Consider the following 461373-nt stretch of genomic DNA (forward strand, 5'->3'; position numbering starts at 1 on the left):
TACTCTTAGTGGAGCAGAGTAAGTTACATCACGTTCTTTTGATTCTGCTACAGGATACTTAGGATCCCCTAGGCTGTAATCAATGAATTCAAGAGAAAGGTTACCAGTAAAATCCTCAATTGGGGATATATCTTGAAACATCTCTCTAAGACCCTCATCAAGAAACCACTGATAAGAAGAGGTTTGAATTTCAATGAGATTTGGTAATTCTAACACTTCGCTTATGCGTGCGTAGCTTCTGCGCTGGCGGTGTCGTCCATACTGAACTAGTTGACCTGTCAACTGATTCACCCCTCAAATCATGCGTATTATATGTGTAAAAAGTATTTCTGTCTTTCAAATGTCAGTAAAGAAATACTTTTACAAGACAAAAGAAAAAAGGGTTTCTAAAATAAGAAAACCACATCCAAAAACAAATACCGATTTTATTAGTTTTCCCAAGTATGCATAATTTATACAAAATAGTTGTTTTTTAAGCCTATCAAGCAAAATATACACATTGGCATTTTATAATGTTAACACAGCTAGGAAACTGCGTCAAACTTTTTTAGCTTTGATAATATAGTAGCCCTTTTTTTTCATAACGACCGTCACTTCTCCAAAAAGCTGCTCTAATTTCTCAATCGCAGATGGTCCACCTTGTTTTTTCTGAATAACCACCCACAACTCACCTTCCGGCAATAAATGATCAGCACTTTTTTCAAAGATCGCATGTACTATTTTCTTCCCTGCCCGTATTGGGGGATTGGTCAGTATAGAGGCAAAAGCAGCTGATGAATGAACATTCGAGAACAAATCACTTTGATAGATGCGGACATTATCAATGCGATTATGCTTAGCGTTTTCCTTTGAAAGTTCGACTGCTCTTTCGTTCACATCAATCATATGAATGGTGCGGCCTGTCATTTCGTTTGCTAACGATAAGCCGATCGGTCCATAACCGCAACCGACATCTAAGACGTCGCCATCCAAGTCAGGTTCTTCAAAAGCTTCAATTAAAAGCCTCGAACCATAGTCGACTTCTTTCTTAGAAAACACTCCACTGTCACTTGTAAAAGTAAAGCTACGGTTTCTCAAGGTGAAGTCCCATGTCTGTTTATTGCTTTTCACTGATGGCTTTTCCGTATAATAGTGGTCACTCATGGTGAATGGACCTCCTCTGGATTCAATCGTTTCAGGAGATAAGAAAAGAAAAAGCCCGCCAGTAAAAGCGAGCTTTCCCAAAAGATTAGGCGAAGATTACTTAACTTCTACAGAAGCGCCAACTTCTTCAAGCTTAGCTTTAAGTTCTTCAGCTTCTTCTTTAGCAATACCTTCTTTAAGTGGTTTTGGAGTGTTGTCAACAAGTTCTTTAGCTTCTTTCAAGCCAAGACCAGTGATTTCACGAACCACTTTGATAACTTTGATTTTTTGGTCTCCAGCACCAGCAAGCACTAGATCAAAATCAGTTTTTTCTTCAGCAGCAGCACCGCCACCAGCAGCTACAGCTACAGGAGCAGCAGCAGTTACGCCAAATTCTTCTTCGATTGCTTTTACTAAGTCGTTTAACTCAAGTACAGTTGCTTCTTTAACTGAAGCAATGATTTCTTCGATATTTAAAGCCATTTGTAATTCCTCCATTTTAAGTTTTTTTACGTCAAGTACGCATTAAGCGCCTTGTTCTTCTTTTTGATCTGCAACTGCTTTAGTAGCAAGAGCAAGGTTACGAACTGGAGCTTGAAGAACGCTAAGCAACATAGAAAGTAAGCCTTCGCGAGACGGAAGTTCCGCAAGAGCCTTCACTTCTTCTACAGTCGCTACGTTTCCCTCGATAACACCAGCTTTGATTTCTAAAGCTTCGTGGCTTTTCGCAAATTCGTTGATGATTTTCGCAGGTGCGATAACATCTTCGTTACTGAATGCGATAGCGTTTGGACCTGTTAAGAAATCGTTTAAACCCGTTAGTTCAACTTGTTCAACTGCACGGCGAGTCAAAGTATTTTTGTAAACTTTGAATTCTACGCCAGCATCACGAAGCTGTTTACGAAGTTCAGTCACTTCAGAAACTGAAAGACCGCGGTAATCTACGATTACAGTAGACATACTGTCTTTAAATTTAGAAGTAATTTCATCAACGACAACTTTTTTAGTATCGATTGCATTGCTCATGGTTACACCTCCTGTACATTCTTTGTGTAACACTTATACCGATCAGGCCATCACGTTCCTAACGAACGGTTCTCCATATAAAAAGCCTCCATTAAGACATGGAGGCTGTATATACAAGCATACGTTAACGTAAGACTGTGACATATACACCTCGGCGGGTTAATTAAGCCATAAGGCCCCTGCTGTCTACGGTATAAATGATTATTCTATTTTACAACATTTTGATATTATCAAAACGGTTGTGATAAGTCAAGAATTATTTTGCAGAGAAAGAAGATGGATCCACTTTCACGCCAGGGCCCATAGTAGATGTAACAGAAACGTTTTTCACGTATACACCTTTAGCCGCTGCAGGTTTTGCTTTAAGGATTGTGTCATAGATTGTTGCAAAGTTCTCAACAAGCTTTTCGTCCTCGAAAGAAACCTTTCCGATTGGCGCGTGGATGTTACCAGCTTTATCAACGCGGTATTCTACTTTACCAGCTTTGATTTCATTGATTGCTTTTTCTACTTCGAATGTAACAGTTCCTGTTTTAGGGTTTGGCATTAGACCTTTTGGTCCAAGTACACGACCGATCTTACCAACTTCACCCATCATGTCAGGTGTCGCAACGATTACATCGAATTCGAACCAGCCTTGTTGGATTTTAGTGATGTAATCAGAATCTCCAACGTAGTCTGCTCCAGCAGCTTCTGCTTCTTTTGCTTTTTCGCCTTTAGCGAACACAAGAACGCGTTGAGTTTTACCAGTTCCGTTAGGAAGTACAACTGCACCGCGGATTTGTTGATCGTTTTTACGAGGGTCTACGCCCAAACGAAAAGCAACTTCTACAGTCGCATCAAATTTCGCTGTATTTGCTTTTTTTGTAAGAGAAACAGCTTCAGCAACATCATACGCTTTTGTACGATCGATTAGCTTAGCAGCTTCTACATACTTTTTACCTTTTTTAGCCATTATAAAAATCCTCCTTATGTGGTTTTAGCGGAATAACCTCCCACGAATAAGGGTTGCGAACTTGTCAAAACCAAACTCGCAACCCAACAAGACAAAAAATTAATCTTCGATGACAATACCCATACTGCGTGCAGTACCTTCAACCATGCGCATAGCTGATTCAACGCTAGCAGCGTTTAAGTCAGGCATTTTTGTTTCCGCGATTTCGCGTACTTTATCACGCTTAACAGTTGCCACTTTATTACGGTTAGGTTCACCAGAACCAGACTCAATACCAGCTGCTTTTTTAAGTAATACTGCAGCAGGTGGAGTTTTAGTAATAAATGTAAATGAACGGTCTTCAAAAACCGAAATTTCAACAGGAATGATAAGACCAGCTTGGTCAGCTGTACGAGCGTTAAACTCCTTACAGAATCCCATGATATTAACACCGGCTTGACCTAGTGCAGGTCCAACTGGTGGAGCTGGGTTAGCTTTTCCAGCAGGAATTTGCAATTTAACAACTTTTACTACTTTTTTAGCCACGAGACACACCTCCTTAAAGTCCGTGATGTGGTAATAGGGGAATCCCCCTCCCACTCAACAACTTCATTCTTTATATGAATGACGAAATAACTAGCTAGCGATCTTGAGCGAACTCAAGACGTACCTTTGCTATATTACCACTTCTATACACTCATTTCAAGCTCTTTTAAATTACAATTTATCGATCTGTGTGAACTCAAGTTCCACAGGAGTTTCTCTACCAAACATATTAACGAATACTTTGACTTTGCTTTTATCATAATCAATCTCTTCGATAGAGCCTGTGAAGTTAGCAAATGGTCCATCGATGACCTTGACTGTTTCTTTTAGTTCAAAGTCGATTTCTGTCTTGCGCTCTTCAAGTCCCATTCTCTTCAGAATGGTTTCCGCTTCGCCAGGTAATAACGCTGTCGGCTTAGAGCCTGATCCAGCTGATCCAACGAATCCTGTCACACCTGGTGTATTACGAACGACATACCAAGAATCGTCAGTCATGACGATTTCTACTAGCACATATCCAGGGAATACTTTCTTTTTCACTACTTTTTTCTTACCGTTTTTAATGTCCGTTTCTTCTTCTTCTGGTACAACAACGCGGAAAATTTTATCCTGCATGCCCATTGATTCAACACGCTTTTCCAAGTTCGCTTTCACTTTGTTCTCATAGCCAGAGTACGTATGCACAACATACCAATTCTTTTCCATTTTCGTTCAGGACTATTTAGTCCTTCCCTCCCCACATTTCGTAATGTCTATTTGACGAATCTCGAGTACCGGTAAATATTTTCAAGCAATTGAAAAAACCCGTAAAACGGGTTTTTTGGCAAGTCATATTATGATCTATTATAGCACGTTCAGCAGACCATTATTCAAGTATTAATGAATTAATTCGATTAATTGTGAGATTCCTATATCAAGAAAAGAGAAAAAGATGGCAAAAAATACGACTGTTAAAATAACAGTGATCGTGTAGCGGACCATTTCGTTTTTCTTTGGCCAGCTGACCTTTTTCATTTCTTTCCCGACACTTTTTAAGAAACTGATAATACGCATGTAAAAGACCTCCACAGATTAAAGAACGCAAATCCTACTTCGTTTCTAAATGTGTTTTATGTGAATTACAAGTCTTGCAATATTTCTTAACTTCTAATCTTTCAGCTGCTGAAGCAACACTTTTCATTGTCGTATAATTGCGGCTTCCGCAGTCTTTACAGGCTAGAGTAATCTTTTTCCTCATATTTACACCTATTTTCTCGACATCATTTCCTTAGTACCTTATCACAGTGTCGAAAAAGCTGTCAATATAGGTTTGATTAGAGACTGATCTCGCGCAGCTCTAAATATTTCTCTAATTTTCTCTTTACTCTTTGGAGTGCGTTATCAATTGATTTCACATGACGGTTTAAATCTTCAGAAATCTCCTGATAGGACCTGCCATCAAGATAAAGCACAAGTACCTTTCTTTCCAGTTCGCTTAGTAATTCACCCATTTTCATTTCAATATCATCAAATTCTTCTTTGCTAATGATTAAATCTTCTGGGTTAAGCGCTTTAGCACCGGAAATGACGTCCAATAATGTTCTGTCCGATTCTTCATCGTATATCGGCTTGTCTAATGATACATAGGAATTTAACGGGATATGTTTTTGGCGAGTAGCTGTTTTAATTGCGGTGATAATTTGGCGGGTAATACATAATTCTGCAAAAGCCTTAAATGAAGTAAGCTTGTCCTCTCTGAAATCGCGGATAGACTTATAAAGTCCGATCATCCCCTCTTGGACAATGTCCTCTCGATCCGCTCCAATCAAGAAATAAGATCTTGCTTTCGCACGTACAAAATTGCGGTATTTCGTTATTAAATAATCTAGCGCATCACTATCTCCGACATGAACCCTTTCAATGACTTGTTCATCTTCCAACTGGCAAAATTGCTCTCTGATGGACTTACCCTTGCTGTTGTTTAGATTCACTTCGATCCCCCCGACCGCACCTAGATAGAAATATTATACAATAATGGTTGAAATATCGTCAAGCTATTCCAAGTTTCCCCGCCGCCATTTTTCAAACGTTTTCAATACATCTTCTGACAATTCAATTTTGGATGCTGGTTTATCAGAAGTAATCTTTTTGACACGTGTTTCAATCTTTCGTTCAATCACTTCTATCTCTCTTAAGAGCTCTCGTGCTGACTTACGAAGTGCACCCTGTCCAAAAATCGCCCATTGTTCTGTATAATCAGAGGTCGCCACATGAATTTGCGTCCGAATGTTATTTAAGTCTTGTGCCAGTTTTTCAATCCGCTCATCAGCCGTTTCATTTTCTCTTGTAAAGATGACCTCTACTCGGTGGTTTGTCCGCTTCTTTTCGATTCCTTTGACCATATGGGCATCGAATACGACAATGACTCGATACCCTGTATATGCTTGATATTCTGCTAAATGTTGAATCAGCACGTCTCTGGCTTCTTCAAAGCTGTTTTCTTTTAAGTGCTGCAAACGAGGCCATGCACCTATCATGTTGTATCCATCGACTAAGAGGATGTCCATCTCTATTCTCCTAACGGATAACGTTTTCGATACACTTCATACATCAATAGACTAGCGGCAACTGATGCATTTAATGAAGTGACCTTCCCGGCCATTGGCAATTTAATCAAGAAATCACATTTTTCCTTAATCAATCGGCCAATACCTTTTCCTTCACTGCCGATGACAAGAGCGAGAGGCATCGTGCCATCAAATTGTCTGTAGTCCTGCTTCGCAGATGCATCTGTTCCTGCGACCCAGATTCCTCTTTCTTTCATTTCATCAAGAGCTCTGGAAAGATTGGTTACTTTTGCGACCGGGATATGTTCAATGGCTCCAGTAGATGCTTTCGCAACAGTTGTCGTCAAGCCTACCGCTCGTCGTTTTGGAATGACGATTCCATGTGCACCAACAGCATCGGCCGTACGCATGATCGACCCTAAATTGTGCGGATCTTCAATTTCATCTAAGATGATGAAAAATGGTTGTTCATTCCGCTTTTCAGCAATTTGATACAGATCGTCCAATTCTGCATATTCATATGCTGCTACTTGTGCAACGATTCCCTGGTGCTGACCTGTTACCATCTGATCAAGCTTTTTCCTCGGAACATACTGAATGGTGATATTTTGCTTTTTCGCGAGTTCAATGACCTGCTGGGCTTGTCCTTTTACAGTGTTTTCTGCCATCCAGAGCTTGTATAACTCCCGATCTGACTTCAGTGTTTCAATCACTGCATTTTTCCCAATCACATAATCATGTTGCTGACTCATTTGTCTTCCTCCCTGACGTTCCGATTTCAATCGCCTGACTAATCAACTCTTCTAAGCGTTCGTCCTGCTTCTCAATAAATAAATAACCCATGAGCGCTTCAAACGCTGTACTATAACGATACGTTTGAACGTCTGTGTTTTTAGGCACTGTGCCTGATTTTGCATTTCTTCCTCTTTTCAGCACCGCTTCTTCCGCTTCTGTGAAAAAGCCCTTCTGCTGAAGCTCAAATAAAATAGCGGCCTGAGATTTAGCTGAAACGATTTTACTTGCACGTTTATGAAGCTCATTTGGTTTGGTCGCCCCCGTTTGGAGGAGGTGATGCCTCACGTATACTTCAAAAATGGCATCACCCATATAAGCAAGTGCAAGTCCGTTCAACTGTTTTCCGTCTTTCAGCTTTTCAAAATTCAACATGACCTATTCTCCTCTTTTCCAGCGCGTACCTTGAGGAGTGTCCTCCAATACAATATTCATGCTCTTTAACTGGTCACGAATTTGATCAGACAATGCGAAGTCACGATTCCTTCTAGCTTCATTCCGCTTCTCAATTAATGCTTCTACCTCTTCGTCAAGCGTGTGCTTTTCTTCTAGTGAGAAGCCGAGGACGGATGTGATTTCTTGGAACAAGCCAATAAATGCCTTGATCACTTCCTCGGAAGTATGATCATTTTCCATATAGTAATTCGCTTGTTTCGCTAGTTCAAATAAAACAGAGATGGCATTTGCCGTATTGAAGTCATCATTCATTTCAGAAATAAATGTCGCTCGCTGCTCTTCAATCTTTGTCAACCATTCAGTGTTATCTTCTGTGATATTCGTGCTGCTTTCAAGGCGATGATGTAAATTAGCATACGACGTTTTGAGTCGGTTAAACGCACTCTTTGTACTCTCTAGTAAGTCCATTGAGTAGTTAATTGGATGACGGTAGTGAACCGACAACATAAAGAATCGAAGTACGTCAGGATCTTGTTCTTTCACAATGTCATGCACGAGCACAAAGTTGCCTAGTGATTTTGACATTTTTTCATTCTCAATATTAATATATCCGTTATGCATCCAATACTTTGCAAAAGGTTTGCCTGTCAAAGCCTCAGATTGAGCGATTTCATTTTCATGATGAGGGAAGGTTAAATCCTGTCCGCCTGCATGAATATCGATCGTATCACCTAAATATTTTTTAACCATGGCTGAGCATTCGATATGCCAGCCTGGGCGCCCTTCGCCCCACGGGCTATCCCATGAGATTTCTTGGTCCTTTGCAGCCTTCCATAAAGCAAAGTCCAGCGCATCTCGTTTCTTCTCACCTACACGAATACGGGCACCTGTCTTTAATTCATCAATCGATTGGTGAGACAGTTTTCCGTAGCCTTCAAATGAGCGTGTGCTGTAATACACGTCACCATCTGCCTCATAGGCGTAGCCTTTTTCAATCAATGTGGCGATAAACGCAATGATATCATCCATATTTTCTGTCACTCGCGGGTGAAGGTCTGCTTTTTTGCACCCTAATGCACTGACGTCCTCAAAGTATGCTTGGATAAATCGATCAGCAATCGTTGGGACATCTTCGCCTAATTCATTTGCTGCTTTGATGAGTTTATCATCCACATCAGTAAAGTTGGATACGAAATTCACATCATAGCCGCTATATTCTAAATACTTACGTACCGTGTCATATACAATGGCAGGTCTTGCATTCCCGATATGAATGTAGTTATACACGGTTGGTCCGCATACATACATTTTCACCTTTCCTGGTTCAAGTGGGACAAACTCTTCTTTTTTACGTGTCAATGTATTATAAATATTGATTGTCATGATTGTTCTTCCTTTCTGCTCAATGAAGCCAGCTCACGTTTTAGCTTTTCCATTTCTCGCTCCAATTCTTTGAAACGATCAGAAACTGGATCTGGCAAATCTTGATGATTGAGATCACGATTGATTTTCTTTCCATTTTGAACGACCACTCGCCCAGGTATACCTACAACAGTGGAATGGTCTGGTACGTCTTTTAACACAACAGACCCCGCACCAATCTTGGACCCTTTTCCTACGGTAATGGAACCGAGCACCTTAGCACCAGTCGCAATCAGGGCATCGTCCAAAATAGTTGGATGCCGCTTTCCCTTTTCTTTCCCTGTCCCCCCTAATGTCACGCCTTGGAAAACAGTGACGTTATCGCCAATTTCACATGTTTCCCCAATCACGACGCCCATGCCGTGATCAATAAAGAACCGCCGGCCGATGGTTGCTGCTGGGTGAATCTCAACCCCTGTGAAAAACCGGCTGACCTGAGAAATGATCCGCGCAAGAAAATACAGCTTACGCTTGTAAAATGCATGCGCAACACGATGAGCCCAAATCGCATGAAGCCCTGAATAGGTTAGCACTACTTCAAGATAGCTTCTAGCAGCAGGATCTTGATCAAACACAGTATCAATATCTTCTTTCAGCATTTTGAAAAACACATGCTCCCCCCGTTCTTCCCCATCAATCTCTCTTAGGACTTGCTCTCTTTTTTGGACAAATAAAAAACGCCTCTGCCATATGACAGAGACGTTTTGAAAACGCGGTTCCACTCTGTTTAGAAAGCCCTCATTTCGCAGCCTTCTCAACTTCATCCCATAACGGAGGGTACCGCCCTTGCATACTAACATACGTGTTCCTCAAGGGTCTTGAGGGTGCATTTCCAACGTCTGCCCATAAGTCTCTTTCAGCCGGTGAAGACTCTTTCTGTGATGGACGATAACATTGTACTTCTCCCTCGCAACGATTTTCCTTATATTTGTTTAATGCGGTTTAATACCGTCTCTTTACCTAGTAGTTCAATACTTTGCGGAAGTTCTGGGCCATGCGTTTGTCCAGTGACAGCCACACGAATTGGCATGAATAGTTTCTTACCTTTATGCCCTGTTTCTTTTTGTACCGCTTTAATGGCAGCTTTGATTTCATCAGGTGTGAAAGACTCAAGACGTTCAAGCTGACCTGCAAACGAAGCCATCACTTCTGGTACTTGCTCTTCTGCAAGAACTTCCTTTGCCTCTTGATTATACTCAATTTGTTCCTTAAAGAACAACTCTGTTAACTCAACAATTTCTGCTCCGTAGCTCAATTGCTCGTGGTATAGAGAAATGAGTTTGCGCACCCACGTGTTTTCTTCTTCTGTCAGCTGCTCACTTACCTTGCCTGCCTTTTGAAGATGTGGAAGTGTAAGTGCCACAACTTGATCAAGATCAAGTGCTTTTACATATTGGTTATTCACCCATTTTAGTTTATGCATATCGAAGAGAGCTGGTGACTTAGAAAGTCGATTGACATCGAAAATATCGATGAACTGCTCTTTTGTAAATAGTTCCTCTTCACCAACTGGAGACCACCCAAGCAGTGCAATGAAGTTAAACAAAGCTTCTGGTAAATAGCCCAAGTTCTTATACTGCTCGATGAACTGGATAATTGATTCATCACGCTTGCTTAATTTCTTGCGGTTCTCGTTTACAATCAGCGTCATATGTCCGAACAGCGGAACATCCCAGCCAAATGCATTGAAGACCATAATTTGTTTAGGTGTATTCGAAATGTGATCCTCACCACGAAGAATGTGAGTCATTTTCATCAAATGATCATCCACCGCTACAGCGAAGTTATACGTTGGCGTACCATCTTTCTTCACAATAACAAAGTCACCGATGCCGTCTGTTTCAAATGAAATCTCGCCTTTGACCATATCGTCAAATTTGATGATTTCTCCTTTAGGCACTCGGAAGCGGATGCTTGGCTCTCTTCCTTCAGCAATCAGCTTGTCCTCTTCTTCTTTTGATAAATGACTGCATTTACCAGAATATCGAGGCATTTCACTGCGGGCAATTTGTGCTTCACGCTCTTCTTCTAGTTCTTCAGCCGTACAATAGCACTTATACGCCAAGTCTTTCGCTAGTAGCTCGTCATAATATTTTTTGTAAATATCATTACGCTCTGATTGTCTGTAAGGACCGTAGCCGCCATCTCTATCAATGCTCTCGTCCCAATCAATCCCGAGCCATTGCAGGTGGCGAAGCTGGCTTTCTTCTCCGCCTTCTACATTACGCTTTTGATCCGTGTCCTCGATTCGAATAATAAATTTGCCGCCTTGACTGCGTGCGAACAAATAGTTGAAAAGAGCCGTTCTAGCATTCCCAATATGTAAATGACCAGTTGGACTCGGTGCATAACGAACACGCACTTCATTTCCCATGAGTTTAACTTCCTTTCATCTGCATCATGTTGTCTGACACCAATTTTTTATAAACGTATTTTATCATCAAAACCCATTCTCATCAAAACGGATTTTACTTTTTCTGAAGAAGTACTGTCGCCTGAGAGGCAATTCCTTCGCCTCTTCCTGTAAATCCAAGTTTCTCTGTCGTTGTTGCTTTGACATTCACCTGTGTGACATCTGCCTCAAGAGCTTCTGCGATTTTCTCACACATTGGCTGAATGTATGGTGCCATCTTTGGTTTTTGCGCCATGATCGTGCAATCGATATTCACCAGTGTATAGCCTTTTTCTTTTACAAGTGCCCACACGTGCTGAAGTAATTTAAAAGAGTCTGCATCTTTAAACTCCGGATCCGTGTCTGGGAAATGTCTGCCGATATCTCCTTCTGCAATCGCACCTAGGCAGGCATCCGCCACAGTATGAAGCAGTACATCCGCATCTGAATGCCCAAGTAGACCCTTTTCATAAGGGATCGTCACACCGCCAATAATAAGAGGTCTTCCCTCTGTTAATTGATGCACATCAAAACCTTGTCCTATTCTAAACATGTTCTAGTACCCTCTTTCCGCATCCATAATTGCCTTAGCAACCAATAAATCATCCGGTGTTGTCAGTTTAATATTGGTATAGTCTCCTTGGACAATATACACACTCTCACCGTGTAATTGTTCCACAAGACTGGCGTCATCTGTTCCAAGAAAGCCTGTCCGCTCCGCATGTTCATGCGCTTCTTTTAAAATAGAATGACGAAAAGCTTGTGGGGTCTGGACTGCCCACAAGCTCTGACGTTCAATGGTTTGTTCCACTTTGCCTTCTTGAACGCGTTTGATTGTGTCTTTCACTGGTACCGCTACGACTGCGGAGCCTTTTTCAATCGCTGCTTTAACGAGCAAGTCAATCTGTGTATGCTTAATAAAAGGCCTTGCGCCATCATGAACAAGCACGATGTCCGCATCTTGCACAGCCTTCAATCCTTCGTATACACTTTGCTGCCGTTCTTCACCGCCAGTGACAAGTGAAACAGGCGTTTGAAAAGCGTGTACCTTCAGTAGCCTTTCAAAGTCACGACGCTCTTCTTCATTGATCGCTAAGATCATGCGTCTGCATTGTGAATGAGCGTCAAACACCTTCAGTGTGTGGATGATGACCGGCATTCTTTTCAATTCAATAAAAAGTTTATTGCGGCCGGCCTTCATTCGCTTCCCCTGCCCCGCAGCCGGAATAACTACTTCATAATACATGTTCGTTCTCCCTTTAGAGCGCCTTCTCCAGAAGTTTTGGCTTCGCAAAAATCATTCTTCCAGCAGCAGTTTGCAGCACACTCGTGACGAGCACATCAATGTCTTTTCCAATATAATTGCGTCCTTCTTCGACCACAATCATCGTACCGTCATCTAAGTAAGCAACACCTTGGTTATGCTCTTTCCCATCTTTAATGACCTGTACCTTCATTTCTTCCCCAGGCAGCACAACCGGTTTGACTGCATTGGCTAGATCATTGATGTTTAACACTGCTACTTTTTGAAGTTCGCATACTTTATTTAAATTAAAATCATTTGTCACAACAACACCTGAAGTTAACTTAGCGAGTTTCACAAGCTTGCTGTCAACCTCTTGAATATCTTCAAAGTCACCTTCGTAAATTTCAACTTTAATATCCAGTTCTTTTTGGATACGATTTAAAATATCAAGACCTCTTCGGCCTCTATTTCTCTTTAATACATCAGAAGAGTCTGCAATATGCTGTAATTCCTCGAGTACAAATTGAGGAATGACCATCACACCTTCTAGGAATCCAGTTTGACAAATATCTGCGATTCTTCCATCAATGATAACACTTGTGTCTAAAATTTTCAGCTTTTTATCTTCTATTTCAGGTTCATCATCAGCTGCTCCTTTTTTCTTTGTGACCTTTGCAGATCGGGAGAACAGCCCCATCATTTCATCCTTCTTCTTAAACCCTACCTGAAATCCAAGGTATCCTAAAAAGAAAGCCAGGAAAATCGGAATAATGGTACCAAAAATATGATATGGGATATTGTTTAGCGGGATCACGTTTACAATAAGATATGCTAGAATAAGTCCAAATACTAAACCGAAACTTCCAGATATAAGATCAGGAAGAGGCGCCTTCAATAGAGAATCCTCGATCCATTTCACCCAATTAACCACATAGCCTGTGCACCATTTACCAATGATAAAGAACACAGCGGCTCCTATTAGTGCTGAAGAGTAAGCATTTGTTATGAAAGGTATGTCCTTCAAATTTAACAGCAGAAATAACTCTGGAATGATAAAAATCCCTACAACTGCACCGAAAATGATAAAAAACGCCTGAACGATTCTTTTTAACATACCTTCACCTCCTTTATTTTTCATCTGTCAATCCACCTTCATCTGACATTGATATATGCTTAAGTTTCCTATCATCATGAACAGAAAACAAAACCATCATTAATATACCCATATTCATCCATTTTTAACCGTATTTAAGAAAAATTTCTCTTTTTATAGCTGACGGTCGATATAATGTTTTTCTTGCAGTCTTTTTAATCCTTTTTTTATCTTTTTCGCTCTTACTTCTCCAATTCCTTCTACTTCATCCAAATCTTGTACATCTGCTTCCATAATTCGATCTAGCACACCAAATGCTTCGACCACGTTTTCAACGATTGGCATAGGCAGTCTAGGGATTTTATGAAGTAATCTGTATCCTCTAGTGTACACATATTCGTCAATATTTGTAGATGCTGGATAGCCAAGTAACTTGTACAAAATGGAGTCATCTAAAAGTTCAAAGCTCGACATATCTTGGAGCTGTTTCAGCAGCACATATGGATCTTTGATCTTTTCTTTCACGTAATCTTTAATAAATAACGCCGCTTCCTGCTCCATATCTGTAATCAGCTCATTGACTTGCAGACGGATCAAGTGTCCTTCTGTCCCAAGCTCTTTGATATACATATTGATTTCATTTTTGATTCTAAGTACCATTTCATAACGATGTAGCACGGATAATACATCACCAAAGGTCACAAGCTCTTCAAATTCTAAGGCACTTAACGCAGAAATGGCGTGATCTAAAATGGTTTTATATTTCTCAAGTGTTTGTATCGCTTGGTTGGCCTTCGTCAAAATAAAACCAATATCTTTCAGCGTATATCGTCGATTCCCTTGGTATAAGGTAATGACGTTCCGGCGTTCAGAAATGGCAATGATTAAGCAACCTGTCTGCTTTGCTACACGTTCAGCCGTTCGGTGTCTCATACCTGTTTCTGATGAATGAATGGTTGCATCCGGCATGAGCTGTGTATTCGCATACAAGATCTTTTGACCAGAGTCACTTAAAATAATCGCCCCATCCATCTTCGCCAATTCATATAAATGTGCTGGGGAGAAAGCAGAATTAATATGAAATCCTCCATCTACCACACTTTTCACTTTATCATTATAACCAACAACAATGAGCCCTCCAGTATTGGCTCTTAGGACGTTTTCAATCCCTGCCCGCAGGGGTGTCCCCGGTGCCACAAACTGGACAATATCTAAGAGATCGACTTCTCTCGCTCCTTTTTTCTCTTTTTCCATTTCTATGATCCCCCTAGTGAAATACGAAGTGCCTCTGCTACATTTTCTACACCGACTAACTCAATCCCTCTCGGTTTTTTCCATCCATCTATATTCGCCTGAGGAATAAACATTCGCTTAAATCCTAGTTTAGCAGCTTCCTGCACACGCTGTTCAATTCTTGATACTCTTCTGACTTCTCCCGTCAGACCCACTTCTCCTATAAAGCAATCTGCTTGATGCGGCGCTGCATCTTTAAAACTTGATGCAATACTAACGGCAATAGCCAAGTCTATCGCTGGTTCATCAAGTTTCACACCACCTGCGACCTTTAAGTAGGCATCTTGGTTTTGCAGTAGCAGCCCTACCCGTTTTTCTAAAACGGCCATAAGCAATGACACTCGGTTATGATCAAGGCCAGTAGCCATTCTCCGTGGATTCCCAAAGCTCGTCGGTGAAATAAGTGCTTGTATCTCCACTAGAACAGGTCTTGTTCCTTCCATTGAGGCAACAACACACGATCCAGATACACCTGCTGACCGCTCTTCTAAGAAGATTTCTGATGGGTTTAATACCTCTGTGAGCCCTTCCTCTCTCATTTCAAAAATTCCTAATTCATTCGTTGAACCAAAACGGTTTTTCACTGCCCGTAAAATACGAAACGTATGATGGCGCTCCCCTTCAAAATAAAGAACTGTATCTACCATATGCTCTAAAAGGCGCGGCCCAGCAATCGAGCCCTCCTTCGTCACGTGACCAACGATAAAAATAGGAATACCATTCGTCTTGGCAATTTTCATCAGCTGGGCAGTGCATTCCCTCACCTGAGAAACAGATCCAGGAGCTGACGTGATATCGCTTTGATAAACGGTTTGAATTGAATCGACCACAACAAAAGCGGGTTTCATCTCTTGTATAGCAGACGTTATATACTCCATATCGGTTTCAGCCAAAACATGTAAAGAGGCACTTTCAATACCGAGACGGTCCGCCCTAAGCTTCGTTTGTTTGATTGATTCCTCACCAGATATGTATAACACATTCTGATTTTGATCTGATAGCTGTGCTGAAACTTGTAATAATAGTGTGGACTTCCCAATCCCAGGATCACCGCCAATAAGAACGAGTGAACCTTTGACAATTCCACTTCCTAATACTCGGTTAAATTCTTCTAAATTCGTTTTAATTCGGGGTTCTTCGGATGTTTCAATTGCAGATATAGGTGAAGGTTTTTGAATGGTTTGAACAGAATGATTAAACGCACTTCGACGATTTGCCGGCTCTTTACGAACGACCTCTTCTGTCATACTGTTCCAAGTGCCGCAGCCGGGACATTTCCCCATCCATTTGGCTGACTCATAACCGCACGATTGGCATATAAATTTTGATTTTGACTTAGCCATAGATTGAAGAATACAACTCCTTATACTGGTCAGAAAATAAGTAAAGGGAGGCATCCAACTTTCTGGTATGCCTCACACTTTTTTCTTACTATATTAGTTCGTAGCAGCCGTTGCTTTTACGACAATTTCTCCATCTTCTACATCTAATACGATATGTTGGCCCTTTTCAATATTGCCTTTCAGCAATTCCTCAGAAAGTCGATCCTCGACGTGCTTTTGAATCGCTCTTCTTAACGGACGAGCACCATACTCAAGATCTACACCTTCGTCGGCAATCTTGGCTTTTGCTGCTTCCGTCAATTCAATTGAAAGGTCCTGCTCTTTTAGTCGTTTTGTCAATTGATCAGACATGAGAGACACAATCTCTTTTAGATGTTTCTTTTCGAGTGAGTGGAAGACAATGATTTCATCAATACGGTTGATGAACTCCGGTCTAAACGCACGTTTCAGCTCACCCATTACTTTGCCTTTCATATCTTTGTAATTTTGACTTTCATCCTGCACGTTAAAGCCAACATATTTATTGCGCTTCAGCTCACTAGCTCCAACGTTTGAAGTCATAATCAAAATCGTATTTCTAAAGTCAACAGTACGACCTTTAGAATCAGTGAGACGACCATCTTCTAACACTTGAAGTAAGATGTTAAACACATCAGGGTGCGCCTTTTCAATCTCATCTAGAAGCACGACAGAATACGGCTTTCTTCTCACTTTTTCAGTCAGCTGACCGCCCTCATCATAGCCCACATAGCCTGGAGGTGATCCAACAAGTCTTGAAGTCGAGTGTTTTTCCATGTACTCAGACATATCAATACGAATCATCGCTTCTTCATCACCGAAGATAGACTCAGCGAGTGCTCTTGCAAGCTCAGTCTTACCAACACCTGTTGGCCCTAAGAAAATAAAGGAGCCTATCGGACGTTTCGGATCTTTTAGTCCAGCACGGGCACGTCTTACAGCTTTTGCAACAGCAACAACTGCTTCATCCTGTCCAATGACGCGAGAGTGGAGCAATTGTTCCATGTTTAGAAGCTTATCTGTTTCTGTTTGAGCAATTTTTGAAACAGGTACTCCCGTCCAGCTAGAAACAACCATTGCGATATCATCCACAGAAACCTCTGAATTCTCTTGTCCCTGCTTTTCTTTCCAAGATTTCTTCGTCACTTCTACCTTTTCACGCAAACGTTGCTCCGTATCACGAAGAGAAGCGGCTTTTTCAAATTCTTGACTTTGAACAGCTGCATCCTTTTCCTTGCGTACTTCATCCAGCTTTTGCTCAAGTTCCTTTAGATTAGGCGGTGTTGTGAAAGAACGTAAGCGAACTTTTGAACCCGCCTCATCAATTAAGTCAATCGCCTTATCTGGAAGGAAACGATCAGAGATATAACGATCAGAAAGCTTTACCGCCGCCTCAATGGCTTCATCTGTAATAGACACACGGTGATGTGCTTCATAACGGTCTCTAAGCCCTCTTAAAATTTGAATACTTTCATCAACAGATGGCTGGTCCACTTGAATTGGCTGGAATCGACGTTCAAGTGCAGCATCTTTTTCAATATATTTACGGTACTCATCTAACGTTGTTGCCCCGATACATTGAAGCTCACCACGTGCTAAAGATGGTTTTAGAATATTAGAGGCATCAATCGCACCCTCTGCTCCACCTGCACCAATCAGTGTATGAAGTTCATCAATGAAGAGAATGATATTTCCAGCCTGACGGATTTCGTCCATGACTTTTTTCAAACGATCCTCGAATTCACCACGATATTTCGTTCCCGCTACAACAGTTCCCATATCAAGGGTCATGACTCGTTTATCACGCAGAATTTCAGGCACTTCGTTGTGAATAATTTGCTGTGCGAGGCCTTCTGCGATCGCTGTTTTACCAACACCAGGCTCACCAATCAAGACAGGGTTATTCTTTGTTCTTCTACTTAGGACCTCAATGACACGCTGAATTTCTTTGCTGCGGCCAATCACAGGGTCCAAGCTGTCCTCTTTCGCAATAGCCGTTAAGTCTCTTGCCAAGCTATCTAAAGTTGGTGTATTGGCATTGCTATTAGATCCTGCCGCAGATGCACCCGTTTCATTGCTGCCTAGAAGCTGCAATACTTGCTGGCGTGCTTTATTTAAGCTCACTCCGAGGTTATTTAAGACACGGGCAGCTACACCCTCTCCCTCACGAATAAGACCTAAAAGAATATGTTCTGTCCCTACATAGGAATGACCAAGCTTTCTCGCTTCATCCATAGAAAGCTCCGTAACCTTCTTCGCTCTAGGTGTGTAATGAGGAATAGCTTGAGACACCTCTTGCCCTCTTCCAATCAAGCTCTCGACTTCTTTTTGGATTTTATCTGAAACAAGGCCCAGTGCTTCTAATGCTTTTGCGGCGATGCCCTCACCTTCACGTACAAGACCAAGTAAAATATGCTCTGTACCGATGTTCTTATGGCCTAGGCGAATGGCTTCTTCTTGTGCAAGTGCTAATACCTTTTGAGCTCTTTCAGTGAATCTTCCAAACATCATATCGTTTCATCCTCCTGTCCATTCCTATGCATTTCTAAGTGCAGCCTTTCTCTAATAATTGCTGCTCGTTTTATATCTCTTTCATTTGGTTCCAAGGCTCCTCCTGAATATTGCTGAAGGAAGCCAGGCTGTGTCAAAATCATGAGTTCATTCAGTATATTACTTGAAAGTCCCTTAATGATACCTAAATCAATTCCAAGTCGCACATCTGACAAACACTTAGCCGTTTCCTTAGATTCAATCATGCGACAATTAGCCAAAATCCCCAAGGAACGGTACACTCTGTCTTCAAGTTCAATTTTAGACGTCTGATATAATGCCTTACGTGCAGATCGCTCTTGTTCAATGAGCTGCGCTGTCACACTATTCAAGTCATCTACAATATCTTCTTCTGATTGACCCAGTGTCATTTGATTTGAAATTTGAAAGATGTTTCCTATTGCTTCGCTACCCTCACCATAAATTCCTCTGACCACAAGACCTAATTGATTAATTGCAGGAATAATGCGATTCATTTGTCTTGTCAGGGCTAATGCTGGTAAGTGCATCATGACTGAAGCTCTAATACCTGTACCTACATTGGTCGGACAGCTCGTTAAGTATCCTCGCTTTTCTGAAAACGCATAATCCACTTGCTCTTCAATCCAGTCATCTATTTGGTTAGCTGCTTTTAGTGCATTAGCCAGCTGAAATCCTGGGAACAAGCATTGAATACGAATATGGTCTTCCTCATTCAGCATGACACTGATTTCTTCATTTTCTGAAAGCAAACAGCCGCCAAATCTTGATTCTGCTAAATTGGGGCTAATCAAATGCTTTTCAACAAGTACCCTTTTAGCCAAAGGCTGCGTTTCATTCATTCGAATCAGAACAAAATTTCCAATGTCCTTCACTTCCTGGCTCGCAAACTTTTGCTCGAATTGCTGAAGAACAGCTTCAGCCTCCTCTTGAGAAAACTGAGTTGGGAAACGAACATGCTCTAGATTGCGTGCCAGCCGAATACGACTGCTTAGAACAATGTCACTTTCTGGTCCTTTCTGTTTCATCCATTGACTTAATGCGTCTTGAATAAAATGCTGGAGCGACATGTCGTTAATCTCCCTCCCTCTGCTGAGATTGCTCATGCTCTAACGCACGAATTTGATCTCGAACTTCCGCTGCTTTTTCAAACTCTTCCTGTTCAATCAGCTGCTTCAGTTCTTGCTGCATTAACTCAAGTTTCCGGCGAACATGCAGACTGCCGGCAATCCGTTTAGGGACTTTTCCATTATGGACTGTATTTCCACTATGGACTTTCCTTAAAACAGGATTTAAATACTGATCAAAGGTTCGATAACATTCTGCACAGCCAAAACGGCCTGTTTTCCTGAATTGCTGAAAAGTTAAGCCACACTTAGGACATTGATCCACTTCTCTTGCCTCTTGAAAAATAGATGATCCTTTATTCGCACTTGTGGTAAAGCTAGGATCAATATTCAATAAGCCTGATAATAAGTTGTGAATCGAGAAACCTTGGTTTCCACTCATAGCATATGAATCACTGTTTTCTTTTGCACATTGTTCACATATGTGCATTTCTTGTTTTTCTCCATTTATTACTTTCGTAAAGTGAAAAGTGGCTGGTCTCTCATTGCATTCTTGACAAATCAATCTTTTCACCCGCTTTACTTTAATTTCAAAGCATTTAACATCGCTTTCATCATCCGAGCTCTCAGTTCATCTCGTTCAGGTAAATCAATGTGTAAAACAGAACGGTCCATGACACTAATCATCATCTTTGCTTCTCTTTCGGATAAAATGTTGTTCTCAACAAGACGCATGATGATATGATCAGATGCAGCCTGTGATAAACGATGATATATTTGGGAAATAATGTTGTTCAATAAATCGACTTCATCATTCATTTTGACTTTAATGATACGGATATAGCCACCGCCGCCACGCTTACTTTCGACGATATAACCTCTTTCGCTCGTAAAGCGTGTATTGATAACATAGTTAATTTGTGAAGGTACGCATTGAAACTTATCTGCAATTTCATTGCGTTTAATTTCTAATATTTCTCGACCATTCTGATCCAAGACTTCCTTCAAATACTGCTCGATGATATCAGAAATATTTTGTGCCACTCCGCCTCCTCCTCCATTGACTTTGACTATATTTGACTTTAATCTTACTATAAATTTTTTCGATCGATTTTTCAAGATAATCGCTCAACTAACAATATTATTTCCACATTTATCTGGTGCCAAACGTCCCAAAAACACAAAAAAGACCAGTTCCGATTGGAACTGATCCTTTGAAAAGCTTGGCGGCGTCCTACTCTCACAGGGGGAAACCCCCAACTACCATCGGCGCTGAAGAGCTTAACTTCCGTGTTCGGTATGGGAACGGGTGTGACCTCTTCGCTATCGCCACCAAACCTGATGGAGAGAATGTTCTCTCAAAACTAGATAACAATGTTCATTTTTCACATTAGAATATAGGTTAAGTCCTCGATCTATTAGTATCTGTCAGCTCCACGTGTCACCACGCTTCCACCTCAGACCTATCAACCTGATCATCTTTCAGGGATCTTACTTCCTTGCGGAATGGGAAATCTCATCTTGAGGGGGGCTTCATGCTTAGATGCTTTCAGCACTTATCCCGTCCGCACATAGCTACCCAGCGATGCCCTTGGCAGAACAACTGGTACACCAGCGGTGCGTCCATCCCGGTCCTCTCGTACTAAGGACAGCTCCTCTCAAATTTCCTGCGCCCGCGACGGATAGGGACCGAACTGTCTCACGACGTTCTGAACCCAGCTCGCGTACCGCTTTAATGGGCGAACAGCCCAACCCTTGGGACCGACTACAGCCCCAGGATGCGATGAGCCGACATCGAGGTGCCAAACCTCCCCGTCGATGTGGACTCTTGGGGGAGATAAGCCTGTTATCCCCGGGGTAGCTTTTATCCGTTGAGCGATGGCCCTTCCATGCGGAACCACCGGATCACTAAGCCCGACTTTCGTCCCTGCTCGACTTGTAGGTCTCGCAGTCAAGCTCCCTTGTGCCTTTACACTCTGCGAATGATTTCCAACCATTCTGAGGGAACCTTTGGGCGCCTCCGTTACATTTTAGGAGGCGACCGCCCCAGTCAAACTGCCCACCTGACACTGTCTCCCTGCCCGATAAGGGCAGCGGGTTAGAAGGTCAATACAGCCAGGGTAGTATCCCACCGATGCCTCCACCGAAGCTAGCGCTCCGGTTTCCAAGGCTCCTACCTATCCTGTACAAGCTGTACCAACATTCAATATCAGGCTGCAGTAAAGCTCCACGGGGTCTTTCCGTCCTGTCGCGGGTAACCTGCATCTTCACAGGTACTATAATTTCACCGAGTCTCTCGTTGAGACAGTGCCCAGATCGTTGCGCCTTTCGTGCGGGTCGGAACTTACCCGACAAGGAATTTCGCTACCTTAGGACCGTTATAGTTACGGCCGCCGTTTACTGGGGCTTCAATTCGCACCTTCGCTTACGCTAAGCGCTCCTCTTAACCTTCCAGCACCGGGCAGGCGTCAGCCCCTATACTTCGCCTTACGGCTTCGCAGAGACCTGTGTTTTTGCTAAACAGTCGCCTGGGCCTATTCACTGCGGCTTCTCGGGGCTTTAACACCCTAAGAAGCACCCCTTCTCCCGAAGTTACGGGGTCATTTTGCCGAGTTCCTTAACGAGAGTTCTCTCGATCACCTTAGGATTCTCTCCTCGCCTACCTGTGTCGGTTTGCGGTACGGGCACCTCTCACCTCGCTAGAGGCTTTTCTTGGCAGTGTGGAATCAGGAACTTCGCTACTAAATTTCGCTCGCCATCACAGCTCAGCCTTCACGGGAAACGGATTTGCCTATTTCCCAGCCTAACTGCTTGGACGCGGATATCCAATACCGCGCTTACCCTATCCTCCTGCGTCCCCCCATTGCTCAAATGGTGAGGAGGTGGTACAGGAATATCAACCTGTTGTCCATCGCCTACGCCTTTCGGCCTCGGCTTAGGTCCCGACTAACCCTGAGCGGACGAGCCTTCCTCAGGAAACCTTAGGCATTCGGTGGACGGGATTCTCACCCGTCTTTCGCTACTCATACCGGCATTCTCACTTCTAAGCGCTCCACCAGTCCTTCCGGTCTGACTTCACTGCACTTAGAACGCTCTCCTACCACTGTTCGTAAGAACAGTCCGCAGCTTCGGTGATACGTTTAGCCCCGGTACATTTTCGGCGCAGAGTCACTCGACCAGTGAGCTATTACGCACTCTTTAAATGGTGGCTGCTTCTAAGCCAACATCCTGGTTGTCTAAGCAACTCCACATCCTTTTCCACTTAACGTATACTTTGGGACCTTAGCTGGCGGTCTGGGCTGTTTCCCTTTCGACTACGGATCTTATCACTCGCAGTCTGACTCCCAAGGATAAGTCATCGGCATTCGGAGTTTGACTGAATTCGGTAACCCGGTAGGGGCCCCTAGTCCAATCAGTGCTCTACCTCCGAGACTCTTACCTTGAGGCTAGCCCTAAAGCTATTTCGGAGAGAACCAGCTATCTCCAGGTTCGATTGGCATTTCACCCCTACCCACACCTCATCCCCGCACTTTTCAACGTGCGTGGGTTCGGGCCTCCATTCAGTGTTACCTGAACTTCACCCTGGACATGGGTAGATCACCTGGTTTCGGGTCTACGACCACGTACTCATGCGCCCTATTCAGACTCGCTTTCGCTGCGGCTCCGCATCTTCTGCTTAACCTTGCACGGGATCGTAACTCGCCGGTTCATTCTACAAAAGGCACGCCATCACCCGTTAACGGGCTCTGACTACTTGTAGGCACACGGTTTCAGGATCTATTTCACTCCCCTTCCGGGGTGCTTTTCACCTTTCCCTCACGGTACTGGTTCACTATCGGTCACTAGGGAGTATTTAGCCTTGGGAGATGGTCCTCCCGGATTCCGACGGAATTTCACGTGTTCCGCCGTACTCAGGATCCACTCTGGAGAGAACAACATTTCAGTTACAGGGCTGTTACCTTCTTTGGCGGGCCTTTCCAGACCTCTTCGCTTATATCGTTCCTTTGTAACTCCGTATAGAGTGTCCTACAACCCCAAGAGGCAAGCCTCTTGGTTTGGGCTGTTCCCGTTTCGCTCGCCGCTACTCAGGGAATCGCATTTGCTTTCTCTTCCTCCGGGTACTTAGATGTTTCAGTTCCCCGGGTATGCCTTCTCATACTCTATGTATTCAAGTATGGATACTACTCCATTACGAGCAGTGGGTTTCCCCATTCGGAAATCTCCGGATCAAAGCTTGCTTACAGCTCCCCGAAGCATATCGGTGTTCGTCCCGTCCTTCATCGGCTCCTAGTGCCAAGGCATCCACCGTGCGCCCTTTCTAACTTAACCATTTCTTACTTTAGAAAGAATCACTATGTGTGATGAACTTTGCATTGCATTCAATGTGAATGTATTACTTATTGTTATCTAGTTTTCAAAGAACAATCCTGTCTCGCTAGAGACATGTTTGAAGGAATGATCCTTCAAAACTAAACAAGACGAAAACGCACACTGCTCCATATATCCTTAGAAAGGAGGTGATCCAGCCGCACCTTCCGATACGGCTACCTTGTTACGACTTCACCCCAATCATCTGCCCCACCTTCGGCGGCTGGCTCCATAAAGGTTACCTCACCGACTTCGGGTGTTGCAAACTCTCGTGGTGTGACGGGCGGTGTGTACAAGGCCCGGGAACGTATTCACCGCGGCATGCTGATCCGCGATTACTAGCGATTCCAGCTTCACGCAGTCGAGTTGCAGACTGCGATCCGAACTGAGAACAGATTTGTGGGATTGGCTAAACCTTGCGGTCTCGCAGCCCTTTGTTCTGTCCATTGTAGCACGTGTGTAGCCCAGGTCATAAGGGGCATGATGATTTGACGTCATCCCCACCTTCCTCCGGTTTGTCACCGGCAGTCACCTTAGAGTGCCCAACTAAATGCTGGCAACTAAGATCAAGGGTTGCGCTCGTTGCGGGACTTAACCCAACATCTCACGACACGAGCTGACGACAACCATGCACCACCTGTCACTCTGTCCCCGAAGGGAAAGCCCTATCTCTAGGGTTGTCAGAGGATGTCAAGACCTGGTAAGGTTCTTCGCGTTGCTTCGAATTAAACCACATGCTCCACCGCTTGTGCGGGCCCCCGTCAATTCCTTTGAGTTTCAGTCTTGCGACCGTACTCCCCAGGCGGAGTGCTTAATGCGTTAGCTGCAGCACTAAGGGGCGGAAACCCCCTAACACTTAGCACTCATCGTTTACGGCGTGGACTACCAGGGTATCTAATCCTGTTCGCTCCCCACGCTTTCGCTCCTCAGCGTCAGTTACAGACCAGAGAGTCGCCTTCGCCACTGGTGTTCCTCCACATCTCTACGCATTTCACCGCTACACGTGGAATTCCACTCTCCTCTTCTGCACTCAAGTTTCCCAGTTTCCAATGACCCTCCCCGGTTGAGCCGGGGGCTTTCACATCAGACTTAAGAAACCGCCTGCGAGCCCTTTACGCCCAATAATTCCGGACAACGCTTGCCACCTACGTATTACCGCGGCTGCTGGCACGTAGTTAGCCGTGGCTTTCTGGTTAGGTACCGTCAAGGTGCAAGCAGTTACTCTTGCACTTGTTCTTCCCTAACAACAGAGCTTTACGATCCGAAAACCTTCATCACTCACGCGGCGTTGCTCCGTCAGACTTTCGTCCATTGCGGAAGATTCCCTACTGCTGCCTCCCGTAGGAGTCTGGGCCGTGTCTCAGTCCCAGTGTGGCCGATCACCCTCTCAGGTCGGCTACGCATCGTCGCCTTGGTGAGCCGTTACCTCACCAACTAGCTAATGCGCCGCGGGTCCATCTGTAAGTGACAGCCGAAACCGTCTTTCATCCTTGAACCATGCGGTTCAAGGAACTATCCGGTATTAGCTCCGGTTTCCCGGAGTTATCCCAGTCTTACAGGCAGGTTACCCACGTGTTACTCACCCGTCCGCCGCTAACATCCGGGAGCAAGCTCCCTTCTGTCCGCTCGACTTGCATGTATTAGGCACGCCGCCAGCGTTCGTCCTGAGCCAGGATCAAACTCTCCGAAAAAGTACAAAACCGAAGTTTTGTTTTTCGTCAGCGTTTGACTGACTACCTATGATGTATCATAGGATTTTTTATAAAAACTCGAATTAACAGGTACGTTTTGTCTTGTTTAGTTTTCAAAGATCATATTGGTGGAGCCTAGCGGGATCGAACCGCTGACCTCCTGCGTGCAAGGCAGGCGCTCTCCCAGCTGAGCTAAGGCCCCATAAAAGATGGTCGGGAAGACAGGATTCGAACCTGCGACCCCTTGGTCCCAAACCAAGTGCTCTACCAAGCTGAGCTACTTCCCGATCTTAATGGCGCGCCCGAGAGGAGTCGAACCCCTAACCTTTTGATCCGTAGTCAAACGCTCTATCCAATTGAGCTACGGGCGCTTATTTTATAATGCCGAGGGCCGGACTTGAACCGGCACGGTAGTCACCTACCGCAGGATTTTAAGTCCTGTGTGTCTGCCAATTCCACCACCCCGGCGTGGATGGTATAAGCGGAAGACGGGATTCGAACCCGCGACCCCCACCTTGGCAAGGTGGTGTTCTACCACTGAACTACTTCCGCATTACAGGATTTCTTTATGTTGTTTGGCAATGCGGGTGAAGGGACTTGAACCCCCACGTCATAAAGACACTAGATCCTAAGTCTAGCGCGTCTGCCAATTCCGCCACACCCGCATGAAAATGGTGAGCCATGAAGGACTCGAACCTTCGACCCTCTGATTAAAAGTCAGATGCTCTACCAACTGAGCTAATGGCTCGCTTTTAAAGCGACTTGTCTATCTTACCATATGAAAGTGGTGCCGGCAAGAGGACTTGAACCCCCAACCTACTGATTACAAGTCAGTTGCTCTACCAGTTGAGCTACACCGGCTTTATCTATCCTAACATTATGTAAGAATAAATATGGTGGAGGATGACGGGCTCGAACCGCCGACCCTCTGCTTGTAAGGCAGATGCTCTCCCAGCTGAGCTAATCCTCCATATTATGTCGTTTCGAATGTCTCTCGATCTGACAAATAGTATTATATAACGATAAGATATTGTTTGTAAAGACTTTTTTAAAATAATTTTTGAATTTATTTTAAAGCTATTTTTTCACATCTTTTCGTTAAGGCACCTAAAGAAGTTTACCACTTGTCTCTTCATTTTAAAAGTCTTTTTTTCATTTTTTTATGTTTTTTTGTTAAAAAGGGCATTAATAGCGCTTTTTCAATGTAAAAACAGCTCTTTTAAAGCTGAAAAATGTTTGTTTTATTCCTTAAATCCTCAGATAACGTGCATATAGAAACGAATTTTTTTATTATTTTATTTTTCCGAGAAACCATTTTGTATATTTGCTTTATATTAAATTGATCCTGGTCATATTGTGGTGCTTAACTCAAATCTTCCTCCCCTCTCTCATTAGCAAACCAAGATGCCCTTTGCTCTCTTATGTAGGTTTCAATGATCTAGCAGCAAGCGCAGTTCGCTACATATGGTTGCCAGAGGAGAAGATCCTTCTTAGACATGTTTACTCTTTCGATGTTGACTCTTAGCAAGATGAGCGAGCGACGAGATTGGATGATAAGAATTTATAGAATGTCTAGAATTCCAGTGAAGGGGATGAAATGAATGAGTTATTGAGAATGTAGTGAAAGACCACTATTTTCAATATAAATAGATATATCATTTATTAAAACACAAAAAAGACCAGTTCCGATTGGAACTGATCCTTTGAAAAGCTTGGCGGCGTCCTACTCTCACAGGGGGAAACCCCCAACTACCATCGGCGCTGAAGAGCTTAACTTCCGTGTTCGGTATGGGAACGGGTGTGACCTCTTCGCTATCGCCACCAAACCTGATGGAGAGAATGTTCTCTCAAAACTAGATAACAATGTTCATTTTTCACATTAGAATATAGGTTAAGTCCTCGATCTATTAGTATCTGTCAGCTCCACGTGTCACCACGCTTCCACCTCAGACCTATCAACCTGATCATCTTTCAGGGATCTTACTTCCTTGCGGAATGGGAAATCTCATCTTGAGGGGGGCTTCATGCTTAGATGCTTTCAGCACTTATCCCGTCCGCACATAGCTACCCAGCGATGCCCTTGGCAGAACAACTGGTACACCAGCGGTGCGTCCATCCCGGTCCTCTCGTACTAAGGACAGCTCCTCTCAAATTTCCTGCGCCCGCGACGGATAGGGACCGAACTGTCTCACGACGTTCTGAACCCAGCTCGCGTACCGCTTTAATGGGCGAACAGCCCAACCCTTGGGACCGACTACAGCCCCAGGATGCGATGAGCCGACATCGAGGTGCCAAACCTCCCCGTCGATGTGGACTCTTGGGGGAGATAAGCCTGTTATCCCCGGGGTAGCTTTTATCCGTTGAGCGATGGCCCTTCCATGCGGAACCACCGGATCACTAAGCCCGACTTTCGTCCCTGCTCGACTTGTAGGTCTCGCAGTCAAGCTCCCTTGTGCCTTTACACTCTGCGAATGATTTCCAACCATTCTGAGGGAACCTTTGGGCGCCTCCGTTACATTTTAGGAGGCGACCGCCCCAGTCAAACTGCCCACCTGACACTGTCTCCCTGCCCGATAAGGGCAGCGGGTTAGAAGGTCAATACAGCCAGGGTAGTATCCCACCGATGCCTCCACCGAAGCTAGCGCTCCGGTTTCCAAGGCTCCTACCTATCCTGTACAAGCTGTACCAACATTCAATATCAGGCTGCAGTAAAGCTCCACGGGGTCTTTCCGTCCTGTCGCGGGTAACCTGCATCTTCACAGGTACTATAATTTCACCGAGTCTCTCGTTGAGACAGTGCCCAGATCGTTGCGCCTTTCGTGCGGGTCGGAACTTACCCGACAAGGAATTTCGCTACCTTAGGACCGTTATAGTTACGGCCGCCGTTTACTGGGGCTTCAATTCGCACCTTCGCTTACGCTAAGCGCTCCTCTTAACCTTCCAGCACCGGGCAGGCGTCAGCCCCTATACTTCGCCTTACGGCTTCGCAGAGACCTGTGTTTTTGCTAAACAGTCGCCTGGGCCTATTCACTGCGGCTTCTCGGGGCTTTAACACCCTAAGAAGCACCCCTTCTCCCGAAGTTACGGGGTCATTTTGCCGAGTTCCTTAACGAGAGTTCTCTCGATCACCTTAGGATTCTCTCCTCGCCTACCTGTGTCGGTTTGCGGTACGGGCACCTCTCACCTCGCTAGAGGCTTTTCTTGGCAGTGTGGAATCAGGAACTTCGCTACTAAATTTCGCTCGCCATCACAGCTCAGCCTTCACGGGAAACGGATTTGCCTATTTCCCAGCCTAACTGCTTGGACGCGGATATCCAATACCGCGCTTACCCTATCCTCCTGCGTCCCCCCATTGCTCAAATGGTGAGGAGGTGGTACAGGAATATCAACCTGTTGTCCATCGCCTACGCCTTTCGGCCTCGGCTTAGGTCCCGACTAACCCTGAGCGGACGAGCCTTCCTCAGGAAACCTTAGGCATTCGGTGGACGGGATTCTCACCCGTCTTTCGCTACTCATACCGGCATTCTCACTTCTAAGCGCTCCACCAGTCCTTCCGGTCTGACTTCACTGCACTTAGAACGCTCTCCTACCACTGTTCGTAAGAACAGTCCGCAGCTTCGGTGATACGTTTAGCCCCGGTACATTTTCGGCGCAGAGTCACTCGACCAGTGAGCTATTACGCACTCTTTAAATGGTGGCTGCTTCTAAGCCAACATCCTGGTTGTCTAAGCAACTCCACATCCTTTTCCACTTAACGTATACTTTGGGACCTTAGCTGGCGGTCTGGGCTGTTTCCCTTTCGACTACGGATCTTATCACTCGCAGTCTGACTCCCAAGGATAAGTCATCGGCATTCGGAGTTTGACTGAATTCGGTAACCCGGTAGGGGCCCCTAGTCCAATCAGTGCTCTACCTCCGAGACTCTTACCTTGAGGCTAGCCCTAAAGCTATTTCGGAGAGAACCAGCTATCTCCAGGTTCGATTGGCATTTCACCCCTACCCACACCTCATCCCCGCACTTTTCAACGTGCGTGGGTTCGGGCCTCCATTCAGTGTTACCTGAACTTCACCCTGGACATGGGTAGATCACCTGGTTTCGGGTCTACGACCACGTACTCATGCGCCCTATTCAGACTCGCTTTCGCTGCGGCTCCGCATCTTCTGCTTAACCTTGCACGGGATCGTAACTCGCCGGTTCATTCTACAAAAGGCACGCCATCACCCGTTAACGGGCTCTGACTACTTGTAGGCACACGGTTTCAGGATCTATTTCACTCCCCTTCCGGGGTGCTTTTCACCTTTCCCTCACGGTACTGGTTCACTATCGGTCACTAGGGAGTATTTAGCCTTGGGAGATGGTCCTCCCGGATTCCGACGGAATTTCACGTGTTCCGCCGTACTCAGGATCCACTCTGGAGAGAACAACATTTCAGTTACAGGGCTGTTACCTTCTTTGGCGGGCCTTTCCAGACCTCTTCGCTTATATCGTTCCTTTGTAACTCCGTATAGAGTGTCCTACAACCCCAAGAGGCAAGCCTCTTGGTTTGGGCTGTTCCCGTTTCGCTCGCCGCTACTCAGGGAATCGCATTTGCTTTCTCTTCCTCCGGGTACTTAGATGTTTCAGTTCCCCGGGTATGCCTTCTCATACTCTATGTATTCAAGTATGGATACTACTCCATTACGAGCAGTGGGTTTCCCCATTCGGAAATCTCCGGATCAAAGCTTGCTTACAGCTCCCCGAAGCATATCGGTGTTCGTCCCGTCCTTCATCGGCTCCTAGTGCCAAGGCATCCACCGTGCGCCCTTTCTAACTTAACCATTTCTTACTTTAGAAAGAATCACTATGTGTGATGAACTTTGCATTGCATTCAATGTGAATGTATTACTTATTGTTATCTAGTTTTCAAAGAACAATCCTGTCTCGCTAGAGACATGTTTGAAGGAATGATCCTTCAAAACTAAACAAGACGAAAACGCACACTGCTCCATATATCCTTAGAAAGGAGGTGATCCAGCCGCACCTTCCGATACGGCTACCTTGTTACGACTTCACCCCAATCATCTGCCCCACCTTCGGCGGCTGGCTCCATAAAGGTTACCTCACCGACTTCGGGTGTTGCAAACTCTCGTGGTGTGACGGGCGGTGTGTACAAGGCCCGGGAACGTATTCACCGCGGCATGCTGATCCGCGATTACTAGCGATTCCAGCTTCACGCAGTCGAGTTGCAGACTGCGATCCGAACTGAGAACAGATTTGTGGGATTGGCTAAACCTTGCGGTCTCGCAGCCCTTTGTTCTGTCCATTGTAGCACGTGTGTAGCCCAGGTCATAAGGGGCATGATGATTTGACGTCATCCCCACCTTCCTCCGGTTTGTCACCGGCAGTCACCTTAGAGTGCCCAACTAAATGCTGGCAACTAAGATCAAGGGTTGCGCTCGTTGCGGGACTTAACCCAACATCTCACGACACGAGCTGACGACAACCATGCACCACCTGTCACTCTGTCCCCGAAGGGAAAGCCCTATCTCTAGGGTTGTCAGAGGATGTCAAGACCTGGTAAGGTTCTTCGCGTTGCTTCGAATTAAACCACATGCTCCACCGCTTGTGCGGGCCCCCGTCAATTCCTTTGAGTTTCAGTCTTGCGACCGTACTCCCCAGGCGGAGTGCTTAATGCGTTAGCTGCAGCACTAAGGGGCGGAAACCCCCTAACACTTAGCACTCATCGTTTACGGCGTGGACTACCAGGGTATCTAATCCTGTTCGCTCCCCACGCTTTCGCTCCTCAGCGTCAGTTACAGACCAGAGAGTCGCCTTCGCCACTGGTGTTCCTCCACATCTCTACGCATTTCACCGCTACACGTGGAATTCCACTCTCCTCTTCTGCACTCAAGTTTCCCAGTTTCCAATGACCCTCCCCGGTTGAGCCGGGGGCTTTCACATCAGACTTAAGAAACCGCCTGCGAGCCCTTTACGCCCAATAATTCCGGACAACGCTTGCCACCTACGTATTACCGCGGCTGCTGGCACGTAGTTAGCCGTGGCTTTCTGGTTAGGTACCGTCAAGGTGCAAGCAGTTACTCTTGCACTTGTTCTTCCCTAACAACAGAGCTTTACGATCCGAAAACCTTCATCACTCACGCGGCGTTGCTCCGTCAGACTTTCGTCCATTGCGGAAGATTCCCTACTGCTGCCTCCCGTAGGAGTCTGGGCCGTGTCTCAGTCCCAGTGTGGCCGATCACCCTCTCAGGTCGGCTACGCATCGTCGCCTTGGTGAGCCGTTACCTCACCAACTAGCTAATGCGCCGCGGGTCCATCTGTAAGTGACAGCCGAAACCGTCTTTCATCCTTGAACCATGCGGTTCAAGGAACTATCCGGTATTAGCTCCGGTTTCCCGGAGTTATCCCAGTCTTACAGGCAGGTTACCCACGTGTTACTCACCCGTCCGCCGCTAACATCCGGGAGCAAGCTCCCTTCTGTCCGCTCGACTTGCATGTATTAGGCACGCCGCCAGCGTTCGTCCTGAGCCAGGATCAAACTCTCCGAAAAAGTACAAAACCGAAGTTTTGCTTTTCGCCAGTTTGACTGACTACCTATGATGTATCATAGGATTTTTTTATAAAAACTCGAATTAACAGGTACGTTTTGTCTTGTTTAGTTTTCAAAGATCATCTTCGTTATCGCTCGTAAGCGACTTTAATATCTTAACATTTCGCTTTGGTTGAAGTCAAGAACTTTTTTCATTTTCTTTTTTCAACCTCGTTGCTGTTTTGCGGCAACGAATAATAATATACCATCTGAATTCTTTTCTTGCAATAGTTTTTTTGAAAAAAGTTTCATTTTATGAAAAATAAAAAGCGCCACAGATCAAATGGCGCTTTTGTTGATATATTAACGGTTTCTCATTTGCGGGAAAAGCAGTACATCTCTGATTGATGGAGAATTTGTTAGCAGCATGATTAATCGGTCGATACCGATTCCTAGTCCGCCTGTTGGCGGCATGCCATATTCTAATGCTTCAACAAAATCGTCATCCATGAGATGCGCTTCGTCATTTCCTTCTTCACGTTCTTTTAATTGAGCTTCAAAACGTTCTCTTTGGTCGATTGGATCATTCAGCTCGGTGAATGCATTTGCATGCTCGCGACGCACGATGAATAGCTCAAAGCGGTCCGTGAAGCGCGGGTCTTCAGGATTTTTCTTAGCTAATGGAGAAATCTCAACTGGGTGCCCGTAAATAAAAGTAGGCTGAACCAGTGTTTCTTCTACTTTTTGCTCGAAGAACTCATTGATAATATGACCTACTGTCATGTTTTTTGTGATTTCAACATCGTGATCAGCAGCATGCTGTTTTGCTTCTTCTACAGACATCTCCTGCCAGAAGTCTACACCTGTTGCTTCTTTGACTGCTTCAACCATATGGAGTCTCTTCCATTCAGGTTTTAGATCAATTTGATCTTCTCCATATTGAATTGTTGTTGTTCCCAGCACCTCTTGGGCAATATGAGCAATCAAGTTTTCCGTTAGGTTCATGATGTCTTTATAGTCTGCATATGCTTCATACAGCTCAATCATAGTAAATTCCGGGTTATGACGAGTTGAGACTCCTTCATTACGGAATACGCGACCAATCTCGTATACTTTCTCTAGACCACCGACAATTAGACGTTTTAAATGCAGCTCGATCGCAATACGCATATAAAGCGGCATATCAAGTGCATTGTGATGAGTAATGAAAGGACGAGCTGATGCACCACCAGGGATGCTATGCATTGTTGGTGTTTCAACTTCTAGGTATCCTTTTGAATCTAAGTATCTTCTCATTGATTGAATGATTTTGCTTCGCATGATGAACGTCTGCTTACTTTCTGGATTGACAATCAGGTCAAGGTAACGCTGACGATAGCGTTGTTCTACATCTTTTAGTCCGTGATATTTATCAGGGAGCGGGCGAAGTGCTTTTGTAAGAACCTCAAAGCTAGTCGCTTTAATTGAAAGTTCTCCTACATTCGTTTTAAATACGGTTCCCGTCACACCGATAATATCGCCTAGGTCCGAGCTTTTGAATAATTCGTAAGCTTCTTCTCCTACACTATCTTTACGTACATAGATTTGAATTTGTCCTTCTAAGTCTTGAATGTGTGCAAAGCCAGCTTTCCCTTTTCCGCGTTTTGTCATCATGCGGCCAGCAATTGTTACTTGAGCTGCTTTTTCTTCTAAGTCTTCTTTTGAAAACTCGTCATATTCAGCAATAATTTGTGCGGATTGATGAGAACGGTCATATCGTTCACCGAATGGATCGATACCCTCTTCTCTCATTTTATTCATTTTGTCACGTCTTACTTGGAATTGATCATTTAATTCCTCGTTATTAAGCCCTTCATTACTCATTTATATCACTCCAATAATGTATTTTGCAGAGAAAAGCAGAAAAACTGCCAGTACGTGCACTAGCAGTGAGCTACAAAAAGAAAGATAGTCTTATCCTACTTTTATTCTTTGAAGCTCTTTTGCCTCGGCTTCGATCGTAAAGTCATCTAGAACTTTTACAAGCTCCGCTCTCGTTTCACTTTGATTGATTTGGTTTCTTACATCTGCATTGCCTCGGACACCTTTTAAGTACCATGCTGCATGTTTTCTCATTTCTCTGACAGCCACATGCTCGCCTTTCAGGTCTATGAGTCTGTCTAAGTGAAGTTTGCACACAGACATTTTCTCACGCACATTAGGCTCTTCTTTTAGTTCACCCGTTTCTAAATAATGAACCGTCCGGTAAATCATCCACGGGTTTCCTAGTGCGGCTCTTCCGATCATGACAGCATCTGCACCCGTTTCATCAAGCATACGTTTTGCATCTTGAGGGGTTTTGACATCTCCATTGCCAATGACTGGAATGGAAACAGATTGTTTGACCTCTTTTATAATATCCCAATTCGCTGTTCCTTCGTACATCTGCACACGTGTCCGTCCGTGAAGCGCAACCGCTTGTCCACCTGCTCGTTCAACAGCACGGGCATTGTCGATAGCGAAGATATGGTCTTCGTCCCAGCCCATTCTCATTTTCACCGTAACAGGTTTATCTACAGCTTCTACGACTGCGGATACCATTTCGTAAATCTTGTTTGGATCCAGCAGCCATTTCGCTCCTGCGTCACATTTCGTGATCTTTGGTACAGGACATCCCATATTAATATCAATAATGTCCGCCGTTGTATTCTGGTCTACAAACTTGGCCGCTTCTACGAGCGTGTCCTTTTCTCCCCCAAATATCTGAAGGCTCAACGGTTTTTCACGTTCATCAATGTACAGCATGCCCATCGTTCTGGCATTATTAATCAAGATCGCTTTGTCACTGACCATTTCAGCGCAGACTAAGCCCGCTCCAAACTCTTTCACAGTGAGTCTGAAAGCAGAGTTACACACACCAGCCATTGGTGCGAGCACTACTTTGTTTTTAATTTCGATATCTCCGATTTTAAACATCATGTCCCCTCCTTTCTTCTTCAAGTATTGGTGAAAGTTCTTCCACCGTTATATTTAAAGCATCTACTATTTGACCAACCATTTGGTTTGTTGGTAATCGATTGCCTCGCTCAATTTCCCCTAAGACAGAGACAGAGATGCCCAGTCTTTTGGCGAACCCTTCCTGAGTATACCCTTTTAGCTTTCGGTATGCACGAATTCTTCTACCCCACATGTCTTTTTCCATATGCTTACACCTTCTTGGTCTGTTACGGCGTTTATCTGGGCTTCGCCGATTTCTGGGCAAATCTCACTCATCGGAACAAGAACGAATAAACGTTCGTACATTCTAGGATGCGGCACTACAAGTTGTTCTGTTTCAATATTTTCACGATTATAAAGTAAAATGTCAAGGTCAGCTGTCCGTGGACCCCACCTCACTTCTCTTGTTCTGCCTAACTCCTGCTCAATGTTCTGAGTCAGTGATAGAAGTTCTTCAGGACGAAGCGAGGTGGAAATCTTCACAGCCATGTTCAAGAAGTCATCCTGATTCTCGTAGCCTACAGGTGTTGTCTCATATATAGATGAAATGGATTCAACTTGAACACCTGGATGTTCGTGAAGTTTTTTGACAGCTTCTTTTAAGTAGGTTTCCTTTTTTCCTATGTTTGAGCCTAAAGCGATATATGCTGTATTGTTCATGCGCGTGATCTCGTCATTTCAATGGCAACGGACTGATAGTGTCCTGGAATTGGCGGATCTGGTTTGATTACTTTTACTGTACATTCTTGAACTGTCGGAAAGTCCTTTAACACTTGATTTGCAATTCTTTCTGTCAGCGTTTCAACGAGGTTCACTGGGTCCCCTTCTACAATATTTTTGCAGATGTTGTAGAGCTCAGCATAGTTGATGGTCTCATTTAGGTCATCCGTTTGTCCTGCCTTACTTAAATCAAGTGAAGCTGTTAGGTCCACACGAAAGCGCTGGCCTAGTTTATTCTCTTCTGCAAATACACCGTGATAGCCGTAAAATTCCATTCCGTTTACATATACTTTATCGATGATAAGCGCCTCCTTTATTCAGCATGGCATCCATCATTTTTGCCATTCTTGCGATTTCTTTTACATCGTGCACTCGGACCATCGCGCTGCCCTTTTGAATCCCAAGACAGACCGTCGCACCCGTTCCTTCAGTACGTTCTTCAGGCGGCAGGTCTAAAACTGCACCGATGAATCGTTTGCGGGATGTTGCTAGAAGCAGCGGATACCCTAGGTGGCAAAAATGTTCAAGTTCATTCATGACCATGAGGTTGTCAGTTTTATTTTTCGCAAATCCTACACCAGGATCTAATATGATCATGTCATCACGGACACCCGCTTGTTTCACAATGTGAACACTTTCTTTCAGATCTGCAATCATATCTGAAATCAGATGGGTGTAATTCCGCTCTGGTCGATTGTGCATTAAGATGATTGGCACGTTGTGCTTCGCTGCCACATGCGCCATTTGAGGATCAGCTTTCGCCCCCCATACATCATTAATGATTGAGGCTCCCGCTTTCACTGCCTCATCTGCGACATGGGCTTTATACGTATCAATAGAAATAGGTATGTCCAATTCTTTTGTGATCTTCTCAATGACAGGAATGACCCTTGAAAGCTCCTCTTGCTCTGAGACAAGTGCCGCTCCCGGCCGAGTCGATTCACCGCCAATATCAATAATATGCGCCCCATCTTCTATGAGCTGCGTTGCATGAGCCAACGCTTTATCAATTTGATTGAATTTTCCTCCATCTGAAAAAGAGTCCGGTGTGACATTTAAAATGCCCATGACCAATGTCTTTTCTTCATAACTAAGGGTATGGTGCTTGGCTTGTATGATTTTAGGCTGCTTTATCAATTGTTGTGTCATTGTGTCCACCTACTCTTTATGTTCTAGACGTTCTTTTGTATATTCTGTTCTCAGCTTGGTTGAAATCGTTCGGTTGTGGTTTTGCAGGACGATGTCTCCGATATTTTTAAAAGGCACAATTCCCTGAACCGAATTGGTCATCCACGCCTCATCAGCTGAGAGCAAGTGTGAGAGTGGATATCTTCCTTCTATTAGTGGGATCCCCGAAGCTTGCAGCGTTTCGATACAATATCGACGGGTAACCCCGTTTAAAATGCCGGTATCAAGTGAAGGTGTATAGATCACATCTTTTTTTCGCCAAAATAGATTTGACGTAATTCCTTCTGCCACATCGTCTTCTTTTGTTAAAAAGATCCCTTCTACCGACGGATCATTCCCTACTTCTCTTTTCGCCAGCAGGTTGTTCATGTAATGATGCGACTTGAGCCGTCTTGGACCTTCCGGTGTGTTTCTTCTTGTATCAAGAATGATTCCCTGTTTTTCATCTACTATTGATTCTGGCCGGAATGGGGAGATCATCACAAAAACAACAGGCTCCTCATAAGGGTCTGCAGAAAATCCATTGCCTCTGCCCGCAGAAACATTGAAGCGGATCCTCGCATGACCGTCCGTTATTTGGTTTTGATTGAATAATGTATGAATGATGTCGAGTACAAATGGTTTCTCTATTGTGGATTCGATGCAAAGGTCACGCAATGATTGATTGAGCCTTTCAAGATGCCAGTCTAACAAGAAGACTTGTCCTGCTAGAGAGGTAAATGTTTCGAATACACCGATGCCATATAGAAAACCATGATCAAAAGGAGAAAGAGTCGCGTCTTTCTCCTCTATATACTGACCGTTCAGGTAAATGATCATGCGTTTACTTCATTCCCCTTTTTACGATAGGTTTCAATGAAATTTCTGAGCATTTCTTTACCGAAGGACGTCATAATCGATTCTGGATGGAATTGAACACTTTCAATCGGAAGTTCTTTATGGCGAATGGCCATGAGTTCGCCTTCCTTTGTGCTCGCTGTTCTGACAAAGCACTCCGGCAGCGTCTCGTCTTTAACAATTAATGAATGATATCTCGTTGCGACGAGCGGATTTTGGAGTCCCGTGAAGACACCTTTGCCGTCGTGTTCAATCTCTGATGTTTTCCCATGCATTAACCGCTCCGCACGAATGACATCTCCACCAAATACTTGTGCAATGGATTGATGACCTAAACAGACACCGAAGATCGGAATCTTCCCAGCAAAATGTTTGATCGCTTCCATACTAATTCCTGCTTCATCCGGACTGCAAGGTCCTGGAGAAATCATCAGAAAGTCTGGCTTGAGCTCTTCGATTTCTTGAATAGTGACTTGATCGTTTCGTTTTACAATCAGTTCTTCCCCAAGCTCACCTAAATACTGGACCAGGTTGTACGTAAATGAATCGTAATTATCAATCATTAATATCATACTCTGCTCACCTCTAACTCAAAATAGTCTCTTCTTTGCTCAACTGTAATGCTTTTTTCACTGCATAGGCTTTTTTAATCGATTCTTTGTATTCGTGCTTTGGTACAGAATCGATGACAATGCCTGCACCTGACTGCATGAAGGCTCTGCCCCCTGTACAATAAGCCGTGCGAATGACGATATTAAAATGCATATCTTGATTGAATCCAAACCAGCCTATAGATCCAGTATAAAGCCCACGCCTTGTCGGCTCAAGCTCTTCTATGATTTCCATTGTTCTCACTTTTGGCGCACCTGTAATTGTGCCGCCTGGGAATACAGCTCTCATGACATCTACTGCATCACAATCATCACGCAGCTCCCCTTGGACATTTGATACAATGTGCATCACGTGTGAATATTTCTCAATGGCCATAAACTCGTTCACCTTGACTGAGCCATAAGTAGACACTCGTCCAAGATCATTCCGCTCAAGATCAACGAGCATCACATGTTCTGCGCGTTCTTTTTCATCTTCAATGAGTTCTTTTGCCAGCGCTTGATCTTCCGCATCATCCTTGCCTCTTGATCTTGTGCCAGCGATCGGTCTTGTTTCGAGCTGAATGCCTTTTTTCTTAATAAGCAGTTCTGGAGATCCACAGACAATTTGGAAATCTGGCGTGTGCAGATATGACATATATGGAGATGGATTCACGTGACGTAATGTTTTGTATAAATGATATGGGTGGGTATGAAGCTGTTCATCTTGTCTAATCGATAGGTTCACTTGGAACACGTCACCGCTGGCGATATATTGTTTAATCGTTTCTACAGCTTCCCCGAAAGCTTCTTCAGTAAAAGGTGCAGCAGGTACACATTCCGAAGAAGACACATTGACAGGTGAATGTGCTGATTCTTCTGATGTGCTTGTCCAGCTTTGCTTTAATTTTTCGAGTCTTTGATGAACTTCACTGATAGGTTCATCTCCTTCTGTATGAGTGATCAGCCAGAGGGCATCTTTATTATGATCAAAGACAGCGACATCATTGAATACGAGGAAATACAAATCAGGCGTCTTCAAATCATCGATGGACAGCATTTTAAAATGCTCGATATATCTTGCGTAATCATAGCTTAAAAATCCAATCGCTCCACCTTGGAAGTCAGGATATTCATCGTTCGTTTCGGTTTGTAGGGTTTGAAACCAATCAGCAAATGCCCTAAAAGGATCTCCCTCTTTGAACAACACCTCATTCTGATAATGGATGGTGGTCATCCCGTCCTTCCCTTTCGCTTTAGCGATCGGATGAATGCCGGCAATACTGTATTCTCCGCCACGTGCACTTTCAAGAAGGACGTGATGTGATTCATGAGCCGTTAATTGTTCGTATCGTTTCAAGAATGCATCTTTCGTAAAAGGAATTTTGATGCCCATCGGCCTACGTTGTGTCATGTTATCATCCTTTTTCATTTTCATTAATCTTATTGTAATGCAATCCAATTTATTTAGAAAATAGTATTTGCTTTCCATCTTCAGAATTCATAAAAAAACCCCAGCAAATGCTGGGGTGTATTGTTTAATCAAATTGATAAAGCGGCGTACTAAGGTAACGTTCACCGTTACTTGGAATAATCGCTAGAACTTTTTTCCCTTTACCAAGCTTCTTCGCTGTTTGAAGCGCTGCATAAATGGCTGCTCCTGAAGATATACCACCAAGGATTCCTTCTTCTTTCGCTGCCTTTCTTGCAAGTTCAAATGCATCTTCGTTTTTCACTTGGATAATGCCGTCATATACTTCTGTGTTCAAGATAGATGGAACAAAGCCTGCTCCGATGCCTTGAATTTTATGCGGACCTGGTTTCCCGCCTGATAGTACAGGAGAATCTGTTGGTTCTACCGCATAAAGCTGAATAGATGGAATGGCTTCTTTCAGGACTTCACCAGCACCTGTAATCGTACCACCCGTACCAACTCCTGCAATAAATGCATCAAGTTCGCCGTCAAACTGTTCAAGAATCTCTTTCCCTGTTGTGCGGCGGTGAATCTCAGCGTTGGCTTCATTGCTGAACTGCTGAGGCATGAAGTATCCGTGCTCTTCCGCTAATTCTTCTGCTTTTTTGATGGCACCTTTCATTCCTTCTGCACCCGGTGTTAAGACAAGCTCTGCACCGTAAGCGCGTAAAAGGTTGCGGCGCTCCTGACTCATTGTATCCGGCATAACTAAAATCGCATTGATTCCTTTTGCAGCCGCGACCATCGCAAGACCGATTCCTGTGTTTCCGCTTGTTGGCTCAATGAGTGTGTCACCAGCTTTTAATGTACCTTTTGCTTCAGCATCTTCGATCATCGCTAACGCAATACGATCTTTTACACTGCTGCCTGGGTTCATATATTCAAGTTTCAAGTAGACATCCGCACTGTCTTCATCTACTAAACGGTTTAATTTAACGACTGGTGTATTTCCTATTAGTTCAAAAACTGAATTTGCAATACGAGCCATCACTAACACCTCTATCTCCGAGTAATTTTATTGTATTAATATTAAATTATCAATTTCGAAAAATTTTGTCAATGCTTTTAGTCCTGCTCTCCATCGTAAAACCATGTGACTTTTGCTTCTTTCCACAGGGTTTTGACATTCGCCTTTTCACCCAGATCTTCCATGGCGATCTGTCTTTTGATCTGATCTTTGACTTCTTCATAAGAGAAGGAGCGGCCATTTAATTTTTCTTTTAATTGTATGATGGCATAACCATTTTTGATCTCGATCGGCTCTTTCGTCCATTCATCTGGCTTAAGCTTTTGGGCTTCTTGTATGTATAGGGCTGGAATGCTTTCTTGCTCTTCTGTGACAAATCCAAGATCTCCGCCGTAAGGAGAGGTATATCGATCGGTGGATCGTTCAGCTGCTACAGCTTCGAAACTAGATCCGCCCTTTAAATCTTTTAATACACTTTGTGCCTCGTCTTTTGTTTTCACAACAATGTGGCGAATTCGGTATGAGTCATCATATTGATACAAGTCTTTGTTTTTTTCATAAAAGGATTTGGCTTCTTTTTCAGAAACGACCGCATCTCTCGTTAGAAGCTGTTCTAATAAAATTTGATAACGAATCTGCTCTTTCCATTCCTTTTCACTTGTATGACCGTCTTCGTAGAAATTATTAGATACCGCTTTCAGCATCAGCAGCTCACGATTGATCTCTTTTGGAGATACCTCCAGCTTGTTTTCTTTCGCAAGTTGATTGACTACCTTCTGATTAATCATTTGTTCAAGTGTTGCCTTTCCGTAGCGGTCTTCCATTTTCTTTAACCATTCTTGACGTGTGACTTTCTCTTTCCCAATAGAAGCAATTTCTTCACCGCTCTTCCCATTTGAAGAAGCCTGCGACATTTGTGACTTTGTTAATACATATGCAATGACAACGGCATTAATCATGAGCAGAACGAGGATAAATGTCCATACCACTCTTGCTTTCAGTCTCATATTTCGTCTCCTTTCCATTCTAAAAAGAAAACCCGCTGCTTAGAGCTTAGCGGGTTATTTCTTCACGTAGCTCTTCTAGCTCTTCTTTTGTAAATACATACGTTTCGTTACAAAAATGGCATTGAGCTTCTGCTTGTCCGTCTTGTTCAATCATATCCTCAATTTCGGCTTTCCCTAGGCTGATAATACCGTTGGCAAACCGTTCTTTTGAGCAGTTACAAGAAAATTCGACAGGTACAGTTTCTAAGATTTGAGGTTTTTCACCGAGCACTTCTTCTAAAATTTCTTCTGGTGTCATCCCTTTTTCAATCAGTTTAGAGATCGGTTCAATGGTTGATAATCTCTTTTCGAGTCTTTCGATGACTGCATCTTCTGTTCCAGGCAGCAATTGAATGATGAAACCGCCTGCTGCAAGGATCGAGTTGTCTGGATTGACAAGAACACCCACACCTACAGAGGATGGCACTTGTTCAGAGGAGACCAGGTAATAAGTAAAGTCATCTCCAATTTCACCTGAGACAATTTCCGTTTGCCCTGTAAAGTGGTCTTTCAGTCCGATATCTTTGACAACACTTAACGTTCCAGATGTTCCAACAGCACGTCTAACGTCCAGCTTCCCATGTTCATTTAAATCAAAGTGAACTTGTGGGTTTGAGACATATCCGCGCACCTGACCTTTTGCGTTTCCATCTGCAATGATGGCTCCGATCGGCCCACCGCCTTCAATTTTGACAGTTAATTTATTCTCGCCTTTCAGCATGGCTCCCATCATGACAGTCGCTGTCATGGTTCTGCCGATAGCAGCTGAAGCAGTTGGCCACGTATGGTGTCTTCTCTGCGCTTCGTTGATTGTATCTGTTGTGTTCGCAGCATACGCACGGACTTTCCCGTCATATGCTAACGCTTTAACTAAATAATCCATTTTGATTAAACCTCCTATAATACACCGACACGATTACGTTCATAAATTAATTGGAGTCCTTTTAATGTGAGGAACGGATCGACAATATCAATACAGTCTGATTCATTTCCAATCAATGTAGACAAACCGCCTGTTGCAATGACTTTCGGTGTTTGTTTGGCTTGCTGCTTCATCCGTTTCACTATGCCCTCGACTTGCCCAACATATCCATAAAGGATGCCGGATTGCATCGCACTGATGGTATTTTTTCCAACAATGTGATCTGGACGGACAATTTCAATTCTTGGCAGCTTAGCCGCTCTTGTATATAAAGCCTCTGTTGAGATGGTAATACCAGGTGCAATCGCCCCACCCATGTATTGTTTTTGTTCATTGATATAGCAGTAGGTTGTGGCTGTTCCAAAGTCTACCACAATGAGAGGTGCCCCATACAGGTGAATGGCCGCCACTGCGTTCACAATTCGATCAGCGCCGACTTCCTTTGGATTGTCACACATAATGTTTAATCCAGTCTTCATGCCAGGCCCAACGATTTGAGGAGTAATGTGAAAATACTTTTCGCACATTCTTTCCAGAGCAAACATCATTGGCGGGACAACAGAAGAAATGATAATCCCTTCTATCTGGTCAAACATCAGCCCTACATAGTCAAATAAGGATCGGATTGCCATACCAAATTCATCTTCTGTTTTATGACGGCTTGTTTCAATCCGCCAATGGTAGTTCAAATCGCCATTATGATAAACACCTAAAACGGTATTTGTGTTTCCTACATCTATCACGAGTAACAACTTCATCACCACTTTGAATAGTGTCTCAAAAAGAGCATTTTTCGACTTTCTATCATACCATACACGAATTGAGTTCCATTTGTAAACAATTCGAAACCGATCCATTCATGAATCGAAATAAAAAAAAGCTGTCGGTGAGCCCGACAGCTTTTTATAGAAGGAGATTAGATCTCCTCGTCTTCTTCTTTTTTCTTGATGTTCACTTTCACATCATCGTTTTTCTCTTCGTCATCTGCGTATACACGCTCTGGAAGCTTTCCAGTTTCGTAAAGAGATTTAATTTGTTCAGCATCTAATGTTTCCACTTCTAGAAGAGCTTGTGCGATGATTTCTAGCTTATCTTTATTCTCAGTGAGAATTTGTTTCGCACGTTCGTAGCTTTCTTTGATGAAGCGCTGAACTTCTTGGTCAATTTCATAAGCGATCGCTTCACTATAATTCGGCTCGTTGTTGAAATCACGGCCAAGGAATACTTGACCTCCTTGTGCTTGACCGAATTGTAGAGGACCAAGTTTATCAGACATACCGAATTCTGTCACCATTCTTCTTGCAATACCTGTTGCACGCTGGAAGTCGTTGTGTGCGCCTGTACTTACTTCACCAAACGTAATTTCCTCTGCAACACGGCCGCCGAGCAAGCCGACGATTTTATCAAGAAGCTCTGGCTTCGTTTGGAAATAACGGTCTTCTCTTGGAAGCATGACCGCATATCCGCCTGCCTGACCACGAGGAACGATCGTTACTTTATGCACCATATCCGCTTCGTCTAGGATAAGCCCAATGACGGTATGACCTGCTTCATGGTACGCCACGATATTACGTTCTTTCTTCGAAATGACACGGCTTTTCTTAGCCGGTCCAGCAATGACACGGTCAGTCGCTTCGTCGATATCACGCATATCAATTTTCTTTTTGTTTTGACGGGCAGCAACAAGTGCTGCTTCGTTTAGTAAGTTCTCAAGATCTGCCCCAGAGAACCCTGGTGTTCTGCTTGCAATGGCTTTCAAGTTGACTGTATCATCAAGCGGTTTGTTTTTCGCATGAACCTTCAGTACTTCTTCACGACCAATGACATCTGGGCGGTCAACCGTAATTTGACGGTCAAAACGTCCCGGACGTAGCAATGCAGGATCTAGGATATCTGCACGGTTCGTTGCAGCAATGATAATAATCCCTTCGTTGGCACTAAAACCATCCATTTCAACAAGAAGCTGGTTAAGCGTTTGTTCACGCTCATCATGACCACCGCCAAGACCTGCTCCACGCTGACGACCCACTGCATCAATCTCATCAATAAAGATTAAGCAAGGTGCATTCTTTTTCGCATTTTCAAACAAATCACGTACACGTGATGCACCGACACCGACGAACATCTCGACGAAGTCAGAACCACTGATGCTGAAGAAAGGAACGCCTGCTTCTCCTGCAGATGCTCTCGCAAGCAATGTTTTACCTGTACCTGGAGGTCCTACTAGTAAAACCCCTTTAGGGATTCTTGCGCCAAGCTCCGCAAATTTACGTGGATCTTTTAAGAATTCAACCACTTCTACGAGCTCTTGCTTTTCTTCATCCGCACCGGCAACATCTTTAAATTTCACACGTTTCTTCTCTTCTGTGTAAAGCTTCGCCTTACTCTTACCAAAGTTCATGACACGGCTTCCACCGCCTTGAGCTTGGTTCAATAAGAAGAAGAACAGGATAAAGATGATGATGAATGGAATGATGGTTGTCAGAACTTGCAGCCATCCATTTGTTTCAGGTGCTGGTTCTACTTTTACATCTGTATTCTTCAGTGCACTGTAAATCTGGTCAACACCTTGACCATCTGGAACATGGGTAATGAAGTATTCATCTTTCTTCGCGCCATCTAATTGACCACGAATTTCATAAACCCCTCTTACAGGCTGGATGGAGATACTCTCCACTTTTCCCGCACTTAAATTTTGCGAAAATTTGCTGTAAGACATGTTCTCAGGCTTTTGATTAGGGGATCCTAACCAACTGACAACCCCTATCACAAGTAATAAAATAAGTATATAAAAAATCGTATTACGAAAAACCCGATTCATTCCTTACCTCCTCCCACAGTAAGCACAACTATGTTCAATAGTATCATAGAAAATCATTCCAACACAACCAATAACCTCATGTAAACGTGTGCTCATTAGCCTTCGTAAACAGATGGTTTTAACACTCCAATATACGGGAGGTTTCGGTAACGTTCGGCAAAATCCAATCCATAGCCAACAACAAATGCATCTGGTACTTCAAACCCAACATAATCTGCTTTGATGTCTGCTTTGCGGCCGCTTGGTTTATCAAGCAATGTCACAATTTTAATGGAGTTTGCTTTACGGTATCGGAAAAGCTCTACCAGATAACTCAAAGTTAACCCACTGTCGATGATATCTTCCATAATTAGAATATCTCTTCCTTCAACAGAAGTATCTAGATCTTTGATGATCTTCACTTCTCCAGAAGATACGGTAGACTTTCCGTAGCTAGATACATCCATAAAATCAAGCTCTAAATATGTATCAATGTGTTTGATCAGGTCTGCCATGAATGGAAGAGCCCCTTTCAAAACACCAATAGCCAGGGGAAATTTACCATCATAATCGCTGGTTAATGTTGCACCCAGTTCCTTCACTTTTAGCTGGATCTCTTCTTCTGAGATCAAAATCTTTTCAATATCTTGTTTCATGCTTTTGCTTGCCCCCTACAAATTTTCGTGCTGTCTATATTGTAATACAATGAGATCGCTGTTTGTCATATCAATTTCTTCAAAAACGGATTTTTTCAGACCTGGGATCCAGATGATTTGATGATCCGAGTCAGTGACGATCGGCCAGCTGTCTCTTTCTGCAAGAGGCACTTTTTTATCAATAAATATATCTTTCACCTTTTTTGATCCATTCATCCCTTTAAGTTTGATTCGATCACCGTTTTTTCGTGAGCGAATGATCAAAGGAAGACGAACATGATCTTTTTGAAGCAAGAAAAAATGGTTTCCGTTCCGTGCATCCTTCGGAACATGATTTGATACTAAGATAGACTGTCCATTCGGGAGAAAAAGTTCCTCGCCAAGCTCACCTTTTAAATGATGAGTATATGACTGATCTATGACAAGCGATCGTTCAAAGGTAAACATACAGTGATCATAAGATTTGACAGCTTGTAAACCTTTTGGCAAATCTAATGATCCAGACGGTTGATCAGTATGAGATAACCAGTCCAAAGTCCCTAGAATATGCTGGTTTGAAAACGCTGATTGAGTGTTTTCATAAAGATAGTTTAATATTAGTTGAATGCCTCTTCTTTGTAAAGGCAAAGGCAGGTCAAGCAAAGGCTTCGTTTTGATCTCAATTTGCTTAGGCGTTTGATTCGTAATGACTTGATGCATTTGATCCTTTGTTAATGCCTGCAAGTACTGCTCATCCTCAGTCAGCATGTCACTTACAAACTGAAAGCTTTCATGCACATGAGGTGCCTCTTCTTTTAACACGGGAAGAACGTGTCTTCTGATCCGGTTTCTCAAGTAGTCATCGGTGTGATTGCTTTGATCAATGACATAAGGAACTTGTTCTTTTTCGCAAGCAGTGAGTACATCATCCTTAGAATATCCAATCAGCGGACGAATCAGCCACCCTTCTTGAAAAGGGCGCTTTGCTTGCATACCTGCGAGTCCTATTCCAACAGTCCCTCTTGTCAGCCTCATCACCATTGTTTCTACTTGATCGTCTCCATGATGTGCAAGTGCTATAAATTGAGCGTTGTACTGTTCCATCAATTGACGAAAGAAAGCATATCTGCACTCTCTTGCAGCTGCCTGTTTGTTTAAGCGGTTTTCTTTTGCATATTGGGTGACCTGTATACGAGCCGATTCAAAAAGGATCTCATGCTCTTTACAGTACGCTTCAACAAATGCCAAATCAGCAAAGGATTCTTCTCCTCTGAACATGTGATCTACATGGGCTGCAATCAGCTGAAAGGAACCTTTTCGACGTTTGTTTAGTTCATGCAGCAAGAGCATAGAATCTGGTCCGCCAGAAACCCCGACAATGACTGTCGTATTTTCAAGGAAAACATCATGTTTTTTCAAAAAAGATTCAATTCTATTCACAACTTCCTCCTCACAAAGAGCAGGTAATTTAAAGATATACATATCCTATCACTTTCATTAGCTCCAAGCAAAGAAGAAGCCTGCTTTTTTACAGCTCTATAATAGGAATAAAACCACATAGGCACAGTAAAGAGCGAGCACACTGCATAAGATGAGAATGGTTTCAAAAAGACCGCCTGATTTTTTGCGTACTGATGTTCTTTTCGCAGCAGCAACTCTTGATCGTGAAGGTGCGGCCTGTTGATGTTGGGGAACAGCTGGCTTTTGCCTATTTTGCTGTGATGGCTTCTTTTGTCGTGTTTTTCTTGAAGCAAGCAATTGTCCTTCTTTCAACATCGCGCTTTTCATGTCTGCCGCTGATTGATATTTGCCTTGGAGAGCCGCTTTTAACACCCTCTCATATCGCTTTAATAAAGGATGTCCTTCAATCGCTCGATAAAGCTGCTTTTCTGGTTCTGCCCCTTTTTTAAATTCTTTTTTATAGGCACAGTTCACCATGACCATACTTAAGGCAAATAGATCATAAGAAGGTTCTGCTTTTCTTGTACCGAAGCCCCAGTAGCCGCGATCAAAAAACTCGGTGTATTCCTTAATCGCCCTTCCTGCCTTCGTTGTTCCTCCAACATCAATACAACGAATGGTAGCTGGGGGGCCTGAAACGATGAGATTATCAGGCTTCAAGTCACCGAAGATCCAGCCTTCCTTATGTAAGTGAGCAAGGTTAGACAACAGTTGAATCATGAGAACGACGATCCATTCATCGCCTTTTTTTTTCACAAATTCAAGCAGCAATGGACCTCTGACATACTCCATGACATAAAACGACCGTTTCTCTGACATTCCAGGATAAAGAGCATCATCCATATCATAAAAAGAAGGCCCCATGGTTTTCACAGGAGCCTTTGAAAAGGATTTTAATACATTGACTTCAGATGCAATGAGCATACTGTCATCACTCACTTTAAGGGCCACTTGTCCCTTTGGCGATTCGGCCAGATAAACCACACCGTTCGCCCCTTTTCCCAGCTCTTTTACAATGCGGTAATGTTGGTGATGCCACTTTCCTTTTATCATTGTACCTAATGGGATGTTAGAAGCCGAATTCATCATGTTCTTCCTTCGCTTCAAGCAGCCCTTTTCGTGAACGAACTGATTTGAAATGCTGGAGTGCTTCTCGAATTGCTGGTCCTGTCGGTGTAATTCCTCCTGTTGTCAGCTTCGGGAAAATCGATGATAACGAATCGAACCGTGGCGTCCAGTTCAACACAATTTCTGCATCTGAGCTTTTCCCGGGAAATACACACATCCCAAACTGATTTTCACCAATTCTCGAATTTAGACTAATAGAGAGATCGATGAGTGCTTCTTTGACCGTTGGCAACTTCGGTTTCATACTTGCACTCGTATCCACAAGCACAAGCACTTGAAGATGAACTGTCTCACCGAGCTCGTCCACAACTTCCATCACTTCTCCACGCTTATCTGGGGGAAGTTCTTCAATTTCAGTATCTTTGCCAAGAATTTGCTGCAATTCTTTATTCACAACACCTTGTAACGTTTGCGTCATCGCCTTTTTTGTAACCATTTGTACGGTTTGAGACAATTGCTGAACGTAGACAACCTGATGAATGCCTCCGCCTGCTAGAGCAATCCCCTCTACTTCTTTCATCGCTTCATGATCGTGTCTGTTCTCTTCCATAATGCCAATGACATTGACTGTGATCCCTTGCTCCTTTGCCAATGCGGCAATCGCAAGTGGGTCTTCCCCATGATTTGAGCAGCCATCTGTAATCAGTAAGATTTGGTTTACGTGACCTTTTCGCATCTTCATTCCTCCTGGGATTGTAACTGAATGCTTATATCCCCATCATCGCCAGAAGAAATTCATATTATACGATATTTCAAGAAATCTCTTGTTTCTGGAGATAGAATGTACCGGTCGGAATGGATGCCCATTTTGGTGTATTGTGGTCGAGCCTAATAACGACAACCGTCATATCGTCATCGATTTGACCTGCTCTTGTGCGAATGACCTCCTCCATTAATAAATCAGCAATCTCTTGCGGATCTTCTGTTTTAAAGCTCTTCATTTTTCGTTTGACCCACAAATCATGATTTTCGATATGCTTTGGTCCTTCAAAGATACCGTCGCTCATCATGATAAGGAGATCTCCTGCCTTCATCTGTTCACTCACCACTTCTACTTCGAATTCATCAATAATGCCAATAGGCAAGTTGCTGGCCTGTACCTTCATCACTTGATCACCACGTTTAATAAAACTTGGAGTGGAGCCAATCTTGAGGAACTTACAGCTCGCATCCTGTAAATCAATGATGGATAAGTCTAATGTGGAATAGACTTCATCTGTTGTCCGTAAAGATAAAATGCTATTAATCGTTTTAATCGCTACTTTTTCATCAATACCAGACGCCAAGATTTTTTCTAACAGCTTGATCGTTTCATTGCTTTCAAAATGGGCTCTTGCTCCATTTCCCATCCCATCACTAATAGCTGCGGCATATTTACCTGCACCCAGCTCCATCATGCTGTAGCTGTCTCCAGATACTAATCCTCCGCCTTTCGCTGCATGTGCTACACCTGTAGACACTCGATACGATTTTGCAGAACCGAATACAACATGACAATAACCTGTTGGATGCTCCGCACACTGCTCTGCTTTGACTAAAACTTGTTCTTCTAAAATATCCGAGAGCATTGGAGCGATGATTTTTTCGCATTCCCCATGACCTTGGCAATAGGGAATTCTCATCTCTATATCAACATTTCCCTGTTCTAAGCTATAAATTTCAACTTGCTGAATTTCAATTCCAAAGTTCTGAAGTGCTTCTATCATCTGCTCTTCCTGAATAAAATGCTGCTCTCTTTCTCGTTTTATTTCCCGGGAAAAATCCTCCATGACTTGCGAAACACCCATCAGTTGTTCGGCCACAAGGCGTCTGCTGTCTTGGACCTTTTTCTTTAAGGTCTGATTTGCTTTATAGTAAGCTATCTCCTCTTCAATCAATTCTTCTACATGCTTTGATTTTGAGCAGTGCTGACTGAATTTCTTTTTCAACTTCCGGTTATGCTCGTACGTTTTTTCATCAGATTCATGCATAACTTGTTTCATGAGTTCATAGGTTGTATCAAAGTTCTGCACCCAGCATTTATTTTTCTTATAGCACGTTTGACAGGAACGTTCTGTGATCGTACTTAAAAAAAGATCTACATCCTCTTCCTGCTTCTTCTCCTCAGGAATGGATTCGTAAAATGTCGCAAAACTCTCAGACAGCGCATGAAATACATTAGAGAATTGATCTACCTTTTTTGCTGTCACGTCTCGTACTTTTCTGGCATATTGCTGCTGTTCCTGTACATGCTCTACCGTACCAGGAATATATTTTGCCACCTTGGACGTTACTGACTGTGGCGTGAGCAAAAACAGTGCAACTGCGATGAGTGATTCATATAGCGTGGTCATCAGCCCTGCTGACCCTTCACCGTAGAGGGAGATTAGTAAAGAACCCACAATCAAGCCGATGGCGGCTCCTGCTTTTTTCCCCTCTTTTAGTAATCCGCCTAATAAGCCCGAAAAGGCAAGCAGACTCATCTGATAAAGGTTGCCGATGTTGGCGAGACCAAGAATTAATCCAGTTACAACACCCACTGTACAACCAATACTCGCTCCTCCAATAAAGGCAAAGCTCAGCACTACATATCGTGACAAAATATGCTCTGCCTGCATTCCTTGAAATGTGATCCCAGCCAGACCTGTTAAAACTGAAGCGATTAATATCATAAAGCAAATAATTTCTTCAACCTTTAAAGAGTGTTTGATTTTCCTGACTGTAAAAATCGGCAAACTTTGAAGAAAAATCAGTGTCAAAATGAAGGCAAGTCCAGCTTCAACCCCCGCCATCACATAGTCATAGCTTTGAACCGCACCCTGCTCGAGGTAAACAAAAGTTCCCCTGGTCATCAGCATTGAGAGCACAATCACAACCGGTAATGTTTTCACTGGGTCTTTGATGATAAATGAAACGACCTTTGACATGAGGAGGAACACGATCAATGACGCAAACACGAATAATGCATTTTGAGGTGATATCGTCATCGCTCCAGCGAGTAAAGCAAGACAAGCAAGCATTGCTTTATCCCTTTTAATGAGCAGCATGGACCCAAAGAAAGGCAATGCAAATGGCATAATTTCAGATAAGATAAAGGCTCGTCCCAATAAAAAGCCCAGAACAACATAAATAAACCCTTTATAGAAAAAAAGAGAATGCGTATGATGAAGAAACAGGTTTTTCATCTTTTTTAACCCTGCACTGATTCTTTCAAACCCGGCTCCCGTTAAATCAGTTCTTCTTTCTAGTTTTTCCATCTTTTCATCCCCCACCTGATATTCGTTGCTTGTCATTATAGCGAAGGTGAAAAAGAAATTTTGTCAAAAGAAGTTGTCGTTTCCATAAAACGTTCGACGCTTTATTTGCCAAAAAGGCATACTTTCTTGAAAGTCGATGTCTTTCATCAGAATTTTACGAAAGCACAAAAAACAGCTTTCCTATAGAAAGCTGTTTTGAAGATGACCCGTACGGGATTCGAACCCGTGTTACCGCCGTGAAAGGGCGGTGTCTTAACCGCTTGACCAACGGGCCTTGCTTATCGTTCTTTTTAAAAGGATAGCGGCGGAGGGGATCGAACCCCCGACCTCACGGGTATGAACCGTACGCTCTAGCCAGCTGAGCTACACCGCCATAATATAAAATGCGCTAAGAAGCACAAGAACTATAATACAAAGGATTCGCTTGTCCGTCAATAGAAAGTTTTAAATTAAATGGCGAAATCACAAAAAACGTTGAATTTGTATTGAAAAAAAGCACCCGCTAAACAGCAGGTGCTTTGTTGTGAAAGATATATAGAAAGCAGCAACAAGTTAACCTCTTCTTGCTCCGCGTCCCCCACGTTTTGATTCCGTGTTACGTTTTAAAGATGTTAAGCGGTCTTCACTATCTTTTAAGAATTTGTTCATTTTTTGCTCAAACGATTCCTTCGGACGGAAATCATTTCTGCTCGGTCTTGATTGTTGTTGTTGAGGACGATCTTTTGCTTTTTTAATGGACAAGCCGATTTTACCGTCTTTTTCAACGTTAATCACTTTCACTTCAACTTGTTCACCGACTTTTAAATGCTCATTAATATCTTTTACATAGTTATCGGCTACCTCACTGATATGAACGAGACCAGTTGAACCGCCTGGCAACTCCACAAAAGCTCCAAAATTTGTAATGCCCGTAACTTTCCCTTGTAACTTGCTGCCAACTTCAATCGACATAAAAAAAGTGCTCCTCCTTAGACTTATAAAAAAATCTCATTTGTTCAATTATACATAAACTGAATTTTAAGTGTCAACAAGGCTAATCGCTCTTATTGCCCACATCAAAGATTTTTTCGCCTTTTTTAGACATATAATAGTCCCGTCGTGCCAGTTCGAGTACGTATTCTTTGCTTTTCAGCTTTTTGATTTCATCAGAAATATCTTCCTGCTTTGTTTGTAATTGCTTCAATTCTTTTTCAAGCGCAACCTTCTTCTCTTCTTTTTCTTTCAATGCAGACGATTGCGACCAGAGGGCACTTGTTACCAAAACAGCAAACATGAGCACAATGACTCCAAACACGGTAAGCCTTCTAAGGAGTCCCCGGCGTTTGCGTTTTAGGCGCTGCGCTTGCTGTTCCATTTGTTTTTGATAATCATTTTGAATTTGTGCGATATTTCTTTTTCTCTCGTTCAAGGATGAAGGCCTCCTCTCTTACTTTGTCCAGAATTGTTTCCATTTCGTTTTCATGGTACGAGATACTTTCTTGATCCCTTGTAAAATTCCTGCTCCTTTTGAGAAAAACAACCTCATTGATGTTCGCCATTTTTCGGGAATTCGATGAATAATGGTTACATTGAGTAACCAAATAAGCGGATAACAAACAATATACAGCACCTTCCACACGAGTCGAAACGCAAAACGAACAAGGCGTAAGAGCGAGTGGAACAAGAACAGAAGAGCACTTATGATCAAACCAACGATCCAGCGAATGGGCTGGAAAACCATCGACATGATCAGCCTTTTCAGGACGAGAACAGTCTGATAAATACACCTCATTACAAACTTGAGGATGTTCATATACAGCTGTTTCATCAATGCCTGGTACATCGAGAAACCTAAAGCAACAGCTAGAAAAATATAAAGCCTGAATTCTCCCTCATTGGTCAGTAGCAGGACATAAAAGAATAAGAGACCCTGCACCACCCAAAAAAGGAGGTCGTGAATGACCAGCAGCCATTTTGCTGTTTTTTCCCGGTTCACAAACAGCTTGTACGTATCCAGCGATGCGCCCAGCCAGATGCCCATCGCCGCCATCGAAAGCATCGTATAAAACTGGACCGTCAGTGTCATTTAAACAGCTTGCTAAAAAATCCTTTAGCTTTCTCCCCGTGCTGCTCATCTACATAGATTAAGTCAAAGACACGCCCTTTAATGGACACAACGCCCTTTTCTACATCTAAGTTTTTCATTTGCAGATTTTCTCCGCGAATGGCGAGGACTCCCATGACAGTCTCAAGCAGAAATTCTTCATTATCAAAGCTCTCGACTTGTTTGACCCCGGTAATATCTAAATGCTTTCTGTTGCGCATTGTGACATGATGCTCGGCTTCTGATGACAACTTCGTGCCTTGAGGTTGATTATAATATTGATTCATTTATACATCCCCCATATCTCATACTTGCATTGTTACTGCATTGTATGTGACAGGCGGGACATTTAGAACAAGCCCTATTCTGCTGTTTTCTCTTCTTTTAGCACGGTATACATGCCAGCAGCTTCTTCTTTTTTCGTTGTGTCTTTTAACTCGTTGACTTGAACAGTCACAAGCTTTTGGCCGAAGCGAATTTGAAGCTCGTCCCCTTCTTTCACGTCAGAGCTGGCTTTCGCCTGCGTGCCATTAATGGAAATTCTCCCTTGATCGGCTACTTCTTTTGCCAATGTTCTTCTTTTAATTAAACGAGACACTTTTAAGAATTTATCTAGTCTCATGTATGTTCACCTCTTTCTATGCGTTTGGCATCGTTCCACAGATCGTCCATTTCTTCTAGGGTCAAGTCTTCTAGTGAACGCCCTATGTCCTTTGCTTTTTGTTCAATATGCTGAAAGCGCCGCATGAATTTTGTGTTTGCAGAAGAGAGGGCGGTTTCAGGCTCTAGGTGATAAAATCTGCCGATGTTGACGAGAACAAATAAAAGATCCCCAAATTCATCCTTCATCTGCTTTGTTGCACCTTCATCCGTTTTCTCTGCCACTTCCACAAGGAATTCCCGCTTTTCCTCTTCGTATTTGTTCCAAATATCCTCTACTTCTGTCCAATCGAAGCCCACTTTCGCTGCTTTCTTTTGGAGCTTATAAGCTTTTGTTAAAGCTGGAAGTGTCGTTGGAATGGATTGCAAAATAGATGCTGCACGCTCCGGTTTTTCCTGCTGCTTGATTTTTTCCCAGTTGGCGACGACATCTGATGCTTCAGACACATCCGTATCACCAAACACATGCGGATGTCGTCGAATCATTTTTTCTGTGACATGCTGGATGACGTCATCCATTGAGAAATAACCATCATCTTCACCAATTTGGGCATGGAGTAAAACTTGAAGCAGTACATCTCCGAGTTCTTCAACCATATGATCTGGATCGTCTTCATCTATGGCTTCCAGCAGCTCATAACATTCTTCAATTAAATATGGTTTGAGCGACTCATTCGTTTGTTTTTGATCCCAAGGACAGCCGCCAGGACCTCTTAATGTACGAATGACTTCACGGAAAGTGTCAAATTGTTGATAGAGTAGCTTTTCATCTTGGATTGGAGGCACATAAACACTCGTTAAGTTATTTATCGACACATCTCGATCAAGTTCAAATAAAGGAACACCTGTAATCTGTTCCTGACTGCTTCCAGCTGCCGTTACGATAAAGACTTCATAATCGTCAGGTAGCTTTTCCATGAGGGTCAGCTTCACATTCGAGGCTGTCATCTGATCATATACTTGACAGATCAGCACATGCTGGGTCAACTTCAGATCATCCGCTCTCATATCCCCTGCGTCAACGAATTGCAGCCCTTCAATTGGGTCAATCTGTAAGGAATTAAACGTCGCATCCAAAAAGCTTTGTCCACCAGCCACGTACACCTCAACCCCGCGCTCCTTCTGTTGTGAAACAAGAAGCTGCACTGTCTTTTCCGCTACAAACGGGTGACCTGGTACTGCATAAACAATATCTTTCTCCTCAGCCTCTCGGAAGAGAATGTCTGTGATTTCCTCATACACTGCATCAAACTGATCATGCTTTTCATATATCTCATCAAAAAAGGTCAGAGACGGGACCTCCTGCATCAATTCTGCGGTGAGTGGATGATCCTGCGTTCTCATGTATACTTCTTTCGCCTGCTTCAGCTGCTTATATACACCGAGCGTCAGCTGATCCATGTCGCCTGCCCCAAGACCAACGACTGTAATCTTACCTGCCATTTCGATTCCCTCTCATCTGTTTAAAATATAAAATCTTTTCTCCTAATGGAATGAGTCTCCATTCCTCTTCCGTAAATACGTCTAGCTTAAGAATACTATATAAAAAGGCGAAACCACCAATAAAAACTGAAGTCAGGCTCTCTAAAACAGAAAACGGACGTTTCTCAAAGGGAATGACCCAAGAAAACAATGCCTGATATCCAATTAAAACGACGGCCATGAATGCTGCTGATAAAAGAATTTTCACTGGGAATAGCTCTCTTATTGAAATCCACCCTTTATGCTTCAAATACACCGCATTGAGCGCAGCGGCGGCGAGAAACCCACAAACAGTCGACCAAGCAGCTCCATAAATGCCGAATAACGGGACAAGAGCCAGCGTCAGCCCCCATTTCATTAACACACTGATCAGGACCACAACAGCCGGGTACACGGTATGTCCCAGACCCTGAAGTAAAGCGGTTTGCGTAATCGCCATTGATGTAAAGGCAATGGATATGCAAAATATTTGCAGAGCATCTGTCCCTAAGTCATTACGAAAAAGCATAATGTTCACAGACGATAAAATACATATAAGCCCGACAGCTGAACCAATCCCCAGCACCGATGTTGCCTTAAACGATGTACGTACTTTTTCACGAATTGCTTCATGCTGCCCTTTTCTTAAGGCCGACGACAAAAACGGAACAAGAGACGTCCCGATACTAATTGCAAACACCGTCCCGAGCTGCAGGAACGGCTGACCTCGGTCATATACGCCTTTTGCCGCCTTTGCAGCTGCTTCACTCAGTCCCTCACTGCGCAGCAGCGCATACAAGTGAAAAGCATCGATCATTTGCATCCATAGGATCAGCAATCCACTTACACAAATCGTCAATGTATACAGCACCAAACTCTTCAGCACATCTTTTTTCCGCAGTGTAGCCTGTTTTAATGTCTTGCTCGCTGACAACCGCTTCCGATAGGTCAGCCAAAGGAAAAGAAGCAAAAGGAGTGAAGCAGCACTTCCAGCTATAGAAGAGAACACCGCACCCGCTCCTGTTTCATAAAGCGAATAGCCATGTCTCACGAAATAGAAAGATAAAACAAGCAGGACGCCTACTCTGATGAGTTGCTCAGCCAATTGAGAGACCGCAGTGGGGAGCATCAGCCCATCACTCTGAAAAACACCCCTCAGCATCACGGTAAGTGGCAGAAATAAAAACACAAACGAACTCATCTGGATGAGAAGCATTAATTGACTGTCCGCCATGAGATTCGCAATTGTGCCTGCTCCTATATATAAACAAAGAAATAAGACCAAGCTCAGCAAAGTGATATACACCAAGGATACCTTTGTAATAATTCGGCGATTCTCCTCACCATGCTCGCTCAGGAGCTTGGACACCATCACAGGAAAACCAGTGGTGCCGAGCATGATCGCAATGCCAAGAAAGGGATAGACCTGCTGATAAATATAAAAACCTGTGTCTCCTACGATATTTTGAAAAGGGACACGATATACGGCACTCAGTACCTTTGATAACAAGCCTGCGATGGTTAAAATCACCGCACCTTGGAAAAGCCAATGCGGCTGATTCACAGCATTTTTCATGGATGACTCCTTTATGTTCAATCAAAAAATATACCTGCATTTAAACGCACTCATTATATCATAAGTGACTGGCGAGCCGTTTCTTTCTAAGGAGTAGACGATACATTCATTATTTTGTTTCATCCCATATAAAAAACGCCGACAAAATCAGATGATTTCATCGGCATTCTTTCGTTTTATCAAAATGATATAGAATTATTAGACCTAATGTTCCATTTGACGGGCTAAGAAGCCAGCTGCCGTTTCTGCCGCTTTATGCTCCACTTCTCCCATTGAACGCTCTTTAGAAAATAAGACGACGGCGCCAATTGGATCTCCGTTTGCAACAATAGGTGCAATGGTATAAGCTGATACATCATCATCAATACCATCCACAAGCTGAATTTCTTTCTTGCTGTCCTCTAATACAGAATTACGCTGATCCATTGTTCGTTCAAGTAAATCACTAATGGATTTGTTTAAGTACTCTTTTTTTGAACTGCCGGATACAGCAATATACGTATCACGATCACAGATGAGGATAGCATGACCCAAACTGTCGAATAAAGCATCAGCATATTCCTTCGCAAAGTCTCCTAGCTCACTAATCGGTGAATACTTCTTCAAAATGACTTCTCCATCGCGGTCGACAAAAATCTCAAGTGGATCTCCTTCCCGGATGCGCAATGTTCTGCGAATCTCCTTCGGTATAACCACTCTACCTAGATCATCGATGCGGCGTACAATTCCAGTTGCTTTCATTCACTGCTGCCTCTCTTTCGTTTGATGATGTGTTGGGTGAATGGAACAAAAGCGTCCACTTTATGCAACATTCACCACTTGACCCTGAGATTAGTATCCGTCACATCAAACGTAATATACACGAGAGACCAACAAAATTTTATGAAGATGGAATGGTTTCTTTTTTCACATCTTGAAGACCTCGAAGCATACGAAGAACGACTTCAAGCCACTCCTCCGTTTTCTTGCCTTTTGTTTGGACAGAAATAATCAGCTTGCTACCTTCCATGCCAAGACCGATATCACGGCCATATTGACTGCCAAGCTCAAATAATTTTTGACCATCGATGTCGCTGCTTGCTTTTTCATCGAGAGTGAGTCTGACAATGCCTTTCTCCATCTTGATCAACTCGACACGTTCCTGCACAGCGTACACCTTCATCGTCGCAATCGTGAACAAATCAGCCACTTCTTGCGGATATTCTCCGAATCGGTCAATCATTTCATCTTGAAGCTCTTTCCGCTCTTCTATTGATCCAATCGCTCTAAACTGTTTATACATCTCGATCTTTTGTTTGCCATCAGAAATATAGCTATCTGGAATGTAGGCATCAATTTGGAGATCAATTTCCGGCTCGAATTTTTCTTGAGCAGTCGTATCGCCTCTTCTTTCTTCAATGGCTTCTTTCAGCATTTGAGAGTAAAGGTCGAATCCAACTGAATCAATAAATCCATGCTGCTGTGCACCAAGTAAGTTCCCTGCTCCTCGAATCGTTAAGTCACGCATCGCAATCTTAAAGCCTGACCCAAGCTCGGTGAATTCTTTAATAGCTTGAAGTCTTTTCTCTGCTACTTCAGAAAGAACTTTATCTTTTCGATAAGTGAAATAAGCATAGGCCACACGATTCGAGCGCCCAACTCGTCCTCTTAACTGGTACAGCTGCGAAAGCCCCATTTTATCAGCATCATGAACAATGAGCGTGTTCACATTTGGAATGTCTACGCCCGTTTCGATAATGGTTGTACTAACGAGTACATCCGATTCACCTTCTAGGAAATTAATCATCACGGATTCCAGCTCGTTCTCACTCATTTTCCCGTGTGCGTAGCTTACTTTTGCGTCTGGAACAAGCATCGAGATTTCATCTGCTTTTCGTTCAATATCCTCCACTCGATTATAAAGGAAGTACACTTGACCGCCTCTTGCCAGTTCTCGCTCAATAGCTTCTCTAACTAACGCACCATTGTACTCGACAACATAGGTTTGAACTGGGAAACGGTTCTCAGGTGGCGTTTCAATAACAGATAAGTCACGTACGCCAAGCATCGACATATGAAGCGTACGAGGAATTGGCGTTGCCGTTAACGTCAGCACATCAATATTGGCTTTCATTTGTTTAATTTTCTCTTTATGCGTCACACCGAAGCGCTGCTCTTCATCGATAATTAACAGTCCTAAATCCTTGTACACAATGTCTTTTGAAAGAAGGCGATGCGTCCCGATGACCATATCAATCGTTCCATTTTTCAGCCCTTTTAAGGTTTCTGTTGTTTCTTTTCGTGTACGGAAGCGGCTAAGCTGAGCAATTTTAACAGGATAGTCTTGGAATCTGTCCATAATCGTGTCAAAATGCTGCTGCGCTAAGATCGTTGTTGGTACAAGCAGTGCCACCTGCTTCCCGTCAGCAATGGCTTTGAAGGCCGCTCGAATCGCCACCTCTGTTTTTCCATAGCCCACATCTCCACAAAGCAGACGATCCATAGGGCGCTCCCGCTCCATGTCTTGCTTGATTTCATGAATCGAGCGAATTTGATCGTCTGTTTCTTGGTAAGGGAATGCCGATTCAAACTGGCGCTGCATCTCATGGTCAGGCGAGAAGGCATACCCTTTGCTTGCTTCACGTTCTGCGTACAGCTTAATCAGATCATCTGCAATGTCCTGCACAGATGATTCTACTTTTTTCTTCACGCGTTTCCAGTCGCTACCGCCTAGTTTGTATAGCTTTGGTTCTTTTCCTTCTGACCCAACATACTTCTGCACCTGATCAATTTGTTCAACAGGGACATAAAGCTTGTCGCTTCCTTGATAATGAATATTTAAATAATCTTTATGAATGCCGCCAATTTCAAGCGTTTCAATTCCTAAATACTTACCGATCCCGTGGTTAATGTGCACCACATAATCGCCCACTTGCAGCTCTGAATAGCTTTTGATTCGCTCTGCGTTCGTCAGCTTTTGCTTACGTGCCTGCTTCTTCACACGTTTCTTGAAAAGTTCACCCTCTGTAATGACAGCAATTTTGGATAAAGGCAGTTCAAAACCTGTTTGCAGCTCACCTTGTAAAATATATACTTGCCCGCTGACAAGCTCAGCATCAGGTTTAGCAAGAGCTGCTTCAATGTCATAATCATGCAAGACAGATGACAGCTTCTCTGTCCGCTCTTCATCCGCACCTAAAAAGACTACCGTATAATTCTGCTTTTTGTAGCGTTCAATTTCACTTGCAAGCACATTCATCTGCCCATGGAAATTCTGCATTTGCTTACTAGATACATTGACGATATTTTGCGGATTGGTCTGCTGAACATGTCTCAAAAATAAGGAATAGTACAGAATCGATCTCGATTGCTGATTGAACAGCTCTTGAAATGGGAAGGAAAGGGCTAGATCATGTAGGATATTTCCTTCTTCCAGCAGACTAATTGTCCAATCTGCTTCTTCCTGTTCAAGCTGTTCTTCCATCTCCTGAATTCTGCTGATTTCATCTAGAATGATAATCGTATCCTGCGATGTATAATCTAGCAAACTAGCAGGCTTTTCATAGAAATAGGACAGATACTTCGTCATTTCTTGTGTCACAATACCTTCTAGCAGCTTCTCACGATCAGCAGAAATATTCTGATGGAGCAGTTCTTTTTGTTTATCCGAGTTGAATTTCTTTAAGCTGCTGGCAAGACCTTCGTCAAGCTGTTCAATCGCTCTCACTCGTTCAGGCCCTCTTACAATCAGCTCTTTCGCCGGGCCAATCTTGATTTCTTGAAGTGTTTCCAATGAACGCTGCGTGTCAGAGTGGAAGGACCGAATAGAATCCACTTCTGTATCAAACAGCTCAATACGGATCGGGTGGTCTTCCGTTAACGCATAAATGTCAATGATGCCTCCGCGCACACTAAAGTCTCCGGGCGCAGCGACCATGGACGTCCGGTCATAACCGATTTGCACGAGTTGTTTTGAAAACGCCTCCAAATCAATTTCTTCACCAACCTTTAAATGGATCTGACTCTCCTTCCAGAGCTCAACAGGAGGAAGCATTCTACGCACTGCAGCTGCTGGGGTCACGACAATCGGATTTTCTCCATTCGCAAGACGATTCAATACATCAAGACGCTGCGCTCTAAGCTCCGGGCTTGCCACAGCAATTTCAGATGCAATGAGTTCATTGACAGGATAAAGAAGGACCGAGCGATCTGGCATCACACTTGCTAGATCATCTGTGACCTTCTGTGCTTGATATAAGTTGTGTGTCACAATAAACATCGGCCGCTTTAATTCGTCTGATATGGCGGCTGTAAATAAAGATCTGACGGAGCCTGATAGTCCGGCGAGCAGTTGTTCTTTTAAACCTTCCTTTAGCCCATTAAAAATGGACTGAAAATCATCACTTTGTTTGATAAATGATTGTATATTTTTCATTTGGCTCCTCCTCCCTGCTTGTTTAAAACAGAAAAACGCTTTGGTCTATTATCTACACCAAAGCTTTTTATTGAATAAAGGTATGATACTGATGGTAATCAGGATTTCTTTCGAGCGCCTCTTGGCAATCCTCACAAATGGTTTGTACATGTAAATCACCATTTTCCCTATAAGAAATCATATCGTTTCTTTCCTCATTTGTTAAGTGATGAAATCCAAGTGCTTCACTTTGGACAGCGGATTCATCTAGACTGCCAACCTTTACACCACAGTGCCGGCAGTAATAGTGCAAAGCCATACGTGATCCTCCCATGCTGAGATTTTATGATCAGTATGTGCCTTGCTTATCATTCTTATACCTTCTTGTTAAAATCATTCATCACTTCTAAAAATGGCTTTGTTAAAGCGGCTTCACAAGCTTCAACAGATGCTTGAATAGCAAATGAGATATCAGGCTGTTCTTCCTCTGAGAAGCGTCCTAGTACGTAATCGACGACCTTCATGCCGTTTTGTGGACGGCCGATGCCGATACGGAATCGGTCAAACTCTGGTGAACCTAAATGCTGAATCAACGATTTGATTCCGTTATGTCCGCCTGCACTTCCTTTAGTACGCAAACGAATCCGGCCCGTTGGCAAATCAAGATCATCATAGATGACCTTCAAATGTTCAAGGGGAATATCATAGTAATCCATCAGCGGACGCACACATTCCCCTGATAAGTTCATATATGTAAGAGGCTTCACAAGTAGAACCTTTTGCCCCGAAACAAACCCAGTTCCATATTGTCCATGGAATTTTGATTGATTTAATGGGATGTCCCATTTTTTTGATAGTTCATCTATTGTCATAAACCCGACGTTATGTCTTGTTTTTTCATATTCTTTTCCTGGATTACCCAATCCAACGAACGCAATCATGAAACCAATAACCTCCTTTGTCGCACATGCACACGCCTAAAAAATGAGCCAATGTGATTGCCTCATGCAAAACGTATGAATTCTTTTCATTCTAGCACAAAAGACGTAACCGCGGGAGGGTTACGTCTCTAATTGACCAGTTATTCTTCGCTGTCATCTTTTTCTTTAATGGCCTCAGGCTCTTGCGTTTCCTCTTCACTATCTGGCTCAGGAACCTCTGATTGCTGAGGCGGTAAGATCGAAGCAACAACTTCTTCTGGATCATTATTAATTTGATACGTAGATTGAACAGTCAGATCACCAACTGTTAGTACGTCATTTACTTCTAAGTTTGTAATATCAGCTTCAATATTTTGCGGGATATCCTTTGGTTTCGCTGTAATGGATAGCTCAAATAGTGGCTGCTGAAGCACACCGCCATCCTTTACACCTTTGGATTCGCCAATGAGTTGTACAGGTACATCTGCGTCAATTTCTCGCTGTAAGTCGACCACTTGGAAATCAGCGTGGACAAGCTCATTTTTCAACGGATCTGTTTGCAGTTCTGTTACCATCACAGATTTTGTTTCACCGCCAACGTCTAATGTGATGATTGTGTTTTTTCCTTCATCACGTAATGTCTTTAATAAATCAATACTGTCTAATGAAACAGCCAGGTTGTCTGTATTTTTTCCGTATATGACACCAGGAACGTGTCCTGAATGACGGATTTTTTGCAGTGTGGAACGTTTGAAATCAGTTCTTTTATTTGCTTTTAAAGTTGCCATATTCAGCACCATCCTATTTCTTTTTTGTCACTACTTTCATAAATACCCATAACTGAATCATTTTAAACATGTTTGCCTTTCATTTATCACAGCAAAAAGACCCCAAGCTGATGCCTAGGGCCTTTTTCAATCAGAAAATTAGCTGAAAAGGTAGCTCACAGATTCTTCTTCATGTACACGGATGATGGCTTCTGCAAGCAAAGGCCCAACTGAAAGCGGAATGAATTTCCCAACTTTCTTGTCATCTGTTAAGTGAATACTGTTTGTCACAACTAATTCTTTAATTTTAGAGTTTGTAATACGTTCTACTGCTGGTCCAGACAATACTGGGTGAGTACAACAGGCATAGACTTCAGCCGCTCCATTTTCCACAAGTGCATTTGCAGCAAGTGTAATCGTACCAGCTGTATCAATGATATCATCGATGAGAATCGCCGTTTTGCCTTCAATGTTCCCAATGATGTTCATCACTTCAGCCACGTTCGGCTTCGGACGACGTTTGTCGATAATTGCGATTGGTGCTTTCAGGCGGTCCGCCATTTTGCGCGCACGCGTAACACCACCGTGGTCAGGAGACACAACAACGATATCATTCAAGTTTTTCTGTTCAAAATAGTTTGTTAAGATTGGCACAGCCATTAAGTTATCGATTGGAATATCAAAGAAACCTTGGATTTGCGGCGCATGAAGGTCAAGTGCAATGACACGTGTAGCACCTGCTGTTTCAAGTAAGTTCGCAAAAAGCTTCGCCGTGATTGGCTCACGAGGTTTCGCCTTACGATCTTGACGTGCATATCCGTAATAAGGGATGACAATATTGACCGTTTTCGCAGAAGCGCGTTTTAGTGCATCTACCATAATGAGTAGCTCCATAATGTGCTCATTGACTGGCGCACTAGTAGATTGAATAACATAACAATCACAGCCACGGATACTTTCTTCAATATTGATTTGGACTTCACCGTCACTAAAACGTTTAACAGAGCTCTTTCCTACATCAACTCCGATACGATCGGCAATTTCTTTGGCAAGTTCAGGGTTTGAATTCAAAGAGAATATCTTTAAATTCGCATCAGCATAACGATTAGACATGGTAAACCTCCGGGTATTTGGATTATTTTTTATGAATATTTTTCACATAATCTTCTTTATTGACTTGTCTTGCTCTAGCAATAGACAATGCATCCTGCGGTACATCTTCTGTAACCGTTGAACCGGCTGCAACATATGCCCCTTTTCCGACAGTGACTGGTGCAACGAGATTTGAATTACAGCCAATAAATGCGCCATTTTCAATCTTCGTTAAGAATTTGTTCTTCCCATCATAATTAACTGTAATAGATCCACAACCAAGGTTTACATCCGTTCCGACCTCTGCATCTCCAATATAGCTTAGATGAGACGCTTTGCTTCGGTCACCGAAAACTGTTTTCTTGATTTCGACAAAATTTCCGATCTTCACTTCATCGCCAATTTTCGACAACGGGCGAATATGAGCAAACGGTCCAATTGTCACATCTACCCCAACTTCACTATCGCAGACAACAGACTGCTTAATGACTGTCCGATCTCCAATTACGCTATCAACAATTTCAGTGTTCGGACCGATTGTGGCATCTGCACCAATCTTTACATTCCCTTTGATGATCGTCCCAGGATAAATCATTGTATCTTCACCGATGACTGCATCTGGTGAGATATACGTGTTCTCAGGATCAATCAAGGTTACACCATTCTTCATATGCTGATGATTAATACGTCGCTTCATGAATTGCTCTGCTTGTGATAGAGCGATACGATCATTGACTCCAAGTGTTTCTTCAAAATGTGGTGTTTGATACGCTGCAACCGTCTGTCCTTCATTCTTTAGAATTTCAATGACATCCGGCAAATAGTATTCACCTTGTGCATTTTCATTTGACACTTGCTCAATCACACGGAAGAGATCTTCATTTGAAAAGCAATAGGTCCCAGTATTAATTTCATTCACTTGACGTTCAGCATCATTTGCATCTTTATGCTCAACGATCTTTACTACAGCACCTGTTTCATCACGAAGAATACGTCCATAACCTGTTGGATCATCCGCGTGTGCTGTCAAAATCGTGACTTTCGCTTGTTGTTTTTGATGCTCGCTTAACATGGCTTCCATTGTTTCCGCTGTCAATAATGGTGTATCTCCACAAATGACAATGGTTGTTCCCTTTTCCTGCGCGAGGAACGATTTGGCTTGTTTGACGGCATGTGCTGTTCCCAGCTGTTCTTCTTGAAGTGCATATTCACTTCTGTCCCCAAGCTGCTTCTTGACGTCCTCTGCTCCATGACCGACAATCGTCACAAGCTTGGCTAAAGATAGCTTTAACGCTTGATCTGCCACATGCTCGACCATTGGCTTTCCGCAAACTGGATGAAGTACTTTGTATAACTTTGACTTCATTCTTGTTCCTTTTCCCGCTGCTAAAATCACTGCGAACCGCTTATCCATTGATTGGCCTCCAATATCCCTATTATCCATAGAAAAATATATCCTAAATAAGGACTGATTTCAAGGATACAAGAGGAAGTGCATTAATTTTCTAATGAACGGGAGACATAAGGAACAAGAGAAAAAACGCAAAAAAGACAGCATTTAAAAGAAAACATTCATTTTCTCTTAAAGCTGTCTTTTTAGGTTCACATATCTTTAAGAAGCTCCAGCTTCTTCATATTCAATTGTCTCTTCCTCTTCGCCTAAGCGATGATACTCATTTAAAACAGCATCTTGGATTTTACCCCGAGTGCTTGAATTAATTGGATGTGCAATGTCGCGAAACTCTCCATCAGGCGTACGTTTGCTAGGCATTGCAACAAACAAGCCATTGTTTCCATCAATCACACGAATATCATGAACAACAAATTCGTGGTCCAGCGTGATGGATGCAATCGCCCTCATGCGACCATCGGTATTCACGCGGCGTAATCTTACGTCAGTAACTTCCACAGTAGTTCACCACCTTTTCCCAATATAAAAGCATTAATTAGGTATTCAACGATTGTGGTGATTCTCCTGCTCTTTTTTTAAACTTTTTTTGAAATATCGGGATATTTATACATTTTTTGTCATTTTAATGACGACGCTTACATCGGTTGCGTGAAAAAAGACATCATGACGATGCCTTTTCATACATATAATGAAACCAAACGGTCTCCAAAGAGATGGCCTGTTTATTTCACTAATGCCACAACTTCAATTTCTACAAGTGCATCTTTTGGAAGTCTGGCTACTTCTACACATGAACGAGCTGGCTTATGTGTATGGAAGTATTCACCGTACACTTCATTCACTTCAGCGAATTGTTCCATATCTTTAATGAAAACCGTTGCTTTCACGACTGTTTCAAAGGAAGCACCCGCTGCTTCAAGGACGGCTTTAAGATTATGAAACACTTGGTGTGTTTGTTCTTTAATATCTCCATTCACAAAATCTCCAGCTGGCGTTAACGGAATCTGCCCTGAGCTGTAAAACATGTTATTGACGATAATCCCTTGAGAGTAAGGTCCAATGGCTGCTGGCGCGTTTTTGGTTTGAACAACTTTTGTCATATCAATCTCTCCCATTCAAATACATGTTTGATCAAAGCTTAAGCTTTCGAATGAAAAAACTCGTGGAAATTGCCTTCATTAATCTCAATGATTTTCTGCTTCATATCAATGGTTGAAAGCTTTAAAAGCGATACATATTCATCGACAAGACGTTCATCTACGCCTTCATCTTCTAATAAAACACCGATCCCTGCAACATTTGCATTAAATTCCTCTAGCAGATTCATCATGCCATTAATGGTTCCGCCTGCTTTCATAAAGTCATCAATAATCAACACATTGGATCCTTTATCTAAGCTCCGCTTTGCAAGTGACATGGTTTGAATTCGGTTAGAAGAACCTGATGCATAATTAATACTCACAGTTGATCCTTCAGTTACCTTATTATCTTTTCTAACGATCACAACAGGCACATTTAAATAACCTGCAACAGAATAGGCAATCGGAATACCTTTCGTCGCAACAGTCATGACAACATCAATCGGTCGATCCGAAAAAATGGTCGCAAAAAGCTTACCGATTTTCGCAAGAATCGATGGATTGCCTAAAACATCAGTTAAATATAAATAGCCGCCAGGAAGCACACGTTCAGGAGTTGATAATGCCTCTCCGATATCGTTGACGACTTCGTCTGCTTCTTTTAGATGAATCTTTGGAATATATTTCACTCCGCCAGCAGCGCCAGGTACAGTAAGTAAAGTCCCTATTCCCTGCTGTTCGAAGGTTTGTTTGATAATCGTTAAGTCTTCACTAATAGAGGACTTCGCAGATTGATATCGCTCTGCAAAAAAAGTTAAAGGTACTAGTACGTGCGGGTGGGTTAACAAATAATTTGTTAAGTCCACCAATCTGCCGCTTCGACGAAACTTCATGAACTTACCCCCAGAACCCGAATAATTTATGAATAATATAACTTAATATACGGATTTAATCAAGGGTATTTTGTTCGCCGATCATGCGGACAGCGTAAACCTGATCACAAAATCCTCTCAGTCCGTTATATATTCTTTGTACCTTCGATTCATATTGAATCAAGCCAAATACAGTTGGCCCGCTGCCGCTCATTAATACAGCATCTGCTCCGAAACGCTTCATCTGTCTCTTAATCATATCGACTTCCGGATACATTTTTAATGTCACAGATTCCAACACATTACCGAGTGAGCCGCACATCTCTTTATAATCTTTCGCTTCAATTGCTTCAATCATACGCTGTACATTTGGGTGTTCTACTTTGCTTGCGTCATATTGTCTGTAGACCTCAGCTGTAGATACCCCAATCACCGGCTTCGCTAAAATCACCCAGCAATGCGGCGGTGTCGCAATATGCTTTAGTTTCTCTCCACGTCCTGTCGCTAGCGCTGTCCCTCCGTGTACACAAAAAGAGACATCTGAGCCGATCTCCGCTCCAAGCTCAGCTAGTTCATCTAACGTGAGATTTAACTTCCACAAACGGTTTAAGCCGCGAAGCGCTGCTGCGGCATCACTGCTGCCTCCAGCTAAACCTGCTGCGACGGGAATTGCTTTTGTGATGACAATCGATACGCCTTTTTGAATACCGAATTTTGTTTTTAATAATTTAGCTGCCTGATAAGCCAAATTCCGTTGATCATCTGGCACAAAACGATTATGAGATGATACACGGATTTCGTCTTTGTCCAGCTCCGTCAGCTCTAGTCGATCTGCAAGATCTATTGTTGTCATCACCATCTCCACTTCGTGATATCCATCCGGTCTCTTTCCATGAACATCAAGTGAGAGATTAATTTTTGCCGGTGCTTTTTCTAAAATACGCAAACATTTCACCTACTTCTCCATCTAAACATAAGTATCAATATTGTATCACATTTGATGGATCTGATGAATATTGGCTTTTGCCCCCAGCACACTCACTTTTTCAAGCAAAAAAGACCAGAGACACCCGAGGTATCCCTGATCATTTCTTTATCGTTGATTCTCTTCTTGAGCCATGTGCTGTTGAGCTAATTCAATGGCACGCTTGACCATATTTCCTGCGTCACGCGCACGAATCTCTCCCCAGCCTCCATTTTTGACGGTATCATAAAATCCAAGATCCTTCGCCAGCTCGTATTTGAACTCATCTGACATAATGCCTCGGCGTCTACCCAAACGAAACAGCCCCTTTGGTCGAGAATTCGAATCATCGCCACTCATTTGTGGCTTTCTTATTTTGCATCGATTCCTGCCTTTTACCCCTTTCAAATAATGGACAGCCTCCCATACAGAAAAAAAGGCAAAACAAAAAGCAGTAAACAAAAAGTTCACTGCCCATTAATAGGCGACTGAGCTAGCGGTATCATCGAACGTTAATTCGACCGTCTCAGTCAGTATATCTGCATAACTGTAAGAAACTCTTTCAAACGAATTCTCATCTTGATCTAATTGAATCACAAAAACAGAAGGGTACGTTTCAGCTAAAATGCCCGAACGCTCAATTGTTTTTCGGCGGCCTCCGTTAGCCTTTAACGTCAAACGTTTACCTAAGTTACCATCAAGCGATCTTTTGATGTCGGACAAAGTCTTCGCCATTGCATCCACCTCACTGAGATAATTATACAACAACGGCCCATTTTTGTCAAATAAAAATTAAATTATATCAACCAACACGAGCCATTGTCAACAAAATAATTTTGACAAACTTCTACCTTTTCTCCTCCCTATTTTTCTCAAATTCCGGTGAATTATGTATTCATATGAAATTTCTTTTTGAGCATAAAAAAAACCAGACTGAAATCAGTCGGGTTATGTCGATTCATGGTCTCTTTTATATGGCATACCTACCCTTAAAACACCCCTTGTTTCAATCCCTCCGAGACCTTTTTCTCTCGTCAGCGTATTTCGGAGCACATCCCACACGTTGATTCGATCTACAAATGGAGTGAAGCTGATCTTGGCAACAATATAGACGGGGTCAAGTGCATGAATGTTGACACGTGAGGGTGAGCTTGCAAAATTAGCACCTGCTTGAATTAATGATTCAAAATGAGATTGGCAGGCACCTGCAAAGATCACGAGCTGATCTAAATGCGGAACCTTCCTTCTTGCCTTTTGAACCGTTTCAACGAAATGACGAGAATGACGATATGCACCGATATCGTGTACACCGCCCTTTTGTTTAGAATACGCATCATGTCCTGTGATGACCAAAATATCAGGCCGGTATTGATCAATTAATGAATCAATCATGCTTGGCATTTTCTTCTCGTGGCAATGCACACCATACACAGGTACACCGATTCTTTCATATACATCTAAGCATTTCTTTAAGTATGAAGCATCTCCATCTAAATGCAGAACCTTTCCGGGCATATGAAAATACTGCTCCTGATGCTGATATTGTCCAGACGTATAATACTCTTGTTTTTCACGAAGCAGCTGATAATCTTGCCTGAGTAAGTCGAGCGATTCGTTAATTTTCCGTTCATCGTCCTTCTCTCTTGTCAGCTGCTCCTCTTTTTGAATCAAGACCAAATCTGACATTTTCGCATCGGCAATCAGCCTCACTTCATTCCCATGCAAAATGGCGGTGGCTTCGTGCTGGTCTGTCTCATCAATTCGAATGATACGAAACATAATATCCATCTGATAGGATGCCCTCGTCACCATATCTCCTATTTGAAATTGCATGCTTTTCACTCCACAATCAGGCTCTTATCCTGTTGGTATCGTCTTACGCTACACTTGTTTTTCTTTCAGGTGTGTTGTTCTTTCTAGCCTATGCCTGAACAGGTGAAGTGGTGAAAACCAAAAGAAAAAAGCCCTTATGAAAGAGCTTTGTCTTCTTTTCAGCGTGATAGAAAACCTTTGCAGTCTAGGAAGGACGAGTACTGGCGCGGAGCGAATTTGACATTCGTGAGCACCAGCGCGCAGGACTGACACCGAATGCGAGGGTTTGTCTACACGCTGAAAAGCCCTTATGAAAGGGCTTTGTGTAAAACATTGGACAAACGGGCAAATTCATCGATTGACAATGATTCACCGCGACGTTTCCCATCAACCTCAGCTGTTACAAGGGCTTCTTCAATGATGGCTTTATGTTTCTTGCCATCTGGCAGATTGTTCATCAAGTTATTCATCAATGTCTTCCGGCGCTGGCCAAAACTCGCACGAATCAGTTGAAAGAAAAACGTATCATTGTCTACTGAGACCGCAGGCGTTTCACGAACAGTTAGTTTGATTACCGCTGAATCCACATTTGGTTGTGGGACGAAAACCGTTTTCGGCACAACCATGACCGTCTTCGCTTCTGTATAAAATTGCACTGCAATCGACAAAGAGTTGTATTCTTTTGATGAAGGAACAGCAGCCATGCGATCTGCTACTTCTTTTTGCAGCATGACAACGATTCCTTTCAATGGAAGGTTTTCTTCAAGCAATTTCATAATAATTGGTGTCGTCACATAATAAGGAAGGTTTGCTACGACCATTACTTCTTTACAGTCAGCAAATTGTTCTTCAATCACCTTTCTTACATCTGCCTTCAATACGTCTTGATGAATAATGGTGACATTATCATATGGAGAAAGGGTATCGTTTAAAATCGGCAATAGGCGCTGGTCGATTTCAAAAGCCGTGACTTTCTTTGCCCGTTTGGCGAGCTGTTCAGTCAACGCACCGATACCAGGGCCAATTTCAATCACACCGGTCTCATCCGTTATCTCTGCATGATCGACAATGCGATCTAAAATATTCGTATCAATTAAAAAGTTTTGCCCTAAGCTCTTTTTAAAAGAGAAACCGTACTTCTTCAGTATTTCCTTCGTTCTGATGGGCGTCGCAATATCTTTATTCATCGGCTTCCTCCTGCATGACGGTCTTTAAGGCCGCAATAAAATCCTCTTTCGTTATTTGGAACATGTGAAGACGCTTTTGCAGCTGCTTCGCATTTGTATATCCTATATTTAAAAGCACACCTAATCGTTCGCGGCGGCGTTTTGATGCTTCGCCTCCGATAAGGCCTGCGTCAAATAAATCGTCTAACGTAATCTCGCTTTCTGATTCTTCCATTTCCTCATGGACATGAGCAAGGCATTCTCGAATACTATCCAAGGAAGCATGCTCGACACCAATTCCTTTGTCCCGCTTCGCTTTCGCAAGGTGTTTTGGTAAAAAGGCGTGCTTACAGCCAGGGACAGCCTCTGCGATGGTTTTACGGATCTTTTCCCCAGGGAAATCAGGATCAGTTAAAATGATAACCCCCCTCGTCTCCTGAGCAAGACGCACTTGTTGAATGACTGTATCGCCAATGGCAGATCCATTCGTTTCAATCGTATCTGCATCAACTGCCATCTTTACTCTAGCAGTGTCATCACGACCCTCCACCACAATGATTTCTTTGATTTTCATGTATTCCTCCGCTTGCAAAAACAATCTACATTTTTTTGTCAAAAAATGAAACCTTCCTTGCTGTTTTTGCGTCTAATTAATTAGAAAACAGTGCTTCTATTATAACCAAAAAAACAGAGGGTACGCAAAGCCCTCTGTTCATATAAATGATTTGATGTGTTTATTTGAGCACTCTAATTTTCACTCGTTTATTTCCCCATTGATAAGCTGCCGACTTACTTGGGACGAACACATCAATTTTATTCCCTTTTATAGCAGATCCAGTGTCTGATGCAACGGCATACCCATAGCCTTCCACATACACTTTAGAGCCCAGCGGAATGACACTCGGATCAACTGCTATGACCTTTGCACCTGGATTTGCTTTTAAATTAAAGCCTGTAGACGTTCTGCCCGTACATCCAGCACAGCCCGCTGTATAGGCTGTGGACGTCACATAGAACTCTTTTCCTGACGATTCATTACTTCTTGAAACCGCAGGGGACGCTTTAGGTTCTTTCTTGGACACTTGTGTACCAACGGCCACTAAACGATCCTTACTGTCTTTTGCAGTAACCTCTTTAATTAATTCTTTAGACACCACTTTGCCGTTTTCTTTCACAATGGCATAGTGCTTCTTTAATTTACCTTCTTCACCTTTTTCAAGCACCTTCTCTTTTCCTTTTTCAAGAGATCGATCCTTTTTATGTTTGGTATCAAAAGCAATTTTCTCTTCCACTACATCGGTGACTTTTTCCACCCGAGTGATCTTCACATCTGCGCTTTTTTTAGAAAGGTGACTATGTAACGCAGGTTTGATCTTATCGTGCTTCTTGAGCTTCAGCTCTTGTTGCTTTAAAAAGTCAGCGACCGTAGTCGAAGTGGTCCACACTTTCTTATCCTTTCCTCCATCGTTTAAGCTGACCTGGAAGGCCTGCTGAACCACAAGATCCATATTCTTTTTAATCTTGTCATTCTTTCCTGGAGTTACTTGATCGTGCTTCCCGATATCTATCTTCTCATTCTTCAATAATGCTCCAACCGTCTGATCTGTTGTCCATATCGTTTTCTCTTTCCCATCTAGGGTGAGATGAACCGGTATAGCCGCATCATACACAATGTTCATGTTGTCTTGAATCTTTGTATTTAGACTTGGAGAGATATGATCCTCCGCCCTGGTCCTTATTCCAAGGTCTGAAAGCAGCTGTGCTACTGTCTCTTCATGTGTACGAATTGTCTTCTCTTTGCCATTGATTGAAATGGTAATAGACTGCTTAGTGAGCTCATGCGCACCGTAAGCCGTCCCAGTTCCAGCTAAAAGCAAGCAAGCGACTAGAAATAAAACCTTGCCTTTTCCTAGCTTGACAGAAAACAGATTTTTCATTTTTTGTACGATGAAAAACGCCTCCTTCTCCTCGGAGAGATTATATAGAGTATCTCAAAACCTGTCAACCCTTCCACCCACTGTACAAAAATGCTCGATTGTAAACCTATTATGGGAGATTTTTGGAAGGAAGGGAAGAAAGACTTATCGACAACTTATCCTATGAGGAGGCGCAAACGTGTAGAACTTTTTCGTTATGTTTCACAATTGGACAAGCTTAAACAAGGATTGACATCATATACTGTCAGTTTATACGGAAAACTTTTTTCGCATTTTCTGTTGTCAATGCAGCAAGCTCTTCAAAGCTTATTTCTCGCAATTCAGCAATTTGTTCTGCGATATATTTCACATAGCTCGGCTCATTTCGTTTCCCTCTAAATGGCGCTGGAGTTAAATACGGGCAGTCTGTCTCAATCAGAAGACGATCACTTGGAATATCCTTGACAACTTCTTTCGGTTTTTTCGCATTTTTAAATGTCACAGGTCCACCGAATGAGATATAAAAGTTCATTTCCATACACGCTTTTGCAATTTCGAGGCTGCCAGTAAAGCAGTGCATAATTCCTCCGACTTCTGCCGCTCCTTCTTCTTTTAAGATCGTCACTACATCTTCCGTAGCGTCACGGTTATGAATGATAATTGGCAGATTCACTTCTTTTGCAAGAGCAATTTGACGTCTAAAGACTTCTTTTTGCACATCTTTTGGCGACTTGTCCCAATAGTAATCTAGACCCATTTCTCCAATGGCAACAACCTTTTCATGCTGAGATAATTCTTTGATCCAAGCCAAATCTTCATCTGTCATATCAATGGCATCAACAGGATGCCAGCCGATGGCTGCATACATAAAATCATATGCTTCAATTAGCTCCATCGCTCTCGTAATGGTTGGACGATCAAACCCGACCACCACAATCTTCTCTACCTTTTCACTTTTGGCTCTTTCAATCACCTGCTCTAAGTCTTCATTATATTGTTCAGCATTTAAGTGGGCATGTGTGTCAAATAACATGGTTGATTGCTCCTTTCGACAATTCTTCTGAAAAACAAAAGGTGTTCGACGAAATGTTACACGTGGAACACCTTTGTTAAATTATAAAATTTTCGTTCCATTTGCTAAAGATTGATCTACTTCAAGAACCTGCAATTTACCAGTAGTTTCTCCAGTTAAAATCATTCCCTGGGAAATTTCCCCTCTTAGTTTAACTGGTGTGAGATTCGCTACGCACACGAGCTTCTTCCCTACCAATTCTTCTGGTTGATAATGCTTGGCAATCCCTGAGACAATTTGTCTCTTTTCAAATCCAAAATCAAGCTGAAGCTTTAAGAGACGGTCAGCTTTTTTCACTGGTGCTGCTTCCAATACTTGTGCTACACGAAGGTCAACTTTCGAAAAATCATCGAAGGCAATTTCGGCACCCAGTTCAGGTAATTCAGTTTCTTCTATTTCAACTGACTCTTCTTCTACCTTAGGCGCACTTCCTTGCATCTTCTCTTTAATGTATGCCACTTCTTCTTCAACCTCTAAACGAGGGAACAATGGCTCACCTTTTTGTACCGTCGCTTTTTGAATCGCACCGAAAGAAAGAATGCTTTCCCAGCTTTTGAGTTTCTCTTCTTCAATTCCAAGCTGGAAGAAGATTTTCTCAGGTGTTTTTGTTAAGAATGGTGTTAACAATACAGCTGTGATTCGAAGTGATTCTGCTAAATGGTACATCACAGAATGCAGTTCTTTTCGTTTTGTTTCATCCTTCGCTAATACCCAAGGAGCTGTTTGATCAATATATTTATTCGTTCTGCTGATTAATGTCCAAACATTTGAAAGAGCCACCGAGAATTCGAGGTTCTCCATCGCTTCTTCATAAGCTTTCACCGTTTGTTCAGCTACAGCTTTTAGTTCCTCATCAAACTCATTGACTGGTCCCTTATAGCTGCTTAATGTACCGTCGAAGTATTTTTGCACCATCGCCACTGTACGGTTAAGTAAGTTCCCTAAATCATTGGCAAGGTCATAGTTTACACGTTCCACGAACCCTTCTGGTGTAAACACACCGTCTGCACCAAATGGGACTTCGCGTAGCAGGTAATAACGAAGAGCATCAAGACCATAGCGATCAATTAACGTAACAGGATCTACTACGTTCCCTTTTGATTTAGACATTTTGCCATCTTTCATGAGCAGCCAGCCATGTGCAAAAATTTGTTTTGGCAGTGGCAGATCAAGTGCCATCAGCATAATTGGCCAGTAAATTGTATGGAATCGTACAATTTCTTTCCCAACTAGGTGTACGTTGGCAGGCCAATATTTTTTATATTTTTCATCTTGATCGGTTCCGTAGCCAATCGCTGTTAAGTAGTTGAATAACGCATCAATCCATACATAGATGACGTGCTTCGGATTATTAGGTACTTTAATGCCCCAATCAAAGGTTGTTCTTGATACAGCTAAATCCTCTAACCCCGGTTTAATGAAGTTATTAATCATTTCATTCTTTCTTGATTCAGGCTGAATGAACGACGGGTTCTTTTCGTAATAGTCTAGTAAGCGATCTGCATACTTACTCATACGGAAGAAGTATGATTCCTCTTTAATCAATTCAACAGGATGTCCACTGTCTGGGCTTTTCCCTCCAATGACTTCCCCTTTCTCATTTCGCTCAACATCAACAAGCTGTGTTTCCGTATAGAATGTTTCATCAGGAATACTGTACCAGCCCTCATATTGATCTAAATAAATATCTCCTTGATCAAGCAACTTTTGGAAGACTTGCTCAATGATTTTCGTATGTCTTTTTTCCGTTGTACGAATGAAATCATCGTTTGAAATGTCGAGTTTCTTCCATAATGATTTAATGTCAGCAACGACCGGATCTAAATACTCAATCGGTGTAATATTTTGTTCTTCAGCTTTTTGCTGAATTTTTTGTCCGTGCTCATCTGTACCCGTTAAATACATCACATCATAGCCTTGCAGACGTTTATATCGAGCCATGGCATCCCCTGCCACTGTCGTATAAGCATGTCCAATATGTAATTTTCCGCTCGGATAGTAAATTGGTGTAGTCAGATAAAACGTTTTTTTCTTTTCCGGCATGTCGGAACCTCCTGCTTGTGTGTAAATGTCAAAAACTCCCGCCCAATGGACGAGAGCGGTCATCATACTTCATTAAAATGTGTCAGATCATTTCATTATGTTTTGCACTTGTGCTTTCTCTATGATACCATCTTAGCCTTTAAGATCAAGCATATATACATAGAACAGATTGAAATGAACGAAAAAGATGAGTTTTTCGAAAAAAACGACAAACCGCTCGACATTTTGTCGAATATTGTCGTATGAAATCTATTTCCAGATTTACAATTGGCTAAATTAGGGCAAAAGTCTTGTTAATCTGTTATCGTCATTTTTCATATTTTTATAGATAAATTCTGAAAAATCCTTATACACCGGTAGTTTCAAGGTCCTTTGACTTTAAGAGTCATATTTTACAAACAATAGTAAACAAAATGATTGACGATTTATGGAAACCTTGTTATGCTAGGAATGTAAGGAATTTGTCGAATAATGACGAAGATAATATTATATTAAGAATAAGAACTTTTTGGGAGGAGAATGAAGATGAAATCTACAGGTATTGTACGTAAAGTTGACGAATTAGGACGCGTGGTGATTCCAATCGAGCTTCGCCGTACGTTAGGAATCGCAGAAAAAGACGCTTTGGAAATTTATGTTGATGATGAAAAAATTATCCTAAAAAAATATAAACCAAACATGACTTGCCAAGTAACAGGTGAAGTATCAGACGATAACCTTAAACTTGCTAATGGTAAATTAGTTCTTAGCCGTGAAGGTGCAGAGCAAATCATTAACGAAATCCAAAACCAACTTCAATCACAAAAATAAGTTTTATATAAAAAGGTTCTTGCACCGTTTGCAAGAACCTTTCTTTATTGTTCAATATGATACGCATCATAGATCGTTCGCTTTGGCACACCACGTTCGACCGCAGTACGTTTAATAGCCTCTTTTGACGTTAACCCTTCCTCTATGTAATGGATCACGTGCTCTTTTTCAGATAAAGAATTCCACCAAGCTTCTTCATTCAGTTCTTCTTCATCCTGATCATTTCCTTGTACGACGAGACAGAACTCACCACGGATTTGTTGTTCTGTCACCCAAGCCAGCGCGTATTCTAAATCTCCACGAATGAACTCTTCAAATTTCTTTGTCAGTTCTCTCGTAATGGCAATATTCCGGTTCCCCCACACTTCTTTCATCACAGTCAGCGTTTCTTTTAACCGATGGGGCGCTTCATAGAAAACAATTGTTTCTTGGCGTTTCTTCAATGCTTCCAGCTGTTTTTTCTTTTCCTTTTTTTGACGATCAAGAAAACCGTAAAAGAAAAATGGCTGAGGTGCGATTCCTGACGCAATGAGCGCCGTAAGTGCTGCATTTGCACCAGGTAACGGAATGACATAGCCTCCGATGTTCGTAAAGTCGCGAACCACTTCGGCTCCTGGATCAGAGATCGTCGGTAAACCGGCATCGCTCACGAGTGCAATGTTCTTTCCTTCTTTTAACCATTCGATTAACTTGTGACCACTGCTATCTTTGTTATGTTCATGATAACTCGTTAATGGGGTATCAATTTCATAGACATGACAAAGCTTTTTCGTTTGTCTCGTATCTTCTGCGGCAATATAGTCTACATCTTTTAACGTTTGTATCGCTCGAAACGTCATATCTTCTAAGTTTCCAATCGGGGTTGGTACGAGATAAAGAATCCCCATTTCTGATTGACCATCAAAGCTTTTCTGTGTCTTTTTCATGTGCCGCCTCCTTTTTGATTCGCTTTTCTTCTATATACATGTCCTTTTTTCGACGTGTCCACGTTTTGAAACGATATTCCTGTTGCATGGCTTCTCTTTTGGTTAAAAAGCATTCGTGGTAATAGAGTTCCACCGGCCGTCTAGCTCTCGTATACTTTGCACCCTTCCCACTATTATGGGCAGTCAGCCTTTTTTGTAAGTCATTTGTATACCCAGCGTACAAACTGCCATCTGCACATTTCAATACATAGAAATAATGACTATGCTTCTCCATACAGTATCGTCCTGATTTCTTTTGTATACTCTTGGTCTTCTCCATAAACAAAAAGCGGCGGGAGGATTTTCAAATCCGGTTTTCCATCTTTCATCCCTTCCACTAAAATGGTATTCGCTTCTTTTCCCTGTTTCGGATATACAAATTGAATTCGTTTTGGCTCAATTCGATATTTCTTCATCATTTCAACAATCTCAAGCAGCCGTCCAGGGCGGTGAACCATTGCCAGTTTGCCTCCTTGCTTTAACAAAGTGGAAGAAACACGAATGACATCTTCTAATGTACAATGAATCTCATGACGTGCAATCGCCAAATACTCATTTTCATTGATTTCATCCTTAGAAGGAGTCTTAAAATATGGCGGATTACAAGTAATCACGTCTACTTTGTGGTTTCCGTACCGTTTAGGCATATCATTTAAATCACCATGGATCAACTCAATCTGCTGCTCCAGTTGATTATGCGCCACACTTCTCTTTGCCATATCAAACAGGCGTTCTTGAATTTCAACCCCTGTAATAGAGGCTTTAGATCTCGTCGAAAGCAGCAATGGAACAATGCCATTTCCCGTACAAAGATCAATAATCTCCCCTTTTTGAATCGGCACATACGCAAATTTTGCTAATAACACTGCATCCAATGAAAAGGCGAACACCGTTTTACTTTGAATAATTTTCATGTCTTCTGCAAGCAAGTAGTCTAAACGTTCATCTTCTCTTAACGAAACCATGATGTATCCTTTCTTTTCCTGTGAAAAAGGCTCCCGATTCAGCGGAAGCCTTTTCTCATTTTTTATTTAAAAATGACAGACAGAACAAACAGTCTCCCTCTTTCCGAATGCTCCCATAATGTACATTACAAATATGGAAGCCCTCCTGATATAAACGAGCTAGGTTATCATGACCTTCTCCTATATCAGAATGACTTGGCTTCTGGGCAGAATCATGCTCTGCCTCAGACGATTTATCTCGATCGGATTGATCCAGACGTTCACGCAAGTGCTGATTCTCCATCTGCAGCTGATGATTTTCTTCAATCACTTCACCAATATGATTTTTCAAATCACCTAGCTGGCGATAAAGAGAACCGATTTGTTCTTCTAAATTAATCACCGTATCAAATAGTTCCTTTTTATCCAAGGTGGCACACCTCGTTACTCAGTTGTTTGTGCAGATACAACGCCTTCTTGTATTAATTCTTCCCAAGTATATTCTATCACTTTTTCTTGCCCGGTTAATTCAACTTGCAAAATTCGTTCTAAAATATTAAGCCCTACTACCTTTGCAGAGCCATTAGACGTCTGAATCGTTTCACCGATGTCCGGTAATTGTTCTTTTGCTGTTTCGTACTCATCATTCTCATATTTCAAGCAGCACATCAAACGACCGCAAAGCCCTGAAATTTTGGTAGGGTTTAACGAGAGGTTTTGATCTTTTGCCATTTTAATGGACACAGGTTCAAAATCTCCTAAGAAAGTTGAACAGCAAAGCATACGGCCACACGGACCAATGCCGCCTAGCATTTTTGCCTCGTCTCTTACACCGATTTGACGAAGTTCAATTCTCGTCTTAAAAATAGATGCAAGATCCTTGACCAGCTCACGGAAATCTACTCTGCCATCCGCTGTAAAATAGAAGATGACCTTGTTGCGGTCGAATGTAAATTCAACATCGACCAGCTTCATTTCTAGGCCGTGTTCACTTACTTTCTGAAGACATGTGTCAAAGGCTGCCATCGCTGCTTCTTTGTTCTCCTCAACGATGAGCCGGTCTCGTTCGTCTGCGACGCGAATCACCTTGCGCAAAGGGAGAACCACATCGTGTTCATCTACTTTTTTATTAGCGATGACCACTTGCCCGTACTCAACACCTCTGACTGTTTCTACAATGACACAACTATCATTTTCTATATGAAATCCATTAGGATCGAAATAATAGATTTTGCCCGCTTTTTTAAAGCGAACACCAATTACGTTGTACAAGCTTATCCCTCCTGCAACATCAACACCAATTGCTCCATTAGCCCTTGGGCATTCACGTTGGATTGAAGTCTCTTTTTCGCTTCTAATACAGCAAGGATCTGATTCGTCACCATCTGCTGTGTGGAATGCAGCGCGTGCTGCTTCATTGTCTGGAATAAGTCTTGATAAATGACTTTATCTTCATTTCCTATTTGAATCGACAATACATCACGATATATAAATAAAAGCATATCAAGACCAGTTTCTTGAAGGTCTTTCTCTTTGAAAAAAGGCATCCATTGATCTTGTATATAAAAAAATGCATGTTCTTTTCGCTGGTGTAAGACTTCATACAATTTTATCACTTTCGCTCTAGACTCTGCAAACTGATCATTTCGACTTAATTCGAGTGCTTCTGCTAAATTATTGGTTAAATTCGACAAAAGCCTTGCGAGATCCTGAGACACGCCTTCTTGTAAAAGCTGCTGCTCCAAAGATTGCGGCTGCAGCGGCTGAAAGCTAAGCATCTGACATCTTGAAATAATCGTATCCAGCATTTTATGCGATTGTTCAGTGATTAAAACTGCCATCGTTTCCCGGTTGGGCTCCTCTAGGAACTTTAATAAACTGTTCGCAGCATTGACCGTCATTTTGTCCGCATGGAGAATGATATACATTTTCCGATGCGATTCTACGCCTGCTTTTGTAAATTCCTCCTGCAAGGCCTGCACTTGCGCCTTCTTAATTGATTGACCGTCAGGCTGCACTAGATGTAAATCTGGATGGTTGCCAGACTGAATTCTTTTGCAGTTTTGACAGGACTCGCATGGTTTCACTCCTGCTTCCAAACAAAAAAAGCTCTTCGCTAAAAGCATCGCAGCATCTAGCTTTCCTGTCCCTTTTTTTCCTTCAAATAAGTAAGCATGAGCCAGTCGGTCTTTATCAATACTATTAAAAATCAGCCGCATGACGCGCGGCTGTAGATCATTCATGTCATCCCAGCTAATTGCCATGTTATCACTCTCTATGTGTAAAGGTTAATCAATAAACCTTTTATTTCTCCAATACGTTCAAGCAAATCAATCGAGGGTTTCTCTTGATTCATCATATCCTCTGTTAACTCAATCAGCTTTTCATCTAATGCTTTGACTAAAGCGAGTGTTCGTGTGTTGCCATAAATGTCAAAGCTCCTTGATGTCTCTATATTTAATCCATTATCGACTGTTTCTTTTACAAAGCGTTTCACAAGTCCTTTAAACCTAGCCAAATCTTTAAGGTTTCGTGACTTTGTCAGTTTCTTGCCGAAGACTTCGATATCGCTCAGCATGACTGTCAGCTGCTCTAAACGCATTTTTCCACTTTGTGTCTCCATCGATGATTTAAACGATGCTGAAGTTTGGCTTCCTTTCATCGCTTGAAGTTCACGCTTTTCTAAAAGCAGCCGCATATCTTGATTAATTTTCACAGCAACCCATCCTTAAAATTGATGAAATTGTTCAACTGGCAGAATAAAGACGGTAGCTCCACCAACTTCAACCTCAACAGGGTATGGTACATATGAATCTGCATTTCCACCCATTGGTGATACAGGCGCGATCATTTGATCACGTTTACGGCAATTTTCCTTGATTAGCTGTAACGCTTTATCCACTCGGACATCATCGCAACCAATGATAAAAGTCGTATTCCCAGACTTTAGAAATCCACCAGTCGAAGCTAATTTTGTCACGCCGAATTGATGTTCGGTCAATATTTTCAATAACTTGCTGCTATCTTGATCCTGTACAACGGCAACAATTAATTTCATTTGATTGGCCTCCTTCATTTTAGGCACAGGTGACATGCCGATGTCTTCCTCTATATTATAACAACGATTGGGAATGAGGTCATATTTGATTTTTCTTTAATGTGTCCTGAATCAGCTGAAACACTTCATTAAAGACATCCTGAACAGGCTGAGACGCATCTACTACACGGAATCGTTCTGGTGATTGCGCAATCAGCAGCTCATATCCTTCTCTGACCATTTGATGAAAATTCAGTGTTTCCATGTCTAATCGATTTTTTTCTCTTCCTTGATTGGCATCAATTCGCTTTAGACCTTCCTCTGGTGTAATGGAAAAGTAAATGGTCATTTGCGGCATCGTGCCATCAATGGCAAAATCATTAATGGATTTGACTTCTTCAATCCCAAGCCCTCTCGCATAGCCCTGATAAGCAAGGGAGCTGTCGACAAAACGATCACATAAAACAGTTTCCCCCCGCTTCAATGCCGGTTCTACTTTTTCAGCCAAATGCTGCCTTCTAGCTGCTGCATAAAGCAATGCCTCTGTTTTTGCGTCCATTTTTGTATTTTTTTCATTTAAAATGACTTCACGAATTTGTTCTGCAATGTCAATGCCTCCAGGCTCACGTGTCGCCATCACTGCATAGCCTTGACGTTCCATTTCTTCGTACACTTTTCGAATCACTGTCGTTTTTCCAGCACCCTCAGGCCCTTCAAACGTAATAAACATACCGCTCATAGTGTCTCCTCTTCTATATAAACATATAATTTTCTCTGGTGAATCACCTGACTTGCTTGCACATGAACTTGATGCCCAAGCAAACGGCTTAACGTCGCAATTTGATCTGATTCAATCGGTTCTCCTTTAATCATCAAAGGAATGCCAGGCGGATAGGGAATGACCGATTCTGCACTAATCCGGCCAACTGCTTTTTCGAATGGAACAGCTTCTACATCTCGCTTTTGCTGATCGTCCTCTAAGAAGAGCGATCCCGTTTGAGGCTCTTTTTTTACAAGCAATGAATCACTTTGCTGAAGAGCCTGCTCTATAGCTGTAAAAGGAATGTCCTTTGTCTGCCTTAGACCAAAAACGAGTAAGACTTGATGTTCATCCGCAAGTTCTGGGTGAACCTCCACCGACTCAAGCACCTTTTTGAGTTCATAGCCTGTCAACCCTTTTGTTGAACGAATGACACATTTTAATGGATCCATAGGTAAAGAGTCAGACTCAACCACTTCGAGATTGGAGATCATATTGAACTGTGCTTTCAGCTTTGCCAAGTCTCTCATGATTTCGTCCATTAACCCTTTTACCTTCAACTCCTCCACATAAGCTCTCGCCACATCTAACGAAGCCATAATTGGATAGGAAGGTGAACTGCTTTGAAGCATCGTTAATAACGTCTTTATCCGCTTCACATCAATTCGGTCTCCTTGAAGATGGAGATAAGACCCCATCGTCATTGCCGGAAGGGTTTTATGTGCTGATTGTACCACCACGTCTGCTCCATAGGAAAGGGCAGATGGAGGAAAGGCACCGCCTAATACAAAATGAGCACCATGTGCCTCATCAACTAATACAATGATGCCAGCTTCATGACACATTTGAATGAGCCTTGATAAATCAGCTGCATGTCCGTAGTAGTTCGGATATGTCAAAACGATTGCCCGGCAGTTAGGATGTGTCGCCATAGCTTGTTTGACTGTTTCCTCCGTCACATGAGTTGGGACGTGCAAGTGCGGATCACTCTCAGTTTCTAACATAATAGGCGTCGCTCCCGCAAGCTCAATCGCATGGAACACAGACTTATGACAATTTCGCTGAACGAAAATGCCCTCCCCAGCCTGACACGCAGACATCACCATCGCCAAATTGCCAACGGTTGTGCCATTCACAAGGAAAAAACTTTGTTTAGCTCCATATAGCTTTGCCAATAAATCCTCTGCCTCTTGAATCACCCCAGTCGGATGGTGAAGATCATCTAGACCTTCAAGTTCTGTCACATCCAGCTGAAGAATGGATGCATAATAGGACCGTGCCTCATCAAAAAAGACATCTCCATTGTGATGTCCCGGAACGTGAAAAGAATAGGGCTTCTTTTCCGCATGTTGTGATAATGCTGTATATAAAGGTGTTTTCAAACAAATCGACCCTTTTCACTTAAACGATATCTTATATCTATTATAACGTTCAAACAAGTGAACTGAAAGATGGATTCTCATTCCTTTATTGGTTTATGATTCACCAGCTTCTGCTCTGCCTCATACATGCTACTTTTTAATTGAGCTCGTTCTTGGCTCCCATGTTCTTTTACCTGCAACGTTTCCTGCAATGTTTCGGCCAATTGGCTCTGAACCTTTTTCAACGTATCTATAGGCGTTAAGGATGCATCTTCAAGCAACTGTCCTTGCTGCTTCGATACCTGTTCATATGTTTGCTGGATACGCTGCTCAAGCGCTGAATTGGCTCGCTGCTGAATATGATTGAACGCAATCGACATTTGGTTAATCCATAAAGGAATTGATGCGGAAACAGTTGATTGAATATGATTGGCTAATGTATGGTTTGTATGCTGAATCATTCGAATTTGGGCATTACATTGCAGTGCGATTTGACGGCTCAACAGCAAATCATACTTCCGTTCTTTTAATCTCTCCATATATTCTTCTTCATCGACTTCCCGACTCATCAATTGTTCCTCTAATGTCCGATCATGTGACTGTGATTCTGTTAGGGCATGTTGCTCTAACAGCGTCAATTTTACTTCAACTGCTGCAACCTGTAACGTCATCTCTTGAAAGTATGATTGATTTTCTTCAAATAAACGCTCCAATAACTTATGGTCCGAAATTAACACGCCTCTTGCGTAACGCAGCCTTGCTGACAATCTCTCTATCTGTGCTTCTGCTTGTTTAAAACGAGATATGATCTCCTGAGTAGAACGCTTTTCTCGCTGAAATAACCTTAAAAAAAAGCCTCGCTTCTTTGGCAATAAATCCTCTGGCTCCACTAAATGCAGTTGCTGTAAAAAAGCTTCTAGAACGTCTCCGATTTGGTCAATATCTTTTTTCTCCACATATTGCATCATTTGTTTTGATTGTTCTAACAATCGTTCCTGCACACGCGTGCCATAGAAAAGTAGTTTTTGTGGATGGTCAGGGATCTTCTCAGCTCGCTGTAGCACCTCCTGCTTTTCCTCATCAGTTAAGGTATCAAACACCCGAAACGGAAGATCTGTAGTAGATGGGGCTGGTGGTATGACTGGATCTTCTGGTTTCATCGAGTTTGACTCCTTTCATATCTATTTTTTAATCATTTTATCGGCCACTTCAAGTTCAATATGAAGTGCTTCTATATCTCTTCCTAAAACTTGCTGTAAATCATTCGTTAATTGCTTTTGCAGTTCAGTCAGCGTGACTCGAGTTTGGCTTAATGTCATTTCAAGCTCATGGCTACGATTCGGCTGATTATACAGCAGTGCATATTTCTCAGTTAATTCAACAACAGAATCCAAACTCTCAAAATAAAACCGCTGTGCATCATAAAACCGGTTCGGTTCCTTTTTTGTTATCGTATAGATGCGTCTTGCAAGCCGAAGAATTTCATAATTATGCTTGATCGTCTGTACGTTCTTCACAGCAAATAAAGCTTTCTTCAAACGAACCAGCTTTTGCCCAGCTTCTTTTAAGTGCTGTTTAATATATACATAATCACTGCGAGACAGTCCGTGTTTCTTCAAAAACAACTGGAAGGCAGCCCATCGGCTTCCTGCAAACATCACACCCCACCCAATCATCGCATACAGTATCGACAATCCAACATGATGATGGAAAACACCAATACTGACAGTTAAAATCACCAGCGAAAAAAGAGTAGAGAGAACGGCCCATACAAATGTGTAAAAAATTGATTTCATGTTCATCGACTCCTATGAATAATCAGGCTCTCTGTTTATCTTATTATTTATTACGGTTGATGTCCAAACTAAGTTCCAAAAAACAGGCCCAATCCCCGATTGCCCATAAAAAAAGACCATCTAATGGTCTATGAATACAAAGGCGGCGTATGAAGATTTTTAAGCTTTCTTACATAATCAGCATAACTAGGATCCGAGGTTGATGTAGAAATTAACTTCCGTTCACAATCTCGGCATAAAAACTGATGATATAAATAAATTCCCTTTGTTTTTTTCTCTTCACAAATCAAACAAATTGCTTCTCGCTCTTTTTTGCTCATTGTGACACCTCCACTTATAGCTTCAGTATGCCCTAGCGCTTTCAATTGTATACAAAATTAAGAATGTTTTAGATGATAGTTTAGTATATGTATCCATGCCAGATCGAGTGTTTGTTCCTTTTTTAAAATACAAAAAAGACCAGTTCCGACTGGAACTGATCCTTTGACAAGCTTGGCGGCGTCCTACTCTCACAGGGGGAAACCCCCAACTACCATCGGCGCTGAAGAGCTTAACTTCCGTGTTCGGTATGGGAACGGGTGTGACCTCTTCGCTATCGCCACCAAACCTGATGGAGAGAATGTTCTCTCAAAACTAGATAACAATGTTCATTTTTCACATTAGAATATAGGTTAAGTCCTCGATCTATTAGTATCTGTCAGCTCCACGTGTCACCACGCTTCCACCTCAGACCTATCAACCTGATCATCTTTCAGGGATCTTACTTCCTTGCGGAATGGGAAATCTCATCTTGAGGGGGGCTTCATGCTTAGATGCTTTCAGCACTTATCCCGTCCGCACATAGCTACCCAGCGATGCCCTTGGCAGAACAACTGGTACACCAGCGGTGCGTCCATCCCGGTCCTCTCGTACTAAGGACAGCTCCTCTCAAATTTCCTGCGCCCGCGACGGATAGGGACCGAACTGTCTCACGACGTTCTGAACCCAGCTCGCGTACCGCTTTAATGGGCGAACAGCCCAACCCTTGGGACCGACTACAGCCCCAGGATGCGATGAGCCGACATCGAGGTGCCAAACCTCCCCGTCGATGTGGACTCTTGGGGGAGATAAGCCTGTTATCCCCGGGGTAGCTTTTATCCGTTGAGCGATGGCCCTTCCATGCGGAACCACCGGATCACTAAGCCCGACTTTCGTCCCTGCTCGACTTGTAGGTCTCGCAGTCAAGCTCCCTTGTGCCTTTACACTCTGCGAATGATTTCCAACCATTCTGAGGGAACCTTTGGGCGCCTCCGTTACATTTTAGGAGGCGACCGCCCCAGTCAAACTGCCCACCTGACACTGTCTCCCTGCCCGATAAGGGCAGCGGGTTAGAAGGTCAATACAGCCAGGGTAGTATCCCACCGATGCCTCCACCGAAGCTAGCGCTCCGGTTTCCAAGGCTCCTACCTATCCTGTACAAGCTGTACCAACATTCAATATCAGGCTGCAGTAAAGCTCCACGGGGTCTTTCCGTCCTGTCGCGGGTAACCTGCATCTTCACAGGTACTATAATTTCACCGAGTCTCTCGTTGAGACAGTGCCCAGATCGTTGCGCCTTTCGTGCGGGTCGGAACTTACCCGACAAGGAATTTCGCTACCTTAGGACCGTTATAGTTACGGCCGCCGTTTACTGGGGCTTCAATTCGCACCTTCGCTTACGCTAAGCGCTCCTCTTAACCTTCCAGCACCGGGCAGGCGTCAGCCCCTATACTTCGCCTTACGGCTTCGCAGAGACCTGTGTTTTTGCTAAACAGTCGCCTGGGCCTATTCACTGCGGCTTCTCGGGGCTTTAACACCCTAAGAAGCACCCCTTCTCCCGAAGTTACGGGGTCATTTTGCCGAGTTCCTTAACGAGAGTTCTCTCGATCACCTTAGGATTCTCTCCTCGCCTACCTGTGTCGGTTTGCGGTACGGGCACCTCTCACCTCGCTAGAGGCTTTTCTTGGCAGTGTGGAATCAGGAACTTCGCTACTAAATTTCGCTCGCCATCACAGCTCAGCCTTCACGGGAAACGGATTTGCCTATTTCCCAGCCTAACTGCTTGGACGCGGATATCCAATACCGCGCTTACCCTATCCTCCTGCGTCCCCCCATTGCTCAAATGGTGAGGAGGTGGTACAGGAATATCAACCTGTTGTCCATCGCCTACGCCTTTCGGCCTCGGCTTAGGTCCCGACTAACCCTGAGCGGACGAGCCTTCCTCAGGAAACCTTAGGCATTCGGTGGACGGGATTCTCACCCGTCTTTCGCTACTCATACCGGCATTCTCACTTCTAAGCGCTCCACCAGTCCTTCCGGTCTGACTTCACTGCACTTAGAACGCTCTCCTACCACTGTTCGTAAGAACAGTCCGCAGCTTCGGTGATACGTTTAGCCCCGGTACATTTTCGGCGCAGAGTCACTCGACCAGTGAGCTATTACGCACTCTTTAAATGGTGGCTGCTTCTAAGCCAACATCCTGGTTGTCTAAGCAACTCCACATCCTTTTCCACTTAACGTATACTTTGGGACCTTAGCTGGCGGTCTGGGCTGTTTCCCTTTCGACTACGGATCTTATCACTCGCAGTCTGACTCCCAAGGATAAGTCATCGGCATTCGGAGTTTGACTGAATTCGGTAACCCGGTAGGGGCCCCTAGTCCAATCAGTGCTCTACCTCCGAGACTCTTACCTTGAGGCTAGCCCTAAAGCTATTTCGGAGAGAACCAGCTATCTCCAGGTTCGATTGGCATTTCACCCCTACCCACACCTCATCCCCGCACTTTTCAACGTGCGTGGGTTCGGGCCTCCATTCAGTGTTACCTGAACTTCACCCTGGACATGGGTAGATCACCTGGTTTCGGGTCTACGACCACGTACTCATGCGCCCTATTCAGACTCGCTTTCGCTGCGGCTCCGCATCTTCTGCTTAACCTTGCACGGGATCGTAACTCGCCGGTTCATTCTACAAAAGGCACGCCATCACCCGTTAACGGGCTCTGACTACTTGTAGGCACACGGTTTCAGGATCTATTTCACTCCCCTTCCGGGGTGCTTTTCACCTTTCCCTCACGGTACTGGTTCACTATCGGTCACTAGGGAGTATTTAGCCTTGGGAGATGGTCCTCCCGGATTCCGACGGAATTTCACGTGTTCCGCCGTACTCAGGATCCACTCTGGAGAGAACAACATTTCAGTTACAGGGCTGTTACCTTCTTTGGCGGGCCTTTCCAGACCTCTTCGCTTATATCGTTCCTTTGTAACTCCGTATAGAGTGTCCTACAACCCCAAGAGGCAAGCCTCTTGGTTTGGGCTGTTCCCGTTTCGCTCGCCGCTACTCAGGGAATCGCATTTGCTTTCTCTTCCTCCGGGTACTTAGATGTTTCAGTTCCCCGGGTATGCCTTCTCATACTCTATGTATTCAAGTATGGATACTACTCCATTACGAGCAGTGGGTTTCCCCATTCGGAAATCTCCGGATCAAAGCTTGCTTACAGCTCCCCGAAGCATATCGGTGTTCGTCCCGTCCTTCATCGGCTCCTAGTGCCAAGGCATCCACCGTGCGCCCTTTCTAACTTAACCATTTCTTACTTTAGAAAGAATCACTATGTGTGATGAACTTTGCATTGCATTCAATGTGAATGTATTACTTATTGTTATCTAGTTTTCAAAGAACACGTTGGTGGAGCCTAGCGGGATCGAACCGCTGACCTCCTGCGTGCAAGGCAGGCGCTCTCCCAGCTGAGCTAAGGCCCCGATTTAATAGAAGATGGTGGGCCTGAGTGGACTCGAACCACCGACCTCACGCTTATCAGGCGTGCGCTCTAACCAGCTGAGCTACAGGCCCATCTTTCATATCGAAGATATGATGTTGTAGGATCTTTTGCAAGTTCCTTCAAAACTAAACAAGACGAAAAACGCACGCTGCTCCATATATCCTTAGAAAGGAGGTGATCCAGCCGCACCTTCCGATACGGCTACCTTGTTACGACTTCACCCCAATCATCTGCCCCACCTTCGGCGGCTGGCTCCATAAAGGTTACCTCACCGACTTCGGGTGTTGCAAACTCTCGTGGTGTGACGGGCGGTGTGTACAAGGCCCGGGAACGTATTCACCGCGGCATGCTGATCCGCGATTACTAGCGATTCCAGCTTCACGCAGTCGAGTTGCAGACTGCGATCCGAACTGAGAACAGATTTGTGGGATTGGCTAAACCTTGCGGTCTCGCAGCCCTTTGTTCTGTCCATTGTAGCACGTGTGTAGCCCAGGTCATAAGGGGCATGATGATTTGACGTCATCCCCACCTTCCTCCGGTTTGTCACCGGCAGTCACCTTAGAGTGCCCAACTAAATGCTGGCAACTAAGATCAAGGGTTGCGCTCGTTGCGGGACTTAACCCAACATCTCACGACACGAGCTGACGACAACCATGCACCACCTGTCACTCTGTCCCCGAAGGGAAAGCCCTATCTCTAGGGTTGTCAGAGGATGTCAAGACCTGGTAAGGTTCTTCGCGTTGCTTCGAATTAAACCACATGCTCCACCGCTTGTGCGGGCCCCCGTCAATTCCTTTGAGTTTCAGTCTTGCGACCGTACTCCCCAGGCGGAGTGCTTAATGCGTTAGCTGCAGCACTAAGGGGCGGAAACCCCCTAACACTTAGCACTCATCGTTTACGGCGTGGACTACCAGGGTATCTAATCCTGTTCGCTCCCCACGCTTTCGCTCCTCAGCGTCAGTTACAGACCAGAGAGTCGCCTTCGCCACTGGTGTTCCTCCACATCTCTACGCATTTCACCGCTACACGTGGAATTCCACTCTCCTCTTCTGCACTCAAGTTTCCCAGTTTCCAATGACCCTCCCCGGTTGAGCCGGGGGCTTTCACATCAGACTTAAGAAACCGCCTGCGAGCCCTTTACGCCCAATAATTCCGGACAACGCTTGCCACCTACGTATTACCGCGGCTGCTGGCACGTAGTTAGCCGTGGCTTTCTGGTTAGGTACCGTCAAGGTGCAAGCAGTTACTCTTGCACTTGTTCTTCCCTAACAACAGAGCTTTACGATCCGAAAACCTTCATCACTCACGCGGCGTTGCTCCGTCAGACTTTCGTCCATTGCGGAAGATTCCCTACTGCTGCCTCCCGTAGGAGTCTGGGCCGTGTCTCAGTCCCAGTGTGGCCGATCACCCTCTCAGGTCGGCTACGCATCGTCGCCTTGGTGAGCCGTTACCTCACCAACTAGCTAATGCGCCGCGGGTCCATCTGTAAGTGACAGCCGAAACCGTCTTTCATCCTTGAACCATGCGGTTCAAGGAACTATCCGGTATTAGCTCCGGTTTCCCGGAGTTATCCCAGTCTTACAGGCAGGTTACCCACGTGTTACTCACCCGTCCGCCGCTAACATCCGGGAGCAAGCTCCCTTCTGTCCGCTCGACTTGCATGTATTAGGCACGCCGCCAGCGTTCGTCCTGAGCCAGGATCAAACTCTCCGAAAAAGTACAAAACCGAAGTTTTGTTTTTCGTCAGCGTTTGACTGACTACCTATGATGTATCATAGGATTTTTTTATAAAAACTCGAATTAACAGGTACGTTTTGTCTTGTTTAGTTTTCAAAGAACTTGTTTACCGCTTCAGAAGCGACTAGAACATCTTATCACATCCAAGTTGTTAGTGTCAACAACTTTTTTGTTATTATGTTTTTTCGTTTCTTCGTCATCAGCGACGTATATTAATTTACCACCATATATAATCAAAGTCAATAATATTTTGCATTAAATAATAAACTTTTCAATTACGACTAAAGCTGCTACACCTGGAATGCCCAACAAACCACTAATTCCGCTCGTTACAGGGTTAATGGAAACATGAAGCCCTAAACTCTCGCCGAATAAATTGAGGCAAAATAAAAAAAGAGCGCCTGCGACAAATTTTATTCCGATAAGCCCCAACCATTTGAATGGATTCGCTTGAACACCCGACATAAACAACAATAAAACAGCTAACAAAATTGAACCAATCACAATAACAGGTTCCATAATCCTCTCATCTCCTCTTCATATGAATAGTACAAGCATATGAGAGGATTATGGAAAATAGACCTGCTATCTCCAGTTGTTTAAACGTAAATTTCTCTTTTTCGCTTCTCTCAGATAGAAAAAGTACTTCGCTTGAGCAAGCTTTAATTCGAATAGAATGTCCGGTGAAGGCTCAACGCTATTTGCGACAAGCTTTTTTTGTCTGTTCCATTCTTCCTTTTGCTTAAAAAGCTGTTGAATTAATATCTCATCGAATTCTTTTCGAATTGATTTTCTGCGAAGAAAACCCATGTACCGTACTTCTCCTTCCTACATCTCACGTCTGCCTTCTAGAGCCTTAGAAAGTGTGACTTCATCCGCATACTCTAAATCTCCACCTACTGGGAGTCCGTGAGCAATGCGAGAGAGTTTAATTCCTGATGGTTTCAACAATCTAGAGATATACATGGCTGTCGCTTCTCCCTCAATGTTTGGATTGGTTGCAAGAATGACCTCTGTGACTTGATCGTCTTGCAATCTTTTTAATAGGTCAGGAATTTTAATATCCTCTGGTCCAATTCCGTCCATTGGTGAAATAGCACCATGAAGCACATGATATAAGCCGTTGTATTCTTTCATTTTTTCCATTGCGATCACATCTTTTGGATCCTGCACGACACAGATCACAGATTGATCTCTTCTTGTATCTTCACAAATATAGCAAGGATCCTGGTCGGTGATATGTCCGCAAACAGAACAATAAGTTAAATTACGCTTTGCATTAACAAGTGCCTTCGCAAAATCCAGCACGACATCTTCTTGCATACTAAGAACAAAAAAAGCCAGACGGACCGCAGTTTTAGGTCCGATTCCTGGCAATTTCATAAAGCTATCAATCAGCTTTGATATTGGTTCAGGATATTGCATCTTCAGTTATTCCTCCTAGAATAAACCTGGCATGTTCATTCCTTTTGTGAATTGACCCATTGTTTCATTTGTTAGTTCATCAACTTTTTTCAATGCATCATTTGTTGCTGCAAGTACAAGATCTTGAAGCATATCGATGTCTTCAGGATCAACAACTTCTTCATTAATCGCCACATCAACGACTTCTTTTTGTCCATTTACTTTTACAGTGACCATGCCGCCACCTGCCGTACCTTCAAGGACTTTTTCTGCAAGCTCTTCTTGAGCCTTAGCCATATCCTTCTGCATTTTTTGCATTTGTTTCATCATTTTTTGCATATTTCCCATTCCACCGCGCATATGAACACCACTCTCTTTCAAATTGTTAATCTTTAATTTCAATTAAATCGGTTCCTACTAACTTCTTTGCTTCTGCAATTAATGGATCTTCTTCAGCAGAAGCTGCCTGACCATCTGCTTGTTCTTCAGGCTGATGATCTCTTAAAAATTCTTCTCTTATTTTACCCCATTGAGCGTCAGGAACGCCAACTAATTCCACTCTTTTTCCTAGCATAGATTCTAGCAGTTGCTCAAGATTGGTTCGAACACCACTTTTATCTTCGGCCACCATCTTACAATGTATTTCAAATTTGAATTTTAAAACAAAGGCATGAGTTGCCGCCGCAACTGGTTCACTATCTGTTAATAGCGCAGCGTGAGATACCTTATTTTGCTGTTTTAATTGGGCAAGAAGCTCTCCCCATTTGCCTTTTATTTTTTCTAGCTCCGGCCGCTTCGCTTCTTTTAAAATCTCATGAATTCGACCGACAGGTGCACGATAACCATTTTTATTACTCGTTTGAGGTCGAGGTGCTTCCGTTTTTGCTTGAGGACTCTGAGACTGAGTCATTGGAACACCCTCAGCTTTTAGCCTAGATAGCTCCTGTTCCAGCCTGTCTATTTTATTCGTTAACGCTGTTAGGTCGGAATCAGCCGGAGATGATACAGCACCAACCGTTGACTGACAGAGCTTAACCACAGCTACTTCAAAGAAAATTCTAGGATGGTTTGTCCATTTCATTTCCTGATGGCTTTTATTCAGCACTTCAATCGTTTCATAAAGAAACTGAGGTGCCACACGTTCAGAAAGAGCCACAAACTTATCGTCGACTTTGACTTTTTCAAGGACACCTTCAAGATCCGGTGCTGTTTTGTAAAGAAGCATATCTCTAAAGTAGAAGATCATATCCTCTATTAATTTCGCGGCATCTTTCCCCTGTTGAAGCAATTCATTTAACGTATCCAGCGCTATCGCAATATTTTGCTCAAAAATGGCTTCAGCAAGCTGACTAATAAAATGCTGAGATACAGCACCTGTAATGAGCAGTGCATCATCAATTGTGAGCTGTTCACCACTAAATGAGATCGCTTGGTCAAGGAGACTGAGTGCGTCACGCATGCCTCCATCTGCCGCACTAGCAATAATCTCGAGTGAACCCTCTTGTATATTTAGGCTTTCTGCATCTACAATTTTCTTCATTCGTCCAACAATATCTTTTGTCGTGATCCGTTTAAAATCAAATCTCTGACATCTTGATATGATGGTAAGAGGAATCTTATGAGGCTCTGTGGTAGCCAAAATAAAGATACAATGAGCAGGTGGTTCCTCTAGCGTTTTAAGAAGTGCATTAAATGCCCCGATAGAGAGCATATGTACCTCATCTATAATATAAACCTTATATGTAACCGCTGAAGGAGCAAATTTCACTTTATCACGTATATCCCGAATTTCATCTACCCCGTTATTTGAGGCAGCATCTATTTCAATCACGTCTGAAATCGAACCGGTCGTAATCCCTCTACAGGCATCACACTCATTACACGGCTCACTAACAGGTGACTTTTCACAGTTCACTGCTTTCGCAAAAATCTTGGCAGCACTTGTTTTACCTGTTCCTCTAGGACCTGAAAATAAGTAAGCATGAGAAAACTTTTTCTGCAAAAGGGCATTTTGCAACGTTTTTGTGATGTGTTCTTGTCCAACAACATCCTCAAAAACTTGAGGTCTGAACACTCGGTATAAAGCTTGATAACTCACAAATACGCCCTCCTCCATTTATCATCATGTTCATTATACATGATGCAACGATCAATTCAAAAGTACACCTTTATTTTCTAATAAACGAAAAAGAGCATTTCCTTTAAAGACTTATTACTTTTCTTGATTAAAAAACGTGTTTTCCTACTCTCTGAAAATGTCTGTCAAATCAACAAGAACATTCGTTCCTCTATGAATTGCTTCAAAAAAACCTCACCCTAAAAATGGCTTTTTTGCTATTTGTATAAACAAAACAACTGATATATTCTTTCAATAGCAACAAAAAACTCACCTAGATAAACTAGATGAGTTACATTTAATATTGATTTACCGTGCACCTTCTGTCGATTCGCTACCCCAAGCGTTACTTAAACAGTTAGCTCGGCCCAGGCAACCCTGCGGCACATGAGAGGTTTCACTTAATGCTGCTTCCTTCCGGACCTGACATGGTTCATGAATTCCCATTGCGCAGGACCCAGACGTCAACACCACTTATTTAAGGCAGACCTTGAAGTAAACGAACCTTGAGAAGGGATTCGGCCTCGCTAGAGCGGATTGCGAGTACAGGGCACCGCTACCTCCCCGCTTAGCACGGCAAAATGAATATTAAATTGTTGGTGACGCAGACATAAGTATACCTTCTAAGTGATAAAATTGCAAACGACATCCATTCATTTACTTTTCGCTTGCTTCTTCCGCTGACGGAGGTCTCGAAAGAACTGACTTAACAGCTCACCACACTCATTTTCAAGCACACCGCCAATGACTTCAGACTGATGATTGAACCGCTCATCGTCCAATAAATTCATTAAAGTACCAGCACATCCACCTTTAGGATCATAGGCACCAAAAACGACCTTTTTCACTCTTGAAAGTACAATAGCGCCTGCACACATTGGGCACGGTTCGAGTGTAACATAAAGTACAGCATCTTCTAAACGCCAGCTACCAGTCATTTTACACGCTTCATCAATAGCAAGTAATTCCGCATGAGCAATTGATCGCTGTTCACTTTCCCTTAAATTGTGAGCACGGCTTACAATTTGATCATCAACAACGATGACGGCACCGATTGGAACTTCTCCTATTTGTTTTGCTTTCAAAGCTTCAGAAATAGCTTCTTGCATAAACTGTTCATCTTTCGTCATAGCACGGCTCTCTTTTCATGTTTTTTTAAAGGATATTGAGGTTAACATATTATCACAATCTTTTAAAGGGGGTCTTGATTTGCCAAAACAACCAAAGGCACTGCTTATTATTGACATGATCAATAATTTTGATTTCGAAATGGGACATGTGCTGGCTGAAAAAACAGAGCAAATGACCAATAAAATTTTAGCCCTTAAACAACACGCTTTCAAGAAAAATTGGCCAATTATCTATATCAACGACCACTATGGACTCTGGAAGGCTGATATCAAAGCTGTTATGGAAACATGTAAAAACGAAAGAAGTGCCCCTATTTTAGAGCAAATGGCACCATCTAAAGATGATTACTTCTTAATTAAACCTAAGCACTCTGCTTTTTACGGAACAGCACTAGAGACACTCCTAAATGAATTAGGTGTGCAAGAACTTATTTTAACTGGAATTGCCGGAAACATCTGTGTCCTGTTCACTGCAAATGACGCTTACATGCGAGAGTACAACCTCACTGTACCTAAAGATTGTATTGCTTCAAATGATGATAGGGACAACGAGTACGCTTTAACGATGATGGAGAACGTTCTTCTCGCCAAAATCACAACCACTAAAGAGATCACGGATGAAAATCAAACATGATTTATCCATCACCCTCATAAATTGTTAGCAATAACAAAGGGGGCGTTGACCATTCAAATTTATGTTGTCAAAAGAGGAGATACGTTAAATGAGATTGCCATGCGTTTTAAAACAACGGTAAATGAAATCATTCGGACCAACGACATCGAAACACCAAATCAACTAGTCGTTGGACAAACAATTGTCATCCCTATTAGAGGTCAATTTTATGAGGTCAAACAAAATGATACACTTTATCAAATTGGAAGAAGATTTCAAATTTCGGTAGAAGAATTGGCACGTGTGAATCGGATTCGACCTGAAGCTATATTGCCTATTCGCTTCTTGCTTTATATTCCACAAAGACCGAAAAGAAATATTAATTCTAATGCTTATATAGAACCACGCGGAAACCAAGTCAGCGAAAATTTAAAGCAAGCGGCCAGAGAGGCATCTCCATACTTAACACATCTCGGCGCTTTTAGTTTTCAAGCGCAAAGAGACGGAACACTTCGCGAGCCACCATTAGATCAATTGCCTCAGATTGCCGCTCAAAGCAGAACGGTTTTATCCATGGTAGTCACAAATCTAGAAAATGATAAATTTAGTGATGAACTCGGGCGAATCCTTTTAACAAATCAATCTGTCAAAACGACATTATTAAATGAAATCGTCCGCGTTGCTCAAAAGTATCAATTAAAAGAAATCCATTTTGACTTTGAATATTTACGCCCAGTTGATAAAGAAGCCTACCTTCAATTTTTAAGAGAAGCAACAACTCGTTTTCATCAACAGGGTTGGACTATTTCTGTGGCACTCGCTCCTAAAACAAGCAGTGAACAGAAAGGAAAATGGTATGAGGCACATGACTATGAAGCAATTGGAAAGATTGTTGATCATGTTGTGCTAATGACTTATGAATGGGGCTACAGCGGCGGGCCTGCACAAGCCGTCTCTCCGATCGGCCCTGTCCGCCAAGTCATTGAATATGCACTGACTGTCATACCTGCCAATAAAATTGTGATGGGGCAGAATTTATATGGTTATGATTGGACGCTTCCTTATGTTCAAGGAGGCCCTATCGCCAAAGCCGTCAGCCCTCAACAAGCGATCGCCATTGCTAGAGAGAATAATGTATCCATTTTATATGACGAAACAGCACAAGCACCTTATTTCCGTTATACAGATGCTAACAACAAAGAACACGAGGTTTGGTTTGAAGATGCAAGATCCATTCAAGCCAAATTTAATCTCATTAAAGAGTTAAACCTAAATGGAATTGCTTACTGGAAATTAGGTCTATCCTTCCCACAAAACTGGTTGTTGTTATCAGATCAATTTAATATTGAAAAAAGAACGACATCGTAATTCATACGCTCTATCTCTCAGAAGGGGTATGGTACAATATACATTGGTTTGACAACTTTATAGATAGAGGAGAACGCCTATGTATCCTGCCCCTTTTATTGCAGTGGAAGGCCCAATTGGAGCCGGAAAAACAACCTTGGCTACAATGCTTTCAAAGGAATTTCAATTTCCTTTAGTAAAAGAAATTGTAGAAGAAAATCCATTCTTAGATAAATTTTATGAAGATATGGAACAATGGAGCTTTCAGCTTGAGATGTTCTTTCTATGCAATCGGTTTAAACAGTTAGAATCTATTGAAGAGAACTATGTCAAAAAACAGCAGCCGATTGTCACTGATTATCATGTCTATAAAAATATGATCTTTGCAGAAAGAACCTTATCTAAAAAGCACATGGATAAATACAGAAAGATCTATCACTTGCTGACAGATGATCTTCCTAAACCAAATGCCATGATCTATATAAAAGCCAGCCTTCCCACCTTACTTGATAGAATAAAGATGAGAGGCCGATCTTTTGAAGAAGACATTGATCCAGCTTATTTAAAAACCCTGATTGAAGATTATGAGTTAGCCATCGAGCATTTAAAACAAACTGACCCAGGTCTTCCTATCATTACAATTGAAGGCGATCATACAGACTTCGTTTCCTCACAGCAAGATTACCAGCAAATTGTACAGAACATAAAGGAGCAAGTACTATGAAAAATATTGAAATACCAAAGGATGCTGTCATTACAATTGCAGGGACAGTTGGTGTCGGAAAATCGACCATGACGAAAACAATAGCGGACAAGCTAGGATTTCAAACTTCTCTCGAAAAAGTAGATGATAATCCATACTTAGAGCCTTTTTATTCAGATTTCCAAAGATGGAGCTTTCATTTACAGGTCTATTTCCTAGCTGAACGTTTTAAGGAGCAGAAACGAATCTTCGAGTCTGGTGGAGGTTATGTACAAGATCGGTCCATTTATGAGGACACTGGTATTTTCGCTAAAATGCACGCAGACAAAGGTACCATGTCAGAGGTAGACTATGAAACGTATACGAGTCTATTTGAGGCGATGGTGATGACACCTTACTTCCCTCACCCAGATGTCCTCATTTACTTACATGGGGATTTAGATCATATATTACATCGTATTGAAGAGCGCGGGAGAGAGATGGAAACTCAAACCGATCGAGCATATTGGGAAGAAATGTACACTCGATATACAGAATGGATTGAACAATTTGATCTGTGCCCTGTGATTAAAATTAATATTGAAGATTATGACTTACTTCATGATGAAAGCTCACTTGATCCAATTCTTCATGAAATTGCTTCTGTTATTCAAAAAAATCGCTCTAACACAAAATAAAAAAAACCGCTGCATTTCTCGAATGCAGCGGTTTGACAATTTCCAATTTTTATGCGTTTCAATTCAACTAAGGTAAAATCAATATGGCGGAGGAAGAGGGATTCGAACCCCCGCGGGCTTTGACACCCCTGTCGGTTTTCAAGACCGATCCCTTCAGCCGGACTTGGGTATTCCTCCGTATCGACAAGAATTAATATATCATATCATCTTATTTTAAGTCAACATCTTTTCGAAAAAAAATTCAACATTTGATTTTGGTATGATGTTTAGCCTATAAAAAGCAGCCGATTATCGGCTGCTCTTCATCTATTACGTATCCTGTCTAATTTCTTCTATAAAAAGATTCATCTCTTCTTTAAAATCATTTAATGACTCAATAATCTTTGTAAAGTCTGTCACTTGTTTAGCTTGTTCGTTTGTTGAACTGCTGATTTGTGAGATATTTTCAGATAAAGTGCCAATGCTGTCTTGGATTTCTTTTAAAAATGCATTAATGGTTTCAGCTGCTTCCTTTGATCCATCTGATAACTTACGTACCTCGTCTGCAACAACAGCAAAGCCTTTTCCATTTTCACCTGCTCTGGCCGCTTCAATTGCAGCATTGAGTCCTAACAGGTTTGTTTGTCTCGCAATACCGCCAATGGTTTTGACGACTTCTTCAATGTTTGCGGATTTCTCTTCTGCTCTTCCGGCCTGCTCGCTAATTTCTAAGCTTGTCGCAGCCAGTTCTTGAGAATGAGCAGCAATTTGCTCAATTCCACCTTGTAACTCTTTCGCTACTTTATTGATATGTTCCATATAGCCGCTTAATTTCTTCTCACGATGATGTGAAAAAGCCACTAAAAAAGAGCCAATCACTTTTCTATCTTCATCAAAAATCGGATAACCTTTTACAGCAATTTCATAACCATATAAAGACTCTGGCAAATGCCCATCATATTCTTGTCCTCTTAATGTCGTCGCCACGTTTTGGTCCTCTGGGTTTAAAGCGTCCCCTACTTTAATGCCAAAATCTACTGTGGTCGATGGATAATAGCAAAGTACCTTTTCTGTATCAGTGATGCCGAAAAGAACACTTTCATCTAGAACTTTTCTGAGTAATTGAGCCATTTCAACATAATAGTCAAGCCTATTCAAGGTTATTCCTTCTTTCCTAGATGCTTTTAGTTCTTTTATCGGCTTATTTTAGAAAAGCTGTAGAAGTTTAGGTAAAAAGAATAAGATGCCATGACGGCATCTTATTTTATCACTTCTTTATTTCCCATATAAGGACGTAACACCTCAGGAATGATCACTGTTCCATCCTCTTGTTGATAGTTTTCTAAAATGGCTGCAACAGTTCTTCCTACTGCTAAACCAGATCCATTTAATGTGTGGACGTGTTCTGGCTTTGCTTTAGGCTCAGGGCGGAAACGAATGTTTGCTCGTCTCGCTTGGAACGCTTCAAAGTTACTGCAAGAAGAAATTTCACGATACGTATTTTGGCTTGGAATCCATACTTCGATATCGTATTTCTTCGCAGCCGTAAAGCCTAAATCTCCTGTACACATGCTCATGACACGGTATGGCAGGTTCAATAATTGAAGAACTTTTTCTGCTTGGTTTGTTAGTTTTTCTAATTCTTCATAAGAATCTTCTGGTCTGACAAATTTCACAAGCTCTACTTTGTTAAATTGGTGCTGACGGATGAGTCCGCGCGTATCTCTGCCAGCAGAACCAGCTTCTGATCTAAAGCAAGCACTAAATGCTGCATAATTGATTGGCAGCTGCTCTCCTTCAAGAATTTCGTCACGGTGCATGTTCGTAATTGGCACTTCAGCCGTTGGAATGAGGAAATAATCTTCTTCTCGAATTTTAAAAGCATCCTCTTCAAACTTTGGAAGCTGTCCAGTTCCTGTCATGCTTGCTCTGTTGACCATATAAGGTGGTAGTACTTCAGTAAAACCAAATTCATCTACGTGTAAATCCAGCATAAAGTTATAAAGTGCACGCTCTAACCGTGCGCCTAGCCCTTTATAAAAAACGAAACGGCTTCCTGTCACTTTTCCTGCACGTTCAAAATCCAAAATTTTCAGCTCATCGGCTACATCCCAATGCGGCTTTGGTTCAAATGAGAAGGCTGGCTGTTCGCCCCATTTTCTCACTTCAATGTTGTCATCTTCTGTTTCACCGACTGGTACAGAGTCATGAGGGATGTTTGGAATTGAGAATAGGATGGTTTGCAGGCTTTCCTCTACTGTTCTTAATTCATCATCTAACTTCTTAATCTCATCGCCTACCTCACGCATTTCTTGAATAATGTGATCGGCGTCTTTCTTTTCTCTTTTTAGAACAGCCACTTGCTGTGATACTTCATTTCTTCGGCTCTTTAATACTTCCGTTTTGCCGATTAATTCTCTTCTTTTTTGATCCAGCTCACCAAACTTATCAAAATCCGCTAAATCTTCGCCTCGATGGGCTAATTTTTCTTTGATTTGATCAAAATCCGTGCGCAGTTGTTTAATATCCAGCATGTGTAACACTCCTTTTTTATCGAAAAATAAAAAGAGCCCTCATCCCATGAAAGGGACGAGAGCTCTCGCGTTGCCACCCTGATTGAAAACACGCCAAAAGCATGCTTTCCTCTTTCCTCTGTAACGGCATCACCGTAAATGCTTACTTCGTGTTTCAGCATTTCGCTCAAGGATGGATTCAGAATGCATCTTTCACCGATTCTCACCAACCATCGGCTCTCTGAGAAAGAGGGGCTTCTTACTATTTCCCGTCAACGCTTTTTCGATCTTTGATTGTGATTTTAATGTACTATAAGTTTTATCTCTTTTCAACCGTTTTATACAGCAAGCTTCGTTTTATAGGACTCCACCATCTCAACAAACAGCTGTGTTAACCGATGGTCGTCTGTCAGCTCTGGATGAAAAGAACAACCTAAGATATTGTTTTCTTTCGCCATCACAATCCTGCCGTCATACTCAGCCATGACCTCTACGCTCTCATCTGCGCTGATGATATGAGGCGCACGGATGAACACTCCTGTAAACGGCGCATCCAGTCCTTTCACTTCTACATCTGCTTCAAAGCTGTCTACCTGTCTGCCAAACGAATTACGTGCAACAGATACATTTAACAGTCCAAGATGAGCATCTTCTCGATCTTCTATATGCTTTGCCAGCATAATCAAACCGGCACAAGTCCCAAATATCGGTTTACCTTGAGCAGCGAACGCTTTAATCGGTTCAATGAATTGGTACGTATCCATGAGTCTTCTCATCGTCGTACTTTCACCACCAGGGATAATGAGACCGTCAACAATTTCTAACTCCTCTACCCGCTTGATGATCTTTCCCGCTGCGCCACAAGCTTCAATCGATTGAATATGCTCTCTCACCGCTCCTTGAAGCCCTAGTATACCAATTGTAAGCATGTTCGTTTGCGCTCCCTTAATTACCAGCCACGCTCTTGCATACGCTCTTCTGGCAATAGATTTGAAATTTCAATTCCTTTCATCGCTGTTCCAAGCTCTTTAGAAAGCTCTGCAATTAGACGGTAATCTGTGAAATGAGTCGTTGCTTCTACAATCGCTTTTGCAAACTTAGCTGGATTGTCTGATTTGAAGATACCAGAGCCGACAAATACACCATCTGCTCCAAGCTGCATCATTAATGCTGCATCTGCTGGTGTCGCAACACCTCCAGCAGCAAAGTTTACAACCGGCAATTTGCCGTCTTTTTTAATTTGAACCAATAATTCATAAGGTGCGCCTAGATTCTTGGCTTCTGTCATCAATTCATCTTCGCTCATTGCAACAACTTTACGAATTTGAGCATTGACCTTTCTCATATGACGAACAGCTTCTACAATATTTCCTGTACCAGGCTCACCTTTTGTCCGCAGCATAGAAGCGCCTTCTGCAATACGACGAGTCGCTTCACCTAGATCACGGCAGCCACATACGAAAGGTACTGTGTATTCATTTTTATTTAAATGGAATTCCTCATCTGCGGGCGTCAGCACTTCACTCTCATCAATATAATCAACACCAAGTGCTTCAAGAACACGAGCTTCCACGATGTGGCCGATACGTGCTTTTGCCATGACTGGAATCGTTACTGCATTTTGTACTTCTTCTACGATTCTTGGATCTGCCATACGGGCAACACCGCCTGCTGCACGGATATCAGCTGGTACCCGTTCTAGTGCCATTACTGCCACTGCGCCTGCTTCTTCTGCGATTTTTGCCTGCTCAGCATTGACGACATCCATAATGACGCCACCTTTTTGCATTTCTGCCATTCCACGTTTTACTCGTTCAGTTCCCTTATTGCTCACAATTGTTTCCTCCCATTTGTCTATTCGATTGATTCAACACCTTTATCATACAAGCGACAGAGTATAACAATAAAGAGAATAGTATAACAATTCAATTAGCTCATAAAAAAGAAGAAACCCTTATATATCAAGGTTTCATAGTTAAAAAGGCATCATTTCCTCTTTTAAGTGTTATTAACATGTTATAATGCATCTATAACAATTCGAAACCATCTATAACAATTCCACACCCATTGGAGGATTTTCATGCATATTGATATCCATCGACATTCAGATACATCTCTTTCAAATCAGATTTATTTTTCCATCGTTGATCACATTCAATCAGGTCTGCTTCAGCAAGGCGATAAGCTGCCGACTGTACGTGATCTAGCGAAACAGCTAAATGTAAGTCTTGTCACAGCGGCAAAAGCCTATACACGGCTTAAGGACGACGGATTTTTAACGACTGTACAAGGGAAAGGTACGTTTGTGAATGAGCAGCATGAGCAAACTGACATCCCGGTTCAATCATCTACTTCTTTCGATTGGCAGTTATCGATCCCAGATTATTTACCGAGGTCTCAATTTGCTCAGTATCACTATGTCGAAGAAGCCATTAATCTTTCTTCCTCTATGATTGATCCTGGTCTTTTACCTAACCGGTATTTAGAAAAAGAAATGCAGCATGTCCTAGCCCGGCATCCTCAAATCATGTCAAAATACGGAGAAATACAAGGTGACCTTCAGCTTCGTCAGGTCATTCAATCATTTCTAGAAAAATTAGATGTCCCTTCTACTCCTGAAAATATCCTTGTCACAAGCGGTTCTCAGCAAGGGCTTGATTTAGTAGCACGTACATTTATCGGGCCGGATGATGTAGTTGTCATGGAGGCGCCCACTTATCCAGGCGCAATTGATGTCTTTATGGGGAGGGGGGCACGAATTATTACGGTTCCTGTCGATCATGAAGGAATGAACATGAAACAGCTTCAAAGCATTTGTGATAAATATAAACCAAAGCTCATCTATACCATTCCTACTTTTCACAGTCCTACAGGTGCTAGTATGTCGATGAAACGAAGAAAACAGCTGCTTTTACTGGCACAAAGCATTGATTGTCTCATTGTAGAGGATGATCCTTATCGTGAGCTTTATTTTGAAAAGAAGCCGCCGGCACCCATTAAAAGCCTAGATCACGATGGACACGTCATTTATTTACGAGGATTAAGCAAGACACTGGCTCCAGGATGCAGAATTGGAATTATTACAGCGTCAGGCTCTATATTTAACCGTTTATTAGCTGCAAAAGCCAATAATGATTTAGGGAGTCCGCTTCTCACCCAAAAGGCGATCTTACCGTTTCTCACTTCCAAGAAAATGATCGATCATACGAAAAAATTAAGAACTGCCTTGAAGGTGAGATGCGATTTGATGATGGATGTGTTGACAAAGCATGCGCCAAAGGACGTCACGTGGCAAATCCCACAGGGCGGGCTCAATTTGTGGCTCAGCTTTCCTTCCTGGGTCGATACACGTGCCCTATTACATGAGGCACGGAAGCAGCAAATCACCTTCCTGCCTGGCTCTGTCTGCTATCCTGGGGAGCCGAAGCAGAATTATATACGTCTTAGCTTTTCTTATGTGAATGAAAAGGCACTGACGGAAGGTATGGAAAAGTTATGTGGTATTTTTCAGCAGGCCTTGTCTACACCTCAAAACCACAAACAATCTCTTTTCTTTTAACGATAAAAAAACTGCTCTCACATATAGAGAGCAGTTTTTTATTAGAACCAACCTTTTACTGTGTCGACGATTCCGCCCCAAATGCCAGCGAAGAATCCACCTACACCACGCATTGCAAGGATGAACCAGTTTGCTTTTTCATCACCTGTTTTCGTCACAAGCTCAACACCTGATTGGTCTTTACTCAAATAGCCATAGTCCTTCTCATCACCAGAATAAGAAGTCGTCAGCATGCCAACCTTTGTTCCTTTTTTAATAGGAGCTTCTAGGTTCTTTTTATCAATATTTACTTTCGCTTTATAGCTCTTCTCGTCACCATTTTTAACCGGTACAGAGAAAGCTTCTTTCGTCACGACGGGTACTTCTTTATCTTTCCCTTTATCGACTTCGATGTTTTCATGTCCCTTGATTTGTTGGCCTTTTTTGTACATTTCTTTCATCGTGAAGTTTTTAAAGGCATAATCGAACAATTTTTTCGCCACATCAAAACGAGCTGTATGAAGATTTCCTTTAGCATTCAGGACAACTGCGATCACACGCATGTCACCACGTTTTGCTGTACCTGTGAAGCTAGAACCAGCTGAATCAGTAGAGCCCGTTTTCAGACCGTCTACGCCTTCATATTCTTTCACAAGTCCTTTAAGCATAAAGTTCCAGTTTGGCATGTCCATTTCGTCATCTGTGCCTTCTCTGAACTTTGTTTTCGCGATGCTTGCTGTTTCAAGAATTTCTGGATGATCTTTGATGAGATGCTGTGCAAGCAAAGCCATATCCTTTGCGGAAACTTCGCTTTCTTCATCAGGTCCCGTACCTTTTGGCTGTTTGCCATGTAAGTCTTTATTTTCTAATCCAGTTGCATTCACGAATTTGTAATTGGTTAAACCAAGTTCTTTTGCTTTTGCATTCATTTTTTCAACAAACTTTGATTCTGATCCAGCGATTACCTCTGCTAGACCAATTGCTGCTGCATTTGCTGAATAAATAGCCGTTGCTTGATAAAGTTCTTTGACAGTATACGAACCATCTTTTCTCAATGGAACATTGGATAAACTGCGGTCCTGAGAAATTTCGTACACGTAATCATCTGGCGTATATGTTTGATCCCATTTCACTTTGCCTTCAGCAATCGCTTCTAGTAATAGATACTCTGTCATCATCTTTGCCATACTTGCAATAGGCAGTCTTTGTTCTGCGTTTTTACTATAAAGAATTTTACCTGTAGAAGCTTCAATAAGGATGGCTGCTTTCGCATTCACATTGAATGGATCTTCAGCCGCTTTTGCTTTGGACATTGGGGTAAATGCAGTAACAATCAATGCCAACGCAAGGATAGAGACCATAAGCTGTTTCAACATCTTGCTGTTCAATCGTCATACCTCCGTATTCATCTTTTTTCGACGTTTTTCATATATATTTAATCCACAAGGGCTTATTTCGACACAACAGTATAAATTTTATCACAATAAAGACAAAAAAAATAGACAGAGTCATAGACCCTGTCAAATGTAATTTGATTGTCACAATTTATCAAGAAATTGTGTAGTTTGGTGATTCTTTTGTAATTTGTACATCATGTGGATGGCTCTCACGAAGACCTGCACCTGTCATGCGAATGAATTGTGCTTCTTCTCTAAGAGTACGTAAGTCCTGTGTTCCACAGTAGCCCATACCAGAGCGAATACCGCCAACAAGTTGGTAAACAGTGTCAACAACTGGTCCTTTATACGGTGTACGTCCTTCGATACCTTCTGGAACGAATTTTTTATTATCTTCTTGGAAGTAACGATCTTTACTTCCTTTTTCCATTGCAGCAACAGAACCCATACCACGATATACTTTGAAACGTCTGCCTTGGAAAATTTCTGTTTCTCCTGGGCTTTCAGATGTACCAGCAAGAAGGCTTCCCAGCATAACAGCATGTCCACCAGAAGCTAATGCTTTCACGATATCACCTGAATATTTAATTCCACCATCTGCAATAATAGATTTACCATGCTTTCTTGCTTCTGTTGCACAGTCATAAATCGCTGTGATTTGTGGTACACCGACCCCTGCAACAACACGTGTTGTACAAATCGATCCTGGTCCAATACCCACTTTTACAATATCTGCTCCAGCTTCAAACAATGCTTTTGTTGCTTCAGCTGTTGCAACGTTACCAGCAATGATGTTAAGAGAAGGATACGTTTCACGGATTTTCGATACAGTGTCTAGAACACCTTGAGAATGACCGTGTGCTGTATCAATGACGATCACATCAACATTGGCTTCTACTAATTTTTTCACACGAGTCATTGTATCGCCAGTGACACCTACAGCGGCACCAACAATTAAACGGCCATGTGCATCTTTAGAGGAGTTAGGGAATTCAATCACTTTTTCAATATCTTTGATGGTGATGAGACCTTTTAATGTTCCTTCGTCATCTAAAAGAGGTAATTTTTCAATTTTATATTGCTGAAGGATTTTTTCAGCTTCTTCTAATGTTGTTCCAACAGAAGCTGTCACAAGTTCCTCTTTTGTCATCACGTCGCTAATCTTCATTGAATAATCCGAAATAAAACGAAGGTCACGGTTCGTAATAATCCCAACAAGCTTTTGATCTTGTTCGTTATTAACAATCGGTACACCAGAAATACGATATTTACCCATTAAATGTTCTGCATCGAATACTTGATGATCCGGTGTTAAGAAAAATGGATTTGTAATAACACCACGCTCTGAACGTTTTACTTTGTCCACTTGTTCAGCTTGCTGCTCGATAGACATGTTCTTATGGATGATTCCAAGACCACCTTGACGTGCCATTGCAATCGCCATTTGCGATTCCGTCACAGTATCCATTCCTGCACTAATAATTGGAATGTTCAGCTTTAAAGTGCTTGTTAACTCAACTGATAAATTGACATCACGCGGAAGCACCTCAGACTTTGCTGGAACAAGCAACACATCGTCAAACGTCAAACCTTCTTTTGAAAATTTACTTTCCCACATTAGTAAATCCCCCTCTTTTCGGCAAAATATTATATGTAGATTATCAACTAGGAAACAGCATGTCAAGGAAGCAACAAACAGTTGCAATTTTTAGAAAATATAAAGAGAGTTGAGGAAGAAGATGAAAAGTTCAGGATGGAAGGATTTAAAACGTTTTTACTCACTTGAAACTTCCCAAAAGTTTCTATTTCAACAGTACGAGAAACGGAACATTCAGGAGGCAAACCAGCAAGCCTATAAAAACTGTGAACGATTTATTTACTTTTTAAAGCACGGTCATACATTTTATGACCAAGCCGCATCAGCTCCGCTTGAACTAAAACCGATTTTATTGTTTTATGGAATGGCACAGCTGTTAAAGGCATGTTTGCTGACAGTGGATCCCGACTATCCTTCTCAAACCTCTGTCTTAGCTCATGGTGTCACCTCAAGAAAAAGAAAGAAGCAACATTATCGTTTTAGTGAGGATGAAGTCAAGATTCAGCGAAACGGATTATGTATGCATGTATTAAAGCACTTATTTCATTTAAATGGTCTTGAAGATGAACGATTTACGATGATCAATCTCCTTTCAAAAATACCTGAAATGGGTCATATTCTTGAGTTTCAAAAACAGCCCGCGACTTTAGTGAAAGTAGAGCAAGCAAATGGCATATTGATTCAAGATCATATTCCCTTGCTCTATAATATGTCTGCCGAACGTTTTATTGAATATTTTGAGTTCCATACAACTTGGAAGCTTAAGCAACGAGAAGCTAAAAAACTAACATTTGATGTATTTTCAGAAGAAAACCCTGCTCTTGCTACTCATCTTCATTATGATTTAGAAATGAATCAATGGTTCATTCCATCAACGCGAGATGCCTTTTTAGGGATTCCTGAGATCATCAGCCATTACTTGTTAATGTATAATCTCAGTATGATTGCCCGCTACGAAACAGAATGGTGGTACGAGCTTTTATCTCAATACATTAGTGATGATTATGTCATGATTGAACGTTATATGGAGATTGCCGAGGACAAGTTTCCGGCTTATATCATGATGCTGCTAGAAGAAAACACAAAAAAGACCAGTTCCGATTGGAACTGATCCTTTGAAAAGCTTGGCGGCGTCCTACTCTCACAGGGGGAAACCCCCAACTACCATCGGCGCTGAAGAGCTTAACTTCCGTGTTCGGTATGGGAACGGGTGTGACCTCTTCGCTATCGCCACCAAACCTGATGGAGAGAATGTTCTCTCAAAACTAGATAACAATGTTCATTTTTCACATTAGAATATAGGTTAAGTCCTCGATCTATTAGTATCTGTCAGCTCCACGTGTCACCACGCTTCCACCTCAGACCTATCAACCTGATCATCTTTCAGGGATCTTACTTCCTTGCGGAATGGGAAATCTCATCTTGAGGGGGGCTTCATGCTTAGATGCTTTCAGCACTTATCCCGTCCGCACATAGCTACCCAGCGATGCCCTTGGCAGAACAACTGGTACACCAGCGGTGCGTCCATCCCGGTCCTCTCGTACTAAGGACAGCTCCTCTCAAATTTCCTGCGCCCGCGACGGATAGGGACCGAACTGTCTCACGACGTTCTGAACCCAGCTCGCGTACCGCTTTAATGGGCGAACAGCCCAACCCTTGGGACCGACTACAGCCCCAGGATGCGATGAGCCGACATCGAGGTGCCAAACCTCCCCGTCGATGTGGACTCTTGGGGGAGATAAGCCTGTTATCCCCGGGGTAGCTTTTATCCGTTGAGCGATGGCCCTTCCATGCGGAACCACCGGATCACTAAGCCCGACTTTCGTCCCTGCTCGACTTGTAGGTCTCGCAGTCAAGCTCCCTTGTGCCTTTACACTCTGCGAATGATTTCCAACCATTCTGAGGGAACCTTTGGGCGCCTCCGTTACATTTTAGGAGGCGACCGCCCCAGTCAAACTGCCCACCTGACACTGTCTCCCTGCCCGATAAGGGCAGCGGGTTAGAAGGTCAATACAGCCAGGGTAGTATCCCACCGATGCCTCCACCGAAGCTAGCGCTCCGGTTTCCAAGGCTCCTACCTATCCTGTACAAGCTGTACCAACATTCAATATCAGGCTGCAGTAAAGCTCCACGGGGTCTTTCCGTCCTGTCGCGGGTAACCTGCATCTTCACAGGTACTATAATTTCACCGAGTCTCTCGTTGAGACAGTGCCCAGATCGTTGCGCCTTTCGTGCGGGTCGGAACTTACCCGACAAGGAATTTCGCTACCTTAGGACCGTTATAGTTACGGCCGCCGTTTACTGGGGCTTCAATTCGCACCTTCGCTTACGCTAAGCGCTCCTCTTAACCTTCCAGCACCGGGCAGGCGTCAGCCCCTATACTTCGCCTTACGGCTTCGCAGAGACCTGTGTTTTTGCTAAACAGTCGCCTGGGCCTATTCACTGCGGCTTCTCGGGGCTTTAACACCCTAAGAAGCACCCCTTCTCCCGAAGTTACGGGGTCATTTTGCCGAGTTCCTTAACGAGAGTTCTCTCGATCACCTTAGGATTCTCTCCTCGCCTACCTGTGTCGGTTTGCGGTACGGGCACCTCTCACCTCGCTAGAGGCTTTTCTTGGCAGTGTGGAATCAGGAACTTCGCTACTAAATTTCGCTCGCCATCACAGCTCAGCCTTCACGGGAAACGGATTTGCCTATTTCCCAGCCTAACTGCTTGGACGCGGATATCCAATACCGCGCTTACCCTATCCTCCTGCGTCCCCCCATTGCTCAAATGGTGAGGAGGTGGTACAGGAATATCAACCTGTTGTCCATCGCCTACGCCTTTCGGCCTCGGCTTAGGTCCCGACTAACCCTGAGCGGACGAGCCTTCCTCAGGAAACCTTAGGCATTCGGTGGACGGGATTCTCACCCGTCTTTCGCTACTCATACCGGCATTCTCACTTCTAAGCGCTCCACCAGTCCTTCCGGTCTGACTTCACTGCACTTAGAACGCTCTCCTACCACTGTTCGTAAGAACAGTCCGCAGCTTCGGTGATACGTTTAGCCCCGGTACATTTTCGGCGCAGAGTCACTCGACCAGTGAGCTATTACGCACTCTTTAAATGGTGGCTGCTTCTAAGCCAACATCCTGGTTGTCTAAGCAACTCCACATCCTTTTCCACTTAACGTATACTTTGGGACCTTAGCTGGCGGTCTGGGCTGTTTCCCTTTCGACTACGGATCTTATCACTCGCAGTCTGACTCCCAAGGATAAGTCATCGGCATTCGGAGTTTGACTGAATTCGGTAACCCGGTAGGGGCCCCTAGTCCAATCAGTGCTCTACCTCCGAGACTCTTACCTTGAGGCTAGCCCTAAAGCTATTTCGGAGAGAACCAGCTATCTCCAGGTTCGATTGGCATTTCACCCCTACCCACACCTCATCCCCGCACTTTTCAACGTGCGTGGGTTCGGGCCTCCATTCAGTGTTACCTGAACTTCACCCTGGACATGGGTAGATCACCTGGTTTCGGGTCTACGACCACGTACTCATGCGCCCTATTCAGACTCGCTTTCGCTGCGGCTCCGCATCTTCTGCTTAACCTTGCACGGGATCGTAACTCGCCGGTTCATTCTACAAAAGGCACGCCATCACCCGTTAACGGGCTCTGACTACTTGTAGGCACACGGTTTCAGGATCTATTTCACTCCCCTTCCGGGGTGCTTTTCACCTTTCCCTCACGGTACTGGTTCACTATCGGTCACTAGGGAGTATTTAGCCTTGGGAGATGGTCCTCCCGGATTCCGACGGAATTTCACGTGTTCCGCCGTACTCAGGATCCACTCTGGAGAGAACAACATTTCAGTTACAGGGCTGTTACCTTCTTTGGCGGGCCTTTCCAGACCTCTTCGCTTATATCGTTCCTTTGTAACTCCGTATAGAGTGTCCTACAACCCCAAGAGGCAAGCCTCTTGGTTTGGGCTGTTCCCGTTTCGCTCGCCGCTACTCAGGGAATCGCATTTGCTTTCTCTTCCTCCGGGTACTTAGATGTTTCAGTTCCCCGGGTATGCCTTCTCATACTCTATGTATTCAAGTATGGATACTACTCCATTACGAGCAGTGGGTTTCCCCATTCGGAAATCTCCGGATCAAAGCTTGCTTACAGCTCCCCGAAGCATATCGGTGTTCGTCCCGTCCTTCATCGGCTCCTAGTGCCAAGGCATCCACCGTGCGCCCTTTCTAACTTAACCATTTCTTACTTTAGAAAGAATCACTATGTGTGATGAACTTTGCATTGCATTCAATGTGAATGTATTACTTATTGTTATCTAGTTTTCAAAGAACACGTTGGTGGAGCCTAGCGGGATCGAACCGCTGACCTCCTGCGTGCAAGGCAGGCGCTCTCCCAGCTGAGCTAAGGCCCCGATTTAATAGAAGATGGTGGGCCTGAGTGGACTCGAACCACCGACCTCACGCTTATCAGGCGTGCGCTCTAACCAGCTGAGCTACAGGCCCATCTTTCATATCGAAGATATGATGTTGTAGGATCTTTTGCAAGTTCCTTCAAAACTAAACAAGACGAAAAACGTACGCTGCTCCATATATCCTTAGAAAGGAGGTGATCCAGCCGCACCTTCCGATACGGCTACCTTGTTACGACTTCACCCCAATCATCTGCCCCACCTTCGGCGGCTGGCTCCATAAAGGTTACCTCACCGACTTCGGGTGTTGCAAACTCTCGTGGTGTGACGGGCGGTGTGTACAAGGCCCGGGAACGTATTCACCGCGGCATGCTGATCCGCGATTACTAGCGATTCCAGCTTCACGCAGTCGAGTTGCAGACTGCGATCCGAACTGAGAACAGATTTGTGGGATTGGCTAAACCTTGCGGTCTCGCAGCCCTTTGTTCTGTCCATTGTAGCACGTGTGTAGCCCAGGTCATAAGGGGCATGATGATTTGACGTCATCCCCACCTTCCTCCGGTTTGTCACCGGCAGTCACCTTAGAGTGCCCAACTGAATGCTGGCAACTAAGATCAAGGGTTGCGCTCGTTGCGGGACTTAACCCAACATCTCACGACACGAGCTGACGACAACCATGCACCACCTGTCACTCTGTCCCCGAAGGGAAAGCCCTATCTCTAGGGTTGTCAGAGGATGTCAAGACCTGGTAAGGTTCTTCGCGTTGCTTCGAATTAAACCACATGCTCCACCGCTTGTGCGGGCCCCCGTCAATTCCTTTGAGTTTCAGTCTTGCGACCGTACTCCCCAGGCGGAGTGCTTAATGCGTTAGCTGCAGCACTAAGGGGCGGAAACCCCCTAACACTTAGCACTCATCGTTTACGGCGTGGACTACCAGGGTATCTAATCCTGTTCGCTCCCCACGCTTTCGCTCCTCAGCGTCAGTTACAGACCAGAGAGTCGCCTTCGCCACTGGTGTTCCTCCACATCTCTACGCATTTCACCGCTACACGTGGAATTCCACTCTCCTCTTCTGCACTCAAGTTTCCCAGTTTCCAATGACCCTCCCCGGTTGAGCCGGGGGCTTTCACATCAGACTTAAGAAACCGCCTGCGAGCCCTTTACGCCCAATAATTCCGGACAACGCTTGCCACCTACGTATTACCGCGGCTGCTGGCACGTAGTTAGCCGTGGCTTTCTGGTTAGGTACCGTCAAGGTGCAAGCAGTTACTCTTGCACTTGTTCTTCCCTAACAACAGAGCTTTACGATCCGAAAACCTTCATCACTCACGCGGCGTTGCTCCGTCAGACTTTCGTCCATTGCGGAAGATTCCCTACTGCTGCCTCCCGTAGGAGTCTGGGCCGTGTCTCAGTCCCAGTGTGGCCGATCACCCTCTCAGGTCGGCTACGCATCGTCGCCTTGGTGAGCCGTTACCTCACCAACTAGCTAATGCGCCGCGGGTCCATCTGTAAGTGACAGCCGAAACCGTCTTTCATCCTTGAACCATGCGGTTCAAGGAACTATCCGGTATTAGCTCCGGTTTCCCGGAGTTATCCCAGTCTTACAGGCAGGTTACCCACGTGTTACTCACCCGTCCGCCGCTAACATCCGGGAGCAAGCTCCCTTCTGTCCGCTCGACTTGCATGTATTAGGCACGCCGCCAGCGTTCGTCCTGAGCCAGGATCAAACTCTCCGAAAAAGTACAAAACCGAAGTTTTGTTTTTCGTCAGCGTTTGACTGACTACCTATGATGTATCATAGGATTTTTTATAAAAACTCGAATTAACAGGTACGTTTTGTCTTATTTAGTTTTCAAAGAACTTGTTTGTCACTCTCTCAAAGCGACCACTTAAATATATCATATATTTCTATCAATAGTCAACATTTTTCTTGAAAAACATTTTATTTTTTTAAGAAGTTTTTGTTATGAAAGAGATAAAAAATAGAGCCTCTTTTTGCTCCTTTGAAAGATTAACACATATCTATGAAAAAAGCATTATAAACTTCAAAAAAAATCATGTTTTTTCAAAAAAAAATAAAGCCGGTGAAAAACCGGCTTTATCTTTACTCAGATTGCTCTTGATCTGACTCTACATTTTCTACGTTTTCTTCACTATTCTCTTCATCGTCTTCTGGTGATTGTTCTACTAATGCCACTGTAGCGACATGTTCATCATCACCTAGACGGATCAGACGGACACCTTGAGTGACTCGGCCTGTTGTGGAGATATCTGAAACAGCCATACGGATGATGACACCACTACCTGTAATAATCATCAAGTCTTCTTCAGCTTCAGCGTTAGTCGCCTTCACTGCAACAAGCGGACCGTTGTTGTCAGTGATCTTGCACGTTTTCAGACCTTTACCACCACGGCTTTGGACACGATATTCTTTTTCAGGCGTTAATTTACCATAACCTTTTTCAGTTACGATCAATACATTTGCATCTGGCTCAAGGATTTCCATTCCAACGACGATGTCATCCTCAGAAAGTGTGATCCCTTTAACTCCAGCTGCTGTACGTCCCATTTCACGAACATCTGTCTCGTCGAAACGAATGAGCATTCCTTTTTTCGTTCCGATGATGATTTGTTTTTCACCATTGGTTAAACGAACAGCCATCAATTCATCTTCATCACGCAGGCTGAGTGCAATCAAACCGTTGTTACGGATGTTTGCAAATTGAGACAATGACGTTCGTTTCGATACACCGTGTCTTGTTGTAAAGAAGAGATACGAATCTTCATCAAATTCGCTGACTGGAATAATGGCGTTTATCCACTCTCCCTTTTCTACTTCAAGAAGGTTAATAATCGGAATCCCTTTCGCTGTTCGTCCGAATTCAGGGATCTCATAGCCCTTCGCTCGATAGACCTTCCCTTTATTAGAGAAGAAGAGAATCGTATCGTGCGTAGATGTTGAGATCAGCTGTTCAACGAAATCATCTTCGTTGGTTCCCATTCCTTGTACACCTTTACCGCCTCTTTTTTGACTGCGGTATGTTGATGCAGGCAGGCGCTTAATATAACCATTATGAGTCAGTGTGATCACAATATTTTCAACAGGAATCAAATCTTCGTCTTCGATTGTTTCTATACCCGCTGTCACAATTTCTGTGCGGCGCGTATCATTGAAGCGTTCTTTGATTTCTGTTAATTCTTCTCTAATGATTTCTAGAACTTTCTCATTGTCTGCTAGAATGGCTTTCAATTCAGCAATCAATTCAACAAGCCCTTTGTATTCATCTTCTATTTTCTCTCTTTCTAAACCAGTCAAACGCTGGAGTCGCATATCGAGAATGGCCTGTGCTTGTTTTTCAGACAAGCTATAGTTTTCCATCAAACCATTTCTTGCAATTTCAGCAGTTTGAGAGCCTCTAATTAAGGCAATGACCTCATCTAAGTGATCAAGCGCAATTCTTAAGCCTTCTAAAATATGAGCTCTTGCTTCCGCTTTACGCAATTCATACGCCGTTCTTCGACGAATGATCACTTTCTGATGCTCAAGGTAATATTCAAGACATTGTTTGAGAGACAACACTTTCGGCTGTCCATCAACAAGTGCAAGCAAGTTAATACCGAAGGACGTTTGAAGTGTCGTTTGTTTATAAAGATTGTTTAATAGAACATGGACGTTTGCGTCTCTTCGCAGTTCAATGACAATTCTCATTCCATTACGGTCAGATTCATCACGAAGATCTGTAATGCCATCAATCTTTTTATCACGGACAAGGTCAGCGATTTTTTCGATCAAACGAGCTTTATTAACCTGGTAAGGAATCTCGTTAATGATAATGCGCTGCTTACCACTAGATGTTTCTTCGATATTTGACTTTGCACGTAATGTAATAGAGCCGCGTCCTGTTTCATACGCTTTACGAATACCGCTTCGGCCAATGATTTGTCCCGCAGTTGGGAAGTCTGGACCTGGAATGATGTCCATTAGTTCCTGTGTCGTCATTTCAGGATTTTGACTAATTGCCAATACCCCATCAATCACTTCACCTAGTTGGTGAGGCGGGATATTCGTTGCCATCCCTACAGCGATTCCAGTTGCCCCGTTCACTAATAAGTTCGGGAACCTAGCAGGCATAACGACTGGCTCTCTTTCACTGCCATCGTAGTTATCTTGATAATCAATGGTGTCCTTTGTGATATCACGCAGGATCTCCATCGAAATTTTAGAAAGACGTGCCTCGGTATAACGCATGGCTGCTGCACCGTCTCCATCGACAGACCCAAAGTTCCCGTGCCCTTCAACCAGCATATTACGATAGTTGAAATCTTGCGCCATCCGAACCATCGCTTCATATACAGCGCTATCACCGTGAGGGTGGTACTTACCGATAACTTCCCCAACGATACGTGCAGATTTCTTAAATGGTTTATCACTTGTCATACCTAGGTCATTCATCGCATACAAAATTCTTCGATGCACGGGCTTCAATCCGTCTCGCACATCTGGTAATGCACGCGAAACAATAACACTCATTGCATAATCTAAAAAGGACGTACGCATTTCATGGCTAATATTCACTTCGCGTACATTTGGTGTATGTTGTTCACTCACTATAAGAACCTCCCTTTACGTATCACATGAAATAAATTATGTGGGAGTAAAATATGTATTTATCTTCACAAGACTATTCTCCATTATATCAATAATCTTGCCTTTATACACATTTATTTACTAGAAAATCAACGAAACGTAGAAAACCAGGACATTCGTTTCACGCCCCTGTTTCTTGAAAAACAACCTTATTCCAAACAAGAAATAAGGTTGCTCTCAAGGGGGGATACCTATCTAAATATCAAGATTTTTTACGTATTGTGCATTTTCTTCGATAAAGTTACGTCTCGGCTCTACTTTATCTCCCATTAGCATTTCAAAAGTCTCATCAGCATCGATTGCATCCTCAAGTGTCACTTGAAGAAGTGTTCTCGCATCAGGATCCATTGTTGTTTCCCAAAGCTGAGTAGCATTCATCTCTCCAAGACCTTTATAACGCTGAAGTCCAGGTTTCGGTGTTTGAGGCAGTGTTTTTAACAGTTCATCTAGCTGTTTATCGTTATACACGTATTCAACACGCTTTCCTTGCTGCACTTTATATAAAGGCGGCTGTGCAATATACACATAACCGTTTTCAATGATTTCACGCATGTAGCGATAGAAGAATGTTAGGAGTAGCGTCCGAATATGCGCTCCATCAACATCAGCATCAGTCATGATCACAATTTTGTGATAACGTGCTTTCTCTAAAGTGAAGTCTTCTCCGATTCCAGTCCCTAGCGCTGTAATCATTGAACGAACCTCGTTGTTAGATAAAATTTTATCTAGTCGTGCTTTTTCAACGTTTAGGATCTTCCCTCTTAACGGTAAGATCGCTTGGAAATGTCGATCACGACCTTGCTTAGCAGATCCGCCCGCAGAATCTCCCTCTACGATATAAAGCTCAGAGATGGAAGGATCTTTAGAAGAACAGTCTGCCAGTTTCCCAGGCAAGCTAGAGACTTCCAGTGCACTTTTACGTCTTGTCAGCTCACGTGCCTTTTTGGCAGCCATTCTTGCACGAGCTGCCATCACACCTTTCTCCACAATTTTCTTTGCAGCATCAGGGTTCTCTAGGAGGAATTTCTCAAGTGCTTCGGAGAAGAGGGAGTCGGTAATGGTTCTTGCTTCTGAGTTACCGAGCTTTGTCTTCGTTTGTCCTTCGAATTGAGGGTCTGGATGTTTGATAGAGATAATGGCTGTTAAGCCTTCTCGTACATCTTCACCGCTCAAATTCGAGTCACCATCTTTGAATACGCCATTTTTACGAGCATAATCATTGATCACACGCGTCAGACCTGTTTTAAAGCCTGCTTCATGTGTTCCGCCTTCATATGTGTTGATGTTGTTGGCGAAAGAATAAATATTGCTTGTATAGGAATCGTTGTATTGCAGTGCAACTTCAACGGTGATTCCGTCTTTTTCACCCTCGATGTAAACTGGTTCTTCATGAACGACTTCCTTCGAGCGATTCAAATGTTCTACATAGCTCTTAATACCGCCTTCATAGCAGTATTCGTTTCTTCGCTCTTTGCCTTCACGTAAGTCTTCAATGATGATGTTGACGCCTTTTGTTAAGAAAGCTAACTCACGTACACGGTTAGCAAGTGTGTCGTAATCAAATTCAATGGTTTCAGTGAAAATTTCTGGATCTGGCACAAAATGAGTGGTTGTCCCTGTTACATCTGTTTCACCAATGATCTCTAAATCTCCAACTGGAACACCGCGTTTGAATTGTTGATAATGAATTTTCCCATCACGGTATACGGTCACGTCTAAGGTCGTAGATAACGCATTAACAACAGATGCCCCTACACCATGCAAACCGCCAGATACTTTATAACCGCTGCCGTCAAATTTACCACCAGCGTGAAGAACCGTCATAATCACTTCTACAGCAGGACGTCCCATTTTCTCATGAATCCCAACAGGAATTCCGCGGCCGTTATCTTTCACTGTGATGCTATTATCTTTTTCAATTTGCACTGTAATGTCTGTACAATAACCAGCTAAAGCCTCATCAATACTGTTGTCGACAATTTCCCATACAAGATGGTGAAGTCCTTTTGCACTGGTTGACCCAATGTACATTCCTGGACGTTTTCTAACCGCTTCTAGTCCTTCGAGCACCTGTATCTGATTTTCATCATAACTATTATGTTGCTGTTCCATTGCCACGTACATTCACCTACACTTTTCTTAAACGATATATTTATATGAATTGAGCTTTTAGACTTCAATTTCAATCACAAATGAAGCACGTTTTTTGAGCGTGCTTGAGGAAAGAGGAGAGTAATAAACAGATTTAGTTGTGACGACGATGGATTTGGGTGTCCCTTGTGACAACGAAATGATTTGTTCTTCTTGTTTTTGAAGAAATTCCTCTACAACAGAAGATGACCTCATTTTGTAATCAACAATTGCGACAATCTCTCGTGTAGAAACAACACAATCATCACCTAAATGAATATACAAGACCCACACCTCATTTATCAGTCAATTACTTTTCCACTGGCTACTCTGAAAATTTCCGCTTCTTTCAAGGTGGCGTGATCGATGCCTTCAACACTCGTAGTGGTGACGAAGGTCTGTACACGTCCCTGAATGGTATGGAGCAAATGAGACTGTCTGTAATCATCAAGTTCAGATAAAACATCATCGAGCAGAAGAATTGGGTATTCACCGATTTCTTCATGAATCAGATCAATTTCTGCCAGCTTTAGTGAAAGAGCTGTTGTTCTTTGCTGCCCTTGAGAGCCATATGTCTGAACATCCCGACCATTCACAAAGAAAAGAAGATCATCTCTGTGAGGCCCCCATAGCGTCACCCCTCGGTCTATTTCTCTGTCTCTTAGTTTCTGAAACGATTCTTCATAGCTATTTTTTATTTTGGACAAGTCTGACGCTTCTGATACCTCTATGGCCGTCTGGTATTGGAGCGTGAGCGTTTCCAGCTCTCTTGAAATCCCAAAATGCAGCGGCTGCGCCCATTTTTCGAGCTGTTTCGTAAAAGTCAGTCGTCTTTTGACAACCTTCGCTGCCGCATCAATCAACTGCTCTGTTAAAATCTCCAGCATCGCTTGATCCGTTTGCTTTCTTGTTTGCAATTGTTTCAAGTAATGATTTCGCTGAGTGAGGATTTTTTGATAGAGCGATAAATCATGCAAGTAGACAGCAGACACTTGTCCAATCTCCATGTCGAGGAATCTTCTGCGGATTTGCGGGCTACCTTTCACAAGGCTGAGATCCTCTGGTGCAAACATGATGGTGTTCAAGGCACCAACATAATGACTGAGTTTCTGTTGTTCAATGTGATTGACCTTGCCCTTTTTTCCTTTTTTTGAGATCACGAGCTGCATGGGGAGTGGACCATTTTTTTTGATGACTCTACCTTCTATTTTAGCATAGTCTTCGTCCCATCGGATAAGTTCTTTATCATTTGACGTACGATGAGACTTTGCCATCGACAATACATAGATCGCTTCCATCAGGTTCGTTTTACCTTGGGCGTTCTCACCAATCATCACATTCACCTTATTGTCGAATTGAAGCTCGGTGTGTTCATAGTTTCGGTATGAAGTTAACGCCAGACTTTGAATGTACATGTATTGTCACCCGTTTCTAATTCACAACTTGAAATGTGCCGTGACCTTCTATCTCGACAACATCTCCTGGGTATAATTTGCGTCCCCGTCTATTATCTGGCTCTTGATTGATGAACACCTCATGTTCACTTAAAAACCACTTCGCCATTCCACCAGATTGAATGACTTCCGCTAATTTCAAAAACTGCCCTAATGTAATCATTTCTGTTTCAATCGTTATCAGATTAGGCATTGTATCGACCTCTTTCAATATCACTAATATCTAATTGTACTAAAAAACAAGACAAGAAGGAAAGGGGGAAAGCGAACTGGGATGAAAGAAAGCTGAGGAAACGAGGAAAAAAGCTGCTGTGCGCTCACACAGCAGCCATTTTAGACCAAATTAATACGTTCTAACTGGAAGAATCAATTGCAAAATGGAATCATCATTTGGCGTGCGTAATAGGAATGGTCTCATTGCGCCAGTGAAACTGACATGAATCTCTGTTCCCTCTAATACTTTTAAAGCATCAAGCATATATTTCGGACTGAAAGAGATTTTGAGATCCTCCCCTTTAATGTCATCTGCTTGCACCGTTTCAACTACTTTACCGATTTCAGGCGAATTAGAAGAGATTTCAAGGCTTTGCGCAGGATCAGCAGAAAGCTTCACAACGTTGTTACGCCCTTCTCTTGCTAAAAGTGACGCGCGATCAATCGCTTGAAGGAATTCTTTCGTATTCACTACTACATCCGTTTTACTTTCTTGCGGAATGAGGCGAGCTGTATCTGGGTAATTACCATCCAGCAATCTTGAGAAGAATAGCACGTTCTGTGCTTTAAAGAGAACCTGTGTCTCCGTAATGACGATGCTCACAAGATCTTGTCCATCATCAAGAATTTTACTTAGCTCTGTTAAACTCTTTCCTGGAATGACCACATTGTATGAGCTTTCCTCGTTAATATCCAACTTCGCTTTTCTTAAAGCAAGACGATGGCTATCCGTTGCTGTGCATATTAATTCACCTTTTTCAACCTTCCAGTTTACACCTGTCAAGATAGGTCGTGTTTCTGAGGTGGACACTGCGAAAACCGTTTGACGGATAAGGTTTTTAAGCAAATCTGTTGGAATTTGAAAAGCATGATGCTCTTCAATTTGTGGCAGATGCGGATATTCTTCAGCATCTAAGCCGTTTAAATTAAATTCTGCTGAACCAGAGCGGATGATGGTCAGATGATTTTGTTCTACCTCAATTTCGACTGTAGACATAGGCAGTTTCTTAACGATTTCGCTAAAGAAGCGGGCTTGCAGCACAATACTTCCTGGTCGATCAATTGTAATGACTTCTAAATCTCCATCTCTTTGAGGAATAAAAGATTCGATTGAGATATCAGAATCGCTCCCTGTGAGAGAAACCCCTTCATCAGATGCAACAATTTTAATCCCTGTCAAAATAGGAATCGTTGTTCTAGAGGATACGGCCTTTAATACATCTTGGACACTTTCAACAAGACGATCTTTTTGAATCGTGAATTTCATAGTGGTCCTCCTAATTTTTCTTAATGACATGTATATATATTTATTTAATAAAAATCGTAGAAGTACTAGTAGGGCTTGTGAATATGTGGATAAGTCAGTAGAAAGAAAGGAAAGACAGCCTATCCACATGTGGACAGACTGTGTATGACTATGCTCTAGTTATTCACATTTTCCCGTACTTATTATATCAGCTAGATTATTTTAATTGTTCTTTTATTTCTTTGACATGCTGCTGAAGCTGTTCATCTTCAACCATTAATTTCGAAATCTTCTCATGAGCATGAATGACAGTCGTATGATCACGACCTCCAAATTCTTCTCCTATTTTAGGCAGAGAGGAGTCGGTCATTTCTCTAGAGAGATACATGGCAATTTGTCTTGGATAAGCAACTGACTTCGTACGTTTCTTCGCTTTGAAATCCTCTAAACGAATATTAAATTGCTGCCCTACAATTCTTTGAATATCTTTAATTGTAATGACCCTTGGCTTTGACGATGGAATGATGTCCTTTAGCGCCTCAGCTGCTAGATCTGCATTGATGTCTTTATTAATTAAAGAAGAGTAAGCAACAACACGAATCAAAGCACCTTCCAGTTCCCGAATGTTGCTGTCGATTTGATTGGCAATATAAAGCATGACTTCATTCGGAATGTCTAAACCTTCTGCTTTTGCTTTTTTACGTAAGATCGCAATACGCGTTTCTAGATCTGGCGGGGTAATGTCTGTAATTAAGCCCCATTCGAATCGAGAGCGTAATCTGTCTTCAAGTGTCGGAATTTCCTTTGGCGGCCGGTCACTAGAAATGACGATTTGCTTACTTTCTTCGTGAAGTGTGTTGAATGTATGGAAAAACTCTTCTTGTGTTTGTTCTTTTCCTGCTAAAAATTGAATATCATCTATCAAAAGCACATCTACATTCCGATAGCGATTACGGAAATCGACTGCTTTGTTGTCCCGGATTGAGTTGATAAATTCATTTGTAAATTTTTCAGATGATAGATAGACCACTTTGGCTGATGGATTATGGTCGATGACGTAATGACCGATCGCATGCATTAAGTGAGTCTTTCCTAAACCAACGCCCCCATAAATAAAAAGCGGGTTATATGCTTTTGCTGGTGCTTCTGCGACTGCAAGTGAAGCTGCATGAGCAAAACGGTTGCCTGAACCAATAACAAAAGTATCAAATGTATATTTTGGATTCAGCATATTTTGTGGAATTTCAACGGGTTCTTCTTTCGACATTTTTTTGATTGGAGATTTTGGCATGGCTTCCTCTTCGTCCTGATTTTGAGGAATGATAAATTTGATGCTGAGCTCTTCGCCTGTCAGTTCATAGATGGTATCTGCAATTAAGTGAAGGTATCTTGACTCGAGCCAGTCCCTCGCAAATTCATTAGGTGCAGTAATAGTCAGCGTATCTCCTTGAAGAGAATGGGCTTTAGTGGACTTCATCCATGTTTCAAAACTAGGTTTGCTCAATTTTGTCTCTATTTTTTGAAGTGCTTTATTCCACAGATCCAAAATATTTTCCATAAGGCTTCTCCCCCCTCCTTTTCTTTTTAAAATGACCAGTATCAAACTGTTATAGAACACGAAAAAGAGCAAATGGTCATCACCATTCGTGCACATACTTTGTTGAAAACAATTAATATAGTAGAAAAACGTCTTTTCGACAAATTACACAGGTTGTGGATAAACAATTCAACAAGCTGTGTAATAACTTTCCACAGGTTATCCACAAATTGTGGATAAGATAAATAGGCCAGATAAGTAATTAAGAGTTAAAACACAAATATAATATCAAAATAAACAAGATGGTGCAATGGGTGTCACAAACTTATCCACACACTTTACATCCTGTTGAAAAATAATTATCCACATAGGTTATTTGTGTGAAAAAAATGTCGATAATGGATGTGGATAGTCAAAATATGCCGGAAAAATATCCACAACCTTGTTTTGAAGGTTTTTTTGAAGGAAAAAAAGAATAAAATGCTGGAAACTAAAAAAGAAGGTTTCTTCACTTGATAACTTGTGTTATGCTTATAAGGTTGATAATAAGAGTTTTATCATTGATATTGACAATCGATGGGTTACACAAATATAATGAGTTAGACTGTCTTAAACAGCTATTCCTCAGGGAGGTGTCATAAATGAAAAGAACGTTTCAACCAAATAACCGTAAGCGTAGTAAAGTTCATGGCTTCCGCAGCCGTATGAGTTCTAAAAACGGACGTCTAGTTTTAAAGCGACGCCGCAGCAAAGGTAGAAAAAAATTATCAGCTTAGGCCACTGAATAATGTCAGTGGTCTTTTTTACATAAAATCGTAAATGAACTGTCAGTTTTTATCGGAGTGGAAGAAAACATGAAGAAGCGAAACAGGCTAAAAAAAAATGAAGAGTTTCAAACAGTGTTCAAAAAAGGTCAATCAATGGCTAATCGCCAATTCGTCATTTATCAGCTGGACCAACCAAATCAAGAAGAACTGCGTTTAGGATTGTCTGTCAGTAAGAAGATAGGTAATGCAGTGATAAGAAACCGGATTAAACGATTGATCCGTCAGGTGTTCTTAGAGGAAGGTCATAAGCTAAAGCAAGAAAAAGACTACATTGTTATCGCACGAAAACCAGCAAGCGAATTGACCTTTGAAGAAACAAAGAAGTCTCTCCAGCATTTATTTAGAAAATCCGCTGTTTATCAACAACAACCGAAAAAGTCTTCGTAATAGAAACTTTCGTTGAATCAATTTTTAAAAGCGCTTCCTTCATCTAGTGAATTAAAATGAAACCACCACTTTGTAATGAAAAAATGTTACCATACTGATTAGGTGAGTCACTTTCGTAATCAATTCCAACTTAAATAAAGTTTGAAGTAATGGGAGGAATCTTGTTGAAAAGGCGATTATTACTAATATTTAGCTTGATTGGCGTGTTGGTTCTATTGGCAGGATGTACACAAATCAATGAACCAATCACATCAGATAGTAAGGGATTCTGGAATTCTTACATTGTATACCCGCTATCTCAATTAATCACTTACATGGCAAACTTAACTGGTGAAAACTATGGTGTAGCGATTATTATTGTAACTCTTTTGATTCGTTTGCTCATTTTACCATTAATGATTAAACAATTAAGAAGTACAAAAGCAATGCAAGCACTTCAGCCAGAACTAAAGAAGCTTCGTGAAAAATATAGTTCAAAAGATCAAAAAACACAGCAGCAGCTTCAACAGGAAACAATGGCTCTTTTCCAAAAGAATGGTGTAAATCCATTAGCAGGGTGTTTCCCAATCTTAATTCAAATGCCAATCTTAATTGGTTTTTATCATGCGATCATGAGAACAGCTGAAATCAAGAAACATACTTTCTTATGGTTTGACTTAGGCAGTCCAGATCCATTATTCCTGTTACCGATTATTGCAGGTGTAGCTACTTTTATTCAGCAGAAGCTAATGATGGCTGGAAATCCTTCGGACAACCCTCAAATGGCGATTATGCTTTGGGTGATGCCGATTATGATCATTGTATTTGCAATCAGTTTCCCAGCGGCACTTTCACTGTACTGGGTTGTAGGTAACATTTTCATGATCATTCAAACGTTGGTCATTAAAACACCTCAAGTAAAAGTTGATACAAAAGAAAAAGCTGGCGGGAACAAAAAATGAAGGAAATAACTGCTGTCGGTCGCACAGTCGAAGAAGCAGTAGATTCCGGACTGAAACAAATTCAACTACTACAAGAAGAAGTGGATATCACAATAGTAGATAAAGGAAACAAAGGATTTTTAGGATTATTTGGTAAAAGACAAGCTGTTGTCAAGTTAGTAGAAAAGCGAGATGCGCTCAAATTAGCAACACAGTATTTAGATAAAATTGTTAAATCAATTGATCCTAAAGCAAACATTGTTTCGAAAAAAGAAACGAAAAAGATCTCTTTTCACATTGATGGAGACAAAACTTCATTAATGATTGGAAAAAGAGGACAAACACTGTACTCTTTAGAAACCTTGGTGCAGTTAGTGTTTAATCGTTATTCTGATCAGTATCATCATATTACAATTGATATTGGAGATTATAGGAAGAAACGACAAGAAGCACTTGAACAATACGCAATCAAAACGGCAAATCGTGTTTTAAAAACGAAGAGAAAGGTTCATTTAGAACCGATGCCTTCGAATGAACGAAAAGTCGTTCATGATACGATTGCAGCATTTTCTAAAGAACTTGCCACGGCATCCGAAGATACAGGCACCAAGCGTCATGTTGTGGTGCTGTATAAAAAATAGCAGAAAGGCTAAGATTCAGCAAAGCTGGATTTTAGTCTTTTTTTATTGAAAAATTACCTTTTAATAGTAGATTACTCCTTTATTTCTAAAAAGTTAGTGTGTTATTTAGATCGAAAACGTCATTTTCCCTTAGTTGCAAAGGGAGAAGGGCGTTTTAATTTATTGGATTTAGGTGTAAGATGTGAAGACAAGTTTAGAACGTCGTTATTCACATGTGGATAAGTTAAGTGTTAAAATAGACAGGGTGTAAAACTGTGGATAATTAAATGTGGGCTACTTTCGCTTCGCATGCATTTATGGTATCTTTAAATTTTGGATTAAGCGTTTTTGATATAGAGATGGACAACGTCCATTTAATAGATATAAGACTGTCTATTGAATAGAGAAAGAGGTGAATGAGCGGTGGATACAATTGCAGCAATTTCTACACCAATGGGTGAAGGGGCAATTGCCATTATACGTTTAAGTGGGCCTGATGCAGTTCAGATTGCTGATCGCATGTATAAGGGGCCTAAGGAAAAAAAACTTGTATCAGTGGATTCTCATACAATTCATTATGGTCATATTGTAGATTCAAGTACCGATAAAGTGATAGAAGAGGTCATGGTGTCTGTATTAAGAGCGCCAAAAACATTTACGAGAGAAGACGTTATTGAGATCAACTGCCATGGCGGAATTGTCACGGTCAATAAAGTCTTGCAGCTTGCTTTAAAAGAAGGAGCGAGATTAGCGGAGCCAGGTGAGTTTACAAAACGCGCTTTCCTAAATGGAAGAATCGACTTGTCACAAGCAGAAGCCGTAATGGACTTGATTCGTGCAAAAACTGACCGTGCGATGAATGTCGCAATTACTCAAATGGAGGGACGTCTCTCCGGTTTGATTAAACGTCTTCGTGGTGAGATATTGGAGACACTTGCCCATGTAGAAGTGAATATTGATTATCCAGAGTATGACGATGTTGAAGAAATGACACATCGAGTCTTAGTTGAAAAGGCGACATCTGTGAAAAAGGAAATTGAATCGCTTCTAACGACTTCACAGCAGGGGAAAATCCTACGTGAGGGCTTATCTACTGTTATTATTGGAAGGCCAAATGTTGGGAAGTCTTCCTTATTAAATAGTCTTGTTCAGGAAACAAAGGCGATTGTGACCGATATTCCTGGAACAACCAGAGATGTCATCGAGGAATATGTGAATGTAAGAGGAGTACCGCTCCGTTTAGTAGATACTGCGGGTATACGTGAGACTGAAGACATTGTTGAGCGTATTGGGGTCGAGCGATCAAGACAGGTCTTAAAAGAAGCTGACCTGATTTTACTTGTGCTCAATTATAGTGAAGAGTTATCCGAGGAAGATATTAAGCTATTTGAGGCTGTCTCAGGTATGGATATTATTGTGATTGTCAATAAGACAGATCTTGAGCCTAAACTTGATGTAGAAAAGGTAAAAGAGTTAGCGAAGGATCGTCCGGTTGTTACAACATCTTTATTACAAGAAAAAGGGATTGATGAGCTTGAAATGGCCATTCAATCTTTATTCTTCACAGGCTCAATTGAAAGTGGAGATTTAACGTATGTGAGCAATACTAGGCATATTGCGCTCCTTCAAGAAGCAAAACAATCGATTGAAGATGCTCTAGAAGGAATTGAAATGGATGTACCGATCGACATTGTTCAAATAGATTTAACACGCTGCTGGGAGCAGCTAGGTGAAATTATTGGGGATGCTGTTCATGAAAGCTTAATCGATCAGTTATTCTCTCAATTCTGTTTAGGAAAGTAAAGGGAGGAACAAAAGAAATGGGTTATGAAGCTGGCCAATATGATGTAATCGTCGTCGGTGCCGGTCATGCTGGTGTTGAGGCTGCTCTTGCTTCTGCAAGACAGGGCGCCAAAACACTTGTATTGACCATCAATCTCGATATGGTTGCTTTTATGCCATGTAATCCGTCCGTAGGAGGTCCCGCTAAAGGGATTGTCGTCAGAGAAATTGATGCGCTAGGCGGGGAAATGGCACGAAATATAGATAAGACGCACATTCAAATGCGTATGCTGAATACTGGAAAAGGACCTGCTGTCCGTGCGTTAAGAGCGCAAGCAGATAAGTTTCAATATCAGCACGAAATGAAAAAAACAATGGAAAATGAACCAAACCTAACAATGCTACAAGGGATGGTAGACCATTTAATTGTAGAAGATGATGAATGTAAAGGTGTTGTGACTCAAACAGGTGCAAATTATCGCGCGAAATCTGTTGTTCTAACGACTGGTACTTTCTTAAAAGGCCGCATTATTTTAGGGGATCTTTCTTATTCAAGCGGTCCTAATAATCAGCAGCCTTCCATTAAATTATCGGATCATCTAGCAGAATTAGGATTCGATTTGGTTCGCTTTAAAACTGGAACACCACCACGAGTAAACAGCCACTCGATTGATTATAGTAAGACGGAAATTCAACCAGGTGACGATGTACCACGTGCGTTTTCTTATGAAACTGTGGAATATATTACAGATCAATTACCATGCTGGTTAACATACACGAGTTTAGAGACTCATCAAATTATTGATGAGAATCTTCACCGTTCTCCTATGTATTCAGGTATGATTAAAGGAACAGGTCCTAGATACTGCCCGTCTATTGAGGATAAGGTGGTTCGTTTTAATGATAAACCGAGACATCAAATTTTCTTAGAGCCAGAAGGCCGTAATACGCAAGAAGTGTATGTTCAAGGTTTATCTACAAGTCTGCCAGAGGATGTACAGCAGCGAATGCTGTCAACCATTCCAGGGCTTGAAAATGTACAAATGATGCGAGCGGGTTATGCCATTGAGTATGATGCGATTGTGCCTACACAATTGTGGCCGACACTTGAGACGAAGAAAATTTCTGGATTATATACAGCTGGCCAAATTAATGGTACCTCTGGTTATGAGGAAGCTGCAGGTCAAGGAATTATGGCAGGTATCAATGCAGGAAGAAAAGCATTGGGTAAAGAAGAAGTCATTTTAAGCCGATCTGATGCATATATCGGTGTTCTCATTGATGATCTTGTCACGAAGGGTACAAATGAACCTTACCGTCTTTTAACTTCTCGTGCAGAGTACCGCTTACTTCTGCGTCATGACAATGCTGATTTAAGATTGACGGAACTTGGATATAACATTGGTTTAATTTCTGAAGAGAGATTCCAAGCATTCACACAGAAAAAAGAGGCCATTGAAGCAGAGAAAAAACGTTTATATTCTGTCATTATTAAACCTACAGCAGAGACACAGGAATATATCCGTTCTCTTGGTGGAAGTGAATTGAAGGACGGTATTCGAGCAAGTGATCTGATGAAGCGTCCAGAGATGAACTATGAATCTGTTGTGAAACTAGCTCCTGCTGACACACCGCTTCCTGCTGATGTGTGTGAACAGGTAGAGATTCAAATTAAATATGAAGGTTATATTGAAAAGTCGCTCCAACAAGTTGAAAAGCTGAAAAAGATGGAAAACAAAAAGATTCCGGATCGAATCGATTATGATGCCATTAAAGGGATTGCAACTGAAGCGAAGCAAAAGCTAAAAGAAGTCCGACCGCTTTCTGTTGCACAGGCTTCTCGTATTTCAGGCGTTAACCCTGCTGATATTTCTATCCTTTTAGTGTATTTGGAGCAGGGACGTATTGCGAAGATAGCAGAGTAGAAAGGATGTCGGCATGAACATTGAACAATTTACAGCAGCACTAGAGGAGAAAGGGATCACTCTTTCTCCAGTGCAGCTTGAACAATTTGAAACTTACTTCCATATGCTTGTAGAATGGAACGAGAAGATGAATTTAACGTCCATTACAGAAAAGGAAGAAGTATATTTAAAGCATTTTTATGACTCGATATCAGCAGCATTTTTTATTGATTTTCACAATGTGACAACAATTTGTGATATTGGAGCTGGTGCTGGTTTTCCAAGCATTCCTCTTAAAATTTGTTTCCCTCATCTACATGTGACCATTGTTGATTCTCTCCAGAAACGCATTACGTTTCTCAATGAGTTAGCAAAAGGGTTAAACTTACAAGATACTACTTTTTATCATGATCGTGCGGAGACCTTTGGACAACGTAAAGATCAACGTGAAAGCTATGACCTTGTCACCGCTAGAGCAGTTGCGCGCTTATCTGTCTTGAGCGAACTATGCCTGCCTCTTGTGAAAAAGGAAGGATTGTTTGTTGCATTAAAAGCATCTGCTGCAGATGAAGAGATGCAAGCAGGAAAAAAAGCCGTCACTGTCCTCGGAGGAGAGGTTGTTGAAAAGCATTCCTTTGTTCTTCCTTTAGAAGAAAGCGAGCGGAACATCATTGTCATTGAAAAGAAAAAACAAACACCAAAAAAATATCCTAGAAAACCAGGAACACCTAATAAATCACCAATAGAGGGTTGATCATGTAAAAGGTCGGTTTTTCTTCAATATTTATGATTTTACAGAAGGAAAAAACATGAGAAAATAGAATTATAAAAAGGTAGTTTTTAAAGGTGGTGTAGGTTCATGAAGCATTCACTCTCACGCTTCTTCGGGCTTGGTGACAAAGAACATCCTGAGCGTGATACCGAAATAGAGGCAGAGATTGCTGAGCATGAAACATTAAAGGAAGAGATACAGGAGCTCCCGGTCGACACAATTATGCCTAACCGTTTTCAGCCACGCACCATTTTTTCAGAAGAAAAGATACAAGAGCTGGCCACAACCATTCATACCCATGGCATTATTCAACCGATTGTTGTTAGACCAACAGAAGAAGAAGGAAAATATGAACTGATCGCCGGCGAAAGACGTTGGAGAGCGGTACAAACTCTTCAATGGGAGAAGATCCCCGCTATTATAAAAGATTTTACTGATACGGAAACGGCATCTGTGGCATTGATTGAAAATTTGCAAAGAGAAGAGCTGTCTGCAATTGAAGAGGCTCATGCTTATGCACGTCTTTTAGAGCTTCATGATTTAACGCAAGAAGCGCTTGCTCAGCGTTTAGGTAAGGGACAATCGACTGTTGCAAACAAACTAAGACTTTTAAAGTTGCCTGAAGAAGTACAGCAAGCCATTTTGGAGAAAAAAATCTCAGAGAGACATGCCCGTTCACTTGTACCTCTAAAGCTGCCAGAATTACAGATCACGCTGTTGCAGGAAATCATCGAAAAGCAGCTGAATGTGAAACAGACTGAAGAGCGTGTAGTGAAGATGCTTGAACAAAAAACAGATCGCAAACCGAAGCCGAAACGTAAGGCGTTTAGCCGAGATACGCGAATTGCGATGAATACCATTCGTCAGTCTCTCCACATGGTAGAAGACAGCGGACTTAAAATAAATACCGAGGAAGAAGAATTTGAGGAATATATCCAATTAACGATTCGAATTCCTAAATAGAAAGAAGCTGATGAGCATTACTCGTCAGCTTTTTTGTCTTTCTCTCCCTTCAATTCATGATATTTACTTATTATTAATTAATTGGTAAAATATGATTTTCATAGTAGAAGGGAGGTGACATATAACCGATGAAAATGAAAAAGACTATTTTTGCTATTATCTGTTATTTACTAATCTCTTTTTCTCTTTTTTCAAATGAAACGACTGTGTTTGCTGTGAGCACGTCAACGAATCATGATACTCATTCAGCGGAAGAAACGATTACGAAAGAAGAACTGAGTACTCTGAAGAAACAAGGTGTGGTTTCGACAGATGTAACGGTTCAACAATTAAATCAAGAGCAAGCGTCTCAGGACGATGCGATCGATGTGATCACAGCTGATGATGATTTGGAGAACTATGGTTTAAGGCAAAACAAACAGGATGAAATGGTAACAGATGAAAGGCCGAATACCATTCGCCATCTTTTTGGTAAACCGTATCCTGGAACCGATATTATACCTCAAAAAGGGGATATATTGGTGACGAGTACTGGTGCTTTGAATGGTTTAATTGGTCATGCAGGCATCGTCATTAATGAGAAAAGCTATGCGTCCATTCCTGGGTTCCGGCAGCATCCAAATATTGATTCCATTCAAAGCTGGTTTCGCTATAGTGCCAATACAAAGGTGATTCGGATTAATCATCAGGAAAAGGCAGATTTAGCAGGGGATTGGGCGCATGATTACGTGAAAGACCATCCGAAGGCTCGATATTCGATCACTATGTCTATTCAATCCTTGGACCCTACTTATTGTTCAAAGATTGTATGGCAGGCTTACGCAAAAACCGGGGACGCTGTTGGACATGCCACATTTACCATTAAAGCACCCTATGGGTTTTTGAAAAAGAAGAACTATAAAACAGTGACACCTAAAGTCATTGTGAGCGAAGGCCGTAAAATTGGCGGATTAAACTTTTGAATGTATCTCCCTCACTTTTATGAAAGTGGGGTTTTTTTGTCTCGTAATTTTCTTTAAAAAGATATATTAATATATCTTTCGAGCGCATTTTTATGCATCTATTCATGTACGGAAACACAGATTCATTCACGAATTTATAATGGGGGAACAAAAAAAGCAAACGTTTCATACTTTTTTTGATAGAATAGGAAGTATGAATGAATGAGAAACTTGTTAAGTTGAAAGTGGGTGACATCGTGGGGAAAATCATAGCGATTACCAACCAGAAGGGCGGCGTTGGGAAGACGACAACTTCTGTTAATTTGGGTGCGTGTTTAGCATACATAGGAAAACGAGTGTTGTTAGTTGATATTGATCCGCAGGGAAATGCCACGAGTGGTATTGGGATTGAGAAGGCCGACGTAGAGAAGTGCGTGTACGATATTTTAGTAGACGATGCAGATGTACTTGATGTGATTAAGACGACAGAGGTCGAAAATCTTGATGTCATTCCTGCGACGATACAGCTTGCAGGGGCAGAAATTGAGCTTGTGCCTACGATCTCACGTGAAGTGAGGTTGAAAAGAGCACTTGAATCTGTGAAGCAAAATTATGATTATATGATTATTGACTGCCCGCCATCACTTGGATTACTGACGATTAATGCGTTAACTGCATCCGATTCTGTTTTAATACCGGTTCAGTGTGAATATTATGCGCTTGAAGGATTGAGTCAATTGTTGAATACGGTTCGTCTTGTGCAGAAACATCTAAATACCGACCTTGCCATTGAAGGTGTCTTACTGACAATGCTGGATGCAAGAACAAACCTTGGAATCCAAGTCATCGAAGAAGTAAAAAAATACTTTAGAGATAAAGTCTATCAGACCGTGATTCCGAGAAATGTGAGACTAAGTGAAGCGCCTAGTCATGGGAAACCTATTATCTTGTATGATCCACGTTCAAGAGGTGCAGATGTCTATTTAGACTTAGCAAAGGAAGTGGATGCGAATGGCTAAAGGTCTTGGAAAGGGTATTAATGCGCTATTTAACAATGTGGATTCCAATGAAGAAACTGTCGAAGAAATTAAGTTGAAGGATTTGCGGCCGAACCCTTATCAGCCAAGGAAAACGTTTGATGATGATGCATTGTCTGATCTCAAAGAATCGATTCAGCAGCATGGTGTTTTACAGCCGATTATTGTTCGTAAATCGATTAAAGGATATGACATTGTCGCAGGAGAACGCCGTTTCCGTGCAGCACAACAAGCTGGTTTGACAACGATTCCTGCGATCGTCAGGGAATTTTCAGAAACACTGATGAGGGAGATCGCTCTTTTAGAAAACTTACAGCGCGAGGATTTATCTCCATTAGAGGAAGCAGAAGCCTATGCCTCCTTGCTAGATCACTTAAGTGTGACTCAAGAGGAATTAGCCAAGCGGTTAGGAAAAAGCAGACCGCATATTGCGAACCACCTTCGTTTATTAACATTACCAGATGAAGTACAAAAGCTGATTGCGGATGGAACATTATCCATGGGACATGGACGCACGCTGCTTAGTTTGAAAAACAAAAAGAAGCTGGCGCCATTGGTAAAGAAGGTCGTGGACGAAGGATTGAATGTCCGTCAGGTTGAGAAACTTGTTCAGCAATTAAATGAAAATGTTCCACGTGAAACAAAGAAAAAAGAAGCACCAAAGGATCGCATTTTGAAAGAAAGAGAATCTTTCTTACAAAATTACTTTGGTACTTCAGTGACGATCAAGAAACAGAAGAAAAAAGGGAAAATTGAGATTGAATTTCTCTCAAATGAAGATTTAGAAAGAATCCTTGAATTGCTTTCTACGAGAGAATCATCGGAATGACCATTTTGATATGAGATGGTCTTTTTTATATTCTTCCCGTGATATTTTGAATAGGGGTGAAGAGAGAACGGCTTTTTTCTCTCGTCCAATCCATTTGATCAATGTGGGATAGACTTTCAGAAAGTGTATTGGCCATAGACATCACAAGATGAAGACGTGTGTTTTGGAGAACGAAGTATTCCATAAAACCGCTCACGTTGACGATTCCATTAATATGAATATTGCCTACTTCTGGCAGCTCTTTTTGCACACCTGCACCGGGCTTTAACGGTCCTTCTCCAATTTGAAACGATCCTACACTTTTCACTCTCCCTAAACAGGCATCAACGGCTACGATAAATGGGTGTTTATGAGCTTGTTCAATTTCAGCGAGCTTTTCCTTTAAATTGACCGCATGCACTGGGTCAGAGAGAGTGCCGTATACATGCAACTTTTTTAAATCAAGACTTGAAAGCTTTGTTCCTACAAGTGGACCTAGAGAGTCACCGGTTGAGCGGTCTGTTCCTATGCAGACGATGGCAACGGGTCTTTTTCCTGCTTTCTGAAGATGCGAGAATAAAATACTTTTAAGCTGCTGAATGGCATTTGTATCCGTATGGGACACGTATTCTTTCACCCTATTTCTTAAAAAAAGACCGTTCTTGCTATTCATAGGTCTCACTTCCTTGTCATAGTAGTTAGTATCAGTATACGGAAACAAGCTTAATTCTATACCTATGAGGTGATGATTGTGTGGAAGGCTGGTTCAAGGTGGACGCTTTTAATTTTAGGAAGCTTGATAGGAGCGGGATATGCCTCCGGTCAAGAAATTTGGCAGTTTTTTGGCCTTGATAGCGGACTAGCCATTCTACTGTTTACGCTCATGTTTATGCTGTCTACCTATGTGGTGTTAAAAATCAGTTATGAGGTGCGTGCCGATCATTTTGTGCCGGTGTTAGAGCGTGTTGTAGGTCCTTGGCTGGCCAAGGTGTATGATATTTTAATTGTTCTTTATCTATTCACGACAACAACAGTCATGATTGCCGGTGGCGGGGTGACACTTGAGATGTATCATGTGCCATTTTGGGTTGGAATCGGTGCATTTTGTTTATTCTCATTTATGATTTTTTTCTGGGATGTGAAAGGGCTCTTATCTGTGAATGCTTTCATTATACCAATTTTGGTGGCGGGGCTCATCTATGCGTTTGTTTTTTATTATATGAATCATGATCATATGTGGAGAATTGATTTTGGCCAGCAATACAATTGGCCTGCCAGTATCGTCTTTGCTTCTTTGAATATATTATCTGTTGTGGCGGTGCTGTCTTCAGTGGGGAAAGAAATGAAGGGGCTTGGAGAGGCCAAGGTTGCGAGTATATTAAGCGGTTTGATTTTTGGTGTCATTTCTTATGTGTATAACGAAATACTAGTTGATATTTCTGGGAGTCTTTCAGCAGAGGGGATCCCTTTGTTTACAGTATTAGAGGGGGCACCAACATCATTGTTTGTGTTTATGACCATTGTTCTTTGTTTAGCGATTTATACAACAACCGCTGCGGGATTATTTGGTTTATCCAGCCGCATGCTCTCTTTTGTACGAATGCCCCGCTGGTTCATTGTATTCATCATGCTTCTTTTGATGGCACCTTTAACCTCTCTTGGATTTGCTGATTTGATTGCTTTCTTGTATCCGATTTACAGCTTGCTCAATCTTTATTTGCTTGTCTGTTTAATGCTGTATCCGATTTTAAGTAAAAAGATATTTTTTCGTTCTAAAAATTATACTGATAAAATAAAATAAACACCTCTCTTTCAAAGAGAAGTGCTTATTTTATCCGAATGGAATCAATCGCTTCCTTGATATCGTCATATACAGGCATGTGCTGGAGACGCTGCATGCGTTCCTCTATTTCTGAGATGGCTTGTCCCTTTAAATGCTGGGATACATGCTGTTTGACAATGGTTGTCTGGTTCATCATGTCTTCTGTTTTGGACAATTGGTACTCCAAGTGCATGCGTGTGTTTGCCAATTCATCGTGAAGCCGCATTTTCAGCAATCGCTTTAAATCTTTTCGTTGTCCTTCTCTGCGCATGGCCTGAATAGCGGCAATTTCTTCAGGTGATTGCGATTGTGTTTGTGGTGCAGATTGACTTTCGAATACAGACATGGAGCGGCGGGCACTCACATTTTGCAAGAAACGCTGGGCGTCACTAGGAGGTTTATTTTGATTGATCATATGGCGACTCCTTTCTTAACGAATACCCATTTGCATCGCAAGGCGTCTATCTGCCTTGGCATAGTCATCACCCATTGTGTACATATGTCTTGAAAGGGTGGAAAGTTCTTGTTCGTAGTCTCTCAAGGTGTACAAGGCATTCAGTTGTTTTTCATGAGAATAAAAGGATGATTGCGGCTGCTCCATCCTTACTTCCTCTAACAGTGCTTCTACATCGCTATGGGTTAATAAATCATAGTGACCAAAGCCGACAAGTCCTTTCAGTTCTTGTTTTACATGATGGACGGCATCTTTTACACTATCATCAATTCCATCTATTTTCTCAAATACAGTGTGTACTTCATGTTCAATAATACTTTGTAGATCATAAGATGAATTTTTTAGTAAATGGGATTTTATGATAATTTCAAGCCCGCTTTGTGCATATGCACGGCCTGAATGGATTTCTTGTAAAAGCATCGCTGTAAAACTTGTATTGTGATCAAGCTGTTCATCTAAAATACGGGCGGTTCCATTCGAATGGAATGAATACCCATTTACTTTAAACTCTCCTGAAACGAGAGCTAAAAATGCATTTGTATCAAATGATTCGTTCCATTCTATATTCATCGATGCAAAAGCTGATCTTAAAAAGGTGTCAATTTCTCTTGGTTTATATTTTATGGATTCTTGGACCGATCCCTGCTCCCGGGGCGGTACGGTGTACTTGACTTGTCCAACTCCATGATCATGGCGATTGAGTAAACCTACATAATGATTGGGTTGAATATATTCTGTGAGAACATGGGTGTATTTTCCTTCTACTGCTTTTTGCTGAATGGAAGGTGCCAGGCTGCTCCATATATTTGGGCTATCGAATGTGATGGCTTTTTTGACAGCTGGCTGTTCTGTCGCAATGTAAGCACAAACAGCACCGGCAAGCGCTTGTCCAGTGAGATAGATGGTTGCATTCGGGTGCTTCTGACAGACGTCCTCGATGTATTCCTTCCCTTTAAAAAAGACATGATCTTGTTTTCCGGCTAAGGATTTTCTTTCAATGGGGTAGGCATAATCCGTTTTTAACAATGATTGGGTAGCCGTTTGAACATCTTGTGTCGATGTCACCGTCATTTGTTTTGGCAGAGGACAGTGAAATGCGACAATGAACTCATCTGACTGTTCCTGCTGCATCGTTAAACCATATAATTGATGATCTATTTTTAGAAAATCGTTGACAGTGAGCGTATGCTGACCTACTTCTATCGTATGGTTCTGCTGGTAATTCTCTGCGTTTCCAGCGTGATCGGATATGATTTTATAATCTTTGTCGGTTAATCTATCCTTTCGATTGACCATCGTACCTGCTCCCTCACATAACATTTATGCAGATATCATAAATCAAAAAATATGGAAAAACCACAGCGTTCTACCAATAAAAACCTTTTGACCTACAGTGTTTGTGACAATATTGAAAAAAAGCGGAGTTTAAGTAACTATTGGTCACAAATAAAATGATCTAAAAGAAGGGTTTTTTCTATAAAAAAGAACGGGATTGATACATGACAGCGGCTCTTTATTTTGTGCATTGCTCTCCATCGGCGTTTTTTTGTACAATAGATTTAATGAAGTGAGCAAGAGAGGTGAATGCTGATGGCAGACAAAGCATTTGGGTTACATGACGTCGTTGAAATGAAAAAACCCCATCCATGTGGTGCCAATCGGTGGAAAGTCATTCGTTTGGGCATGGATATTCGTATTAAATGCGAAGGGTGTGGGCACAGCGTGATGATCCCAAGAAGAGATTTTGAACGAAAAATGAAGAAAATTCTCGTCAAGCATGAGGAGCCAACTGCTTAAGTAGGCCTCATGCTTTTTTGATGAAATTTGTCTTTTGTTCAGAGAAACAGATGCAATTTCTTATTTTAAAGCTCCGATTTAGTCTTTTTGGTAATGTTTCTTCTATTGAAAATGCATGATGGTTAGCTTGTCTTTTCATGTAAACCTACTTATAATTGCTCTAGGTTCATATTACGCAGTATAACGAGCACGTTTCATATAGAGGAGATGAAAGAATGGCTTTAACAGCTGGTATTGTTGGCTTACCTAACGTCGGGAAGTCAACGCTATTTAATGCAATTACACAGGCTGGAGCGGAGTCTGCTAACTATCCGTTCTGTACCATTGATCCAAACGTCGGAATTGTAGAAGTTCCAGACGAGCGTTTGCAAAAACTGACAGAATTAGTGCAGCCAAAAAAGACAGTTCCGACTGCTTTCGAATTCACTGATATTGCTGGTATTGTGAAAGGTGCATCTAAAGGAGAAGGTTTAGGGAATAAATTCCTTTCTCACATTCGTCAAGTAGATGCGATCTGTCACGTGGTGAGAGCTTTTGCTGATGATAACATTACACATGTGTCAGGTAAGGTTGACCCAGTGTCAGATATTGAAACGATTAATTTAGAATTGATTTTGGCTGATCTAGAAACGGTTGAAAAGCGTTTAACTCGTGTCAGTAAGCTTGCGAAACAAAAAGATAAGGAAGCGGTAGCTGAATTTGATATTTTGGAAAAGCTGAAGGACGCATTTGAAGCTGGAAAATCTGCAAGATCGGTTGAATTTACAGATGAGCAGCAGAAGCTTGTGAAGCAGCTTCATTTACTCACGTCAAAACCTATTCTGTATGTAGCAAATGTGAGTGAGGACGAAGTAGCAGATCAGGACGGAAACGAATATGTACAGCAAATTCGTGAGTTTGCATCTGGAGAAAACGCTGAAGTCATCGTCGTTTGTGCGAAGATTGAGTCTGAAATTGCAGAGCTTGAAGGAGAAGAGAAGCAAATGTTCCTTGAAGAGCTGGGCATCAAAGAATCAGGTTTAGATCAGTTGATTAAAGCGTCTTATTCACTTCTAGGTTTAGCTACGTATTTCACAGCAGGTGAGCAAGAAGTGCGCGCTTGGACATTTAAAAAAGGAATGAAGGCGCCGGAATGTGCTGGAATCATTCATACGGACTTCGAGCGTGGATTTATTCGTGCTGAAACGGTTGCTTATGAAGATTTACTAGCTGGCGGAAGTATGTCTGCTGCAAAAGAAGCAGGTAAAGTTCGTTTAGAAGGTAAAGAATATATAGTGAAAGATGGAGACGTCATTCATTTCCGTTTTAACGTATAGGTTCTTGTCATAGGCCAAGTAATTTGTTATAATATACAATTGTGAGTAATATAATTTATTGCTCCTTGCCCGTATAGGGCCGCTTAGACCAAAAGGAGGTGCAATCAGATGAGAAAGTACGAAGTTATGTACATCATCCGCCCAACAGTTGACGATGAGGCTAAAAAAGCAGTTATCGACCGTTTTAATAACGTGTTAACTTCTAACGGTGCGGAGATCACTGGAACAAAGGATTGGGGTAAACGTCGTCTTGCATACGAAATCAACGATTTCCGTGAAGGCTTCTACCAAATCGTAAACGTTCAATCTGACGCTGCAGCAGTTCAAGAATTTGACCGCTTAGCTAAGATCAGTGACGATATCATTCGCCACATTGTTGTTAAAGAAGAAGAATAAATCATTGAAATATATATTTAAAGGTGGTCTTTCAATATGCTAAACCGTGTTGTATTGGTCGGAAGACTAACAAAAGACCCTGAGCTTCGCTACACGCCTAATGGTGCGGCTGTAGCCACGTTTACTCTAGCTGTGAATCGTACGTTTACGAATCAATCTGGAGAGCGTGAAGCCGATTTCATTAACTGTGTTACTTGGAGAAGACAAGCCGAGAACGTGGCTAATTTCTTGAAAAAAGGAAGTCTTGCCGGTGTAGACGGTCGCTTGCAGACAAGAAACTATGAAAACCAGCAAGGACAGCGTGTCTTCGTGACAGAAGTTCAAGCTGAAAGTGTTCAATTTCTTGAGCCTAAAAGCGGCGGTGCTGGTTCAGGTGGATACAGCGGCGGTGGCAATAGCGGAGGCCAGTATTATGGCGGCAGCCAAAATGATCAGAATCCATTTGGAAATGAACCAAGTCAAAATCCATATGGCAATCAAAACAACCAAAATCGTAATCAGGGAAATAGCTTCAATGATGACCCATTTGCGAATGATGGTAAACCGATTGACATCTCCGATGATGATTTGCCATTCTAATTGATCTGAAAAAAATGACCAAAGGAAAGGTGTGAAAACAAATGGCAGGTGGACGCAGAGGCGGTCGTGCGAAACGTCGTAAAGTATGTTTCTTTACTTCTAACGGAATCACGCACATCGATTACAAAGATGTTGATCTTCTTAGAAAGTTTGTTTCTGAGCGTGGTAAAATTTTACCTCGTCGTGTAACAGGAACTAGCGCTAAGTATCAACGTAAATTGACATTAGCGATTAAAAAATCACGTCAAATGGCATTACTTCCATACGTTACTGGTGAGTAAGTCGTTGACTTAAAAGCGAAGGGCCTTGAGCTCTTCGCTTTTTTTATTTGTCTCACTTTTATGAGAAAGTCGTTTCTGGCAGTCTAACTAGGGGAAGTATGTAAAAAGAGAGTCAACGTGACAGTTTGTTCTATACAAATACTAGGTTAATCTGTCATATTGGTATTTTAAAATATACTTGCAGTCAGGGCGTGGGAAGATGATTGAATTTAAGAATGTATCGATGCAATTTTCTGATGACCGCTATGCCGTTCAATCTGTTGATTTGGAGATTCAGAAAGGTGAATTTTTTGTATTGATTGGACCTAGTGGAAGCGGGAAAACGACGACTTTGAAAATGATCAATCGTCTCATCTCTTCTACAGAAGGTGAGATTTACATAAAGGGTCGAACCATCAGCGATTATGATATTTATGAGCTGCGCTGGGATATTGGTTATGTGCTTCAGCAAATAGCGTTGTTCCCTCATATGACCATAGAAGAGAATATTGCTGTAGTGCCAGAGCTGAAACAATGGAAGCGGGCTGAGACGAATCAGCGTGTTGATGAGTTGATGTTCATGGTGGGGCTTGAGCCTGCTACCTATCGACATCGAAAGCCAGCAGAGCTTTCAGGAGGACAGCAGCAGCGAGTCGGCGTAGCACGGGCACTTGCTGCTGATCCTGAGATTGTCCTAATGGATGAACCTTTTAGTGCGTTAGATCCACTGACGAGAGAGAAATTACAAGATGATCTGCTTGAGTTACAGCGCCGTATTCAAAAGACCATCGTTTTTGTGACACATGATATGCAGGAAGCCATGAAGCTTGGGGATCGGATATGTGTGATGAATGAAGGAAAAGTGGTGCAGGTTGGACGCCCAGAGGAATTGATTCAGCATCCAGTGAATCCATTTGTGCGGGAGTTTGTTTCAGGAGCTGCCCATCATGTAGACCATCAAGCATTTGAGCTGACAACTATTTCTCAGCCCATGCCTCAAGATGATCTGTTAGGCGATGAGGTGGTCTCCATCCATGCGACGCTGGAAGAGGTTCTATCTCGACTGGCAGAGCATGAAGAGCTTGTTGTTGAGAAGGATGGGGAACGGATTGGACTCATCACTCGTCAAGCGGTGATTCAGTATTTAGCCGGTACTTCTGCTGAGAGGGGCGAGACACATGAATGAATGGACCAGTGTGCTATGGGCTCGAAAAGATCAGCTCGGACACGCCTTACTTGAGCATATTCAAATTTCCTTCATTGCGTTATTTCTAGCGATTTTGATTGCCATTCCATTAGGGATTTATTTAACGAGAGTCCCTAAGATAGCAGAGTGGATCATTGGGGTGACGGCTGTCTTGCAGACAATTCCGTCTTTGGCGCTGCTTGGACTACTGATTCCTCTCGTTGGGATTGGTCAAGTGCCCGCAATTATCGCTCTTGTCGTCTATGCTCTTCTTCCTATTTTAAGGAACACATATACAGGCATTCGTGAGGTCGATCCGTCGCTGCGGGAAGCGGCGCTCGCTATGGGAATGAATCACCGCAAACGCTTATTAAAAGTAGAACTCCCTCTTGCTATGCCGGTGATCATGGCAGGTATCCGAACGGGGATGGTCCTCATTGTAGGGACAGCCACTCTTGCAGCTCTTATTGGGGCAGGTGGATTAGGGAGTCTGATTCTGCTTGGAATTGATCGAAATGATATGTCTTTGATCATCATTGGTGCTATTCCAGCTGCATTACTTGCGCTCTTATTTGATGTGGTCTTGCGGACACTTGAGAAAATCTCCTTTAAAAAAACCGTGATCTCTGTGACGGTCTTTGCTGTAATAGCAGGAGCAGTTGTCGCTACCCCATTGCTGTTTCAACAAGAAAAGAAAGAGATCACCATTGGAGGGAAGCTGGGGTCAGAGCCTGAAATTTTGATCTCTATGTATAAGCTTTTAATTGAGCAGGATACAGATATCCAAGTCAATCTTAAGCCTGGTCTTGGTAAGACGTCCTTTGTTTTTCAAGCACTGCGGTCTGGTGATATTGACATCTATCCTGAATTTACAGGGACAGCGATTTCTGAATTTCTGAAAGAAACAGCGAAAAGCACGGATAAGGAAAAAGTGTATGAGCAAGCGCGCCAAGGTTTGGTGTCATCCTTTCAGCTTCAGCTTCTCCTGCCGATGGCTTATAACAATACATATGCTTTAGCCGTGCCTCAATCACTAGCGGATCAATATGATTTATCAAAAATTTCAGATCTGGGTCAAATCAAGAATCGTATACGTGCTGGCTTTACTTTAGAGTTTTCTGATCGTCAGGATGGATATTTAGGCATTCAAAAAGCTTATCAGTTTTCTTTTGGCGACGTGGTCACGATGGAACCGAAACTTCGATATCGAGCCATTCAAAAAGGGAATATTCAGTTGGTCGATGCGTATTCGACAGACAGTGAATTGAGACAATACAAGTTGAAGGTGCTGGATGACGACAAGCATGTTTTCCCGCCCTATCAAGGAGCGCCTTTGCTAAGACAGGAGACATTAAAAGAGTATCCTGAGATTGAGGCCTCTCTCAACAAGCTCGCTGGTCAAATCACAGATGATGAGATGAGAGAAATGAATTACGAAGTCAATGTGAAGGGGAAAGATGCATTTCAAGTAGCCGAAGCCTATTTAAAAAAGAAAAAATTGCTTCAATAATCAAGGGGAAGCAGGTCTGCTATATATAAAGCGGCCTGCTTTTTGAAAAGAAAAAAACAAAAATCATTGACATCTATTTCAAAAAAGAATATCCTTAATTCGAGATAAATATATTTTTTGGTCATATATCTCGAATTCGAGATAATATAAAAGCGTTAGTCAAGACATAATGAGTAGAGACATGTTACGTCATGAAGAGGAGGTCATTAGAAGTGAAGAAAACAGAAGGAATTCACCATATCACAGCAATTGTTGGTCATCCTCAGGAGAACGTTGATTTTTATGCAGGTGTTTTAGGTCTGCGTCTCGTGAAAAAGACCGTCAATTTTGATGATCCAGGCACATACCATTTATATTTTGGAAATGAAGGAGGTTCTCCAGGTACCATTATTACGTTTTTCCCTTGGCCAGGTGCACAAAAGGGACAAATTGGAGCAGGTCAAGTAGGTGTGACAACATATGTCGTACCGACCGGTGCCTTCTCTTTTTGGAAGGAACGCCTTGAGCAGTTTGACGTTTCTTATGAAATGATTGAACGCTTTGGTGAGGCCTTTCTCTCATTTGAAGATCCGCACGGTTTATTGATAGAACTTGTAGAGCGTGAAGAAGGAAAACAGAATGACTGGACATTTAATGGGGTGACACCAGAAGTAGCGATTAAAGGGTTTGGCGGAGCTGTTTTATTAACTTCACAGCCTGAGCAAACGATGCAGCTGCTAGAGCAAACGATGGGACTTGAAAAAGTCGGCACAGAAGGAGATTATGTGAGATTCCGTTCGTTTGGAGAAATCGGCAATGTCATTGATGTGAACAAGACACCTGTTGCACGAGGACGTATGGGCGTGGGAGTTGTACATCATATTGCGTGGAGAGCAACAGATGATCAGGATCAATTAGATTGGCAAAGCCATATTGCGCAAAGCGGATATCAAGTGACGCCTGTGCAAGATCGAAATTATTTCAATGCGATTTATTTTAGAGAGCTTGGCGGCATATTATTTGAGATTGCGACCGATCCTCCAGGGTTTGCACACGATGAATCTGTGGAAACGATGGGTGAAGCGTTGAAACTGCCACCGCAATATGAGGCGCAGCGTAGTCAAATTGAACAAATCGTGCTGCCGATTGAGGTAAGAGAAATCAAAGGGAAAGGAGATTCATGATGAAGCATCTTTTTCAAAAAGGAAAGAATGAACAAAAGCCTGTCCTTCTCATGCTGCATGGAACTGGCGGGACAGAGCAAGACTTATTGCCGCTTGCAGAAGTGGTAGACCCTGAAGCATCTGTTCTTAGTGTGAGAGGAAATGTATCAGAAAACGGTATGCCGCGTTTTTTCAGGCGTTTGGCAGAGGGTGTTTTTGATGAGCAAGATTTAATTGAGCGTACAGATGAATTATATACATTTATCGGGGAAGCAGCAGATAAGTATGGATTTGATCGTCACAATGTGGTAGCCATCGGCTATTCAAACGGGGCGAACATTGCTGGAAGTCTGTTATTCCATTACGGAGATGCGCTGAAAGGAGCGATCCTGCATCATCCAATGGTCCCAAGACGAGGGGTTTCATTACCTTCATTAGCGGGGAAACAAGTCTTTATAGCAGCTGGTGAAAATGACCCAATGTGTCGTCCTGAGGAATCTCAGGAACTGGAGCAACTGCTTCAGGAGGCGGGAGCATCCGTAACGCTTCATTGGGAAAATCGTGGACATCAACTAACGAGAGAAGAAGTCGATGCTGCGGCATTGTGGTATCGTCGTCAATTTAAATAAGGTGGGGAATACAGGTGGGATTTTTACAGAAGCTATTTGGGCAAACCAAACAAAAGGAGATGGAACAAGTGGAAAACGTAAAACTAGCGATTATTTATTATAGTTCAACAGGTACAAACTATCAGATGGCAAAATGGGCTGAGGCTGGAGCGAAAGAAGCTGGTGCTGAAGTCAAAATTTTAAAGGTTCCTGAATTGGCACCAGAAGCAGTTGTTGCATCAAATCCAGCATGGAAAGCACATTTAGATGAAACAAAAGATGTCCCTGAAGTTCAGTTAAGTGACTTAGAGTGGGCAGATGCCATTATTTTCAGCATGCCGACACGTTTCGGTAACTTACCGGCTCAAATGAAGCAATTCTTAGACACAACAGGCGGTTTATGGTTCCAAGGGAAACTAGCAAACAAAGCAGTGAGTGCGATGACATCTGCACAAAACCCAAATGGCGGACAGGAGCAGACAGTTCTGAGCCTTTATACAACGATGTTCCACTGGGGAGCCATTATTGCCGCTCCTGGATACACGGATGATTCCCTATACGGCGCAGGGGGTAACCCTTACGGTGTGAGTGTGACTGTTGACCAAAATGGAAAGATCCAAGAGGATGCAGAAGCAGCCGCAAAACATCAGGCGAAACGTACAGTAAATGTAGCAGAATGGATCAAAAAAGGTCAAAACGCTTAATAGATGTATACAAAAAGAATGCAGCCACTCCGCTGCATTCTTTTTTCATTAATAAGGATCTGAAGGTGTGCTGTTGTTGATCGCATCGTTGACAGCCTGTGCCGCGCCTGTTGATCCAATGGGACCGCTTGGCTCCTCTTGTTTGAAGGCTTTTAAGCCATCGGCCACACGTTTTCCGTAGTCAGGATCAGCTTTTGTGAAGTTTTCGATCATTTGGTCTTGGATGTCTTTTTGACAGGTAGCTAAGGTGTTGACTAAGTTTTTAATCAGTTCCTCACGTTCCCAATCATTGAAGCGGCGATAGGTTTCTCCGGCTTGTCCGAAATTGTTCGGGCGGTCAATGGCTTCTCGTTTGACTTCACCCTCTACAAAAGGCGTATGATCCTTTCCATCTTGCTGCGATTCTTTTAATCCTCCGAGAATGGACGGTTCATAATTCACATGGGGGTTTTGTCCTTTTCCTTGATCCACATGATATTCCATTTGCCCATCTCGCTGATTGGTGGCAACATGCTTTTTCGGGGCATTGATCGGCAGCTGTAAATAATTTGGCCCGACTCGATATCGCTGCGTATCAGAGTAAGAGAAGGTACGTCCTTGCAGCAATTTATCATCTGAGAAATCTAATCCGTCTACAAGAACCCCCGTCCCAAAGGCAACCTGTTCCACTTCTGCAAAATAATTTTCTGGATTTTTGTTTAGCACCATTCGTCCGATCGGTTTCCATGGATAGTCATCCTTGTACCAGAGCTTTGTTGGATCGAGTGGATCAAAGTCTAGATGGGGGTGGGTGTCATCTTCCATGATTTGCGCGTATACTTCCCATTCAGGATGATCCCCTTGTTCAATGGCTTCATATAAATCCTGTGTGGCATGATTAAAGTTTTCCCCTTGAATGGCTTGGGCTTGTTCTTGTGTCAGGTTGCGAATTCCTTGCTTTGGTTCAAAGTGATATTTGACCAACACTGCTTTTCCTTCATGATTCACCCATTTATAGGCATGGACGCCAGAGCCTTGCATGTGCCGGTATGTGGCAGGAATGCCCCATGGCGAGAAGAGAAATGTCACCATATGTGTTGCTTCAGGTGATTGTGAAACGAAATCAAAAATGCGCTCACCATCCTGACGATTGGTGACAGGGTCAGGCTTAAAGGCATGAACCAAATCAGGGAATTTCAAAGCATCTCGAATAAAGAAAATTTTGAGGTTGTTCCCAACGAGATCCCAGTTGCCGTCTTCTGTATAAAATTTGATCGCAAATCCCCGCGGATCGCGTAAAGTTTCTGGTGAATGTCCGCCGTGAATAACAGAAGAGAATCGAACGAAGACAGGGGTCTTTTTTCCTTTCTCTTGAAATAATTTGGCTCTAGTATAAGTGGAAATGGGTTCGTCACCGAATGTACCGTAGGCTTCAAAGTATCCGTGTGCGCCAGCACCTCGTGCGTGAACGACACGTTCAGGGATGCGTTCACGATCAAAATGACTGATTTTCTCTAGGAAATCGTAATTTTCAAGCGTAGTCGGTCCTCTATTCCCAACGGTTCTCATGTTTTGATTATCTGTTACTGGGTGACCTTGGCGATTCGTCAAGGTTTCTTCTGACTCTGAAGATGATGTAGGCTGTTGATCTTCTTTCAAGGTAGAATCCCTCCTTCAATATCTCCCTAACAATATGGTCATGTTGCTCCCTATTTCATACAAGGATTGATATAATGAGTGAAAACTTTTATGAGGAGCGGACCTAATGATTCGATTGCACTGCCTTCACGCACATCCATCTAATATTTCTTACATTGACGACGCTTTCTATGACACAGGATTTGATCTGCATCACATCGTCGATTCATCCTTTATGGAACGAGCCAAACAAGATCCCGCATTTGATCTTGAGCAGCAGCAAACCTATGCTATCAACAGACTCATGCAAGAAGAAGAGGCTGATCTTGTTTTATTAACGTGTACACAATACATTGCGGCTTTGGGGGAGCAGCAGCACCTGTTCAAACAACCAATTGTTCCTATAGATGAGCCGTTATTTGAGCAGATTTGTGAGCGAGAGGGTCCGCTTCAGCTAGTGTTTTCAAACCCAGATACAGTAGAAGGAACGATGAAGCGACTGTCTTCATTTGTAAAAGAGCGGGGAAAGCAGTTGAAGGCAGAAGTGGTTGTGCTAGAGGATGTCTTTCATCTTTGCTTGAACGGTGATATACAAGCCTACCATGAGCGAATTATGGAACAGTTAAGGCAATCTGTGAAGCAGCAGTATGGAGATATTTGTGTGATGCAGCTCTCGATGGTTCACGCTGCAAAGCAGGTGGAGCAGGAAACAGGAGTGTCCATCATTCATCCGCTATCACCACTCAAACCATTTGTTTATCAAAAAATAACTACTCTAAAAGAGTGAACCCGCCACAGGTTCGCTCTTTTTGTATAGAAACGTAAATGGGATGACATGTTAAAAAAATAATGGAGCGCAAACTATTTTTAACAGGTGCGCGTCTATCCAATGTAAGAAATAACAGATGCGCATTTAAGATAAAGGAGCTCTTTGTAAAATGAAGAAACGAAAGATTGATGATCAATTTGCGGATTACGTAATGGAGCATAAACACAGTTTTTATCGATTGTCCTATAGCTATGTCAAAAACCCAGAAGATGCGATGGATGTCGTTCAAGAGGCGATTCATAAAGCACTCAAATCTGTTCACCGATTAGAGGATGCGACCAAGATGCATAGCTGGTTTTATAAAATCGTCGTAAACGCTGCCCTCGACTTTTTACGAAAGAAGAAGCGTGTGCAAGTGACAGACGATGATACGCTGGAATTTTTATCACAGGGTGAATCGGATGTCTATGAGGATCAAGATGTCAGACGAGCGATAGAAGATTTGCCGGAGATGTATCGGGTCATCATTATATTAAGATTCTTTGAGGATTTAAAGCTAGAGGACATTGCTCATATTCTTGGAGAAAATGAAAACACCATTAAAACAAGATTATATAAGGCGTTGCGGCTTTTAAAAGTAGAATTATCGCAGGAGGAAATATAAATGGATAAGCATTTGGAACAGTTAAAAGAGGAATATCTAGAAATCCCTATTCCCCCGGAATACGATGCTATGGTTGAACGGACATTAAAACGAAAAAACAAGCAACCTCATTTTCAGAAATGGACGATCGGACTTGTTGCTGCGGCTGCTTTATTTGTCACCACTGTAAATGTCAGTCCGCAGGCAGCAAGAGCGATTTCAGAAGTACCTGTCATTGGAGAGCTTGTGAAAGTCGTGACGTTCACAGAATTTAAAAAGAGCGATCAGGGAACAAATATTGATCTCAAAACACCACATGTTTCAGGGCTTGGGGACGGAAAATTACAAGACAGCCTGAATCAAAAATATTTAGCTGAAAACAAAAAGCTGTATCAAGATTTTGAAAAGGAAACAAAGGGTTATAAAAATGGTCATTTGAGTGTAGAGAGCGGATATGAAGTAAGAACAAACAATGATCAAATTCTTTCACTAGGTCGATACAAGGTGACGACTCAGGCTTCTGCGGCAGAGGAAATGACATATGATACGGTGGATAAGAAAAACCATGTACTCATTACATTACCAAGTCTGTTTAAAGATGACCGTTATATTGATGTGATTAGTGAAAATATTAAAGAACAAATGAAAAAACAGATGAAAGAGGATTCAAATAAGATTTACTGGATGACGAAGCAAGATACGGTTGATCCGTTTAAGAAGATTCAGCCAGATCAAAGCTTCTATATCAATTCAAAAGGCAAACTGGTGATTTCCTTCAACGAATATGATGTGGCGCCTGGTTACATGGGTGTAGTTGAATTCACGATTCCAACAAGCGTGCTAAAGGATATTCTTGTCAGCGATATGTACATTCATTAAAAGAAGAAAAAAGACTGCTGAAGATGTCAGCAGTCTTTTTATGTTTATGAAGAAAGTGCGTCTGTTAGTGCAGGCACGACTTGTTTCTTTCTTGATACAACACCTTTTAGTAAAGCAGTGTTGTTTTCAAGTGTGACATTGAATGCTTTTTCTACTTTTGCTGCTTCAGCACCAAGTGCAAGCGTAAGAGAGTCATTTTCTAGAATGTCTGTGATCACTAAAACAAATAGATCAAGACCTTTCGCTGCGATGACTTCATTGATTTTTGCTTCGATGTCAGCTTGTCTTGCTGTTACTTCAGCGATATCAACTGTATTAACTTGTGCAATTTCGACTTTGCTGTTACCTAGTGCAAATTCTTTTGCATCCAGTGTGATTAATTCTTGAACTGTTTTTTGGCTTAGGTCAGCTCCTGCTTTCAGCATATCTAAACCATATACTTCAGGGTCTACTCCTGCGATTTTTGCCAGCTCATGCGCAGCATCAACATCCTGCTGTGTGCATGTTGGGGATTTGAATAGCAAGGAATCAGAAATGATCGCAGACAAAAGCAAACCAGCGATTTCTTTTTCAATTGTGACTTGGTGCTCTTTGTACATTTTGTTTAAGATCGTTGCTGTGCAGCCAACTGGCTCAGCACGATAGTAAAGAGGTTCACTTGTTTCAAAGTTGGCAATACGGTGATGGTCAATGACCTCTGTCACTTGTACTTGATCAATATCGCTTACACTTTGTTGGAATTCGTTATGATCGACAAGAATGACTTGTTTTGTTTCGTTTGCAGCCGTTTCAATGAAACGAGGTGCTTCTTGTTTAAAGAAATCTAATGCGTATTGTGTTTCTCCATTGATTTCTCCAAGTCTGACAGCTTCTGCTTGAACGCCAATTTTGTTTTTCAGATCAGCGTAAGCGATAGCAGAGCAAATCGTGTCTGTGTCAGGGTTTTTGTGTCCGAATACGAGTGTTTTTCCCATGTGAATTCTCCTTCTTACTTTTATTGATGATGTTTCTATTCTAACAGCTTTTGACCTTGAATTCAGGGTTTATAGCTAAGAATAATCTAAAAAATTGTAACATGCTGTCTGAAAAGTTGCATGTACAAGACGATCTAAGTTGTTCCACGTGAAACGTTCTTGGAATAGCCTGCATTTTACTTGCGATTTACGGCTATGGTAAAATAAAGGTTGGGTCAAGATATGACGGAGCGTACATCGTACGTATACATAGAAGTACACATTGAGCAAGATATAGAAAAATGATTGGATTGAGGTGAAGGTGTGAAACAAACAAAAGCGTTAGTAGAAGGCGCTATCATGATCAGTATTTTTGCGGTCATGACGCTGTTTTATTTGTATGTGCCACTTTTAGCCATTATTTTCTTCATGGCTGCTCCGATTCCGATCATTCTCTATACAATCAGGCATGGCTTGAAAAAAGGAATTGCGGCTGGCGCTATTGGCATAGTGATCAGCTTTTTAATTGGGTCAATTAATGGGCTTTTAAGTGCGCCAATGCTGATTGCTGTTGGAGTAGGTATGGGTGTTTTCTACAGCAGGAGGCAGCCAGGTCAGGCTATTATTACGGGTGCGCTGATCTACTTATTCAGTTTTCTCATTTACTTTGTTGTCAGTGTCCAGCTGTTTCAAGTAGATATACTGGGTGTCGCAAAGGAATCAATTGACCAAATCATGCCGATGGTAGAGAGTACCTTAAAACAATCTGGCGCTTCTGATCAGGACATAGCAAAACAACTCAAGCAGTTTAGAGAGATGCAGGATACGGCATTAAATTCTTTACCTGTAGCGCTTTTGATTTTTGTCACGCTCATGTCTTTCGTCAATCATTGGTTTGTGCGGCCGTTGATCAAACGGTTTGTTCCAGACATGCCAGCTCTTAAGAAATTTAAGGATATGCGGCTGCCAAAAAGCATGGTATGGTATTATTTACTCACACTGCTTTTGATGCTGATTCAGCCGGAGAAAGGCAGCTTTTTATCGCTCGTGCAAACGAGTGCTTTTCAAATTTTATTTATACTGGTGCTTATTCAGGGCTTTTCTTTTATCTTCTATTATTGCCACGAAAAAAACATCTCAAAAGTGGTACCCATTTTTGCCGTCGTATTGACGATTCTCTTTCCGCCAATCGGTGTGATTGTGCGTATTATAGGGATTGCTGACATAGGCTTTGATTTAAGAGAAAAAGTAAAAACAAATAATTCACTCTGAATGTTGAGGAGTTGATATCAGTGCCAAGCTTCTATCGAAAACCTGTCATCAAGTATCCGATCTTCGCGTTAATTGTTCTTGCGGTGATCACAGTCCTCCTCAACCTTTATTTTAATTGGATCATAGGAGCGGTTGGTCTTTTAGTCCTTGCGGGTGTGCTCTACTTTTTAAAGTGGGCAGATACGCAGGTGCAAAAAGAGATTGATTCATATATTTCAACATTATCCTATCGAGTCAAAAAGGTTGGAGAAGAAGCATTAATGGAGATGCCAATTGGTATTATGCTGTTTAATGACCAGTATTATATCGAATGGACCAATCCATTTCTCGCTTCGTGCTTCCATGAAAGCACACTTGTCGGCAGATCCTTGTATGATACATTTGAATCCATTGTGCCTCTTATTAAACAAGAGGTTGAGACAGAAAATGTGACGCTGAATGACCGGAAATTCAAAGTCATTATTAAACGGTCAGAGCGCCTTTTATATTTCTTTGATGTCACGGAACAAGTGCAGATTGAAAGACAGTATGAAAATGAACGAACGGTGTTATCTTATATCTTTTTAGACAATTATGATGATGTGACGCAGGGTCTTGATGATCAGGTGCGTAGCGCGATAAATAGTGAAGTCACATCGCTGTTAAACAATTGGGCACAAGAATACGGCATTTTCTTAAAAAGAATTTCATCTGAACGATTTATGGCTGTATTAAACGAGAGCATCTTAGCAGAGCTTGAAACATCGAAGTTTTCCATTTTAGACGAGGTTCGTGAGAAAACAGGGGCACATAGCGCCACACTTACCCTTAGTATTGGAATCGGTGCGTCTGTTCCTTCTTTAAAAGAACTTGGCGCACTTGCGCAGTCGAGTCTTGACCTTGCCCTCGGACGAGGCGGGGATCAGGTAGCGATTAAACAGCCGAATGGGAAAGTGAAATTCTACGGTGGAAAAACCAATCCAATGGAAAAACGGACACGAGTACGCGCACGGGTCATTTCACATGCTTTAAAAGAAATTGTATCTGAAAGCGGTAATGTCATGATCATGGGGCATAAGTTCCCCGACATGGACTCTATTGGTGCCTCGATCGGGATTTTAAAGGTTGCTCAAGCGAATGGAAAAGAAGGTTACATCGTCATTGATGCCAACCAGATTGGGGATAGCGTTCAACGCTTAATTAGTGAAATTAAGAATTATGAAGAACTTTGGTCCCGTTTTATCACGCCTGAGGAAGCGATGGAGCTTGCAAAGGATGACACATTGCTTGTGGTCGTAGATACACATAAACCGTCCCTTGTGATGGAAGAACGACTGCTAAATAAGATCGAAAACGTCGTTGTCATTGACCACCATAGACGTGGTGAGGAATTTATCCGTGATCCTTTACTTGTCTATATGGAGCCGTATGCTTCATCTACAGCAGAACTTGTGACAGAGCTGTTAGAGTATCAGCCGAAGAAATTGCGGATTAACATGATTGAGGCCACAGCACTTCTTGCTGGGATTATCGTGGATACGAAGAGTTTCTCCCTCAGAACGGGGTCAAGAACGTTCGATGCAGCATCCTACCTTCGTGCAAAAGGGGCAGATCCTGTCCTTGTGCAAAAGTTTTTGAAAGAGACAGTCGATCATTACATCAAACGGGCAAAGCTCATTCAGCATACAGAGCTGTATCAAAATCAGGTAGCGATTGCTTCCTTGCCGTCTGACAGATCTGAGTATTATGATCAAATTACGATCGCACAGACGGCTGATTCTCTCTTGTCGATGAGTGAGGTTGAAGCATCATTTGCTGTCGCAAGGCGAGATGACGATACGGTCTGTATTAGTGCAAGATCGTTAGGGGATATCAACGTTCAAATTATTATGGAAGCATTAGATGGCGGCGGTCATTTGACTAACGCTGCGACCCAGATTTATGGTATAACCATTGAAGAAGCGGTAGAGAAGTTAAAAGCTGCCATAGACGAATATTTCGAAGGAGGGGTTCAAAGATGAAAGTCATCTTTCTAAAAGACGTAAAAGGCAAAGGGAAAAAAGGCGAAGTCAAAAATGTAGCTGACGGATACGCTCACAACTTTCTCATCAAACAAGGGTTAGCTGTTGAAGCAACTCCAACGAACCTAAGTGCATTGGAAGGGCAGAAAAACAAAGAGAAAAAGAATGCCATCCAAGAGCTTGAGCAAGCGAAACAATTAAAAGAAACACTTGAGGCGCTGACAGTGGAACTCACTGCTAAATCAGGTGAAGGCGGTCGTCTATTTGGTTCGATTACAAGCAAACAGATCGCTGATAAATTGCAAAAAGATCATCAAATCAAACTCGATAAGCGTAAAATTGAGTTGAATGATGCCATCCGTGCGCTAGGATACACAAATGTACCGGTGAAGCTTCACCCAGAAGTACAAGCAACATTAAAGGTGCACGTCACAGAACAAGCATAAAACAGAAAAAAACCCGTCTCCTCGTGAGGCGGGTTCTTTTTTTATGATGGATCTGAAATATAGATGCTTCGTCCAGCACGCATACCGGATAAAAACATGAAAAATAGAACGATGATAAAGATGATAATAGATGGCGTCCATGTATGTGTCACATCAAAAAGGATACCGATCATGAATGGACCAACAGCGGCTAATAAATAACCAAGTGACTGCGCCATTCCAGAAAGGGCAGCTGCTTGTTCCATATTGGTTGTTCTTAATCCAATAAATGTGAGGGCAAGACTGATACTGGCCCCTTGTCCGACGCCGATTAATAGCACAGAGATGACAAGAATAGGCGTCGACCCTCCGAGAAGGAGACCAATCATGCCGAGTAAATACACAAGGACAAGGCCGACGACAAGCGGTCTTTGCGTTTTTAATTTTTCTGCAAAAACGGGCGTTAAGAAGGTGGATGGCAGACCAGTGAACTGCATAATAGAGAGCATCCATCCCGCTGTCGCTAGGTTCATTCCATGTGATGTCAAAATATCAGGAAACCATGCGATACTGCTGTAGAAAAGGAATGATTGCAAGCCCATAAAAAAGGTCACCTGCCATGCGACACGTGAACGCCATATTGGCTGCTCTTTGAGCGAAATGCTTTTGACAGCCGCTGTGTTCTGATGAAGAAGCTGCGGCGCCCACACCATCATCGCAAGAAGGGCAAGTCCGGCCCAGACAAGGAATGATGTATTCCAGCCGCCAGGCATCGCATGACTGAGCGGAACACTGACACCAGATGCAAGTGCAGCAAAAACGGACATCGATGTCGTATACACGCTTGTCATTAATCCAGCATGTGCAGGGAATTTATGTTTCACAAGTCCAGGTAAAAGCACATTACAAATCGCAATCCCGACGCCGACTAGCGCTGTTCCCATCATTAAAAAGGTGATGCTGCCAAATGAACGAATGACAATCCCAAAGAGCAGGACAGCAAGCCCAAGCCAAAGTGTTCGTTCATTCCCAAGACGTTTTCCGATTTTAGGTGCAATGGGAGATAGCAATGCGAATGAGAGCAGTGGTAATGTCGTGAGGAAACCAGCCAGTCCATTTGAAAGCTGTAAATCAGAACGAATGGCACCGATCACAGGACCAACAGACGTAATGGCTGGCCTCAGATTAAAGGCAATGAGTAAAATCCCAGCAATCAGCAAAATGGTTTGCCCTGTACTGCGAGGATGAAATGTTGATTTTTCTAGTTGTTGTTCCATGAATGTAAACTCCTTTATTTCTTTAAGAACGATCTTTCTTCTGTTCAAGCTCCGCTAATTTAGCTAATAAGATGTGCTGCGGCATATGCATGATTTGCTCTAACGGTACATTAAGTGATGCAGCAAGCTTTTGTGCGGTATCGGCTGAGATTTGTAAAGGTCTCATGCGCAAATCCCTCCTCTTTCAATCTATACGTTCCAATATACCATATCGACTTTGTGACTTGCTGATAAAAAATTTAGGTTTTCTTTTATAAAACCACTTGATGGCCGATAAGAAATTTTTTTGAAATTGTTTCAGATGGTGGCCCTCTCCTTGTTCAATGTGAAAGTGAAGCTTTCGTTCCTGCATCCCTTTCTGTAATAAAAGATCATGGAGTTGTTTGTTGAATAAAGGCATGTGCTGTTGGACAGATGTTTTGCCTTTCCCTTCTTCACTGCCTACAGACAAATAGACAAGGTGGTCCACAGACTGAATGCTTTGTTGTTTAGCAAATGGTAGAAAATCTTGATACCAAAATGATCCAGAGATAGATGCGATTTTTTTAAAAAGAGCAGGGTACATCAATAAAGTATAAATTGCAAATAGCCCACCTAATGAAGCACCTATGTGACTATGTTCATGACCGGTCTGTTTGACTGAGTATTCTCTTTTGATATATGGAAGCAAGTCATTTGCTAAAAATGACACATATGTCTGTGCCTCACCTTTAAAGTCAGGGAATCCAGAACGCAGTGATGATGCTTTCCATGGTGTATATTCGTCAAGTCGATTGAATGGATGTATACCGACGATGATGATTGGCGAGATGGTTTTGGCTTCAATCATGCTTTCGATCTCTAGCAGGTGGGTTCTAAACAAAGAAGAGCCATCTTGTACAAAGACAGCTGGAACATCAATAGAGGTGTCCGGTGGAAGGTAAATATCAAGCTGCCGCCCGTTCAATTCGTCATATAGAAACGTTCCGTTCATGTGTATTCTCTCCTTCAAGTTTTCAAGCTCTGCTGAAAAGAAGAACAAAGGGCTAAAATGTTTAGCCCTTTGTCAAGATGCGCATCTTTTTAGTTGGTTTGATCTAGCCATTTGACAGCCTGATCAAGGAAAGTTGTTTTGCTTAGTGCTGTTCCTCCCTGAAGCATAGGATCAACGACATTTTCATTGATGTGCCCATTTTTCACAGCTTTTAGGCTGTTCCAAATTTTATTTCCCTCTAAGTCCTTCAATGCATTTGGATTCGATGAGTTTTCCTCTTGGGAGAACTGAACAAAGATATAGTCAGGATTGAGTTCGCCTAGGCGTTCCAATGAAATCATTGCTTGTGCTTTGGCTTTTTTGATATCACTTGGTGCTGTAAACCCTAAGTCCCCATATAAAGTAGAGTTGAAGTATACGTCTTCAGGGTACACGTACAGGTCGCCCTGTCTAATGCGTAAAATGACAGCTGTTTTGTTGTTGCTTTTGTCTTTCAGGGTTTCTTTCGCTTGTTTGAGATCTTTCTGATAATCAGAAATGATGCTTTTCGCTTCTTCACTTTTTCCAGTCAGTTCACCGAGTAATAAAAGGTTGCTTTCCCAGTCGGAAGAGACATGTGATACTGGGATCGTCGTTTGGATTTTATCTAGTTTTTTAATTGTTGCAGGCGGGAACTTGGTTGATCCGAGTATCACGTCTGGTTTTAGTTTTAAGATTTTTTCTAGGTTTGGTTCAGTTTTTTCCCCAATGCCTTCTGTTTTTGCTGTAATGTCTTTAAATAATTCAGGGAAAGTGCCGCCTACAGTAGAAGCACCAATAGGGTCGATACCAAGTAGTTTTGCATCTTCCATCGATTCTAGGCTTCCAGCAATGACGATTCGTTTCACTGGTGTTTTCAGTTTGTACGTTTGATCTAAGTATTTGATATTTGTTTCTGCTGCTTCAGCTGACTTGCTTTTGGTTGTGTTGGAAGCCGGTTTATTTTCTGCAGCACCACAGGCTGCTGCGATGATCGTCATGATACAAAGGATAAGCAATGCGAACCATTTTTTCATTTGTTTTCTCCTTTAACTGATAATTGTTCTCAATTAAAGATTGTAGTAGTCATTCGTCCTTTTATCCATAGACAATGATCTGTCTAGTGATGGACTTTTTACGGAAAAAAAGATAAAAGGTCCTGAATGACTCGTTGATGACTGGCTGCTGTGTATTCACGCCAAGGGTCAGAAGCGAGTGGATAGACGGCTTGTTGCGTCACAGCCTTGAGATTTTGCCAAGCCTCCTGTTGCTTTAATTTTTGATAAAAAGCAAGGGTTTTTGGTTCTTTATGCAACAAGAGGAAGATTGCATCTGGGTCTAACTGCTGTATAGAGTGAATGCTGATTTTTTTTTCGATGAGCTGGCCATCATTCTGAAAAGCCGGCAGAAGGCCAATGTCATGAAAAATTACTTCTGACAAGGTGCGATTGACAGATAAGTAGAGCTGATCTTGAAAGATACGAAGAGGCAGGACGGTTCTTGGTGGATGATCAACAAGGCATGCCTTTTTCGCTTGAATGACGAGTTCTTCGTAATGAAACAGCCATTCTTCTGCTTCCCTCGTTTCGTTTAAGAACAGAGCTGTTTGTCTGAATTGAGTGCGCCAATCCAATTGTGTGAATGGAACAAAGTGCACAGGACAGATGGTTTTCAACGCTTGTTTTTCTGCCTCTGTCACATGATCATTGACAATGATCAGCTCAGGTTGTGCTTCCATCAATTGCTGTATATTGGCTTCAGCGTGCTCGTTGATACGATGTGCACTCAAATGGATCGGAATTTCTTCTGCATAATGCTCAAAGTCATGTGCTGTCCATTTAGGGTGAAGAGGGGCAGCATATGGGATGATATGAATAGGTGTGAGCTGCCCGAGTATGGAATGGCCATAGGCAGCCATTTTCCGTTGACGGCTTTTCATATAAGCAGAAGGAGTGATACCCGTTTTTTTCTTAAAGATGCGGCTAAAGTAATAGGGGTCTTGATAGCCAATATCCTGTGCAATGTCTTTGAGCTTTGCATGACCTTTCGCCATTAACTGTTTGGCTCTAGCCAGTCTTTTCTTGGTGATATAATCAGTGACACTCACATCAAAATGCTTTTTAAATAGCTCGCTGTAATGATTGGCGCTGATACCAGCCATATGAGATAGACTTGTAAGGCTGAGAGGTTCTTCGGAATGTTGATCGATATATTGTTTTGTTTTGAAAAGGGCATGTGTTGTGTCACAAATGTCTTCTTTATGCAGTGTGAAAAGCTGCAGGATGAGCTGTTGAAAAAGGGTTTGGCTTCTAAAAAAGCTAATGGATTCAGGTTTTTGCCATTCTGTTGTCATGTCGGATAGTAAAGAATGAATTTGTTCAATCGAGCTAATATCGATAAATTGCCATACATTCAGTAAAGATCGGGCATGTTCAGTTGATACTTCTTCTATGTTTTGACCTTGTAGCGTGTACATCTGAAATCGAAACAGATAGAGCTCGTGTTTTTGATAAGGCTCTGTTTTCAACATAAATGTTTCCCCAGGCATCATCGTATAGAGTGTCAGATTTTTCAATCGCCATCTTTGATCATTCAATGTAAGTAAACCGCTGCCGCTTATGCTAAAGAGGAGGCAGAAAGTATCTGACAATTGCTGCTCCGTATGTGGAAGATCTGCATTATTTATTTTTTCAGTATATGTTAATCGATAAATGCATTGTTCAGCATTTACCTTTGTACATAATTGATGATTGTTTCCCATAAAACCACCTGATCTCTTATTAATTGATAAACATTCTCAATTGAATTGTATCAGAAAGAGCTGGAAAATGGTGTGTTTATTCTGTTAAAAAAAGCACCCTGATGGAGATCAGGGTGCGATGATTTATTCCGTTTTTCCATGTGCTAACGCAGGTTCTTTTGTTAAGCTTAATGGCCGTAAGTCCTGCCAGTGTGTCTGGATATAATCAATGCAGGCATTTCTAGTGTCTTCACCAAAGACCTTTTCCCATCCATCTGGTATTGGTGCAAATGATGGCCAAAGTGAATGTTGTCCTTGTTCATTGACAAGCACAAGAAATACACCGTCTTCACGATCAAAGGGATTTGTCATTTGTCATCTCTCCTTTATTCTTAGTGCTTTTGTTTGACCCGGTGCAGAGCGTTGTCTAAGATGACACCAATTTCTGCTAGGGGTTTAGGCTGGCACATGTCTTTGTGCCGGCAATGAATGTCGTGCTGTTCAATGGTTCCGTTGATATAAGGTGCCCATGCTTCGGGATCAATCGGTGTAAACCAGTCTGGGATAATGGTAGATCTAAAGAATAATATGTCCCCTTGATAAGTTTTTGGCTGATATTCCCCGAGCAATCGCACTGAGTTGACATAGGTTTCTTTTAGATTTCTAATGGCATCCTCACTTAAGCTTGCTAGTGCACTGCCGTCTTTCTTCAAGATGTCGACAGCACTCTTCATCGTGAGCGGTTCACCTGTTAAGGTATCTGGATCATAACCGCCGAGTGCAAGAAGAGCGATTAGTGCTTCTTCTTCATCAGGTGCTTCTTTAATCGGTAAGAAATGGTTCGGATAGGCATCCAGCATCGCAACGAGAGCGATTTCTTCACCTTGCTGCTGGAGTTGAGTAGCCATTGCTTGTACAACGTTTCCGCCAAGTGACCAGCCAAGTAGATGATAAGGGCCTTTTGGCTGAATCGTTTGGATGTGCTTAATATAATCGGCAGCCATATCATCGAGTGTATGCGGATAGTCATCTTTTCTTGCGATTCCTCGTGCCTGTAATCCATAAATAGGGATGTCTTTCTCTAATGTGTTCAAGAGACCTGCATAGCACCAGCTAAGACCACCTGCTGGGTGAACACAGAAGAGAGGATGTCTTTCTCCATTTGTTCGTAGCGGCAGTAAGATTTCTAGTGCGTTTTCATCGCTTCCTGTTTCTAGTTTCTCTGCCAAGCTGGCAACGTTCGGTGCTTCAAACAACGTTCCGATGCTCAGTTTTACACCAAGTGCATCACGAATGCGGCTGATTAAACGAACCGCAAGTAAGGAATGCCCGCCAATGTCAAAAAAGCGATCGTCAATGCTGATTTTTGGCAAATCAAGCACCTCTTCAAAAAGATGACACAGGATTTCCTCTTTCGGGTTTCTTGGGCCGCGGCCATCCGTTTGCTGTATATGCAATTGAGGTGCCGGTAGTGATTTTTGATCAAGCTTCCCGTTTGCTGTAAGTGGCATCGTATCAATCTGTACATAAGCCGCAGGCACCATGTAATCAGGAAGACTGGCTGCCGCAAAATGGCGAAGAGTCTCTGTATCGAAATGGTCTTCTTCAGTTGTAACGATGTATGCAACTAAGCGTTTGTCGCCAGGCTGATCCTCTCGCAAAATGACGGCAACTTGTGCAACTGCGTCGTGGCGTGATAGAACGGCTTCGATTTCTCCAAGTTCAATCCTAAACCCGCGTATTTTAATTTGATGATCAGCTCTACCAATGTAATCAAGTGCCCCTTCTTCTGTCCAGCGAGCGAGGTCGCCTGTACGATACATCCTTGTGCCAGGTGCTCCATAAGGATCAGCAGGGAATCGATCTGAGGTCAGGTCAGGCCTGCCTAGATAACCTCTTGCCAAACCAGCTCCAGCTACATACATTTCACCTGTTGTCCCAGGTGGAACAGGTTGTAGGTATTCATCTAGTACGTACACGTGTAAATCAGAAATTGGTTCGCCTATTAAACTGCTGGATTTCTTTGCGATCATGTCTCGATTGAGTACATTGTACGTAACGTGAACGGTGGTTTCTGTAATGCCATACATGTTAATTAATTTTGGCTTGCAGTCTGAGTGACGGCTGTACCAATCTTCTAATCTGCTAAGCTCTAATGCTTCACCGCCAAAGATGACATAGCGGAGTGATAATGCTTGACCAAGTGTTTGTTGTTCCTTGTCTATCTGCATGAGCTGATAGAAGGCGGAAGGTGTTTGATTAAGTACAGTCACACCTTCATCGACTAGAAGCTGCATCATCTCTTCTGGAGAACGAGAGATGGTATGAGGAACAATGACAAGTCGCCCGCCATATAAAAGGGGTCCCCATATTTCCCAAACTGAAAAGTCAAAGGCATATGAATGGAACATTGTCCAAACATCCTCTTCATCGAAATGGAACCAATGTTCAGTAGATGTCAGAAGACGGATGACATTTTGGTGTGGAATGACCACTCCTTTTGGTTTCCCTGTAGAGCCGGACGTATAAATAATATAGGCCGGATGCAGAGAAGATAGCGGCTCAATTCTGTCTATATCAGCCGGATTGTGATTTGGCGTAGTCAGCAATTGATCAATTGTTTCTTTTTCGTCTAACAAAATCAAATCGCAGTCAGCAGGGAGATGCAATGCAGCTGCTTTTGTTGTGATGCTGCAAACTGGTTTGGCATCTTGTATCATGTATGCCAGCCTGTCTGCTGGATAGTCAGGATCAAGAGGAACATAGGCTGCGCCTGCTTTATGAACAGCTAATAAGCTGACGAGCATATCAATTGATCTAGGCAGGGCAAGTGCAACGAACTGTTCTGGTCCAACGCCTCTTTGTATTAATAAATGAGCAAGACGATTAGCTTTGTTGTTTAACTCACCATAGGTCAGCTGCCTCTTGCCATCCGTTACAGCCACTCGATCAGGGAATTGTTGCACCGTTTTTTCAAATAAGGCCGGGAGACTATGTGCTTGGTCTGACTGAGCGAATGTCTGTTTGTCAGGGAGAAATGTTTGTCGTTCTTGATCTGATAAAATGTTCACTTGACCAATCGGCAGATGTGGGCGCTCAGCTATTTCTGTTAAAAAGCGCTTCATTCTGTCAGCGATTGCTCGAACGGTACTTTGTTTAAATACATCTGTGCTGAATTCAAACAATCCTGTTAATCCTGCTGCTGATCCAGTTTCAGTTCTTTGTTCTGTCAATTCGATGGTCAGATCAAATTTAGCTGATCCCACTGGTTTTACGTAGAGATCCGAATCAAGTTGTGTCAGCTTCATTTCCGCCTTCGGTGTATTTTGGAAGGCAAGCATGACTTGGAACAATGGATTCCGTGATCTGGAGCGGGTTGGATTTAGGATTTCCACTAGCCGTTCAAATGGCAGATCCTGATGCTCATAGGCTGCTAAGTCAACGTTTCGCACTCGCTTCAATAGCTCACTGAAGGTTGGATTACCAGCTGTATTTGTACGTAATACTAGTGTGTTCACAAACAATCCGACAATATCGTCAAGTGCATCGTCATTCCGTCCAGCAATTGGACTGCCGATTGGGATATCTGTCCCCGCCCCAAGGCGTGTCAGTAATGCTGCAAGGGATGCTTGAAGCACCATGAACAAACTCACTTGATGCTGTTTCGCAAACTCAAGAAGGTTTTGATGTAAAGCCGGTTCGATCGTAAAGTCTATCGTCGCACCGTTGAAGCTTCCTTCCTGTGGACGTGGGAAGTCATAGGGAAGCTCAAGTTCTTCTGGCAGGTCATGTAAGGCACCTTTCCAATAGCTGAGTTGCTTGGCAAATAGACTATCCGTCTCTTTTTCACTGCCCAACAGTTTCTGCTGCCAAATAGCATAGTCAGCATATTGAACAGGTTCCGCTGGCAATGAGGTGGATTTCCCTTGAATACGAGCTTCATAAGCAGCAGCTAAGTCTCGTGTCAACGGTGCAAGTGACCAGCCGTCACCAGCGATATGATGCAGCAATAGAAGCAGGACAGACCGATTGGCATCAAGCGTGAATAATTCTGCTCGCAGTGCAGGTTCTTCTTCAAGCTGAAAGCTATAGCGAATGGATTCATTTAATTGATTCTCAATTTGTTGATCACTCGAAGCTGTGACATGGAGCTCAGGCTGAACACTTTTTGGGTGTAAAATAACCTGTCTTGGCATGCCGTTCTTATTTGGAAAAATGGTTCTAAGGGTTTCATGTTTTTCAGTGATATCTGCCAAAGCACCAGTTAGAGCTTGTTGATCTAGTGTACCTGTTAGCTGAATGACAAGTGGAATATTGTAAGTTGGACTTGGCCCTTCAAGGCAATGAAGGAACCAGAGCCGTTTCTGAGCAAAGGATAACGGAATCTCATCTGGCTTGTTTTCTACCTGAAGCGGCGGCCGAATGTCCTTCGCTTTGTCCAAGTGCTGCGCAAGTTCAGCAACCCGAGGTGATTCAAAAATGGTGCTCATGCTTAGGTCTGCACCGAATGTATCTCGTATACGTCGAAGCAGACGAGCGGCAAGTAAAGAATGCCCACCTAAGTCAAAGAAACTATCATCTATACCAATTTGAGATAGGCCAAGTGTTTCTGCAAATAAACTACATAACATGTCTTCTTGAGGTGTTCTAGGTGTACGATCGGAACTAACTAAAGACATATTTGGCACTGGTAATGCTTTGCGATCGATTTTGCCGTTTGGTGTAAGTGGCAGTTCCGGCAAAACGACAACAGCAGAAGGCACCATGTAGTCTGGAAGTAATGCAGCCACAAATTGCCTGAGCTCTGAAGGGTGAAGAGCTGAGTCGTCTGTCAGCACAACATACGCACAAAGCAACTGTTGCCCAGGTTGATCTTCACGAACGATCACAGATGTATGCTTTATAGCTTGGTGCTGCATAATCACGGTTTCAATTTCACCCAATTCAATACGGAAGCCGCGGATTTTAATTTGATGATCGGCACGGCTTATATAATCAATCGAACCATCTTCACGCCATCTGGCTAAATCTCCAGTACGATACATTCTCGTGCCTTTTGTGCCGAACGGATCAGCGACAAATTGTTCTGCCGTTAAGTCGTATCGTCCAAGATATCCTCTTGATACTCCTTCACCTGCAATATAAAGTTCACCGATTGATCCTGCTGGGACTGGGTTTAGTCCTTCATCTAAAATGTAAATGCTCGTATTCCAAATGGGTTTACCAATTGCCGGCCCGCTATTCTCTTGATGTGCTGTGACATTTTCCATCGTAGACCAGATCGTCGTTTCTGTAGGTCCGTACAAATTGGTAATGTCGCATTGAAGAGATTGCAGTGTGTGCAAAAGGGAGGCAGGAAGTGCTTCTCCTCCAACAAGAACACGCATACCTGTGATCACGTCAGGGTATTCATCTGCCAATGCATGCCACAGCGTTGGTGTTGCCTGCATGATTGTGACATGATGAGAACGAATCATGTTTGAAAGTTTTGCTGGTTCTTGTATCGTTTCTTTTTTTGCCAATAAAATAGCAGCCCCATGTAAAAGTGGGAGGAACATTTCTAGCCCGGAAATATCAAAGGCTATGGTCGTTACCGCTAAAAGCTGGTCTCCTTGATCTAATAAAAATGCATCTTGCATGGACAATATAAAGTTGATTACATTTCGCTTTGTTACAACAACACCCTTTGGTTTGCCTGTCGATCCTGACGTGTAGAGGATATAGGCGGGGTGATGTGGAGAACCCTCGCTCCAGGTAGGATTGAGATGCGGACTGCCTGCTATCTCCTGATGAACAGTTGCATCATCCAGTTGAACGATGTGAGGATAGTCCAAACCACCTGCTGTCTCATTGATTGTGAGCAAGCACGCCGGTTTGGCATCCTCTAGCATATAGGCGACACGATCGTTAGGATAATCAGGGTCTAGTGGCAGATATGCGGCTCCCGTTTTGACGACGGCTAATAGACTTACGACCATATCGATGGATCGAGGCAGAGCGATTGCGACGAATTGTTCTGGTCCAATGCCACGATTTTTCAAATAATGAGCTAATTGATTTGCCCGCTGATTCAACTCTTCATAGGTCAAAATGATTCCTTCAAACTGTAATGCTTTTGCTTGCGGCGTTTTGCTCACTTGTTTTTCAAATAGTTCCCGTAATGATTCTTTTGGTAATTCTCGTTTTGTATCATTCCAGTGCTTGAGAATGTTCTCTTTTTCTTCAGACAAAAGAAGGTTGAATTGACTGATTGTCTGATCTTGCTCTAGTCCGGTTATTTCCTCCAGCAATTGAAGAAAACGATGTTGATGAGCGTCAACGGCTGTCTCTTTGTAAACAGCAGGGTTTGCATCAAAGTCGATTTGAAATCCGTTTCCATCCGCACGGTCGTATATGTTGATCGATAAATCATCTACCGGTCCTGCTGAGAGATTGTGTGCTCGACCAATGCTCTGATCGAACTTGAGATCATAATCAAATGGCATGATATTGATCTGTGGACCGAATAATCGTTGATTTCTTCCGATGAGCTTAAAGTCTCTCCGCATGTCTTCATGACGATATCGTTGATGAGGACGAATGGCTTTCAGTTCATCAGATACTTGACGAACAAGTGCTGAGAGCGTCATTTCTGGTTTGCATGTTAAACGAAGCGGTACCAGGTTCATGACCATTCCAGGTGTTTGCAAGGCGCACGATCCAAGGCGCATCATCACAGGTAATCCTAAAACAATATCATGTGCACCCGTCATACGATGCATATAGAGTGCGGATGCGGCAAGAATCATTTCATGCCACGTACTACCGAAGGCTTGGGCGTTTTTTTTCATTTTGCTTACCTTTTCGGCATCGTATCTAGCCGTTTTCCGGATAAAATGATCCGACGTTCTTGGGGCAAGCTCAGCAAGGCTGACAATTTCCGGTTGATCAGCAAAACGATTTTTCCAAAATGCTCGATCATCTTCAAATCGATTGGACTGTTGATAAGTGATCTCTTCTTGGACTACATCATGTAAAGCTCCAAATGTTTGAGGAGGCACAGGTGTCCCTTGCGATAGGGCTGAATAGACCTCAGCAACACGACGTGCAATGAGCGAAAAGGCGAATCCATCAATGGCAATATGATGAATGCGCTGATACCAAATAAATCGGTCGTCAGCAAGTTGAAAAAGCACTTCACGGAATAATACATCTTTCTCTAAAGAGACTGGTGTGGAAAGGTCGGCTTTCATCCATGCTTTAGCTGCACCAAACGGCTGTTTTTCATTTTGTAAATTGACATATTGAAATGGGATCTCTTTCTTAGATGTCATCCATTGCTTTGGACCGTCAGTATCCTCAACGAATTGCATATACAAGGAATCTGCTTCTAAGACAGTCTTTCGAATGGCTGCTTCAAAGTGTATGGGATCAATAGGACCTTTAATTTCTATATACTCAGCTGTATTGAAAATAGGGTTAGATGGATCAAGCTGCTGCGCATACCAAATGCCTGATTGGGCACCGGTTAGTGGGAATGAATCGACGGACTGGATCGACAAGGGCTTAAACCTCCTTTACAAGTAATCGATATTTGGGATAGATGGCTGTTTTTCTGGGAAAAGAAGAGTCCGCCAAGACATGAGCGTTGGATTTGCTGCAAGCTCAACGAAATTGACTGTTGCTCCTTGCTGTCTCCACTTTTCCGCTAGGCTCATCATTCTAATTGAATCAAGGCCAAGGTAGACGAGATTCTCGTCAAGCGGTATTTCATTTGGATTGATTTGAAGATACTCAGCTACTTGGTGAACGATGGCATCAAAGGATAGGTCATCACTGTTTGCTTCTTGTCCTGTTAAACGACTGATGATTTGGTTTGTCGTTGTGGTGACTGCACAGCGTTCAGCTGCATAGGTCATTGCCATTTTGTGATGCTTAAGTGAAAAGTCAGCGACGGCATCGGCGACAAAAAAAGTTTCAATATCGAACATGAATGCTTCTGCGGCTGTCAGCATACATCCAATATGTGCATATACGCCAGTAATGATCAGTTGATCACGTCCGCCTTCGTGAAGAAGATCTAAAAAGTTGGATTTTTTGAATGCGCTATAACGCCATTTTGTCAGCATGGTATCTGATTCAGATGGAGCAAGCTGATCAATGATTTTTGTCAATGCTTCATCATCACCAAGACCAGGTCCCCAAAAATCTGTTAATAAGGCACGATCCTTCGGGTCTTGATCACCAGGTTGAGCTGTATAGACGACTGGAATGCCGAGTTCTTTGCATGTATCACGTAATTGTTCAATATGCTGCACTAACTCTGTAATCGGTGAAGTATCTTGTTGAAATGCATTTAAAAAATATTGCTGCATGTCATGTATCAGCAAGACAGCACGTTTCGGATCAGGGATCCAGTTCACTTTATTTTCGGGTAAATCATGTATGCTTGGCATTGGATACGCAGGAATAGTAGGGATTGCCATGGTTTTCACTCCTCTTTTTTATACGTTGGCAGTATGGATTGCAGCTAATTCTCTTAATGCTTTTTTACTGACTTTGCCTACACCTGTTTGTGGGAACGCATCGATCCATTCAATGCGGTCAGGAATTTTATAGGCTGCGAGCCCGCGTTCTCTTAGAAATGATTTTAAGACGTGCGGTGCTGGTTTGTTGTTTCCTTTCGCAATAACAAAGGCACATGAGCGTTCGCCAAGAAATGGATCTGGCATGGACACCATGGCGGCATCATGAATGTCAGGATGTGCAAGTAAATGGTTTTCAACTTCTTCAGCAGCAACCTTTTCGCCACCACGATTGATTTGATCCTTGTCTCTGCCTTCTACAACAACATTTCCTTCTTTGGTTAATCGCACGATGTCACCTGTTCTGTAGAAGCCATCGGGTGTAAATGCTTTTTTGTTTTGTTCATCGGCTTTATAGTAGCCGCGAATCGTATAAGGTCCTCTTGTTAAAAGGTGTCCAGCCACTTCATTCGGGACGGGCTTGTCCTCATCGTCTACCACTAGTACCTCATCATATTCAGACATCGGGCGTCCTTGTGTATGGATAATGACATGTTCAGGGTCATCCAATCTGGTATAGTTGACCAGACCTTCTGCCATGCCAAAAACTTGCTGTAACTTACACCCAAGGGCAGGCATCACTCGTTTTGCTGCCTCAGCACTTAATTTAGCACCACCGACTTGTAAGACCTCAAGACTCGATAAGTCATCTGATCGATGAGGAGCGGCTTCGAGCCAAATCAATGCAATTGGTGGAACGACAGCGGTAATAGTCGTCCGTTCTTTTTCAATGAGTGGAAAGACGACATCAGGGCTTGATCCAGGTGCAAGAACGACTCTTCCACCAGCGTATAATGTCCCAAGGACGCCAGGCGAGCTTAATGGATAGTTGTGTGCAACTGGAAGTGTAGCTAGATACACACTATGTTGTGTGAGCTCGCACACCTCATTGCTTTTCCAAAGACTATAAATATAGTCATCATGTGTACGAGGTATGAGTTTTGAAAGGCCTGTGCTTCCTCCAGATAACTGAAGAAACGCAATGTCGCTTGCCTCTACATGTATTTGTGGATCAAGCGCTGGGTCCTTGCGCAAATCATCCAAGTCTAGGAATTCCTCAGCTTCTCCTGCAACAATGACATGAGGTAATGAGGGAAGTTTTTCTTTCACTTGACGTGCGAGTGATCGATAATCAAAGCCGCCATCGATATCTGGTATGACATATGCGTCTGCTTCGGCAAATTCAATAAAATAAGTGATTTCACTGCTTCTATGAGATGGCAGTGAGAAAACGGGTAAAGCACCGATACGAAATAAAGCGAAAACGACTTCAAAAAAAGCAGGAATGTTAGGAAGCTGTACGACAACTCGACTTCCCTTTTGGATTCCAAGCTGATGAAAACCGACGGCAAGACTGCTGACGCGCTCATCAAGTTCTTGATAGCTCATGTGTGTATCAGCGTATGTAATCGCTGTTTTATTCCCTAACGATACGGCGCGTTCACGAAGCATCCCGCTAAAGGTTTCTCCACGCCAACAGCCGTTTTCACGGTAGCGTTTTGCAAATTCTTCTGGCCATGTAGGTGGTTGAACAAACATGTCTTTTGTCATCTCCTATGTATTTTTATAGCTGATGGATGCCCATCGCATGAAGCATCGTGTTGAATTTTGCAGATGTTTCGGCTAGCTCTTCTTCTGCCTTTGATCCTTTGACCACTCCTGCACCAGCAAAGAGGCGAAGGGAGTGACCTTCAGCTTCTGCACAGCGAATGGTGACAATCCAATCTCCATCACCATTTGCATCTGCCCAACCGACCATTCCTGTGAAAAATCCTCGATCGAAGGGTTCAATCGCTTGAATGGCTTCACGTGCATCTGCTGTAGGTGTTCCGCATACTGCGGGTGTTGGATGGAGGCTAAGCGCTAAATCAATGGAGGACACATTGGAATCTGTTAATTCACCTTTGACCACAGTAGATAAATGCCACATCGTTTCTGTCTGTATGACGGATGGTGATGCAGGTACATCTAACGTATGACAGTAAGGAGCAAGCGCTTTAGTGACAGCATCGACAACTACTGCATGCTCGTGTAAATCCTTTGCAGAAGTAAGAAGTTCATCGTGACGACGCTGGTCTTCTACGGGGTCTGAACTGCGTGGCCGAGAACCAGCGAGTGGATTGGAAATCACAGATGAACCAGTTTTTGAAAGAAGCAGCTCAGGGCTTGCCCCAAGAAGTGTGCGTTTTTGGGAAGATTTCGGATCAGCTACATTTGCAGCAAATGTATAGCCATTCGTATTATGACGAGCCAGTCGTTCGAGTATTGTTTTCGTATGAATGTCTTCATTTGATTTGAGATGGAGAGATCGAGAAATGACGATTTTGCTAAGCTCTCCTTTTTCAATTTTAGCTAACCCTTCGTTCACACCATTCATGTAGACTTCAGGAGAAGGGACAGGTGTCACCTCATAGGATGGTGATGTCACTTCTGATTCCTCATCACTTTGATGAAATTCGAGTGGATCACTAAACTGTACATGGACTGGCACATTTAAACGAACGGGTTGCGCCGGATCAAACGGAACAGCACCAGCAACAATCGGTGCTTGAATACCAGCTTGTTTGGCAGTCTCAAAAACATGGGCTACCTTTGTGGGTAGTTCATCGAGTTGATTGGTTTTAATATGCTGGAATATCCCCTCTGCAAGTAACGCTCGTTTAGGAGAAGCAAGGAAAAATGCGCCTGGCTGATAGTCTTGGATCAGCTGTACTTTTTCTTCTGTCGACAATAATGAATGTTTCATGAAAAGGCCTCCTTTTTGATAAAATGCTAAATTCCGAGTGTTGCACCACCATCAATTGTGAGATTCTGCATCGTAATATGACTGGATTGCTCAGATGCAAAGAAGATGACTGCATCAGCAATCTGTTGAGGGTCAGCGATTTTTTGTAAAGGAATACCGGTTTTATACGTCTCTAATGAACCTTTAATCACCTGATCTGCTCCTTGCTCATCAGACCATAAAGCCCATTGCATAGGTGTTGCGGTAGAGCCGGGCGAGACGACGTTGCATCTAATGCCATAGGTAGCCAGCTCTAATCCAAGTGTTTTTGTAAAAGAAGTAGCTGCTGCTTTTGAAGCAGCATAGGCAGCCATATTCATTCTAGGAATGGCACCTGCGTTAGAACTGACAGTCACAATGACCCCTTCTGATCTTTTCATCATGTATTTGGAGACAGCTTGGGATATGTAAAAGAGACCATGTGTATTGACTGCGAAGGTTTGGTGCCAATCATCTGTACTAATCTGATCAATCGAACTAATCCGAAGAATGCCTGCTACATTGACCAGTAAATAAATGGGGCCAAGCTGCTTTTCGATTTGATCGACAATGTGCTGAACAGATGCTTGATCGGTAATGTCACCTGGATAGGCAAAGGCACGTATGCCTTTATCATTCAACTTCTGCACGGTGCTTTGCAGCTGATCTTCATTTGTGTCAACTGCTGCAATGATCGCACCTTCATCGGCTAGTCTCTTGGCGACTGCTTGTCCGATACCTTGCCCTGCGCCTGTAATAAGGGCAATTTTATGAGACAGACCACTCTGTTTCATGTGTTCACTACCTTTCTTTCAAGTCTGTAGTTGTTAAAGGGTCTTGATGATAAAATGCAAAACGAAAAGCGTCATTCATCAGCACCGGTAAAACAGACGTATGTCCTTCTTCAGGAAATTCGTGATAGGTCGTATGCAAGCCATACGAGGATAAAGGCAGCATACGATTGGCTAGAGACTTTGCATGAGCATTCATTTGACATGGATGATGTTTTTCTAACTCACCTACACCTACAAGTAGCCTTACATCCATAGGCACTTGACGGATGCGGTTGGTAAATTGGTGTTCTTTTTCTAGAAATAATTCTTTGTTCCAGTGGATAGAAGGACTGCCCGCAATATATGTCTGATAAGCGTCAGGGTGCTCAAATAGTGTGTGTAATACAAAAAGCCCGCCAAGAGAATGGCCAAATAGTGTTTGACGACTCTGATTAATCGGAAAGCGCTGCTCAATGTATGGCTTAACCGTCTTTTCTAAAAAAGAAAAGAAAGCAGAGGCGCCGCCATATGTATGGATGGAGAAGTCCTTTCTTTTACCCCCAATGGAAACGTCAGGGCCGGTAAGAGTGAGATCATAATGCCTAAGCGGATGATAGGGCGTTTCTGTCTGATAGCCAATTCCAACAATAATAGCAGGTACGACACCTGTTTTTTCAGGTCTTCTTGACTGTAAACGGATCGCTTCGACCATTGTGCCAAAAAGTGAATTCCCATCAAGCACGTACATGACTGGAAAACCAGTTTCGGGAGGAGTGGTATTCGGTTTAAATATAAAAAGTCTGTATGGGTGTGTTGTGATATCTAGTTGCTCCGTCCCAGGTATAAAAAAAGGACGGCTTTCTCCAAAAAGTGAATCATCAGTACCCATTCCTTCAGTGCGTTTGGTCATATGTGAAAAATCCCCTTTCTCAAATTGACCTCATATGATGATAAAAGCAGGCTTGCGGATAGTGGATGAGTGTAGTAATAAAAATTTAAATGAAAATGATTCTCAATTATCACGCAAGCAAATCAAATGATAATGTTTATCAATTAGGAAGTCAAATGTTCATAAAGTGGTATAATCGATAATTTGATCTAAATATTCAGAAAATAAAGGACTAACTAACTACCAAATGATTGGAAATAGAGAATGCCGGATTGTGTCATTAAAACAGAGTAGAAATGCCAAAAAACCTTGACAGTCTCAAAATATTTACCATTTTCTTCTGTTTGAATCATGATTAAATATAGGTTTTTCTTCTTGAAAAAATTTTGAGTAAAATAAGTCTATAGACCTTCTTGTATTTTTAGAAAAAAAGAGGTGGATTTTGGGGGAAGTTAGTGTTCTTAATTCACAACTTATTCAATATCATGCTTAAATTCATAGAAAATCTCTATGGAAGACAAGATCGCAGGGGATGTAGGCAGAATGATACCCCCATTAGGAAAACTGAGGCTAAATCTGCTTGAAAATCAGCTCAAGCTGAAAAATACGTTTACAGTGGAGGAATATCATGCAGTGAAGCAATCATGACAAGCACTGTAGAGTGGCGAAATAACATATAACATCAAAAATGAGACAATAAAAAAAGTAAGGGATGTGCCCTTACTTTTTGATCAATTGGTGTACATATCTGTCAACATCATTCACTTAAAATCCATCTGTGACATCATATTCGTAACGGATATCGGCTTTGACATTGCTCATAGTAGATCTCGCCGTAGCTTTTGCGTTGTACTTAAAGCTCCATTTTTGAGCGACTCTTAATTGATCATCCAGAGATATACGATAAGAACCACTTGTTGCAGAGGAGAAAAGTGATTGATACCAAGTGTTACTATCACTAGCCATCAGTTTGTGTGTGACATTCCCTTGGTTGGGTGTTTGAGTGCTAGTTGTCGTAATTGATTTAACTACAGCGCGTTTAGGAACTGTGGAATTATTCGTTAAATCCATTGTAATGACTGAAGAGTCAACTCCTAAAAAATTTAAAGAAGAATTCCCCAAGTTCGTAGCAGTCCCTGTAAAATTGAATGTCCCATTTCCAGATTTAATACGATCTTCAATGGAAACAGTAAAATACATGTTACCGGTATATGTACCACGGGTTACTTTCACAAAATAAGTTTCTGAAGTTGAAGTCACGTCACCAGTATTTGCAAAAATAAAAGGCGTTACTGAATCAGGATTTATAACTTCGGATCCTGTCCTAGAATATTTCGAATTATACACCTCGATGTTCATCCCTGTATATTGCTTATTATATGAACTTCTGACATAAACTCTTTCACCTTTATTGATCGTAAACTGATAATACGCTTCATTTTCACCTTCAGGTAAGATTGTCGTGTCTGAACGACTATTTTTCCAATATCCCATTGAACTTGCAGTGTTAGGGCTGTTATTCCCCGTAATTGCTGCTTCCGCTGAAGTAGGTGCAAAAAAACTAGTAACAAGCGCCAATAATAATGCTGATAATAATAAACGTTTAAAGATAGTATTTGTCATATATTAACCCTCCTTGTAATAATTACTATATCGACATTGAACTAACAAATTTTAACTGAAATGCCGATATATTTAATAATCACTATTTTCTTAAAAAAGGAGAATCAAAATGAATATTAATACGTCATATACAGCCCGTGCTTCGAACAATTTGAACCAAATAGACGCTAAAGGTCAATCAGCTATTAAAAGTACAAACGAAGTAATGACCGAATCTGATAGACGAATGAAAATATTAGATGAAAAATACGAAAAAATAAATGAACAAAATAAACGATTCAAAGATCCTCAGAGTCATATATATGATAAGTATCGAAATCCATACTCTTCTTATTTCAGAAGTGATCTAACTAAAGTGGAGAGAGAAGCTGCTTATACGATGGAAATGAGTTGGGCAAGGAATAATAAAGGTGGACAATATGACTTCAATGATGTTATTTTCCGTAATGAAAAACGGTACGATCCTACCCAAGAAAGTGTAGAAAAGAAACTATTAAATCGTCAGAAGGTAAACGAACAACTGCAAGCTTTGTTTTCTACCAATGGTTTGAACATTCCTAAAAACGCCAATTTAACTTTTACCATTGATCCGAATCATTTTAAATTAGTGGTGAGTGGATCAACTGACGAGTCGCTGGTCAAACAAATAGAAGACATATTGAATACAAGCAACAATACAAGAGAACTATTTTTTCATATTATGAAAAGTAGAAATGATGATTCGACTCAATTCACGCCGGATTCACTTGCAAAGTTCCACCTTGTCAATCAAATCAAAACGGTAACAGGCTACAATTTAAAAGATTTAAGTATTGTAAACGGTCAATTTGTAACGGATACCGGAGCGAATATTTTTGATATCTACAAAGAAGAACTTCTGAAAAACCCATACACAGCAGAAAATGCCCGTATTGCTGCATCACATTATGGTGCACAGCTCTTTGACTTAGCCAAAAACGGATATGATTCTATTCCCGATTTGGTGTTATCTATTGGGTATGAAAACGGGTCTTTATATGATATTGGACAAAAGGTGAATTACGGAGTTAAGAAAACGATAGATTAAAAAACGCACCTGATATTTTCAATATTTGATCATGTGCGTGTACATGCCATGTTGGAGTATCGATCACATGTGTGAACAACAACAGCTACAAATCCCATTAGCGATACAAAGGACTCTATAACAATTTATGTTACAGAGTCTTTTCTATTTGAAGGGTGTTGTTTCGCTGTTCAACGAAACATCGACATGGTAATTTTGACTATAGTTGATGTTTTTCACTTTTTTATTGGTGAAAATGTTAAAATGATGAGTAGCGTATTTTTTTATGAAAGGACGGTGCTTGGCATGACGGAACTTCTCGATGACCGGCTGCCGCCGCAAAATATAGAAGCCGAGCAGGCCGTATTAGGTGCTGTTTTTTTAGAACCATCTGCGCTAACGCTCGCTTCTGAAGTATTAATTCCAGAGGATTTCTATAGAATGTCGCATCAAAAGATTTACAATGCGATGCTTGTACTTGGTGATAGAGGGGAACCGGTTGACCTTGTCACGGTGACATCAGAACTTGCCAATACAGACTTATTGGAAGAGGTAGGTGGGATTTCGTATTTAACAGATATTGCGAACTCTGTCCCAACTGCCGCAAACATTGAATATTATGCAAAAATTGTAGAAGAAAAATCCATTTTAAGACGTCTGATCCGTACAGCGACAACCATTGCACAGGATGGATATACGCGTGAGGATGAAGTGGAAGATCTATTGAGTGATGCTGAAAAAACCATTATGGAAGTGGCTCAGCGTAAAAACTCAGGAGCTTTCCAAAACATTAAAGACGTTCTTGTTCAGACATATGATAATATTGAACAGCTTCATAATCGAAAAGGTGATATCACTGGGATTCCAACGGGTTTCTCAGAGCTTGACCGGATGACAGCTGGCTTCCAGCGAAATGACCTGATTATTGTAGCGGCTCGTCCGTCCGTAGGGAAAACAGCCTTCGCGTTAAATATTGCACAAAACGTTGCGACCAAGACAGATGAAAGTGTCGCCATCTTTAGTTTAGAGATGGGCGCTGAGCAGCTGGTCATGCGTATGCTTTGTGCCGAGGGAAATATCAATGCACAAAACCTAAGAACCGGTAACCTCACAGAAGAGGACTGGGGTAAGCTGACAATGGCGATGGGTTCGCTATCAAACAGTGGGATTTTCATTGATGATACACCTGGCATTAGAGTCAGTGAAATTCGCTCGAAATGCCGCCGTTTGAAGCAAGAAAACGGGCTTGGCATGATCCTGATTGACTACTTACAGCTCATCCAAGGGAGTGGACGATCAAGCGATAACCGTCAGCAAGAGGTATCTGAAATTTCTAGGGCTTTAAAGTCACTAGCAAGAGAACTTGAAGTGCCAGTCATTGCCTTATCACAGCTTTCTCGTGGGGTAGAGCAGCGTCAGGACAAACGTCCGATGATGTCTGATATTCGTGAATCAGGAAGTATTGAGCAGGATGCCGATATTGTGGCGTTCCTTTATCGTGATGATTACTATGACAAAGAATCAGAGAATAAGAACATTATTGAAATTATTATTGCGAAACAGCGTAACGGTCCAGTTGGAACGGTATCGCTGGCGTTCGTGAAAGAATATAACAAATTCGTCAACTTAGAAAGAAGATTTGACGATGCCGGTGTTCCGCCCGGTGCTTAAAGCCCAGCTCAAGAAGCTGGGCTTTTTTTGATCCATCTACATCGAAAGAATGACTGAAAAACAGTCGAAAAGAGGAGGAGTGGGAGAAAAAGAGAGCGTATACTAAAGGGAGAGAAAAGGAGTGATGACTGATGAAGTTTCAACAATTCGAAGCCGCTCAATTACGCATCGCACGTCCGACCGTCAACATGAAAGAGGTTGTTTCTTTTTATGAAGAAGGTTTAGGGCTGAAACGAATAGGCTCATTTGATCAGCATGAAGGGTATGATGGGGTCATGCTTGGGCTTCCTCACCAGCATGTTCATCTGGAAATCACCAAACATGAAGAAGACGAAAGCTTGCCTGTTCCCCACCCAGAGCAACTGCTTGTATTCTATATTCCGGCTGAAGAAGAATTTCAGCAGATGAAAAAGAGACTGATCGCATTTGGCGGACGGCAAGTCACCTCTACAAACCCGTACTGGGATCGAGGAGGCGTGACGATTGAAGATCCAGATGGATATCGAGTGGTGCTCATGAATACAGAAGGAATTACACCTGATTAAGAAAGACTCCCATCTTGTGGGAGCCTTTTTTGTTAGGAACGAGGCGTGACACGGAGCTTCAGTGCTTTTAATCCATACATACCGCTGCTTGTCATTGGGACGTAAGAGAGAAGCTCTAGTGATGCATATCGTGACTGTATGGCTTTGATGGCAGTGCAGGCTTCCAGGCGAGCAAGTGGTGCGCCTAGGCAGAAATGAATGCCGTGGCCGAAGCCAATATGAGGGTTAGGGTGCCGATGTATATCGTACTCATGTGCGTTTGGAAATTGACGCTCATCCCGGTTCGCAGACGCAAGAAAGACAATCACACTGTCTCCCTTTTTCAAGACTTTCCCTCCAAGTTCGGTGTCTTCTGTGACATACCGGACGATGGTAGGCGCAGGGGCACGAAAGCGGACAGCCTCCTCCACTGCACGAGGAATGAGGTCAGGTGATTGAGCGAGCGCTTCATACGACCCCGGATTTTCTAACAAAGTAAAGATCATATTGGAGATCAGGTTGGTGGTCGTTTCGTTGCCTGCTAACAGGAGCAGATTGCAGAAAGGAATTAATTCGTCTGCGGACAGCTTGTCTCCATCTTCCTCCGCTTGAATTAAAAGCGAAATCAAATCATCACTAAGGTTCTGCCGCTTCTCTTCAATGATGTCAGCAAAAAACGCCATCATGTCCGCTTCGCCTTGATCCCGTGTTTTTTGCCATTCAACGACATCTCTTTCTTCTTCACTTTTAGGCATGCTGACGAGAATATCGGACCATTCTTTAAAGGATTGTTTATGTTCTGTTGGCACACCTAAAAGCTCTGCAATGACAATCACAGGAAGCGGATAGGAGATGTCTTGAACAAGATCAATCTCGTCCTTACCTTCTATTTGTGCAATGAGATCATCCATTAACTCTTGAATGCGTGGTTCCCACAATTTCATCACCCGGGGTGTAAAGGCTTTGCTTACAATGGAGCGGATTCGTGTATGTTTTGGCGGGTCCATCATGACCATTGTTTTCATCAGTGAATGTTTCCGGTGGTCTTGAGGAGGTTGACTAGAAAAGGTATCTTTATCGATGGTGACGCGCTTTGCTTCTTCATAGGTGAAGACACTCCATGTTTGGCTGTGTTCATCAAAATGAACAGGGGATTCTTGACGCATTTTGGCGTACCAATCAAATGGGTGATACGGGTCCTGCTTGTTTTTCCCTCTTAATAACGCTTTTTGAACGGCACTAGGTGTTGTTGTTTCCATGATCATCACTCCTTATGGGTTGTCAGATGATTCCTTTTTTTCACTGTGTTAGATTTAAAGGTAATTCATCAGGAGAAAGGATTCAACCAACAGAAAAGCGAAATCTGTTGAAGAAAATGGGAAGGGGAGAGCGGCTTGTGGCGGACTGCTACAGAGGGGATAAGCGCGCAACTGAATCAAAGCAACAATTAAGAAAAGCATTATTTCAGTTATTAAAGGAGAAGGAATGGGGGAAGATTTCTGTACAAGATTTGACGAACAAGGCAGGAATCCATCGCACCACCTTCTATCAGCATTATGAGGATAAGTTTGACTTAGCTCAGCAGGTCATGGATGAGATGTTTGATGTCATGAAAACCGCTATTTTTGCTCCTGTACATGAAAGTGAGTGGAAGAGCGATCATGCAGCATATGTGTATATTTACCGCTTTTATCAGCATTTGCAGGAACATGAAGAGGAGTATCAGATTCTCTTGAAAAGGGGAAGAGAGCTTAATATTCATCAGACGGCCAGTGCTTTTTTTGAAGAAAGCTTTACTTTAGGGCTAGAAGAAGTCACAGGTTCACCACCTGATCCACAACACGTTCCTCTCGAGATGCAGAAGCAATTTGTCATTTCTGCTTATGTTGGAACAGCTGAGTGGTGGCTGAGAAAAGGTAGACCATATTCACCCGACTTTATGGCAAGTTCGATGATTCAATTGATTGAAAATCACTGAACAAACGGAAATGAGAAAAACAGTAATTTTGATCGAAATCTTCTTGTTTAAGCGTAGAATGAGCAATTAAAGCGCTTTTCCTCACATGTAAAACGAACAAAATTTGATTTCGAGATATTAATGTTCGGATTTCACGTTGACTTTTTCATTGTGCATTGATAAAATAAATGTGTTTGAAAGAGATAACGTTTTGAAAGGTTAACGGAGGTGCACGATATGTCTTCAGTAGTCGTAGTAGGTACGCAGTGGGGTGACGAAGGGAAAGGGAAAATTACCGATTTCCTTTCAGAAAATGCAGAGGTGATTGCCCGTTATCAAGGGGGAAACAATGCAGGTCACACAATCAAATTTGATGGAGTGACTTACAAGCTACACCTCATTCCGTCCGGTATTTTTTACAAAGAGAAAACTTGTGTCATCGGTAATGGAATGGTGGTTGATCCTAAAGCGTTGGTCACTGAGCTTGCGTATCTTCACGAACGGAATGTGAGTACAGATAACCTCAGAATCAGCAATAGAGCCCATGTCATTCTGCCTTATCACTTAAAATTGGACGAGGTAGAAGAAGAGCGGAAAGGGGCTAACAAGATCGGTACGACGAAAAAAGGAATCGGACCAGCTTATATGGACAAAGCGGCCCGCGTCGGAATCCGTATCGCAGATTTATTAGATCGTGAAGTATTTGAAGAGAAGCTTGCCCGTAATCTAGAAGAGAAAAATCGTCTTTTAGAGAAAATGTACGACACAGAAGGCTTCAAAATTGAAGATATTTTAGATGAGTATTATGAATATGGTCAGCAAGTGAAAAAATATGTCGTGGACACATCTGTTGTATTGAACGATGCTCTAGATGAAGGCCGCCGTGTTCTTTTTGAAGGGGCACAAGGCGTTATGCTTGATATCGATCAAGGGACATATCCGTTCGTGACGTCATCTAACCCAGTGGCTGGAGGCGTGACGATTGGTTCTGGTGTAGGTCCTACGAAAATTCAACATGTGGTCGGCGTATCAAAAGCTTACACAACTCGTGTAGGTGATGGCCCATTCCCGACAGAACTCCATGATGAAATTGGCGATCAAATCCGTGAAGTTGGCCGTGAATACGGTACGACAACTGGCCGCCCGCGCCGTGTTGGCTGGTTTGACAGTGTTGTTGTCCGTCATGCGCGCCGTGTGAGCGGAATTACAGATTTATCTCTTAACTCCATCGATGTACTGACAGGGATTGAGAAATTGAAAATCTGTGTTGCTTATAAATTGAACGGAGAAATCACTGAAGAATTCCCAGCAAGTCTAAATGAATTAGCGAAATGTGAACCTGTCTACGAAGAAATGCCAGGATGGACAGAGGATATTACAGGTGTGAAGAATTTAAGTGAACTGCCTGCAAATGCCCGTCATTACTTAGAGCGCATTTCACAATTAACAGGTATTCCACTTTCTATTTTCTCAGTCGGACCAGACCGTTCCCAAACGAACGTTGTCCGCAGCGTGTACCGTCCATCATTATAGACTGATCAGACACCAGTAAAATCACACATTTTACTGGTGTCTTTTTTGTTTAAATATTCCTTAATTTCTACGGAACTGACTTCCCGATATTACCAAAATATGATAACTGTATAAAAGGGAAGGAGCATTCTAGTGAAAGAAAGAATACGATTATTAGATATTTTACGAGGTTTTGCGATATTAGGTACATTGGGTACAAACGTCTGGTTTTTTGCATACGCAGGGGATACTTTTGCGACAGATCAGATTGCGGATGAATATGAAAATGGCAGTTTTCTTGAAAGTCTTGTCTCTATGTTCGTTTATGGCAAAATGCTATCGCTGCTCACAATCATGTTTGGCGTAGGGCTAGAGCTGAAATACCAGCAGGCGAAAAGAAAAAATATGACTTGGCCGGGTACATATTTATGGATTCTTTTATTCTTATTGATTGAAGGCTTTGTCCATTTTGCGCTAGTGATGGAATATGATGTGCTCATGAGTTACGCCGTCACGGGTTTGCTTGTGGCGTTTATTGTCCGTGGAGGAAGTCGGCGTATCAAAAAAGGCATGATTGTCTCGGGTGGCCTTCATTTGTTGGTGATGGTTTTTCTCGTTGTATTTTCTTTCTCTGAATTGGAAACTGAATCCTATGACGAGAGCAGTGAACCAGCGTACGAAGAACAACTGCCGGAGACATGGATATCTCAAGTTCAAGACCGATTACAGCACTTTTTGATGTACCGAGAAGAAGCGATCTTTATTATCCCAATGAATACCTTTTTGTTTTTATTAGGTGTGCGGATGATGAGAGCCGGTGTATTTTATGCAAATGAGCGTGGGCAATCTCTGCGGAAAACATTGTTCCGAATGGGTTTGTGGATTGGACTGCCGCTGAATGCGCTCGTCTTCGTACCAAATGACATAGTAGAATTTGTGGTGCGCTATGTGTTTTCGCCATTCCTCTCTATTTTCTATATTGCTGTCGTGGCGAAGCTTCTAGCACGCACGGAGTCATGGTTCATGTGGACTTGGTTTGAATATGTAGGGAAAATGGCGCTTAGCTGCTATATCCTGCAAAATGTCATCTGCTCGCTTCTTTTTTACAGCTGGGGATTGGGTCTTGGCGGTCAAATCAACGCCCCCCTTATCGTCTTGTCATGGTTGTTGATCTCCCTGCTGCAAATCGCCATTTCAGCCCTTTGCTTACACGTCTGGCGAATTGGGCCAATGGAGTATATCCGATCACGGGCACTTCGCCGTGTGACAATGAAGAAAGCATCTTAAAGGGGAATAGATACAATGTTTTTCAAAAAAACGACGAAAAGAGAACAAGCCAATGCACAAAAAGCAGCAGGATCGGCGTTTGTTTTTTATCTTCTAGCATTAGGAGGACATGCGTCTTACGTTTTTTTTCAAGGTGAGAGCACACCTGTGACTTTTGTGATTTTAATGACAGGTCTTCTTGTGTTTTTCACCGCAGATTGGCTATACAACAAAAAACATTCATAAAAAAGAAGCCCTCTGATGAGAGCTTCTTTTTTATTTTAGGCTTTTATATTGGCCTTTTAAATTTTTACGAATGTATTGAATGATTTTGCGCAGTTCGTTGGCATGCGGTCTGCCAAATGGACTTGTTTGTCTTTGCTGATAGAGGACTTGGCCTTTTTCATTTAATAAGAAATAAGCAGGTTCTCCGTGCACCCCATGATCTTCATATGGGGCATCTTCCCCGTGATAGAAGACTTCATAGGCTTTCAATGATGTGAGGTCTTGGTCAGACATGATGGGGAAAGAAAGTCCCTCTTTGTCTGCAAATTCTTTTAAGTCTTCAGGATTATCCGTTGAGATTGTCATTAAGTGAATATCCTTTTCTTGAAAATAGGATTGCTGTTTTTCCAGCTCTTTTAATTCCTCGACACATACTGGGCACCATGATCCTCTAAAGAAAACGATAAGGTGCCAGCTTTGATGCTCCTCTAAATGTTTGTAAAACTCAATGTGATCGCCCTGCACTGTTGGCAGTGAAAAATCGGGCATTTTATCTCCTAATTTAAATGAACTCATCCTATGCTTCCTCCTTTTTCAATCACCATGCTGTTTGTTTCTTGTATAACCAATATTGGTCGGAATCAAACGTTTCTGTGTGCTGGATTGGACAGTAGCCATTAATTAAATGAAGGCGCTTTCGGATTTAGGCGATGTAACAGAAGATATCAAATCCGACACTTTTTTTAAAAAAATGTCGAAAAACGTATTGCCATATGTAATTACTCTATGATATTATAAATCTCGTTGTTGCAAAGGTCTCTGAAACTTGTTAAGATGCGATTTTCCAGCTTTTAAAGCGATTGGTTTGACGCAATACAGCTTCTTCAGATTCACTTTTCACAAACCGAGAGCCATTAGCTCAGTTGGTAGAGCATCTGACTTTTAATCAGAGGGTCGAAGGTTCGAGTCCTTCATGGCTCACCATGTTTTGGCCCGTTGGTCAAGCGGTTAAGACACCGCCCTTTCACGGCGGTAACACGGGTTCGAATCCCGTACGGGTCATTGATTTACTTTAGCGTTAAGCTAATTTTTCCTCACTTGCTTGAAGGAGCACCACGATTGCTTTTTCGGGCAAGTTACTGAGGTCCGGTAGTTCAGTTGGTTAGAATGCCTGCCTGTCACGCAGGAGGTCGCGGGTTCGAGTCCCGTCCGGACCGCCATTTATACATATTCATCTTTTGATGATGGCTCGGTAGCTCAGTTGGTAGAGCAACGGACTGAAAATCCGTGTGTCGGCGGTTCGATTCCGTCCCGAGCCACTTCCAAACGCATCTGCAATCGCAGGTGCGTTTTTATTATGAAAAGAAGGCATAAAAAGGGAGAAGCCGGACCTAGGTAGGGCCCGGCTCCATAAGAAGAAGACGTTACATGTATATAGACGTTTGGTGACTGGAAAAGTTTCAATAAAAAAGGAAAAAGTCATCAAATCTTTTGGGTGAAGTTCTTCTATCCAACGTTTACTAGCAAAGAAAGCCGTTATTATTTTTATCTTTGCCTCGTAAAACGTTATAATAGACAGTGAGCCTTTTTTTCGTAAATGAAGAAGGCGTAATGAGACATGCAAAATGGAATGACATAGATGCTAAAAATGCAGGAGGAAATCACAATGGAAAAAAAGATTCTTGTCGTAGATGATGAAAAGCCGATTGCGGATATATTGGAATTTAACTTAAGAAAAGAGGGCTACGAGGTTCATTGTGCGTATGACGGAAATGAAGCCCTTGAAATGGTAGAAGAAATTAAGCCAGACATTATTTTGCTCGACATTATGCTGCCGAACAAAGATGGCGTTGAAGTATGCCGTGAAGTGAGAAAGAAATATGACATGCCGATTATCATGCTGACAGCAAAAGACTCTGAAATCGATAAAGTCATTGGTCTTGAGCTTGGCGCAGACGATTATGTCACAAAGCCATTCAGTACACGCGAGCTGCTTGCACGTGTAAAAGCAAATTTAAGAAGACAGACGGCTGCTCCGCAATCAGAGGAAGAATCTGAATCAAATGATATCGAGATTGGTTCACTTGTGATCTACCCAGATGCGTATGTCGTGTCTAAGCGTGACGAAACGATTGAGTTAACGCATCGTGAGTTCGAATTGCTTCATTACTTAGCGAAACATATTGGACAGGTCATGACACGTGAGCACTTACTGCAAACGGTTTGGGGCTACGATTACTTCGGAGATGTCCGGACAGTAGACGTGACAGTCCGCCGTCTTCGTGAAAAAATTGAAGACAACCCTAGCCACCCGAGCTGGATCGTAACAAGACGAGGCGTCGGCTACTATTTAAGAAACCCAGAGCAGGACTAAGATTCTTATGAGTAAAGTAGGTTTTTTTCGCTCGATTCACTTTAAATTGACCTTGATTTATGTGCTGCTGATCATTGTCGCCATGCAGATTATTGGCGTGTACTTTGTGAAGCAGCTAGAGCAGTCCTTAATTAATTCCTATGATAATTCCTTGAATCAGCGAATCTACTCGTTATCGTATTACCTAGAACAAGATTCATCGAAAAGCAAGGCAGAATTAAAAGAGGATGCTCAAAAGATATTAAACGATTTTAACAACAAAGATGAGTCTAATGAAATTTCTGAAGTCAGCTATATTGACGAAAGCAGAGAGGTCATTGCCTCTGTGAATAACGGCAGTCAAGAGATTGCCGGGAAGAAAATCACAGATCAAATCATTAGCCGTATTTTCGCGGTTGGCAAAGACTACGAAAAAAAATTCTATGACCCAGAATCGAATAAACGAGTCCGCATATCAGCGACAGCCGTGAAAAATGAGAACCAAGAAACCGTTGGTGTCATTTATGTGGTCTCATCCATGGAAAGTGTTTTTAACCAAATGCGAACGATCAACACCATTTTGGCGACGGGTACACTCATCGCACTTGGGACGACCGCTCTACTTGGTATATTCATATTCAGAACCATTACACACCCAATTTCGGATATGAGAAAGCAAGCGATAGAGCTCGCCAAAGGGAACTTTTCCAGAAAGGTCCGAAAGTATGGACATGATGAGATTGGTCAGCTAGCAACGACATTTAACCATCTGACGAGAGAGCTGGAGGAAGCGCAGCTGATGACAGAGGGTGAGAGGAAAAAGCTTTCTTCTGTTATCGCCTATATGACAGATGGCGTCATTGCCACGAATCAAAACGGTGCCATTATTCTATTAAACAGCCCGGCACTAGAGCTTTTGAATGTTTCACGTGAAACAGCTCTAGAGATGCCGATCACATCCTTGCTTGGCTTAGAAGAAACTCATACATTTGAAGATCTAGTCGAAAATCAAGACTCCATGCTGCTAGAAATTGAACGTGAAGATCAACTGTCTGTTTTGCGTGTCAATTTCTCAGTGATTCAGAAAGAGCATGGGAAAATTGATGGTTTAATTGCAGTCATTTATGACGTAACCGAGCAGGAAAAAATTGATGCGGAACGTCGTGAATTCGTGGCGAACGTATCGCATGAGCTGCGCACACCGCTTACGACGATGCGAAGCTATCTGGAGGCACTCGCTGAAGGTGCGATTGGTGATAAAGAGCTTGCGCCAAGGTTCCTCAGTGTCACGCAAAATGAAACAGAGCGCATGATTAGACTTGTGAATGACCTGCTTCAGCTGTCTAAATTCGACAGCAAGGATTATCAATTCAATCGTGAGTGGACGAATTTTATCAGGTTTATCTCGCTCGTCATTGATCGTTTTGAAATGACGAAGGAGCAGCATGTCGATTTCATCCGCAACTTGCCGCAGCGTGAAATATATGTGGAAATTGATCAAGATAAAATCACTCAGGTGCTCGATAATATCATTTCCAATGCTATGAAATACTCGCCAGAGGGTGGACACATTACGTTCACTGTCGATTTGGATGAGGAGCAAGGTCTTGTGTTATTCAGTGTCAAAGATGAAGGAATCGGTATTCCGAAGAAGGATATGGATAAAATCTTTGAACGTTTTTATCGAGTGGATAAGGCAAGAACAAGAAAGCTTGGCGGAACCGGCCTAGGTCTTGCGATTGCAAAAGAAATGGTTCAGGCTCATGGCGGAGATATTTGGGCTGACAGCATTGAAGGAAAAGGAACAACGGTAACCTTTACCCTTCCGTACAATGAAGAACAAGAGGATGATTGGGATGAAGCGTGAGACCTTTAAAACCATTATATTGACAATCCTAATTGCGATCAGTCTTGTGTTTACGTGGAATATTTGGATGTTCCAGCCCGTCATGCAGGATCAGGCGGATGCCGGCACACAGGTCGTGGAAACGAAGAAGATTTCAAGCGACGAGCCTCGGAGTCTCATTGATGTCGTGAAGCCGCGTGAGATGTTCATCCATTCCAATGGAGAGCATTTCAAAGTGGATCAAAAGGAACTCTTCCAAAACTTTTGGAATGATGTAAGCCTGTGGGATGTCAAAGAGATTGCTGATGTGTCGGACCAATATTCCGAGCAGAAATTTAAGAATTTCTTCTATGGACGCGAGGGGCAAGGCAAAACATTGGATCTTGTGTTCAATGATCCGATTCCGATTGATATTTTTCAAGCGCTGTTTAAATGGCCGAATAAATCCATTGAATACAACTCGTTTGACCGGATGATTGTGCCGTTCGCTCAACCGGATAAGGCCAATAAGAAAGTCTATTTGGTTTCATACAGCAAGGAATCGGTGCTTGAGCTAACGATTGAATCTGCCAACTATCGTAATCTGATGGATAGTATTGCAGCCGCTCAAAACGAGATGCCGCGCTATGATCTATATACTTTCTCTACAAATTCAAAACGAGATTTCCTGCTGCCGCAGAAGCAAAAGCAGCTTGAAGCGAAAATGTTCTTTATCGAAACGATTAAGACAAGCAAATTCAAGGACGCTTTGTTTACAGACCCAAGTCTAGTTGGGGAGGAGTCTAATTTAAACCGGACGGTATATACAGATGGAACGAGTCGTCTTGAAGCAAATCAAAAAGACCACCGCATCCAATATCAGCATCGTAATATCAATTCTAGTACCGTATTCCAAACGGGGGATTTGATCAAGCGAAGCGTGAAGTATTTCAATGATACTGGAAGTTTTACCGATAATTATCAATACTTCGGCATTAACAGCAACCAGCAGCTGTCCTTTAATATGTTTATGGATGGACTGCCGATCGTCAACAGCACAAAACATCCATTTGGTATGACATCACTTGAAGTACAATGGGCGAATGATGACATCTTAAGTTATAAGCGTCCAAACTACATTCTCGGCAACAAAGCGAGTCAGAGTGAACAGGTCAAACTGATGAATGGGACAGAGCTGAAAAACTTGATCATCAAGCAGACGAAGTATGATGATTTAGAGAAAATTGAACAGATTTTCCCTGCCTATCAAGCGACATCCACGGCATCAGATCAGGATCAAGCGATGTTTGTCTGGCTAGAGCCGGTATGGTGTATGAAATATAACGGAAAAACCGTCATCTTATCGAATGATTTGCTGACAGAGGGGAGCGAGAATCATGGAGTGGAATAAGACCAAAACGATCTTTATCCTAGCCTTTCTCGTTCTCGATATCTTTCTAGGTTTTCAATACTTTGAAAAGCGATCGACCGATCATTTTGCGATTATCGAAAAAACAGATACGCTGGAAGAAATGAAGGCAGACGGAATCAAATATGGCAATCTATCAGATGAAGCGAAGATTGGATACCGCATTACAGCTGAGAAAAAGCAATATACGAAAAAGGATGTCGACGGATTAGCTGATCAAAAGACGAAAAGCACATTCCCGAAAACCGAGAAAGATGATCCTGTCACCCTGCTTGAAATGACCTTCAATAAACCAGTCGCATTGCCGAAAAAAGATATGAAAACAGCAGCGACCAATCTTGTGAGCCAGCGTTTACTGGATGGCAAGAATTATAAGCTCTGGAGCATCGATGAAGAAACAGGTGAAATCGTCTTTTTCCAAACGTATAAAGGAAAATACATCTTCCAAGAAGGTCTTGATGACACCGAAACCATTGGGAAGATCACATTGGATGTGAACGATCAAAACGAGGTCGTCTCGTATCGGCAGTCGATGGTGACATCGATTAATGAAGTGAGAAAAGAAACCCTTGTCCCGGCGCTTGAAACGGTGAAGGACTTATATACACAAAATATGCTGAGCCAAAACACGACAGTGAAAAAAGTGGAGCTAGGCTACTACACGCAATACCCAGGTGCAAGCACTCAAGTAATGGTTCCTGTATGGCGAGTAGAGATTGAAGGCGTGGCAACTGGTTCAAAGAAAAAGACAGAAGAAGAATATTTGATCAATGCCATTGATGGCTCAACACTTGATCATATAGAGAAAGAAGACAAATCTTCATTGGAGTGAGAGAACATGAGCTTGCAGTTCAGTGTACTAGCGAGCGGAAGTACGGGGAACGCTTTTTATTTAGAAACCGATGAGCATGCTTTTTTAGTAGATGCAGGCTTAAGCGGCAAACAGATGGTGGAGCTGCTTGGTCAAATCGATCGCAAGCCGGAAGACTTGGACGGAATTTTTGTCACACACGAGCACTCAGATCATATTAAAGGACTCGGTGTGATGGCAAGAAAGTACAAGCTTCCTGTCTATGCAAATGCAAAAACATGGAAGGCGATGGAGTCACATATTGGGAAAGTGGATACGGAGCAGAAATTCCACTTTGATATGGAGACGGTTCAATCATTCGGCGGTCTCGATGTTGAATCATTTGGCGTATCACATGATGCGGCAGAGCCCATGTTTTACGTATTCCATTATGGCGGGCGTAAACTTGCCCTTATGACGGATACAGGCTATGTGAGTGACCGGATGAAAGGGATTATTAAATCAGCCAATACGTTCGTATTTGAGAGCAACCATGATGTCGGCATGCTGCAAATGGGGCGCTACCCATGGAGTATTAAACGCAGAATTTTGAGCGATGTCGGACACGTATCCAATGAAGATGCAGCTCTTGCTATGACAGACGTGATTGGAGACGCCACCTCACGCATTTATTTGGCCCACTTGAGTCAAGACAACAACATGAAGGACTTAGCCCGTATGGCGGTCCAGCAGACGCTTGAAATGAAGGGCTTTGTTGTAGGGGACGGCTTTGATTTATATGATACGGACCCGAAAAAAGCAACCCCGCTTTGCGCCGTATGATTTTTACAATCGTATGATTAAGATAAGAGCTTCTTACCAACACTATATACATCATCTATTCACTGAAAGGAAGGAAACATAGTGGATTATCGCGATGTAGAGTGGAAGCCGAGACGAAGCAGAAAAGGATATTTCCTATCTGGTCTGATCGGTGTATTGGTAGGAGCTTTTTTAATGGGATTCTTTTTCCCCTATGTGTCTGGACAAAGCGGCAGCCCCTTTGGCTGGCAATCAGCTGGAGATCAGCAGGCATCAGATGGCCCTTTAAAGACCGTCAATGTGAACGTGAATGATGCGGTCACAAAAGTGGTATCGAGTATGTCGGATACGGTTGTCGGCGTCATTAACATTCAAAAGTCGAGCTTTTGGGAAGAAGGCGGTGAAGCAGGCAGCGGGTCAGGTGTGATTTATAAAAAAAAGGGTGACACCTTTTATATTGTGACCAACCATCATGTCATCAAAGGCGCAAACCAGCTTGAAGTGAGCCTTCAGGACGGGACAAGGATCGGGGCAAATCTTGTCGGCAGTGATCAGCTTATGGATTTAGCGGTACTCACGGTCAAAAGTGATAAGATCAAGAAAACCGCCGCCTTCGGCAATTCAGACCATGTCAAACCAGGTGAGCCTGTCATCGCCATTGGAAATCCATTAGGCCTTGAATTTGCTGGCTCCGTCACACAAGGTGTGATTTCTGGAACGGAGCGTGCGATCCCTGTTGATTCTAATGGTGATGGACAGACGGATTGGAATGCGGAAGTTTTGCAAACGGATGCCGCCATTAATCCTGGGAACAGCGGCGGAGCCTTGATTAATATGGACGGGAAAGTGATCGGCATCAATTCAATGAAGATTGCTGAGTCAGAGGTGGAAGGGATTGGGCTGTCTATTCCTGCGAACCTGGTGATCCCTGTCATAGAGGATTTAGAGCGCTATGGAGAGGTGAAGCGTCCGTACCTTGGTGTTGGGATGAAATCACTAGCAGATATTGCGAGCTATCATTGGCAGGAAACGTTAAAACTGCCATCAAAGGTCACAACCGGAGTCGTCGTGATGAGTGTCGAGCCTTTGTCTCCAGCAGGGAAAGCAGGGTTAAAAGAGCTGGATGTCGTGACGTCGTTTGACGGCAAGGAAGTACAAAATATCGTCGATCTGCGTAAATATCTTTATCAAAAGAAAGTAGGCGACAAGGTAAAGGTGCAATTTTACCGAAGCGGAAAGAAAAAATCAGTCGAGATCAAACTCTCCCAAACCGATCAGTTCGGTGGCTAGCCAGTTCCTATAAGGGACTGGCTTTTTTTACATGCCCGGCATATGATAAAGAAAAGGGGGAGATACGATTGGTCACATTACTACCAATGTCGCAAACAGATTATGACGTCTTGATAGAGAAGGCCATTAAGCGGTACGCAGAAGAAAAGGTACACGCAGGGACATGGAATCAGGAAGAAGCGCAAAAGAACGCAGAGGAACAATTTGACCGGCTGCTTCCTGAAGGACTTCAGACAGAAGATCATGAGTTGTGGAACATCTTACATGGAGAAGAAGCCATTGGATGGGTATGGCTTTGCTATGATCCAGATCATCCCCAGCATGAAGGATTTATTTATAATTTTATTTTGTTTGAAGCGTATCGAGGAAAAGGATTGGCAAAACAGGCCATGACGGCATTAGAAGAGCAGGCAAAGTCATTAGGTGTGAAGAAACTATCGCTGCATGTCTTTGCCCATAATCAAATCGCCCGCTCACTTTATGAGAAAACGGGATTTGCTGAGACTGGGATTTACATGAGCAAGCCTTTATAAAAAAAGAGAAGTACCGTGCAGTGAGCGTACGGTACTTTTTTATGTGGACATCATGGCATCTTGCGCCGTGACTCGGTATAGGTCGACTTTGCATTTCACAAACGCACGGATGATGGCTGGGACTTGAGCTTCTGAACGAATCAACAATGAGGTCTCGTCATCTCTGATCACAAGGTCTGTTCCCACACTTTGTAAGTACTGCGTGAGAACAGGCTTCACCTCATCATCAATCCATGCATGCTTGAAGGTGGCACGAATGGTTGAGGACGTGATGGTTTTCTCTTGAGGATGAGTACTTGAGGACACGATTTTTCCTTCAGATATGAAAGCTGTTTTGGTACAAATAGGCTGGGTGAACCTTGGCTCGTCTGCTGTTAAAAAGACAGTTTTCCCTTCAAATTTTAACGATTCAATCACCCGCTGGATATGTAAGATAGAATCTGCATCAATATCCGCAAAAGGCTCATCAAGTAAAATAAAGTCAGGCTGATGAGCGATGGCCTGAGCCATTCCGAGCCGCTTCTTCATCCCAGGTGTAAAGGCACCGACTTTCTCTTGATGATAACGATGTAAGCCAACAAATTCGAGTAATTCTTCATAATAGCTCGTTTTCTGGCGAGTACCCGTAATTTTCGATAAATAGGCAATATGCTCAATAGCAGTCAGCCCTTCATATAAATCTGTATATTCAGGCAGCACACCGATATGATGCCGTACTTTTTTTAACGACGTCATGTTCATCATGATAAATGTGCCAGAGGTGGGGCGGGAGATCCCTGTAATGATATTAAAGAAGGTTGTCTTACCAGCACCCTTTGGTCCAATGAGGCCGAAGATATCCCCTTGATGGATATCAAGATCAATATGATCAATTGCGACTTTTGTCCGATATTTTTTTGTCAGCCCTTTTGTGTGAAGCACTTAGACATCCCTCCTCTGAAACAGTAGTGCAGTTCCAACGAGTAAGACAACAGTCAATGCGGCATTCATCAGCACATAGGTCAGCGGTTCACTCCAGCGCGCATAATAATAAGGCGTCACGTATTGGAACCAGTGAATCAACCGTTCTGAAGAAAGAACAGACATCATGCTCATGATTGGAAATAGAAAGGAAAACAACATGCCAACAAACATCGATTTCTGTGGTGTTGGAAAGAGCATGGACAAAAACAAAGCACAGGATATGCCGACACTGATAAACGTTAATATTTTTAAGGCATCAGAGAACAGAAAACGATGTGAAATCACCATATTTAATATATATGTGGTCATAATGCAACTGAGCCAAAACAGCATCAGCCCAAGATATTTCCCGATGACAATGTTTAAACGGGTCGTTTTGCTGACGAGAAAACGAATGGTTTTCAAATGAATTTCACGGCTCAAAATATCATGAGATAATAAAAAAATAAGGAAGAAACCAAATAAAGAAATCACTAGTTCATTCCCAATGGAATAGGGGTCCTTTGCCTGTTCCCACTTTCCTTGATAAGCAGCTATAAATGGAAGACTTGATACAAAAGTAGATAAAATGAAAATAATAACAATAGTTAAGATGGATTTTGTGCTTTTGAAGAGCTGCTTAAATTCATTCATACAGATGGTCCACACACACTGTACCTCCCTTCATCTTTATTATACCGCTAGAAAAGAAAGACACCATATCTCGCTCTTTAACATTTGCTTAAATTTTATAAAAAAGAAGACTCTTCCAGAACAGTTAACTCATTTTTAAAAATGTTCAGAAAAATATCTTGATTTATCAAAAAACATCATGTATGATAGCTTTAATTCAAGATAGTTAAACAGGCAATGACGAGAGAAAGTACAATCATCAATTTTTCCACAGAGAGCTTCGGCAGCTGAAAAGAAGCAAAAATAATGATTCGAAAAATGGTCTCTGAGCCTCGTACTGAACATATCCATGATATTAGTAGGTGACGACGAGAGTTGGTACTCGTTATCAAAACCACAGTATATGAGCCAAATTGGAGCTTTGTACTTGTAGAGGCTGTTTAGCGCGAGCAAACAGTAAATAAAGGTGGTACCACGAGACAAATACCTCGTCCTTATGATTCATAGATAAGGATGGGGTATTTTTTATTGTCCACTTTTTTTTCATACAAATGTTCAAATGTTCCACGTGAAACACCACAACCATTTTTTCAAATGAAAGGGAGATTAACATGAGTGAACATGCATTGGTTTTACAATCAGATTTCGGTATTGATGATGGAGCGGTCAGCGCAATGTACGGCGTAGCCAATACAGTGAGCAGCGGCATCCGCATTTTTGATTTAACTCACAACATTCCCCAATATGACATTTGGGAAGCTTCTTATCGCTTGCTTCAGACGGTTACATATTGGCCGGAAGAAACGGTATTTGTCTCCGTTGTTGATCCAGGCGTTGGATCAGAGCGAAAGAGCCTTGTCGTCAAAACAACAAGCTCACACTACATCATCACACCTGATAATGGGACACTTACGCATGTCGCACAGGATATTGGCATCGTGGAGGCTCGGTATTTAGATGAAACCATCAACCGTCTGCCGAAGTCAGGAAAATCACATACATTCCATGGTAGAGACATTTACGCCTATACAGGCGCGAGAATTGCTTCAGGTGTGATTTCTTTTGAAGAGGTCGGGCCAAAGGCGAATATAGAGGACATTATTCACCTTCCAGTCGTACAAGCTTATGCGGAAGAAGAAGTGATCACAGGGACGATTGATATTTTAGATGTGCGGTTCGGAAACCTATGGACAAACATTCATCATACGTTATTTGAACAGCTTTCAATCAATTATGGGGATGCAATAGAAGTTACCATTGCCAACGGGCCAAAAAATGTGTATAAAAATATCATGACCTATGGACGATCTTTTGCCGATTTAAAGGTAGGCGAACCACTCGTATATGTCAATTCACTCGATCATTTAGGCGTGGCGATCAATCAAGGGTCATTTGCAAAGGCTTATAACATCGGTACAGGCACAGGCTGGCGCCTTTCGATTCGCAAAGCTCCGCGCATTATATATGAATAAGAGGAGGAAACATCATGGCAGGTAAACAACTTTCAACGAAAACTGTCGTTGCCATCGGAATTGGCGCAGCCGTCTTTGTCATTTTAGGACGCTTCGTCTCCATTCCAACTGGGATTCCGAATACACAAATTGAAACATCGTACGCGTTCCTTGCGTTAATGGCCGTGCTATTTGGTCCTATTGCAGGCGCATTGATTGGATTTATTGGTCATCTCATTAAAGATGCCACCACATTTGGACCTTGGTGGAGCTGGATTATCGTTTCGGGTGTTGTTGGTTTATTGATCGGCCTCATTTCGAACCGTTTAAAAGTAGAAGAGGGCGACTTTGGCTGGAAAAAAATCACGCTCTTCAACGCCGTCCAAGCCGGCGCACAAGCATTAGGCTGGTTTGTCATTGCGCCGGTACTCGACATTGTGATCTATGCAGAACCTGCAAATAAAGTGTTTGTTCAAGGCATCGTAGCAGGAATCTCAAACATCATCACAGTCGGTGTACTAGGCACCATCATCATTGCGGCTTATGCGAAAACAAGAAGCAAAAGCGGCAGTCTATCGAAAGAAACATCATGAAGCAAGGTGGAACACATAAATGAAGAAACCGATGATTCAATTCGAACATTTCGGATTCAAGTATCGCAGTCAGGCAGAACCAACATTGAAAGATATCAACCTGACCATCTATGAAGGAGAAAAAGTCCTCATCGCAGGCCCGTCTGGATCGGGAAAAAGCACACTAGCCCATTGTATCAATGGGCTAGTTCCTGCGTCTTATAAAGGTTCTATGGAAGGAAGTCTTCACATCGGCGGGAAAAATGCAGAGAAAGAGAACATTTTCTCTCTTTCACAGCTCGTCGGAACGGTGCTGCAAGATCCTGATGGACAATTTATCGGGCTGACCGTTGGAGAAGATATCGCGTTCACACTAGAAAATGATCAAGTCACACGCGAAGAAATGAAAACACGTGTCGAGAAAGCGGCAAAATTAACAGAGGTAGACGGCAAACTGGCATCATCCGTGCATGAGCTGTCAGGCGGTCAAAAACAACGTGTCGCCATCGCAGGCGTACTTGTCAACGATGTCGACATTTTGCTGTTTGATGAACCACTGGCAAGCCTTGATCCCGCAACAGGTAAAGAAGTGATCGATCTCATTGACCGTCTGCAAAAAGAAACGAAAAAAACGGTCGTGATGGTGGAACATCGATTGGAAGACGTCCTCTTCCGCCATGTCGACCGCATCATCGTTGTCAATGACGGCACGATTGCAGCGGATATGACACCAGATGAATTGCTCGCCTCAAATGTATTAGAAGCGGCATATTTACGTGAGCCTTTATATGTGAGAGCGATGAAATATGCAGGCATTCCGATTGCAGCAGGAGATCAGATCGCTAATTTACAGCATCTCACCTTAAATGACGAGGCAAAAGAGAAAATCGAGCAATGGATGGAAGCATCTGAGCCATCAGTCGAGCAGAATGAAGCACCGGATTTACTAGAAGTGCGTGAGCTGAGCTTTGATTATCCGACAAGACCAAACACGCTGAGCAACATCTCTTTTACCGTCAAAAAAGGAGAAATGATCAGCATCGCCGGTGCCAATGGCGCAGGCAAGACGACACTATCCAAGGTGCTCTGCGCATTTGAAAAGCCAACAAAAGGGACAATCCTTTTAAATGGCGATGACATCACAGGAGACACCATCAAACAGCGCTCCGAACGAATCGGTGTCGTCATGCAAAACCCAAATCAAATGATTTCGAAACAAATGATTTTTGATGAAGTCGCACTCGGTCTCGTTTTAAGAGGCGTACAGGAAGACGACATCAAGGATCGTGTAGAGCGAGTCCTGAAAGTGTGCGGGCTGTATCCATTTCGAAATTGGCCGATCTCAGCACTCAGTTTTGGACAGAAAAAACGCGTCACCATTGCATCCATTCTTGTGTTAGAGCCAGAAATCATCATTTTAGATGAGCCAACGGCCGGTCAAGATTTTAGACATTACACAGAGATGATGACGTTTTTAGAGCAATTAAATCAGCAGGGCGTCACGATTTTGATGATCACCCATGATATGCATCTCATGCTCGAATACACGACAAGAACCATTGTCATTTCAGATGGAGAAAAAATCGCAGATGATACACCAGCCAAAGTGCTGACAGATCAGCTGCTAGTCCAAAAGGCGAGCTTAAAAGAAACGTCGCTCTATGAACTGGCGCTAAAAGCAGACTGGCCAAATCCAAATGAACTCGTGGATCGCTTCATTGAGGTTGACAGAAAGGAACGAATGACATGGCTGTAGACATGCTGTCTTATATCGATCGCCCATCGCCAATTCACCGGCTGACAGGGGCAACCAAACTCATTTGCTTTATCCTCTGGTCATCCGCAGCGATGCTCACATATGATACAGGCGTATTAGTGTTTATGCTAGTTGCCAGTATCGTGTTCTTTCAGCTATCAAACGTACGATTTCGTGATATCTCTTTCGTAGTGATTGTCTTGGCGATTTTTCTTGTCATCAATAACATCGCCATTTACGTCTTTGCACCTCAGCAAGGTGTCGCCATCTATGGAGCGAAGCATGAGCTCTTTCACATTGCAGGCTGGTACAATGTCACACTTGAACAGCTTTTCTATCAATTGAACATTACACTGAAATACGTGACCGTGATGCCAGCGGCGCTTTTATTTATCGTGACAACAAATCCAAGTGAATTCGCCTCATCGCTCAGCAGAATCGGGGTCAGCTATAGGATTTCGTATGCGGTAGCGATTGCTCTGCGCTACATCCCAGATATTCAGCGTGATTTTCGAACGATCGCGATTTCTCAGCAAGCAAGAGGTATTGATTTATCGAAGAATGAAAAACTGGGAAAACGGATTAAAAATGCGCTGTCGATTGTGATGCCGCTGATTTTCTCCAGCCTAGAGCGGATTGAGACCATCAGCAATGCGATGGAACTGCGCGGGTTTGGAAAGCATAAAAAGCGCACATGGTTTACGGCGAAAGACTTTCAAAAAGCAGATTATGCGGCGTTAATCTTTGTTGGAGCGGTACTGATTGTGTCGCTAGTGATTACATTTGTTAGAGGAACGAGATTTTATAATCCGTTTTGATAGAAGGAAGCCTTCACAGGAGTGGAGGCTTTTTTATTTGGTTTGTGGATAAAAGGTGTGGAAAATGGTAAAAGACTATTAACATGTGAATAAATCGGTTATATTGAACAATGAGCGAAACACATGTGAATAACCAAACAACATATTGGAGGAATTAGAAACTTATGAACAAATCACTTTATGCTTGTGCAGAACATATAGAAACCGTACTAGACATGTACATAGATGATCACGAAACACCGCCAGAATTCAGAAAAATCGAACATACACACAGCTTATCCACAACCTGTGAATTGTGCGATGAACCTGCAATATATATAGTGGGGAACGAATGATCGGACACAAAATACACAAATTTTATCCACAATTGTTGATAACTTATATGAATAACTTGTTCTTAAGGTGGGGATGACCTGTGAATATATCAATTATCACAGTAGGAAAACTAAAAGAGAAATATTTAAAGCAAGGCATAGCCGAATACACAAAACGATTACAGGCATACGCAAAAATCGAGATCATTGAGCTCGCAGACGAAAAAGCACCCGAGAATCTCAGCGAGCAAGACATGAAAATCATCAAAGACAAAGAAGGCGAACGCATCCTAAGCAAAATCAACCCAGACGCCCACGTCATCGCCCTCGCCATCGAAGGAAAAATGAAAAGTTCCGAAGAATTAGCCGATACAATAGATAAGCTGGCAACATACGGAAAAAGCAAAGTATGTTTCGTCATAGGCGGATCCCTTGGGTTAAGTGATGCTGTGATGCAGCGTGCGAATGAGAAGCTGTCGTTTTCGAGGATGACGTTTCCGCATCAGTTGATGAGGCTGGTGTTGGTGGAGCAGGTTTATCGGGCGTTTCGGATTGTTCGGGGGGAGCCGTATCATAAGTAGGTAGTTTTTTAACATATAAAAGTAAAAAGAGTAGGTAATAGCAATTTAATGCTATTACCTACTCTTTTTTTATTCTAATTGTTTTTTAACATTTAATTTAATACATATAAACAGTAAATTTATTACGGAAAAACTATATAGCACTTCTTGATAATACTTATAGATTATAAATTTTAAGCTTATTTTAATATAAATATAGATATATAGCGCCGATATAATGCGGGTGAATGAAATCTAGTGTTTATTTTATGGAGGTATTTGGATTGAAAAAGACTATTTTAACAATTGTAGCATTCGTACTAACTTTAACTATTTTTGCCCCATTTACAGAGGCAAAAGAAACACTCAATATTAAAGAACTAAAAGATTTCCAAGTAATTAGTATTGAGAATTTTGTTTCACAAGATAATATTGAAAGAGTTGACAACATTAACGAGACCGATGAGGATTTAACTGAAGAAGAAATTATTAATGAAATGGCAGAACAGCTTAAATTTTTATATACAGAAGCTGCTACTGTAAATAAACAAGGTGAAATAATAAAAGTGGATGTTGATAAAGTAGAAGCAGAATATGGTTCACCTGAGCCAAATAATCAAGAAGCAATGATAGCTAGTTCACTTAGTGTCGCATCTTTTGGAGTATGTATTGTTAATTCTACAGGGAGTGCAATAGGATTAGATGTAGTCAAACGCGCATACAACAAACAAGTCAAAAAAGCCTTAAAATCACATGCATGGAAAAAGGCTTCTTCAATCATGTATAACAACATTAAGAAATATCTTGGTAAAAGTGCTACTAAATTTTTAATTAAAAAATTAGCCGGCGTAGCTTTACCTGGGGGATTACCAATGAAATTTGCTTTTATTGTTGCTAAATGTGGAGTAAAAGAGATAATCTAGTAATGACTTAATCTTGTTAAAAATCTTAAAGGAGATTAGTATGTTTAAATCTTTTAAATCATTTGTTATTACTTTTATCGTATTACCTTCATTATTAGGAGCTGCATTGGCATTCACTGTAGAAATACTACCCCTAATATGGAGTATCATTACACAAAAAGGGACAAGCTTGGCATTTAAAGATTTAGTAATTACATTTGTTTTAGGCTATGTAATGTATCTGGTGTATATTGTATATAAAGCAATCATTCACAAATTCAATAAAAATAAAAGTCACTAAAAATATATACAGATACAAAGCGAAATTTTAACAAAAAACTCTTAAATTATTAATTTAAGAGCTTTTTTGAGTTTTTAGCTATCTTTCTAACGAACATCACGATCACCATTCTTTAAATAATCCTATATAATGTAATAATTTACATTCAAACAATCCAGATTATTCCGATATATGGGTTATAAGGATAATAGAGGGGTGTTAGTATAAATGGCAATTACATTACCAGAAACTATTAAAAGTACTGCTACTGCAGGAGAACGAATTTTATTTCGAACATTAAAGGAATATCTACCCGAGGAGTATATTGTACATTATGAGCCTAATATCAATGGGTTTAGACCAGACTTTGTGATAATCGGTCCGGATCTAGGAGTATTAGTTTTGGAAGTAAAAGATTACACCAAAAATACAATAAGAGAGCTAAACGATAATACCTGGGGCATTTTAAATTCTTCTGGTGATTTACATAGAGTGAAGAGTCCCCTAGTTCAATCAAGAGAATATGCTTTTAAAATAAAAGATATGCTTGAGAAAGACATTGATTTAATCAATACAGAAGGGAAATATCAGTTTAAATTAAAGTTTCCTTATGGTTATGGTGTCGTCTTCACTCGGCTTCATGAAGAACAACTTTTAAAAAATAAAGTATATGAGGTTATTGATCCACATTTTATTTTATCGCGTGATCAGATTGATCCGGATAATGACCATTTTGATCCTGAGATCTTAATAGAAAAATTGTTTGATATGTTTCATGTGCCTTTCAAGTTAAATACGCCACTATCATCTGACGAATTAGAAAGGATTCGTTATCATCTATACAAAGAAATACGCGTTGGAGCAGATGTTGAACCAGTCCCATACCAAGAAAAACTGTTATTATCTTTTCGAAACATCAAAACGATGGATCTGCATCAAGAAAACTTGGCTAAACAGATTGGTGATAAACATCGGCTAATTAGAGGAGTAGCAGGAAGTGGTAAAACCTTAATCTTAGCGACTCGAGCAAAAATGTTAGCTGAACAACATCCGAATTGGAAGATATTAATACTCTGTTACAATGTAGCTTTGAAACAAAATATTAAACAAATGATTCATTCTAAATTTACAGAACCAGATGATTTTCTGACATCCGATCATAGAAAAACACCAAATTTAAATAATATACAAATATTAAATTTTCATCACTGGATTAAAAAAGATCATGGTATTTCAGAACTTGAAATAGATGATTACATTGAAAAAATAGAAAATGATGCTTTAACTCCTGTAAAGTATGATGCCATTTTAATTGATGAAGGGCAGGACTTTGAAGGGAGCTGGCTGCATCTCATCAGCTTATGCTTAGATCAAGAGACGCAATCTTTACTTTTAGTAGAAGATAGAGCGCAAGATATCTATCGGAAAAGTAGAAGCTATGTGAAAGATACGGGGCTTGATTTTAGAGGTAGATCTAGAATCTTAAATATAAATTATCGTAATACGTCACAAATTGTGGATTTTGGATGGAAATTTTACGATAGCCATAGAGCTTTAGATCTTAAATTAAAACAAGAACAGACAGAGACAATCGAAATCATCCCTCCAAAAAAGACGAAACGTAAAGGGCCAGAAGTAGAACTTTTAAGATGTAATACCTTTAAAGAAGAAATAGAAGAGATTACTAAACAAATAGTGGATCAACATAATGAAAAGAACATACCTTACTCTGAAATGGCTATTTTATATCGTATAAAGGGATATAATAACCATTATATATCAGCGATTCAATCTGAATTTCAAACAAAGAATATTCCTTACAATTGGATAACTGAAAATGGTGCAACCAAACATAAGTTCAATCCAGAGGAAGAGACAGTCAAAATTTGTTCTCTCGATAGTAGTAAAGGTCTTGACTTCCACTCAGTTTTTATTGTGAAAGCTGATCTGATGCCATTAAAGTATGAAGAGGATCAAGAAAAAGAAGTGTCTTTAATGTATATAGGAATGACTCGTGCTAAAGAGTACCTATCAATATCTTATTCAGGTGTTTCTTCGTTTACTCAGTATTTTGAGGTTGCAAAGCAAAAAGAGCCGACATTTAATCAATAATTTTAAATAGTAAAAGGTACGGGAATTATTCATTTCTCATACCTTTTTTCATGTAAGAAGAAAAGAAGACTCTTCTTAATAAATATCGTATTATATATAATGAAAACTTAGTTCAAGAAACGATTACAGCAGGTATTGGGAACGATCACATATTCATATTCAATCTACAATTACTCAAAGGAGACTTTCATGGGTTTCAAAGCTGACTTTAAACATGAAATACGTAACGTAATAAAAGATGTAGAAAAAGAAATAAATAAAACATGGAAAATTGAATATAAAGGGCATTCTATAGAAATTACAAACCAAATAAAAGAAGAGCAACTAATCATTGATGGTGTGACAGTTGATAAAAAACAACGAAAAAGTTTATTGACTCATATGATCCCTTATTCAAAATTGTCAGGGATATTGGAGCTTCAAGATGGTACGCAACACAAAGTGTCCGTTAAACTTGGTGGGTATGTACGATTTCGTTGTATGGTGAAGGTAGATCGTGAAACGGTTTTAGATGATTCAATGAAGATAGAATTTCTACCATGGGATCATAAAGAGAAAATCGTTCCCTTTATTCAACAACAAATTCAATCACATCATAAAATAGTAGACGACCGTTTACCCGATGAAGATTATTTATTTGACGAAAATGAACCACGATTGGCTCCCGGTTTATCTGATTATTATGTAGATGAACGACCTGCCCCTTTTTATGTGAAGAAGCTATTGAAGCTTTTTGAAATACAACTGAATCATCCTACAAACGAAACTAGAAAAAAAACATATGAAAAAATCATTTCTAACAATATGGCGAGTCGCAACAGTGAGCTAATTGAACGATTTCAGCAAACACAATGGGATGAATCCCGTGTACAGCAAGAAGCGTTATGGCTTCTTGAACATGCGGCACATCGGGAGGTCGTCAAATTTGCAGTCATGATACTGGGATGTACGAACTGTGAAAAATACAAAGAGCTTTTATTCACAATAGGTATGCATGAAGAATTTACTTCTTATGTCGTGTTTGCATTGAAGAATGGCACAATTCAAGGAAACGAACATGTTTGGCGTCTTGCAAAGTCCGTCGATGGATGGGGAAAGATTTCGGCTGTTGAGCAATTGGAAGCCTCGACACCAGAAATAAAACGATGGCTACTAACAAAGGGCTGCGAAAATACAATCATGAATGAATACTTAGCTTATACTTGTGCTCTTAATGGTGATCTGGAAACAGCTTTATCAGAAGATGAAATTTCCAAAGAATTATACGATGGAGCGAGTCTCATCATTCAAGCATTATTAGAAGATGAGGTTTCTATCTACGGAATCGATGAGTATTCAAATGCAAGCTCAGTTCTCTGCCGATTTATTCACCATGCTCATAAGCACTGCCAAACAATTGAGGACTTTTATTCAATATTGAAAATAAATGAGTTTTTAAATGATGAACAAGAGATTTGGGAAGACCGATTGAATGCTTCATGGAAACAGGACGATTATAAGGCTATCCAGGAAGCTGTTCAACCGTTTATCAATGACAGTAGATGGCCAAAGCTTGCAACCGATTCGTTACAACAGGGTTTTAGCTCCCAAGCACTTGAAATCGCTCTCTTTTATCGTTTAGATGTGATTGAGCATCTATTTGCTTTACTTGAGAAAGATCCGACAAATAGTGAAATATACTTTGCTGTGATGGACACAAATCATCACCAGCATATTAGAGAGCTTTGTACATTTGCAGAAACACATTTATCGTTATCAAACCTCTCAGATGATGAAGTGGCTTGTCTACAATATATTGTGCAAGATTTATATGAACACGACGGTGTAGGATTACCATTGATTCAAGCTGCACTTAGATCAAATGATGGAAATTTACAGTATCATGCTTTAAGTGTATTAAAGGAATGGCCTCCTTCGTATGCGCAGAAAGCGGCCACAAGGGAATTGATTGAACATATTGCCGTGAAGACAAAGGATAAAGAAGATCGAAAGTTAGCCAAATACTTATTAAAGAAATAGGATTCGGTTTACCTTCGCACTACGAAAATAAAATCTGAATATTAGAAAGCAGGCAGCACCATGCACACAATCAAAAAAATAGGCCAAACCTTCTCCTACATCACACCAGTATCACTCACCGACCGCCCCATCCTAGGTATGGTCGTAGGCAATAACAAAACATTAATGATCGATGCCGGCAATTCAGAAGATCATGCGAACTATTTCATCCAAAAGACCTTAAAACAAGAGAACGCCACGCCGGATATGGTTGTCCTTACGCATTGGCATTGGGATCATATTTTTGGTCTACCGGCATTGCCTCATGCGGTTTCAATTGCTTCTGCAAGAACCAGAAAGGAAATGGAGAAGCTTCTTCCGTTTTCTTGGTCAGATGAGGCGATTGATGAGCGGGTGAGGGAAGGAACGGAGATTGAGTTTTGCGCGAAGGCGATAAAAGAAGAATATAAGAATCATCGAGAGATTCAGGTGGTTTTACCGGATGTGACGTTTGATCGTCGGATGGAGATTGATCTTGGCGGGGTCACTTGTGTTGTGCAGCATGTTGGGGGCGATCATGCTGCAGATTCAGTGATCGTGTATGTGAAAGAGGAAAAAATCCTGTTTCTTGGTGATTGCATTTATCCGAAAATGTATGCAGAAAAAGTACATTTTACGGTAAAAGAAATTTTGCGTCTTTTAGATGAGTTAGATGCTTTTGATGCGGAGACGTATATTCCTTCACATCAAAGACCGTGGACAAAAGAGGAGTTTCGTCAGGAAACAGACAAGCTTCGAATGATGGCGAAATACACTGATCTTTATGGTGGAGACCAGGAGAAAATCAAGAGTGAATATCAAACACATGTGAACAGAGAACTAAAAGAAGATGAGTTAGAGACGATCGCTTATTTTGTAAATGGTTATGAAGGATTAGCAGAGGGATAAACCTCTGCTCAGATTGTAGAGAAACTCATGTTTTTCTACAATCTTTTTTATTTTCATCGTAATGATGATGGATGAGATTGAATGAAAAAGGCCTCCCACACACCTAACCTAGCTTCGCTAGATGTGTGGCAATCTTCTTCATGTTCTGACAGGCAGCTGTGAGAAGCACTTGCTCACTCACATTTTGTTTTCCCCTCAACCGGCAGTAGCGAAGCCCGTGCAGTTGTTTTGAATCTGCAAAGCTTCGCTCTATTTTTTCTTTTCTTTTTTTATATAGCTCTTTTCCAGAGACAGATAGACGATTTTGTCTGATCCTTTCTTTATGTTCTTCCCATATGTGTCTTGAGATGACTTTTTGATGATTTTTCGACCTTGTGCATCTTTCAAGGAAAGGACACGATGTACATTTTTTAGGATCTGATTTGTAGAACCTATAACCTTTTCGATCAGTTGTTGTATATAATAGCTTCTCACCATTTGGGCATATGTAATGATCATGTTCAGAGTCATACTTGAATTTCCACTTCTCAAATAAACCTCTTGTTGGATGAAAGCGTCTATGTGCGATGACACCAAAAATACGGCGATCTGATAAACCTTTACAGATTGGGGTTGTCAAATAACCAGAATCAAGGGCAACAGCTTCTACTTGAAAACCAAATCGTGCGATTTGGTGATCCAACCGATCAAGATACGGAACAGAATCATGGACATTACCGGGCGTGATGTGGGCATCCGTGATGATATTGTACTTCATATCCGTTGTACGGTGGTCTAGGTAGAAAAAGCCTTCTGGCTTGTTTTCACGATAAAGATAGCCACTTTCAGGATCAGTCGTACTTTGACGAATGTCTTTTTCCGTTTTCACCTCCTCTTTTACCTTTAAGGGCTTTTTTCCGTGTGCCACCCGATCTTCTTGGATCGCTTCTTCTAAATCATTTATATAGTTCTGGGTATCCTGCTCAATCGTTTTTCTCATATATTTATGTTTATTGGCATTGGCTTTAAGATGAGTGGAGTCAGTAAAAAGAACGCGGCCTCCTACCATATCATGATTGATAGCTTGAAGCACGATCTCGTCGAAAATGTCTTGAAAAATCGTTGTATCTTTGAATCGAGTACGACGATTCCAGCTAATGGTCGAGTGATGAGGAACGGGGTCATTGATGTTCAAACCTAAAAACCATCTATACGCCATGTTATAGTAAATTTCTTTTTCAAGTTGTCTTTCAGAACGGATACCATACAGGTATCCGATGAACATCATTTTGAACAAAATGAGTGGATCGAGAGAAGGACGACCTTTATTCTCACTATAATATGGTTTTACTTTGTCTATGATAAATGAAAAATCAATGTATTGATCAATTTTACGAAGTAGGTGATCCTCTTCGACCAGTTGATCTAGTAATACAAATTCGGCTTCGTGCTGAGAAGAATTTCTAGTGTGGAACATGAGAAAAACACCTTCCTTTAGTATGCTTTTCTCTATTATAAAATGGGGTAGTGGAAAATTTAAGGGGAAAAATAAAGCTGTCGAGATTTTCTCGACAGCCTGAGCAGAGGGATAAACCTCTGCTTTTTTTATTTTCATGGCTCGCCCTTTTCCCTGAGTTTATATCAAGTTTATATACAGGCGATATACTCGAACCGGTGAGAAAAGGAGGAGAACCATCAATGAAAGGATTCAGATCATTTATTGATAAAATGTCTACAAAAAAAGGGGCTTGGCTGACTGTTATCATTTGGCTTGTTTTCATGATCGGGTTGAGTGCTGGGCCTAAATTGGGCGATCATAAAGTGAGCAATTTTCAATCTTTACCTAGTGATGCACAGTCCATCGTGACACAAAAGAAGTTAGATCAGTATTTCCCAAATGATAAAGGGACTCCGGGATTATATGTGTTCCATAACCCTAATGGAAAGCTGGTTATTCAAGATGTAAAAACGATCATTCAAGGAATCAAAGAGGCAAAGATTGAGGGAATTGAAGAAATTGTCGATGTGTCCGCATTGCCTCCTCAAGCGTTATCCGCTTTTTTATCAGAAGATGAAACGACCATGATTGTGCCAATGAATTTGAAAGCAGGATTAGGCAATGCTGATTATGCAAAGATTAATGATGAGACAACGGATGTCGGTACAAACATAGCGAAAGGGCTAGATGCTGATTTTTATATTACGGGTCCAGCAGGTATAGCGGGGGATACGGTGAAGTTGTTTGAATCTGCCGACTTGAAACTGCTATTAGCTACTGTTGCAATCATTTTGGTTTTATTGATCGTCATTTACCGTTCTCCGTTATTAGCGATCATTCCATTGTTCGCAACGGTCATTGTCTATCAAGTGGTGAATCAAGTTGTGGCTTTACTTGGTGTGGGTGGACTTGAAATCAATAACTCGACCACCTCGATTATGAGTATTTTGTTATTTGCTGCTGTGATTGATTATTCATTGTTTGTTTTCTCGCGTTATCGTGAGGAATTACAACATCATGAAAATCAATTTGAAGCGATGAAAGTAGCGATGCGTTCAACAGCCAAACCGGTCTTATTTGCTGGAGGTACAGTATTTGCGGCGATGATCATTTTATTTGTGGCGGATTTCCGTGATTATCAAAACTTTGCGCCAATCTTTGGTGCTGCGATGGTGGTCATTATGATGGCTTCTGTCACACTGATTCCAGCCTTGTTTGCATTATTTGGCCGCAAAGCATTTTGGCCGAAAGTACCGACATATGGTGAAGCAAAAGAAGCAAAACATGGCATATGGGGACCTCTTGCCAAATTCGTGGTTCGAAAACCAGGATTAATTGGTGGTGCGGTCTTACTGTTTTTACTTGTGACAGGTGCGAATATTTTCAATTTACATTATGAATTTAACTCGGTGAAAAATTTCCCGAAGGATTTACCTTCTCGTGTTGCATTTGAAATCGTTGAGGAAAAATTTAATAAAGGTGATCTAGCCCAGACAACAGTACTTGTGACTGGTCAAAAGCTAACTCAGGAACATTTACAAGAAATCTCCGCCCAATTCTCAGAAAATGAAGAGATAGGATCGGCTCGTCCTTCGGGGGTAACCAAAGATGGAGAGCATGGCAAAATGACGATATCATTAAAAGTGAATCCCTACAGTATAGAGGCCATTGAATTTTTAGGAGATTTCCGTACAGATCAAGCCACCTATCGTTTATCAGATGGTCAAAAGGTTCAGTTATCTTTTGCTGGCACAACAGTTAAATTAGTGGATGAGCAACAGGTGAATCAATCCGATATTAAAAAGATCGTATTACTGGAAACATTACTCATTCTGATCTTGTTACTCGTTTTGACACGCTCCATGAAAATGTCGATTTATATGATGGCGACGATTTTAATCTCATTTGTATCTGCATTAGGCTTAGGTATTTTCTTAGTCGATGTGTTATTTGGATATGATGCGATTTCAACTCGTGCCCCTGTGTATGCCTTTATCTTTCTCGTGGCATTAGGAATTGATTATAACATCATCCTTGTGAGCCGTTTCTTAGAAGAACGCCAAACGTTACACGTCAAAGCTGCATTAGAAGTAGCGATACGAAATACAGGCGGGGTGATTTCTTCAGCGGGGATCATTCTTGCTGCAACATTTGCCGCATTAATGACTATGCCGATTACGGATTTATTTATCTTTGGATTTATTGTCGCTATTGGGATTATCATCGATACATTTTTCGTGCGAGGAATGTTGCTGCCGTCACTCATATTATTCTTTGAAAAAGACAAAGCTAAGGAAATAAAGGAGGAAGGATAATTGCATGTATTGGTTGTGGATGATGATGAAGCCATTTTGCAATTAGTGTCCATCCATTTAGAGCAGGCGGGATACCAAGTGACAAAAGCAAGCAATGCTGAGGCAGCGCTTGCTTTTTTGCAACAACAGTCATTTGATCTCATGATTATTGATGTGATGATGCCTGGGATGGATGGCTTTCAGCTGGCGAACATTGTGACGAAACAATATGAACTGCCGGTCATTATGCTGACAGCGAAAGGGCAGATTGAAGATAAGCAGCAAGGATTTGAACAAGGGATTGATGATTATATCGTCAAACCATTTGAAACGAAAGAACTGCTATTCCGTGTAAATGCAATTTTACGACGATATCGTAAATCCATAGAAGCTTTGACGACTGCGGGAAATGTTCAAATTGATACGAACCGTTGGGAATTAACGATTGCGAATCAGCAATATATCTGGCCCATGCGTGAATTAGAAATTCTGTATTATCTGCTGCAGCGGGCAAACCGCAATGTAAGCCGCTGGGATTTAATTGATGACATTTGGGGGGATACGTTAGATCAACCCGAATTCACATTAAACACGCATATTAACCGCATACGAGAACGTTTAAAAAGGGCGGAAGCGACGGTTGAAATTGTCACAATACGTGGTTTCGGCTATCAACTTGAGGTAAAAGAATGAAACTACAACAACGTTTTATGCTATATACGTGTTTGATTGTTTTGATTAGCATCTTCATTGGATTTATTTGTTCTAACTTGATCTACAATCATGTTGTCAAAGAGCAAATGAATGATCGATATTTAGCCATTGCTGAGCAGTTATCTAAACAAATCAAAGAACATGAAATTACCTTGCGAGCATCTTCTGATTTTTTGCAAACCATGAGCGATCTAGGGTACCAAATCGCTTTGGTTAAAGAAGATGGGGAGATGAAGATGTTTGGCGAACCATTTAAAACGAAAAAATGGAATGACCAAATGCACGCCTTATTTGAAGGCGGTAAAGCGTACAACGGGATCAAATCCTTTAAAAATTCATACTTAATCATGAGTCATTTCGCAAATGATATACAAAATACAGTGGGGACGAAAATAGAAATTGACGGGGAAGAATGGGGCTTATTTTTACGCCCAAATAATATCAGTTTCTTTACAGAGTTCCATTTGATTATTTTTGGATTTATCTTCGCCGTTTTTGTGAGCAGTATCATTGGCATTTTATTTATGTCTCGAAAAGTCACCCAATCTCTTTCAGAATTGACGAGTGCGACGCAAGAGATGGCAAACCATAATTTTCAGTATCCATTAATGATCAATCGAAAAGATGAAATTGGTCAGCTTGCTGATCGTTTTCGGATGATGCAGCAGAAATTAGAGAATACCGATCAAGCAAGGAAGAAATTTGTGAATAACGTCTCGCACGATTTTCAGTCACCACTATTAAATATACGAGGGTATTCTGAATTACTAAATGAGGAGATTTCATCAAGCGAAGGGAAAAAATACAACCACATTATTCAAACAGAAGCAAAGCGATTATCTAACTTAACGAAACAACTTCTCATTTTAACCTCTATTGATCAAGGGACATATCCAACGAATAAACAAATCGTCAGGGTGGATGAGCAGCTTCATCAAGTGGTCCATTCGATGCTATGGCGGATAGAAGAGAAAGGTCTAGAAATTAAGTTGGATCTACAGCCTGTTTCGGTATATGCGGATCGGACTTTGTTGATCAATGTTTGGGAGAATTTAATTGGCAATGCCATTAAGTACAACAAAGAGTTTGGGGAAATCAGTATTCATTGTAATGAAAATGAATCGAAAGCGGTTGTGACGATTAGAGATACGGGGATTGGCATAGAACAACACACATTAGAAAAAATATTTGAACGCTTTTACCGGGTAGATCAGGCACGAAATAAAGAGGGAATGGGTCTTGGATTATCCATCGTGCAAGAAGTCCTGTCGTACCACAATGCTTCTATTGAAGTAGAAAGCAATGAAAAAGAAGGAACGACCTTTACGACGGTTTTTCCAAAGAAATAGCATTTGAGAAAAGTCTCGTTTGTGTGTGTCAAATGAGACTTTTCTTTTTAATGTTTATGGTAAACCTACACAGTCTTCTGCATCACGAACTGTGATAGACATCTGTTTTGCATTTACAATAATGACACAATCCCATGTGAGCTTTATTTGCAGTTCGTCATTCTCATCAATACGGATCATTCCTTTAAATTCAACCGTTTGTTCTAGAAAAACCATTTTCTTTTCTGTATCATCTTTGACTGCTGTTAAATGGTCAGGATAGTGAATCGTCCAATCATAAAAAGCGGTTTTCTTCATAGTTCCTCCTATTTTCATTCGTACACATCTCCGAATACTTCTTTTGTTTGCCGGATTGTCAGTGATTTGTTGGTTGGATCAATTGAAATGATACAATCCCAAGTAGGTTTGATTTGTAGCTCGTTGTTGTCATCCATCCAGATGATGCTATTTAGTTCAATGGATGGCTCTAAAATGACCATTTTCTTTTCATAATGATCTGTAATCGCTGTTAAGTCCGCTTGTAAATGGACGATCCAGTCAAAAAAAGTGATTTTTTTCATTGTTTCTCCTCTCATCATCGCTTATATTTCCATTATAACTTGCGTGTTTCCTGATACAATTTTTTATCAAGTCTTCCATTACTAGAGAGGTAACTTACAGATGGATAAAATAACTAACCCATACGACACGTTCAAAACCAAAATATCGAAATATCCAATTGAACATAAGCATTGGCAAGCCTTTAAAGATGGAACAACGATTAAACAATTAAAAGCGGGTACATGCATAATCAAGGCTGGCGATCCGGTGAAGCATGCCTATTTCTGCATAACAGGTCTCTTCCGTCTCTTCTATTTGTTACCGGATGGAAGGGAGTACAACGTGGCTTTTACGTTGGAAGATGATTTTGCTACTTCTTATGCAAGTATGATCAACGGGCAGCCTTCTCCTTATTCGATTGAAGCGATGGAGGATTCTATCGTGATTGAAATTCCGTATGATCTGCTTCAAATGTTGATGGACAGCAGTCATATGTGGGAGCGGTTTGTTCGGGTGAGTGTAGAAAGGCTGTATACGAGAAAGGAAGAGCGTGAGAGGGAACTGCTCTATTTGCCAGCCATTGAGCGATATCAGGCGTTTTTATTGAAATATCCCGGGTTACATCAGCGTATCGCTCAATATCATATTGCCTCATATATCGGTATTTCTCCGGTTTCGCTGAGCAGGCTGCTGCATCCTGCTGAACATTAACCTATGTTAATGCACATTCTCTAGATCTGGCGTACAATCATCACATCATAGAAGAATCGAGGGGCTTGATGATGAAATATATGATGGTTGTTTTATTAGAGTTCTATCCATCTTGGCTTGCTTTACCACGAGAGGAGCATAGAACCCATGCGGCTTCGCTGCAAGAGTTGATGCAGAAATATGAGGAACATGTGACGGTGTCCTTTTTTGATGCTGAAGCTCTTCCAGGTAAGGATTACACAGATTTTGTGATGTGTGAAACAGATGACCTGAAGTTCTATCATTTTATGTGGGAAGAGATTAGAGATTCTATTCCTTACACAAGTGGTTATGTCAAAATGAAAGAGGTCATCATGGGAATGGAAGATGCTTTTCAAACATATGAAAAAGAATCTCTGAAAATGGATCAGTAATCGAAAACCACCTGCTATCAGGTGGTTTTTTGCACATTCTATTATTTGGTATAATCAGGGGTAAGGTAAGAACGGATAAATTTTTGAACGGAATCGGAGGTACTTATGAAGCAGCTATATATGAAGCAAAAGGTATTTAGTCTGAGCGGCAGGTTTACGGTAAAGGACCAACAGGAGAATGATGTATATGTGGTCGAAGGCAGCTTTATGAAGGTGCCAAAGACGTTTACCATTTTGAATACAGAACGAGAAGTCATCGCTGTAATCACGAAGAAAATGTTTAGCTTTTTACCAAAGTTTTTAGTAGAAGTCGGTGGACAAGAGGTATTGACGATCAAAAAAGAGTTTACGTTCTTCAAAGCAAAATATTCAATTGATGCTGCTGGTATCGAAGTACAAGGGAACTGGTGGGATATGAATTTCCAAGTGCTGCAAAGCGGCGAAGTGATCGGTCAGGTAAAGAAGGAATGGTTTACTTGGGGGGATAGCTACAAGGTGGATATTTTGAAAGAAGAGATGGAGCCTGTGATGATTGCATTGGTTGTTGCGATTGATTGTGTGAAAGCGGATGAAGCGGCGTCTAGGTCTTCGTCGACGACGATGAATAATTAATTGGAGGGTTTAAAGTTGGACAATCTCACCCGCATTTTAAGATTAAGAGATGCAGAGATATGGGCGTATGAATTTCTCGATAATAAAGACATCATCGTCTATTTCTCGATTACAGATTTAAATAGAAAAGCAACGATTCATGATAACCCTCTGGCCACTCAAGAAGAACTGGATGAAAGAGATAATTACATATCAATGGATGTGCACAGCCATCTAGATCTCAAGAAAACGCTAGAAGAAGATATATTTGATGACTTTATCACCAATATCTCAGCTTTAGTAGAGCATATGCATGATTTTCACAATGCGCATGTTTTTATTCATATGCATGTTCATGACAAAATCGAATTAACAGATTTTCAGTTAGAAAAAGATGAAGAGATGCATGGCGATGAAAAAGAACAACTCTATACATTTAAACGTTTATGGATTCAGCAGGCATGTTTTCAATTGGTCGAACAACAATTAAATCGAAAAATCACAGACATGTCTAACAGTAGGTTTTGCCAAGATCTAAAGTGAGGTGAGCAAACGAATGACATTCCCATACAAAGTATTTCAAACAGTCGTCGAATGCGGTAGTTTTACAAAAGCTGGTGAGAAGCTTGGGCTGACGCAGTCTGGGGTGAGTCATAATATGGCGAAGCTTGAGTCAGAGCTCGGGATTGTGCTGCTTCATCGGAATCGAAACGGGCTGTCGCTGACAGATGCAGGTGAGCGAGTGATGCCCCATATTCGCCAAATCATTCATCATGCGTCATTGCTTGAGCAGGAGGCGGCGTTGATTCAAGGGATGGAAGTGGGGAGTATCAAGATCGGCACGTTCTCTGGTTTTTCTTCAAAAATGCTTCCGCAGCTCATTCATCGTTTTACGAAAAGTTATCCAAATATCCAATTGGAATTATACGAAGGCGGCTATGAAGAAATTGAAGAGTGGATCGCATCTGGCACAGTTGATCTTGGGTTTTTAACACAGCCATCTAGAGATTTGGAAACTGTTCCACTGTTTCAAGATGAATTGGTTGTGCTCATGCAAGAGAGTCATCGTTTCCATACAAAGAAGGTGATGGAAGTGGCTTCGTTCCAAGATGAACCATTTATTATGCCAAAAGCGGGCTGTGATCGACTCATTAAGAAATTATTAAAAGAAAGAGGCGTGAAGCCCCATGTTTTGTTTGAGATTGGGGACAACAATACGATTATCTCTATGGTTCAGGAAGGCCTTGGGCTCACGATCATTCCGAAGTTGATTTTGCCGCCTCAGGTGCCTCATGCGAACGTAATTCCACTTGAGACCCGTGTTTATCGCGAAATCAATATGGCGTTTAAATCTTTTAACGCAGCCTCTCCCTCTACTAAAAGATGGATTGAAGCGGTCAAAGATCATTTTAAATAGATTCAGCTTGAACGAGAGTCTCTATTCAAGCTGATCAATTTATAGCGTGATCACCCCACGAATGGTAATAACCGCTGCACCTGCTACTTTAATGACCGGCTTTGCTTCATTCGGAATGACCGTGATACGAAGCAATCCTGGTCTGCCGATTGCATCACCTTGGGCAATGCGCAGATGAGTGGTTTCTTGCTGAGGAATGATCCCTTCCAAATACAGATATCCGGCCAATGCCCCGTTTGCTGCTCCCGTTACAGGATCTTCGGGTATACCAATGCCAGGTGCAAAATCCCTTGTATAAAGATCACAGTCCTTTGTGGATTGAAACGTATAAAGATGAGTCGTTGTGATATCCTGCTCTTTATTCATTTTTCCTAAAGCTGCTAAGTTTGGTGCTGCTTGATCAATGTCATGCTGGTGTTTCAGCGGAACCAGAAGATGCCAGTTTCCGGTGTTTGCTAATTTTATAGGATAGGATGGATCAATCCTGTCACTGCTTATACCGAGCATGTCACTAAGCTCTTCTACATCGATGATAAAATCTCGCGTCTTTGGCGTGACCTGTGTCATCTCCACATCCACAACTTTGCCATTCTCTTCGTGCCATACAACGGGAACATGGCCGATCTTTGTTTCTAACACCACCCCTGATTTTTCTTTAGCCATCCCTAGCTCCGTCGCTAAAAGCCAAGTCAACCCAACCGTCGCATGCCCGCAGAAATTGACCTCTTCCGTTGGAGTGAAATATTTCACTCGATAATCGGCTTTCTCATCATGTGCCGGCAGCAAGAAAACGGACTCGGGTAAGTTCAACTCCTTGGCGATATTCTGCATCTCATCCTCCGTTAACCATTCCCCATCCAACACCACCCCAGCGGCATTACCTCCAAATTTCTCAGTTGTAAACGCATCGACATGATACACCCTAATATCTTTCATCTGACGAATCCTCCTAAACATATTGTTATGTTCATCATAAGTGTGTAGGATACATTCGTAAAATGAATTTTTTTGATGTGATTTATTGGAATTGTTCATGTAATATCAAACAACTAGGCGCTAAGGGCGGGAAAGTCTACGTACCATTACAGGAAAAAGATTGTCAGAGAGTGGTAAGACGGTAAAGACATTTAAGGGAAAAAATAATGATGGATCAAAAGGGAGGTACGAAGGAACCTGCTTTTTTGTAGTATGCTTGAACAAAACAAAAAGAAGGCGAGGGATTCAGCATAGCTTTAGGAGGATATATCAATATTGGATTGGTATTCTATGATGACATTCATTTAATAACCACTTTTCACAAACTGACTGACTATTTAACAAAAAAAGGAATGTCAATAACGAAAGTAAAGTTTAGTCAAGACGCTAATGGCGAAGCATGGATCGAACATGATGTAAAAGAGAATAAAATCAAAAACAATTACTTGGAAGGCTATTATACAGAATTTGAATTGACGGGAACATGCCTAAAATATACGACTATCAACATACAAAAAGAAGCTGGTTTTGTGGGATTCGTTCTATATTTAAAGTGGACAGAGGTTGTTTCACATGATGTCGTTCGTATTCAACAGGAGATCGTACAGTGTCTTGTAGAACTTTATCATACTCTTACGTTCGAGTATGCATTCATTGGACATGAAATGGAAGTCGAGCTTCATCCAGATGATGTTGAAATGAGTCTGCAAAAGCATCATGCTTTTCCAGTTGTTCTTATAGGTAAAGGGGATTATTTAGTCATTTTTTATGGTGATACTCTCATTGACGGGCTAACTACTCAAGAGAGAGGGAAGAAATATTTAAAGGTTAAAAGAGAACAGTAGAAAAGCCTCCTGAATGTATCAGGGGCTTTTTCCTTTCATCACCCATAATAATTATTCGCCTGAATAAAAAATTGGGATTGCATGTAGTTATATGTGATTTTCGAGAAGTCGAAGGGCTGGCCGTTTGTGAGATGAAAGACGGTTTCGACACGAAGAGCAGGATCATTTTGCTTAAGTCCGAGGTGCTTCGCTTCAGTTTCGTTTAGTTTGCCAACTTGCAGGTACATGTCAGAAAAGCCCACTTTAAGACCAAGGCCTTCACTAATGAATTTAAATACAGAATCGGCTGCAATTTCTGTGTTGAGGTAAGGAATAATGGTTTTCCGGTAATAGGACTCTTCTAAACATAAAGTTTGTCCATTGATGTAACGAATGCGTTTAAGGTAGAAAACATCCTCATCTAGTTCAATGTTTAAATTCAGCGCAGCTTCTTCTGGCGGTTTGACGGTATCTAACGTGAGAACTTCTGATGTCAGTTGAAATTCCTCTAAATCTTTTTTAAAACCTTGGTTGGATAATAGGCTAATATAGCCTTTGCGTCTATGCCTTCTCACAAAGATGCCGCTGCCCCTCACCTGATAGACAATCCCTTTTCTTTCGAGTAAATCTAATGATTTGATAATTGTACTTTTGCTCACAGCAAATTGATTCATGAGCGTCTCAAGCACAGGGAGTTTGTCTCCTTGCTGCAGCTCATGTGTGACAATATATTTTTCAATATCGCTCGCAATTTGTTGATACTTTAACATAGCCATTCCTCTTTGTTTTCACGATTTATTGTCTTTGTATTATAGCACATCCCGATTTCTCTTTGATATGCAAACTCAAATTATATATGTATTGATAAATTGTACCGGTATAATTATAATGTACATATACTAGTAGCGATAAAGGGGGGGTTATATGTCAAAAGTGAGGGATTATCAAAAGCTTGCAGAAGACATCTTAGAAGCAGTTGGCGGAGAAGAAAATGTGGTGAGTGCCGCAAGATGCGCCACGAGGCTGCGTTTGGTGCTGAAGCGTTCTAATCCAAAGGCAAAAGAAGCAGTCAACGCCATGCCTGGCGTCATTACAGTGGTGGAAAACGGTGGTCAGTTTCAGGTTGTGATCGGTCAGCATGTGGGTGAGGTATATGAGCATTTTTCCAACCTGGTTCAGCTCCAAACGTCGGATGATGATCAGCCGAATGAAAACAAAGGAACGATACTGAATCGGGTCATTGCGACCATGTCCGCTGTGTTTGCGCCATTTGTGTATATTTTAGCCGCAGCTGGTATTTTGCAAGGTGCACTTATCTTAATAAATTTGATATTTCCAAGCTTCTCGAAAACAGGCACTTATGAAGTGTTTAGCTTTATTTCTTGGGCACCGTTTACGTTCTTGCCCATTTTTATTGCGATAACTGCAGCCAAGCATTTCAAAACGAATATGTATATTGCGGTTGCTTGTACAGCAGCGCTTGTCAGTCCTTCTTGGACAGAGATTGCCGGACGTGTAGCATCAGGGGAAGGTGTGACCTTTTTAGGGATTGCGTTATCTGAAACGGTTTATACATCATCCGTCTTGCCACCGCTTTTCTTAGTATGGATTCTTTCTTATGTAGAAAAATTCTTAAACAAACGAATTCATGAGGTTGTCAAACCGCTATTTGTCCCATTTCTATGTATGGTCGTCATGGTTCCGTTAACCATACTATTAATCGGTCCTCTTTCGACAGCAGGTGCAAATGGGATTGCAAACGGATACAATGTTTTAGCTGAAAATGTACCAGCTCTGGCAGGGGCCATTATCGGCGGTTTCTGGCAAGTACTCGTGATTTTCGGTGTTCACTGGGGCATCACGCCAATGGTACTTGCGAACTTTGAACAATATGGACGTGACTCCTTTCAGGCATATCAAACCATCGCTGTTATCGCTCAAGTCGGTGCGGTGCTGGGAGTTATTTTAAAAGCAAGAAATCGGGAAACACGGAAAGTTGGGGTTTCAGCTGGAATCACAGGACTCTTCGGTATTACGGAGCCTGCGATTTACGGTGTCACCTTACGTTTTAAAAAGCCGTTTATTTTCGGGTGTATTTCTGGAGCGGTCGGTGCCGTTGTGGCCAGCTTCTTTACGCCTTATTACTTTGCATATGCAGGACTACCTGGCCCGCTGACCATTGTGAACGGAATCAGTGCAGATTATCCAACGTCTATCATTGGTATTTTGATTGGTGTGGCCATTGCGCTGATTTTACCAGTTGTGCTTATTCAAATGTTCGGATATGGAGAAGATACAGTAGAACAGTCAGCTGGTGAAACACCTCTTAAAGATCAAGACGGAGAAACGGCAAATACTTCTATGAACAATGAAGAAATGATCACGGCTCCACTTACAGGAAAGGTCCTTTCGTTATCTGAAGTGCCAGATGCCGTATTTAGCTCTGGGGCGATGGGGAAAGGTTTTGCCATTCATCCGACCGATAACAAACTGTTTGCACCGTTTGACGGCAGTATCGTCATGCTTGCACCAACAAAACATGCGATTGGTCTGCGTTCTGAATTTGGTGTAGAGTTACTTGTTCATGTAGGAATTGATACGGTTTCTCTAGATGGATCGGCATTTACACTCAATATCAAAGAAGGCGACAAGGTGAAAAAGGGTGACTTGTTGATGACATTTGATCAGGAAACAATTGAGAGCAAAGGATTACAAACAATCACACCTGTTATCATTACCAATACCCAAGCATACGAAGATGTGATTGTAGAGAAACGTTCGACATGTCAGCCAACTGACGTCATGATGACAATTGTGAAATAGGAGGAATAGATAATGACTTTACCAAAAGATTTCTTATGGGGCGGGGCATTAGCCGCTCATCAATTCGAAGGTGGATGGAATGCAGCTGGCAAAGGGCCGAGTGTTGTAGATGTGATGACAGCAGGTGCTCATGGTGTACCAAGACAGATCACGGAAACGATAGAAGAAGGAACTTTTTATCCAAACCATGAAGCCATTGATTTCTACCATCGTTACAAAGAAGATATCGCCATGTTTGCTGAAATGGGATTAAAATGCTTGCGAACATCGATCGGCTGGAGCCGAATTTTCCCTAAAGGGGATGAAGAAGAGCCGAATGAAGCAGGCTTACAGTTTTATGATGATGTGTTTGATGAACTGATTAAACATGGAATCGAGCCTGTCATTACGTTGTCTCACTTTGAAATGCCCCTTCATTTGGCAAGAGAATACGGCGGATTCCGAAGCAGAAAAGTCGCTGAATATTTCGCGAAATTCGCGGAAGTATGCTTCAATCGTTACAAGAACAAGGTCACGTACTGGATGACATTTAATGAAATCAATAACAAAATGGACGTTAACAACCCGTTGTTCCTTTGGACAAATTCAGGTGTATCTGTCAAAGAAGGCGAAAATGCCAAAGAAGTCATGTATCAAGCGGGCCATCATGAATTGCTTGCAAGTGCATGGGCAGTGGCAAAAGGAAAAGAGATCAATCCGTCCTTTCAAATTGGAGCGATGGTGTCCCACGTGCCAATTTATCCATATTCCTCAAACCCAGAGGATGTCATGCTGGCAGAAGAATATATGAGACAGCGCTATTTCTTCCCAGATGTCCAAGTGCGTGGCTACTATCCAAGCTACGCGTTAAAAGAATTTGAGCGCGAAGGCTATCACATTCCATTTGAAGAAGGCGATGAAGAAAGTTTAAGAAAAGGAAAAGTAGATTACCTTGGCTTTAGCTACTACATGTCAACAACGGTCAAAAGCGATGCAGTATCTGATCACAACGGAGACATTGTCAATGGAGCACTGCCACATGGTGTAGAAAATCCGTATATCAAATCAAGCGACTGGGGCTGGTCCATTGATCCGACAGGCTTAAGATATACATTGAATCGTTTTTACGATCGCTATCAAATCCCGCTATTCATTGTGGAAAATGGCTTTGGTGCCATTGATCAAGTGGAAGAAGACGGCTCTATTCATGACCCAGAGCGAATTCAATATCTCGCTTCTCATATTCAAGCACTGAAAAAAGCGGTTGAATATGACGGTGTGGACCTCATCGGCTACACACCTTGGGGCATCATTGATATCGTGTCATTCACAACCGGTGAAATGAAAAAACGCTACGGCATGATTTATGTTGACCGCGATAACGAAGGTAATGGTTCAATGAAGCGTCTTAAAAAAGATTCGTTTACTTGGTATCAAAACGTCATCGCAACGAATGGTGAAGAAGTGTAATAAAGAAATGACTGGCCCGGATGAGCGTGGGATTCGCTTGTTCGGGTTTTTTTATTTCCTATGCTTCAATGTAGCCTGAATACAAAGAAAAAAGAGAGTGATCACAATAAAATAATTCATTGGATTGTGAAAGATATTGATGCTAAATGCTAATTGAAGAAGAATCCAAAAACCGAATATCACTGTAACAGCTGGGATGATTTTTTTATACACATTGATTCTCCTTTCGAGAGTAGTTTGTTTTTAGGTGGCATTGTCTCATATCATTGCAGAGATGAAAAGAGAGAAAGATATTAATAGGTTCTATTGCACTATTTGGTATAATTGGTCTATAAAAACGATAAATGGTAGATAAAGAATAGGAGTTGTTGAAATGAATCAAACTCTGCAAATGGGTGCCAATACCGTACTAAACTCTCCAAAGGGGCAATTATCCATCAGTTATGAAGTCTCATCTGCAATTGATATTTCTTTAACGGCGTTTCTCTTAACAGATTCAAATCTAGTTCAAGGAGATAATGGCATTATTTTTTACAATCAGCCGGAGAGTACTACGGGTGTCGCGACACTTTTACCAGCAGAGATATCAGATCAGTTGAAAAGACATCAATTGAATTTTGATATGAGCAAAGTGCCTGTCGGAATCACAAAGATGGCTATTACACTAACAGAGGATCGAGGAATCGGCTTTTCTCATGTGAAGAATCTGCAAGCAGAAATTCGAACAGGTGATGAGGTCCTATACCTAACACCAGTAAGCTTTACAAATGAAAAGGGCATTGTCGTAGTAGAGCTATACATAAGAAATAGTGAAACGAAAGCACGATCCATCTGGCGTGGCTTCGATTCTGGATTGGAAGGGCTATGCAAGCTTTATGGGGTGGAGGTTGAACCTGATGAACAGGATGTTTCTACACCTCCTCCAATGGTTTCTGAAAAACAAATTAATGAGCCTGCTCCAATGAACACAGCCGCTAAAGAGAAAGCCGCTGCACCTATTAGCTTAGAGAAAGTTCAAGGTAAAATTAGTTTAGACAAAGGTCATAAACCGATCATCATTGAAAAAACACCAGAGATTACGGCTACAGTATCTTGGGAGTCTGGCACCGATTATGATATTTACGCATTGGTCTATACGAAGTCAGGAAAACAAATAGATGTGGCCATGTTTGGCGCAAAAGGTGTTCCCGCTCTCAAAAGTTACGGTAACGGGGCTGTAGAGCATATGGGAGATGTCGGTAGAGATCGTGAATCAATGAAAACAGAAGTCATTAAACTAAGGTTAAATGATGATATCCTTGCGGTGGTACCCGTTGTTTACTCTGCTCAATCAAATGGAACAGGTTCTTTCTATAGATATAGAGTGACTATGAGTATCGATAATCATCAAGGAACGTCTGTCACGATTCACGCGAAACATGCAAATGACAATGATCGAATTTATTCTTGTGTTCCAGGTATTCTTCAAAACACAAATGATGGCGTGATCATCCGTCCACTAGAGCTTTACAGTAAACCAAACTCTGAGCGTAGACCGAAGTTAAAAATGAAATATTCAAATGAGATCGATGTTTTGATGGATAAAGGACCAATCAATGATTATAAGTAACGTGAACATGTGGCTAGACAGAGTATAATGAACTGTCTGGCCTTTTCTATATCTCTACAATTGATAAACTCGTTTATCCAAATTAGAGGGTAAATTGAATAGAGAGTTCATTCCATTTTTTATGTCATTTAGCCTATTTTTCCGTTTTGGAGGTCACGGTAAAATAGACTTTATGATCAATAATGGAGGGAGTGGCTTAATCTGGGCAAGATACTTGATGCAAAAGCACTAACAAGTGCCATGGATACAAGGTCAAAACATTATCAGGAACTCCGCGAACAAATGATAGATTTAAAAAAGGCATTACAAGGTGTTGCCAACCTCGGTGACGACTTCACTGGAAAAGGTGCCGATAACATTAAAAGCTTCTACAAAGAACTCGCCGGAAATGTGGACATGTTTATTAGCTTCATTGATAAACAAAAAGCCTTTCATGAAGGTGTTTCTGGGACACTTGATGATACAAATTTTGGCGGCGACACCTTTGTAGAAGAACACTTTTTAGACAACGCTGTACATATGGGAATCAAGAATGCCAAAAGCATCGTGAAGGATCAAAAAAAGGCACTCAAAACGATTTTTCAAGATATTGACGACCTCATTTCTCTGGAGGTATTTGATAGTAAAACCTTTGACGAAAAGATTGCAGATGCGGAAGATGAACGGAAGAAAACGGTTAAAGATTTAATAGAACTTGATCAAAATCTAAAAGATGAATATGCTTTGTCAGAGACTGAGGAAAAGGCTACAATGGCATTGTACGCAGAAATGATGAATGCGACAAATGACGGAAAATCCATTTCGCCTATGAATTTTGACAAGAAAGCGTATCAAAATAGCGAAATCTACAAGGCAAAAAGCGATATTGAGAAGCAAACTTCTGAATATCTAAAAATCAAAAAAGATCAAGAAGAAGCCCGCAAGATCGCAAAGGAACAAGAAGCGCTAGCCAACCGTCCGTGGTATGAAAAAGCTCTTGATTACGGAGGAAATATCGTCAATGAACTGACAGGCGTGAACGATGCAAAACGTGCCGCAACAGGTGTCGATCCGATCACAGGTGAAGAACTTACCGCAGGCCAGCGAGTCGCCGCAGGCGGCATGGCAGCAGCAGGATACATCCCGATTGTCGGCTGGGCAGGACGTATTTTCAAAGGCGGAAAAGCCGTCTATAAAACGACTCAAGCCACGTCCGCCGCAGTCAGAGCGGTCGACATTTACAAGACATCACAGAAGTCTTTCGATGCGTTGAAAACATCACAAAAAGGCTTATATGGACTCACCGCGACCAACGGCTTCAGCGAAGCGATTACGGGTCGAGACATGTTTGGGAATAAAATCTCGAAAGAACAGCAGGAAGCGAGTATGAATGTGGCTTTGGGGATGCTTTTGCCGTTTGGGGCGAAAGGATTTCATGGGAAGATGGGTGTAAAGAGTTCAGGTATACCTAATATTTCAAAAAGGCATGATGAAATTGCTCATAAAAGTTATTATGGTAGAAAAGATTTTAGAATAAAGATAAATAGTGCAGTATATTCTCATCATGATAATAAGCATTTAAAGGCTAGAACTGCTGAAGAAGCGAAACGTTTTAGTGAAACAGGAAGACGAAATGCTCAATACCTACCTGAAATAAATAATAAAGTGATAGAAAAAGAAGCTCTTCAAAGAGGGCATATCATTGATAATGGCAATAATAATTTTTACTTCATTTATGATACTGGTAAAGTTGTTGGTTATGATAATGGAAAATCTACTAGTTGGATTAGAGGAGAACTAACGAGTGGTAATGTGTATCACGGTCATCCAATAGCTGGTGATAGATTAAATAAGTATTTAAACAAATTAGGAATAAAATAACTATAAAATTAACAAAGAGGTCGGATAAAGATGAGAAAGCATGTGAAACTTGATATTCCGGAAGTAAACATCCATCCCTTGAGGATAACTGAAGGTTGGAATGTCCGTTATAATCATTTTTGGGAAATTGACCCTAGAAAGTTAGAAACAGATGATGAAAGATGGTTTATGTTCACTGAAAGTTTGTTACAGCTTTATCATGAGAAATCATCAATAACATTGGACTTAGGTTGGTATCCCGATTTATCTTCAGATGGCAACTATCTTGTTCTAATAGTTAAAAATACAGATTGGGACAATCCTATTCAGGAGTTTAGCTCTGATGACTATAGCAAAGTGATAGATTTTATAGAATTTCATTTAAAAGAAATTACATCTAACTGGTGGAAATAAAACTGTATGTATTTCTACGAGGTTAATAAAGCTAGTACTCCTCTGTTTTGCCGTTTCTAAGAGCAGTACATGCTTGATGGTGGTGGTCTTATAATGAATAAAAACCAAACAATGCTTAAAAAGAAAAATATGTGGAACCATAATTGGAGCATTAAAAATGTATATAGAACTGGATAAACTTTTATCCGCTGATACAACGGTAGATTCTTGGTACGATGAAGGGTATATACTAGTAAGTGAGATACTCTCGTATTTTAGCCTAAACGATTGGGAAAAACTATCAAAAAAGGTACTCCATAAACCAATAGAGTGGCAGCGGAAAATTGCGTACTGTCTCGATAATGAGTGCAATGAATATGAGTTTCATATTTTATTGGATTTGCTGAATACTAATGATGTTGAATTATTTGAGATTTGTATTGATACATTACGAAGTTATCCTATTGAAGAGGGTACAAAAATAGTACTGAAACATCCTCAGATTACAGAACGTATAAATCAAATGTTGACTACTACTGCAAACCTACCAGCAAAGACAGTTCTTCAAGACTTCATTTCAAAAATACATTCAAATTAGTCTGTTATTGCTGAAATTTAATGATGAAATAAGATCTTGATTGGTTTTAAACTGATCAAGATTATTTAATTTACACTGATGAAAAATGTCACATTGTAAATAGAGTAAGTAGGAATGTATTTATTCGGATTTTAAACAAACATAAGATTCATTATTACGTACATTTAATTATACAGAGTCCCCATTTATCTTGATTTCCTAGATTTATATCCAGAAATTTTGATCTGGAAATCAGTTCATTCCACCGTGTAGCCTGGTGGAATTTTCAAGGGGGAGATGTCTAGAGAGCAATGTTTACGCCTTGTGGAGGTGCTCCTATGAATAATAAAGGAAAAACTAAAATCGAAACCTTAAAAAAAAAGCAGAAGAAAGCACTTAATAAACGAATTAAGCTATATGAAAATTCCAGAACCCCCTTTTTTAGAGATCAAAGAAAATCATTTGTTTTGTCAGAAGGGATTTACTTTCCTTCAATCGAGAGAACATAAAAGTCAAATACATGGAGACAACTAACTAGAGCATATAGAAAAGCCTACACAACGTTAACGAAAATAGCCTTAAGGGTGATAGCGACTCCTAAACAAGGGAGATTGCTGTTTTTCTGAGATCATGAAATTGAATCGCTCTTGATGAATGTAGAAGAAGTGTTTCATCATCTAACGAGACTTCTTAAGCACATCAAATTCTCAAGTGGATACGGTGATTTCATTTTAATAGCAGAGGATTTTCATTTTGGATGATGCATAGAGCGTCAAGAATATTTTTATGAGTTTAGTCTTTGGGGAATGTGAGTTTAGAGGGGTTTTTTTCTATAACCAATTCCCTCAAATTTAAGCAATTCACTATCATTACCTTTCACATTCATATAAAATAAGAGCTAGTGAAAATTTGAAGAGATGCTTGATAAATGAAGGGCATGTAAGCTGTATGAAATGATGAGTTGTTTCAAGTACGTGAAGGTTGCAAAGCTGTTTCTCCTCACGCATGAATCTTGTAAGCGTAGCCATTATTTGTCACTTCATTGCAATGTGTTGAGGGGTGTGTCAGCATGAGGAATCCGTATTTGAGAACGGCCTCTAGTCTTTATATCAATTATTTTTTATTAGGTATGGTCAATATTATTTTGGCTTCTAATATGCCATTTTTGATCAAACAATTAGATACAAATAGTGCGGGGATAAGTTATATGATATCTGCACTCGGTATTGGCAGGGTGCTCACGTATGGTTTATCGGGCGTACTGTCAGATCGTTTTGGACGAAAGCCGGTCATTTTGGTTTCCGGGGTGCTGATGGCGGTGTTCCTCATCGGAATCCCATTGTCTCCGAATTATCAAATCGCGTTTGCGTTTGCGATTTTGGCAGGGGTGGCGAATTCGGCGATGGATGCAGGGACGTATCCGGCTTTAATGGAAGCTTTTCCTCAAAACTCGGGATCTGCAAATGTGATGGTGAAGGCGTTTATTTCGATTGGGGCGACCATTCTGCCGCTCGCTATTTTCTTTTTAGCAGAGCATGATCTGTTTTATGGATTTGCGTTTTTTGTACCTGCTTTTATCTATTTAGTGAATGTGATGATGCTGTGGACATTGCCATTTCCGAATCATCGCAAGGTGGAGCAAGTTCAGGTGACGGAGCATGATGGACTTCCGCGCTTCTCATCAGAGCCTACGTTTTGGAGAGAAGGGGTCGCACTGATTGTGATCAGTTTTACATCAAATGGTCTGTACGCCTTGCCGCAAATTTGGCTGCCTACGTACGGTGAGGAAATATTGGGAATGGCTTCTGGCAGTGCTGTGAAGCTGCTTAGTTACTATAGCATGGGCGGTTTGCTGTCTGTCTTATTGCTCGCATTTCTTTTGCGCCGCATTGTTCGTCCGGTCACCGTGCTGCTACTCTATCCGATTATTACATTAGCCTCTATCTGTGTGCTATTGGTCGTGAAGTCTCCAGTCATCGGGACCGTCAATGCATTTGTATTGGGCTTTTCAACAGCGGGTGTCTTTCAGCTGACGTTAACCGTAATGGCTGAGTTCTTCTGGAAAAACAAAGGGACGATGACAGGAATTATCTCAACAGCAGGCGGAGTGTCCGCCATTGTGATTCCAGTCGTCACTGGTTTGATCGAAACCCACTCGACCATTTTGCAAATCTTTATATTTGATGCGGGTGTGGCTGTTGTGGCGATCATCGGCGCAGTGTATATCCTTTATCGATATCGCCGTGTGATGATACACGAATAAAAAAGACGACTTCCAAAGCGGAGGTCGTCTTTTTTCTGTGTTTCGTTTAGAAACGGTCATTTTCAAATAGAATTTGTTTCACTTGTTCAACAGGCATATCCTCGCCAGTAAAGAGTTTGTACGCAAGGGCACCTTGCCATAGCATCATGCCAAGACCGTTAATCGTTTTGGCACCAGCTTCTTGTGCTTGAGCAAGAAGTTTTGTTTTTTGCGGGTTGTAGACGACATCTGTTACGATTAAGTCTTTGCGTAATACATCAAGGGTATCGTCAATAATGCTGAGCTCATCTAATGGTTTCATGCCAAGGCTTGTCCCGTTTGCTAAGATCGCACTTTCAGCTACTTCACGACGGAAAGCGTCTTTGTCTTCAAGTGGGAAAATATTCGCTTTGACACCGAATGATTTCATTTCGTTGTTGATGTAATTTACATTTTCTTCTGCTTGAACAAAGTATTGATCATTACGAGCAAAAATACTAATTTCACGAATACCTGATTGTGCAAGCTGAATGGCGATCGGTGTTGCAGCGCCGCCAGATCCAACGAGTGTAACCTTTTGTCCAGCTAATTCAACGCCGTGTTCAATTAAGTTTCTTACATAACCAAGACCATCTGTGTTGTAACCAACCAGCTTGCCATCTTTGTTCACAACTGTGTTGCTTGCGCGAGTATATTTTGCAGAATCATCTAGTTCATCTAAGTAATCGAGTACTTTCATTTTGTTCGGCATGGATACGTTAAATCCAGCTGCACCCATTGCTTTCATCCCGTTTACTGCTGCTTCTAGTTCATCATTTCCTACCTCAAAAGCAAGGTAGGCATAGTTGATTCCTGTTAGTGTATAGCCAAGGTTGTGCATCCGTGGTGACAGGCTGTGTCCGATTGGTGTTGCAAGAAGACCGACTAATTTTGTTTTTCCATCAATATTACGTTCATGTATGTTTGTCATGATTGACATCTCCTTTAATTATCTAAACAATTTTTTCATGCGTCGTAAAACAAAGACTGCTAACAATACGCTGATGACCGCAATGATCATATCAAAGAATAAAGTCATTTTAATATCGTACGTGCTGACGAGTCCGCTTGTAATCAGCGGAACAAGGATAAACGCTGAGCTTGCCGCAATGTTGACATATGATGAAGCCGTTGCTTTGTTTGTAGGGAATAATTTCATCATAATACTCATCGCCAACTGGAAAATGCCGGCTGTAAATAATCCTAAGAAAAAGGTACTAACAATGACAATGCCGTACGTTTCGATTTGAAATAGTGAAAGCATGGCAAGGAATGCCCCGATTGGGTAAATAATGGCGACCATAATCGGTGAAATGAATTTATCTAATACGATTGAAAGCAATAGAACAGATACGAGTGCACCAATACTAAAATAAGAAAGAAGCTGTGTCGCTTGTCCTGAGCCAAGCCCAATCAATTTCAACCCGAGCTGTGGAAGCCAAGTTTGCCATACGACAAATAATGCAGTAGACGTGAATCCCATAAGTACAACAGCTAAACCTTCACCAAACATTTTCGGTTCTTCCTTCATTTGCTCTTGAACGGGAAGATCGTTTTGAGAAGCCGTTTGCTTATGATTTGGGAACGGCATAAAGATCAAGTAAATGCCTACAAGTAAATAGAGAAGTCCTAGACCAAAGAATGCCCAGCCCCAGAAGATGTCATGTGCAATAAGGAATGCCAAGATAAATGGAAGAACAGTCGCACCAATTGATACAGACGCCTTTACTAAAACAGAAGCTGAACTTGCTTTTTTAGGAAATGATTCTGTCAAAGCAGGATATGTTCCTGAATCAAGTAATGAGTTCGCAATCCCTGCGGAAATGGCAAAAATGAAAGCCAATGTATAATTGGTCGTTATTGGAATCCCAATTAAGAATAATAAGTAGAGAAAGTTACCTGTAATAATGACAGGTTTTCGCCCCCAGCTGTCTGCCAGCCGGCCAGAGAAAAAGAGAGCAATTAATTTACCGATACCGATTGCTGATACAAGCAAGCTGATTTTTGGAATATCTACATGGTAGCGTTCAGATAAGCTTTCCATGTTTGATGCCACAATAATATTGATCATGCCTAGCATGAAATAGTTTAAGTACATGCCAAGTGATGATTTAATGTATGGATTTTTCATGTTCCCACTCCTATATTTGAAACCCTGTTCGGGCCAAATTCTTGTTACCCTTTGTTATTTCCTTAAACGTAAATAATATTAAGTCCATCACAACACCCCTTGTGTGATTGATGAAAAAAATAATGAATATTCATCTGTTCTTCAAATAAGTACATCGTTCTACTAAATAATTAAAAATAATAACAGTTATCATAAGTTGATGGACTTCCTTGATTTGATCAGAATCAAAAGATCCATCTTTAACTGTAGTTGATATGATAAATAACGATATGTTTACAAAAGGTATAACGATATACTAAAAGAAGCAACGAGATAAATATACTCCTGTGTATAAAATGTGTCAAGTTTATGACTTTGTGATTTAAAAAAAGAAAAATGTAATAAAGAAATAGTTGACTTGATCAATAAAAAAAGGAGAATCGCTTTGCAATTCTCCTTTCAGCGTGTAGACAAACCCTCGCATTCTTTGTCAGTCCTGTGCGCTGGTACTCACGAATGTCAAATTCGCTCCATGCCAGTGCTCGTCCTTCCTAGACTGCAAAGGTTTTCTATCACGCTGAAAAGAAGACAAAGGGCTAAAATAAAGTTCATTTTAGCCCTTTGTCAACAATCTGAAAGGAGAATCGCTTTGCAATTCTCCTTTTCATTATCATGTCGAGGTTTCTCGAATATGAAGTTGAGGCTTTAATATCAATCGCTGCAGTTCTTCATCCTGCTCGTTCATTTTATGATACAAAAGGTTGGCTGCTTTGACTCCAATGGATCGTGGAAATGATGAGACTGTGGTGAGCGGCGGGTGATACATCTCCGCTTCAGGGATGTTATCGAACCCAACTACATCAATGTCTTCACCAGGCTTGATGTCACGCGCTGCCAATTCTTGAATCACCCCAAACGCCACTAAATCACTGAAGCAAAAAATAGCAGTAGGTGGTTCGGGAAGGTCAATCACTTGGGCAAGAGCTTCTTTCCCGCCTTCACGGGTAGGCACCATATCAATAATAAGAGATTCATCCATCGTCAGGTCCTCATCATCATGGGCTCTTTTGAACCCTTTCATCCGTTCAATCCAAGTCGAGGAGGATTTGATTCCACCTAAGAAGGCGATGCGGCGATGCCCTTTTTGAAGAAGATGACGGACCGCCATCCAAGTGCCTTGTTCATAATCAACGCCGACATAATCACAATGGACATCTGCTAATTCACGGTTTGCCAATACTTTTGGTGTGCGAATGTTGTTTAATTGTTTCACCGTTCGTGTCGAACTTTTCGATGCTGGATTTAAGATGATTCCACCCACTCGGTGCTCTACCATTGTGGAGATGAGCCGCTCCTGCTTATCCACACTATCAAAGGTTGTCCCAAGTAAAACGGTATAGCCAAGTGACTCAAGGGTGGTTTGCACACCGATTAAAAATTCAGAAATGAAGGTGTTTGAAATATCCGTGACGATCACACCTACAATATTTGAACTTTTCGACCGCATGTTGGCAGCGACGCGATCGTACACGTATCCCAAATCCTCCATGGATTGCAGCACTTTTTTCCGGGTGGCTTCAGAGATCCTAGGGTTGTTGCGAACAACGAGTGAGGCCGTTGAAGTCGATACACCGGCATGCCGAGCGACTTCTTGTAATGTCACACGCTGTTTGTTCATTTTTTTCATTTGTCTTCACCAACTTCATTGGATTGCCTAACTATGGTTCATCATCAAGATGGATGTCTCCACCAAACGAGCCGAACATTCTTTGTTTCATTATACCTTAATCAAGGGGTGTTGATGAAGTGATGTCATATCAGCTTCAGATAAGGAGGAAACAACATCTTAAAAGATTACCATTGACAGCTTTCTTTTAGAGGCGTAAAATATAAAATTATTCAGAAATAGCAACATTTAAAGTAAATATCGAAGGCTATGATTGCTGTGGGTCACACTATGGCAGGAGCAGCTTCTGGAGAGACCGCATGTATGTGCGGCGCCGAAGGGTTCACAATCTCAGGCAAAAGGACAGAAGAGTACGAAATATTGTATTTGTGATGCATGGATCATACTGTGTATTGCTTTTCTCTATTTTGCTATTCTTTTATGACCGTGAGATTGGAGCGCATCCAATCTCTTTTTTTATGGACTTTTTGAGAGTTCATTATTTCAGTATAGGATCGTGTCGTAGGAGGGTGTTGGAATTGGCACAACAAGAGTTAAAGCGAGATTTATCAAACCGTCATGTTCAATTAATTGCCATTGGCGGAACGATTGGAACTGGGCTGTTTTTAGGGTCTGGAAAAGCCATTCAATTGGCAGGACCATCGATCATTTTTGCGTACTTAATTGTCGGAATGGCCATCTTTTTTGTCATGAGGGCACTTGGAGAATTGCTCTTATCTAAGGCGGGCTATCAGTCTTTAACGGATATAGCAGAGGATTATCTTGGACCGTGGGCTTCCTTTGTGACAGGATGGACGTATTGGTTTTGCTGGATTATGACAGCGATGGCAGATGTTATTGCGGTCGGGGTGTATGTGCAGTACTGGTTTGATATTCCGCAGTGGATTCCTGCTATTATTTGTTTATTGATTTTGCTAGGATTTAATTTATTAACGGTGAAGCTTTTTGGAGAAATGGAATTTTGGTTTGCACTGATTAAAGTGATTACGATATTACTGTTGATTGGCGTTGGAATTGTCCTGTTAATCATTGGTTTCCAAACAGATGCAGGGCCCGTGACGGTAACGAATCTGTGGTCACACGGAGGATTCTTTCCAAATGGTGTGACAGGCTTCTTATTGTCATTCCAGATGGTGATTTTTGCGTATGTGGGCGTGGAACTTGTCGGTGTGTCAGCAGCAGAAACAGCGAATCCGCAAAAAAACATCCCGTCTGCGATTAATAAAATTCCATTAAGAATTCTATTTTTCTATGTAGGTGCGATTTTTGTATTACTATGCATCAACCCATGGACAGAACTCAGTGCATCAGAAAGTCCTTTTGTGAAAACCTTTGGGCTCATTGGGATACCAGTAGCGGCGGGACTCATCAACTTTGTCGTCCTGACATCTGCGGCGTCTGCTTGTAATAGCGGTATGTTCTCAACGAGCCGAATTTTGTATAATCTCAGTCATCAAAAACAAGGACCAGCATCCTTTGGCCGTCTAAATAAACATGCTGTTCCAAGTAATGCCCTGTTTGTTTCGACGATTGTGGTGTCAGTAGGGGCTCTTTTAAGCAAGCTGATTCCTGAACAAGCCTTTGGTATTGTGACAACAATCAGTGCCATTTGTTTCATTTGGGTATGGAGTATTATTTTAATATGCCATCTGAAATATAAGAAAACACGTCCTGAACTGCATAAGGCGTCTACCTTTAAAGCGCCATTTACACCTTTTGTGAATATAGCGGTTCTTGTGCTCTTTGCTGCCATTCTTGTCATCATGCTTTTCGCTGACGCAACACGTCCAGCCCTGTTATTAACACCAGTATGGTTTGGGTTCTTATTTTTGATTTATGCACGACAGAAACGACGTTCAGCATAATGAACGAAAAAAGCACAGCCTTTTTAAATGGCTGTGCTTTTGCTTATTTAACGATTTCGAATCTTCAACATATAGTATGCATTAAGAATGATCAGAACAAGTCCAACGACGATGATGGAGAAGAGCTGAGAGTGATTGGCGCCAAGAGAATAGACAATCAAAATAAACATGGCACCGGTCAATAAAATATTCATCATTTGAAAAGTGTGAAAAAGCCCATCGAGCATCACATGCTTTTCGCCTTCATCAGAAATGGCGAGCAGTTTTTTGCCATAATCTTTATCGGTTGGACTAGGTAGGTGACGATTAGGATAGACGAGCTTTAGGACAGAGGTCGACACATAAGAAAGAATGACGGTGATCAAAAATAAGGCAGCATTTGCGAGAATCAGCCAGAGTGGCTGCTCAGTCACGATGGAAATACCAATTGCAATGATCGATAAAATGGTACTCACCGTATTAGCTAACGTTACATCAGTAAAAGTTCGGTACTGTTTTACCTCTAGTTCATCCTCCTCATCACCAGATACCGAAAGAGAGACTCTTTTCTTCATGCGTGAAATGCCTGAAAAACAATAAATGATGAATAGAACTGTCAAGCCAGTGATGACAAGAGTCGCTTCAAATGCAGCTTGCAGAAGTGTCAGCTCAAATTCGGCTGCCAGTAAACAGTAAGCACCGAGAAAACCAAGGAGAGCACCTAAGAGCATTTTGTATACAGTTTTCATGTGAGTTCATCCTCCTCGAATAGAAAAATTTGTTCAATGGGTTCTTGAAAAATACGTGAAAGCCTCATAGCAAGTAAGAGAGACGGCATTAATTCATCTCGTTCCATTAAGCTGATCGTCTGGCGGGAAACCTTTGCCCGTTTCGCAAGCTCCGTTTGGTTTAAACCATCACGTGCCCGCAGCTCTTTTAGCCGATTTTTCATTCTGTCACCTCAACTCTGATCAAAATGTTATCTTGATTGTAAAGTATTATATTCATTTTGACAAGTATAGTTGTCAAAATGATAAAAATAATTGTCAGAAAGATCGCCTTTATTCAAAAGGAAATCAATGATACGCTAAAGAAAAGAGAAACGGAAAATAGGTGATGCCCATGTTCATTGATCAATTAAAAAGTGACTTACATCAATCACAGCCGCTATTTATCGGAGAAGAGACAGCGTTTAAAGCGGCAGTCCTTGTCCCTTTGGTGCAAGTAAACGGGGAATGGCATGTTTTATTTGAAGTGCGATCACTGACGATGAGAAAACAGCCTGGCGATATTAGCTTCCCAGGAGGCAAACTCGACGGCGGCGAAACCGCACAAGAAGCCGCACTGCGGGAAACATATGAAGAACTAGGGATTCCGCCCGAATCCGTCAAGGTGTTAGGACAGCTCAGTCCTTATATTGCCTCTCCATCCTTTGTGGTATATCCATTTGTCGGTATCATTGATGAACAGCAGGTCAAACATTCCTTTAATCAAGAAGAAGTAGAGGAGACCTTTACTGTGCCGCTATCATGGCTCAGCCAATACGAACCATACTTACACCATGTATCGGTGCAGCCAACACCAGGAGAGGACTTTCCTTATGAAAAAATCATGAATGGTGAAAAATACAGCTGGGGGAGTCGTTCGATTGAGGAGTGGTTTTATGATTACGATCGTTACACCATTTGGGGATTAACTGCCCGCATATTAAAACATTTTGTGATGGTTGTAAAAAGAAATTCCTAGAGAATCAGCTCTAGGAATTTGTTGTAGAAAGGCGTTCTTTTGCGGTTTCTTTTCCTTTCCCTTTTCCAATTAGGATGGGCGCTTTAGCTTGGCTCAATCCATATGAAGGCATGTTCACGTAGATAGATTCATATGAGCCGGCTTGAATTTGATAAGTTTCATGATAAATTCCGACCGCGTCATTATTTCGTGCTCTTTGGTTAAATCCTTTCCAAGCAGCCAAATGCTTCTCCATCTTGGCGTAAGCAAGGAGGTCCTCTGTTGATTTCCAATATTGGATCATGGTGGTGGTGCGTAAACCGAAGTAATTTTCTGTCCCGAGAAAACCAAGTTCTTCTTGGTGTGTATAAAGTTCTTTGATCATCCCCGGCATCGCCTTAAATACTGGCAGCCATTGATGGACAGCCCAGCGTTTATTGATTCTCATTCCGATAATGAACACAACAATCGGCTCAGAATTGTCTGTTGTATACCTGCCAGCACGTATATTTTTTTTCATTTGTTCATCCTTCTTTCTTCATCGATTCACAGGTCTCCACGCACCAATCGATTCCAGCCTGCGCCACTTTCTTTCCGTAATCTAACGTATACAGCCAATACTTCGCATCAGCTTCATCTGGATACAGCTCTTGAATGTTTTGTTCAATCGCAACATATGTCTCATAACGGATACGGAGCTGCCTCTCATAATCTTGTAAAAGCACCAATTTTTTCTCAAACGAAAGATATTGACCAAAGAATAACTTTAATAACACTTCATTTCGTTCTGATGGTACTTGATCGAGCGGCTGCGCCAGCCATTGCCTCAACGTGTCCAGCCCTTTTTCAGTCAGATGATACTCCCGCTTGTCTGAGCGCCCAGTTGTAGAAGCGGGTGAAACCTTCGCAAGCCCTTCCTCGACTATTAACTTTAAAGCTGGATAAATTTGTCCATAACTAATTTTCCAAAAGTGATGCAAGCTCCTATCAATTAATTGCTTCACTTCATACCCAGACTTACAATCTGTCGTCAAAATCCCCAAAATCGCATACGTCGTATCATTGTATTTTTTCATTGATCAACACACCTATCTAAAAGATATATCATTTAGATATATAATAAACGATGTATAACTGCAGATACAAGAGGTATGAGAAAAAAATAAATGCTAGAAAGGAGGTGAAGAGATCACTGATTGGTTAATCAATAAGATGAATCCTTCATATAGAGTGAACGATCATAGTTTGGAGGGGACATATGAGTAAATCAAAAATCTGGATCATGACTATTCTGGCGGTACTACTGATTGGTGGAGGCGGCTGGATAGCCTATCAAGCAATCGCAAAAAAGAGTGGTTTGAATCATCCCTACGCCTTTGCATATAAGACTCATGATCGTGTGAACTGGTTCAAGGTAACGGAAAGAAACGGAAAAGTAACAGGTCATCTGAATGAAACCATTTTAGAGGAAAATCCGAAAAGGCATTATGCCCCCAATCTATTTATCAACAAATATCAATTAACTGGGAAATCAATTGAAAACGGTTACGAATTTTATGTGAAGCAAGGGAAAGAAACGGTCACATATGAAATTCACCTTGTCGAAAAGATTCTTTCTGTGAAAAAACAAGGTGAAAAGCACAGCATCACATACAAAGCAGTTGATCAAAAAAAACTACGTGCTGTTCAACAGGACATTCATACTCGATATGAGAAACTGATGGATGACACGGAAAATAGATTTCATGATTATGTACGAAACTTCATTAAGAAAGTAACAGGCGCTTATGGTTATCTGTATACGGCAGAGGATGGTTCGTACCAACTATTTCTAAAAGTAAAACGAATGTATATGCAGTCTGAATGGGCAGGTTCTTTTCTAATGAGAAAGGCCCCAGGAGATGGTGGTGAACCTTATAAAGAAACGAAACATACAGCCGGTGGAGTTTCAGATGGGATGATGTTTGATTTGAGTACTTATCCTGCAATTGAAAAGGGTTTTATTTTAGGTGAAACTGACCGAGACGCAACATACATTAAATTTCCTTTTAAAATGGCAGGCGGGACAATAGAATTTAAAGCGGTCACGAAAGAGGAATATCAAGAACAAACAGAAGCATTCAAAAAGAAGGCGAAAGAATGGCAAAAGTAGATCGTGTTGGAACAGATGAATGTTGTGAATGGCATTTCAGGGCGATCAGAATAAATAGGGATCATGAAGGTTTTTCAAAACATATTTGAGTGGAGGTACGTATGAGTAAACTGAAAATGTGGGTCGTGTCTATCCTGGCAGTACTCATCTTAGGTGGAGGCGGCTGGACAGCATATCAAGCAATCGCAAAAAAGAATTCATTGAATCATGCCCATGCATTTGCGTATAAAACGAAGGATAGAATGAGCTGGTTTGAGATATCTGAGAATAAAGGCAAAGTAACGGGGCATTTGAATGAAAAGTATATAGAAGAAGTGAGGTGGGATCCGCAAATCTATAAAAAACAATTTGTCGTATCTGGCAGTTCAAAAGAAAATGGGTATGAATTCAAAGTCACACAAGGTAAAGAAACGATCGTATACGAAGTTCACTTTTCAGGAAAAGACCTTTCAGTAAAAAAACAAGGTGAAAAGAAAGGCATGATATATAAGGCAATCAATCAAAAAAAGCTAGATAAATATCATAAAGAGATTCAAAAACGATATGATTATCTATTCGATACCGCTGAAGATAGGTTTTATGATAGTATGAGAAACTTCAAGGAGAAAGTGGCGAAAGTATATGGTTTTCTCTATACGGCAAAGGACAAACAACTATTTTTACAGGTGAAAACCATGCATATTGAGCTTGGATGGTCCGGCTTCCTTCTAATCACAACTGTTCCCGGAGAAGAGTGTAAGCCTTATAAAGAAATGAGATTAGAAGTCATGGGTGATACGGATGGAAGAAATTTTGTAATGGGCCATGAGCCTTCAATTGAAGATGGGATCATTAAAGGTTCCACTGATCGAGATGTAAAATCAATCAAACTTCCATTTAAAATGACAGGCGGTACTGTAGAGTTAAAAGCGGTTACGAAACAGGAATACCAAAAACAAGCGAAAGCATTCAAAAAGCAGGCGGAAGAAAGAAAAAAATAGATGATATGAAACCAGATGAGTGAACTTATCTGGTTTTTTATTAATAAAGAGTTCTTATTGATGATAAAAAATATTGGTGTATAAAAAAAGTGAGAAAGGTTGCTTCAACTAAATTAAAGAAAATTAATTTAGGTATATAGACCTTAATAATTTTTAGAAAAATAAATGTTGACGCTTTCATATAATCGATATATACTAAAAACAAATCCAATATAAATAAATTAGACATGTGACTGGTCATGCAGGCAGGATCTAAAAACGATGAATTTCTTTAATTTGTCGTTTTAGGTCCTTTTTTTATTGTCAAAATATAGGTCTCATGTATGAGAAAAGGAGGAGAAAAAATGGATTACACACAAGTCGCCAAAGATGTTTTACAGCATGTAGGTGGTAAAGAAAACATTGCACACCTTGAACACTGCTCAACAAGACTTCGCTTCACACTAATTGATCAGAAAAAAGCAGATGTACCAGCATTAGAAAAAACACCAGGTGTCATAGCTGTCAGAATGTCAGGACAATGCCAAGTGGTCATTGGGAATGACGTGATTGAAGTGTATCAACAGGTAACAAATTTAATGGGCGGCAGCTCGTCTGGGCAAAGCATGCCATCCAATCAGCCAAAAGAAAAAAGAAAAGCAGGCACAGTTCTATTAGATTTCATTGTGGGTGTCTTCCAGCCGCTTGTTCCGGCTATCGCAGGCGGAGGAATTTTAAAATCATTTCTTCTCCTTTTCTCTTTATTAGGCTGGGTGGATGTAAAAGGCCAAACCTATCAAATACTGAATATGGTGGGTGACGCACCACTATACTTCCTGCCATTACTAGTCGCTGTCACAACGGCAAATAAACTAAAGGTAAACCCACTGGTCGCATTATCAGCAGTCGGTGCACTCCTTCTTCCGAACATGACAGCCATGCTTACTGAAGGTGCGCAATTAATGTCATTCGACGTAAAAAATATAGCTTATGCGTATCAAGTGTTTCCAGCAATCCTTTCTGTATTGCTTTACGCTCAAATGGAAAAATTCTTCACACGATTTTCACCAAAACCAATTCGGATTTTCTTTGTCCCAATGATGTCATTAGTCATTACTGTACCAGTTACGTTACTGTTATTAGGACCACTTGGTTTTACAGCAGGACAAGGGTTTTCATCCGTTATTCTTGCGATGTTTAATACAGTAGGCTGGGTAGCTGTCGCAATTTTAGCAGCGGTACTCCCGTTTATGGTTGCATCAGGCATGCACAAAGCAATGGTCCCTTATGCAGTGACAACGATGGGGAACCTCGGGAAAGAAGCACTTTATTTACCAGCATCACTTGCGCATAATATTGCGGAAAGTGGAGCATGTTTCGCAGTGGCACTACGCACGAAAGACAAGGTACTCAGATCAACAGCCATTTCGGCAGGAATTTCAGCATTTTTTGGCATCACAGAGCCTGCTTTGTATGGTGTGACACTTCAAAATAAACGCGTACTTGGAAGTGTCATGATTGGTTCGTTTGTTGGCGGGATCTTCATTGGATTAGTTGGTATACAAGCCTTTGTACTTGTTGGTCCTGGATTAGCAAGTATGTCGATGTTTATATCAGATGAGCTTCCACGAAATCTAATGTTTGCTGTCATTGGAGCTGTCATTTCCTTCGTTGTTGCTTTTATCGCTGCTTTTGTATTAGGTAAGGATAAAAAAGTAGAAGAAAAGACAAATGATCAAGATGCATTTGCTGAACAAATTGGAGCAGGGGAAACTTTCAAAAGCCCTGTGATTGGTCAAATGATCTCTCTATCTGAAGTAAAAGATGATATTTTCTCTTCAAAGGTCATGGGAGACGGAATTGCCATTGTTCCTTCAGAAGGAGCGTTATATGCACCAGTAGATGGTGAGGTCACCTTGCTGTTCGAAACAAACCATGCACTTGGTATGAAAACGGATAAAGGGGTGGAAGTATTATTCCACATTGGCATTGATACTGTACAGTTGGAAGGACAGTATTTTTATCCAAAAGTGCAGGCAGGAGATCGTGTACAAGCAGGGGATTTACTCATTGAATTTGATGTAGAAAAAATCATGGAAGCAGGATACGATCCAGTTACGCTTGCTGTCATCACGAATACAGATCAATATGATATTAAGGTACAGCCATTACAAGAGGTCAATCGCCAAGATACATTGATGGTTATCACCCAATTAGGAGGCTAAACATATGACGACAATAAAAGGTTTTCCAAAAGGATTTTTATGGGGCGGCGCCATTGCCGCCAACCAAGCAGAAGGCGCTTGGAATGTAGATGGAAAGGGCCCATCTGTTGCTGATATTGCGATGTACCGGTCTAATTTGAGTGTAGAAGATTATGAAGGGCATCTAGCTGTTACTTCTGAAAATATAGATAGAGCGATGAAAGACCCAGATGATAAAAAGTACCCAAAACGCAGAGGTGTTGATTTCTATCACCACTATAAGGAGGATTTGGCTCTATTTGCAGAAATGGGTTTTAAAACTCTTCGCATTTCTATTGCATGGAGCCGTATCTTCCCAACTGGAGAAGAGAAAGAACCAAATGAAAAAGGACTCCAATTTTACGATCGTTTATTTGCAGAAATGAAAAAACACAACATAGAACCGATTGTGACACTGTCACATTATGAAATGCCGTTAGCACTGAGCGTGAAATATAATGGCTGGGTTGAAAGAAAAGTCGTTGATCTCTTTGTTAAGTTCGCCAATGTATGTTTTGAACGCTATAAACATGATGTGAAATATTGGCTTACCTTTAATGAAATAGATAGTATTCACCGCCACTCTTTTATTACAGCAGGAATTATTCCTGATCGCTGCCCAGAAGGGAAAGAGGAAGAAACGGTTTATCAAGCACTCCATCATCAATTCATTGCCTCTGCACTCGTAACAGCAGATTGTCATCGCATCATACCAGGCAGTCAAGTAGGGTGTATGCTGACAAAATTAACAACGTATCCGCACACTTGTCATCCGAATGATGTGGAGCGGGCATTGAAACAAAACTTAGAAAACTATTTCTATGCAGATGTTCAGGTATTTGGTGAATACCCGCCGCTTATCAAGCGCATGCTTGAGAGAAAAAACATTCATATCCAAATGGAATCAGATGATCTTTCTATTTTAAAAGAAAATACAGTAGATTTTATCTCGTTCAGCTACTATATGTCTTTAACTGAATCAGCTGATGAAGGATTAGAAAAAACGGATGGAAATACCATCCGTGGGGTCAAAAATCCTTACCTTCCATCTACTGATTGGGGATGGCAGATTGATCCGGTTGGTCTGAAAATTTCTTTAATAGAATTATATGATCGTTATCAAAAACCACTGATCATTGTAGAAAACGGCATGGGTGCAAAAGATGTTGTTGAAAGTGATGGATCAATTCACGATGATTATCGTATTAACTATTTCAAAGAGCATTTCTGCCAAATGAGAGAAGCTGTGGAAGAAGGCGTTGATCTCTTCGGATATACGAGCTGGGGCTCAATTGATATTATTAGTGCAGGTACATCACAGATGTCAAAACGATACGGGTTCATTCATGTAGATCAAGATGACGATGGAAACGGTACATTAAAACGTTCTCGTAAAGACTCATTTTATTGGTACAAAAAGGTCATTGAAACAAATGGTGAATCGCTTGATTGAAAAACCACAATCATGAAAACAGGTGATGACGATGTTTAAAATCAAAAAAGTTTTAAACTCGAGTGTGGTTCTGGCTGAAGATCAGAACCAACAGGAGATGGTTCTATTCGGCCGGGGGATTGGTTATGGACAAAAACCAGGTCAAATGATTGAAGAAAAGAAGGCAGATCAAGTGTTTATGTCTGTCGATAACATGAAAGCGAAGGAATTTCTCCAACTGTTAGATTCAATGCCGCAAGAGTTTATCGATTTAACTCAGCATATTGTTCAATATGCTGAAAAACGCTTAAACTCAAGTCTGAATTCTGGTGTCTATTTTACCTTGATGGACCACTTGAATTTTGCAGTAGAACGGCACAAGAAGAATATTAATATTACAAATCGAGTATACTGGGAAATCAAAAACTACTATACCGAAGAATTTGAAGTAGGTAATTATGCGCTTGAGTTAGTCAACAATACATTGGGCATACAATTACCAAAGGAAGAAGCGGCCAATATCGCCTTCCATTTAATTAATGCGTTAGGTGAAGAGTCCGATTCCAAAGATGGCATGAAGTATGCCAAGATGATCGGAAGTATTGTGAATCTTGTCCGCTATACGTTGAATATGAAAATGGATCAAGAGAATATTCATTACAGCCGATTTATTACACATGTGAAATTCTTTGTTGAAAGATTTTACGCAAATAAATTATTATCAGATCAAGAAAATGAGTTGTTTGAACAAATTGCACACTTGTATCCTCAAGCGATGGATGTAGCTTTCAAAATCAAAGATTATATTAAACAGGTGCATAGTATTGTTATTCCAAATGACGAACTTACGTATCTGGCAGTACATATTCACCGCCTCATTTCTTATCAAGAACTAAAATAAATGTGGACCACTTGCCTTGTAACGAGGCAAGTGGTTATTTGTATTGTATCGGTTTATGTTCCGATAGGTCGTTCTGTTGGGCCAAGATTTGTATCATTTAACGAATTGTAAGACACCGTTTGTCCGAAAACAACGATGGCTAAAGCGAAAATGAGTAAACTCACTTTTTTCATCATAATTCCTCCAATTAAGTGTAGTGTGTTCTAATTGATAGGCATCCTTCAAAAAGAGGTATGCTTGGTGAATTGAACCTAGCTCTTCAAAGTGTTTGGCAGCTAGTGCACTTAATTCACGGGCACCCTCAACATCCTTTAATTCTTTCAGAATACTGATGTCATCGAAACAGGTTTGAGCTTTTTTGGATATGTCTTCAGTGAAATATAGGTGATAGAGAAAATTCATTTTTGCTGTATAGATGGGGTTTCTGTCTATTTCTTGTTTTTGTTTGACTAATTCAAAATAATAGAGAGCTTGCGACTTTTCATCAATGGAGAGTAGCTCTTTTAGTAACATAAACATGGAGTGTTCGAAATAACAAGATGAAAGGTAGTCATCATCACTAAGAGCCTTTTCTAGGGCATCAATACATTTTTTTGATTCTCCAACTTCGGCATATAGAATACTGATATTGTGATAAAGCTGTGATGCTAAAAAATGATCGTTTAATTGATTTGAGATGTGTAATGCTTTTGTGTAGTAATTCTCGACTCTTTTGAAATCGCCAATATCCATGAAGTTGGTGGCTGCGATCACAAAAGCTGCTGCCAGTCTTCTTTCATAGCCATCATGACCTTTGAAAATATCGATAGCATTCTGAATATAATGAAGTGAAATCAGGCTTTGGCGAAGCATCATATATAGGTTTGCGACCTTCGTATGGAATTCTGCTACTTCTATTTCATCAGGAATGTTTTGTAGTTTTTTCTCAGCAATTTTAAACAGTCCGATGGCTGATGCATAGTCTCTGTTATATGAAGCGTAAAGGGCTTTATATAGGTAAAAATAATATTCAATTAAGTCGTTTGTTTTAGAAGGGTATTCTAGCACTGTCGGTTCATTCAGTTTTTTACCTCTTCGTTCATATAACATGAGCTTAAACTTGCCTTCTAGCAATGAATAGTAGGTCAAGACCTCCTGATTCTCTTCCATCTCTTGAAGTAATTCCTTTAATTCTGTGTAGATTGTCTTTGCATTGTGTACATCATGCTTACGAATGGCAATTCGCCAATCATTTAAACGATTCCCCACCTGTTCAGCTGAAATGATTTTCATGGAAATTTCACCTCTTTAACATCCTTTCGCCTGTTTCAATAAAAAACGATATCACAATTTTTGGTAAAATATAATCGTTTCTGGGAGGTGATTGACAGGAGGTAATAAAAAGGACCTTATGTCATGAGATGTACGTTATTGTAATGATGATTGATTGTTTATTCAAATGAGTAAAATCTTTTTTTGGAAGTCCAAAAACGTGATAGATACTATTAGTTTTAAGTTTATGGTCGAAAATACCATCCGAATATATGAAATAAAGCTATTTTAGCTATGAGAGAAGAACAATGAAAGGTCGATCTAGAAGGGAAAATCAGTTATGATGTTGCTAGATGATTTTGGGAAAGAAACTGGAAGTTACTGAGAAAGGCGAATATCCGAGACAAGTGTTGACCTTTCAGAAAGGATGTTGAAATGAAAAAAAGATTTCAAATGTTAAACTGGCAAATGACAATTGTGATGACGACGCTTTTACTTGTTTTAGTCACTCTTTATATCTCAAAGAGATACTTTTATAGCAAAGAAATTGAGTTGCTGACAGAATCTTGTCAACAAGAAGACGGCAAAATCATACTAGAAACAAATAGTTTGACTATGGATTACTCCTTTGAGTGTAAGAAAAAATAAAACAGGCAGCTTTTTGCCTGTTTGACACCAATTAAAACCCTAAGTTTTGTAACCACTTGTTTAACAAGGCCTCTCGTTTCTCAGCGGTAAAGCGATCGTATTTTCCTAAATTTAAATGGGCTGAAATTTCACCGTCATTCATAAACAAAATTCTTTCAGAGCAAAGGGCCACTTTTGGATCATGGGTGACGAGTAGCAGAGTTGTTCCTTCAGAATTGATTTGTGAAAAAATATCCATGACTTCCTTTGTGGTGCTTGAATTAAGAGCACCTGTGGGCTCATCGGCAAAAAGAATGTTTGGTTCATTCATAAGAGCTCGACAGATAGAGGCTCTTTGGAGCTGTCCTCCTGATACTTCTGATAAATATCTATCAGCTAAATGATCAATATCAAGTTTCTCCATTAAATATTTCGCTCGTTCATTGATTTCTTTTCTCGGCATTTTCTTCGCTAAGTAAGCTGCAGCAATGATGTTATCAAATAGATTGAGGTTTTTTAGTAAGTGGCTGTGTTGAAAGACGAATCCCATCTCTGATAAGCGCAAAGCTGTTAACTGTTTGTCTGTCATTTCTGATAGCAGTTGACCTTTATATTTGATTTCCCCTTTTGAGGATGTCTCTATACCGCTAAGTTGATAAAGCAAAGAGGTTTTTCCACACCCTGAAGGTCCCATAATGGTGACAAATTCTCCACGTTTAATGGTTAAGTGAATATTTCTAAGAATGGTCTGTTTTTGTCCTTTTAATGAATCAATTTGTAAAGACAATTGCTTCGCTTCAATTAATTGTTTCATGTGAAACATCTCCTTATGAAAGAGTATGACGACTGATTTTACTAGAAAAAAAGGACTTCAATAGACACGAGATAACAGTTAAATTCACCATAAACAGCAGGAGGGGATACACGATCCAAACCCATTTTGGGGCTAACCACTGAAGGCTGGATGCTCCTAATGATGCTCCGCCTGCACTCATCAACGCCGGACCAATAGTATGAACAGCGATTGCTCCAATGAAGGCGCCAATAGAGAGAACGACGATAAAACTTGTTAAGTATTGATAGGTTAAATCTTTTTGAGAAAAACCAATCGTTCTTAACAAGTGAGTACGATTTAAATCTTTCGCCCTTAACATGTGCAGAAACATCATTAACATTAGGCTGGCTGTTCCAAAAGCTGCGATGGTTGAAAATAATGCAATCACTTTTACTAGAGATGCGGTGCTTCCTATTGTTTGATGCACATATTCTTTCATATCTGTCACTTTTGCAGGAGACATATTTGTTTCAAGTGCTGCTTTTTTACCTGCCATATCTATTCCTTGTTTTAATTGTATTTGAATGGTTTTCCAAAGGGATGAATGAGGAAAAGGCTGAGATAATGATTTAGCTGTTTTCCCTCCGTTGGTGACGTCTTGATAAATGCCGGTAACCATTTTTTGAACTTGCTGTCCATTTGTGGCGAGAGTGACTTTTTCTCCTATCTTTTTCTGAAGTGAGTCAGCACTCAACACCGATAAAGCAATCTCTTCCTCCTTCAACGGTTCCCGTCCTTGTAAATAGGTGAGAGGGAATGCTGATAGATCACCTGTTTCTAAATAGAGCGTTTCTAATGTATTCTCCATTGTTTTGGCTTGTAGAGAAGTGGTTTCATAGACGGCAGATGTTTGAATGTCTTGGTCTACGCTAATCATAGACTCTATTTTATTTGTACTTTTCTCTAAATGATTTCCCTGCCGAATATCAACTCGAAGGTCACTTTTTCCTGAGCCAAGATATGTGATGAAATCTGGTGATTGTAATGTGTACCATAACTGAATCGGCATTAACATTAAAAATGTACAAAGCGCAATAATACAGGTAATTGTTGAATACATCTTTATTCGCGAGAACAGATCTTTCAAACCAAACCAAAAATTGACTGGGAGGAATCTGTTTTTCTGGAGGTGCATAGGAATTTGTTTTTTACGGCTTGGTGAGCTTATGCCGCCTTGAATGGCTTGAGCAGCTGATATTTGACCAAATCTCCTTAGGACAGCATAGCTGAATGAGATGACGATCATTGCCGTCAAAATTGACACCAAAAGCGGGATCACCTGATGAATAAAAGAGAAGCGATTCCCCATATATTGCTGAATATTGGCTGTAAACAAATCACCAAACATGAGTGTCATTAAATATCCTGCTATACACCCTATACAGGCAAGCACAGCATACTTCCCTACGTATAATTGTTTGATTTTTGATAAAGGAATTCCTAGTACTTTTAAGATTCCAATTTCACGTTCATCCTCTTCTATAGCGGCGGTCATAGCTAGACGAAGAGAAAGGAGGGAAATGCTAATGAGCAGAAAGCAGACAAGAAGGAGAATGGCGATCACCATACCATCTGTTAGGGCATTCAGCATGCGAAGCAGGGGTAATGTGACAGCAGGCCCCTGTTGTGGCAGCTCAGATGATTGATAGAGTGATTGAAAAGCATCTGCTTGACTAGCATCATGCAATAAAAATTCAATTAAGTACTCCTTTTTTTGAAACACTTGATTCAGTGCCGCCCAGTCCGCATCATGCAGAAGAAACCTCTTTGAACTGACAAGACTTGGATTCATTTGGGCATCTCGTAAGAACGTTTTGATTTGAAAAGAGAATTGATGAGAGCCTTTTGAAATGAGTAACCTTTCGCCAATCTTTAAATGGTATTTTTGTTGAAAATAAATAGGGACTGCTACTTCTCCTTTATTGACAGTGAGCTTTTCATTTCGTTCGTTTAAAAGAAAATCAAAATAGCGATTTTGCTTTACAAATAAATGATCCATCACACCCGCTTGAGCAGGCTCCTGCCCGAACTTGATGCTGACGTGTTCGATCGGAATCATTGGAACAATTTGATGTGCCTTCACCATCGACTGTTTACTTGAAAATATATCGACCGCTTTTTCATCTAAGCTGCCATCGTGCATTTGGACAAAGTCTGGTGCTTTGGCTGATTGGAGTAGATCAGAAATGGAACCATTCAGCTGGGCCGTCATTTGCGCAGCGCTTGTTGCTAAAAATGATGTCATCATGATGCAAAGGGTTAAGCCGATTGAAATGAGACGGTGGCGGGTTAGGTCTTTCTTGATAAACGTCAATCTCATGAGGCTGATTCTCCTTCATGTCGAAGCATATTTTTTGTAAGGAAGGCAAGTGCAAACATCAAGGCACTCACGATTAACACGGTCACATACATGCTAGCGGAAAAAGTGTTGAACAAGAACCCATACATCATTTGACCGAGCGGTGCAGCACATTGAGAGACCATTGTTAGATTGGCCATGACTTTTCCTAATTGAGCATTGGGTGTTTTCTTTTGCACATGTGAGATGACAACGATCGAAATCATGGTGAGCAGCATGGCAATTGGGAGACACCCTGCTAAAAAGAGAAAATAAGCTGGAAATGTACCAAATTGAAGAGCCATCTTGGATGTTGAAAAAGCAATAGGCAGCAAAATGACTGCGATGACGAGCAGCCAGCGATACAAAGTAGGAATGCGCCAATGTTTCGCTACAAGCCCAACTAGCAGGGCGCCTGCGATGACGGCAAACTCAATGATGCCCATTCCTATTCCATACATGATGTCACTGCTTTTCATTGTGACCCTTAAAATAATGGGACCTCCAACGATAAAAAATGGTGTGAGGATGAAATTTAGTAGCGCTGCAAGCAGCATGGCTCTTTTTAAAAATGGCTGGTTTCCGATATAGGAAAAGCCTTGTTTCATATCTTTCAAGAGTACTTTGGTCATCGGTTCTGCGAGTGGGCTAGGTGAGAAAGAGATATTTAACCGTAAAAGCATGCATGCTGATAGAAAAAATACAATGCTGCTAGCGCCTATGATGACCTGGCTCCCAATGAGTCCGTATAAAACGCCACCAATGATAGGAGCGACAACACCTGAAAGGGCCTGCACGCCATTCACGATGCCATTCGCTTGTTCTAATTTGTCTTCTTTCACTAGCTGAGGAATACTCGACATCACAGCAGGAGCATAAAACGTACTCATGATACCAAGGAGAATCATGACGGCTCCAATCATATAAAGTGAATCATGACCTGAAAATAACCAGAAATAAAAAGCCAGAATCATAATGCCAGTAAGAACATCAAATAAAATCATCAAATTTCTTCTGTTAAATCGGTCAGCAATTGCTCCTGCTAATGGCGAAAGGAGGAGCGGGATATTGGATAAAGCGAAAAGTAGGGCATATAAATCAACACGATGTGTCATATCCAAGACGTGTAAAGATAGAACAAAACGAATCAAGGAAGACCCGAAAACGGAAATAATTTGCCCGAGCACGAGGTAGATAAAGTGGGTGGAACCATTTTTGGCTGATAACGACATGAAAATCACTCTCCTTTTAGACCGACCGTCAGTCTATAATGTATGCAGGATTGGTATTGAAGTGACCAATCACTGATTATTGTCTTCTGGTTCTCCAGTTAAACGTTGGAGAAGGAAGGAGAAACTTCCCTTTTCTGCATGTAATGAGGCTTCAAGGATTGCGATAAATGCTAGAGCCCGTTGTATGCTTTCCGCTGTGGTCCATTGGAAAAGTCCTTCATCAAAGATAACCTGTGCAGAAGCGAGGAGAAATTCGACAGTTTCTTGCGGGTAATCTGTTTGAAATATCCCTTCTTCTACCCCTTGCTGAATGACTTCTGCTAAAACGGGTGATAGCTCTGTAATGGCTTTGATCAAGCTTTTTTGATGCATCTCTGCATTAGCAGGCTGATGAAATTGTTCGATCATGCCTTCTTTATGGCTGCCCTGTTTAGGAGATTGTGCCATGATGATGCGAAATAATTTATCAACCACTGAGATATCTGGATCAGCGGCAATACGCTTTGCCTCGATGATATCTGCTTTTATGATCCGGTCAATGATTGCATCCATCACTTCTTCTTTGGAAGTAAAGTAATAATAGAATGTGCCTTTTGCAATGCCAACGGCTTTGAGGATGTCAATAATTGTGGTTTGCTGATAGCCTTTGGTTGAAAAAAGCTTCTCTGCTGCATTTAAGATGTCATTTTTGCGTTCCTCAGGATGTTTAACGGTTCTCATAAAGCCATCCTTTCTTTTGACTAGACTGTCGGTCGGTCTCTTGATTCGATTAAACACTTTTTGGCGTATCTTTGTCAATGGCTGTTTTTTTTAGCTTTGCATTTATTGTGCAATGACACTATGATACATTGAATGAAAACCCCTTCAGGAGAGATGCTGAATGCAATTTTTAACCAGTGAATTGGCGCAAGAGATGGTTGAACGTACGATGCATATTTTACATCAAAACATCAATGTCATGAATGCAGATGGTGTCATTATTGGGTCTGGTGAACAAAAAAGGATTGGACAAAAACATGATGGAGCACGTCTAGTGCTGTCAAGCGGAGATAGTGTGGAGATTGATCAGGAGACATCCCGCCGCTTAAAAGGCGTGAGACATGGAATCAATCTGCCTATTTGCTTTCGGGAACAAGTTGTTGGTGTCATTGGGATTACGGGTGAGCCAGAGAACATTCGTCATCATGCTGAGCTGGTGAAAATGGCAGCTGAGCTCGTTTTAGAGCAATCTTTTCTGCTTGAACGCTTCCAGTGGCGGCAGCGAATAGAGAGTGAAATTGTGAATCAGCTCATCTCCGAATCTGACATGGGTGATCATCAGCTGAAGCACCGTGCTGACTGGCTTGGAATGGATTTAGACAAGCGGCGAATGGCTATTGTTTTTCAGCCGATTCCATCGTCTGAGGACACTGTACACAAAATGATGCATGCCATTCAATACGATAAGAATGCGGATGATTTACTAGGCATGACCTTCCGTCATGAATTGATCCTGTTAAGACAGCCCATATGTGACCATCAATTCAAGCATGTGATCGAACAGCTGCAACAAACAATGGCAGGTGCAGTTGATGGACAAGTGCTAGTGGGTGTAGGAACTGTCGCTGAGGACATGAGTCAATTACCGTTGTCCTTTCAGCATGCGAGAGAAGCCCTGCGGTTAGGAAAGGTGCTCCATCCAGAGGAAAGCATATATGTTTTTGAATCTTATCAGCTTGAAAGCTTGTTTATAAAAGCGAGAGCCGCCAAAGAGGGCAAACGGTGGAGTGATTTTTATCATCCGCTGATACAAGAAACGGAACTCGTTCAAACGTTAAAGGTTTACATTGAAGAGGGCGGGGATTTACAAAGAATCGTTGATCGTCTATTTATTCACCGTAATACACTGCGATATCGTTTAGATAAAATCCAGGCATTGACCGGAAAAGATCCTCGTCATGTGAAACAGTTGATGGAGCTGTACATAGCACAATTGGACACTCAACTGTCTTAATTGTGCATTTGCACAACTGGATGAAGAAATAAATAAAAGAAGTTCATCTAGATTCACAACTCGATCCTAATGAGTAAACGCTTACAATTAAGAAAAGACAATCAGGAGGGATGGAGTATGGGTGGAGATGTGACAGTAAGTACATTGGGCGCATTGACTGCGCTTGTGATCGCTATTGTTCTTATTTTAAAAAAAGTATCACCTGCTTATGGCATGCTGGCAGGCGCATTTATTGGCGGTTTGGTTGGCGGTGTAGATGTTGTGCAGACCGTGAACGTCATGATGGAAGGCGCAAAGGACATGATTCCGGCTGTTCTTCGAATCATGGCGGCAGGTGTACTGGCAGGGGTTTTAATTGAGTCGGGTGCAGCGTTATCTATTGCGGAGGCCATCGTCAAAAAACTTGGAGAGGCGAGGGCACTTTTAGCACTCGCACTTGCAACAATGATTTTAACAACGGTGGGTGTTTTTGTAGATGTAGCAGTCATTACAGTAGCACCAATCGCACTTGCCATTGCCAAGCGTGCAAAACTTTCTAAAACGGGTATTTTACTTGCGATGATTGGAGGAGGGAAGGCAGGGAATATCATGTCACCGAATCCGAATGCCATTGCAGCCTCTGATGCTTTTGGTGTCCCGCTTACTTCCCTGATGGCGGCAGGTGTCATACCGGCTATTTTCGGGATAGCCGTCACGTATGTATTAGCCAAAAAGCTTGCGAATAAAGGGACACCTGTTTTGGAAGAGGGAGCTGACCAAGGCGAGGTTCAAGTACCTGGTTTTCTACAAGCGCTTGTAGGCCCGCTTGTGACCATTCTCTTGTTAGCTTTGAGGCCGTTGTTTCAAATAAATATTGATCCAATGATTGCCTTACCAATAGGAGGAATTGTAGGCGCTCTTTTCATGAAAAAAGGGAAGTTTCTCAATGATTATGCGATGTCAGGGCTGCATAAAATGTCAGGTGTAGCGATCATGTTACTAGGGACAGGTACATTAGCTGGAATTGTATCGAATTCTTCCATGAAAGAGGTATTTATTCAGGCGCTTGACGCTTCGGGATTACCTCCTTACTTGCTTGCACCAACGTCTGGAATTTTTATGTCGGCAGCCACAGCTTCGACAACTGCAGGGACGGCAGTTGCAAGTGGTGTATTTAGCGGAACTCTTATTGGTCTTGGTGTATCTGCCCTTTCAGGCGCAGCTATGATTCACGCTGGTGCAACTGTTCTCGACCATATGCCACACGGAAGCTTTTTCCATGCAACGGCAGGAAGTGTTCAAATGGATATAAAAGAACGGTTGAAACTAATGCCCTTTGAATCGTTAATTGGTTTGACATTAACCGTTGTATCGACCATTATCTTTGGTATTTTCCAGCTGTTCGGCTGAGGACTTAATGAGAAACGAGGGGTTTTTGGATGAAGATTGTGATCGCACCAGATTCATTTAAAGAAAGTTTATCTGCTTATGAGACAGCATGTGCCATTGAACGAGGATTTCGCTCTATTTTGCCAAACGCAGAATATATGAAAATCCCAATGGCAGATGGGGGAGAAGGCACAGTTCAATCGTTAGTGGATGCGACAGGCGGAACCATTGTCAAGCAAGTGGTCACAGGCCCGCTTGGCAAACCTGTGGATGCCTTTTTTGGTATGTTGGGGGAAGGGCAGACAGCTGTCATAGAGATGGCAGCAGCATCAGGATTACATCTTGTCCCGCCAGAAAAACGGAACCCCTTATTCACGACGTCTAGAGGGACAGGAGAATTAATGCTTGCAGCGCTGGATAAAGGAGCGAAGCATTTAATCATTGGGCTTGGCGGAAGCGCAACAAATGATGGTGGCGTTGGCATGATGCAAGGTTTAGGTGCTTCTTTTCTCGATAAAGCAGGCCAAGACCTCACGCCGGGCGGTGGCTCACTGAATCAATTAGCTTCTATTGATCTATCTCGACTGGATCCAAGATTGCGATCAGTCCGTCTGGAAGTGGCGTGTGATGTGGATAATCCTTTAACGGGTGAAAGAGGAGCGTCTGCTGTGTTCGGTCCTCAAAAGGGAGCAGATACAGAAATGGTTCAACTGTTGGACAAGAATTTATCTCATTTTGCAAAAGTGGCTAAGCAGCATCTTCATGTCTCCTTTGGTGATGCGGCAGGTGCAGGAGCGGCAGGAGGACTTGGTGCGAGTTTATTAGGCTTTTTACAGGCTGATCTGCAAAAGGGAATCGATATTGTACTGAAAGCCGTACATTTTGCTGACGTACTAAAGGACGCTGACCTAGTCATTACAGGGGAAGGGCGGATTGATCAACAGACCATTTACGGCAAAACGCCAATCGGTGTAGCCAAAGCTGCGAAACAATATGGACTCCCTGTCATTGGTATCGCTGGGTCCCTCTCAAAAGACAGTGCAGTCGTACATGATCATGGCATTGATGCACTTTTTAGTATTGTCCCTGGCGTCACGACTCTGGCTGAAGCCATGCATGATGCTAGTGTGTATGTAGAGAGAACAGCAAGGAATATTGCGGCTGTGATACAATTAAGCCGGATGATTTAAAAAACTTGTAGATGTAGATCTACAAGTTTTTTATTATGAAAGTTCTGAAATAACCTTTGAAAACGGATTGAAATCACCAAGATATAGGCCCAAAAACAATTTATAACAACTATTCAATTTTGAGATTTTGAATTATAATGTTTAGGATGTCAGTTGGAGGAAATTAGTCCCTCATTGTTGATATATGTTTATGAATTTATAATTTTTGTGAGATTACTTTGTAGTAAGTTGATATAAGTGAAAAATAATTAAAAGGAGTTTTTAAATTTGAAGAACATCAGGGACAAAAAATTGTGGATTTTTAATGCTACAAATTCATTTGTAGGAAATCCTAAATGGTTATTCATTTATGTGAATAAGTATCGTCCAGATATTACTGCATATTGGATGTGTGACGATGAAGAAGTAATTAATAGAATTAGAGGTTTAGGGTACAATGCAGAATTGTACTCTTCTAAAAAAGCAGATAAAATTAAACAGCAGGCAGGGGTTTTTGTTGTACATCAAGTAAAAGAACATATACCTGTATTATTTAAAGACGAAGTTGTCATACTTAATCTATGGCATGGCGTTGGATGTAAATCTATAGAGAGAAAAGTTAATTCAGTCCAATTAAAAGAGAGAATATATAAAAAGTATATTAAATACAATTCTGTCTTTAAGAACAACCAACTCTTTCTAGTCACTTCCCCTTTAATGGAGAATCATTTTAAAGAACAAGTAGGCATAGATGATGACAAAATAATTAGAGCAGGATATCCTGCTGTAACTTATAAAGAGCCATTCTCTTCTTATAATCATGATGTTTTAAAAGAAAAAGGGCTACCTGAAGATACAAAAATTGCATTATATGCTCCTACATTTAGGGATGGATCTACTACTGCATTTTTCGGAAGAGCAATTCCTGATATGGAAAAATTAGTAGAAACACTAAAAGAACAAAATATACTAATGATCTTTAAAATGCACTATTTGGTAAATAATGATTATCAATATAATCTTCTGAAAGAAAAGTACAAAGATTGTCCACATTTACTATTCTGGAATGAAGATAATGATATCTATGAGATCTTCAATAAAATTGATATCGCTATAATGGATTATTCTTCAATATTTTATGATTTGCTTGCAGCTGGTGTCAAACATTTCACACGATATATCTTTGATTATGATGAGTATAATAATTTGCGAGATTTCGTTTTTGATTATAAAGAGATGACTTTTGGAAAAATTAGTAATAATTTTGAAGAGTTATTGGATTACCTGAGCTCTTACGAAGATAATAATGAAGAAGATAGAAGAGAAGAAATTTATGATTTGTTTTGGAAATACACAAATGATCATTCCTTTGAGGAAATTATTGAAAAAACTCTGAAGTTTAGTCCTGAAAAGAGGGACTTTCCTACTTTATATAGTTTTGATCTTTTTGATACGCTCATTCAAAGAAAAACTCTGGAGCCTGTAGGGATATTTTTCTATGTTGGAGAGGCTGCTAGATACAGTGGCCTTAAATTCCCTTCATATTTAGTTGAAAACTATCCACGTGTTAGATCTCAAGCTGAATCTTATGTAAGGGATTATTATAAGAAATCTTTAATTATTCGGGAAGATGATAGATTAGAAATCTTCTTCGATGATATTATGTCGAGGTTACAGGAGCTATATCATTTAACTGATCAACAAGTGGAATTTTTAAGAGCAGAAGAATTTAAGGCAGAAATAGAAAATATTGAACCTATGAAAGATAGAGTACAATACGTTGTAGATCTAATTAATCAAGGAAATGATGTTGTTCTTATTAGTGATATGTATTTACCTAAAGCGGTTATCCTCGAGATGCTAAAAAATGCAGATGAACGTCTTGCTGAATTACCTTTATTTTTATCAAGTGATTATGGAGATCAAAAAACAACAAGAAAACTCTATTTAAGAGTGTTTGAGGAAATGAACTATAATTACAGTAAGTGGGTACATTATGGGGATAATCAAGTGGCTGATTTTAAAGCAGCAAAGTCTTTAAATATTGAAGCTATACATCATAAAATGACAAAATTTAATGCATACGAAAAGCAGCTAGTCAATAGAACAAGAACCTATGATTCTTATTTAACTTCAAATTTATTTGCAAGATTTAGAGAGACAAATAAAGATGAAACTAGTTATTATGCTTATTCCTATGTAAGTCTGTATTTTGTTCCCTATATTCATTGGGCAATTAAACATGCAATGAGAAAAGGAATTGATACGCTTTATTTTATTTCTAGAGATGGTTATTATCTTAAGCTTATAGCGGATTCAATTATTGAGGCGAATAAATATGATATAAAGACCAAATATATTTATGGTTCAAGAAAGGCATGGAGGATTCCATCTTTTATCGATAAAGTGGATGAAGAATTCTATTCTGTGTTTGGAAATTTTGAAGGGATGACAGATTTCGCAAGTGTACTAGATGCACTATCAATGAATGAATCTAAATTCGATGAGATTTTCCCAGAACTAAGTCATTTAAAATCTATTGATAAGATTGATAAGAACACAAAAGAAGCGATTAAAACAACAGCCAAAAACTCTCTAAAATACGAAGCCTATTTATTAAGTAAAGCAAAAGAAGATAGAGAGATCATTACCAAATATTTAAAACAAGAAATAGATTTTAATGAGCGTTTTGCATTTGTAGAATATTGGGGAAGAGGTTACACTCAAGATTGCTTAGATCGGTTACTAAATGACGCATATGGAAGCGAAATAGAGACAATATTTTACTATGCAAGAAGTATTTATCCAACAATAGGGACTTCAGTGCGTTATAATTACACTTCTAAAATGACATCACTAATATTCGTTGAGTCATTATTTGCCAATATACCATATCAAAGCATCACGAGCTATTTTGAAAAAGATGGTATAATTAAGCCGGTGATCAAATCAAGAAGGTACGAAAAGAAACTTCATGATGCCATTAAAGATTATACTGTAGAATTTATTAACCATTTCTATGCTCTACCGCTTACAGATGAGGACAATATTGAGAGAAGTTTATATGATTATGCGGTTGATTATTTCCGAGTACACCCTACAGATCCATACATCTTGAATGTATTTGCTCCTCTGAAGGATTCAGTGAGACTATATGAACCGGAAGTTGAATATGCGCCTGAGATTACGTTAAAAAAGGTCATGCCCAAATTGATCGGGAAACCGATTGATTTGGAGACAAAAAATATGAAAATGTCGGTCGCAAGGTCTTCAAAAAGTATTAAATTTCTGCATAGGTTAGAAAAGAAATATCTTGAGAAAATACAAAAGAGAATAAGAAATAGAATGGCAAGAAATAAAAAAATACTCAAAAATATATCTAATGTATTTAAAGTCTAATTAATAAATCGGAAGGATATCTGTGAGGTGTCTTTCCGACCACTTTATTCTTTGGAGGAAACACAAATGTCTAATCTACCGAATTGTCCATCGTGCAGTTCAACTTATACATACGAGGATGGCAGCATGCTTATTTGTCCAGAATGTGCGCATGAATGGTCGCTAGAACAAGAACAAGCGGAAGAGGAACAGCTTGTTGTCAAAGATGCGAATGGAAATCTATTAAGTGATGGTGACACGGTCACTGTGATTAAAGATTTAAAAGTCAAAGGCTCTTCTTCGGTTTTAAAAATAGGAACGAAGGTCAAAGGGATTCGTTTAGTCGAAGGCGATCATAATATTGATTGTAAAATTCCTAGCTTTGGCGCGATGAAGTTAAAATCGGAGTTTGTGAAGAAAGTATAATATATGAAAAGAGGCTGTCGATCATCAGCCTCTTTTTTATTTCGATATTTATAGGTGAAAGGTATAATCTTAAACATCATTTCATACATATGTACCTATTGAAAATCATTCTTTTTTTAAAAAATCAAGCCTCTTTTCTTATAAAAATTCACGCTTTTCTTAACTCTACCTTAAAAAAGGCAGATGATTCTCTAAATTTTGCCTAATCCCCTTCACAACTTTTGGGCATTGCTGTACCATATGGAAGTGTTCTTCTATTTTTGACGGATCATGGTGTTTATCAGGAAATAGATGATAGATGATACTTAGACAAAGAAGGAGAGGTAACGTGACGAACGTTTTAGAACTGCAAAATGTATCTAGGCATATTCGCGGGAAAAAGATTGTTCAAGACTTGAGTTTCTCTGTCCAAGCGGGCGAAGTCTTTGGCTTCTTAGGGCCGAATGGCGCAGGAAAAACGACAACCATTCGCATGATGGTCGGTCTTTCTCCCATTACATCCGGTGACATTCTGATTAATGGTCATAGTATTCAAACCTCATATCAGCATGCCATCCAAGATGTCGGTGCAATTATTGAAAATCCAGAAATGTATAATCATTTAACGGCAAGACAAAACCTTGTTCATTTTGCCAGAATGAATGGAAAAGTGGATGAAGGTCGAATTGATGAACTGCTAGAACTAGTTAGTTTGCAGCATGTGAAACATAAGCGTGTCCGTACGTTTTCATTAGGAATGAAGCAGCGTTTGGGGATTGCTCAGGCATTGATACATAAACCGAAACTGCTAATCTTAGATGAGCCGACCAATGGACTAGATCCAGAGGGAATTCGTATGATACGAGATTACTTGAGAAGGCTGGCAAAGGAAGAAGGGCTTGCTGTCATTGTTTCAAGTCATCTCATGTCAGAAATGGAATTGATGTGTGATCGTTTCGCCATTATCCAAAAAGGAAAGCTGATTGCGATTGAGGATCAGCGTGCGGAGACGAAGCAGGATGATTTGGTCAATTATCGAATGAGAGTAGCATCAAGTGAGCTTGAAGAAGCTCAAAAGCTCATTGAAGCATTTGAGGAAGGCATCACAGTTAGAGAAGAGGAGCAGTACTTATTCTTCTCCATCCTAGAAGAGAAAATGCCACAATTGATTCGTCATTTGAGTGAAGCTTCTATTCATTTGTACGAAATCAAAATAGAAAAACAAACCTTAGAAGATAAGTTCTTAAGCTTAACAGGTAAAAAGGAGGCAGACGTATGATTCGCCTCATTCAAAACGAGTGGATGAAAATCAGTTATCGTGTGGGTACTTGGATTATGGTTGGGCTTCTTGTTTTAGGTATGATTGCGACGTTGATTTTTGCTGTTAAGACAAATGAAGGAGATCGAGCATCCGGTGATTGGAAAACTGAGTTGCAAGAAATCAATAAAGCAAATAAGCAAGAATTGAAAGAGGATAATATAAGTTTTTATAAGAGATCCCTTGAAACCGATATAGCGATCAATGAGTATCGAATCAAACATGATCTACCTCCAGCCGATCAATTCGGTAAAAATGCATGGACTTATGTGAAAACAAATGCTAATTTGCTTCAGCTGGTCGGTGTATTTGTGATTATTATTGCAGCCACAATTGTTTCGGCTGAATATAAGCATGGTACAATTAAATTATTACTGATTCGTCCGCCATCCAGGTTGAAGGTTCTTTTGTCTAAATACTTTACCGTTCAACTATATTCACTTTTCCTGATCGCTGTCCTATTTATCTTATCCTTTATCTTAGGTGCGATATTCTTTGGACTAAACAATGATTATGTGTATTTGGCTTATCAAAATGGTGAAGTCATTGAACGGTCTCAGTTTGCAAATATGGTCTCTTATTATTTGGCGCATTGTGCTATGTTTGTTGTATTAGGGACACTTTCTTTTGCCATCTCAACGGTGTTTAGAAGTGAGGCCATTTCCATAGCGATTAGTGTATTAGCCTATATTGTGGGAGCATCCATCACAAGCATTTTGATGTTCTTCTTTGATTGGGCGAAATACTTATTGTTTGCCAACGATCCTGTACAGTATTTCGCAGAAACACCTACTTATATCGAAGGCATGTCCCTAGGATTCTCACTAACGGTCCTAGTCATTTACTGGGCCATCTTCTTGGCGGTTGCTTTAATCGTCTTCCAAAAGCGAGAAGTAAAAACAGGTTAATTTAACTTTTTAGGAGGTTTCTATCAATGATTAAGCGTAAAGGTGAAAAAATTATGGGGATTATCAGTATTGTCCTCAACGTAATTGGTGTTGGTTTTGGGGCGTTGATGCTTTCTGTGGACCCAGCAGTTTATGAAGAATTGAATGAAGTGTTAAAAGAGGAAGGCAGCGCCTTGCCAGTTGAAACACTTGAGGCATCGGTTCATGCCTTTGGCATTCAGTTTATGGTTGTTTCCGCAATTGCGGCTGTCTTAGCCCTTGTTGGTGTGATTGTTTTGAAAACAGACCGCCGTGCCGTGCTTTCTGGTATTCTTTTCTTGGTTTCGGCTGTGACTCTTTTAATTGGAACTGTTGGTTTGGCCTTCGTTCCGATGATCTTGTTGCTGATCGTTGGATTGATGTCACTCATTAGAAAACCGAAAACAGACATTCACACGAGTGAATATCCTTCATAATTCAAAGAAAAAGACATGCGCTGGTTTGCGCATGTCTTTCTTTTTATATGATGCCAATCAGTTTGGCGATGATGAGTAAAACGATACTGAACCCCCACATCCAAAAGAAGGAGTAGCGGATATGTTTCCCCATATCGACCCCTGCAAGACCGATGGCAAGCCATACAGCAGGTGCAAGAGGGCTGACAAAGGTGCCGATGATATTTCCAATCATCATGGCGTATGCCGCAGATGTCCCTGACACACCAACCTCTGATGTAATCGATTCGACAATCGGCAAGAGTGCGTAATAATAGGCATCCGTACTTGTCAGCATATCAAGCGGAACCCCAAATATCCCCACAATGATATGTAAAAATGGCAGTAAGAAAGCTGGCAAAATGTGAATACTGTCTACTGCAATCGCCTTCAGCATGCCCGTTCCTTCAAGAATTCCTAAAAAAGAACCTGCGGAGAAAATTACAGCTGCCATCATTAGTGCACTCGGGGCATGTGCCTTAATTCGCTCCATTTGTACATTCACATTTGGAAAGTTAATCAGAAGTGCTAGTGAAAGACCAATCATAAACATATAACTAGCAGGAATCACGTTCAGCACGAGAAGGACAACAACAGCTAAAAATAGAATGAGGTTGACCCACATTAAGTGATAACGCTTTAAAGACGCATCGCCTGTTTCGCTGATCGATTGAATGGCACGATCCCAATCAGCGCCTTCTAATTGAACAGCAGCTACTTCATTTGCCGCGATTTTCACCCGAATTCGTTTTTCTTCTCTTTTTCCTAAAATGAATGCCATTCCTAATACGAGCACGACCCCAATCAGCTGAATGGGAATAAGCGGTACCCACAGTTCAGATGGGTCCATATTTAGGACACTAGCTGCCCGTCCTGTGGGGCCAGCCCATGGAATCATATTGGTTAATCCAGCACTCGTCCCGATTAACAATAGCAATAAATAAGGACTCATATGTAATTTTTTATAAAGTGGAAGCAGTGCAGGTACAGTTAATAAAAAGGTTGTAGCGCCTGCTCCGTCTAAGTGTGCGATGACTCCAATCAAGGCAGTTCCCATCGCAACTGTGACAACATTCCCTTTTGTCAGCTTGATTAACGCTTTAATTACAGGTTCAAAGAACCCTGTATCTTGTAAAATGCCAAAAAATAAAATGGCGAAGATAAACATGGTCGCCACTGGCAAAACTTTGATAATCCCTTGTTCAAAGAAAGTTTGAATGTCATTGATACCAAATCCTGCGATGAGCGCCCCTATTAAAGGCACCATGACCATGGCGACAATTGGACTTGCTTTCCCCCAAATCAGCAAAACAACAATCGTTAAAATAATCAACAATCCAACAAACGTTAACATAAGCCCCTCCCCCTACAATAAACCGTTTACATTTGTTTGTTTTTTTACCAATGCAATCCCACATTTGCATTGAAAAAAAGAGTATCAAAAATATGAGTATTAGGCAACCGCTTTCATACCTATACAATGGTAAAAAAGGACGGCGGGGCCAATCATGATGCGGTGTTCAATATGTCAAAAAATTTAGATAAAAAATAATACTTCTATTGATAATCTACTATCGGGAGAAAATATATAGGTATTTAGATTCAACAAAAAGTAAAAAGCGCCCGTTGGATGGACGCTTCTTTCACACTATTTTTTCAAAATAACGTATTCGTAAGGATTCAGTTGTAACTGTTGAGATGTATGCTGTCCAGTCAGCATATTTTCATAGCTTTCCGCTGAATCTAGTGAAATGTTCTGTTGCTGTTCTGTAAAATTCATCATAAACACAAAGTCCTGCGATCCATCTGTTCGTTTCTGGACACTGACTCCCTCTGGAATTGAAGAGGATAGGATCGGTTTTATCCCTATTCCTGTGATGAGATCTTCGTAAAAATCATCATAAAACGCTTGCTCATTTTCAGAAGCCATATAGTATGCTTTCCCTTTGCCAAATGGACGGACAGTAAGGGCGGGCTGTCCTTCATAGCAGCCATTCTCAAAATGCCCTAACACAGAGGCTGATTCTGGGTGAATGGATTCGCAATATTGCCCGACATGGTAGGTGCGTCCATTTCCTGTGGTCATTAAGACGTGTTCATCTGGCATCAATGTGTTGATTTCCTCTGCCCAAACACCAAGTACATGGCGGAGAGGGCCAGGGAAACCACCGAGGAAACAGAGGTCGTTTTCATCGACCATGCCGCTCCAGTACGTTGCCACAAAAATGCCGCCCTCTTTGACAAATGCTTCGATCTTTTCTGCCACGCCTGGTTTGATCATGTAGAGCATTGGCCCCACAAGCACTCGATAGGATGAGAAATCCTTTTCCATCCCGACAATATCAACAGGGATACCCTTTTTCCAGAAACTGCGATAGTGAGTTTGGCAAGCCTCTACATAGCGTTTGTTGGTATTATTTAAGCCTTGCGCATCATCAATTGCCCAATGGTTTTCCCAATCATATATGATGGCGACCTCTGGTTGAACGGATGTACCCGCAATCGGTTGAAGCTGCTCCAGCTGTTTTCCTAAATTAGCGACTTCTTGAAACACACGCGTGTGTTCATGTCCTGAATGATCCACAACAGCGCCGTGGAATTTTTCAGAGGCGCCCCGGCCTTGTCTCCACTGGAAATAAAGGACGGAGTCGGACCCGTGGGCAATCGCCTGCATGGCAGAGAGGTGTGCCATTCCTTTATGCTTCACCTTATTCACTTCATGCCAGTTCACGAGGCTTGGTGTGCTTTCCATCACAAGAAACGGCTGACCGCCCTTTAATGAACGATACAAATCGTGAACGAAGGCGACGTTTGACGCTAATTCTGCAGTGGATTCTCTGCCGCTATGCCATGCTGGATAGCTATCCCATGAGATCACGTCGACTTCTTTTGCAAATTGATGATAATCCAGTCCAAGAAATGGACGCATATGCGGATAGTCGCCCATAAAATTGGTAGTTACTGGCACATGAGGTGTTAATTCTCGTAGTGGTTCAATTTCATTTTGATAAAAATTGATCGTTTGTGCTGTGACAAAACGCTTCCAGTCTAGGTTCATGCCATGAATCATGTGCTCCCCGTGCGGTGCAGGTGACTCGATTTGCGACCAATCGGTAAAGGTGTGGCTCCAAAATCCCGTCCACCATGCTTGATTCAAAGCTTCAAGGTCATGGTTGTATTTGTCTTTCAAATAGTCTCTAAATGCTTCTTGGCAAAGATCACAATGACATTCACCGCCGTATTCATTTGAAATGTGCCACATGATCAGCGCTGGATGGTCCTTGTAGCGTTCAGCAAGCAAACGATTGAGTGTATTCGTTTTTTCTCGATAAATCGGCGAGGTGAAGCAATGATTATGGCGAAGTCCGTGTAAGTTGCGCTGGCGGTTTGCTTCAACGCGTAAGACTTCTGGATATGTTTGCGAGAGCCAAGCAGGTCTTGCTCCGCTTGGCGTGGCGAGAATGGCGTGAGCTCCCTGCGCTGCCAAGCGATCCATGATATCATCCAGCCAGGCAAAATCATATTCCCCTTCTTTTGGCTCGAGCTTGCTCCAAGCGAAAATGTTGATAGAGAATGTTTGACAGTGTGCAAGCTTCATTAATCGAAAATCTTCGTCAATGATCTCCGGCATATGAAGCCATTGATCAGGATTATAGTCGCCACCATGCAAAAAGCCTTTCACATTTGGGTGGACGAGTGGGTAACGCTTTCCCATTTTGTCACGTCCTATCTGTTTAATTACGGTGTCATTTGTTTAAATACATCAAGAGAAGGCAGGGCTTTTCCGTTGAAATCAAACATGGCCTGATTTTCCCAAGCATTCCCGACTGTGCCGGTTGTTTGAATATAAGCGAGCCCGTATTGACTAGACCACGGAGCACCTTTTGCTGGAATCCAAAGCGGCTCCCAATAAAAGAACCCTTTCCCGCGACTGTTTTTTACTTGTGAAATTTTTTCTGATAGATCTCGTATAAAAGATGCCTGCCCTTGTGGTGATGCTGGATAACCGGCCGTATTGACTGAATCTTGGTTAAATGAGTTATCGAGGTTGTCACCATTTGCTGTTGTAAAGCCGTAGGCGGTTTCTACCACGATGACATCTTTGTTATAGCGGGCGCTAATATCATTCATGTTGTTAGTAAGACCGCTAAATCCCCCGTCCCAATACGGGTAGTAAGATAAACCGATCGTATCGAACGAAACGCCTCGTTTGGTGATTTCATCAAACCACCAGCGAGATGCACCATTGTCCCCTCCATGTGCAAGATGAAGCATGACTTTGATGTTTGAATCGACAGAGCGGACAGCATTTGTCCCCGCTTTTAGCAAAGCAGCGAGTCGGTCAAATTCACCGCCGCCTTCACCCCAGCTCTTTCCGTTCGGCCAAAGCATACCTGAATTTAATTCATTCCCGACCTGTACCATATTTGGTAGGGCATTTTGTGCTTTCATCGCTTTAAGTACATCGCTTGTGTAAGTGCCAACAGCTTTTTCTAAATCGCTTTGGGAGAGATTGGTCCAAGCTTTCGGTTTGAACTGTTTACCGGGATCGGTCCAGAAATCACTGTAGTGAAAATCAAGCAGCACTTTCATATTTTGTGCTTTTGCACGTTTCGAGAGAGCAATGGCGGTATTTAAATCGTTTGTCCCCCCGTTATAGGCACGGCCTTGGTTGTCGTATGGATGGTTCCAGAGTCTGATGCGCACATAGTTGACACCTTTCTCTTTTAATAGCTTGAGCGGATCAACCTGCTGCCAGTTTTGGTTGTAGTATTTGCCGCCGCTTCGCTCCACTTCTGCGAGCATGGAGATATCGGCTCCTTTGATGAAATCACCTTGCAATCCATTGATCGGTTTCACCGAAATCGAATCAGCCTTTGCTTCAGGCAGAATACCTAACCCCATCAGAAAGAAAACGACAACAGTGACAAGCAACCATTTCTTCATCAAATCTCCCCTTATCCTTTTGTCCCGCCTTGTGTGAGGCCGGATACAAATTGTTTTTGTAAAACAAGAAACAATAAAGCAACTGGAATCGCAATGAGTAAAGCCCCTGCTGCAAAGGTCGTGTAGCTAGCACCCATTTTATCTGATACAAGATTGTATAGACCGATTGGGAGCGTATACATTTCGGGTGACCGGACAATGACACTGGAGATGATGAAATCACCCAGCGGTCCTGTAAATGAGTTGATGGCAACAACGGCTAAAATCGGCTTGGCAAGCGGCATAATAATTTGGATGAAAATCCGGAAATGCCCTGCGCCATCCATTCTGGCTGATTCATCGAGATCCTTTGGAATCGCATCAAGATAGCCTTTCATTAAATACGTATTCATCGGAATTTGTCCGCCTGCATAAATCAAAATCAATGCAAGATGGCTGTTAATGAGTCCAAGCATTTGAGCCAATACAAATATGGCAATCAGCGCTGAAAATTGAGGAATCATTTGCAGCAGCAAAAAGAGCATTAGCCCATTTTTGCGTCCTTTGAATCGGAACCTAGAAAAGGCATAGCCTGTAAAGCTGACAAGTATCAACGTTAAGAGCATAGTCGCAATACTGATTTTCATTGAGTTCCAATACCATTTTGCATAAAGTGCTCCCTGACCGAAGAAGAGTTCTGTAAAGTGGCTGAACGTTGGATTCTTCGGAAACATGCTTGTGCTCATCAGGCTGTTCCCAGGATTAAAGGAAGCGCCGATCGTCCAAAGGAGTGGATATAGAATACAAACGGAGGCGATGAAAAGGATGAAATAAGTAATACTCAGGCGAATGAGCTTATTTTGTTTTGATCCCATATCACATCATGTCCTCCTCTTTAAATGAATTCGTTCTCTTAAACTGCCAAAGTGCAATGGCAATGACGAAGATTGACAGTAAAATCGTAACAGCGGCAGCGAGTGCATATTGAGAAGATTGCATCGTCAGTTTGTAAATCCAAGACACCAAGATGTCTGTGCCCCCAGCAGTTGAGCCAGCCACAGGCGGTCCTCCGCCATTAAATAAGTAGATGATATTAAAGTTGTTAAAGTTAAACGTATATTGCGTGATTAATATAGGTGCAATTGAATAGAGGACAAGCGGTAATGTAATGGAACGGAATTTCTGAAAGAAATTTGCCCCATCAATGGTTGCAGCCTCGTATAAATCTTCAGGAATGGCCTGCAAAACGCCAGTTGTCATAATGAACACAAAAGGAAAACCAAGCCAGGTCTGCATCGCAATAAGAGCGATTTTGCTCCAAAATGGATCTGTCAGCCATGGTTTTGGATCAATTCCAATGGATGCAAAAAGGGTATTGTTGATCGCACCAAACGTGTCGTTAAACAATCCAGCAAACACCAAAATGGTCACAAATCCTGGAACAGCCCACGGCAGAATCAAAATCGTTCTGAAAAACCGTTTTCCTTTTAAATCTTTTTGATTGAGCAGAACCGCTAGGAAAATGCCGACAGCACATTGAAGGGTCGATGCAGCCAACGTCCATACGACCGTCCAGCCTAGTACATCAATGAATGTGTCTCTCCAAATATCGATTGAAAAGATATTTTGAAAGTTTTTGATGCCTACCCAATCAATGAGATTGGCAGGAGGCGAGTGGTATAAATCATAGTTTGTAAAGGCCAGCGCAAAGCTGAACATAATAGGAAAGACAACAGAGAATAGAAGTAAAAAGAAAGCAGGAGTGCTCATTAAGTAAGGAAAGCCTTGGTCGATGAGCTGATGGTATTGAACACGGATGGAATGAAGCGGAACCCCTTGATCACGTTTCTTTCCGTTCATAAATGCATCTCGTATCATGAGCACATAAAAACCGATGCCAAATCCAGCTGTTAAAAGTGCAATAATTCCTTTTGCTAAAAGGAAAACAGAGTTGTCACGAGGCAGCATCGTACCAAGTGTGAACAGCCCCCAGAAGCCAATATTGAATAAATCATAAAACACAAGTAGAAAAGAAACGCCAAACAGGAAAAAGAGTGCCCCTTTGCCATACTGTTTGTTGTATATTTGCCCCATCCCGGGTATAAGAGAGAACATTAGCGCCCGTCTCCTGTGTGTCTTTGATTCCACTATGTGTGTGCGGTCTAGTTCAAGGTTACCCGTCACGTTTAACACCTACTTCATATGAAATTAGATCAAGTGCAGGCAGCATGATAGATGAACAGCTACCTGCGCTTGGGGTTTATTTGGAGTGATTCGCTTTAATTTGCGAGTCGATTTGTTTGACCGCATCATCAAATGCCTTTTTCACATCGGTACGGCCAGTCGCAATCAGCCCTAATGCGCTGTCAATCGGCTTCCACACCTCTGCCATTTCTGGATTGTTCGGTGTCAGCGTGGCATATTTCGTTTGCTTTGAAACAGCATCCGCATTAGCGTTTTCAGTAATGACTGGGTCTTTCATCAGCTTTTTCACTGGTGGAATTTCCTCTGTTACTTCAAAGCGCTTTTTCGAATTTTTTTCGTTCGTGATAAACTCAACAAATTTCTCGGCAAGTTCTTTATTTTTAGAATAAGAGGAGACGTTGTAGCTCTTTACACCTAAGAACGAGCTCATATGTTTTCCGTTAGGGAGTGTTGGTAGCTCGGACACGCCATAGTCGATACCCGCTTCTTTATAAGGACCAAATGACCATGGACCAGAAATCACAGCCGCTGCCTTTTTCTCAGTGAATAAGGAATTGAGGACATTGATTCCTTGCTCACCAATGATGCCTTTCGGGAAGAGTCCTTCGCTAAAGAATGTCTGAATGTATTTTCCGCCTTCGATGGCACCATCGTTATTAAGACCAATATCATTGACGTCATAAGAACCATCGTTTTTCTGTTTGAAAATATAGCCACCTGAACCGCCTAATACACTTTCTGCGTAATAAATTTCATCCCACTTCGCAACAAAACCGTATTTCCCGTCCTTTGTCAGCTTTTTCGAAAGGTCATACCAGCCATCGAGTGTCGTTGGTGCCTTTTTGACAAGGTCTTTGTTATAGAAAAGCACAGTGGTTTCAACGGATTTTGGCAGGCCATACAGCTTGCCATCTATCGTTTGTGATTGAATCGATTCGTCTGTGAAGGAATTGATCACTTTTTGATCTGGTTTGATTTCTTGTAACAATCCCTCTGTGACAGCTGATCCAATTTGGTCGTGAGGCATGGTGATGACATCTGGACCAGTGCCGGCTGCGCCATCAAGACGAAGCGCTTCAATTTGGTCGGCATATGCTTTTTCGACTACTTTGACTTTCACGGCGTTTTGTTTTTCAAATTCTTTGACGGCGTCTTGAATCCCATCAGACTTTTTGACATCCTCCCACACTAGCAAGGTCTTTGTACCTGTAGATGCCGGCTGTGTACCGCTTGAATTGTCATCTCCTGGTCCGCATGCTGACAGCAGCAGCACAGCAGTACCAACGACTGCCGATAATGTCGCCCATTTTCCCTTTTTCATTCGTAATCCCCTCTCGTTCTTTTTTCACAGATGATAAGAAAACGCTTTCTTAATGTGAGAATATCAACTTGAGTAAAAAAAGTAAACACATTTTATTAAATTTATTAAGTAAAATTTTTTACTGAAATAAAGAGAAAAGAAGCCCACCATATACGGCGGGCCTTCCAGCTGTTTATATCGTGCTTTTCCGAAAGACAGGTTCTGAGGCAATCAGCACGGTTTTTGGTAATGTTCTGCCATCAACCAGTCTTTCTAAAAGTAAATCGACAGCTGTTTCGCAAAGTAAAGAGGTATGGATGTGATAAGTTGTGAGCGGTGGTGACACATATTGAGAGACGTGAATATCGTTGATACTAAAGACACTCACTCGATTTGGTAAAGAAAAACCGCGTTCATTTAATGCTTGTAAACAGCCTATCGCAAGAGGATCACTTGCGACACAAAAAGCGGTTGGCAGGTGATCGCCGAGCTCGTCGATCGCCTTCATCATCAATGAATAGCCTTCATCTACAGAGAAGTGGTGACCGATATAGACCAATTGTTCATTTAGTTTGTTGTGTGCTGTCATGTACTGGCGGAAGGTCGTTTCACGAATATCTGGAATCCGTCTATTTGTATTGAGATCAAGATCTGTCCCGCCAATAAATCCGATGGATGTGTGCTGTTTTTCGATAAAAGAATCGATAATCTTTTCTACAATTCGTTTCAGGTTTGGTTTCACAGAATCAAAGCGGTCTTCATCTGGTGATGTATCAATAAAGACGATATGTTTTGTGATCGCATATAATTGATCAAGCTCAGTTTTTTTAAATCGACCGATGGCGATGATGCCTTCTGTAGAAGGATCAATCGATTGAAGACCATCAGATGGGTTGTAAGCGGTAACATTTAAGCTTCTGGTATTGGTGAGTTCCTCAATGCCTAGACGAATGGATTTGAAATAAATATCTTCAAGCTCTTCTTTTTCGGTCATCCAATAGAGAAAGGCAATTTTTTTTAGTGAATGTTTGAATGTCTTTTTTTGATAGGACAAAGCTTCTGCTGCCGCGTATACTCTCTCACGTGTTTGATCCGTAACCGATAGGTTGGGATCTTGGTTCAGTACGCGAGACACGGTGGCGATGGATAATCCGGCTTTTTCCGCAATGTCCTTTATTTTAGCTGCCAAGTCAGCACCTCCTATAGAAAATATCTCCTTTCAGTATAGAGTCTTTAAAAAAATTAGTAAATATTTTTATTAAATTGATTGGTTTAGGCTGTTCTTTACGAGTTGGAAAGGAATTAGTAAGATATATGTATTGAAGATGTAGGATTAAGATTTCTGATAGGAGAGGGACAGATGTATTATGATGCACTGAAGACATTTGTGACAGTGGTAGAAGAGAAAAACTTTACAAAAGCAGCTCAGAAGCTACGGATTTCTCAACCGAGTGTCAGTCTTCACATTAAGAACTTGGAGCAGGAATTTCAGACGGTTCTGCTCAATCGTTCGCCAAAGCAATTAACGGTGACGCCAACTGGGGATATGCTGTACCATCGATCAAAACAAATCATTCGTTTATATGAACAGGCGAAGCAGGATATTTATGAGCATCATCATCTGGCACGAGGGAAGCTCACGATTGGAGCGAGTTTTACCATTGGGGAGTATGTGCTGCCGCAAATTTTGGCACAATTTCATCAGCTCTATCCGCATGTTGATATTGAAGTAGTCATTGATAATACAGAGGCGATCGCTAGACATGTTCGGTTGTTCCATGTCGACATCGGACTGATTGAAGGACAAACCAATGACAAAGAACTCTCTGTAGAAACGTTCCTAGAGGATGAACTGTATATCGTTGCCCCATTAGACCATCCGTTTGCAAAGAAAAAGGATGTCACCATTGATCAATTGCAAAATGAAACATGGATCACAAGAGAAGAAGGATCTGGGACAGGAGAATACTTACAGCACGTCCTGAAATCAAATGGGCTGAAAGCGCGGACCTTTGTGACGTTTAGCAGCAATCAAGCGATAAAAGAAGCTGTCATTCATGGAATGGGGCTATCTGTTTTATCTAAATATGTCCTCCAGCGGGGCAGCATTGGCGGGGAATTGGCTGTCATTTCTGTGAGGGGAATGGACTTTAAACGGACATTTTCCTATGTCGAATCCCCGATGACAGGTGGGAATAAAAATAAGGAATTGCTTGTTGAGTTGTTGAGAAAAGAGAAAAAAGACGCTTCTCCGCAGTAGGAGAAACGTCTTTTTTTTATAATCCTTTGATGTTGATTTCATCGACTGGTAGGAAAATCTCACCTGTATCTGTATACTTCATGGTGACTTGATCCCCTTCTTTTAAATAAATAATAAGAGGCTCTTTTTCAGATGACATGGTGTAGTTTTTCCCATCGTCTAGTAAGAAGGTGACGGTTGTATAATCACCGGTCTTTTCCTTATACACCCTCTTCACTTTGCCTGTCGACTCTTTCTTTTCTTGCTTTGATGAACTATTGACGGTACCGCCGCCTTTTTGAAGAGCTGTTTTATAGGCTCTTAGTGCTTCGTTTGGTGTAGAAGCGTATGCGGCGATTTCAGGATTGGCTGCCGAAACAATAAAGTAGTTTTGCAGGAATCCGTTTGAATCGAGAACAGGTGTAAGCCAGCTGGCTTCCCCGTAGAAATTATAAAGAATCGGCATGCGGCCCTTCCATTTCTTCTCGATAAATCGTTTCTCAATAATTTGCAAAGCTCCCTGTGAATCCATGTAGGATTCTTCAAGATTACCCGTATAATACGTGGCTTTTCCTGTTCGGGCATTTGTTAGTGCATACCCGAGCATGGAATCAACGCCCTCTTTTGGACTGGTGAAATCTGTGAAGTAATACATATCCCCTTTTGAATCAAACACCGGACTTACATTGGCTTCAGTCCCCTCATCAGAAGGCAGCTTCACATCTGATTTTCCAAAGAGGCTGTTCCAGAAACCATGTACATAGTTGCCGAAGTAACTATTCTGCAGACTGACAGCCTCTGGTGACACAGCGCCATCAATAAAGGCTGGTACTTTGTCTAAGGAATATTTCTTCGTTTCACCCGTTTTGGCATCCACAACAACTACACCTGAAGCTTTAAACCCGTTTCGTGCAGAGATGAAATCTCCAAATGTTTGGATGTAATAAGGCTTGCCATCATCATTGATCTCGAGCTGCGTGTCTCCATAGAAAATCAAATCTGGGTACTGAAGACGGATATGCCGCTCAATTTCCTTATTGAAATAGGAAGAAGGCGTATAGACCATCTCGGTTTTCACAAACTTTGGATTGGCAGATGAGTCGGTCGCACTTAGTGTAAAGTAACCCGGTGTGCTACCAGAACGAATCCATTTAAAGAAATCGGAGAACTCGACGGGTGCGATATACACATACTCACCATTGACCTTCTGAATTTGCAAGCTGCCAAGCTCGTAGTAACTCGTGTTTGGCACCTGTCCGAACGATTTCTTCATCTTATTGCGAGCAAATTGCGGTGGTACACTCGCAGGTGTTTCTGTCTCATCGAACGCTTTGATTTCGACTTTTTGCTCCATTTTAGACACGTCGAATTTCTCATTTGCATTAAATAGAAAAGCGGTTGCCATATAAACACCGAGCAGCAATAAAATGAGAAATAATACGCCTTTGATCTTCCGCTCCAATCCCACTGATAAAAAGGCACCTGCTGCTGTCACAACAAGTCCAATGAGCCACAGTGATGATGGGTTGCGGTCTAAATTGGTGATGTAGTAGAAGCCGAAAATCCCGATGATAAACAGCAGTGCCAGTCCCGCAATCCACATAAGCGGCACCTGTTGTTCAGTCCCTTTCTTTCTAACGATTAACCTGAGTGGTGTGAGCAAAAGGGTCAGGACAAGACCGATCACAACCGAAAATAACAACATATATCCCACAAACAGATCTCCTTTCAAATCAATCACTCTTTTAGTATATACGAGTGAGACGGGGAAAAGATTCACCGGATGGAAGGTTCATTTAAATGCCGATCGAATCAATGGCTGATTGAACATCTTCTTTCAGCTCAAAAAATGTGAGTCTTTTTTCAATTTTTTCGATTAACGCGTCAATGGCTTCACCTGACATATGGGTTTGGATGTTCCTTTGATGTTTGTACACGTTAATCAGAAGGTCATCAATCAGATCTACTATTTTTTTGGCTTCTTGACGATCCTCTGCAAATTCATTTTGAAGTTGATGCCGGATGGCTCTGATCAGCGCTGTTTTCTGTTCTTCTTTGATTTTTGCCTTCAAAGCAGCCAGCTCTGCTGGTGTCATATCTTCCGTGTTAAAGTTTGCTTGAGAGAAGATGGAGCTAGATGTATGCGTATCTGTCACTCTCTGCAAAAAACGATCTGCGTCTGTTGGTTGTTTCTTTGAAAATTCCATTTGTCGTACTCCTTAAGAAATCCCCATATTCTTGGCAAGGGTTGTATCTGCATCGTGGTATTGTTTTCCTAGCTGGCTCATATCATCTGATATTGAATCCATCCACCTCTTCATATCCATCGCATGATCAATCGCTGCATCATATTTTTTGACCGAATAGAACTCATTTTCAAGACCCTCTGTTTTTAAGTGGCGAATCACAGCATCCACACCTGAAGCCGTCAGCTGGTCATACGAACCAAAACCGACAATTTGTTTGTATCTTGAACGGACGCGTTCCACCGATTGATCCACTTTGTCATCGAGTTTCTCAATTTTACGAATGATTTGCTGCATATGGTGCTCGGCATATGTGGAGAATTTACGACCTGTGTTCATAAGAACATGCGACTTGATTAAAATCGCTACCACACTTTGCGGATGGACATTTGATTGGCTCAATTGATGTAACATGGCGGCAGTGAGAGAAGGGTTTTTTCTCAACATATCATCAATGGTTTGAACGGAGCCATCTGACGAAAAGGAATACCGGTCTAAGCCATGGCTGCCGGCGAGGGCTTCAAGAAATAAATTCGCATCAAGTGAAGGATTCACACTCATTGCCCGATTGAGGAGATTTTTCATAAATTGGACGGCCTTTGAGGAGTCCTCAGTGTAATCGACGCCTTCAGGTAAAGCGGCATCATACATCACTTTCACACGACCGATTTCTGTCGTATGACGATTTAAGAGAGATAGCCCGTCATTGAGATTGATATATTCTGTTAATCTACTACGGTAATCACCATTTAATGCTTTGGCTTGCAGACCATCCGATAGATTTGGGTAAATATTCGGATTCTCAAAGGTGACCCCGCCTTGAATAAAATCATTTTTGACAAGAACATAAGAAGCATTTGACCCGCCAAGTGAATGCCCTGTCACATACATCTTCGCATTCGGCATTTTCTTATGGATCTCTTTCGCATACCTGTCCGCCTGCACCATTTGATTCTCTGCGCCGTGTTCAAAGGGGATATTTTTAATCAAATACTTCGTATCTGAAATCAACCAATCTTGCACAATCTCATTTGTATAGGTCGTTGTCCCTGTCGTCACCTTCGTCGTGACTTCCTTTGACGTCTCTGACTGGCTAAAAGGAGGCAGCTTTGTCAAAATGGTAGAAAGAAGATCATCTGACTCTTTTTTTCCATGTTTTTTAATGGTATCTTTATATTGGCCTGCCCCAATCGGTTCTGACCCGCGGTAGGCGATGACGGCGTTTTTGATTTTGGTGAGGTCTTTTCCTTTGTTTGAAATACGATAATCTTCTTTTGAGACAAGGGTTAGTGCATTAAGGCCGTTTTTAGTTTCTTTGTAGTCAATTATGTGCATGATTTTTCCGTCGTTTAATTTAATTATTTTGGATGCGTTATAATTTTCTATTTTATATGATTCTTCTGATATTAAGATATAGTCTTGATCGTTAAGTTGAAATTCGGATGTTTTTTTAGACAAAAATGTCACTCCTGTAATATTTATCTTAATAATTATATTATAGATTTTGATAAATTTCTATTGTAAGTGTGAGGAGATTAAGCCCATGATTAAAAATTTAAAAGGTGGCTATTGTTACTAATGAAGAATACAGTAAAGTTTTTAATTGTTTTGGCTATCATAATAATTATTTCAACATCTGCATTAATTTCTCAAAATAAAAAACTAAGTAAGCCAAATGATTCAGGAGGAAAGAATACAGTGCAAGAAAAAGAGAAAAGTGAGCAACAAAAGGCAGAAGAATTTGCAAAAAAAATGAGACCGAAAATCGAAAAAGATCTACATGAAATGGATATACATCATTTTATAAAGGATATCACTTTTGAAAATGAAGTGACCATTAGTCCGATGGGTTTTATTGTAGTTAGAGGATATGTGAATGATGAGCCAGAAAAATTCAATTTCTCCGCTTCATTAAAGTATAGAACAAAAGAAATCGGTTCAATGAGTTATTCAGCAGAACTAGGAGATCGTTTTGAGAACTGGGATGATTTTGATCCTCAAGTGAAAGAAGACTATCTGAATAGTTTATCTAAAAAAGAACGCGAACAATATTTGAAAGACATTGGAGAAAAAGAGTAGAACAGGTACTAGCCTACCTGTTTTTATTTTGTCAAATTCATTGGTAGACTGATTAAAAGTATATTAAGGAGTTTTTGCTTTTCATGAGAAATACATTGAAATTTTCTATCATAATTGTGGTCGCCGTCATCTCCGTAACTGTGTTTGTTGTAGAGTATATTCATCAGAGTTTTTCAGATGAAGTAGTGCAAGAGAAAAGTGATCAAGAAAAGGTAGAAAAATTCGCAGAAAAGATGAAACCAAAAATTGAAGAACGTTTACATGAAGAAGATATTCACAATTTTATCAGAACCATAACGTTTGATAAGGGAGTGAACGTTAATCCAATGGGTTATATAATAATTAGAGGGTATATTAATGGTAACTCAGAAAAGTATGACTTCTCTGCATCATTAGAATATCGATCTAAGGAAGTAGGTACCATGACTTTTTCTCCTGAATTATCTTATCGATTTAAAGACTGGGATAAATTCAAAGATGAACCTCAACTAAAGGAAAACTATCTTAAAAGACTCTCTGAAAAAGAACGCGAACAGTATCTTGAAGATATTGGAGAAAAATAATAAAATAGGTAATCGCCTACCTGTTTTTTTATTTTTCATTATTAATAAGGTGGCAACGGTAGACATGAAAAACACAATAAAACTTGTATCTGTTTTGGTCGTTATCATCATTGTCTCAGTGACTTCGTTAATCACTCAGCACAATAAGCAAAGTAAAACAAATGATGTGGTAAAAGAAAAGAGCGATCAAGAAAAAGCAGAAGAGCTCGCAGAAAAAATGAAGCCTAAAATAGAAGAATGTTTACGCAAAGAAGACATCCATCACTTTATTAAGACCATAACGTTTAAGAAGAGGGTAACTATTGATCCAATGGGCTACATCGTAATTAGAGGATATATAAATGATGAGCCGGAGAAGTACGGTTTCTCAGCTTCTTTACAATATAGAGCTAAAAAAATCGGTTCAATGAGTTATGACCCTGAATTATCAGACCGCTTTATAGATTGGGAAGAATATAAAGATGAGCCGGAAGTGAAAGAAAATTACCTTAAAAGTTTTACTAAGGAGGAACGTGAACAGTATCTGAGAGACATTGGAGAAAAAGAGTGAAAAATATCCGTTAGCCGTATGTTCTTTAAAAAACGATGACCAAAGTAATATGCTATCATTCCCCTAACAACACTTACAAACAAGGGAGAGCTTTCAAACATGGCAAATAAAAAGAAATTGATCTTGGATGTAGACACTGGAATTGATGATGCGATTGGTATTTTGCTTGCAGTGAAAAGTAAGCGGTTTGATATGTTGGGGATCACAACGGTGTGCGGGAATGTGTCTGTTGAAGCGGCGACGTTGAATACGTGTAAAGTGCTTGAGTTGGTTGAGGCAGAGGAAATCCCTGTCATCAAAGGTGCAGTAACGCCTCTTTTGAGAGCCCCTCATTATGAACATCGGGTGCATGGGGAGGATGGAATTGGCGGCGCTTTAAAAGATGTCGAGCCTAAGAAGACCGCAGATGAAGGTTTTGCGCCTGATTTTATCATTGACCAAGTGCTGAAGTATTCGAAGCAGGTTACGCTAGTGTTGACAGGACCGTTAACGAATTTAGCCCTTGCGGTAAAAAAATGCCCTGAGCTGATTCATCACGTGAAAGAAGTCATTTTTATGGGGGGTGTCGTGCAGGGACAGGGGAATGTCACACCGGTTGCGGAATTTAATACATATGCAGATCCAGAATCGGCGAAATTGGTGCTGGAGGCTGGTTTCCCTTCATTGACTCAAGTAGGGCTGGATGTCACGAGACAGGTCTTGTTAACGGATGAGAGAATTAATGCCATTCAAAATGAAACGTTAGCTAGCTATATCAGAGAGAGCACAAGCATTTACCGCCAGCGCTATTTTGAGCGGAATGGGGTGTGGGCATGTGCCATGCATGATCCGCTTGCTGTAAGTCTTGCAATTGATAAACAACTTGTGAATACACAGGCTTTTCATGTAGAAGTGGAGACGAAGAGTGAGTTCTGCGATGGTCAAATGATATGTGATTTTCAGCATCAATGGGGAAAAGATCGCAATCTTCAAGTGTGTATGGATGTAGATGCTGAAGGGTTTTTTGATTTAATGATCAAAGTCTTGAATTCTTAAAAAAGAAGTCTGTGCAAACAGGCTTCTTTTTTATAAGATGGGAACATGAGTAAATGTATGCGCTCACATGAATGAGGAAGGAGTGAAGTCAATTGGCTTCTGTCAGTTTAAGTAGTATGGATAAGATAAGGGCAGCAAGCAGAGGATTGCCGCCAAAACTGAAAGCAATTGCTGAGCACATTACGAGTGAGCCCCGCGACATCATCCATTTGTCGATTGTCGAGCTTGCCAAAAAGACAGCGAGCTCAGAGGCAACGATTTTTCGTCTTTGTAAAAGGCTTGGATTTGAGGGGTATCAAGATTTGAAGATTGCTATTGCCCAGGAAATAGAACAAACGAAGCCTGATTATGTAGATGAAGAGATGAGTCTTGACGATGATACTGCCGTTTTTATGCAAAAGGTATTTCAGGCAAACATCACTGCATTAAAGGATAGTTTTCAATTGTTGAATCCAGAAGATGTAGAAAGAGCCGTACAATTAATCCATGAAGCAGAGCGCTTAGAGTTTTATGGCAGCGGTGGGTCTGGCCTCATCGCCACAGATGCTTTTCACAAATTTATGAGGACAGGCATCAACTGTATTGTTCATACAGATTCTCACTTTCAAGCGATGTCGGCAGGTCTGCTTGATCAAAAGAGCACAGTGCTTGGTATATCTCATTCTGGTCGAAATAAGGATTTACTGGATGCGATGAAAACAGCCAAGGAAAAAGGAGCGAAAACCATTGGCATTACAAGCTATCAGCGTTCTCCATTGAGTCAGCTTGCAGATGTCACGCTGTATACATCAACGCAAGAAACGGCTTTCCGAACAGAAGCGATGTCTGCTAGGCTTGCCCAGCTTACTGTGATTGATGTGCTATATTTTGCGCTTGCACATTTAAGGCAGCAGGAAACATTAACAAACTTAAAGCAAATGAGAGAAACCATTTCTCAAAAAAGAGTGTAATGGTTTCAAAAATAAATTTTTCTATTAGTGAAAAATGCTGTTGTGGTAACGATTCTGAGGTTTTTAGTGAAAATTATTTTCTTTTTGATCGTTGAATGTCGAAAAAAATATTCCTATAATGGGATTTATCAGGTACACCGGCACCACGACACTTTATTTCAAATCAGTGATTGGGCGTGATACAGATGAAGGGAAACCAGGCGGTAATTGGTTTGGATATTGGAACAACAAGTACAAAGGCGGTTCTATTTGGACCACAGGGGAAAGTCATATCAAAGCATTCTGTTCCTTATGACCTCATTCACCCCCAGCCAGCATGGGTTGAGCAGAACCCTGAACATATTTTAGATGCTGTAATTGCGAGTGTAAGAGGCGCATTGACGAAAGCAGCATTTGATGCAAAAAACCTCATAGGTGTGGGAATTAGTACGGCGATGCATTCCTTAATCGTCATGGATGAGAATGGAAAAGCATTAACAAACAGTATCATTTGGGCTGATAACAGAAGTGCAGAACAAGCGAAACGAATCATAACGGACTTAGATGGCTTTCAAATTTATAAAAGAACCGGAACACCGATCCATCCAATGTCACCGCTTTCAAAAATACGATGGATCAAGGAAATGACACCTGACGTCTTCAATCAGGCAGCAAAATTCATTTCCATCAAAGAGTATGTTCTTTATCATTTCTTCGGTCAGTATGTGGTCGATTATTCAATCGCATCAGCAACAGGACTGTTCCGATTGGAAACGCTTCAATGGGACGAGGAGGCACTACGTATTGCAGGAATTCAGGTGAATCAGCTGTCTGAACTTGTTCCAACGACGCATCAGCTGCGTGGTCTTCAGCCAGAAATTGCGCTGCGAATGGGCATTGAAGAAGATACACCATTTGTTGTGGGTGCAAATGACGGTGTACTAGCGAATCTTGGTGTTGGTGCGATTGGCAAAGGTGAGGTAGCAGTCACGATTGGGACAAGTGGTGCAGTACGTACAGTCGTAGATCAGCCAATTACAGATGAGCAATCAAGAACATTTTGCTATGCATTGACGGACGAGCATTGGGTCGTTGGAGGACCGACCAATAACGGCGGGATTATGCTGAGATGGCTCAAGGATGAATTTGGGTCTTCCGAGGTGGAGGTAGCAAAGCGTCTAGGTGTAGACCCTTACGATCTGATGATTGATATTGCAGAGAAGGTTCCAGCTGGCTCAGAAGGACTGCTGTTTCTTCCATTTTTAACAGGTGAGCGTGCACCTTATTGGAATCCAAACGCAAGAGGCACGTTCTTCGGGATCGGTCTTCAGCATAAGCGCGAGCACTTTATTAGAGCCGTGTTAGAAGGCGTCATTATGAGTGTTTTCTCGATCGGTGTGGCACTAAGAGATTTAACAGGTCCAGCGAAGGATGTCAGGGCTTCTGGTGGATTTGCGAGATCCCCGCTATGGCGGCAGATTTTGGCGGATACAATGGGCAGAGAAGTACTTGTTCCAGAGAGCTACGAGGCTTCCGCACTTGGGGCGGCTGTCCTTGCACTTCATAGTTTAGGTCATATTGAAGAGATAGAAGAGGTGCAGGAATGGATTCGTATTTCTGCCCGCCATGAACCAAATATGAAGAACAACGAAACATACATAGAGCTGTTTTATTTATATGAGCGTCTCTATGACAAACTGAAGGATGAATTTGATGTCATTAGTGCGTTGCAATTAAAACAAAATCGTTAAACATCGGGGAAAAGGTGGGAGAACATGCTTTTATTCATTGTGATTGCGGCGATTGTCCTTTTACTCATTCTCATTACAGTCGCTAAGTTGAATCCGTTTGTGAGTTTGATCATTACCTCTATGCTAGTAGGCTTTGCTACAGGAATGGATTTACAGGAAATCATTCAATCGATTAAAACGGGATTAGGGAACACGTTATCGTTACTGGCGATTGTACTAGCGCTTGGGACCATGCTTGGGAAAATGATGGCTGAGTCAGGGGGTGCTGAGCGGATAGCTCAAACACTCATCAGTCGTTTTGGGACGAAGAATGTGCATTGGGCGATGATGTTTGTAGCCTTTATCGTGGGGATACCTGTCTTTTTCCAGGTCGGATTTGTTCTTCTCATTCCTTTACTCTTTACCATTGCGATTGAAACGGGCATTTCGCTCGTGACGATTGGGATTTCATTAATCGCAGGATTGTCTGTTGTGCATGGGCTAGTTCCGCCTCATCCAGCTGCCATGGCAGCAGTAGGCATCTATCATGCCAACGTGGGAAAAACGATTTTCTTTTCAATCATCGTCGGTTTGCCAACAGCTATTATTGCTGGACCGCTGTATGGTAAGTGGATTGGAAAACGGATACATAAACCAGTTCCAGAGATGCTCAGAAAGCAATTCACGGAACGAAATGCTGATCGGAAGCTTCCTGGTTTTGCGAATACGATGTTTACCATTTTGGTGCCGGTCATTCTTATGCTGCTTGCCACGTTGGCGGATATTATTTTGCCAGAGGATAGTATGTGGTATCAGATGTTCAAGTACATTGGAGATCCCATAACAGCTTTATTGATTGCAACAGTGTATTCTTTCTTTAGTCTTGGCTTTATACAAGGGATGAGCCGTGACCGAGTGCTGTCATTCAGTAACGATTGTTTGGGACCGATCGCGTCCATTCTGCTTGTGATTGGTGCAGGCGGAGCGTTCAATAATGTACTGATCGATTCAGGCGTTGGGGATTATATTGCTGATTTAGCCAAACACTCCCCAATCTCACCGATTTTACTTAGCTGGCTGATTGCTGCGGTTATTCGTGTGGCAACAGGATCAGCTACAGTATCCATGATGACAGCGGCCGGAATTGTAGCCCCAATCGCTGCATCCATGCCGGATGTGAGCAGAGAGCTGCTTGTTTTAGCAACAGGAGCGGGTTCACTGATTTTGTCTCATGTCAATGACTCTGGTTTTTGGCTGATCAAAGAGTATTTTGGTATGACCATTAAAGAGACGTTCTTGACTTGGACGGCTATGGAGACCATCATTTCCGTTAGCGCCATTGCATTTATTATGATTATTAATATGTTTATATAACGGGACAACAGCTCAATTCTTCGGGATTGGGCTGTTTTTGGTTTGTTGTTATGCCGCTTTTGACAATTTAGGATAAAATAATGATATTGAGCTATGGGAGGCGGACACGATCGAACCTTTAAAACATGTATATAATGAACCATTTATTCAACATTTAGCAGAAAAACTTGTGCAAGCGTCAACTGTATTTGATGCTGATCACTTTCAGCAGCTCGTGTTTCAAGAGGATTGGGAGCAGCTGGAGTTAAAAGAACGAATGAGAAGAGTGACTGAATCGATGCACGCCTGTCTTCCTGAGGATTATGAGAAGGCAATCGATGTACTGCGTCAGACAGCACCGCATTTTACAGGGCTCAGTGCGCTCGTATTTCCAGACTACGTCGAGACATATGGTGTTGACCATTGGGATATCTCGATCAAAGCACTTGAATTCTTTACACCGTTTTCCACTGCTGAATTTGCCGTTCGACCTTTTCTCATTCAAGATCAAGAGAAAATGCTGGCGCAGATGCTTGTGTGGTCACAGGATCAAAATGAACATATTCGCCGTCTCGCTAGTGAAGGATGCAGGCCTCGTTTGCCGTGGGGATTATCCGTCCCTGCGCTGAAAAAGGACCCTTCTGTCACGCTGCCCATTTTAGAAAATTTGAAGTCAGATTCGGCCAAGTATGTGCAAAAAAGTGTAGCGAATCATTTAAATGATATTTCTGCAATTCAGCCAGACCTCATGAAGCAAATGGTCAAAAGCTGGTATGGAACCAATGAACATACAAACTGGATTGTCAAACATGCATCCCGTACGTTATTGAAAAAAGGCGATCCAGATATCATGGCTTTATTTGGCTATGGAGATGATCCGTCTATCCAAGTAACGGATTTGAAGGTGACGCAAGACCCCGTTCGTATTGGAGAGAAGCTGACCTTTCATTTTATTCTTCAGGCAGATAAGCCATTAAAGCTGCGTGTAGAGTATGCCGTTGATTACGTGAAAGCTCGTGGTACACGCAATCAAAAGGTATTTAAAATCACAGAATTTGAAACAGGATCGGCGCTGCATAGAGAATTTGTCCGATCACAGTCGTTTCAAAATATGACAACGAGAAAGCACTATGAGGGCATTCATACATTAACCATCATCATCAACGGCATCCCAAAAGCGTCTGTTGATTTCGAAGTCACAGCAGCTGCTCATGAAAAAACCCGCCACTGAGGCGGGTTTCAGCGTGTAGACAAACCCTCGCATTCGGTGTCAGTCCTGCGTGCTGGTGCTCACGAATGTCACATTCGCTCCGCGCCAGTACTCGTCCTTCCTAGACTGCAAAGGTTTTCTATCACGCTGAAAAGAAGACAAAGGGCTAAAATCAAGTTCATTTTAGCCCTTTATCAACAATCTGATACCCGCCACTGAGGCGGGTTTTTGCTTGCGTTTCTAAGCTTTCTTTTTCATTAAGAATGAAGCAATGATGGCGGCTGCTAAGAAACCGATGCTGATAATCGAGCTAGGTAAGTTCTCTGGTCTGAATAGGAACAGAACAAAACTGACACTGAGTACAAGACCAGCAAATAAAGTGAAATACGGGAATAACCAAACTTTGAAATACGGCTCTTGCGGATATTTTGGACGCAGTTTCAAATGAGCCAGACAGATGCTAATCCAAATAAGAGAGACCGCAAAACCAGGGATAGCCAGCATATAGCTGAAAATTTGATCTGGGTACAAGTAAGCAAAGAATGTTCCGATTAAAAGAAACAGAACGGTCACCCATAAACTTAAAATAGGTACACCTCTTTTGTTGACCTGTGCCAGCTTTTTTGGACCGCCGTCTGATTTAGATAGAGAATGAATCATTCTCGTCGTGCCGTAAATACCAGAGTTGGCGGCAGATAGAACGGCTGTAATTAAGACGAAATTAATGAAGTGAGAGGCACCTTGCATGCCAGCTGCTGAAAAGACTTGGACAAAAGGACTGTTATTCGGATCAATTTGATTCCAAGGAATGAGTCCACAAATAATCAAAATCGGCAGTGTGTAAAACAAGATGATGCGCCACATCATACTTTTGACAACACCAGGTAATACCTTTTCTGCATCCTTTGTTTCTGTAATGGTCAGCCCGATCAATTCAGAGCCTCCATACGAGAAGATCACCACTAATAATGAGGCAAAGACAGCACCCCATCCGTTCGGGACAAAGTTTTGGTAATTGGTGAGAACAGGCGTGCTTTGTTCGCTCGGAATGATTCCAAATAATAATGCAGCACCGAGAAGAATAAACACAATAATAACGAAAATCTTCATTCCAGCGAACCAAAACTCAATTTCACCAAAGTATTTTACATTATTTAAATTAATTCCGATGACTAAGAGCGAGCAAAGTAAACATAAAGACCATAATGGTACGTTCGGCAACCAATATTGAAGCAAACTGCCCGCTGCAATAATTTCAATGACACATACAGTGAGCCACATAAAACAGTAAACCCATCCGACAACAAATGAAAAACGTTGACCAAGCGCAATCTGTATGAGGTCGCGAAGGTTATTCCCCGGGTAGACGATGGCCATTTCAGCTAAAGCCGCCATGACAATGAGAAGAAGCAATCCAGCAAATACATAGGAAAAGATAACTCCAGGACCTGCTAAGCCGATTGTATCGGCACTTCCTTTAAAGATTCCTGTACCAATGACCCCGCCCATCGCAATCATGCGAATATGACGCGGCGATAAAAGCTTTTTTAATTCGTGTTGTTCCTGATTCGCGCTCATGACGTTCTCCTTTTTTAAAATGCTTATGTTCCATTTTCTTTTTTCGAGCGGTCAGTGTCAATATAAAAAAAGAGATTTTTCAGACAAAATAGGCGGTTGATTCTATCAATTGAGCCGTTTTCTTCCATAAATCTTTTCCATGACCCATCCCCAAAATCTGAAACTTCGTGAAAAAATGAACATTTGCCTTCATTCTGACATAAACAATTTTCAGTTTTTGTCGATATATCTTTTGCGTTACTAAAGTCCTAATAAAGAATTATTTATAACTGTAAAATATTTCAAAAAAGTATGGAAGAATGAAAGGAGTTATTGAAGATGTTTATGAGAAAAGCAAGTGATTCATCGTCGGGGGCCCTTCTTAGTGAAAGCAGTCAATTAGTTGAACGAATTGAGAAGGGAGATTTTTCAGCCAGAATTGATACTGCTGCATTCTCTTCTAGTCAAACAATAGAAGCAGTGGCTCAAATAAATGAAGCGTTGCAAAAGATGCAAGAAGCGCAAGAAGATATTCATATGCGTATGAATTTAGTGACAAAAGCGATTAAAGTGGGTCTATGGGATATGACGGTTGTAGCAGGAGATCCTGTAAATCCAAAAAACGAATTCACATGGACAGATGATTTCCGCAGAATGCTAGGTTTTCAAAATGAAAACGATTTTCCTAATGTCTTAGACAGCTGGGCATCTCGAATTCATCCAGATGAGCAGGAATACACCTTGAATGCATTCTCTACGCATTTATTGGATCATTCTGGCCGTACACCGTATGATATCGAGTATCGTCTGAAGTTGAAAAATGGCGAGTATCGCTGGTTCAAAGCAACTGGAACGACGATTCGAGATCGAAATGGGGTACCTCTTCGTGTGGCAGGGGCTCTTTTTGATATTCATGATCAGAAATTGAAAGAAGAAGAGCTGCAAGCATTCGTGACAAGATATGACTTGATCAACCGTGCGCTTGTGGAAGCTCCTTGGGATATGGTTGTAGAGGCTGGCGATCCTGTCAATCCAAACAATGAATTCTGGTGGTCTCCGCAGTTTAGAAAAACGCTTGGTTTTACAGATGAAAAGGATTTCCCGAACGTGTTGAGCAGCTGGAGTGATCGTTTGCATCCTGAAGATAAAGAATCGGCTCTCCAGGCCTTTGCGGATCACTTAAATGATCATTCTGGCCGTACACCATTTGACATTGATTATAGATTGCAGAGTAAAAATGGCGAGTACCGCTGGTATCATGCGGGCGGTGAAACGATTCGTGATGAGAAGGGTGTCCCTTTACGTGTCGCAGGAACCATTCGTGACATCACGTTAGAAAAAAACAAAGAGGAAACAGCGAATGAAATGGCTTCCCAAGTAGAGCAGCTTTCAAGTTCTATTAGTGAGATGGTATCTGGCATCAGTTCTGTGACAAACCAAGCACAGGAGCTTGCTGTCGCTCAAGAGCAGTCAACGTCTGCTGCTAATTTGGCGAAAAACAGTGCAGATGAGACGAAGAACATTTCAGACTTAATCAAAGAAGTGGCAAACCAAACGAATCTGCTTGGTTTGAATGCCGCAATTGAAGCAGCAAGAGCAGGCGAGCAGGGCCGCGGTTTCTCAGTCGTTGCCGATGAAGTACGTAAGCTAGCGCTTCATAGTGCCAATGCGACAGAAAATATCGAATCTAGTTTAACTGAAATGAAAACACAAATCGACCAAATTCTTGAAAATATCTCCAATATGACAGCTCTTACGCAAACACAGGCTGCTTTAACAGAGCAAGTGAACGCTTCAGTTGATGAAGTGAATCATATGTCTCAGCGTCTAGTGGCATATTCAAAGAGTATCTAATATCAAAAAACCGCCTTTTCATCAGAAGGCGGTTTTTTTATTTAAGCATGATCCGCTGGGAAAACAATACCGGCGTCTTTCCTAGCGGCTTCAAGAACCTTCATGACAGAAAGACTGTCATCAAGCCATTCATAACACTTTTCGACATTTCCTGTTTCAATGATATGCTGAAATGCTTCTGCTTCATAAAACAGGCGGTTTGAATTGGTTTGTGCATTGAGTGAAGTGACTTGGTCTCCTATATGCAGCAACACTTCCTCACAGCCATTCGCACCATTTTTCACATGCAGGAACCCTTTTTCCCCTTGAATCAAAGCGAAATTCATACTGCTTGTATCTTTGCTGCCAACACTTGTGGCGATGAAATCATTGTAAGTAAAAGTTAAAACACCAGATGTGTCGATGCCGTTTGGATGGAGGTTGGCCTGGTAACGAACGTCTTTCGGTGAACCAAATAGATTCATAATGAAATGAACATTGTAAATGTTAATATCCATGAGGGCACCGCCAGAAAACTCTGGGTTAAAGACATTCGGCGTTTCCCCGGCGAGCAGCTGATTATATTTACTTGAATATTGACTGTAGTTGCATTGAACGAGTTTGATTCTGCCTAATTGATGAAGGTGTTTTTTGATTAAATGATAGTTGGGCATATGAACGGTCGTAATGGCTTCAAATAGGAAGAGCTGCTTTTCCTTTGCGAGAGCGATTAAGGCTTCTAGCTCTTTCACATTAGAGGTAAAAGGCTTTTCGCAAATCACATGTTTTCCGTGTTTCAATGCAGCCGTGGCATGCTCGCTATGTAAACGATTGGGTGATGCGATATATACCGCTTCTATGTGGGGATCTTCTAACATAGCGGTTAAATCCGTATAAGTCGTTTGCACCCCAAATTGATCTGCGAGTTTCTTTGCCGTCGCTTCCTTTCTTGAATAGACAGCGTGGCAAGAAGCACCTTCAAGCTGTTCAATTGCCTGGAGGAAACCTTCCACAATCACACCTGTTCCAATGGTTGCTATTCTCATTCTATTCATAACCCCTTTCATACGATTGATGTCACGTCAAGCTGTCTCTAGTATACCTGATGTTTTCATACAACGTGTACTTAACAGCTAGGCGCAGAGGGGTGCCAGTAAAAAATACCGGCACATCTTTGGCAGTCTCTACAATTAACTAATGTTAGCTAATGTTTGTTTCGTTAACAGTTGAATGGCCGCCTTCCTCTTTTTTAACTCTTGAATGGATTTTTGAATATCTTCTACTTTTTGTTCGAGCAGCTGTTCCGCTTCTGTTTTTGACTGTTTCTCGAATAGTGACGTGATAATTTCTCGAATTTCTTTGAGTGAGAAATCTAGCTTTCTTGCTTCAGTGATAAAGGATAGCATGAGTACATATTTTTTATCATATAAACGATAGCCGTTATGTGCTCTCTTAGGCTCGGGGAGCACACCCTCATTTTCATAAAAACGAATGGTTTCAATATGTACACCAGACATTTTTGACAATTTTCCTCTCGTAAATGTAATCATTCCCTGCACCTCCTTTCTTTGCTATCCATCATACAATTAGATTTGCTAGTTTCAAAATATTCTCCGATGAACATTTGTTCCTTTTCATACTGTTAAAATGACAGGTCTGTTCTATTCACAGCGGATTCTATAGAATAGGTTATAATAGATGAGGATGAAGTGATTTTTTGTTACAGATAGGAACAAGTAGACAGCGTGAGAAAAAAACGATAGGCTAAAATAGGTACATAGTATGATGAATAGCATGTGATCATGTAGATGATCACTCAAAATAGTGACAGCACGTTTTGCTGAGAAAAGGGGAGCAGTGAATGTATAAATTAGTCGCAATTGATATGGATGGTACGTTATTAAATGATCAGCATATGGTGCCGGATGAGGTGTTTGAAGCCATTCAACAGGCGAAGGCAGAAGGCGTTAAAATTGTTTTATGTACAGGCCGGCCGATTGGCGGGGTGCATCGCTATTTAAAAGAGCTGCAGCTTGATCAAGAGGGGGATTATGTCATCGCCTATAATGGAGCGCTTGTACAAAACAGCCATACAAATGAAGTCGTATCAGAATTAACTTTATCCTATGATGATTTGACTTCTTTATATGAACTGAGCCGTCAGCTGGATACACCTATGCATTATTTCGATTCGGCTCATCTATACACACCAAATCGGGATATTAGTGAATACACGGTACTTGAATCGTATTTAACGAAATTGCCGCTTAAGTATTTACCTGTCGAAGAGGCAGACCCATCCATGAGACTTCCGAAGATGATGTATATTGATCAGCCGGAACGTTTGGAAAAGACGATACAAGCCATTCCATCTGAAGTGAAGGATCAGTACATGATGGTAAAAAGCACAGATTTCTTCCTAGAAATTCTTCATCCTGATGTGAGCAAAGGGAATGCCGTGAAGCTTCTAGCGCATGAACTTGGGATTTCTCGTGAAGAAGTGATGGCGATTGGTGACAATGGGAACGACGTGTCGATGCTAGAATTTGCGGGCTGTGGCGTTGCGATGGGAAATGCCATTGAAGATGTCAAAGCAGTTGCGGATGTTGTGACAAAATCCAATAACGAAGCAGGAGTCGCACATGTCCTGCATGAGCGAGTCATCGGAAAATAAAGAAAGAGCGGTCTACCAATGAGGTAGCCGCTTTTTTATATGTGTGAGAAAAAGTAAACAAGCATACGTCTGCTGTTCAAATTTGTTTTTTCGAGCATCGCCTTTACATGATCATGCACCGTATGAGGCGAGATAAATAACGTACTGGCAATTTCTTTTGTGGATTGTCCTTTTATTAAACAGTCAAGGACGTTCATTTCTCTTTCTGTCAGCCGATATGTTTTCGCTATATAAGGAAGGATTTCACTTGTTTGAGCTCGCTTAATATGAATCATGACAGCCTCTTCCTCCCCGGCTGCCTGTGCTAAACGAAATGCTTGAAGAGAGAGAAAACGCCCTGTCGGCATTCTGGTGATGCTGACCGCTGTTTGGTCACCGCCGCCGTATAAAAGCTTAGCACCTAATGCTCTAAACGGACGGGGCATGATGGCACCGTCATGAATTTGCTCAAAGGTCTGGAAGGTGTGAAGCCAATGAAGTCCAGTTTCATTTCCATAAAGAAGATGGTAATCGTGTGAAAGAATGAGGAAGCCTTGGTGTTCCGCCGTTTCATCTTCTTCCGTTTCTCTTCTTTTAAAAAGTTCATCTCTCAGCTTGGCTGCGAGTGCTGGTGTTTGGCGACTAACCGCTTGTATATCTTGTTCATGAAAAGGTTCCTTCTCCTTTTTCCGATAAAGGCTGGCGATTCCCCAGCATTCACCTTGAATCACAAGGGCTGCCCGCAATTCATCTGCCCATCCGTTAGGTAACAAAATGTGCTGGTATCGACCACTATTGATGTATTCTCCACTTTGGACGAGACTGGCAGCGTGGACAGGACCTTTCGCTAGATCCTCATGCTGGTGAACATCTTTTTTTAAATATTCATTTTGAAACAGCTCGTTATGTATGGCTTCAATCGGTTCATCTGTAAAAGAACCCGTCGAGAGGAGAGTAGCTGGATCAATGGTTGTGATACAGGCAGCATCAAAATCACAGATAGCAGCAAGTTCATCTCGAATGCTTTTTCTCAGCTGCTGAAAATGAGCGGCTGGATTGTTCATTTGATCTCCTCCTCAATATCCCCACTTTTAGGGATCGTTTTTTCTCATCTATCTTCTTACAATGAAGATAACATACCGTTAGTGTAAAGGAAACGAAGCAAAGCGGAAACTGGAGGAGAAGACATATGAGTGTAAATCAACATTGGCATGATCCTGTTGCTGAATCCTATGCAGCGACAATTGCACATAAAGTACCGGGCTATCATCTTTTGCATGAGCTGACAGTGGATAGAGTAGAAATCGAATTAATGGGAGCGGCTTCTCGCATGTTAACAGTCGGAGCAGGTGGGGGCGAAGAGATTATCAACATGCTTCAAAGAAATAAAGACTGGCATATCACAGGGGTTGATCCATCTCCAACCATGCTTGATATGGCCAAGCGCAGAGTGGCACAGCTTCATATGCAAGATCGCGTCACATGGTATGAGATGGCCTTAGACAAAGTGCCGGTTGAAAAGTTGTACGATGCAGCAGTAAGTTTGCTTGTCATTCATTTTGTAAAAGATCAGCTGACCTTTTTACAGGAGATCGCCCGCCGGCTTCAACCAGGGGCACCTCTCGTGTTGGCGTTTATTCAAGGAGACCCAGAAACGCTGACATTTCAGCAGGAGCTTCATATGCTTTCTCTATTCATGAAGCGTCAAGGCTTGGGAAAGGAAGTGTTTACGTCCTTCCGAGAAAGGCTGGGTGTCACAACATATCCCGTGTCTGAAGAAAAGATGACAGCACAATTAACCGAAGCAGGATTTCAAGACATCAGACCTTATTTTCAAGCGGGCATGATCAAAGGGATTGTTTGTAAAAGAGGCGATAGAAAGGCGGTTGGAAAATGAGGTCAAAAGTGATGGTGATAGGCGGTTATGGACATGTGGGGCAGCAAATATGTCTTCAATTAAGTGACGTGTATCCTGGGCAAGTCTTTGCGGCTGGCCGAAGTTATGAGAAGGCTGAACAATTTGCACGCCAAACGAATGGGCGTGTACGTCCATTTCAGATAGACGTAAGACAACCAGTGGATACGGACTGGATGGATGAAACGAGACTGGTGATCATGTGTCTGGATCAAGATGACACGTCATTTGCTGAAACATGCTTACGATCAGGTATTGATTATCTCGATATTTCGGCAAAAGGAGCCTATATTGAGAAGCTAGCAAAGGTCCATCAACAGCAATTGAACGCAACGGCTGTGCTGAGCGTAGGCCTTGCACCTGGTCTCACCAATTTGCTTGCAGCGAAGGCGGCATCTATTCTGACCTCTGTGGAGCAAATTGATATTAGTATCATGCTTGGGCTAGGTGACCAGCATGGAAAAGCAGCTATTGAATGGACGCTTGATCATGTGCATACGGATTATGAGCTGACGAAGAATCATCAGCGAAAGAAAGTCAAAAGTTTTACTGGAGGGAAACGCATTGATTTTGGCAAAACGCTTGGAAAGCGGCAAGCCTATCAGTTCCCTTTCTCTGACCAGCAAACATTGCCTTCGACGCTCCATGTGCCTTCTGTGACAACAAGGCTCTGTTTTGATTCTGGCGTAGCGACACGTGCATTTGCTCTCACAAGGAAACTCGGAATGACGTCCCTTCTCACGATGCCGAAAATCAAGGAACGAGCCATTTCACTGATTCAATCTGCTCAAATGGGTACAGATCAATATGCAGTGAAAGTGGAAGCGGTAGGAATGAAGGGTAACGAAATTCATCAAGCAGCGCTTGGAATAAAAGGTCGCGATGAGTCTCAAGCAACGGCTCAAGTCGCCAGTGCTGTGGCACTGCATGTATTGAGTAGGCAGTTGCAGGCAGGTGTTTTTCATATCGAAGAATTATTTTCATTAGCGTATGAGAATGGTGATTTTGCGTTGGTGGATCAAAAAACGAAGGAAAAGCACGCACTAGCATTGAGAGCCAGCCTTTTAACAGCATAAAAGAAAACGACAAAAGATACGCATCAGCTCAAAAGTACAGGTCAGTCATGTGGGCGCTTTATTCATGATCCATTTCAAAACAAGGTGTCTATGATCCGAAAACAACAGCTTGCTCTCCATGAAATGGCCGAGAGGTGGAAGAGATTTAAATCAAGGGTTGTAGTCGGAACTGATATAATGGTTACATTGGGCAAATAAATCTCAAGTGGGTGTTTACAAGTGTTAGATACAGAACAAGATGTAGTGAAGAATTATATAGATTCACCCCAAAAATTGAAAAATTTATATAAACGAGTATTGTTTGTTGTCAGTCTATCGCAAATATTTGGAGGGGCTGGAATAGCTGCAGGAATTACGGTAGGTGCCATTTTAGCACAACAAATGCTTGGAACTGAAGCCTATGCAGGAGTCCCAATCGCTTTATTTACTTTGGGGTCAGCTGGGTCAGCTTTCATTGTAGGAAAGCTTTCACAACGTTATGGACGACGCATCGGTTTATCGACAGGTTTTGTTGTTGGAGGGCTCGGAGCAATTGGCGTTGTGCTGGCAGCTATGATGAATAGTGTCATTTTATTATTTGCATCGCTCTTCATTTACGGAGCAGGAACATCCACGAACTTACAAGCGCGTTATGCTGGGACAGACTTAGCAAATTCTAAACAGCGTGCAACTGCAATTAGTACAACAATGGTCATGACAACATTTGGAGCAGTAGCAGGTCCGAATTTAGTTGAAGTGACGGGTAAATTTGCAGTGTCCATTGGTGTTCCAGCACTTGCCGGTCCTTTTATTTTATCAGCAGTAGCATTTATTGTAGCTGGTCTTGTCCTTTTTATTCTGCTGCGTCCTGATCCATTAGACATTGCCCGAAGAATAGCAACTTACAAAGCAGAACATGGGCATGGAAATAAACCAGATGCTGCTGATAAAAAAACAGATAAAAAAGGGCTTACAGTAGGGGCCACAGTGATGATCTTAACTCAAATTGTCATGGTGGCACTCATGACCATGACACCGGTGCATATGCAGCATCATGGTCATGGATTAGCCGAAGTGGGCATTGTGATTGGTTTTCATATAGGAGCCATGTATCTTCCTTCACCTATCACGGGTGTACTTGTAGATAAACTAGGACGAACAGCTATGAGCATAGCGTCGGGCATCACATTGTTACTTGCTGGTTTATTAGCAGCATTCGCACCAAGTGATTCAATGATTCTATTAATCATTGCTTTGTCTTTACTTGGATTGGGATGGAACTTTGGTTTAATTAGTGGTACTGCTCAAATAGTGGATTCTACAGAACCATCAAACCGGGCAAAAACCCAAGGAACACTCGATGTTTTTGTTGCGTTAGCAGGTGCTTCTGGCGGTGCCCTTTCAGGAATGGTCATGGCGAATACGAGTTATGCTACATTATCTTTAAGCGGAGGAATTTTATCGTTAATTCTCATCCCTGTCATCGTTTGGTCTTTTAAAAGTAAAACATAATGCAGCTCCGTGCTCATCCATCACAAAAAAAGACATGCCTCCAATCATAGGAAAGCATGTCTTTTTTGAATCTCTCTTCACAGGATGCTAGTCTTCTTATGATGCCGAGGACACATCTCCTTTTTTCTTGATACTGGCTTTAATGAGCTCAGTCAATGTGTCAGAGCCTTTTGTGGAAAGATGAACACCATCTGGCTGAAAATAGGATGGCTGTCCTGAGGCAGCTGAATGCCAATCGACTAAGCTCACATTGTGGTGTTGATTGGCCACACGCTCAATGACTGCATTCACATCATTTTCCCAAGATCTTGGAACGCGAGTGTTCACAAGAAAAATATGTGCCTTCGAGAAATGTTGAATGAATGAGGTCAAAGTCCCCTCTGTAAAATAACCATTTGTGCCAAGCTCAATAATAACAGCGGCATCAGCCTTGTTAAAAGAAGCATATTGAGGGGCGATGCGGATGGCTTCGTTCATTTGCCTTCCGACCCTTGCGTCAATGGTGATGGGTTCATAGGCCTTTTCTAAATTTGAAGCAATGTCTAACATGACGGAATCACCAATGGCAAGAACTTGGTGAAATTGTTTAGGATCCGCTGCTTTTTTCTCATGTTTGTCTTTCTTTTTCTTCACTTTTGATTCTGTCTGACCGCCTGCCTTTTGGGGCGCTGTCTTAATTTGTGTGACTTCTTGCGCATGCGGGGATGTATGAGAAGAGCTAGACATGCCAATGGTAAATAAAATCAAAAGGACTGCGGCAATCCCAAGAAACACTTTATTGGACATAGACCATTGCTTGATTTCTGTTTTCCAAATCGACCAAGAGGCAAAATAGTGTCTAAACCCGAGTTTACGAATCGGCTGTTCGATCAAACGATAGGAAGCCTCTGATATGAGTAGAATTGCGATGAGCTGCAATGTGACACGTCCCATGGAAGGCTGTCCAATCTCAATGACCGGTGTGGTCAGCACGATAATTGGATAATGCCATAAGTAGATGCCATAAGACCGCTTTCCGAGCCAAACGAGTGGTTGAAAAGACAGCCATTTCCCAATAAGACTGGCAGGATGGCAGACACACGCAATTAAGATCGCTGCATTCAAACAGAATAAAAGCATACCGCCTTGATAGAGAAAGCCGTCAAATTCGTCGACTGCATAAACACATAAGAGGAAAATGACCATCGAACCGAATCCGGCTATTTGTAACATACGTCTGCCGACAGGAAGTAATTTTCTGCTGGAAAGTCTGTGCATGGGCCAGACAAATGCAAGACTGCACCCGATGAGGAGTGCAAACGCACGTGTGTCTGTTCCATAATAGATCCTGCTCGGGTCAGTATCCGGTGAATAGAGAATGGCCATCCATAAAGCAGATACAAGTGCCAGACCAAAGGTGATCATAGGAAGATGGGATCTATTTTTCACCCATTTCAGTCCAGCAATCAACAGTACCGGCCAAATGAGATAAAATTGCTCTTCAATCGCCAAAGACCATAAATTTTTTAGTGGAGATACAGCATTGAAGCTGTCAAAGTAAGAGAGCTGATGAAAAATGTACCACCAGTTACTCACATAAAAAAAGGACGATAAGGCATCGCCACGAATGGACATTAATGCATTTGAACCAGCAATGGCGCACCAGCTGACGATTAAAAAAATCATGACGTAGGCAGCTGGAAGCAGCCTTCTGATGCGGCCCATCCAAAAAGGCAGAAGCTCTTGATAGCCCAAATCCTGCTTATGCAGCAAGATGGTTGTAATCAAGTAACCAGAAATCACAAAAAACAAATCAACGCCAAGAAACCCGCCGCTTGCGGGTTCAATATGTAAGTGATAAGCAATGACCGCCAATACGGCAACAGCTCTCAGCCCATCTAATCCTAATATGTAACGTAAACGGTTTTCCTTGCTGTTCATGAAAAAGAATCCCCCATCAATGTCAAACGCGTCTTTTTTGTTGTCACTCCAAAAGAACAACGATTCTTTTATTTTATATAAGATTAGACGAATCAGCATTACATTTTGTTGGCGAATTTCTGTCTTTTTTAAAATTTTTTTATATGAAGAAACATTCTAAGGCTTGAGGGATTCTTATTTTTATACTCAAACCGAAAATCCCTGTCATAATAAAAAAAGAAGGAAAGGGGATGTGTTGAATGAAAACGATTGAAAATGATCTGTTATTGGTTCAAATCAATGAGAGAGGTGCCGAGGTGAGAGAGGTGCTTCATAAAGAAAGTGGACGTCAATATATGTGGTCTGGTGACCCTGCTTATTGGGGCAGGGTGTCGCCCGTCTTATTTCCGATTGTCGGACGGTTGAAGGATGATCAATACAAGATAGACGATCAAACGTATCAACTCTCGCAGCATGGATTTTTGCGTGATGTTGATTTTGAACTATTTGAAGAAGCAAAAGATCAGGTGATTTTTCAATATCAATCAAATGGCCGTCACACGTCACAATATCCGTATGAATTTACAGCGCGCATCAGTTATGCACTGTCGGAAAATGGACTAACGATTTCCTGGGAAATTGTTCATGAAGGAGATGGCACGATGTATTTCTCGATTGGCGGGCATCCGGCATTTCATGTCCCGCTTGTTGAAGGCGAGCAGACATCTGATTATTCACTCACATTGGTACCTTCCACCGAACATGATCCAGTTCAATATGAACTTCATAATTCACTTGTGAGAGAGAAGGAGAAAGGTGTTGAGTTTGAGCCGATTCAACTTCGCCCAGAACTTTTTCAGAACGATGCAATGATCTTTAGTCATATTGATCAAGTATCATTGACTTCTCAAGCAGGTCACGGCGTTGAGGTCGATCTCAGTGGTTTTCCGTTTGTTGGTATTTGGTCTCCATATGATCAAGAAAAGGGAACAATGGCTCCTTTTGTTTGTATTGAGCCTTGGTATGGGATCGCTGATATGGAAGGGACAAACGGGCAGTATAAGGAGAAATTCGGCATTCAAACCTTAGAGAAGCAAGAGACCTTTCACGCAGCTTACACCATTTTCTTTAAATGAACATTTGTGCATGGTGAAGTGAACAATTTGTTATGATAGAGGAAAAAAGGAGGCGTACGAATGGATCGGGGGAAACAGCAATTAAGTATTGAAGCAGCAAGGCTCTATTACTTATCTGATTACAGTCAGCAGGAAATCGCCAAGCAGCTTGACCTGTCGAGGCCAACGGTGTCTCGTCTGCTTCAGTATGCGAAGGAAAAAGGGTACGTCCAAATTACAGTGATGGACCCATTTGAGGATTTAAATGAGCTGTCCTTATTGCTGAAAGAAAAATATGATCTGCTCGAGGCTCATGTGGTATTTTCGCCAAAGGACGATTATCCAACGATTACGGATTACTTGAGCCGGTTTGGTGCAGATTATCTTCAAAATACGGTGAAAGACGGCGATATCGTTGGAGTGAGCTGGGGCACCACGATGTATCAAATTGCTCAAAAGATGCAACCTAAACAGGTAAAAGGGGTAGAAGTGGTTCAGCTGAAAGGCGGAATCAGCCATTCGCATGTGAATACATATTCTGCGGAAACGATCCAGCTGTTTGCATCAGCTTTTCAAACGGCACCACGCTATTTGCCACTGCCTGTTGTGTTTGATAGTGCCGCCGTTAAAGAGATGGTCGAACAGGATAGACATATTCAGCGCATTATTGAAATGGGCAAACAGGCAAATATCGCTGTGTTTACTGTTGGGACGGTAAGAGATGAGGCGCTTTTGTTTAGGCTTGGTTATTTCCGTGAAGAAGAAAAGGTGCTGCTCAAGACATCCAGTGTCGGAGATATCTGTTCGCGTTTTTATGATCAAGAAGGACGCATTTGCAGTGAAGCGATTAACAATCGCACAATCGGTGTGGAGCTGGATGATTTGAGAACAAAAGAGCGCTCCATTCTTGTTGCTGGTGGACATCGAAAGGTTGCCTCTATCCATGGGGCGCTGAGAGGAAAATATGCGAACGTATTGATGATCGATCAGCACACAGCAAGAGCTCTTTTAAATGTCACAAAATAGATGAACAAAATTTCATAACTATATTTACAATTGTTCAATAGTCATTTAAGATGAAAGTATCATATTTAAAAGGAAGTGTGAATCATGACAATAGCAAAGCTCATTGATCATACAGCACTAAAACCAGATACATCTAAAGCTGCGATCATGCAGTTACTAGAAGAAGCAAAGACATACCAATTTGCTTCCGTTTGTGTGAACCCAACTTGGGTATCTCTTGCGGCGAAAGAACTAGAAGGAACAGGCGTTGATGTCTGTACAGTCATCGGTTTCCCGTTAGGTGCAAACACAACAGCAGTGAAAGCATTTGAAACAAAGGATGCCATTGAAAACGGTGCAACTGAAGTGGACATGGTCATCAATATTGCGGCATTGAAAGATGGCGAATATGATGTAGTTGAACAAGATATTCGTGCCGTTGTAGACGCAGCAAAAGGCAAAGCCTTAGTGAAAGTCATCATTGAAACTTGTTTACTCACAGATGAAGAGAAAGTAAGAGCTTGTGAACTTTCTGTAAAAGCTGGCGCTGATTTCGTCAAAACATCGACTGGATTTAGTACAGGCGGTGCAACAGCTGAGGACATCGCATTAATGCGTAAAACAGTTGGACCTGACATCGGTGTCAAAGCATCAGGCGGCGTGAGAACAAAAGAAGACGTAGAAGCGATGACAGCTGCAGGCGCAACCCGTATTGGTGCCAGTGCGGGCGTTTCCATTATTAAAGGGGATCAATCAGCTCCTTCTAAAGACTATTAATTCATACGATCCTATGGTAGGATAACAATCATGACTCATTAGATGATGAAAAAGTCATATGCGGAAGGGTCTCATTTCTGGGATTTTCTTCCGCAATTTGTTTGCGAAATAGGGTTTGTTCCATACAAGCACATTAATGTAAACGAATTCATTCAAGGAGGAAAAACATGAAATACGTCATTGGTATTATCGGTTTGCTGGTGATTCTCGCCATTGCATGGCTGGCAAGTAACGGGAAAAAGCGAGTGAAATTCCGTCCAGTCATTGTCATGATTGTACTGCAATTTATTTTAGGTTATATTCTGCTCAATACAGGTGTTGGGAACTTCCTAGTCGGGGGCTTTGCAAAAGGATTCCAAATGCTTCTAGGCTATGCTGGTGAAGGGATCAACTTCGTATTTGGCGGTTTAATGAATGATAATGCGTCAACTTTCTTTATCAATGTCTTGCTGCCGATCGTCTTCATTTCTGCCTTGATTGGTATCCTGCAGCATTGGCGTATCCTTCCGCTGATCGTACGCGGAATTGGGTATTTGCTTAGTAAAGTCAATGGAATGGGGAAACTAGAATCTTACAACGCCGTAGCGTCAGCGATTTTGGGTCAATCCGAAGTGTTCATTTCCATTAAGAAGCAGCTTGGATTATTACCTCAACAGCGTCTTTATACATTGTGTGCATCTGCGATGTCGACTGTATCAATGTCCATTGTCGGTGCGTATATGCAAATGATTAAACCGGAGTACGTTGTTACAGCACTTGTGCTGAACCTATTTGGTGGATTTATTATTGCGTCTATCATCAATCCATATGAAGTGTCTAAAGACGAAGACATGCTTGAAGTCGTAGAAGAAGAAAGACAATCTTTCTTCGAAATGCTCGGCGAATACATTATGGATGGTTTCAAAGTAGCCATTGTTGTGGCTGCGATGTTGATTGGATTCGTTGCATTAATTGCGATGATTAATGGCATTTTCACAGCTGCCATCGGTGTTTCTTTCCAAGATGTACTTGGATATGTGTTTGCACCATTTGCTTTCCTTGTTGGTGTACCTTGGAGTGAAGCGGTACAAGCAGGAAGTATTATGGCGACCAAAATGGTATCTAACGAATTTGTAGCGATGCTTGCTCTATCTGGCGACGGTCTTCATTTCACTGCTCGTACAGAAGCGATCATTTCTGTATTCCTTGTGTCATTTGCGAACTTCTCGTCTATCGGTATCATTGCTGGAGCAGTGAAAGGCTTAAATGAAAAACAAGGAAACGTTGTCGCACGCTTTGGATTAAAGCTGTTATTCGGTGCAACACTCGTCAGCTTCTTAACAGCAGGCGTTGTCGGTTTGATTTACTAAACTAAAAAAGGAATGGTGAAAACAATGAGAATGGTAGATATCATTGCGAAAAAACGTGACGGAAAAGAATTATCTTCAGAGGAAATTTCTTTCTTTGTCAAAGGTTATACGGACGGAACAATTCCTGACTACCAAGCAAGTGCCTTGGCGATGGCGATTTTCTTCCAAGATATGACGGATCAAGAACGTGCAGATTTAACACTCGCTATGGCAAACTCAGGGGACACAATTGACCTGTCTGCTATCGAAGGTATTAAAGTAGACAAGCATTCAACAGGTGGTGTAGGCGATACAACAACGCTTGTACTCGCTCCTCTTGTTGCAGCACTTGATGTGCCTGTTGCAAAAATGTCTGGGCGTGGTCTTGGACATACGGGTGGAACAGTCGACAAGCTAGAGGCAGTCAAAGGCTTCCATGTTGAAATTACAAAAGACGAGTTCATCGAGCTGGTGAACCGTCATAAAGTAGCGGTCATTGGACAATCAGGCAACCTGACACCTGCTGATAAAAAACTGTATGCCCTTCGTGATGTAACAGGAACTGTTAACTCAATCCCGCTCATTGCAAGCTCGATTATGAGTAAGAAAATCGCTGCTGGCGCAGATGCCATTGTACTAGATGTAAAAACAGGTGCAGGTGCTTTCATGAAAACACCTGAAGACTCTGAGAAGCTTGCAAAAGCAATGGTTCGTATCGGAAATAATGTTGGCAGACAAACGATGGCTGTCATCTCAGACATGTCTCAGCCGCTAGGATTAGCGATTGGAAATTCCCTTGAAGTGAAAGAGGCGATTGACACGCTTAAAGGCGAAGGCCCTGAAGACTTAAACGAGCTTGTGCTCACATTAGGAAGTCAAATGGTCGTTCTTGCGAAAAAAGCAGAGACACTTGATGAAGCAAGAGAAAAGCTAATTGAAGTCATGAAAAACGGCAAAGCACTTGAGAAATTCAAGGAATTTTTAGAAAACCAAGGTGGAGACGGCTCGATTGTAGATCAACCGGAAAAATTGCCACAAGCACCTTATCAAATCGAAGTGCCGGCAAAAGAATCAGGTGTGATCGCTGAAATCGTCGCAGACGAAATCGGTGTTGCAGCGATGATTCTTGGAGCAGGACGTGCAACAAAAGAAGACGATATCGATCTATCTGTTGGCATCATGCTCAACAAAAAAGTAGGCGATCGTGTAGAAAAAGGCGAATCTCTCGTGACGCTGCATGCAAATCGTGAGGATGTAGCGAATGTCATGGAGAAAATTTATGACAACATCCGCATCGCTGACCATGCTGATGCTCCGACTTTGATTCATACAGTGATTACAGAATAAAGAGAAGAAGACAAAAGTGATGAATCGCTTTTGTCTTTTTTTATGTAAATTTTAGGTAGCGCTTCTTCTAGATATGATAAGTTAGATGAGTGGGAGGGGATAAACCATGAGAATGCTCAAACTCATTCTCTTTATTTTTGTAGTCTTGATGATCATTGGATTTATCAGCTACTATGTGGGACCAACATCGACACCAAGTTCTTAATGCGAGCGTACAGCTCGTTTTTTTATTGAAATAAAAAATTTCACTTTATGAAACAAACCTCTTGCAATCATGAAACAATGGGTGTATATTAGTTGACGAGTCAATGATTGATATATCAACTAATTGATCTGAATAGAAAAGAGGGGATGGCATTGACTGCATTTTGCTCTGAAGAAGCAGAGGTATTATATCGTTTGCAGTGCGTGAACCGTATGATGGGTGTGAAGTTCGAAGCTTGCACGGGCATCAGCCAATCAAGACTGGAGTTGCTATCACTGTTATTCCAAGCCGACGAAATCAGCCAATCCGATTTGCAGAAAAAAGTAAATATTGATAGTGCGGCTGTGACGCGTCACTTAAAACAGTTAGAAACAAAAGGAATGGTCACGCGAAGAAGAAAGCCGGAAGATAATCGAGTCACGCTTGTTCGTCTGACAGATGAAGGCAGAACAAGAATCGAAGCTTCTAAAAAAGAAAAAGAACGATTTATCTCAGAAATGCTTGAAAACGTAAGTGATGAAGAACGAAAGCTTCTCACTGATGTGCTCATCCGTATACAACAAAACATCGAGAAGATTCAAACAACCTAAAGGAGTGTTACACATGGCTACAACATTAAAAACAAACGATTTTATGGATATTATGAAAGGGCGCCGCTCCATTCGTAACTATGATCCAGCAGTGAAAATTAGCAAAGAAGAAATGACGGAGATTTTAGAAGAGGCAACAACAGCACCATCATCAGTGAATGCACAGCCTTGGCGCTTCATGGTCATTGACAGCCCAGAAGGAAAAGAAAAGCTCGCACCACTCGCAAAATTCAACCAAACACAAGTAGCTACATCATCAGCTGTCATCGCTGTGTTTGCAGATATGAAAAACAATGAATACTTAGAAGAAATTTATTCAAAAGCAGTAGAAAATGGCTACATGCCGCAGGAAGTAAAAGAAAGACAAATTGCTGCATTAACTGCACATTTTGAAGCTCTTCCAGAGCAAGTGAATCGTGAAACGATCTTAATTGACGGTGGACTTGTGTCAATGCAGCTGATGCTTGCTGCTCGTGCGCATGGCTATGATACAAACCCAATTGGCGGATATGACAAAGAAGTCATCGCTGAAACATTCGGCTGGGATAAAGAGCGCTATGTACCAGTTATGCTTCTATCCATTGGGAAAGCAGCTGACGAAGGTTATGCTTCTTACCGTTTACCGATTGAACGCATCACAGAGTGGAAATAATTTTTAAAAAAAGGGAGACGATCATATGATTATTATTCATGCAGGGATGACCATTCATCCAGAGAAAGAAAACGTATTTCTAGAAGAAATCAACGGTTTAATGAAAGCTTCACAGGAAGAAGCAGGCAATGTGTCCTACAAGCTTTTCAAGGATACAGAGAAAGAAAACACCTTTTTAATGGTAGAAGTGTGGAAAGATGAAGCAGCGGTTCAAAGCCATAATGCAAGTGCACATTTCCAAGCTTTCGTCGCAAAGGCAAAAGAATTTTTAGCCGCTCCACTTGATGTTGTTGCATATCAAGGAGAGCAGCTTTCATAGAAAAACAACAAACACCCTAGGCATTTATAGCCTAGGGTTCTTTTATTTTCGACAATTCGTTCCACCTATTTCAATCTCGTATTGTGCATTTTCCACAAAGTTTCTGAAAATAAAATGTTTTTCGACTTAAGTATATTGGAATATGCTAGAATTAGATATTATTTATTACCAAATTAGGGAGGAACCAATATGAAAAAAGGGAAATGGACGAGCATCGCACTAACAGCTGTCCTCAGTTTAGGCACATTGACAGCTTTCAGCACCCCTCTATCTGCCCACACCTCAGAAAAGTCAACATCCTCAGATGGTGGTCATTATTCAGGTATTCCATTCGACGCAAGTGTTGTCAATGAAGACCGCCTCATCAAAGCCTTGAAAAAACAAGGAAAGATCAAAAAGAATGCCAATGAGGCAGAAACCCAAAAAGCATTAAAGAACTACTTAAAGAAAAAAGAAGAAGCAGCGATGAAACAAAGCGCAAGTACCTTAACAGAAGAACCTGAATTCCTAAAAGAATACAAACAAAATGTACATAATAAACTAGCCAAAAAGAAAAAGTTAAAGAAGCATAAAGGAAAAGAAGGCAATCAAGTAAAGCCGGTGAAAAAGGAAAAATATAAAGGCGACGTCCGTAATGATAAAGTTTTGGTCTTATTAGTAGATTTTAAAGATTATAAGCATAATAGTATTAAAAAAGAAGAGACTGATATGTACTATGACAAGTACGATCAGCAGCACTACCAAGACATGCTTTTCGGAAAAAATGGCTACATCGGTCCAGATGGTAAAAGAAAAGTATCTATGAAGCAGTATTATGAAAAGCAGTCCGGTGGAAGCTACACGATTAGTGGAACAGTAGCTGGATGGTATACAGCCAAGCATGAAGCAGCATATTATGGCGGGAACGTACCAGACGAATCAGGCAGTGACGGCAGACCGCGCGAATTGGTGAAAGAAGCCCTCGAAGCAGCGGCAAAGGATCCAAACATTGACCTTGGTGAATATGATCAATGGGACCGCTATGATATGGATGGAGACGGTGTTTATAATGAGCCGGACGGTATCATTGACCACCTCATGGTTGTACACGCTGGCGTAGGTGAAGAAGCTGGCGGCGGACAGCTTGGCTCTGACGCGATTTGGTCGCATCGCTGGTCACTTGGTGATGTATTTGAGATTCCAAACACTGAATCAGAAGTGGGTCAAGGCGGAAAGTTAGGCGCTCTAGATTATACGATTGAGCCTGAAGATGGCGCAGCAGGCGTGTTCACACATGAATTTGGACATGATCTTGGTCTGCCTGATGAGTACGATACACAATACACAGGCAGAGGAGAGCCCGTTTCTTATTGGTCTATCATGTCAAGCGGAAGTTGGGCAGGTAAAGTACCTGGTACGGAACCAACAGGTTTTAGTCCATATGCAAAAGAAATGCTTCAAAACTTGCATGGCGGCAACTGGCTTTCTGGAAAAACCATTGATGGTAAGACATTAACAAAAAGCAAAACAGTTTTAATCGATGAAGCAGCAACAAAAGGAACCAACCATGATGCGGTTCGAGTCGATTTGCCAGATAAAGAGATTGTGGTCACTCAGCCTGCACAAGGGCAATATTCATACTTCAGCGGAACAGGTGACAATTTGAATGCTACCATGACGACATCAGGGATTGATTTGTCGAAGGGAAGCAAAGCCGAGCTTACGTTTAAAGCATGGTACGATATCGAAGAAGATTATGACTATGCGTATGTAGAAGTTCGTGAAACTGGGACAGACAAATGGACAACCATTGCTGGTAATATTACGAATGATCGAAATGAGGCAGGAGCGAATGAAGGCAATGGCATCGATGGAAAATCAGATGGATGGGTAGATGCATCTTTTGACCTTTCTGCTTATGCAGGGAAGAAGATCGATCTGCAATTCCGCTATACAACCGATGCAGGATATTCACTGCCAGGTTTATTTGTAGATGATCTAAAGATTACAGCAGATGGAGCAAAAGTGTGGTCAGATGATGCCGAGGGAACGTCCACGTTCACTTTTAATGGATTCTCTCAATCTAATGGAAAACAATATGCCGCTCAGTATTATTTACTAGAATGGCGCTCTTATGCTGATGTCGATAAAGGCTTAAAGCATATCAAACGAGGAGCAAGTCTGATGAGCTATAATAACGGTTTGGTCGTGTGGTACGTCGATCAATCGTACAGTGATAACTGGGTTGGAAAACATCCAGGGAACGGCTTCCTTGGAGTCGTAGATGCAGATCAACAAGTGTTGAAATGGAGTGACGGCTCTATTGCAGCGACAGGTTTCCAAGTACATGATGCAGCATTCTCTTTGAATCCAAGCACGAAGCTGAATATTGATTATACAGCGACAACAGGCTTAACCTTAGAGGATCGCTATATCCGCCCAACGCGTACATTTAGTGATAAAAAGAACTATGTGAATCCAAATAACCCGGATGCAGGACGTGATGTGCCAACATACGGCCTATCCTTTAAAGTCGTCGGACAAAGTAAGGACCGTTCTGTTGGAAAGGTATTAATTTCTAAAAGCAACTAAACAAAAAGCCGGATTCTATCCATGAATCCGGCTTTTTGATACGTTAAGACATGGATTTTTAGCGTATGACTCGTCTTTGATCGAATGTTTGTTCTTTTTTATTTTGATATCCGAATGAAACCATTATATAATAGAGATTGGAAGGTTTTTCTTTCATTCAATGTTCTTTTTAGTTGTTAAAAAACCAAGAAAGGATGAGCGTTACCAATGAGTTGTGTCACTGCCAAGCAATTAAAGGTGATTCGAGGGACGATGCAGACTTTTTGCAGCCATTTAGAGTATGATGGCCACGGTAAGCTTCATATTAATACCATCATGGCTTTTATTAAAAAGGAATTTGGTGTAAGAAAAATGAAAGACATTCCACAAAGTCGTTTTCATGAGGCGTTAGAGCTAATCCAAGACTTTGATTTATACACGGACAAAATACAAATACGAGACCGTCTATCAGAAAGGAATTCACTAAATTGAATATTTTAGCAATGATTTTAGTAGGAATTGTCGCTTTAGAGCACATTGTCATCATGTTACTAGAAATGTTTTTTATGGAATCAAAAATGGCGAAAAGATCTTTCAATCTGCCTGAACACTTACAAAAGGATCCAAATGTGAAAGTGATGTTTGCTAATCAAGGGCTATACAATGGCTTTCTAGCTGCTGGACTCATTTGGGGGCTCATTCTTGGTTCGAATACCGTAGGATATATGATTCAGCTATTTTTCGTTCTTTGTGTGTTCATCGCAGCAGTATTTGGCGGTGTGACGTCTAATAAATCGATTATCATCAAACAAGGGTTACCAGCGTTTCTTGCATTAATTGCACTTATCCTGGCTATATAATCCTATCAGCGTGATAGAAAACCTTTGCAGTTTAGGAAGGACGAGCATCGGAGTGAATTTGACATTGGTGAGCACCGAAGCGCAGGACTGACACTGAATGCGAGGGGTTTGTCTACACGGTAAAGCCGCCCTAGAGGGCGGCTTTTATCTTTTACGCATTCCCATCAAACGAATAATGGACGTAAGACAAAGGGCAACAGCGACAGCCAATATGATTTTTCCATACATGACGCCCGTAAGATTCATTAAAAAGACAGCCAATATGATACAGAGCGTGATGATAATCATCACAATCGAATAGGTTTTCATCTCTTTTTCCACTCCTTTTAAATTCCCTCTAGCGCAAGAGGTCTGTCAATTGTTTCTCATATTATATCATTTCATCACAATTTTACATGAAATTCCCTGTCAATAGAATGTGACAGAATGATTAGATTTGAAGTGAGGCTATATTTTTTAAAAAATCGGGTATAACATAAAGAGTTGTATCCAAGTCTGATTGCTTGATGTTTAATTGTGCAAAATATAAAATAGTCACATGATAAATAGAAAGGATGATAAAGTTGAGCAAGAACGTTTTATTAGTATCAACAAGCAGCTCAGAAATGAACGGACACCCAACAGGCTTATGGCTAGAAGAATTGGCCGAGCCATTTCATATTTTTAAAGAAAATGGACTCAACGTGCAAATTGTTTCAATAAAAGGTGGAACAGTACCGATCGATAAAAATTCAATTCCTGAAGGAGTTCCAGCACAATATCAAGATGTGTATGAATTACTTCAAGACACAAAGGCACTGACCGATGTAAACCCAGCTGAGTATGATGGCATTTTCTTTGCTGGAGGACATGGCCCAATGATCGACTTTGCGTCCAATCAATTGGTTGCCGATGCGATCTTAGCGATTTCAGACAAAAATGGAGCCGTTGGGGCAGTTTGCCATGGCGTTTCTGCCTTTGTTGATGTGAAGGATCGTGATGGAAAATCATTTATCGACGGCAAGAAAATAACAGGATTCACAAATGAGGAAGAGGATGCTGTTCAATTGACATCTAAAGTTCCATTTTTATTGGAAACAAAACTTCGCGAGCAAGGGGCAGCATTTGAAAAAGGCGATGCATTTGCGCCATTCGCCGTTGTAGACGGACAAATCATTACTGGACAAAATCCAGGATCAAGTGCAGAAACAGCACGTTTATTTGTCAAAACCATTGCATAAATCATCAAATAAACCAGTCGTGACTCATACGGCTGGTTTTTTGTTATAAAAATTTCCTAAAAAGTCCAAAACAAGTATTAGAAAAATGGTAAAATAATCACAGGGTAAAAAACCCAAATTAGGGAAAAGGGGATGTTCCTGTGAGAGCAATTTATGTCAAAATCACCGCCGCCTTACTGTCTATTTTATTGGTCACAACAGGTTTATTTTCACCAGCAATCAAAGCAGAAGATGCACCAAAATCAAGTGAAAAAGTATCGCCATTGACTGAAAAAGCCATTCAGCAAGTGCAAGAGTCGTTTGAAAAGCAGGATAAAGGGACTGCGGTTCAACAGAAGGAAGTAAAAAAATCATTTAAAGTAGATAAGAAAAAGGGAATAAGTATTAAACGAAAAGCGGCTGCAGATGGAAAGATGCGCACGTCTGCCGTTCGCTCTATTGATGGACTAGCCATTAATCAATCGGCAGTTTTAAACGAGGAAGATCCAGTTGATTTATGGTTCTTAAGTACATCGTCCCCTCAGGCGCTCATCAGCCGGATTATCTCTCCAAATGCTGATTATTTCGTTCAGTTATTTGTTATTGATTATGAAGAAGGACAAGCTTATCCAACGGATCTGATTCAACCGGCAGGCAGTCTGCTTGCGTTAAGCAATTTACCAGCGGGTGATTATGCGTTTGGTATTACTAGCGGTGGAGACTTTGGAGACTCATATACATTACAGGTGAATGCAAAAAACCCACCAAATTTCACAGGTGCTGAATCCCTGTCATCAACATTGCAATACTTTGTTGCTTCGTATGCCAATGGGGATGTTTTCGCAAATGGTACAAAAGTATATAACAAACAATCTAAGACCGCTGATTATAAATGGGAGCGTGTATTTTATTTCTCATATGATGGAAAATATCAACAGAGAACGCATTCTGTTGACAGTGTAAAAGTGAAGAGTATTTCGGCACCAGTATCGTACTCTGCTCCATACGCGAGTTCCTCTGAGGCCATTCTTGTCTACTTAGATGTGGAGACATTATTTATGTATCATGAATCATCGTTTGCTAGTGGGCAGTACTACCATAGCAGCTTTGTTGATACTCTCGGAAAGACAACGCCAAGGCGTTTAGACATTGATGACCTGACAAATTACGGCGATCATATTTTGGCTGTTGATTTAAAGACAGGAAAGCCAATTGATTTCTTCAGTGTCCTTAATTTCTACTATGCAGCAGGGATCGAGAAGCTGCCAACGATCAATACATTGAATTAAGATCGGCGGTTGACATCAAATCGCCACATGTGTAGAGTAAAGATAATTAAATGACAAAAGTCCACTAGGGGAGTCATGTATGACTGAGACAAGAGGAAATCTTGGACCCTTTGAACCTGATCTAGTTTGTACTAGCGGAGGGAAGTGGAGCTGGACCTTGTCTTATTCATGATTGAATCGATAAGAAGGCCGCTCCATTTGGGGTGGCTTTTTCATTTATTCAACTGTAAAAGAGGAGGCTTTTTTTATGACATTTTCAACCCAATTAAGGCAAGAAGCAGAACCATTATTTGAAGCGATTTATCAGCATCCGTTTGTGAGAGGACTCGCAGCAGGAGAACTCGAAAAGGAACAGATCATTCATTATGTCAAACAGGATGCAGAATATTTAAATGCCTTTATTAAAATTTATGCGGCAGCCATCAGCAGATGTACAGACAGAGAGGACATTACCTTTTTCCATCAACAAATGGCTTTTGTCCTTGATAGTGAGACACATCCTCATCAAAACCTTTGCCGAGTGGCAGGTGTCGCTTATGATGAACTGCAAGGTGCGTCTTTGGCGCCAAGTGCCCATCACTATATTCATCACATGCTGCAAGTCGCAAAGGAAGGGACGCTAGGAGAAATCATTGCGGTTTTGCTCCCTTGCCCTTGGACCTATTGGGAAATAGGCAAACGAATGCTTAAAGATGTTGAGCCCGATCCTGCCCATCCATTCTATGAGTGGATCACGTTTTATGGCGGGTTAACGGACTCTGTTACAGTGGAGCTTTGCAAACGGCTTGATCAGTGGGCGGAAGGAGCAAGTGAGAAGGAAAAGGAGAAAATGAAACAGCACTTCATCTTAAGCTGTCAGCTTGAGTATAAATTCTGGGAAATGGCCTTTACTGTCGAAGAGTGGCCTGTCCAAATGGAGGTGCATTCTTCATGACATGGAAGATGAAAGAAGTCGTTCTTGCTGTCATTTTATCAGTGGCATGCGGAGTTATCTATTTAGGGTGGTCGACTCTTTATTTACCGATTACAGCCCTTGTCGGTCCAGCAGGAGGCAACATCATGTTCGGAATTTGGGTCATTGCCAGTCCAATCGTTGCTTACATTATCCAAAAGCCTGGTGCTGCCCTCATCGCAGAAACAGCTGCCGCTGCCGTGGAATTACTGACAGGCAGCCACTTCGGTCTTTCTGCGCTTTTGATTGGTGTATGCCAAGGACTTGGAGCAGAAATCGCCTTCGCTCTTTTTGGCTATAAGCGATATCGCATGTGGACACTCATGTTGTCTGGTGCCTTTGCAGCAGTAGGGGCAATGGCATATAGCCTCATTGCCAATGGATTCGGCTATTACACGCCTCAAGTGTTACTCATGACACTTGTCACTCAAGTCATCAGCGGTATGTTACTCGGCGGTTGCTTGGCAAAGGTTGTGGTGGATGCTTTATCTAAAACGGGTGTGCTGAATCAATATGCCATCATGAAAGAAAAACGAAGTAAGGGTGACCAGCATGGATTCATTTCTCGCGTGCAGTAATCTCACTGTCCGTTTTTATGAACAGCCGAATCCCGTTCTTCATCAAGTATCTCTTTCTATTCAAAAGGGGGAAAAGGTGCTGATATTAGGACCAAGTGGAAGCGGGAAATCTACGCTGATTTCTGTGCTTGCTGGCATTATTCCAGAGCATATGGAAGCTGAAGTACAGGGAGAAGTGATGCGGCAAAGGCATACTGGTGTCATGTTTCAAGACCCAGATTCGCAGTTTTGTATGCACCGAGTCAATGAAGAAATTGCGTTTAGCTTAGAGAATCGATCTGTCCCTCGAGAACAAATGGATGACATGATTCAGCATCTCATGAAAAAGGTACAGCTGGATGTCGACCCAAATACAGATATTCATACCTTATCTGGCGGAATGAAGCAGCGGTTGGCGCTTGCATGTTTACTAGCATTAGAGCCAGATGTCCTGTTCTTTGATGAACCGACAGCACAGCTTGATCCAGCAGGAAGAATGGAGATATTTCAATTACTTCAGCAGCTTTCGGCTGAACAGAATCAGACGATGATTTTTGTGGAGCATGTGTTAGACGGTGTCATCGAGTGGATGGATCGGGTGATCTTATTAGATCATCAAGGCCGTATCATAGCAGATGGAACGCCAAAAGACGTGATGAACACATTTGAGGGAGAAATGAAAGAGGCCGGCATTTGGCGTCCGAAAATATTTCCCGAGAAATGGTCCAATGTCTTACAAGATCCGTTTCATCCACTGAGTCAAACACTCTTGCAAACCTTTGAGGCGAGAAAAGAACGTCATGAGAAATTGTCATCAACAGATCGAGAGGTCATTATTCGCACAGATCATCTACAATTAAGCTACGGGAAAAAAAGCATTATAGATGACCTGCACCTTAATATAAAAGCAGGAGATTGGGTTGCGATCATCGGTGAAAATGGCAGCGGAAAAAGTACGTTTCTTAAACATGTCATCCGTTTAGAACCAATAAAGAAAGGTCACATTTTCTTAAAAGGAAAACACCTGAAAAAGTGGTCTGACCGAACATTATATGAAAAAGCAGGCTTTGTATTTCAAAATCCAGAACTTCAATTTATACAGGACACAGTGTTTGATGAAATCGCATTTGGTGGGAGACAGCGAAATTGGCCAGAGCCTGTTGTGCAAGAAAAAACGAATCAGCTATTGGTAGAGTTCGGCCTAGAGAAGCATAGAGATGCGCATCCTTTCACCTTAAGCTTAGGACAAAAAAGAAGATTAAGTGTTGCCACGATGCTTCTTTTTGATCAGGATGTACTCATTTTAGATGAGCCGACCTTCGGGCAGGATGAGAAAACGGCGAGGGAGTTAATCCGGCGTTTAAAAGAACGTCAACGACAAGGCACCACTATTATCATGGTCACACATGATATGGAACTCGTTGATGAGTGCGCTGATCAGGTGCTTGTTTTTCATCAAGGGGAGCATGTTTATGATGGTACGCCTTTTGATTTATTTTCTCATCAGGAACTTGTCACTTCCTGTGAGCTGAGAGTGCCGTTACATTATCGCTATATGGCTGAAAGAAAGGAAGTGATGACGATTGCAAAGTAATCACTCCTTTCTATCCACTGTAAATCCAGTCATGAAATTACTCGCCCATCTCCTTGCGATGTGCTGTCTGATGGCGATTTCTGATCCTAAAACGACGTTCATCATCTGGCTGTTTGCACTTGGAATTGGACTTGTCCTAGGCGGCTGGAATTTGAAATTCCTCATCACCAGACTTGTACCTTATCTGCTCTTTTTCATTCTCGTGTTTTGGATGATCGCGGCCTTTGGCAAGGGAGATCATACAGTTTGGAAGTGGGCATGGTTTCATATCACAGAGGAGAGTTTAAGAAATGGGCTGACCATTTCTTTTAGAATGCTTGGGTTTGTGACATTTGGTCTCCTTTTTACATCAACAACTGATTTGACGGCCTTTATGATGAGCTTAATCCATCAATGCCGAATGTCACCCAAATGGGCATATGGGATGCTGGCAGGCTTCCGGTTTATCCCGTTGTTTCAAAGTGAATTGAAGCAAATGAAGGCTGCACATAAAATTAGAGGTTACAAGCAAAAAAACAGTTGGAAAGCCTTTATACGTTATGCACTCCCTCTTTTCACGCAAGGCGTACGGAAATCTGAACGACTAGCCATTGCGATGGAAGCAAGAGGCTTCACAGGGACGAGGGAGAGAACGTATTATCATGTCATCAGCACGTCATGGATCGACTGCATGTATCTTTTTTTCATCGTCATTAGTGTGTTGATATGCATCTTCTTCTTTTAAAAACAGCCACATTCTCTTGATAGAATGTGGCTGTTTTATATATCTTAGGTCATTTGGTTGATATTAGTACACATTGCAGGCTGTAATAGATCATATAAAGAACCGATAAAGAGAGTGTACTGAGAAAAAGAGAGGATGAACGTGAGCGAATGTCACAGAGAATTGATAACATAATAGACGCTTTACCAATCGTTGGACTAGCTATGAGAGAGCAGCTAACCTTTTCTGTATTAGGGAAAGAGAAGGTTCTTTATTATCAGCAGCACGGGAACATTGACTTAGGGTTTAAAGCTGGGGATGTTGTAGCTCCCGGGTTCCAAAACTTTTCAATGTTGAAAAATGGGAGAGAGCCATCGTTTATCCAGATTCCTAAAGAGGTGTACGGAATTCCTATGGACATCGTCGCCGTCCCGATTAAAGATGACAATGGTCAAGTGATCGCTGCCTTCTGTGTAGCATATGACCAAACGAATCAACAACGATTAGAACACATTATGACGGAAAGTAACGATGCTTCCGAAAAACTAGTCGCGATGGTACAGCAAGTGGCTGCACATTCAGAGGAACTACAAGCGACAAGTGAACAAATTCTACAAAATACAAAAACCACTGTCGAAAATTCCTCTAAAATCAACCAAGTGTCTAATCTCATCAAAGGTATCTCTGATCAAACGAACTTACTTGGACTCAATGCATCCATTGAGGCTGCAAGAGTAGGTGAAGCAGGAGCAGGCTTTGGGGTGGTTGCTACAGAAGTGAGAAAGCTGTCTACTCACGCGAAGCAAGCAACGACTGATATTGAAACAGCGCTAAAAGATGTGCAAGGCTCTATCAAAGGAATGGAAGAAGAAATAGCACAAATCGTGGCTTCTTCTGAACATCAAGCAGAACTCGTTGGCACTTTCACAAAAATTATTGAGGGGCTGCACGAAACGAACGAAACGATGAAATCATTGGCAACAGACTTAGTGAATTATCAAGTGAAATAAATAAACGAATCACCAAACCTCCAGCCGTATCGGAGGTTTTTTAACGTGTTAAAGTGAGTTTTTTGTCACGATATTGACGGGTTTTTCACTGACAGGGAAGTTACACTTCTGTATGATAGAAAAAGAGAGACCTGTTTTGATCATTAGACCTATTCATAAGGAGGAAGACCATCTTGACACAATCAGCAAAGCTGCAAGAAGTACTTGCGCCTTACCGTCCATTGCTAGATCAAACCGAAAAACCACTGATTCAATTACAGATAAAACAAAAAAAAACAGGACCATATGACAGCAAAATAGCAGGTGATCCTTATTTCCCAAAAAACGACGAATATCCCGTTGATGGAGAAGGCCATCCTATGAAGCTGCTGGCACAAATCAATTTCGGCCAGCTGCCAAAGCTGAAAGATTACCCAGAAACAGGACTTTTGCAAGTGTTTATTTCTGTACATGATGATCTTTATGGGATGAATATTGACCAAAAAACAGAGCAAAAAGATTTTTCGATCAAATTTATTGAGGAACCTTTCTTAGCTGAAGAAGACTTATTGACTGATTTTTCATTCGTGAAAATTCCTGACGATTTTTATTTTCCAGTTACGAAGGAAGGTGCAATTACAGGTGAATTATCAAGCGAAACGATCAGTGTAGGAGATTTCCGCTTTGAAAAAGTCACAGGAAAGCAAAGCTGGGATCTATTCGAAGATGCTGTTGGTATTGATGGTGATGAAGCAGATCAATTGCTAGATGAATTTTATGAGACAGCAAGTGGTTTTGGCCATAAAGTTGGCGGATACCCAGGTTTTACACAAGAAGACCCGCGTACCTATGTAGACCAAGAACATACTGTGCTATTATTGCAAATTGACTCAGATGATGAAGTGGACATGTTGTGGGGAGACTGCGGCATTGCTAACTTTTTTATCAAACCAGAAGACCTCAAACGAAAACATTTCGAAAATGTCGTCTATAACTGGGATTGCTCCTAATTTTGTAAAAAACACTCTTTTTGAAGAGTGTTTTTTGTCTATTTTTAGCCTTTTTGCCCCTAAATCGTCATTTCTGAGAGGTAATATGTCATTCTTTCTAGTTGACCGTATCAAAAAAAAATGTAAAATCATCTTAAAGTCCTCTTTTTTGAAAATAATAATAAAATGACATATCAATCAACAATTAAATGCTCGAAAAAGCGGAATGTACTGGGGGGGATCAATTGATCATTTCGAAAGTAATCAACAATAATGTGGTCAGTGCGTATGATGACGAGCAGCATGAGCTGGTCATTATGGGCAGAGGGATTGCGTTTCAAAAGAAAAGCGGAGACCCGATTGACGAAGAACGTATCGAAAAAGTATTTTCCATTCAAAATAAAGATATATCAGAAAAATTCAAAACCCTGCTTTATGATATTCCGATCGAGTATATGCAAGTGTGTGAGGCAATTATCGATCACGCGAGAACGACCCTTAACAAAAATTTAAATGACAGCATCTATGTCACGTTAACGGATCATATTACCTTTGCTATTGAACGTCATCAAAAAGGAATGGACATTAAAAATGCCTTGCTTTGGGAAATCAAACGGCTGTACAAAGAGGAATTCATGTGTGGTGTAGAAGCGATTCGGATCATACAGGACAAGCTCAACATCCATCTTCCCGAGGATGAAGCAGGCTTTATTGCGATGCATATTGTCAATGCAGAACTGAATGAGGAAATGCCGAATGTCATTCAAATTACAAAACTGATTCAAGATATTTTGAACATCGTAAAGTATCATTTCCAAATTGATTTGGACGAAGAATCATTAAACTATTTCCGTTTTGTCACGCATTTGAAGTTTTTTGGACAGCGTCTGTTTAACGAAACACAAATGGAAAATCAAAATGAGTTTCTGTATGAAGTCGTAAAAGAAAAAAATACAGCCGCTTTTCAATGTGCGGAGAAAATTAATGACTATGTTCAAAAAGAATACAACCGAAGTCTCATAGAAGATGAGATGTTATACTTAACTTTACACATCGATCGAGTCATAAAAAGAAAATAAATCAAAAAGAAAGCGTTGACATATCAAAATTAACATGCTAATTTATAACTATAAACTCAATAACCCACAATCTTTTAGGATTGTTACTGGTCAAGCAGGCAAAACCTAAATCATTGTCCCTATCTTTGATAAGGCATGATTTAGGTTTTTTTGTATCTAAAGGCTTATAAAAATGAATAACGATCAATCGCTATGAAGGATTGTTACTGGTTAAGCAGGCAAAACCTAAATATCGATTAATGTCTGAATCGCTATTTTTCGGGCATTAATGGATGTTTAGGTTTTTTCTATATCAAGATGAAATCAACGATTGGAGGGTAACACAATGAACCACAAACAAACAGCAAAAGAAGTTCTAGAGCTTGTCGGCGGTGAAAAGAATGTAAAGCAAGTCACGCACTGTATGACAAGGCTCCGCTTCAACCTATACGATGAAAGCAAAGCGGATAAAGAGAAGCTGCAATCAACAGACGGCGTCATGGGTGTGAATCAAAGCGGCGGTCAATACCATGTCATTATTGGCAACGACGTATCAAACGTCTATCAAGCAATGATTGCTGATTCTGGGTTATCAACAGATGTAAAGTCAGGCGATTCAGAAGAAGCATCAAAACAAAATGTGATTTCAAAGCTTTTCGATTTTATCTCTGGTGTCTTCACACCGATTCTTCCAGCCATCGCTGGAGCTGGTATGATCAAAGGGATCTTGGCATTAATGCTGACGTTCCAATGGATCTCAGATAAAAGCAGCACATATGCGATTTTAACAGCTATCGGAGACGGAGCCTTTTACTTCTTACCGATTCTGCTTGCTGTAAGCGTAGCTAAAAAAATTGGCACAAATCAGTATATCGCCGCTGCCATTGCAGCAGCCGCACTGCACCCGCAGCTCACTGCTTTACTAGGTGCAGGAAATACAGAATTTCTAGGCTTGCCAGTGGTTGCCGTTGTGTACTCTTCATCGGTGATTCCAATTCTACTCACGATCTGGCTCGGCTCATATGTTGAAAGATTCGCGGAAAAATATAGTCCGAAATCACTAAAAATCATTCTTGTTCCAACAGTTACACTTCTTGTCGTGGTACCAGTTATGCTCATCGCGGTTGGACCGCTTGGTGGGATTATCGGAAATGGCCTTTCAGGTGGAATTGATTTATTGTTCAAACATGCAGGTATTTTGGCCGGACTCTTAATCGGTGGCTTTATGTCACCATTGATCATTACGGGCATGCACTATGCACTACTTCCAATCATGATCAACAACATTACATTAAACGGTTTTGACTTCATTCTTCCAATGATGTTTGTAGCGAATATGGCACAAGCAGGCGCAGCATTCGGTGTCTTCTTAAGATCAAAAAACAAAACATTCAAATCATTGGCGATGTCTACAAGTATCACTGCGTTAATGGGTATTACTGAACCTGCTATGTATGGTGTGAACATGCGATTGAAAAAACCGTTCCTTGCAGCCCTCATTGGTGCAGCAGCAGGCGGCGTGTTCATGTCTATCTTCAAAGTAAAGTCATATGTGATATCAGGATCAGCAGGTCTTCCAGGTCTCCCAACGTTCATTGGACCGACATTTGTTTACTCCATCATTGGATTAGTGATCGGCTTTGTTGTAGCAACCATCATGACACTTGTTCTAGGGTTCAAAGATGTACCAGTGAAAGATGATACAAAAGCAGACAAACCAGAAGAAAAGAAAGACACAGTAGCGCTTCAAAATGAAGTGGTACAAAGCCCGCTTGAAGGTCAACTAAAGCCGCTCAGTCAAGTAAATGATGCAACATTCTCTAATGAAATCATGGGTAAAGGAACAGCCATTGTCCCAACAGTTGGACGTGTAGTAGCCCCGTTCAACGGCAAGGTTGAAACCATTTTCCAAACGAAACATGCCATTGGTTTAAAGAGTGATCAAGGCACAGAGCTTCTCATCCATGTGGGGATTGATACAGTAAAACTTGGCGGTAAACATTTCACAAGTCATGTGCAGTCAGGTGATCTCGTTCAAGCAGGAGATCTGCTAGTTGAATTTGATATCAAGGGCATTCAGCAAGATGGCTATGATGTAACAACGCCAATTATCGTCACCAACACAAATGATTATGCACAAGTTAATGCGAAAACAGATGGGGCGATTACAGTAAAAGAGACATTGCTTACAGTCAGTGTAGAAGAAAATGAGGAGGGCATTCAACATGACCAATTTAGAAAGAACATTTCCTAAAGGTTTCTTATGGGGCGGCGCAGTAGCCGCCAACCAAATTGAAGGCGCTTATAACAAAGATGGAAAAGGCTTATCGACAGCGGATGTATCACCACACGGTATTATGCACCCATTCGATGAATCAATGAAAGACCTTAACTTATATCATGATGCGATCGACTTCTATCATCGCTACAAAGAAGATATTGCCCTGTTTGCAGAAATGGGATTCAAGTGCTTCAGACTATCCATTTCTTGGCCACGTATTTTCCCAAATGGCGACGATGCGGAACCGAATGAAGCGGGCCTCGCTTTCTATGAAAAAGTATTTGATGAACTGCATAAGCATGGAATTGAGCCAGTTGTCACGATCTCTCACTATGAAATGCCACTTGCACTTGTGAAAAACTACGGCGGATGGAGAAACCGTAAGCTTGTGGGTCTTTATGAAACATACGCTAAAACATTGTTCACTCGCTTTAAAGATAAAGTGAAATATTGGATGACCTTCAATGAAATTAACGTCGTCTTACATGCTCCATTCACAGGGGGCGGCCTTGTATTTGAAGAAGGCGAAGACGAGAAAAGCATACAATATCAAGCAGCGCATCACCAATTTGTTGCAAGTGCTCTAGCTGTTAAAGCAGGACACGAAATCATTCCAGATGCGAAAATCGGTTGTATGATTGCAGCGATGACCACATATCCGTACAGCTCAAGACCTGAAGATATGTTTGCTGCGATTGATCAAGATCGTAAAACATTGTTCTTCTCAGATGTACAGGCGAGAGGCTATTACCCTGGATACATGAAACGTTATTTCCTGGAAAATAACATCAACATTGAATTCCAAGACGGTGACGAAGACATTCTAAGAAACCATACAGTCGACTATATCGGCTTTAGCTATTATATGAGTTTTGTGACAAGTACAGATCCAGAGGTTCTTGGACAAGTGACTGGTGGTAACCTATTTGAAGGCGTGAAAAACCCTTATCTAGAAGCAAGTGATTGGGGCTGGCAAATTGATCCAAAAGGACTTCGTACAACACTAAACCAACTATATGACCGCTACCAAAAACCATTGTTTATCGTAGAAAATGGATTGGGTGCTGTGGATCAAGTAGAAGAAGACGGCTCCATTCAAGACGATTACCGAATTGATTACCTCAGAAGTCATTTGCTTGAGGCAAGAGAAGCGATCGCAGACGGCGTTGATCTGATCGGCTACACAAGCTGGGGCCCAATTGATCTTGTCAGTGCATCAACAGCTGAAATGAAAAAACGCTACGGCTTCATTTATGTCGACCGTGACAATGAAGGCAACGGTACATTAGATCGAAAGAAAAAGAAAAGCTTTGATTGGTATAAACAAGTGATCGCGACAAATGGAAAGCATTTAGACGCATAAATAGAGAAAATATTGTTTGGTTTCTTTGAGAACTCATGGTGTCATAAAACGATGAAAACAATTTGAATCGAGGCATTATCATTCTTTAGGTGTCACTTTGGAATGATAATGCTTTTTGTTTTATGAAAAAGACAAAATTGTACAAAAAATAAACCACACTTTAAATTTTTGCGTGGTTCAAATAAATCATATGATCTTTCGAATATATTTATTTATGCTTTTGAAGAAGAGCTTTGATCTTCAAAAAGTGGTTTTAATTCGATAATATCAAGTAATACTGATTCTTCAAGTCTTTCTTTTATATCTCTAAAGTCTTGATTATTTTGAGATAAAATATCTTTTATGGATTTGATACCATTGATTTTACTTAAAAAAGTAAACCATTCATAATCATCGCGTGAATCAACAAGGTATTCAATGCTATTATTAATAGTGATATATAATAAGTTATCCTCTTGTAAAGGCATTAAAACATCTATGTTTTCTTTTAGTATTGGAACGTGTAATGTATTAATCGTGAGAGCTTCGTCTTGGTTTAAGTTTAACTTGTGTGTATTTATTCTTGGTGGAATACTAATTTGATTCGTGTCCTTAACTTTTACAGATAAATCACTAGACATTTGTTCTAACATTCCCATGTTGATTAATCGTGTTAAGAACTCAATATTTTCTAAGTCGTGATGATTTTCAATGGTTTTTGCAAGTTGATAGATGGAATCTATATTAACAAAATTATTTTTATTAAAAGCATAATCAATTATTTCATAATTATTCTTCTTTATGATATTTAAAATTAAATGTCTAGTAGACTTAACCCCTTTTCCGTAAAAAAATGGAACTTTAGGTCTCTTCGCTAATGTTTCGGGAATGTCTGTATATTTTAGTAGACCTTCTCTAAGTATGTTTTTATCAAAAAAAAGATCGGCATACTTATTTTCTTCAACACCAAGTGTTAGTTCAATGAGATTGTGGTCTAAGAAAGGAACCCTATTCTCTATATGGTTACCAGCAGCAATTCTGTCTTCCAGCCAGCAGTTATACATCTGAATATCTCTATATTTGGAATAAACATAGTTTAAGTAAGGATTATTTTTGGTGTTAAAAAAGTTATTTTTTAATAAATTTCCTTGAAATAAATTATCCCATGTATTAATTGGGTCGTTCAGTAAATTCATTTCTTTGTTTTTATCCAAAATCTTTAACGATTGCATGAAAGTGGGCCAGGCTGGATCTCTTTCAGAAAAAAGTTGGCTATATCCTCCATTGAATTCATCACTACCTTGACCAGTTAATATAACTTTTATATTTGGATTGGAGTGTTTTGCGAATTTATGGAGATGATATTTATAGAGTTGCTCGGCACTACAATAAGGGCTCTCACATAACCATAAAAGAGATTTCCAATCATCGATACTATAGTCCATAGTATCCTCATTAAAATCAGCAAAATGTTCATTAAAATGATAATGTTGTGCAGCTTTTAAAGCATACTCTGCATCCCCGTTAACAATGGTACTTCTACTTACAACAGAAAAGCTGTTGATCTCTATATGTTTTGCTGCAAAATGCCCTATTGACACAGAATCAATACCACCACTTAAAAATAGACCTATATCTACATCACTCATTAAACATTTTCTTGAAGAAGAGTCTAAAAGATCTATATATTTCTCTATGATTTTATTTTTGGATAGGTGATGTATAGGAATTTTGGTGATGTTCCAGTATTCTTTTGTATTCACTGTTTTATTTCTGAGGTTCACTTCGATGTAATGTCCACCTGGTATATTTTCAATCCCCGAAAAAAAGCTCCCCACGGGCGTTATATTATTTGAAACATGCCCAGCTAACCAAGAATCACTTAAAGCTTCCATCCAATTAAATGTGCGTGGACAATCAGGATATTGCAATAAAGCTTTGATTTCTGATGCAAAGATAATACGTTCTCCCGTAAAGTTATAAAACAAAGGTTTAATACCAAACCTATCTTTTATAAGATAAAGCTTCTGTTGAACTTTATCTAGAATAGTGATTGCAAACATTCCATTTAAAAAATTCAAGAAATTTATTCCATAATCTTCATATAAGTATAATGCTATTTCACAGTCTGACCTGCTGCGGAAAGCTCGTTTTCTTTTTAGTTTGCTTTTTAGATCATGATGATTGTATATCTCACCATTAACCATGACAATAATAGATTCGTCATGATTAGCAAAGGGCTGATCACCATGAGTAATATCATTTATGGCAAGTCTACAAAATCCGAATGCTTCTCTTCCATTTATATGATAAAAATCTCCATCTGGGCCTCTGTAATTGATTTCTTCCAACATGTTTTTCATAGAAAGGACTTCATGTGAAGTAACATCATAATGAAATTTAACCAATCCAACTATTCCGCACATAAATGATCATTCCTTATTATTAAGTTGAATTTCTCCATTATTATCTACTATTTTTCGTCTGTTTATTTTCGCTTCTATAATTACAATAAGCATTGAGCAGAGAAAGAAAACAGTAGAGGTGACACCAATCATCTGATATCCAGATACTGATATTTCTGTATTCGTTGTTGATTGTACGATTGGAGCAAACAAGACACCCGCTACGCTTGCGGTGGTAAATTGAACCATCTGAAATAACCCCATATAGGTTCCTGTTTCAGTTTTTGGCGAAGAAGTTAAGGCTACTTTATTTTGAGCTGGCAGAACCATTACAGCACCGATACCACCTATAATGAACACCAAGATAAAATATACATAATGAAAAGAGTTTTCACCGGGGAGAATGCATCCAATACTATATATTGATAATAAAGTTAGACCAAATATCATTGTTTTATTTAGTGACTTATCCACGCGTCTCCCACCCCAAGCACCTAGTGAAATCATCACAATAGGGCTTGCAAGTAATACCATGCCTACTACACTGGCTTCATAGCCTTGAGACATCCTAAAATAAATTGGGGTAAAAGTAGCAATAGCATTTATGGATAAGAAAATAAAAAAACCTCTGAGCGCATTGATCAAAAATGGCCTATTACTCCATAAATTTTGGGGGATGATTTTAGTTTGGACTTTATTGGAAAATTCAACATACAAAAATGAAGCAAGACTTGTAAAACCAAATAAAATCCAAATGTCACTTTCACTAATAAATATTGCTTGAATGGATATAAATGTTAAAAGTAAGCTTAAAGTTCCTACTATAGGTAAATTTCCAAAAATAAATTTAGTTGATTTTTCAATATTAGGAACTAGCATTAACCCTAGAGCAAGTGCTATCAATCCAATGAGCCCTAGTAACAAAAATATCATTTGCCATTTCATACTCTGTATAATCAAACCGCCTAACGATGGACCTAACAGGGCTGATGCGGCCATCACTGACCCTTGTAATCCGAATGCCCAACCAATTTTATCTTCACTAAATATGCTTCTAATAAGCACAGCTTGTACTGGAACAATCATAGCATCAGCTAACCCTTGAAAAGATTGCCCTACCAAGAACATTCCCCAGCTAGATGAAAAAGCACTAAGCAAACAAGAAATAGTGAATAAACTTAATCCTATTAAAAACATTTTTTTTACATTAGTCATTTTAGCCATTATGCCAAAAAAGGGCATGAAAACTCCGAAGAAAGACCAAAAAACGATGTTTCTCCACTGTACGACTTCATAATCAATATTATAAAATTGAACTAACTCAGGATAGGCTATAAATAACATGGTAGTACTCATCGAACTAGCAAATACTCCTAGTGAAATCGCAATAACAATCAATCTGCTTTTTATAGTCATCGTATCAACCTTTTTTCAAATTCTAATTCATCTTTGACATTTATTCCGTAATTTCCTATAGAGGGAATTGTCGGCTTAAGCATTCTTGCTTTATCAATTGCACCGATATAGATGTTTTTGAAAGAATATCCCTTCCTTTGATAAAACCTAATGGCATTTAAGTTATCATTACTAGTGATTAAATTAATAGATTGTATATTTTGTGTTTTTAGATGTTGTTCTAACTCAAAAAGCAATTTACTGCCAACCCCATGGTACTTTTCTAGAGCCTCTAAAGTCAGGATTTCCGCCTCTTCTTTGAATATTTTGTAAACTAATATTCCTACTATAGTATCTCCACGTTTAGCCAACATAATGTTTTCATTTAAAACATTATAAGTTGTCCCTTTAGACACCATAGTCGTTCCACCCCAATGTTCATTGAAAAAACATGTTAACCACGAAAAGTCTTTTGAACTTGGCTGAGTTACTGTCAATTCTTCTGAAAGAGAACATTTTTTTGAAAGCTGGATATGAGCTATTTCGTTGTCAGTCGCTTGATCCTTAGAAAAATTGATTGAGATACCTAGTTTTTCGGCGTTTATTTGAGCAAGTTTTTGTGCGTAGTTCGAAAAATCTTCAGGGTCAATACCAAAATAAAAAAAACTTTCAGGTGGATTCTTTTTGTACCACAATTTGCTACTGATGACATATTCGTTTTGTTTTGTTTCAGTTATGTTGATATCATCATATAATAGTGCTCTTCCTTCAATAAACTCTACGACAAATTCATCTAATTTGTTTTGAGTAAATAAACGGTTTTTTTCTTGAAAATATCCTATTGCACTTAATTTACTGTGAATCCAATTAATTAAATCATCCTCGTTTAGTTCATGATCTCTTGCTAGTGCAATTAGCATTGCAATGTAATTAACGATTGTTTTGCTTCTCTTAGTTGAAATGTTTTTATAGATGTTTTCTAGAATATCATCATTCAGTTTATTCATTTTACATATACAACTTCCTTTTCAATTAATTGTTTACTCAATGCTTGCAGGTCTTCGATACATGTTTGAACATCTGTATCATATTCTTCAGCAATTTCCGTTACTATTGAAATAAACTCTCTTTGCCCGTCAATTCGTTCATAAAAATCAGCTGCGACTTGATTTAGGGACATGCCCGGTTCGATAATGATACCTTTTAAGTACTTTCTTGTAACATTATCAGGATTTTTTACGAGAATTGTATTATTTTCCATTGTGATTCCCTCCATTCTTTTTTTCTATAACAAGGTACCAAGATTGTGGCTTTGGCTCGTTTGTATCAGTACTTGTTGGAATATCTCCAATTTCATCAATAACTTCCATAAACTCTTCAATAGAGAACTCTAAAGGTTGGATTGAATAATTTGAAATACCTGCGCGTGTAAGCATTTCACCTATATGTTTTTCAGTGTAGCTTTCTAGGAAGGCTTCCTCTAAAATACTTATATACTTTGGGTCTATTTGTTTTTTCAGGCTATTCAAAGAAAGTAATGATATAGGGTGAGTATCAATAATGATGATTTTACCCCCTGGTTTTAGCACTCTATAGCACTCTTTTAATCCCTTTACTGGCTCTACCCAATGATGTAGACATGAGTAAGAAACTAGTGCATCAATCGACTCATTTGCATACGTTAATGCATGAACATCTTGTAATTCAAAGATCACGTTTTTTTTATTAAGACATGTATTTATTTGATTTTGTGCTAGTTCTAACATTGTTTTATTAATGTCAGTAGCATAGATAGTCGCATTTGAATTGTCACATAAATAATGTGTTAAATAACCGGGGCCAGTTCCCATATCAACAATGGTCTCTTCAGTACCTGAAAGGGTATGATTTAAGATTTTATTACCTATCAAGGGATATATGTATAGTTGATTTTCTTTGACAAAATCATTATATAAATAACATTCATCATGAGTCAGCAAAGATTGTACACTCCTTTCATAAAGTGTTAGGGTATGAAAAACCAGTTATTAATGTCCACCAGCAACAACTACATTACGAATCTCAACGAGACGTGGGGTTTTATAAACTTTTTTCATGTGATTCACCTCCTTTATTGTTCTTTTCTAAAAGGGTTTTGTTGGATTAATGTCCACCAGCAACAACTACATTACGAATCTCAATAAGACGTGGAGTTTTATAAACTTTTTTCATGTGATTCACCTCTTTTACTGTCCTTTTAAAGGGTTTTATTGGATTAATGTCCACCAGCAACAACTACATTACGAATTTCAATAAGACGTGGAGTTTTATAAACTTTTTTCATGTAACATTCCTCCTATATATGACTTAAATTTCTAATTCATACCCTAACAAAAGTGATAATAGCATATTATTTATATTTTTTTCAATATTTAAACAATGATTTTTTTGACAAATTTTTATGTTTATAAAGTAATAGTGATGAGTAGATCGATGCTGCAAATAGAGTGAGAGTTTGTTGAAAAGAAATTGGAGAAATAAGAAAGATGTCTAGAATCATGGGTTATTTTAATCTTGAGAGGCGTTTATGGTTTTAGAGGGTTGTATATCCACTAAATTTGAATTCTAAATGGAATAGGATAATCTTTTAGGTTTGTGATGATTATGTGTACTAACAATCGTATAGGAATAACACCTTTAATATCCATTTGTGCATAGGTCTTTTAAATGTAATTCTGTCGTTCCTTGTATATATATTATTTTTATTGATATCTCTTGAACATCTATTTGTTTTTATCTGAATGTTATGATTACTAGTTGAAATTGAATTTTCTTTTTGTATAATTATATTTGAAAATATGAGCATAGGAGGTAAATAATGAGAACAACAAGTGGCAACATATTAGATGACGTTTTAAACGAGATGAGTTCTGATGAGTTTTTAAATGAATATTGGCCAAATCATTTTTTACATAACAAAGGAAATTTAGAACGGTTTTTTTCAGTTCCTGGAATCGAAAATATATCCAGTTTAGAGAATATTCTAAAGATATATAAAAATCCAGTAATGGTTGTTGGAGATGCAATAATTGAGGAGACAGGGGGGATCCTTAACAAATTTTTAGTTCCACCTGAAGAGGCAATGAGTTGGTATGAAAGAGGAGCTGCCTTAGAATTTGATTTCACAGATATATTTATACCAGAGCTTCGTGAATCTATTAGTAAACTAAGGTCACTTTTAGGCTTGCCTGAGGGAACAATGGCAAAAGCAGTATTGTACGCTGCTAAAGAATCAGCTGGATTTTCAGCACATTTTGATGCGTATTGCAATTTCATTTTTCAACTTAAAGGGAAAAAGAAATGGAAGTTGGCTGAAAATTTTAATACAGTGAATCCACTTCAACATTATGAATTAATTGAGGCTCCTCATTTGCCAGATCCATTAAAGTCGTATTGGAATGGTGATTTTCCTGATGAAAATTTATCTAATGGAAGGGAATTGATTTTGGATACGGGATCATTTTTATTTCTTCCAAGAGGTTGTTGGCATTCAACTAGTTCTTCTGAAGAAACCATTGCATTAAACTTTACCTTCGGTCAGCCAGCTTGGCTAGATCTAATTTTAATAGAATTAAGGAATCGATTGATTCAAAAAGACGAATGGAGAGAACTCGTTAATATTGATCTTTTGGATGAAAATGAACGAAAAAAGGTAGAAGAAAAATTAAAATCAATGATAAATAATTTGCCAAACGATTTCAAGGGAATTTCAGTAGGGGATATACTGGCAAGAAAGAAAGATGACTTAGATGTATATCAATCTACACAACTTGTTGTAAGACAACTTATGAGTATAAAAGATGGTTTTTAAGAAGATAACTTATATTCATTATCTTCTTAACTCTACTATAGAAGTATGACGATTAAACTTAATATAATGTTGATAGAGATGACAAAAAATAAAGAACCGCCAAAAAAGCGGTTCTTTATTATGACGGTAAGCTTTTTCTGCAGATTTCCGCCTATTTCCACACTTGATCCGCAATCTCAATCACATGACGCAGCTTTTCCCATTGCTGTTCTTCTGTTAACAAATTGCCTTCCTCTGTTGAGGCGAATCCACATTGTGGGCTCAAACAGATTTGGTTGATGTCCACATATTGTGCCGCTTCCTCGATTCTTCTTTTGATCTGATCAACGGGTTCAAGTTCCCCATACTTTGAAGTGACAAGACCTAGTACGATTTGAAGGTTTGGATTTTTCACATAACGAAGGGGTTCGAATCCGCCAGAACGGTCATCGTCGAATTCTAAGAAGAGACCATCCAAATCCAGATCCGCAAAAATCGTTTCTGCCGCTGCCTCATAACCACCTTCGGCTGCCCAAGTTGATTTAAAGTTACCACGGCAAATGTGCATAGTGATCACTAAATCATCTGGTCGATCGGCAACCGCTTCATTGATTGTTTTCGCAAACGATTCACGCAGTTCATCTTCCTCGCGGCCAAAAGCTTTGATTTGTTCATGTCCTTTTTCAGAAAAGAACACAGCCCAAGCTGTATCATCTAGCTGTAAGTAACGGCAGCCTGCATCATAAAAAGCACGGATGGCTTTTTTATAAGCTTGTGCCACGTCATGGTGAAAATCATCTAAGCTGTCGTACACACCTTCTTCAAGCTTTCCACGGAAAAAGAGCATATTCGGACTTGGAATCGTCATTTTAGCCGTATGATCACCCGCGATGCTGTGAAGGAAGCGATAATCCTCCAGCATTGGATGATCAGTAAAATCAATCTTACCTGTTACTTTGATGCCTCTCGCTTTTGTCGTCGTATTGTGGAATTGAATGCCTTGGTCTGCTTCAAATCCTTCGACCCCATCTAGCCCTTCTAGAAAGTCAAAATGCCACCATGCACGTCTGAATTCTCCATCTGTGACAACCTCTAATCCAATTTCTTTTTGCTTCTCTACAATACGAGTGATTTCTTCGTTTTCAATTTGTCTGAGCTGTTCTTTTGTCAGTGTACCGTCTGCTTTTTGCTTGCGGGCTTCTTTGATGCGTTCAGAACGAAGTAAACTCCCTACTTGATCTGCGCGAAATGGCGGCTTTGTTGTTTTCTTACCAATGGTTTGTACTTGTGTCATGCTGAATCCCTTCTTTCTTCAGGTTATAAATCAAATAAAAAAGCTCTTCCTTGGATAAGGAAGAGCATCATATACTGTGAGATCTCTGCCTTATCTTCAAACAAGCATCAGCTTGCTTAAGGAATTAGCACCATTCTGTTCCTAGGAACAGCGGTTGCCGGGTTTCACAGGGCCAGTCCCTCCACCACTCTTAATAAGGTTACCTTTGATTCAATTTTCTTAATAAACACAATTATTCAATCTTTTCGAGAAAAAGTCAATGGTTTTTCCTATTTATTTTCCTACATAAACAAATCAGCGACGAGAACACCAGCTAATCCAACAAGTGATAGAACAGTCACCATTAATGTCCAAGTTTTAAAAGTTTGGGCCATCGACAGATTAAAGTATTCTTTGTAAATCCAGAAACCTGCATCATTCACATGAGAGAATGTTATACTGCCGGCGCCTGTTGCAATCACCATTAATTCTGGGCTGACTCCCGTCAAACCAATTAGCGGTGCAGAAATGCCAGCTGCTGTGAGACCCGCGACAGTTGCTGACCCTAAAGAGACACGAAGGACAGCTGCAATCAGCCAAGTGAGGAGCAGAGGAGACAGTGTGCTTCCTTGCATAATCCCTGCAATGTATTGATCAACGCCGCTGTCAATGAGCACCTGTTTAAAGGCGCCGCCGCCTGCAATGATCAATAGAATCATCGCAATGGAGCCAATTGAATCCGTAATCGACTTCATGACGTCCTGCATGCTCTTTCCTCTGCCAAGACCAAATGTGTAGATGGCAAGCAGCACAGAGATTAATAGGGCAATCGCCGGCTCACCTAAAAACTCAGCCGCCGGTAGCAGCGGGGAGGACGGGAAGAAAATTTCTAAACATGCTCTGAATGTCATGAGCAATACAGGTAAAATAGCGGTGAAAATACTAATGCCGAAGCTTGGCATTTCCTCTTCTGTAAATTCCTTTGGATTAAACAAGTCCTTTGGAATGTGTGCATGCAGTTGATCTTTCTTAAATAGTTTCGTAAACAGAAGTCCGCCTACTAAAACAGCAGGAATGGCTAAAATAATTCCAACCAATAAGGTTTGTCCCATGTTGGCTTGAAATACATTGGCAATGGCTGTCGGCCCTGGATGAGGAGGGAGGAAGCCATGTGTTGTAATGAGTGCAGCGACGAGCGGCATTCCCACATACAACACAGGAAGTCTTGCGGCTTGAGCAATGGTAAAGACTAATGGAATAAGAATAATGAATCCGGTTTCATAAAATAGAGCAATTCCGATAACAAATCCAGTCAGCATCGTCGCCCATTGGATTTTCCCGATACCAAAGCGGTCGATGAGTGTCATGGCAATACGTTGAGCACCGCCAGAATCAGCCATCAATTTACCAAGCATCGCTCCAAAGCCAAGAACCAACGCCAGATGGCCGAGTGTACTTCCAAGCCCTTTTTCGACTGAAGCAATCGCTTCAAGTGGTGACATGCCTTCTAAAACGGCAACGATTAAAGAGACAATAATCAACGAAATGAAAGCGTTTAACTTAAAGACAACCATGAGTAAAAGTAATAACAAAACGCCAAGTCCGATAAAAACTAACGACATGATCTTTCCTCCTTTGTGCTGCATAAGGGAGCGTGAACGCCCCCTCTGCTTTATCCTTCAAGTATGTCTACTGCTTCTTTTAACGTATCCTTTGAGCCAACATTTCCCGGGAAAATCACATAAGACATAAATGGGAATTTGCTTTCTTCTCCTGTTTGCCAAACGGGAATACCTGGTTTGATTTGACCTGCGACGGTCGCACGTTTGACACTGAGTCCTCTTGTTCCAATATCGCTTGAGGTGATTCCGCCTTTGGCAATGAGGTACTTAGGGCGAATGGAGAGGCGCTGAACAATGCTTGTCACAGCATCACTAATCTGAACAGACAGTTTCAATTCTTCCTCTTGACGATCGTCCCCAAGATCAAGCCGTTCTCTCCTTGTATAAACAGCAACCGATTGCCCGGTTGTTAAAAGCCGTTCAGTTTGTTGAATCACGCGGTCAATTTCCTCTTGAAATGCTTCAGGTTCTAACACGAGGTGTGTATCAAATTCAATAAATGCAATGTCTTTATTTTGCTGCAGCGCTCGCAATTGTTCGGTTGTTTTTTTGACATGGGAGCCAACCATGATGAGGCCACCGTGCGTGCTTTCTTCCTGTATTAAGTCTTGTCTAGTTAATAGTGCTTGATCCTTAACACCGCCAAGCACTTTTGTGAGAGCTGCCGCACTTCTAAATAGAAAGTGCTGACCTGCTTTGATGGCATCTATGAGGGCAATGACAAAGACTTTGACATCGTCATAGTCTACTGCATTTACAACCACTTTTTGAAAATCCTTCACGGTCATCAGCTGATCCTTGATTTGTTCAATACGTAAAGCCCGGATATCTTCTAAAGAAATATAAGTAGTGTTTTCCTTAGTGAACGATCCGTTTGATTTCTCTTCGATCCATTCTCCGAGGTGAGAAGATTGAAATCCGAATGTACGATCCAATGCAAATTCTGTGTCACCAGCAGGAATTAATTCGTGACCTTCCTGTACGTAGTGAATATTGCCAATCGTAAAGCGGCCGCCTTCTTTAAAAAAGGGAAGAAGGATTTCGCCGTCAAATTGGCGGGAGCTTTGCTGTTCAATGGTCGTTCTGAGAATGTCAGTCTCTAGCGGAAAGTGTCCACGCAGGGTGGAGTCCCCCCGGCTGACAATGATGAAATCTTGATCAAGCCGTTCAGCCGTTTTCACAATCGTTGATGCGATCGTTTCATGAAGAACTGTCGTTTCTTTCTCTGTCATACTGCGAGAGTTGGTTAAGATAAAGAACATACGGCTGTCTTCAAGAAAACCAGCTTCAATGCTTTTCTCTGACCAATCGGTGAAAACAGAGACGCCGTGTACGGTTTGAATGCCTGTTGGGTCATCGTCTAATACAATCACTTTATGGTGAAAATGGTTTAGTGCTTGTTCGTATGCTGATTGAATGCGGTCTGAATCCGCTTTCGGAATGGCATTTAGTAACTCAATGCTTTGTTTCATAGAACCTCATCCTTTCTTCACTTCAACATGAGCCATTTTTTCGTAATATTGAACGATCCCACCGTGATCAAGTCCAGACTTTCCGTCCGCTTTGAGGGCGTGGAAGATTTCCAGCAGCTGACTAGAAAGCGGGAGAGGAACGCCGATATCGTGGGCAGTTTCCATGACATTGGTTAAATCCTTTAAGTTGATGTCAATACGTCCGCCAGGCTCAAAGTTTCGTTCTAAAATGAGAGGAACCTTCGCATCGAGTACAGCACTTCCTGCCAGTCCACCTCGGATGGCTTCATACATTTTATCAATCGCAATGCCAGACTTAGCGGCAAGGACGAGTGCCTCGGACATGGCAGCGATATTTAAGTTGACGATGATTTGATTCGCAAGCTTTGCGGTTGTCCCGCTTCCATTTGATCCAACTAATACGACATCTGTGCCCATGGCATAGAGGACATCCTTTACTTGCTCAAAAATCTCTTTTTCTCCGCCCGCCATAATCGCAAGTGTCCCGTCTATCGCCTTTGGCTCTCCGCCACTGACAGGAGCATCGATAAATTCGACCTGATGCTGTTTGGCCAGTGCCGCTAATTCTCTAGAAGTAACAGGTGAAATAGAGCTCATATCTATAATGATCGTGCCAGGTTTTGCTGTAGCCAATATGCCTTGTTCACCTGCTACGACTGCTTCTACATGCTCACCTTTTGGAAGCATCGTGATTATGATATCGCTTTCAGATGCTGCCTCAGCAGCTGATGCAGCGGCATTTGCGCCCAATTCTTTTAATGCTAGAACAGCTTCTGTATGAATATCGAAAACAGTCACAGTATGACCGGCTTTTAATAGATTGAGTGCCATAGGTTTCCCCATAATGCCTAATCCAATGAATCCAATTTGCTTTGCCATTTTGTCCGCCTCCTATTTAGAAACCCCTTACAAAAAGCGCTTTCTTTTCTTTTTGTTAGTATATATACTATCGATTTAAATTAATAGTAGGAAATAAACTATTGTTCATTTAATGTACATGACGAAATAGGAATGTGTCAACGGAAAATATGAGAAAAGTCACAAAAAAAAGACCGGAAACAGCTCCGGTCTATGGTCGATTATGTTTTATTTTTAGCTACAGCTAATCGAGAACGTTTGACGTTGTCGATTGCATTTGATCCTAATTCTAAAACAGCTGTGACGTACAAAACATCAATAATCACAAGCTGATTAATACGAGAAATCATTGAGTCAGAACGATAGGTTGTTTCTCTCGATGAACTGAGCAGATGAAAGTCGGATTTCTTGGCGAGCTCTGATTTCGGATAGCTGGTAATCGAGGCGACCGTTGCACCTTTTTCCTTTGCAAATTGCACGGCATCAAGGATTTCTCTACTTTCCCCTGAATGTGAGATCGCGACGATAAAATCATGTTCCGTTGCATGTGTTGCAATCATATTCATCATATGAGGATCACTGCATAGACTCACTTCAAAGCCAAGCTGGAGAAACTTATGATAGGCATCTCCGGCAATAAAACTGGAGGCACCTGCTCCAAAGAAGACGGTTTTATGTGCCTGTTTCATTTGCTCAATAAATTGTGTCACAGCTTGGTCTTCTAAAATATGTTTCATATCCTGAATAGAGTTGGTTGTTAACTCTATGACCTTATGTTTAATATCTGCGACACTATCAGATGCTTCGATCTCACCGTATATGGATTGAGGCGTATTGGTCGCAATATCCTGCGCGACATGGACACGAAACACTTGATAGGACTCATAGCCAATTTTTCGCAGAAAACGAAAGATCGTCGTTTCACTTGTGTTGCATTCAGCAGCGAGTGCACTAATCGAATGAAGCACAACTTTCTGAGGGTTTTGTAAAATGTAATTGGCAATCTTTTTCTGGGTAGGGGACAAACTATGAAATGTTGTCCGGATATGACTAAAAATATTCTCTTCTATGATAAACACCACACTTCATCTAACATTCTATCTTAAGCATACAGGAACTTATGAAAACGGTAAACAAACCTCACATGAAAAATAAAGAATAATATGGAAGAAAACACTTCTTTTGGTTCTTTTGTCATGGTATACTCAATTGGTAATAGACAAAAATGGGGGTTTTTACTATGACAATGAAAAAAGGCCTAACGATCAGCCTGCTCATTTTTTCGCTGATTGTTTCATTGTTTGCGCCAGTTGGATCTGCGGATGCCAAACAAGTGAAAAAAGCAAAAGTAAGTACACACTATTATAAAAAGAAAAAAACGTTTAAATATGCACAGGTGAAAAACCTTAGTAAGGCGCATATGAAAACCATCAATCGTGATTTAAAAGATGATATTGCATTCTCTTATTCTACGTACTTGTTCTTAAAGGACGAAGCGAAAAAAGAAGGCATTGGGAAGATCACATACGAGAGATCGTTTAAAACGAAATTTAATAATGGGAAGAAACTAAGTATCCTAAACTATGATTACATGAATGACGGTAGCATGCACGGGGATACGATGGTTACGAGCATGAACTATGTGTTAACAAAGAAAAAAACAAAGCAACTGTACTTTACAGATGTGGTAAAAACAAAGAAAAAGCGTACAAAAGTAAGAGATTATATCTATAACTACACAAAGAAGCATAAAAGTAAATTCTATGCGAATCTGAAAAAAAGCGATATTCAAATCGGCTACGACACGCAGTACTACTTCACGAAAAAGGGAATCGCTGTTGTCTTCCAGCCATATGAAATTTCACCGTACTATGTAGGAATTCCTATGATTCAAGTACCTGCGAAGGTGTATAAATAAAGAAGAGAAACGGCCATGAATTTGGTCGTTTTTTTATACATAAAAAGAGCCCCTGGTGACGAGGCTCTTCTTTTTACATTTATACTTGTTTGGGTGCATCGTTTAGTGGGTGACGGCGTTTGCCGTTGTAGTGGCGGCGCATACGAAAGATTTCAAACTCCGAAAGCTCTGCGCTTTTTCGTTTTTGGGTGCGGTTATCTTTTTTGAAAGAGAATAGTAAGTAGCAGCAAAGTGAAGCGATAATCAATAAAATCATCATATGACATTCCTCCAATTCATCCTATTCTTTAAGTGTAGACAGGGTGAGTGATGTTTATAACTGAAAATAGTTAGCAAATAGCGTTTAGTTCTAAAGGTTTATTCTAGCTGCTTTTTTAGGTCTAAGATACTGGTTGTTTTTAACTATTATATTTCCAGTTATTGCACTCGTCAAGAAGAATTTTTCTGGGGTTGTCTCTATTAGTACGATTAAGTGTCATAAAAGTTTCAGAAAATTGTAAACTTTTATTAAAAAACCGTTCCCGAACAGGAACGGTTGTAAACATGTTTATGCTTTTTCTTCAAATAAACGTGCAATTTCCACGATCACTTCTGACGCTTTCAGCATGTTCTCTACAGAGATGAATTCATATTTACCGTGGAAGTTTTCCCCGCCAGTAAAGATGTTTGGCGTTGGAAGTCCTTTATATGAAAGCTGTGAGCCATCTGTACCGCCGCGGATTGGTTCAATGACAGGTGTCACTGAGCGGTTTTCCATGGCTTCATGAGCGATGTCTACGATATGTTTGACTGGCTCAATTTTTTCTCTCATATTGTAATATTGATCCTGAATGCTAAGGGTGATGCTGTTTTCGCCGTAGACCGCTTTTAAGTCGTTTGCGATTTTTTCAAACAGTGCTTTGCGCTTGTTGAATTTCTCTTTATCAAAATCACGAATAATATATTGCAGCTCTGCTTCTTCTACTTCTCCTACAAACCTTGTGAGGTGGAAAAAGCCTTCGTATCCTTCTGTGTATTCTGGAGATTCATCTGAAGGAAGTTTGTTGTGAAAGAGCATGCCGATCTTTGCAGCACTGACCATTTTGTCTTTTGCTGTCCCTGGATGGACGTTGTTTCCTTTAATTGATACTTTTGCACCTGCGGCGTTGAAGCTTTCATATTGAAGCTCTCCTAGCGGGCCGCCGTCAATCGTATAAGCATAAGAAGCGCCAAAGGCATCAACATCGAATTTGTGAGGTCCTCTGCCGATCTCTTCATCTGGTGTGAAGGCGACACGAATTTTTCCATGCTTGATTTCTGGATGCTCAATCAGGTAATGCATGGCGGTCATAATTTCTGCGATACCTGCTTTGTTATCTGCACCAAGCAGGGTCGTGCCATCAGTCGTGATGAGCGTATGTCCTTGGTATTTTTGTAAATTTGGAAACTGTGCTGGAGATAATACGATATGTAGATCTTCGTTTAACGTGATGTCCCCGCCTTGATAGTTCTCATGAATCTGCGGTTTCACGTTCTTGCCAGTGAAGTCAGTGGCTGTGTCGATATGAGCTAGGAAGCCAATGGTTGGCACTTCTTTGTCTGTGTTAGATGGGATCGTGCCCATGACATAACCGTTTTCATCCATTGTCACTTCTTGAATGCCGATGGATTTCATCTCTTCAACAAGCTGCCTTGCTAGGTTCAGCTGTCCTTCAGTGGATGGGCAGCTCTCTATGTCTGCATCAGACTGTGTATCCACTTTTACATAACTTGTGAATCGCTGGATCATTTCCTCTTTCATCAATACGTCACTCCTTTTGTAGAATATGTTCATTTTATCATGTCTTGAATGCGCTTCATAACAAGAAAGGCTTTCTCTGGCAATTAGAGAGGAAAAAGACCTACTTTTATTTTGCGATGTGCTGAATGGTTCTTTAGGGTGATTTTTTTGGGTGTCTTTTTATTTATAATGAGGACATATAAAATCATCCATTTGTACGTTAATTTGGGAGAAAGGGGTGCGAAAGTTGGATTCTAGTCAAACACTTGCACTCGCTCAAAAGTTCCAGGAAGCTGCTGATGGCATTCGGCAGTCGAAGCAGCTGCTTGAGAATCGGCTGAAGGCAGTTGGATCAGGCTGGCAAGGGGAAGCAAGAGATAAATTTGATCAAAGCTTTGAGGAAACAGTGACACGCTATGATCAATTTGAAAAGGACTTGCTTGAAACAAGTCAGGAACTGCGAGATGCTGCTGTCAAAATCGAGGAACGTAAAGCTGAAATCGCCAGAATGGAAGAGCTTGAGCGAAAAAGGCGAGAAGAACGGAGAGAAAGAAACCGAGAAGGGAGATGATGTGATGGCGCGTGACATTGTAGTAGATCCAGATCAGCTGACAGGGCTGGCGAATGATTTTGTAGGAGAGCTTTCGGCCATCGAAACAAAGCACCACGATTTACATAGTGAACTGGATGGCCTCATCCTAGGCTGTGATCCCCGTTATCGAAGCTGTTTTTCTGGAGTAGGAGATGCATGGGGTTCTGGACAAGCCTTAATGAGCAAATTGAGCAGTGACGACATTGCCATTCGTCATGCAACGGATAAAATGGTCGAAGCTGATGATATTTTAAGGAAAATGTACAGTCTGTATGATCAATATGGTACACTCACGAGCCTAGCTGGTATTGTGATGATGCAGGCAAAATACTATGGGCTTGGCATGACGACCTTTATTAAAGAAAATGGCCGCTATGCTGCGCAGCATTCAAAGCTCCTTCTTGATGTGACCGGACGGGTAGAAGGAACGAGATTTGACCGGTTGGCAAGGATTTGGCTGAGTAAAAAAGAATTATTAAAACGATCCAATTGGTCGATGGCTGACCTTGTCCATAAGAAATTTACGAAATTTTATCCTAGCGATACAGTTGCGTTCACGAACAGTGTACGTGATTTCACAAAAGGAAGTATCAATTGGAAGGACACAGCTGGCATCAAGTCTGTTCTGAAAAATGGTGCAAGGTTTGCGAAAGGAAATGCCATCATTGCAACGGTCGTCACGGGTGCAACAGAAACGGTTGGCTGCGGTCTGAAAATTGCGGAGAACTATGCGGAATTTGGGGATCAGCCAGAAGTTCTCAAGCGTGAAAATGCAAAGGCTGTTGGAAATGCAGTGAATAATACGGTCTTTATTGCAGGCGGATCTGTTGCAGGTGCCGTTGTGGGCGGCGCTCTTGGAAGTTTTGCAGGACCGATTGGAACAGTCGTTGGCGGTGCGATAGGATCAGCAGTAGGTGGCTTTATTGGTGAAAAAGTCGCCAAGCTTACTTCTGGTTTTGCAGAACAGGTCGCAGTGAAATTAAAAGACCCAATTCATGCGGTTGTCGATAAAGGAAAAAAAGCATTTGAACTGGCAGGTCAAGGTGTTAAAGCAGTCAATGACACCATTGATCAAGCAAATCAGGTGATACATAAAGGAATAGAAAAAACAAAAGAAACCGCAGATTCGCTGTTGAAAGGTGCAGGTGATTTCTTGAAGGGCGCATTTTCTTTTGGATAAGGAGAGATCAAGTTGGATCAGCTAAGTCTAAGTATCGAGGAACTCATCTTTAGTTTTTACAGTGAAGGCTATTTTGAGCAAGGGATGTCTTTAAAGGAAGCCTATTATCCAGATGTAGAGGATGAACGTCTTGGATTTTTATTTGAAATTGCATGTCGCTCTTTGCTGGCAAAAGACGTGCTGGAATTTCGAAATAGACAATACCGTTATAAAGAAAAATACCGGCATTTCATTCAAGCCATGAACGATGCATCACATACCGTGAAAGCTTCAAGATTTGGTGCATTAGATGAAGAGGTCAGTACGTCCTTTCATACGACTCAGGCAGGTGTGTATTCACACCATACGCTTTATGATCAACAAGTGCATCAGATTCACAAACTAAAAGACGATCAGCAGACTGTGGAGCAAGTGACAACCTTTTTGAACATACACATGAGTGAACACCTTACACCAGTCATCAATTTGCAGGGGGAAGAATTTGAACTGCTGTTAGAACAAGCCAGTCAAGGGAATGATGATTGGCCTTCTTTTCTAAATAAAGCAGAGAACCAAGAGCTTGTGCGGGCATTTGTTTCTGATGTAAGGGTCAGAAAAGGAAAAATGGATTCTTTGATGAAGGTCACTTATGATAAAAATAATACGCCGGATGTAGAGTCTATGATATTTGTTATTCCGGGGCAGAAGCATTCTTGGCTAGTGTCGGGCATGAAGGAAAATGAATTTCGGATAGAGACGGCTCATAGGGACGGATTACGTTCTATATTCTAATGGAGAAAAGGAGAATGGCGCTTGAATCCAAGTGAAGTAATAGAAGTGAGGAGCAGACCCTTTCTAAGAGTATGGGCATTCTTAGCAACGGGCGGATTTGGCATCATCGGTATTTGGTTATTTTCAGAAGCTCTTACATTTGAATCGAATTATACGTTGTTTTTATTTTTAGGCGGATTATTAGGCATTGTCTATGGGTGGATCTCTTTTTTGATGATTCTTCCGGCTTTTACGAAGAGGGGAAATGTGATTTTTCGCATTCAGCGTGGAGAGAATGGCGCTGTTTTATACCGGCAACAAACAATTCCTTTTCAAGACATTCAATCTATTGATATGCGCAGGCATCGTTACAGTATCAGGGGATTTCTGTTCATGGATGTGCTCATTCGGAAAATTGATGGGAAATTGATCAAGATTCCGGCGTACAGTATTTTAGATGAAGAAGTATTTGAGCAAACGGTGAAACAAAACATTTATCCATATTTACATGAGACTGCCCAAGAGAATTGGAAACAGCAGCATGGTCATGGTGAAAAGCAGAATCAATAGATGTTTTCGCCATCATTCCATGAGGTGAGACGCCACTTTTTTTAAGAAATCGTGTAAGATGTCAGTAAAGACTGAACAATCAAGAGGTGATGAGAGATGGACAAAGAAATGGTAATTGACCTCGTCACAGAACAAATGGCACGAATTCGAAAAGAAAAAGACTATACACAGGACCGCATGGCTGAGGTGCTTGGGCTATCCAAACGGCATTTGCAGCAGGTTGAAAAGAATCGTCTTCGCCTCAACTGGACGCAATCTGCGGCCGTATGTGCATTATTCAGGGATAGTGACATTTTAAAAGGGACACTTGGGGATGATCCGCTTGAGATTTTGGAAGTCGTCGCCCACGATGAATTGCATTTATCTGTTGAACGAACGATTGGCGGAAAGGTTTGGTGGCGGACGTCTGTGAGAAAAGGTACGTTTCGTCTCCAGCAAAATGTGCTAAGCCAGCATTACCGCATCTTAGATGATGAGAATTATCGCTATTATAGTTCCTTTAATAAAGAAGAAGCGAAGCGGCGGTTAGAGGAATTAAGTGAGCTGTCGTAAGCAGAAAAAGAGAGGTCCCTCTATGACAGGGACCTCTCTTTTTTGTGTTGTTTATACTTTCAGAGTGTTTTTCGCCCGAATAAAGGCAACAAGCTGTTTAATTTCTTCATCTGTTAGTGGAACGCCGTCTACATGGATGGTTCCTTCTTTTGCTTCCGTCAGCTCAATTTTGATATCAGAGATTTTGCGTTGTATCTCTGGCTCGTCCGTTCTACCAAGTAAAAAATCAATGGACGTATCATACAAATCAGCCAGCAGTTTCACTGCTTCAAGCGAAGGTCGTCGGTACCCAGATTCGTAACCGGCATAGGTGCTTTTGGCGATACCTAGGCGATCTGCCGTATGCTGGAGAGACCATTTTTTCTTTTTTCTAAGGGTGGTTAAACGATCGAGTATCATACATGAACGCTCCTTTATATACAACAACAGTATATCATATTTTGACAAAGAGTGTACGCGTTATGCGTAATAATTTCTTGATTAATTCGCGTTATGTGACTATAATGGCAATGAAGGTACGCGTAAAGCGTATATTATAGAATAGCACAAGCTGGCTTATAATATGTGTGACAAACGAAGTAATTTTACTGAAAGAGGTGGACCTGTTGAAGAAATTATTGCTTTTAACCACTGGTGGGACGATTGCATCTGTAGAAAGTGAAAATGGTTTAGCTCCAGGTGTTAAAGCTGAGGACCTTTTAAGCTATTTAAACGAAATTAATGCAGACTACACAATGGACACAAAGTCCCTAATGAGTATAGATAGTACCAATATGCAGCCTGAATACTGGGTTGATATCGCAACAGCCATTTATGAAAATTATGATCAATATGACGGATTTGTCGTCACGCATGGTACGGACACAATGGCCTATACATCAGCAGCACTATCGTATATGCTGCAAAATCCTGATAAGCCAATTGTCATTACAGGGTCACAAATCCCGATTACGTTTAAGAAAACAGATGCGAAGAAAAACATTACAGATGCGATTCGTTTTGCATGTGACGGTGTTGGCGGCGTGTATGTCGTGTTTGATGGCAGAGTCATTCAAGGAACTCGCGCAATCAAACTAAGAACGAAAAGCTACGATGCATTTGAAAGTATTAACTACCCATATATTGCATCGATTGAAAATCATCAAATTGAATACAATAGCAAAGTAAAAAGATCATCAATGAAACCGCTTAAATTAGATGCATCCTTGAACACAGACGTTTGTTTACTAAAACTGCATCCAGGACTGAAGCCTGAGTTTTTAGATTCAATCAAAGGGTTGTACAAAGGAGTCGTCATTGAAAGCTACGGCAGCGGCGGAATTCCTTTCGAAGGAAGAAACCTTTTAGAAAAAATCAACGAATTGCTGGAAGAAGGCATTTCTGTTGTGATCACCACTCAGTGTCTCGAAGAAGGAGAAGACATGAGTGTGTATGAAGTAGGACGTAAAATCAATCAAGAACTGGTTGCTCGTTCAAGAAACATGAACACAGAAGCTATCGTGCCAAAGCTCATGTGGGCATTAGGTAAAACAACAGATCCACGAGAAGTGAAAAAGATTATGGAAACGCCAATCGCAGAAGATTTAGTGATTTAACTATTCTATAGAAAGCAGGTCATACGAGATGGTTCAAGCAACTTATCGTTACGAGAAGGATTTTCTAGGTGAAAAAGAAATTCCCGCAGACGTGTATTATGGTGTTCAAACGCTTCGTGCAAAAGAGAATTTCCCGATTACAGGATATCGCATGCATGAAGAACTCATTCGAGCATTTGCCATTGTCAAAAAAGCAGCAGCTCAAGCCAACATGGAAGTCGGACGTTTATATGAAGGAATTGGAAATGCGATCGTTCAAGCTTCAGATGAAGTGATTGAAGGCAAATTCCATGAATATTTCATCGTAGACCCGATTCAAGGCGGCGCAGGAACGTCTATGAATATGAATGCCAATGAGGTCATTGGAAACAGAGCCCTCGAGATCATGGGACATCAAAAGGGCGAATACATTCATTTAAGTCCAAACACACATGTGAACATGTCACAATCGACAAATGATTCGTTCCCAACGGCGATCCATATTGCAGTGCTCAAGCAGTTAGACATTTTACTTGAGACGATGCAGGCCATGCAGGACGTATTTCAAAAGAAAGCAAAAGAATTCGATCATGTCATCAAAATGGGGCGTACTCATTTACAAGATGCTGTTCCGATCCGTTTAGGACAAGAGTTTGAAGCATACAGCCGTGTGCTGAGCCGTGATATTAAACGAATCAACCAATCAAAACAGCATTTATATGAAGTAAATATGGGTGCGACAGCTGTTGGGACAGGCCTCAATGCAGATCCTCGCTACATCGAAATCGTCGTGAAGAAGCTTGCTGATATTTCTGGACTGCCATTAGTAGGCGCAGAGCACCTCGTAGATGCGACGCAAAATACAGATGCATACACAGAAGTATCTGCTGCCTTAAAAGTATGCATGATGAACATGTCTAAAATTGCGAATGACCTTCGCTTAATGGCTTCTGGCCCACGTGCAGGTCTTGCTGAGATTGCATTGCCAGCCCGTCAGCCGGGATCATCCATTATGCCTGGAAAAGTCAATCCAGTCATGGCAGAGCTCATTAACCAAATCGCATTCCAGGTCATTGGGAACGACCACACCATCTGTCTTGCTTCTGAAGCAGGCCAGCTTGAGTTAAATGTGATGGAGCCTGTTCTGGTCTTTAACTTGCTTCAATCTATTAGTATAATGAATAACGGATTCCGCTCATTCACAGATCACTGTTTAGCGGACATCGAAGCAAATGAAAAACGTTTGAAAGAATATGTCGAAAAAAGTGCAGGTGTCATTACTGCGGTAAACCCTCACTTAGGCTATGAAGCCGCGGCTAGAATCGCAAGGGAAGCCATTTTAACAGGACAATCGATCAGAGATCTTTGCCTGCAAAATGATGTGTTAACAGAAGAAGAACTTGATATTATTTTGAATCCTTACGAGATGACAAAGCCTGGCATTGCGGGTGCAGAGCTCCTAGAGCGATAATAATATCAAAAATTTTATTTTATTAATATGTGGAATTGCCTGTGAAATAGAGAAAAACAGGCAATTCACTTTCTTTCGAATTGACACACTTTTTTCACAATATTTTGAAAACGCTTAACGCACGCACAAAGGGAGGAAACAAACATTGAAATCGGTTCGCTTGCCATCTATGATCGAGATCATCGCTGTACTAGGGCTCTTTTTAGCGATTGTCTTATCGTTTACTATTTATTTTCACTTAGATATTCAATTGGCTTTATTTATTTCATGGTTTCTAGCAATTGGGCTTGGCCTTCATTTAGGACACTCATATAAAGATTTACAGAACGCCATTACTAGAGGAATATCCAATGGGCTCGAAGCTGTTTTAATTTTACTTGCTGTTGGTGCTTTAATTGGAACATGGATTGCGGGTGGCGTTGTTCCTACACTGATTTATTATGGACTAGAGTTTATTCATCCGAATATTTTCTTACTCGCAACCTTGATTATTTGTGCAATCATGTCTGTTGCTACCGGTACTTCTTGGGGAACGGTTGGTACTGCTGGTATTGCTATGATTGCGATCGGTGAAGGGTTAGGAATTCCCCTGCCAATCGTAGCGGGTGCGGTGTTGTCTGGTGCTTATTTTGGAGACAAGCTTTCTCCACTATCAGACAGTACAGTTCTGGCCTCTTCTTTATCAAAGGTAGAAGTTTTGGCGCATGTAAGAGCGATGATGGTCTTATCCATACCTGCCTTTGTCATTACAGCTATTATGTTTACAGTGACTGGATTTATCTATGGAGGGCGCAATATTGATCAAGAGAAGGTAGAATTTTTAAAGAATGCTTTACTTGATACATTTAATATTAATGTGTGGATGCTTATTCCAGCTCTGATTGTGGTTGTTTTACTCGTAATGAAAAAGCCTGCATTACCGGTTATTGCGATTGGTGCTTTGTTTGGAGCGATCTGGGCATTTGCTTTTCAGGGGACGAATCCTAGTGATGCAATTGGTGCAGCATACAATGGATTTTCAATTCAATCAGATGTAGACTTCCTTAATCAATTATTAAATCGTGGTGGAATGGTCAACATGCTCGGCTCTTTGGTCGTCATCATCCTTGGGCTTGGTTTTGGCGGAGTATTAGAACATCTGGGTGTATTGAAAGTCATTGTCTCAACATTTGAGAAAAAGCTGTACAATGCAGGAAATGTTACACTTTCCACAATTCTTGTAGCATTCTTTGCAAACATTTTTGGATGTGCAATGTATGTATCCATCATTCTGACACCAAAAATCATGGAAAAAAGCTACGACAAATTAAAATTAGACAGACGTGTGTTATCTAGAAACTCTGAGGTTGGTGGAACGCTTACGTCTGGTATGGTTCCATGGTCAGATAACGGAATTTACATGGCAGGGATTCTCGGTGTGACAACATTCTCGTACTTACCATTTATGTGGTTGAGCTTTGTCGCCATTGGTCTTGCGATTATTTATGGATATACAGGGAAATTCATTTGGTACGTGAAAGATCAACAGGAAAAAGAAGAATCGGCATCATAAGCCAATGCAAAAGCCGCCCCTCCCCCGGGCGGCTTTTGTTTGTCCTAGGACCGTAAGACTATGTGTGTTTCCAGAAGGGTGGTTGTGTATTTTGACCCCCTATAAAAGAGGGCTTAAGGTGTGGTATGAAGCAGATTGAAAGCATATTTATACCATAAAAAAGGCACAAATCCCTATTCAAACATGAGTCTTTGAACCTTATAATAACAATATTGGAAAAAGTGCGATTCACCATTACGCTCGTTTAGAGGGACTCTAAGCAGCGTTTTTATTTTTGACAGGAGGAGGAACCCATATGAGCTTATCGGATATGCTGTCTGCCCTTAACGGTGGCATTTCAAATAAAAAGGCAGAGATCGAAGAGAAAATTGCTCGACTCAAAAAGGCAAAAAGTAAGATTGAACGTGAACAAGATGCCGCAGAAACAGACCTAAAACAAATCAAGCAGCCAAAGCTTGGGGCCTCTTGGAAAGGTGAGCGGAGCCAAGATTTCAAATCAGAGCGAAATGAAGCGCATGATGCGCTGCAAACGATCGTAAGCGATAAATACCCACGCTACGTGAGCCGAATCGAATTCAAAATCAGTACACTAGAAGCAGAGCAGGCTGCCTTATCCTTTGCCAGCTCTTTAGCTGGAGATGCCGCACGTTTGGCTGAAAAAGGAGAAGACGCAGTAGAAGACGCAAAACGCTTGATCTCAAAAGCATGGAGCAGCTTGTAAGCGAGCTTCATGCTGAACAAATCTGGAGGATATCATAATGGGACAAATTAAGTTAAACTACCAAACAGTGATGGATAAACTAGATGAAGTCTCCCAAGCAGTTGAAGCTTTAACAATGAAAAAAGCAGCAGATAAAGCTGGTGAAAACAGCCTTGAATTTGTAACCAAATGGACGTCACGTGAAGCAGAGGTGGGCGAAATGGTCTCAAGCTTTAAAGAAGCCTTGATCAAAAACGTTCAGGATACACGCTCAAATGTGAAGACACTGAAAGAACAGGATGAGGCGATTGCGGCAAAATCATAAGCCCCAATCGTTTTATTGATAGCGTAGCTGAGTACGATGTAAAATATAGTCGTAAAGACTCATATATAATTCGGGATTTATGACCTTAGATTATTCCGTTTTTCTTCCAAACACCATGTTAAAAGGACACCTTTTCCCTATTTAAGCCTAAGGCTTTTCACCTTATACTATACTTAATGAAAGCGAACGATAGAAATGTCAGGACTGGAAAAAGCAGATGATCTGCTCGGTTTCAAAAACGCTGACGCCGTGCTTTCTTATGAGGTCTAATAGAGGTGGATGACATGAGTTTATCCGAGATGCTGCACCATCTGCATATGGGGATTGAAAACAAACGTGCAGAATTTGACGAAATGATCTCTCGGTTAAAGACAGCCAAAAGTAATATTCGAACAGAACAAGATCTTGCGCAGTCTGACATAAAGGAAATCAAGAAGCCTGCTCTAGATTCGTCATGGAAAGGTGAGAGAGGAACGGACTTTCACCGTCATCGGAAAGAAGCCTATCACGTGCTGCACGACATTGTGAACAATGAGTATGAAACCTATATTACGGAGATAGACCAAAAGATTATGCACTTTGAGTTAAAAAAAATGGAACTCGCTGTCGCTAGTAATTTTGCAGGAAGAGCCCAAGATGTGATGGAAAAAGGCGAGGATTTTGCAAAGGATGTCAAACATTTAATTGAACGGGGCTGGAAAGCTCTTTAATAAAATAAACGAAACAGCCGGCTGAACAAGCGGCTGTTTTTTTGGTTTAATCACATCCACCGCTACCACCAGAATCACCACCGCAGGAGGCATCAGAAGCGTGATGTGTATACGAATCAGTATAGTTACTGGTTGTTGAACTGTGATGTGCAGAATGCTTAGAAGATGAACGCTTATCTTTTGGTGTAAACATGTGGGCGGCAATGGCGCCTAAAGAAGCTAGTATGATGATGATAACAAACATGATGTATCCCTCCTCTTGTTTCATATTCATACGTTTGAGCCATAACAAAGTTCCCGGTCGGAAAGAAAAACTGGGCAAAGAGTTCTATTTTCGTTTATGATGATAGGCAAAAGTAATTGACCAAGGGAGGGGAGTCTATGTTATCTCTACGTCAGGAGGAGCTGTTGAGGCGGTTAATGCAGGCAGAGCAGGAGCTGACAGGTGAAGAAATTGCACGCCTGATAGGCGTCACATCACGAACAGTTCGAACAGATATGAAAGCGCTTAAATCGATATTAGAAGCACATGGGGCAACACTTCATATGAAACGTGGAGCAGGGTATACATTGACTGTCGAAGATTATGGAGCATTTCGTACTTTTTTGAAAAACTCAATGAGAGAAAGAAATGAAAAAAAGAATCAAGTCATTCCAGATCAGCCGGAGGATCGTATCTCTTATTTATTGAGAAGGCTTTTATTGTCCGAAGACTATATGAAATTAGATGAATTGGCCGAGGAATTATTTGTGAGTGAATCTACTGTGAAAAATGACCTGAAAGCAGTCAAGCATATTTTCTCTTTACATGGCCTCTCTGTTGCACACCGTCCTAAATATGGACTGAGGCTGACTGGAGATGAAATGAAATTAAGGTATTGTCTAGCTGAGCATGTGTTTCAGCAGGAGCATCCGAACCCTGCCCTTTTACCTGAAGAAACATATCAATTGATTCAAGATATGGTGCGTTCACGTACAAAGGCAAGCGGCCTTCATGTGTCAGAGATCGGTTTAAGCAACTTAGTGACACATATCGCCATTGCGTGCAAACGAATTGAAGAGAAAAAATTGGTCATGATGCCGGAAGGAGAACTCAAAGATATTCAAACACAGCCCGCTTTTCAAGTGGCGAGGCAAATGGCAGAAGATATGCGTCACGTACTCGGTATAGATTTTCCATTATCTGAAATGGCCTATATTGCGATTCATTTAATGGGGGCAAAAATGATGGCGTATGGAGAAACGGGCCACACGCTATTTCACATGCTTGATGAAGAGCATTTCCGTTTAACTCACCAATTACTTGGTTATGTCGAAGAGCACATGTCACTTGATATTCAGACAGACAAGGAATTGATTGTGGGACTAAGTCTTCACCTGAGATCAGCGATTCATCGGTTCCGATATGATATGAACATCCGTAACCCCTATTTATCAGACATAAAAAGGCATTATCCGATTGCCTTTGAAGCAGGTGTCTATATGGGAAGATGGCTGAAGGAAAAAGAGAATGTAGAGATTCATGAAGATGAAATCGGATATTTGGCGCTGCATATTGGTGCTGCCATAGAGCGGACAAAAACTCAGACTGTGAGGAAAAAATGCTTGATTGTGTGTGCAACGGGTGTCGCAAGCAGTCAGCTTCTTCTCCATAAGCTGAAGGCCGCCTTTAGCGAAAGGCTAGAGATTGCTGGAACTGCAAGTGTCAGTGACCTTTTGTCGTATGACTTGAGAAGTATCGATTTGATCATTAGTACCATCCCGCTTCAGAACACACTACCTGTGCCAGTGATTGATGTACATACGATCCTCAGTGAAGACGATATGTTGAGGCTGAAACGATTTGTGCAGGGGTCACAAGAAATGGGGGTCTTGCGATATATCAGTCCGAAGATGACTTTTTTTCAGCAAGATCTACAAACAAGGGAAGAGGTTCTTCAATTTTTCGTGAATGTATTGCAGGAACAAAACCGAATCCCCGATGATTTTGAACAGCTATTGCTGGAAAGAGAGGAAGTGTCACCTACGTCGTTCGGTCATTTGGTCGCGATCCCTCACCCAATCAAACCGGCAACAGATGATACGTTTTGTGCGATCTGTACGTTGAGAAAACCAGTGCTGTGGGGCGAAGAGCGGGTACAAGTCGTCTGTTTGTTAAGTATACAGAAGACGTATCAGAAAGAATTGCAGTCACTTTATCAATTTCTTGTGCGTTTGACAGAGCAGAAGGAAGTGGTGGAGCAAATCATCAAAGCTGCTTCATTTGAAGAACTGACGGCGGCGCTGCACGTGTTGGAACAGCCAGATGAAAAAAAAGGACACCCATTTCCGCATCTGTGAGGAAAAAGATTAGATGTTAATGAAAGCGCTTTTAAAATAACATCAAAAAGGAGGATGATCACGAGTTTTTGTAAAGGGGGAGACGGATCATGAGCTTTAAAGAGAGAGCGGCCGACGTCATGGGACATGTCGCTTATCGTATTATAAATCAGAAATATATTATGGCGATTAAGCAAGCATTTGTCACATTAATGCCAATCATCATTACGGGGGCTTTTGCTGTACTGGTCGCAAATATGATCATGAGCCCGGAAACGGGGCTTGCCCATTTTGAGATATTCAGGTTTTTAGCAGAGCTTCAGCCAATTATGAAGGCAATCAATTATGCCACGCTGAACTTTTTAACGATCGGGGCTGTGTTCCTCATCGGGATTGAGCTCGGGAAAATCAATGGACATAAATCATTATTCCCAGGGTTAATGGCATTGATTTCATTTATATCCGTTATTCCGACGACACTTCTTCTTGAAGTCGATGGATCGATGCGTGAGGTTGTCGATGTGCTGGCGAGGCAATTCTCCGATCCAAAAAGCTTATTTTTGGGTATGATCATTGCCATCGTCTCTGTAGAGATCTTTTGTAAACTTACCGAGGTGAAGTGGCTGCAAATTAAAATGCCAGATTCTGTTCCATCAAATGTGGCGACGTCTTTTTCTTCACTTTTCCCATCAATTATTACGATTACAATCATTAGTTCATTCGGGTTTGCGTTTCACCGTGTGACAGGCATTTATTTGCATGAAGCGGTGTATAACGTCGTGCAGCGTCCGCTTGAAAGTGTTGTGCAGGGATTGCCTGGTATTTTAACGTTAATGTTTGTGGCTCAATTTTTCTGGGTGATCGGTATACATGGCAACCAAATGATTAAACCGATTCGCGAGCCGCTGTTATTAGGATCAATTGCAGTGAATATGACAGCATTTCAAGAGGGCAAAGAGATTCCAAATATTATCACGATGCCATTTTGGGATGTGTATATGAGCATTGGTGGTTCGGGTGTGACGATTGGTCTGTTGATCGCCATTTTTATAGCGGGTAGAAGGGAAGAGATGCGGAGCATTGCCAAGCTTTCATCAGGACCTGGACTGTTTAACATCAATGAACCAGTTATTTTCGGATTACCTGTCATGTTGAACCCTGTGATGGCAATTCCGTTTATCGTTACACCACTCGTGACAGGTACGATTGGTTATATCGCAACTGCTACAGGTTTTGCCGGGAAAGCGGTGGTGATGGTGCCGTGGACGACACCTCCGATTGTGAATGCTTGGCTGTCTACCGCTGGCAGTATGGGGGCTGTCATCACACAGCTCATCTGTATTGTTGTCGCTGTTTTCATCTATTTACCTTTTGTTCTCTTATCCAACCGGAAGCCAGAAGCAGCACCTGATTCAGAATAGAAGGAGGGCTCATGAATGAACATGCAATTTAGATGGTATGGCAAAGAAGATCCTGTCTCCCTTTCATATATTCGGCAAATTCCCGGCATGAAAGGGATTGTCAGTGCCGTCTATGATGTGCCGGCTGGTGATCTGTGGCCGGAGGAAAGTATTGCTCATTTAAAAGCGGAAATCGAACGTCACGATCTTGCTTTTGAAGTCGTAGAAAGTCTCCCGATCCATGAAGATATTAAGCTGGGAAAGCCTAGCCGGGATGTTTATATCGAGCATTATCAAGAAAATATCCGCAGATTAGCAAGGCATGGTGTGAAGGTCATTTGTTATAACTTCATGCCAGTCCTTGATTGGACACGAACACAGCTCGATTTCCCACTAGCTGATCAATCGACGACCCTTGTTTATTTTCAGCATCAGCTTGAACAGATGGATATAGAAAAAGATCGACTTTCCTTACCCGGGTGGGATATGTCTTATACGCAGGAAGAAATGAGAAAGTTGATGGCTGCATACAGGGCATTGGGTGCTGAAGGGTTGTTTGAAAACCTAGACTATTTCTTGGGAAATATCCTTCCAGTTGCAGCGGAAGAGAACATGAACATGGCACTGCATCCAGATGACCCTCCTTGGAACATATTTGGTCTGCCCCGCATTGTCAGCTGTGAAGAACAAATAGATCGTATCCTTCAGCTCGATGAACGCTCACAGCATGGACTGACCTTTTGTTCCGGTTCCCTAGGCTGTAATGCGAAAAATGATGTTCCTTCACTTGCGAGAAAGTATGCCAAAAAAGGGCGTATACACTTTGCTCATTTACGCAATGTCAATTTGTATGAAAACGGTGATTTTGAAGAGTCGGCACACCTGTCGTCAGCAGGCAGCCTCGATATGGGAGCGATTGTGAACGCATTGTTTAAGGAAGGATTTGCTGGCTATGTCCGGCCAGATCATGGACGAATGATCTTTGGTGAGACGGGCAGACCTGGCTATGGATTATACGACCGAGCACTTGGAGCTATGTATTTACAAGGGATGTGGGAAGGACTTCAAATTCACACGAAGAAAGGTCAGGTGGCAACATGAACAAAATCGACATACCCAATGACTTTATTCTAGGTGCTGCGGCTTCTGCTTGGCAGACGGAGGGTTGGAAAGGGAAGAAACCGCATCAGGATTCGTATATAGACCTTTGGTATAAGGAGGGGTATCACGTATGGCACGAAGGGTACGGACCAGCAGGAGCAACGAATTTTTACGAGCGCTATCCTGAAGATGTAGCCCTTATGAAAGAAATTGGGTTATCTCATTACCGGACATCGATCAATTGGTCGAGGTTTCTCATAGATTACGAGAATGGAATTGTAGATGAGACCTATGCTCGTTATATTGATGATTTCATCAATGAATTACTTGAAGCAGGTGTAGAGCCGATGTTTTGCTTAGAGCATTATGAGCTTCCTGCCGTTTTGCTTGAAAAGTACGGCGGTTGGTCATCTAAACATGTTGTCGAGCTGTTTGTTCTCTATGCAGAAAAGGTGTTTGAACGCTATGGAGACCGGGTCAAACATTGGTTTACCTTTAATGAACCAATTGTTGTTCAGACTCGTGTGTATCTAGATGCTATTCGTTATCCTTTCGAGCAAAATACGAAGAAATGGATGCAGTGGAACTATCATAAAGCCTTGGCGACAGCAAAAGTGGTGAAGCTTTTTCAGGAAATGGGGTTGAAGGAATCAGCCGGTGCAAAAATCGGGGTCATTCTCAATCCAGAAGTGACGTATGCGAGATCGACTGCTCCGCATGATCAAGAAGCTGCCCGCATGTATGATTTGTTTTTTAATCGCGTGTTCTTAGATCCCTCCATTAAAGGCGAGTATCCAGAAGAACTGCTTGATGTATTGAAAAAGCATGACATTTTTTTCGATGCAACGGTAGAAGAGCTTCAGCTCATTAAAGATCATACAGTCGATGTGGTCGGTCTTAATTTATACTATCCGCATCGCGTTAAGGCACCTAGCAAGGCTTGGAACGAAAACACACCGTTTCATCCATCTTATTATTACGATCTATTTGAGCTCCCAGGGAGAAAAATGAATCCATTCAGAGGTTGGGAAATCTATCCGAATATCGTCTATGATATGGGCATGAGAATAAAAGAAGAATACGGCAATATCGAGTGGTTTGTGGCTGAAAACGGTATGGGGGTCGAGCAGGAAGAGCGGTTTAAAAACGAAGACGGCATCATTGATGATCAGTACCGAATTTCATTTATCAGCCAGCATTTGAAAAAAGCCCTCCAAGCGAAAAAAGAAGGTTCAAACTGCAAGGGATATATGCTCTGGGCTTTTACGGATAATGTCTCGCCGATGAATGCATTCAAGAATCGCTACGGATTAGTAGAGATCCAACTGGAGAATGAACGGAATCGTCAGATGAAAGCGTCAGGGTACTGGTTCAAAACATTAATCCAAACGAGGAAATTAAGGGATGAACCAGATGTCATTTATCAATAGGAGTGATGGGATATGAAGCGAATCATTCTCGCTTGTGCAGCAGGAATGTCGACGTCGATTGTGGTATCTAAAATGAAGGCAGCCGCAGAAGGAAAAGGGTTGGATTATGAAATTTATGCGATACCTGAAGGGGCGATTGCGGACGAATTAGAAGAGCATGGGGACGATGTAAAGGTCATTTTGCTAGGACCGCAAGTTAGCTTTATGAGAAAGGCAGCAGAAAAAACAGCGGCACCTTATCATATACCTGTCGATGTGGTAAATGTAAGATTATATGGAACAGCGAATGGAGAAAAAATTCTAGAACATGCACTGAAACTAGCAAATGAATCTTGAGCAATCGGAGGAGAAGCAGATGACGGTATTAGAGGAAATGCAGGGAGCAGCCTTTCAAATCATTGCCCATGCAGGTGAGGCACGAAGCCATTATGTAGAAGCCATTCGTCTAGCAAGAGCGGATGACTTTGAAGCAGCACAGCAGTTGATTGAAAAAGGGGAGGAAGCGTTTCGAAGCATCCATGACCTGCACTTGTCGCTGATACAAAAAGAGGCGGCAGGGGAACAGCTTCCCTTTTCTTTACTGCTCATACATGCAGAAGACCAAATGCTCACAACAGAGACCATCCATCTGCTTGCCATTGAAATGATCGAAATGTGTAAAAAAATGAATACCCTGTCAAAATAGATATCAGTTATTAACCAATTTCTGTTATAATCATTCGGTAGATAAAGAGAAAGCAGGATTGGTGAATGAAAAAAACATGTATGTGGCTTGCAGTTGGTTTAGTCATGCTGCTCATTTCGGGCTGTATGGGTACGAAACAGCAAACAGAAGGAAACCAGCAAGCCATCAAAGAGGTAAAGGGTCAAGTACAAACGAAAGAAACAACAGAAACGCAGCAAATTGAAGCGGCAGAGATAGACAAACAAAACTGGATTCAGCAAAAGGAACCCGTTGCGCTTCCAATCTTGATGTATCACAGTATTTCCAGCGGTAATTCGTTACGTGTGCCAAAAAGCGAATTTGCGGCTCATATGAAATGGCTGAAAGACAACGGCTATGTCACGCTGTCGCCGAAAGAGGCATATCAAGTTCTCGCGACCAATTCGACACCAAGTGAAAAGTATGTTCTTATCACATTTGACGATGGATATACGGATAACTACACAAAGGCATTTCCGATTTTAAAAGAATATGGAATGAAAGCCACGATTTTTATGATCGAGCAGTCCATCGGCCGTCCGCATCATTTAACCGATGCTCAAATGGATGATATGATGGCGCATGGTATTTCAATAGAGAGTCACACCATTCATCATTTAGAACTCAATCGTTTAACACAGAAGCAGCAGGAAGAAGAATTAAAAGGATCGAAGGTATTCTTTGACCAGCGTTTTTCTCAACAAACGATCATGGTCAGCTATCCGGTCGGTCGCTATAACGAAGACACACTGAAGCTGGCGAAGGAAGCAGGATATGAAATGGCTGTGACCACTGAACCAGGACATGCGAAAAAGGAACAAGGCATGATGTCCTTACACCGCCTTCGCATTTCACCAGGACTTTCACCCGAAAGCTTCGGCAGGCTGATAGAGGGAAATTGATCAATATTAGATCACAGATGTTTCACATGAAACATTTTACGACACGTTTCGTGGATTAAATACGATTTGTTTGAGATAAATGTATGCAGAAGGAATCAGTTTTTTATATACTGATTCTTTTTTATTTAACTAAATAAGGTCTTACAGTCGCCAATAGAAAGTAGGAGGGCTTAGAAGAAAAGTACAGGTTATTATACTTGAAAGTTATTTTGAGTGTTGTTCAGTTTATTTGATTCATTGCATAACAAAAAGCTGTATAATTTATTTGAAATAATGAAAATTCTGCATTTGAAATGAATAAGTGAGATTAAAAAATAAGCTTAACTATGGTAACAAATTGTTACTTATGGTAACATATTGTTGCACAAGTTTTTTGTTCAACTCGGACTAAGTTGAACTAGTTTTCAAACTGAAGCACGAGAGCTTCAAGGTGAATTTCTTGAACGTTCACCATACAACTGAAAAGAAATTTAATTTGGGCACTCGGCTGACTACCGTGTGCTTTTTCTATGTATAAATTTAAAATGTGAGGAATACACTGAAATAATATGAAAAAATAAAGCAGCCCTCCAAAAAACAGAAACGAGATAGAACCAGCATTACCTTGACTAGGGGTAATGAAGGTGCCGCTTTATTTTTCATTATCATCTTAAGGGTTCATTCAGAACGTTCTCTTATCTAAAATCCATATGATGAACTGGACTAGAGTTCGGATTGAATTTAAGATAAGGAACCAAAGCTTGTACATACAGGTACAAGCTTTTCAGGCTGTCGAGAAAATCTCGACAGCTTTATTTTTCCCCTTAAATTTTCCACTACCCCATTTTATAATAGAGAAAAGCATACTAAAGGAAGGTGTTTTTCTCATGTTCCACACTAGAAATTCTTCTCAGCACGAAGCCGAATTTGTATTACTAGATCAACTGGTCGAAGAGGATCACCTACTTCGTAAAATTGATCAATACATTGATTTTTCATTTATCATAGACAAAGTAAAACCATATTATAGTGAGAATAAAGGTCGTCCTTCTCTCGATCCACTCATTTTGTTCAAAATGATGTTCATCGGATACCTGTATGGTATCCGTTCTGAAAGACAACTTGAAAAAGAAATTTACTATAACATGGCGTATAGATGGTTTTTAGGTTTGAACATCAATGACCCCGTTCCTCATCACTCGACCATTAGCTGGAATCGTCGTACTCGATTCAAAGATACAACGATTTTTCAAGACATTTTCGACGAGATCGTGCTTCAAGCTATCAATCATGATATGGTAGGAGGCCGCGTTCTTTTTACTGACTCCACTCATCTTAAAGCCAATGCCAATAAACATAAATATATGAGAAAAACGATTGAGCAGGATACCCAGAACTATATAAATGATTTAGAAGAAGCGATCCAAGAAGATCGGGTGGCACACGGAAAAAAGCCCTTAAAGGTAAAAGAGGAGGTGAAAACGGAAAAAGACATTCGTCAAAGTACGACTGATCCTGAAAGTGGCTATCTTTATCGTGAAAACAAGCCAGAAGGCTTTTTCTACCTAGACCACCGTACAACGGATATGAAGTACAATATCATCACGGATGCCCACATCACGCCCGGTAATGTCCATGATTCTGTTCCGTATCTTGATCGGTTGGATCACCAAATCGCACGATTTGGTTTTCAAGTAGAAGCTGTTGCCCTTGATTCTGGTTATTTGACAACCCCAATCTGTAAAGGTTTATCAGATCGCCGTATTTTTGGTGTCATCGCACATAGACGCTTTCATCCAACAAGAGGTTTATTTGAGAAGTGGAAATTCAAGTATGACTCTGAACATGATCATTACATATGCCCAAATGGTGAGAAGCTATTATATACAACAACTGATCGAAAAGGTTATAGGTTCTACAAATCAGATCCTAAAAAATGTACATCGTGTCCTTTCCTTGAAAGATGCACAAGGTCGAAAAATCATCAAAAAGTCATCTCAAGACACATATGGGAAGAACATAAAGAAAGGATCAGACAAAATCGTCTATCTGTCTCTGGAAAAGAGCTATATAAAAAAAGAAAAGAAAAAATAGAGCGAAGCTTTGCAGATTCAAAACAACTGCACGGGCTTCGCTACTGCCGGTTGAGGGGAAAACAAAATGTGAGTGAGCAAGTGCTTCTCACAGCTGCCTGTCAGAACATGAAGAAGATTGCCACACATCTAGCGAAGCTAGGTTAGGTGTGTGGGAGGCCTTTTTCATTCAATCTCATCCATCATCATTACGATGAAAATAAAAAAGATTGTAGAAAAACATGAGTTTCTCTACAATCTGCAAAGCTTGTACATACAGGTACAAGCTTTTTTCTTTTTGTTTTTGCGTCTTTCAACGCGTGAACGCACAAGTTTTGTTCTCAAACTGACCCCTCCTTTCTAGGCATAAAAACACCTTTAGTATGGAAGGGGGGAGGACTATCGTTTGCAACACGTTTCTATGTATATTTTACCATCTTTCCTATTTAATGACGAATAGCACCTTGTTGTTTCTTCTCTGTTTTTCTTTGCGTTTCATTCATAAAACTCTATATGCGTTTTCTCTAGTTTGTAATAATCCAATCGATCTTTCAAGGTTCCTGTATGAAATTCAAATTTATGTCCATCAGGGTCTGTGAAATAAATAAATTTCTGATCTCTTTCGTCTCTTGGCCGGCTTGGTAAGATGTTGACGTTCAAATCTTTTAGTTTGTTATACATTGGATCTACATCCTCCTCATCAATAGAAAAAGCGATGTGTGTGTAAGAGTGATGGATGTCTTGACGAGGAATGTCTTTTTCTACATTGAGGGCAAGCCACAGGCCGTTCAAATCGAAGTAAGCTGTCGTTCTGCCCTTTGTTAACAATTTGGCATTAAAGACCTTTGTGTAAAAATCAATAGATGTCTCTAAATCAGAAACAGAAAATAATAAATGGTTTATTCCTTTGATGTTCAATTTAATCACCTCAAATTCAATGATGAGAAAAAAGCTTGCAGACTCAATCTACAAGCTTTGTTGTTTATTGATAAACAGGATAACCCGTTATCTTTATATCTTTTCCGAGTGGTTCAAGAGAGAGTTGATCCAGTTCAATTGCATCACTCATGAGGCGTATGCCTTCGCCTCCGAAAAAAGAAGGAGAGAGTCGTCCGCCAATGAGCTTGGGCGCCATGTAGATGACGAGTTTATCGACAAGCTGCTGTTCTAAAAATGAGGCATTGATTTGTCCGCCGCCTTCAATCATCAGGGAGGAGATATTTCTTTCTCCAAGCACTTGAAGTACTTCTTGTAAGGGCACTCGGATATCGCTATCCGTCATGATGACGCTGACGCCAGCTGCTTCTAAAGCGGCTCGTTTTTCTTCATTGGCTTGTTTTGTTGTAAAGATCCATGTTGGCGCCATTTGATCTGTGACCACCTTTGCTGTCAGCGGGATAGACAGCTTAGAGTCTAAGACAATTCGAATTGGATGATGACCGTTTGGAATCCGTGCTGTTAATGAAGGATCGTCGTGAATGACGGTTTGCGCACCGACCAAGATGGCATCGTTGATACTGCGAATGTGATGTGCATCATAACGGGACGTCTCTGATGTAATCCACTTGCTGTCAGACGTAGCAGATGCAATTTTTCCGTCTAACGTAATGCCTGCTTTGAGTGTCACGAAAGGCGTTTTTTTCGTAATAAAGTGGTTAAACACTTCATTCATAAGAATGGATTCCTGCTCCATGACGCCTGTGATGACTTGAATGCCTGCATCTTGTAAAATGGCAATCCCGCGCCCGGCAACAAGCGGGTTCGGATCCAGTGCAGCAACGACTACTTTTTCTACGCCAGCTTTCACAAGTGCTTCAGCGCATGGGCCTGTGCGGCCATGGTGGGAACAAGGCTCTAGTGTCACATAGATCGTGGCACCTTTTGCCTTATCTCCAGCCATTTTGAGCGCTTGGATTTCTGCATGTGGTTCGCCGGCCTTCATATGCGCCCCGACCCCAACAATTTCATTTTCTCGCACAATCACAGCCCCGACGAGCGGATTGGGAGATGTCTGACCTTTCATTGCTTCGGCATTTTCAAGGGCTAGTTTCATATATCGCTCATGATGTGGCAATCGTACGCACCTCTTGATCCGCCTTCATATGACCTGAGCGGTTAATTTTTGTCTGCAAGTATTTTTCATTGAACTCAGAGACATCACCCCAAAGTGGAATCCGTCCAGAAAGAGAAAGGCCTGCATGACTGATAGCATCGGTCTTTTTCGGATTATTGGTAATAAGTCTGACTGGTTTTGTACGCAATGTTTGAAGAACAGCAATCGCTTCTTCATATTGACGTGTATCATCTTCAAAGCCTAGTGCTTCGTTTGCTTCTACTGTATCGTAGCCGTTTTCTTGCAAGATGTAGGCCATGGCTTTACTGAAAAGACCGATCCCGCGTCCTTCATGGTTGGCTAAATAAAACAGTGCGCCTGCTCCATTGTCCTCAATCATCCGCATAGACTGTTTCAATTGGAACCCGCAATCGCAGCGTTTGCTTCCGAAAATATCGCCGGTGTGGCAGATGGAATGCATGCGGATCAGCGCTTCATCAGCATGTTCGAAATCTCCGTAAACAAGGACACTTGATTGCTGGTGATCTGCAAGCTCACGGGAGGAAAGGCTTTCGATTAAAGCTTCATCTGATAATGGTTCTTTCCCGTCATCTTTTAACCATGAATACCAGTTAAACATGACCGTTCTACCGTCTAAATTCACTGGCAGTTTAATAGGTCCAGTGATATATATAAATCCGTCTTCTTGCTGTACTCGTTTGATTTTATCTTTTAAAATGGCTGTTTTAACCTCTGTGTGTTTGTCCATATTCTGCACCTTCTTTTTTGTCTGTTTCTTCAATCTGTAAACGAACGAGAACGCCAAATGGATCAATAAATTCGTTACTTTTTCCTGTCGTGTTCATGTGAACGCCTGCTTTTGTCAGACGTTCGACGACGGATGTTCTATCGTCTTCTTTTGGGAAAACCAGTGTATAGCTTCTAATTCCTGAAAAACGTGGATCAATGGCTCCTTTTCTCCCGCGTCCCCATGCATTAAAGGCAAGGTGGTGATGATAGACGCCACCAGCAACGAATAAGCTGGCTGGGGGAGCCATTCGGATATGAAAACCGAGTGTGTTCACATAAAAGGAATCGGCTTCTTCTGGGTTGAGATGGAAATGCAAGTGTCCCATGACTGTACCAGCCGGGAGTCCTTCCCAGGTGGAATCAGCGGCTTCTTGCAGGAGACCATCTCCATCAAGCGGAGCATTTCCGCCACCTTTCAGCTCTCCATGCTCACCTACCCATATGTCCTGAGGACGATCAGCATAAATCTCAACGCCGATGCCATCTGGATCACTTAAATAAATGGCTTCACTGAAAAAGTGATCGCTTGCTCCAATTAAAGGATAGCCTTTTTTGAGCACATGCGCCAGCCATGTGCCCAGGTTTTTTCTGGTAGGTAATAAAACCGCAAAATGATAAAGTCCTGGCTCATGATCCGGCTTCTCTTTCAGCTGCACATCTTCTTTCAGCACAAGGATTGGTTCCTTTGCGTTGCTGCCAAGCGTGACAGTAGAATCCGTCTGTTCTAATAAAGTAAAACCTAAAATGTCTGTATAAAAAGGCAAAGAACGCTCAAAGCTGGACACATGTAATTCTGTTACACCTAATCTTACCTGCTCTATTGTATTCAAAGCTCGGTCATCTCCTTCATGTTATATGCATCTGCATGTTCAATGGTTTATTGAAAATTGATAAAAATGATTACCTTGTTACTTTTAGTAACTAAACTATATAATAGTTAGTGACTTATTTCAAGTAATTAATTATGTTATAATGAAAAAAAGTAGAGAAAAGCAGGAGGGAGTAAAGTATGGCTCAAGTAGATGGCTGCCCAATTACAGATGCCATGGAGATTTTAGGGAAGAAGTGGGTGATTCTGATCATCAATCAGCTTTTGACAGGGCCAAAACGTTTTTGTCAGCTAGAAAATGAAATGAACATCAGCGGACGGTTATTATCAGAAAGGCTGAAAGATTTAGAAGCTGAAGGCCTTGTTGAGAAAAAAGTATATCCCGACATTCCCGTGCGGATTGAATATGAACTAACAGAACAAGGAAAGAAAATTGAACCAGTCATACGGGAAATGTATGCTTGGTCTTTAGAGCGCAAAAATAGTGAAAAGGGTGAACATGTCCCTTCTTAATCGATTTCGATCAGTGTCCCTGATCGATTTTTTTTGTGATTTTCCAGAAATCTAAGTCAATAGTATGAAAAATGATGTTGACAATAATTTCATTCATCATATAATATCAAGGAGAAGAGGGTTCTTTTCCCTGTAATGGAATGGGGAGGTTATGCCATGGTATCATGAATGGGACAGATTACCTAAACCGTGTATCACTACATCATGTAGCAACAGACATCTTTGACTTGTCAAAAGCAAAGATTTATTTTTTGGTCTCTATTGATAATGATTATCATAATCATTTATGAGTGTGATTCATACGCTGATAAAGGTTATTTTTTTTATTGTCAATTGAGAATAATTATCAATATCAATTAGGAGGGTATATATGAAATCACTTCGTTCAGCATCACACGTCTTATTATTCTTTAGCTTTGTTCTATTGTTTGCTCTAGCCTCGGTTAGCTCTGCCTCAGCAGCAGGCTTAGCAGATGGTCAATATTCAGCACAATATGTGGTATGGAAAGCAGATAGTGATTCAACGTCAACAGCAAATACGTATTTTGAAAAACCAGCTAAGCTTGTTGTGAAGGACGGAAAAATCAAAGCGCAAGTCACGTTAACGAACAGCTCTTGGATTACAAGCTTTAAAACATTGGATCAAGGTGTCTACAAAGATGCGAAGGTGATCAGTACAAACACAGCTGCTAATAAGAGAACGGTAGAGTTCAATGTCAACAGCCTGACAGATGTTGTACCAGCTAAAGTGAGTGTGACTGTGCCGGTCATTGGATATACAGGCAATTACGATATTCGCGTCAAGTTTGATGCAGCAACTGTTCAATAAAAAGGGAGGAAATTCGTTTGATGAAAAAATGGATCAGGATGCCAGCCTTCATGGCTGCATTGCTTCTGGCACTTATACTGCCTTTTTCAAATGCACAGGCTGCTTCATTAAATGATGGTACATACTCCGTCAATTACACTGTGATGAAGGCCGAAGGAACTGCCGTTTCGATGGCAAATGATTACTGGCTGAAGCCGGCAAAAGTGATCGTGAAAAATGGCAAGCTGACTGTGCAAATGACCATTAAAAACAGCAGCTGGGTAACGGAATTTAAAGTGCCGGGAAATGGCGGCTATGTCGATACGACGGTTCTATCAACGAATAAGAAAGCCAATACAAGGCTTGTTCAATTCCAAGCACAGAGTTTGTCTAAACCAATCAAGTCAAAAATCCATGTCACAGTCAAATCGGCTGATTATGATCACGACTATACCATCCAGCTGAAATTCGATGAAAGCAGCATCAAGTCACTTTCTTCTGACAGTTCAAAAGAAACAGCAGGTGCAGCAAAACATCAAGAATCATCAAAGGAAACAACCAAAACAACTGATTCATCCACCAAAACAAAACAAGAAGAAAATCCTCAAACTGGTGATACAAGCCAGATGGGATGGCTCCTTGTGCTTGTCTTATGTTCAGGTGGGTTTTTAGCGAGAAAGTGGATCATCAAGCATTAACGGAAGGAAGTGTCATCTTTTGAAACGTCTTTTTCATCTACAGACAGCTATTCTGCTCGTTTTATTCAGTTTGTTGACTGCGTTTCAGCTGCCTCAAGGAACGGCTCAGGCGGCATCATTGGTTGATGGTGAATATACGGCCGGATTCACCATTTTAAAAAATGGCAGCACTGAAGCATCCATGATGGATACGTATACAGAAAAGCCAGCTAAGCTCGTCATCGAAAATGGCAAGACGACTGCCTATCTTACGCTGAAGCAAAGCAAAGAAATCACAGATTTCAAGGTCGAACAAAATGGCTCTCTCGTCACCACTGAAACGGTCAGTGAAGATGAGACAGCGAATACGCGTGTGATCAAATTTGATGTAGCCGATGTATCAGCCAAATTAAATGGCTGGGTCAAAATTTACTGGGACTTAGGCGGCTTTATTTATGATGAGGCGTATGACGTACAGATCGCTTTCGACGAGAGCAGTCTCACACTTGTCACGCCTGCGAAGCCAGACGATAGTGAAACAACACCAGATGATCAAAACGGTACGACGCCAGGCGACAGTGAAACAACACCAGATGATCAAAGTGGTACGACACCAGGTGACAGCGAAACAAAGCCGGATGATCAAAGCGGCACAACACCAGACGATCAGCCGGAAACGCCTGACAATAACAATGGCACAACACCAGTTGATTCACCGCAGAACCAATTAAAAGATGGTGTGTATCGTATCAACTACAGTGTGCTGAAGGGCGATGAGGATGAGGCATCTCGGATGAGCCAATACTTCTCACATCCAGCATCATTAACCGTTAAAAATGGAACGCAAACCGTTTCCTTTACGGTGAAGGATCATACGTCAGTTGATTCTTTGAAAATAGAGAAAAACGGTTCTTATCAAGAAGTGAAAAACGTGAGCACAGATCAAGCAAAGAACACAAGAGTGGTTTCATTTGAAGTGTCTGATCTGAAAAAAGCAGTTAACGGAAAAGTACACATTGTGGTAGCAGCCGCTCACTATGATCAAACGTACGATATTCGTTTTCAATTTGATTCAAAAAGTATCGTTCCACTGAAGGACGGTCAAATAGAGGAAGAAACACCGGCTACACCAGAAACACCAAAACCAAATAAACCAGCACCAGACACAACGAACGGCGGAACGAATCAAGAGACAGTTCAGCTAAAAGACGGGGTGTACAAGCTTCCTTTCTCAATGAAGAAAGCAGACAAAGATGAGCTTTCTCGCATGAACGATTACGTCGTGAGCCCTGCGACATTGGTGGTGAAAAATGGCCGCCATTTCGTTTCATACACTGTGAAGAACAGCTCAGCCATCACGTCGTTCCAAGTAGGAACCGGCGGTAAATTTGAAGAGACGCTAGTTGCAAAGACTGATCAAAAAGCAGATACACGAGTGATTCAATATGAAGCAAAAAGTGTAAGCAATGATCAGGCAGCACGCGTGAAAATTGACATTCCAGCTGCCAATTATCATGAGCAGTACGATGTCAAACTTGTCTATGATACGAAAGGCATTTCACTTGGTGAAGGAAGCGGAATTGCGACGGTGATCGGAGACGATGAGAGCATCGGCTTTGTGAAAAATCCGAATGATCACGATTCTCAACCAAGCCAGCTTGCGAATCTCGCCCCTGAGGAAACGGGTGCAGAGCAGATGACCTTTACGCCATCAGATGACCAAACCAAGTCTGAGACAGGTCAGCTGAACCCAAAAACAGGAGATACTTCACTTCTTTGGGTGTACATTCTTTTATTCGGCGGATCACTATTCGTGCTCGTCAGAAAGTATCAAACTCGTACAAGATAAAGAATCTATGTTAAGTGAGGTGCGCCATTCATCTCGGCGCATCCACTTCCTTTTTTTCGAAAGGAGGCTTCTGTTTTTTGAAGCATCGAATGTTATGTACCCTGATCACGGCTCTATGTGTGTGCGTCTTCTTAGCAGGCTGCTCACAATCAGCTGAAAGCTCAGCGAAAGGCAAAAAAAGCGCAGCATCAAGTGCCCGCATTGTGGCAACGACTGTAGCTGCTGCTGAGATCATGGATGCGCTAGAGGTGGATCTTGTCGGGGTGCCAACAAGTCAAAAATCCTTGCCGGCTCGATACAAAGGACTCCCAGCAGTCGGTAACCCAATGAGCCCAGACATGGAAATCATCCAATCACTTCAACCGACAGATGTCCTGTCTGTCACGACCCTTCAATATGATTTAGAAACGCCTTTTCAACAAGCTTCTGTCCCTGCGACATACCTCAACCTTGAGAGCCTGGACAAGATGGAGAACGCCATCACAAAGCTTGGAGAAAAATATGATAGAAAGACGCAAGCGAAACGCATTGTGGATGATTTTGAACAAAAAAAGAAAGACATACAAGAGAGAACGAAGGGAAAGACGAAGCCATCCGTTCTCATTTTGCTTGGTGTACCAGGCAGTTATTTAGTGGCAACAGAGAATTCGTATATCGGTGATCTTGTGCGTATTGCAGGAGGAAAGAACATCGTAAAAGGTGAGAAAATGGAGTATTTGGCATCCAATACGGAGTATTTACAAAAAGCCAATCCAGATATCATTCTCCGAGCCGCACATGGGATGCCGGATGAAGTCGTCAAAATGTTTGATCAAGAATTTAAAACAAATGACATCTGGAAACATTTCCATGCGGTCAAACAAGACCGGGTGTACGACCTCGAAGAAAGCTTATTCGGGACAACAGGCAACTTAAAGGCAAGAGAGGCATTAGATGAATTGACTCGTATGTTGTATCCGTCATAAGCGGCGAATCTTAATGATAAAAGGACGTTCAAGATGAAAAAAACAGGGATTTTATTTCTGATAGTCAGTCTCTTACTAGCCGGCGTATTTATTTATTCCGCCATTACGGGGAGCATTCATGTTACACCAATTGAATTATTGGAAGGGCTTATGACCGGTCAACATGCACAGGTAGAAATCATTAAAGATTTAAGAATCCCCCGCATGCTCATAGCGATGTTTACAGGGGCGGCTTTATCTGTCTCCGGTGTCCTCTTGCAGTCTGTGATGAGGAATCCATTAGCAGATGCCGGTGTTATTGGTATTTCATCAGGAGCTAGCTTCTTTTCTTTAATGGCGATTACAGCGCTTCCTCAATTTTATTTCTACTCTCCTTTATTTTCAGTTTTAGGCGGGGCAATTGCCTGCTTCCTCGTATACGTGTTGTCTTGGAAAGGCGGCTTAAGCCCGATTCGAATGATTTTGGTGGGGATCGCCATCAATGCCATGTTTACAGGGATGGCAGAAGCGTTTGTGACCATTTGCAGCTATTTCAATATCACCATTAATCAGTCGGGACAGTCGAATCTGACGATGAAAACGTGGGGAGATGTCCGTTTAATCGGTGTCTATGGCGTCATTGGGCTTGTGGTTGCGCTTTTCTTTAGCAGATGGTGTAACTTGCTTGCCCTTCAAGATAAGACGGCGAAAAACTTAGGATTGCGTGTGACCAGAATGCGCCTTTTGATTTCAATCACGGCGGTGTTATTAGCAGCGGTGACTGCTGCGGTAGCGGGCGTGATTGCCTTTGTCGGTTTGCTCATTCCCCATATCTCTAGAAGGCTCGTCGGCTCGGACCATCGGGTACTGATTCCATTTTCTGCGTTAAGCGGGGCCTTGCTCATTTTGACGGCTGATACGCTCGGCAGAACGCTTGTGGCACCAAATGAAATCCCTGCTTCTACAATCATGGCTGTTATTGGCGGGCCGTTTCTGATCTTTTTATTAAGAAGGGGGGATCGTCTGCATGGACATTCGTGAGGTGTCGTTTTCCTATGATCGGCAGAGGGATATTGTTCAATCGGTCACCACGCACATCGAAAAAGGGAAAATTACGACCATTATCGGTCCAAATGGCTCGGGCAAATCCACACTGCTTTCTTTGATGGCACATAACCATTGTCCACATAAAGGACAGATACATTTAGATGGGCAAGAGCTGAATGCGTTCAAGCCCAGGGAACTCGCGAGAAAGCTGGCAGTCGTACATCAGCAAAATGAAGCGCCGCTCGATTTGACGATCGAACGAGTCGTGGCATTTGGGAGAACGCCATACCAGACGATGCGCGGCAGTGACAAGGAAGAAGATGAGAAAGCAATTGAGTGGGCGCTGTCCTGTACAAAGCTGACGGATAAGCGAAAGGTGCCACTCGCCTCATTGTCAGGCGGAGAACGGCAGCGTGTATGGATTGCGATGGCTTTAGCGCAAAAAACACCGATCCTTTTCTTAGATGAACCGACGACTTATTTGGATATGTATTATCAATTTGACATTCTGGAGCTCATTCGAGAGCTCAATGTCGAGCATGAATTAACCATCGTGATGGTCCTGCACGATATGAATCAGGCGATTCGCTATAGTGATGTCATCATCGCCATGAAAGATGGACAAATTATCCGCGAAGGACGGCCAAATGATGTGTTAACAGAAGAGATGGTGCGGCACATTTATCATGTGTCCGTCACAATTAAGCAGGATGCAGAAACAGGGATGTATATCGTGCCTGTAGGCATATAAGTTGTGCAAAAAGCAGGTGAGACAGTGTGAAACGAGGGAAAAGGATCGGGCAGCGAATGCTGACGATCGTCTGTTTAGGTGTTTTTCTATATAGCGGTACTGCCATTGGCTTGGAGCTCTTTGGCAATTATCAAAATCGTCAGGTGCTTGCAAAGGCTCAGACACTTTACACACACGAGGATGGAATGAAACAGCGAAAACCTGGAGAAATCCGTCAGTCATTTGATGATTTGCGAAAGGTGAATGAAGACATTGTCGGTTGGATTGATATGAAGGACACGATGATTCAGTATCCAATTGTTCAGTCAAACGATAATGCATTTTATTTAACTCGTAATTATGTAAAGGATGACACACGGGCAGGCAGTATCTTTATGGATTATCGTAATGACGTCTTGCATGAAAGTCCCAATACAGTGTTATACGGTCATCGGATGAGGGATGGGTCTATGTTTGCTGGTCTCACAAACTATTTGAAAAAAGATTTCTTCCAAGATCATCGCACATTTCAGTACGATACGCTGTACCAAAGCTATGAAGCAGAGATTTTTGCTGTGTATGAGACGACAGTCGATTTCGATTATATTCAGACTGATTTTCAGGATCTTGGTGAATATGAGCACTACTTGCAAGCTGTGCGTAAGAAGTCAATCTATCAAACGAAAACAGACGTATCCACAGATGACTTGATTCTCACATTATCGACCTGTGATCATGTGCTGGCACCTAAAAACAAGCGTCTCGTGGTACAGGCGAAGCTAAAGAAAGTTTACTAGAAAAGGAGAGACAGACGGTTGAAATGTTTACATGTGATTTGGGCAGGACTCGTCGTCGTGCTTCTCCTCGGCGGATGCAGCCAGGCGGCGCCTGTCGAGAATGGGAGCAAGCAAGGTGCGCTCAACATTCAGGATTTTGCCGGCAGAACATTATCGTTTCATGAATCACCTGAACGGATCGTCTCGTTGTCAACTGGCGACATGAGCATCATTTATGCCTTAGGTGGCCAGGTGGTCGGCCGGCCAACTGCCGAATTGCCAGACAATCTACAAAAGGCAAAGTCTGTACAATCAATTGGCACAACCCATCAATTTGATGTCGAGCTGATCACGAGTTTAAAGCCCGATGTGGTGCTTGGGAATGAATCATTAAACAGCAAGGATATCTCTACTATAGAAGGAATTGGTTCACAGCTTCTTTTGACAAGTGCCAACTCAGTGAAGGACATCCAGCGTCAAGTTACTTTATTTGGTGATTTACTTGGAAAGCAGCAAAAGGCCAAAGCACTCAATGCTCAAATCGATCAGCGGATCAAGCAAGTGAAGCAGCCTGAGAAAAAAGTAAAGACACTCGTTGTATATGGTGCGCCCGGCACATATATGGCGGCACTTCCACAATCTTTAAGCGGTGATCTGCTGCTGATCGCTGGTGGGGCGAATATTGCTGAAAATGAACCAGCACTCGAAAAGTTTCCGCAATATGCACAAATCAATGCAGAAAAGGTAATCGAGGCCGATCCGGATCTCATTTTGCTGATGACACATAGCAATCCTGAAGATGTCAAAGCAGGCTTTATGAGTGAAATGAAGCAAAATGCGGCGTGGCACGATGTATCAGCTGTCAAAAATGGACACGTTGAGATTCTGCCAAGTGACCTATTTGGGACAAATCCAGGCGCAGAAGTCATCAGAGCGATCGATGAATTAGAGAAGAAATTGAAGCGATTGTCATCATGAAGATGAATGCAGAACTAGATTTTCAAAAAAGGCAGTCAAGACGAAAATGGCTGTTACCAGGATTGTTTCTCTCTTTATGTGTGGGCGTCTGTCTAGGACTTGCGGTAGGTTCTGTCCAATTGTCGCTGACGGATTTAATGGCTGTCTTCACGGGAACAGGTCTGCCTGTTCATGAAAAAATTGTCATGGATTTACGGCTGCCCCGTGTGCTCATTGGTTTTCTCGTTGGGGCCTGTCTCGCAGCATCAGGAGCGATTTTACAAGGAGTTGTCCGAAATCCACTTGCTGACCCTGGGATCATTGGTGTGACTGCGGGCGGCGGGTTAGCTGCTGTACTCAGCATGATTGTTCTCCCGCAGTTCACGTATTTGCTTCCGGCAGCTGCTTTTCTGGGCGCCTTATTAGCAGCTCTTGTCGTGTATATGCTGTCATTTGATCAAGGGGTTTCCCCGCTTAAATTGATCTTGGCAGGTGTTGCCGTCAATGCCCTGCTTGGTGCGGTGATGAATGGGTTTATGGTGCTATATAGTGAGCGTGTGCAGGCTGTTTTGCCTTTTCTATCAGGGGGATTAAACGGGCGGAGCTGGCATCATCTTAGCTTTGTGTCGCCATATGCGCTGGCTGGATTATGTCTTTGTTTTTTCGCCATTAAACCGTCCAATCTCCTTTTACTTGGCGATGAATCGGCTCAGCTATTGGGCCTTCGAGTAGAGCGAACTCGATTTTTTCTCATTGCGCTGGCCGCTCTTTTAGCTGGAGCGGCTGTCAGTGTCAGTGGTTTAATCGGATTTGTCGGGCTTGTTGTGCCCCATTTTATCCGTCTTTTAATCGGAGATGATTACCGGTATTTGCTGCCGATTTCAATGCTTGGAGGGGGCGTGCTTGTGGTCTTTGCCGATACAGCAGCACGGGTCTGGTTTACACCGGTTGAATTGCCTGTCGGGATCTTGCTTGCCTGTATCGGTGCACCTTTCTTCCTCTATTTATTAAAAAAGAAAGGGAGGGGTTAAGATGGATGTCATTGCAATGGATGACGTGAGTCTCAGTCAAGGCGGCTTTCGGCTGTCTTCCATTTCAGCAGCTGTTCCTAAAGGGAGTGTAACCGGAATCATTGGCCCGAATGGGTCAGGTAAGTCGACTTTTATCAAAGCGGCCGCACGACTGACCTCAATCGAAAGCGGCATGATTTACATTCACGACATCCCGCAAAAAGAGATGACGGCACAGGAGATCGCCAAGGAGGTGGCGGTTCTCATGCAAACAAGAACCGCCATTCCATCGATGACAGTACGTGAGCTTGTCGCACTTGGACGCAGTCCGCACCGTTCCATCTGGAAAAAAAGCAGTACGTCAGATCATGAAGCGATTGAGTGGGCGCTTGATGTGACGAATAGCCGCACCAATGAAAACAGAATGCTTCATACATTGTCAGGCGGAGAAAGACAAAAGGCATATATTGCAATGGCACTGGCTCAGAAGACAGAAACCATCATTCTCGATGAGCCAACCACTTATTTAGACATTGCGCATCAGCTTGAATTACTGGAGCTACTCAAACAGCTGAATCAAACACATGGCATCACCATTTTAATGGTTCTCCATGACTTGCAGCAGGCCGCAAAATATTGTGACCGTCTCATTGCTATGAAGCGAGGTCAAGTGCATCAAATTGGCTCACCAAAAGAAGTGTTAACAGAAGACTTTTTCAAGGAGGTCTTTGGGATTCAGGCAGAGGTTCACTTAGACGGTGAGCATCCGCTCATTATCCCAATCGCCTCCATTCAACAACAAAAGGGAGATGAACCAAACATGATTATTGTAAACAACCAAGTAAGAGTAGAAAAAGGCAGTGCAGACCACCTTGTTAAACGGTTTAACAAGCAGGGACAAGTAGAATTTATGGAAGGCTTTTTAGGAATGGAAGTATGGGTCACTCAGCAGACAACTGATTACGATGAAGTGACCATTCACACCCGCTGGAATCGAAAAGAAGACTTTGTGAATTGGACAAAATCTCAGGCATTTGGTGATGCGCATGCTCATGGAAAGGCGAAACCTGAAGGCCTGTTAAAAAACAAAATTACGTACTATGAAGTGCAAGTCACAAGACCCGCTTTACAGAAAAAAGCCTAAATATTCAAAAGCGCTGCAGCGAAGAAGCAGCGCTATTTTTTTTGTGATTGTCTCTTTCCGTCACATATTTTTGACAAAGTATTCAAACAACTGACACAATCCTATCCAAATTTTAGGTAAAATTTACTTTATTTTTGAAGCACATGGGTGTAAAGTACAGGTATAAATAACTAACCGAATGAAAATCAAGAGTAAAATTTCACCGAGTGAACTATATCAAATGGACTTTCACTTGTGAATCATTGAACAAATAGTGAACTTTTTGTGAAATGATGAGCATAAATATCTCGAATCATTCGGCATGCGAAAGTAAGGGAGGATGTAAGGCTGTGAGTGAGCTGTTTTTAGCAAGATTTCAATTTGCCTCAACGACATTATTTCATTTTATTTTTGTTCCTATGTCTATAGGTTTGGTATTTATCGTTGCATTGATGCAAACCCTTTATGTGGTGAAGAAAAAAGACATCTATAAAAAGATGGCAAAATTTTGGGGTCACCTTTTCTTAATTAACTTTGCAGTAGGTGTGGTGACAGGGATTCTGCAAGAATTCCAGTTTGGGATGAACTGGTCAGATTATTCAAGGTTTGTCGGTGATGTCTTTGGTGCACCGCTTGCCATTGAAGCGCTATTGGCCTTTTTCCTTGAATCGACCTTTATTGGTCTTTGGATATTCGGCTGGGACCGTCTACCGAAAAAAATTCATTTGTTATGTATTTGGCTTGTTTCTCTTGGTACGATCTTTTCGGCGTTTTGGATTTTACTCGCCAACTCATTTATGCAGGAGCCAGTTGGATTTGTGATTAAAAATGGCCGTGCAGAAATGAATGACTTTGGGGCGCTCGTGACAAATCCGCAACTTTGGGTAGAGTTCCCGCACGTTCTGTTTGGTGCATTGGCAACCGGTGCTTTCTTTATCGCGGGTGTCAGTGCCTATAAAATGATCAAAAAACAAGAAGTGACCTTTTTCAAAAAATCTTTTCAGATTGCCATGGTGCTTGCTTTCATTTCTGGCTTAGGTGTGGCGTTCTCTGGACATGATCAAGCGAAGCACTTAATGGAATCACAGCCGATGAAGATGGCAGCAAGTGAAGCCCTTTGGAAAGATAGTGGAGATCCAGCAGCTTGGACACTATTTGCCAACATTGACACAGATAAAAAAGAAAACTCTGCGGAGATCAATATTCCGTTTGCTTTAAGTTACTTGGCTTATTCGAAGTTTAGTGGAGATGTGCCAGGCATGCTGACCCTTCAAAAAGAATATGAAGCAAAGTTTGGTCCTGGAGATTACATTCCTCCAGTCAAAACAACCTTCTGGAGCTTTAGAATCATGGTGGGTGCCGGCATGTTGATGATTTTTGCTAGTATGATTGGTTTGTATTTGAGCTTTAGAAAAAAACTAGAATCAAACAAATGGTATTTACGCTTCATGGTATGGATGATTGCGTTCCCGTTTATTGCTAACTCAGCGGGCTGGATCATGACGGAAATTGGGCGTCAGCCGTGGACAGTCTTTGGTATGATGACAACCGCACAATCCATTTCACCAAACGTATCGTACGGCATGTTGCTATTCTCAGTCATTAGCTTTACGACCATTTATCTGATTCTTGCCATCGTGCTTGCCTACTTATTCATTCGAGAAATTAAAAAAGGTGCACATTCTGAAGAGAATACAGATCAAAAGGATGAAACGGACCTGTCTACAGATCCATTTGATGGAGGCGCATATCATGGCATATCTTAACGAGATTTGGTTTATTCTTGTCGCAGTATTGTTTGTTGGATTTTTCTTCTTAGAAGGATTTGATTTTGGTGTCGGGATGTCCATGCAGCTAATTGGAAAAGATGCACACGAGCGCCGCATTTTAATCAATACGATTGGCCCTTTCTGGGATGCGAATGAGGTCTGGCTGATTACAGCTGGCGGGGCTATTTTCGCCGCTTTTCCTCACTGGTACGCTACGATGTTCAGCGGATACTATATTCCATTTACGATTCTCCTATTAGCGCTCATTGGGCGGGGGGTCGCCTTTGAATTTAGAGGGAAGGTCGAGAAGGCTTCATGGATCAAAACGTGGGACTGGATCATCTTCTTTGGCAGTCTGCTTCCGCCATTTTTACTCGGAGTGCTATTCACAAGTATGTTACGAGGAATGCCAATTGATCAAGATATGAATATGTACGCTGGATTTACAGACTTCGTCAATCTTTATTCAGTGATCGGCGGGGTAGCTGTGACGGTGCTTTGCCTCCTGCATGGATTGATTTTCGTCACACTCCGCACTGAGGGCGATTTAAGAAATCGTGCAAGAAAGCTCGGTCAGCGTGTTTTATTGATTGCACTACCAGTTCTTGTTCTATTTGTTGGTGTGTCTATTCTTGAAACAGACATTTATACCGTGCGTCCGATCATCACAATCCCTTTAACTGTACTCATTGTGGTTTGTTATGTAGCGGCTCTATTCTTTATGAGAAAAGAGCGTGATGGATGGACATTTTTATTCACAGGTGCAGGTATTATGGTGACGGTGACCATGCTTTTCACAGCATTATTCCCGCGTGTCATGATTAGTTCGATCAACCATGCATTCGACCTCACCATTCAAAACGCTGCATCAGGATCTTATTCACTGACGGTCATGACGATTGTTGCCATTTCTTTGCTACCTTTTGTGCTTGGGTATCAAATCTGGAGCTACTATGTCTTCCGTAAACGTGTAAGCGGTAAGGAGCCAATGACCTACTAATGGATAAACGTTTGCTTCAACTAAAAGGAATGAGGGGGCTTCTTGCCCTCTTAGGTATTGTGTCAATCATCCAAGGAGCAAGTATTATTTTTCAAGCACAGTGGCTGGCACATGCCATAACAACGCTGTTTGACGGGAAGAGCCTCATGCAGGCAACACCTTATGTCTTGCTGTTTCTTGCTGCCTTTCTGGTGCGGCACGGTCTCACCTTGATGCGGGAGAAGGTCATGTTCACCTATTCTTCCCGAATTGGAGCAGACGTGAGAAAGCAGCTGTTGGACCAGCTGTTCCGTTTAGGGCCAGCTTTCACGAAGAAAAAAGGAACAGGCAAGCTTGTGACATTGGCGATGGAGGGCATTGTCCAATATCGTCAGTATTTACAGCTGTTTTTGCCGAAAATGGTGAACATGGCAGTTATTCCGGTGATGGTGCTTGTCTATGTTTGGACATTAGATGAAACATCTGCTGTCATTCTCATTGTCACGCTGCCGATTTTAATTGTTTTTATGATTTTGCTAGGACTTGTCGCTCAGCGTAAAGCGGCCAAACAATGGAGATCGTATGAGAAATTATCCAATCATTTTACTGATTCTCTCCGTGGCCTTGAAACGCTTCGCTACTTAGGGATTAGCAAAAAGCATTCTCGCAATATTGGAGAGGTCTCAAAGCGTTATCGAAAGGCGACGATGAGTACACTGAAAGTCGCCTTTCTTTCATCTTTTGCTCTCGATTTCTTTTCAATGCTGTCCATTGCGACTGTCGCTGTATTTCTCGGCTTGCGCTTAATTGAGGGAGATCTTTTGTTATTGCCCGCTTTGACCGCACTGATGCTTGCGCCAGAATATTTCTTGCCAGTCCGTGAAGTGGGAAATGATTATCATGCGACGTTAAACGGTAAAGAAGCGAATGAGGCGATTCAAGTGATTTTAGAGGAAAAGGGCTTCCGAGAGCAGGAGACACAATCCGTTCAGCTGAACGAGTGGATTGAGCAATCTGAGCTCATACTGCAAGATGTCAGTGTCTTGCATGATGAACATGCTCCTTATTCGATTCAGGATGTGGACCTCACTGTGAAAGGAAAGAAAAAGATTGGGATCATCGGTGCCAGTGGTTCGGGGAAATCGACGTTAACGGATGTTCTCGGGGGTTTTGTTGAACCGTCTGCAGGTGAAATCATCCTAAACGGAAAGCCGCTTGCTCATTTACAGCTGGCGGCATGGCAAAAAGAAGTCGTTTATATGCCGCAGCATCCTTATTTATTTCACATGACACTGAGAGAAAACATTCGTTTTTATGAACCGAATGCAACAGATGAAGACGTTGAAAGAGCGGTGCAAGAGGCAGGTTTGTCTCAGCTCGTAGCTGAACTCCCCAATGGACTGGATGAGGTCATTGGCGAACAGGGCAGAGGACTGAGCGGTGGACAAGCGCAGCGGATTGCCCTCGCTCGTACAGTGCTCGGCCAGCGATCCATTATGCTGTTAGATGAACCAACGGCTCATCTGGATATTGAGACAGAGTATGAATTGAAGAAAACAATGCTTCCATTGTTTGAAAATAAACTTGTGTTTTTAGCCACACACAGACTTCATTGGATGACGGATATGGATGAAATCATTGTGATGGATCATGGGACGATTGCAGAGATGGGGACTCATGAATCATTAATGGAAAGAAAAGGTGTGTACTATCAATTGGTACAGGAACAAATGGGGGCGGTCACACATGGTCAGTAAAGGCTGGTTTATACCTTATATCAAGGAGAATCAAAAGCTGTTTGCCTTGGTGCTTTTTTTAGGGGCGATTGCGGTGTTTTCTGCTTCTATGCTCATGTATACGTCAGGGTTCCTCATTTCAAAAGCTGCCACAAGACCTGAGAATATCTTGATGGTCTATGTCCCAATCGTGGCAGTACGTACCTTTGGTATTTCACGCTCAGCGGCTCGTTATGCAGAGAGACTGGCGAGTCACCAACTCATTTTGACGATGATTGAAAAAATGCGGGTACGTCTTTATGATATGGCTGAACGCAGTGCCAAACAGACTAAGCTTGGAACAGGTGAAATGCTTGGGCTGTTATCAGAAGATGTGGAGAGATTACAGGATGCGTATTTAAAAACAATTTTTCCATCCATCGGTGCGCTGCTTTTATATGCCGCTTCGATTGGAGCACTTGGGCTTTTCTCATGGCCTTTTGCCGGGTTGATGCTGCTTTATATGGCGCTGCTCGTATTTGTATTCCCATACATCACAGTACTTGTGAACCGGGCGCGACAAATTCAAATGAAGAAAGGCAGAAATGAACTGTACAGCCATTTAACAGATGCTGTCATGGGCGTGAGTGACTGGTTGTTTAGCGGCAGACAGAACGATTTTGTTGAGGGCTATGAACGAAAAGAAGCAAAGCTATTAGCACTCGAATCGGCAAAGCACCGGTTTATCCGTCTGCGCCAATTTTTAGCACAGCTAGTCATTGGAGGAGCAGTCGTCCTTGTCGTGTATTGGAGCGGCTCAGTCGTTCAGGCTGGTTCTATGCCGCACACGCTCATCGCAGCCTTTGTGCTTGTGCTGTTTCCATTAACAGAAGCCTTTCTTCCGCTGTCAGATGCAGCAGGCGATATTCCTGTTTATCAGCATGCCGTCAGCAGATTAAATCATTATGAAGAGCAGTCGTATGAAGGATTAGTGGAGAGGAAGGCAGCAGACGAGACACCCGTCTCTGATGGCGTTGAAGCGGTCTGTTTTGATCAAGTAACCTTCGGATATGAAGTAGATCAACATGTACTAAAGCATTTTTCGTTTTCCATGAAGCAAGGTGAATCGCTCGCTCTTTTAGGAAAAAGCGGTGCAGGCAAATCGACCATTTTAAAACTGTTAGAAGGGGCAGTCGTGCCAAATCAAGGGGTTGTCAGCATTCAGGGGAAACCGGTACAAAGCATTCAAGAGGAGATATCCTCTTATGTGTCTGTGCTCAATCAACAGCCCTATTTATTCGATACGTCTGTTTTAAACAACATTCGCTTAGGTTCTCCAGAAGCGACAGAAGAGCAAGTAAAAGAAGCCGCGCAGCAAGTGCAGCTGCACGATTACATTGAGTCTTTGCCAGAAGGTTATCACACAGGTGTACAAGAGACAGGGGTTCGTTTCTCTGGTGGAGAAAGACAGCGTATGGCTCTAGCACGGATTTTGCTGCAAAACACACCGATTGTTGTATTAGATGAGCCAACCGTCGGGCTTGATCCACGCACAGAGCGTGAATTGCTTGAAACAATCTTCCGTGTGTTAAAAGGAAAAACAGTCATTTGGATCACCCATCATCTCACTGGCTGTGAGGCATGTGACCGTATGATGTTTATTGAAGGTGGACGTATTGAGATGGAAGGGCACCATCATGATTTGCTGAAAGAAAATGTGCGTTATCAAAAGCTGTATGAAATGGATCGTCCATTTTCGGTCGTGTAAAAAATGAACGACAAGAACGTTCGGACAGAAGATTTCTGCCCGAACGTTTTTTTGAGCTTAAGGATTTACTTTTCCTACACCCGCATTTGATACAACTTCTGATTTCACATTGTTCACGTTAAGCAAAGAGTAGTTATAAGGAGGGTTGTACGTACCTGTTGAAGACGTTGGCAGGCTACCTGTGCTGTTAATATATGAGTTGTTGATGACATGCCATGTACCGACTTGACGGCTGTCCCAGCTGCCAATGGCATTGTTTGTATTTTCAAATACGTTGTGCTCAATTCTCATTTTTGCGCCCATACGAGAGTTAATCGCAGTTGTATGGATGCCTTTGTAGTAGTTGTTATACACATGACCTTCTCCGTAGCGCATAGACGGTACACGAGAGTTCAAGTTTTCAAAGCGGTTGTTGTGGAATGTGATTTTTCTGTTGTAGTTATCGTTATCGGAGCTGCCCATCAGCATTGTTTTCCAGCTGTCATGGACATAGTTCCATGAGAACGTAATGTAATCGGAGTCATTTTTCACATCGAATAACCCATCATAGTCATCTTTCCCAGAGTTCAAAGTGTTGTAGAGTTCATTATGGTCGACCCATACGTTTTTAGAACCACCTTCGATTCCGATGGCATCTTTATCACCGATTTTGCTGTGATGGATTTTGAGGTTGCGGATGATGACGTTATTGGCACGCCATACTTTAATACCAATCCCATTAAATTCGCCGTTTGTCCCTTTACCGACGATGGAGACATTGTTTGTATCTTTCACATCAATTTTATTGGCCGATGTATTAGAAGGAGTAATCGTTCCGTCTACCACGATTTTCAATTTTTCATTTGTTCCTTTGCTTTTGAGGGCAGCTAATAGTTCATTTCCGGTTTTCACCGTCACCGTTTTACCGCCTTCACCGCCTGTTGTACCGCCATTTAATGTGGAGAATCCTTGCTGATTAAAATTGGCCATAATCGAAGGGCTTTCTGGATATTTCGTTGCTGCTTTTGCCTCCCCATTTGGCGCAAATAATGAAGTCACGAGACCAACCGCTAACACACCAGCTAACATTGGAACTTTTTTCTTCAACATGAACATCTCCATTCTATATTTTGTTTTAATGTAAACGTTTCCAAAATAAGCTGCGATTCAACCGCTCCTCCTTCCTTCGCCAGCATCGCCTCTTTCGGAATGTAGGAAGAGCATAGCACGCAAAAAGGTATCATCGGCTAAGAATTGGAACGAAGTATTCCACGATTTTCAAGGAAACTAAGGCAATGATTATTTCAATTTATCTACATGAGACAAGGATCATTGACGATAGGTATTGGGGTAACCTAGTGATTATGAAAAGGACGTTCTTCTTTTCAAGGAAAATCAAGATGATTACGAAAGCGTCATTTTGTTAGAGACAAAGACATGTCATAATCATTACATAAGAAAAAAATGGATATCAAATAGATCCATGCGCTAAATAGCAGGTAGAAAAGGCTCCAATTAAAAAAAGAAGGTCTATTTTAAACGATGCGATCACCGGTGTCGTCTAATCAATAAGAGATAGAAAGGAAGGAGGGACGTGTTTGGAGCAGACCGAGGAGACTTTATGGATCAAGCGGGCAAAACAGGGGGATGATGCCGCATTTACCGCCCTTTATCGGCATCATTATTCGTTTCTTTACCGTTATTTGATGAAATTGACCCTTCAACAAGAGCTGACAGAGGAGATCATGCAAGAAACGATGCTCAAAGCGTACATGAAACTTTCTTCTTTTAGAGGAGATTCATTATTTTCAACATGGCTCATGTCCATTGCATCTAGACAATTTTTAGATCATCAAAAGAAAAGAAAACGTGAACAAACGAGAGAAGGAAAGGCGAATCAAGAAGCCATCCGCCGGTTCAAATGGGATGTTCAGCAAAAAGGCCATACTTGGCATGACATGTGGGATGCTCTAAATGAGTTAAAGGCTCAGGAGAGAGCACCGATCCTTCTCCATTACTATTATGGCTTTACTTACCCTGAAATCGCTTCGATGCTCGGGGTGAGAGAAGGTACGGTGAAATCGAGGGTTCATCATGGGATCAAGAAAATTCGAAAGGAGTGGGACTGATGAAAGAAGATCGTTTCGCCGATCGTTTAAAAGAGGGGCTGCAGGAGCTCGATGAACAAATCGAAGTAGAAAAGCCGAGTGAACAAGCTTTGATGTTGATGCTAAAGCAGGCAAAGGCAAAAGAGAAAAAACGTTTTAAACAAGAAGTGCTGGCGTACATCATCGTCAGTCTGACCATCATGACACTTTTTGCAGCTGCCATTACTCATTTGCCCATCATCTTCATTCTTCTCCAAGTGGTGAGCGTGCCACTCTGTGTGGTTGTCGGCATCAAGGAATACCAACATATTAAAGGAGGGTCCTCCTTATGAGTCAGACGGAAATGATCATCTTATTGTGCGCATTACCGTTACTGTTTGCACAGGGATTTCTCTTATTTATGGATGCCAAGAAAAGAGGGCGTTATAAATGGTTCTGGGGCATCATTGGATTAATCAACTTCCCATCTTCTTCTATTTTATATTGGCTGTGTGTTGTCTTACCTGATCGTAAAAGAGGAGAAAAGCTCAGGAAAGATTGAAAGACGTTGTAAAACTTTTGACCTTTTTTTTGAATGATCATCATCTAGAAAAAATGAAAGTTTCATGAATGTGTCAAAGAAAGCGGGATGTTGAACGTCCAGTTCGTCATTTCTAGCACGATAGTCATTCTTTAAGCGGGTCATTTTCATGACGGAAGGTGATTCTGCTTGATCTATCTCATTTCGGCATCGTTTTCATCTGTTATCAATATTGATCAGTTTTTACAAATGGTGTTAAATTAATCTCAATATGCGTTAGAAAATCTAACAACCAAAGAGTGAGATATTGACAAGGAGGCAGATGAGACATGTTGACCTTAGATCGAGCAGCACAAACAGCACAAAGCTACATCCACCGTGTGCTAGAGGATGTAGAAAAACGGAATCCAGGCGAGGCGGAATTCCAGCAAGCCGTGAAAGAAATTCTGGAATCCCTCGTCCCGGTTTTTGCAAAACACCCAGAGTATGAAAAACAGGGGATCTTAGAACGCTTAATTGAGCCTGAGCGGCTTGTGATGTTTCGTGTACCGTGGGTAGACGATGAAGGCAAAGTACAGGTGAACAGAGGATTCAGGGTTCAATTTAATAGTGCCATCGGTCCTTATAAGGGGGGCATTCGTTTCCACCCATCGGTCAATGCCAGCATCATCAAGTTTTTAGGATTTGAACAAATCTTTAAAAACGCACTGACAGGTTTGCCGATCGGCGGAGGAAAAGGTGGATCAGATTTTGACCCTAAAGGGAAATCTGATGGAGAAATCATGCGCTTTGTTCAAAGCTTTATGAGTGAACTCAGTCGTTATATTGGACCTGATCAAGATGTGCCGGCAGGAGATATTGGGGTAGGCGCACGCGAAATCGGCTATATGTTCGGCCAGTACAAAAAAATGCGTGGTGCGTATGAAGCAGGTGTCCTGACAGGAAAGAGCCCTGGCTTCGGAGGCAGTTTAGCAAGAAAAGAAGCGACCGGCTATGGACTGGTGTACTTTATGGAAGAAATGTTAAAAGCCCACGGAATGCAATTTGAAGGACGATCTGTTGTTGTGTCTGGGTCAGGAAATGTATCGATTTATGCGATGGAAAAAGTATTGGAATTAGGCGGAAAGGTTGTGGCTTGTAGTGATTCAAGCGGAGCCATTTACGACCCTCAAGGCATTTCACTTGAGACAGTGAAGCAGCTGAAGGAAGTCGATAACCAGCGAATTAGTGCCTACATAGATATTCACCCGCATGCTGAATTGATTGAAGATTGCGAACAAATTTGGTCTCTCCCTTGTGACATTGCGCTGCCATGTGCGACCCAAAATGAAATTTCAGAGTCGCAAGCACAGCAGCTAGTGGCAAACGGTGTCATCGCTGTAGGAGAAGGGGCCAATATGCCGTCCACACTTGAGGCCGTCAAAGTATTTGAACAACATGATATTTTGTTTGCACCAGCAAAAGCAGCAAATGCAGGGGGAGTGGGTGTTTCGGCGTTAGAAATGGCGCAAAACAGTGCGAGAATGTCTTGGACTTTTGAAGAAGTAGATGGTCAGTTGAAACAAATGATGCAGTCGATTTATCGTCAGTGTACTGAGACAGCTGAAGAATACGGATACGCTGGAAACTTAATGGTAGGCGCAAATATTGCAGGATTTCGCAAAGTGGCAGATGCCATGATCGCACAAGGCGTCATTTAACTCCTGCTCTCCCGCACCTGTTTATTTCATGACAAGACCGGGAATCGTCTTGTAAGAATGACAATAAGGAGGCGCGGGAGAAAATGAAAAAGTGGCTGAAACAAATTGTCAAATGGGCACCAGTGATTTATCCAGTGGTGAGGAAAATATATAAAGAACGAAAAGCATCCAAGAGTCGTAACGTATCAGCCGGGTAATCCGGCTTTTTTTTATGAAATGAATGAAACAAAAAAATATGCTGTGTGAATGATCCATATCACTTCTCTCTCCGTTAAGTACATAACAAACGGAAAGAGGAGGCAAAACAGATGAAAATGAAAAAAGCATTTTTAACGATCCCGCTTAGTGCAGCATTATTATTACCAACTGCTCAAATGGCAAGTGCACACGAAGGACATATGCATGGGGATGCAAAAAAGTCGTCATCATCACAAGAGGTGTCAAATAAAGCAACGGATCTTCGCGCAGCGCTTGATCAGCTCTTCTCAGAGCATGCTTATTTAGCAGTGATCACGATGCAAAAGGGAATTGACGGCAGTAAAGATTTTGATCAAGCAGCCGCAGCGTTAAATGAAAACACGAATGATCTATCAGATGCGATCGCCTCTGTGTATGGAAAAAAAGCAGGGAAACAATTCAAAGAGATTTGGTCAAGCCATATCGGCTACTTCGTTGATTATGTACAAGCGACAGCGAAAAAAGATGAAGCAGGTAAAAAGAAAGCGGTCAAAGAGCTTGATCAATACCGCATGAAACAAGCTGATATGCTTGATAAAGCAACAGGTGGAAGATTGAAAGCAAGTGAACTTGAAGAAGGGTTAAAGATGCACGTCAATGAACTGCTAAAAGCTTTTGACAGTTACACAGAAAAGGATTTTGATACAACCTATGAAACGGTCAGAAAATCCATTCATCATATGTTTGAAGTAGGTAAAGGTGTATCATGGGCGATTACAGATCAATTTCCTGGGAAATTTGATCAAAAATCAGTCGATACTCCAGCGGCAGATCTTCGTGAGGATTTAAACTACTTGTTCTCAGAGCATTTGGCACTCGCGGTAGTGGCTATGCAAAAAGGGAATGATGGCAGCAAGGACTTTGACCAAGCGGCAGCAGCCTTAAATGAAAATACAAATGATTTATCAGATGCGATCGCTTCTGTTTATGGAAAAGATGCAGGAAAACAATTTAAAACGATCTGGTCAAGTCATATCGGATATTTAGTTGATTATGTTAAAGCGGATGCATCAGGAGACGAGCAAGCAAAAGAAAAGGCTGTCAAAGATTTAGATGCTTACCGTATGAAACAAGCAAAATTTTTAGATCAAGCGACAGATGGCCGATTGAAGGCGGCTGACTTAGAAGCTGGGTTGAAAACGCATATTGATGAGCTCATCAAAACGTACACGTCTTATCATCATGGTGAATATGATCAGCTGTACCCGACTGTCAGAGAAGCATACGGCCATATGTTCATGGTTGGTCAAGATGTCGCATCAGCTATTGTCGATCAGCATCCTGACATGTTCAAATCCAACATGCCAAATGAGATGCCGAAAACAGGTATGGGAGGCACAGCCGGTCCATTAGGTATGTCATATGAAGCATTTGCTGGGATGATGGCAAGTCTCATCTTAGCCGGAGGTGCAGTGGGGGCGTTCTTCCTCATTCGCCGTAAACCATCAAATTAAGCAGGCATCAAGACAAGAGGGAACGTGCACAATCGTGCCGTTCCTTTCTTCAAAAGGAGGTCGACTTGCGTGAAAAGATGGCTGTTTGGAATTCTGACGCTTTTCATCATCACGGGCTGCGCATCCCAATCAATAGATGAAAAGTCATCCTCTGAAACTGCATCATCTCCTGAGCCAATGACAGCAAAACAAGCCAAGAATCCATCTCATTCACACGACACGTTAAAAGATGAGCCATCGGGTATTGTTCCCGCTGAAATTTCCATTCCAGCGATTGATGTCCAAGCAAAAGTGGAGAAAACGACTTTATCAAAGGATGGCAGTATGGGTGTTCCGCAAAATTCAGATCACACAGCTTGGTTTGAAGATGGTCCGAAGCCCGGTGATAAAGGGAATGCTGTCATAAATGGTCATGTTGATAATAAATGGGGTCCAGCTGTTTTTTATCGACTAAAGGAGCTAAAAAAGGGAGACAAAGTCATTGTGACATCCTCGTCAGGGGAAAAGCGAACCTTTGAGGTTCTCAAGGTGAAAAGCTATCCGCGCGAAGAGAAACCAAATGCTTTTTTCGGGTACGCCTTTACACGGAATCTCAATTTCATCACATGTACGGGAACTTTTGATCATGCAGCCGGTACACATGAAAAAAGATTGGTTGTCTTTACACAACTGATTTCCTCATAAGAAAAAGGCGGATACACGGAGGTGTAACGCCTTTTTTTCATGATTTCGACAACAGCATCTTAGAAGAAGATTCATAGGTCATTAGATATGGTTGGTTGTATAAATAGGGGCGTTTGTCATATAAATGAGTTGGCAATTTTTATTTCTTTTCAGTAGAATATGAGTAATGAAGAGAACTGTAAGCGTATACAACCTGTCCAAACAAGGCAGATTCTCCACCCTAAATGAAGGAGGCCGACCTAATGCTGAGTAAAAGACTGGCGCACATTTTAAGTCAGCTGATGGCAGCTGAGACTCCTCTCACGAGCGCTGCGCTTTCTGTCAGTTTACAAGTGACAAGCCGCACCATCCGAACAGACATCAAGGAACTGAATGAGCGTCTAGCCCCTTATCAAGCAGCTGTATCAGCTGTTAGAGGCGCTGGCTATGAGCTGTTGATCAACGATGAGAATGCCTTTCGCCGTTTTATGAAGGAAGAAGTCGAACAGGAAGAACCGCTTGCTATTCTTCCAGAAGAACGAGTTCGATTTATTTTGAAAAAGCTGCTTCTAGCGGAATCATATGTGAAGCTGGAAGACTTACAGGAGCAGCTGTTTATTAGTAAATCGACGATGAGTAATGACATGAAATGGGTCAAACGTAAGCTCGAACCCTTTGATCTGAAGCTGGAAGCAAAGCCGAATAAAGGCTGCCGGATCAAAGGATCTGAGATGAAAATCCGTTATTGCATGTCAGAATATTTATTCAATGAACGGCGTTCCTATCAAACAATGCTGAACACGGCGGTTACGATTTTGCCAAAACATGAGCTGGAATTGATTCAGAGAACCATGATTGATTATATCAACGAGGAAAAAATGAATCTATCAGACATTTGCATGAATAATTTAATTGTTCATATTGCTATTGCCTGTAAACGGATTAGACACGGAAACTATGTATCTGTGCTGCCTGAAGAAATCAACGAAATCCCAAGGGCAAAAGAATACAAGGTAGCCAAAAAAATGGTTGAGCGTCTTGAAGGGCTGCTGGATGTCTCATTTCCACAAGAGGAAATCGTTTATATCGCCATTCATTTGCTAGGAACAGCCAAAATGGTACAGTCTTTTTCAACGGGCGGTCAAAAACAAATTGTGGATGATGACACGAGCCGTCTTGTTCAGCTGATGCTGAAAGCCATTGATCAAAAATTGCAGCTGGATTTAGCGGGAGATGCGGAATTGCTGATTGGCCTCAGTTTGCACTTAAAGCCGGCGATCAATCGGTGTAAGTATGGAATGAATTTAAGAAATCCAATGCTTGATGAGATCAAAGCGGGCTATCCAATTGCCTTTGAAGCAGGGATTGTGGCGAGCAGAATCATTGAAGAAGAGACAGGTTTGTCCATTCATGAAAATGAGATCGGCTATATGGCACTTCATTTTGGTGCGGCCTTAGAGCGCAGGAAAATGGAGATACCACCGAAGCGATGCCTGATTGTCTGTGCGTCTGGTGCAGGGAGTGCAAGGCTACTTCAAGATCGTTTGCGGTCACAATTTGGGTCGAAGCTGACCATTTTAGGAACAGCAGAGCTTTATTCCCTTCCGCATGTCTCTTTACATGCATTGGATTTAATTATTTCGACCATTCCTATTCATATGGATTTACCGATTCCGGTCATTCAAGTGAACACGATTTTAGGAGGCAGTGATTTTTTAAAAATAGAAGAAGCTTTGACAAGTGAAACAAGAGTGACATTAGCTACGCAATATATGAAAAAGGAATTGGTCTTTACAAAACGTGGCTTTCAAACAAAGGAAGAGGTCATACACTTTCTCACGCAAAAGGTCATTGACATGGGCTTAGCGCCAGCAGAACTTACACAATCTGTGATGGAAAGAGAAGAGTCTGCACCGACTTCATTTGGGCATTATACAGCAATTCCGCATCCGATGACCCCGCTGACAGAAGAGACGTTTTGGGCGATCTGTACATTAGAAAAACCGATTATTTGGGGAGAGAAAAAAGTTCAATTTGTGTGCTTGCTTTGTGTCGAAAAAGAGAATGCCAAAGACTTAAAAGGCATGTACCGTCTGCTTGGAGAGCTTGTCCATCATGTGAAATTTATTCAGCACCTCATCACCTGTGACACCTTTGAAGACATGCTGGATGTCATGGATAAAAAAGCGCCTTCGTACAAGAACTAATGGTGTGATATTAACTTTTTCCGCTTCCTAAAGGAAAAAGTATGGGTGTTTATGAAAGCGGTTTCATAATATGATGAATGTGTAAAGAAAAGCTTCATACTTCAAAAAGGGGGCGTTTACAATGAACATTTTATTAGTTTGTGCAGCAGGTATGTCAACAAGCTTACTTGTCACAAAAATGGAGAAAAGTGCACAAGAACAAGGAAAAGACTATCGTATTTGGGCAGTATCTGGAGATGCTGCAAAAAATCATATTGATCAAGCCGATGTGCTTTTATTAGGACCTCAAGTTCGTTATTTATTACCGCAAATGAAAAAACTCGGAGAAGACAAAGGAATTCCAGTAGACGTGATTAATACCGTGCATTATGGCGTATGTAATGGTGCTGAGGTTTTAAAATCTGCTGAACAGTTAGTGAACGGATAAAGGGGGCGGAAGGGATGAATGGATTCAACCGATTTCTAGAAGAGAAGGTTATGCCGTTTGCAGGAAAGATTGCCGCTCAAAGACATTTACAAGCATTGCGTGACGGAATCGTTTTAACCATGCCTCTCATTATCGTCGGTTCACTGTTTCTTATTTTAGCCAACCTTCCGATTCCAGGATACAGCGATTTTATGGCAAGTGTCTTCGGAGCCGAATGGGCCACGAAACTATCCTATCCTGTGAATGCCACCTTTGACATTATGGCACTTGTTGCGACCTTTGGGATCGCGTACAGGTTAGCTGAAAAGTATGCAGTCGATGCACTGTCATCTGGTGCAATTGCTGTCGCAGCTTTCCTCCTAGCCACACCTTATCAAGTACCGTTCACACCTGAAGGATCAACAGAAGCTATCCTAGTGAATGGCGGTATTCCCGTCACACTGATGGGCAGTAAAGGGCTATTCGTTGCCATGATTATTGCCATGCTTTCCACCGAAATTTACCGCTTTATTGTACAGCGGAATATCGTCATCAAAATGCCTGATGGTGTACCGCCAGCAGTTAGTAAATCGTTTATCGCACTTATTCCAGGTTTTGTGGTCATCACGCTGATCTGGGTCGCTAGGCTTCTGATTGAGATGACACCTTTTGAGAGTATTCATAATATCATTACGGTCTTAATCGGCACACCACTATCCATTCTTGGTGGAAGCTTAGGCGGAAGTATCGTTGCCATCGGTGTGCAAATGCTCCTCTGGGCATGTGGTATTCACGGAGCCACCATTGTCGGTGGAGTCATGGGTCCGATTTGGCTCGGTGCGATGGATGAAAACCGTCTTGCCTTCCAAGCAGGAGAAGTGCTGCCGAATATTTTCACAGCGCAGTTCTTTGAAATCTTTATCAATGTCGGCGGAAGCGGTGCGACGCTTGCTTTGGTACTGACCATGATCTTGCGTGCGAGAAGTAAACAAATGAAACAGCTTGGCCGTCTTGCGATTGGGCCAGCCATCTTTAACATCAACGAACCGATCATTTTTGGAATGCCGATTGTGATGAACCCAATGCTTCTCATTCCGTTTATCCTTACCCCAATTATGATGATCATCACCACATATATCGGAATGAGCACAGGACTTGTAGCAAAACCGGCAGGGATCGCTGTCCCGTGGACAATGCCGCCAATCATTTCAGGCTATCTCGCAACAGGCGGGAAAATCTCTGGTGCGGTCATGCAGCTGATTAACCTTGCCTTGTCATTTGCGCTATACTATCCATTCTTTAGAATGTGGGATAAGCAGAAATTGAAAGAAGAAAATGAGCTTGAAGCAAAAGCATCAACAGATGAAAATGTCGTCAGCATGTAATAGAGGGAACAAGGGGGATGCGGCCGATGGAAATGGAACAAATTGTGTTTCAACTCATCTTGCACGGTGGTAATGGCAGAAGCTCGGCCATGGAGGCCATTACATGTGCAAAGCAAGGCAATTTTGATGAGGCGAAGCAAAAATTGCAGGAAGCACAAGACGCGTTAAATGAGGCGCATCACGCACAGACAGAGCTGATCCAAGGAGAAATCAGAGGAGAGAAAACCGACGTCAGTCTCTTGATGATTCATGCACAGGATCATCTGATGAACGCAATGACCGTCAAGGAGCTTGCAGCTGAAATCATTGAGCTTCATGAAAAAATGAAGCAATTCGGAGGTGTCAATTCATGAAAGACGGAATCAAAATTGTCACAATAGGCGGTGGATCAAGCTATACGCCTGAGCTCGTCGAAGGGTTTATTAAACGATATCAAGAATTGCCTGTAAAGGAATTATGGCTTGTGGATATTGAAGCGGGTCAGGAAAAGTTGAACATCGTAGGTGCCCTTGCAAAACGTATGGTCGAAAAAGCAGGTTTGCCGATTGAAGTGCACCTCACTCTTGATCGCCGGGCAGCTCTGAAAGATGCGGACTTTGTCACGACACAATTTCGTGTAGGACTGCTCGAAGCCAGAGCCAAGGATGAAAGAATCCCGCTTAAATATGGCGTCATTGGACAGGAAACGAATGGTCCAGGCGGGTTATTTAAAGGTCTACGCACCATTCCAGTCATTCTAGACATCGTGAAGGATATGGAAGAGCTTTGCCCAGATGCCTGGCTGGTGAACTTTACAAATCCAGCAGGCATGGTCACAGAGGCGGTGTTACGCTACACGAATCTGAAAAAAGTGGTCGGTCTATGCAATGTGCCGATTGGAATCAAAATGGGCATTGCAAAAGCGCTGGATGTCGATGTCGAACGCATTGAAGTACAATTTGCAGGCCTCAATCACATGGTCTATGGCTTAGATGTGTATTTAGACGGGGTCAGCATTATGGATCAAGTGCTCGATGAATTAGGAAATCCAAATAGCCAGTGGTCCATGAGGAATATTGAAGCGAAAAACTGGGAGCCTTCTTTCGTCAAAGGCTTAGGGGTCATTCCATGTCCGTATCATCGTTATTACTATAAAACGAAAGATATGCTGGAGGAAGAACAAAAAGCGGCTCAAGAAAAAGGAACAAGAGCAGAGGTTGTGCAGCAAGTCGAGCATGAACTATTTGAGTTATATAAAGACCCAGATTTATCGATTAAACCGCCGCAGCTCGAAAAAAGAGGCGGGGCTTATTACAGCGATGCAGCATGTAATTTGATCAGCTCCATCTATAATGATAAACATGACATTCAACCGGTAAATACAGTGAACAGAGGAGCGATTGCCAGCATTCCGGCCGAATCAGCGGTTGAAGTGAACTGTATCATTACAAAGGACGGACCAAAACCAATCGCGACAGGTGATCTGCCTGTGGCTGTGAGAGGACTCGTTCAACAAATCAAGTCTTTCGAGCGTGTGGCAGCTGAAGCAGCTGTGACAGGAGATTACGAGACGGCTCTTGTCGCCATGACCATCAATCCACTCGTTCCATCTGACGAAATTGCAAAGCAAATCTTAGATGAAATGCTTGAAGCGCACCGCGAATATTTACCGCAGTTCTTCAAATCAGTGAATGCGTAAAATAAAATGGCCCCTTTATGGGGTCGTTTTTTATGATTTTTTCATATGGAAACCGGAGAAAGCAGTGTATGATAGAAAAAACAACATGTACTGCTTCAAAGAAAGGACGGTTAGAATATGGTGGCAATTGGTTTAATGCTTTACGGCTTTATCGTTCAACCTCTACTTAGTTACGGCACAGTGGTTTTGTTTTTGTATGGAATTATCGCTTCATTTATTGGTCTGATTCGGCATAGACAGGATGTGTGGATGTATGTTCTCCGCTTGCTCGTTTGTTTTACCATTCCAGTAACCAATCTGTTAATGTATTTCGCAACCATCGGTGGAGATGAAAGAGACTTTGATTTCCAGCCGATGCCGCCAGTTTATCATCTTGTTTTTATCCTAGAAATCATCATCGTCTTTTTACCAGAGATCTTTTTACTGATCGAGAGAAAGCGGAGTATCAAAGGGAAACAGTGGATATATACAGGGGCCATTGTGGGGATATCGGTCTTGTTTTGGTGCACGATTTGATTGAAGGCTGACTGACATCTAAGTCTTTTTCGCCTTTTTGTTGCGTAACCTCTTTCGCCTCACTTTTACAAAAGTAATGGAAAGAACAAAGATAGAAATTCCGAGAAACTTAAATAGAAAACGGGTGAAGAACGGTGAATCATCGAAACCTGTAGCGATGATGATCGATCCGATGCAAATCCCAAAGAACGCTAGTAAATAAGTAAAAAACATACCATCACTCCTTAAGCGTGGAATAGATCCATATTTTCCATTATGAGGTAGAGAAGGAGATAAAGAAACAAAAAAAGAACCCTTCATCAAATGAAAGGTTCTTTCGCTTGCTTATGCCTGCTTGACGACCGAATCGACTTCTACTGTCCAGCCGAAGATATCTGGCTGAGTTCCTTTTTGGATTCCAGTAATCGCTTCGTACAATTTCTTCGATACTTCGCCTGTTTGACCATTTTGAATGACGTATGGCTGATCGTGATAAATTAATTCACCGACAGGAGAAATGACGGCTGCCGTTCCTGTCCCGAAGATTTCTTCAAGTTCACCTGACTGATGTGCTTCGATTAACTCATCAATTGAAATTTTACGTTCTGTCACAGGGATTTCCCAATGCTTTAATAGCTCAAGCACAGAATTCCGTGTGATCCCTTCTAAAATGCTGCCGTTCAGTTCAGGCGTCACGATTTCTCCGTTGATTTTAAAGAAGATATTCATACTACCGACTTCTTCAATATACTTTTTCTCGATGCCATCAAGCCACAGGACTTGTGAAAATCCTTTCGTTTCAGCAACTTGCTGTGCTTTCAGGCTTGATGCATAGTTTCCAGCTGTTTTGGCATTTCCTGTTCCACCTTTAACAGCACGGACAAATTCGTTTTCCACCGCAATTTTGACCGGATGGATGCCCTCTTTATAATAAGAACCTACTGGAGATAAAATGATGATCAGCTTATAGGTACTTGACGGTGCAACACCTAAATAGGGCTCAGTAGAAATAATGAATGGACGAATATACAAAGAAGTGCCCTCTGCATCAGGTACCCAATCCTTATCAATGCGAATGAGTTCATTTAAGCCTTCTAAAACCGTTTCTGTATCAATTTGCGGGATACATAGGCGGTCGTTTGATCTGTTTAAGCGTTCCATATTTTTTTCGGGACGGAATAAAAGAATCTTTTGATCCTCAGACACATACGCCTTCAAGCCTTCAAAAACGGATTGGCCATAATGATAAACCATAGAAGCTGGATCCATTGGAATCGCCTGATAAGGGATAATTCTCGGATCATACCAGCCTTTATCAATTGAATAATCCATCACAAACATGTGGTCTGTGAAGATTTTTCCGAATTCAAGTTGATCAGATTGAGGTTTTGGTTTTTTTGTTGAACTAAGTTCAACGCGGATGGGTTGTTTTGGCATCGTAAATCTCCTTGCTGTTTGATTATTTGAAAATTCTAATAATATGAAATAATTATGATTCTATTCTATACCTTCACAAAATATTAGCAATAGGTTTTCTGGAATTCAGACAAGAAAAATCTGTTAAAGCGCTTTCCTCCTCTCTGTCGTGGTTTTACTGAAGTTTTCCCTTAGAAATAAAATCCAATTTCATTATTAACTGATTAATCTGACAATTTAAAAACAACTTGTTTTCCTGTAAGATATTCTTTCAACCATACACCTTTTGACTAGTACATTGCAAGGGGCATTGCCATATTTTAATCCTCTTTTTTTTAACCGATAAAGGTAGAAGAGAGTGGAAGGGAGCAAACAACGAGATGAAACGAATGATATCAGGCGCCTTATTGATTTTATTGATGACCGCCATTAGTTTTGGCTGTCAAGCGATGACGGAGGAGGCTGGTGCGAAGCAAGGTACTGCCTATTACGTCGCAGCAAATGGGAACGACAAACATCCAGGGACAAAGCAAAAGCCTTTCCGTACGCTGAAAAAAGCGGCAAGTATCGCGAAAGCTGGGACAACAGTTTATATGAGAGGCGGTACATACAAAGAGAGATTGATTGTCCGCCATTCTGGAACAAAGAAAGCACCAGTTGTTTTTCAAGCGTATGGAAAAGAGAAACCTGTCATTAGCGGAGCATCTCTTAAAGGAAATCAAGCAGACGGAGGTCTCGTGAAGCTTGACCAAAAAAGCTATATCACCCTGAAAGGTTTGACAGTCGGTCATATTAAAACGAATCAAGAAGATGTGACACCCATCGGTATATTCATCACAGGAAACGGCAAAGGCGTCAAACTGCTTAACAACCGTGTGTACGACATTCAGACGACACATCAAAATGGGAATGCTCATGGCATTGCGGTCTATGGAACGAAAGCACCTGCAGCCATTGAAGACATCGAAATCAAAGGAAACACTGTGGAAAAGTTAAAGCTAGGTTTTAGTGAAGCCCTTGTGCTAAACGGAAACGTGAAAAAATTCCGCGTGACACATAATACAGTCCGGCATACGGACAATATCGGGATTGATTTAATTGGTTTTGAGAATGTCGCACCTTCTAAAAAGTATGATCAAGTGCGAAATGGTGTCGTATCTAGAAACAAAGTTTATGAGATTACGAGTGTTGGGAATCCAGCGTACGGCAAGGACATCTCCGCAGGAGGAATCTATGTGGATGGCGGGAAAGACATCGTGATTGATCATAACATCAGCCATCATAATGACCTTGGGATTGAGGTCACAAGTGAACATAAAGGGAAGATGGCCGAACGCATTCGCATTGAGCACAATCAAGTATATTTAAATCGTTATACAGGCATCTCCATTGGCGGCTATGACAAGAAGCGGGGCGGAACCACAAACACGACCATCTCCCATAACATTTTGTACAAAAATGACACAGCCGGCTTAGAAGGCGGTCAATTGCTCATGCAATATCAATCGGTGAACAATCGAATCACGAATAATATCATGACAGCCAGTGCTTCGCATTACTTAGTCGTGAATCTCTACGAAGTGAACAAGAAGAATACATTCCAAAAGAATGTCTACGATGACCGCAAAGGTGCAAAAGCCTCACAGTGGGTATGGCGCGGGAAATGGCTGGAAGGCTACAAAACGTATCGCTCGAAAAGCGGTCAAGATAAAGGATCAGCACACCTTAATCCCCAATTTGTGAATGAGAAAAAATATGATTTCCGTCTTAAGGCATCATCACCTGCTAAGAAAATCATCGGCAGTTAAACAAGGTATTCGGTGCAAATGATCATTTTAGAAATTTTCAAAAAAGTCATTGACATTGATGAGACATCACATTAAAGTAAAGAAGACATTTCAACTAAAACAAATTTCATAACGGATCTCTTATCAAGAGAGGCAGAGGGACTGGCCCTATGACGCCCAGCAACCGTTTCTATTTAAGAAATTGGTGCTAATTCCTGCAAAGCTGTTACAGCTTTGACAGATAAGAGAGGAAGACTTCCCGATACATGTTTCATGCAACGGTGATCAAGCCTCTCTTTATCAAGAGAGGCTTTTTTGATCTCTTTTTTTAGAATCAAAAGACTGGGTTCACAGGCATATTTCCACTTCTTTACCTAGTTTTCCGATGTGAAAAATAAAACAACTTGAGGAGGAACAGCAATGAAACGTAAATATTGGACATCATCTCTTGTATTATTGACGGTCCTGACCGTGCTATTATCTGGTTGCGGTACGGGATCAAGCGCAGGCTCAAAGGCTAATGCAAACGAAAAGGTCTCCTTTGACAATGTCCCGAAGCGATTTGCAAAAGGACAGGGAGCAAAAATTAAAGTGATCCGTAAAATTGGCGGGGACGATCATACTGCTCAGTTTTTAGCAGGAACGAAGGCAGAAGGTGAAGCGCTAGGCTTTACAGTAGATGTCTACACGGCAAATGGTGATACGGCGAAGTTTCATGATGCTATTTCTCAAGCACTAGAAGAAAACTATGATGGCTTTATCATCTCTCATGGGGATGATGAGGCGACAGTCGATGATGTGAAGAAGATCACAGCGAAAGGCATTCCAGTTGTGGCGTTTGATTCAAATCCGAAGCTGAAGGACATCAAAGGGGTCACAGTGACGTCTCAAGATGACGAGCAATTAGCGAAAAAATCATTAGATGCACTCGTGGCTGATTTTAAAGGAAAAGCAAATATTGCGTATCTTTGGGTAGACGGATTCCCTCCAATGGTGAGACGAAACAAGGTGTACCAAGAAACGCTCAAACAGCATACAGGAATCAAGGAACTTGACCGATTTGGCGTTGCGGCCTCTGATACATCAGTTCAAACACAAAATGCGGTTGCGGCTATGCTAAATAAATATCCAAAGGGTAAACTGGATGCGATTTTTGCCACGTGGGATGCATTTGCGATTGGTGCCGCAAGAGCTTTAAAAGAAGCAGGAAGAACCGAAGTGAAAATATACGGTATTGATGTGTCTAATGCCGATCTGCAAGAAATGACTGCGAAAGACAGTCCTTGGAAGTACACTGCCGCTGTCGATCCGAAGCTCATTGGCGCAATCGACGTAAGGATTCTTGCGAAGAAACTAGCTGGCGAGAAAACGCCATCTTCCTATGACCTTGAGGCCTCTCTCATTTCACAAAAGCAGCTTCAGGATGCAGGAAAGGCCATCAATATGGTCAATCTTGCAGATGAAGTAAAAGGATTCGGATCATCGACTGCTTTTGAAGAAGACTGGATGAAGACCTTGAAGAAGCATTATGCAAAATAAACAACGTGCACTCTCTTTTCATAGAGGGTGTTTCGTTTTTCAATTGACGATCAGGAGAGGAGGAGGACACCTATGACAACGCCGCTTGTTCATATGAAAAACATTTCGATTGAATTCCCAGGAGTCAAAGCGTTAGATCAAGCAAATTTCACATTAAAAAAAGGCACAGTCCATGCCCTGATTGGGGCGAACGGCGCTGGGAAGTCAACGTTAATGAAAGTTCTCTCTGGTGCTCATTCACATTTTGAAGGAACCATCCACATCAATGGCGAGGCGGCGACCATTCATACACCGAAGGATGCGGCCTCATACGGTGTGCAGACCGTCCATCAAGAAGTGGATACAGCTCTCGTGCCTTATTTAAGTGTTGGCGAAAATATGATGATTCATGAAATGGAGAAAAAACCATTCGTCCGTTGGAAAGAGATTCACCGCAAGGCAGCACAGCTGTTACAAGAGATGGACATTGACATCTCAACGAAGCGTCTTGTGAGTGATTTGACACTGGCAGAAAAACAAATGGTGCTCATTGCCAAGGCTGTGTCGATCAAATGCAGCATTTTAATTTTAGATGAACCAACCGCTCCACTTAGTCATGCAGAAACAAGCAAGTTATTCTCAATGATTCATCAATTGAAAAAGAACGGCACAGGCATCATTTTTATCTCGCATCGCATGCCGGAGATTTTCAACATCTGTGATGAACTGACTGTGATGAAGAATGGAACTGATGTGGCGGCGCACCTCATTAAAGAAACCAATCCAAAGCAGGTCATTGAAGAAATGCTTGGCGCGCCATTAGAGGATCAATTCCCATCTCGTACAACGCTTGAGGATGCACCGATTGTGCTTGATGTGAAAGAGTTGCATGACCAACATAAATTAAACAACATTCATCTTCATGTGAAAAAAGGAGAAATTCTCGGGATTGCAGGACTAGTCGGTGCTGGTAAAACAGAATTGTGCAAAGCCCTATTCGGCGCCTCAGAAAAAAAATCAGGCACTGTGCAGCTGCATGGTCAAACCATTCATATCAAGTCGCCTCATCACGCTGTGAGAGCGGGTATTGCCCTTGTGCCTGAGGAACGGAGAAAAGAAGGGATTCTAACAGAAGAAACTGTTGGATGGAACGTAACAGCTGCAAGTCTACGTTCGTTTACACGGCCGTTCAGCTTCTTACATCGTTCTAAGGAACGGAAGGCAGCAGATGGAATCGTCAAGCGGCTTGGCGTCAAGACACCTTCTCTTGAAGCGAAGGTGAAGCATCTATCTGGTGGAAATCAGCAAAAGATTGCGATTGGAAAATGGCTGTTGGCTGAGGCGGATGTCTATCTCTTTGATGAACCAACCAAAGGTGTAGACGTTGGAGCAAAAAAGGACATTTTCTCCCTCATTGCAGAACTAGCTGCAAGAGGAAAAGCGGTTATTTATGCTTCTAGTGAGCTTTCAGAAATTGCAGGAATTGCCGACCGAGTATACGTCTTATATGATGGCAGCATTGCCCGGGAAATGACGGCACCAATGACTGAAGAAGAGCTTTTATATCATTCAACAGGAGGACAATCATGAGTGAACGACAAGTTTCAGCCCCAGTTCAACAAATCAAGAAACAGCGGCCATCCTTTCATCTGTTTGATTTCTTTTATCAATATGGCACCATCTTAACGATTGTCGTATTGATTGTTGTCTTTGCGGCAGCCAATCCGGCATTTTTACAGTCAGGAAATATCATCAATATTTTACGATCGATCTCGATTGTAACCATCATTGCGGTAGGGCTGACGATCTCCCTAGCAGTGAACGGCTTTGATTTATCTGTAGGCTCAGTTGCTACGTTATCAAATGCAATTGTGATCTCCATGTTTGTATGGTTCTCGCAAAACCCACTCATTGCGATCCTTTCTGCGCTGGCGGCTTCTCTTATTGTCGGTTTGCTGAATGCTTGGATGATTGTCAAAATGAAGATTCCAGATATGCTCATGACACTAGCCATGATGTTTATCATTCAAGGGCTCGCACAAACCTATACGAAAGGTGCGACCATTTCTGAAAATATGGTGCTGCCTGATGGCACTTTTTCAACTGGCACCATCCCTGCCTTTTTCAGCAAGATTGGGCAGGTCCCCTATATCATTTTGATTATGGCGGCCATTGTGCTTTTTGCCCATGTTTTTATGACTTACACAAAGCATGGGCGATTGATGTATATCATTGGTGGAAATAAAGAAGCCGCTCGATTATCTGGTATTCATGTGAACAAATACAAAATCGCAGCATATCTGTTGTCTGCTTTATTTGCGGCGATCGGTGGTATCGTGCTGGCATCAAGGGTGATGACAGCAGAAATTAACGCAGGAACGCCATATTTAATGGATGGAGTAGCTGCTGCTTTTATCGGTTTTTCAGTCATGGGAGCAGGTAAACCAAACGCATTCGGCACGTTTATTGGTGCGGTACTCATCGGTATTTTGCAAAATGGACTTGTGATGATGTCTGTCCCGTATTATGCAATGGATATCGTGAAAGGATCTGTGCTTGCACTGGCACTCGCGCTGACTTATTACAAACAGCGTGGCTAAGATGTATTTTTTTAAAACCATTTGCGTCCTCTCTCCGTCTAGTAAACGGAAAGCAGTGTAACAGCTGTTTGCCAAAAGGAGATGACAAAAAGAATGAATATGTCAGCAACTCATGTAGAAGATTTGAAAAGTGTCATGGAAGACTGGAAAAATGAATTATTAGTATATAAATTTGCATTAGATGAAATGGATACAAAGTTTTCGATTATTAGTCAGGAATATAATTTAATCCATGGACACAACCCAATAGAGCATACAAAATCACGGATCAAATCCTTTGAAAGCATCGTGAATAAACTAGCGAGAAAAGGATGTGACATCACCACACAATGTGCCAAGGAGTACATACATGATATCGCTGGTGTCCGTATCATTTGTTCGTTTATTCAAGATATCTATAACATTATTGATGTTTTGAGGCAAAGAGAGGATTTAAAGATCCTTGAAGTGAAGGATTACATTCAGCATCCGAAACCAAATGGCTATCGAAGTCTTCATTTAATTGTTGAGATTCCTGTTTACTTAACGAATCGTGTGGAGCATGTGAAGGTTGAAATTCAGGTGCGGACCATTGCGATGGATTTCTGGGCGAGTCTCGAACATAAAATCTATTATAAACTGCAAAACGATGTTCCTCATCAGCTCACCGATGAACTAAAGGAAGCGGCAGATATCGCTCACTACTTAGATGAAAAAATGCAAAATATCAAACGAGAAATTGATTAACCAATAAAAAGAGTAGCTGTTTTGAATGACAGCTACTCTTTTCAGTCTTATTAAGGGTTGGTGCCTCGATCTCTCTTTTGAATGATCGTACCGTCATCTTGCGATTGTGCAGACGGGCTGCCTTTTTGTGTAGAAGTGCCAATCCAAACACCTGTGAACAAGAGCGCAAAAATCGCACTTGAGATCAGCCATTTTTTCATCATACATCACTCCATCTTCTTAACAAGTTTTGAATGACAATGCCTTGTTCTGAAAATACATCGCTTCTTTCGGAAGACCATTTTCAGTTAAGTAGGCGGCTACATCCTGACAGATAGCCTCAAGATCAACAAGGAAATTCATAGATTCTAATTGATCACAATAAGAAATGATCTGCTCAATCATGTTGTCTGGCTGGAGCATCAATGTTTCTAAAATGGATAATTTAAGTGAAATGTTTCGTTGTTTTAAATTTTCTGCTTTTTGAAGTGAAAGCTGTACATAATAGTGGAACAAACCAGGCTTTTTCAGCTTAAACAGCGCTTTCGTGTAGGCATACAAGGCCAGTAAATAGCCGCCTGGAGAAGAAGTTTCGAATGCCTCAATCAATAAAGCCTTTTCTAGGAGCGGTACAGCTTCACTGTATTCATTTCTTAGACTTTTAATAAAGGCTGCATTGCAATACGCGTGACCAAGTAAATCTGGATCCTCCATCTGTTCGAGTGAGTGAATCACCTGTCCAAACAAAGCTTCTGCCTCTTCATATTTCGATTGATCCGCATAATTCAGAGCAAGCATCATTTGACAGCTGATTGATTTTTTCACATAACATGGATCTGCGTCGTAAATAGACGAAGCCTTTTTTAAGTGGTGGATGGAGAGAAGTGTGGATCTTATATTATAGTATAGACATCCTGTTTTATAATGGAATTCTGCCTTTTCAATGTCATCATGTACGAGATCTAATTTATCCTCGGCCAATTTCAAATGGTGAAATGCTGTATCTTGATTCCCTCTGCGCATTTCATACATGCCTTTAAAGAAATAGAAATAGTAGCTGAGCATATCATCTGTACGAATCGCATTTTCATCCACAAAAAGACTGTGATCTAACGAAGCTGTATCTTCGACTAAATCTTTGAAACGGTATTCTAAAAGTTGATAGTAGAGTAAGACGTCTTGATTCTCTTCCATTCGATCAAATGCTTGAAGAATCTCTTCTTTTAGCTGTATTGCTTCTTGTATGTCTCTTTTTTTCATCAAGACATACCAGTCATTTAGCATATTTGCTACATCAACGGATGACAAAACACCTGTTTCTGCCAATTGGTATCCTCCTTTCTTCACCTATTCATTTCTGCTGATTCTTATTTGTCTGAATCATCTTTCCATATTAAGTATCTTCTTATATTTTAAGCGGTCTATCTCAATTTGTAAAACATGTTTTTTGATGTAAATTCAACCAGTAGTGAAAAAAATAGGGAGTAATGATCAAATTGTATACGCTTACATTTTTTTAGGTAAAAAGAGGATATTGAAAAAAATATATCAGGATATCAATAGAGGAAGAGAGACAGTGAAAGAGGGTTTTTTCATAGGTGAGAAAGAAGTGTTATTTATAAAGGAGTGTTCGCGATTTTTTGTGAGATTATATCACATGAATATTGTGAAACATGCTTCTTTCAGAATAAAATGAGTTATTCGCAAAAAAGTAAAATTTAAAGAGACTATCGATCTAGAATTGTATGGATCTTTGGTATTGATAAAAAATATCACACAGTATAGCTTTAGCGTGGTATAGTAAGATTGTTGTTGCGAATATTTAGACAAAACTGACAATTGGGGGTCGTGTTTTATGAAGAAATCGATGTTACTGATCATGGGACTAATGGTTGTGCTCGTCATGGCAGCCTGTGGTTCAAAATCAGACAGCGGTTCGGGAGAAGGCAAAGGCACATATAAAATCGGGATAGATGTAACATATCCGCCATTTGAATTTGAAAAGGGCGGTAAAACTGTGGGAATAGACGTTGATTTAATTAACGCCATTGCGAAAGACCAAGGCTTCAAAGTGAAGCTTGAAGCAATGGATTTCTCAGGGATTATTCCAGCGATGCAAGCAGGTCAGCTTGATGTTGGAATGGGTGGCATGAGTATTACAGATGAGCGTAAAAAGAAAGTGGATTTCTCAGATCCATACTTCGACGCTGGTCTGACAGTTGTTGTGAAAAAGGACAGCAGCATCAAATCGATTGATGATTTAAAGGGGAAAAAGCTAGCTGTTAAAAATGGGACAACAGGTGCAAAATTTGCAACAGATAACGCAGACAAATATGGGTATGAAGTAGTTCAATTCAATGACAGTCCATCTATGTTCCAAGAAGTATCTAATGGAAATGCAGATGCTTTAATTGAGGATTATCCTGTCATCACGTATGCGATCGCACAGCAAGACTTGAAATTGAAAACAGTTGGAGATCGCTTGAATGGAGACCAATACGGGATCTCAGTGATGAAGGGGAAAAACCAGGACTTATTGAAGAAAATCAATAAAGGGCTGGAAAACCTAAAGAAAAACGGTGAATATGACAAAATTATTGAGAAATATTTGAAGTCATAACACAAGCGAGGCGCGCTCAGAGCGCGCTTTCTTTATGTGTCAACCGTATGTGAATTAGGGAGGGAGAAACATGGATACGATTGTTAATGCATTTCCGTATTTAATGGAGGGTTTGCAAACCACTTTATATATCTTTGTTGTTGCTATCATTTTAGGTTTTATCATCGGGTTGATTGTGGCGCTATTCCGCCTGTCACCATTTAAAATCTTGAACTTTATTTCACTCGTTTTTGTCAATGCCATTCGAGGTACGCCATTTATCGTACAGCTATTCTTCATTTATTTTGGGCTAAATACACTTGAATTCATTTCACTTGACCGAGTGCCGGCAGGGATTATTACAGTAGCGATTAACGCAGGAGCTTATTTCTCAGAAATTATTCGTGCAGGGATTCAGTCCATTGATAAAGGACAAACTGAAGCCGCACGCTCTTTAGGATTCACAGGTGGACAAAACATGCGCTTTATCGTCCTTCCACAGGCATTTCGCCGTATGCTTCCAGCCATTACTAACCAAGCCATCATCAGTTTGAAGGACACCTCTCTTTTATCGATTATCGGTATTGCTGATATCATGCAGCGGGGACAAGTTCAAGCATCGGCTACCTTTGATCCTTTGAATGTCTGGCTCATTGTCGGTGTCATTTATTTCGTGATCATTTATTTACTTTCTCTACTGGCTAGCTACGCAGAAAGGAGATTTGATGTGAAATGAGTATGATTACGGTGAAAAACTTAAAGAAATCCTTTGGTGACAACGAAGTTTTAAAGGATATTAATGCAGTCATCGAGGAAAAAGAGGTTGTATGTGTCATTGGTCCTTCAGGATCAGGGAAAAGCACATTTCTAAGATGTCTCAATAAATTAGAGGATATTACGGCTGGGGAAGTTGTTGTCCACGGACATACGATTACAGACCCAAAAGTGAATATCAATAAAGTACGACAAGAAGTTGGCATGGTGTTTCAGCACTTTAATTTATTTCCTCATAAAACCGTGTTAGAAAATATCACGATTGCACCGGTGAAAGTAAAAGGGATGGAGAAGAAAGCCGCAGTCGATAAAGCATTAGACTTGCTTGAAAAGGTTGGCTTGAAAGACAAGGCCAAAAGTTACCCTAACCAATTATCTGGTGGACAAAAACAGCGTGTTGCCATTGCAAGAGCCTTGGCGATGGACCCGAAAGTGCTCTTATTCGATGAGCCGACATCTGCTCTTGACCCTGAGGTCGTTGGGGATGTTTTAGCTGTTATGAAACAATTAGCAGTCGAAGGAATGACGATGATTGTCGTCACACATGAAATGGGCTTTGCAAGAGAAGTGGGAGACCGCGTGATCTTTATGGATGGTGGATATATCGTCGAAGAGGACAAACCAGAAGCACTCTTTGGAAACCCACAGCACGAGCGTACCAAATTGTTTCTTAGTAAGGTGCTATAAAAAAAGAGTAAGAGCAGGTATGCTCTTACTCTTTTTCTTTGTGACGAGAATGAATATACCGATTCGCATGCATTTCCTAGGAAATATTATCGTTGGAAGAACTCAATCCACTCTTGGTCTGGCCCTCGGAAAAAGAAGTAGCAATAGCCATTGGGCAAAGTTGTGATTTCTTCATCTATTAGCTCAATTTGCAGCTTTTGAATACGGTTGAATTCCGCGTGAATATTATCTGTTGTAAAGGCGAGATGGTGGACCTTTCCTTCAGATGGAAGGTCACTGCTATACCCTTGAATGAGTTCAATTTCCGTTTCTGCTTCGTCTTTAAAGCCAAGAAAGGCAAGTTCAATGACTCCGTTTGTATGAGTGATGCGATCCTTTAATTTCATGCCCACCACTTTTTCATAAAAATCAATGGACTGATCAATATTTGTCACCATAATCCCTGTATGATCTAAGCGTAATGTTGTCAAAAAAGAGCCTCCTCTATGTCGAGTTGATATTTTTCTCCTCATCTTATCATAATAGAAGTAACGTATACATTCATATGGTAGGATAGAGAGAGTCAATTTAGGATAAGGATGACACAAATGAAAAAAATCTCATTAAAACAAACATTTGCAGAACAAGTGAAAAAGGGATATCCGCTTATTTCAAAAGATGCTGTGTCGCGTGTGAACGGTGTACAGGAAGGCGAGCTCATTGAATGGGTAGATGAAAGAGGCTCTTTTTTAGGGAAAGGATATTATGGTGTGCAAAATAAAGGCATCGGTTGGGTGCTTTCCTTTGACGCTAACGAAAAAATAGATCAGGCCTTTTTTGTTTCTAAACTTGAACAGGCATCCAAAAGCAGAACGCATCTATTTCGTGATGCACAGACGACGGCTTTCCGTGTGTTCAATGGGGAAGGGGATGGAATTGGTGGAATCACGATTGATTATTATGATGGATTCTATCTCATCCAATGGTATAGCGAAGGTGTTTATACATTAAAAGAAGATGTATTGGCTGCGATTGAGCAGGTGTACCCTGACTATAAAGGCATTTATGAAAAGAAGCGATTTGATACGTCTGGACAATATATCGAAGATGACGATTTTGTAAAAGGGGAGAAAGGTGAATTTCCTCTTATCGTCAAAGAAAATGGGATGAACGTGGCGGTTTATCTAAATGATGGTGCGATGACAGGTATTTTCCTTGATCAGCGTCATGTGCGAAAAGCAATTCGAGATCGCTATGCAAAAGGAAAGACCGTCCTTAATACGTTCTCTTATACCGGCGCTTTCTCTGTAGCAGCAGCGCTTGGCGGGGCAAGCCGTACGACAAGTGTAGATGTTGCAAACCGCAGTTTGAAAAAAACATCTGAGCAGTTTGAAGTGAATGGCATTGATGTAGACGGGCAGGATATCAAAGTCATGGATGTCTTTAAATATTTCCCGTTTGCGGCGAAAAAAGGCTGGAGCTATGATGTCGTGATCTTGGACCCACCTTCCTTTGCACGAACGAAGAAACACACATTCAGTGCAGCGAAGGATTATAAGAAACTATTAAAAGAAGCCATCCAGATCACAGCTGAGAACGGCGTCATTGTGGCGTCAACCAATAGCAGTGCATTTGGGATGAAAAAGTTTAAAGGATTTATTGCACAGGCCTTTAAAGAATCTGGGAAAACGTATCGTATTCTTGAGGAATATACACTTCCTGAGGACTTCCGTACAACGAAAAATTATCCTGAGGGGAACTATTTAAAGGTTGTCTTCATCCAAGCATAAGAAAAGGCCATTTTCCGATAAGGGGAAATGGCTTTTTCTATAGGGCAAACGACATCAGGATAGGCGCTGCACATAATGTAATAATGGCCGAAATGATCATGGACACACTTGAGATCGTGCCTGAGACGGAGCTCAGTTCAAAGGCCTTCGATGTGCCTGCACCATGTGCTCCTGTACCAAGCAGAACGCCCATTGCAATGTCATTATCAATACGGAAATAACGGATAACCAATGGCCCAATGATTGAGCCAAATAATGCTGTTAAAATGACGAAGACAGCCGTAACGGACGGCATCCCGCCAATCATTTCAGACACACTCATCGCAACGGGTGTTGTGACGGATCTTGGGACGAGGCTCTCGATCAGACTCGTGTCCAAATGAAACAATTTGGCGATAAACGCTGTTGATAAAATTGCAACGATAGAACCGCAAGCCACATTCAAAATAATTTCTACTGCATGCTTCTTCAGAATGTGAAAATACTTATATAAAGGAATGGCAAATGCCACAGTCGCAGGTTGAAGCATATTTGTCAGCCATTTTCCGCCTTGATTGTAAGCGTCGTAAGGAATGTTCACGATTAACAGCAAGACCACAAGAACAACCGGTGTCACAAGTAAAGGGGAGACATAGACTTTCGGATGACGTTTATAAACCGCTTTTGATCCGAGATAGATCAGAATGGTTAGGATCAAAAATAGTCCGCCAACTAACATAGCTTTTTTCGCTCCTTTCTTTTCGCAATCATCTGCGTCATCATGCCAGTCGAGAGCATGACCACAAAGGTACTAAGTAAAACCACAAGGACAATACTTGTGCCAGATTGAGAAAGTAATGTTCCGTAATCAATCACACCTACTGCTGAAGGGATAAAGAAGAGCAGCAGTTCTCCGAGCAGCCATACGGCGCCAAGTTCAATCCATTTTAATTTAATGATGTTAAAATGAAGTAATAAGAAAATGACAAGAATGCCTAAGATCGTGCCCGGAATTCTTAAATGCAAAAAGGCCGCCAGCACATTCATCAATTTCGCAAAAGCAAATAAAGCCATAATCTGAAGGGTAGCAATCAGCGACGTTTTGAGCAATTGCACTTTCTGTTCACTCCTTTTTCTATATAAATTGTTCACTGTTTCACAAAAACAACACAACGTTCTAATCGGTGAGCTTACTTTAAAGTGTACAGCACGTTCTATTATAGGTAAAATACATATATCGAATAGTTAGTATTCCTTTTGTCTATAGAAAGGGTGAACCATGTGGACATCAGACATTTAACATATTTCTTAGAAGTGGCACGGTTAAAGAGTTTTACGAAAGCATCGCAATCGCTCTATGTGTCGCAGCCGACCATTTCCAAGATGGTCAAAAACCTAGAGGATGAGCTAGGTGTTCAGTTGTTTTACCGTAATGGCAGACAGGTTGAAATGACAGATGCTGGACAAACCATGTATACACAGGCGAGTGAAATCACACAATCCTTTCAGAATTTAACGAGTGAATTAAATGATTTAATGAATGTGAAAAAAGGACATATCCGAATAGGACTGCCGCCCATGATTGGATCAAGCTTTTTCCCAAATGTGATGGGGGAATTCCGCCAGCAGTATCCAGATGTCACCTTTCAATTGGTGGAGCACGGCTCCATTAAAGTAGAGGAAGGAGTAGAGGATGGATCATTAGATATTGGTGTCATTGTTCTGCCTGCAAATGATAAAATTTTTCATACATACACCATCATTAAAGAGAATATGAAGCTTGTCACCCATCCATCACATCCGATGGCAGGACGTGATGAGGTTCATTTGGCTGATTTAAAGGAAGAGTCTTTTATTTTCTTTCGAGAAGATTTCGTTCTGCACAGCCGAATCTTAAATGAATGTATGAATGCAGGATTCAGGCCGAACGTTATTTATGAAACGTCACAATGGGATTTCATCAGTGAAATGGTTGCTGAGAACCTTGGAATCGGGCTTCTACCTGAACGGATTTGCCGTGATCTAGATCCTGATAAAGTGAGGATCATTTCCTTAAATCCGTCTATTCCGTGGCATTTGGGTGTCATTTGGCGAAAGGACCGCTACTTGTCCTTTGCTGCAAGAGAATGGTTAAAGCATACAAAATCCTATGTGTGGGATGCAGAGTAAAAGGGAGGACGATACAGATGAAATTAAGCTGCGTGTCTCATCTTTTGGAAAAGGTTCGAGCGGAAAATCCGCTTGTCCATAATATCACCAACCAAGTTGTGACGAACTTTACAGCGAATGGACTGCTTGCTTTAGGTGCTTCTCCAGTCATGGCAAATGCCAAAGAAGAAGTGGCAGAAATGGCGCAATTAGCGGATGCACTTGTGCTGAATATCGGCACACTAACAAAGGATACGGTGGAGGCGATGGTCATTGCTGGACAAGCGGCCAATGAAAAAGGTGTACCGGTTCTATTGGATCCTGTTGGTGTTGGTGCGACAACGTTTCGGACGAGTGCGGCGAAACAGCTGTTACAGCAAGTGGGCATCACTGTTGTCAGAGGGAATGCTGCTGAAATAGCTCATTTAATTGGAGTGAATGGCTGGCAGTCAAAAGGGGTTGATGCAAAAGGGGCAAATGGAGATGTATCGTCTTTAGCAAAGCAGGCGGCAAAAGCCCTTCAAACCGTTGTGGCGATTACGGGAAAAGTGGATGTCGTGTCAGATGGAGAAGAGGTTCTATCTATTCATAATGGACACGAATGGTTAACCAAGGTGACGGGGACTGGCTGTTTACTCACCTCTGTCATAGGGGCATTTTGTGCAACAGGGGAACGGCCCATTCATGCGTCGGCATCAGCTCTGCTGTTTTATGGTGTCGCTGCAGAAAAGGCAGCTCAGCAGACAGAAGAGAAAGGGCCAGGCACCTTTCAAATCGAATTGTTAAACACGCTATCCAATACAAATGGTCAAGATGTGATCACGTTAGGGAAAATAGGGGGAGTTTTGCATGACGAAGGTTGATCAGCAGCTAATCAAACAGCAATTATCGGTTTATTTTATTATGGGAACAGCGAATACAAGCCGGCATCCGCTTGATGTGGTGAAAGAGGCCATTCAAGGCGGGATCACGATGTTTCAGTTTCGTGAAAAGGGTGAAGGTGCTCTGCAAGGTGAAGAAAAGAAAAAAATCGCTGAGCAGATTCAAGCACTTTGCCAAGAAGCGAATATTCCCTTTATCGTAAATGATGATGTACAGCTTGCAATAGATCTTGATGCAGATGGTGTCCATGTTGGGCAGGAAGATACACTTGCACAAGATGTACGGCAAAGAATCGGTAATAAAATATTAGGCGTGTCCACGCACAATCTAGATGAAGTGAGGCAAGCGATGAAGGACGGGGCAGACTACGTAGGGATGGGTCCAGTCTATCCTACAGAAACAAAAAAGGATGCACGCAGTGTCCAAGGTGTTTCTTTAATCAACGAAGTACGTCAACACGGTCTTCACATTCCTATTGTGGGCATCGGCGGGATCACGTATGAAAATGCGGCACCAGTCATCCAAGCGGGAGCCGATGGCATTAGCATCATCAGCGCCATTAGCCAAAGCGCTGATCCGAAAAAAGCTGCGGAAGAACTAACATCTCTTGTCGAGTCAGAGAAAGCAGCTCTTTCATCTGTAAAAGACATGGATTGACTCATCCATGTCTTTTCTTATCTGCGTGAAAAATAGACAGTAGAGATACAATTGTGTACAATCTAATTGTTCGATTGTTTTCGAAATGACAGGTAAATAAAGGAGAATGAATGATGGAAGTGCTCGATACGTATTTTCGCCGATATGATGAAGCGGGAAAAGGGCAAGAGCAAATGAACGAATTGCTGGCATTGTTTTCAGATGATGTCATGATTGTCTTAAATGGTGCTGAAAAGCCTGGCATCCAAGCATTCACACAGTTTTTGAACACATTTTTCCACGTGCATGAAGACATTAAGCATATGTGGGATGGCTGGGTGAAACGTGAAGATGGGAAGTATGAAACAAACTGGGCTGTTTGCGGAAAGTTAACAGACGGTCGTGTATATACAGCAGAAGGCATTGATATTGCAGAGCTGGATGATCAAGGAAAGATCGTTTATTTAGAAAACGTCCCGAAAAACCCAGAGTTATTCCAGCGATATTAAGAAGCCGGCAGAGCAGCCGGCTTTTTCTCATCAATCTGTATCCATATGCATACCTGTGTGTGCTTTTACTTGAATTTCTGTAAAGGTGTCTTCATCTGCTTTTTCAGAGGAGAAAATGGTGCCTAAGTAAGCCGCAAGGAATCCGAGCGGGATCGAGATAATCCCAGGGTTCGATAGTGGGATAAGCGGCTCTCCTGTGAAAATGGCTGCCCCTGATGGGTCCCAGACGCTTGGGCTGAGTGACACGATCAGGAGTGCGCTCAGAAGACCTGTTAAGCTTCCTGCGATAGCCCCTGTTGAGTTAAATCGTTTCCAAAAGACAGTGAAGATAATCAACGGTAAATTCGCACTTGCTGCTACTGCGAAGGCAAGTGACACAAGAAAAGCGACGTTTAAAGATTGCGCAAATAATGCAAGAATGATGGAAAGGATGGCCACGCCGATAGAAGCAAAGCGTGCCGCCTTCACCTGTTCCCGTTCACTCGCTTTTCCTTTGCGGATAATCTGGCTATAAAAGTCATGAGCAAAGGCAGACGCGGCGGATAAAACGAGACCGGTGACCACTGCCAGTATAGTCGCAAAGGCAATAGCGGAAACAAAGGCAAATAATAAATCTCCCCCTAGGGCCTGTGCAAGCAGTGGTGCTGCCATGTTTCCTGCTGCATCGGCTGCCGTAATTGCATCTGTTCCGACAAAAGCAGCGGCACCGAAGCCGAGGAAAACCGTCATTAAATAAAAAATCCCGATGATCCACGTAGCGGATAGAACAGATTTACGCGCAGAAATGGCATCCTTTACCGTATAAAAACGGATCAAAATATGCGGCAAACCTGCTGTTCCAAGCACAAGTGCAAGGTTCAGAGACAGGGTCTCTAAAGGCACATCATATTTATTTCCCGGGTGAAGAAAAGCTTCACCAAGCGGGGTCGCTGTTTTCATCTGTTCAAACATCTTCAGCAGACTAAAATCAAACTTGGCAAACACAAGCAGCGAAATAATCAGCGTGCCCAGCATGAGAAGCACAGCTTTCGTGATCTGTACCCAGCTTGTTGCGATCATGCCGCCAAACACGACATAAATGGTCATCAAGACACCTACGATCAGCACCGCAATCCAGTAATCAATGCCAAGAAGCAGCTTGATTAATGCACCTGCCCCAACAAGCTGCGCAATCATATAAAAAGTGGAAACCGTGATGGTGTTAAAAGCAGCCACGCCTCGAATAGCAGGGCGTTTGAATCGTGCAGCAATCATATCAGCCATCGTATATTTTCCTAGATTTCGAAGCGGTTCAGCCACGACATAAAGGACGACAAGATACGCTACAAGAAAACCAATACTATAGAAAAAGCCGTCAAATCCATTTAAGGCGATCATGCCGGCGATCCCTAAAAATGAAGCAGCAGACATATAGTCCCCGGCAATGGCAAGGCCGTTCTGAAACCCAGTCAGACCGCCGCCTGCTGTGTAAAAATCACTCGCATTGCTTGTTTTTTTCGCAGCAAAATACGTGATGACCAATGTGAGCCCTACGATCGCTATGAATAAAATAAAAGCGGTCATACTCATTCGTCATCACCTCTTGATTCAACTTTTAAAGCGCTTACATATTTGTCGAACTGAGCTGCTTTTTTTGCATAAAGTCCACATAAAACCCATGTCATCACAAATTGCGTGAGGGCAAATAACCAAGCCCACGTGATCGCTCCAATTGCTGGCGTGTTCAAAAAGGTGAAGTAGGATGTAGCAACCGGAAGTGAAAAGTAAAAGAGAAAAAAGAAAATCGTCATCGGTACGATAAATCTGCGTTTTTCCTCAAGAAGTTTTCGAAAATCCTTTGAAGCGGCAACCTTCTTATAATGAACGTTTTTGTCTGCCATTGTTTCCTCCTTTGTACGAATTAGGGACAAGGTACTCCAATGCATATGAGCCGATCTGGTTGTTTATGACAGTATATCATAAAAAAGGCACCCGAAAAGGGTGCTTTCTATCGATAATTTGCAAGAAATGTTTGTCTTGCTTTTTCATATGCTTCTGCATCAAAATGATCTCCGCATTTGTGAATACACCAGGGCTCCACTTGCCTTGCAATCCCAACCTCATATCCCTGCTGTGCAAACTCAAAAGATTGTGACACATCATAAAAATGAAAGCCGTCTAAAAGATCCTCACGCCACTTGATATCATATTGTGTTGCCATAAAAAGACCGTCAATAGCAGAAGCTTTGATATAACCTTGGGTTTCTGTCTGTGGATGACTAGTTTCAAACGTCAGCAGCTGATAGGTGTCGTGCCGATATTCAATGACTTTCCCTCTGCAATCATGGCTCTCCCACCAGATTCCATTGTCTGGCACACTTTCTGCACCTATTACCCCAAGCATGCCAAGTGACGGATTTTGCAAGAAAAGTGGAATCAGCTCGAGAAGCATATGCTGTTTGACGATGAGTGTATCTTGATGAAGATAAATTTTAAACTGTGCAGGATGAGTGAGAGCTTCATTGTATGCAGAGGTCATACTTGATGCATGTCTAATGGGCAAAACCTCTACATGATACCCGTGCGGAGCAGGAAGTGAAGCAAGCTGCCGGAAGCAAGCTTGAAACATCGACTCATCATTTATACATAAAACAAATAAGATGGTGGGGCTACTCATTGAGTTGAACCGCCTCAACCACGTATTGATAGGCTGTCGCTGCCTCGTTAAAATCAAAACGGATGCCATGTTTTACGAGTAATTCATGTAGATCATTCATGACGCCCGTATAGGAAGGGTGTTGTACACGAATGGTTTCAAGCTCACGAACATGAAACCCGGCTGACTGAAAGAGGGCATGAATTTCGTGAAGGGTAAAGAAGCGTAAATGTGTTTGATCCATTAACCCTGCATCTGTATAAGTAAATCTCCCGGCCAGTAATTCTAAAACCGTTGAAATATGACCAATATTCGGAATGGAAGACAAGATGGCCCCTTCCCTTTTTAGAAAGGGTTTGACCTTTTTTAAAACGGCCCAAGGGTCCAATAAATGTTCAAGAACATCTCCGAAAATGATGCAGTCAAATTGTTCATGCTGATAAGGCAGCGCCATCTGTTCAATATTGCCGCATAAAACATGATCCAGCGCTTTCTCAGCCTGCTTTGCCGCATCTTCAAAAGATTCAATTCCATATACAGTACGGTCTTGTTGTTTTAGGACTTTGCCAAGCTGGCCTGTGCCGCATCCGATATCCAAGATAGACGTCCATTCCTTGCGAATACGATGGACAATCACAGGGTTCACACCGTGATAATATTGATCCTTCTTTTGATGATAATAAGATAGGGAATCTGAACTCACGCGCCACCCACCTTTCTTCTTTCTTGTGTCTTATGCTTAATATATGGGTGGGGAGCTTGGTTTTATAACGAAAATGGGCAATTTTCATGAATGACAGCTAAAAAGGGGTCATATAAAGAACAGGGAACGGACTGTCCTCCTAAAAATAGAAAGACAGAACCCCATTGAGTGGAAGGGATTGGTATGATGAGGTGTTCAATTATTGTAGCGTATCGTCATGAAAGGATGTTTAAAAGGTCAATTGACAGGTTAGAACTTTAGCCAAAGCAATCTGAAAGACAAAGGATAACGGCGTTGATTACGGTTTGTTTATCATCTTCTGATCACCGTTGGATGTTAAAAAAGCTTGTATTTCCTCGATGCCTAGTCCAATTTTTTTCGCTTCTTGAATCAAATAAACCCACTCTTCGTCAACTCTTCTTTTCACTTGCGTATCCATAATATCCTCCAGTTCAATAAGACATATTCATCTGCAACCAATGACTTGAACAAACCGTCTAGTAACTGTACGTGTATGTGAATGGAATACAAAAATAGATTTTTGTCGAAAAATGATGACATTTAACCTATTTTGTAAAAACTATCACCTACCACGTCCCTAAAAAAATGACTAAAAAACCCATAAATATTGAATTCTTACTTCTCATAATAAACAATTGTAAAGTCAGTTAAAAGATTATAAATTAAAATAATGATAAAGACCTAAATCATTTGACTCATATAAACCAATAAGGTTGACATATGCCATCAGCGTGAACAAATTTCATCTTTGCAGGACGCACATATTGTTCGTTTGGGAAGTTCTTCTTAAGATGGTATTCTAAAAGAAACAGAATTCACCAAGAAGGAATGAAGAAAGACATGTATAGCCTTTTTCAAAAGTATCAAGAAGTTGTCATGTATCTGATCATGGGTGTGTGTACAACCATTGTCAACATAGTCAGCTTCTATTTATTCGTTGAGATGTTTTCTATGGATTACAAAACAGCAACGGTTGTTTCATGGGTATTTGCTGTGCTCTTTGCTTATATCACCAATAAGAAGTATGTCTTCAAGCAAAAGGCTCGTGACACAAAAAGCCTGATGCGTGAGCTTTCTTCATTTTTTAGTGTCCGTCTCATGTCTCTAGGTGTAGATCTGGGGCTGATGATTTTATTTGTGAGCCAAATGGCGCTCAACGAAACCGTCGCAAAAATTCTTGTTAACTTTGTGATTGTCGTGGTCAATTATGTCGCCAGTAAATGGTTCGTCTTCAAGAAAACAAAAGAAGATGCGATTTAACACATGAAAAAGATAGGTGATGTGAAATGAGCAGCAGGCCAGACGAATTATATGATGCCATATATCAACAAACAGAAAAGCAGCATGAACAAGTGTTGAGGCTAGTCAAGGAAATGACCGCACATCCAGAAGCATTTTCTGAACAAGAAAAGGAAAAGATCAACCGGATGGACATTGCGCTTCAAACAGCAACGGACATTTTAGAAAATTTAATGACCCCTGATACGCAAATGACCATTGTTTTAAGACAAGGGAGAATTCGTGTTGACCTAACGAAAGCGTAAAAGAAGCAGCCAATTGAAAAGCGGCTGCTTTTTATTATGCATCGCTTGTTTCCCGGAGTTGCTTTGGAGACATGCCGATTTTCTTTCGAAAGACTTTATTCAAGTAATTCGCATTTCGGTAGCCGCACTGTGTGGCGATTTCTTCAATCGAGTATTTCGTTGTTTTCAGTAACGTTTCCGCCTTTTCTAAACGAATGTTGGTTAAATAATGAATCGGTGTGAAGCCAGTTGCCTTTTTGAATTCCCTCGTAAAATGACTTTTGGATAAACGTGCCGCAGCTGCCATATCGTCAGGCCCAATCTCCTCGTGAAAATGGTGGCTTGCAAATAAGGCCGCTTGGACGATGGGCTCAGGCCATTTCTCCATTTGTCCCTCAAGCTTTGGCAAATATGAATACAGTTCCATGACAAATTGATAAGCAAGGCTAGACCCCTCAAATGGATTGGTAATCCGTCTTTCACTGGCTTCATCATAAATCTTCTTTAGCAGGCGGATCGGTTTGGAATTCGGATGAAAACGCATGACCTGCTTTCCTTGATCGATAAATTGATCAAAGCAAAGGTCACAGGTTTCCCCATAAAGTGTTAAATAGAGAAATTCCCAATGTTCACTGTCTTCTGGAAAATAGTATTGATAAGCACTGGGGCTTTTCACTAGAAAGGCCTGTCCAGGCAATACTTTGAATCGTTTCTGTCCGATTTCAATCATGCCGTGTCCAGACAGTGTGAGCTGAAAGATGCACTTGCCCTGATCCTTCCGCTCTACGCCATTCCAGCTGTATAACGAAGATGATTGAACTTCCCAGCCAACAGACCAGATTTGGGCCGGCAATGTCACATCAGAATGGTGAAAACGAAATGCAAATGCTTCTTTCTTCAAATTGGAAACCCTCCTTCACAGCAAAAAACAACCTTTTTCTATTTTGAATCATGTTACACCTCATATCACATCGTACCATTCACAGCAAAAAAAGGGTATTTTTTAACGATTTTTTTACCATTGAACTTCAGCTGACAGGGCAACTAAAATAAGATTATCAGAAGAGAAAAGGGGAATGGATATGATCGACACATTACGAGCAACATTTCACCAGCAATTTGGAGATCAGGAAGAACTCCGCTATTTTTTCGCCCCAGGCAGAGTCAATCTGATTGGTGAACACACAGATTATAATGGGGGCCATGTCTTTCCATGTGCACTTACCCTTGGTACATATGCTGCGGGAGCAAGACGATCAGATGGACGCGTCAGAATGTATTCCTTGAATTTTGAAGAAGAAGGTGTGAAAGAGTTCGATCTTTTTGAAATCGCTTTCTCAGAATCGGACGGCTGGGCGAACTATCCGAAGGGAGTATTCCAACAGTTTATCGAAGCAGGCATGGATGTGAAAGAAGGCTTTGATATTGTGTATGCCGGCAATATCCCAAATGGCGCAGGCCTGTCATCCTCTGCCTCTATTGAGCTCGTCACGGCTGTCTTGATCAATGAATGGTCGTCATTCGGTGTAACGCAAATCGACCTAGCCCTTCTTGCGCAGCGTGCTGAAAATGAGTTTATTGGCGTGAACTGCGGCATTATGGATCAATTTTCAATTAGTCTTGGAAAAGAAGGTCACGCTATTTTGCTCAATTGTGACACGCTTTCCTTTGAATACAGTCCATTTCGGCAAGAGGGTCTGGCACTTGTCATTGCCAATACAAATAAAAAACGAACACTTGCAGATTCCAAATACAATGAACGCCGTTCAGAATGTCAATCTGCTTTAAACGATCTTAAAAAAGAAATCGACATCGCACATTTATGTGAGCTCACGGAGGATGAATTCGCTAAGCATGACCATTTGATACAAGATGAAACGTGTAGAAGACGTGCAAGACATGCCATCACGGAAAACGAGAGGACCATGAAAGCAGTAAATTTTCTGAAAGATGATAAAATGGAAGAACTAGGTGCACTCATGAAGGCATCTCACCTTTCTTTAAAGAATGATTATGAAGTCACTGGGCTTGAGCTAGATGCACTGGCTGAAGCCGCATGGCAACATCCAGGGGCGATTGGTTCTCGTATGACAGGTGCTGGCTTTGGGGGCTGTACCGTCAGCATTGTGAAAGAAGAGCTGCTAGACTCATTTATAGAAGAAACAGGTGCGATTTATCAAGAAAAAACAGGCATTCAAGCCTCTTTTTACACAGCTGGAATTGGAGGCGGCGCTAGAGAATTAACGAAGGAGGAATTTTGATGGCAATTTTAGTATGTGGGGGAGCAGGTTTTATTGGCAGTCATGCGGTAGCGGCTCTTTTGGCTAAAGGAGAACAAGTGGTGATTGTGGATAATTTGCAGACAGGTCATAAAGAGGCAGTCGTAAAGGGTGCCGTATTAGAAGAGGGAGATTTAAGGGATCACGCTTTTTTAAGACGTGTTTTTCAAACACATGACATTGAAGCGGTCATGCACTTTGCGGCAGATTCACTTGTTGGAGAAAGTGTAACAGACCCGCTGAAGTACTATGGCAACAACGTCGGAGGGGCAACGGCTTTACTTCAGGTGATGAATGAATTTGATGTGAAACGCATTGTATTCTCTTCAACTGCTGCGACATATGGTGAACCAAAGCGTGTACCGATCGTTGAAACGGATGAGACGAACCCAACAAATCCTTATGGGGAAACAAAACTCGCGATTGAAAAAATGCTGAAGTGGTCTGAGCAGGCATATGGTATCGAATACGCTGTGCTTCGCTATTTTAATGTAGCCGGTGCTCATACAGAAGGGATTGTCGGTGAAGATCATCAGCCAGAAACGCATTTAATCCCAATTATTCTGCAAGTGGCATTAGGAAAACGTGATCAAATCATGATTTACGGTGATGATTATGAAACAGAGGATGGCACATGCATTAGAGACTACATTCATGTCATGGATTTAGTAGAGGCGCACATTCTAGCGGTTGAGCGTCTTCGTGAAGGAAAAGGAAGCGCGACGTACAACTTAGGGAACGGCACAGGCTTCTCTGTGAAGCAGGTCGTAGAAGTCGCAAGAGAAGTGACGGGCCATGCCATTCCAGCACAGGTGGCAGAAAGACGTGCGGGTGATCCAGCTAAGCTGATTGCTTCATCAGAAAAAGCGCTGAAAGAACTAGGATGGAAGCCGCAATATGCAGATCTCCACACCATCATTCAAAGTGCATGGGATTGGTTTCAGAAACATCCAGATGGCTATCAAAGTGAGTAACGTGTAGCAGGCAGGGGAGGAGACAAAGGGAATGGCGATTGATATTTTTGAAAAGCTAGAACAGCTGATTCAATACGGGATCAATAAAGAGCTAATATCACCACTAGATATGGATTATACAAGGAACCGGCTGCTAGAGGTGCTTGGTCTCGATGATGCTGAGGCAAGAACAGTCTCAGGAGACAGCGACCTTGAAGACATCTTAATGCCGATGCTCGATTGGGCAGTTGAAACAGGTCTTATTCCTGACGGGACAGATACGTATCGTGATTTATTAGATGCCAAAATCATGGGCTGCTTGGTGGCGCCTCCGAGTGTCATCTATGCAAAGTTTGAAGAGAAACGCAAGCATTGCGGACCAAAGGCAGCGACAAGCTGGTTTTATGAAATGCAGCAGCATGCCCACTATATTCATACAGGCAGAATTGCCAAAAATGTGCAGTGGTTTACACCGACCGAAGATGGTGAGCTTGAGATCACGATTAATCTATCGAAACCGGAAAAGGACCCAAAAGCGATCGCTGAAGCCAAAAAGCTGAGTCAAAAGCAATATCCTCTTTGTCTCCTTTGTAAAGAAAATGTTGGGTTTGGGGGACGCATCAATCACCCAGCAAGACAGAATCACCGGATTATTCCGGTGACACTTACAAATGAGTCGTGGTTTATGCAATTCTCGCCGTATGTGTATTACAACGAACATTGTATTGTGTTCAAGGGCGAGCATGAACCAATGCAGATATCTAAAAAGACCTTCGAGCGTCTGCTTTCCTTCATATCTATATATCCGCACTATTTCATAGGATCAAATGCTGATCTTCCCATTGTTGGAGGCAGCATATTAAGTCATGACCACTTTCAAGGTGGTGCTCATGAATTTCCGATGGCGAAAGCAAAGATGGAAGAAGTGTTTTCTCTCGAAAAGTTTCCGAGGGTGAAGGCGGGTATTGTGAAATGGCCGATGTCAGTGATCAGGCTTCAAAGTAGCGACCAGCAGACGCTTGCGGAGGCAGCGGATTTTATATTACATGAGTGGAAAATGTATTCAGATCCAGAAGCGGGTCTGTTCTCTCATACAGGAGAGACCCCGCACAATACCATTACACCAATTGCACGTCGTCATGGGGATGAGTACGAATTAGATCTCGTGCTACGAAATAACCGTACAGACAAGCAGCACCCCGACGGAATCTTCCACCCGCACAAAGAAGTTCATCATATTAAAAAAGAGAATATCGGTTTAATTGAGGTCATGGGTCTCGCCGTCCTTCCTGGAAGATTAGCAGAGGAATTAAGCCAGCTAAAAGCGGCGCTGCTATCCAAACACCCTCTTGAAGAAATCAAAGCCTGCCCGTCTATCATGAAGCACGAGTCATGGGCAGAGCGTCTGATCGAAGAGAATACCTTTACGAAGGACAACGTAGAAGCCATTTTACAAAAAGAAATCGGCCTCATTTTTTCCCGTATACTCGCGCAGGCGGGTGTGTTTAAAAGAACAGAGCAAGGGAAAACAGCATTTAAACGTTTCATTCAAACACTCCATACAGGCAGGTGATGAGTTGATGATTGAACAGGTAAGAACTTTAATGGAAGAAAAGCAACTCGATGGTGTTCTGATTCAAAAGCGTAATAACTTTTCTTGGCTTACAGGAGGAAGAAGAAACCACATTGTGTTAAACACGCCAGAGGGCGTTTGTCAGCTACTTGTGTTGAAAGACGATATTGTCCTAGTTGTGAATCAAATGGAAGAAAAACGAATCATTGAAGAAGAAATGGCGTATTTTGACCATCCCTTTCAAGTCGTCACAATGGATTGGTTTGAGGATGAGACTCCTTACATTCAAACACTCATAAAAGACAAACGAATTGGTGCGGACATTCAAATGGAAGGAGTGGAATGGATCGAACCCGATTTGTCTCGTGTTCGATCGATCCTTTCAGCGCCACAGCTCAGCCAATATGAAACCCTTTGTCATGAAACAGCTGTTATTGTAGAAAGTGTCTGTCGAGAAATCGTTCCAGGACAGACGGAGCATGAAATTGCTTCGCTTGTTGCTCAAAGAGCGATCGGGCAGGGGATGACGATAGAAGTGCTGCTTGTGGCAACAGATGACCGGATTCATCAATATCGCCACCCGATCCCAACAGAAAAAGCATTTCAAAAGCATGCACTGGTTGTCCTTTGTGCTGAACGGCATGGACTCGTGGCAAATGTCACAAGATCCGTTTACTTTGGACAGCTACCAAAGGAGCTTGAAGAAAACAAGGAAAGGCTTGCGCGAATTGACACGGTCATGAATGCGGCTACTCGTCCAGGGAACACCATTGGAGATGTATTGAAGGCCGGCATTGCTCAATATGAAAAAGAAGGATTTCCTGATAGCTGGAAAAAGCTTCACCAAGGTGGCAAGACTGGATTTGTGTCTAGAGAGATCATTGCAGTTCCTACATCGGTGGAAGAGATCCAGCTTCATCAAGTATTCACTTGGAATCCTTCCTTACCAGGATTGAAATCAGAAGATACGATGGTCGTCGAGAAAGAAGGAAATCGTTTTTTAACCTATACAGGCAAGTGGACGTATATAGACATAGAACATGAAGGAAGCATCTATAGACGACCAGACATTTTGGTGAGAGACGAATAATGAGAAGCCGGCGATGAGCCGGTTTTTTGCTGGAAGTCTTTAGTGAGTTTCCACTCATTTATCACCATTACCAATCATTACAGCGCATAGGTGGAGGATCGATACTTTCTTTTCTTGTCGACATGCGTTAAAATGAGTAAGGTTTTTGTTAAATATGGGGATACCTATTTCAGAATTGTTTACCTAGATAAAATTTCATAAAGTTAAATTGAAATTTGACCAAACTTTTTTATTGTGGTAAACCTAAATTTGACAAAGTTCTTGATTGTTTGTCCTTTGCCTTCAACTCTCAACTTTTCAAATTCCTAGAAATTTATTGTGTGTGCAATAATATAAATTTATGGCGAATTTATGACATTTCAATAGAAATCTGTTGAAAAATAAATGAACTTTTGAAAAAAGGGGAGCTAACTCCAACAGATTTTGATAGCATTACAAAGGGAAGAAAAGTTTTCGAAGGCAGATGGCTTTTCACAATTATTCAGCAATTTATACATTATTTAAGGAAGGATGGTGATCTTCTTGTTCAGAGCCATTAAACCTATGCTTTTATTAGCGATGCTCGTGAGTGTTTTTGTATTAGGAGGTTGCAGCAATATCGCTGTTTTAGATCCTAAAGGACCAGTCGCAGCACAACAAAAAGACTTAATCCTATTATCTATTGGATTCATGCTCTTTATCGTTGGTGCGGTATTTGTACTGTTTACCATCATTTTGGTTAAATACCGTGAGCGTAAGGACGTTGGAAACGCCTCTTATAACCCAGAACTACACGGGAATACGCTTCTAGAAGTTGTCTGGACAGTGATCCCAATATTAATCGTTGCTGCCCTTTCAGTTCCAACTGTAAAAACCATTTACTCTTTGGAAGAGGCGCCTCAAGCAACAAGTCATAAAGATCCACTTGTCGTTTATGCTACAGCAGTTGATTGGAAATGGATCTTCAGCTATCCAGAGGAAAATATTGAAACAGTGAACTACTTAAACATTCCAAAAGATCAGCCGGTTTTATTCAAAATCACTTCCGCTGATACAATGGCATCACTATGGATTCCTCAGCTAGGCGGGGAGAAGTATGCGATGGCTGGAATGGAAATGGAACAATATCTTCAAGCTGATGAAGTAGGCACATATGAAGGAAGAAACGCCAACTTCACAGGCGAAGGCTTTGCTCAGCAAAAATTCAAAGTCAATGCGATGACGCAGTCTGACTATGATAAATGGGTAAATAAAACGAAAAAAGAAGCACCGAAGTTAACGAAGAAAACGTATGACTACTTGATGCTTCCTGATGCTGCAGATGTGCAGACATTCTCATCAACACATTTATCTTTTGCGAAGCACGGAGAGGATTCTGAATATGCACTCCAAGCACGCAAACGTTTAGGTTACCAATCAGTTTCTCCGCATTCCAAGACAGATCCTTTCGAGAATGTGAAGAACTATAAACGAAAACTAGAAAACGAATAAACTGACTAAGGAAAGGAGGAGGCCGTTATGCATTTAAAATGGGATGAGTTTTTTGTAACTGGAGACCCATTAATTCTTGGTGCGCAAATTTCTATCGCTCTTACTTCCATTGCTATTGTGTTTGTTTTAACCTACTTCAAAAAGTGGAAATGGCTCTGGAAAGAATGGCTGACATCAGTTGATCATAAAAAGCTTGGAATCATGTATATCCTTGCTGCTGTGATTATGTTCTTCCGCGGTGGGGTAGACGGACTGATGATGCGCGCGCAGCTGGCGCTTCCTAATAATACGTTTTTAGATTCAAACCACTATAATGAAATTTTCACAACGCATGGTACGATCATGATTTTATTCATGGCGATGCCATTCTTAATTGGTTTAATTAACGTCGTGGTTCCTCTTCAAATTGGTGCACGTGACGTTGCATTCCCGTATTTGAACAACTTGAGCTTCTGGACATTTATGGTCGGAGCAATGCTGTTCAACATTTCCTTCGTTATTGGAGGATCACCAAGTGCAGGCTGGACGAGTTACATGCCGCTCGCCGGAAATGATTTCTCACCAGGACCTGGACAGAACTACTACTTGCTCGGGCTCCAAATTGCAGGTATTGGTACACTAATGACAGGTATTAACTTCATGGTGACCATCTTAAAAATGCGTACAAAAGGTATGACGCTTATGCGTATGCCAATGTTTACATGGACAACATTGATCACGTCTGTCATTATCGTTTTCGCATTCCCTGTTTTAACAGTTGCTTTAGCACTTATGACATTCGATCGTTTATTCGGTTCAGCATTCTTTACACTCGAAGCGGGCGGTATGCCAATGCTTTGGGCGAACCTTTTCTGGATTTGGGGACATCCTGAGGTATATATCGTTATCCTGCCGGCTTTCGGTATTTTCTCAGAAATCTTTGCGACGTTCTCAAGAAAGCAGTTGTTTGGTTACAAAGCGATGGTTGTATCGATTGTGGCAATCTCTGTTCTTAGTTTCCTTGTGTGGGTTCACCACTTCTTTACAATGGGGAACAGTGCAGCGGTTAACTCATTCTTCTCGATCACAACAATGGCGATTTCTGTACCAACAGGTGTGAAAATCTTTAACTGGCTCTTTACAATGTATCGAGGCCGTATCAGTTTTACTTCACCAATGCTTTGGGCACTTGGTTTCATCCCGAACTTCGTAATCGGTGGTGTGACTGGGGTTATGCTTGCGATGGCAGCTGCGGATTACCAGTACCATAATACGTACTTCCTTGTATCCCACTTCCACTATGTATTAATCGCAGGTACTGTCTTTGCATGTTTTGCTGGTCTTGTTTTCTGGTATCCAAAAATGTTTGGTTACAAGTTAAACGAAAGAATCGGCAAATGGTTCTTCTGGGTATTCATGATCGGATTTAACATCTGTTTCTTCCCGCAGTACTTCTTAGGACTGCAAGGAATGCCAAGACGTATTTATACGTATGGACCAGAAGATGGCTGGACTGCACTAAACTTTATTTCAACAATTGGTGCATTCATGATGGGTATCGGATTCATCATCCTTTGCTATAACATTTACTACAGCTGGAGACACGCGAAACGTGAAGTGTCTGGAGACAGCTGGGGAGAAGGACGTACACTTGACTGGGCGACATCTTCTGCAATTCCGCCGCATTATAACTTTGCAGCACTTCCAGAAGTGACGACACCAGATGCATTCCATCATTGGAAGCAAAACAATGTTGACGTTCATCCTGAAAAAGAATTCAAGAAAATTCACATGCCGCACAATTCAGGCAGACCGCTGATCATGTCTGCATTCTTCGGACTTGGTGCATTCGGTCTTGTATTTGAATGGTACTGGATTGGCGTTATCGGCTTAATCGGTGTATTCGCAACAATGATTTTACGTTCATTTGAATATGACGATGGCTACTATATTCCTGTTGAAGAAGTGATTGAAACAGAGAAAAAGAATAAGGAGGCGCAGAAGTAATGGGACATAATGATAGCAGCTATGCAAATGCACCGCTTGAATATCAGTCTGAAACAGGACGTTTAAACATCCTTGGTTTCTGGATATTCCTTGGCGCGGAAATCGTGTTATTCTCAACACTTTTTGCGACCTACTTTGTTCTTCATGGCAGAACAGCTGGCGGCGTTTTGCCAGCTGAGCTATTTGATATGAAGCTTGTATTGATCATGACATTCCTGCTATTGGTGAGTTCATTTACATGCGGGATTGCCGTTCATGAAATGCGCCGTGGAAGTACAAAAGGGGTTGTCATTTGGACGATTCTGACACTGCTTCTAGGTGCAGGTTTCGTTGGTTTTGAGATTTTCGAATTCTTCCATTATGTACATGAGGGTGCGAGCATCCATACAAGTGCATACTGGTCTGCATTCTTTGTTCTTTTAGGAACTCACGGATTACACGTATCCATCGGTATCTTCTGGATTACGGGCGTCTTGTTCCAAATTAAAAAACGTGGATTAACACCACAAACAGCAGCGAAGATCTTTATCTCAAGTCTATACTGGCATTTCCTTGATGTTGTATGGATTTTCATCTTCACAGCTGTCTACTTGATCGGATTAGGGGGGCTTTTGTGATATGGCTGGAAAAACACATTCCTCAGCAGAGCACGAACACTTCCCTTGGAAACACGTAGTCGGCTTCATTCTCTCCATTGTGCTAACCATCTTAGCATTCTGGATTGCCATCGGAGCTGAAATTGGCAGTTCCGCAAAACTATGGATTATCTTTGGTTTTGCCTTCATTCAAGCATTCTTGCAGCTGTTCATGTTTATGCATATGACAGAGAGTGAGAACGGGACTGTTCAAGTCGGAAATACTTTGTTTGGTCTGTTCTGTGCGATCATTTTCGTCATCGGGTCTGTTTGGATCTTCGCGGCTCACTACAGCCACGGAGAGAACAGCAAAGACGGTTATTCACCATCTGCGCCAAAGCAGTCTGAGCATTCAGAGAAATAATAAAAAACCACTCATCTTTCATAGGTGAGTGGTTTTTATGCTGATTGTGATAACGCTTCCAATTGATGATGCGATATCTATCTGCTGCTGAATCTTTTGCGAATGAATGGAAGTCCATAGATGAGGAATGCTGCAATGTGAGCCAGAATCACGTTAATGGCAAAGAATGCGATCATGAAGGTATGTCCTGCTGGAGATAAACTGCTTGTCATGTAAAGACCGAAGAAAATCCACATAATCATGATGGGTGGAATAGATGCTAATGCAATCTTTCTGTTTTCCAACCATAAAAACAGGGGTGTAGCTGTTGCAATACATAGGTACGCAAAGAACATATCCATCGTATCCAACTCCTTTGTAAGTTGATGTTCAATTCAAATGAGAGGTCAGGATGCAATTGTGTCTGTTTTTAGGAGATATTGTGAACATTTTGTTACAAATATTATACCACAATTGACTTTGAAGTAAACTCAATAATTGGAAAATGGGCCTTATTCCGCAGAAATTGTTTTTTTCTTATACCTCAGTTAAGCTTATGCTGGCAAGATGTTAACCTTTCATATCGCCACATAAGTCATTGAATTTTCCCCTTAAAATCTGTAAAATAATCTTTTTAAAGGACTTATGATCGGTTGTCATGATAGAGTAGAAAGGGATTTTTTCCTATTATTAGGATGAAAAGTATTTCATTTTTTGAAATTAGAATGGAACCTTTCAGGTGTCACTTCCGTCATATTTAAGGTGAGTTGCTTTTGTGAAAATTTCAATCTAATATAAATAAGGGCTTTTATGTTTTGTAATAAGGGTGGTTAGTTCATGAACAAGCAGAATACATCTCCTTACTATCAAGGAGATTTGATTTTTATATTTTTAGCCTTCTTTGCCATCAGTGTCATCGCTATTTATGCTGCGGGACAGTTTGGGCAATATGGATCTAATGCATGGACCAGACAGATCATTTACTACATGGTCGGGGTCATCTGTATTGTGGCTATTAATTACTTCGATCTGGAACAATTAGAAAAGTTAAGTCTATATATTTTTATAGGCGGCATTATGCTCTTAATTCTTTTGAAAATTGCTCCTGCACAAATTGCAGGTCATGATTTTGCTCCAATTAAAAATGGTGCAAAAAGTTGGTTTGTGTTACCGGGAATTGGAACATTTCAGCCTTCAGAGTTCATGAAAATTGGTTTGATTATGATGCTCGCCTCTGTCATTGGGAAGGCAACCCCAAGAGGAAAACGAACATTAGAAGATGATATTTTCCTACTATTAAAAATTGCCGGCGTGGCTGCTGTACCAGTCGGACTCATCTTTTTGCAAGATGCAGGTACGGCTGCGGTATGTATGTTTATTGTCGTTGTCATGGTCTTTTTATCAGGGGTCAACTGGAAATTGATCTCTCTCATCGGTTCAGTGGTTGTGCTTTTAGTTGCCGCTGTGTTAGCCGTGATTATTCTATTCCCTGATTTCGCACAAAAGATCGGGATTCAGCAGTATCAGATCAACCGGATTACCGCTTGGCTGCCTGATAGTTCTTCGACAGCCAACCAAGCCCAGACACAGGATGCATCTGGATCGGATAAATATCAAGTCGAGCAAGCCATTATGGCAATTGGGGCAGGACAAATTTTCGGGAACGGTGTTAAAAATTTAAAAGTATATGTTCCAGAAGCTCAGACAGATATGATTTTCTCTATCATAGGGGAAGCCTTTGGTTTTGTCGGCTGCGCATTTGTGGTCATCATGTTCTTCTTCCTGATTTATCGGCTTGTTGTACTGATTGACCGTATCCATCCTTATAGCCGGTTTGCGTCATTTTTCTGTGTAGGATATACAGCATTGATTGTCATCCATACATTCCAGAACATTGGTATGAACATAGGCGTCATGCCTGTAACGGGGATACCGCTCTTATTCATCAGCTTCGGGGGAAGCTCTGTTTTATCTGTTCTTATTGGATTTGGTATCGCCTATAATGCAAGTGTTCAATTAACGAAATATCAAAGTTATTTATTTAAATAAAACGGGTAAAGGGCAGTCTAAGCGTAGGCTGCCTTTTTGGCGTGAGTTCTAACTTTTGAAAAGTAATATTCATTTGACTTATGATAGTAGGAGTGAAGGAGGTCTTCGAATTGAATAAAACGATAGAAACCATTTTAAATCATCGGTCCATCCGTTCGTTTACAGATGAGCGTCTGACAGAGGAAGAAGTGCTGACACTTATCAAAAGTGCACAGGCTGCTTCGACATCAAGCTATGTACAGGCGTATAGTATCATTGGTGTAACAGATCAGGAGAAGAAGGCGAAGCTTGCTGAACTGGCTGGAAATCAGCCATACGTTGAGAAGAATGGGCATTTTTTTGTTTTCTGTGCAGACTTGAAACGCCACGACTATATCGCAAAAAAAGCAGGAAAGAACCATCAAGAAGCGCTTGAGAATACTGAAGCCTTTCTTATCAGTGTGATTGATGCGGCGCTTGCTGCGCAAAATGTCAGTGTCGCCGCAGAATCTATGGGACTTGGCATCTGCTATATCGGCGGACTGCGTAATCAGCTGAAGGAAGTATCCGAGTTACTTGAAACACCTTCCTATGTGCTGCCGCTATTCGGATTGGCTGTAGGACATCCTGCCAATCCATCATCTCAAAAGGAACGGCTGCCCGTTGAGCTGATCTACCATGAAAACACATATCAGCAAGACGAAGCTCATGTGGATCGTTATTTAAAAGAATACGATGATCGTATTTCATCATATTATGAAGAACGAACAAACGGTGAGAGAAAAGATACATGGTCTGAGCAAATGCTTCGAGGCTTTAGCCAGCCAAAACGTGCTTTCCTCGGAGATTTTGTGAAAGAGAAGGGCTTTAATCGAAAATAAATCAGGAAATCCCCCTTTCGAGTGAGAGAGGGGGATTTGTGTAAGAGGTGCGACATCATGAAATTAAGTATACTGGATCAATCTCCTTTGATTGGAGATGCGACGCCTGCTGAGGCACTGAAGCAAACAGTCGAGCTGGCGAAGCAGGCAGAGAAATGGGGCTATCATCGTTTTTGGGTATCAGAGCATCACTTTTCAAACCGGCTCGCAGGATCGAGTCCAGAGGTGCTTCTCGGTCATTTATCAGCTGTGACGTCACATATCCGTATTGGTTCAGGCGGCGTCATGCTGCCCCACTACAGTGCCTATAAAGTAGCAGAGAACTTCAGAGTGCTCGAAGCCTTGGCTCCGGGCAGAATTGATCTTGGCATTGGACGTGCTCCTGGAGGTATGCCGATCTCCTCCATTGCCCTTCATCATGGAGAACGGAAGCGACTTGGTGATCAATACCCTGAGCAGGTAGAAGAATTAAGGGTGTATTTACATGATTTAGCCGATGAATTTTATCCGCTGCCTCACCTGACTGCTTCTCCGAAGGTAGAAACTGCCCCAGAGGTATGGATGTTAGGTTCTTCTGGAGGAAGTGCACGGCTTGCCGCAAAAGCTGGAGCAGGCTATACGTTTGCTCTTTTCATTAATGGAGAAGGCGGAGAAGACTCTGTGTCGCAGTATATCAGCCGATTTGAACCTTCGGAATTTGGTGATGAGCCGCGTGTCAGTCTTGCGGTCTTCGTTTTATGTGCAGAAACAGAGGAACAGGCAGAAAAATTGGCTGTTAGCTTAGATTTATCATTATTAGCTAACGAACAAGGACAGAACCTTGGCGGCTTTCCTTCATTTGAACAGGCAAAGGCCTATTCCTACAGTCCATATGAACAAAAACGAGTAGCAGCCAATCGACAGAGGATGGTTGTTGGCACGCCATCCTCTGTGAAGCAGCAGCTGACAGCACTCGCAAAGGCGTATCGTACAGATGAAGTGATCGCTGTGACCATCACACATCACATACAAGACCGTCTCACATCGTATCGTTTATTAAAAGAAGCTTTTGATGCATAACGTATGTCATTTTACCATTTGCGCAGCCAATAAAAGGGATAGAGGAGCATCATGGTGAGAATAAAGGCAGCTGTCACCGCCAAGCTAAGCGGATAAATGCAGGTGGTATAGACAGTCAGTTCACATGCTTGATGAAAAGGACGAGGCTGTTTTGCATGTAAAAAGGTAAAAAAATAAACCAAGGTGATCGTGAGAAAAAAAGCCGTCATAAAAGAAACGATCCATAGCCATATCAACATGAATTTCTCTTTCCTCCATACATGATAGAAAAGCCTTGTTGAGCTGATGGGCTCATACAAGGCTTTTTATGTGATTCTTGTTTATTCAGGATAAATATCGAATGGTTCTTTCGTTTGAACCGTATCTGATTTGCCTTTCAGGCTCGCATACGCAAGCATTGTATACTCACCTGCTTCTAACTTCTGTCCTTTATTGATCGTGCCATTCCATTTCACACGATGCTCTCCTTTATCAACATGTTGATAAACTCCTGCTTCACCTAAATACTCTCCATCTGTCGAGTAGACGAGGAATGCAAGATTTTCAGCACCGCCTGGGAGATAGCTGCTAATAACATAGCTTCCAGCACGGTTATCCGGCTCTACGGAAACCGAAGTGACGCGCGGGTAATCAGGCTCTTTTACAATCAATAAAGTAGGGATTTCAGTGACCTTTCTGCTATTTTCGCGAATGGTGATACTGCCTTGGTACGTTCCTTTTTTCGTTTTTCCATAATTCACTTGTACTGCGGAAGTAAAGGACCCTGTGGAATTCCCTTTCACTGTGATTTTTTTCGTGCCGTTTGTGCTAATGCCGTTGCCATCGAACTTGTAATCAATGGTATAGGTTTTCGGCGCTTTTGACAGGTTTTCTACCTTGAACTTCTTCGTTTTGATTTGAACGCCCTTTTCTTTTAAGAAAGTGCCGTACGAATAGCTTGCATCAGACACAATAGAAGACGCTTGAAGTGATTCGATGATTCGAACGCTGCCTGTGCCCTGCGTATTGTGAGGGAACGGGTTACCATTTGGGTCATACAATGTTTCTGCTGTATTCATCATTAACGCTTTAATTTGTTCTGTAGAATAGGATGGTTTTGCTTGTTTAATAATCGCTGCTACTCCGGCTACATGAGGAGATGCCATGCTTGTTCCTTGCTTCGATCCATAGCCGTATGGCTGAGAAGGATCGTGTGTCGGAATGGTGCTGACAATACTCACGCCAGGTGCTGAAAGATCTGGTTTGATCATCCACGTATCGACAACAGGTCCACGAGATGAGAAGTCAGCGACTTGTTCACTTAACTCTTTCACAAATTGAATCGAGAAAGTCGTTGTATTGTTACCAGCCTCAATGGCTTTAACAAGCGCTGTTCCTTCCGCTTTTGACAGCTTAATCGTCGGAAGGGCTAGACCTGGTACATCCACAGGGATTTCTCCATCGGTATTGTTGTACATGACAACGCCGATCGCACCAGCAGCCTTCGCATTGTCCACTTTATCAACAAAGGCAATGGCTCCACGTTCAATCACTGCCACCTTTCCTTTGACATCGATGTTTTCAAAAGCTTTTTCGTCACCGATGCCTGCTTGGACGAGTGTGACTTGTTTTTGGTCAAGTGCTTTTAAATCATTTTCTTGATAGTAGCCCATCACTTTTGCTGTTGAATAGTTCGGGAATTTCACGTTGTATAGACTGTACGGAAGCTGAGTGGCTCCGACAGAAATAGCATCTCTTGATGTCCCAGGAGATCCAACGGTCCAGCTGTTTGGCCCGCTGTTTCCGTTTGATGTCACAGCGACAACCCCTTCAGACATGGCCCAATCCAGTGCGATGCTTGTTGCATAATCAGGGTTATTCACACTGTTTCCAAGAGAAAGGTTCATGACATCGGCTCCGTCAGTGACAGCCCGGTCGATGCCTGCAAGAACATTTTCAGTTGTTCCTGATCCGCCTGGTCCAAGGACACGGTAGGCAAGAAGGGTAGCATCTTTTGCGACACCTTTAATTTGTCCATTTGCCGCAATTGTTCCTGCGACATGTGTACCATGATCTGTCGATTCGCCTCTAGGATCTCCTTTTGGTGTTTCTTGTGGAGAATAGTCATTATCAACAAAGTCATAGCCTTTGTATAATCCGAAGTTTCCTTTTAAATCAGGGTGGGTATAGTCTACGCCAGTATCAATGACAGCGACTTTTACTCCTTTTCCAGAGTAGCCGGCATCCCAAGCTTTTGGGGCACCGATAAATGGAGCACTTTTATCCATGAGTGGAGAGACATCCTCATGAGGAAGCTGGACGCTTTTCTTTTTCACTTCATCTGTTTGATATGTAACATCCGGATAAACGGCTTTTACTCCGTCAACTGCGAGCAGTTTCGGGATTTCGTTTGCAGGAAGTTTCATAGAGAAACCAGAGAAGACTTTTTCATATTCTTGACGAACACTCGCTTTATCTAACTTTTTGAGTGCTGCATTCTTTACTTTAGTTCGAGATTTTTTGAGGGAGGCTTTTGTTTGTGCTTCGCCTTCTTGCTTGGCTTCGACTAAGGATTTTTCCTTTAATTCAACAATGACAGTGGTGTGTTTTCTAGACTTAACATTGATTTCGCCGAAGATTTCTGCTTTTTCCAGTTCCACCTGTTTGTTCGATGGAGCGGCAGCAGCCTGACCTGAAAAGAATGTGGATAAGGTAAAAATAGTGGAGAACAATAGAACAGAAGAACGAGAGATTACTTTTTTCAATTAATTTTCCCCTTTCTAGCTGTGTATTTAGGGAGATAGCCTTTCTTTTTGTGGATAAATAGGAAAGATTCACTGCCCGTTATTAAGTATTCCATACGATGAAACCAATTCCTTTACTGAAATGGTCTTATTTTACATAGTCATAAAGAACTATTTTGTTTATAAAGTCACACTTATGCACAATAATCTGTTGATAACTCAATTATTCAGATATATATATGGAAAATAAAAAAATCTCATACACAAAATCTAGTAAGAGGGTGTTGATATGTGGATAAACCCTGTTGATAAGATGTGCTTATCTTTGGGATAGTGTGTGTATAAAATTTTCATAGAAACATTGTGGAACATGATCATCTTCTGCACTTTTCAACAAAACTTCTGAAAACTAGTTCGTTTTTTCACCCAGATTGTGACAAACCTCTCTTTTTTCTCGGGATATGATAGGAACAGTTAATTTGCTAGAACTGCTAGATTCTAAGGAAAGCGGAGGGATGTTCAGTGAAGAAATGGAAGAACTGGTTGAGTGTATGGTTTGGTTTTGTGATGAATGTGCTTGTGAATCCTGGTGAGTTGCTGAAGAAGCAAGGGGTGAAAGTGGCAGCAGTGGATGGAGGATTCTTTCTTGCGGTGAATGAGAGAAAGCTAGAGAAACTGGCAGATGAAAAGAAGAAGAAGCGCAGGACAGAAAAGCCGTTTCAAGAAAGTCTGATGATGCTTTATGAAAAGACAACGAGAGAGGCGCGTGCCGGTCCGCTCTTATCTTTACAGAAAAGTTGAAACAGGGTAAAATCCCACATAAGACACGTTATCTGTGGGAGAGGATGCCCCTTGAAGATATATAAAATATTGAATAACAATGCAGTGGTTGTAAAGGAGGGTGATCAGGAGAAAATTGTGATGGGGCCCGGAATTGCTTTTCAGAAGGGGAAAAATGACGTCGTTCCCGTTCAAAAAATAGAGAAGATTTTTGTTGTGCGTGAAGAAAATGAGAAATTCAAACAAATTCTTGCGACATTGCCAGAAGCGCATATTGAGGTGGCAGAGCATATTATTAGTTATGCAGAGGGTGAACTCATGATGCCGCTCAGTGATCATATCCACATTTCACTGACAGATCATTTATCCTTTGCCATTGAACGCGTTCAAAAAGGCATTGTGCTATATAATAAATTGCTTGGTGAGATCAAAGTCTTATATAAACAGGAATATGATATTGGAAAGTATGCCATTCGTTATGTAAAGGAGCGGCTTGGGGTTGACCTGCCGGACGATGAGGCAGGGTATGTGGCACTTCATATTCATACGGCCAAAATGAATACGGAGTCCATGAAGAAGACGGTCAAATACACAACGATGATCAAAGAAATGATCGAGCATATCGAAAGCGTTTTTGAGCGCTCGATTGATGAGGATAGTATTTCATATCAGCGGCTTGTGACACATTTGAGGTATGCATTAGGCAGGTTGGAATCGAATGAAGCATTTCAAATCATGGACGATGACATGCTGACTTTTATCCAAACAAAGTATGATTCGGCTTACCGGTGTGCACTTGGACTGGCTGATTTGCTGAAAAAAGAATATGGACTTCATCTCCCTGAATCGGAGATCGGCTACATCACGCTGCATGTCCAGCGTCTGCAGGATGCCGAATTGGTGTAAAGGTTGTGCCTGTCCGCAGGCTTTTTTTTTATGCACACTACTCTAATTAGTGTATATGGGTCATTTGATTCGAAAAAATAGGTTGACGCAGGTCACGCTCTTATACTATGATGAAAGCGTAATCAAAAACCAATATCGTGGGATTGTGACTGTCAGGCAGGCAAGACCTAAAATTTGCGTAACGAGGGGACGTGTATGTCCTTTAATCGTTAGTGAATTTTAGGTCTTTTTTGTTTTAAAAAAAGGGGGAGACAACATGGATTATCAAAAAACAGCCAAAGAATTAACAACATTATTAGGCGGCAAAGAAAATGTCATTAGCGCAACACATTGTGCCACACGACTCCGATTGGTGATGAAAGATGAGGCGTTGATTGACAAAGATGCCATTGAAGAACTTGAGGGTGTGAAGGGTGCCTTCTCAAGCTCGGGTCAATTCCAGATCATATTTGGAACAGGTTCTGTCAACAAAGTATATGAGCCTTTTGCTCGTGAGGCGGGTCTTGAGGCAGACGACGAGAATCAAAAACCTGCCAGCCATGATGAAGCCGTGAAGCAAAAAATGAATCCACTTGCACGTTTTGCTAAGACGCTATCGAATATTTTTGTACCAATCATTCCAGCGATTGTAGCAAGCGGTTTATTAATGGGCCTATTAGGTATGATGAAAGCCTTCAAATGGGCTGATCCAAGCTCTGCCATCTTCCAAATGCTAGATATGTTCTCAAGTGCTGCCTTTATCATTTTACCGATTTTAATTGGGGTTAGTGCAGCCAAAGAGTTTGGTGGAAATCCATATTTAGGAGCTGTCATTGGGGGCATTATGATTCACCCGAGCTTGCTGAATCCATGGGGACTGACAGACGCAAAACCAGAATATATGCATCTATTCAACTTTGATATTGCGCTTCTTGGTTACCAAGGAACAGTCATTCCCGTGTTATTAACTGTGTATATCATGTGCGTGATTGAAAAGAATTTAAGAAAAGTTGTGCCGAACAGTATTGATTTACTTGTGACGCCGTTTGTGACGGTGATTGTGACTGGATTTGTGACGTTTATTGCTGTAGGACCGCTAGGGAGAATGCTCGGTACAGGCATCTCAAATGCACTCACTTATGTTTATGACCATGCAGGATTCTTAGCTGGACTTATTTTTGGAGGCGCTTATTCTTTAATTGTACTGACAGGTGTTCATCACAGCTTCCATGCGATTGAGGCAGGACTTCTAAATGATATTGGACGGAATTATTTGCTGCCGATCTGGGCCATGTCAAACGTCGCTCAAGGCGGAGCTGGGCTAGCGGTCTTTTTCTTAGCAAAGCGTGCAAAAACGAAAGAAATTGCATTACCAGCAGCATTTTCTGCTTTCTTAGGTATTACAGAGCCGGTCATATTCGGTGTGAATCTTCGTTATCGTAAGCCATTTATTGCTGCAATGATCGGAGGTGCATTAGGCGGGGCGTTTGTCGTCTTCACGAAGGTAGCCGCCAACGCTTATGGTTTAACAGGGATTCCGATGATTGCAATTGCAGCTCCATTTGGTTTACAAAATGTGGTAAATTATGTTATTGGTATGTTAATAGCTGTTGCTGTTTCATTTATTCTTACCATCATCTTTAAAATCAAAGAAGTCGAAAAATAATCAAGGAGTGGTCACAGTGATGACAACAACGGACGCAGCACTTCGTCAAAAGGTAACAGATCGTATTCGAAACTATGAGCATTTGGTGAAAAAAGATGTGTACCGTCAGAACTTCCATTTAATGCCGCCAGTCGGTCTTTTAAATGACCCGAATGGATTGATTCAGTGGAAGGGAGTCTACCATGTGTTTTATCAGTGGCAGCCATTTAAAACAGGTCATGGGGCAAAATTCTGGGGTCACTACACATCAACCGATCTAGTGAATTGGCAGCATGAAGAGGCTGCCCTCACGCCAAGTGATTGGTTTGATCAAAATGGCTGTTATTCTGGCAGTGCAGTCATTGACGATGGTCGTATGTACGTGATGTATACCGGAAATGTCCGTGACGAGCAAGGGAACCGTGAGACATATCAATGTTTAGCTGTGTCAGAGGATGGGATTCATTTTGAGAAAAAAGGTGTCGTGGCGACTTTGCCAGCGGGATTCACTGCACATTTTCGTGACCCGAAGGTGTGGAAGCGGAATGGAAAGTGGTACATGGTCCTTGGAGCACAAAGTGAAGATCTCAAAGGACATCTTGTCTTATTTACATCTGATACATTAGACAATTGGACGTTTCAAGGCATTATTGCAGGCAGTGGAAAGAATGGATTAGATCATTTCGGATACATGTGGGAATGTCCAGATCTATTTGAATTAGACGGTCAGGATGTATTGATCGTGTCACCACAGGGGCTGAAGCCTGATGGATTCAAATACAACAATACACATCAATCTGGTTATTTTGTTGGTACATTGGATGATCGTACCTACCAATATACGCATGGAGCGTTTGAGGAGCTGGATCGTGGCTTTGACTTTTATGCACAGCAGACTTTCCAAGATGAATCGGGCAGACGCATTTTAATGGGATGGATGGGTGTACCAGATCAAGGGGAAGAGCATCACCCAACTGTCTCTTATCAATGGATCCATTGTTTGACGATTCCGAGAGAGCTTCGTTTAGATGATGAAGGGCGTCTTATTCAACAGCCGGTAAGTGAACTTCGATCTATGCGGACAAATGAGCAGGAGCATGTTTTTCACGTTAAACGATCTGTTCACTCCATTCCTGTTGAAGATTTGACGAGCGCAGAGGTATTCATTGATCAAATTGAAACACAAAAAGGATTTGAATGCTGTATCCGTGCTGCTGCTCGTATCATTTATGATAAAGATGAAGGCAAACTAACGTTAGAGCGAGATCGATTTGAAGATCGAACAAAGGAAGTTCGTGAAGTAGAAATTGAGGAATTACAGAATCTGCATATCTTTATTGATGCATCATCGATTGAGATTTTTGTCAACGGAGGCCGGGAAGTATTTACTGCACGTTACTTTCCTTCCCCGGGAAATAAATCAATCTCCATCAGTGGTAGAAATGAAACGAAGCTTAAATTGAAGACGTGGCATTTGCAAAAAGAAGCAGATCATTGATCTGCTCAGATTGTAGAGAAACTCATGTTTTTCTACAATCTTTTTTATTTTCATCGTAATGATGATGGATGAGATTGAATGAAAAAGGCCTCCCACACACCTAACCTAGCTTCGCTAGATGTGTGGCAATCTTCTTCATGTTCTGACAGGCAGCTGTGAGAAGCACTTGCTCACTCACATTTTGTTTTCCCCTCAACCGGCAGTAGCGAAGCCCGTGCAGTTGTTTTGAATCTGCAAAGCTTCGCTCTATTTTTTCTTTTCTTTTTTTATATAGCTCTTTTCCAGAGACAGATAGACGATTTTGTCTGATCCTTTCTTTATGTTCTTCCCATATGTGTCTTGAGATGACTTTTTGATGATTTTTCGACCTTGTGCATCTTTCAAGGAAAGGACACGATGTACATTTTTTAGGATCTGATTTGTAGAACCTATAACCTTTTCGATCAGTTGTTGTATATAATAGCTTCTCACCATTTGGGCATATGTAATGATCATGTTCAGAGTCATACTTGAATTTCCACTTCTCAAATAAACCTCTTGTTGGATGAAAGCGTCTATGTGCGATGACACCAAAAATACGGCGATCTGATAAACCTTTACAGATTGGGGTTGTCAAATAACCAGAATCAAGGGCAACAGCTTCTACTTGAAAACCAAATCGTGCGATTTGGTGATCCAACCGATCAAGATACGGAACAGAATCATGGACATTACCGGGCGTGATGTGGGCATCCGTGATGATATTGTACTTCATATCCGTTGTACGGTGGTCTAGGTAGAAAAAGCCTTCTGGCTTGTTTTCACGATAAAGATAGCCACTTTCAGGATCAGTCGTACTTTGACGAATGTCTTTTTCCGTTTTCACCTCCTCTTTTACCTTTAAGGGCTTTTTTCCGTGTGCCACCCGATCTTCTTGGATCGCTTCTTCTAAATCATTTATATAGTTCTGGGTATCCTGCTCAATCGTTTTTCTCATATATTTATGTTTATTGGCATTGGCTTTAAGATGAGTGGAGTCAGTAAAAAGAACGCGGCCTCCTACCATATCATGATTGATAGCTTGAAGCACGATCTCGTCGAAAATGTCTTGAAAAATCGTTGTATCTTTGAATCGAGTACGACGATTCCAGCTAATGGTCGAGTGATGAGGAACGGGGTCATTGATGTTCAAACCTAAAAACCATCTATACGCCATGTTATAGTAAATTTCTTTTTCAAGTTGTCTTTCAGAACGGATACCATACAGGTATCCGATGAACATCATTTTGAACAAAATGAGTGGATCGAGAGAAGGACGACCTTTATTCTCACTATAATATGGTTTTACTTTGTCTATGATAAATGAAAAATCAATGTATTGATCAATTTTACGAAGTAGGTGATCCTCTTCGACCAGTTGATCTAGTAATACAAATTCGGCTTCGTGCTGAGAAGAATTTCTAGTGTGGAACATGAGAAAAACACCTTCCTTTAGTATGCTTTTCTCTATTATAAAATGGGGTAGTGGAAAATTTAAGGGGAAAAATAAAGCTGTCGAGATTTTCTCGACAGCCTGAGCAGATCATTGATCTGCTTTTTTCTAGTGAGATCAGCCTGTATCTTAAAGCCTATATCATGTATATACAAGGTTGGCCTAAAGCGGTTTGATGACGTTTTACATATATGATAACAGGTTCAATTGTGGTATCATTTTAAAATATATACAGCTGAGGCTGACGTTTATCCAAATGCGGTAGGACAAAAAGGGGTTGTTTACTTGAATTCAAAACAGCAGCCGACGACTAGAAAACGCTTGGAGACAATGGCAGATCATGTTGAAGATAAACGTGAAGAATATAAAGAATTGCTGATTCAAGTCCAATCTATTCTCGGTGAACCTTCTCTAGAGCAGGAAGAATTAAAAGAGAAGCTGTCAGATACGTATAAACAAATGAAAGAATATGCCTTATTTGTTGAATCCATTGAAGCCTTTATTCGAAAAATGGCGAAAGAATCTGATCAGCAAAAGTAGGTAAAAAAAGTATGGTGAAAGAGTGTACCTGGGAGCGGGTATGCTTTTTTTATTTAAAGATTATCTATGTCAGTTTTATTCTAAATCTTAATGTATGAAGATAAATAGAAATTTGTAGATAGATTATTTAATGTATATGAGTTATAAAAGTGCAAGAAACATTACAATGCGGAAGGATAACCATTCTTCTCAAAACGAATGTAGAGAGAACTGATATCCATATTTTATTTAATATATGAGTAGATAGTAAAAATAATCCTAAGGTCTGTCTTAGGATTATTTTTTGAGATTCTTTTATGTATTTCTTGAACCCACTTTCAATCCAGTAAAGTGAGATCAATTATTGTATTTTGTATCTTATTGAATTGTGGAATTTATTTTTATGGCTTTAATAATAGTTTTTGATCTCCGTATATAACATCTCTTCTAGTTTTTTTTCCTCTAGTATACTAAGGACTGTTACAGCTTTTTCAGTATACTCTTCAGGTGAAGCCATATTTAAGTTTTTTAGACATATCCCTTTACGACCATAGCAGATGGCCATCTCCCTGTATGCACCATGTCTTTTACAGAGAGGGATTGCTTCTTCTAATACAACTAATGCCGACTTAAATTTATTGTATTTTATTAAAAGAAGCGAAAAATTAACTCGAATATTAATTTCAATTTTATAAGCATCTTGAAAATTCTTATATTTATTAAGTCTTTTCAATGCATTCTTTGCTATATGTATAGCCGTTTCTATAGGAAATATAAAAAGTATAGAGTTTATCAGTCTAATATCAATCAGGTACCAATTTTCATGCTTAGAAAGACGTTCCCAAACAGTATCTACGTGATTGCGTGCTTGTTCAATACTACCCGTTTCATGAAGCACTATTAAAGCTGTACAAATACATTGAATATCACTGACCAATTGGTCCTCAGAATCTGATAGCAACCTTTCAGATACTGTTATCAATTGTCTTAAATTGTTTGGATGATTGAAAGTCGTACGAAAAAAATCGTTAATAAACTTTTGCCTTCGAGTATATTGAAAATCGTTCATAATATAGTGAAACTCATCTAAAGAAACGTCTACTTTTTCCAGTAAAGCCATAAAAGATGACGCAAGTATGTCGATTCGATGTAGTTCAAACTTTGAATAAGCACTTTGTGATAGTAAACCACTAGAAACATAATGCTGAGTATATCCTTTGTTCTTTCTAATTGATCGCATAGTCCGTCCTATATTGTTAAGCAATTTTAATGTCCCCTTTCAGTCTTATTTGACTAAAATGTTATGAATGGTTCACACCATAATATAATAAATACTGGAAATTGAAAAAAGCGTAGAGAACTATTTATAAACAGCATTACAAATATAGAGGAGGGTTGACTAAATGATAATTTGGGCTTTAATCACTACAATAGTATCTTTTATTTTAATTTTTTATTTTTGGAATGAAGATAGAAAAACATCATATGTATTCATAATGGCGACAATTTTTCTTATTTTTCTTGACCTTGGTTTAATATTTATTTGAGTATTAAAATTGTGTTCATTTTGCAGGTTGAAATAAGAATATTTGTCGTGATGATGATTTCTCGCCTAATATTAATAACTGCTTCTATAAACTTTAAAGAATACTTAGGTAATAGAGAAGTAATCGTCGATGTTGTTGTACCGAAATAAAAAATTTCTTTTGAGATGAAATCAGGAGAAGTTCGACTTAAAGAGTACCAAAAATTGTCGCTTTATGTGAACTCTATGTTCCACGGAAGATGTGGAAAGGTATCTTTGGAAAAGATAGTATCAAAACGAATTAAGATTGATTAAATCAAATGAATGGAACATTCGGAGTTTATAAAAATAGGAGAATTCAGGAAATATCTAAGTGGAAGAACTCTTATAATGACTGAGCGGAAGGCTTGTAATACTGATATAAGTTGAACCCCCAAAATTTACTTATTACATATAGAATGCAACAAATATAAAAAGGGAGTTCAACTGTTGATGAATTGTGCAATATTAAAGGAATGACTAGTTTACACATCAATACGCTCTGTAAGTTTTATAAATTACTTTGAAATTTATTTATACATATGGTTTATTGCGTTGCTTCTGTATCCTTTGAGTTTTCCCCTTATTTGTCCAAACGATGTGCGGAATGTTTCGTTGGTCCGATGTATTCGTTTAGTTGGAAAGAGCCTTTAATGGCAGCTGTGATGAATTCTTTTGCTGCATAAATGGCTTCTTTCACGTCTGAGCCGTTGGCTAGTTCAGCTGTGACTGCGGCTGAGAATGTGCAGCCTGCGCCGTGTGTGTATTCTGTGTCGATCTTATCTGTTTCAAGGCGTTCGAAGGTTTGTCCATCATAAAGCAAGTCAATCGCTTTATCTGGGCTTAGCTTACCGCCGCCAGTGATGACCACATATTTTGCACCAAGTTCATGGATGCGTTTTGCGGCTTCTTCCATTTGTTCCATCGTTTTGATCTCGCCAATGCCGCTTAATTGACCTGCTTCGAAAAGGTTAGGTGTGATCACTGTTGCCAGTGGTGTGAGCTTTTCGCGCAATGCTTCAGCGTGCTCTGGATAAAGGACTTCGTTCGCACCTTTACATACCATAACAGGATCAATGACGACATTTTTCAGCTCATATGTTTTGATCGTTTCAGCTGCGAGTTCAATGACGTCAACTGTTGGCAGCATACCTGTTTTTAACGCATCTACACCGATGCCTTCCACGATCGTCGAGAGCTGCGCGCGGATTGTTGATGTATCGATTGGAAACACTTGATGATCCCAGTTGTTATGAGGATCCATTGCAACGACAACGGTTAAAGCTGTCATCCCGTAGACGTTTTTTTCTTGAAACGTTTTTAAATCTGCTTGGATACCTGCACCGCCGCTTGAATCCGAACCTGCGATGGTGAGTGCTTTATTCATAGACATAGTTGCTGAACCTCCAATGTGATGTGTAACAGTTACTGTTCTATCCCTTATTATAATCAGCTTTTCCATTTATCACAATGAAACGGCATAAAAAAGCGTTCCTCTCTTCAAGGAACGCCTCATCCATTACCTTTTACAAATCACCAATTTCCCTTTTTTCAGCTCCTCTAAAAGCGTTAAGGCTAATTCTTGATCGGCGCCGGTCGACATCATTTTGGCCATAAGTTCATCATCCCTGGTGCGAATGACATTGGCGATCTGATCTAAAATCCCTTGATCGACAGCTGTCATGCTCTTTGCTTCCGTATACTCAGTAACGGTATCAGAGCGTTCGGGGTCATACGCAAAAACAAACACATCGTCCTTTGCTGACTGTATCTGTTCGATCGTCTGTTTGGCTTCTTTACTATTCTCAACTGTGAAAAATTCCATCATCATCACTCCTTTTCGTCAAAAATTCCCATTTTCTCGATCAATCAAACCGTCTTTTATATCATGAGAAGAAAGCCGATTTATGTTTTAATGAAAAAGACGAATCTATTAAAGGAGTTAGGCCGATATGAAGATTTCTTTATTAATTGTGACACATAACCGGCTGAGCGCATTGTGTGAACTGCTTGAATCCATCTCGAGACAAAGCGTACAGCCTTTTGAAATTGTGGTCGTAAATGATGCAGGAGAGCGAGTGGACGTGATTCAGGAACTCTATCCAGAGCTGCCAATCCGCTTGATTCATTTAGATGAGAATGTCCAGCATGTGAACGCAAGAAATGTTGGGGTGCGGGAGCTGACAGGTGACGTCATTATGCTGAGTGATGACGATGATTATTTTACACCTTGTCATATTGAACGTATGAGCAAGGCGCTAGAAGACGCTGATTTTGTCTTTTCGGATGCGGAAATTGTTTCGTTTGAAGAACGAGGTGCGACTCGTTTTCCAGTATCAAGACGTTTGTTTGCTTATACAGCGGACATTGAGGACATGCGTGTTTTTTCTACATATGTTCCTTCTGGCAGTATGTACAAACGCCGCATACACGATGAGATCGGCTATTTTGATCCAGCGATGCATCACTACTGGGACTGGGACTTTTTCCTGCGTGTTACGCAGCATGCACGAGCCAAACGAGTGCCGACTGCCAGTGTGATCTATGCGTTCTTTGATGGTGGGGGCAATCAGTCGAGTGATCTTGGTGAAACAAGGAAGAACTACTTAGATGACCTGAGTGAAAAGCATGGGCTGGGTGATTTGCCGACAGCAAACTTTGCTGTCCTATTAGAAGAACCAGCGATGAAAAAACGAGAATCAGAGAGTGAGATTGTATGGGATGGAAAACCGATGATCTCAAGATTGGCACAGCAGACAGAAGGAGGACAACCGCAATGAAGCCATTTTTAAATGATAGCTGGTGGGCTGTGATGAAAAGTGAATTTGAACAGCCATATTATCAGGAATTACGTGAGTGGGTAAAGGAAGAATATCGTACGCAGATCGTGTTTCCAAAACCAGATGACATTTATCGTGCCCTCCATTTGACGTCGTATGAAGATGTGAAGGTCGTGATTTTGGGACAAGACCCTTATCATGGCCCAGGACAGGCACACGGATTAAGCTTTTCTGTTCAGCCTGGTGTCAAACATCCGCCATCTTTGAGAAATATTTTTCAGGAGCTAAAGGATGACCTGGGCTGTCCGGTCCCTAACCATGGCTCGCTTGTCAGTTGGGCAGAGCAGGGTGTCTTGCTGTTAAACACCGTGCTCACTGTAAGAAAAGGGGAAGCGAACTCGCATAAAGGCAAAGGCTGGGAACGTGTGACAGACCGCGTCATCGACGTCCTGAATGATCGAGAACAGCCAGTCGTTTTTGTGCTTTGGGGCAGACATGCGCAAAATAAAAAAGAACGAATTGATCAAAGCAAGCATTACATCATTGAGTCACCTCATCCAAGTCCTTTTTCTGCAAGAAAAGGCTTTTTTGGCAGCCGTCCGTTCTCAAAAGTAAACGCCTATTTAAAGCAAATGGGGATTGATGAAATCAACTGGTGTATCAAGGACATCGAATCAAAATAGGACGAGGGAAAATCCCTTCGTCCTGTTTATTTTAAAAATTTGCGGACAATGTCGAGTCCGTTTTTCGCATTTGGATATCGGAAAGAAAAATCAAAGCGATTGGTCTGGCGCAGGACACTTTTTTCATGCGTAAAGGTGAAAAAGCTTTCTTTTCCATGATATCGTCCGATACCACTTTCACCAACGCCTCCAAATGGTAAATATGGAGTGGCGACATGCATCAGTGTATCATTGATACAGCCTCCGCCAAATGAGAGGTTGTCTAGAATATAGTCTTCTGTTTCTTTATTGGTTGTAAATAAGTAAAGAGCGAGCGGCTTCGGTCTTGCCTTAATCATGTCAGCTGCCTCTTGAAGAGAGTCAAATGAGATGACAGGCAAAATAGGTCCGAAAATTTCCTCCTGCATCACAGGATCTTCCCATGTAATGTGATCTAGAATGGTCGGTGCGATTTTGAGCTCTTGTTCATTACGCTGTCCACCTGTCACAATCGTGCCATTTGAGAGAAATTGTGAAAGTCGATCAAAATGACGCTGGCTGACATTTTTTCCGAAATGCGGATTTGTTTCAGGCTGGTCCCCGTAAAAATCACGGATACAGGTAGTCATTTCACGCAATAGGTTCTCTTTGATCGATTCATGAACAAGTAAATAGTCTGGTGCAATGCATGTTTGACCAGCATTCGTGAATTTACCAAAAGTAATTCGTTTCGCAGCGAGCTTGATGTCTGCATCAGGCATGACAATGCATGGACTTTTTCCGCCGAGCTCAAGTGTGACAGGTGTGAGATGCTTTGCGGCCGCTTCCATGACAACTTTGCCGACGGCTACACTTCCAGTAAAGAAAATATAATCAAAAGGCAGTCTCAGAAGCTCTGTGCTGACATCCACACCGCCTTCAACGACCGCTGCAAGATCTTCTTGAAACACGCTTTCCACAATCGTGCCAATCACGTTTGAGACGTGCGGCGTTAATTCTGACGGTTTTAAAGTAACGGCATTTCCGGCAGAAATGGCTCCAACTAATGGCGAAAGGGCCAATTGGAAAGGATAGTTCCAAGGGGCAATAATCAGAACACTTCCGTACGGTTCCTTAATGATCATACTTTTCGATCCGATATGGGTCAGAGGTGTTTTCGCGCGAGATGGTTTGGCCCATTTGTGAAGATGTTTGACGGTATGATTGATCTCTTCATATACCATGCCAATTTCTGTTGTATAGGCTTCCTGCTCGGATTTATGTAAATCATGGGCCAAGGCTTGTAATATGTCCTTTTCATGATGTTTAATGGCTTTTTTCAAATCGTTAAGAAGGCGGATTCTATCTTGAACCGCTGGTGTTTGCACGTTTTTTTGTTTGTGAATGAGTTCAGTGAGTTTGCTCATCTTTCAGTCCTTTCAAAGACGATATTGTTTCTTTTTTATTATGTGTGAATCTTGGGTAAGGGTCAAATAAGAGGAACAGAAGCACACAGCTTTGAAAAAAGGAACCCATTCAGTTTGTTCATTTGGTAAAATAATGTTGGAAAACGAATTTTTTAGATTGGAGGGTCTACCCTTGAATATTCATATATCAAGTCTGCTTCAAAAAATGGAGGAAGCCATTCAAAAAGCAAAACAAAGTGGAAATGATGAAGAGGTGAAACGTCAAGCGGCGGTCATCTCTTCACTATGTGATGTCATTCTCGACACATCATCACAGGTGCAAATGCCGCAGTCTTCGGTCATTTCACCGCCTCCATCTATACAGACACCATCTGCACCGGCTGTGTCTACGGATCAAGCCATGCTAGAGAAATTGATGGGCACTAGCGGTGCAAAGAAATTTCAGCATAAAGAAGAGGGTCAACAAGAGAAAGATGGCAACGGTGACTCTATTTTTGATTTTTAATGGTCTTGTCACGACAAAGGGAAGGTGATCGGGTTGAAACTATTTTTGGGCGCCATTCAGTGGATGGCATTTTTTATCGCAGCTTCTATTGCTGTGCCGATTGCGATTGCACAAGCATTTGAATTAAATCAAGTGCAGTCGGCGGAACTGATTCAGAGTACATTCTTTTCACTTGGACTTGTGGCGATGGTGCAGTGTTTATGCGGTCATATGCTGCCGATCAATGAAAGTCCAGCAGGGCTGTGGTGGGGGGTATATACCCTTTATGCAGGCATGACAGGGACGATTTTTGCCACATATCCTGAAACCTTGCAAGCATTACAAGGGGCTTTAATTTTTAGTGCTGCGTTCTTTTTTATTTTTAGTCTCTTTAAAATCATTAATTGGCTTGCGTCTTTATTTACGCCGGTTGTCACAGGTATTTATTTGCTGCTACTTGTTGTGCAGTTAAGTCAGCCAATCATGAAAGGGCTGATGGGGATCGGCTATCGGGGAAATCAGGTAGATGGGCTTGTCTTTTGTCTATCGATCTTGATTATTGTCATCACCTTCATGATCAGCCGCTCAAAATGGCATTATTTAAGACAGTTTTCTGTGTTATTCGCACTTGCAGGCGGCTGGCTGTTATTTGCTTTACTCGGACTAGCGAAGCCAGTTCGCATTCCTGAGCAGATCATTGAGTTTCCAAAGCTATTTCCATTTGGCATGCCGGTCTTTGACAGCGGACTGCTTGTCACGTCCTTTTTTATTACGATCTTACTCATTGTGAATATGCTGGCAAGTATTCGAATTGTGGAAAGTTCCGTCAAGGCATTTGGTGAACTGCGTGAGCGGAAACGAGCCAGACCGGCTGGTTTTGTCGCCGCATTTGGTCATTTGCTAAGCGGACTGATTGGTGCGATTGCGCCTGTCCCTATTTCGGGGGCAGCGGGCTTTATACAAACAACCAAAATTCCATCGAGAAAGCCATTTTTTATTGGCAGTCTGCTCATTGTCCTCATTAGTTTATTTCCATTATTGATGAGCTTTTTCTCTGCATTGCCTTCTCCTGTGGGGCTGGCTGTGAACTTTGTGGTGTTCTCTTCTATGATTGGGATTGCTATGTCTGAATTCGATCAGTATGAAAAAGAAGACATCCCGCGCATTCGATTTGTGCTTGGCATCGCTGTTTTAGCAGGTGTGGGCGCAATGTTTGTGCCGCAGGGGGCATTGAAAGGCATGCATCCTGTGCTGATTTCTTTATTGAGCAATGGTCTTGTGCTTGGCACACTGATTGCGATTGTGGTCGATCAAGTGCTACTGCGAAAGAAGAAGAAATCCGACAATCTCGTGTCAGCATCATAGGAAAGTTGAATGTTGGATAAGACCCGCGCTATGATAAACATAATTGATGAGATAAGGAGAATGACGAATGAAACTATTTTTCATATTAGGTGCCATTAACGCCATGCTTGCGGTTGGTCTTGGAGCCTTCGGTGCACATGGACTGGAAGGGAAAATTCCTGAAAAGTATATTGAGATATGGAATAAAGGGGTTCAATATCAGATGTTCCATGCCATTGGCCTATTTATTGTCGCTTTTCTGGCAGATAAGCTGTCAGGTGTTTCCCTAGTGCCGACCGCTGGCTGGGTGATGCTGGCAGGCATTCTTTTCTTCTCAGGAAGCCTTTATGTGCTTGCCTTGACTCAGGTGAAGATTCTAGGTGCCATTACACCAATTGGCGGAGTGGCATTTATCGCTTCTTGGATCATGCTAGTGATTGCAGCAGCAAAAAATTTATAAGCTAGGAAAACCGATGCTCTCATAGGGGCATCGGTTTTTTTCTTAACTCCAATAAGGAGAATAGTTCGGAGGTGCTTGATAATAAGGTACATAGTGAGAAGGGGGGACAGGGTGCGTTTGTGTCTCTTCCTCCCGGTGGCAGAAAGGTCCGATAAACACACCAGGTTTCACAGGCTGCGTCGCCTGCTTCCACTGCGTTTCGTTCATGCAATAAGTATGTGCCATGATGTGTGAAGGCGTGAGGGTTAGAAGGTCTGAACCTAAGATGACTTCTGGCGTCGATGCGTTGAAAATGGCTAACAAATGGGTTTTGTCCTGCAAGGCGACTTCGTAATGCCACCAGCCTTGTGGCACATTGGCTACCTGCCCAGGGGTAATGGTGTAGGTGGACAGCTTTTTTGTAAATGGGTTCAACATGGATACAGCAGCAGAGCCGGCGATACAATAAACAAGCTCGGCAGCATTTTGATGATAATGAGGCTCTACTACTTTGCTTTTACTCAAATATATATCCAGCAGAGATACTTGATCGAGCGAATTTAATTGTTTTTTTCCTAAAACATTAATCAGGTTGTGTTGATCATATTTCACAAGGGGGCTTTGGTTCAGATCAAATGAATATTTGACATTCGGCGATGTATAATCCAGCTCAACAGTCATTGATGTCACCTCTAGGCGTTTAATAAAAACTACTAGGCATCTTATGAGCCTTCCCCCGAAGGTGTGTCAAAAACCTAGACAAAAGAAAAAAGCAAGGGCGTCTGCACCTTGCTGCTGATAGGACCTTGAGGTTATCTCGGAGAATACGTAGACATCGAGTATGGATAGTCATATTGAATTTCCCCATCAAACGTAATGTAATCAAGGTAGATTGTTAACAATAAGTATCGTGTCCCAGTTTTGTTATCACTAATGATAATGTGATCACGTCCTGCGGCCTCAATGACCCCTCTAAAAATCTTAGAGTTCCATTCTTTACTTGCCTCAAACGTCATATAGATCGTGGCTACTTTGCCGCGGTTTAATCGTAAAATATTTTCAATATAGGACTGCTCAAGCGGCAGCTGACCGGTGACGTTCTGCTGATAAATCGGTCCCGAAGGAATTTGATAGGGCTGCCCGCCACTTTGCCCACCTTGGCCTCCTTGTGAAGTACCAGTAGACGGCATTGGCGAATACCCCTGCTGCATTTGACCTTGCATTTGACCCTGCGTTTGGGGAGGGACTGAATAACCCATCTGCTGCGCAGGATACGGATTTGCTCCATATTGTTGCTGGCGAAAATCTTGACCTTCGAAACCCGAACCTTGCCCAAATTGATTTTTCAATTTCATAACGTTCCTCCTCTTTCCTCATGGTGTTCTAAACAGAAGGCAGAAAAGCGCCTGTTGTTTCCATAGCATTCTTTTTCTCTTTCACACTATGAGACAGGAAGAGAGAATATGTACATTGAACGAAAAAAAGGAACTGCTTTGTGCAGTTCCTCAGCGTGTAGACAAACCCTCGCATTCGGTGTCAGTCCTGCGCTTCGGTGCTCACGAATGTCAAATTCGCTCCGCGCCGATGCTCGTCCTTCCTAGGGCTGCAAAGGTTTTCTATCACGCTAAAAAGAAGACAAAGGGCTAAAATAAAGTTCATTTTAGCCCTTTGTCAACAATCTGAGGAACTGCTTTGTGCAGTTCCTCAGTATTCATACAAACCCCATATTCGTACTGCCTAGACTGCAAAGGCTTCCAACAATCTAAGGAATGCCTGTTTACATCAACCAATTCATAGCCCGCTGGACGTCATAGAGAAGGGTCATGATGAGAAAAAATAAGGCGATCGGTGTGATGGCAATGATAAAGGCCTGCCATATTCTCAGCTTCATCACAGCGACAAGGCCTAAAACAGCCATCCCAAATATCCATGTCTTGGTATACGCATCAACCAGTGGTAAAACACTGAGATAATACCATACTTCATAGTGCTGGTCTAAATAGGGTGAGATTTTCACAAATGTATACGGACCAAGCAACCCCACAGTAAAAATCCAAGTAAGAGCAAATAAGGTGGAAGGAAAAATGACCGTCAGTGTGCAAGCTTTGAGCACATCTCGATACGGCGCTTTACTGCCAAAAAACAGTCGCCCTAACCACTGTAAAATGAATGAACCGAAAAATAGAAGAAAATTGCCTACTAAAATACCAAAACCTGCTCCGTGTAACAGAATAAAAGGATATGGAATATGATTGCCCATATACTCACTAAAATACCCTTCGTACATCCAGCTAGTACCAGCGATACTTGCAAGGAGTATCATCAGCCACATGGGAATAGAGGTATGTTCATATGAGCGAATAATCGTTTTTGTCGCGACAAAAATTTTAAAGAATCGAAAAAAACCTTTTGCTTCCTCTTCTTGGGAGAGATCACTCTTCATATACTCCAATGTTCTTTACTCCTTTAATACACATAAATGATTACTTATATTACCAAAATTTTTACGTTTTTCAAAGATAGATCATGAAAAAAATCCAATTTTATAAAAAATAGGTCACTCTACAGTCTCTTTAAGAGGAGACACATATGATAACCATAGTTTAAAAGAGACCGAGGTGAAAACATTGACGAAAGTAACGGTCATTATGACGAGCTACAACAAAGCGGCCTACGTTGGAAGATCAATTGAAGCGGTGCTGCAGCAGACCTTGTCAGACTTTGAACTTTTTATCATGGATGATGGATCAAACGAACAAACCCTTGCTGCTATTGAGCCTTTCCGTAAAGATCCACGCATCCATTTTATCCAAAGCGGGGTGAAAACGCTGGAGGAAAGAACGGCGAAAACACGCTATGCCGTCCTCATTAATCAAGCATTAGAACAGGCAAAGGGCGAGTATATTTCCTATGCCACAGATGACAATGTCTATGCACCAGACCGTTTAGAGAAGCTCACGAATTATTTAGATGCTCGTCCGAATGAACATATTGTCTATTCTAGTTCAAAAGTTATCTATTTAAATAGCGAAAAAGAGCCAGTAAAGGAAACGATTCGACCTGCGCAAACAGTGCAGTGGAATGCACCTTGTGCTATTGATCACTGTTCAGTTGTACATCGTGCATCCATTTTAACAAAGATTCGAGCTGAGTTTGGATCCTACTGGGACGAGAGTCCGCATTTTTATCGAATAGGGGATGCGCGGTTCTTTTTTAGATTAAATCACTTTTATCCGTTCTACCCTTTTGATGAGGTATTGGATACAAACTACATCACAGAACAGTCTATTCATTATCAGTTGGCAGAAGATGAGAAAAGCGATTTTATTCAAGCACTTCCTCCGCAGTCTACCTGCAGGGAGCTCCGTCATATATTAAAACAAAGACATGGGAGGTGACCTTAAGTGTCGCATTATATTCATCATTATTGGCAGGTGTACTTTGAGTATGTGAATCTGATGAAAGACTTATCCTATCGCCACATCCCCCTTGGATTAATCAGTAATTTTTATCAATACATCAGCCCTGAAGTGAGGGAACGTATGGAAGATGAGGCGTTTGGTGAAGAGCTGACAACGACTTGTCCAAAGCCGCAAGACATTCAGCCCTTTTTTGATCAGCATAAATTGCAGATCAAGCGTACCCCTTATCATCCGAGTCATGGAAAGGTGTTGCTTCACTTTGAACACCTGCGTTTTACTGAACAAAATTACACGCGGTTCCATCCGAACCAAACAGTGGTGCTCGCGCGCTGGAAGAAGGCTGATTATTTCGGATTACCGGTGATCAGCAAGCCGGAATTAGCCGGAGAGGTTAATAAAGAAGCCCATGTTGAATATATTGAAAAAGCAAATGCTCTATTGAAACCTTACGCCCAGCATCCTGTCTTTGGCAATGTCTTTTTTAGAGAAAAGCTTCGGAAGGACATTGTGCAATTTATTGATGTGATTGACCAAATAGAAACGCTATTTGAGATGCAGCCAATCACAGCTGTCGTAGTTGGTACGACGGAGGATGCATATAGCCGTGTGCTCGCCTTGCAAACCGTGAAGCGCCATCTCACAAGTATTTGTCTTCAGCACGGTGCGCTCATGGGAGACGAAGCCTTTTTGCCGATTTTCACCACCTGCCACGGAGTGTTTGGAAAATATGAAAAGGACTGGTATGTAGACAAAGGCTGTCAGCCTGAGCAGGTGGAGGTCACAGGTCACCCGAGATTTGATTTGGTGCAGGAGCGAACACCGCTTCAACAGGAAATGGTCTTTCGTAAATTGAACTTCAATCCTGCCAAAAAGACTGTGCTCGTGGCAACACAGCCGTTTTCAGAAGCCTTTTACGGCGATGTTCTTAAAACGATTGCAAAACGGAAAGATATTCAGCTGATTATGAAGCCGCATCCGTGGGAAATCGCTCGAAATCGATTAAATGACTACACAGCGATTGAACGTGCGGGGAACCATGTGAGATTAATTAAAAAAGAGATTGACTTGTATGACCTCCTGCCGTATATGGATATGGTCATAACGCTCACATCAACAGTTGGTCTGGAAGCAATGCTCTTTAAAAAGAGTGTACTGATTGGAAAAATGACAGAAGGCAGAAGATACCCTTATTACGAGTCGCTTGGCAACTGCCACATGGAAAACCCTATTGAGTTGGCCGAGAAAGCGATCCGTATTTTATCGGATGAACAAGAAATGAAGCTGGCGAAACAGCAAGGTGCTCGTTTCATTCAAGAGCATTATCCGCATGCACAATCGACCGATGTTCTGCTTTCTCTGCTTAAAACAAAAACAGGCGTGGATTTTCAGAGATGAAGATAGGGGTGTGCAAGCGATATGGGACAAAAGAGAGCACAATTTCTTCCTTATGCACTGCCTTTTATTGAACAGGAAGAAATTGATGAAGTCATTGGAACATTAAAGTCCGGCTGGTTGTCCACCGGACCAAAAGTTAGACAGTTTGAAGAAGAGTTTAGGCAGCTGACTGGAGCGAAGCACGCAATAGCAGTCAATTCATGTACAGCTGCTCTATTTTTAGCGTTAAAGGCGAGAGGCATTGGAGCTGGTGATGAGGTCATCACAACGCCTCTGACGTTCTGCGCAACAGCCAATACGATCATCCATACGGGGGCAGCCCCTATTTTCGTGGATATTGATCCGGCGACACTCAATCTAGATGCGAAAAAATTAGAAGCGGCCATTACACCACATACGAAAGCGGTTGTCCCTGTACATTTTGCTGGTCAATCGTGTGATATGGACCAAATTTTAGCGATTGCCAAAAAATATGATTTGTTCGTGTTGGAGGATGCCGCTCATGCCCTCTATACGACCTATCATGATCAACCGATTGGATCAATTGGTGATGCGACCGCTTTTAGCTTCTATGCAACGAAAAACATAGCGACTGGTGAAGGCGGCATGCTGACGACAAATGATGATGCACTTGCGGCTAGAATCAGAAGGCTGGCGCTTCACGGGATGAGTAAGGGAGCGTGGAATCGTTATGGAGAAAAGGGAACATGGTATTACGAGGTCGAGGAACCGGGCTATAAAATGAACATGTTTGACGTGCAAGCATCGTTAGGGCTCGTTCAGCTAAGCCGGTTGAAGGAGATGCAGACACGTAGAGAACAGATTGCGAAGACATACAATCAGGCATTTCAACATGAAGCTGGTCTCATCTTGCCGCCTGTACATGATGAGGGAAGACATGCGTGGCATTTATATGTGCTGCAAGTTGATCCAAAAGAAGCAATGATCACACGCGATGACATGATTGATCAGCTGCAAAAGGAATATAAAATCGGCACGAGTGTTCATTTTATTCCCGTTCACTTGCATCCATATTATCAAGAGACCTACAACCATTCACCAGAGGATTTCCCTGAGGCACTCACTTATTACAAACGAACGCTTTCGCTCCCGCTCTATCCAAGTATGACAGATGAAGATGTGCAGGATGTCATCACCGCAGTCGTGTCAATTTTAAATGACAAGAAGGCCTCTTCATGAAAGTCGTTCATGCAATAGATGATCAGGTGCTGGCAGCTTGGCTGAAAACATATGGGCATGAAGCGGAACGCATGGCAGGATTCAAGCAGTTTGCTCTTGTCAGCGGTGCTAAGCTCAAAGCAGTGCTGCTATACGAATGGTCCAAATGGGAGAGCGGCATTTTTGACAAGCATATTTTTCATGTGAAGTTTGTGGAAGCTGAATCAGCGTTGCTCTTTAAAGAATTGATGGAGAGATTCATCAATTGGATGAGAACAGAAAAATGTGATTTTTTCTTTTTACGTCTTGAGGCGGCTGATCTTGAAAAAAACCGCATTGTTCAAAAACTATCCCATGTGTATTATGTCGGTGGTCTCACTAGGCTTGAGGCACCACCTGCCCTCATGGAGATGCCATCATCAGATCAAGATGTGGTGATGGGTGTGCCAGATGAAGAGGATTACGATGAGGCGGTCTTACTAGGTAATCAGGCTTTTGTGAAAAGCCGTTATGCCCTTGATCCATATTTAGACCAGCGTGTTGTTCAGCATTTTTATCAGGAGTGGATGAGAAACAACCTACTCGGACGCGCAGATATCAACCTCGTTGCCAAGGTAAATGATGAATTGGTTGGCTTGATTCAAGGTATGACAAAGGGGCATGAGATGGGGCTTGAGCTTTTTGCGATCAGACCGGATGTTCAAGGAAAAGGGATCGGAAAAAAGCTGTTTATTGAGATGATGAAAGTGTCTCATCACAGAGGGCATCACTTCATTTCTGCGGGGACACAGCTTCATAATACGACAGCCATCCAGCTGTACGAAAAGATGGGATTTAGGACAACAAATGCCTTTTTGTATTACCATGTGTGGCCGAAAAAAGGAGAGAGGTAAGATGGCGCATTTCTATATCGGAGATCGCAAAGTGGGAGATGATGCGCCTGTCTTTATCATTGCAGAGGCAGGCATTAACCATGATGGAAAGCTGGATCAGGCACTTGCTTTAATTGATGTGGCAAAAGAAGCAGGGGCTGATGCGGTGAAGTTTCAAATGTTTCAAGCGGATCGGATGTATCAAAAGGAACCGGGGTTATACGAAACGGCCAAAGGAGAAGAAGTGTCTATTTTTTCTTTAGTGGAACAAATGGAGCTGCCGCCAGAATGGCTGCCTGTCTTATTGAGACGTTGTAAGGAAAAAGGACTGATGTTTTTAAGCACCGTGTGTGATGAAGAATCGGCTGATTTATTGAATCAAACGAATCCGCCTGCTTTTAAACTGGCATCCTATGAAATCAACCATTTGCCTCTTTTGCGTCATACGGCTTCTTTTCACAAGCCGATCATTTTTTCAACAGCTGGGGCCACCATTGCAGATGTTCATGAAGCATACGAAACGATTACGAGCCAGCAAAATAAGCAAGTCGCTATCATGCATTGTGTGGCAAAGTATCCAGCACCTAGAGCATATACGAACCTGCGGGTAATTCAAACCTTAAGGTCCGCTTTCCCTGAAGCAGTCATTGGCTTTTCAGATCATAGTGAACACCCGACGGAAGCGCCAGTAGCCGCTGTGAAGCTCGGGGCAGCAATGATTGAAAAACATTTTACAATAGATAAAACATTACCCGGAGCGGATCATTCATTTGCTCTTAATCCTGAAGAATTAAAGGAAATGGTTCAGCACATTCGAGCAGCAGAAAAGCAGCGGAATCAAGCGGAAATAGACGTTCATTCATTACCAGAGGAGCTTCTTGGCAGTTCTTATAAAACGACAACAGCCATTGAAGGGCAGATTCGAGAATTTGCGTATCGAGGAATTTTTACGACCAAAGGCATTGCAAAGGGAGAGACCCTCACGTCAGAAAATGTAGCTGTGCTGCGCCCTGGACAAAAAAATCAGGGGTTGCATCCGCGATATATGCCGATTTTACTTGGCACAAAGGCTGTGAGAGACATCCCAGCTCATACAGGTGTTTCGTGGAAAGACGTACTCATGCAGGAGTCTCGAGATGATGCATGATGTACTTTTTGTCATTCAGGCTAGGATGGGGTCAACAAGACTGCCCAAAAAAGTGATGAAACCGATCGGCGGCATGGCGCTGATTGATTTGATTGTGGAGCGGGTGAAGCAATCAGGTGATTACCATCACAAAATGCAAAACCTTATGATTGCCACAACGGTCGAACAAGAGGATGACTATTTGGCTCAATACTGTATGTCAAAGGGTTATAAGGTGTTTCGAGGCAGTGAGGCAGATGTGCTTGAGCGGTTTGCGCAGATTGTCCGCCAATTTGAACCTAAAACGGTTGTACGTTTAACGGGAGACAATCCATTTATAGATCCTTCGCTTTTGTCGAAAATGCTTGAAAAACATAGACAGGAAAAGGCTGATTACACATATACGAACGGAACACCACTCGGTATTTCCGGGGAAATGATTGAGGCATCTATTTTATGTGAAATCGACAAATTTCCCCTCACTTATTCAGAACGTGAGCATGTCACGCTGTATATCAGAAAGCATCCCGAGCAATTTCACCTTCAATTATTCACACCGCCCAAAGAACTTGCATATCCTGCTTATCGATTCACGATTGATACAGAAGAAGATTATGTGTTTGCTACCTGTTTATTAGAGAAAGCTGGTGGTTCTATTGCTGTGCCGACAGCTGAGCTCATTTCCATCTGTGAACAACATCCAGACATTGTTCGTTTGAATCAATCTGTGAGACAGAAGGATGCTGAATGAACAAAAAAATCATGATTGTTGTTTATGGGGGTTTTTTAAGAGGAATGGGTCATGTCGTCAGAATGAAACGTTTGGCAAAAGAACTGCTTCAGGAAGGGAACAACTTATATTTCTATACAAATGATCAGATTTGTGTAGAAATGCTTTCGCACCCAGAGTGGCACGTTCAGATGGTGCATGAGTCGAATGCGCTTCTCCAGGTCCAACAAGACATCAAAAAGCTAAAGCCTGACCTTTTAGTCATAGATGTCCTTGATTGTGATCTTCAGTTTCTTCAAACGATCAAAGACTCCTGTGGCAGTGCGAGGCTGGTCTTATTTGAGGAAAAAAGAGAGGAAGCCTGTCAGCTTGCAGACACGGTCATAAACGGCATTTATGGCGGTCTGGACGGGAAGCACGAGCAGGTTAATGGCACGGCTTATTATCATGGAACGCCCTATTTATTGTTAGATCACGAGATTAATCAATTCAAAGACACATATGAGGTTCGGAAAGAATGTAAAAAGGTGGTCATCAGCCTTGGCGGAAGTGATCCGTGCGGCCTGTTATCAAAGGCTGTATCGGCGCTTCTTCAAACAAATCACCTAGACATTTTAGCGGTCGCAGGAAAAGCCTCTCACATCAAAGAGCAAGTAGAGGCGGAACATATCCAATTCATTCAACATACAGATCAACTACCGGTTCTTTTATCAGAAGCTGATGTGGCTATCGTAGCAGGCGGTATGACGTTATATGAGGTAATTTGTATCGGGGTGCCCAGCATTGTCCTATCGCAAGTAGACCACCAAGCAGTGACAGCGAGCATGTTTGCGCAAAAGGGCGCTTGTTTTCACCTTGGATTAGGTGACCTTGTGGAAGAAAAAGACCTGGTGCAAGCTGTTCAAAAACTGTCTGGCAGCTATTTTCTCCGCAGAAGCATTCATCTTAATGGACGTTCACTCATTGATGGAAAAGGAATCGAACGAGTGAAAAACATTCTTATACACCTCATGAATTCACACCAAAAAGAACATAAGGATGTGTAGATGTGAAGGGAGTTATTTTAGCAGGAGGAAAGGGATCACGGCTGGCACCATTAACGAAGATTTTCAACAAACACTTGCTGCCGGTTGGTCCATACCCGATGATTTATTGGTCATTATTCAAACTGAAAGAAGCAGGAATTGTAGATGTGATGCTGATTTCACAGGAAGAACAAATTCCGTTGTTTCAAAAGTTACTGGAAGATGATCGTGAACTTGGGATGAACATTGTGTATCAAGTACAGCCAGAAGCGTCTGGTATTTCCGATGGTTTATCCTATGCAAAGCCCTTTGTTAAAGGGGAAAAATTTGTGCTGATGCTCGGTGATAATGTATTTGAAGATTCATTACGCCCTTTTGTCGACGCCTTTAGGCAACAAGAAAGCGGAGCCAAGGTTTTATTGAAAGAGGTGGCAGATCCAAAACGGTTTGGCATTGCAGAAATTGATCCTGCTCATCACCGAATTTTATCAATAGAAGAAAAGCCAGAGCACCCAAGGTCATCTTACTGCGTCACGGGCATCTATTTTTATGATCAAGACGTCTTTCAATATATCGAGGAAATCTCGCCGTCAGATCGAGGTGAACTAGAGATTACTGATGTGAATAATCTCTACATCTCAAATAGCCAGCTGACCTATGATATGTTAAAAGGGTGGTGGATTGATGCAGGAACACATGAATCTCTCCACGAAGCATCTATAAAAATGTTTGAAACGATGAAGGAAAAAGAGGGATACGAATGACGAAGTCTTATTTAATTACAGGTGGAGCAGGGTTTATTGGACTGAATTTTGTGAAGCTACTACTTCAAGAGTCCGATGTCCGGCTTACCGTATTTGATAAATTAACATATGCCAGTCATCCAGAGGAGATGGAATATTTATCAAAGCTGCCTCATTTCCGTTTTGTTCAGGGAGATATCACGCTGCAAGACGAACTGGATCAAGTATTTGATGAAGCCTATGATGCCATCATTCATTTCGCAGCAGAATCACATGTCGATCGCAGTATTGAGTCAGCAGAACCCTTTATCCAAACAAATGTCCTTGGTACCTATCGTATGCTTGAAGCTGTCTTAAAGGGAAAGGCGAATAAACTTATTCATATTTCCACAGATGAAGTATATGGAGATTTGGAGCCGAATGATCGAGCTTTCACAGAACAAACACCACTCTCACCGAATAATCCTTATTCAGCAAGCAAGGCAAGTTCAGACTTGCTTGTGAAATCTTATATCCACACCCACCAACTACCCTCCATGATCACAAGATGCAGCAACAACTACGGACCTTATCAGCATGAAGAAAAATTAATCCCAACCATTATTAGAAAAGCGGTCAATGGTGAAAAGATTCCGATATACGGAGACGGCCAGCAGATCCGCGATTGGCTGTATGTAGAGGATCATGCGAGAGCCGTAAAACAAGTAGTAGAAAACGGAACAGCCGGTCAGGTGTACAATATTGGCGGCGGCAACGAGAAAACAAATCTTGATTTAACCAAAACCATTCTCACACATCTAGGCATCTCTCATGACCAAATCGCGTTTATTCAAGACCGGAAAGGGCATGACAGGCGGTATGCCATTGATGCCAGTAAGCTAAAAGAAGAGCTTGGCTGGGTGCAGGCAACTTCATTCGAAAAAGGTATCGAAAAAACGATCGATTGGTATCGTGCCAAATATGATCAAAGTGAAGAAGGGTGACCGATGAAAGTTTTAATCACCGGTGCAGGCGGCCAATTAGGGAAAGAATTGACGAAACAGCTGAAAGAAAAAGACATCACAGTCATTGCTTTAACAAGGAGTATGCTGAATATCACAGATCAACAGGCAGTCAGACATGCAATGAGACATTTCCGTCCGGATATTGTTGTCAGTGCGGCTGCTTATACGTCTGTGGATCAATGCGAAACAGAAACGGAAAAAGCCTATCTTGTGAATGGGATTGGCGCCTACTATACAGCGCTTGAAGCTAAAAACGTAGGGGCTGATGTATTACATGTCAGCACAGATTATGTGTTTGATGGGCAAGCGGATACCCCTTACCAAGTTGATGCACAAGCAGATCCGCAAACCATTTATGGAAAGAGTAAAAAACTTGGAGAAGAATTGATTCATCTTGTGTCAGATGAAGTGAAGATCATTCGGACATCGTGGCTTTATGGACATGAGGGACATAACTTTGTGAATACCATTCTTCGGCTGGCTGAAACGAAGGATCATTTGCGCATCGTCAATGATCAGTTAGGGTCTCCTACTTATACAAAGGATGCCGCAGAAGCTTTGATTCACTTGTTTGACCAGAAAGCAGGTATTTATCATGTCAGTAACCGAGCAAGCTGTTCATGGTTTGACTTTGCGGCAGAAATTGTGGCAGCAAGCGGTCTGTCTACGACAATTGAGCCCATTTCCACTGAAGAGTATGGTTTCCAAACACCTCGGCCCGCCTACTCTGTTTTAGACCTGCAAGCGATTGAAGCGACAGGTTGGAAGCCAAGACATTGGAAGGATGCACTTCACGAATACTTGCAGAAAGAAGGGAGATTCGAGCAGCATGATTGATGGTGTACAAACGAAAAAACTCATGAAACATTGTGATGATCGCGGCTTTTTCGCAGAGCTTATTCGAGATGACGAACCGATGCTGAAGCGATTTGGGCAGGCGTCGTGGTCGAAAAGTTTCCCAGGAGTGATCAAAGCCTTTCATTATCATGAAAAACAAGACGATGTTTGGTTTTTCCCAGCAGGTCATGCACAGGTCGTTTTATACGATTTGAGAGAAGATTCCCCGACAAAGGGTCAAACCGATGTGTATTATATGGGAGAAGATAATCCGATGCTGCTCCTCATCCCAAAGGGAGTTGCCCATGGCTACCGCGTATTAGGGGAGACGCCGCTGCAGATTGTGTATTTTACAACAGAATCGTACGACCCAAAAAACCCAGATGAGAAGAGAATTGCGTGGAATGATGAGGCGATCGGATTTAATTGGGAAACGACATTTAAATAGAGAAGAGAGGCCTTTCGCAGGAGAAAGGTCTTTTTTTGTTGAAATACATTCTGTATGTGTCATTTTATGTATATTGATGAAAAGGGATGTGGATGAGTTTGTCTAAAAGAATTGCATTTGTAACAGGGGCAAGTACAGGCATTGGAAAGGCAATCGCAATAAAACTTGCCGCCCAGAGCGATATGAAGGTGATCATCAACTCTAGAAATATGGCCTCACTTGAACAGACGAAACAGCACATTCAAGATATGACAGAAACAAAGGAACCGCTGTCTCTATTCTGTGGAGATATGTCGCTTGAAGCGGTGAGGTCGGAAGCCTTTGAAGAAATAGAAAAGGAGTTTGGCAGACTCGATGTGCTGATCAATAACATTCCAGGAGGAAAACCAGATACATTTGATTCATGTGAAACTGACCAGATGCTGGCTGCTTTCTCCCAAAAAGCCATCGCCTACGTAGATACAATGAAGCGTGCAGTAGCATTGATGAAAAGACATGAATATGGACGGATCATTCAAATTGTCGGGAACCTGTGGAAGGAACCTGGTGAACAAATGTTTACGAATAGTATGATGAATGCAGCGATTATTAATGCCAGTAAAAATGCAGCCACACAGCTTGCGTCGTCTAGTATTACGGTGAATTGTTTAAATCCTGGTTTTATTGCAACCGATCGGTATGAACAATTTATCGGCAATATGATGACGAAGCAGGGAGTGTCAAGAGAGCAGGCTGTACAAGCTGTCGCATCAGGTATCCCAATGCAAAGAGTAGGCTCAGCGAGTGAGATGGCGTCATTGGCAGCTTTTATGGCATCAGAGGAAGCTTCTTATATCACAGGCCAACAAATCTCCGTAGACGGTGGAACGATGAAAAGTATATAAACTGAAAAAAACCCGCTATAGGCGGGTTTTTTGATGAAATCGAATGGGGAGGATGGACAGACGGTCGATAAAGAGAGCAAGCTCTTCAATCGGGGCAACCATTGAAATGCGTACATGACGGCTCCCATTGGCTCCAAATACTCCTCCAGGCGTGACGACAACATCGGCATGTTCGAGTAAATAGTCAGCAAAGGCATGAGAATGTTCAAAGTCATCAGGAATCGGAGCCCATAAATAAAAGGCGCCGGGTGGACGTTTGATTGTCCAGCCAAGCTTTCTCGCCGCTTGCCGGATGAAGAAATTGATTCGTTCAAGGTATACCGCCCTTAATGATTGAATATGACGGTCATCACTTTGCAAGGCAGCAGTCGCTGCATGTTGAAATCCGCCATACATACTGACAAACACGTGGTCTTGGAAGGTATTGATGGCATGAATGATCTCCTCATTTCCAACAGCAAAAGCGACTCTCCATCCTGCCATATTAAAAGTCTTTGATAGAGAATATAATTCGACGCCTACACTTTTCCCGAGAGGAGTATTCATGAAGCTCACCGGTGTTTGTTCATAATGAAATGAACCATAGGCGAAATCATGAATAACATACAGTTCGTGAGCGGCCGCAAAGGTAGCAGCCTCTTCAAAAAATGCCTCATTTGCGACAGCACCCGTGGGGTTATTCGGATAATTCAAGAACAGTACTTTTGCTTTTTTGACTACGTCACGATCAATAGAGGAGAGATCTGGTAAATAGCCATTTTTCTCTTCAAGTTTGATACTGTATGGCTGGGCGTCCGCCATCAAAATGCCTGAATGATATTCAGGGTATCCTGGATCGGGAACGAGTGCGATATCTCCTGGATCAAGCAGACACTGACTCATGACATACAGTCCCGTTTTTCCGCCAGTGAAAAGAGCAATTTCCTTCTGCGGATCAATCTCAGCACCGAATTCCGATCTGTAAAAATCTGCAATGGCTTGTTTGAAAAAGTCAAAGCCTCTAAAAGGGGCATATTGTTGAAATGGCAAAACACCCGCTGACTCCTTTAGGGCACTCACGATATGGGGAGGAGTTGGTAGATCAGGGTTTCCCTGACCTAGATTCATGATGTTTGCTCCGTTTTTTGTCTTTTGAGCAATTTTTTCAAAGACGGTGCCGAATTTCTGTTCAGGCAGCCGTTCAATCATTTTAGATGCTAACATTTTCACCACAGCAGCCTCTCTTTCTATCCCTTCACTAATTCATCCATTAACTGAATTGTTGCCTGTTTCTGAATGTTGCGGATGGACGCGGCAACGTCTTGTGAGGATGATCCTTTTAATTCAAGAGATACGATTCCATTAAAAGCTTCAAATAAAGCAAGATCCACCATAGTCCCTTTGGCAGGGAATGATTGACTGACAATCGCAGTATCTCCAACGAATGCCCCCTCTGGAATAGACACATGATCAATGGTGATATGTGTGGCTTCAGGTGGGATAAGCCCACTCTCTTTAAAATGCTGAGGGTACAGGTGGCAGTCCGCTACATAAAATGTATGTCCAGAAAGCAGCTGTTTTGGCAGTACAGCCTTTTTACCATCAACTAATACATCAATCAATAGCTTGGCCATATCGACGCCAAAGACCTTTTTAATATTCGGGATCATATTCCAGCCAGCGAATCGAGCCGCTGATTCGATCAGTCCAGTTTCTCGATTTTTCATGAGTTTGATTTCTGTATGGGTTGCACAATGTTCAAGACCTAGTCCTTCATTTGCCTTTCTTGCTGCTTCAATGATGATTTGCTTTGCTTCATTGTCTAAGATCGTCGGAGTGATATGAGCCGTTTCTGTAAAACCGATTTGAGGGGTTTTATCATGTATGACAAAAGGGAGATATTCGCCCTCTACGACCAGCCCTTCTACACTGACATAATCAGCATATCCTTCATCTTCATACCAATCTTCGTAAGCACCCTCTAAATACGTTTCAGCAACAAACGGTGCTTCATACGTGACAGCGTCTGGGACTGGTATGGTTTCCAAATACGATTGTACTTGTAAAAACAGATCATCACTTCCAGCCTTGTCATGAAACAAGGTGACGCCAATAGAACTGGCTAAATATGTAGGCTTTAAAATGAGCGGTGTTCCGATAGACTCAATGGCTTTTTGGAAATCAGATAAAGTCGTGACAGGCTGAGTTTTCACCGCTTTGACGCCAGAGGCGTTGAATGCAGCCCTCATTTGGCTTTTATCACGCGCCATTTCGGCTGCCTTGACACCAGCACCTCGCAGCCCAAGACGTTCAGCGGCCTTTGCCATCGGTGCAATGAATAATTCATTATTGGTGGTGATTGCATCTGCTTTGAAAAAGGAAGCCACTCGAATGAAGTCTTCCACAACTTCTTCTTCTGATTTTGGATAATCATCATGTGCCCAGTAAATAGAATCAGGGTGTTCAAAAGAAGGGTGTGTATCAAAATAATCACGGTCTTTGATGACCGCAATGGAGTATTTTTCGATTAGCTCGGCATGTCCCTTTGTAATCGCAAAGGGTCTCGGGATATAAGAAACGATATGATACGATGCCGCCACGCTTTCATAAAACATATGGGGCGGGCACCCACCTAGATCAGCAATGACAAGTACAGTTTTTTTACTCAATGAAAGCACTCCTTTTTATCTAGCGGTGTA

At 41.8% G+C, this 461373-nt stretch carries 427 protein-coding genes, 20 tRNA genes, 12 rRNA genes, 1 other RNA gene, 3 pseudogenes, 4 riboswitches and 4 other annotated features (2 of these 471 running past the window's edge); of the genes and pseudogenes, 232 read left to right on the top strand and 231 right to left on the bottom strand.

Annotation, left to right across the window (positions count from 1 at the left end):
- The 87 genes and pseudogenes from rpoB to metG all read right to left on the bottom strand — a co-directional run.
- Positions 1-282 carry the 5' portion of a DNA-directed RNA polymerase subunit beta gene (gene rpoB, locus MHH23_RS00680; protein WP_024425866.1) on the bottom strand. Its footprint begins 3300 nt before the window's first position, so only the first 282 of its 3582 coding nucleotides appear in the window; its start codon is at positions 280-282; its stop codon lies beyond the left edge, outside the window.
- Between the two features lie 255 nt (positions 283-537).
- Positions 538-1143 (bottom strand): class I SAM-dependent methyltransferase, encoded by a 606-nt coding sequence (locus tag MHH23_RS00685; RefSeq protein ID WP_340958712.1) that lies wholly within the window; start codon positions 1141-1143, stop codon positions 538-540.
- Between the two features lie 96 nt (positions 1144-1239).
- Positions 1240-1605, bottom strand: a complete 366-nt coding sequence (rplL, locus tag MHH23_RS00690) for a 50S ribosomal protein L7/L12 (RefSeq protein WP_008345418.1) — start codon at positions 1603-1605, stop codon at positions 1240-1242.
- Positions 1606-1647: 42 nt separating this feature from the next.
- Positions 1648-2148, bottom strand: coding sequence for a 50S ribosomal protein L10 (rplJ, locus tag MHH23_RS00695; RefSeq protein WP_003217048.1), 501 nt, complete (start codon positions 2146-2148; stop codon positions 1648-1650).
- A 69-nt stretch (positions 2149-2217) separates the two neighbouring features.
- Positions 2218-2358: a sequence feature (ribosomal protein L10 leader region), on the bottom strand.
- A 46-nt stretch (positions 2359-2404) separates the two neighbouring features.
- A complete protein-coding gene (gene rplA, locus MHH23_RS00700; protein WP_017359164.1) occupies positions 2405-3103 on the bottom strand; it encodes a 50S ribosomal protein L1 in 699 nt (232 codons plus the stop codon).
- Positions 3104-3202: 99 nt separating this feature from the next.
- Positions 3203-3628 carry a 50S ribosomal protein L11 gene (rplK, locus tag MHH23_RS00705; RefSeq protein WP_003216956.1) on the bottom strand — a complete coding sequence of 142 codons (426 nt, stop codon included), beginning with the start codon at positions 3626-3628 and terminating at the stop codon, positions 3203-3205.
- A gap of 171 nt (positions 3629-3799) precedes the next feature.
- Positions 3800-4333 carry a transcription termination/antitermination protein NusG gene (nusG, locus tag MHH23_RS00710; RefSeq protein ID WP_003217197.1) on the bottom strand — a complete coding sequence of 178 codons (534 nt, stop codon included), beginning with the start codon at positions 4331-4333 and terminating at the stop codon, positions 3800-3802.
- A gap of 171 nt (positions 4334-4504) precedes the next feature.
- Positions 4505-4681 carry a preprotein translocase subunit SecE gene (gene secE / locus MHH23_RS00715; protein WP_008345422.1) on the bottom strand — a complete coding sequence of 59 codons (177 nt, stop codon included), beginning with the start codon at positions 4679-4681 and terminating at the stop codon, positions 4505-4507.
- Between the two features lie 34 nt (positions 4682-4715).
- Positions 4716-4865: a 50S ribosomal protein L33 gene (gene rpmG, locus MHH23_RS00720; RefSeq protein ID WP_008356502.1), complete on the bottom strand. Its 150-nt coding sequence runs from the start codon at positions 4863-4865 to the stop codon at positions 4716-4718.
- A gap of 76 nt (positions 4866-4941) precedes the next feature.
- Positions 4942-5598, bottom strand: a complete 657-nt coding sequence (gene sigH, locus MHH23_RS00725) for an RNA polymerase sporulation sigma factor SigH (protein WP_008345424.1) — start codon at positions 5596-5598, stop codon at positions 4942-4944.
- Between the two features lie 63 nt (positions 5599-5661).
- Positions 5662-6174 carry a ribosome-dependent mRNA decay endonuclease Rae1/YacP gene (gene rae1 / locus MHH23_RS00730; protein WP_007496285.1) on the bottom strand — a complete coding sequence of 171 codons (513 nt, stop codon included), beginning with the start codon at positions 6172-6174 and terminating at the stop codon, positions 5662-5664.
- 2 nt (positions 6175-6176) lie between these two features.
- A complete protein-coding gene (rlmB, locus tag MHH23_RS00735) occupies positions 6177-6926 on the bottom strand; it encodes a 23S rRNA (guanosine(2251)-2'-O)-methyltransferase RlmB (RefSeq protein ID WP_017359163.1) in 750 nt (249 codons plus the stop codon).
- Entirely contained in the window at positions 6910-7341 is a 432-nt protein-coding gene (locus tag MHH23_RS00740; protein WP_008345428.1) for a Mini-ribonuclease 3, read from the bottom strand. The genes rlmB and MHH23_RS00740 overlap by 17 nt, the downstream gene beginning before the upstream one ends.
- 3 nt (positions 7342-7344) lie before the next feature.
- A complete protein-coding gene (gene cysS, locus MHH23_RS00745; protein WP_024718297.1) occupies positions 7345-8745 on the bottom strand; it encodes a cysteine--tRNA ligase in 1401 nt (466 codons plus the stop codon).
- A complete protein-coding gene (gene cysE, locus MHH23_RS00750; protein WP_017366453.1) occupies positions 8742-9395 on the bottom strand; it encodes a serine O-acetyltransferase in 654 nt (217 codons plus the stop codon). The genes cysS and cysE overlap by 4 nt, the downstream gene beginning before the upstream one ends.
- Before the next feature lie 81 nt (positions 9396-9476).
- Positions 9477-9706: a binding site (T-box leader), on the bottom strand.
- Positions 9707-11158 carry a glutamate--tRNA ligase gene (gene gltX, locus MHH23_RS00755; protein WP_178896498.1) on the bottom strand — a complete coding sequence of 484 codons (1452 nt, stop codon included), beginning with the start codon at positions 11156-11158 and terminating at the stop codon, positions 9707-9709. It abuts the feature before it with no gap.
- A 94-nt stretch (positions 11159-11252) separates the two neighbouring features.
- Positions 11253-11729 carry a 2-C-methyl-D-erythritol 2,4-cyclodiphosphate synthase gene (ispF, locus tag MHH23_RS00760; RefSeq protein WP_007496273.1) on the bottom strand — a complete coding sequence of 159 codons (477 nt, stop codon included), beginning with the start codon at positions 11727-11729 and terminating at the stop codon, positions 11253-11255.
- A gap of 3 nt (positions 11730-11732) precedes the next feature.
- Positions 11733-12422, bottom strand: coding sequence for a 2-C-methyl-D-erythritol 4-phosphate cytidylyltransferase (gene ispD, locus MHH23_RS00765; protein WP_008345432.1), 690 nt, complete (start codon positions 12420-12422; stop codon positions 11733-11735).
- A 13-nt stretch (positions 12423-12435) separates the two neighbouring features.
- Complete coding sequence (locus MHH23_RS00770) at positions 12436-13536, bottom strand: PIN/TRAM domain-containing protein (protein WP_047946821.1); 1101 nt, start codon at positions 13534-13536, stop codon at positions 12436-12438.
- 153 nt (positions 13537-13689) lie between these two features.
- Positions 13690-14769: a DNA integrity scanning diadenylate cyclase DisA gene (disA, locus tag MHH23_RS00775; protein WP_007496267.1), complete on the bottom strand. Its 1080-nt coding sequence runs from the start codon at positions 14767-14769 to the stop codon at positions 13690-13692.
- A gap of 2 nt (positions 14770-14771) precedes the next feature.
- A complete protein-coding gene (gene radA, locus MHH23_RS00780; protein WP_017359160.1) occupies positions 14772-16151 on the bottom strand; it encodes a DNA repair protein RadA in 1380 nt (459 codons plus the stop codon).
- Positions 16152-16244: 93 nt separating this feature from the next.
- Positions 16245-18680, bottom strand: a complete 2436-nt coding sequence (gene clpC, locus MHH23_RS00785; RefSeq protein ID WP_007496263.1) for an ATP-dependent protease ATP-binding subunit ClpC — start codon at positions 18678-18680, stop codon at positions 16245-16247.
- Positions 18677-19768: a protein arginine kinase gene (locus MHH23_RS00790; protein ID WP_340958715.1), complete on the bottom strand. Its 1092-nt coding sequence runs from the start codon at positions 19766-19768 to the stop codon at positions 18677-18679. The genes clpC and MHH23_RS00790 overlap by 4 nt, the downstream gene beginning before the upstream one ends.
- Before the next feature lie 4 nt (positions 19769-19772).
- Positions 19773-20330, bottom strand: coding sequence for a UvrB/UvrC motif-containing protein (locus tag MHH23_RS00795; RefSeq protein ID WP_007496258.1), 558 nt, complete (start codon positions 20328-20330; stop codon positions 19773-19775).
- 14 nt (positions 20331-20344) lie between these two features.
- Positions 20345-20809 carry a CtsR family transcriptional regulator gene (locus tag MHH23_RS00800; RefSeq protein ID WP_003217184.1) on the bottom strand — a complete coding sequence of 155 codons (465 nt, stop codon included), beginning with the start codon at positions 20807-20809 and terminating at the stop codon, positions 20345-20347.
- 177 nt (positions 20810-20986) lie between these two features.
- Positions 20987-21102: ribosomal RNA gene (gene rrf / locus MHH23_RS00805) — 5S ribosomal RNA — on the bottom strand.
- A gap of 61 nt (positions 21103-21163) precedes the next feature.
- A 23S ribosomal RNA gene (locus MHH23_RS00810) occupies positions 21164-24094 on the bottom strand.
- A 181-nt stretch (positions 24095-24275) separates the two neighbouring features.
- Positions 24276-25824 (bottom strand): 16S ribosomal RNA (locus MHH23_RS00815).
- Between the two features lie 126 nt (positions 25825-25950).
- Positions 25951-26026: transfer RNA gene (locus MHH23_RS00820), tRNA-Ala, on the bottom strand.
- 8 nt (positions 26027-26034) lie between these two features.
- Positions 26035-26111: transfer RNA gene (locus MHH23_RS00825), tRNA-Pro, on the bottom strand.
- A gap of 7 nt (positions 26112-26118) precedes the next feature.
- Positions 26119-26195 (bottom strand) — tRNA-Arg (locus tag MHH23_RS00830).
- An 11-nt stretch (positions 26196-26206) separates the two neighbouring features.
- Positions 26207-26292 (bottom strand) — tRNA-Leu (locus tag MHH23_RS00835).
- Between the two features lie 12 nt (positions 26293-26304).
- Positions 26305-26376: transfer RNA gene (locus MHH23_RS00840), tRNA-Gly, on the bottom strand.
- Positions 26377-26406: 30 nt separating this feature from the next.
- Positions 26407-26489: transfer RNA gene (locus MHH23_RS00845), tRNA-Leu, on the bottom strand.
- A 7-nt stretch (positions 26490-26496) separates the two neighbouring features.
- A tRNA-Lys gene (locus tag MHH23_RS00850) sits at positions 26497-26572 on the bottom strand.
- Between the two features lie 37 nt (positions 26573-26609).
- A tRNA-Thr gene (locus tag MHH23_RS00855) sits at positions 26610-26685 on the bottom strand.
- A 33-nt stretch (positions 26686-26718) separates the two neighbouring features.
- Positions 26719-26794 (bottom strand) — tRNA-Val (locus MHH23_RS00860).
- A 740-nt stretch (positions 26795-27534) separates the two neighbouring features.
- Positions 27535-27650: ribosomal RNA gene (rrf, locus tag MHH23_RS00865) — 5S ribosomal RNA — on the bottom strand.
- Between the two features lie 61 nt (positions 27651-27711).
- Positions 27712-30642: ribosomal RNA gene (locus tag MHH23_RS00870) — 23S ribosomal RNA — on the bottom strand.
- Positions 30643-30823: 181 nt separating this feature from the next.
- Positions 30824-32372, bottom strand: a 16S ribosomal RNA gene (locus MHH23_RS00875).
- Together the 16S, 23S and 5S rRNA genes with 9 tRNA genes alongside form the textbook arrangement of a ribosomal RNA operon.
- Before the next feature lie 342 nt (positions 32373-32714).
- Positions 32715-34214 carry a lysine--tRNA ligase gene (gene lysS / locus MHH23_RS00880; protein ID WP_024719373.1) on the bottom strand — a complete coding sequence of 500 codons (1500 nt, stop codon included), beginning with the start codon at positions 34212-34214 and terminating at the stop codon, positions 32715-32717.
- A 90-nt stretch (positions 34215-34304) separates the two neighbouring features.
- Positions 34305-35306 (bottom strand): tRNA dihydrouridine synthase DusB, encoded by a 1002-nt coding sequence (gene dusB / locus MHH23_RS00885; protein ID WP_008341796.1) that lies wholly within the window; start codon positions 35304-35306, stop codon positions 34305-34307.
- Positions 35299-35532 carry a helix-turn-helix domain-containing protein gene (locus MHH23_RS00890; RefSeq protein WP_340958718.1) on the bottom strand — a complete coding sequence of 78 codons (234 nt, stop codon included), beginning with the start codon at positions 35530-35532 and terminating at the stop codon, positions 35299-35301. The genes dusB and MHH23_RS00890 overlap by 8 nt, the downstream gene beginning before the upstream one ends.
- Positions 35484-35987: a 2-amino-4-hydroxy-6-hydroxymethyldihydropteridine diphosphokinase gene (gene folK, locus MHH23_RS00895; protein WP_007496156.1), complete on the bottom strand. Its 504-nt coding sequence runs from the start codon at positions 35985-35987 to the stop codon at positions 35484-35486. The genes MHH23_RS00890 and folK overlap by 49 nt, the downstream gene beginning before the upstream one ends.
- On the bottom strand, positions 35984-36346 hold the full coding sequence (gene folB, locus MHH23_RS00900) for a dihydroneopterin aldolase (RefSeq protein WP_024719372.1): 363 nt from the start codon (positions 36344-36346) through the stop codon (positions 35984-35986). Before folB ends, folK begins: the two co-directional genes overlap by 4 nt.
- Positions 36339-37196, bottom strand: a complete 858-nt coding sequence (gene folP, locus MHH23_RS00905) for a dihydropteroate synthase (protein WP_047946846.1) — start codon at positions 37194-37196, stop codon at positions 36339-36341. Before folP ends, folB begins: the two co-directional genes overlap by 8 nt.
- Before the next feature lie 9 nt (positions 37197-37205).
- On the bottom strand, positions 37206-38054 hold the full coding sequence (gene pabC / locus MHH23_RS00910) for an aminodeoxychorismate lyase (RefSeq protein ID WP_285529710.1): 849 nt from the start codon (positions 38052-38054) through the stop codon (positions 37206-37208).
- Positions 38051-38644 (bottom strand): aminodeoxychorismate/anthranilate synthase component II, encoded by a 594-nt coding sequence (pabA, locus tag MHH23_RS00915; protein ID WP_008341810.1) that lies wholly within the window; start codon positions 38642-38644, stop codon positions 38051-38053. The genes pabC and pabA overlap by 4 nt, the downstream gene beginning before the upstream one ends.
- A gap of 13 nt (positions 38645-38657) precedes the next feature.
- Complete coding sequence (locus MHH23_RS00920; RefSeq protein WP_340958720.1) at positions 38658-40076, bottom strand: anthranilate synthase component I family protein; 1419 nt, start codon at positions 40074-40076, stop codon at positions 38658-38660.
- A gap of 124 nt (positions 40077-40200) precedes the next feature.
- Positions 40201-41124 carry a cysteine synthase A gene (gene cysK / locus MHH23_RS00925; protein WP_017359310.1) on the bottom strand — a complete coding sequence of 308 codons (924 nt, stop codon included), beginning with the start codon at positions 41122-41124 and terminating at the stop codon, positions 40201-40203.
- Positions 41125-41201: 77 nt separating this feature from the next.
- Positions 41202-42110 carry a peptidyl-prolyl cis-trans isomerase gene (locus tag MHH23_RS00930; protein ID WP_034647637.1) on the bottom strand — a complete coding sequence of 303 codons (909 nt, stop codon included), beginning with the start codon at positions 42108-42110 and terminating at the stop codon, positions 41202-41204.
- A 46-nt stretch (positions 42111-42156) separates the two neighbouring features.
- Positions 42157-43032 carry an Hsp33 family molecular chaperone HslO gene (hslO, locus tag MHH23_RS00935; RefSeq protein ID WP_007496169.1) on the bottom strand — a complete coding sequence of 292 codons (876 nt, stop codon included), beginning with the start codon at positions 43030-43032 and terminating at the stop codon, positions 42157-42159.
- Positions 43033-43046: 14 nt separating this feature from the next.
- Positions 43047-43823: a type III pantothenate kinase gene (locus tag MHH23_RS00940; protein WP_008341820.1), complete on the bottom strand. Its 777-nt coding sequence runs from the start codon at positions 43821-43823 to the stop codon at positions 43047-43049.
- 164 nt (positions 43824-43987) lie between these two features.
- A complete protein-coding gene (gene ftsH / locus MHH23_RS00945) occupies positions 43988-45892 on the bottom strand; it encodes an ATP-dependent zinc metalloprotease FtsH (protein WP_024719367.1) in 1905 nt (634 codons plus the stop codon).
- Positions 45893-45987: 95 nt separating this feature from the next.
- The gene (gene hpt, locus MHH23_RS00950) at positions 45988-46527 is read right to left on the bottom strand and encodes a hypoxanthine phosphoribosyltransferase (protein ID WP_007496175.1); all 540 of its coding nucleotides are present in this window, start codon (positions 46525-46527) and stop codon (positions 45988-45990) included.
- Positions 46524-47946 (bottom strand): annotated as a pseudogene (gene tilS / locus MHH23_RS00955) (tRNA lysidine(34) synthetase TilS). The gene hpt and the pseudogene tilS overlap by 4 nt, the downstream one beginning before the upstream one ends.
- A gap of 96 nt (positions 47947-48042) precedes the next feature.
- Complete coding sequence (locus MHH23_RS00960; RefSeq protein WP_217967966.1) at positions 48043-49053, bottom strand: protein kinase domain-containing protein; 1011 nt, start codon at positions 49051-49053, stop codon at positions 48043-48045.
- Entirely contained in the window at positions 49037-49771 is a 735-nt protein-coding gene (locus MHH23_RS00965; RefSeq protein ID WP_135009441.1) for a vWA domain-containing protein, read from the bottom strand. Before MHH23_RS00965 ends, MHH23_RS00960 begins: the two co-directional genes overlap by 17 nt.
- A 76-nt stretch (positions 49772-49847) precedes the next feature.
- A complete protein-coding gene (gene spoIIE / locus MHH23_RS00970; protein WP_025206603.1) occupies positions 49848-52331 on the bottom strand; it encodes a stage II sporulation protein E in 2484 nt (827 codons plus the stop codon).
- 202 nt (positions 52332-52533) lie between these two features.
- Positions 52534-52605, bottom strand: a tRNA-Glu gene (locus MHH23_RS00975).
- 25 nt (positions 52606-52630) lie between these two features.
- Positions 52631-52704: transfer RNA gene (locus MHH23_RS00980), tRNA-Met, on the bottom strand.
- Between the two features lie 179 nt (positions 52705-52883).
- Positions 52884-53282 carry a S1 domain-containing RNA-binding protein gene (locus MHH23_RS00985; protein WP_003217901.1) on the bottom strand — a complete coding sequence of 133 codons (399 nt, stop codon included), beginning with the start codon at positions 53280-53282 and terminating at the stop codon, positions 52884-52886.
- A gap of 82 nt (positions 53283-53364) precedes the next feature.
- Positions 53365-53739: an FtsB family cell division protein gene (locus MHH23_RS00990; RefSeq protein ID WP_007496186.1), complete on the bottom strand. Its 375-nt coding sequence runs from the start codon at positions 53737-53739 to the stop codon at positions 53365-53367.
- 18 nt (positions 53740-53757) lie between these two features.
- Positions 53758-54396, bottom strand: a complete 639-nt coding sequence (gene yabQ, locus MHH23_RS00995; RefSeq protein WP_024719361.1) for a spore cortex biosynthesis protein YabQ — start codon at positions 54394-54396, stop codon at positions 53758-53760.
- Complete coding sequence (gene yabP / locus MHH23_RS01000; protein WP_007496190.1) at positions 54393-54701, bottom strand: sporulation protein YabP; 309 nt, start codon at positions 54699-54701, stop codon at positions 54393-54395. Before yabP ends, yabQ begins: the two co-directional genes overlap by 4 nt.
- Positions 54702-54775: 74 nt before the next feature.
- On the bottom strand, positions 54776-55036 hold the full coding sequence (locus MHH23_RS01005) for an RNA-binding S4 domain-containing protein (RefSeq protein ID WP_008341839.1): 261 nt from the start codon (positions 55034-55036) through the stop codon (positions 54776-54778).
- Entirely contained in the window at positions 55033-56517 is a 1485-nt protein-coding gene (mazG, locus tag MHH23_RS01010; protein ID WP_212361990.1) for a nucleoside triphosphate pyrophosphohydrolase, read from the bottom strand. The genes MHH23_RS01005 and mazG overlap by 4 nt, the downstream gene beginning before the upstream one ends.
- Positions 56507-58111, bottom strand: a complete 1605-nt coding sequence (locus MHH23_RS01015; RefSeq protein WP_056703755.1) for a putative polysaccharide biosynthesis protein — start codon at positions 58109-58111, stop codon at positions 56507-56509. Before MHH23_RS01015 ends, mazG begins: the two co-directional genes overlap by 11 nt.
- A gap of 204 nt (positions 58112-58315) precedes the next feature.
- Entirely contained in the window at positions 58316-58852 is a 537-nt protein-coding gene (spoVT, locus tag MHH23_RS01020) for a stage V sporulation protein T (protein WP_251185609.1), read from the bottom strand.
- Positions 58853-58991: 139 nt separating this feature from the next.
- Complete coding sequence (gene mfd, locus MHH23_RS01025) at positions 58992-62525, bottom strand: transcription-repair coupling factor (protein ID WP_019743557.1); 3534 nt, start codon at positions 62523-62525, stop codon at positions 58992-58994.
- A gap of 67 nt (positions 62526-62592) precedes the next feature.
- Positions 62593-62823 carry an anti-sigma-F factor Fin family protein gene (locus MHH23_RS01030; RefSeq protein WP_003217967.1) on the bottom strand — a complete coding sequence of 77 codons (231 nt, stop codon included), beginning with the start codon at positions 62821-62823 and terminating at the stop codon, positions 62593-62595.
- Positions 62824-62878: 55 nt separating this feature from the next.
- On the bottom strand, positions 62879-63445 hold the full coding sequence (pth, locus tag MHH23_RS01035; protein ID WP_144668535.1) for an aminoacyl-tRNA hydrolase: 567 nt from the start codon (positions 63443-63445) through the stop codon (positions 62879-62881).
- A 140-nt stretch (positions 63446-63585) separates the two neighbouring features.
- Positions 63586-64212, bottom strand: coding sequence for a 50S ribosomal protein L25/general stress protein Ctc (locus MHH23_RS01040; RefSeq protein ID WP_017359319.1), 627 nt, complete (start codon positions 64210-64212; stop codon positions 63586-63588).
- A gap of 138 nt (positions 64213-64350) precedes the next feature.
- The gene (locus MHH23_RS01045; RefSeq protein WP_003217907.1) at positions 64351-65304 is read right to left on the bottom strand and encodes a ribose-phosphate diphosphokinase; all 954 of its coding nucleotides are present in this window, start codon (positions 65302-65304) and stop codon (positions 64351-64353) included.
- Positions 65305-65326: 22 nt separating this feature from the next.
- Positions 65327-66697 carry a bifunctional UDP-N-acetylglucosamine diphosphorylase/glucosamine-1-phosphate N-acetyltransferase GlmU gene (gene glmU / locus MHH23_RS01050; protein ID WP_340958726.1) on the bottom strand — a complete coding sequence of 457 codons (1371 nt, stop codon included), beginning with the start codon at positions 66695-66697 and terminating at the stop codon, positions 65327-65329.
- Between the two features lie 198 nt (positions 66698-66895).
- Positions 66896-67192: a septation regulator SpoVG gene (gene spoVG / locus MHH23_RS01055; protein ID WP_008357439.1), complete on the bottom strand. Its 297-nt coding sequence runs from the start codon at positions 67190-67192 to the stop codon at positions 66896-66898.
- Between the two features lie 224 nt (positions 67193-67416).
- Complete coding sequence (ridA, locus tag MHH23_RS01060) at positions 67417-67794, bottom strand: 2-iminobutanoate/2-iminopropanoate deaminase (protein WP_008341860.1); 378 nt, start codon at positions 67792-67794, stop codon at positions 67417-67419.
- 38 nt (positions 67795-67832) lie between these two features.
- A complete protein-coding gene (gene purR / locus MHH23_RS01065; RefSeq protein WP_007496210.1) occupies positions 67833-68666 on the bottom strand; it encodes a pur operon repressor in 834 nt (277 codons plus the stop codon).
- 55 nt (positions 68667-68721) lie between these two features.
- Positions 68722-69591: a 4-(cytidine 5'-diphospho)-2-C-methyl-D-erythritol kinase gene (gene ispE / locus MHH23_RS01070; RefSeq protein WP_340960123.1), complete on the bottom strand. Its 870-nt coding sequence runs from the start codon at positions 69589-69591 to the stop codon at positions 68722-68724.
- A gap of 147 nt (positions 69592-69738) precedes the next feature.
- Positions 69739-69924, bottom strand: coding sequence for a small, acid-soluble spore protein, alpha/beta type (locus tag MHH23_RS01075; protein ID WP_017366434.1), 186 nt, complete (start codon positions 69922-69924; stop codon positions 69739-69741).
- Between the two features lie 162 nt (positions 69925-70086).
- Positions 70087-70344, bottom strand: coding sequence for a biofilm formation stimulator Veg (veg, locus tag MHH23_RS01080; RefSeq protein ID WP_003217979.1), 258 nt, complete (start codon positions 70342-70344; stop codon positions 70087-70089).
- 213 nt (positions 70345-70557) lie between these two features.
- Positions 70558-71442: a sporulation peptidase YabG gene (yabG, locus tag MHH23_RS01085; RefSeq protein ID WP_007496216.1), complete on the bottom strand. Its 885-nt coding sequence runs from the start codon at positions 71440-71442 to the stop codon at positions 70558-70560.
- A 287-nt stretch (positions 71443-71729) separates the two neighbouring features.
- Positions 71730-72608, bottom strand: a complete 879-nt coding sequence (gene rsmA / locus MHH23_RS01090; RefSeq protein WP_008341873.1) for a 16S rRNA (adenine(1518)-N(6)/adenine(1519)-N(6))-dimethyltransferase RsmA — start codon at positions 72606-72608, stop codon at positions 71730-71732.
- Positions 72601-73161 carry a ribonuclease M5 gene (gene rnmV, locus MHH23_RS01095; RefSeq protein ID WP_008341876.1) on the bottom strand — a complete coding sequence of 187 codons (561 nt, stop codon included), beginning with the start codon at positions 73159-73161 and terminating at the stop codon, positions 72601-72603. The genes rsmA and rnmV overlap by 8 nt, the downstream gene beginning before the upstream one ends.
- Before the next feature lie 160 nt (positions 73162-73321).
- Positions 73322-74524: a G5 and 3D domain-containing protein gene (locus tag MHH23_RS01100; RefSeq protein WP_007496219.1), complete on the bottom strand. Its 1203-nt coding sequence runs from the start codon at positions 74522-74524 to the stop codon at positions 73322-73324.
- 244 nt (positions 74525-74768) lie between these two features.
- Positions 74769-75536, bottom strand: coding sequence for a TatD family hydrolase (locus MHH23_RS01105; protein ID WP_017359325.1), 768 nt, complete (start codon positions 75534-75536; stop codon positions 74769-74771).
- A gap of 81 nt (positions 75537-75617) precedes the next feature.
- Positions 75618-77618, bottom strand: a complete 2001-nt coding sequence (gene metG / locus MHH23_RS01110) for a methionine--tRNA ligase (RefSeq protein ID WP_135009444.1) — start codon at positions 77616-77618, stop codon at positions 75618-75620.
- A 519-nt stretch (positions 77619-78137) separates the two neighbouring features.
- On the opposite strand from metG, the gene MHH23_RS01115 reads away from it, so the two are divergent.
- On the top strand, positions 78138-78428 hold the full coding sequence (locus MHH23_RS01115) for an AbrB/MazE/SpoVT family DNA-binding domain-containing protein (RefSeq protein WP_087975202.1): 291 nt from the start codon (positions 78138-78140) through the stop codon (positions 78426-78428).
- 44 nt (positions 78429-78472) lie between these two features.
- Here the strand turns inward: MHH23_RS01115 and rsmI are convergent, their stop codons facing one another.
- The 25 genes from rsmI to tadA form a co-directional block, all read right to left on the bottom strand.
- On the bottom strand, positions 78473-79354 hold the full coding sequence (gene rsmI / locus MHH23_RS01120) for a 16S rRNA (cytidine(1402)-2'-O)-methyltransferase (RefSeq protein ID WP_284725962.1): 882 nt from the start codon (positions 79352-79354) through the stop codon (positions 78473-78475).
- Positions 79329-79628: a GIY-YIG nuclease family protein gene (locus MHH23_RS01125; protein WP_019744059.1), complete on the bottom strand. Its 300-nt coding sequence runs from the start codon at positions 79626-79628 to the stop codon at positions 79329-79331. Before MHH23_RS01125 ends, rsmI begins: the two co-directional genes overlap by 26 nt.
- Positions 79615-80358, bottom strand: a complete 744-nt coding sequence (locus MHH23_RS01130) for a tRNA1(Val) (adenine(37)-N6)-methyltransferase (RefSeq protein WP_017359328.1) — start codon at positions 80356-80358, stop codon at positions 79615-79617. The genes MHH23_RS01125 and MHH23_RS01130 overlap by 14 nt, the downstream gene beginning before the upstream one ends.
- 55 nt (positions 80359-80413) lie before the next feature.
- Entirely contained in the window at positions 80414-80767 is a 354-nt protein-coding gene (gene yabA / locus MHH23_RS01135; protein ID WP_007496228.1) for a DNA replication initiation control protein YabA, read from the bottom strand.
- 14 nt (positions 80768-80781) lie between these two features.
- Positions 80782-81609, bottom strand: coding sequence for a PSP1 domain-containing protein (locus MHH23_RS01140; protein WP_024719352.1), 828 nt, complete (start codon positions 81607-81609; stop codon positions 80782-80784).
- 2 nt (positions 81610-81611) lie between these two features.
- Complete coding sequence (holB, locus tag MHH23_RS01145; RefSeq protein ID WP_024719351.1) at positions 81612-82601, bottom strand: DNA polymerase III subunit delta'; 990 nt, start codon at positions 82599-82601, stop codon at positions 81612-81614.
- Between the two features lie 11 nt (positions 82602-82612).
- The gene (locus tag MHH23_RS01150; protein WP_008341898.1) at positions 82613-83053 is read right to left on the bottom strand and encodes a YaaR family protein; all 441 of its coding nucleotides are present in this window, start codon (positions 83051-83053) and stop codon (positions 82613-82615) included.
- 12 nt (positions 83054-83065) lie between these two features.
- A complete protein-coding gene (locus tag MHH23_RS01155) occupies positions 83066-83395 on the bottom strand; it encodes a cyclic-di-AMP receptor (RefSeq protein WP_012008640.1) in 330 nt (109 codons plus the stop codon).
- Between the two features lie 79 nt (positions 83396-83474).
- Entirely contained in the window at positions 83475-84113 is a 639-nt protein-coding gene (gene tmk, locus MHH23_RS01160; RefSeq protein ID WP_007496237.1) for a dTMP kinase, read from the bottom strand.
- Positions 84110-85516, bottom strand: a complete 1407-nt coding sequence (locus tag MHH23_RS01165; RefSeq protein ID WP_340958729.1) for an aminotransferase class I/II-fold pyridoxal phosphate-dependent enzyme — start codon at positions 85514-85516, stop codon at positions 84110-84112. The genes tmk and MHH23_RS01165 overlap by 4 nt, the downstream gene beginning before the upstream one ends.
- A gap of 77 nt (positions 85517-85593) precedes the next feature.
- Positions 85594-86655: a toxic anion resistance protein gene (locus MHH23_RS01170; RefSeq protein WP_340958730.1), complete on the bottom strand. Its 1062-nt coding sequence runs from the start codon at positions 86653-86655 to the stop codon at positions 85594-85596.
- 21 nt (positions 86656-86676) lie between these two features.
- On the bottom strand, positions 86677-87291 hold the full coding sequence (locus MHH23_RS01175) for a 5-bromo-4-chloroindolyl phosphate hydrolysis family protein (RefSeq protein WP_017359333.1): 615 nt from the start codon (positions 87289-87291) through the stop codon (positions 86677-86679).
- Positions 87292-87419: 128 nt separating this feature from the next.
- Positions 87420-87611: a sigma factor G inhibitor Gin gene (locus MHH23_RS01180; RefSeq protein ID WP_017359334.1), complete on the bottom strand. Its 192-nt coding sequence runs from the start codon at positions 87609-87611 to the stop codon at positions 87420-87422.
- Between the two features lie 170 nt (positions 87612-87781).
- A 5S ribosomal RNA gene (gene rrf / locus MHH23_RS01185) occupies positions 87782-87897 on the bottom strand.
- Between the two features lie 61 nt (positions 87898-87958).
- A 23S ribosomal RNA gene (locus MHH23_RS01190) occupies positions 87959-90889 on the bottom strand.
- 98 nt (positions 90890-90987) lie between these two features.
- Positions 90988-91063 (bottom strand) — tRNA-Ala (locus MHH23_RS01195).
- Between the two features lie 14 nt (positions 91064-91077).
- Positions 91078-91154: transfer RNA gene (locus MHH23_RS01200), tRNA-Ile, on the bottom strand.
- A gap of 96 nt (positions 91155-91250) precedes the next feature.
- Positions 91251-92799, bottom strand: a 16S ribosomal RNA gene (locus MHH23_RS01205).
- 276 nt (positions 92800-93075) lie between these two features.
- On the bottom strand, positions 93076-93339 hold the full coding sequence (locus MHH23_RS01210; RefSeq protein ID WP_012009068.1) for a pro-sigmaK processing inhibitor BofA family protein: 264 nt from the start codon (positions 93337-93339) through the stop codon (positions 93076-93078).
- Between the two features lie 66 nt (positions 93340-93405).
- On the bottom strand, positions 93406-93630 hold the full coding sequence (locus MHH23_RS01215; protein WP_008342008.1) for a YaaL family protein: 225 nt from the start codon (positions 93628-93630) through the stop codon (positions 93406-93408).
- 18 nt (positions 93631-93648) lie between these two features.
- The gene (gene recR / locus MHH23_RS01220) at positions 93649-94245 is read right to left on the bottom strand and encodes a recombination protein RecR (protein ID WP_003218094.1); all 597 of its coding nucleotides are present in this window, start codon (positions 94243-94245) and stop codon (positions 93649-93651) included.
- 15 nt (positions 94246-94260) lie between these two features.
- The gene (locus tag MHH23_RS01225; RefSeq protein ID WP_008342011.1) at positions 94261-94584 is read right to left on the bottom strand and encodes a YbaB/EbfC family nucleoid-associated protein; all 324 of its coding nucleotides are present in this window, start codon (positions 94582-94584) and stop codon (positions 94261-94263) included.
- A 25-nt stretch (positions 94585-94609) separates the two neighbouring features.
- Positions 94610-96322 (bottom strand): DNA polymerase III subunit gamma/tau, encoded by a 1713-nt coding sequence (dnaX, locus tag MHH23_RS01230; protein WP_340958731.1) that lies wholly within the window; start codon positions 96320-96322, stop codon positions 94610-94612.
- 330 nt (positions 96323-96652) lie between these two features.
- Positions 96653-96917, bottom strand: an RNA gene (gene ffs, locus MHH23_RS01235) — signal recognition particle sRNA large type.
- Between the two features lie 76 nt (positions 96918-96993).
- Complete coding sequence (tadA, locus tag MHH23_RS01240; protein WP_008342015.1) at positions 96994-97470, bottom strand: tRNA adenosine(34) deaminase TadA; 477 nt, start codon at positions 97468-97470, stop codon at positions 96994-96996.
- Between the two features lie 79 nt (positions 97471-97549).
- Here tadA and MHH23_RS01245 point away from each other — a divergent pair, with 79 nt between their 5' ends.
- The 4 genes from MHH23_RS01245 (at position 97550) to MHH23_RS01260 (ending at position 100810) form a co-directional block, all read left to right on the top strand.
- Positions 97550-98104: an isochorismatase family cysteine hydrolase gene (locus tag MHH23_RS01245; RefSeq protein ID WP_243173227.1), complete on the top strand. Its 555-nt coding sequence runs from the start codon at positions 97550-97552 to the stop codon at positions 98102-98104.
- A gap of 99 nt (positions 98105-98203) precedes the next feature.
- Entirely contained in the window at positions 98204-99451 is a 1248-nt protein-coding gene (locus MHH23_RS01250; protein WP_151023375.1) for a glycoside hydrolase family 18 protein, read from the top strand.
- Between the two features lie 79 nt (positions 99452-99530).
- Positions 99531-100154 (top strand): deoxynucleoside kinase, encoded by a 624-nt coding sequence (locus MHH23_RS01255; RefSeq protein ID WP_017366700.1) that lies wholly within the window; start codon positions 99531-99533, stop codon positions 100152-100154.
- Complete coding sequence (locus tag MHH23_RS01260; RefSeq protein ID WP_024719578.1) at positions 100151-100810, top strand: deoxynucleoside kinase; 660 nt, start codon at positions 100151-100153, stop codon at positions 100808-100810. The genes MHH23_RS01255 and MHH23_RS01260 overlap by 4 nt, the downstream gene beginning before the upstream one ends.
- An 84-nt stretch (positions 100811-100894) precedes the next feature.
- Here the strand turns inward: MHH23_RS01260 and MHH23_RS01265 are convergent.
- The 5 genes and pseudogenes from MHH23_RS01265 to pdxS all read right to left on the bottom strand — a co-directional run bounded on the left by MHH23_RS01265 (position 100895) and on the right by pdxS (position 105136).
- Positions 100895-100987 (bottom strand) — tRNA-Ser (locus tag MHH23_RS01265).
- A 132-nt stretch (positions 100988-101119) separates the two neighbouring features.
- Positions 101120-101452, bottom strand: a pseudogene (locus tag MHH23_RS20095) (methyl-accepting chemotaxis protein); the annotation flags it as partial.
- A gap of 596 nt (positions 101453-102048) precedes the next feature.
- Positions 102049-103323 carry a serine--tRNA ligase gene (serS, locus tag MHH23_RS01275; protein ID WP_008342028.1) on the bottom strand — a complete coding sequence of 425 codons (1275 nt, stop codon included), beginning with the start codon at positions 103321-103323 and terminating at the stop codon, positions 102049-102051.
- 48 nt (positions 103324-103371) lie between these two features.
- Positions 103372-103587, bottom strand: a binding site (T-box leader).
- Positions 103588-103640: 53 nt separating this feature from the next.
- Positions 103641-104231, bottom strand: a complete 591-nt coding sequence (gene pdxT / locus MHH23_RS01280) for a pyridoxal 5'-phosphate synthase glutaminase subunit PdxT (RefSeq protein ID WP_251211377.1) — start codon at positions 104229-104231, stop codon at positions 103641-103643.
- 20 nt (positions 104232-104251) lie between these two features.
- A complete protein-coding gene (gene pdxS / locus MHH23_RS01285; RefSeq protein WP_039170343.1) occupies positions 104252-105136 on the bottom strand; it encodes a pyridoxal 5'-phosphate synthase lyase subunit PdxS in 885 nt (294 codons plus the stop codon).
- Positions 105137-105382: 246 nt separating this feature from the next.
- Between pdxS and pdxR the strand changes: the two genes are divergently transcribed.
- Positions 105383-106861 (top strand): MocR-like pyridoxine biosynthesis transcription factor PdxR, encoded by a 1479-nt coding sequence (gene pdxR, locus MHH23_RS01290; protein ID WP_125591022.1) that lies wholly within the window; start codon positions 105383-105385, stop codon positions 106859-106861.
- Between the two features lie 41 nt (positions 106862-106902).
- On the opposite strand, the gene MHH23_RS01295 is transcribed toward pdxR, so the two are convergent.
- Together MHH23_RS01295 and guaB are read right to left on the bottom strand one after the other, a co-directional pair.
- Positions 106903-108228 (bottom strand): D-alanyl-D-alanine carboxypeptidase family protein, encoded by a 1326-nt coding sequence (locus tag MHH23_RS01295; RefSeq protein WP_008342036.1) that lies wholly within the window; start codon positions 108226-108228, stop codon positions 106903-106905.
- Between the two features lie 160 nt (positions 108229-108388).
- Positions 108389-109855 (bottom strand): IMP dehydrogenase, encoded by a 1467-nt coding sequence (gene guaB / locus MHH23_RS01300; RefSeq protein WP_008342039.1) that lies wholly within the window; start codon positions 109853-109855, stop codon positions 108389-108391.
- 121 nt (positions 109856-109976) lie between these two features.
- Between guaB and MHH23_RS01305 the strand changes: the two genes are divergently transcribed.
- A complete protein-coding gene (locus MHH23_RS01305) occupies positions 109977-110945 on the top strand; it encodes a YaaC family protein (protein ID WP_113767306.1) in 969 nt (322 codons plus the stop codon).
- 11 nt (positions 110946-110956) lie between these two features.
- Here the strand turns inward: MHH23_RS01305 and rrf (MHH23_RS01310) are convergent.
- The 12 genes from rrf (MHH23_RS01310) to dnaA all read right to left on the bottom strand — a co-directional run bounded on the left by rrf (MHH23_RS01310) (position 110957) and on the right by dnaA (position 125484).
- Positions 110957-111072 (bottom strand): 5S ribosomal RNA (rrf, locus tag MHH23_RS01310).
- A 61-nt stretch (positions 111073-111133) separates the two neighbouring features.
- Positions 111134-114064 (bottom strand): 23S ribosomal RNA (locus MHH23_RS01315).
- A 98-nt stretch (positions 114065-114162) separates the two neighbouring features.
- A tRNA-Ala gene (locus tag MHH23_RS01320) sits at positions 114163-114238 on the bottom strand.
- 14 nt (positions 114239-114252) lie between these two features.
- Positions 114253-114329: transfer RNA gene (locus tag MHH23_RS01325), tRNA-Ile, on the bottom strand.
- Positions 114330-114425: 96 nt separating this feature from the next.
- Positions 114426-115974 (bottom strand): 16S ribosomal RNA (locus tag MHH23_RS01330).
- A 365-nt stretch (positions 115975-116339) separates the two neighbouring features.
- A complete protein-coding gene (gene gyrA, locus MHH23_RS01335; RefSeq protein WP_017359864.1) occupies positions 116340-118844 on the bottom strand; it encodes a DNA gyrase subunit A in 2505 nt (834 codons plus the stop codon).
- Positions 118845-119078: 234 nt separating this feature from the next.
- Positions 119079-120995, bottom strand: a complete 1917-nt coding sequence (gyrB, locus tag MHH23_RS01340) for a DNA topoisomerase (ATP-hydrolyzing) subunit B (RefSeq protein WP_024718422.1) — start codon at positions 120993-120995, stop codon at positions 119079-119081.
- 57 nt (positions 120996-121052) lie between these two features.
- Positions 121053-121298 carry an extracellular matrix regulator RemB gene (remB, locus tag MHH23_RS01345; RefSeq protein ID WP_024718423.1) on the bottom strand — a complete coding sequence of 82 codons (246 nt, stop codon included), beginning with the start codon at positions 121296-121298 and terminating at the stop codon, positions 121053-121055.
- 17 nt (positions 121299-121315) lie between these two features.
- Positions 121316-122428, bottom strand: coding sequence for a DNA replication/repair protein RecF (recF, locus tag MHH23_RS01350; RefSeq protein WP_007497487.1), 1113 nt, complete (start codon positions 122426-122428; stop codon positions 121316-121318).
- Positions 122429-122444: 16 nt separating this feature from the next.
- A complete protein-coding gene (gene yaaA, locus MHH23_RS01355) occupies positions 122445-122660 on the bottom strand; it encodes a S4 domain-containing protein YaaA (RefSeq protein ID WP_008347598.1) in 216 nt (71 codons plus the stop codon).
- 150 nt (positions 122661-122810) lie between these two features.
- Positions 122811-123947, bottom strand: a complete 1137-nt coding sequence (gene dnaN, locus MHH23_RS01360) for a DNA polymerase III subunit beta (RefSeq protein ID WP_008347596.1) — start codon at positions 123945-123947, stop codon at positions 122811-122813.
- A 196-nt stretch (positions 123948-124143) separates the two neighbouring features.
- Positions 124144-125484, bottom strand: coding sequence for a chromosomal replication initiator protein DnaA (dnaA, locus tag MHH23_RS01365; protein WP_041092146.1), 1341 nt, complete (start codon positions 125482-125484; stop codon positions 124144-124146).
- Between the two features lie 620 nt (positions 125485-126104).
- On the opposite strand from dnaA, the gene rpmH reads away from it, so the two are divergent.
- From rpmH to MHH23_RS01420, 11 genes are all read left to right on the top strand, one after another.
- The gene (gene rpmH, locus MHH23_RS01370) at positions 126105-126239 is read left to right on the top strand and encodes a 50S ribosomal protein L34 (RefSeq protein WP_008360908.1); all 135 of its coding nucleotides are present in this window, start codon (positions 126105-126107) and stop codon (positions 126237-126239) included.
- A 78-nt stretch (positions 126240-126317) separates the two neighbouring features.
- Entirely contained in the window at positions 126318-126677 is a 360-nt protein-coding gene (rnpA, locus tag MHH23_RS01375; protein ID WP_008347592.1) for a ribonuclease P protein component, read from the top strand.
- 158 nt (positions 126678-126835) lie between these two features.
- On the top strand, positions 126836-127618 hold the full coding sequence (gene spoIIIJ, locus MHH23_RS01380) for a YidC family membrane integrase SpoIIIJ (RefSeq protein WP_089374159.1): 783 nt from the start codon (positions 126836-126838) through the stop codon (positions 127616-127618).
- Positions 127615-128238: an RNA-binding cell elongation regulator Jag/EloR gene (jag, locus tag MHH23_RS01385; RefSeq protein ID WP_340958735.1), complete on the top strand. Its 624-nt coding sequence runs from the start codon at positions 127615-127617 to the stop codon at positions 128236-128238. The genes spoIIIJ and jag overlap by 4 nt, the downstream gene beginning before the upstream one ends.
- Positions 128239-128640: 402 nt before the next feature.
- Positions 128641-130020, top strand: a complete 1380-nt coding sequence (mnmE, locus tag MHH23_RS01390) for a tRNA uridine-5-carboxymethylaminomethyl(34) synthesis GTPase MnmE (RefSeq protein WP_340958736.1) — start codon at positions 128641-128643, stop codon at positions 130018-130020.
- 17 nt (positions 130021-130037) lie between these two features.
- Positions 130038-131924 carry a tRNA uridine-5-carboxymethylaminomethyl(34) synthesis enzyme MnmG gene (gene mnmG / locus MHH23_RS01395; RefSeq protein WP_039169033.1) on the top strand — a complete coding sequence of 629 codons (1887 nt, stop codon included), beginning with the start codon at positions 130038-130040 and terminating at the stop codon, positions 131922-131924.
- Positions 131925-131937: 13 nt separating this feature from the next.
- Positions 131938-132657, top strand: coding sequence for a 16S rRNA (guanine(527)-N(7))-methyltransferase RsmG (gene rsmG / locus MHH23_RS01400; protein ID WP_007497477.1), 720 nt, complete (start codon positions 131938-131940; stop codon positions 132655-132657).
- Between the two features lie 105 nt (positions 132658-132762).
- Positions 132763-133638, top strand: a complete 876-nt coding sequence (noc, locus tag MHH23_RS01405) for a nucleoid occlusion protein (protein WP_024718432.1) — start codon at positions 132763-132765, stop codon at positions 133636-133638.
- Positions 133639-133766: 128 nt separating this feature from the next.
- Complete coding sequence (locus MHH23_RS01410; RefSeq protein WP_116306611.1) at positions 133767-134600, top strand: YiiX/YebB-like N1pC/P60 family cysteine hydrolase; 834 nt, start codon at positions 133767-133769, stop codon at positions 134598-134600.
- 236 nt (positions 134601-134836) lie between these two features.
- Complete coding sequence (soj, locus tag MHH23_RS01415; protein WP_008360890.1) at positions 134837-135598, top strand: sporulation initiation inhibitor protein Soj; 762 nt, start codon at positions 134837-134839, stop codon at positions 135596-135598.
- Entirely contained in the window at positions 135591-136445 is an 855-nt protein-coding gene (locus MHH23_RS01420) for a ParB/RepB/Spo0J family partition protein (RefSeq protein ID WP_116306609.1), read from the top strand. Before soj ends, MHH23_RS01420 begins: the two co-directional genes overlap by 8 nt.
- A 25-nt stretch (positions 136446-136470) precedes the next feature.
- Here the strand turns inward: MHH23_RS01420 and yyaC are convergent, their stop codons facing one another.
- Positions 136471-137097, bottom strand: coding sequence for a spore protease YyaC (gene yyaC / locus MHH23_RS01425; protein WP_025208343.1), 627 nt, complete (start codon positions 137095-137097; stop codon positions 136471-136473).
- Positions 137098-137169: 72 nt separating this feature from the next.
- On the opposite strand from yyaC, the gene MHH23_RS01430 reads away from it, so the two are divergent.
- Entirely contained in the window at positions 137170-138225 is a 1056-nt protein-coding gene (locus MHH23_RS01430; RefSeq protein ID WP_268430247.1) for a YkvI family membrane protein, read from the top strand.
- Positions 138226-138250: 25 nt separating this feature from the next.
- Here MHH23_RS01430 and MHH23_RS01435 read toward each other — a convergent pair whose 3' ends face one another.
- Together MHH23_RS01435 and MHH23_RS01440 are read right to left on the bottom strand one after the other, a co-directional pair.
- A complete protein-coding gene (locus tag MHH23_RS01435) occupies positions 138251-138661 on the bottom strand; it encodes a hypothetical protein (RefSeq protein WP_007497462.1) in 411 nt (136 codons plus the stop codon).
- 15 nt (positions 138662-138676) lie between these two features.
- Positions 138677-139996, bottom strand: coding sequence for a phage hydrolase (locus MHH23_RS01440; protein WP_039169028.1), 1320 nt, complete (start codon positions 139994-139996; stop codon positions 138677-138679).
- A gap of 294 nt (positions 139997-140290) precedes the next feature.
- On the opposite strand from MHH23_RS01440, the gene MHH23_RS01445 reads away from it, so the two are divergent.
- From MHH23_RS01445 to wrbA, 10 genes are all read left to right on the top strand, one after another.
- Entirely contained in the window at positions 140291-140497 is a 207-nt protein-coding gene (locus tag MHH23_RS01445; RefSeq protein WP_008347561.1) for a DUF951 domain-containing protein, read from the top strand.
- A gap of 215 nt (positions 140498-140712) precedes the next feature.
- Positions 140713-141813 carry a redox-regulated ATPase YchF gene (ychF, locus tag MHH23_RS01450; protein WP_007497458.1) on the top strand — a complete coding sequence of 367 codons (1101 nt, stop codon included), beginning with the start codon at positions 140713-140715 and terminating at the stop codon, positions 141811-141813.
- Between the two features lie 108 nt (positions 141814-141921).
- Positions 141922-142209: a 30S ribosomal protein S6 gene (gene rpsF, locus MHH23_RS01455; protein WP_008347557.1), complete on the top strand. Its 288-nt coding sequence runs from the start codon at positions 141922-141924 to the stop codon at positions 142207-142209.
- A 36-nt stretch (positions 142210-142245) separates the two neighbouring features.
- Positions 142246-142788: a single-stranded DNA-binding protein SsbA gene (gene ssbA / locus MHH23_RS01460; protein ID WP_007497456.1), complete on the top strand. Its 543-nt coding sequence runs from the start codon at positions 142246-142248 to the stop codon at positions 142786-142788.
- A gap of 41 nt (positions 142789-142829) precedes the next feature.
- Positions 142830-143069 (top strand): 30S ribosomal protein S18, encoded by a 240-nt coding sequence (gene rpsR / locus MHH23_RS01465; protein WP_008347556.1) that lies wholly within the window; start codon positions 142830-142832, stop codon positions 143067-143069.
- 199 nt (positions 143070-143268) lie between these two features.
- Positions 143269-144234 carry an ABC transporter ATP-binding protein gene (locus MHH23_RS01470; protein ID WP_268430246.1) on the top strand — a complete coding sequence of 322 codons (966 nt, stop codon included), beginning with the start codon at positions 143269-143271 and terminating at the stop codon, positions 144232-144234.
- Positions 144227-145744, top strand: coding sequence for an ABC transporter permease/substrate-binding protein (locus MHH23_RS01475; protein ID WP_340958738.1), 1518 nt, complete (start codon positions 144227-144229; stop codon positions 145742-145744). Before MHH23_RS01470 ends, MHH23_RS01475 begins: the two co-directional genes overlap by 8 nt.
- Positions 145745-145935: 191 nt before the next feature.
- Positions 145936-146907 (top strand): ring-cleaving dioxygenase, encoded by a 972-nt coding sequence (locus MHH23_RS01480; protein ID WP_172793269.1) that lies wholly within the window; start codon positions 145936-145938, stop codon positions 146905-146907.
- Positions 146904-147515 carry an alpha/beta hydrolase gene (locus tag MHH23_RS01485; protein WP_039169022.1) on the top strand — a complete coding sequence of 204 codons (612 nt, stop codon included), beginning with the start codon at positions 146904-146906 and terminating at the stop codon, positions 147513-147515. The genes MHH23_RS01480 and MHH23_RS01485 overlap by 4 nt, the downstream gene beginning before the upstream one ends.
- Positions 147516-147574: 59 nt before the next feature.
- Entirely contained in the window at positions 147575-148198 is a 624-nt protein-coding gene (gene wrbA / locus MHH23_RS01490; RefSeq protein WP_045034926.1) for an NAD(P)H:quinone oxidoreductase, read from the top strand.
- Positions 148199-148246: 48 nt separating this feature from the next.
- On the opposite strand, the gene katX is transcribed toward wrbA, so the two are convergent.
- Entirely contained in the window at positions 148247-149836 is a 1590-nt protein-coding gene (gene katX / locus MHH23_RS01495; RefSeq protein WP_340958739.1) for a catalase KatX, read from the bottom strand.
- A 106-nt stretch (positions 149837-149942) separates the two neighbouring features.
- Here katX and MHH23_RS01500 point away from each other — a divergent pair, with 106 nt between their 5' ends.
- From MHH23_RS01500 to MHH23_RS01510, 3 genes are all read left to right on the top strand, one after another.
- A complete protein-coding gene (locus tag MHH23_RS01500; RefSeq protein WP_340958740.1) occupies positions 149943-150602 on the top strand; it encodes a hypothetical protein in 660 nt (219 codons plus the stop codon).
- 151 nt (positions 150603-150753) lie between these two features.
- Positions 150754-151248, top strand: a complete 495-nt coding sequence (locus MHH23_RS01505; RefSeq protein ID WP_007497431.1) for an RNA polymerase sigma factor — start codon at positions 150754-150756, stop codon at positions 151246-151248.
- On the top strand, positions 151249-152106 hold the full coding sequence (locus MHH23_RS01510; protein ID WP_017368457.1) for a DUF3298 and DUF4163 domain-containing protein: 858 nt from the start codon (positions 151249-151251) through the stop codon (positions 152104-152106). It begins immediately after the preceding gene.
- Between the two features lie 44 nt (positions 152107-152150).
- Here MHH23_RS01510 and MHH23_RS01515 read toward each other — a convergent pair whose 3' ends face one another.
- Entirely contained in the window at positions 152151-153080 is a 930-nt protein-coding gene (locus tag MHH23_RS01515; protein ID WP_024718447.1) for a manganese-dependent inorganic pyrophosphatase, read from the bottom strand.
- Positions 153081-153383: 303 nt separating this feature from the next.
- Between MHH23_RS01515 and MHH23_RS01520 the strand changes: the two genes are divergently transcribed.
- Genes MHH23_RS01520 through rplI form a run of 3 tightly spaced genes read left to right on the top strand, consistent with a single transcriptional unit; the run spans position 153384 to position 156777 of the window.
- Complete coding sequence (locus MHH23_RS01520; protein WP_008347532.1) at positions 153384-154331, top strand: YybS family protein; 948 nt, start codon at positions 153384-153386, stop codon at positions 154329-154331.
- Between the two features lie 20 nt (positions 154332-154351).
- Complete coding sequence (locus MHH23_RS01525; RefSeq protein ID WP_340958741.1) at positions 154352-156331, top strand: DHH family phosphoesterase; 1980 nt, start codon at positions 154352-154354, stop codon at positions 156329-156331.
- Positions 156328-156777 (top strand): 50S ribosomal protein L9, encoded by a 450-nt coding sequence (gene rplI / locus MHH23_RS01530; protein ID WP_008359128.1) that lies wholly within the window; start codon positions 156328-156330, stop codon positions 156775-156777. The genes MHH23_RS01525 and rplI overlap by 4 nt, the downstream gene beginning before the upstream one ends.
- 41 nt (positions 156778-156818) lie before the next feature.
- Here the strand turns inward: rplI and MHH23_RS01535 are convergent, their stop codons facing one another.
- The 12 genes from MHH23_RS01535 to MHH23_RS01590 form a co-directional block, all read right to left on the bottom strand.
- On the bottom strand, positions 156819-158033 hold the full coding sequence (locus MHH23_RS01535) for a CynX/NimT family MFS transporter (RefSeq protein WP_024718448.1): 1215 nt from the start codon (positions 158031-158033) through the stop codon (positions 156819-156821).
- Positions 158034-158055: 22 nt separating this feature from the next.
- Positions 158056-158199, bottom strand: a complete 144-nt coding sequence (locus MHH23_RS01540) for a YycC family protein (RefSeq protein ID WP_008347524.1) — start codon at positions 158197-158199, stop codon at positions 158056-158058.
- Positions 158200-158217: 18 nt separating this feature from the next.
- Positions 158218-159006, bottom strand: coding sequence for an alpha/beta hydrolase (locus tag MHH23_RS01545; protein ID WP_340958742.1), 789 nt, complete (start codon positions 159004-159006; stop codon positions 158218-158220).
- An 89-nt stretch (positions 159007-159095) separates the two neighbouring features.
- Positions 159096-160061 carry an iron-hydroxamate ABC transporter substrate-binding protein gene (locus tag MHH23_RS01550; RefSeq protein ID WP_024718449.1) on the bottom strand — a complete coding sequence of 322 codons (966 nt, stop codon included), beginning with the start codon at positions 160059-160061 and terminating at the stop codon, positions 159096-159098.
- 98 nt (positions 160062-160159) lie between these two features.
- Entirely contained in the window at positions 160160-161785 is a 1626-nt protein-coding gene (locus tag MHH23_RS01555; RefSeq protein ID WP_340958743.1) for an ABC transporter substrate-binding protein, read from the bottom strand.
- A gap of 123 nt (positions 161786-161908) precedes the next feature.
- A complete protein-coding gene (locus tag MHH23_RS01560; RefSeq protein ID WP_024718451.1) occupies positions 161909-162136 on the bottom strand; it encodes an MbtH family protein in 228 nt (75 codons plus the stop codon).
- Between the two features lie 20 nt (positions 162137-162156).
- Complete coding sequence (locus MHH23_RS01565) at positions 162157-169305, bottom strand: amino acid adenylation domain-containing protein (RefSeq protein ID WP_340958744.1); 7149 nt, start codon at positions 169303-169305, stop codon at positions 162157-162159.
- Positions 169306-169320: 15 nt separating this feature from the next.
- On the bottom strand, positions 169321-170229 hold the full coding sequence (locus tag MHH23_RS01570; RefSeq protein WP_039169005.1) for an isochorismatase family protein: 909 nt from the start codon (positions 170227-170229) through the stop codon (positions 169321-169323).
- 18 nt (positions 170230-170247) lie between these two features.
- Entirely contained in the window at positions 170248-171867 is a 1620-nt protein-coding gene (locus tag MHH23_RS01575; protein ID WP_268430242.1) for a (2,3-dihydroxybenzoyl)adenylate synthase, read from the bottom strand.
- 25 nt (positions 171868-171892) lie between these two features.
- The gene (dhbC, locus tag MHH23_RS01580) at positions 171893-173074 is read right to left on the bottom strand and encodes an isochorismate synthase DhbC (protein WP_340958745.1); all 1182 of its coding nucleotides are present in this window, start codon (positions 173072-173074) and stop codon (positions 171893-171895) included.
- Positions 173075-173100: 26 nt separating this feature from the next.
- On the bottom strand, positions 173101-173886 hold the full coding sequence (locus MHH23_RS01585; RefSeq protein ID WP_024718455.1) for a 2,3-dihydro-2,3-dihydroxybenzoate dehydrogenase: 786 nt from the start codon (positions 173884-173886) through the stop codon (positions 173101-173103).
- A 7-nt stretch (positions 173887-173893) separates the two neighbouring features.
- Complete coding sequence (locus tag MHH23_RS01590) at positions 173894-174775, bottom strand: alpha/beta hydrolase (RefSeq protein WP_340958746.1); 882 nt, start codon at positions 174773-174775, stop codon at positions 173894-173896.
- A 489-nt stretch (positions 174776-175264) separates the two neighbouring features.
- Between MHH23_RS01590 and MHH23_RS01595 the strand changes: the two genes are divergently transcribed.
- Positions 175265-175402: a hypothetical protein gene (locus MHH23_RS01595; RefSeq protein ID WP_203143905.1), complete on the top strand. Its 138-nt coding sequence runs from the start codon at positions 175265-175267 to the stop codon at positions 175400-175402.
- A 117-nt stretch (positions 175403-175519) separates the two neighbouring features.
- Here the strand turns inward: MHH23_RS01595 and MHH23_RS01600 are convergent, their stop codons facing one another.
- The gene (locus MHH23_RS01600) at positions 175520-176377 is read right to left on the bottom strand and encodes a hypothetical protein (protein ID WP_268430240.1); all 858 of its coding nucleotides are present in this window, start codon (positions 176375-176377) and stop codon (positions 175520-175522) included.
- 109 nt (positions 176378-176486) lie between these two features.
- On the opposite strand from MHH23_RS01600, the gene MHH23_RS01605 reads away from it, so the two are divergent.
- From MHH23_RS01605 to MHH23_RS01615, 3 genes are all read left to right on the top strand, one after another.
- Entirely contained in the window at positions 176487-177443 is a 957-nt protein-coding gene (locus MHH23_RS01605) for a DUF4885 family protein (protein ID WP_144668247.1), read from the top strand.
- A gap of 285 nt (positions 177444-177728) precedes the next feature.
- Positions 177729-179093, top strand: coding sequence for a replicative DNA helicase (gene dnaB / locus MHH23_RS01610; protein WP_003214779.1), 1365 nt, complete (start codon positions 177729-177731; stop codon positions 179091-179093).
- A 131-nt stretch (positions 179094-179224) separates the two neighbouring features.
- The gene (locus MHH23_RS01615; RefSeq protein ID WP_096882123.1) at positions 179225-179638 is read left to right on the top strand and encodes a VOC family protein; all 414 of its coding nucleotides are present in this window, start codon (positions 179225-179227) and stop codon (positions 179636-179638) included.
- A 32-nt stretch (positions 179639-179670) separates the two neighbouring features.
- Here MHH23_RS01615 and MHH23_RS01620 read toward each other — a convergent pair whose 3' ends face one another.
- Positions 179671-180876, bottom strand: a complete 1206-nt coding sequence (locus tag MHH23_RS01620; protein ID WP_340958747.1) for a cytochrome P450 — start codon at positions 180874-180876, stop codon at positions 179671-179673.
- Between the two features lie 116 nt (positions 180877-180992).
- On the opposite strand from MHH23_RS01620, the gene MHH23_RS01625 reads away from it, so the two are divergent.
- The 4 genes from MHH23_RS01625 to MHH23_RS01640 all read left to right on the top strand — a co-directional run bounded on the left by MHH23_RS01625 (position 180993) and on the right by MHH23_RS01640 (position 184598).
- Positions 180993-181595 carry a TetR/AcrR family transcriptional regulator gene (locus MHH23_RS01625; RefSeq protein ID WP_283775680.1) on the top strand — a complete coding sequence of 201 codons (603 nt, stop codon included), beginning with the start codon at positions 180993-180995 and terminating at the stop codon, positions 181593-181595.
- 216 nt (positions 181596-181811) lie between these two features.
- A complete protein-coding gene (locus MHH23_RS01630; protein ID WP_007497400.1) occupies positions 181812-183107 on the top strand; it encodes an adenylosuccinate synthase in 1296 nt (431 codons plus the stop codon).
- 132 nt (positions 183108-183239) lie between these two features.
- On the top strand, positions 183240-184373 hold the full coding sequence (locus MHH23_RS01635) for a DUF418 domain-containing protein (RefSeq protein WP_125590775.1): 1134 nt from the start codon (positions 183240-183242) through the stop codon (positions 184371-184373).
- 15 nt (positions 184374-184388) lie between these two features.
- Complete coding sequence (locus tag MHH23_RS01640) at positions 184389-184598, top strand: hypothetical protein (RefSeq protein ID WP_340958748.1); 210 nt, start codon at positions 184389-184391, stop codon at positions 184596-184598.
- Positions 184599-184628: 30 nt separating this feature from the next.
- Here the strand turns inward: MHH23_RS01640 and MHH23_RS01645 are convergent, their stop codons facing one another.
- Positions 184629-185153, bottom strand: a complete 525-nt coding sequence (locus MHH23_RS01645; RefSeq protein ID WP_039170410.1) for a peroxiredoxin family protein — start codon at positions 185151-185153, stop codon at positions 184629-184631.
- Positions 185154-185485: 332 nt separating this feature from the next.
- Between MHH23_RS01645 and MHH23_RS01650 the strand changes: the two genes are divergently transcribed.
- The 11 genes from MHH23_RS01650 to MHH23_RS01700 all read left to right on the top strand — a co-directional run bounded on the left by MHH23_RS01650 (position 185486) and on the right by MHH23_RS01700 (position 193619).
- Positions 185486-185561: transfer RNA gene (locus MHH23_RS01650), tRNA-Lys, on the top strand.
- Between the two features lie 6 nt (positions 185562-185567).
- Positions 185568-185639 (top strand) — tRNA-Glu (locus MHH23_RS01655).
- An 81-nt stretch (positions 185640-185720) separates the two neighbouring features.
- Positions 185721-185797, top strand: a tRNA-Asp gene (locus tag MHH23_RS01660).
- 26 nt (positions 185798-185823) lie between these two features.
- Positions 185824-185896: transfer RNA gene (locus MHH23_RS01665), tRNA-Phe, on the top strand.
- Positions 185897-186243: 347 nt separating this feature from the next.
- Complete coding sequence (gene yycF, locus MHH23_RS01670; protein WP_017359978.1) at positions 186244-186951, top strand: response regulator YycF; 708 nt, start codon at positions 186244-186246, stop codon at positions 186949-186951.
- Positions 186952-186958: 7 nt separating this feature from the next.
- On the top strand, positions 186959-188797 hold the full coding sequence (walK, locus tag MHH23_RS01675) for a cell wall metabolism sensor histidine kinase WalK (RefSeq protein WP_007497390.1): 1839 nt from the start codon (positions 186959-186961) through the stop codon (positions 188795-188797).
- Positions 188787-190166: a two-component system activity regulator YycH gene (yycH, locus tag MHH23_RS01680; protein ID WP_024718466.1), complete on the top strand. Its 1380-nt coding sequence runs from the start codon at positions 188787-188789 to the stop codon at positions 190164-190166. Before walK ends, yycH begins: the two co-directional genes overlap by 11 nt.
- Complete coding sequence (locus MHH23_RS01685; protein WP_024718467.1) at positions 190153-191016, top strand: two-component system regulatory protein YycI; 864 nt, start codon at positions 190153-190155, stop codon at positions 191014-191016. The genes yycH and MHH23_RS01685 overlap by 14 nt, the downstream gene beginning before the upstream one ends.
- 6 nt (positions 191017-191022) lie before the next feature.
- On the top strand, positions 191023-191817 hold the full coding sequence (locus MHH23_RS01690; RefSeq protein ID WP_007497388.1) for an MBL fold metallo-hydrolase: 795 nt from the start codon (positions 191023-191025) through the stop codon (positions 191815-191817).
- A gap of 81 nt (positions 191818-191898) precedes the next feature.
- On the top strand, positions 191899-193086 hold the full coding sequence (locus MHH23_RS01695) for a S1C family serine protease (RefSeq protein ID WP_035704177.1): 1188 nt from the start codon (positions 191899-191901) through the stop codon (positions 193084-193086).
- A gap of 68 nt (positions 193087-193154) precedes the next feature.
- Positions 193155-193619: a GNAT family N-acetyltransferase gene (locus MHH23_RS01700; RefSeq protein WP_017368440.1), complete on the top strand. Its 465-nt coding sequence runs from the start codon at positions 193155-193157 to the stop codon at positions 193617-193619.
- 39 nt (positions 193620-193658) lie between these two features.
- Here the strand turns inward: MHH23_RS01700 and MHH23_RS01705 are convergent, their stop codons facing one another.
- Together MHH23_RS01705 and MHH23_RS01710 are read right to left on the bottom strand one after the other, a co-directional pair.
- Entirely contained in the window at positions 193659-194540 is an 882-nt protein-coding gene (locus MHH23_RS01705) for an ABC transporter ATP-binding protein (protein ID WP_008347478.1), read from the bottom strand.
- A complete protein-coding gene (locus MHH23_RS01710) occupies positions 194541-195230 on the bottom strand; it encodes an ABC transporter permease (protein ID WP_008347476.1) in 690 nt (229 codons plus the stop codon).
- 192 nt (positions 195231-195422) lie between these two features.
- Positions 195423-195693 (top strand) — a binding site (T-box leader).
- Positions 195694-195805: 112 nt separating this feature from the next.
- Here MHH23_RS01710 and MHH23_RS01715 point away from each other — a divergent pair.
- The 11 genes from MHH23_RS01715 to MHH23_RS01765 all read left to right on the top strand — a co-directional run bounded on the left by MHH23_RS01715 (position 195806) and on the right by MHH23_RS01765 (position 206905).
- Positions 195806-196666: an SAM hydrolase/SAM-dependent halogenase family protein gene (locus MHH23_RS01715; protein WP_007497378.1), complete on the top strand. Its 861-nt coding sequence runs from the start codon at positions 195806-195808 to the stop codon at positions 196664-196666.
- 14 nt (positions 196667-196680) lie between these two features.
- Positions 196681-197238 (top strand): ECF-type riboflavin transporter substrate-binding protein, encoded by a 558-nt coding sequence (locus MHH23_RS01720; RefSeq protein WP_024718471.1) that lies wholly within the window; start codon positions 196681-196683, stop codon positions 197236-197238.
- A 19-nt stretch (positions 197239-197257) separates the two neighbouring features.
- Positions 197258-198973: an ABC transporter ATP-binding protein gene (locus MHH23_RS01725; protein ID WP_268430238.1), complete on the top strand. Its 1716-nt coding sequence runs from the start codon at positions 197258-197260 to the stop codon at positions 198971-198973.
- Entirely contained in the window at positions 198964-199791 is an 828-nt protein-coding gene (locus tag MHH23_RS01730; RefSeq protein ID WP_024718473.1) for an energy-coupling factor transporter transmembrane component T family protein, read from the top strand. The genes MHH23_RS01725 and MHH23_RS01730 overlap by 10 nt, the downstream gene beginning before the upstream one ends.
- Before the next feature lie 164 nt (positions 199792-199955).
- Complete coding sequence (locus MHH23_RS01735; protein WP_008360116.1) at positions 199956-200126, top strand: CxxH/CxxC protein; 171 nt, start codon at positions 199956-199958, stop codon at positions 200124-200126.
- Positions 200127-200206: 80 nt separating this feature from the next.
- Positions 200207-200686, top strand: a complete 480-nt coding sequence (gene rlmH / locus MHH23_RS01740; protein ID WP_024718474.1) for a 23S rRNA (pseudouridine(1915)-N(3))-methyltransferase RlmH — start codon at positions 200207-200209, stop codon at positions 200684-200686.
- A 263-nt stretch (positions 200687-200949) separates the two neighbouring features.
- Positions 200950-201588, top strand: a complete 639-nt coding sequence (locus MHH23_RS01745) for a hypothetical protein (RefSeq protein ID WP_047947088.1) — start codon at positions 200950-200952, stop codon at positions 201586-201588.
- Between the two features lie 40 nt (positions 201589-201628).
- Positions 201629-201868 (top strand): hypothetical protein, encoded by a 240-nt coding sequence (locus tag MHH23_RS01750; RefSeq protein ID WP_047947089.1) that lies wholly within the window; start codon positions 201629-201631, stop codon positions 201866-201868.
- 207 nt (positions 201869-202075) lie between these two features.
- A complete protein-coding gene (locus MHH23_RS01755; RefSeq protein WP_340958749.1) occupies positions 202076-203959 on the top strand; it encodes a 3'-5' exonuclease in 1884 nt (627 codons plus the stop codon).
- Positions 203960-204148: 189 nt separating this feature from the next.
- The gene (locus tag MHH23_RS01760) at positions 204149-205978 is read left to right on the top strand and encodes a hypothetical protein (RefSeq protein ID WP_340958750.1); all 1830 of its coding nucleotides are present in this window, start codon (positions 204149-204151) and stop codon (positions 205976-205978) included.
- A gap of 60 nt (positions 205979-206038) precedes the next feature.
- Entirely contained in the window at positions 206039-206905 is an 867-nt protein-coding gene (locus MHH23_RS01765) for an MBL fold metallo-hydrolase (RefSeq protein WP_340958752.1), read from the top strand.
- A 103-nt stretch (positions 206906-207008) separates the two neighbouring features.
- On the opposite strand, the gene MHH23_RS01770 is transcribed toward MHH23_RS01765, so the two are convergent.
- Complete coding sequence (locus tag MHH23_RS01770; RefSeq protein ID WP_340958755.1) at positions 207009-208361, bottom strand: IS1182 family transposase; 1353 nt, start codon at positions 208359-208361, stop codon at positions 207009-207011.
- A gap of 221 nt (positions 208362-208582) precedes the next feature.
- On the opposite strand from MHH23_RS01770, the gene MHH23_RS01775 reads away from it, so the two are divergent.
- Genes MHH23_RS01775 through MHH23_RS01785 form a run of 3 tightly spaced genes read left to right on the top strand, consistent with a single transcriptional unit; the run spans position 208583 to position 212739 of the window.
- Positions 208583-210697, top strand: coding sequence for an MMPL family transporter (locus MHH23_RS01775; RefSeq protein ID WP_340958756.1), 2115 nt, complete (start codon positions 208583-208585; stop codon positions 210695-210697).
- Positions 210698-211369, top strand: a complete 672-nt coding sequence (locus tag MHH23_RS01780; protein WP_340958757.1) for a response regulator transcription factor — start codon at positions 210698-210700, stop codon at positions 211367-211369.
- Complete coding sequence (locus tag MHH23_RS01785; protein ID WP_096882113.1) at positions 211366-212739, top strand: sensor histidine kinase; 1374 nt, start codon at positions 211366-211368, stop codon at positions 212737-212739. The genes MHH23_RS01780 and MHH23_RS01785 overlap by 4 nt, the downstream gene beginning before the upstream one ends.
- Before the next feature lie 54 nt (positions 212740-212793).
- On the opposite strand, the gene MHH23_RS01790 is transcribed toward MHH23_RS01785, so the two are convergent.
- Together MHH23_RS01790 and MHH23_RS01795 are read right to left on the bottom strand one after the other, a co-directional pair.
- Entirely contained in the window at positions 212794-213036 is a 243-nt protein-coding gene (locus tag MHH23_RS01790) for a hypothetical protein (RefSeq protein WP_340958758.1), read from the bottom strand.
- Positions 213037-213050: 14 nt separating this feature from the next.
- Positions 213051-213299 carry a hypothetical protein gene (locus MHH23_RS01795; protein WP_340958759.1) on the bottom strand — a complete coding sequence of 83 codons (249 nt, stop codon included), beginning with the start codon at positions 213297-213299 and terminating at the stop codon, positions 213051-213053.
- A gap of 100 nt (positions 213300-213399) precedes the next feature.
- Here MHH23_RS01795 and MHH23_RS01800 point away from each other — a divergent pair, with 100 nt between their 5' ends.
- The 5 genes from MHH23_RS01800 (at position 213400) to MHH23_RS01820 (ending at position 216411) form a co-directional block, all read left to right on the top strand.
- Entirely contained in the window at positions 213400-213990 is a 591-nt protein-coding gene (locus MHH23_RS01800) for a Crp/Fnr family transcriptional regulator (RefSeq protein WP_340958760.1), read from the top strand.
- Positions 213991-214061: 71 nt separating this feature from the next.
- Positions 214062-214403, top strand: a complete 342-nt coding sequence (locus MHH23_RS01805; RefSeq protein ID WP_340958761.1) for a darcynin family protein — start codon at positions 214062-214064, stop codon at positions 214401-214403.
- A 105-nt stretch (positions 214404-214508) separates the two neighbouring features.
- Complete coding sequence (locus tag MHH23_RS01810) at positions 214509-215015, top strand: LURP-one-related/scramblase family protein (protein ID WP_025208303.1); 507 nt, start codon at positions 214509-214511, stop codon at positions 215013-215015.
- 15 nt (positions 215016-215030) lie between these two features.
- Positions 215031-215537, top strand: a complete 507-nt coding sequence (locus MHH23_RS01815; protein WP_142153380.1) for a hypothetical protein — start codon at positions 215031-215033, stop codon at positions 215535-215537.
- A 13-nt stretch (positions 215538-215550) separates the two neighbouring features.
- Positions 215551-216411 carry a LysR family transcriptional regulator gene (locus MHH23_RS01820; protein WP_340958765.1) on the top strand — a complete coding sequence of 287 codons (861 nt, stop codon included), beginning with the start codon at positions 215551-215553 and terminating at the stop codon, positions 216409-216411.
- Positions 216412-216450: 39 nt separating this feature from the next.
- Here the strand turns inward: MHH23_RS01820 and MHH23_RS01825 are convergent, their stop codons facing one another.
- Complete coding sequence (locus tag MHH23_RS01825) at positions 216451-217347, bottom strand: PhzF family phenazine biosynthesis protein (RefSeq protein ID WP_041508055.1); 897 nt, start codon at positions 217345-217347, stop codon at positions 216451-216453.
- Positions 217348-217667: 320 nt separating this feature from the next.
- Between MHH23_RS01825 and MHH23_RS01830 the strand changes: the two genes are divergently transcribed.
- Positions 217668-218231: an Imm64 family immunity protein gene (locus MHH23_RS01830; protein WP_056703902.1), complete on the top strand. Its 564-nt coding sequence runs from the start codon at positions 217668-217670 to the stop codon at positions 218229-218231.
- Between the two features lie 38 nt (positions 218232-218269).
- Here the strand turns inward: MHH23_RS01830 and MHH23_RS01835 are convergent, their stop codons facing one another.
- Positions 218270-218980 (bottom strand): GntR family transcriptional regulator, encoded by a 711-nt coding sequence (locus MHH23_RS01835; RefSeq protein ID WP_017368418.1) that lies wholly within the window; start codon positions 218978-218980, stop codon positions 218270-218272.
- A gap of 154 nt (positions 218981-219134) precedes the next feature.
- Here MHH23_RS01835 and MHH23_RS01840 point away from each other — a divergent pair, with 154 nt between their 5' ends.
- The 9 genes from MHH23_RS01840 to MHH23_RS01880 all read left to right on the top strand — a co-directional run bounded on the left by MHH23_RS01840 (position 219135) and on the right by MHH23_RS01880 (position 229163).
- Positions 219135-221033 carry a beta-glucoside-specific PTS transporter subunit IIABC gene (locus MHH23_RS01840; protein ID WP_268430231.1) on the top strand — a complete coding sequence of 633 codons (1899 nt, stop codon included), beginning with the start codon at positions 219135-219137 and terminating at the stop codon, positions 221031-221033.
- A gap of 9 nt (positions 221034-221042) precedes the next feature.
- Positions 221043-222482 carry a 6-phospho-beta-glucosidase BglA gene (gene bglA, locus MHH23_RS01845; protein WP_100218328.1) on the top strand — a complete coding sequence of 480 codons (1440 nt, stop codon included), beginning with the start codon at positions 221043-221045 and terminating at the stop codon, positions 222480-222482.
- Positions 222483-222855: 373 nt separating this feature from the next.
- On the top strand, positions 222856-224091 hold the full coding sequence (locus tag MHH23_RS01855) for a TerD family protein (RefSeq protein ID WP_138279203.1): 1236 nt from the start codon (positions 222856-222858) through the stop codon (positions 224089-224091).
- A 201-nt stretch (positions 224092-224292) separates the two neighbouring features.
- Complete coding sequence (locus tag MHH23_RS01860) at positions 224293-225951, top strand: ribonuclease YeeF family protein (protein WP_340960124.1); 1659 nt, start codon at positions 224293-224295, stop codon at positions 225949-225951.
- 30 nt (positions 225952-225981) lie between these two features.
- A complete protein-coding gene (locus tag MHH23_RS01865) occupies positions 225982-226344 on the top strand; it encodes a hypothetical protein (RefSeq protein ID WP_047946693.1) in 363 nt (120 codons plus the stop codon).
- A gap of 157 nt (positions 226345-226501) precedes the next feature.
- Positions 226502-226921 carry a hypothetical protein gene (locus MHH23_RS01870; RefSeq protein WP_216895359.1) on the top strand — a complete coding sequence of 140 codons (420 nt, stop codon included), beginning with the start codon at positions 226502-226504 and terminating at the stop codon, positions 226919-226921.
- Between the two features lie 317 nt (positions 226922-227238).
- Positions 227239-227409, top strand: coding sequence for a hypothetical protein (locus MHH23_RS01875; protein WP_268430798.1), 171 nt, complete (start codon positions 227239-227241; stop codon positions 227407-227409).
- A 126-nt stretch (positions 227410-227535) separates the two neighbouring features.
- Positions 227536-227661, top strand: coding sequence for a YxiF family protein (locus MHH23_RS20100; RefSeq protein WP_433917278.1), 126 nt, complete (start codon positions 227536-227538; stop codon positions 227659-227661).
- Between the two features lie 308 nt (positions 227662-227969).
- Positions 227970-229163, top strand: a complete 1194-nt coding sequence (locus MHH23_RS01880; RefSeq protein ID WP_024720468.1) for an MFS transporter — start codon at positions 227970-227972, stop codon at positions 229161-229163.
- 46 nt (positions 229164-229209) lie between these two features.
- Here the strand turns inward: MHH23_RS01880 and MHH23_RS01885 are convergent, their stop codons facing one another.
- From MHH23_RS01885 to MHH23_RS01895, 3 genes are all read right to left on the bottom strand, one after another.
- Positions 229210-230112 carry a shikimate 5-dehydrogenase gene (locus tag MHH23_RS01885; RefSeq protein ID WP_008344408.1) on the bottom strand — a complete coding sequence of 301 codons (903 nt, stop codon included), beginning with the start codon at positions 230110-230112 and terminating at the stop codon, positions 229210-229212.
- An 18-nt stretch (positions 230113-230130) separates the two neighbouring features.
- Complete coding sequence (locus MHH23_RS01890; RefSeq protein ID WP_024720467.1) at positions 230131-231312, bottom strand: MFS transporter; 1182 nt, start codon at positions 231310-231312, stop codon at positions 230131-230133.
- A gap of 649 nt (positions 231313-231961) precedes the next feature.
- On the bottom strand, positions 231962-232978 hold the full coding sequence (locus MHH23_RS01895; protein WP_024720466.1) for a LacI family DNA-binding transcriptional regulator: 1017 nt from the start codon (positions 232976-232978) through the stop codon (positions 231962-231964).
- A gap of 276 nt (positions 232979-233254) precedes the next feature.
- Positions 233255-233334: riboswitch (glycine riboswitch) on the top strand.
- Positions 233335-233496: 162 nt separating this feature from the next.
- Here MHH23_RS01895 and MHH23_RS01900 point away from each other — a divergent pair.
- Entirely contained in the window at positions 233497-234843 is a 1347-nt protein-coding gene (locus tag MHH23_RS01900; RefSeq protein WP_024720465.1) for an amino acid permease, read from the top strand.
- A gap of 47 nt (positions 234844-234890) precedes the next feature.
- Here the strand turns inward: MHH23_RS01900 and MHH23_RS01905 are convergent, their stop codons facing one another.
- Positions 234891-235571: a DUF3169 family protein gene (locus MHH23_RS01905; RefSeq protein WP_079920016.1), complete on the bottom strand. Its 681-nt coding sequence runs from the start codon at positions 235569-235571 to the stop codon at positions 234891-234893.
- Positions 235568-235774, bottom strand: coding sequence for a helix-turn-helix transcriptional regulator (locus MHH23_RS01910; protein ID WP_025208285.1), 207 nt, complete (start codon positions 235772-235774; stop codon positions 235568-235570). The genes MHH23_RS01905 and MHH23_RS01910 overlap by 4 nt, the downstream gene beginning before the upstream one ends.
- Positions 235775-235944: 170 nt before the next feature.
- On the opposite strand from MHH23_RS01910, the gene MHH23_RS01915 reads away from it, so the two are divergent.
- Positions 235945-236568, top strand: a complete 624-nt coding sequence (locus MHH23_RS01915; RefSeq protein WP_340958772.1) for an NUDIX hydrolase — start codon at positions 235945-235947, stop codon at positions 236566-236568.
- Positions 236569-236578: 10 nt separating this feature from the next.
- On the opposite strand, the gene MHH23_RS01920 is transcribed toward MHH23_RS01915, so the two are convergent.
- Together MHH23_RS01920 and MHH23_RS01925 are read right to left on the bottom strand one after the other, a co-directional pair.
- On the bottom strand, positions 236579-237067 hold the full coding sequence (locus tag MHH23_RS01920) for a DUF4188 domain-containing protein (protein WP_008347392.1): 489 nt from the start codon (positions 237065-237067) through the stop codon (positions 236579-236581).
- 4 nt (positions 237068-237071) lie between these two features.
- Positions 237072-237623 carry a PadR family transcriptional regulator gene (locus MHH23_RS01925; RefSeq protein ID WP_008347390.1) on the bottom strand — a complete coding sequence of 184 codons (552 nt, stop codon included), beginning with the start codon at positions 237621-237623 and terminating at the stop codon, positions 237072-237074.
- A 182-nt stretch (positions 237624-237805) separates the two neighbouring features.
- On the opposite strand from MHH23_RS01925, the gene MHH23_RS01930 reads away from it, so the two are divergent.
- The 5 genes from MHH23_RS01930 (at position 237806) to MHH23_RS01950 (ending at position 244234) form a co-directional block, all read left to right on the top strand.
- Positions 237806-238699, top strand: coding sequence for a hypothetical protein (locus MHH23_RS01930; RefSeq protein ID WP_340958773.1), 894 nt, complete (start codon positions 237806-237808; stop codon positions 238697-238699).
- Between the two features lie 101 nt (positions 238700-238800).
- A complete protein-coding gene (locus MHH23_RS01935; RefSeq protein WP_268430804.1) occupies positions 238801-239679 on the top strand; it encodes a hypothetical protein in 879 nt (292 codons plus the stop codon).
- A gap of 344 nt (positions 239680-240023) precedes the next feature.
- A complete protein-coding gene (locus tag MHH23_RS01940; RefSeq protein WP_268430807.1) occupies positions 240024-241883 on the top strand; it encodes a beta-glucoside-specific PTS transporter subunit IIABC in 1860 nt (619 codons plus the stop codon).
- A 4-nt stretch (positions 241884-241887) separates the two neighbouring features.
- Positions 241888-243354, top strand: coding sequence for a glycoside hydrolase family 1 protein (locus tag MHH23_RS01945; RefSeq protein ID WP_138279197.1), 1467 nt, complete (start codon positions 241888-241890; stop codon positions 243352-243354).
- Positions 243355-243385: 31 nt separating this feature from the next.
- Entirely contained in the window at positions 243386-244234 is an 849-nt protein-coding gene (locus MHH23_RS01950; RefSeq protein ID WP_024720458.1) for a PRD domain-containing protein, read from the top strand.
- A gap of 93 nt (positions 244235-244327) precedes the next feature.
- Here MHH23_RS01950 and MHH23_RS01955 read toward each other — a convergent pair whose 3' ends face one another.
- The gene (locus MHH23_RS01955; protein ID WP_340958776.1) at positions 244328-245506 is read right to left on the bottom strand and encodes a response regulator aspartate phosphatase; all 1179 of its coding nucleotides are present in this window, start codon (positions 245504-245506) and stop codon (positions 244328-244330) included.
- Between the two features lie 432 nt (positions 245507-245938).
- On the opposite strand from MHH23_RS01955, the gene MHH23_RS01960 reads away from it, so the two are divergent.
- Positions 245939-246133, top strand: a complete 195-nt coding sequence (locus MHH23_RS01960; protein WP_235701649.1) for a hypothetical protein — start codon at positions 245939-245941, stop codon at positions 246131-246133.
- Between the two features lie 31 nt (positions 246134-246164).
- Here the strand turns inward: MHH23_RS01960 and MHH23_RS01965 are convergent, their stop codons facing one another.
- The 4 genes from MHH23_RS01965 to MHH23_RS01980 all read right to left on the bottom strand — a co-directional run bounded on the left by MHH23_RS01965 (position 246165) and on the right by MHH23_RS01980 (position 251237).
- Positions 246165-246926 carry an ABC transporter ATP-binding protein gene (locus MHH23_RS01965; protein WP_041092659.1) on the bottom strand — a complete coding sequence of 254 codons (762 nt, stop codon included), beginning with the start codon at positions 246924-246926 and terminating at the stop codon, positions 246165-246167.
- A gap of 13 nt (positions 246927-246939) precedes the next feature.
- Positions 246940-249267, bottom strand: a complete 2328-nt coding sequence (locus MHH23_RS01970; protein ID WP_268430812.1) for an FtsX-like permease family protein — start codon at positions 249265-249267, stop codon at positions 246940-246942.
- Complete coding sequence (locus tag MHH23_RS01975) at positions 249264-250517, bottom strand: MFS transporter (protein WP_268430813.1); 1254 nt, start codon at positions 250515-250517, stop codon at positions 249264-249266. The genes MHH23_RS01970 and MHH23_RS01975 overlap by 4 nt, the downstream gene beginning before the upstream one ends.
- Before the next feature lie 69 nt (positions 250518-250586).
- A complete protein-coding gene (locus MHH23_RS01980; protein WP_008347371.1) occupies positions 250587-251237 on the bottom strand; it encodes a TetR/AcrR family transcriptional regulator in 651 nt (216 codons plus the stop codon).
- Between the two features lie 160 nt (positions 251238-251397).
- Between MHH23_RS01980 and MHH23_RS01985 the strand changes: the two genes are divergently transcribed.
- The 8 genes from MHH23_RS01985 (at position 251398) to MHH23_RS02020 (ending at position 261511) form a co-directional block, all read left to right on the top strand.
- Positions 251398-252510, top strand: coding sequence for a CdaR family transcriptional regulator (locus MHH23_RS01985; protein WP_268430814.1), 1113 nt, complete (start codon positions 251398-251400; stop codon positions 252508-252510).
- A 117-nt stretch (positions 252511-252627) separates the two neighbouring features.
- Positions 252628-253899: a GntP family permease gene (locus MHH23_RS01990; RefSeq protein WP_039962847.1), complete on the top strand. Its 1272-nt coding sequence runs from the start codon at positions 252628-252630 to the stop codon at positions 253897-253899.
- 29 nt (positions 253900-253928) lie between these two features.
- Positions 253929-255068: a glycerate kinase gene (locus MHH23_RS01995; RefSeq protein WP_268430815.1), complete on the top strand. Its 1140-nt coding sequence runs from the start codon at positions 253929-253931 to the stop codon at positions 255066-255068.
- A gap of 267 nt (positions 255069-255335) precedes the next feature.
- A complete protein-coding gene (locus MHH23_RS02000; RefSeq protein WP_268430816.1) occupies positions 255336-258446 on the top strand; it encodes a CDP-glycerol glycerophosphotransferase family protein in 3111 nt (1036 codons plus the stop codon).
- A gap of 66 nt (positions 258447-258512) precedes the next feature.
- Positions 258513-258851 carry a zinc ribbon domain-containing protein YjdM gene (locus MHH23_RS02005; RefSeq protein ID WP_024720449.1) on the top strand — a complete coding sequence of 113 codons (339 nt, stop codon included), beginning with the start codon at positions 258513-258515 and terminating at the stop codon, positions 258849-258851.
- 328 nt (positions 258852-259179) lie between these two features.
- Entirely contained in the window at positions 259180-260109 is a 930-nt protein-coding gene (locus MHH23_RS02010) for an ABC transporter ATP-binding protein (RefSeq protein WP_096882087.1), read from the top strand.
- A complete protein-coding gene (locus MHH23_RS02015; protein ID WP_340958778.1) occupies positions 260106-261056 on the top strand; it encodes an ABC transporter permease subunit in 951 nt (316 codons plus the stop codon). The genes MHH23_RS02010 and MHH23_RS02015 overlap by 4 nt, the downstream gene beginning before the upstream one ends.
- A gap of 26 nt (positions 261057-261082) precedes the next feature.
- Positions 261083-261511: a DUF4064 domain-containing protein gene (locus MHH23_RS02020; protein ID WP_041092650.1), complete on the top strand. Its 429-nt coding sequence runs from the start codon at positions 261083-261085 to the stop codon at positions 261509-261511.
- Positions 261512-261554: 43 nt separating this feature from the next.
- On the opposite strand, the gene MHH23_RS02025 is transcribed toward MHH23_RS02020, so the two are convergent.
- From MHH23_RS02025 to MHH23_RS02055, 7 genes are all read right to left on the bottom strand, one after another.
- Complete coding sequence (locus MHH23_RS02025; protein ID WP_046344821.1) at positions 261555-262883, bottom strand: CitMHS family transporter; 1329 nt, start codon at positions 262881-262883, stop codon at positions 261555-261557.
- A 294-nt stretch (positions 262884-263177) separates the two neighbouring features.
- Positions 263178-265244, bottom strand: a complete 2067-nt coding sequence (locus MHH23_RS02030; RefSeq protein WP_340958780.1) for a beta-galactosidase — start codon at positions 265242-265244, stop codon at positions 263178-263180.
- Positions 265245-265267: 23 nt separating this feature from the next.
- Positions 265268-266476, bottom strand: a complete 1209-nt coding sequence (locus MHH23_RS02035; protein ID WP_212359475.1) for a glycoside hydrolase family 53 protein — start codon at positions 266474-266476, stop codon at positions 265268-265270.
- An 11-nt stretch (positions 266477-266487) separates the two neighbouring features.
- A complete protein-coding gene (locus tag MHH23_RS02040) occupies positions 266488-267330 on the bottom strand; it encodes a sugar ABC transporter permease (protein ID WP_007497274.1) in 843 nt (280 codons plus the stop codon).
- A gap of 1 nt (position 267331) precedes the next feature.
- Entirely contained in the window at positions 267332-268549 is a 1218-nt protein-coding gene (locus MHH23_RS02045) for a carbohydrate ABC transporter permease (protein WP_340958781.1), read from the bottom strand.
- Between the two features lie 166 nt (positions 268550-268715).
- Positions 268716-269981, bottom strand: a complete 1266-nt coding sequence (locus MHH23_RS02050) for an extracellular solute-binding protein (RefSeq protein WP_340958782.1) — start codon at positions 269979-269981, stop codon at positions 268716-268718.
- A 172-nt stretch (positions 269982-270153) separates the two neighbouring features.
- Entirely contained in the window at positions 270154-271149 is a 996-nt protein-coding gene (locus MHH23_RS02055) for a LacI family DNA-binding transcriptional regulator (protein WP_056703993.1), read from the bottom strand.
- Positions 271150-271320: 171 nt separating this feature from the next.
- Between MHH23_RS02055 and MHH23_RS02060 the strand changes: the two genes are divergently transcribed.
- Positions 271321-272220 carry a LysR family transcriptional regulator gene (locus tag MHH23_RS02060; RefSeq protein WP_025208260.1) on the top strand — a complete coding sequence of 300 codons (900 nt, stop codon included), beginning with the start codon at positions 271321-271323 and terminating at the stop codon, positions 272218-272220.
- A 16-nt stretch (positions 272221-272236) separates the two neighbouring features.
- Here the strand turns inward: MHH23_RS02060 and MHH23_RS02065 are convergent, their stop codons facing one another.
- The 3 genes from MHH23_RS02065 to MHH23_RS02075 all read right to left on the bottom strand — a co-directional run bounded on the left by MHH23_RS02065 (position 272237) and on the right by MHH23_RS02075 (position 275912).
- Positions 272237-273913, bottom strand: coding sequence for a hypothetical protein (locus MHH23_RS02065; RefSeq protein ID WP_056703996.1), 1677 nt, complete (start codon positions 273911-273913; stop codon positions 272237-272239).
- Between the two features lie 82 nt (positions 273914-273995).
- Entirely contained in the window at positions 273996-274406 is a 411-nt protein-coding gene (locus MHH23_RS02070; protein WP_024720438.1) for a hypothetical protein, read from the bottom strand.
- 12 nt (positions 274407-274418) lie between these two features.
- Positions 274419-275912: a lipase family protein gene (locus MHH23_RS02075; RefSeq protein WP_445285654.1), complete on the bottom strand. Its 1494-nt coding sequence runs from the start codon at positions 275910-275912 to the stop codon at positions 274419-274421.
- A 111-nt stretch (positions 275913-276023) separates the two neighbouring features.
- Here MHH23_RS02075 and MHH23_RS02080 point away from each other — a divergent pair, with 111 nt between their 5' ends.
- The 8 genes from MHH23_RS02080 (at position 276024) to MHH23_RS02115 (ending at position 283915) form a co-directional block, all read left to right on the top strand.
- Positions 276024-276524 carry a DUF1433 domain-containing protein gene (locus MHH23_RS02080; protein WP_216895391.1) on the top strand — a complete coding sequence of 167 codons (501 nt, stop codon included), beginning with the start codon at positions 276024-276026 and terminating at the stop codon, positions 276522-276524.
- Between the two features lie 83 nt (positions 276525-276607).
- Complete coding sequence (locus tag MHH23_RS02085) at positions 276608-277087, top strand: DUF1433 domain-containing protein (protein WP_268372464.1); 480 nt, start codon at positions 276608-276610, stop codon at positions 277085-277087.
- Between the two features lie 64 nt (positions 277088-277151).
- Positions 277152-277637, top strand: a complete 486-nt coding sequence (locus MHH23_RS02090) for a hypothetical protein (RefSeq protein WP_017359907.1) — start codon at positions 277152-277154, stop codon at positions 277635-277637.
- Between the two features lie 99 nt (positions 277638-277736).
- A complete protein-coding gene (locus tag MHH23_RS02095; protein WP_268418594.1) occupies positions 277737-278672 on the top strand; it encodes a nucleoside hydrolase in 936 nt (311 codons plus the stop codon).
- A gap of 116 nt (positions 278673-278788) precedes the next feature.
- Entirely contained in the window at positions 278789-279622 is an 834-nt protein-coding gene (locus MHH23_RS02100) for a MurR/RpiR family transcriptional regulator (RefSeq protein ID WP_178896488.1), read from the top strand.
- Between the two features lie 185 nt (positions 279623-279807).
- Entirely contained in the window at positions 279808-281352 is a 1545-nt protein-coding gene (gntK, locus tag MHH23_RS02105) for a gluconokinase (protein WP_340958784.1), read from the top strand.
- A 24-nt stretch (positions 281353-281376) separates the two neighbouring features.
- Positions 281377-282705: a GntP family permease gene (locus MHH23_RS02110; RefSeq protein ID WP_079919973.1), complete on the top strand. Its 1329-nt coding sequence runs from the start codon at positions 281377-281379 to the stop codon at positions 282703-282705.
- A 109-nt stretch (positions 282706-282814) separates the two neighbouring features.
- Positions 282815-283915, top strand: a complete 1101-nt coding sequence (locus MHH23_RS02115; protein ID WP_440170675.1) for a DNA alkylation repair protein — start codon at positions 282815-282817, stop codon at positions 283913-283915.
- A 219-nt stretch (positions 283916-284134) separates the two neighbouring features.
- Here MHH23_RS02115 and MHH23_RS02120 read toward each other — a convergent pair whose 3' ends face one another.
- Entirely contained in the window at positions 284135-285472 is a 1338-nt protein-coding gene (locus MHH23_RS02120) for an amino acid permease (RefSeq protein WP_340958786.1), read from the bottom strand.
- 318 nt (positions 285473-285790) lie between these two features.
- On the opposite strand from MHH23_RS02120, the gene MHH23_RS02125 reads away from it, so the two are divergent.
- Positions 285791-287305 carry a methyl-accepting chemotaxis protein gene (locus MHH23_RS02125; protein ID WP_340958788.1) on the top strand — a complete coding sequence of 505 codons (1515 nt, stop codon included), beginning with the start codon at positions 285791-285793 and terminating at the stop codon, positions 287303-287305.
- Positions 287306-287346: 41 nt separating this feature from the next.
- On the opposite strand, the gene MHH23_RS02130 is transcribed toward MHH23_RS02125, so the two are convergent.
- Positions 287347-288330: a Gfo/Idh/MocA family protein gene (locus MHH23_RS02130; protein WP_249855494.1), complete on the bottom strand. Its 984-nt coding sequence runs from the start codon at positions 288328-288330 to the stop codon at positions 287347-287349.
- Between the two features lie 144 nt (positions 288331-288474).
- Entirely contained in the window at positions 288475-288834 is a 360-nt protein-coding gene (locus MHH23_RS02135; RefSeq protein WP_007498034.1) for a MerR family transcriptional regulator, read from the bottom strand.
- 311 nt (positions 288835-289145) lie between these two features.
- Between MHH23_RS02135 and yidA the strand changes: the two genes are divergently transcribed.
- The gene (gene yidA, locus MHH23_RS02140; RefSeq protein WP_008345739.1) at positions 289146-289958 is read left to right on the top strand and encodes a sugar-phosphatase; all 813 of its coding nucleotides are present in this window, start codon (positions 289146-289148) and stop codon (positions 289956-289958) included.
- A gap of 35 nt (positions 289959-289993) precedes the next feature.
- Here yidA and MHH23_RS02145 read toward each other — a convergent pair whose 3' ends face one another.
- Positions 289994-291001, bottom strand: a complete 1008-nt coding sequence (locus tag MHH23_RS02145; RefSeq protein ID WP_096882075.1) for a helix-turn-helix transcriptional regulator — start codon at positions 290999-291001, stop codon at positions 289994-289996.
- Positions 291002-291126: 125 nt separating this feature from the next.
- Here MHH23_RS02145 and MHH23_RS02150 point away from each other — a divergent pair, with 125 nt between their 5' ends.
- From MHH23_RS02150 to MHH23_RS02160, 3 genes are all read left to right on the top strand, one after another.
- Positions 291127-291834, top strand: a complete 708-nt coding sequence (locus MHH23_RS02150; RefSeq protein ID WP_340958789.1) for a class I SAM-dependent methyltransferase — start codon at positions 291127-291129, stop codon at positions 291832-291834.
- On the top strand, positions 291831-292928 hold the full coding sequence (locus MHH23_RS02155; RefSeq protein WP_340958790.1) for a saccharopine dehydrogenase family protein: 1098 nt from the start codon (positions 291831-291833) through the stop codon (positions 292926-292928). The genes MHH23_RS02150 and MHH23_RS02155 overlap by 4 nt, the downstream gene beginning before the upstream one ends.
- Positions 292929-293147: 219 nt before the next feature.
- Positions 293148-294419 (top strand): MFS transporter, encoded by a 1272-nt coding sequence (locus MHH23_RS02160; RefSeq protein WP_340958791.1) that lies wholly within the window; start codon positions 293148-293150, stop codon positions 294417-294419.
- Between the two features lie 96 nt (positions 294420-294515).
- Here the strand turns inward: MHH23_RS02160 and MHH23_RS02165 are convergent, their stop codons facing one another.
- Complete coding sequence (locus MHH23_RS02165) at positions 294516-296339, bottom strand: acyltransferase family protein (RefSeq protein WP_340958792.1); 1824 nt, start codon at positions 296337-296339, stop codon at positions 294516-294518.
- A gap of 239 nt (positions 296340-296578) precedes the next feature.
- Between MHH23_RS02165 and MHH23_RS02170 the strand changes: the two genes are divergently transcribed.
- From MHH23_RS02170 to MHH23_RS02220, 11 genes are all read left to right on the top strand, one after another.
- On the top strand, positions 296579-297454 hold the full coding sequence (locus MHH23_RS02170; protein ID WP_039164984.1) for an aldose 1-epimerase family protein: 876 nt from the start codon (positions 296579-296581) through the stop codon (positions 297452-297454).
- Positions 297455-297514: 60 nt separating this feature from the next.
- Positions 297515-298459 carry a sugar-binding transcriptional regulator gene (locus MHH23_RS02175; protein WP_340958793.1) on the top strand — a complete coding sequence of 315 codons (945 nt, stop codon included), beginning with the start codon at positions 297515-297517 and terminating at the stop codon, positions 298457-298459.
- Positions 298460-298543: 84 nt separating this feature from the next.
- Entirely contained in the window at positions 298544-299215 is a 672-nt protein-coding gene (gene deoC / locus MHH23_RS02180; protein WP_024719215.1) for a deoxyribose-phosphate aldolase, read from the top strand.
- A gap of 167 nt (positions 299216-299382) precedes the next feature.
- Positions 299383-300564 (top strand): NupC/NupG family nucleoside CNT transporter, encoded by a 1182-nt coding sequence (locus MHH23_RS02185; protein ID WP_017358632.1) that lies wholly within the window; start codon positions 299383-299385, stop codon positions 300562-300564.
- A 24-nt stretch (positions 300565-300588) separates the two neighbouring features.
- Positions 300589-301890: a pyrimidine-nucleoside phosphorylase gene (locus MHH23_RS02190; protein ID WP_041091254.1), complete on the top strand. Its 1302-nt coding sequence runs from the start codon at positions 300589-300591 to the stop codon at positions 301888-301890.
- 351 nt (positions 301891-302241) lie between these two features.
- Positions 302242-302685, top strand: coding sequence for a MarR family winged helix-turn-helix transcriptional regulator (locus MHH23_RS02195; protein ID WP_045033720.1), 444 nt, complete (start codon positions 302242-302244; stop codon positions 302683-302685).
- Between the two features lie 13 nt (positions 302686-302698).
- Positions 302699-303337 (top strand): nitroreductase family protein, encoded by a 639-nt coding sequence (locus MHH23_RS02200; protein WP_039164997.1) that lies wholly within the window; start codon positions 302699-302701, stop codon positions 303335-303337.
- A gap of 25 nt (positions 303338-303362) precedes the next feature.
- Positions 303363-303656, top strand: a complete 294-nt coding sequence (locus tag MHH23_RS02205) for a putative quinol monooxygenase (protein ID WP_008345714.1) — start codon at positions 303363-303365, stop codon at positions 303654-303656.
- A gap of 189 nt (positions 303657-303845) precedes the next feature.
- Positions 303846-306227 carry an immune inhibitor A domain-containing protein gene (locus MHH23_RS02210; protein ID WP_100324611.1) on the top strand — a complete coding sequence of 794 codons (2382 nt, stop codon included), beginning with the start codon at positions 303846-303848 and terminating at the stop codon, positions 306225-306227.
- A 207-nt stretch (positions 306228-306434) separates the two neighbouring features.
- Positions 306435-306698, top strand: a complete 264-nt coding sequence (locus MHH23_RS02215; protein WP_008345710.1) for an ORF6C domain-containing protein — start codon at positions 306435-306437, stop codon at positions 306696-306698.
- Positions 306695-307066, top strand: coding sequence for a DUF1304 domain-containing protein (locus MHH23_RS02220; protein ID WP_007498006.1), 372 nt, complete (start codon positions 306695-306697; stop codon positions 307064-307066). Before MHH23_RS02215 ends, MHH23_RS02220 begins: the two co-directional genes overlap by 4 nt.
- Positions 307067-307210: 144 nt before the next feature.
- On the opposite strand, the pseudogene MHH23_RS02225 reads toward MHH23_RS02220, so the two are convergent.
- Positions 307211-307402: pseudogene (locus tag MHH23_RS02225) on the bottom strand (hypothetical protein); the annotation flags it as partial.
- A 227-nt stretch (positions 307403-307629) separates the two neighbouring features.
- Between MHH23_RS02225 and MHH23_RS02230 the strand changes: the two are divergent.
- The 11 genes from MHH23_RS02230 to MHH23_RS02280 all read left to right on the top strand — a co-directional run bounded on the left by MHH23_RS02230 (position 307630) and on the right by MHH23_RS02280 (position 320040).
- A complete protein-coding gene (locus MHH23_RS02230; protein WP_017358640.1) occupies positions 307630-308286 on the top strand; it encodes a type 1 glutamine amidotransferase domain-containing protein in 657 nt (218 codons plus the stop codon).
- 140 nt (positions 308287-308426) lie between these two features.
- Positions 308427-309554 carry a hypothetical protein gene (locus tag MHH23_RS02235; protein ID WP_340958796.1) on the top strand — a complete coding sequence of 376 codons (1128 nt, stop codon included), beginning with the start codon at positions 308427-308429 and terminating at the stop codon, positions 309552-309554.
- Between the two features lie 56 nt (positions 309555-309610).
- A riboswitch (TPP riboswitch) is annotated at positions 309611-309714 on the top strand.
- A gap of 87 nt (positions 309715-309801) precedes the next feature.
- Positions 309802-310488 carry a thiaminase II gene (tenA, locus tag MHH23_RS02240; RefSeq protein ID WP_160757848.1) on the top strand — a complete coding sequence of 229 codons (687 nt, stop codon included), beginning with the start codon at positions 309802-309804 and terminating at the stop codon, positions 310486-310488.
- A complete protein-coding gene (locus MHH23_RS02245) occupies positions 310485-311084 on the top strand; it encodes an ECF transporter S component (protein ID WP_019743666.1) in 600 nt (199 codons plus the stop codon). The genes tenA and MHH23_RS02245 overlap by 4 nt, the downstream gene beginning before the upstream one ends.
- Positions 311059-312657 carry an ABC transporter ATP-binding protein gene (locus tag MHH23_RS02250; RefSeq protein WP_340958798.1) on the top strand — a complete coding sequence of 533 codons (1599 nt, stop codon included), beginning with the start codon at positions 311059-311061 and terminating at the stop codon, positions 312655-312657. Before MHH23_RS02245 ends, MHH23_RS02250 begins: the two co-directional genes overlap by 26 nt.
- Positions 312647-313381 carry an energy-coupling factor transporter transmembrane component T family protein gene (locus MHH23_RS02255; RefSeq protein ID WP_340958799.1) on the top strand — a complete coding sequence of 245 codons (735 nt, stop codon included), beginning with the start codon at positions 312647-312649 and terminating at the stop codon, positions 313379-313381. Before MHH23_RS02250 ends, MHH23_RS02255 begins: the two co-directional genes overlap by 11 nt.
- A gap of 533 nt (positions 313382-313914) precedes the next feature.
- Positions 313915-314370, top strand: a complete 456-nt coding sequence (locus tag MHH23_RS20105) for a methyl-accepting chemotaxis protein (RefSeq protein WP_255201823.1) — start codon at positions 313915-313917, stop codon at positions 314368-314370.
- 173 nt (positions 314371-314543) lie between these two features.
- Complete coding sequence (locus tag MHH23_RS02265; RefSeq protein WP_340958801.1) at positions 314544-315359, top strand: YwqG family protein; 816 nt, start codon at positions 314544-314546, stop codon at positions 315357-315359.
- Between the two features lie 224 nt (positions 315360-315583).
- Positions 315584-316417, top strand: a complete 834-nt coding sequence (licT, locus tag MHH23_RS02270) for a BglG family transcription antiterminator LicT (RefSeq protein ID WP_017368351.1) — start codon at positions 315584-315586, stop codon at positions 316415-316417.
- 325 nt (positions 316418-316742) lie between these two features.
- Positions 316743-318650 (top strand): beta-glucoside-specific PTS transporter subunit IIABC, encoded by a 1908-nt coding sequence (locus MHH23_RS02275; RefSeq protein ID WP_335364641.1) that lies wholly within the window; start codon positions 316743-316745, stop codon positions 318648-318650.
- A complete protein-coding gene (locus MHH23_RS02280; RefSeq protein ID WP_340958802.1) occupies positions 318622-320040 on the top strand; it encodes a glycoside hydrolase family 1 protein in 1419 nt (472 codons plus the stop codon). The genes MHH23_RS02275 and MHH23_RS02280 overlap by 29 nt, the downstream gene beginning before the upstream one ends.
- Positions 320041-320252: 212 nt before the next feature.
- Here MHH23_RS02280 and asnB read toward each other — a convergent pair whose 3' ends face one another.
- The 5 genes from asnB to MHH23_RS02305 are packed head-to-tail and all read right to left on the bottom strand — an operon-like array spanning position 320253 to position 325798.
- Positions 320253-322445: an asparagine synthase (glutamine-hydrolyzing) gene (asnB, locus tag MHH23_RS02285; protein WP_268430365.1), complete on the bottom strand. Its 2193-nt coding sequence runs from the start codon at positions 322443-322445 to the stop codon at positions 320253-320255.
- Positions 322446-322451: 6 nt separating this feature from the next.
- Positions 322452-323840, bottom strand: a complete 1389-nt coding sequence (locus MHH23_RS02290) for an MFS transporter (RefSeq protein ID WP_340958803.1) — start codon at positions 323838-323840, stop codon at positions 322452-322454.
- Positions 323837-324826, bottom strand: a complete 990-nt coding sequence (locus tag MHH23_RS02295; RefSeq protein WP_268430367.1) for a GNAT family N-acetyltransferase — start codon at positions 324824-324826, stop codon at positions 323837-323839. Before MHH23_RS02295 ends, MHH23_RS02290 begins: the two co-directional genes overlap by 4 nt.
- Positions 324823-325080 carry a PqqD family protein gene (locus MHH23_RS02300; RefSeq protein WP_019743657.1) on the bottom strand — a complete coding sequence of 86 codons (258 nt, stop codon included), beginning with the start codon at positions 325078-325080 and terminating at the stop codon, positions 324823-324825. The genes MHH23_RS02295 and MHH23_RS02300 overlap by 4 nt, the downstream gene beginning before the upstream one ends.
- Positions 325070-325798: a class I SAM-dependent methyltransferase gene (locus MHH23_RS02305; protein WP_340958805.1), complete on the bottom strand. Its 729-nt coding sequence runs from the start codon at positions 325796-325798 to the stop codon at positions 325070-325072. The genes MHH23_RS02300 and MHH23_RS02305 overlap by 11 nt, the downstream gene beginning before the upstream one ends.
- 878 nt (positions 325799-326676) lie before the next feature.
- On the opposite strand from MHH23_RS02305, the gene MHH23_RS02310 reads away from it, so the two are divergent.
- Positions 326677-327669: a JmjC domain-containing protein gene (locus MHH23_RS02310; protein ID WP_226650549.1), complete on the top strand. Its 993-nt coding sequence runs from the start codon at positions 326677-326679 to the stop codon at positions 327667-327669.
- A 151-nt stretch (positions 327670-327820) separates the two neighbouring features.
- Here the strand turns inward: MHH23_RS02310 and MHH23_RS02315 are convergent, their stop codons facing one another.
- The 5 genes from MHH23_RS02315 to MHH23_RS02335 form a co-directional block, all read right to left on the bottom strand.
- Positions 327821-328942 carry a 5-methyltetrahydropteroyltriglutamate--homocysteine S-methyltransferase gene (locus MHH23_RS02315; RefSeq protein WP_340958808.1) on the bottom strand — a complete coding sequence of 374 codons (1122 nt, stop codon included), beginning with the start codon at positions 328940-328942 and terminating at the stop codon, positions 327821-327823.
- Between the two features lie 87 nt (positions 328943-329029).
- A riboswitch (SAM riboswitch) is annotated at positions 329030-329142 on the bottom strand.
- An 81-nt stretch (positions 329143-329223) separates the two neighbouring features.
- Positions 329224-330543, bottom strand: a complete 1320-nt coding sequence (locus tag MHH23_RS02320) for a gluconate:H+ symporter (RefSeq protein ID WP_008345676.1) — start codon at positions 330541-330543, stop codon at positions 329224-329226.
- 50 nt (positions 330544-330593) lie between these two features.
- Positions 330594-332015 carry a four-carbon acid sugar kinase family protein gene (locus tag MHH23_RS02325; protein WP_274660463.1) on the bottom strand — a complete coding sequence of 474 codons (1422 nt, stop codon included), beginning with the start codon at positions 332013-332015 and terminating at the stop codon, positions 330594-330596.
- A 6-nt stretch (positions 332016-332021) separates the two neighbouring features.
- Positions 332022-332915 (bottom strand): 2-hydroxy-3-oxopropionate reductase, encoded by an 894-nt coding sequence (garR, locus tag MHH23_RS02330; RefSeq protein WP_251210593.1) that lies wholly within the window; start codon positions 332913-332915, stop codon positions 332022-332024.
- A 200-nt stretch (positions 332916-333115) separates the two neighbouring features.
- Positions 333116-333973 (bottom strand): MurR/RpiR family transcriptional regulator, encoded by an 858-nt coding sequence (locus MHH23_RS02335; RefSeq protein WP_024719230.1) that lies wholly within the window; start codon positions 333971-333973, stop codon positions 333116-333118.
- Positions 333974-334134: 161 nt separating this feature from the next.
- Between MHH23_RS02335 and MHH23_RS02340 the strand changes: the two genes are divergently transcribed.
- Positions 334135-334812 carry a DUF3298 and DUF4163 domain-containing protein gene (locus MHH23_RS02340; protein ID WP_024719231.1) on the top strand — a complete coding sequence of 226 codons (678 nt, stop codon included), beginning with the start codon at positions 334135-334137 and terminating at the stop codon, positions 334810-334812.
- 79 nt (positions 334813-334891) lie between these two features.
- On the opposite strand, the gene MHH23_RS02345 is transcribed toward MHH23_RS02340, so the two are convergent.
- Both MHH23_RS02345 and pepT read right to left on the bottom strand, forming a co-directional pair.
- Positions 334892-335071 carry a hypothetical protein gene (locus MHH23_RS02345; protein WP_008345664.1) on the bottom strand — a complete coding sequence of 60 codons (180 nt, stop codon included), beginning with the start codon at positions 335069-335071 and terminating at the stop codon, positions 334892-334894.
- A gap of 288 nt (positions 335072-335359) precedes the next feature.
- Positions 335360-336592, bottom strand: a complete 1233-nt coding sequence (gene pepT, locus MHH23_RS02350) for a peptidase T (protein WP_008345662.1) — start codon at positions 336590-336592, stop codon at positions 335360-335362.
- 226 nt (positions 336593-336818) lie between these two features.
- Between pepT and MHH23_RS02355 the strand changes: the two genes are divergently transcribed.
- The 5 genes from MHH23_RS02355 to MHH23_RS02375 all read left to right on the top strand — a co-directional run bounded on the left by MHH23_RS02355 (position 336819) and on the right by MHH23_RS02375 (position 340215).
- Positions 336819-337142, top strand: a complete 324-nt coding sequence (locus MHH23_RS02355; RefSeq protein ID WP_008345659.1) for a WXG100 family type VII secretion target — start codon at positions 336819-336821, stop codon at positions 337140-337142.
- Between the two features lie 4 nt (positions 337143-337146).
- Positions 337147-338343 carry a DUF6861 domain-containing protein gene (locus tag MHH23_RS02360; RefSeq protein ID WP_017358662.1) on the top strand — a complete coding sequence of 399 codons (1197 nt, stop codon included), beginning with the start codon at positions 337147-337149 and terminating at the stop codon, positions 338341-338343.
- Between the two features lie 12 nt (positions 338344-338355).
- On the top strand, positions 338356-339114 hold the full coding sequence (locus tag MHH23_RS02365) for a hypothetical protein (protein ID WP_256688837.1): 759 nt from the start codon (positions 338356-338358) through the stop codon (positions 339112-339114).
- Positions 339115-339135: 21 nt separating this feature from the next.
- Complete coding sequence (locus tag MHH23_RS02370; protein WP_024719538.1) at positions 339136-339663, top strand: YfjD family protein; 528 nt, start codon at positions 339136-339138, stop codon at positions 339661-339663.
- A gap of 96 nt (positions 339664-339759) precedes the next feature.
- Positions 339760-340215 (top strand): helix-turn-helix domain-containing protein, encoded by a 456-nt coding sequence (locus tag MHH23_RS02375; protein ID WP_008345651.1) that lies wholly within the window; start codon positions 339760-339762, stop codon positions 340213-340215.
- A 51-nt stretch (positions 340216-340266) separates the two neighbouring features.
- Here MHH23_RS02375 and MHH23_RS02380 read toward each other — a convergent pair whose 3' ends face one another.
- Positions 340267-340614, bottom strand: coding sequence for a helix-turn-helix domain-containing protein (locus MHH23_RS02380; protein ID WP_017368336.1), 348 nt, complete (start codon positions 340612-340614; stop codon positions 340267-340269).
- 206 nt (positions 340615-340820) lie between these two features.
- On the opposite strand from MHH23_RS02380, the gene MHH23_RS02385 reads away from it, so the two are divergent.
- The 6 genes from MHH23_RS02385 to MHH23_RS02410 all read left to right on the top strand — a co-directional run bounded on the left by MHH23_RS02385 (position 340821) and on the right by MHH23_RS02410 (position 346547).
- Positions 340821-341810, top strand: a complete 990-nt coding sequence (locus MHH23_RS02385; RefSeq protein WP_017358664.1) for an asparaginase — start codon at positions 340821-340823, stop codon at positions 341808-341810.
- Positions 341811-341838: 28 nt separating this feature from the next.
- Entirely contained in the window at positions 341839-343260 is a 1422-nt protein-coding gene (gene aspA, locus MHH23_RS02390) for an aspartate ammonia-lyase (RefSeq protein WP_007497957.1), read from the top strand.
- Positions 343261-343405: 145 nt separating this feature from the next.
- On the top strand, positions 343406-344812 hold the full coding sequence (gene nhaC / locus MHH23_RS02395; protein ID WP_096882050.1) for a Na+/H+ antiporter NhaC: 1407 nt from the start codon (positions 343406-343408) through the stop codon (positions 344810-344812).
- A gap of 295 nt (positions 344813-345107) precedes the next feature.
- Positions 345108-345533 carry a YwqH-like family protein gene (locus MHH23_RS02400; protein WP_017358667.1) on the top strand — a complete coding sequence of 142 codons (426 nt, stop codon included), beginning with the start codon at positions 345108-345110 and terminating at the stop codon, positions 345531-345533.
- 37 nt (positions 345534-345570) lie between these two features.
- Positions 345571-345837 carry a YwqI/YxiC family protein gene (locus MHH23_RS02405; RefSeq protein WP_039165060.1) on the top strand — a complete coding sequence of 89 codons (267 nt, stop codon included), beginning with the start codon at positions 345571-345573 and terminating at the stop codon, positions 345835-345837.
- Between the two features lie 284 nt (positions 345838-346121).
- On the top strand, positions 346122-346547 hold the full coding sequence (locus MHH23_RS02410; protein WP_007497950.1) for a YwqH-like family protein: 426 nt from the start codon (positions 346122-346124) through the stop codon (positions 346545-346547).
- Between the two features lie 46 nt (positions 346548-346593).
- Here the strand turns inward: MHH23_RS02410 and MHH23_RS02415 are convergent, their stop codons facing one another.
- On the bottom strand, positions 346594-346791 hold the full coding sequence (locus tag MHH23_RS02415) for a hypothetical protein (RefSeq protein WP_039963061.1): 198 nt from the start codon (positions 346789-346791) through the stop codon (positions 346594-346596).
- A 137-nt stretch (positions 346792-346928) separates the two neighbouring features.
- On the opposite strand from MHH23_RS02415, the gene MHH23_RS02420 reads away from it, so the two are divergent.
- The 8 genes from MHH23_RS02420 to MHH23_RS02455 all read left to right on the top strand — a co-directional run bounded on the left by MHH23_RS02420 (position 346929) and on the right by MHH23_RS02455 (position 356621).
- Positions 346929-348887 carry a BglG family transcription antiterminator gene (locus MHH23_RS02420; protein ID WP_144667521.1) on the top strand — a complete coding sequence of 653 codons (1959 nt, stop codon included), beginning with the start codon at positions 346929-346931 and terminating at the stop codon, positions 348885-348887.
- A gap of 89 nt (positions 348888-348976) precedes the next feature.
- Entirely contained in the window at positions 348977-350287 is a 1311-nt protein-coding gene (locus tag MHH23_RS02425) for a PTS sugar transporter subunit IIC (RefSeq protein WP_340958818.1), read from the top strand.
- A 15-nt stretch (positions 350288-350302) separates the two neighbouring features.
- Positions 350303-351367 carry a mannonate dehydratase gene (gene uxuA, locus MHH23_RS02430; RefSeq protein ID WP_268430370.1) on the top strand — a complete coding sequence of 355 codons (1065 nt, stop codon included), beginning with the start codon at positions 350303-350305 and terminating at the stop codon, positions 351365-351367.
- Complete coding sequence (locus MHH23_RS02435; RefSeq protein ID WP_268430371.1) at positions 351364-352797, top strand: glycoside hydrolase family 1 protein; 1434 nt, start codon at positions 351364-351366, stop codon at positions 352795-352797. The genes uxuA and MHH23_RS02435 overlap by 4 nt, the downstream gene beginning before the upstream one ends.
- Before the next feature lie 12 nt (positions 352798-352809).
- On the top strand, positions 352810-353133 hold the full coding sequence (locus tag MHH23_RS02440) for a PTS sugar transporter subunit IIB (RefSeq protein WP_008345616.1): 324 nt from the start codon (positions 352810-352812) through the stop codon (positions 353131-353133).
- A 19-nt stretch (positions 353134-353152) separates the two neighbouring features.
- Complete coding sequence (locus MHH23_RS02445) at positions 353153-353482, top strand: PTS lactose/cellobiose transporter subunit IIA (RefSeq protein WP_008345614.1); 330 nt, start codon at positions 353153-353155, stop codon at positions 353480-353482.
- Positions 353483-353547: 65 nt separating this feature from the next.
- Entirely contained in the window at positions 353548-354402 is an 855-nt protein-coding gene (locus tag MHH23_RS02450; protein WP_024719530.1) for a polysaccharide deacetylase family protein, read from the top strand.
- Positions 354403-355268: 866 nt separating this feature from the next.
- Positions 355269-356621 carry an IS1182 family transposase gene (locus MHH23_RS02455; RefSeq protein WP_340958755.1) on the top strand — a complete coding sequence of 451 codons (1353 nt, stop codon included), beginning with the start codon at positions 355269-355271 and terminating at the stop codon, positions 356619-356621.
- Between the two features lie 327 nt (positions 356622-356948).
- On the opposite strand, the gene fosM is transcribed toward MHH23_RS02455, so the two are convergent.
- The 4 genes from fosM to MHH23_RS02475 all read right to left on the bottom strand — a co-directional run bounded on the left by fosM (position 356949) and on the right by MHH23_RS02475 (position 360146).
- A complete protein-coding gene (fosM, locus tag MHH23_RS02460; protein ID WP_445285655.1) occupies positions 356949-357371 on the bottom strand; it encodes a FosM family fosfomycin resistance protein in 423 nt (140 codons plus the stop codon).
- A 64-nt stretch (positions 357372-357435) separates the two neighbouring features.
- A complete protein-coding gene (gene ribD / locus MHH23_RS02465; protein ID WP_340958821.1) occupies positions 357436-358527 on the bottom strand; it encodes a bifunctional diaminohydroxyphosphoribosylaminopyrimidine deaminase/5-amino-6-(5-phosphoribosylamino)uracil reductase RibD in 1092 nt (363 codons plus the stop codon).
- Positions 358514-359275 carry a GTP cyclohydrolase II gene (locus tag MHH23_RS02470; protein WP_008345606.1) on the bottom strand — a complete coding sequence of 254 codons (762 nt, stop codon included), beginning with the start codon at positions 359273-359275 and terminating at the stop codon, positions 358514-358516. The genes ribD and MHH23_RS02470 overlap by 14 nt, the downstream gene beginning before the upstream one ends.
- Positions 359253-360146, bottom strand: a complete 894-nt coding sequence (locus MHH23_RS02475; RefSeq protein ID WP_096882044.1) for a VOC family protein — start codon at positions 360144-360146, stop codon at positions 359253-359255. The genes MHH23_RS02470 and MHH23_RS02475 overlap by 23 nt, the downstream gene beginning before the upstream one ends.
- 179 nt (positions 360147-360325) lie before the next feature.
- Here MHH23_RS02475 and MHH23_RS02480 point away from each other — a divergent pair, with 179 nt between their 5' ends.
- The 15 genes from MHH23_RS02480 to cydC all read left to right on the top strand — a co-directional run bounded on the left by MHH23_RS02480 (position 360326) and on the right by cydC (position 376810).
- On the top strand, positions 360326-360658 hold the full coding sequence (locus MHH23_RS02480) for a winged helix-turn-helix transcriptional regulator (RefSeq protein WP_007497926.1): 333 nt from the start codon (positions 360326-360328) through the stop codon (positions 360656-360658).
- A gap of 370 nt (positions 360659-361028) precedes the next feature.
- Positions 361029-361487 carry an NEAT domain-containing protein gene (locus MHH23_RS02485; protein WP_340958822.1) on the top strand — a complete coding sequence of 153 codons (459 nt, stop codon included), beginning with the start codon at positions 361029-361031 and terminating at the stop codon, positions 361485-361487.
- A gap of 20 nt (positions 361488-361507) precedes the next feature.
- The gene (gene isdC, locus MHH23_RS02490; RefSeq protein WP_110487238.1) at positions 361508-362164 is read left to right on the top strand and encodes a heme uptake protein IsdC; all 657 of its coding nucleotides are present in this window, start codon (positions 361508-361510) and stop codon (positions 362162-362164) included.
- Between the two features lie 19 nt (positions 362165-362183).
- On the top strand, positions 362184-363992 hold the full coding sequence (locus MHH23_RS02495; RefSeq protein ID WP_340958823.1) for an NEAT domain-containing protein: 1809 nt from the start codon (positions 362184-362186) through the stop codon (positions 363990-363992).
- Between the two features lie 77 nt (positions 363993-364069).
- Positions 364070-364957: a heme ABC transporter substrate-binding protein IsdE gene (gene isdE / locus MHH23_RS02500; protein ID WP_256688828.1), complete on the top strand. Its 888-nt coding sequence runs from the start codon at positions 364070-364072 to the stop codon at positions 364955-364957.
- A gap of 33 nt (positions 364958-364990) precedes the next feature.
- Positions 364991-365977, top strand: a complete 987-nt coding sequence (locus tag MHH23_RS02505) for a FecCD family ABC transporter permease (RefSeq protein WP_007497915.1) — start codon at positions 364991-364993, stop codon at positions 365975-365977.
- Positions 365964-366734 (top strand): ABC transporter ATP-binding protein, encoded by a 771-nt coding sequence (locus MHH23_RS02510; RefSeq protein ID WP_340958824.1) that lies wholly within the window; start codon positions 365964-365966, stop codon positions 366732-366734. Before MHH23_RS02505 ends, MHH23_RS02510 begins: the two co-directional genes overlap by 14 nt.
- Positions 366735-366760: 26 nt before the next feature.
- Positions 366761-367510, top strand: coding sequence for a class B sortase (gene srtB, locus MHH23_RS02515; RefSeq protein WP_340958826.1), 750 nt, complete (start codon positions 366761-366763; stop codon positions 367508-367510).
- An 18-nt stretch (positions 367511-367528) separates the two neighbouring features.
- On the top strand, positions 367529-368467 hold the full coding sequence (locus MHH23_RS02520) for an ABC transporter substrate-binding protein (RefSeq protein ID WP_335364181.1): 939 nt from the start codon (positions 367529-367531) through the stop codon (positions 368465-368467).
- Complete coding sequence (locus MHH23_RS02525) at positions 368464-369477, top strand: FecCD family ABC transporter permease (protein ID WP_251210584.1); 1014 nt, start codon at positions 368464-368466, stop codon at positions 369475-369477. The genes MHH23_RS02520 and MHH23_RS02525 overlap by 4 nt, the downstream gene beginning before the upstream one ends.
- A 1-nt stretch (position 369478) precedes the next feature.
- On the top strand, positions 369479-370600 hold the full coding sequence (gene isdG / locus MHH23_RS02530) for a heme oxygenase (protein WP_116306471.1): 1122 nt from the start codon (positions 369479-369481) through the stop codon (positions 370598-370600).
- Positions 370601-370929: 329 nt separating this feature from the next.
- Positions 370930-372345: a cytochrome ubiquinol oxidase subunit I gene (locus tag MHH23_RS02535; RefSeq protein ID WP_058213460.1), complete on the top strand. Its 1416-nt coding sequence runs from the start codon at positions 370930-370932 to the stop codon at positions 372343-372345.
- Positions 372332-373348 carry a cytochrome d ubiquinol oxidase subunit II gene (gene cydB, locus MHH23_RS02540; protein WP_338705873.1) on the top strand — a complete coding sequence of 339 codons (1017 nt, stop codon included), beginning with the start codon at positions 372332-372334 and terminating at the stop codon, positions 373346-373348. Before MHH23_RS02535 ends, cydB begins: the two co-directional genes overlap by 14 nt.
- A complete protein-coding gene (cydD, locus tag MHH23_RS02545; protein WP_340958829.1) occupies positions 373348-375084 on the top strand; it encodes a thiol reductant ABC exporter subunit CydD in 1737 nt (578 codons plus the stop codon). The genes cydB and cydD overlap by 1 nt, the downstream gene beginning before the upstream one ends.
- Positions 375074-376810, top strand: coding sequence for a thiol reductant ABC exporter subunit CydC (gene cydC / locus MHH23_RS02550; RefSeq protein WP_046526781.1), 1737 nt, complete (start codon positions 375074-375076; stop codon positions 376808-376810). Before cydD ends, cydC begins: the two co-directional genes overlap by 11 nt.
- A gap of 57 nt (positions 376811-376867) precedes the next feature.
- On the opposite strand, the gene MHH23_RS02555 is transcribed toward cydC, so the two are convergent.
- On the bottom strand, positions 376868-377899 hold the full coding sequence (locus MHH23_RS02555) for a pectate lyase family protein (protein WP_008345573.1): 1032 nt from the start codon (positions 377897-377899) through the stop codon (positions 376868-376870).
- 488 nt (positions 377900-378387) lie between these two features.
- Here MHH23_RS02555 and sigY point away from each other — a divergent pair, with 488 nt between their 5' ends.
- The 13 genes from sigY (at position 378388) to MHH23_RS02620 (ending at position 389663) form a co-directional block, all read left to right on the top strand.
- Complete coding sequence (sigY, locus tag MHH23_RS02560; RefSeq protein WP_007497895.1) at positions 378388-378918, top strand: RNA polymerase sigma factor SigY; 531 nt, start codon at positions 378388-378390, stop codon at positions 378916-378918.
- Positions 378918-379229, top strand: coding sequence for a YxlC family protein (locus MHH23_RS02565; RefSeq protein WP_144679043.1), 312 nt, complete (start codon positions 378918-378920; stop codon positions 379227-379229). Before sigY ends, MHH23_RS02565 begins: the two co-directional genes overlap by 1 nt.
- Positions 379226-379438: a hypothetical protein gene (locus MHH23_RS02570; protein WP_008345569.1), complete on the top strand. Its 213-nt coding sequence runs from the start codon at positions 379226-379228 to the stop codon at positions 379436-379438. Before MHH23_RS02565 ends, MHH23_RS02570 begins: the two co-directional genes overlap by 4 nt.
- Positions 379439-379746: 308 nt before the next feature.
- Entirely contained in the window at positions 379747-381117 is a 1371-nt protein-coding gene (gene gdhA / locus MHH23_RS02575) for an NADP-specific glutamate dehydrogenase (protein ID WP_008345568.1), read from the top strand.
- 83 nt (positions 381118-381200) lie between these two features.
- Positions 381201-381314, top strand: coding sequence for a hypothetical protein (locus tag MHH23_RS02580; RefSeq protein ID WP_008345567.1), 114 nt, complete (start codon positions 381201-381203; stop codon positions 381312-381314).
- A gap of 111 nt (positions 381315-381425) precedes the next feature.
- Positions 381426-382808, top strand: coding sequence for a hypothetical protein (locus tag MHH23_RS02585; RefSeq protein ID WP_019743488.1), 1383 nt, complete (start codon positions 381426-381428; stop codon positions 382806-382808).
- A 69-nt stretch (positions 382809-382877) separates the two neighbouring features.
- On the top strand, positions 382878-383492 hold the full coding sequence (locus MHH23_RS02590) for a class F sortase (protein WP_340958832.1): 615 nt from the start codon (positions 382878-382880) through the stop codon (positions 383490-383492).
- A 242-nt stretch (positions 383493-383734) separates the two neighbouring features.
- Positions 383735-385678, top strand: coding sequence for a BglG family transcription antiterminator (locus tag MHH23_RS02595; protein WP_340958834.1), 1944 nt, complete (start codon positions 383735-383737; stop codon positions 385676-385678).
- Between the two features lie 121 nt (positions 385679-385799).
- A complete protein-coding gene (locus MHH23_RS02600) occupies positions 385800-386105 on the top strand; it encodes a PTS sugar transporter subunit IIB (RefSeq protein WP_007497889.1) in 306 nt (101 codons plus the stop codon).
- Positions 386106-386119: 14 nt separating this feature from the next.
- Positions 386120-387469: a PTS cellobiose transporter subunit IIC gene (celB, locus tag MHH23_RS02605; protein WP_007497888.1), complete on the top strand. Its 1350-nt coding sequence runs from the start codon at positions 386120-386122 to the stop codon at positions 387467-387469.
- Positions 387470-387495: 26 nt separating this feature from the next.
- Positions 387496-387822: a PTS lactose/cellobiose transporter subunit IIA gene (locus MHH23_RS02610; protein ID WP_008345561.1), complete on the top strand. Its 327-nt coding sequence runs from the start codon at positions 387496-387498 to the stop codon at positions 387820-387822.
- Positions 387819-389147, top strand: a complete 1329-nt coding sequence (locus MHH23_RS02615; protein WP_007497885.1) for a 6-phospho-beta-glucosidase — start codon at positions 387819-387821, stop codon at positions 389145-389147. Before MHH23_RS02610 ends, MHH23_RS02615 begins: the two co-directional genes overlap by 4 nt.
- A 117-nt stretch (positions 389148-389264) precedes the next feature.
- Complete coding sequence (locus MHH23_RS02620; protein WP_268430378.1) at positions 389265-389663, top strand: hypothetical protein; 399 nt, start codon at positions 389265-389267, stop codon at positions 389661-389663.
- A gap of 324 nt (positions 389664-389987) precedes the next feature.
- Here the strand turns inward: MHH23_RS02620 and MHH23_RS02625 are convergent, their stop codons facing one another.
- Positions 389988-391079 carry a branched-chain amino acid aminotransferase gene (locus MHH23_RS02625; protein ID WP_008345553.1) on the bottom strand — a complete coding sequence of 364 codons (1092 nt, stop codon included), beginning with the start codon at positions 391077-391079 and terminating at the stop codon, positions 389988-389990.
- A 359-nt stretch (positions 391080-391438) separates the two neighbouring features.
- Here MHH23_RS02625 and MHH23_RS02630 point away from each other — a divergent pair, with 359 nt between their 5' ends.
- The 5 genes from MHH23_RS02630 (at position 391439) to MHH23_RS02650 (ending at position 397689) form a co-directional block, all read left to right on the top strand.
- Positions 391439-392866, top strand: coding sequence for a right-handed parallel beta-helix repeat-containing protein (locus tag MHH23_RS02630; RefSeq protein WP_193803926.1), 1428 nt, complete (start codon positions 391439-391441; stop codon positions 392864-392866).
- 117 nt (positions 392867-392983) lie between these two features.
- Positions 392984-393093, top strand: a riboswitch (SAM riboswitch).
- Positions 393094-393265: 172 nt separating this feature from the next.
- Positions 393266-394384, top strand: a complete 1119-nt coding sequence (locus tag MHH23_RS02635; protein ID WP_340958837.1) for a sugar ABC transporter substrate-binding protein — start codon at positions 393266-393268, stop codon at positions 394382-394384.
- A gap of 72 nt (positions 394385-394456) precedes the next feature.
- Entirely contained in the window at positions 394457-395953 is a 1497-nt protein-coding gene (locus tag MHH23_RS02640; protein WP_340958838.1) for a sugar ABC transporter ATP-binding protein, read from the top strand.
- Entirely contained in the window at positions 395950-396963 is a 1014-nt protein-coding gene (locus MHH23_RS02645; RefSeq protein ID WP_017368303.1) for an ABC transporter permease, read from the top strand. Before MHH23_RS02640 ends, MHH23_RS02645 begins: the two co-directional genes overlap by 4 nt.
- 93 nt (positions 396964-397056) lie before the next feature.
- A complete protein-coding gene (locus tag MHH23_RS02650) occupies positions 397057-397689 on the top strand; it encodes a GTP pyrophosphokinase (protein ID WP_007497867.1) in 633 nt (210 codons plus the stop codon).
- Between the two features lie 50 nt (positions 397690-397739).
- Here MHH23_RS02650 and MHH23_RS02655 read toward each other — a convergent pair whose 3' ends face one another.
- Positions 397740-397889 carry a hypothetical protein gene (locus MHH23_RS02655; RefSeq protein WP_017368302.1) on the bottom strand — a complete coding sequence of 50 codons (150 nt, stop codon included), beginning with the start codon at positions 397887-397889 and terminating at the stop codon, positions 397740-397742.
- Between the two features lie 19 nt (positions 397890-397908).
- Positions 397909-398994: a response regulator aspartate phosphatase gene (locus tag MHH23_RS02660; protein WP_058337081.1), complete on the bottom strand. Its 1086-nt coding sequence runs from the start codon at positions 398992-398994 to the stop codon at positions 397909-397911.
- Positions 398995-399523: 529 nt separating this feature from the next.
- Between MHH23_RS02660 and MHH23_RS02665 the strand changes: the two genes are divergently transcribed.
- The 3 genes from MHH23_RS02665 to MHH23_RS02675 all read left to right on the top strand — a co-directional run bounded on the left by MHH23_RS02665 (position 399524) and on the right by MHH23_RS02675 (position 401728).
- A complete protein-coding gene (locus tag MHH23_RS02665; protein WP_340958839.1) occupies positions 399524-400288 on the top strand; it encodes a transporter substrate-binding domain-containing protein in 765 nt (254 codons plus the stop codon).
- 70 nt (positions 400289-400358) lie between these two features.
- Entirely contained in the window at positions 400359-401003 is a 645-nt protein-coding gene (locus MHH23_RS02670; protein ID WP_024719504.1) for an amino acid ABC transporter permease, read from the top strand.
- Positions 401000-401728, top strand: coding sequence for an amino acid ABC transporter ATP-binding protein (locus MHH23_RS02675; protein WP_007497858.1), 729 nt, complete (start codon positions 401000-401002; stop codon positions 401726-401728). Before MHH23_RS02670 ends, MHH23_RS02675 begins: the two co-directional genes overlap by 4 nt.
- A gap of 86 nt (positions 401729-401814) precedes the next feature.
- Here MHH23_RS02675 and MHH23_RS02680 read toward each other — a convergent pair whose 3' ends face one another.
- Positions 401815-402198 (bottom strand): VOC family protein, encoded by a 384-nt coding sequence (locus tag MHH23_RS02680; protein ID WP_008345541.1) that lies wholly within the window; start codon positions 402196-402198, stop codon positions 401815-401817.
- Positions 402199-402315: 117 nt separating this feature from the next.
- Here MHH23_RS02680 and MHH23_RS02685 point away from each other — a divergent pair, with 117 nt between their 5' ends.
- Positions 402316-403497: a class I SAM-dependent rRNA methyltransferase gene (locus tag MHH23_RS02685; protein WP_019743483.1), complete on the top strand. Its 1182-nt coding sequence runs from the start codon at positions 402316-402318 to the stop codon at positions 403495-403497.
- Between the two features lie 37 nt (positions 403498-403534).
- Here the strand turns inward: MHH23_RS02685 and MHH23_RS02690 are convergent, their stop codons facing one another.
- Both MHH23_RS02690 and MHH23_RS02695 read right to left on the bottom strand, forming a co-directional pair.
- A complete protein-coding gene (locus MHH23_RS02690; protein WP_007497850.1) occupies positions 403535-404215 on the bottom strand; it encodes a CidB/LrgB family autolysis modulator in 681 nt (226 codons plus the stop codon).
- On the bottom strand, positions 404209-404592 hold the full coding sequence (locus MHH23_RS02695) for a CidA/LrgA family holin-like protein (RefSeq protein WP_008345527.1): 384 nt from the start codon (positions 404590-404592) through the stop codon (positions 404209-404211). Before MHH23_RS02695 ends, MHH23_RS02690 begins: the two co-directional genes overlap by 7 nt.
- Positions 404593-404757: 165 nt before the next feature.
- Between MHH23_RS02695 and cidR the strand changes: the two genes are divergently transcribed.
- The 4 genes from cidR (at position 404758) to MHH23_RS02715 (ending at position 407651) form a co-directional block, all read left to right on the top strand.
- Positions 404758-405645: a cidABC operon transcriptional activator CidR gene (cidR, locus tag MHH23_RS02700; RefSeq protein ID WP_008345526.1), complete on the top strand. Its 888-nt coding sequence runs from the start codon at positions 404758-404760 to the stop codon at positions 405643-405645.
- Between the two features lie 17 nt (positions 405646-405662).
- Positions 405663-406487 (top strand): hydroxyethylthiazole kinase, encoded by an 825-nt coding sequence (thiM, locus tag MHH23_RS02705; protein WP_340958840.1) that lies wholly within the window; start codon positions 405663-405665, stop codon positions 406485-406487.
- Complete coding sequence (gene thiE / locus MHH23_RS02710) at positions 406474-407163, top strand: thiamine phosphate synthase (RefSeq protein ID WP_277687504.1); 690 nt, start codon at positions 406474-406476, stop codon at positions 407161-407163. The genes thiM and thiE overlap by 14 nt, the downstream gene beginning before the upstream one ends.
- Before the next feature lie 113 nt (positions 407164-407276).
- On the top strand, positions 407277-407651 hold the full coding sequence (locus MHH23_RS02715; protein WP_008345523.1) for a nuclear transport factor 2 family protein: 375 nt from the start codon (positions 407277-407279) through the stop codon (positions 407649-407651).
- 30 nt (positions 407652-407681) lie between these two features.
- Here the strand turns inward: MHH23_RS02715 and MHH23_RS02720 are convergent, their stop codons facing one another.
- From MHH23_RS02720 to MHH23_RS02740, 5 genes are all read right to left on the bottom strand, one after another.
- A complete protein-coding gene (locus MHH23_RS02720; RefSeq protein ID WP_007497838.1) occupies positions 407682-409220 on the bottom strand; it encodes a solute symporter family protein in 1539 nt (512 codons plus the stop codon).
- Positions 409217-409531, bottom strand: a complete 315-nt coding sequence (locus MHH23_RS02725; RefSeq protein WP_024719499.1) for a DUF485 domain-containing protein — start codon at positions 409529-409531, stop codon at positions 409217-409219. Before MHH23_RS02725 ends, MHH23_RS02720 begins: the two co-directional genes overlap by 4 nt.
- Before the next feature lie 107 nt (positions 409532-409638).
- Positions 409639-410307, bottom strand: coding sequence for a glycosyltransferase family protein (locus MHH23_RS02730; protein WP_340958842.1), 669 nt, complete (start codon positions 410305-410307; stop codon positions 409639-409641).
- A complete protein-coding gene (locus MHH23_RS02735) occupies positions 410300-410989 on the bottom strand; it encodes a class I SAM-dependent methyltransferase (protein ID WP_340958844.1) in 690 nt (229 codons plus the stop codon). The genes MHH23_RS02730 and MHH23_RS02735 overlap by 8 nt, the downstream gene beginning before the upstream one ends.
- A gap of 298 nt (positions 410990-411287) precedes the next feature.
- On the bottom strand, positions 411288-411428 hold the full coding sequence (locus tag MHH23_RS02740; RefSeq protein WP_008345506.1) for an anti-repressor SinI family protein: 141 nt from the start codon (positions 411426-411428) through the stop codon (positions 411288-411290).
- A gap of 458 nt (positions 411429-411886) precedes the next feature.
- Between MHH23_RS02740 and MHH23_RS02745 the strand changes: the two genes are divergently transcribed.
- Positions 411887-412270, top strand: a complete 384-nt coding sequence (locus tag MHH23_RS02745) for a GtrA family protein (protein ID WP_024719496.1) — start codon at positions 411887-411889, stop codon at positions 412268-412270.
- Positions 412271-412296: 26 nt separating this feature from the next.
- Positions 412297-412554, top strand: a complete 258-nt coding sequence (locus tag MHH23_RS02750) for a hypothetical protein (RefSeq protein WP_008345502.1) — start codon at positions 412297-412299, stop codon at positions 412552-412554.
- 34 nt (positions 412555-412588) lie between these two features.
- Here MHH23_RS02750 and MHH23_RS02755 read toward each other — a convergent pair whose 3' ends face one another.
- Complete coding sequence (locus MHH23_RS02755; protein WP_178929755.1) at positions 412589-413434, bottom strand: AraC family transcriptional regulator; 846 nt, start codon at positions 413432-413434, stop codon at positions 412589-412591.
- A 181-nt stretch (positions 413435-413615) separates the two neighbouring features.
- Between MHH23_RS02755 and MHH23_RS02760 the strand changes: the two genes are divergently transcribed.
- The 8 genes from MHH23_RS02760 to qoxD all read left to right on the top strand — a co-directional run bounded on the left by MHH23_RS02760 (position 413616) and on the right by qoxD (position 422883).
- Positions 413616-414794 (top strand): galactokinase, encoded by a 1179-nt coding sequence (locus MHH23_RS02760; RefSeq protein WP_445285661.1) that lies wholly within the window; start codon positions 413616-413618, stop codon positions 414792-414794.
- The gene (gene galE / locus MHH23_RS02765; RefSeq protein ID WP_340958846.1) at positions 414794-415786 is read left to right on the top strand and encodes a UDP-glucose 4-epimerase GalE; all 993 of its coding nucleotides are present in this window, start codon (positions 414794-414796) and stop codon (positions 415784-415786) included. Before MHH23_RS02760 ends, galE begins: the two co-directional genes overlap by 1 nt.
- 31 nt (positions 415787-415817) lie before the next feature.
- Positions 415818-417338 (top strand): UDP-glucose--hexose-1-phosphate uridylyltransferase, encoded by a 1521-nt coding sequence (gene galT / locus MHH23_RS02770; RefSeq protein ID WP_340958847.1) that lies wholly within the window; start codon positions 415818-415820, stop codon positions 417336-417338.
- A 7-nt stretch (positions 417339-417345) separates the two neighbouring features.
- Positions 417346-418428, top strand: a complete 1083-nt coding sequence (locus tag MHH23_RS02775) for a M24 family metallopeptidase (RefSeq protein ID WP_340958848.1) — start codon at positions 417346-417348, stop codon at positions 418426-418428.
- A gap of 513 nt (positions 418429-418941) precedes the next feature.
- Positions 418942-419898, top strand: coding sequence for a cytochrome aa3 quinol oxidase subunit II (gene qoxA, locus MHH23_RS02780; protein ID WP_089374137.1), 957 nt, complete (start codon positions 418942-418944; stop codon positions 419896-419898).
- 27 nt (positions 419899-419925) lie between these two features.
- Complete coding sequence (gene qoxB, locus MHH23_RS02785) at positions 419926-421884, top strand: cytochrome aa3 quinol oxidase subunit I (RefSeq protein ID WP_007497822.1); 1959 nt, start codon at positions 419926-419928, stop codon at positions 421882-421884.
- Entirely contained in the window at positions 421884-422501 is a 618-nt protein-coding gene (gene qoxC, locus MHH23_RS02790) for a cytochrome aa3 quinol oxidase subunit III (protein ID WP_007497820.1), read from the top strand. The genes qoxB and qoxC overlap by 1 nt, the downstream gene beginning before the upstream one ends.
- A 1-nt stretch (position 422502) precedes the next feature.
- A complete protein-coding gene (qoxD, locus tag MHH23_RS02795) occupies positions 422503-422883 on the top strand; it encodes a cytochrome aa3 quinol oxidase subunit IV (RefSeq protein WP_007497818.1) in 381 nt (126 codons plus the stop codon).
- A gap of 77 nt (positions 422884-422960) precedes the next feature.
- Here the strand turns inward: qoxD and MHH23_RS02800 are convergent, their stop codons facing one another.
- Positions 422961-423224 (bottom strand): spore morphogenesis/germination protein YwcE, encoded by a 264-nt coding sequence (locus MHH23_RS02800; RefSeq protein ID WP_008345491.1) that lies wholly within the window; start codon positions 423222-423224, stop codon positions 422961-422963.
- A gap of 475 nt (positions 423225-423699) precedes the next feature.
- Here MHH23_RS02800 and MHH23_RS02805 point away from each other — a divergent pair, with 475 nt between their 5' ends.
- The 3 genes from MHH23_RS02805 to MHH23_RS02815 all read left to right on the top strand — a co-directional run bounded on the left by MHH23_RS02805 (position 423700) and on the right by MHH23_RS02815 (position 426830).
- Complete coding sequence (locus tag MHH23_RS02805) at positions 423700-424911, top strand: FtsW/RodA/SpoVE family cell cycle protein (protein WP_008345489.1); 1212 nt, start codon at positions 423700-423702, stop codon at positions 424909-424911.
- Positions 424912-425021: 110 nt separating this feature from the next.
- Complete coding sequence (nfsA, locus tag MHH23_RS02810; protein WP_047945824.1) at positions 425022-425771, top strand: oxygen-insensitive NADPH nitroreductase; 750 nt, start codon at positions 425022-425024, stop codon at positions 425769-425771.
- Positions 425772-425825: 54 nt separating this feature from the next.
- Entirely contained in the window at positions 425826-426830 is a 1005-nt protein-coding gene (locus MHH23_RS02815) for an LLM class flavin-dependent oxidoreductase (protein ID WP_289346073.1), read from the top strand.
- An 11-nt stretch (positions 426831-426841) separates the two neighbouring features.
- Here MHH23_RS02815 and MHH23_RS02820 read toward each other — a convergent pair whose 3' ends face one another.
- Both MHH23_RS02820 and MHH23_RS02825 read right to left on the bottom strand, forming a co-directional pair.
- The gene (locus MHH23_RS02820) at positions 426842-427069 is read right to left on the bottom strand and encodes a hypothetical protein (RefSeq protein ID WP_024719490.1); all 228 of its coding nucleotides are present in this window, start codon (positions 427067-427069) and stop codon (positions 426842-426844) included.
- 81 nt (positions 427070-427150) lie between these two features.
- A complete protein-coding gene (locus MHH23_RS02825) occupies positions 427151-429574 on the bottom strand; it encodes a S8 family serine peptidase (RefSeq protein WP_340958852.1) in 2424 nt (807 codons plus the stop codon).
- Positions 429575-430075: 501 nt separating this feature from the next.
- Here MHH23_RS02825 and MHH23_RS02830 point away from each other — a divergent pair.
- From MHH23_RS02830 to MHH23_RS02845, 4 genes are all read left to right on the top strand, one after another.
- On the top strand, positions 430076-430354 hold the full coding sequence (locus tag MHH23_RS02830; RefSeq protein WP_041091342.1) for a hypothetical protein: 279 nt from the start codon (positions 430076-430078) through the stop codon (positions 430352-430354).
- 51 nt (positions 430355-430405) lie between these two features.
- On the top strand, positions 430406-431239 hold the full coding sequence (locus tag MHH23_RS02835) for a PRD domain-containing protein (protein WP_026050173.1): 834 nt from the start codon (positions 430406-430408) through the stop codon (positions 431237-431239).
- 256 nt (positions 431240-431495) lie between these two features.
- Positions 431496-432884 (top strand): sucrose-specific PTS transporter subunit IIBC, encoded by a 1389-nt coding sequence (locus MHH23_RS02840; RefSeq protein WP_035702471.1) that lies wholly within the window; start codon positions 431496-431498, stop codon positions 432882-432884.
- Between the two features lie 19 nt (positions 432885-432903).
- Entirely contained in the window at positions 432904-434361 is a 1458-nt protein-coding gene (locus MHH23_RS02845; protein ID WP_340958854.1) for a glycoside hydrolase family 32 protein, read from the top strand.
- Between the two features lie 100 nt (positions 434362-434461).
- Here MHH23_RS02845 and MHH23_RS02850 read toward each other — a convergent pair whose 3' ends face one another.
- Positions 434462-435814: an IS1182 family transposase gene (locus MHH23_RS02850; protein WP_340958755.1), complete on the bottom strand. Its 1353-nt coding sequence runs from the start codon at positions 435812-435814 to the stop codon at positions 434462-434464.
- 303 nt (positions 435815-436117) lie between these two features.
- Here MHH23_RS02850 and MHH23_RS02855 point away from each other — a divergent pair, with 303 nt between their 5' ends.
- Complete coding sequence (locus MHH23_RS02855) at positions 436118-436372, top strand: hypothetical protein (RefSeq protein WP_008359596.1); 255 nt, start codon at positions 436118-436120, stop codon at positions 436370-436372.
- A gap of 388 nt (positions 436373-436760) precedes the next feature.
- Here MHH23_RS02855 and MHH23_RS02860 read toward each other — a convergent pair whose 3' ends face one another.
- The 3 genes from MHH23_RS02860 to MHH23_RS02870 all read right to left on the bottom strand — a co-directional run bounded on the left by MHH23_RS02860 (position 436761) and on the right by MHH23_RS02870 (position 439740).
- The gene (locus MHH23_RS02860; protein ID WP_340958856.1) at positions 436761-437615 is read right to left on the bottom strand and encodes a helix-turn-helix domain-containing protein; all 855 of its coding nucleotides are present in this window, start codon (positions 437613-437615) and stop codon (positions 436761-436763) included.
- Between the two features lie 883 nt (positions 437616-438498).
- Positions 438499-439308, bottom strand: a complete 810-nt coding sequence (locus MHH23_RS02865; protein ID WP_008343648.1) for a bifunctional hydroxymethylpyrimidine kinase/phosphomethylpyrimidine kinase — start codon at positions 439306-439308, stop codon at positions 438499-438501.
- Between the two features lie 126 nt (positions 439309-439434).
- Positions 439435-439740 carry a general stress protein gene (locus MHH23_RS02870; RefSeq protein WP_008343646.1) on the bottom strand — a complete coding sequence of 102 codons (306 nt, stop codon included), beginning with the start codon at positions 439738-439740 and terminating at the stop codon, positions 439435-439437.
- 127 nt (positions 439741-439867) lie between these two features.
- On the opposite strand from MHH23_RS02870, the gene MHH23_RS02875 reads away from it, so the two are divergent.
- Both MHH23_RS02875 and MHH23_RS02880 read left to right on the top strand, forming a co-directional pair.
- On the top strand, positions 439868-440695 hold the full coding sequence (locus tag MHH23_RS02875) for a glycosyltransferase family 2 protein (protein ID WP_024719483.1): 828 nt from the start codon (positions 439868-439870) through the stop codon (positions 440693-440695).
- The gene (locus tag MHH23_RS02880) at positions 440692-441378 is read left to right on the top strand and encodes a uracil-DNA glycosylase (protein WP_340958859.1); all 687 of its coding nucleotides are present in this window, start codon (positions 440692-440694) and stop codon (positions 441376-441378) included. Before MHH23_RS02875 ends, MHH23_RS02880 begins: the two co-directional genes overlap by 4 nt.
- 26 nt (positions 441379-441404) lie before the next feature.
- Here MHH23_RS02880 and MHH23_RS02885 read toward each other — a convergent pair whose 3' ends face one another.
- Positions 441405-442763, bottom strand: a complete 1359-nt coding sequence (locus MHH23_RS02885) for an aldehyde dehydrogenase (protein ID WP_340958860.1) — start codon at positions 442761-442763, stop codon at positions 441405-441407.
- Positions 442764-442935: 172 nt separating this feature from the next.
- Here MHH23_RS02885 and MHH23_RS02890 point away from each other — a divergent pair, with 172 nt between their 5' ends.
- From MHH23_RS02890 to MHH23_RS02900, 3 genes are all read left to right on the top strand, one after another.
- Positions 442936-443268, top strand: a complete 333-nt coding sequence (locus tag MHH23_RS02890; protein WP_008343634.1) for a YwdI family protein — start codon at positions 442936-442938, stop codon at positions 443266-443268.
- A gap of 33 nt (positions 443269-443301) precedes the next feature.
- Positions 443302-444612 carry a purine/pyrimidine permease gene (locus MHH23_RS02895; protein ID WP_041507947.1) on the top strand — a complete coding sequence of 437 codons (1311 nt, stop codon included), beginning with the start codon at positions 443302-443304 and terminating at the stop codon, positions 444610-444612.
- A gap of 67 nt (positions 444613-444679) precedes the next feature.
- Entirely contained in the window at positions 444680-445051 is a 372-nt protein-coding gene (locus MHH23_RS02900; protein WP_003215282.1) for a DUF423 domain-containing protein, read from the top strand.
- Between the two features lie 42 nt (positions 445052-445093).
- On the opposite strand, the gene MHH23_RS02905 is transcribed toward MHH23_RS02900, so the two are convergent.
- The 3 genes from MHH23_RS02905 to MHH23_RS02915 form a co-directional block, all read right to left on the bottom strand.
- A complete protein-coding gene (locus tag MHH23_RS02905) occupies positions 445094-445711 on the bottom strand; it encodes a cupin domain-containing protein (RefSeq protein WP_019743221.1) in 618 nt (205 codons plus the stop codon).
- A 131-nt stretch (positions 445712-445842) separates the two neighbouring features.
- Positions 445843-446385 carry a spore coat protein GerQ gene (gene gerQ / locus MHH23_RS02910; RefSeq protein WP_007497781.1) on the bottom strand — a complete coding sequence of 181 codons (543 nt, stop codon included), beginning with the start codon at positions 446383-446385 and terminating at the stop codon, positions 445843-445845.
- 422 nt (positions 446386-446807) lie between these two features.
- Positions 446808-447482, bottom strand: coding sequence for a YIP1 family protein (locus MHH23_RS02915; protein WP_073413058.1), 675 nt, complete (start codon positions 447480-447482; stop codon positions 446808-446810).
- A gap of 175 nt (positions 447483-447657) precedes the next feature.
- Between MHH23_RS02915 and MHH23_RS02920 the strand changes: the two genes are divergently transcribed.
- The 12 genes from MHH23_RS02920 (at position 447658) to MHH23_RS02975 (ending at position 458695) form a co-directional block, all read left to right on the top strand.
- A complete protein-coding gene (locus tag MHH23_RS02920; protein WP_041508123.1) occupies positions 447658-448428 on the top strand; it encodes a glycosyltransferase family 2 protein in 771 nt (256 codons plus the stop codon).
- Positions 448429-448434: 6 nt separating this feature from the next.
- Positions 448435-449847, top strand: coding sequence for a capsular polysaccharide export protein, LipB/KpsS family (locus MHH23_RS02925; protein ID WP_340958861.1), 1413 nt, complete (start codon positions 448435-448437; stop codon positions 449845-449847).
- 21 nt (positions 449848-449868) lie between these two features.
- On the top strand, positions 449869-451047 hold the full coding sequence (locus MHH23_RS02930) for a DegT/DnrJ/EryC1/StrS family aminotransferase (protein WP_116306429.1): 1179 nt from the start codon (positions 449869-449871) through the stop codon (positions 451045-451047).
- The gene (locus MHH23_RS02935) at positions 451044-451919 is read left to right on the top strand and encodes a GNAT family N-acetyltransferase (RefSeq protein ID WP_116306427.1); all 876 of its coding nucleotides are present in this window, start codon (positions 451044-451046) and stop codon (positions 451917-451919) included. Before MHH23_RS02930 ends, MHH23_RS02935 begins: the two co-directional genes overlap by 4 nt.
- 1 nt (position 451920) lies before the next feature.
- The gene (locus MHH23_RS02940; protein WP_116306425.1) at positions 451921-453045 is read left to right on the top strand and encodes an N-acetylneuraminate synthase family protein; all 1125 of its coding nucleotides are present in this window, start codon (positions 451921-451923) and stop codon (positions 453043-453045) included.
- Complete coding sequence (locus tag MHH23_RS02945) at positions 453035-453775, top strand: cytidylyltransferase domain-containing protein (RefSeq protein WP_116306423.1); 741 nt, start codon at positions 453035-453037, stop codon at positions 453773-453775. Before MHH23_RS02940 ends, MHH23_RS02945 begins: the two co-directional genes overlap by 11 nt.
- Entirely contained in the window at positions 453772-454800 is a 1029-nt protein-coding gene (locus MHH23_RS02950; protein WP_008343616.1) for a glycosyltransferase, read from the top strand. The genes MHH23_RS02945 and MHH23_RS02950 overlap by 4 nt, the downstream gene beginning before the upstream one ends.
- Positions 454801-454802: 2 nt before the next feature.
- On the top strand, positions 454803-455543 hold the full coding sequence (locus MHH23_RS02955; protein WP_039165193.1) for a sugar phosphate nucleotidyltransferase: 741 nt from the start codon (positions 454803-454805) through the stop codon (positions 455541-455543).
- Entirely contained in the window at positions 455540-456505 is a 966-nt protein-coding gene (rfbB, locus tag MHH23_RS02960) for a dTDP-glucose 4,6-dehydratase (RefSeq protein ID WP_116306421.1), read from the top strand. Before MHH23_RS02955 ends, rfbB begins: the two co-directional genes overlap by 4 nt.
- A gap of 3 nt (positions 456506-456508) precedes the next feature.
- On the top strand, positions 456509-457363 hold the full coding sequence (gene rfbD / locus MHH23_RS02965) for a dTDP-4-dehydrorhamnose reductase (protein WP_045033867.1): 855 nt from the start codon (positions 456509-456511) through the stop codon (positions 457361-457363).
- Positions 457356-457811: a dTDP-4-dehydrorhamnose 3,5-epimerase family protein gene (locus MHH23_RS02970; RefSeq protein WP_008343612.1), complete on the top strand. Its 456-nt coding sequence runs from the start codon at positions 457356-457358 to the stop codon at positions 457809-457811. Before rfbD ends, MHH23_RS02970 begins: the two co-directional genes overlap by 8 nt.
- Before the next feature lie 92 nt (positions 457812-457903).
- Positions 457904-458695 (top strand): SDR family oxidoreductase, encoded by a 792-nt coding sequence (locus MHH23_RS02975; RefSeq protein WP_272914028.1) that lies wholly within the window; start codon positions 457904-457906, stop codon positions 458693-458695.
- A 15-nt stretch (positions 458696-458710) separates the two neighbouring features.
- Here the strand turns inward: MHH23_RS02975 and MHH23_RS02980 are convergent, their stop codons facing one another.
- The 3 genes in view from MHH23_RS02980 to MHH23_RS02990 are tightly spaced (at most 17 nt apart) and all read right to left on the bottom strand, a layout consistent with a single transcriptional unit that may run on beyond the window.
- Complete coding sequence (locus MHH23_RS02980) at positions 458711-459904, bottom strand: aminotransferase class I/II-fold pyridoxal phosphate-dependent enzyme (protein ID WP_189337177.1); 1194 nt, start codon at positions 459902-459904, stop codon at positions 458711-458713.
- A gap of 17 nt (positions 459905-459921) precedes the next feature.
- The gene (locus MHH23_RS02985) at positions 459922-461343 is read right to left on the bottom strand and encodes an ATP-grasp domain-containing protein (RefSeq protein WP_116306417.1); all 1422 of its coding nucleotides are present in this window, start codon (positions 461341-461343) and stop codon (positions 459922-459924) included.
- Between the two features lie 15 nt (positions 461344-461358).
- Positions 461359-461373, bottom strand: partial view of an SDR family NAD(P)-dependent oxidoreductase gene (locus MHH23_RS02990; protein ID WP_116306415.1) — the end only. The gene runs 747 nt beyond the window's last position; 15 of the gene's 762 nt are visible here — the last part of the coding sequence; its start codon lies off the right edge, out of view; it ends in the stop codon at positions 461359-461361.

Source organism: Bacillus sp. FSL K6-3458, assembly GCF_038005045.1.
GTDB classification, from domain to species: Bacteria; Bacillota; Bacilli; order Bacillales; family Bacillaceae; genus Bacillus; species Bacillus altitudinis.

Bases quoted from the DNA above. Each gene is read 5' to 3' on its own strand.
- MHH23_RS00685 (WP_340958712.1), bottom strand. From the start codon at position 1,143: ATGAGTGACCACTATTATACGGAAAAGCCATCAGTGAAAAGCAATAAA.
- rplL (WP_008345418.1), bottom strand. From the start codon at position 1,605: ATGGCTTTAAATATCGAAGAAATCATTGCTTCAGTTAAAGAAGCAACT.
- rplJ (WP_003217048.1), bottom strand. From the start codon at position 2,148: ATGAGCAATGCAATCGATACTAAAAAAGTTGTCGTTGATGAAATTACT.
- rplA (WP_017359164.1), bottom strand. From the start codon at position 3,103: ATGGCTAAAAAAGGTAAAAAGTATGTAGAAGCTGCTAAGCTAATCGAT.
- nusG (WP_003217197.1), bottom strand. From the start codon at position 4,333: ATGGAAAAGAATTGGTATGTTGTGCATACGTACTCTGGCTATGAGAAC.
- secE (WP_008345422.1), bottom strand. From the start codon at position 4,681: ATGCGTATTATCAGTTTCTTAAAAAGTGTCGGGAAAGAAATGAAAAAG.
- rpmG (WP_008356502.1), bottom strand. From the start codon at position 4,865: ATGAGGAAAAAGATTACTCTAGCCTGTAAAGACTGCGGAAGCCGCAAT.
- rae1 (WP_007496285.1), bottom strand. From the start codon at position 6,174: ATGGACATCCTCTTAGTCGATGGATACAACATGATAGGTGCATGGCCT.
- rlmB (WP_017359163.1), bottom strand. From the start codon at position 6,926: ATGAGTCAGCAACATGATTATGTGATTGGGAAAAATGCAGTGATTGAA.
- MHH23_RS00740 (WP_008345428.1), bottom strand. From the start codon at position 7,341: ATGTTGAATTTTGAAAAGCTGAAAGACGGAAAACAGTTGAACGGACTT.
- cysS (WP_024718297.1), bottom strand. From the start codon at position 8,745: ATGACAATCAATATTTATAATACATTGACACGTAAAAAAGAAGAGTTT.
- gltX (WP_178896498.1), bottom strand. From the start codon at position 11,158: ATGGGAAATGAAGTGCGTGTTCGTTATGCACCGAGTCCAACTGGTCAT.
- ispF (WP_007496273.1), bottom strand. From the start codon at position 11,729: ATGTTTAGAATAGGACAAGGTTTTGATGTGCATCAATTAACAGAGGGA.
- ispD (WP_008345432.1), bottom strand. From the start codon at position 12,422: ATGTATTATGAAGTAGTTATTCCGGCTGCGGGGCAGGGGAAGCGAATG.
- MHH23_RS00770 (WP_047946821.1), bottom strand. From the start codon at position 13,536: ATGTTAAAAAGAATCGTTCAGGCGTTTTTTATCATTTTCGGTGCAGTT.
- disA (WP_007496267.1), bottom strand. From the start codon at position 14,769: ATGGAAAAAGAGAAAAAAGGAGCGAGAGAAGTCGATCTCTTAGATATT.
- radA (WP_017359160.1), bottom strand. From the start codon at position 16,151: ATGGCTAAGTCAAAATCAAAATTTATATGCCAATCGTGCGGTTATGAG.
- clpC (WP_007496263.1), bottom strand. From the start codon at position 18,680: ATGATGTTTGGAAGATTCACTGAAAGAGCTCAAAAGGTATTAGCACTT.
- MHH23_RS00790 (WP_340958715.1), bottom strand. From the start codon at position 19,768: ATGTCGCTCCAGCATTTTATTCAAGACGCATTAAGTCAATGGATGAAA.
- lysS (WP_024719373.1), bottom strand. From the start codon at position 34,214: ATGAGTAATGAAGGGCTTAATAACGAGGAATTAAATGATCAATTCCAA.
- dusB (WP_008341796.1), bottom strand. From the start codon at position 35,306: ATGTTTAAAATCGGAGATATCGAAATTAAAAACAAAGTAGTGCTCGCA.
- MHH23_RS00890 (WP_340958718.1), bottom strand. From the start codon at position 35,532: ATGGAAAAAGACATGTGGGGTAGAAGAATTCGTGCATACCGAAAGCTA.
- folK (WP_007496156.1), bottom strand. From the start codon at position 35,987: ATGAACAATACAGCATATATCGCTTTAGGCTCAAACATAGGAAAAAAG.
- folP (WP_047946846.1), bottom strand. From the start codon at position 37,196: ATGACACAACAATTGATAAAGCAGCCTAAAATCATACAAGCCAAGCAC.
- pabC (WP_285529710.1), bottom strand. From the start codon at position 38,054: ATGATCATTTACCTGAACGGTCAGTATATAGAGGAGAAAGACGCGACT.
- pabA (WP_008341810.1), bottom strand. From the start codon at position 38,644: ATGATATTAATGATTGATAATTACGATTCATTTACGTACAACCTGGTC.
- MHH23_RS00920 (WP_340958720.1), bottom strand. From the start codon at position 40,076: ATGACACAACGTAGGCCGATGGGCATCAAAATTCCTTTTACGAAAGAT.
- cysK (WP_017359310.1), bottom strand. From the start codon at position 41,124: ATGGCTCGTATTGCAAATTCAGTTTTTGAACTAATAGGAAATACACCA.
- MHH23_RS00930 (WP_034647637.1), bottom strand. From the start codon at position 42,110: ATGAGACTGAAAGCAAGAGTGGTATGGACATTTATCCTCGTTCTGCTC.
- hslO (WP_007496169.1), bottom strand. From the start codon at position 43,032: ATGGATTATTTAGTTAAAGCGTTAGCATATGACGGGAAAGTCCGTGCG.
- ftsH (WP_024719367.1), bottom strand. From the start codon at position 45,892: ATGAATCGGGTTTTTCGTAATACGATTTTTTATATACTTATTTTATTA.
- hpt (WP_007496175.1), bottom strand. From the start codon at position 46,527: ATGAAACAAGATATTGAAAAGATTTTGATCTCAGAAGAAGAGATCCAG.
- MHH23_RS00960 (WP_217967966.1), bottom strand. From the start codon at position 49,053: ATGAATTCGGCTTCTAACATCCCATTAGGTACAATGATAAAAGGAAAG.
- MHH23_RS00965 (WP_135009441.1), bottom strand. From the start codon at position 49,771: ATGCGAAAAGGTCACGTAAACCAAATCTTACTGATTACAGATGGCTGC.
- spoIIE (WP_025206603.1), bottom strand. From the start codon at position 52,331: ATGGAAAAACTAGAAAGAAGAACTGATTTAACGGGAGCCGGGTTTGAA.
- MHH23_RS00985 (WP_003217901.1), bottom strand. From the start codon at position 53,282: ATGTCGATTGAAGTTGGCAGCAAGTTACAAGGGAAAGTTACGGGCATT.
- yabQ (WP_024719361.1), bottom strand. From the start codon at position 54,396: ATGACACTGACGGTCCAGTTTTATACGATGCTTTCGATGGCGGCGATG.
- yabP (WP_007496190.1), bottom strand. From the start codon at position 54,701: ATGAATCAATATTATAATCAACCTCAAGGCACGAAGTTGTCATCAGAA.
- MHH23_RS01005 (WP_008341839.1), bottom strand. From the start codon at position 55,036: ATGAGACTAGATAAATTCTTAAAAGTGTCTCGTTTAATTAAAAGAAGA.
- mazG (WP_212361990.1), bottom strand. From the start codon at position 56,517: ATGGCAGGTAAGATTACAGTCGTTGGTCTTGGGGCAGGCGACATGGAT.
- MHH23_RS01015 (WP_056703755.1), bottom strand. From the start codon at position 58,111: ATGAAAAATGCTGTGAATCAGCCGCATTGGCTTTTCCAAGGTGCGGTG.
- spoVT (WP_251185609.1), bottom strand. From the start codon at position 58,852: ATGAAAGCAACTGGAATTGTACGCCGCATCGATGATCTAGGTAGAGTG.
- mfd (WP_019743557.1), bottom strand. From the start codon at position 62,525: ATGAAAAATATACAATCATTTATCAAACAAAGTGATGATTTTCAGTCC.
- MHH23_RS01030 (WP_003217967.1), bottom strand. From the start codon at position 62,823: ATGGCTTTGCACTATTACTGCCGGCACTGTGGTGTAAAGGTTGGCAGT.
- pth (WP_144668535.1), bottom strand. From the start codon at position 63,445: ATGATTGCGTTCGTTGGATTGGGTAATCCAGGAAAAGAATATGAAAAA.
- MHH23_RS01040 (WP_017359319.1), bottom strand. From the start codon at position 64,212: ATGGCAACTTTAAAAGCAAATAAAAGAACTGATTTCAAACGTTCCACA.
- MHH23_RS01045 (WP_003217907.1), bottom strand. From the start codon at position 65,304: ATGTCTAATCGTTATGCTGATGCGAATTTAAAGATATTCTCTTTGAAT.
- glmU (WP_340958726.1), bottom strand. From the start codon at position 66,697: ATGGATAAGCGGTTCGCAGTGATTTTAGCAGCGGGAAAAGGAACAAGA.
- ridA (WP_008341860.1), bottom strand. From the start codon at position 67,794: ATGACAAAAGTTGTTCAAACCAAAAACGCGCCAGCAGCCATTGGACCT.
- purR (WP_007496210.1), bottom strand. From the start codon at position 68,666: ATGAAGTTTCGTCGAAGCGGCAGATTGGTGGACTTAACAAATTATTTG.
- veg (WP_003217979.1), bottom strand. From the start codon at position 70,344: ATGGCGAAGACTTTGTCCGACATCAAAAGATCGCTTGATGGTAACTTA.
- yabG (WP_007496216.1), bottom strand. From the start codon at position 71,442: ATGCAATTTCAAATAGGAGATATGGTGACGAGGGCATCCTATCAGATG.
- rsmA (WP_008341873.1), bottom strand. From the start codon at position 72,608: ATGAATAAAGATATTGCGACGCCCATCAGAACGAAGGAAATACTGAAG.
- rnmV (WP_008341876.1), bottom strand. From the start codon at position 73,161: ATGAAAATCAAAGAAATCATTGTGGTGGAGGGTCGTGATGACACTGCT.
- MHH23_RS01100 (WP_007496219.1), bottom strand. From the start codon at position 74,524: ATGAAAAATCTGTTTTCTGTCAAGCTAGGAAAAGGCAAGGTTTTATTT.
- MHH23_RS01105 (WP_017359325.1), bottom strand. From the start codon at position 75,536: ATGTTATTTGACACACATGCCCACTTAAATGCTGAACAATATAATGAA.
- metG (WP_135009444.1), bottom strand. From the start codon at position 77,618: ATGCCGGAAAAGAAAAAAACGTTTTATCTGACTACACCAATTTACTAT.
- MHH23_RS01115 (WP_087975202.1), top strand. From the start codon at position 78,138: ATGAAGATGAAATCTACAGGTATTGTACGTAAAGTTGACGAATTAGGA.
- rsmI (WP_284725962.1), bottom strand. From the start codon at position 79,354: ATGAAAAAGACACAGAAAAGCTTTGATGGTCAATCAGAAATGGGGATT.
- MHH23_RS01125 (WP_019744059.1), bottom strand. From the start codon at position 79,628: ATGGAGAAGCATAGTCATTATTTCTATGTATTGAAATGTGCAGATGGC.
- MHH23_RS01130 (WP_017359328.1), bottom strand. From the start codon at position 80,358: ATGGTTTCGTTAAGAGAAGATGAACGTTTAGACTACTTGCTTGCAGAA.
- holB (WP_024719351.1), bottom strand. From the start codon at position 82,601: ATGGCAATTAGCTGGGATGACATGAATGATCTACAGCCGCGCGTCATG.
- MHH23_RS01155 (WP_012008640.1), bottom strand. From the start codon at position 83,395: ATGAAATTAATTGTTGCCGTTGTACAGGATCAAGATAGCAGCAAGTTA.
- tmk (WP_007496237.1), bottom strand. From the start codon at position 84,113: ATGAGCGGTATGTTTATTACGTTTGAAGGGCCTGAGGGTGCTGGAAAA.
- MHH23_RS01170 (WP_340958730.1), bottom strand. From the start codon at position 86,655: ATGAAACCAGAAGATCCAGTCATACCACCAGCCCCATCTACTACAGAT.
- MHH23_RS01175 (WP_017359333.1), bottom strand. From the start codon at position 87,291: ATGAAATCAATTTTTTACACATTTGTATGGGCCGTTCTCTCTACTCTT.
- MHH23_RS01180 (WP_017359334.1), bottom strand. From the start codon at position 87,611: ATGAGCAAAAAAGAGCGAGAAGCAATTTGTTTGATTTGTGAAGAGAAA.
- MHH23_RS01210 (WP_012009068.1), bottom strand. From the start codon at position 93,339: ATGGAACCTGTTATTGTGATTGGTTCAATTTTGTTAGCTGTTTTATTG.
- MHH23_RS01215 (WP_008342008.1), bottom strand. From the start codon at position 93,630: ATGGGTTTTCTTCGCAGAAAATCAATTCGAAAAGAATTCGATGAGATA.
- recR (WP_003218094.1), bottom strand. From the start codon at position 94,245: ATGCAATATCCTGAACCAATATCAAAGCTGATTGATAGCTTTATGAAA.
- MHH23_RS01225 (WP_008342011.1), bottom strand. From the start codon at position 94,584: ATGCGCGGTGGAATGGGAAATATGCAAAAAATGATGAAACAAATGCAA.
- tadA (WP_008342015.1), bottom strand. From the start codon at position 97,470: ATGACGAAAGATGAACAGTTTATGCAAGAAGCTATTTCTGAAGCTTTG.
- MHH23_RS01250 (WP_151023375.1), top strand. From the start codon at position 98,204: ATGCGTTTTAAAACAACGGTAAATGAAATCATTCGGACCAACGACATC.
- MHH23_RS01255 (WP_017366700.1), top strand. From the start codon at position 99,531: ATGTATCCTGCCCCTTTTATTGCAGTGGAAGGCCCAATTGGAGCCGGA.
- MHH23_RS01260 (WP_024719578.1), top strand. From the start codon at position 100,151: ATGAAAAATATTGAAATACCAAAGGATGCTGTCATTACAATTGCAGGG.
- serS (WP_008342028.1), bottom strand. From the start codon at position 103,323: ATGCTGGATATTAAACAACTGCGCACGGATTTTGATCAAATCAAAGAA.
- pdxT (WP_251211377.1), bottom strand. From the start codon at position 104,231: ATGCTTACAATTGGTATACTAGGGCTTCAAGGAGCGGTGAGAGAGCAT.
- pdxR (WP_125591022.1), top strand. From the start codon at position 105,383: ATGCATATTGATATCCATCGACATTCAGATACATCTCTTTCAAATCAG.
- guaB (WP_008342039.1), bottom strand. From the start codon at position 109,855: ATGTGGGAAAGTAAATTTTCAAAAGAAGGTTTGACGTTTGACGATGTG.
- MHH23_RS01305 (WP_113767306.1), top strand. From the start codon at position 109,977: ATGAAAAGTTCAGGATGGAAGGATTTAAAACGTTTTTACTCACTTGAA.
- gyrB (WP_024718422.1), bottom strand. From the start codon at position 120,995: ATGGAACAGCAACATAATAGTTATGATGAAAATCAGATACAGGTGCTC.
- recF (WP_007497487.1), bottom strand. From the start codon at position 122,428: ATGTACATTCAAAGTCTGGCGTTAACTTCATACCGAAACTATGAACAC.
- yaaA (WP_008347598.1), bottom strand. From the start codon at position 122,660: ATGCCTAATCTGATAACGATTGAAACAGAAATGATTACATTAGGGCAG.
- dnaN (WP_008347596.1), bottom strand. From the start codon at position 123,947: ATGAAATTCACGATTCAAAAAGATCGTCTTGTTGAAAGTGTCCAAGAT.
- dnaA (WP_041092146.1), bottom strand. From the start codon at position 125,484: ATGGAAAATATTTTGGATCTGTGGAATAAAGCACTTCAAAAAATAGAG.
- rpmH (WP_008360908.1), top strand. From the start codon at position 126,105: ATGAAAAGAACGTTTCAACCAAATAACCGTAAGCGTAGTAAAGTTCAT.
- rnpA (WP_008347592.1), top strand. From the start codon at position 126,318: ATGAAGAAGCGAAACAGGCTAAAAAAAAATGAAGAGTTTCAAACAGTG.
- jag (WP_340958735.1), top strand. From the start codon at position 127,615: ATGAAGGAAATAACTGCTGTCGGTCGCACAGTCGAAGAAGCAGTAGAT.
- mnmG (WP_039169033.1), top strand. From the start codon at position 130,038: ATGGGTTATGAAGCTGGCCAATATGATGTAATCGTCGTCGGTGCCGGT.
- rsmG (WP_007497477.1), top strand. From the start codon at position 131,938: ATGAACATTGAACAATTTACAGCAGCACTAGAGGAGAAAGGGATCACT.
- noc (WP_024718432.1), top strand. From the start codon at position 132,763: ATGAAGCATTCACTCTCACGCTTCTTCGGGCTTGGTGACAAAGAACAT.
- MHH23_RS01410 (WP_116306611.1), top strand. From the start codon at position 133,767: ATGAAAATGAAAAAGACTATTTTTGCTATTATCTGTTATTTACTAATC.
- MHH23_RS01420 (WP_116306609.1), top strand. From the start codon at position 135,591: ATGGCTAAAGGTCTTGGAAAGGGTATTAATGCGCTATTTAACAATGTG.
- yyaC (WP_025208343.1), bottom strand. From the start codon at position 137,097: ATGAATAGCAAGAACGGTCTTTTTTTAAGAAATAGGGTGAAAGAATAC.
- MHH23_RS01430 (WP_268430247.1), top strand. From the start codon at position 137,170: ATGATTGTGTGGAAGGCTGGTTCAAGGTGGACGCTTTTAATTTTAGGA.
- MHH23_RS01435 (WP_007497462.1), bottom strand. From the start codon at position 138,661: ATGATCAATCAAAATAAACCTCCTAGTGACGCCCAGCGTTTCTTGCAA.
- MHH23_RS01440 (WP_039169028.1), bottom strand. From the start codon at position 139,996: ATGGTCAATCGAAAGGATAGATTAACCGACAAAGATTATAAAATCATA.
- MHH23_RS01445 (WP_008347561.1), top strand. From the start codon at position 140,291: ATGGCAGACAAAGCATTTGGGTTACATGACGTCGTTGAAATGAAAAAA.
- ychF (WP_007497458.1), top strand. From the start codon at position 140,713: ATGGCTTTAACAGCTGGTATTGTTGGCTTACCTAACGTCGGGAAGTCA.
- rpsF (WP_008347557.1), top strand. From the start codon at position 141,922: ATGAGAAAGTACGAAGTTATGTACATCATCCGCCCAACAGTTGACGAT.
- ssbA (WP_007497456.1), top strand. From the start codon at position 142,246: ATGCTAAACCGTGTTGTATTGGTCGGAAGACTAACAAAAGACCCTGAG.
- rpsR (WP_008347556.1), top strand. From the start codon at position 142,830: ATGGCAGGTGGACGCAGAGGCGGTCGTGCGAAACGTCGTAAAGTATGT.
- MHH23_RS01470 (WP_268430246.1), top strand. From the start codon at position 143,269: ATGATTGAATTTAAGAATGTATCGATGCAATTTTCTGATGACCGCTAT.
- MHH23_RS01475 (WP_340958738.1), top strand. From the start codon at position 144,227: ATGAATGAATGGACCAGTGTGCTATGGGCTCGAAAAGATCAGCTCGGA.
- MHH23_RS01480 (WP_172793269.1), top strand. From the start codon at position 145,936: ATGAAGAGGAGGTCATTAGAAGTGAAGAAAACAGAAGGAATTCACCAT.
- MHH23_RS01485 (WP_039169022.1), top strand. From the start codon at position 146,904: ATGATGAAGCATCTTTTTCAAAAAGGAAAGAATGAACAAAAGCCTGTC.
- wrbA (WP_045034926.1), top strand. From the start codon at position 147,575: ATGGAACAAGTGGAAAACGTAAAACTAGCGATTATTTATTATAGTTCA.
- MHH23_RS01500 (WP_340958740.1), top strand. From the start codon at position 149,943: ATGATTCGATTGCACTGCCTTCACGCACATCCATCTAATATTTCTTAC.
- MHH23_RS01505 (WP_007497431.1), top strand. From the start codon at position 150,754: ATGAAGAAACGAAAGATTGATGATCAATTTGCGGATTACGTAATGGAG.
- MHH23_RS01510 (WP_017368457.1), top strand. From the start codon at position 151,249: ATGGATAAGCATTTGGAACAGTTAAAAGAGGAATATCTAGAAATCCCT.
- MHH23_RS01515 (WP_024718447.1), bottom strand. From the start codon at position 153,080: ATGGGAAAAACACTCGTATTCGGACACAAAAACCCTGACACAGACACG.
- rplI (WP_008359128.1), top strand. From the start codon at position 156,328: ATGAAAGTCATCTTTCTAAAAGACGTAAAAGGCAAAGGGAAAAAAGGC.
- MHH23_RS01535 (WP_024718448.1), bottom strand. From the start codon at position 158,033: ATGGAACAACAACTAGAAAAATCAACATTTCATCCTCGCAGTACAGGG.
- MHH23_RS01540 (WP_008347524.1), bottom strand. From the start codon at position 158,199: ATGAGACCTTTACAAATCTCAGCCGATACCGCACAAAAGCTTGCTGCA.
- MHH23_RS01545 (WP_340958742.1), bottom strand. From the start codon at position 159,006: ATGAACGGAACGTTTCTATATGACGAATTGAACGGGCGGCAGCTTGAT.
- MHH23_RS01550 (WP_024718449.1), bottom strand. From the start codon at position 160,061: ATGAAAAAATGGTTCGCATTGCTTATCCTTTGTATCATGACGATCATC.
- MHH23_RS01555 (WP_340958743.1), bottom strand. From the start codon at position 161,785: ATGGGAAACAATCATCAATTATGTACAAAGGTAAATGCTGAACAATGC.
- MHH23_RS01560 (WP_024718451.1), bottom strand. From the start codon at position 162,136: ATGACAAATCCCTTTGATCGTGAAGACGGTGTATTTCTTGTGCTTGTC.
- MHH23_RS01570 (WP_039169005.1), bottom strand. From the start codon at position 170,229: ATGGCAATCCCTACTATTCCTGCGTATCCAATGCCAAGCATACATGAT.
- MHH23_RS01575 (WP_268430242.1), bottom strand. From the start codon at position 171,867: ATGTTTGTTCAACCACCTACATGGCCAGAAGAATTTGCAAAACGCTAC.
- dhbC (WP_340958745.1), bottom strand. From the start codon at position 173,074: ATGAAACATTCATTATTGTCGACAGAAGAAAAAGTACAGCTGATCCAA.
- MHH23_RS01585 (WP_024718455.1), bottom strand. From the start codon at position 173,886: ATGAAACAGAGTGGTCTGTCTCATAAAATTGCCCTTATTACAGGCGCA.
- MHH23_RS01590 (WP_340958746.1), bottom strand. From the start codon at position 174,775: ATGACCAAACGCACTGAAGGAATGGGTACTGATGATTCACTTTTTGGA.
- MHH23_RS01595 (WP_203143905.1), top strand. From the start codon at position 175,265: ATGGAAGACAAGATCGCAGGGGATGTAGGCAGAATGATACCCCCATTA.
- MHH23_RS01600 (WP_268430240.1), bottom strand. From the start codon at position 176,377: ATGACAAATACTATCTTTAAACGTTTATTATTATCAGCATTATTATTG.
- MHH23_RS01605 (WP_144668247.1), top strand. From the start codon at position 176,487: ATGAATATTAATACGTCATATACAGCCCGTGCTTCGAACAATTTGAAC.
- dnaB (WP_003214779.1), top strand. From the start codon at position 177,729: ATGACGGAACTTCTCGATGACCGGCTGCCGCCGCAAAATATAGAAGCC.
- MHH23_RS01615 (WP_096882123.1), top strand. From the start codon at position 179,225: ATGAAGTTTCAACAATTCGAAGCCGCTCAATTACGCATCGCACGTCCG.
- MHH23_RS01620 (WP_340958747.1), bottom strand. From the start codon at position 180,876: ATGGAAACAACAACACCTAGTGCCGTTCAAAAAGCGTTATTAAGAGGG.
- MHH23_RS01625 (WP_283775680.1), top strand. From the start codon at position 180,993: ATGGGAAGGGGAGAGCGGCTTGTGGCGGACTGCTACAGAGGGGATAAG.
- MHH23_RS01630 (WP_007497400.1), top strand. From the start codon at position 181,812: ATGTCTTCAGTAGTCGTAGTAGGTACGCAGTGGGGTGACGAAGGGAAA.
- MHH23_RS01640 (WP_340958748.1), top strand. From the start codon at position 184,389: ATGTTTTTCAAAAAAACGACGAAAAGAGAACAAGCCAATGCACAAAAA.
- MHH23_RS01645 (WP_039170410.1), bottom strand. From the start codon at position 185,153: ATGAGTTCATTTAAATTAGGAGATAAAATGCCCGATTTTTCACTGCCA.
- yycF (WP_017359978.1), top strand. From the start codon at position 186,244: ATGGAAAAAAAGATTCTTGTCGTAGATGATGAAAAGCCGATTGCGGAT.
- walK (WP_007497390.1), top strand. From the start codon at position 186,959: ATGAGTAAAGTAGGTTTTTTTCGCTCGATTCACTTTAAATTGACCTTG.
- yycH (WP_024718466.1), top strand. From the start codon at position 188,787: ATGAAGCGTGAGACCTTTAAAACCATTATATTGACAATCCTAATTGCG.
- MHH23_RS01685 (WP_024718467.1), top strand. From the start codon at position 190,153: ATGGAGTGGAATAAGACCAAAACGATCTTTATCCTAGCCTTTCTCGTT.
- MHH23_RS01690 (WP_007497388.1), top strand. From the start codon at position 191,023: ATGAGCTTGCAGTTCAGTGTACTAGCGAGCGGAAGTACGGGGAACGCT.
- MHH23_RS01715 (WP_007497378.1), top strand. From the start codon at position 195,806: ATGAGTGAACATGCATTGGTTTTACAATCAGATTTCGGTATTGATGAT.
- MHH23_RS01720 (WP_024718471.1), top strand. From the start codon at position 196,681: ATGGCAGGTAAACAACTTTCAACGAAAACTGTCGTTGCCATCGGAATT.
- MHH23_RS01725 (WP_268430238.1), top strand. From the start codon at position 197,258: ATGAAGAAACCGATGATTCAATTCGAACATTTCGGATTCAAGTATCGC.
- MHH23_RS01730 (WP_024718473.1), top strand. From the start codon at position 198,964: ATGGCTGTAGACATGCTGTCTTATATCGATCGCCCATCGCCAATTCAC.
- MHH23_RS01735 (WP_008360116.1), top strand. From the start codon at position 199,956: ATGAACAAATCACTTTATGCTTGTGCAGAACATATAGAAACCGTACTA.
- MHH23_RS01750 (WP_047947089.1), top strand. From the start codon at position 201,629: ATGTTTAAATCTTTTAAATCATTTGTTATTACTTTTATCGTATTACCT.
- MHH23_RS01755 (WP_340958749.1), top strand. From the start codon at position 202,076: ATGGCAATTACATTACCAGAAACTATTAAAAGTACTGCTACTGCAGGA.
- MHH23_RS01760 (WP_340958750.1), top strand. From the start codon at position 204,149: ATGGGTTTCAAAGCTGACTTTAAACATGAAATACGTAACGTAATAAAA.
- MHH23_RS01765 (WP_340958752.1), top strand. From the start codon at position 206,039: ATGCACACAATCAAAAAAATAGGCCAAACCTTCTCCTACATCACACCA.
- MHH23_RS01770 (WP_340958755.1), bottom strand. From the start codon at position 208,361: ATGTTCCACACTAGAAATTCTTCTCAGCACGAAGCCGAATTTGTATTA.
- MHH23_RS01775 (WP_340958756.1), top strand. From the start codon at position 208,583: ATGAAAGGATTCAGATCATTTATTGATAAAATGTCTACAAAAAAAGGG.
- MHH23_RS01785 (WP_096882113.1), top strand. From the start codon at position 211,366: ATGAAACTACAACAACGTTTTATGCTATATACGTGTTTGATTGTTTTG.
- MHH23_RS01790 (WP_340958758.1), bottom strand. From the start codon at position 213,036: ATGAAGAAAACCGCTTTTTATGATTGGACGATTCACTATCCTGACCAT.
- MHH23_RS01795 (WP_340958759.1), bottom strand. From the start codon at position 213,299: ATGAAAAAAATCACTTTTTTTGACTGGATCGTCCATTTACAAGCGGAC.
- MHH23_RS01800 (WP_340958760.1), top strand. From the start codon at position 213,400: ATGGATAAAATAACTAACCCATACGACACGTTCAAAACCAAAATATCG.
- MHH23_RS01805 (WP_340958761.1), top strand. From the start codon at position 214,062: ATGAAATATATGATGGTTGTTTTATTAGAGTTCTATCCATCTTGGCTT.
- MHH23_RS01810 (WP_025208303.1), top strand. From the start codon at position 214,509: ATGAAGCAGCTATATATGAAGCAAAAGGTATTTAGTCTGAGCGGCAGG.
- MHH23_RS01820 (WP_340958765.1), top strand. From the start codon at position 215,551: ATGACATTCCCATACAAAGTATTTCAAACAGTCGTCGAATGCGGTAGT.
- MHH23_RS01825 (WP_041508055.1), bottom strand. From the start codon at position 217,347: ATGAAAGATATTAGGGTGTATCATGTCGATGCGTTTACAACTGAGAAA.
- MHH23_RS01835 (WP_017368418.1), bottom strand. From the start codon at position 218,980: ATGTTAAAGTATCAACAAATTGCGAGCGATATTGAAAAATATATTGTC.
- MHH23_RS01840 (WP_268430231.1), top strand. From the start codon at position 219,135: ATGTCAAAAGTGAGGGATTATCAAAAGCTTGCAGAAGACATCTTAGAA.
- MHH23_RS01855 (WP_138279203.1), top strand. From the start codon at position 222,856: ATGAATCAAACTCTGCAAATGGGTGCCAATACCGTACTAAACTCTCCA.
- MHH23_RS01865 (WP_047946693.1), top strand. From the start codon at position 225,982: ATGAGAAAGCATGTGAAACTTGATATTCCGGAAGTAAACATCCATCCC.
- MHH23_RS01870 (WP_216895359.1), top strand. From the start codon at position 226,502: ATGTATATAGAACTGGATAAACTTTTATCCGCTGATACAACGGTAGAT.
- MHH23_RS01875 (WP_268430798.1), top strand. From the start codon at position 227,239: ATGAATAATAAAGGAAAAACTAAAATCGAAACCTTAAAAAAAAAGCAG.
- MHH23_RS01880 (WP_024720468.1), top strand. From the start codon at position 227,970: ATGAGGAATCCGTATTTGAGAACGGCCTCTAGTCTTTATATCAATTAT.
- MHH23_RS01885 (WP_008344408.1), bottom strand. From the start codon at position 230,112: ATGACAAACATACATGAACGTAATATTGATGGAAAAACAAAATTAGTC.
- MHH23_RS01890 (WP_024720467.1), bottom strand. From the start codon at position 231,312: ATGAAAAATCCATACATTAAATCATCACTTGGCATGTACTTAAACTAT.
- MHH23_RS01895 (WP_024720466.1), bottom strand. From the start codon at position 232,978: ATGAAAAAAATGAACAAACAGCGTGTGACATTACAAGAAGTCGCTCGG.
- MHH23_RS01905 (WP_079920016.1), bottom strand. From the start codon at position 235,571: ATGAAAACTGTATACAAAATGCTCTTAGGTGCTCTCCTTGGTTTTCTC.
- MHH23_RS01910 (WP_025208285.1), bottom strand. From the start codon at position 235,774: ATGAAAAATCGGCTAAAAGAGCTGCGGGCACGTGATGGTTTAAACCAA.
- MHH23_RS01915 (WP_340958772.1), top strand. From the start codon at position 235,945: ATGTTCATTGATCAATTAAAAAGTGACTTACATCAATCACAGCCGCTA.
- MHH23_RS01920 (WP_008347392.1), bottom strand. From the start codon at position 237,067: ATGAAAAAAAATATACGTGCTGGCAGGTATACAACAGACAATTCTGAG.
- MHH23_RS01925 (WP_008347390.1), bottom strand. From the start codon at position 237,623: ATGAAAAAATACAATGATACGACGTATGCGATTTTGGGGATTTTGACG.
- MHH23_RS01930 (WP_340958773.1), top strand. From the start codon at position 237,806: ATGAGTAAATCAAAAATCTGGATCATGACTATTCTGGCGGTACTACTG.
- MHH23_RS01935 (WP_268430804.1), top strand. From the start codon at position 238,801: ATGAGTAAACTGAAAATGTGGGTCGTGTCTATCCTGGCAGTACTCATC.
- MHH23_RS01940 (WP_268430807.1), top strand. From the start codon at position 240,024: ATGGATTACACACAAGTCGCCAAAGATGTTTTACAGCATGTAGGTGGT.
- MHH23_RS01945 (WP_138279197.1), top strand. From the start codon at position 241,888: ATGACGACAATAAAAGGTTTTCCAAAAGGATTTTTATGGGGCGGCGCC.
- MHH23_RS01950 (WP_024720458.1), top strand. From the start codon at position 243,386: ATGTTTAAAATCAAAAAAGTTTTAAACTCGAGTGTGGTTCTGGCTGAA.
- MHH23_RS01955 (WP_340958776.1), bottom strand. From the start codon at position 245,506: ATGAAAATCATTTCAGCTGAACAGGTGGGGAATCGTTTAAATGATTGG.
- MHH23_RS01960 (WP_235701649.1), top strand. From the start codon at position 245,939: ATGTTAAACTGGCAAATGACAATTGTGATGACGACGCTTTTACTTGTT.
- MHH23_RS01965 (WP_041092659.1), bottom strand. From the start codon at position 246,926: ATGAAACAATTAATTGAAGCGAAGCAATTGTCTTTACAAATTGATTCA.
- MHH23_RS01970 (WP_268430812.1), bottom strand. From the start codon at position 249,267: ATGAGATTGACGTTTATCAAGAAAGACCTAACCCGCCACCGTCTCATT.
- MHH23_RS01975 (WP_268430813.1), bottom strand. From the start codon at position 250,517: ATGTCGTTATCAGCCAAAAATGGTTCCACCCACTTTATCTACCTCGTG.
- MHH23_RS01980 (WP_008347371.1), bottom strand. From the start codon at position 251,237: ATGAGAACCGTTAAACATCCTGAGGAACGCAAAAATGACATCTTAAAT.
- MHH23_RS01985 (WP_268430814.1), top strand. From the start codon at position 251,398: ATGCAATTTTTAACCAGTGAATTGGCGCAAGAGATGGTTGAACGTACG.
- MHH23_RS01990 (WP_039962847.1), top strand. From the start codon at position 252,628: ATGGGTGGAGATGTGACAGTAAGTACATTGGGCGCATTGACTGCGCTT.
- MHH23_RS01995 (WP_268430815.1), top strand. From the start codon at position 253,929: ATGAAGATTGTGATCGCACCAGATTCATTTAAAGAAAGTTTATCTGCT.
- MHH23_RS02005 (WP_024720449.1), top strand. From the start codon at position 258,513: ATGTCTAATCTACCGAATTGTCCATCGTGCAGTTCAACTTATACATAC.
- MHH23_RS02015 (WP_340958778.1), top strand. From the start codon at position 260,106: ATGATTCGCCTCATTCAAAACGAGTGGATGAAAATCAGTTATCGTGTG.
- MHH23_RS02020 (WP_041092650.1), top strand. From the start codon at position 261,083: ATGATTAAGCGTAAAGGTGAAAAAATTATGGGGATTATCAGTATTGTC.
- MHH23_RS02025 (WP_046344821.1), bottom strand. From the start codon at position 262,883: ATGTTAACGTTTGTTGGATTGTTGATTATTTTAACGATTGTTGTTTTG.
- MHH23_RS02030 (WP_340958780.1), bottom strand. From the start codon at position 265,244: ATGGGAAAGCGTTACCCACTCGTCCACCCAAATGTGAAAGGCTTTTTG.
- MHH23_RS02035 (WP_212359475.1), bottom strand. From the start codon at position 266,476: ATGAAGAAATGGTTGCTTGTCACTGTTGTCGTTTTCTTTCTGATGGGG.
- MHH23_RS02040 (WP_007497274.1), bottom strand. From the start codon at position 267,330: ATGGGATCAAAACAAAATAAGCTCATTCGCCTGAGTATTACTTATTTC.
- MHH23_RS02045 (WP_340958781.1), bottom strand. From the start codon at position 268,549: ATGGGGCAAATATACAACAAACAGTATGGCAAAGGGGCACTCTTTTTC.
- MHH23_RS02050 (WP_340958782.1), bottom strand. From the start codon at position 269,981: ATGAAAAAGGGAAAATGGGCGACATTATCGGCAGTCGTTGGTACTGCT.
- MHH23_RS02060 (WP_025208260.1), top strand. From the start codon at position 271,321: ATGTATTATGATGCACTGAAGACATTTGTGACAGTGGTAGAAGAGAAA.
- MHH23_RS02070 (WP_024720438.1), bottom strand. From the start codon at position 274,406: ATGGAATTTTCAAAGAAACAACCAACAGACGCAGATCGTTTTTTGCAG.
- MHH23_RS02080 (WP_216895391.1), top strand. From the start codon at position 276,024: ATGAAGAATACAGTAAAGTTTTTAATTGTTTTGGCTATCATAATAATT.
- MHH23_RS02085 (WP_268372464.1), top strand. From the start codon at position 276,608: ATGAGAAATACATTGAAATTTTCTATCATAATTGTGGTCGCCGTCATC.
- MHH23_RS02090 (WP_017359907.1), top strand. From the start codon at position 277,152: ATGAAAAACACAATAAAACTTGTATCTGTTTTGGTCGTTATCATCATT.
- MHH23_RS02095 (WP_268418594.1), top strand. From the start codon at position 277,737: ATGGCAAATAAAAAGAAATTGATCTTGGATGTAGACACTGGAATTGAT.
- MHH23_RS02100 (WP_178896488.1), top strand. From the start codon at position 278,789: ATGGATAAGATAAGGGCAGCAAGCAGAGGATTGCCGCCAAAACTGAAA.
- gntK (WP_340958784.1), top strand. From the start codon at position 279,808: ATGAAGGGAAACCAGGCGGTAATTGGTTTGGATATTGGAACAACAAGT.
- MHH23_RS02110 (WP_079919973.1), top strand. From the start codon at position 281,377: ATGCTTTTATTCATTGTGATTGCGGCGATTGTCCTTTTACTCATTCTC.
- MHH23_RS02120 (WP_340958786.1), bottom strand. From the start codon at position 285,472: ATGAGCGCGAATCAGGAACAACACGAATTAAAAAAGCTTTTATCGCCG.
- MHH23_RS02125 (WP_340958788.1), top strand. From the start codon at position 285,791: ATGTTTATGAGAAAAGCAAGTGATTCATCGTCGGGGGCCCTTCTTAGT.
- MHH23_RS02130 (WP_249855494.1), bottom strand. From the start codon at position 288,330: ATGAGAATAGCAACCATTGGAACAGGTGTGATTGTGGAAGGTTTCCTC.
- MHH23_RS02135 (WP_007498034.1), bottom strand. From the start codon at position 288,834: ATGATTACATTTACGAGAGGAAAATTGTCAAAAATGTCTGGTGTACAT.
- yidA (WP_008345739.1), top strand. From the start codon at position 289,146: ATGTATAAATTAGTCGCAATTGATATGGATGGTACGTTATTAAATGAT.
- MHH23_RS02145 (WP_096882075.1), bottom strand. From the start codon at position 291,001: ATGAACAATCCAGCCGCTCATTTTCAGCAGCTGAGAAAAAGCATTCGA.
- MHH23_RS02150 (WP_340958789.1), top strand. From the start codon at position 291,127: ATGAGTGTAAATCAACATTGGCATGATCCTGTTGCTGAATCCTATGCA.
- MHH23_RS02155 (WP_340958790.1), top strand. From the start codon at position 291,831: ATGAGGTCAAAAGTGATGGTGATAGGCGGTTATGGACATGTGGGGCAG.
- MHH23_RS02165 (WP_340958792.1), bottom strand. From the start codon at position 296,339: ATGAACAGCAAGGAAAACCGTTTACGTTACATATTAGGATTAGATGGG.
- MHH23_RS02170 (WP_039164984.1), top strand. From the start codon at position 296,579: ATGAAAACGATTGAAAATGATCTGTTATTGGTTCAAATCAATGAGAGA.
- MHH23_RS02175 (WP_340958793.1), top strand. From the start codon at position 297,515: ATGGATCGGGGGAAACAGCAATTAAGTATTGAAGCAGCAAGGCTCTAT.
- deoC (WP_024719215.1), top strand. From the start codon at position 298,544: ATGACAATAGCAAAGCTCATTGATCATACAGCACTAAAACCAGATACA.
- MHH23_RS02185 (WP_017358632.1), top strand. From the start codon at position 299,383: ATGAAATACGTCATTGGTATTATCGGTTTGCTGGTGATTCTCGCCATT.
- MHH23_RS02190 (WP_041091254.1), top strand. From the start codon at position 300,589: ATGAGAATGGTAGATATCATTGCGAAAAAACGTGACGGAAAAGAATTA.
- MHH23_RS02195 (WP_045033720.1), top strand. From the start codon at position 302,242: ATGGCATTGACTGCATTTTGCTCTGAAGAAGCAGAGGTATTATATCGT.
- MHH23_RS02200 (WP_039164997.1), top strand. From the start codon at position 302,699: ATGGCTACAACATTAAAAACAAACGATTTTATGGATATTATGAAAGGG.
- MHH23_RS02205 (WP_008345714.1), top strand. From the start codon at position 303,363: ATGATTATTATTCATGCAGGGATGACCATTCATCCAGAGAAAGAAAAC.
- MHH23_RS02210 (WP_100324611.1), top strand. From the start codon at position 303,846: ATGAAAAAAGGGAAATGGACGAGCATCGCACTAACAGCTGTCCTCAGT.
- MHH23_RS02215 (WP_008345710.1), top strand. From the start codon at position 306,435: ATGAGTTGTGTCACTGCCAAGCAATTAAAGGTGATTCGAGGGACGATG.
- tenA (WP_160757848.1), top strand. From the start codon at position 309,802: ATGACATTTTCAACCCAATTAAGGCAAGAAGCAGAACCATTATTTGAA.
- MHH23_RS02245 (WP_019743666.1), top strand. From the start codon at position 310,485: ATGACATGGAAGATGAAAGAAGTCGTTCTTGCTGTCATTTTATCAGTG.
- MHH23_RS02250 (WP_340958798.1), top strand. From the start codon at position 311,059: ATGGATTCATTTCTCGCGTGCAGTAATCTCACTGTCCGTTTTTATGAA.
- MHH23_RS20105 (WP_255201823.1), top strand. From the start codon at position 313,915: ATGGTACAGCAAGTGGCTGCACATTCAGAGGAACTACAAGCGACAAGT.
- MHH23_RS02275 (WP_335364641.1), top strand. From the start codon at position 316,743: ATGAACCACAAACAAACAGCAAAAGAAGTTCTAGAGCTTGTCGGCGGT.
- MHH23_RS02280 (WP_340958802.1), top strand. From the start codon at position 318,622: ATGACCAATTTAGAAAGAACATTTCCTAAAGGTTTCTTATGGGGCGGC.
- asnB (WP_268430365.1), bottom strand. From the start codon at position 322,445: ATGTGCGGAATAGTTGGATTGGTTAAATTTCATTATGATGTTACTTCA.
- MHH23_RS02290 (WP_340958803.1), bottom strand. From the start codon at position 323,840: ATGACTATAAAAAGCAGATTGATTGTTATTGCGATTTCACTAGGAGTA.
- MHH23_RS02295 (WP_268430367.1), bottom strand. From the start codon at position 324,826: ATGAATAAACTGAATGATGATATTCTAGAAAACATCTATAAAAACATT.
- MHH23_RS02300 (WP_019743657.1), bottom strand. From the start codon at position 325,080: ATGGAAAATAATACAATTCTCGTAAAAAATCCTGATAATGTTACAAGA.
- MHH23_RS02310 (WP_226650549.1), top strand. From the start codon at position 326,677: ATGAGAACAACAAGTGGCAACATATTAGATGACGTTTTAAACGAGATG.
- MHH23_RS02315 (WP_340958808.1), bottom strand. From the start codon at position 328,942: ATGACACAAGTACAAACCATTGGTAAGAAAACAACAAAGCCGCCATTT.
- MHH23_RS02320 (WP_008345676.1), bottom strand. From the start codon at position 330,543: ATGTCGTTAGTTTTTATCGGACTTGGCGTTTTGTTATTACTTTTACTC.
- MHH23_RS02325 (WP_274660463.1), bottom strand. From the start codon at position 332,015: ATGAAACAAAGCATTGAGTTACTAAATGCCATTCCGAAAGCGGATTCA.
- garR (WP_251210593.1), bottom strand. From the start codon at position 332,915: ATGGCAAAGCAAATTGGATTCATTGGATTAGGCATTATGGGGAAACCT.
- MHH23_RS02340 (WP_024719231.1), top strand. From the start codon at position 334,135: ATGACAATGAAAAAAGGCCTAACGATCAGCCTGCTCATTTTTTCGCTG.
- MHH23_RS02345 (WP_008345664.1), bottom strand. From the start codon at position 335,071: ATGATGATTTTATTGATTATCGCTTCACTTTGCTGCTACTTACTATTC.
- pepT (WP_008345662.1), bottom strand. From the start codon at position 336,592: ATGAAAGAGGAAATGATCCAGCGATTCACAAGTTATGTAAAAGTGGAT.
- MHH23_RS02360 (WP_017358662.1), top strand. From the start codon at position 337,147: ATGGCGCGTGACATTGTAGTAGATCCAGATCAGCTGACAGGGCTGGCG.
- MHH23_RS02375 (WP_008345651.1), top strand. From the start codon at position 339,760: ATGGACAAAGAAATGGTAATTGACCTCGTCACAGAACAAATGGCACGA.
- MHH23_RS02380 (WP_017368336.1), bottom strand. From the start codon at position 340,614: ATGATACTCGATCGTTTAACCACCCTTAGAAAAAAGAAAAAATGGTCT.
- aspA (WP_007497957.1), top strand. From the start codon at position 341,839: ATGGTTCAAGCAACTTATCGTTACGAGAAGGATTTTCTAGGTGAAAAA.
- MHH23_RS02400 (WP_017358667.1), top strand. From the start codon at position 345,108: ATGAGCTTATCGGATATGCTGTCTGCCCTTAACGGTGGCATTTCAAAT.
- MHH23_RS02405 (WP_039165060.1), top strand. From the start codon at position 345,571: ATGGGACAAATTAAGTTAAACTACCAAACAGTGATGGATAAACTAGAT.
- MHH23_RS02410 (WP_007497950.1), top strand. From the start codon at position 346,122: ATGAGTTTATCCGAGATGCTGCACCATCTGCATATGGGGATTGAAAAC.
- MHH23_RS02415 (WP_039963061.1), bottom strand. From the start codon at position 346,791: ATGTTTGTTATCATCATCATACTAGCTTCTTTAGGCGCCATTGCCGCC.
- MHH23_RS02420 (WP_144667521.1), top strand. From the start codon at position 346,929: ATGTTATCTCTACGTCAGGAGGAGCTGTTGAGGCGGTTAATGCAGGCA.
- MHH23_RS02425 (WP_340958818.1), top strand. From the start codon at position 348,977: ATGAGCTTTAAAGAGAGAGCGGCCGACGTCATGGGACATGTCGCTTAT.
- uxuA (WP_268430370.1), top strand. From the start codon at position 350,303: ATGAACATGCAATTTAGATGGTATGGCAAAGAAGATCCTGTCTCCCTT.
- MHH23_RS02435 (WP_268430371.1), top strand. From the start codon at position 351,364: ATGAACAAAATCGACATACCCAATGACTTTATTCTAGGTGCTGCGGCT.
- MHH23_RS02440 (WP_008345616.1), top strand. From the start codon at position 352,810: ATGAAGCGAATCATTCTCGCTTGTGCAGCAGGAATGTCGACGTCGATT.
- MHH23_RS02445 (WP_008345614.1), top strand. From the start codon at position 353,153: ATGACGGTATTAGAGGAAATGCAGGGAGCAGCCTTTCAAATCATTGCC.
- MHH23_RS02450 (WP_024719530.1), top strand. From the start codon at position 353,548: ATGAAAAAAACATGTATGTGGCTTGCAGTTGGTTTAGTCATGCTGCTC.
- MHH23_RS02455 (WP_340958755.1), top strand. From the start codon at position 355,269: ATGTTCCACACTAGAAATTCTTCTCAGCACGAAGCCGAATTTGTATTA.
- MHH23_RS02470 (WP_008345606.1), bottom strand. From the start codon at position 359,275: ATGGACAAACACACAGAGGTTAAAACAGCCATTTTAAAAGATAAAATC.
- MHH23_RS02480 (WP_007497926.1), top strand. From the start codon at position 360,326: ATGGCTCAAGTAGATGGCTGCCCAATTACAGATGCCATGGAGATTTTA.
- MHH23_RS02485 (WP_340958822.1), top strand. From the start codon at position 361,029: ATGAAATCACTTCGTTCAGCATCACACGTCTTATTATTCTTTAGCTTT.
- isdC (WP_110487238.1), top strand. From the start codon at position 361,508: ATGAAAAAATGGATCAGGATGCCAGCCTTCATGGCTGCATTGCTTCTG.
- MHH23_RS02505 (WP_007497915.1), top strand. From the start codon at position 364,991: ATGAAAAAAACAGGGATTTTATTTCTGATAGTCAGTCTCTTACTAGCC.
- MHH23_RS02510 (WP_340958824.1), top strand. From the start codon at position 365,964: ATGGACATTCGTGAGGTGTCGTTTTCCTATGATCGGCAGAGGGATATT.
- MHH23_RS02525 (WP_251210584.1), top strand. From the start codon at position 368,464: ATGAAGATGAATGCAGAACTAGATTTTCAAAAAAGGCAGTCAAGACGA.
- isdG (WP_116306471.1), top strand. From the start codon at position 369,479: ATGGATGTCATTGCAATGGATGACGTGAGTCTCAGTCAAGGCGGCTTT.
- cydB (WP_338705873.1), top strand. From the start codon at position 372,332: ATGGCATATCTTAACGAGATTTGGTTTATTCTTGTCGCAGTATTGTTT.
- cydD (WP_340958829.1), top strand. From the start codon at position 373,348: ATGGATAAACGTTTGCTTCAACTAAAAGGAATGAGGGGGCTTCTTGCC.
- cydC (WP_046526781.1), top strand. From the start codon at position 375,074: ATGGTCAGTAAAGGCTGGTTTATACCTTATATCAAGGAGAATCAAAAG.
- MHH23_RS02555 (WP_008345573.1), bottom strand. From the start codon at position 377,899: ATGTTGAAGAAAAAAGTTCCAATGTTAGCTGGTGTGTTAGCGGTTGGT.
- MHH23_RS02565 (WP_144679043.1), top strand. From the start codon at position 378,918: ATGAAAGAAGATCGTTTCGCCGATCGTTTAAAAGAGGGGCTGCAGGAG.
- MHH23_RS02570 (WP_008345569.1), top strand. From the start codon at position 379,226: ATGAGTCAGACGGAAATGATCATCTTATTGTGCGCATTACCGTTACTG.
- gdhA (WP_008345568.1), top strand. From the start codon at position 379,747: ATGTTGACCTTAGATCGAGCAGCACAAACAGCACAAAGCTACATCCAC.
- MHH23_RS02580 (WP_008345567.1), top strand. From the start codon at position 381,201: ATGAAAAAGTGGCTGAAACAAATTGTCAAATGGGCACCAGTGATTTAT.
- MHH23_RS02585 (WP_019743488.1), top strand. From the start codon at position 381,426: ATGAAAATGAAAAAAGCATTTTTAACGATCCCGCTTAGTGCAGCATTA.
- MHH23_RS02595 (WP_340958834.1), top strand. From the start codon at position 383,735: ATGCTGAGTAAAAGACTGGCGCACATTTTAAGTCAGCTGATGGCAGCT.
- MHH23_RS02600 (WP_007497889.1), top strand. From the start codon at position 385,800: ATGAACATTTTATTAGTTTGTGCAGCAGGTATGTCAACAAGCTTACTT.
- celB (WP_007497888.1), top strand. From the start codon at position 386,120: ATGAATGGATTCAACCGATTTCTAGAAGAGAAGGTTATGCCGTTTGCA.
- MHH23_RS02610 (WP_008345561.1), top strand. From the start codon at position 387,496: ATGGAAATGGAACAAATTGTGTTTCAACTCATCTTGCACGGTGGTAAT.
- MHH23_RS02615 (WP_007497885.1), top strand. From the start codon at position 387,819: ATGAAAGACGGAATCAAAATTGTCACAATAGGCGGTGGATCAAGCTAT.
- MHH23_RS02620 (WP_268430378.1), top strand. From the start codon at position 389,265: ATGGTGGCAATTGGTTTAATGCTTTACGGCTTTATCGTTCAACCTCTA.
- MHH23_RS02625 (WP_008345553.1), bottom strand. From the start codon at position 391,079: ATGCCAAAACAACCCATCCGCGTTGAACTTAGTTCAACAAAAAAACCA.
- MHH23_RS02630 (WP_193803926.1), top strand. From the start codon at position 391,439: ATGAAACGAATGATATCAGGCGCCTTATTGATTTTATTGATGACCGCC.
- MHH23_RS02635 (WP_340958837.1), top strand. From the start codon at position 393,266: ATGAAACGTAAATATTGGACATCATCTCTTGTATTATTGACGGTCCTG.
- MHH23_RS02640 (WP_340958838.1), top strand. From the start codon at position 394,457: ATGACAACGCCGCTTGTTCATATGAAAAACATTTCGATTGAATTCCCA.
- MHH23_RS02645 (WP_017368303.1), top strand. From the start codon at position 395,950: ATGAGTGAACGACAAGTTTCAGCCCCAGTTCAACAAATCAAGAAACAG.
- MHH23_RS02650 (WP_007497867.1), top strand. From the start codon at position 397,057: ATGAATATGTCAGCAACTCATGTAGAAGATTTGAAAAGTGTCATGGAA.
- MHH23_RS02655 (WP_017368302.1), bottom strand. From the start codon at position 397,889: ATGAAAAAATGGCTGATCTCAAGTGCGATTTTTGCGCTCTTGTTCACA.
- MHH23_RS02665 (WP_340958839.1), top strand. From the start codon at position 399,524: ATGAAGAAATCGATGTTACTGATCATGGGACTAATGGTTGTGCTCGTC.
- MHH23_RS02670 (WP_024719504.1), top strand. From the start codon at position 400,359: ATGGATACGATTGTTAATGCATTTCCGTATTTAATGGAGGGTTTGCAA.
- MHH23_RS02675 (WP_007497858.1), top strand. From the start codon at position 401,000: ATGAGTATGATTACGGTGAAAAACTTAAAGAAATCCTTTGGTGACAAC.
- MHH23_RS02685 (WP_019743483.1), top strand. From the start codon at position 402,316: ATGAAAAAAATCTCATTAAAACAAACATTTGCAGAACAAGTGAAAAAG.
- MHH23_RS02690 (WP_007497850.1), bottom strand. From the start codon at position 404,215: ATGTTAGTTGGCGGACTATTTTTGATCCTAACCATTCTGATCTATCTC.
- thiM (WP_340958840.1), top strand. From the start codon at position 405,663: ATGAAATTAAGCTGCGTGTCTCATCTTTTGGAAAAGGTTCGAGCGGAA.
- thiE (WP_277687504.1), top strand. From the start codon at position 406,474: ATGACGAAGGTTGATCAGCAGCTAATCAAACAGCAATTATCGGTTTAT.
- MHH23_RS02715 (WP_008345523.1), top strand. From the start codon at position 407,277: ATGGAAGTGCTCGATACGTATTTTCGCCGATATGATGAAGCGGGAAAA.
- MHH23_RS02720 (WP_007497838.1), bottom strand. From the start codon at position 409,220: ATGAGTATGACCGCTTTTATTTTATTCATAGCGATCGTAGGGCTCACA.
- MHH23_RS02725 (WP_024719499.1), bottom strand. From the start codon at position 409,531: ATGGCAGACAAAAACGTTCATTATAAGAAGGTTGCCGCTTCAAAGGAT.
- MHH23_RS02730 (WP_340958842.1), bottom strand. From the start codon at position 410,307: ATGAGTAGCCCCACCATCTTATTTGTTTTATGTATAAATGATGAGTCG.
- MHH23_RS02740 (WP_008345506.1), bottom strand. From the start codon at position 411,428: ATGGATACGCAAGTGAAAAGAAGAGTTGACGAAGAGTGGGTTTATTTG.
- MHH23_RS02745 (WP_024719496.1), top strand. From the start codon at position 411,887: ATGTATCTGATCATGGGTGTGTGTACAACCATTGTCAACATAGTCAGC.
- MHH23_RS02750 (WP_008345502.1), top strand. From the start codon at position 412,297: ATGAGCAGCAGGCCAGACGAATTATATGATGCCATATATCAACAAACA.
- MHH23_RS02760 (WP_445285661.1), top strand. From the start codon at position 413,616: ATGATCGACACATTACGAGCAACATTTCACCAGCAATTTGGAGATCAG.
- galE (WP_340958846.1), top strand. From the start codon at position 414,794: ATGGCAATTTTAGTATGTGGGGGAGCAGGTTTTATTGGCAGTCATGCG.
- galT (WP_340958847.1), top strand. From the start codon at position 415,818: ATGGCGATTGATATTTTTGAAAAGCTAGAACAGCTGATTCAATACGGG.
- MHH23_RS02775 (WP_340958848.1), top strand. From the start codon at position 417,346: ATGATTGAACAGGTAAGAACTTTAATGGAAGAAAAGCAACTCGATGGT.
- qoxB (WP_007497822.1), top strand. From the start codon at position 419,926: ATGCATTTAAAATGGGATGAGTTTTTTGTAACTGGAGACCCATTAATT.
- qoxC (WP_007497820.1), top strand. From the start codon at position 421,884: ATGGGACATAATGATAGCAGCTATGCAAATGCACCGCTTGAATATCAG.
- qoxD (WP_007497818.1), top strand. From the start codon at position 422,503: ATGGCTGGAAAAACACATTCCTCAGCAGAGCACGAACACTTCCCTTGG.
- MHH23_RS02800 (WP_008345491.1), bottom strand. From the start codon at position 423,224: ATGGATATGTTCTTTGCGTACCTATGTATTGCAACAGCTACACCCCTG.
- MHH23_RS02805 (WP_008345489.1), top strand. From the start codon at position 423,700: ATGAACAAGCAGAATACATCTCCTTACTATCAAGGAGATTTGATTTTT.
- MHH23_RS02820 (WP_024719490.1), bottom strand. From the start codon at position 427,069: ATGTTGATATGGCTATGGATCGTTTCTTTTATGACGGCTTTTTTTCTC.
- MHH23_RS02840 (WP_035702471.1), top strand. From the start codon at position 431,496: ATGGATTATCAAAAAACAGCCAAAGAATTAACAACATTATTAGGCGGC.
- MHH23_RS02845 (WP_340958854.1), top strand. From the start codon at position 432,904: ATGACAACAACGGACGCAGCACTTCGTCAAAAGGTAACAGATCGTATT.
- MHH23_RS02850 (WP_340958755.1), bottom strand. From the start codon at position 435,814: ATGTTCCACACTAGAAATTCTTCTCAGCACGAAGCCGAATTTGTATTA.
- MHH23_RS02865 (WP_008343648.1), bottom strand. From the start codon at position 439,308: ATGTCTATGAATAAAGCACTCACCATCGCAGGTTCGGATTCAAGCGGC.
- MHH23_RS02870 (WP_008343646.1), bottom strand. From the start codon at position 439,740: ATGGAATTTTTCACAGTTGAGAATAGTAAAGAAGCCAAACAGACGATC.
- MHH23_RS02875 (WP_024719483.1), top strand. From the start codon at position 439,868: ATGAAGATTTCTTTATTAATTGTGACACATAACCGGCTGAGCGCATTG.
- MHH23_RS02880 (WP_340958859.1), top strand. From the start codon at position 440,692: ATGAAGCCATTTTTAAATGATAGCTGGTGGGCTGTGATGAAAAGTGAA.
- MHH23_RS02885 (WP_340958860.1), bottom strand. From the start codon at position 442,763: ATGAGCAAACTCACTGAACTCATTCACAAACAAAAAAACGTGCAAACA.
- MHH23_RS02900 (WP_003215282.1), top strand. From the start codon at position 444,680: ATGAAACTATTTTTCATATTAGGTGCCATTAACGCCATGCTTGCGGTT.
- MHH23_RS02905 (WP_019743221.1), bottom strand. From the start codon at position 445,711: ATGACTGTTGAGCTGGATTATACATCGCCGAATGTCAAATATTCATTT.
- gerQ (WP_007497781.1), bottom strand. From the start codon at position 446,385: ATGAAATTGAAAAATCAATTTGGGCAAGGTTCGGGTTTCGAAGGTCAA.
- MHH23_RS02930 (WP_116306429.1), top strand. From the start codon at position 449,869: ATGGGACAAAAGAGAGCACAATTTCTTCCTTATGCACTGCCTTTTATT.
- MHH23_RS02935 (WP_116306427.1), top strand. From the start codon at position 451,044: ATGAAAGTCGTTCATGCAATAGATGATCAGGTGCTGGCAGCTTGGCTG.
- MHH23_RS02940 (WP_116306425.1), top strand. From the start codon at position 451,921: ATGGCGCATTTCTATATCGGAGATCGCAAAGTGGGAGATGATGCGCCT.
- MHH23_RS02945 (WP_116306423.1), top strand. From the start codon at position 453,035: ATGATGCATGATGTACTTTTTGTCATTCAGGCTAGGATGGGGTCAACA.
- MHH23_RS02950 (WP_008343616.1), top strand. From the start codon at position 453,772: ATGAACAAAAAAATCATGATTGTTGTTTATGGGGGTTTTTTAAGAGGA.
- rfbB (WP_116306421.1), top strand. From the start codon at position 455,540: ATGACGAAGTCTTATTTAATTACAGGTGGAGCAGGGTTTATTGGACTG.
- rfbD (WP_045033867.1), top strand. From the start codon at position 456,509: ATGAAAGTTTTAATCACCGGTGCAGGCGGCCAATTAGGGAAAGAATTG.
- MHH23_RS02970 (WP_008343612.1), top strand. From the start codon at position 457,356: ATGATTGATGGTGTACAAACGAAAAAACTCATGAAACATTGTGATGAT.
- MHH23_RS02975 (WP_272914028.1), top strand. From the start codon at position 457,904: ATGAGTTTGTCTAAAAGAATTGCATTTGTAACAGGGGCAAGTACAGGC.